General features: G+C 72.5%; 412 protein-coding genes, 6 tRNA genes, 3 pseudogenes and 1 riboswitch (2 of these 422 running past the window's edge). Of the genes and pseudogenes, 217 read left to right on the top strand and 204 right to left on the bottom strand.

Translation table 11 applies throughout. The features are described 5' to 3' along the window. The 3 genes in view from BTM25_RS10415 to BTM25_RS10405 are tightly spaced (each overlapping or abutting the next) and all read right to left on the bottom strand, a layout consistent with a single transcriptional unit that may run on beyond the window. Positions 1-437: the beginning of a cobyric acid synthase gene (locus BTM25_RS10415; RefSeq protein WP_103562465.1), read on the bottom strand. It extends 1,066 nt beyond the left edge of the window; the window shows 437 of its 1,503 coding nt (coding positions 1-437); its start codon is at positions 435-437; its stop codon lies off the left edge, out of view. Further along, positions 434-1,348, bottom strand: coding sequence for a cobalamin biosynthesis protein (locus BTM25_RS10410; RefSeq protein WP_103562464.1), 915 nt, complete (start codon positions 1,346-1,348; stop codon positions 434-436). Before BTM25_RS10410 ends, BTM25_RS10415 begins: the two co-directional genes overlap by 4 nt. Further along, positions 1,332-2,129 carry a phosphotransferase gene (locus BTM25_RS10405; protein WP_328589616.1) on the bottom strand — a complete coding sequence of 266 codons (798 nt, stop codon included), beginning with the start codon at positions 2,127-2,129 and terminating at the stop codon, positions 1,332-1,334. Before BTM25_RS10405 ends, BTM25_RS10410 begins: the two co-directional genes overlap by 17 nt. A 110-nt stretch (positions 2,130-2,239) precedes the next feature. Between BTM25_RS10405 and BTM25_RS10400 the strand changes: the two genes are divergently transcribed. Beyond that, positions 2,240-2,313 (top strand) — tRNA-Arg (locus BTM25_RS10400). Positions 2,314-2,677: 364 nt separating this feature from the next. Here the strand turns inward: BTM25_RS10400 and BTM25_RS10395 are convergent. Then, a complete protein-coding gene (locus tag BTM25_RS10395) occupies positions 2,678-3,313 on the bottom strand; it encodes a hypothetical protein (RefSeq protein ID WP_103562463.1) in 636 nt (211 codons plus the stop codon). 791 nt (positions 3,314-4,104) lie between these two features. Here BTM25_RS10395 and BTM25_RS10385 point away from each other — a divergent pair. Both BTM25_RS10385 and BTM25_RS10380 read left to right on the top strand, forming a co-directional pair. After that, the gene (locus BTM25_RS10385) at positions 4,105-5,571 is read left to right on the top strand and encodes a helix-turn-helix domain-containing protein (RefSeq protein ID WP_235828327.1); all 1,467 of its coding nucleotides are present in this window, start codon (positions 4,105-4,107) and stop codon (positions 5,569-5,571) included. Next, on the top strand, positions 5,568-6,122 hold the full coding sequence (locus tag BTM25_RS10380; RefSeq protein WP_103562461.1) for a flavoprotein: 555 nt from the start codon (positions 5,568-5,570) through the stop codon (positions 6,120-6,122). Before BTM25_RS10385 ends, BTM25_RS10380 begins: the two co-directional genes overlap by 4 nt. Positions 6,123-6,286: 164 nt before the next feature. Here the strand turns inward: BTM25_RS10380 and BTM25_RS10375 are convergent, their stop codons facing one another. The 4 genes from BTM25_RS10375 to BTM25_RS10360 all read right to left on the bottom strand — a co-directional run bounded on the left by BTM25_RS10375 (position 6,287) and on the right by BTM25_RS10360 (position 11,056). Then, positions 6,287-6,913 carry an RloB family protein gene (locus tag BTM25_RS10375; protein ID WP_103562460.1) on the bottom strand — a complete coding sequence of 209 codons (627 nt, stop codon included), beginning with the start codon at positions 6,911-6,913 and terminating at the stop codon, positions 6,287-6,289. Next, positions 6,897-8,144 carry an AAA family ATPase gene (locus tag BTM25_RS10370; RefSeq protein WP_168212075.1) on the bottom strand — a complete coding sequence of 416 codons (1,248 nt, stop codon included), beginning with the start codon at positions 8,142-8,144 and terminating at the stop codon, positions 6,897-6,899. Before BTM25_RS10370 ends, BTM25_RS10375 begins: the two co-directional genes overlap by 17 nt. Positions 8,145-8,568: 424 nt before the next feature. Continuing rightward, positions 8,569-9,984, bottom strand: a complete 1,416-nt coding sequence (locus BTM25_RS10365) for a sugar porter family MFS transporter (RefSeq protein WP_235828326.1) — start codon at positions 9,982-9,984, stop codon at positions 8,569-8,571. A gap of 22 nt (positions 9,985-10,006) precedes the next feature. Next, positions 10,007-11,056: a glucose 1-dehydrogenase gene (locus tag BTM25_RS10360; RefSeq protein WP_103562458.1), complete on the bottom strand. Its 1,050-nt coding sequence runs from the start codon at positions 11,054-11,056 to the stop codon at positions 10,007-10,009. Between the two features lie 128 nt (positions 11,057-11,184). On the opposite strand from BTM25_RS10360, the gene BTM25_RS10355 reads away from it, so the two are divergent. The 5 genes from BTM25_RS10355 to BTM25_RS30690 all read left to right on the top strand — a co-directional run bounded on the left by BTM25_RS10355 (position 11,185) and on the right by BTM25_RS30690 (position 18,782). Continuing rightward, complete coding sequence (locus BTM25_RS10355; RefSeq protein ID WP_146059022.1) at positions 11,185-11,916, top strand: hypothetical protein; 732 nt, start codon at positions 11,185-11,187, stop codon at positions 11,914-11,916. Further along, the gene (locus BTM25_RS10350) at positions 11,907-12,938 is read left to right on the top strand and encodes a hypothetical protein (protein WP_103562456.1); all 1,032 of its coding nucleotides are present in this window, start codon (positions 11,907-11,909) and stop codon (positions 12,936-12,938) included. Before BTM25_RS10355 ends, BTM25_RS10350 begins: the two co-directional genes overlap by 10 nt. An 86-nt stretch (positions 12,939-13,024) precedes the next feature. Next, positions 13,025-14,107, top strand: a complete 1,083-nt coding sequence (locus BTM25_RS10345; protein ID WP_146059021.1) for a hypothetical protein — start codon at positions 13,025-13,027, stop codon at positions 14,105-14,107. Positions 14,108-14,277: 170 nt separating this feature from the next. Beyond that, positions 14,278-15,411, top strand: coding sequence for an FKBP-type peptidyl-prolyl cis-trans isomerase (locus BTM25_RS10340; protein ID WP_103562454.1), 1,134 nt, complete (start codon positions 14,278-14,280; stop codon positions 15,409-15,411). 209 nt (positions 15,412-15,620) lie between these two features. Next, on the top strand, positions 15,621-18,782 hold the full coding sequence (locus BTM25_RS30690; protein WP_205648021.1) for a transglycosylase domain-containing protein: 3,162 nt from the start codon (positions 15,621-15,623) through the stop codon (positions 18,780-18,782). Between the two features lie 37 nt (positions 18,783-18,819). Here the strand turns inward: BTM25_RS30690 and BTM25_RS10330 are convergent, their stop codons facing one another. Next, positions 18,820-19,191 carry a hypothetical protein gene (locus tag BTM25_RS10330; RefSeq protein ID WP_146059020.1) on the bottom strand — a complete coding sequence of 124 codons (372 nt, stop codon included), beginning with the start codon at positions 19,189-19,191 and terminating at the stop codon, positions 18,820-18,822. Positions 19,192-19,572: 381 nt separating this feature from the next. Between BTM25_RS10330 and BTM25_RS10325 the strand changes: the two genes are divergently transcribed. The 3 genes from BTM25_RS10325 to BTM25_RS29605 all read left to right on the top strand — a co-directional run bounded on the left by BTM25_RS10325 (position 19,573) and on the right by BTM25_RS29605 (position 25,343). Further along, the gene (locus BTM25_RS10325; protein WP_146059019.1) at positions 19,573-23,910 is read left to right on the top strand and encodes an SseB family protein; all 4,338 of its coding nucleotides are present in this window, start codon (positions 19,573-19,575) and stop codon (positions 23,908-23,910) included. Positions 23,911-23,938: 28 nt separating this feature from the next. Continuing rightward, a complete protein-coding gene (locus BTM25_RS10320) occupies positions 23,939-24,313 on the top strand; it encodes a hypothetical protein (protein ID WP_103562451.1) in 375 nt (124 codons plus the stop codon). 154 nt (positions 24,314-24,467) lie between these two features. Next, positions 24,468-25,343: a COG1361 family protein gene (locus BTM25_RS29605; protein ID WP_168212074.1), complete on the top strand. Its 876-nt coding sequence runs from the start codon at positions 24,468-24,470 to the stop codon at positions 25,341-25,343. Here the strand turns inward: BTM25_RS29605 and BTM25_RS10310 are convergent. Beyond that, complete coding sequence (locus BTM25_RS10310) at positions 25,330-26,148, bottom strand: TrmH family RNA methyltransferase (protein ID WP_103562450.1); 819 nt, start codon at positions 26,146-26,148, stop codon at positions 25,330-25,332. The two genes, BTM25_RS29605 and BTM25_RS10310, sit on opposite strands and share 14 nt — an antisense overlap. 179 nt (positions 26,149-26,327) lie before the next feature. Between BTM25_RS10310 and BTM25_RS10305 the strand changes: the two genes are divergently transcribed. Together BTM25_RS10305 and BTM25_RS10300 are read left to right on the top strand one after the other, a co-directional pair. Further along, a complete protein-coding gene (locus BTM25_RS10305) occupies positions 26,328-28,817 on the top strand; it encodes a substrate-binding domain-containing protein (protein WP_103562449.1) in 2,490 nt (829 codons plus the stop codon). Positions 28,818-29,068: 251 nt separating this feature from the next. Next, positions 29,069-30,541, top strand: a complete 1,473-nt coding sequence (locus BTM25_RS10300; RefSeq protein ID WP_103562448.1) for an RNA polymerase sigma factor — start codon at positions 29,069-29,071, stop codon at positions 30,539-30,541. Positions 30,542-30,573: 32 nt separating this feature from the next. On the opposite strand, the gene BTM25_RS10295 is transcribed toward BTM25_RS10300, so the two are convergent. Further along, on the bottom strand, positions 30,574-31,647 hold the full coding sequence (locus BTM25_RS10295) for a phosphotransferase family protein (RefSeq protein ID WP_103562447.1): 1,074 nt from the start codon (positions 31,645-31,647) through the stop codon (positions 30,574-30,576). 854 nt (positions 31,648-32,501) lie between these two features. Next, positions 32,502-33,968: a MocR-like pyridoxine biosynthesis transcription factor PdxR gene (gene pdxR, locus BTM25_RS10285; protein WP_235828325.1), complete on the bottom strand. Its 1,467-nt coding sequence runs from the start codon at positions 33,966-33,968 to the stop codon at positions 32,502-32,504. Between the two features lie 68 nt (positions 33,969-34,036). Between pdxR and BTM25_RS10280 the strand changes: the two genes are divergently transcribed. The 4 genes from BTM25_RS10280 (at position 34,037) to BTM25_RS10265 (ending at position 36,552) form a co-directional block, all read left to right on the top strand. Continuing rightward, positions 34,037-34,681 (top strand): pyridoxamine 5'-phosphate oxidase family protein, encoded by a 645-nt coding sequence (locus tag BTM25_RS10280; protein ID WP_103562446.1) that lies wholly within the window; start codon positions 34,037-34,039, stop codon positions 34,679-34,681. A 136-nt stretch (positions 34,682-34,817) separates the two neighbouring features. Continuing rightward, complete coding sequence (gene orn, locus BTM25_RS10275) at positions 34,818-35,432, top strand: oligoribonuclease (RefSeq protein WP_103562445.1); 615 nt, start codon at positions 34,818-34,820, stop codon at positions 35,430-35,432. Positions 35,433-35,499: 67 nt separating this feature from the next. Next, positions 35,500-35,572: transfer RNA gene (locus tag BTM25_RS10270), tRNA-His, on the top strand. A gap of 131 nt (positions 35,573-35,703) precedes the next feature. Continuing rightward, on the top strand, positions 35,704-36,552 hold the full coding sequence (locus BTM25_RS10265; protein ID WP_103562444.1) for a hypothetical protein: 849 nt from the start codon (positions 35,704-35,706) through the stop codon (positions 36,550-36,552). Here BTM25_RS10265 and BTM25_RS10260 read toward each other — a convergent pair. The 3 genes from BTM25_RS10260 to BTM25_RS10250 all read right to left on the bottom strand — a co-directional run bounded on the left by BTM25_RS10260 (position 36,537) and on the right by BTM25_RS10250 (position 39,132). After that, positions 36,537-37,007, bottom strand: coding sequence for a DUF488 domain-containing protein (locus BTM25_RS10260; protein ID WP_103562443.1), 471 nt, complete (start codon positions 37,005-37,007; stop codon positions 36,537-36,539). The two genes, BTM25_RS10265 and BTM25_RS10260, sit on opposite strands and share 16 nt — an antisense overlap. Positions 37,008-37,161: 154 nt before the next feature. Next, entirely contained in the window at positions 37,162-37,821 is a 660-nt protein-coding gene (locus BTM25_RS10255) for a hypothetical protein (RefSeq protein WP_103562442.1), read from the bottom strand. A 60-nt stretch (positions 37,822-37,881) separates the two neighbouring features. After that, the gene (locus BTM25_RS10250; protein ID WP_103562441.1) at positions 37,882-39,132 is read right to left on the bottom strand and encodes a SpoIIE family protein phosphatase; all 1,251 of its coding nucleotides are present in this window, start codon (positions 39,130-39,132) and stop codon (positions 37,882-37,884) included. A gap of 208 nt (positions 39,133-39,340) precedes the next feature. On the opposite strand from BTM25_RS10250, the gene BTM25_RS10245 reads away from it, so the two are divergent. Next, the gene (locus BTM25_RS10245; RefSeq protein WP_103562440.1) at positions 39,341-40,573 is read left to right on the top strand and encodes a lipase family protein; all 1,233 of its coding nucleotides are present in this window, start codon (positions 39,341-39,343) and stop codon (positions 40,571-40,573) included. Between the two features lies 1 nt (position 40,574). Here the strand turns inward: BTM25_RS10245 and BTM25_RS10240 are convergent, their stop codons facing one another. Beyond that, on the bottom strand, positions 40,575-41,024 hold the full coding sequence (locus BTM25_RS10240) for a VOC family protein (protein WP_235828324.1): 450 nt from the start codon (positions 41,022-41,024) through the stop codon (positions 40,575-40,577). Between the two features lie 120 nt (positions 41,025-41,144). Between BTM25_RS10240 and BTM25_RS10235 the strand changes: the two genes are divergently transcribed. The 3 genes from BTM25_RS10235 (at position 41,145) to BTM25_RS10225 (ending at position 44,225) form a co-directional block, all read left to right on the top strand. Further along, positions 41,145-41,786, top strand: coding sequence for a class I SAM-dependent DNA methyltransferase (locus tag BTM25_RS10235; RefSeq protein ID WP_103562438.1), 642 nt, complete (start codon positions 41,145-41,147; stop codon positions 41,784-41,786). A 37-nt stretch (positions 41,787-41,823) separates the two neighbouring features. Further along, positions 41,824-42,762 (top strand): NADP-dependent oxidoreductase, encoded by a 939-nt coding sequence (locus BTM25_RS10230; protein WP_205648020.1) that lies wholly within the window; start codon positions 41,824-41,826, stop codon positions 42,760-42,762. Between the two features lie 80 nt (positions 42,763-42,842). After that, positions 42,843-44,225, top strand: a complete 1,383-nt coding sequence (locus BTM25_RS10225; protein WP_103562437.1) for a hypothetical protein — start codon at positions 42,843-42,845, stop codon at positions 44,223-44,225. Here the strand turns inward: BTM25_RS10225 and BTM25_RS10220 are convergent. The 6 genes from BTM25_RS10220 to BTM25_RS10195 form a co-directional block, all read right to left on the bottom strand. Next, positions 44,211-44,846 (bottom strand): DUF6875 domain-containing protein, encoded by a 636-nt coding sequence (locus BTM25_RS10220; RefSeq protein ID WP_103562436.1) that lies wholly within the window; start codon positions 44,844-44,846, stop codon positions 44,211-44,213. The genes BTM25_RS10225 and BTM25_RS10220 overlap by 15 nt on opposite strands. A 17-nt stretch (positions 44,847-44,863) precedes the next feature. Further along, entirely contained in the window at positions 44,864-46,057 is a 1,194-nt protein-coding gene (locus BTM25_RS10215) for an MFS transporter (RefSeq protein ID WP_168212073.1), read from the bottom strand. A 210-nt stretch (positions 46,058-46,267) separates the two neighbouring features. Further along, entirely contained in the window at positions 46,268-46,672 is a 405-nt protein-coding gene (locus BTM25_RS10210) for an arsenate reductase ArsC (protein WP_268877651.1), read from the bottom strand. After that, positions 46,656-47,348 (bottom strand): aquaporin, encoded by a 693-nt coding sequence (locus BTM25_RS10205; RefSeq protein WP_103562434.1) that lies wholly within the window; start codon positions 47,346-47,348, stop codon positions 46,656-46,658. The genes BTM25_RS10210 and BTM25_RS10205 overlap by 17 nt, the downstream gene beginning before the upstream one ends. Further along, complete coding sequence (locus tag BTM25_RS10200; protein WP_103562433.1) at positions 47,345-47,674, bottom strand: ArsR/SmtB family transcription factor; 330 nt, start codon at positions 47,672-47,674, stop codon at positions 47,345-47,347. Before BTM25_RS10200 ends, BTM25_RS10205 begins: the two co-directional genes overlap by 4 nt. Positions 47,675-47,707: 33 nt before the next feature. Beyond that, positions 47,708-48,505, bottom strand: coding sequence for a carbon-nitrogen hydrolase family protein (locus BTM25_RS10195; protein ID WP_103562432.1), 798 nt, complete (start codon positions 48,503-48,505; stop codon positions 47,708-47,710). Between the two features lie 200 nt (positions 48,506-48,705). Here BTM25_RS10195 and BTM25_RS10190 point away from each other — a divergent pair, with 200 nt between their 5' ends. The 10 genes from BTM25_RS10190 to BTM25_RS10150 all read left to right on the top strand — a co-directional run bounded on the left by BTM25_RS10190 (position 48,706) and on the right by BTM25_RS10150 (position 57,875). After that, positions 48,706-49,293, top strand: a complete 588-nt coding sequence (locus BTM25_RS10190; protein WP_103562431.1) for a response regulator transcription factor — start codon at positions 48,706-48,708, stop codon at positions 49,291-49,293. 67 nt (positions 49,294-49,360) lie between these two features. Then, positions 49,361-49,433, top strand: a tRNA-Lys gene (locus BTM25_RS10185). Between the two features lie 95 nt (positions 49,434-49,528). Beyond that, positions 49,529-50,998 carry a CBS domain-containing protein gene (locus tag BTM25_RS10180; protein WP_146059018.1) on the top strand — a complete coding sequence of 490 codons (1,470 nt, stop codon included), beginning with the start codon at positions 49,529-49,531 and terminating at the stop codon, positions 50,996-50,998. A gap of 163 nt (positions 50,999-51,161) precedes the next feature. Beyond that, a complete protein-coding gene (locus BTM25_RS10175) occupies positions 51,162-52,934 on the top strand; it encodes a hypothetical protein (protein ID WP_103562429.1) in 1,773 nt (590 codons plus the stop codon). 63 nt (positions 52,935-52,997) lie between these two features. Further along, a complete protein-coding gene (locus BTM25_RS30915; RefSeq protein ID WP_407923379.1) occupies positions 52,998-53,075 on the top strand; it encodes a putative leader peptide in 78 nt (25 codons plus the stop codon). Between the two features lie 90 nt (positions 53,076-53,165). After that, on the top strand, positions 53,166-54,179 hold the full coding sequence (locus BTM25_RS10170) for an ABC transporter substrate-binding protein (RefSeq protein WP_103562428.1): 1,014 nt from the start codon (positions 53,166-53,168) through the stop codon (positions 54,177-54,179). Next, positions 54,176-54,964, top strand: a complete 789-nt coding sequence (locus tag BTM25_RS10165) for an ABC transporter ATP-binding protein (RefSeq protein ID WP_103562427.1) — start codon at positions 54,176-54,178, stop codon at positions 54,962-54,964. Before BTM25_RS10170 ends, BTM25_RS10165 begins: the two co-directional genes overlap by 4 nt. Continuing rightward, complete coding sequence (locus tag BTM25_RS10160; protein WP_103562426.1) at positions 54,961-55,734, top strand: ABC transporter permease; 774 nt, start codon at positions 54,961-54,963, stop codon at positions 55,732-55,734. Before BTM25_RS10165 ends, BTM25_RS10160 begins: the two co-directional genes overlap by 4 nt. 14 nt (positions 55,735-55,748) lie before the next feature. After that, positions 55,749-56,624 (top strand): TauD/TfdA dioxygenase family protein, encoded by an 876-nt coding sequence (locus BTM25_RS10155; RefSeq protein ID WP_103562425.1) that lies wholly within the window; start codon positions 55,749-55,751, stop codon positions 56,622-56,624. An 81-nt stretch (positions 56,625-56,705) separates the two neighbouring features. Further along, entirely contained in the window at positions 56,706-57,875 is a 1,170-nt protein-coding gene (locus tag BTM25_RS10150; protein WP_103562424.1) for an acyl-CoA dehydrogenase family protein, read from the top strand. A 19-nt stretch (positions 57,876-57,894) separates the two neighbouring features. Here the strand turns inward: BTM25_RS10150 and BTM25_RS10145 are convergent, their stop codons facing one another. The 12 genes from BTM25_RS10145 to BTM25_RS10090 all read right to left on the bottom strand — a co-directional run bounded on the left by BTM25_RS10145 (position 57,895) and on the right by BTM25_RS10090 (position 71,515). Continuing rightward, a complete protein-coding gene (locus BTM25_RS10145) occupies positions 57,895-58,365 on the bottom strand; it encodes a MarR family winged helix-turn-helix transcriptional regulator (protein WP_205648019.1) in 471 nt (156 codons plus the stop codon). A gap of 110 nt (positions 58,366-58,475) precedes the next feature. Next, positions 58,476-60,182 (bottom strand): MFS transporter, encoded by a 1,707-nt coding sequence (locus BTM25_RS10140; RefSeq protein WP_235828323.1) that lies wholly within the window; start codon positions 60,180-60,182, stop codon positions 58,476-58,478. A gap of 180 nt (positions 60,183-60,362) precedes the next feature. Beyond that, positions 60,363-60,857, bottom strand: coding sequence for a beta-class carbonic anhydrase (locus BTM25_RS10135; protein WP_103562423.1), 495 nt, complete (start codon positions 60,855-60,857; stop codon positions 60,363-60,365). A 58-nt stretch (positions 60,858-60,915) separates the two neighbouring features. Further along, the gene (locus BTM25_RS10130) at positions 60,916-63,591 is read right to left on the bottom strand and encodes a fumarate reductase/succinate dehydrogenase flavoprotein subunit (RefSeq protein ID WP_103562422.1); all 2,676 of its coding nucleotides are present in this window, start codon (positions 63,589-63,591) and stop codon (positions 60,916-60,918) included. Further along, complete coding sequence (locus BTM25_RS10125) at positions 63,591-64,310, bottom strand: ABC transporter ATP-binding protein (RefSeq protein ID WP_103562421.1); 720 nt, start codon at positions 64,308-64,310, stop codon at positions 63,591-63,593. Before BTM25_RS10125 ends, BTM25_RS10130 begins: the two co-directional genes overlap by 1 nt. Further along, positions 64,307-65,143: an ABC transporter permease gene (locus tag BTM25_RS10120; RefSeq protein ID WP_103562420.1), complete on the bottom strand. Its 837-nt coding sequence runs from the start codon at positions 65,141-65,143 to the stop codon at positions 64,307-64,309. The genes BTM25_RS10125 and BTM25_RS10120 overlap by 4 nt, the downstream gene beginning before the upstream one ends. Then, positions 65,140-66,522: an ABC transporter substrate-binding protein gene (locus BTM25_RS10115; RefSeq protein WP_103562419.1), complete on the bottom strand. Its 1,383-nt coding sequence runs from the start codon at positions 66,520-66,522 to the stop codon at positions 65,140-65,142. The genes BTM25_RS10120 and BTM25_RS10115 overlap by 4 nt, the downstream gene beginning before the upstream one ends. Positions 66,523-66,533: 11 nt before the next feature. Continuing rightward, positions 66,534-66,761 (bottom strand): 4Fe-4S dicluster domain-containing protein, encoded by a 228-nt coding sequence (locus BTM25_RS10110; RefSeq protein ID WP_103562418.1) that lies wholly within the window; start codon positions 66,759-66,761, stop codon positions 66,534-66,536. Positions 66,762-66,833: 72 nt separating this feature from the next. Continuing rightward, entirely contained in the window at positions 66,834-67,592 is a 759-nt protein-coding gene (locus BTM25_RS10105; protein ID WP_235828322.1) for a GntR family transcriptional regulator, read from the bottom strand. 125 nt (positions 67,593-67,717) lie between these two features. After that, positions 67,718-69,562 (bottom strand): hypothetical protein, encoded by a 1,845-nt coding sequence (locus tag BTM25_RS10100; RefSeq protein WP_103562417.1) that lies wholly within the window; start codon positions 69,560-69,562, stop codon positions 67,718-67,720. A 501-nt stretch (positions 69,563-70,063) separates the two neighbouring features. After that, positions 70,064-70,390: a hypothetical protein gene (locus BTM25_RS10095; protein ID WP_146059017.1), complete on the bottom strand. Its 327-nt coding sequence runs from the start codon at positions 70,388-70,390 to the stop codon at positions 70,064-70,066. 66 nt (positions 70,391-70,456) lie between these two features. Beyond that, on the bottom strand, positions 70,457-71,515 hold the full coding sequence (locus BTM25_RS10090) for a type I phosphomannose isomerase catalytic subunit (protein ID WP_103562415.1): 1,059 nt from the start codon (positions 71,513-71,515) through the stop codon (positions 70,457-70,459). Between the two features lie 92 nt (positions 71,516-71,607). On the opposite strand from BTM25_RS10090, the gene BTM25_RS10085 reads away from it, so the two are divergent. Continuing rightward, entirely contained in the window at positions 71,608-72,576 is a 969-nt protein-coding gene (locus BTM25_RS10085) for a TIGR03557 family F420-dependent LLM class oxidoreductase (protein ID WP_103562414.1), read from the top strand. Positions 72,577-72,619: 43 nt separating this feature from the next. Here BTM25_RS10085 and BTM25_RS10080 read toward each other — a convergent pair whose 3' ends face one another. After that, the gene (locus BTM25_RS10080) at positions 72,620-73,459 is read right to left on the bottom strand and encodes an SDR family oxidoreductase (protein WP_103562413.1); all 840 of its coding nucleotides are present in this window, start codon (positions 73,457-73,459) and stop codon (positions 72,620-72,622) included. Positions 73,460-73,678: 219 nt separating this feature from the next. On the opposite strand from BTM25_RS10080, the gene BTM25_RS10075 reads away from it, so the two are divergent. The 8 genes from BTM25_RS10075 (at position 73,679) to BTM25_RS10045 (ending at position 81,209) form a co-directional block, all read left to right on the top strand. Further along, complete coding sequence (locus tag BTM25_RS10075; RefSeq protein ID WP_103562412.1) at positions 73,679-73,999, top strand: hypothetical protein; 321 nt, start codon at positions 73,679-73,681, stop codon at positions 73,997-73,999. Beyond that, positions 73,996-74,589, top strand: a complete 594-nt coding sequence (locus BTM25_RS10070; protein WP_103562411.1) for a hypothetical protein — start codon at positions 73,996-73,998, stop codon at positions 74,587-74,589. The genes BTM25_RS10075 and BTM25_RS10070 overlap by 4 nt, the downstream gene beginning before the upstream one ends. After that, a complete protein-coding gene (locus BTM25_RS29930; protein WP_205648018.1) occupies positions 74,580-74,951 on the top strand; it encodes a hypothetical protein in 372 nt (123 codons plus the stop codon). Before BTM25_RS10070 ends, BTM25_RS29930 begins: the two co-directional genes overlap by 10 nt. Before the next feature lie 87 nt (positions 74,952-75,038). After that, positions 75,039-75,815 carry an enoyl-CoA hydratase gene (locus BTM25_RS10060; RefSeq protein WP_103562410.1) on the top strand — a complete coding sequence of 259 codons (777 nt, stop codon included), beginning with the start codon at positions 75,039-75,041 and terminating at the stop codon, positions 75,813-75,815. Positions 75,816-76,034: 219 nt separating this feature from the next. After that, a complete protein-coding gene (locus BTM25_RS10055) occupies positions 76,035-76,820 on the top strand; it encodes an SAM-dependent methyltransferase (protein ID WP_103562409.1) in 786 nt (261 codons plus the stop codon). An 83-nt stretch (positions 76,821-76,903) separates the two neighbouring features. Beyond that, positions 76,904-77,944, top strand: a complete 1,041-nt coding sequence (locus BTM25_RS29600) for a hypothetical protein (RefSeq protein WP_168212072.1) — start codon at positions 76,904-76,906, stop codon at positions 77,942-77,944. A 23-nt stretch (positions 77,945-77,967) separates the two neighbouring features. Next, positions 77,968-78,732 carry a class I SAM-dependent methyltransferase gene (locus BTM25_RS10050; RefSeq protein ID WP_168212071.1) on the top strand — a complete coding sequence of 255 codons (765 nt, stop codon included), beginning with the start codon at positions 77,968-77,970 and terminating at the stop codon, positions 78,730-78,732. Positions 78,733-79,277: 545 nt separating this feature from the next. Beyond that, on the top strand, positions 79,278-81,209 hold the full coding sequence (locus BTM25_RS10045; RefSeq protein ID WP_103562407.1) for a tetratricopeptide repeat protein: 1,932 nt from the start codon (positions 79,278-79,280) through the stop codon (positions 81,207-81,209). On the opposite strand, the gene BTM25_RS10040 is transcribed toward BTM25_RS10045, so the two are convergent. From BTM25_RS10040 to BTM25_RS10030, 3 genes are all read right to left on the bottom strand, one after another. Further along, positions 81,125-81,673 (bottom strand): hypothetical protein, encoded by a 549-nt coding sequence (locus BTM25_RS10040; protein ID WP_103562406.1) that lies wholly within the window; start codon positions 81,671-81,673, stop codon positions 81,125-81,127. The two genes, BTM25_RS10045 and BTM25_RS10040, sit on opposite strands and share 85 nt — an antisense overlap. Beyond that, positions 81,670-82,884 carry a hypothetical protein gene (locus BTM25_RS10035; RefSeq protein WP_103562405.1) on the bottom strand — a complete coding sequence of 405 codons (1,215 nt, stop codon included), beginning with the start codon at positions 82,882-82,884 and terminating at the stop codon, positions 81,670-81,672. Before BTM25_RS10035 ends, BTM25_RS10040 begins: the two co-directional genes overlap by 4 nt. A gap of 200 nt (positions 82,885-83,084) precedes the next feature. Continuing rightward, on the bottom strand, positions 83,085-83,357 hold the full coding sequence (locus tag BTM25_RS10030) for a hypothetical protein (RefSeq protein ID WP_146059016.1): 273 nt from the start codon (positions 83,355-83,357) through the stop codon (positions 83,085-83,087). A gap of 225 nt (positions 83,358-83,582) precedes the next feature. Here BTM25_RS10030 and BTM25_RS10025 point away from each other — a divergent pair, with 225 nt between their 5' ends. Further along, complete coding sequence (locus BTM25_RS10025) at positions 83,583-86,660, top strand: AfsR/SARP family transcriptional regulator (protein WP_168212070.1); 3,078 nt, start codon at positions 83,583-83,585, stop codon at positions 86,658-86,660. Position 86,661: 1 nt separating this feature from the next. Here BTM25_RS10025 and BTM25_RS10020 read toward each other — a convergent pair whose 3' ends face one another. Further along, the gene (locus BTM25_RS10020; protein ID WP_103562402.1) at positions 86,662-87,954 is read right to left on the bottom strand and encodes an alkaline phosphatase family protein; all 1,293 of its coding nucleotides are present in this window, start codon (positions 87,952-87,954) and stop codon (positions 86,662-86,664) included. Between the two features lie 153 nt (positions 87,955-88,107). Here BTM25_RS10020 and BTM25_RS10015 point away from each other — a divergent pair, with 153 nt between their 5' ends. Together BTM25_RS10015 and BTM25_RS10010 are read left to right on the top strand one after the other, a co-directional pair. Continuing rightward, the gene (locus tag BTM25_RS10015; protein ID WP_103562401.1) at positions 88,108-88,875 is read left to right on the top strand and encodes a crotonase/enoyl-CoA hydratase family protein; all 768 of its coding nucleotides are present in this window, start codon (positions 88,108-88,110) and stop codon (positions 88,873-88,875) included. Between the two features lie 75 nt (positions 88,876-88,950). Next, on the top strand, positions 88,951-89,970 hold the full coding sequence (locus BTM25_RS10010; protein WP_103562400.1) for a hypothetical protein: 1,020 nt from the start codon (positions 88,951-88,953) through the stop codon (positions 89,968-89,970). Here the strand turns inward: BTM25_RS10010 and BTM25_RS10005 are convergent. Genes BTM25_RS10005 through BTM25_RS09995 form a run of 3 tightly spaced genes read right to left on the bottom strand, consistent with a single transcriptional unit; the run spans position 89,960 to position 93,512 of the window. Continuing rightward, positions 89,960-92,014 carry a xanthine dehydrogenase family protein molybdopterin-binding subunit gene (locus BTM25_RS10005; RefSeq protein WP_103562399.1) on the bottom strand — a complete coding sequence of 685 codons (2,055 nt, stop codon included), beginning with the start codon at positions 92,012-92,014 and terminating at the stop codon, positions 89,960-89,962. The genes BTM25_RS10010 and BTM25_RS10005 overlap by 11 nt on opposite strands. After that, entirely contained in the window at positions 92,011-92,988 is a 978-nt protein-coding gene (locus BTM25_RS10000; protein ID WP_103562398.1) for an FAD binding domain-containing protein, read from the bottom strand. The genes BTM25_RS10005 and BTM25_RS10000 overlap by 4 nt, the downstream gene beginning before the upstream one ends. Then, the gene (locus tag BTM25_RS09995) at positions 92,985-93,512 is read right to left on the bottom strand and encodes a 2Fe-2S iron-sulfur cluster-binding protein (RefSeq protein WP_205648017.1); all 528 of its coding nucleotides are present in this window, start codon (positions 93,510-93,512) and stop codon (positions 92,985-92,987) included. The genes BTM25_RS10000 and BTM25_RS09995 overlap by 4 nt, the downstream gene beginning before the upstream one ends. A 186-nt stretch (positions 93,513-93,698) precedes the next feature. Between BTM25_RS09995 and BTM25_RS09990 the strand changes: the two genes are divergently transcribed. Further along, a complete protein-coding gene (locus BTM25_RS09990; RefSeq protein ID WP_103562396.1) occupies positions 93,699-95,894 on the top strand; it encodes a terpene synthase family protein in 2,196 nt (731 codons plus the stop codon). Here BTM25_RS09990 and BTM25_RS09985 read toward each other — a convergent pair. After that, positions 95,866-96,408, bottom strand: a complete 543-nt coding sequence (locus BTM25_RS09985) for an NADAR family protein (RefSeq protein ID WP_103562395.1) — start codon at positions 96,406-96,408, stop codon at positions 95,866-95,868. The two genes, BTM25_RS09990 and BTM25_RS09985, sit on opposite strands and share 29 nt — an antisense overlap. Positions 96,409-96,502: 94 nt before the next feature. Between BTM25_RS09985 and BTM25_RS09980 the strand changes: the two genes are divergently transcribed. From BTM25_RS09980 to BTM25_RS29140, 4 genes are all read left to right on the top strand, one after another. Further along, positions 96,503-96,997 carry a GNAT family N-acetyltransferase gene (locus BTM25_RS09980; protein WP_103562394.1) on the top strand — a complete coding sequence of 165 codons (495 nt, stop codon included), beginning with the start codon at positions 96,503-96,505 and terminating at the stop codon, positions 96,995-96,997. A 722-nt stretch (positions 96,998-97,719) separates the two neighbouring features. Continuing rightward, positions 97,720-97,863, top strand: a complete 144-nt coding sequence (locus BTM25_RS29595; RefSeq protein ID WP_168212069.1) for a hypothetical protein — start codon at positions 97,720-97,722, stop codon at positions 97,861-97,863. 445 nt (positions 97,864-98,308) lie between these two features. After that, the gene (locus BTM25_RS09975) at positions 98,309-98,686 is read left to right on the top strand and encodes a hypothetical protein (protein WP_103562393.1); all 378 of its coding nucleotides are present in this window, start codon (positions 98,309-98,311) and stop codon (positions 98,684-98,686) included. 77 nt (positions 98,687-98,763) lie between these two features. Then, the gene (locus BTM25_RS29140; protein WP_146059015.1) at positions 98,764-98,985 is read left to right on the top strand and encodes a hypothetical protein; all 222 of its coding nucleotides are present in this window, start codon (positions 98,764-98,766) and stop codon (positions 98,983-98,985) included. A gap of 69 nt (positions 98,986-99,054) precedes the next feature. On the opposite strand, the gene BTM25_RS09970 is transcribed toward BTM25_RS29140, so the two are convergent. From BTM25_RS09970 to BTM25_RS09950, 5 genes are all read right to left on the bottom strand, one after another. Next, positions 99,055-100,089: a family 2 encapsulin nanocompartment cargo protein polyprenyl transferase gene (locus tag BTM25_RS09970; protein WP_103562392.1), complete on the bottom strand. Its 1,035-nt coding sequence runs from the start codon at positions 100,087-100,089 to the stop codon at positions 99,055-99,057. 10 nt (positions 100,090-100,099) lie between these two features. Next, positions 100,100-101,476 carry a family 2B encapsulin nanocompartment shell protein gene (locus BTM25_RS09965; protein WP_103562391.1) on the bottom strand — a complete coding sequence of 459 codons (1,377 nt, stop codon included), beginning with the start codon at positions 101,474-101,476 and terminating at the stop codon, positions 100,100-100,102. Beyond that, the gene (locus BTM25_RS09960) at positions 101,469-102,857 is read right to left on the bottom strand and encodes a family 2B encapsulin nanocompartment shell protein (protein ID WP_103562872.1); all 1,389 of its coding nucleotides are present in this window, start codon (positions 102,855-102,857) and stop codon (positions 101,469-101,471) included. Before BTM25_RS09960 ends, BTM25_RS09965 begins: the two co-directional genes overlap by 8 nt. Before the next feature lie 249 nt (positions 102,858-103,106). After that, positions 103,107-104,456: an MFS transporter gene (locus tag BTM25_RS09955; protein WP_103562390.1), complete on the bottom strand. Its 1,350-nt coding sequence runs from the start codon at positions 104,454-104,456 to the stop codon at positions 103,107-103,109. A gap of 86 nt (positions 104,457-104,542) precedes the next feature. After that, positions 104,543-104,986 (bottom strand): hypothetical protein, encoded by a 444-nt coding sequence (locus BTM25_RS09950; protein ID WP_103562389.1) that lies wholly within the window; start codon positions 104,984-104,986, stop codon positions 104,543-104,545. Positions 104,987-105,321: 335 nt separating this feature from the next. Here BTM25_RS09950 and lpdA point away from each other — a divergent pair, with 335 nt between their 5' ends. Continuing rightward, positions 105,322-106,725 (top strand): dihydrolipoyl dehydrogenase, encoded by a 1,404-nt coding sequence (gene lpdA / locus BTM25_RS09945; RefSeq protein ID WP_103562388.1) that lies wholly within the window; start codon positions 105,322-105,324, stop codon positions 106,723-106,725. Between the two features lie 115 nt (positions 106,726-106,840). After that, a complete protein-coding gene (locus tag BTM25_RS09940) occupies positions 106,841-107,635 on the top strand; it encodes a tyrosine-protein phosphatase (protein ID WP_103562387.1) in 795 nt (264 codons plus the stop codon). A 7-nt stretch (positions 107,636-107,642) separates the two neighbouring features. Here the strand turns inward: BTM25_RS09940 and BTM25_RS09935 are convergent, their stop codons facing one another. Then, positions 107,643-109,094, bottom strand: a complete 1,452-nt coding sequence (locus BTM25_RS09935) for a WS/DGAT/MGAT family O-acyltransferase (protein WP_103562386.1) — start codon at positions 109,092-109,094, stop codon at positions 107,643-107,645. 236 nt (positions 109,095-109,330) lie between these two features. Between BTM25_RS09935 and BTM25_RS09930 the strand changes: the two genes are divergently transcribed. After that, complete coding sequence (locus tag BTM25_RS09930; RefSeq protein ID WP_103562385.1) at positions 109,331-110,005, top strand: uracil-DNA glycosylase; 675 nt, start codon at positions 109,331-109,333, stop codon at positions 110,003-110,005. Here BTM25_RS09930 and BTM25_RS09925 read toward each other — a convergent pair. Beyond that, entirely contained in the window at positions 110,002-110,868 is an 867-nt protein-coding gene (locus BTM25_RS09925; RefSeq protein ID WP_103562384.1) for a hypothetical protein, read from the bottom strand. The genes BTM25_RS09930 and BTM25_RS09925 overlap by 4 nt on opposite strands. Before the next feature lie 163 nt (positions 110,869-111,031). Here BTM25_RS09925 and BTM25_RS09920 point away from each other — a divergent pair, with 163 nt between their 5' ends. Together BTM25_RS09920 and BTM25_RS09915 are read left to right on the top strand one after the other, a co-directional pair. Next, positions 111,032-111,826, top strand: coding sequence for a lysophospholipid acyltransferase family protein (locus BTM25_RS09920; protein ID WP_103562383.1), 795 nt, complete (start codon positions 111,032-111,034; stop codon positions 111,824-111,826). Positions 111,827-111,887: 61 nt separating this feature from the next. Next, a complete protein-coding gene (locus BTM25_RS09915) occupies positions 111,888-113,039 on the top strand; it encodes a DUF5925 domain-containing protein (RefSeq protein ID WP_103562382.1) in 1,152 nt (383 codons plus the stop codon). Here the strand turns inward: BTM25_RS09915 and BTM25_RS09910 are convergent, their stop codons facing one another. Then, a complete protein-coding gene (locus BTM25_RS09910; protein WP_103562381.1) occupies positions 113,040-113,801 on the bottom strand; it encodes a DUF2470 domain-containing protein in 762 nt (253 codons plus the stop codon). Between the two features lie 62 nt (positions 113,802-113,863). On the opposite strand from BTM25_RS09910, the gene rpsD reads away from it, so the two are divergent. After that, positions 113,864-114,469: a 30S ribosomal protein S4 gene (gene rpsD, locus BTM25_RS09905; protein WP_103562380.1), complete on the top strand. Its 606-nt coding sequence runs from the start codon at positions 113,864-113,866 to the stop codon at positions 114,467-114,469. 176 nt (positions 114,470-114,645) lie between these two features. Here the strand turns inward: rpsD and rraA are convergent, their stop codons facing one another. Both rraA and BTM25_RS09895 read right to left on the bottom strand, forming a co-directional pair. Then, a complete protein-coding gene (rraA, locus tag BTM25_RS09900; protein ID WP_103562379.1) occupies positions 114,646-115,128 on the bottom strand; it encodes a ribonuclease E activity regulator RraA in 483 nt (160 codons plus the stop codon). Between the two features lie 27 nt (positions 115,129-115,155). Further along, the gene (locus BTM25_RS09895; RefSeq protein WP_235828320.1) at positions 115,156-116,733 is read right to left on the bottom strand and encodes a serine/threonine-protein kinase; all 1,578 of its coding nucleotides are present in this window, start codon (positions 116,731-116,733) and stop codon (positions 115,156-115,158) included. A gap of 250 nt (positions 116,734-116,983) precedes the next feature. On the opposite strand from BTM25_RS09895, the gene rocD reads away from it, so the two are divergent. The 3 genes from rocD to BTM25_RS09880 all read left to right on the top strand — a co-directional run bounded on the left by rocD (position 116,984) and on the right by BTM25_RS09880 (position 120,540). Continuing rightward, a complete protein-coding gene (gene rocD / locus BTM25_RS09890) occupies positions 116,984-118,198 on the top strand; it encodes an ornithine--oxo-acid transaminase (RefSeq protein WP_205648016.1) in 1,215 nt (404 codons plus the stop codon). Between the two features lie 123 nt (positions 118,199-118,321). Then, entirely contained in the window at positions 118,322-118,933 is a 612-nt protein-coding gene (locus BTM25_RS09885; RefSeq protein WP_103562377.1) for a PadR family transcriptional regulator, read from the top strand. Then, positions 118,930-120,540, top strand: a complete 1,611-nt coding sequence (locus BTM25_RS09880) for an MFS transporter (protein WP_103562376.1) — start codon at positions 118,930-118,932, stop codon at positions 120,538-120,540. Before BTM25_RS09885 ends, BTM25_RS09880 begins: the two co-directional genes overlap by 4 nt. 34 nt (positions 120,541-120,574) lie before the next feature. On the opposite strand, the gene BTM25_RS09875 is transcribed toward BTM25_RS09880, so the two are convergent. Genes BTM25_RS09875 through BTM25_RS09865 form a run of 3 tightly spaced genes read right to left on the bottom strand, consistent with a single transcriptional unit; the run spans position 120,575 to position 123,457 of the window. Beyond that, a complete protein-coding gene (locus BTM25_RS09875; protein ID WP_103562375.1) occupies positions 120,575-121,003 on the bottom strand; it encodes a DUF6113 family protein in 429 nt (142 codons plus the stop codon). 5 nt (positions 121,004-121,008) lie between these two features. Next, positions 121,009-121,944 carry an N-acetyl-1-D-myo-inositol-2-amino-2-deoxy-alpha-D-glucopyranoside deacetylase gene (mshB, locus tag BTM25_RS09870; RefSeq protein ID WP_103562374.1) on the bottom strand — a complete coding sequence of 312 codons (936 nt, stop codon included), beginning with the start codon at positions 121,942-121,944 and terminating at the stop codon, positions 121,009-121,011. 46 nt (positions 121,945-121,990) lie between these two features. After that, on the bottom strand, positions 121,991-123,457 hold the full coding sequence (locus BTM25_RS09865) for a serine/threonine-protein kinase (protein WP_103562373.1): 1,467 nt from the start codon (positions 123,455-123,457) through the stop codon (positions 121,991-121,993). 162 nt (positions 123,458-123,619) lie between these two features. Between BTM25_RS09865 and BTM25_RS09860 the strand changes: the two genes are divergently transcribed. The 5 genes from BTM25_RS09860 to BTM25_RS09840 all read left to right on the top strand — a co-directional run bounded on the left by BTM25_RS09860 (position 123,620) and on the right by BTM25_RS09840 (position 130,760). Then, complete coding sequence (locus BTM25_RS09860; protein WP_103562372.1) at positions 123,620-125,698, top strand: S9 family peptidase; 2,079 nt, start codon at positions 123,620-123,622, stop codon at positions 125,696-125,698. Between the two features lie 207 nt (positions 125,699-125,905). Next, entirely contained in the window at positions 125,906-127,153 is a 1,248-nt protein-coding gene (locus BTM25_RS09855) for a PP2C family protein-serine/threonine phosphatase (protein WP_103562371.1), read from the top strand. Between the two features lie 225 nt (positions 127,154-127,378). Continuing rightward, positions 127,379-128,068: a succinate dehydrogenase cytochrome b subunit gene (locus tag BTM25_RS09850; protein ID WP_103562370.1), complete on the top strand. Its 690-nt coding sequence runs from the start codon at positions 127,379-127,381 to the stop codon at positions 128,066-128,068. Between the two features lie 2 nt (positions 128,069-128,070). Continuing rightward, positions 128,071-130,008, top strand: coding sequence for a fumarate reductase/succinate dehydrogenase flavoprotein subunit (locus tag BTM25_RS09845; RefSeq protein WP_103562369.1), 1,938 nt, complete (start codon positions 128,071-128,073; stop codon positions 130,006-130,008). Beyond that, positions 130,008-130,760 carry a succinate dehydrogenase/fumarate reductase iron-sulfur subunit gene (locus tag BTM25_RS09840; RefSeq protein WP_103562368.1) on the top strand — a complete coding sequence of 251 codons (753 nt, stop codon included), beginning with the start codon at positions 130,008-130,010 and terminating at the stop codon, positions 130,758-130,760. The genes BTM25_RS09845 and BTM25_RS09840 overlap by 1 nt, the downstream gene beginning before the upstream one ends. A 42-nt stretch (positions 130,761-130,802) precedes the next feature. On the opposite strand, the gene BTM25_RS09835 is transcribed toward BTM25_RS09840, so the two are convergent. The 6 genes from BTM25_RS09835 to BTM25_RS09810 form a co-directional block, all read right to left on the bottom strand. Beyond that, positions 130,803-131,804 carry a LysR family transcriptional regulator gene (locus tag BTM25_RS09835; RefSeq protein WP_103562367.1) on the bottom strand — a complete coding sequence of 334 codons (1,002 nt, stop codon included), beginning with the start codon at positions 131,802-131,804 and terminating at the stop codon, positions 130,803-130,805. 49 nt (positions 131,805-131,853) lie between these two features. Further along, positions 131,854-132,537, bottom strand: coding sequence for a Crp/Fnr family transcriptional regulator (locus BTM25_RS09830; protein WP_103562366.1), 684 nt, complete (start codon positions 132,535-132,537; stop codon positions 131,854-131,856). Positions 132,538-132,777: 240 nt separating this feature from the next. Continuing rightward, entirely contained in the window at positions 132,778-133,548 is a 771-nt protein-coding gene (locus BTM25_RS09825) for a succinate dehydrogenase/fumarate reductase iron-sulfur subunit (protein ID WP_103562365.1), read from the bottom strand. 112 nt (positions 133,549-133,660) lie between these two features. Further along, positions 133,661-135,577 carry a fumarate reductase/succinate dehydrogenase flavoprotein subunit gene (locus BTM25_RS09820; RefSeq protein ID WP_103562364.1) on the bottom strand — a complete coding sequence of 639 codons (1,917 nt, stop codon included), beginning with the start codon at positions 135,575-135,577 and terminating at the stop codon, positions 133,661-133,663. Between the two features lie 16 nt (positions 135,578-135,593). Continuing rightward, positions 135,594-136,424, bottom strand: a complete 831-nt coding sequence (locus BTM25_RS09815; protein WP_103562363.1) for a hypothetical protein — start codon at positions 136,422-136,424, stop codon at positions 135,594-135,596. 318 nt (positions 136,425-136,742) lie between these two features. Next, positions 136,743-137,285, bottom strand: a complete 543-nt coding sequence (locus tag BTM25_RS09810; protein WP_205648015.1) for a helix-turn-helix domain-containing protein — start codon at positions 137,283-137,285, stop codon at positions 136,743-136,745. Between the two features lie 176 nt (positions 137,286-137,461). On the opposite strand from BTM25_RS09810, the gene BTM25_RS09805 reads away from it, so the two are divergent. Then, complete coding sequence (locus BTM25_RS09805) at positions 137,462-137,641, top strand: hypothetical protein (protein ID WP_103562361.1); 180 nt, start codon at positions 137,462-137,464, stop codon at positions 137,639-137,641. Positions 137,642-138,123: 482 nt separating this feature from the next. Continuing rightward, positions 138,124-138,708, top strand: a complete 585-nt coding sequence (locus BTM25_RS09800; RefSeq protein ID WP_235828319.1) for a TetR/AcrR family transcriptional regulator — start codon at positions 138,124-138,126, stop codon at positions 138,706-138,708. A gap of 6 nt (positions 138,709-138,714) precedes the next feature. On the opposite strand, the gene BTM25_RS09795 is transcribed toward BTM25_RS09800, so the two are convergent. Beyond that, entirely contained in the window at positions 138,715-139,194 is a 480-nt protein-coding gene (locus BTM25_RS09795) for a VOC family protein (RefSeq protein ID WP_103562359.1), read from the bottom strand. A 67-nt stretch (positions 139,195-139,261) separates the two neighbouring features. Continuing rightward, complete coding sequence (locus tag BTM25_RS09790; RefSeq protein WP_103562358.1) at positions 139,262-140,725, bottom strand: flavin-containing monooxygenase; 1,464 nt, start codon at positions 140,723-140,725, stop codon at positions 139,262-139,264. A gap of 125 nt (positions 140,726-140,850) precedes the next feature. Here BTM25_RS09790 and BTM25_RS09785 point away from each other — a divergent pair, with 125 nt between their 5' ends. Then, on the top strand, positions 140,851-141,423 hold the full coding sequence (locus BTM25_RS09785; RefSeq protein ID WP_103562357.1) for a TetR/AcrR family transcriptional regulator: 573 nt from the start codon (positions 140,851-140,853) through the stop codon (positions 141,421-141,423). Here BTM25_RS09785 and BTM25_RS09780 read toward each other — a convergent pair. Continuing rightward, a complete protein-coding gene (locus tag BTM25_RS09780) occupies positions 141,411-142,073 on the bottom strand; it encodes a TetR/AcrR family transcriptional regulator (RefSeq protein ID WP_103562356.1) in 663 nt (220 codons plus the stop codon). The two genes, BTM25_RS09785 and BTM25_RS09780, sit on opposite strands and share 13 nt — an antisense overlap. A 104-nt stretch (positions 142,074-142,177) precedes the next feature. On the opposite strand from BTM25_RS09780, the gene BTM25_RS09775 reads away from it, so the two are divergent. Together BTM25_RS09775 and BTM25_RS09770 are read left to right on the top strand one after the other, a co-directional pair. Further along, positions 142,178-143,287 (top strand): ferritin-like domain-containing protein, encoded by a 1,110-nt coding sequence (locus BTM25_RS09775; RefSeq protein WP_103562355.1) that lies wholly within the window; start codon positions 142,178-142,180, stop codon positions 143,285-143,287. 20 nt (positions 143,288-143,307) lie between these two features. Beyond that, on the top strand, positions 143,308-144,255 hold the full coding sequence (locus tag BTM25_RS09770) for an AurF N-oxygenase family protein (RefSeq protein WP_103562354.1): 948 nt from the start codon (positions 143,308-143,310) through the stop codon (positions 144,253-144,255). On the opposite strand, the gene BTM25_RS09765 is transcribed toward BTM25_RS09770, so the two are convergent. Together BTM25_RS09765 and BTM25_RS09760 are read right to left on the bottom strand one after the other, a co-directional pair. After that, a complete protein-coding gene (locus BTM25_RS09765; protein ID WP_103562870.1) occupies positions 144,233-144,910 on the bottom strand; it encodes a 4'-phosphopantetheinyl transferase family protein in 678 nt (225 codons plus the stop codon). The two genes, BTM25_RS09770 and BTM25_RS09765, sit on opposite strands and share 23 nt — an antisense overlap. A 360-nt stretch (positions 144,911-145,270) precedes the next feature. After that, complete coding sequence (locus BTM25_RS09760; protein ID WP_146059013.1) at positions 145,271-146,005, bottom strand: hypothetical protein; 735 nt, start codon at positions 146,003-146,005, stop codon at positions 145,271-145,273. Positions 146,006-146,128: 123 nt separating this feature from the next. On the opposite strand from BTM25_RS09760, the gene BTM25_RS09755 reads away from it, so the two are divergent. The 3 genes from BTM25_RS09755 (at position 146,129) to cds1 (ending at position 149,217) form a co-directional block, all read left to right on the top strand. Then, complete coding sequence (locus BTM25_RS09755) at positions 146,129-147,649, top strand: ATP-dependent DNA ligase (protein WP_103562352.1); 1,521 nt, start codon at positions 146,129-146,131, stop codon at positions 147,647-147,649. A 75-nt stretch (positions 147,650-147,724) separates the two neighbouring features. Continuing rightward, positions 147,725-148,078: a hypothetical protein gene (locus BTM25_RS09750; RefSeq protein ID WP_103562351.1), complete on the top strand. Its 354-nt coding sequence runs from the start codon at positions 147,725-147,727 to the stop codon at positions 148,076-148,078. Between the two features lie 35 nt (positions 148,079-148,113). Continuing rightward, positions 148,114-149,217 (top strand): L-cysteine desulfhydrase Cds1, encoded by a 1,104-nt coding sequence (gene cds1, locus BTM25_RS09745; RefSeq protein WP_103562350.1) that lies wholly within the window; start codon positions 148,114-148,116, stop codon positions 149,215-149,217. Here cds1 and BTM25_RS09740 read toward each other — a convergent pair. Together BTM25_RS09740 and BTM25_RS09735 are read right to left on the bottom strand one after the other, a co-directional pair. Continuing rightward, positions 149,192-150,496: a M50 family metallopeptidase gene (locus BTM25_RS09740; protein WP_103562349.1), complete on the bottom strand. Its 1,305-nt coding sequence runs from the start codon at positions 150,494-150,496 to the stop codon at positions 149,192-149,194. The two genes, cds1 and BTM25_RS09740, sit on opposite strands and share 26 nt — an antisense overlap. A 67-nt stretch (positions 150,497-150,563) precedes the next feature. Next, positions 150,564-151,328, bottom strand: a complete 765-nt coding sequence (locus BTM25_RS09735) for a FadR/GntR family transcriptional regulator (RefSeq protein ID WP_103562348.1) — start codon at positions 151,326-151,328, stop codon at positions 150,564-150,566. A 268-nt stretch (positions 151,329-151,596) separates the two neighbouring features. Between BTM25_RS09735 and BTM25_RS09730 the strand changes: the two genes are divergently transcribed. Next, entirely contained in the window at positions 151,597-151,938 is a 342-nt protein-coding gene (locus BTM25_RS09730; RefSeq protein ID WP_103562347.1) for a hypothetical protein, read from the top strand. Positions 151,939-151,991: 53 nt separating this feature from the next. Here BTM25_RS09730 and BTM25_RS09725 read toward each other — a convergent pair whose 3' ends face one another. Both BTM25_RS09725 and mca read right to left on the bottom strand, forming a co-directional pair. After that, on the bottom strand, positions 151,992-152,201 hold the full coding sequence (locus BTM25_RS09725; RefSeq protein ID WP_103562346.1) for a hypothetical protein: 210 nt from the start codon (positions 152,199-152,201) through the stop codon (positions 151,992-151,994). Then, positions 152,201-153,061, bottom strand: a complete 861-nt coding sequence (gene mca, locus BTM25_RS09720; RefSeq protein WP_103562869.1) for a mycothiol conjugate amidase Mca — start codon at positions 153,059-153,061, stop codon at positions 152,201-152,203. Before mca ends, BTM25_RS09725 begins: the two co-directional genes overlap by 1 nt. Positions 153,062-153,262: 201 nt before the next feature. Between mca and BTM25_RS09715 the strand changes: the two genes are divergently transcribed. Continuing rightward, positions 153,263-153,670 carry a DUF4307 domain-containing protein gene (locus tag BTM25_RS09715; RefSeq protein ID WP_103562345.1) on the top strand — a complete coding sequence of 136 codons (408 nt, stop codon included), beginning with the start codon at positions 153,263-153,265 and terminating at the stop codon, positions 153,668-153,670. A 209-nt stretch (positions 153,671-153,879) separates the two neighbouring features. Continuing rightward, positions 153,880-154,377 (top strand): transcription elongation factor GreA, encoded by a 498-nt coding sequence (gene greA, locus BTM25_RS09710; protein ID WP_103562344.1) that lies wholly within the window; start codon positions 153,880-153,882, stop codon positions 154,375-154,377. A 55-nt stretch (positions 154,378-154,432) separates the two neighbouring features. On the opposite strand, the gene BTM25_RS09705 is transcribed toward greA, so the two are convergent. After that, on the bottom strand, positions 154,433-154,909 hold the full coding sequence (locus tag BTM25_RS09705; RefSeq protein ID WP_205648014.1) for an Lrp/AsnC family transcriptional regulator: 477 nt from the start codon (positions 154,907-154,909) through the stop codon (positions 154,433-154,435). Between the two features lie 120 nt (positions 154,910-155,029). On the opposite strand from BTM25_RS09705, the gene hppD reads away from it, so the two are divergent. The 6 genes from hppD to BTM25_RS09675 all read left to right on the top strand — a co-directional run bounded on the left by hppD (position 155,030) and on the right by BTM25_RS09675 (position 162,123). Continuing rightward, positions 155,030-156,121, top strand: coding sequence for a 4-hydroxyphenylpyruvate dioxygenase (gene hppD, locus BTM25_RS09700; RefSeq protein WP_103562342.1), 1,092 nt, complete (start codon positions 155,030-155,032; stop codon positions 156,119-156,121). Between the two features lie 94 nt (positions 156,122-156,215). Further along, a complete protein-coding gene (locus tag BTM25_RS09695) occupies positions 156,216-156,692 on the top strand; it encodes a DUF4190 domain-containing protein (protein WP_103562341.1) in 477 nt (158 codons plus the stop codon). Positions 156,693-156,748: 56 nt separating this feature from the next. After that, positions 156,749-158,311: a M1 family metallopeptidase gene (locus tag BTM25_RS09690; RefSeq protein WP_103562340.1), complete on the top strand. Its 1,563-nt coding sequence runs from the start codon at positions 156,749-156,751 to the stop codon at positions 158,309-158,311. A 166-nt stretch (positions 158,312-158,477) separates the two neighbouring features. Further along, a complete protein-coding gene (locus BTM25_RS09685) occupies positions 158,478-159,851 on the top strand; it encodes a M1 family metallopeptidase (protein WP_235828318.1) in 1,374 nt (457 codons plus the stop codon). A 58-nt stretch (positions 159,852-159,909) separates the two neighbouring features. Next, the gene (locus tag BTM25_RS09680; protein WP_103562338.1) at positions 159,910-161,328 is read left to right on the top strand and encodes a M1 family metallopeptidase; all 1,419 of its coding nucleotides are present in this window, start codon (positions 159,910-159,912) and stop codon (positions 161,326-161,328) included. An 87-nt stretch (positions 161,329-161,415) separates the two neighbouring features. After that, a complete protein-coding gene (locus BTM25_RS09675; protein WP_103562337.1) occupies positions 161,416-162,123 on the top strand; it encodes a cellulose binding domain-containing protein in 708 nt (235 codons plus the stop codon). On the opposite strand, the gene BTM25_RS09670 is transcribed toward BTM25_RS09675, so the two are convergent. From BTM25_RS09670 to ilvA, 4 genes are all read right to left on the bottom strand, one after another. Then, complete coding sequence (locus BTM25_RS09670; protein WP_235828367.1) at positions 162,124-163,212, bottom strand: alcohol dehydrogenase catalytic domain-containing protein; 1,089 nt, start codon at positions 163,210-163,212, stop codon at positions 162,124-162,126. It lies immediately after the preceding gene. Between the two features lie 5 nt (positions 163,213-163,217). Next, positions 163,218-164,210 (bottom strand): hypothetical protein, encoded by a 993-nt coding sequence (locus BTM25_RS09665; protein ID WP_103562335.1) that lies wholly within the window; start codon positions 164,208-164,210, stop codon positions 163,218-163,220. Positions 164,211-164,221: 11 nt separating this feature from the next. Beyond that, positions 164,222-165,187 (bottom strand): TAXI family TRAP transporter solute-binding subunit, encoded by a 966-nt coding sequence (locus BTM25_RS09660; protein ID WP_103562334.1) that lies wholly within the window; start codon positions 165,185-165,187, stop codon positions 164,222-164,224. A gap of 119 nt (positions 165,188-165,306) precedes the next feature. After that, complete coding sequence (ilvA, locus tag BTM25_RS09655) at positions 165,307-166,530, bottom strand: threonine ammonia-lyase (RefSeq protein ID WP_103562333.1); 1,224 nt, start codon at positions 166,528-166,530, stop codon at positions 165,307-165,309. Between the two features lie 614 nt (positions 166,531-167,144). On the opposite strand from ilvA, the gene BTM25_RS09650 reads away from it, so the two are divergent. Further along, positions 167,145-168,239: an MFS transporter gene (locus BTM25_RS09650; protein ID WP_168212068.1), complete on the top strand. Its 1,095-nt coding sequence runs from the start codon at positions 167,145-167,147 to the stop codon at positions 168,237-168,239. Between the two features lie 281 nt (positions 168,240-168,520). Here the strand turns inward: BTM25_RS09650 and BTM25_RS09645 are convergent, their stop codons facing one another. Next, complete coding sequence (locus BTM25_RS09645) at positions 168,521-169,456, bottom strand: ROK family protein (protein ID WP_103562331.1); 936 nt, start codon at positions 169,454-169,456, stop codon at positions 168,521-168,523. A gap of 166 nt (positions 169,457-169,622) precedes the next feature. Then, positions 169,623-170,780: an FIST signal transduction protein gene (locus BTM25_RS09640; RefSeq protein ID WP_103562330.1), complete on the bottom strand. Its 1,158-nt coding sequence runs from the start codon at positions 170,778-170,780 to the stop codon at positions 169,623-169,625. Between the two features lie 122 nt (positions 170,781-170,902). On the opposite strand from BTM25_RS09640, the gene BTM25_RS09635 reads away from it, so the two are divergent. From BTM25_RS09635 to BTM25_RS09625, 3 genes are read left to right on the top strand one after another with little or no spacing between them, the layout of a single operon-like run. Next, positions 170,903-172,321 (top strand): sigma 54-interacting transcriptional regulator, encoded by a 1,419-nt coding sequence (locus tag BTM25_RS09635; protein ID WP_103562329.1) that lies wholly within the window; start codon positions 170,903-170,905, stop codon positions 172,319-172,321. Between the two features lie 25 nt (positions 172,322-172,346). Beyond that, positions 172,347-174,320 carry a vWA domain-containing protein gene (locus BTM25_RS09630; RefSeq protein ID WP_103562328.1) on the top strand — a complete coding sequence of 658 codons (1,974 nt, stop codon included), beginning with the start codon at positions 172,347-172,349 and terminating at the stop codon, positions 174,318-174,320. 31 nt (positions 174,321-174,351) lie between these two features. Then, complete coding sequence (locus BTM25_RS09625; protein WP_103562868.1) at positions 174,352-174,807, top strand: hypothetical protein; 456 nt, start codon at positions 174,352-174,354, stop codon at positions 174,805-174,807. Between the two features lie 39 nt (positions 174,808-174,846). Here BTM25_RS09625 and BTM25_RS09620 read toward each other — a convergent pair whose 3' ends face one another. Beyond that, positions 174,847-175,806, bottom strand: coding sequence for an alpha/beta hydrolase (locus BTM25_RS09620; protein ID WP_235828317.1), 960 nt, complete (start codon positions 175,804-175,806; stop codon positions 174,847-174,849). Positions 175,807-175,892: 86 nt separating this feature from the next. Continuing rightward, entirely contained in the window at positions 175,893-177,041 is a 1,149-nt protein-coding gene (locus BTM25_RS09615; RefSeq protein WP_103562327.1) for a cystathionine gamma-synthase, read from the bottom strand. A 158-nt stretch (positions 177,042-177,199) separates the two neighbouring features. On the opposite strand from BTM25_RS09615, the gene BTM25_RS09610 reads away from it, so the two are divergent. The 4 genes from BTM25_RS09610 (at position 177,200) to BTM25_RS09595 (ending at position 181,048) form a co-directional block, all read left to right on the top strand. After that, positions 177,200-179,359: an MMPL family transporter gene (locus BTM25_RS09610; protein WP_103562326.1), complete on the top strand. Its 2,160-nt coding sequence runs from the start codon at positions 177,200-177,202 to the stop codon at positions 179,357-179,359. A gap of 183 nt (positions 179,360-179,542) precedes the next feature. Then, on the top strand, positions 179,543-180,202 hold the full coding sequence (locus BTM25_RS09605; RefSeq protein WP_103562325.1) for an NUDIX domain-containing protein: 660 nt from the start codon (positions 179,543-179,545) through the stop codon (positions 180,200-180,202). Between the two features lie 34 nt (positions 180,203-180,236). Then, a complete protein-coding gene (locus BTM25_RS09600; protein ID WP_103562324.1) occupies positions 180,237-180,779 on the top strand; it encodes a dihydrofolate reductase family protein in 543 nt (180 codons plus the stop codon). Positions 180,780-180,856: 77 nt separating this feature from the next. Beyond that, on the top strand, positions 180,857-181,048 hold the full coding sequence (locus BTM25_RS09595) for a hypothetical protein (protein WP_103562323.1): 192 nt from the start codon (positions 180,857-180,859) through the stop codon (positions 181,046-181,048). 7 nt (positions 181,049-181,055) lie between these two features. Here BTM25_RS09595 and BTM25_RS09590 read toward each other — a convergent pair whose 3' ends face one another. Beyond that, positions 181,056-181,451, bottom strand: a complete 396-nt coding sequence (locus BTM25_RS09590) for a VOC family protein (RefSeq protein ID WP_103562322.1) — start codon at positions 181,449-181,451, stop codon at positions 181,056-181,058. A 30-nt stretch (positions 181,452-181,481) separates the two neighbouring features. Then, entirely contained in the window at positions 181,482-182,876 is a 1,395-nt protein-coding gene (locus BTM25_RS09585; protein ID WP_103562321.1) for a cystathionine beta-synthase, read from the bottom strand. A 186-nt stretch (positions 182,877-183,062) separates the two neighbouring features. On the opposite strand from BTM25_RS09585, the gene BTM25_RS09580 reads away from it, so the two are divergent. Both BTM25_RS09580 and BTM25_RS09575 read left to right on the top strand, forming a co-directional pair. Then, positions 183,063-184,067, top strand: a complete 1,005-nt coding sequence (locus tag BTM25_RS09580) for an SGNH/GDSL hydrolase family protein (RefSeq protein ID WP_103562320.1) — start codon at positions 183,063-183,065, stop codon at positions 184,065-184,067. Positions 184,068-184,246: 179 nt separating this feature from the next. After that, positions 184,247-185,467 carry an acetyl-CoA C-acetyltransferase gene (locus tag BTM25_RS09575; protein ID WP_103562319.1) on the top strand — a complete coding sequence of 407 codons (1,221 nt, stop codon included), beginning with the start codon at positions 184,247-184,249 and terminating at the stop codon, positions 185,465-185,467. Between the two features lie 63 nt (positions 185,468-185,530). On the opposite strand, the gene BTM25_RS09570 is transcribed toward BTM25_RS09575, so the two are convergent. From BTM25_RS09570 to eno, 9 genes are all read right to left on the bottom strand, one after another. Beyond that, entirely contained in the window at positions 185,531-186,319 is a 789-nt protein-coding gene (locus BTM25_RS09570) for a Bax inhibitor-1/YccA family protein (RefSeq protein ID WP_235828316.1), read from the bottom strand. Positions 186,320-186,442: 123 nt separating this feature from the next. Then, a tRNA-Leu gene (locus BTM25_RS09565) sits at positions 186,443-186,518 on the bottom strand. 57 nt (positions 186,519-186,575) lie between these two features. Next, positions 186,576-187,814 (bottom strand): class I SAM-dependent methyltransferase, encoded by a 1,239-nt coding sequence (locus tag BTM25_RS09560; RefSeq protein ID WP_103562318.1) that lies wholly within the window; start codon positions 187,812-187,814, stop codon positions 186,576-186,578. 13 nt (positions 187,815-187,827) lie between these two features. Next, entirely contained in the window at positions 187,828-189,156 is a 1,329-nt protein-coding gene (locus BTM25_RS09555; RefSeq protein WP_103562317.1) for an NAD(P)/FAD-dependent oxidoreductase, read from the bottom strand. A gap of 166 nt (positions 189,157-189,322) precedes the next feature. Next, positions 189,323-190,129, bottom strand: coding sequence for a uracil-DNA glycosylase (locus BTM25_RS09550; RefSeq protein ID WP_103562316.1), 807 nt, complete (start codon positions 190,127-190,129; stop codon positions 189,323-189,325). 3 nt (positions 190,130-190,132) lie between these two features. Further along, a complete protein-coding gene (locus BTM25_RS09545; RefSeq protein WP_103562315.1) occupies positions 190,133-191,053 on the bottom strand; it encodes a Ppx/GppA phosphatase family protein in 921 nt (306 codons plus the stop codon). Next, positions 191,050-191,565 (bottom strand): DUF501 domain-containing protein, encoded by a 516-nt coding sequence (locus BTM25_RS09540; protein WP_103562314.1) that lies wholly within the window; start codon positions 191,563-191,565, stop codon positions 191,050-191,052. The genes BTM25_RS09545 and BTM25_RS09540 overlap by 4 nt, the downstream gene beginning before the upstream one ends. A gap of 19 nt (positions 191,566-191,584) precedes the next feature. Then, entirely contained in the window at positions 191,585-192,040 is a 456-nt protein-coding gene (locus tag BTM25_RS09535; protein ID WP_103562313.1) for an FtsB family cell division protein, read from the bottom strand. A gap of 11 nt (positions 192,041-192,051) precedes the next feature. Then, positions 192,052-193,335: a phosphopyruvate hydratase gene (gene eno, locus BTM25_RS09530; protein WP_103562312.1), complete on the bottom strand. Its 1,284-nt coding sequence runs from the start codon at positions 193,333-193,335 to the stop codon at positions 192,052-192,054. Between the two features lie 196 nt (positions 193,336-193,531). Here eno and BTM25_RS09525 point away from each other — a divergent pair, with 196 nt between their 5' ends. The 5 genes from BTM25_RS09525 to BTM25_RS09505 all read left to right on the top strand — a co-directional run bounded on the left by BTM25_RS09525 (position 193,532) and on the right by BTM25_RS09505 (position 198,127). Next, entirely contained in the window at positions 193,532-194,572 is a 1,041-nt protein-coding gene (locus BTM25_RS09525) for an ABC transporter substrate-binding protein (RefSeq protein ID WP_103562311.1), read from the top strand. Continuing rightward, positions 194,569-195,375 (top strand): ABC transporter ATP-binding protein, encoded by an 807-nt coding sequence (locus BTM25_RS09520; protein WP_103562310.1) that lies wholly within the window; start codon positions 194,569-194,571, stop codon positions 195,373-195,375. Before BTM25_RS09525 ends, BTM25_RS09520 begins: the two co-directional genes overlap by 4 nt. After that, entirely contained in the window at positions 195,365-196,249 is an 885-nt protein-coding gene (locus BTM25_RS09515) for an ABC transporter permease (RefSeq protein ID WP_103562309.1), read from the top strand. Before BTM25_RS09520 ends, BTM25_RS09515 begins: the two co-directional genes overlap by 11 nt. A 98-nt stretch (positions 196,250-196,347) precedes the next feature. Beyond that, the gene (locus BTM25_RS09510) at positions 196,348-197,856 is read left to right on the top strand and encodes a sensor histidine kinase (RefSeq protein WP_103562308.1); all 1,509 of its coding nucleotides are present in this window, start codon (positions 196,348-196,350) and stop codon (positions 197,854-197,856) included. Between the two features lie 73 nt (positions 197,857-197,929). After that, a complete protein-coding gene (locus BTM25_RS09505) occupies positions 197,930-198,127 on the top strand; it encodes a hypothetical protein (protein ID WP_103562307.1) in 198 nt (65 codons plus the stop codon). Positions 198,128-198,134: 7 nt separating this feature from the next. Here the strand turns inward: BTM25_RS09505 and BTM25_RS09500 are convergent, their stop codons facing one another. Next, complete coding sequence (locus tag BTM25_RS09500) at positions 198,135-198,821, bottom strand: response regulator transcription factor (RefSeq protein ID WP_103562306.1); 687 nt, start codon at positions 198,819-198,821, stop codon at positions 198,135-198,137. A 150-nt stretch (positions 198,822-198,971) separates the two neighbouring features. Here BTM25_RS09500 and BTM25_RS09495 point away from each other — a divergent pair, with 150 nt between their 5' ends. The 4 genes from BTM25_RS09495 to BTM25_RS09480 all read left to right on the top strand — a co-directional run bounded on the left by BTM25_RS09495 (position 198,972) and on the right by BTM25_RS09480 (position 203,656). Then, a complete protein-coding gene (locus tag BTM25_RS09495; RefSeq protein ID WP_103562305.1) occupies positions 198,972-200,252 on the top strand; it encodes a sensor histidine kinase in 1,281 nt (426 codons plus the stop codon). A gap of 405 nt (positions 200,253-200,657) precedes the next feature. Further along, the gene (locus tag BTM25_RS09490) at positions 200,658-201,905 is read left to right on the top strand and encodes an extracellular solute-binding protein (protein WP_103562865.1); all 1,248 of its coding nucleotides are present in this window, start codon (positions 200,658-200,660) and stop codon (positions 201,903-201,905) included. Next, complete coding sequence (locus BTM25_RS09485) at positions 201,906-202,835, top strand: carbohydrate ABC transporter permease (RefSeq protein WP_103562304.1); 930 nt, start codon at positions 201,906-201,908, stop codon at positions 202,833-202,835. After that, a complete protein-coding gene (locus tag BTM25_RS09480) occupies positions 202,832-203,656 on the top strand; it encodes a carbohydrate ABC transporter permease (protein WP_103562303.1) in 825 nt (274 codons plus the stop codon). The genes BTM25_RS09485 and BTM25_RS09480 overlap by 4 nt, the downstream gene beginning before the upstream one ends. A gap of 36 nt (positions 203,657-203,692) precedes the next feature. Here BTM25_RS09480 and BTM25_RS09475 read toward each other — a convergent pair whose 3' ends face one another. From BTM25_RS09475 to BTM25_RS09465, 3 genes are all read right to left on the bottom strand, one after another. Continuing rightward, entirely contained in the window at positions 203,693-203,881 is a 189-nt protein-coding gene (locus BTM25_RS09475) for a ferredoxin (protein ID WP_328589612.1), read from the bottom strand. After that, a complete protein-coding gene (locus BTM25_RS09470; protein WP_103562301.1) occupies positions 203,878-205,065 on the bottom strand; it encodes a cytochrome P450 in 1,188 nt (395 codons plus the stop codon). The genes BTM25_RS09475 and BTM25_RS09470 overlap by 4 nt, the downstream gene beginning before the upstream one ends. A gap of 84 nt (positions 205,066-205,149) precedes the next feature. Further along, positions 205,150-205,938 (bottom strand): SAM-dependent methyltransferase, encoded by a 789-nt coding sequence (locus BTM25_RS09465; RefSeq protein ID WP_235828315.1) that lies wholly within the window; start codon positions 205,936-205,938, stop codon positions 205,150-205,152. 219 nt (positions 205,939-206,157) lie between these two features. Here BTM25_RS09465 and BTM25_RS09460 point away from each other — a divergent pair, with 219 nt between their 5' ends. Continuing rightward, positions 206,158-207,327, top strand: a complete 1,170-nt coding sequence (locus tag BTM25_RS09460; protein WP_103562300.1) for an aminotransferase class V-fold PLP-dependent enzyme — start codon at positions 206,158-206,160, stop codon at positions 207,325-207,327. On the opposite strand, the gene BTM25_RS09455 is transcribed toward BTM25_RS09460, so the two are convergent. Together BTM25_RS09455 and BTM25_RS09450 are read right to left on the bottom strand one after the other, a co-directional pair. Further along, complete coding sequence (locus tag BTM25_RS09455) at positions 207,320-208,282, bottom strand: LCP family protein (RefSeq protein ID WP_103562299.1); 963 nt, start codon at positions 208,280-208,282, stop codon at positions 207,320-207,322. The two genes, BTM25_RS09460 and BTM25_RS09455, sit on opposite strands and share 8 nt — an antisense overlap. Before the next feature lie 2 nt (positions 208,283-208,284). Continuing rightward, positions 208,285-208,872, bottom strand: coding sequence for an RNA polymerase sigma factor (locus BTM25_RS09450; RefSeq protein ID WP_103562298.1), 588 nt, complete (start codon positions 208,870-208,872; stop codon positions 208,285-208,287). A 266-nt stretch (positions 208,873-209,138) separates the two neighbouring features. Between BTM25_RS09450 and BTM25_RS30320 the strand changes: the two genes are divergently transcribed. Further along, positions 209,139-211,145, top strand: coding sequence for a hypothetical protein (locus BTM25_RS30320; RefSeq protein WP_235828314.1), 2,007 nt, complete (start codon positions 209,139-209,141; stop codon positions 211,143-211,145). Positions 211,146-211,230: 85 nt separating this feature from the next. On the opposite strand, the gene BTM25_RS09440 is transcribed toward BTM25_RS30320, so the two are convergent. Beyond that, the gene (locus tag BTM25_RS09440) at positions 211,231-212,649 is read right to left on the bottom strand and encodes a pyridoxal phosphate-dependent decarboxylase family protein (RefSeq protein ID WP_103562297.1); all 1,419 of its coding nucleotides are present in this window, start codon (positions 212,647-212,649) and stop codon (positions 211,231-211,233) included. Between the two features lie 12 nt (positions 212,650-212,661). Then, positions 212,662-213,279: a TetR/AcrR family transcriptional regulator gene (locus BTM25_RS09435; protein ID WP_103562296.1), complete on the bottom strand. Its 618-nt coding sequence runs from the start codon at positions 213,277-213,279 to the stop codon at positions 212,662-212,664. A gap of 142 nt (positions 213,280-213,421) precedes the next feature. Here BTM25_RS09435 and BTM25_RS09430 point away from each other — a divergent pair, with 142 nt between their 5' ends. Beyond that, positions 213,422-214,117 (top strand): ABC transporter ATP-binding protein, encoded by a 696-nt coding sequence (locus BTM25_RS09430; RefSeq protein ID WP_103562295.1) that lies wholly within the window; start codon positions 213,422-213,424, stop codon positions 214,115-214,117. 3 nt (positions 214,118-214,120) lie between these two features. Here the strand turns inward: BTM25_RS09430 and BTM25_RS09425 are convergent, their stop codons facing one another. Both BTM25_RS09425 and BTM25_RS09420 read right to left on the bottom strand, forming a co-directional pair. Next, positions 214,121-215,353: a PucR family transcriptional regulator gene (locus BTM25_RS09425; RefSeq protein ID WP_103562294.1), complete on the bottom strand. Its 1,233-nt coding sequence runs from the start codon at positions 215,351-215,353 to the stop codon at positions 214,121-214,123. Between the two features lie 189 nt (positions 215,354-215,542). After that, positions 215,543-216,154 (bottom strand): TetR/AcrR family transcriptional regulator, encoded by a 612-nt coding sequence (locus BTM25_RS09420; RefSeq protein WP_103562293.1) that lies wholly within the window; start codon positions 216,152-216,154, stop codon positions 215,543-215,545. Positions 216,155-216,390: 236 nt separating this feature from the next. Between BTM25_RS09420 and BTM25_RS09415 the strand changes: the two genes are divergently transcribed. The 3 genes from BTM25_RS09415 (at position 216,391) to BTM25_RS09405 (ending at position 219,735) form a co-directional block, all read left to right on the top strand. Next, positions 216,391-216,594, top strand: coding sequence for a cold-shock protein (locus BTM25_RS09415; RefSeq protein ID WP_103562292.1), 204 nt, complete (start codon positions 216,391-216,393; stop codon positions 216,592-216,594). A gap of 83 nt (positions 216,595-216,677) precedes the next feature. Further along, positions 216,678-218,321: a DEAD/DEAH box helicase gene (locus BTM25_RS09410; RefSeq protein WP_103562291.1), complete on the top strand. Its 1,644-nt coding sequence runs from the start codon at positions 216,678-216,680 to the stop codon at positions 218,319-218,321. 844 nt (positions 218,322-219,165) lie between these two features. Next, positions 219,166-219,735, top strand: a complete 570-nt coding sequence (locus tag BTM25_RS09405) for a type 1 glutamine amidotransferase domain-containing protein (protein WP_103562290.1) — start codon at positions 219,166-219,168, stop codon at positions 219,733-219,735. Positions 219,736-219,741: 6 nt separating this feature from the next. Here BTM25_RS09405 and BTM25_RS09400 read toward each other — a convergent pair whose 3' ends face one another. Next, positions 219,742-220,305, bottom strand: coding sequence for a TetR/AcrR family transcriptional regulator (locus tag BTM25_RS09400; RefSeq protein ID WP_103562289.1), 564 nt, complete (start codon positions 220,303-220,305; stop codon positions 219,742-219,744). 95 nt (positions 220,306-220,400) lie between these two features. Between BTM25_RS09400 and BTM25_RS09395 the strand changes: the two genes are divergently transcribed. From BTM25_RS09395 to BTM25_RS09370, 6 genes are all read left to right on the top strand, one after another. Then, a complete protein-coding gene (locus BTM25_RS09395) occupies positions 220,401-222,026 on the top strand; it encodes an MFS transporter (RefSeq protein ID WP_103562288.1) in 1,626 nt (541 codons plus the stop codon). 101 nt (positions 222,027-222,127) lie between these two features. Next, positions 222,128-222,496 carry a group I truncated hemoglobin gene (locus tag BTM25_RS09390; protein ID WP_103562287.1) on the top strand — a complete coding sequence of 123 codons (369 nt, stop codon included), beginning with the start codon at positions 222,128-222,130 and terminating at the stop codon, positions 222,494-222,496. A 137-nt stretch (positions 222,497-222,633) separates the two neighbouring features. Continuing rightward, complete coding sequence (locus BTM25_RS09385; RefSeq protein WP_146059011.1) at positions 222,634-223,941, top strand: sensor histidine kinase; 1,308 nt, start codon at positions 222,634-222,636, stop codon at positions 223,939-223,941. A gap of 100 nt (positions 223,942-224,041) precedes the next feature. Next, entirely contained in the window at positions 224,042-225,352 is a 1,311-nt protein-coding gene (locus BTM25_RS09380; protein WP_235828313.1) for a hypothetical protein, read from the top strand. Next, positions 225,333-226,103 carry an alpha-ketoglutarate-dependent dioxygenase AlkB gene (locus tag BTM25_RS09375; protein ID WP_103562284.1) on the top strand — a complete coding sequence of 257 codons (771 nt, stop codon included), beginning with the start codon at positions 225,333-225,335 and terminating at the stop codon, positions 226,101-226,103. Before BTM25_RS09380 ends, BTM25_RS09375 begins: the two co-directional genes overlap by 20 nt. Positions 226,104-226,513: 410 nt before the next feature. Next, on the top strand, positions 226,514-227,890 hold the full coding sequence (locus BTM25_RS09370; RefSeq protein WP_205648013.1) for an arylsulfotransferase family protein: 1,377 nt from the start codon (positions 226,514-226,516) through the stop codon (positions 227,888-227,890). A gap of 175 nt (positions 227,891-228,065) precedes the next feature. Here the strand turns inward: BTM25_RS09370 and BTM25_RS09365 are convergent, their stop codons facing one another. Next, positions 228,066-229,142, bottom strand: a complete 1,077-nt coding sequence (locus BTM25_RS09365) for a ParB/Srx family N-terminal domain-containing protein (RefSeq protein ID WP_205648012.1) — start codon at positions 229,140-229,142, stop codon at positions 228,066-228,068. Between the two features lie 373 nt (positions 229,143-229,515). Then, positions 229,516-230,100, bottom strand: coding sequence for a protein-L-isoaspartate O-methyltransferase family protein (locus BTM25_RS09360; RefSeq protein ID WP_235828312.1), 585 nt, complete (start codon positions 230,098-230,100; stop codon positions 229,516-229,518). 262 nt (positions 230,101-230,362) lie between these two features. On the opposite strand from BTM25_RS09360, the gene BTM25_RS09355 reads away from it, so the two are divergent. The 5 genes from BTM25_RS09355 (at position 230,363) to BTM25_RS09335 (ending at position 234,199) form a co-directional block, all read left to right on the top strand. Beyond that, positions 230,363-230,947: a DUF4291 domain-containing protein gene (locus BTM25_RS09355; RefSeq protein WP_103562283.1), complete on the top strand. Its 585-nt coding sequence runs from the start codon at positions 230,363-230,365 to the stop codon at positions 230,945-230,947. 26 nt (positions 230,948-230,973) lie between these two features. Next, positions 230,974-231,639: a response regulator transcription factor gene (locus tag BTM25_RS09350; protein WP_103562282.1), complete on the top strand. Its 666-nt coding sequence runs from the start codon at positions 230,974-230,976 to the stop codon at positions 231,637-231,639. 88 nt (positions 231,640-231,727) lie between these two features. Continuing rightward, the gene (locus BTM25_RS09345) at positions 231,728-232,324 is read left to right on the top strand and encodes a response regulator (RefSeq protein ID WP_407923373.1); all 597 of its coding nucleotides are present in this window, start codon (positions 231,728-231,730) and stop codon (positions 232,322-232,324) included. 163 nt (positions 232,325-232,487) lie between these two features. Then, positions 232,488-233,081, top strand: coding sequence for a DUF6230 family protein (locus BTM25_RS09340; RefSeq protein WP_103562280.1), 594 nt, complete (start codon positions 232,488-232,490; stop codon positions 233,079-233,081). A gap of 2 nt (positions 233,082-233,083) precedes the next feature. Next, a complete protein-coding gene (locus BTM25_RS09335) occupies positions 233,084-234,199 on the top strand; it encodes a DUF6114 domain-containing protein (protein ID WP_103562279.1) in 1,116 nt (371 codons plus the stop codon). Positions 234,200-234,205: 6 nt separating this feature from the next. On the opposite strand, the gene BTM25_RS09330 is transcribed toward BTM25_RS09335, so the two are convergent. The 3 genes from BTM25_RS09330 to BTM25_RS09320 all read right to left on the bottom strand — a co-directional run bounded on the left by BTM25_RS09330 (position 234,206) and on the right by BTM25_RS09320 (position 239,014). Then, positions 234,206-235,570 (bottom strand): serine/threonine-protein kinase, encoded by a 1,365-nt coding sequence (locus BTM25_RS09330; protein WP_103562278.1) that lies wholly within the window; start codon positions 235,568-235,570, stop codon positions 234,206-234,208. A gap of 204 nt (positions 235,571-235,774) precedes the next feature. Then, positions 235,775-237,346 (bottom strand): serine/threonine-protein kinase, encoded by a 1,572-nt coding sequence (locus tag BTM25_RS29925; RefSeq protein WP_103562277.1) that lies wholly within the window; start codon positions 237,344-237,346, stop codon positions 235,775-235,777. Between the two features lie 27 nt (positions 237,347-237,373). Then, a complete protein-coding gene (locus BTM25_RS09320; RefSeq protein WP_235828311.1) occupies positions 237,374-239,014 on the bottom strand; it encodes a serine/threonine-protein kinase in 1,641 nt (546 codons plus the stop codon). Between the two features lie 180 nt (positions 239,015-239,194). Here BTM25_RS09320 and lysX point away from each other — a divergent pair, with 180 nt between their 5' ends. After that, positions 239,195-242,482, top strand: coding sequence for a bifunctional lysylphosphatidylglycerol synthetase/lysine--tRNA ligase LysX (lysX, locus tag BTM25_RS09315; protein ID WP_205648011.1), 3,288 nt, complete (start codon positions 239,195-239,197; stop codon positions 242,480-242,482). A gap of 21 nt (positions 242,483-242,503) precedes the next feature. On the opposite strand, the gene BTM25_RS09310 is transcribed toward lysX, so the two are convergent. The 10 genes from BTM25_RS09310 to BTM25_RS09270 all read right to left on the bottom strand — a co-directional run bounded on the left by BTM25_RS09310 (position 242,504) and on the right by BTM25_RS09270 (position 251,905). After that, the gene (locus BTM25_RS09310; RefSeq protein ID WP_103562275.1) at positions 242,504-243,220 is read right to left on the bottom strand and encodes a hypothetical protein; all 717 of its coding nucleotides are present in this window, start codon (positions 243,218-243,220) and stop codon (positions 242,504-242,506) included. Between the two features lie 10 nt (positions 243,221-243,230). Next, entirely contained in the window at positions 243,231-244,121 is an 891-nt protein-coding gene (locus tag BTM25_RS09305) for an SDR family oxidoreductase (RefSeq protein ID WP_103562274.1), read from the bottom strand. Between the two features lie 75 nt (positions 244,122-244,196). Beyond that, positions 244,197-244,943: a MerR family transcriptional regulator gene (locus tag BTM25_RS09300; RefSeq protein WP_103562273.1), complete on the bottom strand. Its 747-nt coding sequence runs from the start codon at positions 244,941-244,943 to the stop codon at positions 244,197-244,199. 154 nt (positions 244,944-245,097) lie between these two features. Next, a complete protein-coding gene (locus tag BTM25_RS09295) occupies positions 245,098-248,118 on the bottom strand; it encodes a hypothetical protein (RefSeq protein ID WP_103562272.1) in 3,021 nt (1,006 codons plus the stop codon). Between the two features lie 171 nt (positions 248,119-248,289). After that, complete coding sequence (locus BTM25_RS09290) at positions 248,290-248,952, bottom strand: HAD family hydrolase (RefSeq protein WP_103562271.1); 663 nt, start codon at positions 248,950-248,952, stop codon at positions 248,290-248,292. Next, positions 248,949-249,593 carry an MBL fold metallo-hydrolase gene (locus BTM25_RS09285; RefSeq protein ID WP_103562270.1) on the bottom strand — a complete coding sequence of 215 codons (645 nt, stop codon included), beginning with the start codon at positions 249,591-249,593 and terminating at the stop codon, positions 248,949-248,951. Before BTM25_RS09285 ends, BTM25_RS09290 begins: the two co-directional genes overlap by 4 nt. A gap of 28 nt (positions 249,594-249,621) precedes the next feature. Further along, positions 249,622-249,744 (bottom strand): hypothetical protein, encoded by a 123-nt coding sequence (locus BTM25_RS30685; RefSeq protein WP_268877649.1) that lies wholly within the window; start codon positions 249,742-249,744, stop codon positions 249,622-249,624. A gap of 64 nt (positions 249,745-249,808) precedes the next feature. Further along, a complete protein-coding gene (locus BTM25_RS29590; RefSeq protein WP_168212067.1) occupies positions 249,809-250,129 on the bottom strand; it encodes a Fe-S cluster assembly protein HesB in 321 nt (106 codons plus the stop codon). 34 nt (positions 250,130-250,163) lie between these two features. Continuing rightward, positions 250,164-251,120 (bottom strand): LLM class F420-dependent oxidoreductase, encoded by a 957-nt coding sequence (locus BTM25_RS09275; protein ID WP_103562268.1) that lies wholly within the window; start codon positions 251,118-251,120, stop codon positions 250,164-250,166. A 17-nt stretch (positions 251,121-251,137) separates the two neighbouring features. Then, positions 251,138-251,905 carry an SDR family oxidoreductase gene (locus BTM25_RS09270; RefSeq protein WP_103562267.1) on the bottom strand — a complete coding sequence of 256 codons (768 nt, stop codon included), beginning with the start codon at positions 251,903-251,905 and terminating at the stop codon, positions 251,138-251,140. A gap of 295 nt (positions 251,906-252,200) precedes the next feature. Between BTM25_RS09270 and BTM25_RS09265 the strand changes: the two genes are divergently transcribed. Continuing rightward, positions 252,201-252,857, top strand: a complete 657-nt coding sequence (locus tag BTM25_RS09265; RefSeq protein WP_103562858.1) for a TetR/AcrR family transcriptional regulator — start codon at positions 252,201-252,203, stop codon at positions 252,855-252,857. A 24-nt stretch (positions 252,858-252,881) separates the two neighbouring features. Here BTM25_RS09265 and BTM25_RS09260 read toward each other — a convergent pair whose 3' ends face one another. After that, entirely contained in the window at positions 252,882-253,340 is a 459-nt protein-coding gene (locus BTM25_RS09260; RefSeq protein ID WP_205648010.1) for a GNAT family N-acetyltransferase, read from the bottom strand. 53 nt (positions 253,341-253,393) lie between these two features. Then, a complete protein-coding gene (locus BTM25_RS09255) occupies positions 253,394-253,765 on the bottom strand; it encodes a DoxX family protein (protein WP_103562266.1) in 372 nt (123 codons plus the stop codon). A gap of 122 nt (positions 253,766-253,887) precedes the next feature. Between BTM25_RS09255 and BTM25_RS09250 the strand changes: the two genes are divergently transcribed. From BTM25_RS09250 to BTM25_RS09240, 3 genes are read left to right on the top strand one after another with little or no spacing between them, the layout of a single operon-like run. Further along, on the top strand, positions 253,888-254,580 hold the full coding sequence (locus tag BTM25_RS09250) for an ATP-binding cassette domain-containing protein (RefSeq protein ID WP_235828310.1): 693 nt from the start codon (positions 253,888-253,890) through the stop codon (positions 254,578-254,580). Continuing rightward, complete coding sequence (locus BTM25_RS09245) at positions 254,577-256,598, top strand: YhgE/Pip domain-containing protein (protein ID WP_103562265.1); 2,022 nt, start codon at positions 254,577-254,579, stop codon at positions 256,596-256,598. The genes BTM25_RS09250 and BTM25_RS09245 overlap by 4 nt, the downstream gene beginning before the upstream one ends. A gap of 11 nt (positions 256,599-256,609) precedes the next feature. Beyond that, positions 256,610-257,191, top strand: coding sequence for a TetR/AcrR family transcriptional regulator (locus BTM25_RS09240; protein WP_103562264.1), 582 nt, complete (start codon positions 256,610-256,612; stop codon positions 257,189-257,191). A 1-nt stretch (position 257,192) separates the two neighbouring features. Here BTM25_RS09240 and BTM25_RS09235 read toward each other — a convergent pair whose 3' ends face one another. The 8 genes from BTM25_RS09235 to BTM25_RS09200 form a co-directional block, all read right to left on the bottom strand. After that, positions 257,193-257,954 (bottom strand): amino acid ABC transporter ATP-binding protein, encoded by a 762-nt coding sequence (locus BTM25_RS09235; protein ID WP_103562263.1) that lies wholly within the window; start codon positions 257,952-257,954, stop codon positions 257,193-257,195. After that, positions 257,863-258,846: an amino acid ABC transporter permease gene (locus BTM25_RS09230; RefSeq protein WP_103562262.1), complete on the bottom strand. Its 984-nt coding sequence runs from the start codon at positions 258,844-258,846 to the stop codon at positions 257,863-257,865. Before BTM25_RS09230 ends, BTM25_RS09235 begins: the two co-directional genes overlap by 92 nt. A 3-nt stretch (positions 258,847-258,849) precedes the next feature. Beyond that, the gene (locus BTM25_RS09225) at positions 258,850-260,820 is read right to left on the bottom strand and encodes an ATP-binding protein (protein WP_103562261.1); all 1,971 of its coding nucleotides are present in this window, start codon (positions 260,818-260,820) and stop codon (positions 258,850-258,852) included. A gap of 4 nt (positions 260,821-260,824) precedes the next feature. Beyond that, entirely contained in the window at positions 260,825-262,429 is a 1,605-nt protein-coding gene (locus BTM25_RS09220) for an acyl-CoA carboxylase subunit beta (protein ID WP_103562260.1), read from the bottom strand. Continuing rightward, positions 262,426-263,640: an MFS transporter gene (locus BTM25_RS09215; protein ID WP_205648009.1), complete on the bottom strand. Its 1,215-nt coding sequence runs from the start codon at positions 263,638-263,640 to the stop codon at positions 262,426-262,428. The genes BTM25_RS09220 and BTM25_RS09215 overlap by 4 nt, the downstream gene beginning before the upstream one ends. Continuing rightward, entirely contained in the window at positions 263,633-264,847 is a 1,215-nt protein-coding gene (locus tag BTM25_RS09210; RefSeq protein ID WP_103562259.1) for an 8-amino-7-oxononanoate synthase family protein, read from the bottom strand. Before BTM25_RS09210 ends, BTM25_RS09215 begins: the two co-directional genes overlap by 8 nt. A gap of 28 nt (positions 264,848-264,875) precedes the next feature. Continuing rightward, entirely contained in the window at positions 264,876-265,808 is a 933-nt protein-coding gene (locus tag BTM25_RS09205; protein ID WP_103562258.1) for an ABC transporter substrate-binding protein, read from the bottom strand. 321 nt (positions 265,809-266,129) lie between these two features. Further along, on the bottom strand, positions 266,130-266,588 hold the full coding sequence (locus BTM25_RS09200; protein WP_235828309.1) for a MarR family winged helix-turn-helix transcriptional regulator: 459 nt from the start codon (positions 266,586-266,588) through the stop codon (positions 266,130-266,132). Between the two features lie 332 nt (positions 266,589-266,920). On the opposite strand from BTM25_RS09200, the gene BTM25_RS09195 reads away from it, so the two are divergent. From BTM25_RS09195 to BTM25_RS09175, 5 genes are all read left to right on the top strand, one after another. Further along, positions 266,921-268,030, top strand: coding sequence for a hypothetical protein (locus BTM25_RS09195; RefSeq protein ID WP_103562257.1), 1,110 nt, complete (start codon positions 266,921-266,923; stop codon positions 268,028-268,030). Next, positions 268,027-269,538, top strand: a complete 1,512-nt coding sequence (locus tag BTM25_RS09190; protein ID WP_103562256.1) for a sulfatase family protein — start codon at positions 268,027-268,029, stop codon at positions 269,536-269,538. Before BTM25_RS09195 ends, BTM25_RS09190 begins: the two co-directional genes overlap by 4 nt. A gap of 85 nt (positions 269,539-269,623) precedes the next feature. Further along, on the top strand, positions 269,624-270,070 hold the full coding sequence (locus BTM25_RS09185; protein WP_103562255.1) for a hypothetical protein: 447 nt from the start codon (positions 269,624-269,626) through the stop codon (positions 270,068-270,070). Between the two features lie 69 nt (positions 270,071-270,139). Continuing rightward, positions 270,140-273,268, top strand: coding sequence for an NACHT domain-containing protein (locus tag BTM25_RS09180; RefSeq protein ID WP_103562254.1), 3,129 nt, complete (start codon positions 270,140-270,142; stop codon positions 273,266-273,268). Positions 273,269-273,326: 58 nt separating this feature from the next. Beyond that, entirely contained in the window at positions 273,327-274,715 is a 1,389-nt protein-coding gene (locus BTM25_RS09175; protein ID WP_205648008.1) for a hypothetical protein, read from the top strand. A gap of 16 nt (positions 274,716-274,731) precedes the next feature. Here BTM25_RS09175 and BTM25_RS09170 read toward each other — a convergent pair whose 3' ends face one another. Beyond that, positions 274,732-275,325 (bottom strand): helix-turn-helix domain-containing protein, encoded by a 594-nt coding sequence (locus BTM25_RS09170; RefSeq protein WP_103562252.1) that lies wholly within the window; start codon positions 275,323-275,325, stop codon positions 274,732-274,734. Between the two features lie 83 nt (positions 275,326-275,408). Here BTM25_RS09170 and BTM25_RS09165 point away from each other — a divergent pair, with 83 nt between their 5' ends. From BTM25_RS09165 to BTM25_RS09155, 3 genes are all read left to right on the top strand, one after another. After that, positions 275,409-276,338, top strand: coding sequence for an NAD(P)/FAD-dependent oxidoreductase (locus BTM25_RS09165; RefSeq protein WP_103562853.1), 930 nt, complete (start codon positions 275,409-275,411; stop codon positions 276,336-276,338). Positions 276,339-276,401: 63 nt separating this feature from the next. Continuing rightward, positions 276,402-277,247: a hypothetical protein gene (locus BTM25_RS29920; RefSeq protein WP_205648007.1), complete on the top strand. Its 846-nt coding sequence runs from the start codon at positions 276,402-276,404 to the stop codon at positions 277,245-277,247. Between the two features lie 89 nt (positions 277,248-277,336). Next, complete coding sequence (locus tag BTM25_RS09155; protein ID WP_103562251.1) at positions 277,337-278,143, top strand: SAM-dependent methyltransferase; 807 nt, start codon at positions 277,337-277,339, stop codon at positions 278,141-278,143. Here the strand turns inward: BTM25_RS09155 and BTM25_RS09150 are convergent, their stop codons facing one another. Then, positions 278,144-279,259: a DUF3068 domain-containing protein gene (locus BTM25_RS09150; protein WP_103562852.1), complete on the bottom strand. Its 1,116-nt coding sequence runs from the start codon at positions 279,257-279,259 to the stop codon at positions 278,144-278,146. A 92-nt stretch (positions 279,260-279,351) separates the two neighbouring features. Between BTM25_RS09150 and BTM25_RS09145 the strand changes: the two genes are divergently transcribed. The 3 genes from BTM25_RS09145 to BTM25_RS09135 all read left to right on the top strand — a co-directional run bounded on the left by BTM25_RS09145 (position 279,352) and on the right by BTM25_RS09135 (position 283,304). Then, positions 279,352-280,731, top strand: coding sequence for an MFS transporter (locus BTM25_RS09145; RefSeq protein ID WP_103562250.1), 1,380 nt, complete (start codon positions 279,352-279,354; stop codon positions 280,729-280,731). A 363-nt stretch (positions 280,732-281,094) separates the two neighbouring features. After that, entirely contained in the window at positions 281,095-281,904 is an 810-nt protein-coding gene (locus BTM25_RS09140; RefSeq protein ID WP_103562249.1) for a glycosyltransferase, read from the top strand. Then, complete coding sequence (locus tag BTM25_RS09135) at positions 281,901-283,304, top strand: acyltransferase family protein (protein ID WP_103562248.1); 1,404 nt, start codon at positions 281,901-281,903, stop codon at positions 283,302-283,304. Before BTM25_RS09140 ends, BTM25_RS09135 begins: the two co-directional genes overlap by 4 nt. Before the next feature lie 2,084 nt (positions 283,305-285,388). Here the strand turns inward: BTM25_RS09135 and BTM25_RS30315 are convergent. The 6 genes and pseudogenes from BTM25_RS30315 to BTM25_RS09110 form a co-directional block, all read right to left on the bottom strand. Beyond that, positions 285,389-287,437 (bottom strand): annotated as a pseudogene (locus BTM25_RS30315) (alpha-(1->3)-arabinofuranosyltransferase domain-containing protein); the annotation flags it as partial. Positions 287,438-287,476: 39 nt separating this feature from the next. Continuing rightward, positions 287,477-288,964 (bottom strand): glycosyltransferase family 4 protein, encoded by a 1,488-nt coding sequence (locus BTM25_RS09125; RefSeq protein WP_103562246.1) that lies wholly within the window; start codon positions 288,962-288,964, stop codon positions 287,477-287,479. Further along, positions 288,961-289,746 (bottom strand): glycosyltransferase, encoded by a 786-nt coding sequence (locus tag BTM25_RS09120; RefSeq protein WP_103562245.1) that lies wholly within the window; start codon positions 289,744-289,746, stop codon positions 288,961-288,963. Before BTM25_RS09120 ends, BTM25_RS09125 begins: the two co-directional genes overlap by 4 nt. A gap of 22 nt (positions 289,747-289,768) precedes the next feature. Continuing rightward, positions 289,769-289,900 carry a hypothetical protein gene (locus tag BTM25_RS30680; RefSeq protein ID WP_268877648.1) on the bottom strand — a complete coding sequence of 44 codons (132 nt, stop codon included), beginning with the start codon at positions 289,898-289,900 and terminating at the stop codon, positions 289,769-289,771. Next, a complete protein-coding gene (locus BTM25_RS09115) occupies positions 289,900-291,582 on the bottom strand; it encodes a hypothetical protein (protein ID WP_103562244.1) in 1,683 nt (560 codons plus the stop codon). Before BTM25_RS09115 ends, BTM25_RS30680 begins: the two co-directional genes overlap by 1 nt. Before the next feature lie 153 nt (positions 291,583-291,735). After that, a complete protein-coding gene (locus BTM25_RS09110) occupies positions 291,736-292,449 on the bottom strand; it encodes a GntR family transcriptional regulator (protein WP_103562243.1) in 714 nt (237 codons plus the stop codon). A gap of 131 nt (positions 292,450-292,580) precedes the next feature. On the opposite strand from BTM25_RS09110, the gene BTM25_RS09105 reads away from it, so the two are divergent. Together BTM25_RS09105 and BTM25_RS09100 are read left to right on the top strand one after the other, a co-directional pair. Next, complete coding sequence (locus tag BTM25_RS09105) at positions 292,581-293,534, top strand: purine-nucleoside phosphorylase (RefSeq protein WP_103562242.1); 954 nt, start codon at positions 292,581-292,583, stop codon at positions 293,532-293,534. Positions 293,535-293,556: 22 nt separating this feature from the next. Continuing rightward, positions 293,557-294,312 (top strand): NAD-dependent epimerase/dehydratase family protein, encoded by a 756-nt coding sequence (locus tag BTM25_RS09100; RefSeq protein WP_103562241.1) that lies wholly within the window; start codon positions 293,557-293,559, stop codon positions 294,310-294,312. A 3-nt stretch (positions 294,313-294,315) separates the two neighbouring features. Here the strand turns inward: BTM25_RS09100 and BTM25_RS09095 are convergent, their stop codons facing one another. The 4 genes from BTM25_RS09095 to BTM25_RS09080 form a co-directional block, all read right to left on the bottom strand. Next, positions 294,316-295,581, bottom strand: coding sequence for a flagellar basal body-associated FliL family protein (locus BTM25_RS09095; RefSeq protein ID WP_103562240.1), 1,266 nt, complete (start codon positions 295,579-295,581; stop codon positions 294,316-294,318). Between the two features lie 63 nt (positions 295,582-295,644). Next, complete coding sequence (locus BTM25_RS09090; RefSeq protein ID WP_235828308.1) at positions 295,645-296,436, bottom strand: EI24 domain-containing protein; 792 nt, start codon at positions 296,434-296,436, stop codon at positions 295,645-295,647. 10 nt (positions 296,437-296,446) lie between these two features. Then, positions 296,447-297,310 carry an SDR family NAD(P)-dependent oxidoreductase gene (locus BTM25_RS09085; protein ID WP_103562238.1) on the bottom strand — a complete coding sequence of 288 codons (864 nt, stop codon included), beginning with the start codon at positions 297,308-297,310 and terminating at the stop codon, positions 296,447-296,449. 54 nt (positions 297,311-297,364) lie between these two features. Beyond that, a complete protein-coding gene (locus BTM25_RS09080) occupies positions 297,365-297,943 on the bottom strand; it encodes a TIGR03086 family metal-binding protein (RefSeq protein ID WP_103562237.1) in 579 nt (192 codons plus the stop codon). A 64-nt stretch (positions 297,944-298,007) separates the two neighbouring features. Here BTM25_RS09080 and BTM25_RS09075 point away from each other — a divergent pair, with 64 nt between their 5' ends. Continuing rightward, a complete protein-coding gene (locus BTM25_RS09075; RefSeq protein WP_103562236.1) occupies positions 298,008-298,781 on the top strand; it encodes a helix-turn-helix domain-containing protein in 774 nt (257 codons plus the stop codon). Between the two features lie 96 nt (positions 298,782-298,877). Continuing rightward, positions 298,878-299,705, top strand: coding sequence for an alpha/beta fold hydrolase (locus tag BTM25_RS09070; protein ID WP_103562235.1), 828 nt, complete (start codon positions 298,878-298,880; stop codon positions 299,703-299,705). 42 nt (positions 299,706-299,747) lie between these two features. Here the strand turns inward: BTM25_RS09070 and BTM25_RS09065 are convergent, their stop codons facing one another. Next, positions 299,748-300,197: a winged helix-turn-helix transcriptional regulator gene (locus tag BTM25_RS09065; protein WP_103562234.1), complete on the bottom strand. Its 450-nt coding sequence runs from the start codon at positions 300,195-300,197 to the stop codon at positions 299,748-299,750. Between the two features lie 20 nt (positions 300,198-300,217). Between BTM25_RS09065 and BTM25_RS09060 the strand changes: the two are divergent. Beyond that, positions 300,218-301,390, top strand: a pseudogene (locus tag BTM25_RS09060) (MFS transporter); the annotation flags it as partial. A 7-nt stretch (positions 301,391-301,397) separates the two neighbouring features. Here BTM25_RS09060 and BTM25_RS09055 read toward each other — a convergent pair. Together BTM25_RS09055 and BTM25_RS09050 are read right to left on the bottom strand one after the other, a co-directional pair. Further along, entirely contained in the window at positions 301,398-302,225 is an 828-nt protein-coding gene (locus tag BTM25_RS09055) for an SAM-dependent methyltransferase (RefSeq protein WP_235828307.1), read from the bottom strand. A gap of 140 nt (positions 302,226-302,365) precedes the next feature. Further along, positions 302,366-303,589, bottom strand: a complete 1,224-nt coding sequence (locus tag BTM25_RS09050; RefSeq protein WP_103562232.1) for an MFS transporter — start codon at positions 303,587-303,589, stop codon at positions 302,366-302,368. A gap of 172 nt (positions 303,590-303,761) precedes the next feature. Between BTM25_RS09050 and BTM25_RS09045 the strand changes: the two genes are divergently transcribed. Beyond that, a complete protein-coding gene (locus BTM25_RS09045) occupies positions 303,762-304,763 on the top strand; it encodes a LacI family DNA-binding transcriptional regulator (protein WP_103562231.1) in 1,002 nt (333 codons plus the stop codon). A gap of 163 nt (positions 304,764-304,926) precedes the next feature. Further along, positions 304,927-305,943, top strand: a complete 1,017-nt coding sequence (locus tag BTM25_RS09040; protein WP_103562230.1) for a magnesium transporter CorA family protein — start codon at positions 304,927-304,929, stop codon at positions 305,941-305,943. A 7-nt stretch (positions 305,944-305,950) separates the two neighbouring features. Here BTM25_RS09040 and BTM25_RS09035 read toward each other — a convergent pair whose 3' ends face one another. Beyond that, positions 305,951-307,573, bottom strand: a complete 1,623-nt coding sequence (locus BTM25_RS09035; RefSeq protein WP_103562229.1) for a penicillin-binding transpeptidase domain-containing protein — start codon at positions 307,571-307,573, stop codon at positions 305,951-305,953. A 113-nt stretch (positions 307,574-307,686) separates the two neighbouring features. Between BTM25_RS09035 and BTM25_RS09030 the strand changes: the two genes are divergently transcribed. The 6 genes from BTM25_RS09030 (at position 307,687) to BTM25_RS09005 (ending at position 315,613) form a co-directional block, all read left to right on the top strand. Further along, entirely contained in the window at positions 307,687-308,634 is a 948-nt protein-coding gene (locus BTM25_RS09030) for a LysR family transcriptional regulator (protein ID WP_103562228.1), read from the top strand. Next, positions 308,631-309,515: a serine hydrolase gene (locus BTM25_RS09025; protein WP_103562227.1), complete on the top strand. Its 885-nt coding sequence runs from the start codon at positions 308,631-308,633 to the stop codon at positions 309,513-309,515. The genes BTM25_RS09030 and BTM25_RS09025 overlap by 4 nt, the downstream gene beginning before the upstream one ends. A gap of 93 nt (positions 309,516-309,608) precedes the next feature. Next, complete coding sequence (locus BTM25_RS09020) at positions 309,609-312,269, top strand: AAA family ATPase (protein ID WP_103562226.1); 2,661 nt, start codon at positions 309,609-309,611, stop codon at positions 312,267-312,269. A gap of 23 nt (positions 312,270-312,292) precedes the next feature. Continuing rightward, positions 312,293-313,156: a DUF72 domain-containing protein gene (locus BTM25_RS09015; protein WP_103562225.1), complete on the top strand. Its 864-nt coding sequence runs from the start codon at positions 312,293-312,295 to the stop codon at positions 313,154-313,156. A gap of 97 nt (positions 313,157-313,253) precedes the next feature. Next, the gene (locus tag BTM25_RS09010) at positions 313,254-313,862 is read left to right on the top strand and encodes a TIGR03086 family metal-binding protein (RefSeq protein ID WP_103562224.1); all 609 of its coding nucleotides are present in this window, start codon (positions 313,254-313,256) and stop codon (positions 313,860-313,862) included. A 167-nt stretch (positions 313,863-314,029) separates the two neighbouring features. Then, positions 314,030-315,613, top strand: a complete 1,584-nt coding sequence (locus tag BTM25_RS09005; RefSeq protein WP_103562223.1) for an amino acid permease — start codon at positions 314,030-314,032, stop codon at positions 315,611-315,613. Here BTM25_RS09005 and BTM25_RS09000 read toward each other — a convergent pair. Next, entirely contained in the window at positions 315,536-316,207 is a 672-nt protein-coding gene (locus BTM25_RS09000) for a TetR/AcrR family transcriptional regulator (protein ID WP_205648006.1), read from the bottom strand. The genes BTM25_RS09005 and BTM25_RS09000 overlap by 78 nt on opposite strands. Positions 316,208-316,421: 214 nt before the next feature. On the opposite strand from BTM25_RS09000, the gene BTM25_RS08995 reads away from it, so the two are divergent. The 4 genes from BTM25_RS08995 (at position 316,422) to BTM25_RS08980 (ending at position 322,987) form a co-directional block, all read left to right on the top strand. After that, on the top strand, positions 316,422-317,219 hold the full coding sequence (locus tag BTM25_RS08995; protein ID WP_103562221.1) for an urea amidolyase associated protein UAAP1: 798 nt from the start codon (positions 316,422-316,424) through the stop codon (positions 317,217-317,219). A gap of 68 nt (positions 317,220-317,287) precedes the next feature. Further along, a complete protein-coding gene (locus BTM25_RS08990) occupies positions 317,288-317,881 on the top strand; it encodes an urea amidolyase associated protein UAAP2 (protein WP_205648005.1) in 594 nt (197 codons plus the stop codon). Continuing rightward, on the top strand, positions 317,878-321,372 hold the full coding sequence (locus tag BTM25_RS08985) for a 5-oxoprolinase/urea amidolyase family protein (RefSeq protein WP_103562219.1): 3,495 nt from the start codon (positions 317,878-317,880) through the stop codon (positions 321,370-321,372). The genes BTM25_RS08990 and BTM25_RS08985 overlap by 4 nt, the downstream gene beginning before the upstream one ends. Continuing rightward, a complete protein-coding gene (locus tag BTM25_RS08980) occupies positions 321,365-322,987 on the top strand; it encodes an allophanate hydrolase (RefSeq protein ID WP_103562218.1) in 1,623 nt (540 codons plus the stop codon). The genes BTM25_RS08985 and BTM25_RS08980 overlap by 8 nt, the downstream gene beginning before the upstream one ends. A gap of 222 nt (positions 322,988-323,209) precedes the next feature. Here the strand turns inward: BTM25_RS08980 and BTM25_RS08975 are convergent, their stop codons facing one another. The 12 genes from BTM25_RS08975 to BTM25_RS08910 form a co-directional block, all read right to left on the bottom strand. Continuing rightward, the gene (locus tag BTM25_RS08975) at positions 323,210-323,728 is read right to left on the bottom strand and encodes a hypothetical protein (RefSeq protein ID WP_103562217.1); all 519 of its coding nucleotides are present in this window, start codon (positions 323,726-323,728) and stop codon (positions 323,210-323,212) included. Between the two features lie 19 nt (positions 323,729-323,747). Continuing rightward, positions 323,748-325,049 (bottom strand): hypothetical protein, encoded by a 1,302-nt coding sequence (locus BTM25_RS30305; protein WP_235828306.1) that lies wholly within the window; start codon positions 325,047-325,049, stop codon positions 323,748-323,750. Between the two features lie 10 nt (positions 325,050-325,059). Then, positions 325,060-325,569 (bottom strand): hypothetical protein, encoded by a 510-nt coding sequence (locus BTM25_RS08960; protein WP_205648004.1) that lies wholly within the window; start codon positions 325,567-325,569, stop codon positions 325,060-325,062. Next, positions 325,566-326,141 carry a hypothetical protein gene (locus BTM25_RS08950; protein ID WP_103562215.1) on the bottom strand — a complete coding sequence of 192 codons (576 nt, stop codon included), beginning with the start codon at positions 326,139-326,141 and terminating at the stop codon, positions 325,566-325,568. The genes BTM25_RS08960 and BTM25_RS08950 overlap by 4 nt, the downstream gene beginning before the upstream one ends. 139 nt (positions 326,142-326,280) lie before the next feature. Then, positions 326,281-327,522, bottom strand: coding sequence for an MCE family protein (locus tag BTM25_RS08945; protein ID WP_103562214.1), 1,242 nt, complete (start codon positions 327,520-327,522; stop codon positions 326,281-326,283). Further along, on the bottom strand, positions 327,522-328,637 hold the full coding sequence (locus tag BTM25_RS08940) for an MCE family protein (protein ID WP_103562213.1): 1,116 nt from the start codon (positions 328,635-328,637) through the stop codon (positions 327,522-327,524). Before BTM25_RS08940 ends, BTM25_RS08945 begins: the two co-directional genes overlap by 1 nt. Next, positions 328,637-329,641, bottom strand: coding sequence for an MCE family protein (locus tag BTM25_RS08935; protein WP_235828305.1), 1,005 nt, complete (start codon positions 329,639-329,641; stop codon positions 328,637-328,639). The genes BTM25_RS08940 and BTM25_RS08935 overlap by 1 nt, the downstream gene beginning before the upstream one ends. Beyond that, entirely contained in the window at positions 329,641-330,726 is a 1,086-nt protein-coding gene (locus BTM25_RS08930) for an MCE family protein (RefSeq protein WP_205648003.1), read from the bottom strand. The genes BTM25_RS08935 and BTM25_RS08930 overlap by 1 nt, the downstream gene beginning before the upstream one ends. Then, a complete protein-coding gene (locus BTM25_RS08925; RefSeq protein WP_103562212.1) occupies positions 330,726-331,757 on the bottom strand; it encodes an MCE family protein in 1,032 nt (343 codons plus the stop codon). Before BTM25_RS08925 ends, BTM25_RS08930 begins: the two co-directional genes overlap by 1 nt. After that, on the bottom strand, positions 331,754-333,025 hold the full coding sequence (locus tag BTM25_RS08920) for an MCE family protein (RefSeq protein ID WP_103562211.1): 1,272 nt from the start codon (positions 333,023-333,025) through the stop codon (positions 331,754-331,756). The genes BTM25_RS08925 and BTM25_RS08920 overlap by 4 nt, the downstream gene beginning before the upstream one ends. After that, complete coding sequence (locus BTM25_RS08915; protein ID WP_103562848.1) at positions 333,022-333,852, bottom strand: ABC transporter permease; 831 nt, start codon at positions 333,850-333,852, stop codon at positions 333,022-333,024. The genes BTM25_RS08920 and BTM25_RS08915 overlap by 4 nt, the downstream gene beginning before the upstream one ends. Before the next feature lie 3 nt (positions 333,853-333,855). Then, positions 333,856-334,641 (bottom strand): MlaE family ABC transporter permease, encoded by a 786-nt coding sequence (locus BTM25_RS08910; protein ID WP_103562210.1) that lies wholly within the window; start codon positions 334,639-334,641, stop codon positions 333,856-333,858. Between the two features lie 837 nt (positions 334,642-335,478). On the opposite strand from BTM25_RS08910, the gene BTM25_RS08905 reads away from it, so the two are divergent. After that, positions 335,479-337,041 carry a hypothetical protein gene (locus tag BTM25_RS08905; RefSeq protein ID WP_103562209.1) on the top strand — a complete coding sequence of 521 codons (1,563 nt, stop codon included), beginning with the start codon at positions 335,479-335,481 and terminating at the stop codon, positions 337,039-337,041. A gap of 84 nt (positions 337,042-337,125) precedes the next feature. On the opposite strand, the gene BTM25_RS08900 is transcribed toward BTM25_RS08905, so the two are convergent. Beyond that, a complete protein-coding gene (locus tag BTM25_RS08900) occupies positions 337,126-338,349 on the bottom strand; it encodes a PucR family transcriptional regulator (RefSeq protein WP_235828304.1) in 1,224 nt (407 codons plus the stop codon). Positions 338,350-338,522: 173 nt separating this feature from the next. Next, the gene (locus BTM25_RS08895) at positions 338,523-339,386 is read right to left on the bottom strand and encodes a universal stress protein (protein WP_103562207.1); all 864 of its coding nucleotides are present in this window, start codon (positions 339,384-339,386) and stop codon (positions 338,523-338,525) included. Positions 339,387-339,469: 83 nt separating this feature from the next. Between BTM25_RS08895 and BTM25_RS08890 the strand changes: the two genes are divergently transcribed. The 6 genes from BTM25_RS08890 (at position 339,470) to BTM25_RS08865 (ending at position 345,264) form a co-directional block, all read left to right on the top strand. After that, on the top strand, positions 339,470-340,135 hold the full coding sequence (locus BTM25_RS08890) for a dihydrofolate reductase family protein (RefSeq protein ID WP_103562206.1): 666 nt from the start codon (positions 339,470-339,472) through the stop codon (positions 340,133-340,135). A 127-nt stretch (positions 340,136-340,262) separates the two neighbouring features. After that, positions 340,263-341,105 carry an LLM class F420-dependent oxidoreductase gene (locus tag BTM25_RS08885; protein WP_103562205.1) on the top strand — a complete coding sequence of 281 codons (843 nt, stop codon included), beginning with the start codon at positions 340,263-340,265 and terminating at the stop codon, positions 341,103-341,105. A gap of 547 nt (positions 341,106-341,652) precedes the next feature. Further along, the gene (locus tag BTM25_RS08880; protein WP_103562204.1) at positions 341,653-342,300 is read left to right on the top strand and encodes an ABC transporter permease; all 648 of its coding nucleotides are present in this window, start codon (positions 341,653-341,655) and stop codon (positions 342,298-342,300) included. After that, entirely contained in the window at positions 342,293-343,492 is a 1,200-nt protein-coding gene (locus tag BTM25_RS08875; protein WP_103562203.1) for an ABC transporter ATP-binding protein, read from the top strand. Before BTM25_RS08880 ends, BTM25_RS08875 begins: the two co-directional genes overlap by 8 nt. Continuing rightward, positions 343,489-344,286, top strand: coding sequence for an ABC transporter permease (locus BTM25_RS08870; protein WP_103562202.1), 798 nt, complete (start codon positions 343,489-343,491; stop codon positions 344,284-344,286). Before BTM25_RS08875 ends, BTM25_RS08870 begins: the two co-directional genes overlap by 4 nt. Next, positions 344,287-345,264, top strand: coding sequence for a glycine betaine ABC transporter substrate-binding protein (locus tag BTM25_RS08865; protein ID WP_103562201.1), 978 nt, complete (start codon positions 344,287-344,289; stop codon positions 345,262-345,264). It begins immediately after the preceding gene. Positions 345,265-345,289: 25 nt separating this feature from the next. Here BTM25_RS08865 and BTM25_RS08860 read toward each other — a convergent pair whose 3' ends face one another. Beyond that, positions 345,290-345,934 carry a TetR/AcrR family transcriptional regulator gene (locus tag BTM25_RS08860; RefSeq protein ID WP_235828303.1) on the bottom strand — a complete coding sequence of 215 codons (645 nt, stop codon included), beginning with the start codon at positions 345,932-345,934 and terminating at the stop codon, positions 345,290-345,292. Between the two features lie 98 nt (positions 345,935-346,032). On the opposite strand from BTM25_RS08860, the gene BTM25_RS08855 reads away from it, so the two are divergent. The 5 genes from BTM25_RS08855 to BTM25_RS08835 all read left to right on the top strand — a co-directional run bounded on the left by BTM25_RS08855 (position 346,033) and on the right by BTM25_RS08835 (position 351,474). Continuing rightward, positions 346,033-346,890, top strand: a complete 858-nt coding sequence (locus BTM25_RS08855) for a lipase family alpha/beta hydrolase (protein ID WP_103562200.1) — start codon at positions 346,033-346,035, stop codon at positions 346,888-346,890. 70 nt (positions 346,891-346,960) lie between these two features. After that, complete coding sequence (locus tag BTM25_RS08850) at positions 346,961-348,421, top strand: aminotransferase class I/II-fold pyridoxal phosphate-dependent enzyme (RefSeq protein ID WP_103562199.1); 1,461 nt, start codon at positions 346,961-346,963, stop codon at positions 348,419-348,421. A gap of 415 nt (positions 348,422-348,836) precedes the next feature. Beyond that, positions 348,837-349,142, top strand: coding sequence for a hypothetical protein (locus BTM25_RS08845; protein ID WP_103562198.1), 306 nt, complete (start codon positions 348,837-348,839; stop codon positions 349,140-349,142). 164 nt (positions 349,143-349,306) lie between these two features. Next, positions 349,307-350,428 carry an LLM class flavin-dependent oxidoreductase gene (locus tag BTM25_RS08840; RefSeq protein WP_103562197.1) on the top strand — a complete coding sequence of 374 codons (1,122 nt, stop codon included), beginning with the start codon at positions 349,307-349,309 and terminating at the stop codon, positions 350,426-350,428. After that, a complete protein-coding gene (locus tag BTM25_RS08835; protein ID WP_103562196.1) occupies positions 350,425-351,474 on the top strand; it encodes an AraC family transcriptional regulator in 1,050 nt (349 codons plus the stop codon). The genes BTM25_RS08840 and BTM25_RS08835 overlap by 4 nt, the downstream gene beginning before the upstream one ends. Before the next feature lie 6 nt (positions 351,475-351,480). Here BTM25_RS08835 and BTM25_RS08830 read toward each other — a convergent pair whose 3' ends face one another. Next, entirely contained in the window at positions 351,481-352,458 is a 978-nt protein-coding gene (locus BTM25_RS08830; protein ID WP_103562195.1) for a LysR family transcriptional regulator, read from the bottom strand. A gap of 96 nt (positions 352,459-352,554) precedes the next feature. Here BTM25_RS08830 and sfnG point away from each other — a divergent pair, with 96 nt between their 5' ends. The 6 genes from sfnG (at position 352,555) to BTM25_RS08805 (ending at position 358,651) form a co-directional block, all read left to right on the top strand. Then, on the top strand, positions 352,555-353,685 hold the full coding sequence (sfnG, locus tag BTM25_RS08825; protein WP_103562194.1) for a dimethylsulfone monooxygenase SfnG: 1,131 nt from the start codon (positions 352,555-352,557) through the stop codon (positions 353,683-353,685). A 6-nt stretch (positions 353,686-353,691) separates the two neighbouring features. Further along, the gene (locus BTM25_RS30910) at positions 353,692-353,754 is read left to right on the top strand and encodes a putative leader peptide (RefSeq protein ID WP_378186718.1); all 63 of its coding nucleotides are present in this window, start codon (positions 353,692-353,694) and stop codon (positions 353,752-353,754) included. 49 nt (positions 353,755-353,803) lie between these two features. Then, positions 353,804-355,030 (top strand): acyl-CoA dehydrogenase family protein, encoded by a 1,227-nt coding sequence (locus tag BTM25_RS08820; protein ID WP_103562193.1) that lies wholly within the window; start codon positions 353,804-353,806, stop codon positions 355,028-355,030. A gap of 57 nt (positions 355,031-355,087) precedes the next feature. Further along, on the top strand, positions 355,088-356,287 hold the full coding sequence (locus BTM25_RS08815; protein WP_103562192.1) for an SfnB family sulfur acquisition oxidoreductase: 1,200 nt from the start codon (positions 355,088-355,090) through the stop codon (positions 356,285-356,287). A gap of 17 nt (positions 356,288-356,304) precedes the next feature. Beyond that, positions 356,305-357,477, top strand: coding sequence for an LLM class flavin-dependent oxidoreductase (locus BTM25_RS08810; RefSeq protein WP_103562191.1), 1,173 nt, complete (start codon positions 356,305-356,307; stop codon positions 357,475-357,477). A gap of 451 nt (positions 357,478-357,928) precedes the next feature. Further along, the gene (locus BTM25_RS08805) at positions 357,929-358,651 is read left to right on the top strand and encodes a GNAT family N-acetyltransferase (RefSeq protein WP_103562190.1); all 723 of its coding nucleotides are present in this window, start codon (positions 357,929-357,931) and stop codon (positions 358,649-358,651) included. On the opposite strand, the gene BTM25_RS30905 is transcribed toward BTM25_RS08805, so the two are convergent. The 5 genes from BTM25_RS30905 to BTM25_RS29130 form a co-directional block, all read right to left on the bottom strand. Next, the gene (locus BTM25_RS30905; RefSeq protein ID WP_407923372.1) at positions 358,582-358,950 is read right to left on the bottom strand and encodes a membrane dipeptidase; all 369 of its coding nucleotides are present in this window, start codon (positions 358,948-358,950) and stop codon (positions 358,582-358,584) included. The two genes, BTM25_RS08805 and BTM25_RS30905, sit on opposite strands and share 70 nt — an antisense overlap. A gap of 39 nt (positions 358,951-358,989) precedes the next feature. Continuing rightward, positions 358,990-361,509 (bottom strand): dipeptide ABC transporter ATP-binding protein, encoded by a 2,520-nt coding sequence (locus tag BTM25_RS30810; protein ID WP_168212066.1) that lies wholly within the window; start codon positions 361,507-361,509, stop codon positions 358,990-358,992. Between the two features lie 61 nt (positions 361,510-361,570). Next, complete coding sequence (locus tag BTM25_RS08790) at positions 361,571-362,665, bottom strand: ABC transporter permease (protein ID WP_103562188.1); 1,095 nt, start codon at positions 362,663-362,665, stop codon at positions 361,571-361,573. A gap of 4 nt (positions 362,666-362,669) precedes the next feature. Next, entirely contained in the window at positions 362,670-364,313 is a 1,644-nt protein-coding gene (locus BTM25_RS08785) for an ABC transporter substrate-binding protein (RefSeq protein ID WP_103562846.1), read from the bottom strand. Positions 364,314-364,337: 24 nt separating this feature from the next. Next, a complete protein-coding gene (locus BTM25_RS29130; RefSeq protein WP_146059010.1) occupies positions 364,338-364,538 on the bottom strand; it encodes a hypothetical protein in 201 nt (66 codons plus the stop codon). A gap of 258 nt (positions 364,539-364,796) precedes the next feature. On the opposite strand from BTM25_RS29130, the gene BTM25_RS08780 reads away from it, so the two are divergent. The 10 genes from BTM25_RS08780 to BTM25_RS08735 all read left to right on the top strand — a co-directional run bounded on the left by BTM25_RS08780 (position 364,797) and on the right by BTM25_RS08735 (position 375,356). Continuing rightward, on the top strand, positions 364,797-366,353 hold the full coding sequence (locus BTM25_RS08780) for an ABC transporter substrate-binding protein (protein ID WP_235828302.1): 1,557 nt from the start codon (positions 364,797-364,799) through the stop codon (positions 366,351-366,353). Positions 366,354-366,358: 5 nt separating this feature from the next. Further along, on the top strand, positions 366,359-367,306 hold the full coding sequence (locus tag BTM25_RS08775; RefSeq protein WP_103562187.1) for an ABC transporter permease: 948 nt from the start codon (positions 366,359-366,361) through the stop codon (positions 367,304-367,306). 79 nt (positions 367,307-367,385) lie between these two features. Continuing rightward, entirely contained in the window at positions 367,386-368,285 is a 900-nt protein-coding gene (locus BTM25_RS08770) for an ABC transporter permease (RefSeq protein ID WP_103562186.1), read from the top strand. Beyond that, complete coding sequence (locus BTM25_RS08765) at positions 368,282-369,925, top strand: dipeptide ABC transporter ATP-binding protein (RefSeq protein WP_103562844.1); 1,644 nt, start codon at positions 368,282-368,284, stop codon at positions 369,923-369,925. Before BTM25_RS08770 ends, BTM25_RS08765 begins: the two co-directional genes overlap by 4 nt. After that, positions 369,922-370,731, top strand: coding sequence for a DUF1684 domain-containing protein (locus BTM25_RS08760; protein ID WP_103562185.1), 810 nt, complete (start codon positions 369,922-369,924; stop codon positions 370,729-370,731). The genes BTM25_RS08765 and BTM25_RS08760 overlap by 4 nt, the downstream gene beginning before the upstream one ends. Before the next feature lie 2 nt (positions 370,732-370,733). Beyond that, the gene (locus tag BTM25_RS08755; RefSeq protein ID WP_103562184.1) at positions 370,734-371,747 is read left to right on the top strand and encodes an LLM class flavin-dependent oxidoreductase; all 1,014 of its coding nucleotides are present in this window, start codon (positions 370,734-370,736) and stop codon (positions 371,745-371,747) included. A gap of 19 nt (positions 371,748-371,766) precedes the next feature. Continuing rightward, on the top strand, positions 371,767-372,822 hold the full coding sequence (locus tag BTM25_RS08750; RefSeq protein WP_103562843.1) for an LLM class flavin-dependent oxidoreductase: 1,056 nt from the start codon (positions 371,767-371,769) through the stop codon (positions 372,820-372,822). Between the two features lie 13 nt (positions 372,823-372,835). After that, positions 372,836-374,230 (top strand): NtaA/DmoA family FMN-dependent monooxygenase, encoded by a 1,395-nt coding sequence (locus BTM25_RS08745; RefSeq protein WP_103562842.1) that lies wholly within the window; start codon positions 372,836-372,838, stop codon positions 374,228-374,230. Further along, positions 374,227-374,661 carry a TauD/TfdA family dioxygenase gene (locus BTM25_RS29125; protein WP_146059009.1) on the top strand — a complete coding sequence of 145 codons (435 nt, stop codon included), beginning with the start codon at positions 374,227-374,229 and terminating at the stop codon, positions 374,659-374,661. Before BTM25_RS08745 ends, BTM25_RS29125 begins: the two co-directional genes overlap by 4 nt. Further along, a complete protein-coding gene (locus BTM25_RS08735) occupies positions 374,658-375,356 on the top strand; it encodes a GNAT family N-acetyltransferase (protein WP_103562183.1) in 699 nt (232 codons plus the stop codon). Before BTM25_RS29125 ends, BTM25_RS08735 begins: the two co-directional genes overlap by 4 nt. A 212-nt stretch (positions 375,357-375,568) precedes the next feature. On the opposite strand, the gene BTM25_RS08730 is transcribed toward BTM25_RS08735, so the two are convergent. Beyond that, positions 375,569-376,099 (bottom strand): hypothetical protein, encoded by a 531-nt coding sequence (locus BTM25_RS08730; protein ID WP_168212065.1) that lies wholly within the window; start codon positions 376,097-376,099, stop codon positions 375,569-375,571. 59 nt (positions 376,100-376,158) lie between these two features. On the opposite strand from BTM25_RS08730, the gene BTM25_RS08725 reads away from it, so the two are divergent. Continuing rightward, positions 376,159-376,767: a TetR/AcrR family transcriptional regulator gene (locus BTM25_RS08725; protein ID WP_103562182.1), complete on the top strand. Its 609-nt coding sequence runs from the start codon at positions 376,159-376,161 to the stop codon at positions 376,765-376,767. A gap of 104 nt (positions 376,768-376,871) precedes the next feature. Beyond that, a complete protein-coding gene (locus tag BTM25_RS08720; protein ID WP_103562181.1) occupies positions 376,872-377,894 on the top strand; it encodes an NAD-dependent epimerase/dehydratase family protein in 1,023 nt (340 codons plus the stop codon). Between the two features lie 94 nt (positions 377,895-377,988). On the opposite strand, the gene BTM25_RS08715 is transcribed toward BTM25_RS08720, so the two are convergent. Continuing rightward, the gene (locus BTM25_RS08715; protein ID WP_103562180.1) at positions 377,989-378,882 is read right to left on the bottom strand and encodes an alpha/beta fold hydrolase; all 894 of its coding nucleotides are present in this window, start codon (positions 378,880-378,882) and stop codon (positions 377,989-377,991) included. Positions 378,883-379,056: 174 nt separating this feature from the next. On the opposite strand from BTM25_RS08715, the gene BTM25_RS08710 reads away from it, so the two are divergent. The 5 genes from BTM25_RS08710 (at position 379,057) to BTM25_RS29915 (ending at position 385,402) form a co-directional block, all read left to right on the top strand. Beyond that, positions 379,057-381,039 carry an MFS transporter gene (locus tag BTM25_RS08710; protein WP_168212064.1) on the top strand — a complete coding sequence of 661 codons (1,983 nt, stop codon included), beginning with the start codon at positions 379,057-379,059 and terminating at the stop codon, positions 381,037-381,039. 132 nt (positions 381,040-381,171) lie between these two features. Further along, positions 381,172-382,533, top strand: a complete 1,362-nt coding sequence (locus BTM25_RS08705; protein ID WP_103562178.1) for a cytochrome P450 — start codon at positions 381,172-381,174, stop codon at positions 382,531-382,533. Positions 382,534-382,622: 89 nt separating this feature from the next. Continuing rightward, positions 382,623-383,456, top strand: a complete 834-nt coding sequence (locus BTM25_RS08700; protein ID WP_103562177.1) for a methyltransferase domain-containing protein — start codon at positions 382,623-382,625, stop codon at positions 383,454-383,456. Between the two features lie 47 nt (positions 383,457-383,503). Beyond that, positions 383,504-384,781, top strand: coding sequence for a cytochrome P450 (locus BTM25_RS08695; RefSeq protein ID WP_103562176.1), 1,278 nt, complete (start codon positions 383,504-383,506; stop codon positions 384,779-384,781). A gap of 186 nt (positions 384,782-384,967) precedes the next feature. Then, positions 384,968-385,402 carry a hypothetical protein gene (locus BTM25_RS29915; protein ID WP_205648001.1) on the top strand — a complete coding sequence of 145 codons (435 nt, stop codon included), beginning with the start codon at positions 384,968-384,970 and terminating at the stop codon, positions 385,400-385,402. Between the two features lie 104 nt (positions 385,403-385,506). Here the strand turns inward: BTM25_RS29915 and BTM25_RS08685 are convergent, their stop codons facing one another. The 6 genes and pseudogenes from BTM25_RS08685 to BTM25_RS08665 all read right to left on the bottom strand — a co-directional run bounded on the left by BTM25_RS08685 (position 385,507) and on the right by BTM25_RS08665 (position 392,624). Further along, positions 385,507-386,460 (bottom strand): terpene synthase family protein, encoded by a 954-nt coding sequence (locus BTM25_RS08685; RefSeq protein ID WP_146059008.1) that lies wholly within the window; start codon positions 386,458-386,460, stop codon positions 385,507-385,509. A 5-nt stretch (positions 386,461-386,465) separates the two neighbouring features. Further along, positions 386,466-388,406 (bottom strand): terpene cyclase/mutase family protein, encoded by a 1,941-nt coding sequence (locus BTM25_RS08680; RefSeq protein ID WP_168212063.1) that lies wholly within the window; start codon positions 388,404-388,406, stop codon positions 386,466-386,468. A gap of 124 nt (positions 388,407-388,530) precedes the next feature. Beyond that, complete coding sequence (locus tag BTM25_RS08675; RefSeq protein ID WP_235828301.1) at positions 388,531-389,580, bottom strand: polyprenyl synthetase family protein; 1,050 nt, start codon at positions 389,578-389,580, stop codon at positions 388,531-388,533. A 784-nt stretch (positions 389,581-390,364) separates the two neighbouring features. Continuing rightward, positions 390,365-391,384 (bottom strand): NADP-dependent oxidoreductase, encoded by a 1,020-nt coding sequence (locus BTM25_RS08670; protein WP_168212098.1) that lies wholly within the window; start codon positions 391,382-391,384, stop codon positions 390,365-390,367. Between the two features lie 405 nt (positions 391,385-391,789). Beyond that, positions 391,790-391,927, bottom strand: a pseudogene (locus tag BTM25_RS30670) (helix-turn-helix domain-containing protein); the annotation flags it as partial. Position 391,928: 1 nt separating this feature from the next. Then, positions 391,929-392,624: a type 1 glutamine amidotransferase domain-containing protein gene (locus tag BTM25_RS08665; protein ID WP_103562172.1), complete on the bottom strand. Its 696-nt coding sequence runs from the start codon at positions 392,622-392,624 to the stop codon at positions 391,929-391,931. A gap of 105 nt (positions 392,625-392,729) precedes the next feature. Between BTM25_RS08665 and BTM25_RS08660 the strand changes: the two genes are divergently transcribed. Further along, positions 392,730-393,653, top strand: a complete 924-nt coding sequence (locus BTM25_RS08660; RefSeq protein WP_103562171.1) for a LysR family transcriptional regulator — start codon at positions 392,730-392,732, stop codon at positions 393,651-393,653. 184 nt (positions 393,654-393,837) lie between these two features. Here BTM25_RS08660 and BTM25_RS08655 read toward each other — a convergent pair whose 3' ends face one another. Continuing rightward, complete coding sequence (locus BTM25_RS08655) at positions 393,838-394,485, bottom strand: class I SAM-dependent methyltransferase (RefSeq protein WP_103562170.1); 648 nt, start codon at positions 394,483-394,485, stop codon at positions 393,838-393,840. A 371-nt stretch (positions 394,486-394,856) separates the two neighbouring features. Between BTM25_RS08655 and BTM25_RS08650 the strand changes: the two genes are divergently transcribed. Next, positions 394,857-396,416: an acyl--CoA ligase family protein gene (locus BTM25_RS08650; RefSeq protein ID WP_205648000.1), complete on the top strand. Its 1,560-nt coding sequence runs from the start codon at positions 394,857-394,859 to the stop codon at positions 396,414-396,416. Between the two features lie 521 nt (positions 396,417-396,937). Here the strand turns inward: BTM25_RS08650 and metH are convergent. After that, on the bottom strand, positions 396,938-400,552 hold the full coding sequence (metH, locus tag BTM25_RS08645; RefSeq protein WP_103562168.1) for a methionine synthase: 3,615 nt from the start codon (positions 400,550-400,552) through the stop codon (positions 396,938-396,940). A gap of 276 nt (positions 400,553-400,828) precedes the next feature. On the opposite strand from metH, the gene BTM25_RS08640 reads away from it, so the two are divergent. Both BTM25_RS08640 and BTM25_RS08635 read left to right on the top strand, forming a co-directional pair. After that, positions 400,829-401,185 (top strand): hypothetical protein, encoded by a 357-nt coding sequence (locus tag BTM25_RS08640; protein WP_103562167.1) that lies wholly within the window; start codon positions 400,829-400,831, stop codon positions 401,183-401,185. A 64-nt stretch (positions 401,186-401,249) separates the two neighbouring features. Then, positions 401,250-401,792 (top strand): FAD-dependent oxidoreductase, encoded by a 543-nt coding sequence (locus tag BTM25_RS08635; RefSeq protein ID WP_103562166.1) that lies wholly within the window; start codon positions 401,250-401,252, stop codon positions 401,790-401,792. 339 nt (positions 401,793-402,131) lie between these two features. Here BTM25_RS08635 and BTM25_RS08630 read toward each other — a convergent pair whose 3' ends face one another. Beyond that, on the bottom strand, positions 402,132-402,518 hold the full coding sequence (locus tag BTM25_RS08630) for a nuclear transport factor 2 family protein (protein WP_103562165.1): 387 nt from the start codon (positions 402,516-402,518) through the stop codon (positions 402,132-402,134). A gap of 151 nt (positions 402,519-402,669) precedes the next feature. Between BTM25_RS08630 and BTM25_RS08625 the strand changes: the two genes are divergently transcribed. Further along, a complete protein-coding gene (locus BTM25_RS08625; protein WP_103562164.1) occupies positions 402,670-403,230 on the top strand; it encodes a PadR family transcriptional regulator in 561 nt (186 codons plus the stop codon). Positions 403,231-403,493: 263 nt separating this feature from the next. Further along, positions 403,494-404,552 (top strand): quinone oxidoreductase family protein, encoded by a 1,059-nt coding sequence (locus BTM25_RS08620; protein WP_168212062.1) that lies wholly within the window; start codon positions 403,494-403,496, stop codon positions 404,550-404,552. Positions 404,553-404,573: 21 nt separating this feature from the next. Here BTM25_RS08620 and BTM25_RS08615 read toward each other — a convergent pair whose 3' ends face one another. The 6 genes from BTM25_RS08615 to BTM25_RS08590 all read right to left on the bottom strand — a co-directional run bounded on the left by BTM25_RS08615 (position 404,574) and on the right by BTM25_RS08590 (position 410,585). Further along, complete coding sequence (locus BTM25_RS08615; RefSeq protein ID WP_168212061.1) at positions 404,574-405,785, bottom strand: MFS transporter; 1,212 nt, start codon at positions 405,783-405,785, stop codon at positions 404,574-404,576. 67 nt (positions 405,786-405,852) lie between these two features. Next, a complete protein-coding gene (locus tag BTM25_RS08610; protein ID WP_103562161.1) occupies positions 405,853-407,379 on the bottom strand; it encodes an FAD-dependent monooxygenase in 1,527 nt (508 codons plus the stop codon). Next, positions 407,376-408,047 carry a 3-oxoacid CoA-transferase subunit B gene (locus tag BTM25_RS08605; RefSeq protein WP_103562160.1) on the bottom strand — a complete coding sequence of 224 codons (672 nt, stop codon included), beginning with the start codon at positions 408,045-408,047 and terminating at the stop codon, positions 407,376-407,378. The genes BTM25_RS08610 and BTM25_RS08605 overlap by 4 nt, the downstream gene beginning before the upstream one ends. Then, positions 408,047-408,811 carry a CoA transferase subunit A gene (locus BTM25_RS08600; protein WP_235828300.1) on the bottom strand — a complete coding sequence of 255 codons (765 nt, stop codon included), beginning with the start codon at positions 408,809-408,811 and terminating at the stop codon, positions 408,047-408,049. Before BTM25_RS08600 ends, BTM25_RS08605 begins: the two co-directional genes overlap by 1 nt. Next, a complete protein-coding gene (locus BTM25_RS08595; RefSeq protein WP_103562158.1) occupies positions 408,808-409,728 on the bottom strand; it encodes a VOC family protein in 921 nt (306 codons plus the stop codon). Before BTM25_RS08595 ends, BTM25_RS08600 begins: the two co-directional genes overlap by 4 nt. An 11-nt stretch (positions 409,729-409,739) precedes the next feature. Then, a complete protein-coding gene (locus tag BTM25_RS08590) occupies positions 409,740-410,585 on the bottom strand; it encodes a fumarylacetoacetate hydrolase family protein (RefSeq protein ID WP_103562157.1) in 846 nt (281 codons plus the stop codon). A gap of 738 nt (positions 410,586-411,323) precedes the next feature. On the opposite strand from BTM25_RS08590, the gene BTM25_RS08585 reads away from it, so the two are divergent. Next, complete coding sequence (locus BTM25_RS08585) at positions 411,324-411,725, top strand: hypothetical protein (RefSeq protein ID WP_146059007.1); 402 nt, start codon at positions 411,324-411,326, stop codon at positions 411,723-411,725. On the opposite strand, the gene BTM25_RS08580 is transcribed toward BTM25_RS08585, so the two are convergent. After that, on the bottom strand, positions 411,688-412,266 hold the full coding sequence (locus tag BTM25_RS08580) for an ArsR family transcriptional regulator (protein ID WP_146059006.1): 579 nt from the start codon (positions 412,264-412,266) through the stop codon (positions 411,688-411,690). The genes BTM25_RS08585 and BTM25_RS08580 overlap by 38 nt on opposite strands. Positions 412,267-412,678: 412 nt before the next feature. Here BTM25_RS08580 and BTM25_RS29580 point away from each other — a divergent pair, with 412 nt between their 5' ends. Together BTM25_RS29580 and BTM25_RS29575 are read left to right on the top strand one after the other, a co-directional pair. Further along, positions 412,679-412,855 carry a hypothetical protein gene (locus tag BTM25_RS29580; protein ID WP_168212060.1) on the top strand — a complete coding sequence of 59 codons (177 nt, stop codon included), beginning with the start codon at positions 412,679-412,681 and terminating at the stop codon, positions 412,853-412,855. Positions 412,856-413,046: 191 nt separating this feature from the next. After that, positions 413,047-413,217, top strand: coding sequence for a Clp protease/crotonase-like domain-containing protein (locus tag BTM25_RS29575; RefSeq protein ID WP_168212059.1), 171 nt, complete (start codon positions 413,047-413,049; stop codon positions 413,215-413,217). 241 nt (positions 413,218-413,458) lie between these two features. Here the strand turns inward: BTM25_RS29575 and BTM25_RS08575 are convergent, their stop codons facing one another. Next, positions 413,459-414,619, bottom strand: a complete 1,161-nt coding sequence (locus tag BTM25_RS08575) for an FAD-dependent oxidoreductase (protein WP_103562154.1) — start codon at positions 414,617-414,619, stop codon at positions 413,459-413,461. Positions 414,620-414,731: 112 nt separating this feature from the next. Between BTM25_RS08575 and BTM25_RS08570 the strand changes: the two genes are divergently transcribed. Next, positions 414,732-415,475 carry an MBL fold metallo-hydrolase gene (locus tag BTM25_RS08570; protein ID WP_205647999.1) on the top strand — a complete coding sequence of 248 codons (744 nt, stop codon included), beginning with the start codon at positions 414,732-414,734 and terminating at the stop codon, positions 415,473-415,475. A gap of 136 nt (positions 415,476-415,611) precedes the next feature. Here the strand turns inward: BTM25_RS08570 and BTM25_RS08565 are convergent, their stop codons facing one another. After that, positions 415,612-416,235, bottom strand: a complete 624-nt coding sequence (locus BTM25_RS08565; RefSeq protein WP_235828299.1) for an SRPBCC family protein — start codon at positions 416,233-416,235, stop codon at positions 415,612-415,614. After that, positions 416,232-417,263 carry a medium chain dehydrogenase/reductase family protein gene (locus BTM25_RS08560; protein ID WP_103562152.1) on the bottom strand — a complete coding sequence of 344 codons (1,032 nt, stop codon included), beginning with the start codon at positions 417,261-417,263 and terminating at the stop codon, positions 416,232-416,234. Before BTM25_RS08560 ends, BTM25_RS08565 begins: the two co-directional genes overlap by 4 nt. Before the next feature lie 112 nt (positions 417,264-417,375). On the opposite strand from BTM25_RS08560, the gene BTM25_RS08555 reads away from it, so the two are divergent. Then, positions 417,376-418,011: a TetR/AcrR family transcriptional regulator gene (locus tag BTM25_RS08555; RefSeq protein WP_205647998.1), complete on the top strand. Its 636-nt coding sequence runs from the start codon at positions 417,376-417,378 to the stop codon at positions 418,009-418,011. Here BTM25_RS08555 and BTM25_RS08550 read toward each other — a convergent pair whose 3' ends face one another. Next, complete coding sequence (locus BTM25_RS08550) at positions 418,012-418,587, bottom strand: histidine phosphatase family protein (protein WP_103562150.1); 576 nt, start codon at positions 418,585-418,587, stop codon at positions 418,012-418,014. Between the two features lie 23 nt (positions 418,588-418,610). After that, a riboswitch (cobalamin riboswitch) is annotated at positions 418,611-418,765 on the top strand. A gap of 34 nt (positions 418,766-418,799) precedes the next feature. Here BTM25_RS08550 and BTM25_RS08545 point away from each other — a divergent pair. Together BTM25_RS08545 and BTM25_RS08540 are read left to right on the top strand one after the other, a co-directional pair. Then, positions 418,800-419,024 carry a CbtB domain-containing protein gene (locus BTM25_RS08545; RefSeq protein ID WP_103562149.1) on the top strand — a complete coding sequence of 75 codons (225 nt, stop codon included), beginning with the start codon at positions 418,800-418,802 and terminating at the stop codon, positions 419,022-419,024. Positions 419,025-419,058: 34 nt separating this feature from the next. Further along, positions 419,059-419,907 carry a CbtA family protein gene (locus BTM25_RS08540; protein WP_103562148.1) on the top strand — a complete coding sequence of 283 codons (849 nt, stop codon included), beginning with the start codon at positions 419,059-419,061 and terminating at the stop codon, positions 419,905-419,907. A 525-nt stretch (positions 419,908-420,432) separates the two neighbouring features. Here the strand turns inward: BTM25_RS08540 and BTM25_RS08535 are convergent. After that, complete coding sequence (locus tag BTM25_RS08535; protein WP_168212058.1) at positions 420,433-420,888, bottom strand: SRPBCC family protein; 456 nt, start codon at positions 420,886-420,888, stop codon at positions 420,433-420,435. Between the two features lie 1,903 nt (positions 420,889-422,791). Here BTM25_RS08535 and BTM25_RS08530 point away from each other — a divergent pair. Next, entirely contained in the window at positions 422,792-423,307 is a 516-nt protein-coding gene (locus tag BTM25_RS08530) for a hypothetical protein (RefSeq protein WP_103562146.1), read from the top strand. A gap of 431 nt (positions 423,308-423,738) precedes the next feature. On the opposite strand, the gene BTM25_RS30900 is transcribed toward BTM25_RS08530, so the two are convergent. Then, positions 423,739-423,843: a hypothetical protein gene (locus BTM25_RS30900; RefSeq protein ID WP_407923378.1), complete on the bottom strand. Its 105-nt coding sequence runs from the start codon at positions 423,841-423,843 to the stop codon at positions 423,739-423,741. Positions 423,844-424,095: 252 nt separating this feature from the next. Between BTM25_RS30900 and BTM25_RS08520 the strand changes: the two genes are divergently transcribed. From BTM25_RS08520 to BTM25_RS30665, 3 genes are all read left to right on the top strand, one after another. Further along, positions 424,096-425,040, top strand: coding sequence for a hypothetical protein (locus BTM25_RS08520; protein WP_103562145.1), 945 nt, complete (start codon positions 424,096-424,098; stop codon positions 425,038-425,040). A gap of 85 nt (positions 425,041-425,125) precedes the next feature. Next, positions 425,126-425,263: a hypothetical protein gene (locus tag BTM25_RS29570; RefSeq protein ID WP_168212057.1), complete on the top strand. Its 138-nt coding sequence runs from the start codon at positions 425,126-425,128 to the stop codon at positions 425,261-425,263. A 178-nt stretch (positions 425,264-425,441) separates the two neighbouring features. Beyond that, positions 425,442-425,570 (top strand): hypothetical protein, encoded by a 129-nt coding sequence (locus BTM25_RS30665; RefSeq protein ID WP_268877644.1) that lies wholly within the window; start codon positions 425,442-425,444, stop codon positions 425,568-425,570. 868 nt (positions 425,571-426,438) lie between these two features. On the opposite strand, the gene BTM25_RS08515 is transcribed toward BTM25_RS30665, so the two are convergent. The 7 genes from BTM25_RS08515 to galU form a co-directional block, all read right to left on the bottom strand. Next, positions 426,439-426,512 (bottom strand) — tRNA-Ala (locus BTM25_RS08515). A 55-nt stretch (positions 426,513-426,567) separates the two neighbouring features. Next, positions 426,568-427,146, bottom strand: a complete 579-nt coding sequence (gene sepX / locus BTM25_RS08510) for a divisome protein SepX/GlpR (protein WP_103562144.1) — start codon at positions 427,144-427,146, stop codon at positions 426,568-426,570. 247 nt (positions 427,147-427,393) lie between these two features. Then, positions 427,394-428,023, bottom strand: a complete 630-nt coding sequence (locus BTM25_RS08505) for a GNAT family N-acetyltransferase (RefSeq protein WP_205647996.1) — start codon at positions 428,021-428,023, stop codon at positions 427,394-427,396. A 297-nt stretch (positions 428,024-428,320) separates the two neighbouring features. Then, positions 428,321-428,797: a MogA/MoaB family molybdenum cofactor biosynthesis protein gene (locus BTM25_RS08500; protein ID WP_235828297.1), complete on the bottom strand. Its 477-nt coding sequence runs from the start codon at positions 428,795-428,797 to the stop codon at positions 428,321-428,323. A gap of 8 nt (positions 428,798-428,805) precedes the next feature. Further along, positions 428,806-429,303 (bottom strand): cyclic pyranopterin monophosphate synthase MoaC, encoded by a 498-nt coding sequence (gene moaC / locus BTM25_RS08495; protein WP_103562141.1) that lies wholly within the window; start codon positions 429,301-429,303, stop codon positions 428,806-428,808. Then, positions 429,300-430,508, bottom strand: a complete 1,209-nt coding sequence (glp, locus tag BTM25_RS08490; RefSeq protein WP_103562140.1) for a molybdotransferase-like divisome protein Glp — start codon at positions 430,506-430,508, stop codon at positions 429,300-429,302. The genes moaC and glp overlap by 4 nt, the downstream gene beginning before the upstream one ends. 28 nt (positions 430,509-430,536) lie before the next feature. Beyond that, the gene (gene galU / locus BTM25_RS08485; RefSeq protein ID WP_103562139.1) at positions 430,537-431,454 is read right to left on the bottom strand and encodes a UTP--glucose-1-phosphate uridylyltransferase GalU; all 918 of its coding nucleotides are present in this window, start codon (positions 431,452-431,454) and stop codon (positions 430,537-430,539) included. Between the two features lie 33 nt (positions 431,455-431,487). Here galU and BTM25_RS08480 point away from each other — a divergent pair, with 33 nt between their 5' ends. The 6 genes from BTM25_RS08480 (at position 431,488) to mscL (ending at position 436,744) form a co-directional block, all read left to right on the top strand. Continuing rightward, positions 431,488-432,069, top strand: a complete 582-nt coding sequence (locus BTM25_RS08480) for a 5-formyltetrahydrofolate cyclo-ligase (protein WP_103562138.1) — start codon at positions 431,488-431,490, stop codon at positions 432,067-432,069. A gap of 280 nt (positions 432,070-432,349) precedes the next feature. Then, complete coding sequence (locus BTM25_RS08475; protein WP_103562137.1) at positions 432,350-433,834, top strand: potassium/proton antiporter; 1,485 nt, start codon at positions 432,350-432,352, stop codon at positions 433,832-433,834. Between the two features lie 109 nt (positions 433,835-433,943). Next, entirely contained in the window at positions 433,944-434,285 is a 342-nt protein-coding gene (locus BTM25_RS08470) for an FmdB family zinc ribbon protein (RefSeq protein WP_103562136.1), read from the top strand. A gap of 111 nt (positions 434,286-434,396) precedes the next feature. Further along, the gene (locus BTM25_RS08465; RefSeq protein WP_103562135.1) at positions 434,397-435,224 is read left to right on the top strand and encodes an S-methyl-5'-thioadenosine phosphorylase; all 828 of its coding nucleotides are present in this window, start codon (positions 434,397-434,399) and stop codon (positions 435,222-435,224) included. Further along, positions 435,221-436,237: an SAF domain-containing protein gene (locus BTM25_RS08460; RefSeq protein WP_168212056.1), complete on the top strand. Its 1,017-nt coding sequence runs from the start codon at positions 435,221-435,223 to the stop codon at positions 436,235-436,237. The genes BTM25_RS08465 and BTM25_RS08460 overlap by 4 nt, the downstream gene beginning before the upstream one ends. Before the next feature lie 105 nt (positions 436,238-436,342). Continuing rightward, positions 436,343-436,744, top strand: a complete 402-nt coding sequence (gene mscL, locus BTM25_RS08455) for a large conductance mechanosensitive channel protein MscL (RefSeq protein ID WP_103562837.1) — start codon at positions 436,343-436,345, stop codon at positions 436,742-436,744. Positions 436,745-437,796: 1,052 nt separating this feature from the next. Here the strand turns inward: mscL and BTM25_RS08450 are convergent. Next, entirely contained in the window at positions 437,797-438,849 is a 1,053-nt protein-coding gene (locus BTM25_RS08450; RefSeq protein ID WP_103562133.1) for a D-alanyl-D-alanine carboxypeptidase family protein, read from the bottom strand. A gap of 75 nt (positions 438,850-438,924) precedes the next feature. Then, a complete protein-coding gene (locus BTM25_RS08445; RefSeq protein ID WP_103562132.1) occupies positions 438,925-439,344 on the bottom strand; it encodes a hypothetical protein in 420 nt (139 codons plus the stop codon). Positions 439,345-439,468: 124 nt separating this feature from the next. On the opposite strand from BTM25_RS08445, the gene BTM25_RS08440 reads away from it, so the two are divergent. From BTM25_RS08440 to BTM25_RS08425, 3 genes are all read left to right on the top strand, one after another. Next, positions 439,469-439,541, top strand: a tRNA-Arg gene (locus BTM25_RS08440). Positions 439,542-440,081: 540 nt separating this feature from the next. Then, positions 440,082-440,693 carry a TetR/AcrR family transcriptional regulator gene (locus tag BTM25_RS08430; RefSeq protein ID WP_205647995.1) on the top strand — a complete coding sequence of 204 codons (612 nt, stop codon included), beginning with the start codon at positions 440,082-440,084 and terminating at the stop codon, positions 440,691-440,693. Positions 440,694-440,757: 64 nt separating this feature from the next. Next, positions 440,758-441,246, top strand: coding sequence for an SRPBCC family protein (locus BTM25_RS08425; protein WP_103562130.1), 489 nt, complete (start codon positions 440,758-440,760; stop codon positions 441,244-441,246). A gap of 316 nt (positions 441,247-441,562) precedes the next feature. Here the strand turns inward: BTM25_RS08425 and BTM25_RS08420 are convergent, their stop codons facing one another. Continuing rightward, a complete protein-coding gene (locus tag BTM25_RS08420; RefSeq protein WP_103562129.1) occupies positions 441,563-441,796 on the bottom strand; it encodes an Lrp/AsnC family transcriptional regulator in 234 nt (77 codons plus the stop codon). Further along, complete coding sequence (locus BTM25_RS08415) at positions 441,796-441,984, bottom strand: hypothetical protein (protein WP_103562128.1); 189 nt, start codon at positions 441,982-441,984, stop codon at positions 441,796-441,798. The genes BTM25_RS08420 and BTM25_RS08415 overlap by 1 nt, the downstream gene beginning before the upstream one ends. A gap of 80 nt (positions 441,985-442,064) precedes the next feature. Here BTM25_RS08415 and BTM25_RS08410 point away from each other — a divergent pair, with 80 nt between their 5' ends. The 5 genes from BTM25_RS08410 to BTM25_RS08390 all read left to right on the top strand — a co-directional run bounded on the left by BTM25_RS08410 (position 442,065) and on the right by BTM25_RS08390 (position 446,007). Beyond that, positions 442,065-442,472 (top strand): YchJ family protein, encoded by a 408-nt coding sequence (locus tag BTM25_RS08410; RefSeq protein ID WP_168212055.1) that lies wholly within the window; start codon positions 442,065-442,067, stop codon positions 442,470-442,472. Between the two features lie 69 nt (positions 442,473-442,541). After that, on the top strand, positions 442,542-442,895 hold the full coding sequence (locus BTM25_RS08405; RefSeq protein ID WP_103562126.1) for a DoxX family protein: 354 nt from the start codon (positions 442,542-442,544) through the stop codon (positions 442,893-442,895). A 174-nt stretch (positions 442,896-443,069) separates the two neighbouring features. Then, entirely contained in the window at positions 443,070-444,278 is a 1,209-nt protein-coding gene (locus BTM25_RS08400; RefSeq protein ID WP_168212054.1) for an alpha/beta hydrolase, read from the top strand. Between the two features lie 101 nt (positions 444,279-444,379). Beyond that, a complete protein-coding gene (locus tag BTM25_RS08395; RefSeq protein ID WP_103562124.1) occupies positions 444,380-444,733 on the top strand; it encodes a YciI family protein in 354 nt (117 codons plus the stop codon). A 38-nt stretch (positions 444,734-444,771) separates the two neighbouring features. Beyond that, the gene (locus BTM25_RS08390; RefSeq protein ID WP_103562123.1) at positions 444,772-446,007 is read left to right on the top strand and encodes an RNA polymerase sigma factor; all 1,236 of its coding nucleotides are present in this window, start codon (positions 444,772-444,774) and stop codon (positions 446,005-446,007) included. 64 nt (positions 446,008-446,071) lie between these two features. Here BTM25_RS08390 and BTM25_RS08385 read toward each other — a convergent pair whose 3' ends face one another. Beyond that, entirely contained in the window at positions 446,072-447,349 is a 1,278-nt protein-coding gene (locus tag BTM25_RS08385) for a lipase family protein (RefSeq protein ID WP_103562122.1), read from the bottom strand. A gap of 222 nt (positions 447,350-447,571) precedes the next feature. Next, positions 447,572-450,943 (bottom strand): pyruvate carboxylase, encoded by a 3,372-nt coding sequence (locus tag BTM25_RS08380; protein ID WP_103562121.1) that lies wholly within the window; start codon positions 450,941-450,943, stop codon positions 447,572-447,574. 204 nt (positions 450,944-451,147) lie between these two features. Here BTM25_RS08380 and BTM25_RS29565 point away from each other — a divergent pair, with 204 nt between their 5' ends. The 3 genes from BTM25_RS29565 to BTM25_RS30285 all read left to right on the top strand — a co-directional run bounded on the left by BTM25_RS29565 (position 451,148) and on the right by BTM25_RS30285 (position 456,684). Beyond that, complete coding sequence (locus BTM25_RS29565; RefSeq protein ID WP_168212053.1) at positions 451,148-454,624, top strand: AAA family ATPase; 3,477 nt, start codon at positions 451,148-451,150, stop codon at positions 454,622-454,624. Between the two features lie 99 nt (positions 454,625-454,723). Further along, on the top strand, positions 454,724-454,897 hold the full coding sequence (locus BTM25_RS29560) for a hypothetical protein (protein WP_168212052.1): 174 nt from the start codon (positions 454,724-454,726) through the stop codon (positions 454,895-454,897). Positions 454,898-455,058: 161 nt separating this feature from the next. Further along, positions 455,059-456,684, top strand: a complete 1,626-nt coding sequence (locus BTM25_RS30285; protein ID WP_103562119.1) for a serine/threonine protein kinase — start codon at positions 455,059-455,061, stop codon at positions 456,682-456,684. A gap of 49 nt (positions 456,685-456,733) precedes the next feature. Here BTM25_RS30285 and BTM25_RS08365 read toward each other — a convergent pair whose 3' ends face one another. After that, the gene (locus BTM25_RS08365) at positions 456,734-457,027 is read right to left on the bottom strand and encodes a DUF397 domain-containing protein (protein ID WP_103562118.1); all 294 of its coding nucleotides are present in this window, start codon (positions 457,025-457,027) and stop codon (positions 456,734-456,736) included. Continuing rightward, positions 457,024-457,400, bottom strand: the 3' end of a protein-coding gene (locus BTM25_RS08360; RefSeq protein WP_103562835.1) for a helix-turn-helix domain-containing protein. 445 nt of this gene lie beyond the right edge of the window; only the last 377 of its 822 coding nucleotides appear in the window; its start codon lies beyond the right edge, outside the window; it ends in the stop codon at positions 457,024-457,026. The genes BTM25_RS08365 and BTM25_RS08360 overlap by 4 nt, the downstream gene beginning before the upstream one ends.

Below are 457,400 nucleotides of genomic sequence, written 5' to 3'. Positions count from 1 at the left end.
TCGCCCGCCCTCAGGTTGATCTCGGCGGGGCTGCCTGCGCCTTCGCAGACGACGACGTCGTGTTGCGCGCGGAGTTCGGCCAGGCTGTCGTTGACGATCGTCCGCAGCTCGTCTTTGAACGCGCCGTACTGGAGCGCGTCCACCTCCGCGACCGGACGGCCCTTCACGACGACCTGGCTGCGGCGGTCGCTGCCGGGCTTGAGCAGGACCGGGTTCATGATCGCTCGTGGCTCCGTGCCGGCGGCCTGGGCCTGCATGTACTGGGCGCGTCCGATCTCGGCGCCGTCCGCCGTGACCATCGAGTTCAGCGACATGTTCTGCGCCTTGAACGGGGCGACGCTGACGCCCTGGCGGGCCAGCCAGCGGCAGATTCCCGCCGTGACGACGCTCTTGCCCGCGTCCGAGGTCGTCCCGGCGACGAGGATGGCTCCGCTCATCTGCTGCTCCCGTTCGCCGCCACCGCCGCGGCCACCGCCGCGATGACCGTGACCGTCGCCGACAGCTTCGTCGCGCGGCGGATGTCGCTCGTCTCCGGCGGCCTGCCGTCGCCCAGCTCGGGCCGCTGCTCTCTTCGTCCGTGGTAGACGTTCGCGCCGCCGAGCCTGACGTTGAGTGCGCCCGCGAACGCGGCTTCGCATCGTCCTGCGTTGGGGCTCGGGTGCTTGCCGCCGTCCCTGCGGAGGACGCGCCAGGCGCGCGGTGCGCACGCGACGGTGATCGCTGCGGTGATCCCTGCGGGGACCCAGTTCAGGACGTCGTCCAGCCGCGCGGACGCCCAGCCGAACCGTTCGTACCGCTCGCTGCGGTAGCCGACCATCGCGTCGAGCGTGTTGGCGGCGCGGTAGGCGAGCAGCCCCGGGACGCCCGCGACCGCGCCCCACACGAGCGGGGCGATGGCCGCGTCGGACGTGTTCTCGGCGATGGACTCGACGGTCGCCCGCGCGATTCCCGCTTCGTCCAGATGGCTCGGATCGCGCGCGCAAAGATGGCCGAGCCTGTTCCGGGCCGCTTCGATGTCGTCGCGCTCCAGGTGGGCGGCCATGACGCGCCCTTCGCGGGCGAGCGACGTGCCGCCGAGGACGGCCCAGGTCGCCACCGCGGTGACACCGGCCTTCACGGTTCCATTGCGCGCACTGCGCTCGGCGGCGTACCCGATCGCTGCGGCTGCTCCGACGAGCGTCGCCGTGTAGACGACGCCGTTGGCCCTCTTCTTCGCGTAAAGCCTGCGCTCCAAGGCTTTCGCGGCACGTCCGAAGGCAGCGACAGGGTGCCCTTTGCGTGGATCCCCGAACGCCGCGTCGAGCGCGACGCCCATCAGCAACCCGGCAGCCCTAGGCGAGATGCGCATCAAGGTCCTCCCAGTGGAGGTCGAGCCAGTCCTGAGCACGCCGGATGCGCTCCCCGGCACCGCCGTCCCACATGCGCGCCCACCCGCCGCCGAGCCGCTCCGCACGCCGCCGCATCGCCGCGTACGACCGCTCGAACCGCGCCCTGGCCAGCGGCAACACGTTTCTGCGGTCGTCCCGCCCGAGCCCGTAGGCATCGCAGAACAGCCGAAGCCGCCACCCGGCGTCCGCGTCGTAGAGAACGGTGTCCCGATCAGCGGGATCGGCGAGCGGCGCCCAGTGCCGCGCGGCCGTGACGACGTCATAGAGCCGCGTGGTGGGCCGAGCGAGATCGAAATCGATCAGCGCCACCGGCACCCCGTCCCGGAACACAACGTTCTCCGGGGTCACATCACAGTGCCCGACGAGCTCAGCCGGCCCATCGGCGTTGGACACATCGAGATCGTCCCAGACGGCATCATCCGGCGGCCGATACGCGGCAACGGCATCGTGATACCGCCGCAGCAACCCGGCAACCCCCCGAACCGCCCGCTCGTCCACCGCATAAGCAGGCAACGGCCGATGCGGAACATCACCGTCCACCCACCCGAGCACCTCACGCCCGCGTCCATCGACACCGAGCACCCGAGGCACCCCATCGAACCCGGCACGCTCCAGAAACCTCAGCAGCCCATGAACCGCCGCCGTATGCGCCCCCACAGGCCGCCGCACCGTGTCCCCGACCCGCACCACGCCTTCCGTGACGTCACCCCCGGAAAGCGGCACCTCACCGTCCACCGCCACAGGGATAGACGATAAGACCAAACAACCACCGCACCGACCACGCAAAACCAGTGTGGAGCCGAGACACGCCCGGCCCTACACTGTGACCCGGTGTCCACTTGGACACCGATGCGCCCGTAGCTCAGTTGGATAGAGCACCGGTCTTCTAAACCGACGGTCGCGGGTTCGAATCCTGCCGGGCGCGCTCTAAGATCCCCGTAAGCCAGCCTCCGACCAGCCCGAACACCCCAACCGCCCGAGCACCGGGTATGCGACCAGCCGCCGCCCCACGCAGCCGGAACGCACGGTCCACGGACCATACGCGGAATGATCTCGGCCGCATCCACGCAGCTCAGGCCCCCACCACAACGAGCCCCCGAGCGGTTCCGGCCCCTCCGGCAACGTGGCGATCTTCACCCGCCCAACACGCCCTCCGACGCGCGAGTCCGCACCACCGCCTACGCGCCCCTGCGGGGAAGCGACGACCCGGCCGGGCATTGCAGCAGTTCCGCCATCGGCGTCCGGGCCGGTCGCCGTGAGACGGCCCAGTCCTCAGAACGGTGCGCTGTTCAGGCCAAAGGACCGGGCGCCAGGACGGTGTACTCCTCCAGCCGCATATGAACCTGGGAGGCACGCATCCAAGGAGCCCAAGGATCGCCGTACTCGATGGTGGCGCGCTCAAGCTGCTTCAGTCCGGCAGGCGTGGCTTCGTAGAGCATTCCCGAGACGGCAGCGGGCGCGAAGCGGCTCGCACGCAGGACGACGTGCCCACCCTTCAGATGCGGGCACATCCGAGCCGAACGTTCCACGCAATTCGGGCAGAGCGGCGGATGAGCGGTGAGGACGGGCGCGGGCCAGGGGCCTTCGGCGTTCTGGTACTCCTGCGCCGACAGCATCCACACCGCGTCCTTCCCGCACGGCGTCCCGCACACCTGGCACAGCAACTTGCGCATCGCCAAGCGCTGCCGCAGGTAGTGGACGTTCTTGAACTGCGGACGCCCCACACCGGGGCTGATCCGCATCCGCGCCCACAACACCCCCGCCTGGTCACGGTCGTAGGGAGACTCATCAACGTAGGCGAGACGGCCGTTCCGGATGACGAGCCCGTACGGCGGAGTCACCTCCGACGACCACGCGGTGATGTAAGGCACCACACCCCACCGCGCCGGATTTGCGGCGGGAACGGACTGCTGACGAGCGGACATAGTGAAGGTTCCTTTCTCGAACTTGTTCGAACGACGTCGGCCGCACGAGCTAGGCGAAAGCTCCGACGATTCGTGATGGGAAACCAGGGCGGATCAGCACTCGCCGCACCCCTCGTCCCTGACCCTTCGGGGGGCGCCTTGGGAGCGACGCCACGACCGGGCCGCCTCCACGGCTTGGGACAGATGAACAGCGGTCAGCGCTTCAAGCAGCAACCACCGGTCACCAGATGGCACCATCGCCCACCAATGCCCAGTCGCGTTCCCACGCCAGGCGATCGCTCCTGGAAACCGGCGCCGGATCTCCACGACCGCTGCGGCCACCAATGCAGGCGACCATTCCGGCGACTGCCGACCGAGCCGCCCGGGTCCGTCACGGTGAGGTTCGACCGCAGGAGGCGGCGCTGAGCCAGAGCGCTCGGACTCTGGCAGCCACGCACCGGACTCACGCGACCGCGCGCACCGCGACCCAGCCGGCCCGGCCATCACGGGCGCCTTTCGGCCGTGCACCAGGCGGGCGGCTCGCCGCACCGACCGCACCCATTGGAAAGGCGACGATGCCTGGTCCGGCAACAGCGTGAGCCATCGACCATCACGGCCAAGCGGCCAGTCCGGACTTTCCCACCCCAACGGCCGCACCGGCGTTGCCCCGGCCCGCCGGGTCGCTCCTGCTTCTCGGTCATGACCACCAAGATCCGTCACCAGGCGCAGATGACCCATTCCCAGCCGATATCCCCGAGTGAGATATACGCTCGGTGATGCGCTGCACATGGAGCGAGGGCGAGGGGAACCCGATGGCGGGACGTGCATTCAGCCAGATCGTCATTCCACCGACGCTGTGGGATCACCCGCAGATGATCGGCGCTCTCCAATCGCGCGACATTCGCACGGTTTTCCACCTTTTGCGCCAGTACGCGGGCGCAAGCCAGACCCAGATCGCCATCGCGTGCGGCATGGCGCAAGGCAGAGTCAGCGAGACGATGAAAACGGGCGGACGCCAGATCACCGCGCTGGAGGTCTTCGAGCGGATCGCGGACGGCCTGGACATGCCCGACCACGCCCGCATGACGCTCGGCCTGGCGCCCCGCTCGTTCACCGCGCCGTCCCCCGACGCCACATCCATCACACCAGGCAATGAACTCGTGAGCTTGGTACCGCCCGCGCCCTGGGGTTCCCTGGACGCAGATCCAGACGACGCGGAAGGAGACCCGTTGCGCAGGAGGACGTTCACGAAGCTCGCCGGAGCAGGCGTGTTCACCGCCATCCTGTCCGACCTGCCTGGGGACAGCGCACCACTCGAAGGCGTCGAGGCATTCGCGACCGCGCTGGCCGGATATGACGTCCAGCCACCGGACCGCGACCCCAACGTCCTTAGCCCGGCCCACCTGAGCAACGCTGTCGCGGCAGCGAAACGCAACTACCAGGACTGCCAGTACACGGCAGTCACCAACTCACTACCGCACCTTCTGGCCGACCTCCGCACGGCAACCAGGACACATGACGGCGACGATCGCCTCACACTAGAAGCACTGTCCGCCGAAGCCCACCACGTCGCCGCGAGCATCCTGCTGAAGCTCGGCCACGAAGGACTCGCCTGGATGGCCGCCGACCGCAGCATGCAGGCGGCCCGCAACAGCCAGGACCTGACGACCCTCGGTTCAAGCGCCCGCATTGTCACCCACGCCCTGATGAACGACGGCCATTACGGCGCAGCGACCAAAACCGCCAGCTCGTACGCCGAACACATCGACCGCCAAGCCGAAGATCCCACACCAGACCTCCTATCGGTCTACGGCGCTCTCCTCCTGCGCGGCGCCGTAGCGGCAGGCCAGCGCGGCGACCGCGACACCGCCGCGACCCTGCTCGACGAAGCCCAGAACGCCGGCCGACAACTAGGCGGAGACTTCAACCACCGCTGGACGGCGTTCGGCCCAACGAACGTCCAACTCCACCGGGTGAACATAGCCCTGCAACTAGGCGACGCCGGAACAGCTCTCCACCACGCACGAACCATCAACCTCGACCGCATCGCACTCCGCGAGCGCAAGGCAACCCTTCTCATGGACACGGCCCGCGCACTCACCCAGTGGGGCAAGCACGAGAAGGCCTACGACATGCTCCGCACCGCACACCAACTCGCCCCCGAAGAAGCAGCACGCCCGTCCGCCCACCACATGATGCGAACCCTCTCCGCAACCGCACCCCCAGGCATCAAACGCCAACTCCACGAGTTCACCGCCGAAATCGGAATCCGCCTATGACCACCACCGACCACCCTCGCACCCTCTACATCGTCGTATGTGCAGCAGGCGTCGCAACATACGTAGGAAAACTTGTAGCACTAGCCCAAAACCGCAACTGGAACGTACAGCTAATAGCAACACCCGCAGCCCTGGACCTCATCGATGTCCCAGCCCTAGAAGTCCAAACCGGCCACCCCATCCGAACCCACTACCGCAAGCCATCCGAACCCCGCACACCACGAGCCGACGCGATCATCGTAGCCCCGGCAACCTACAACACCATCAACAAGTGGGCAGCAGGCATCAGCGACACCTACGCCCTAGGCATCCTCGCCGAAGCCCCCAACCTCAACATCCCAGTCGCCGTGCTCCCCTTCGTCAACACAGCAATGTACGCCCGCACGCCCTTCCAACGCAGCGTCGAAGCACTAACCAAAGAGGGCGTCCACATCCTCATAGGGGAAGATGCCTTTCAACCACACCCACCCGGAACTGGCAGCTCCCGCTTCGATACCTACCCCTGGCAGCGTCCACTAGAAGAGATAGAAAGTACATCAGAAGCAAACTGACCACCCAGTCGTCAGCATTCTTTTCAATATACAGGCCCCACCGGCCGCCACAACGCAAACTCTATTCGCCCAAAAGAGCGCCAATCAAATTCAACACCAGCGACAACCGCAACGAACCCATGCCACTGAATCCAACCAGCCCACCTTCCGCATAAAAGTTAGACTTAAATATCATTCTTTATCGATAGCTCCATCAAATGATCAACCAGCTCCCAGACATTGGACCAAGGGTTTTTCTTCACAATGTCACCGGTATCTTGATGGCGCCGATCCAGAATCTTAGCGCGATCCTTGGCTATAACATAGTTACTAGAAAAAGTAACATAATCCACGTGCTTGTCATAATTAGGCAAATGAAGCCTAAGCTTGCGATATGCCGAGTTAGTGGTGAGGTATGCATTGTGCTCCGAGAAATGGAGAAGTAGCCATATCTCAAAGCACGGGTTTGAGATAACTAGGCGCACCCCTTTGCGCATTGCCAGGTCTACCGCCTCTGCGATCTTAGGCTGCGGAATAGGGGCCTCGATATCAAAAACACACCATATTTCATCCTGCTCTTGGATGTCACCTCCGGACACCCTATACGTGCTATCAATGGCATATTCAACCATCGATAGCGGATTGCCCCGCGCAGGAGAAACTAATATCTTAATATTAGGCGAACGAACACTAGAACAGAGTCCACGGAAATAGCCTTTTTCGCTTTGTTCCCCTTCATGATAGATGTAGATCTTCCGTTTGGGCGGCTTCTTTTGGGAGCTTCGATAGAGCGGCCTAGTGCCTCGTGCCATCGGTCTCCTCGCGTTCAGCAAATGCAGAAATCAAAAGAGTATCATCAAAAAATGGAACAGCACCGTATCTCCCCCGGAGATACCCTCGTTGCACATTATCGATACCTTCGCGAACTCGATAATCCGTCAACGGAAATAGATGTGTGGCTCCATCATCGTCCTTTTCTGCAAACCAGACTTGGTCTCGACGGAGTCGACATGGCGCGTTTTTTCCGAGCAAAGTTGTGTCATGACTATTGAAAATAAGCTGCGCTCCATTTTTGTTTGTGATCGGATCTTGAAAAAGACGAACCAGCTCTGCACTCAACGTTGAGTGCAACCGAGCATCTAGCTCATCGACAACGAGGATCCGTCCCTGCTTAAGAGACTGCAAAATCGGTCCCGTCAAAGAAAGCCACGTACGAGTTCCGGTCGATTCATGACCAAATGGCAGGCCTTTTATGCCATCACTTGTTTTATGCTTAACTTCGATATCGGGCGTGAGGTAATTTTCAGGATCAACTTCACCCTCGTCAACGCCCAGCATATCAAGCATTGCCTTGAACCGATCAATCATTTCCGGCGTGACCTCAGGTTTAGAGACACTCATATCAACAACACCGAGGTCCGCAAATGAAAGCAGATCGATAACGGCACCACGGTCATGCCTTTCCATATAATGCAGCGTAAAATCGAGCCGTTGCTTTTCGTTGCTAGAAGACGCATATCGAATGCGATCAAACCAGCGGTAGACCGGCTGCAGGGCCTCGAAGTTATTGGCCGCCGCAGCGGAAAGGAAAAGGCTATTGCGCCGGACACTTTTTTCGACTAGCTTTTTGGGCCCAACAAGAGTGGATCCAAAAGATATTGGAGATCCAGATTTTCGGACATACAACGTCCGCCGCCTACGTTCTGGATAAGAAAACAGCCATTCTTCAATAATTTCCTCATCCGAGCATACGAACCCATAGTTATACCTCACTCCAGAAACGATGAAATCGGCTTCGTATTCACTTGGCCTTTCGGACACTTCGCCATCCAACAAAAAAGGTCGGCGAGAAATCGGCTTATCTGGCAGCCATTTCTGATGGGAGGTCACAACACACCAACGCATATACGCGAGGGCGTCGACAGTGTTCGATTTCCCCGATGCGTTAGGTCCAAATATGCCCACTACCGGCAATGCGGACATATTTTCCGTCTGGGGAATTTTTCCTAGAGCGAGATCAGGATGGTTGTCGATCGCCACCATGCTGAGCTCCTGCCGATCACGCATAGATGCGTGATTCGTTGCCGCGAACCTCAGCAGCATGGACCTTCCTCCCCTCAAGCTCGAGACGGTGCAACACTGATAGTGTAAGCGTTTCACCTGGCGAAGCGTCAACATCCGACGCTACGTGGCTTGAAAGTAGGCGGTGAGGCTCCCCGGTTCGGCCACCTGAGCCGCTACAGGACGCCAACAGTCCGTTAACAGAGCGTAGATGACCGCTGCCCTCTTCCGATCAACACTCTGCTGTGCAGGGCAGGAATTCGGCTACTTCCGACCAAAGCGGCGGCGCGTCGCAGCATCAGGCCCCGGCTCGGCTGGTCGGTGCTGCGACTTAGATGCCACCGACGACTCACGGCAGGATAGCCCCGCCAGCGCCTTCATCTCCGCCACAACGAGTAGTCACATTTTACGCGGTGGCGTGGGGGTGGGTGTTGAAGCGGGACTGGAGGTCTTTGTCTAGTTCGGGGAAGTCTCGGTCTTTGGTTTCGGGGATGTAGCGGGCGGTAAACAGGAGGCCTAGAGCGGCGATCGCGGCGAAGATCCAGAACGTCTCGCCTTGGCCGATGACGTTCGCTATCGGGAGGAAGACCAGGCTTACGGCGAAGTTGGCTGCCCAGTTCGTGGCTGTGCAGGCTGCGGAGCCTGTTGCGCGGGATGTAGGTGGGAAGATTTCGCCGATGAGGGTCCAGAAGACTGGGCCTACGCCGCCTGCGTAGCCGGCTATGTAGAGGACCATGGCGAGGAGCGTTAGGACGGACGGCCAGTCTGCGATGAAGGCCAGGCCGAGCAGGGCCATCATGACGGTCATCACCGCGAACGAGACGAGCAGGAGCTCGCGGCGGCCCAGGCGGTCGATCAGGCGGATCGCCAGGACGGTCATCGCGAGGTTGATAACGCCGATCGCGATCGAGTAGACGATCGAGTTGGACGCGGTCAGGCCGGTCTTCTCGATGATCGTCGGGGCGTAGTAGATGATCGTGTTGACGCCGCTGAGCTGCTGCGCGGCGGCCAGGACCAGGCCGACGATCAGCGCGGGGCGGACGTGGCGGGTCAGCAGGGAGCGCCAGCCCGTCCCGGATGAGTCCTGTGAGCGTTGTTGGTCGCGGTGTTCTATCAGGCGGTCTGCGGTGGGCTCGTCGCTGACGCGGGCGATCACCGCGCGTGCTTGTTTGCGGCGGTCGTGAGACAGGAGCCATTCGGGGGATTCTGGGAGGATCCACACCGCTGAGACGACCATGACCAGCGCGGGAATCGCGCCTACCGCGATCATCGCGCGCCAGTTGCCGCCGCTGGCGAAGGCGAGGTTAACCAGGTAGGCGATCAGGATTCCGATCGTGATGAGCATCTGGTTGAGGGTGAGGAGACGGCCTCGGATCTCCTTCGGTGCGATCTCCGAGAGGTACGGGGGGACGGTCGCCGACGCTGCTCCGACTGCAAGGCCGAGTACTAGGCGCGCGGCGAGCAGCATCACGTAGCCCGTCGATGCGACGGCGATGGCCGTGCCGACGAGGAAGACGGCTCCTTCGAGGCAGAAGATCCAACGGCGTCCTATGCGGTCGGCTAGTCGTCCGGACGCCAGTGCGCCCACCATCGCGCCTAGGACCAGCACGCTCACCACGCTGCCCTGTTGGAACGAGTTCAGGTGGAAGTCGGTCCTGATGTAGAGGAGCGCGCCGGAGATGACTCCGGTGTCGAAGCCGAACAGGAAGCCGCCCACCGCGATCAGTACCGCGTGCCGCCAGATCATGCGGCGGCCCCGGTCCGAGATGGCGGCGAGTACTCCCCCGTCGATCGGTGCGCTGGAGTAGCCCTGCAATGTCACGCCCTCCTCGGGTGCGCGGACGTCACGACCGCAGGTCCACGACGACCTTGATGTCGTCGGGCTCGCGGCGCAGGCCGTCGGAGAACGCCTCCATCGGGACGCGCCGGGTGATCAGGCGGTCCAGCCAGCCGGCGTCGGCCTTGGCGAGCGCGTCGGCCGCCTGCTGGAAGTTGCGGCGTGCGGCGTTGACCGAGCCGAATATGACCGTGTTGTCCAGGACGAGGCCCTTGTTGATCGCATCGGCGGGGACGGGGACCTTCCGTTGCCCGGACGAGATGCCGGTCAGGCAGATCACCGCGTCCGGGGCGACGATCTCGGTGAGCTGGAAGAGGAGTGGGCCGTGTCCGGTGCACTCGATGACGACGTCGGGGCGGACGCCGATGTCGCGGACGTCCGCCGTATGGAACGTTCCGCCGAGGTCTTGGACGAGTGCGCGCTTGGCGGCGCTCTCCTTGTTGTCCACGACATGGACCTCCAGCCCGCGCTGGACCGCCATGAGCGCCGCGAACAGCCCGATGGTGCCCGCGCCGGTCACCAGGACGACCTCGGGACGCCACGACGTACGCGTGAGGAACCGATCGGTCTGCTCCCACGCCTTGGCGATCACCGTGGCGGGCTCCAGCAGGACGCCGTTGTCCCCAAGCGCTGGGTCCAGCTTGACGGCGTACCGATCTTCGGTCAGCCAGAGTTGGGCGCCGAAGCCGTCCAGTTCCTTGATGCCGCGTTCGGTGTACCGGCCGTTGCGGCAGAAGTCCGCTTCGTCGTGCGCGCACGGCACGCACGGCACCGGATCGGGCCGCCGCACGACGCCGACGACGAGATCACCTTCCGCGAATCCGCTGGTGGGGTCCGCCGCGACGACCGTGCCGAGCGACTCGTGCCCGATGATCAACCGGTCTCGACCCGGCGGCGTCCAGCCGTAACCGTCGCTCTCGACGATGTCGTTGTCCGTGCCGCAGATGCCGAGCAGCCGCCCCTCCACCAGCAGGTCGCCCGGACCGGGCACGGGATCGGGCAGTTCCTCCACGCGGACCTGGTCGGGACGTCCGGGGACTACGGTGAGCGCCTTCATCTGTGTCGTCTCCTCGTAGCCGCCGGTCCGTCTCGACTGGACTGCCCCGGCGACCGCCCGGCAACACCGTCCGTTGGCCGATCACGGACGAACCTTGGAGATTCAGTGAAATCCGACGGCCTGAGAGCTTGATCACCATCACCCGTTCAGCCCTTGTCGGGAAGCGGTCGAGGGGAGTACCTGTTGCTGCGCGTCCGGTGTTCTCCGGTTGCGGAACGGACGGGCTCGGTCGTCACGGCTGGGGCGAGTGGATGCTGTTGAGACGTGGCGCGGCCGTCGCGCCGGAAGTCCGGCGGGCGCTGGATCGGGTCCAAGAAATCACCTCTTATCGAACGCTTCTGGTCGCGGAGCATGACGCGCACACGGCCGTCAGCCGGGGCGTCGGAAATTGCGAGGCCGTATACTTCGCTCTTGACACCGGCGGCGAGATCCTTGCGACTCCCTCGGGAATTTACCGTCGGCCCGAGCCTGAACGGCCGTGGATCAAGAGTGCCCCGGCTGACCTGCGAGGTCTCTTCCTCAGTTGGTCGGCGCTCACGCCATGGCTCGCCGATCTCTGCACTGTGCGCGGCATCATCATGGATGAGCGGGACGGCGGGCGCTTCGTCCGGCACACGCTTGAGTTGAAGGAGCAGCATCGGCCGAGTGGTCCGGCGGCTGTCCACCATGGTGACGTCTTGCGCCACGTTGGGGCGCGGCGCATGTCGTTCGACTTCTGGTTCTCCGAGTTCGGCGAGTTCACCGCGCTGCAGGTCTCTTACCGGACGTTGCGCATGCTCCGATCGCGCGGGTATCCGACGGTTGTACGGCAGACGTGGTGGGATTTCGATCAGCCTGTCACAATGCCGGAATGGCCGTGAGTGAGGCGACCCTCTTCGTTTGCGCTACGTGTGAGGCTGTGCTCACGGCTCCGCTGGTTGAAGTTGCGCTGCCTGTTCATGTGAATCAGTCGTATTACCACGAGCTCTATCCGCCGCTCATGGAGCCGGGGACGTACGCGGTGGTCGATGAGCCGTCCGGGCCACCGTGGCGACGCTGGGACGACGTCGGAGCTGATGCGGCGGAAAAGCGTGGTTATTACGCGCCTGTGTATTCGCTGTCGTTCGGTCCGGCCGGGGTTGTCGTCATCGCGCCCGGGGACGTGCGCGGCACTGTCCTGGTCCCCGGCCGGGTGGGCGGCTACTGCATCGGGTTGGACGGACGCGATGGACCCAATCTCGCATGTCAGCAGTGCGGGCGGCCTGTCGCGACTCGTATCGACGACTGTTCGTACTGGCAGAGCGTGCGTCTGGATCCGCGGGCCGTCCACCCGTGTCCTGGCGGGCCGGGCCAGAGAGTGCTCGGTTGGGACGAGTTGCCGGCGACGCCTCCCGTCGAGCCGAACGGGGCGTGGAGTTCGGTGTGGGCTGCGGCGGTCGGGGACGCGCTGGCGCGTGTCGTGGCCGTATCGGGCGGTGCGCGGATCGGCTTGCCGGAAGCATCCGTCGCCGCCGTGTTCGGGCGGGCGCTGGATGTGCTTCTTCCTCCCGGTGATATTGCGGCCGACCTCTTTCTCGTCGGCCCCGGGGTCGCCGAGCGCGGAGACGGGATCGCGCTGGTCCCCCGGCATCCGCAGACCGGGGAGATCTGGCCGTGCGGTGCGCGAGCGGTGGTGCCGCTGGCCTCCGATGTGTGGGTTCATCTGGCCTTCGACCGGCCTCGGCGGCTGCCGGTGCCGCAGGACGTCCGCCGCGACGATCCGGCGCCGCTCCTGCCTGATCGTCCCTTCTCGGCCGATCGAAAGATCTTCCTTGCGACGCTGGCACGGCTGCCGGCCGTCCGCGAGCCCTGGTTGCGCGAGATCTACGACCGCGTTGGCAACTTCCCGCTCCCGCCGCTCTGAGCGCCGTCTCGGCCGACCCATCGACTTAGCCAGTGTTCACTGGCAAGCTTTGCGGCGCGTCCCTGACCGGGTTCGGAGGAGAAGCCATGATCCGTCGGTGTCTCGCCTGTGGGTTCGTGCCGTCCGCCGTCCTGGTCCTCGCGCTCGCTCGGCCTGCGGCGGCTGATGCGGGCGGGTGGCAGGACGTTCCCACGCCGCTCACCGAGGTCGGCGCGCCGTTTCCGGTCGGTGTCGCCGCTGTCGGGCCGCGGCTTGCGTGGGCGGTGGGGATGGAGGCGAGTCGGCCGCTGTTACTTCGCTGGGACGGTGCCGCTTGGACGAGAGAAGCCCTGCCCGGGACGCTGCCGTTCGGTTCGCTCAACGTCGTTGCGGCGGCTGGGCCGCGCAACGCGTGGGTGATCGGGGGGCCGCATCTTGATCCGCTGCAGTCCGCCTATCACTGGGACGGCACGGCTTGGCGGGCCGTGGAGTTCCCCGTCAACTTCTGGGCGTCGTCCCTGTCCGCCGGACGCGACGGCTCTGCCTGGGCGACCGCCCGCAACACGAGCACCAATGAGAGCCAGCTCGTTCGGTACGGCGACGGTCGGTGGACCAGAGTCGACGTCCCCCTGCCCGAAGCCGACGCAGTCGGTGGTCCGTCGTGGCGTCCGGGATCGGTCGCGGTCCTGTCGGCCGAGGACGTGTGGCTCGGCGGGATGAACGAGCGCGACGGGCGGATCCCGTTCGTCCTGCACTGGGACGGCCGGGCCTGGCGGGACATGCGCGTCCCCCGGTCCCCCTCGGGCTTCGTCAGCCGTGTCCTCGCCGTCTCGGCCCGGAGCGTCTGGGCCTACCGCACCGACGCGATGACCGAGACCGAACGGACCTTGCTGCACTGGAACGGACGGGCCTGGACCGAGATCACCGTCCCAAGCGGCATCGAGACCGGCGGCGTCATGAGCGACGACGGGCGGGGCGGCGTGTGGCTCGGCGTCGTCGACCGTTCGCAGACCCGCACGACGTATGCGCACTACCGGGCCGGGACGTGGACGATCGAGCGCGGGCCCGCGCGGTCCGTCTACTCAGCGGCCTCCGCGCTCGCGCGGGTGCCGGGGACGCGGACGGTGCTGGCGGTTGGGATGTCTGAATACGTCCCGATCGCCGAGCGGTTCGCGGCCGGACGGCGCTAGCACGCCGGGGACGGGTATCGTGGCGGGCTTCCCGGCCCGTCGAGAGGGATGCCGCCGGACCGGTAGATTGCGAGCCGGTCTTCTTTGCCCGGTTTTCACGGCCCTCTTAGGTGGGCGGTGGCAGGGTGTGACCGGTGTGGTGTCGTCGATCCCGGAGCGAGTGAGGAAACATGTCTGAGGATGGCAAGCCCCGGGGCGAGCCCGCGGTCAAGGCCAAGCTCCCGAACGCCAAGAGCCTCCGCAGCCCCGAGTTCACGCCGCACGGCATCAGCGCGGGGCGCAAGGGCGGCGGTCCCCGGCCGTCCGGGCTGACGGCGGCGCAGGCGCGCAAGCGCAAGCGGCTCGGGATCCTGGCGGCCGTGGTCGTCGTCCTCGTCGTGGCGGGCGGCATCACCTACCTCGTCACCCGGCCGGGGCCGGAGATCAAGGTCACCGGCGCGTTCGGCAAGAAGCCCTCGGTGAAGATCCCCGCCGGGCTGGAGCCCGCGAAGAAGCTGTCGACCAGCACCCCGATCAAGGGCAGCGGGACGAAGGCCGCGAGCGGTTCGGCCGTGTACGGGCGCTACACCTTCTACCAGTGGACCAAGGGCACGGGCGACGACGCCAAGAAGAAGAGCACCAGCAAGGAGATCGACAGCTCGTTCTCCGCGACGGCACAGCAGATCCGTCCGCTCGTCATCGGCAAGACCGGTGTGAAGGGCGTGGACGAGGGGCTCGTCGGCCAGACGGCGGGCAGCCGCGTCGTCCTGGAGATCCCGCCGGGCAAGGGCTTCGGGTCGCAGGGCGAGCAGATGGGCATCGCGGCGACCGACTCGATCGTCTTCGTCGTGGACATCCTCGGCGTGTACCCGAAGGGCATGGGGCCGTCCGGGACGGCGCAGGAGCAGAAGGACAAGAACCTGCCGTCCGTCGCGGCCGGCAAGCCGGGCGAGGCGCCCAAGGTGACGATGCCGAAGACGGACGCGCCGTCCAAGCTTCAGGTCGAGACGATCGTCCAGGGCACCGGGAAGGCGCTCGCGAAGAACGACAACGCGGTCGTCCAGTACCAGGGGCAGCTCTGGCGGGACGGCAAGGTGTTCGACTCCAGCTTCACCAACGGCGTCCCGGCGCTGTTCCCGATCGGCGTGAAGGCGACCGTGCCGGGCTTCGACAAGGGGCTCACCGGTCAGAAGGTCGGGAGCCGCGTGCTGCTCGTCCTGCCGCCGAGCGAGGGCTACGGCAAGAACGGGAACCCGCAGGCCGGGATCAAGGGGACGGACACGCTCGTCTTCGTCGTGGACATCCTGGGCACCATCTCCACTTGATTTTGGACATCTAGCAACACATCGGACGGCGGGTCTCCTGGGAACGGGGGTCCCGCCGTCCCGCGTTGGACGGTCGGAGTCCGGCCGGGAGTCAACCCCCGCGCGCCTCCGTCCGTCCCTTCTAGGGAGCCCCGGGAGAGAGCAATGGACCGGCCTGGAGCGTCGGCCTCCTCGGGTATCGTCGGTAACGGAACAATCACGGGGGGCTTGTGAGCGAGAGCGGTAAGAGCCCGGAGGGCGCAGTGCCCGCCGGGCGGCCGGACGGTGCCGACGGCGTCGAGGAGGACCCGGCCGCGACGCCGGCGGACGACGCCGACACCGCCACCCCCGAGCCACCGGACGACCCGCAGGACGCGACGCGCGCCGAGGCCGTGCCCGACGAGCCGGAGAACGCACCCGCCGAGGCCGTCGTCGCGGACGAGCCCGACATGGGCGCGCCCGCCGAACCGCAGGACGCGACGCGTGCCGAGGCCGTGCCCGACGAAGCACCCGCCGACGCGACGCGCACGGAAGCCGTCATCGCGGATGAGCCGGACGGCGAAGACGCGGAGGACACCGCGCCCCTCAAGGCCGCCGTCGCGGACGAGCCCGGCGAAGGCGCGACCGCCGACACGGGCGACGCGACCGCTGAGGCGGACGAACCGCAGGACGCGTCCGCCGACGCGACGCGGGCGGAGGCCGTCGTCGCGGACGAGCCCGAGGCGTCCGGCGATGCCGAGGAGGCGCCTGCCGACGCCACGGGCGTCGAGGCCGTCGTGCCCGACCAGGCGGAGGCGCCCGCCGACGCCGCACGCGCTGAGGCCGTGACGCCTGACGATGCGGACGTGCCTGCTGACGCGACAGGTGCCGAGGCCGTTGCGCCTGACAAGGCGGACGGCCCTGCCGACGCGACGCGGGCCGAAACCGTTGTGCCCGATGAAGCCGAAACACCCGCTGACGCGACGCGGGCCGAGACCGTTGTGCCTGATGAAGCCGAAGCGCCTGCCGATGCGACGCGGGCCGAGACCGTTGTGCCCGATGAGGCCGAAGCTCCCGCTGACGCGACGCGGGCTGAGGCGGTCGTGGCCCCGGCGGACGCCACGCGCGTGGATCGTGTCGTCACCGACGACGATCTCGCGGACGACGCGACGGCCGCGCTGGGCGCCGAGGGCGCGCAGGCCGCGCCGCCGACGATCCTGCCGCCCGACGGCGGCGACGGCGGGAGTGGCGACGAGCCGCCGGGGGGCGGCGCGAGCCCGGACAAGAAGCGGCACGGCAAGCGTGTCCGGTACGCGCGCCGCGCCGCGCTGGCCCTGCTCGGCCTGGTCGTGCTCGTCGTCGGCGGGTTCGTGGTGGCGTACATGCTGACGCCCGTCCCGTCCCCGCAGGAGGCGGCGATCGCGCAGGGCCCGACCTTCTACTACTCCGACGGCAAGACGGTCATCGCGAAGACGGGCGTCAACCGCGAGGCCGTCACGATGGACCAGATTCCGAAGAGCATGCGGGACGCGGTCATCGCCGCCGAGAACCGGAGCTTCTACACCGATCCGGGCGTTTCGCCGTCCGGGACGGTCCGGGCGTTCTGGTCCACCGCGACGGGCGAGCAGCTCCAGGGCGGGTCGACGATCACGCAGCAGATGGTCCGCAACTACTACGGCGGCATCGGCAAGGAGCGGTCCGTCACCCGCAAGCTCAAGGAGATCATGGTCGCGTTGAAGGTCGGCCGGGAGAAGCCCAAGGACTGGATCCTGGAGCAGTACCTCAACACGATCTTCTTCGGCCGGGACGCGTACGGCGTCCAGGCGGCGGCGCACGCGTACTACGGCAAGGACGTCAAGGACCTGACCCCCGCCGAGTCCGCCTACCTGGCCGCCGCGATCCAGCAGCCGAGCAACTTCGCCGACCCGACGGGCCAGAACCGCGTCTACGCCGAGCAGCGCTGGCGCGCGGTCATCAACAACATGGTCCGCGACAAGGCGCTGGACGCGAACCAGGCGGCGGCCCTGCGCTTCCCCGCGCCCCAGAAGCAGCGGATCACCGACGTCCTGAAGGGCCAGAAGGGCTACATGGTCAATGTGGCCAAGAAGGAGCTGATGGAGCGCCGGGGCTACAGCGAGGACGAGATCAACCGCGCCGGGCTGAAGATCACGACGACGTTCGACAAGCGGCTGATGGACCAGCTCCGGCAGACGGTGACGGCGAACCTCCCGTCCGGGATGAACAAGAAGATCCGGACGGCCGTCGTGTCGGTGGACCCGGCGACCGGCCAGGTCGTCGCGTTCTACGGCGGACGCAACTATCTGGACGAGCCGCTGAGCAGCGCGTTCGGCGACTGGGGCCAGGTCGGCTCGGGATTCAAGCCGATCGCGCTGGCCGCCGCGCTGAACGACGGCAGATCCCTCACGACGTCCTATGACGGCAGCTCGCCGCAGTATTTCAACCGCACACCGATCCACAACGACAGCAACGAGAACTTCGGCATGGTCAACCTCGTGACCGCCACGGAGCACTCGATCAACACGGCGTACGTCAACCTCGGCCGCGACATCGGCAACCAGAAGATCGCGAAGATGGCCGAGAAGATGGGCGTCCCGGCCGACCAGATGAGCGCGGCGCAGCGGGCGTCGGCGGTGTTCCCGCTCGGTGTGATCTCCGAGCACCCGGTGCAGCAGGCGGGTGTGTACGCGACGTTCGCGGCCGAGGGCGAGCACCGGACGCCGTACGTCGTGAAGGCCGTCCGGGACAACGACGGCCGCTCCCGGACGTTCACCGAGAAGGCCACCCGCGCGTTCAGCGCGCAGGTCGCGCGGGACGCGACGTACGCGATGCAGCAGGTCGTCCAGGGCGGCACCGGGACGGCCGCCCAGCTCCCCGACCGGGACGTCGCGGGCAAGACGGGCACGACCGACGCGGGCGCGGCCATCTGGTTCAACGGTTACATCCCGCAGATGGCGACGACGGTCGCGATGTTCCGGTCCGACGGGAAGCCGCTCGTCATCCCCGGCTACGGGTCGTACGGCGGGCAGCTACCCGCACAGATCTGGAGCGCGTACATGCGCCAGGCCGTCGACATCAAGGGCTACGACCCGGAGGACTTCGGGGAGCCGTCCACGCGTACCGGCGGCTACAACGGCGGGAACCCGGCGCAGGGGCTGCCCGCCAACCCGCGCACGAACCGTCCGCAGGACCCGGGGCCGACGCGTCCGCACGTCCCGACCCCGCCGGCGACGCGGCCGACGGCGCCGATCACCCCGCCCGGCGACGGGGGCGGCGGCAACGGCGGCACGCCCGGCGGCGGAGGCGGCGGGAACGGCGGCGGTCCCGGCGGAGGCAACGGCGGCGGAGGCGGGGGCGGCGACGGCGGCCCGAACCCGAACGAGTTCGGCGGCTAGGCGACGGCGGCGGCGCGCGTCCCCGGATGCGCGCCGCTCAGTCGCAGGCCTTGCCGATGCCGCGCGGCGTCTGGGCGAGGACGGTGTTGAGCTGCGCCATGTCCCCGGCCGCGACCGTCGTGGACGCGGCGCGCAGCCGTCCGGCCTCGGCGTTCAGCGCGGAGCGGAGCTTCCCGTCGTCCGCCTTGCCCGCGAGCGCGCCGAGTTTGGCGGCGAGCTGGTCCGTCGGCGCCTTCCACTGCGCGGGCTGGCCCGCCGGGACGGTCCTGACCTGCGTCATGTAGGCGGCGTACGCGGCCTTGGCGTCCGAGCAGACGGCGGCGGAGTTACCTCCGCAGCCCGCAGTGAGGCCCAATGCGGCCAGCAGCACACCGCTCCCCGACAGCACCCGGACCCGCCCCCAGCGCATGGCGCCTCCCCGCTCGATCCCCGTCAGCATCCGCTCATACTGACGCACACCAGCCGAATCGGTTGCCTCGACGGGACGGGAATCGCGCCGACGTTCAGGGAGCCGGTGGCTCCGGCGGCGCGCGGACCCTACCCTGTCGGGGAACACGGAGACGGCGTCGGCCCTGGCTGGGGGGTTCGGGCGGCGCCGCAGGCCCGTCCCGGCGTGTGCGGGGCGGCGCGCACGTTCGCGCGGACGGGGCGGCGGGGGCCGCCGGAGTTCCACCGCGGGACCGGCCGACACGGGGAGCTTTGGCCGTGTTCGCCCATGTAGCGTAGGCAGGTCCGTAACTCGTCGCGGAGCCCGTCGCGGGACCTCGCGGCGGGACGAAGGCGGCGCGGGATGAAACAGGGGGTGGCGACCGTGGCCGACGTCTGGCGGCCCACGTCAGAGCTGGAACGGCGGCTGGTGGAGGCGGTCCGCGCGGGCGACCGGGAGGCGTACTTCCGGATGCTCGCGGAGGCGGAACTGCTGCTCCCGGTCGCCCCGGACCTGGTCGAGGACGTCCTCGCCAACCGGGTGCAGCCGCCGTGGCCGACGCGGGAGGACGACGGACGCGTCCATGTGCTGGCGTTCACCTCGGCGGCGGCGATGCTGGCGTGCCTCGGGCCCGGCGTCCGGCACTTCCTGACGGTGTCGTTCGCGGACGTCGCGCAGAGCTGGCCGGAGCTGCGCTGGTGGCTCGCGGTGGACGCCGTGCCGTCCGGGGCCGTGCCCCTGCCCCTGGAGGGCCGGCTGCCCGGCTGGTTCGTGCGGCAGATCCTCGACGGGGACGCGCTGCCGCCGCAGGCCGGACGTCCCGACGTCCTGGAGCCGCCGGTGCCGCTGCCCCGGGGGACGCACCGCGCGCCGGACGCGTCCCTGCCGGTCGCACCGCCGGACGCCCCCGCCGAGCCCGCCCCGCAGGGCGCGCACCACGCGGCCGTCGCCCCGGACGGCCCGCCCGCCGAACCCGACGCGGCCGCCATGCCGTACGCCGCGCCGCCCGCCGCGTGGGCGCCCGCCCGCCCGGCCGCGGACGACGGCGCGCTCGGCCCGGACCCCTTCGCCCCTCCGTCCTCCGACGCGCCCAGCGCGGCCCCCAACGTCCCGCCCGCCACGCCCGGCGCGACGTCCAGCAGCCCCCCTGGCACCGCGACCGGCACCCCAGACATTCCGCCCGGAATGCCCGGCGCGACATCCGGTGCCCCGACGGACGGGCCGTCCGGAGCGCCATCAGAAGCGTCGCTCAACGTGCCGCCGGGCTTCCCGCCCGGCAGCGCGCACGGCGCGCCGTCCGACGGGGCACCGGGCGCCACGCCCGGGATGCCCGGCGCGACATCCGGCGCGCCGACAGACATGCCGCCGAGCGGTACGCCCGGCGGTACGTACGGCGCACCGTCCGACGCAACGCCTGGTACCGCGTACGGCGCGGGGCCCGCGCCGTACGACGCGACGTTGGACGGGCCGCCCGGCGGCGTGTACGGCCCGACGTCCGACACCATGCCGGGATTGCCGCCCGGTGGCGCGCCGTCCGACGCGACGCCGGGTGTGCCCTTGGGCGAGCAGGGCCTGCACGGGGCGCCGCCCGCCGAGCCCGGTTACCCGGCACCGCCCGTCCCCGGTGCGGCCGGGGAGACCTACGCGTCGCCCGAGCGCGGCGTGCCGCCCTTCAGCCCGTCTGCGGGTGGCCGCGTCAACGGGGTGGAGGTGCCGCCGCCCGGGGACCGTCCTTTCCCCGAATCCGGCGTGCCCGCCGATGACGCGGACCGCTTGGCCTTTCCGTCCCTCGGAGCCGAAGCGCCGGGCGTGCCCGGGACGGACGCCGACCGGGCGCCGTACACGTCCGGCGACGCGGACGATCAGGACGCGGGCCTGCCGCCGTTCGCGGCGCCCGGCGACGCCGGACCCGGCGCGTCCGCGCCGTACGTGCCCGGCGGTGCGGCGGACGTGGAGCCGCCGTCCTTCGCTCCGCCCGGCGCGCCTGCGGCGTCCGGCGAGCACGGCGTGGAGCGGCCGTCCGCCGGCGAGCCCGGCGCGGAGGCGGCGGCTTCCGGCGACCTTGGCGTGGGTGAACGCCCGACGCTCGCGTCCAGCGGCGAGCTCCGCTCGGACGAGCACGACACCGAACGGCTCGGCTTCGCGCCGGGCGTTGGAGAGCAGAGCACCGAACGGCCCGGCCTGACGCCGGGTGGCGAGCACGGGATCGAACGGCCGGTCTTCGGACCGGGCGGCGAGCACGGAGCCGAAGGGCCAGGCTTCACGCCGGGCGGCGAACCGGGCGTCAGCGGGCCGGGTGGCGAGCCTCGCGTTGAGCAGCACGGAACCGAAGGGCCGGGCTTCGCGCCGAGCGGCGAGCCGGGCGTCAGTGAGCGGCCGAGCGGTGCGCTCGGCGGCGAACGGCCGGGGCTTGCGTCGGTTGGTGAGCGCGGTGACGGGCGGCCGGGGCTCGTGTCGGCCGGCGAGGACGGGCCGGGCGAGTTCGGCGACGAGCGGCCCGGATTCGCGCCGGGCGGTGAGTCCGAGTTCAGCGCTGAGCGGCCGGAAAGCGCGCCGGGCGGTGCGGGTGAGGCGGAGCCGTCCTTCGCGGCGGGCGACGGCGAGCACGGCGTGGAGTTCGCGGCGGACGAAGACGATGATCCGTCCGCCACCACGCGGGATCCGTATCCGATCGTCAAGGCGCGCGGCGGACGGGCGCAGGCCGGGGAGGCGGACGTCAGGACGGAGCCGTCCCCGACCGAGACGCAAGTCGATCTCCCGGCTGTGAACGACGAGGCCGGCTGGGAGGACCTGCGCGACCAGCACCGGGCTCTCCCCCGCGACAAGGCCCGCGCGCCCTTCGAACCGGCCAACGACGTCGAGCGCGAGCTGCTGCGCGCCGCGTCCACCGACGACCACGACCTGTTCCTGCAGACGCTCGCCGGGGCGGAGGTGCTGCTGCCCGTCCCGGACGACATGGACTACACGCTGCGGCCGGGCCGTCCCGGGTTCCCGTGGCGGACGCGCGAGGCCGACGGCGTGACGACCGTCCCGGTGTTCACCTCGCCCGAGCGGCTGGTCGAGGAGGCGCAGCGGACGGGCGCGAACGCCGAATACCTGACGCTGCCGTTCACGACCGTCCTTCGGTACTGGCCGGACAAGGAGTGGCCGCTCGCGGTGAACGCGGGCTCCCCGGCGGGCGGGACGGTCCACGCCGAGCAGCTTCCCGGCCTCGCGACCTGGGCCGACCAGCGCGCGGCGCGGCGGCTCGGCGAGTCGTTCGAGCCGCAGAACGAGGTCGAGGAGCGGCTGTTCGAGGCGGCCGGGCGCGGCGACGGCGACGGGTTCTTCGCGATCCTGGCGGGCGCGCAGGTGCTCGTCCCGGCCGAGCCGCAGACGCCGTGGGGCATCGCGCCCGACGACCCGGAGTTCCCGTGGCGTCCGGTGCCCGTCCACGGCCGGACGGCGATCCAGGTGTTCACGTCGCTGCGCTGGATGAACGAGGCGATCGGCAGTTCGCGGTTCGTGATGCCGAGCTTCCAGGAGATGGCGGCGGCGTGGCCGGACGACGGGTGGACGCTCGTCCTCAACCCCGGCACGCCGATCGACGCCGCGCTCCCGGCCGAGCGGGTCCGGACGTTCACCGCCGCGGCGCCCGAGCCGGCGCCCGAACCCGAGCCGCAACCGCGGCCGAGCGGCGACGAGCCGGAGTTCGAGCCGGGCAACCGCATCGACCAGGAGTTGCACGAGGCCGTCCGCGCGGGCGACTCCGACGCGTTCCTGCGGGTGCTGCTGGCCGCGAACGTGCTGGTGCCGATCCCCGACGACGCGCCGCTGGAGGTCACGCCCGTCCAGCGCGAGTTCCGGTGGGACGCGGCGCTGCGCGACCCGTCCTCGGTCCGCGTCTTCACCTCGATGGTGCGGCTGCGCGAGGTGCTGCCCGAGTCGCGGTTCGTGTACGCGGACTTCCGCGAGCTGATCGCGGTGTGGCCGCGCGACGACTGGGCGATGCTGCTCAACCCGGGCACGCGGATCGGCGCGTCCCTGGAGGGCGGGCAGGTCCGGTCGCTCAGCGAGTGGGCGGCGCGGGTGGGGCTCGTCCGGCCGCGTCCCGAACCGGTCCCCGAGCCCGTACCCGAGCCGGCCGAGGTGAGCGCGCCCGCACCGGCGCCTCGCCCCGAGCCCGAGCCCGAGCCGGACGGCGAACCGCTCCCGCAGCCGGCGATCATGCAGAAGGTCGTCCCGCACGGCCATGTCGGCTGGTACCTGGAGCAGGGCTACGACCGGGTCGGCGGGTTCGTCCACCCGACCTCGGACGTCGCCGAATTGCAGACCCCCGAGCAGCTCTACGAGACGCTCGGCCTGCTCTACGAGGACTCGCCGTTCTCGGCCGCCGACGAGAAGGTCTACGTGATCCGCTGGCCCGCGTACTGCTCGGACCTGTACCGGGTGCCGTTCGGCGGCCGGACGGACGAGGAGCTGGCCGCGTGGGGCGACGCGGGCTGGGTCGTGGAGGCGCCGCCGTTCCAGGGGTCGGGCTTCGCGCCGGGCAGCGCGGGGTCGATCCGGGAGTACAAGGTCGACAGCCTGCGGCTCCCGCACGGCGCGGAGATGTACCTGGTCGGCGCGGACCGCTCGGAGCGGTTCGTCGCGATGTACGACCCGGACCGGCTGGCGTGGCTGCGGCCCGAGGCGGGTGAACCGGACGGTGATCGACGTTGACGGACGGCCTTACTGGACGGAGGGCATCATGGCACCCATCCGAGACGGTTATCTGGCCCGCTGGCTGGGCCGGGACTTCGAGGCGGCGCCGGGCGCGGACGGCGAGATCCGCCTGTACGCGCCCGAGCCGACGGACGGTTTCGAGGAACTGCGGCCCGGCCGGTACCGCCGGACCGTCCCGGCGTTCGAGGTCGAGGCGCTGCGGTACGTCCGGACGACGTGCAGGTGGCGGGGCGAGCCGTTCGTGATCGTCGGGGAGCACGAGGGCTGGCTGCGGGTGGAGTACACGGGCGGGCGCGCCCCCGTCGCCGAGCGGCTCGGCCTGGACCGCGTGGACCAGGGCGTGTGGCAGAGCTGGGCGCCGCGCGACGAGGTGGAGGACGTGCGGGAGGAGGCCGTCTGACGTCCGGCTTGCGATGGCGTCCCGCTCGTGCTGGCATGAACTGCGCACCGGATGGTTACCGGAGCGTCAAAAACTCTTCATGAGTGAGCAACGGCGTCCTGGGTAGGGGACAAACCAGGCGTACATGGGGCGAACGCGACGGAGGTGCGGGGGCGTGCTCTCCCGTTCGACGGGTCATCGGCTGCTGCTCGGCATGGGACTGGCGACGGTCGTCGCCGCGACTCCGTCCCCCGATCCCTCGGGGTCGGGCAGTCCCACGCCGGATCCGAGTCCGACGACGCCGCCGCCGCGAGCCGTGCTGCTGGTGAGCGCGACGCCCGGCAGGGCGAAGGCCAAGCCGGGCGAGACCGTGCCGGTGACCGTCCGGGTGCGCGCCCAGAACGCGTCGGCCACCGGCGTGCGCGTCACGCGGATCGCGGCGAGCCCGAAGAAGGCCGTCGTCGGCGGCGAGTGCCCGGCCCCGTTCACGGCGGCCGGCTGCACCCTCGGGACGCTCGCGGCGGGCGGACGGGACACCGTGCTCGCGACCGTCGGCGTCCCGGACGACCTGACGGCGACCACGCCGGTCACCCTGTCGATCACGGTGACGGCCGAGAACGCCGACGCCGGGTCCGCCGCCGCGACCGTCACGTTCGCGGTGCCGGTCAAGGCCAAGCCGCTGCCGACCGGGACGACCGCCGCGCCGAAGAAGAAAAAGAAGGCGGCCCCGGCGCCGCGTCCGGTGCCCCGTCCGGTGCCGCAGCCCGCCCCGGCGCTGCCGCCCGAGCAGAGCGTCGCCCCGCCGATCGTCACGACGAGCGTGCCGCTGCCGTCGGTGCAGGCCCCGACGGTCGCGCAGGAGCGGACGTCCGCGCTCCCCCAGAGCAGGCTCCGCGGCAACAGCGCGGCCGTCGCGCAGGACACCGAGTTCGAGCGCGTCGCGGGCGTGCAGGCGGCGTGGCTCGCGGCGCTGTTCGTCGCGACGCTGCTCGTCCTGACGCAGGCGCGGCTCGGCCGCCGGAACAGCCGCCGACGGGTCAGGTCCCGCTGACGAGCGCGTAGCAGGCGATCGCGGCGGCGGCCACCACATTGAGGGAGTCGACGCCGCTCGCCAGCGCGCCGGTGTCCATCGGGATGCGGACGGGCGCGTCGGCCTCGGCCAGCCAGTGCGACGTCAGCCCGTCGCCCTCGGAGCCGAGCAGCAGCGCGACCCGGTCGCCGGACGGCGCGGCGGCCAGCGGCACGGCGGACGCGTCCGGGGTGAGGGCGAGCAGCGTGAAACCGGCGGCGCGCAGGGCGTCCAGGCCGTCCCGCCAGTGCTCCATGCGCGCGTACGGCACCGCGAACACCGCGCCCATTGACACCTTCACCGCGCGCCGGTAGAGCGGGTCGGCGCAGCGCGGGGACAGGACGACGGCGTCCACGCCGAGCGCGGCGGCGCACCGGAAGATCGCGCCGACGTTGGCGTGGTCGACCAGGTCCTCCAGGACGAGCAGCCGCCGGGCCCTCGCCACGACCGACGCGACGTCCGGCAGCGGCAGCCGCCGCATCGACGCCAGCGCGCCCCGGTGGACGGGGAAGCCCGCGACCGCCTCCACCACCGCGTCGGCGGCGACGTAGACGGGCGCGCCGGCCTCGTCGAGCGCGTCGGCCAGCGGCTCCACCCAGCGGTCGGCCATGAGGAACGAGCGGGCGGGGTGCCCGGTGGCCAGGGCGCGGCGGATGACCTTCTCGCCCTCGGCGATGAACAGGCCGTGCTCGGCCTCCAGGCTCTTGCGGAGGTTGACGTCGCGCAGCCGCGTGTAGTCGGCGAGACGCGGGTCGGCGGGGTCGGCGACGGGGACGAGACGGGCCATGCTCCCCATTCTGGCCCCGCGCCGCCGGGGGTTCGCCCGGACACACGGCGTGACCGCCGTTGGGACCGTACCAACGGGATGACCTGCGAGATCGCCATTTTGCGGCTCTTTGTAACCTCCGAAGCGGACTACTACAGTGCCGGGGAACATGAACGTGTTTCTGGTGAATCGAGGCTGCCGTGAGCGGACGTCATCGCAACGACTTCCCTGATGAGGGGGCGGAGGGCGGTGAGCACGACCCGTCCCGTCCGGTCTTCGGGCCGGCCAACGACGGGTCGTCCGACTGGTTCGCGCCGCGCGACAGCCAGAGCCCGCGGGTGACGCCCGGCGAGTCCGGCGAATGGTCCGGCTTCGGCGGGGCGTCCGACAGCGGTTCCCGCGGGACGACGCCGCCTCCGCCCTCGTCCGGGCCCTACGGGACGTACGGGTACGGCTCGGGGGCCTACGAGCGCCCGGCCACGGCGAGCGGCGGCTTCGAGCAGCCGCCGTCCGGGACGGGCGGGTTCGCGCCGCCGCCGAGCGGAACGGGCGGCTTCGAGCGTCCGCCGGCCGGATCGGGCGGGTACGAGCGGCCCACGGGCGGAACGGGCGGATACGAGCGGCCGTCCGCCGGAAGCGGCGGCTTCGAGCGGCCCACGGGCGGTACCGGCGGATATGAGCGGCCCTCGGGCGGGTTCGAGCTGCCGCCGTCCGGGACGGGCGGGTTCGAGCGGCCCTCGGCCGGGAGCGGCCGCTACGGACAGTCGTCGGGCGGGTACGAGCGGCCCGGGTCCGGCGAGATCGGCGGGTACACGCTGCCCGGCGCGTCCAGCGCGGGGTACCGCGGCTACGACACCATGTCGGGCTCGGGCGAACGCGAGTCCGGCTTCTTCGGCGGCCGTTCGGGCGGCGACTCCGGCGGACCGGGCGGGCCGGGCGGCTCCGGCGAGTACGGCCGCCGCCGCAAGAAGCGCCGCGGCCTGCTCATCGGCCCGCTGGCGGGCGCGATCGGCCTCGCGGTACTGCTCGGCGTCGGCGTCTACGCGTTCCTCGGGACGGGCGGCTGCGGCGGCGACGGCGCGCTGCGGCTGCGCGTCTCGGCGGCCCCCGACATCGCGCCGGCCGTCCGCAAGGCCGTCAGCCGGTTCAACGACCAGGGGCGCAAGGTCGGCGGGAAGTGCGTCCAGGCGTCCGTCGGCGCCGACGACCCGTCGTCGGTGGCGACCGTGCTGTCCGGGCAGGGCGTCCCGTCCGACACCACCCGCCAGCCGGACGTGTGGATCCCCGACTCGACCCTGTGGACGTCGCTCGTCCAGACCAGCACCGACAAGGCCCGGCACAAGATCACGGTCAGCCGGACGTCCGTCGCGTCGAGCCCGATCGTCGTCGGCCTGCCGCACACCCTCGCCGCGCAGCTCCAGAAGGAGGGCGTCACCGCGACGCCGTCCTGGGACAACCTGCTGAAGGCGGCGGGCGGCGTCGCGGGCGGCGGCGTCACCAAGAACCAGATGATCCCGCCGGGCGCGGTGCGGATGGTCGTCCCGGACCCGACGGTCAACGCCGTCGGCCTCGGCGGCCTGGTCCTCACCGGCGAGCTGCTGACCAACGACCCGAACCGGGACTCGATCTTCACCGGGATCGTCCGGACGGTCCGCGAGGCGACCGTCCAGAAGCCCGCCGACACGTTCAAGCAGTTCCGCCCGGGACGCAGCGGCAAGCAGCCGATCAGCATCTCGTCCGAGCAGGCCCTGTGGAGCTACAACCGGACGAACCCGGCGGAACCGGCCGTCGCGCTGTACCCGGTCGAGGGCACGCTGTCGCTGGACTACCCGTTCACCGTCACGGCCGACGACGGTGACAAGAAGGAGGCGGCGGGCCTCCTCGAACAGGCGATGAACACCGACGCGACCCGCACGGACGTCCGTGAGCTGGGCTTCCGCTCGCCGGACGGCAAGGCGCCGACGGCGTTCGCGGAGAAGTACGGCGTGAGCCCGGCCCGTCCCCGCCAGCTCCCGCCGCCCCGGCCCGCCGACGTCGCGCAGACGATGCAGGCGTGGTCGAAGCTGTCGCTCGGGATCCGGATCCTGACCCTCACCGACGTGTCCGGCTCGATGGCCGAGCCCGTGGGCGGCGGGATGAACCGGCTCCAGGCGCTCACGCGCGTCGAGCAGGGCGGGCTGAGCATGCTCTCCAACGACACCGAACTCGGCATGTGGTCGTTCTCGACCAAGCTCGTGGGCAACCGGGACTACCGGGAACTCGTCCCGATCGGCGGGCTCGGCGAGCGCATCGGCTCCACGACGCGCCGGAACATGGTCCTCACCCAGCTCAACCAGATGCGGCCCAAGCCGGACGGCGACACGGGCCTGTACGCGACGATCCTCGCCGCGTACAAGGAGATGAACCGGACGTACAAGCCGGAGTTCGTCAACACGATCCTGCTGTTCACCGACGGCCAGAACGACGACCCCGACGGCCCGACGCTCCAGCAGGCGGTCGCGCAGCTCAGGGCGATGCGCGACCCGGACAAGCCGATCCAGGTGAACATGATCGGCTACGGGAAGGACGTCGACGAGGCGTCGCTCCGGGAGATCGGCCGGATCACCAACGGGACGGTCCAGCTCGCGAACACCCCGCAGGACATCCAGAAGATCGTCCTGAAGCTGCTGGCCCGCCGGATCAACGAATGACCGCCGGGGGCCGGGCCGCCCGCCCGGCCCCCGACTGAAATCTCCGAAATTTCGCTGCGAACCTGTCAACCGGTCGCCGGGGCGGGCCGTCTCTTATACGGAGGCCCGACGGGGAGCGGGGCCGTCGGGCCTCCATACTCCACGCCCTGTGCCTCGTCCGGGGCCTCGGGCCGGACCCGGCCGCGGTGCCCGGAGCGCCCACCCTCTCGGCTCCGGCACCCGCATCACCGACTCCGCTCCGGGAGGACCCCGTGTCCGCTTGGCCCACCCTCGACCGCGCCGCCGACGAGCGTCTGGCCCGCGCGCTCGCCACCGGCGACGCGGCCGCGCCGGGCCTGCTCGCCGACCGCTACGGCGCCCGGCTCTACGACTACTCCCACGCGCTGCTGCGCGACCGCGACGAAGCCTCCTGGGCGCTGTACAACGCGCTGCTGGCCGCGGGCGCGCACGGCTCCCTGGCCGGCGGCGGCGGACGGCTCCGCGCCTGGCTGTACGCGCTCGTCCGGCACGAGTGCCTGCTGCGGCTGCGCGACCCCGACCGTCCGGACGAGCGGATCGAGGCGCCCGAGGCCGAGGACGCCTTCCTGGACGAGGCCGAGCACGCCCGGCTGCTGGAGGCCCGCCGGCTCGCGCACAGCGCCCTCGCCGCATTGCGGGGCCGCGAGCGCGAGACGCTCGACCTGCTGCTGCGCCACGACCTGGACACGCCCGAGATCGGCGTCGTCCTCGGGCTGGAGTCCGCCGACGCCGCCCGTCTCGCCGCCGTCGCGCGGGCCAGGCTGGACGAGGCCGTCGCCGCCGCGCTCATCGCCCGCTCCCGGGGGCACGGCTGCCGGGAGGCCGCCGTGCTCGCCGACCGGGGCGGCTGGCCGGTCGACCCCGCGACCGCCCGCGCGCTGGTCGCCCACCTGGAGGACTGCCGGGTCTGCGCCGCGCACCGGGGCCGTTCGGTGTCGGCCGCGCGGCTGCTCCAGGCGCTGCCGGTCGCGATGATGCCGGGCGAGCTGCCCGGTGCGATCACCGACGCCGCCGCCGATCCCGGGATCGTGGCGGAGGCCGCCCGGCGGGCCGGGCCGTTCGGTCCGGACGGCCTGCCGCTCCCGCCGGACGCGCGGGCGGAGGCGGACGAGCCCCGCCGGGGCCGCACCCCGCCCCGGCTCTGGCCCGCGCTCGGCGCCGCCGCGGCCGTGATCCTCGTGGTGACGGGCGGGTACCTGCTGATGCCGGGTTCGGAGAGCCCGGCGGCGGGGCTCGGGACGGCGGCGTCCACGCCGGCCGCCGACCCGTCGGAGTCGCCGCAGGACAGCCCGTCCCCGGAGCCGACGACGTCCGCGCCGACGCCGACGACCAGCGCTCCGACGCCGTCCGCCACCCCGACGACCCGCCGCCCGACCCCGAAGCCCACCCGCACCAAGCGCCCGAAGCCGCCGGCCCGGCCGCCGGTCACGGGGGCGGTGAAGGTCGGTGGCGGATGCGAGCTGACCGGGGTGACGTCCTGCGTCCTCACGGTCACCGCGCCGCCCGGCACGGCCTGGACGGCGTCGGCCTCGGGGCCGTTGCGGCTCAGCCGCAGCGCCGGACGCGGGAACGGCGTCGTCGTCGTGAGCCGCGCGGTCTGCACGGACGGCGACGAGCAGTCCTACGCGTACTCGGTGGAGTTCTCCGGGGGCGGCGGCGTCACCCCCGTGGCCTGGTCGTGCAAGCCCCCGGCGGCCGGTCAGTAGTGATCCCGCCGCGTCGGCTCAGCGCTCCGCGCTCACCAGGCGGAGCCCGAGTCCAGGACGCGATGAGCACGGTCCAACAGCAGCGGGACGGCCGCGCCGACCAGGTCGAACCCGGCGCCGACCGTGGCGTTCTGGAGGAACCGCGCGTGGATCCCCTCCAGGATCGCCGCCAGCTTGAAGCACGCGAACGCGACGTAGTAGTCCAGCCCGGACAGGTCCGCGCCCGTGGCGGCGGCGTACCGCGCGGCGAACTCGCGCCGGGTCGGAAAGCCGGGCGCGGCGGTGACGGTCGCGCCGACGGGCAGCCGTTCGGCGTCCCCGGCCTCGGTCCAGTAGACGAGCGTCAGCCCGAGGTCGGACAGCGGGTCGCCGAGCGTGGACATCTCCCAGTCCACGACGGCGGCGATGGCCGGTTCGGGTTCCAGCCGGGCGAGCGCGTTGTCGAGGCGGAAGTCGCCGTGGACGAGCCGTCCGGGCGCGTCGGGCGGCAGCCGCTCGCCGAGCCGCGCCACGAGCCGGTCGAACCCGGGCAGGTCGCGGTCGGCCCCGGCGGCGCGGACGGCGTCGCGCGACCGCTCCCACTGCTGCCCCCAGCGGCGGAGCTGGCGCTCCAGGTACCCGGCCGGACGGCCGAAGTCCGCGAGCCCCGCCCGCTCCGGGTCGACGGTGTGGATCTCGGCGAGCGCGTCCGCGAGCCGGTCGCCGAGCGCGCCGGCCTGCGCCGGGGCGAGGTCGGCGGCGTCGGCCTCGGTGCGCAGGACGCGGCCCGCGACGAAGTCCATGACGTAGAACGTCGCGCCGATGACGCCGGCGTCGGCGCAGAACGCGAGCATCGCGGGCACCGGCACGCCGGACGCCGCGCCGAGCGCCGCCATCACGCGGTACTCGCGGGCCATGTCGTGCGCGGTCGGCAGGACGTGCCCGAGCGGCGGCCGGCGCAGCACGACGTCGCGGCCGTCGCCGAGCGCGACCCGGTAGGTGAGGTTGGACCGGCCGCCCGCGATGAGATCGACGGCGGTGACGGGGCCGGAGCCGGGCAGCGCCTCGGCCAGCCAGGCGGCGAGGCGCGGGACGTCGACGCCGGGCACTGCGGGTTCGTCCTTCATGACGACCTATTAGAACGCGGCTCGGCCGCTCCCGGGACGGCGGTCCCGGCGCAGGCGTCCCGCCGGAACGCGGCGGCCACATCCGGCCGCGCGGCCCGGCGCGCACGCCAGGCCGCCCACCTGCGACGACGCGGTCACGATCCGCCACCGTGAGCCAGATCGTCCCGGCGCCAGGTGGATCCGCGCGACCGGCGGGGTACGACCCCGCGACGGCACGGATCACCCCAGGTCACCCCGGGACGCTCTCGGGGTGGACATCCATGCCCAACTGGGCTAACACAGGATAACGAGACCAATTCGGGGCACGAAGCCCGATTGGGGAGGACACACGGTGGCAGACGCATGGCTACCGGAGGCCGGCCGGTCGCCGGCGGGCGACGACGGCGGACCGCTGCGGGGCGGCGCCCCGCGCGCGGTGTGGCTGGCCAGCGACTCCGACGCGCGGGTGGTGTCGGCCCGGTCGGTCGCCGCCGACCTCGTCCGCGCCGGACGGCCCGCGCACCTCGTGTGGAATCCGCGCACCGGGGAGATCGTCCAGCTCGTCCCGGCGACCCGGGCCGCGGGGACGATCGGCGCGGCGGGCCGTGAGGGACGGGCCTGCCTGCAGATCATGGTCGTCGGATCCGCGCACGAGCCGTTCACCGCGACCCCGCTGACCGGCCTGGACACGATCCTCATGTGGCTGGACGCCTGGGGCGTCGCGCGCCGCTGGCCCGCCGGGCCGCCGCTGCCCCCGCCGCAGTCCTACCAGGCCCGGCGGGACCGGCGGGCCTGGGCGCGCGGCGGCCACTTCGGCGCCTCGCAGGTGCCCGGACCCGGACGGCCCGACCCGGGCGCCATCGACATCCGGCGCGTCACCGGTCCGGAGACGCCGGTCGCGCCGCTGCCGCGTCCGCTGCCCCGCGAGGACCGCGCGCCCCGGCTGCCGGTGCCCCGGCTGCCCGGCGACCTGGCGGCGGTGCCGACCGTGCCAGCGCCCGAACCAGCGAGCATCCGGTCCTGAGCTCGTCCGGCGACGCCGCCGCGCCGTAGCCGATGACGAGCCCGCTCCCCTCGGCGGGCTCGGTGCGGTACCGGTCGAGGGCGTCCACGAGCACGCCCCGCGCGGCGGCCTCGTCCCGGACGCGCCGGGCCGTCCCGGCGGGCAGCGCGACGACCACGTGCAGGCCCGCCGTGCTGCCCCGCACGTCGAGCCCGCGCAGCGCGCCGGTGACGACGGCGCGGCGGCGCGCGTACTCGGCCCGGACGCGCCGGACGTGGCGCTCCAGGTCGCCGCGCTCCAGCAGCACCCGCAGCGCCTCCTCGGCCAGCGCGGACGTCCGGTCGTTGACCAGGTCGCGGTGCCGGGCGACGGCGGCGGCGAGGTCGGGCCGCGCCACCAGCCAGCCGAGGCCCATCCGCGCGGTGAGCATCTTCGCGGTCGTGCCGAGGTAGAGGACGACGTCCGGGTCGAGGCCGTGCAGCGCGGGCAGCGGGCCGACGTCGAAGCGGAACTCGCCGTCGTAGTCGTCCTCGGCGATCAGCGCGCCGGTGCGCCGCGCCCACGCGACGAGCGCCTGCCGGCGCGGCACCGGCAGGACGCCGCCGAGCGGGAACTGGTGCGCGGGCGTCGTGTAGACGAGCGCGAGATCGTCGGGCAGGTCGGCGACGACGAGCCCGTGGTCGTCCACGCGGCACGGCACGACCTCCAGCCCGCGCGCCGCCAGCGCCGCGTGCGCCTTGCCGTAGCCGGGCTCCTCGACGCCCGCGCGCTGTCCGGGTCGCAGCAGCGCGGCGGCGGCGAGCGCGAGCCCGTTCGTCGCGCCCCGGGTGACGACGATCTGGCCGGGGGCGCACGCGACGCCCCGGCCGCGCCGCAGGTAGGCGGCCAGTTCGGCGCGCAGTCCTGGCAGGCCGTGCGGGTCGGAGCGCTCGCTCGCCGGCGCGGTCGCGGCGAGCCGCCACGCGCGCCGCCAGGCGGGGGTGTCCAGGGCGCCGGCGAACGCGGTTCCGGGACGCAGGTCGATCGCGCCGGGCGGGGCGACGCGTCCGGCATAGGGGATCTGCTTCGGTATCGGGTCGTTCGTCTCGGGGGCGGGGACGACGTCGGTGACGTAGGTGCCCGAGCCGTGCCGTCCTTCGATCCAGCCTTCGGCGTAGAGCTGCTCGTACGCCTCGGTGACGACCGTCCGGCTGACGCCGAGTTCGGCCGCGAGCGTCCGGCCGGACGGCAGGCGCTCCCCCGCGACGAGCCGTCCGTCGCGCATCGCGGCCCTGAGCTGCCGGACGATCTGGGTCCGCAGCGGCGCCGCGTCCGCGCGGTCGACCGTGACGGGCAGCAAAGTGGTCTCCCTTTCTCGCCGCGAAGTGGCTCTACTGGCCAGGCCACTCGGGTTCTAGCGTAACCGTCATGACGCTGACGCCGCTTTCACCGACCGAACGGTCCCGCCTGCGCCGCCTTCCGGAACGCGGATCCGTTTCCCGCGAGGACCTGTACCGCATCCTGGACGAGGGCAACATCTGCCACCTCGGCGTGACGATCGACGGGACCCCGCGCGTCATCCCGACCGCCTACGGCCGCTCCGGCGACACGCTCTACCTGCACGGCTCGACCGGCGCGACGAGCGTGCGCGGCGCGACGGCCGACGTGTGCGTGACCGTGACGCTGCTGGACGGCCTCGTCCTCGCCCGCTCGCTGATGCACCACTCGGTGAACTACCGCAGCGCGCTCGTCTTCGGGACGCCCCGGCTCGTCACCGACCGGGCCGAGAAGCTCGCCGGGCTCCGCGCGATCGTCGAGAACCTGGTGCCCGGCCGCTGGGACGAGGCGCGCGAGCCGAACGCGAAGGAATTCGCCGCGACGGCCGTCCTCGCGCTGTCCCTCGCCGAGGCGTCGGTGAAGACGCGGCAGGGCCCGCCGTCCGACGAGGAGGCCGACCTGGCGCTGGACGCGTGGGCGGGCGTGGTGCCCGTCCGGACCGTCCTCGGCGACCCGGTCCCGGACCCGCTGCTGCGCCCCGGAACAGCCCTGCCCGCCGCGCTTTCCGGCGCCTGAGGCCCGGCACGGCCGCTCCCGGCCCGGCGGAGGCATAACCTGGCGTGGTGACCATGTCCGCCGACGCCGGGCCGGGGCGTGCGCCCGGTCCCCGCCGTCGCGGCACGGCAGAGGATCGTCGCAGGTGAGAGGGCGCATGACGAACGAGAAGCTGGTGTGGGTCGACTGCGAGATGACCGGTCTCGACCTGCGGAACGACGCCCTGATCGAAATAGCGGTGCTCGTGACCGACAGCGAGCTGACGATTCTCGACGAGGGCATCGACGTCATCATCCGGCCGCCGGACGCCGCGCTGACGCAGATGACGAAGGTCGTCCGGGACATGCACACCACGTCCGGGCTGCTGGACGCCCTGCCGGGCGGCGTCACGCTCGCCGAGGCCGAGGCCGAGGTTCTCGCCTACGTGAAGCGGTTCGTGAAGGACCCGAAGAAGGCGCCGCTGTGCGGCAACTCGATCGCGACGGACCGCTCGTTCCTGGCCCGCGACATGCCCGCCCTGGACGCGCACCTGCACTACCGGATGGTGGACGTCTCCTCCATCAAGGAGCTGGCGCGCCGCTGGTACCCCCGGGCGTACTTCGCGAGCCCGGCCAAAAAGGGCGGCCACCGCGCGCTGGCCGACATCACCGAGAGCATCCAGGAACTGCGCTACTACCGCTCGTCGGTCTTCGTCCCGCAGCCCGGCCCGGACTCCGAGACGGCCCGCGCCCTCGCCGCCGAGGCCATCGCCGCCACCCCCCGTCCGGCCTAGAAACGCGGTGGCGCACCACCCCGGCGGAGCCGCTACACTACTGGAAGCCGCGAACACAGCGGCCACGGTGGGTGTAGCTCAGCTGGCAGAGCACTTGGTTGTGGTCCAAGATGTCGGGGGTTCAAGTCCCCTCACTCACCCCGAGTGAACAACGCGAAGAGGGCCCGGTCCAACCGACCGGGCCCTCTTCGCGTTCCCGGACGAGCCGCGCCGCCTGCCGGATGCGGCCACCCGCTGGCGTCGTCCGTTCACGCGACGGACCCTCGTTCTCATGGGCCATGCTGACCAGCTCTCGTTCGATGCGCCGGACGATGACGCGCCGTTGGAGAAGCCGACGGACCGCCGCGAGGTGGAAATGCAGATGCTGATCACGGTGAAGGCCGCACCCAACCCGTCCGAGACGTACGGCGAGACGGTCTGTGTGGCGGGCATCCGCATCGACTGTCGTCCGACCGCGTGGATACGGCTCTACCCGATCAACTTCCGCCAACTGGAGAGCGAGCACACGTTCAAGAAGTACGACATCGTGTGGCTCAAGGTCCGGCCGACGACCACCGACCCCCGGGCCGAAAGCTACCGACCGATCATCCACACCGTCCGCACCGAGGCGCACCTCGACGGTTGGAAGAAACGGCGGCCCTTCGTCGTCGACCACGTGCAGCGGTCCATGTGCGAAGTGCTCAATGCCGTCCGGGACCGTCCGCCCGCCCGGTCCCTGGCGGCCGTACGTCCGCGAACGGTCAAGGATCTGAAGATCGAGCCCCACCCGGGTTGGACCACCGCCGAGCAGGCGAAAATCGACCGCTACATGCAGCAGGAAGACCTCTTCGACAGCGCGCCGCGTACCGCGCTGGAGGCGCCCCGCTTCAAAGGCTGGTACCGGTACCTCTGCGAGTCAGCCCGCTGCAAGGGACATGAGCAGGGAATTTACGACTGGGAATGGGTCGCACTGCAGCGCAACCTGCGTGATCGCACTGATGCCGACATCCGAACCGAGCTCCGGCGGAAGTTCTTCGACCAGATGTGCGGTCCAGGTCGCGACACTGTCTTCTATGTCGGCAACCAGGCTAAGCACCAGCACGGGTTCATGGTGCTGGGCTGCTTCTACCCCAAGGTTTGACGGCTCTCCGCCGCCAAGGCGTCCACCGCGGAGGCGACCACGTCGCGGTGGCAGCGTTCTTGCTCGGCCTCGAAACAGAGCAACATCACTCGGCGTTCGGTCGCCCACTCCGCGAGCCTGGCGAGCCACTCCCGCGCCGCGGGCGCTTCCAGTCCTCCGGAGAAGGTGCGCCGCGCAGCCCGCAGTTCGGCGGTCGTTCCGCCGAAACCCGCCCGGTTCTCCTTGGGGTTGCCGAGCGGACGCGCGTGCGCGTACTCGATTCCCTCCGACCTCAACGCGTCCGACAGCGCCGTCTTGCTGAAGCCCCGCTTGCGTGAGATCGGGTTCAACCGGACGTCGACGAGGAGGTCCACACCCTCCCCGGAGAGTCGCTCCAGGAATGACGCGACGTCGTGTCCCTGATAGCCGATCCCTGTCAGACCGGTCCGGCCGGCGCGCTGATCGGTGCGGAGCATGGCGACCAGCCTCTCATGCCGGGTGACGCGTCCAATGATCCGCGTTCTCGAAGTCGGCCGTTATTGATCGGCCTGCGAAGTAATATCCAGCTTGTCCGACCTCAGGGGCGCACCGACCGTCCACGGCCTGTGTCAGAGCCGTGGTCGTTCCTCTTCAGTCGTTCATTGCCGACGGGTACACCACCCGGCCTGCCGAAGTCGTGCGTACGGGCGGTGTGGGCTCGGAAGGGGACGGTGCGGACAGGTCCTGCCATGCGTCACGGACCAGCTCGTACAGGGACTGGACCATATGCGCGTGCAGGGCGCCGCGGGAGCGGCTTCCGATGACCCGGCGCTCGCGCCAGGTGCCGTTCGCGCCGCGGCTTCGCGCGTTCAGCGGAGGTCGGTACTCGACCTGGACGAGATGTTCCAGCGCCAGGCCGACCACCTCGGGGTCCAGGCCGGTCACCGTCCGCCGGGCGGGCTGCGGCAGGGTGTCCGCGAGCAGGGGCCAGCAGACGACGATGATCTTTTCCCAGAGTTCCGGCGGCACCGTCATGCCCAGGTGATGGCTCTCGCCGATCGGCAGATCGCGAAGCCGTCGCCGGGCGTCACCGGTCTGGCCCACGTACGCGAGGCCGACCCCGGACACGTAGACGCCGTAGAGCACGGCCCCGTCGACCACGGGCCGGTCGCCGGACGGCTCCGTCAGCAGACGGCCGATCTCGTTGGCGAACCGGTAACGACGGTCCTGCCAGCGGATCAGGTCGTCCGTGCTCCCGACCAGGCGCGCCATCGCCGAGCGCCAGCTCTTGTAAGGATCCGCGTCGTCCATTCCCTGCCCGGTTCGCCCGCCACCGCACTGTCCGCGATCAGCGTCGCATACGCGCCGGGGTCAGAGGCGGACGATGACGAGGGCTATGTCGTCGGCGGCGCCGGAGGTGGGGACGAGGCGGTCCAGGAGGGTGTCGGCCAGGTCTTCGGCGGGGAGGGTGCGGCCGGCGGTGACGGCTTCGGTGAGGCGGTTCAGGCCGACGTCGATGTCCTCGTCGCGGCGTTCGATGAGGCCGTCGGTGTAGAGGACGAGCGTGTCGTCGGCGCCGTAGGAGAGGCTGGCCTGAGGTTGCGGGACGTCCTTGATGCGGACGCCGAGGGCCGGGTCGGTGGCCTGGTCCAGTAGTTCGTGGGTGCCGTCGGCGTGGACGAGCACCGGCGGCGGGTGGCCCGCGCTGCTGTAGGTGATCACCTCGCTGCTGGTGTCGATGAGGACCTTCGCGGCCGTCGTTGCCATCGCGCCTTCCAGGGATCGGGCGTAGAGGCCTAGGACGTCGAGTGCCTGGGCTGGGCTCTGGAGGGCGCGGACGGCGGCGCTGAGGGCGCTGCGGAGCATCCCCATGACGGACGCGGCCTCCAGGCCGTGGCCGACGACGTCGCCGATCCCGACGGAGAAGCGGTCCGGGGAGAGGTCCACGACGTCGTACCAGTCGCCGCACACGTTGAGCGCTCCGGCGGCCGGACGGTACCGGACGGCGATGTCGCGGTGCCGGGCCAGGTCGGGCGCCTGGAGCATCGCCTCCTGGAGCGTGACGGCGACCTCCCGTTCCCGCGCGTGCGCCTCCTGAAGCTCCTCGTTCAGCCGCAGCAGCTCCCGCGCCCGCTCGAACCGCTCGCCCTCGGCCAGCGCGGGCTCGGAGCCCGGTTCGCCCGGTTCCCCGGCGAGGATCGGGGATTCGGCGCCGTACCGGGCGAACTCGGTCATGTCCTCGACGCGGTGGATGATGGCGGTGACCGTCCCGTCCGGCCCGAAGACCGGGGTGTTGTAGCCGGACCACCAGCGTTCCATCGCCTTCCCCGACGCGTCCCGCATCGGCACGTCGTAGCGCTGGAGCCCCATCGTGTCGGGACGTCCGGTGGCGAGCACCCGGTGCAGCGACGTGTCGAGGTTGCGCGCCCCGACGGCGCCGGGGTCGGCCGGGTTGGCGGGGAAGGCCTCGAAGATGGGCCTGCCCACCAGTTCCTCGCGCGGCAGCCCGGTGAGCTGCGTGTACGCCCGGTTGACGCACCTGATCACGAGATCGGTGTCGAGGACCATGTACGGGTTGGGCGTCGCGAGGAAGATGTCCGCGTAATCGAGCTCCGATGCCATCTGGTATCCCCCTTCCCTGTCCTTCCTGCTCGGCCGCCGCCTCAAACGACGGCTGCGGGTGCCGTGGAACGCCACGTTTTCCTCACTCGTCCGCACATTTGCGGGATCCACTCGTGCGCGGACGTCACTAGCCGTGCGCCCGGCTTACGGGCGACCGTTTTCCTCTGACCGGATCCACCCCCTCCGGTCCCGCTCCCGTGGAGAGACGATGAGACGCAGACTCGGCCGGGCGGTCCTCGCGTTCGCGCTGGCCGCCGGGTCGTCGCTCGCGGTGGCCGCGCCGGCCGCCGCGGCGCCCGACTGCCGCGCGACCGCCGATGCGGTCATGACGCCGCCGGAGGCGATCACCGGCGATCCGGGCGACGTCCTCGCGTGCCGTCCGGTGACGCTGCGGGCGGGTGTGAAGCTCCACGCCTGGCAGGTGCAGTACGTGTCGACGGACCTGCGCGGGCAGAAGATCGCGGTGTCGGGGACGATCGCCGTCCCGGACGCCCCGTGGACGGGCCCCGGCGTGCGCCCGGTCGTCGCGCACGCGTCCGCCGCGACGGGTCTCGCCACCGCCTGCGCTCCGTCGCGAGGCGCGGGGACGGACCTGGCGCCGTACCTGCGGGCGGGCTACGCCGTCGCCGCCGCGGACGGCGTCGGCTTCCTGAAGGGCCAGACGCACACGACCCTGGCGGGCGTCAACGCGGGCCACGCGCTGCTGGACGCGGCCCGGACGGCGTTCCGGCTTCCCGGCACGGCCCTGCTCCCGTTCACGGCCGTCGGCCTCGCCGGGTACTCCGAGGGCGGGGCGGCGGCGCTGTGGGCGGCGCAGCTCGCGGCGTCGTACGCGCCGGACGTCCACGTCGTCGGCGCGGCGGCGGGCGGCGTCCCCGGCGACCTGCGCGCGACCGCCGCCGCGCTGGACGGCGGCCTGTTCGCGGGCCTGCTCGCCGAGGCCGTCGCGGGCCTGAGCGCGGCCTACCCGTCGATGCCGTTCACCGAACTGCTCGACGACCGGGGGCGCGCGGCGATGGCGGACGTCCGGACGACCTGCCTGCCCGCCGCGCTCTCCGGCTTCTACTTCGCCCGGATCGAGGACCTGACGGCGGGCCGCCTGACGCTGGACCGCCTCTACGACCTGGACGGCCCCGACGGGCGGACGTGGGGCCAGATCATCGACGACCAGCGGCTCGGTGTGAACGTCGGCCGCCCGGGGTCGGGCGCGAAGTACACCGTGCCGTTCCCCGTCCTGCAGTACCGGGGGACGGCGGACGAGGTCGTCCCGACGTCCGTCGAGGACGCCACCGCCGCCGCGTACTGCCGCGCGGGCATCACGACGCGGTACCGGAGGGACTACGACGGCGGCCACTTCGACACGGCCGGCCTTGCCGCGCAGGACGTCGCGGCGTGGCTCGGCGCCCGCTTCACCGGGCTGCCCGCCGCCGGGACGTGCTGAGTCACGGGCGGCGCCGGTCCGTCGCCTGCTCGCGGGGCCGCGGGTCGGCGTGGGTGAGCAGTTCGAGGGTCCCGCCCCACGGCGTCCGCGCGTACCAGAAGCGGTTGCCCCCCGGACGCGGGTCGCCGAGCGGAATCCCGCCCGCGCGGCTGACGCGCGCCGCCGCGGCCTCGATGTCGTCCACGTAGAACGCGATGTGCTGGCGGCCGAGGTCGCCCGGGTCGCGCCGGGGCGTCCGGAACGCGAACAGCTCGATGCCGGGCCCGCCGGGAAGGGCGAGCATCCGGACGGCGACCTCGGCGGGCGCGCCGAGCCCCCGCCCGGTGTCCGGGCCGTCGTCGCGGCGCAGCGTGTCGTACAGGACGGCCGCATCGAAGGCCTCGACGAAGAACCGGGTCGCCGCGTCGAGGTCCGGGACGGTCACCCCGATGTGGTCGATGCCTCGGGACACGCTCGCATGCTCCCCACTCACCACCCGCCGAACCGTCATCGTCCCAGGTCACGCCCTACCATGACCGGCGTTTGGCGAGATTCCCGATCTTCGTCGCGCGGGGCGGTACGGTCGTCGTCCATGTCCCCCGACTCCGTTCGCGCCGCCTACGACGCCATCGCCGTCCCGTACGCCGAGATGTTCCGGACCGTCCTTGAGGACCGTCCCGCCGACCGGGCCTCGCTCGCCCTGTTCGCCGAGCTGGCAGGCGGCGGCCCGGTCGCCGACGTCGGCAGCGGTCCCGGCCGCGTGACCGCGTACCTGCGCGGGCTCGGCTGCGACGTGACCGGCATCGACCTGTCGCCCGAGATGGTCGCGCTCGCGCGCCGGACGTTCCCGGACGTCCCCTTCCGGCAGGGCGCCATGGCCGGGCTGGACCTCCCCGACGGCGCGCTCGGCGGCCTGCTCGCCTGGTACTCGGTGATCCACATCGAGCCGGACGCGGTGCCGTCGGTGTTCGCCGAGTTCCACCGCGTCATGGCTCCGGGCGGGCACCTGATGCTGGGCTTCCAGGTCGGCGACGAGCCGTTGCGCCTGGTCGAGCCGTTCGGACGGCCCGTCTCGCTCGACTTCCACCGCCTCGACCCCGACCGCGTCGCCGCGCAGTTGGAGGCGGCGGGTTTCGCGGTCCGCGTCCGGACGATCCGGGCGCCCGAGGGCCGCGAGAACGTCCCGCAGGCGCACCTGCTGGCGCGGCGCATGAACCGGCCGGCGGACGGGTAGGCGCGGCGCCACGTCGCACGTGAATCGGGGGATCACCATGCGAGCCATCACCGTGGCCGAGTACGGGGCGACTCCGTCGCTCATGAACCTGCCCGAGCCCGAGCCCGGACCGGGCGAGGTCCAGGTCGAGCTGGTGGCGGCGGGCCTGAACCCGCTGGACTGGAAGATCGCCGACGGGCTGCGCAAGGACGTCCCGGACGCGCGGTTCCCGCTGGTCCTCGGCACGGACGGCGCGGGCGTCGTGACGGCCGCCGGGTCCGACGACACACGGCTCAAGGTGGGCGACCGCGTGTTCGGAGCGTTCCACGGCGCCGTCCGGGGCCAGGGCACCTACGCCGAGTTCACCGTGGCGGGCCCGGACGACGCGGTCGTCGTGATGCCCGAGGACATGCCCTACGTGCTGGCCGCCGCGCTCCCGACGGCGGGCGTCGCGGCCGTCGAGCTGATGGACGACGCCGGGATCGCCGAGGGGCAGACCGTCCTGATCATCGGCGCGTCCGGCGGCGTCGGGCAGAACGCGGTGCAGCTCGCCGCCGCGCGCGGCGCGGACGTCGTCGCGACGGCCCGTCCGGAGGCCGCCGACCGGATGCGCGACCTCGGCGCCGCGACCGTCGTGGACTACCAGGACGACCTGAACGCCCAGGTCCTGGCGGCGCACGGCGAGGTCGACGCGATCATCGACCTGGTCAGCGGGCCGCCCGTGACCGAGCACGTCGCGGGCCTGCTGCGGCCCGGCGGGACCTACCTGTCGACGGTCGACGCCGTGAACCCCGACGCGATGGACGCGCGGGGCCTGCGCGGCGTCAACTTCGAGACGCGCGGCGGCGCGGCGGCGGTGGAGCACGTCGCGGCGCTGGTCCAGGCGGGCGACCTGCGGGTGGCGATCCACGCGGACCCGCCGCTGGAGGAGGCCCCGGCCGCGCTCGCCGAGAGCCGCAAGGGGCACGCCGACGGCAAGACCGTCATCCGCATCTGACCCCGAAACCCCTCCGGACGCTCCGTGACCACTCCTAAACTCTGCGTGACGACACGGTCACCGGACGGACGGGAGCGCAGATGACGGAGCACGGCGTACAAGGGCTCGACCTGGGCGAACCGGCGCCGTCCGCGCCGCAGGACCTGCCCCTGGTGGACCCCCGGCGGCGCATGAGCGGCCGGCCGGACGCGTCGCCGGTCCTCGCGACCGCCTACGACGAGGTGTGCGAGCGCGTCGCCGACGAGGCGCTGATGCAGATCTCCGCGCCGGGCGCGCCGCGCGTGCCGTTCCCCGTCCGGCCCGTGGTGTCGGTGCTGCACCCGCGCGCCGAGCCGGAGCTGCGGCGCCGCGTGCAGAGCGTGGTCGGGTCGCTGGAGAAGGTCGTCCGGGCGTATCCCGGCGATCCGGAACTTCAGGACTTCCTCGCCGTCCCCGCGCCGCTGCACCGCTGGATCATGCGCGGCCAGGCGGCCGGACGGCTCGGCGTCGACTACTGCCGGCTCGACCTGCTCGGCGCCACGCTCGGCACCGTCCGCGTGCTGGAGTTCAACCCGAGCAGCCCCGGCGGCGTGATCTCCACGGGCATGCTCAACCGGTTCTGGCGCGAGTCGTCGCTGGCGCCCGTCCTCGCCGCGTGGGCGCCCGCGCCCGCCCCGTTCGAGGGCGAGCACTGGTTCGCCGACTGGCTGCTCGGCTTCGGCCGGTCGCGCGGCGTGCCCGACGACGGGCGTCCCATCGGGCTGTTCCACGCGAGCAAGAGCACGAAGTTCGAGCTGGACCTCGTCGCGCGGCAGCTCGCGGCGCGCGGGCGCGAGACGGTCTTCATCCGCGCCGACGACGCGGACGCGGCCCGCGACGTCCGGCTCGGCTACTTCAAGTTCATCCCGATGGAACTGGACGAGGTCCCCGGCTGGGACCGGTTCTGCGAACGTCTCCTGGACGGGACGATCGCCGCGCCCAACCCGCTCGGCGCACGCTGGGTGGCGGAGAACAAGCTGTGCCTGGCCGCGCTGTCGGACCCCCGGTTCCGGCGGCTGTTCGACCCGGCCGAGACCGCGCACCTGGACGCGCTCGTCCCCTACGGCCGCAAGCTCGGCGACGGCATCGAGGCGGCCGAGGTGCTGCGGCGGCGCGACGAGCTGGTCCTCAAGGCGCCCTACAGCTTCCACGGCCGGGACGTCCACCTCGGCTCCGAGTGCGACGCCGACGCCTGGGAGCGGATCGTCACCGCGCCCGAGCGGCGGGGCTGGCTCGTCCAGGAGCGCGTCCAGGCCGGCGCGGTCGACGCCGACAACGGCACCTACCTGCACGACCTGGTCGCGCCCGTCCTGGACGGCCGGGTGATCGGCTACTCGGCGCGGATGAGCGCCGGGCCCGTGCTCAACGGGGCGCGGGGCGGCGGCGCCTACGCGATCTTCGGCCCGCACCCGCTGGGGAACGCGGTGCCCTCACCCCTGCGCTGAGTCCGCCGGTGTCTCGACGCGGCGCCGCGCCTGCACCCACAGCTCGTGCATGAGCGGGTCGGACGCGGCGTCGCGCACGACCGGCCCGCCCCCGAACCGTGCCTCGTAGCGGCGGTACCACTCGGCCCGCTCGTGCAGGAACAGCACGTCGTGCCGCGCCATCCGGCGCATCGCGAGCGCCGCGACCGGGCCGCGCGCGACCGGGTGGTCGGGGTTGCGGACGGCGCGGACGTCGCACTCCGGATGGAACTGGGCGATCATTAAGCCGCGCGTGACGGCCTGCTCCTTGAGTTCGGGGTAGGCGGCGTCCAGGACCGTCCAGCCGCCAGGCGCCGCCGCCGGGAACGCCAGCACCAGCCCGGCCAGGGCGCGGCGCGGCGCGGTGTCGGCCCCGGCGCCGCGCAGGAAGTCGTCCATCTCCCGGCAGACCAGCGCGCGCAGGCGGGCCGGGTCGGCGCAGTCCTCGGCGGGCTCGACGCGGACGTCGATCGCGTCGGCGTCCAGGGCGGGGCGCATGAACGGGCACACGTCGCCGTCCCGGCCGAGGAAGGGCGACGGCCGGGCGATCTCGTCGCGCAGCCACGTCATGACGGCGGCGGTGCAGTCAGGGGTGTTCTCCATCGGGGTCCTCCATCGGGTCACGGATCGGTGAGCGGGCGCGGGGCGGACGGCGCGACGGCCCATCCGGCGAGCGCGACGGCGGCGGTGGCGGCGCCGCTGAGCACGAACCCGGCCGCGACGTCGGCCGAGGCCAGCAGGGGCAGGAAGAGCATTCCGGCGGTCTCCCCGGCGCGGACCGCCGTGACGTCCAGGCTCATCAGCCGGATCCGGTCGGCGTGCGGGAACGCCGACAGCGCGGTCTGGAGGATCACCGACATGAACGGGGTGGTGATCCCGAGCAGGACGCACAGCCCGTCGAGGGCGAGCGGGGTCGGGGCCAGGCCGAGCGAGCCGAGCATCAGCCCGCACGCGACCCACGCGGCGCAGTACGACGCGGGGAACCGGCCGAGCGAGCGCAGATGGCCCGCCAGGGCGTTGCCGAGCAGCGCGCCCGCGCCGATGCACGCGGACGCCGTCGCGTACGCCGAGGCGCCCGCGTGGAAGCGCGCGGTGACGAGGATCGGCAGCGCGATCGTGACGGTCGTCAGCAGCGTCGCGACGCCGTGCACGGCGATGGCGCAGGTCAGCTCGGGCCGCCCGCGCAGCACCGGAAGCTGCGTCCGCGCGGCCGGGGCCTCGGGCTGCGCGGGCGCCGTGGCGCGGCCGAGCGTCGCGAGCGCCGCCGCCGACACGACGAACGTGGCGGCGTCGATCGCGTAGAGGGTCTGGGCGGGGACGGCCACCAGCAGCACGGCCGCCGCGCCCGGCGCCGCGAACCGCGCGACCCGCGCGCCCGCGTCCAGCAGCGCCACCACCTGCCGGATCTCGCCGGGCGCGACGAAGCCGGGCAGCAGCGCCTTCAGGTTGGGCTCGAACACCGCGCCGAGCGTCCCGAGCAGCACCGCGACGCCGAACAGGACGGCGACGCTCGGTTCCCGGACCGTCCACCACACCGGCAGCGCCACGGCGACCACCGCGCGGGCCGCGTCCACGGCGGCGAGCGCGCGGAGCGAGGCCAGGCGCGGGAGCACGCGGCGCCCGGCCGTCCCGACCAGGACGTACGGCAGCCCGCCCGCGACGGCGGCGAGGCCGAGCAGCGCCGCCGAGCGCGACGCGTCCCAGACCAGCCACGCGACGGCCAGCATGTAGAGCCGGTCGCCGATGACCGAGAACGTCTGGGCCGTCCACAGCGCGCACGGCCGTGGACGCCGGAGCAGTGCGAGGTACCCCACCACGGCCCCGTGCGCTCAGCCGGATCGGTGCGGGATCGCTAATGCCCTGGTCATGGTCTGGTTTCCTTCCGGCGACACCGCGACCCCGAACTACGCGAAGTCATGAAGAGATCACTAAGTGTAGCCGTGTGAATACCGTCCGTGCCAGGTCTGCGACGTGAGTGTCACCCCGCCCGCGAGTCCGCCGTCTCCTCGCGGTCGCCGCGCAGGTCAGGCCGGGAGAAGCTCCGCGAGCAGGGCGCGGACGCGGGCGTCGATCGCGTCCCGGATCGGCCTGACCTCGGCGGCGGGGAGCCCGGCCGGGTCGGGCAGCGCCCAGTCCTCGTAGCGCTTCCCCGGGAACACCGGGCAGACGTCGCCGCAGCCCATCGTGATGACGACGTCCGCCGCCCGCACCGCCTCGCCGGTCAGCGGTTTCGGGAACTCCCGGGACAGGTCCAGCCCGATCTCCGCCATGACCTCGCGGACGGCCGGATTGATGGACGCGGCGGGCGCCGAACCTGCCGAGCACACCCGCACCCGTCCCGCCGCGCGGTGGTCGAGCAGCGCGGCGGCCATCTGCGACCGTCCGGCGTTGTGGACGCAGACGAACAGCACCTCAGGAACGTCGGGCACGGGATTCTCCGGTCGGGTAGAGCGTCAGGACGAGCACGGCCCCCAGCGCCCCGCCGACGAACTGCGCGGCGACGAAACCCGGGACCGAGGACGGCGCGATTCCCGCGAACGTGTCGGTGAACGCGCGGCCGACCGTCACGGCCGGATTGGCGAAGCTCGTGGAACTCGTGAACCAGTACGCGGCGCCGATGTACGCGCCGACCGCCGCCGGGGCCGCCGCCGGGGCCGCCGCCGCGCGGCCCTGCCGGGCGAGCGCGAACACCAGCGCGACGAGCCCGGCGGTGGCCACGACCTCGCCGAGCCACAGGTCCGCGCCCGTCCGGTGGTGGGCCGCGATGGTCACGGCGGGCAGGCCGAACATGAGGTCGGCGAGCACCGCGCCGCCGATGGCGCCGCCGGTCTGGGCCAGCAGGTAGACGGCGACCGTCCGTCCGTCGGCGTGCCGGGAGAGCGCCCAGTCCACCAGCGTGATCACGGGGTTGAAGTGCGCGCCCGACACCGGACCGAGCAGCAGGATCAGGACGGCCAGCCCGGCGGCCGTCGCGACGCTGTTCTCCAGCAGCCGCAGCCCGGTGTCGTCCGACAGCCGCTGCGCCATGATCCCCGACCCGACGACCACCGTGACGAGCAGCCCCGTGCCGAGCGCCTCGGCGAACGCGCGGCGCGCGAGCGTCATCGGCCCGGCGGACGCAGGACGGCCGACAGCCGCCCCAGCACCGCCGCGTCGACCCGGTGGTAGACCCACGTCCCGCGCCGCTCGGCGTCGATCAGCCCGGCCTGCCGCAGCACCTTGAGGTGGTGGCTGATCGTCGGGCCGGTCAGGTCGAACGCGGCGGTCAGGTCGCACACGCACGCCTCGCCGCCCTCGTGGGAGGCGATCAGCGACAGCAGCCGCAGCCGCACCGGGTCGGCGACGGCCTTGAACAGGACCGCCAGCTCGCCGGCCTCCCGCTCGGTCAGCGGCGCGCCGACCAGCGGAGCGCCGCACCCTTGATTAGACATGCGTCTAATTTGACACACATCTATCCAGCGTGGCTACCGGGGAATCACCGTGAAGCGGCGCAGCTCCAGCGCCGGGTTCACGCCCCGGACGGACGCCACCCGCTCCCGTTCGATCTCCCCCACCGCGACCCCGGGCGCCTCGCCCAGCGACGCGACCACGATGCCCATCGGGTCCACGATCATGCTGTTGCCCGCGCCCGCGCGTCCGCACTGGTCGGCGGCGGCGACGTAGATCGTGTTCTCGATGGCGCGGGCGCGCACGAGCGTCCGCCAGTGGTCCTCCTTCAGCGGCCCCGGCACCCACTCGGCGGGCAGCGCGAGGACGTCGGCGCCCGCGTCCACGATCCGCCGCGTCACCTCGGGGAACCGCACGTCGTAGCAGGTCTGGAGGCCGAACGTCAGGTCGTCCACGGTGAACAGCTCGGGGTCGGCGAGCGGGCCCGGGACGAGGAAGTCCGACTCGCGGTAGCCGAACGCGTCGAACAGGTGCGTCTTGCGGTAGCTCGCGGCGACGTCGCCGTCCGGCGCGACGGCCACCAGCGTGTTGGACGCGCGCTCCGGATCCCCGGTGCGCTCGGCGAACCCCGCGACGACGTGCACGCCGTGCTTGCGCGCGGACGCGGCGACCGCGGCGACGAACGGGCCGTCCAGCGGCTCGGCGGACGTCACGAACCGCTCGTCCATGCGCGGCGCGGTGAACATCGAGTACTCGGGCAGGACGACCACGCGGGCGTCCCGCGCGGCGGCGGACGCGACGAGGTCCGCCACCCGGTCGCGGTTGGCGTCCTTGTCCATTCCGGGCTCGAACTGCGCGACGGCGATCCGGACCATGCAAGCCTCCCTCGGCGCTCCCGACTCCGGTTTAGCAGACGGAGCGGCCGGGCGAATGTCCACCTCCGGCCCGTCCGGGATCCCATTCGCCGGGCGGAAGCCCGCATGATCTGCGGCGCGTCGCCGCGTCCATCGACCTTGGTTCATGGGACGGTTATGCTCCGACCTTATAAAAGCCAAGGGCGACCGCCGGAGGCGGGATGAACGTTGACGAAACGGCCCCACTGCGCGTCCTCGTCGTGGACGGCGATCCGCACGCCCGCGCCGAGGTGGTGGCCCTGCTCAAGGGCAGCGCCGAACTGGAGGTCGTGGCGGAGACGTCCGGCGGGGACGAGGCCGCCGAGCTGGCCGAACGCGTCCGGCCCGACATCGTCCTGCTCGACGCCGACGCCACCCTCGGCGGGCACACCGCCCCGCTGAGCCGCGCGTCCCGCGTGTTCGTGCTCGCCGCCCAGGGCGACCGCGCGACGGTCGAGACCGCCCTGCGCGCCGGCGCGAGCGGCCACCTGGTCCCCGGCGCGTTCACCGTCGCCGACCTGATCCGCGGCGTCCGCGACGCGTCCCGCACCAGCCTCGGCCTCTCCGCCCGCGAGGCCGAGGTCATGGACCTGATCGCGTCCGGCCGCTCCAACGGCGAGATCGCCCGCCAGCTCTTCCTGAGCGAGAAGACCGTCAAGAACCACGTGAACCGGATCTACTCCAAGCTCGGCGTCGGCTCGCGCGCCACCGCGATCGCGCTGTGGCGCGGCATGATGAGCGTGGTCACGGCCCCCGACCGGCCCGTTTAAACGATTCGCGCAGTCCCCGGCCCGCTGCTAGTCTTCTTCCTGTCGCCGGGACGCAACCGGCCGACAGGCGCCGTTAGCTCAATTGGCAGAGCAGCGGACTCTTAATCCGCGGGTTCGGGGTTCAAGTCCCTGACGGCGCACCGCACACCCCAAGGGCGAACGCACAGCGTTCGCCCTTCACCGTTTCCACCCCCCACCGCACGCGGGGGCCGCGGTCGCCGACGGGCCGGCCATCATGGGCTGGAACGAACTCGGTGACATGGGCCGGGCCACGACGAAAGAAGAACTCCGCGCGCTCATCGCGCAGGCTTATCCGGGCGGTGGAAAGGCGCGCATCGCGAACTGGACGGGCCAGCTCTGGCGTTTCCGCGCGGTCATCGAAGTCGGCGACCATGTCGTCATGCCCGTCAAGTCGCGGGGAACGGTCGCGATCGGACGGGTCACCGGACCTTACGAGTACCGCGCCGACGCCCCCGAAGGGTTCCGGCATGTGCGGCCGGTCCAGTGGCTGCGCACGGACATTCCCCGGGACGCCATCAAGCAGGACCTCCTCGACAGCATGGGCTCCCTGCTGACCGTGTGCGGACTCCACCGGGCCGACGCCGACGTTCGCGTCGCGCATCTCGCCGAGCACGGGACCGATCCCGGGCCGCTGCGCGATGACGACGCGGACGCGTTCGAGTCGTCGTCCCGGTCCGAGCTGCTGGCCAAAGCCGCCGAACGCGACCCCGCGCGTCCGGTCCAGATCACCATTCGCGCGTTCCTCTCGCTCTGGGACGCCGTGCGCCGCACCCAGGACACGGTCGAGCGCATCGAAGCCGATCTCGCCGACAAGGGCCTGACGACCCGTCCGCCGTTCACCGAGGGATGGATCGGCAGCACGATCCAGCTCGTCCCGCTCGGGGAGGAACCCGCCGCCGGGCAGGCCGACACCGGCGCGCAGGCCGCCGAGGACACGCGCGACGTCGCCGACCTGCCGCCGCTCACCCTGCGCATCGGGGACCTGGAGGCGGCGGGCCGGGGCGTCATGTCCGTCGCTCCCGGGCAGCCGTTGCAGAACGTCGTCACCACAATGGTCGCCCTGGGGTATTCACAGCTCGCGGTCATCGCGGAGGACGGGACGTTCCACGGCGCGGTGAGCTGGGAGTCGATCGGCCGGGCCCGCATGTCCGATCCGGATCCCGGGCTCGACCAGGCCACCGTCTCCGTCCCGCTCGTCGACCAGGACGAGCCGCTGCTCGACCAGATCGAGCAGATCTACGCCCGGGGGTTCGTGTTCGTCCGGAGCGCCGACAAGCGGAGCGTCAGCGGAATCGTCAGCACGGCGGACCTGACCCGGCAGTTCGGCGAGCTGGCCCGGCCGTTCGTCCTCATCGAGGAGGCCGAGCGGCGGTTGCGGCGGCGGGTGGACGAGAGGATTCCGCTCGCCGAGATCCGCAAGCGTGCGCCGCGTTGGAGCCGGGACGACGCCCAGTCCGCCGCCGTCCTCACGTTGGGCAATTACCGTTCTCTGCTGGACGACGACGAGAACTGGAAATTGCTCGACTGGAATGTGGACCGGCGCCTCTTTTTCGACCTGCTGAATTCGGTCAAGGCCATCCGCAACGAGACGATGCATTTCAGCCCCGACCCGCTCACGGCCGAGCAGCTCGGGCACCTCACCGGCTTCCTCGCGCTGCTCCGCACGCTCGATCCGACGTCCTGAGACCGCCGCCGCGCGGCGGCGGGCCGGGAGAAGCGATGTAGTTTTTGGTGCTTTTTCGGTCTCGTGTGGATTGTGTGCTTCTTGGGCGCGCGAAAGCGGGCGGGCGGCGGGCAGGATGACGGTTTCGGGGACAGGTGTTCTGGTGGGCGGATACGGTCCGTGCATGGACACGCGTCCCATCGTCACCCCGCCGCGCGGTGCGACGCGCGCGGTGCGGCACGGCGGGCGCGACGGTGCGCCCCCGGTCCTGCGCGTGTGGATGCGCGGGGACGCGACCGTCGCCGGGCGGCAGCCGGTCCGCCGCTTCGCCGCCGACATCGCCCGGGTCGCCGAGGAGGAGAAGCTCGAACTCGCGGGGTGGGAGTTCGCGCCCGCGGGGACGGGCGGGCTGGAGGCGCGGACCACCGTCCGGTGGGACGATCCGCGGGCCGGGCACGTGCACGCCGCCGTCATGTTGCGCCAGGACGCCGAGCGGACGTGCGAGTGGGCCGTCGCGGCCGACTGCGAGCACGGGTGGTGGTACGACGTCACCTCGCCGTGCCGGATGCTCGGGATCCACGGGGCGGACTTCCGGGACCCGTCCGGCGTGCTGTGCCTGGACGAGGCGGAGCTGTGGTCGCCCGAGCACGACGACGAGCCGGACGAGATCGAGGAGCCGCTGCGGATCATCGCCGACCCGGCGCGGACGGTCGGGCTGTTCGTCGTCAGCATCGGCACCGAGTCGCCGCGCTCGGCGTCCTACGGCCTGTTCCCGGGCGTCGTCGCGATGGCGCTGATCACCGAGGAGGGCCGGGACGCGCTCAACCGGCGGCTCCCCCGCCAGCCGATCCCGGCGTGCGGCGCGCGTTATTTTCCCGCGCCGTGCGACCCGTCGATGAGCGAGCACCGGCTCGGCACCAGCCACGCGAGCCGGTCGGCGACCTACCAGCGGCTGGTGGACGAGGCGCTGACGGCGCGGGCCGCGACGGCCCCGGCGGGGCTGGCGGCGGCGACCGTCGCGCTGCTCCCCCGGCCGCCCGGCGGCGACGACCCGGCCGGCGGCGACCTGGCCCGGCTGCGCGAGCGCGTCCGGCGGCTGGAGGACGACCTGGCCCGCGCCCGCGAGCGGCAGACCGCGACGCGGCAGGCGCTCCAGCGGGCCGAGTGCCGCCGGGAGGCCGCCGCGACCCGCGCCGACCGGCTCGCCGCCGACCTGGACGAGGCCCGCGCCCGGCTGGACGACCCCGCGCTGGAACGGCAGCTCGCCGAGGCGCTGACCGACCGGGACGTCTACGCGCAGGCGCTGGAGATCGCCGAGGAGGAGCGCGACGTGGCCGTCCGCGAGCGGGGGCTGCTGGCGATCCGGCTGGCCCGCGCGGAGTCCGCCGCCCGGCCGAGCGCCCGGCCCGCGCGGTCGCGCGCCCCCGCCGAGGAGGTCCCCGCCGATTTCGGCGCGCTGCTGACGGCGGCGGCCACAAGGTTCCCGCTGCTGCTCCTGGACGACCTGGACCCGGCCGGCACGACCGCCCTGGACGCCTACCCGAAGGCGCAGGTCTGGCGGCGCCGGACGTGGGACGCGCTCGCCACCCTGGACGCCTACGCGCGGGCCCGCCGGGAGGCGCACACGGCGGACCGGCGCGAGCCCGTCCCGCATCTGGCGGACGTCCACGCGTTCATCCGGGCGGGCCGTCCCGGCGCGCTGATCAGCGCGAACATCGTGGCGCTCGGCGAGTCGGAGAATGTGAACGCCGATCCCCGGTACCGGAACGCGCGGATGTTCACGGTCCGCCCCGAGACGCACCCGACCGGCCGCGCGTTCTTCGCCGCGCACATCAAGATCGACGGCCCGCGTCCCCCGGCGCCCCGGCTGCACTTCTACGACGACACCTGCGGGCCGACCGGCCGCGTGTACGTCGGGCACATCGGCCCCCACCTGCCCACGTCCCGGACCAACTGAGGTTTGGAACCAAATCGGTAGGAATAGTTGCCTAACCGTGCTGACACGTGGTCTCATACGGTCATGCGCGTTCGGCTGATCCTCGTCCGGCGGCGGCACGTCGATCTCCGGCGTGTCACCGCCGCGGGCTGTCACGTCTGACCGTCCCCGCACGTCCTCCCCACCCCCCGGCCCGGCGCGGCGCCCGACGGCGACCGCGGGCCGGAGCCTGCCCAAGGAGCCCTCGGACCCATGCTCAGAAAGACCCTCGCCGCCGCCGTGGCCCCGCTGCTCGCGCTCGGCCTCGCCGGCTGCGACCGCGCGGGCGGCGGCACCCTGAAGATCGGTTACTTCCAGGGCGCGGTCGCCGGGCCGGACGCCGTCGTCGCCGGCAACGCCGACCTGGCGAAGAAGGTCCCGGCGAAGATCGAGCTGCGGCCGATCGACAGCGGCGTCGCCGGGCTCGCGCAGCTCCGCGCCGGGGCGTTCCCGGCCGTCTCGGCGGTCGGCAACCCCCCGGTCGTCGGCGCGTTCGCCAGCGGCACCGACATCCAGGTCGTGTTCGTGGAGAGCCTGGACGAGTCCGGCCTCGCCGTGAACGCCGAGGTCAAGGCGCCCGCCGAGCTGAAGAAGGTCGGCGTCCTCGTCGGGTCCACGCTCGACTTCCAGTTGCGCGGCTGGCTGAAGTCGCAGAACCTCGCCGGGAAGGTGCAGGTCGCGAGCTTCGCCAGCGAGGCCGCCGAGGCCGCCGCCTGGAAGGCCGGGAAGATCGACGCCGTCTACATCAGCCAGGCGTTCCTGCTCGACCTGAAGAAGCACGGCGCGAACGTGCTCGTCTCCGCCGCCGACATCGCGAAGCTCGGGTACGCGGCCGTCAACTCGCTCGCGGTGACCAGCGCGTACGCGAAGAAGAACCCCGACATCGTGCAGCAGCTCGTCTGCCAGGTCTCCCGGGCGCAGGAGGTCGTCAAGGGGCCGCAGGCCGACACCTACATCACCGCCGCGACCAAGTACCTCGGCGTCAAGCCCGCGGACGCGATCCCGGCGACGAAGGACTACCCCTACGTCCCGAAGGCCGAGGAGACCGCGTGGCTCCAGGGGCCGGACGGGACGTCCGCCACCGGCAGGCTCGCCAAGAACTTCAAGCTCACGGCCGAGTTCCTGGTGACGCAGGGACGCGCGAAGGCCGTCCCGTCCGACGCCGAGATCGCCGCCCACATCGACCCGGGCTTCTGGGCGAAAGCGCAGCGCGGCGGCTGCAAGTGAGCGCGGTGACGCTGCCGGACGTCGCGCGGCCCACCGGGGTGCGGCTGCGCGACGTCCGCAAGACCTTCCACCGGCGGCGGCGCGCGGGCCGTCCCGCGCTGGACGGCGTCAGCCTCGACGTCGCGCCCGGCGAGTTCCTGTGCCTGCTCGGGCCGTCAGGTTGCGGGAAGTCCACGCTGCTCAACATCCTCGCCGGGTTCGTCCCGGCCGACTCCGGCGAGGTCGCCGTCGGGGGGCGTCCGGTGACCGGGCCGGGCCACGACCGGGGCGTGCTGTTCCAGACGCCGATGCTGTTCCCGTGGCTGACGACCTGGCAGAACGTCCTGTACGGGCCGAAGGCGCGCGGCGCGCTCACCGCCGAGGTGCGCGCCGAGGCCGCCGAACTGCTGGAGACGGTCGGGCTCGGCGACGCCCGCGACGCCTACCCGCACGAGTTGTCGGGCGGGATGCGGCACCGCGCCGCGTTCGCCCGGGTGCTGATCAACCGGCCGGGCGTGCTGCTCATGGACGAGCCGTTCGGCGCGCTCGACGCGATCACCCGCGCCGCGATGCAGCGGTTCCTGCTCGACCTGTGGCAGCGGCACCGGACGACCATCGTGTTCGTCACGCACGACGTCGAGGAGGCCGCGCTGCTCGGCGACCGGGTGTGCGTGCTGTCGGCGCCGCCCGGCGGGACCGAGGAGATCCTCGACGTCGACCTGCCGCGTCCGCGCAGCTACGACGACACCGAGACGCTCGCGTTCGTGCAGGCCAAGCGGCGGATCCGGGAGGTGCTGGAGCGGTGACGGACGTCCGCAGGATCGGCACCGGCGCGGCGGCCCTCGCCCTCGCGCTCGGCGTGTGGGAACTGGCCGCGCTCGCCATCGGCGACAGCGTGACGCTGCCGACCGTCACCGAGACCGTCCACACCCTGCTGAAGTACTTGACGCGCACCTATCCCGAGGTGCAGGGCAAGACGCTGGTCGAGGACGCGCTGATCAGCACCGGCCGCATCGTCGCCGGGTTCGTCCTCGGGACGGCGGCGGGCCTGGCGCTCGGCGCGGCGATGGCCGGGATCCGGATCGTCCGGGAACTGGCCGACCCGCTGATCGGCGTCCTGCGCCCGCTGCCGCCGATCGCGTTCATCCCGCTGCTCGTCGTGTGGTTCGGGATCGGCGAGACGTCCAAGATCGCGCTGATCTTCTTCGGGGTGCTGCCGATCGTCACGATCGCGACGCTCGGCGCGCTCGACGCGGTGCCCGACGGGCTGCTGCACGCCAGCCGCAGCCTCGGCGCGTCCCCGCTGCGCACGATGGTCCACGTCCGGCTGCGCGCGGCCGTGCCCGGCGTCATCACCGGCCTGCGCATCGCGATGGGCGGCGCGTGGACCAGCATCATCGCCGCCGAGATGATCGCCGCGACCGGCGGCGTCGGCTTCCTCATCCTCCAGGCCGGCAACTACCTCCAGACCCCGCTGATCTTCGCCGGGATCGCGTGGATCGCCGTGCTCGGCCTCCTCTTCGACGGGCTGCTGCGCCTGCTGCTGCGGCTCGCCGACCCCACCGTCCGCCGTTAGGAAGGGCCAGGACCATGACCGAGATCCGCCGCATCGGCGGGCGCATCGGCGCCGAGATCACCGGCGCCGACCCCAATGCCGTGCCGTACGACGAGCTGAACGGGCTGCTGCTGGAGCACAAGGCGCTCGTGTTCCGCGACGCGGGCCTGGACGAGGACGGGCAGATCCGCTTCGCGTCCCGGTTCGGCGACCTGACGCGGGCGCACCCGACGCTGCCGCCCGTGGACGACCGTCCCGACATCCTCCCGGTGGACGCCGAGGAGGGCATCCGCTCCAACCACTGGCACACCGACGTGACGTTCATCCGGACGCCCCCGGCGGTGAGCACGCTGCGTGCGCTCGTCGTCCCGCCCTACGGGGGCAACACGCTGATCGCCAACGCCGCCGCCGCGTACCGGGACCTGCCCGAGCCGCTGCGGGAGTTCGCCGATCGGTTGTGGGCCGTCCACAGCAACGCCCACGACTACATCCTTCCGCGCGGCGACGGGGACGCGGCCGATTCGTACCGGCGCACGTTCACGTCCAAGCGCTACAAGACCGCGCATCCGGTGGTGCGCGTCCACCCGGAGACGGGTGAGCGCGGCCTGTTCATCGGCGGGTTCGCCGAACGGATCGTGGACCTGTCCGCCGGCGAGTCGCGCGACATCCTGCGCATCCTGCAGAGCTACGTGACGCGTCCGGAGAACCTGCTGCGCGTCGTCTGGAACCCGGGCGACGTCGTCGTGTTCGACAACCGCGTCACCCAGCACTACGCGCCGGACGACTACGGCGACCTGCCGCGCGTCCTGCACCGCGTCACCGTGGCGGGCGACGTGCCCGCCGGGGTGACCGGCGAGCGCAGCCGCATCGTCGAGGGCGACGACGCCGCGCACTACACGCCGGCCGCCTGATCCGAGCCCGGCCGCCGCGTCCCCTCCTCCCTCGGCCTCCTCCGGGGACGCGGCGGTCGCCTTCCCTGTGGAGAGCCGCGCATGACCGTCACGCACGAGGACCCCGTCCTGCCCGACGACCTGCTGGCCGCGTTCGCGGGCCGCGCCGACCGCTACGACCGCGAGAACGCCTTCTTCCACGAGGACTTCGCGGACCTGCGCGCCGCCGGGTACCTCACCGTCGCGCTGCCGCCCGCGTTCGGCGGCGCCGGCCTCGGCCTGCCCGAGGTCGCCGCCGCGCAGCGCCGCCTCGCCTACCACGCGCCCGCGACCGCCCTCGCCACCGGCATGCACCTGTACTGGACGGGCGTCGCCGCCGACCTGCACCGCGCGGGCGACGACTCGCTGGACTGGCTGCTGCGCGAGGCCGCCGCCGGCGAGGTGTTCGCGGCCGGGCACGGCGAGCCCGGCAACGACCGCGACCTGGAGTACGCGCGGACGGTCGCCGTCCCGCACGGCGACGGCGGCTACCGCGTCACCGGGCACAAGACGTTCACGTCGCTGTCGCCCGTCTGGACGCGGCTCGGCGTGCACGCCCTGGACGACTCCGACCCCGAGCACCCGAAGATCGTCCACGCGTTCGTGGACCGGGACGCGCCCGGCGTCCGGATCGAGGACACCTGGGACACCGTGGGGCAGCGCGCGACGCGCAGCGACGACACGCACCTCGCGGACGTCCCGGTGCCCGCCGGACGGGTCGCGCGCGTGCTCGCCGCCGGACCCACCGGCGACCCGTTCGTCGCGTCGATCTTCGCGTGGGCGGAGGTGCTGTTCGCGAGCGTCTACTACGGGCTCGCGCGGCGCGCCCTGGACCTCGCGGTCGCGTCGGCGAAGCGGCGGCCGTCGGTGAAGCTCGGCCGTCCGGTCGCGCACGACCCGTACGTGCAGTGGTCGGTCGCGGAGGCGACGGTCGAGCTGGAGGGCGTCCTCGCGCACATCGAGCGCGTCGCCGACGACTGGGCGGCGGGCGTCGACCACGGCGACGACTGGCCGGTGAAGCTCGTCGCCGTCAAGTACCACGCCACCGAGTCCGCCAAGCGCGTCGTGGACCACGCCGTCAAGGCCGCCGGCGCGGGCGCCCTGCGGACGGGCGAACTGTCGCGCCTGTACCGGGACGTCCTGGCCGGGACGTTCCATCCGGCGAACTCCGCGACCGTCCACGAGTTGGTCGGCAAATCCGTCCTCGGCCTGCTCGCGGCCGGGGAGCGATGACCCGGGGGTCCTGGCCGTCTCAGGGGGCGGCCAGGGCCTCCAGGGCCGGCAGCGCGGCGGCCAGCGCCGCCCGCTGCTCGGGCGGCAGAGCCGCGATGCGCGTCGCGTAGAAGGCCGTCCGGTCGGCGCGCAGGCGGTCCAGCCAGGCGCGGCCCTCGTCGGTGATCGTCAGCAGGCAGGCGCGGCGGTCGGCGGGGTCGGCCGTGCGCGCCAGCAGGCTCATGTCCTCCAGCGTCGCCACCACGCGGCTCTGGGTCGGCGCGCGGACGCCCTCGTGATCGGCCAGGTCCACCAGCCGGACGGGCCCGATGGACTCGACGGCCGCGAGCGTCGACACCTGGCCCACCGTCAGCGCCTGCGGGGTGTGGCGGCGCGCACGGCGGTGCAGGCGGCCGAGCGCGTTGCGCAGCCGGTCGGACAGTTCGAGGTCGGCGGGCGCCACGTCCGGCGTCGTGCCGGGCGTGCGGCCGTCCGTCGCGACTGCGTTCAACGGGACTCCTTGGAACGTGGGGGCACCCGCGTGCACCGGGGAACGGGCGGCGCGGTCAACGCCTGCCACGAAAATAACGCGCGAACGCGTGCAAACACTCCCGGAGAGCGTCACGCTTCACCGACGGCGACCTTCCCGCGCGGCTCGGGCTCCCTCTCGTCGTGAACGTACCGTCCGCCGCGCAGCACCGACGCCACGCCCGCGAGCAGCGTGATCCCGATCGCCAGCCCGAACACGATCACCAGGCCGTGGTGGAACGGGTCGGAGATCAGGCTCGGGAAGTAGCTGTGCCCGGTGAGTTCGGAACGGTCCGCCGGGCTGAGCGTCGCGAGCGTCCCGGACGGCGCGAGCAGGCTCTCGACCGGGTTGTAGCCGAGGAACGCGGCGAACAGCGTCCCGACGGGCGGCAGGTTCCCGATCTCGGTGGCGACGCCGGACGGCACGCCGTGCGCGGTCAGGCCCGCCGTCAGCGTGCGCGGGAGCGTGTCGGCCAGCCCGGCGATCATCAGGGAGAAGAACACGCCGATGGACAGGACCATGCCGGCGTTGGTGAACGTCGCGGCCATGCCGGACGCCACGCCGCGCTGGTTCGCCGGGACGGAGTTCATGATCGCCGCGGAGTTGGGGGCCGCGAACAGGCCCGTCCCGGCGCCGTTCAGGAAGATCAGCCCGGCGAACGCCCAGTAGGGGAAGTCGGTCGGGATCAGCAGCAGGCCGAGCAGGGACAGCGCCGCGACGGCCAGGCCGCCGGTGGAGAAGATCCGCGCGCCGTACCGGTCCGACAGCGTCCCCGACAGCGGCCCGGCGGCGAGGAACCCGACCGTCAGCGGCAGCAGGTAGATGCCCGCCCACAGCGGCGTGTCCTCGTAGGCGTAGCCGCGCAGCGGGAGCCAGATGCCCTGGAGCCAGATGATCAGCATGAACTGCATGCCGCCGCGCGAGATCGCGGTGAGCAGCCCGGCGGAGTTCCCGGCCGCGAACGCGCGGATGCGGAACAGGTCGAGGTGGAACATCGGGCTCTCGACCCGGGTCTCGATGACGCAGAACGCGGCGAGCACGGCCACGCCGCCGATGATCCCGGAGAGCACCCACGGGTTCGTCCAGCCCATGTCGTGCCCGGCGTAGGGCTGGATGCCGTAGGTGATCGCGGCGAGCAGCGCGGTGAGGCCGACGGCGAACGTGACGTTGCCGAGCCAGTCGATCTTCGCGCCGGGGTTGCGGCGGCCGGTGTCGCGCAGGGAGAAGTAGCCCCAGACCGTCCCGGCGACCCCGATCGGCGCGGAGACGAAGAAGACCAGCCGCCAGTCGATCTCGCTGAGCAGGCCGCCCGCGACGAGCCCGATGAAGCTGCCCGCGATGCCCGCGACCTGGTTGACGCCCATCGCCATGCCCCGGCGGTGGGCGGGGAACGCGTCGGTGAGGATCGCGGCGGAGTTGGCCATCAGCATCGCGCCGCCGATGCCCTGGAACACCCGCCAGCCGATCAGCCAGAGCGCTCCCGCGCCGCCCTGGAACGGGTCGAACGCGAGGACGAGCGTCCCGACCGTGAACACCGCGAACCCCGCGTTGTACATGCGCACGCGGCCGAACAGGTCGCCGAGGCGGCCGAGCGTCACGACGAGGACTGCCGAGACGAGCATGTAGCCCATCAGGATCCACAGCAGGTAGCTGACGTTGCCCGGCTTGAGCGGGTCGAGGTGGATCCCGCGGAAGATGGCGGGCAGGGAGATGATCACGATCGAGGAGTTGACGGTCGCCAGGAGCATGCCGAGCGTCGTGTTGCTCAGCGCGACCCAGTGGTAGTGCTTCGAGGGCACAGGGGCATCCTTCGGGGGATTTATTTGCTTGTACTAAGCAAACTATAAGTCCTGGATGCCCGGAACGTCGCCGTCCCGTTCCGGCCACGCCCGCGCCGCCGCCGCACGATGGCGGCGGGCGCCCCGGCCCCGCGGGGCCTCGGGCTCGCGCCCGCCGCTGCTCGCGTCGTTCGCCGCGCGTCAGCGCTTCACTTCGCGGAGGCGGCCCGTCTCCACTTCGTAGACGAAGCCGCGCACGGCGTCCTTGTGCGGGATGGACGGGTCGGCCTGGATGCGGGCGATCGACTGGCGGACGTCGTCCTCCAGGTCCGTGAAGGCCTCCGCCGACCAGTCGGGGCGGACGCCGGTGTCCTGCTGGACGGCCGTCCGGAACTCCTCGTCGGTGAAGGTGAGCATCCCGCAGTCGGTGTGGTGGATGAGGATGATCTCGCGGGTGCCGAGCAGGCGCTGGCTGATGGCCAGGCTGCGCCGCTCGTCCGGGGTGACCACGCCGCCCGCGTTGCGGATGACGTGCGCGTCGCCCTCGGCGAGGCCGAGCACGCCGTAGGGGTTGAGGCGCGCGTCCATGCAGGCGACGACGGCCACCTGCTTGGCGGGCGGCAGGGGCAGGTCGCCCTTGTCGAAGCCCGCCGCGTACCGCTCGGCGTTGGCCAGCAGTTCGTCCGTGACGCTCATGGCGCTCCTTCGCGTAGTCGTCCGGTGACGCCTCCATAATCCTGTAAAACCAGTCGGATTAATAGGCTAGAGCGTGGCGGGAGTGGGCGCGGACGTCGGCGTCGGTGTCGTCGTGCGCCGTGCGGAGCGCTTCCGCCACGTCCGGACGGCCCGCCCACGCGGTCAGGGAAAGGACGGCGGCCTTGCGGACGTCGGCGTGCGGGTCGTCCAAGGTCTTGATCAGCGGTGCGGCGGCGGTGTCCGGTGGTGCGGCGGCCAGGCCGCGGGCCGCGCCGACGCGGACCTCCCAGGACTCGTCGTGCAGCGCCGCGACGGCCGTCGCGTCCAGGGGCGGCGGGCAGCCCAGGCCCGCGAACGCCGCCAGCGCGGCGGCGCGGACGAGCGGGTCGGCGTCGGCGGCGAGGGTCCCGGCCGTCCCGGCGGCGGACGGGTCGCCGATCGTGCCGAGGCCGTGCGCGACCTGGATCCGCACCTCGCGGTTGGCGTCGGCGGCGGCGCCGGCGACGCCGTCCGCGTCGTCCAGGGCGATGAGGCCGCGCACCGCCTGGAGCCGCACGCGGTGATCGCCGTCGGCGCGGGCCGTGCGGAAGACGGCGCGGTCGCCGAGGCCGAGGGCGCGCAGGACGTCCAGCACGGCGGCGCGGACGACGGCGTCGGCGGAGGTCAGCGCGGGGACGAGCGCGTCCCGCACGTCCGGCGACGCGGGCAGCACCTCCACCAGTTCGCGCAGCGCGGTCGCGGCGGCGCGCCGGACGGCGCCGTGCGCGTCGCCGAGCGCCCCGGCCAGGACGGCGGCGGTGCCGTCCGGGACGACCTCGGTGACCGTCGCGACGGCCGCGCGCCGCACCTTCGGGTCGGAGTCGGCGAGGTAGGGCGCGAGGTCGGCGGCGGACGGCCCGGACTCGGCGAGCCGCAGCAGTTCCAGCATCCGGGGCGAGCGGGTCACGCCGGACGCGGGCCGGTCCGTCCGCCGGACGGGCGCGGACGCGGCCACCGGCGCGGCGGCCCCCAGCAGGACGGGCTCGGTGCCGTGGTCGGGGACGTCGATGCCGTCCACGTCCACCAGGTAGGGCGCGACGGGCCGCTTCAGGAACTCCATCGCCCCGTCGCCGCGCCGCCGCAGGTTGAGGTGGTAGAACCAGGTTGCGTCGTCGCGTTCGGGCAGGTCGGCGCGGTCGTGGTAGAGGCCCCACCGGCTCTCGGTCCGGGTCAGGGACGCGCGGGCGGCCATCTCCGCGCAGTCGCGGATGAACGTGACCTCCGCGCAGCGCATCAGCTCGTGCGGGGTCCGCGCGCCCATCGCCGCGATCTCGCCGCGCATGCGGTCGAACGTCTCGATCGCCAGCTCCAGCCGCCGGGCCGTCTTGGCGGGCGCGACGTAATCGTTGACGAACCGGCGCAGCTTGTACTCGACCTGCTGCTGCGGCGGGCCGTCCGGATTGCGCAGCGGCCGGTAGATCAGCTCGTGCGCGGCGGCGATCTGTTCCTCGTCCAGCGGCCCGGACGCGTGGTGCCCGGCGGCGTGCGCGCCCGCAAGGTCGCCGAACACGAACGCGCCGATCATGTAGTTGTGCGGGACGCACGCCAGGTCGCCCGCCGCGTACAGGCCGGGGACGGTCGTGCGCGCGTTCTCGTCCACCCACACCCCCGACGACGAGTGCCCGCCGCACAGGCCGATCTCGGAGATGTGCATCTCGACGTCGTGCGTCCGGTAGTCGTGGCCGCGCCCGGCGTGGAAGGTGCCGCGCGTCGGCCGCTCGGTGGTGTGCAGGATGCCTTCGAGGGCCGTCAGCGTCTCGTCGGGCAGGTGGCTGAGCTTGAGGTAGATCGGGCCGCGCGCCGAGTCGATCTCCCGCTTGACCTCGGCCATCATCTGCCCGGACCAGTAGTCGCAGTCCACGAACCGCTCGCCGTCGGCGTTGACCTGGTAGCCGCCGAACGGGTTCGCGACGTACGCGCAGGCCGGGCCGTTGTAGTCCTTGATGAGCGGGTTGATCTGGAAGCACTCGATGCCGCTCAGCTCGGCGCCCGCGTGGTAGGCCATCGCGTAGCCGTCTCCGGCGTTGGCGGGGTTCTCGTACGTCCCGTAGAGGTAGCCGCTGGCGGGCAGGCCGAGGCGCCCGCACGGGCCGGTCGCGAGGATCACCGCGCCCGCCGCGACCGTGACGAACTCGCCGGTGCGCGTGTCGAACCCGGCGGCGCCGACCGCGCGCCCCGCGTGCGTCAGGATCCGGACGGGCATGACGCGGTTCTCGATCGTCACGCGCTCGCGCATCGTCCGCTGCCGCAGCACGCGGTAGAGCACCTTCTTGACGTCCTTGCCCTCCGGCATCGGCAGCACGTAGCTCCCCGACCGGTGGACGCGCCGCACCGCGTACTCGCCGTGCTCGTCCTTCTCGAACTTGACGCCGTACTTCTCCAGCCGCTTCACCATCGCGAACCCGCGCGTGGCGGTCTGGTGGACGGTCCGCTGGTTCACGATGCCGTCGTTGGCGCGGGTGATCTCCGCGACGTAGTCCTCGGGCGTGGCCTTGCCGGGGATGACGGCGTTGTTGACGCCGTCCATGCCCATCGCGAGCGCGCCCGAGTGGCGGACGTGCGCCTTCTCCAGCAGCAGCACGTCCGCGCCCTGCTCGGCGGCGGTGATCGCGGCCATCGTCCCGGCGGTGCCGCCGCCGACGACCAGGACGTCGCAGCGCAGCTCCCGCCGCGTGGACGGGGACGGGATCTCCATCAGTGGACCTTCTCTCCGGAGAGCGCGGCGAGGACCCGGCCGCGCAGCGACGCGTCCGGGGCGGGCGGGACGTCGGCGTCCAGTGCGACGCCGTGGCGGCCGAGGACGACGACGCGGTCGCCGAGCAGCAGCGCCTCGTCGACGTCGTGGGTGACGAACACGACCGTCGCGGGCGCGTCGGCGAGCACGTCCAGCAGCAGCCGCTGCATGGCCGCGCGGGTCTGGGCGTCGAGCGCGCCGAACGGCTCGTCCATGAGCAGGGCGCGGGGACGGCCGGCGAGCGCGCGGGCGAGCTGGACGCGCTGGCGCATACCGCCCGAGAGCTGGCGGGGCAGGCGGCGGACGGCGTCGGCGAGGCCCACCCGGGCCAGCCACTCGGCCGCCTCGGCGGTGCGCGCGGTGCGCGGGACGCCCCGGATCGCCAGCGGCAGCTCGACGTTGCGGCGCGCGGACCGCCACGGCAGCAGCGCGTCGTCCTGGAAGACGAGCGCGCGGTCGGGCGACGGGCCGGTGATCGTCTCCCCGCCCGCCGTCACGGCGCCGCCGGACGGCCGCAGCAGGCCCGCGAACGCGCGCAGCAGCGTGGACTTACCGCACCCCGACGGCCCGGCGACGACCAGGAACTCGCCCGCCCGCACGTCCAGGTCCAGCCCGGCGCAGACGGCGTGGCCGCCGTAGCCGAGGGTCGCGCGCTCGGCGCGCAGGGACAGCGGGGTCACCGCTCCTCCTCACCCGGCAGCCAGCGCGTGACGCGCCGGCCCGCCAGCTCGACGGCGCCGGACGTGACGCGTCCGAGCACCCCGATCGTGATCATCCCGACCAGCACGCCCGGGTAGTCGACGATCGTGTACGCCTGCCACGTCCGGTACCCGACCCCGAAGTCGCCGGAGATCATCTCGGCGGACACCACGCAGATCCACGCGACGCCCATCCCGACCGACAGGCCGCCGAACACGCCGGGCAGGATGCCGGGCAGCACGACCGACAGGAGCACGCGGGCCCGGCCGCCGCCGAGCGTCCGGACGGCGTCCGCCCACACCGTCGGCAGCGCGCGGACGGCGTGCCGGGTGCTGACGAGGATCGGGAAGAACGCCGCGACGAACGTGATGAACACGATGCCCTGCTCGTTGCGCGGGAAGAGCAGGATCGCGACGGGCACGAGCGCGATCGCCGGGATCGGCCGGACGACCTCCAGCAGCGGGCTGAGCAGGTCGTCCGCCCAGCGCGACCGCGCGACCGCGACGCCGAGCGCCACGCCGAGGAGGGCGGCGAGCGCGAAGCCCGACACGATCCGGACGAGGCTCTGCGCGACGTCCTGCCAGTACTGGCCGGTCTGGAGCTGGCGGCCGAACTCGCGGGCGACGTCCCTCGGGCCGGGGAGGCGGTCGAAGCGCAGTCCGAGGCGCGCGTGCGCGGCGGTGAGCAGGTGCCAGACGGCGAGCGCGGCCACGAGGGCGCCTGCGCGGACGAGCCTGCGGCTTCCGCGTCTCCTCGGTTTCGGCGCGGGCCGTTCCTTGGCGGCGGTGCGGGGTTCGTCCAGGGCGAGGGTCATGCCGTCCGCACCGCCTCTCCGTAGGGGACGTCCGTGGCGTTCGGGTGCGCGGCGCGGTAGCGGTCGGCGTTCTGGCGCGTGGCGAACGGGACATAACGGTCGCCGTCGTGCAGCCAGACCATCGCGTCGGCGAACCAGCGGGTGCCGGTGAGGGCGTCCTGGGCGTAGACGGCGCGGATCTTCTTGCCGTTCTGCTGGAACGTCCTGACGTTCTTCAGCAGGCATTGCGGATCGGCTGCGGGGCGGGTGGCGTGTTCGCCGTCCAGCCAGATCTCGCCGGCCTTCGCGGGATCGTCCACCTGCTTTTTGCACGCCTGGTCGGTGCCGGTGATGGCGGCCTTGTTCTCCGTGGCGGCGGCGTCCTGGTCGTATTTCGCGCCGTACGCGCGGCGGATGTACTGGTCGTCGATGAATTTGCCGAGGTCCACCGGGTTCTGCAGGACGCCGATCGACTTGAGGAACGGGACGTCATGGCGCAGCGCGTCGCCGAGCTGCTTCTTGACGGTCACGTCGAACGTGGACTGGCCGCCCGCGCCGTTGTAGAGATAGACCGTCTCGGCGGGAAGCCCGGTGCTCTTCGCGACGCTCTCGGCGGCCTCTACCGGGTGTTGGTGCAGGTAGTCGGTGGCCTGGATCTGCGCTTTCAGGAACGCCTGGAGGACGTCGCCGCGCTGCTCGGCGAAGGACGTCCGGACGACGACGCCGTGGAACGTCGGGACGTCCAGATCCCCGCCGTCGTAGAGCAATCGCGCCTGGCCCCGGTTCACCAGCAGGCCCGGCCAGGCGACGAACTGGGCCAGCGCCGCCGCCTTTCCGCTCTCCAGCGCCGACGCGCCGACGGACGGCTGCTGGTTCTCCGTCTTCACGTCCCCGACCGCGTATTTCTTGAGCGCCTGGACGAGCGTCCCGTGGCCCGCGGATCCGATGCTCGCCGAGACGGTCTTTCCCTTGAGGTCGGCGATCGTCCGGTATTTGGCGTTCTTGTCCACGACGACGCCGTTCAGCGAGCCGCGCAGGTTGTAGCCCGTCACCGAGACGAGTTCGGTGCGGGCGTCCGCGCCCTGCGCCTGCGCGCGGGATCCGTTGATGAGCAGCGGGTAATCGCCCATCGAACCGATGTCGATCTTCCCGGCGAGCATCTGCGCGGTGATCGGCGCGCCCGTGTCGTAGTCCTGCCAGACGACCTTGTACTTCGTCCCGAGGGCCTTCTCGAAATAGCCGAGCGAGCGCAGCAGCGTGCCCGCCGTCACCGTGTTGATGGTCTTGGACTGGTAGCCGACGACGACCGTCGTCGCGCCGCCGGTTCCGGCGTTGCCCGCGACCGAGCAGCCGCCCGCCGCGAGCGTCGCGGCGGCGATAATCGTGAGGGATCGGTTCACCGTGGGGTCTCTCAGCGCAGCAGATAGGGGATGTTGACGGTCACCGCGCCCGTCGGGCAGCGGTCGGCGCAGGGGCCGCAGTACCAGCACTCGTCCACGAACATGTGGGCCTTGCCGGTCTCGGGGTTCAGGGCGAGGGAGTCGAGCGGGCACACGTCGATGCAGAGCGTGCAGCCGTCGATGCAGAGGGACTCGTCCACCGTCACGGGGACGTCGGCGCGGTTCTCCGCCAGGGACATGACGCGGGCTCCAGTCGGGTTCTCGGGCACGCCGGAACGGCCGTTCCGGCACGGCGTTCGCGGCGCGGGTGGCTAGGTCGTGCGGCGGAGGGTGCCGCTCATCGTGATGCGGTCGCCGCGGAAGCGGATGTACTCCAGGTCGACGGGACGTCCGTCGGCGAGCCGGGTGAGCCGCTCGGCCATGAGCAGCGCCGTCCCGCGCGGGGTCTCCAGCACCGCCGCCGAGTGCGGGTCGGCGTTGACGGCCTCCATCGTCATCTCGGCGGTGCCGAGCGGCTGCCCGGCGAGCCGTTCGAGGAGCACGAACACGTCGTTGTGGACGAGGTCCTCTTCCAGCAGCGGTTCCCCGAGGTCGCCGACGATGTAGGTGAGGTCCAGCGAGAACGGCACGCCGCCGATCCTGCGGAGCCGCTCGATGTAGACGACGGGCTCCCCCGGCGGCAGCGCGAGCCGGTCGCTGATCTCCTGCGGCGGGGTGAACGACCCGGTCGTGCGGACCTCGTTCGTCACCTCGCCGTGGCCCTTCAGCGTCTCGCCGAGCCCGAGCAGCCGCTCGAACCCGTGCGTGTACTTCTCGGCGACGACGACGCTCCCCACTCCCGGGCACCGCTCGATGAGCCCTTCGCCGCGCAGCAGGTCGAGCGCGTCCCGGACGGTGTTGCGCGACGCGGCGAACTCCCGCACGAGACACGCCTCGGCGGGCAGCACGCCGTCACCGAACGCGCCGTTCACGACCTGCCGCCGCAGCACGTCGGCGACCTGCCGCGCCCGGTCCGCCCGCCGCCGGCGGACGTCGCCGAGATCTACCGCCGCCAAGTTCTCGCTGGTCACGCCGCAAACATACTTACCCAGTCGGAAATTGTGAATACCGCCGGCGCAACGCCACCCGACGCGACGGGAAAACGCCCCCCGCCTGCACGAACGCCGTCCCGGCACCCCGTTCCGCCACCCGCCGGTCAGATCCCGTGCTGGACCAGCTCGCAGTACCCGTCGGCGCCGGCGGGCGCGAAGTCGCCGATGCTGATCCGCTTGAGGAACTTTCCGCCCTCGGTCTCGCCCACCCGGAAGACGAACTTCTGGCGCGGGTCGAGGCCGCGTCCGCCGATCATGACGGGCCGTCGCACCTCGTACACGGCGCCCCACGGGCAGCGCCAGTACGGGTCCAGCCGCGCACCGGCCCGCGTCCGCGCGTAGTCGATCCGGCCCGCCTCCCACGCGGCGTCGATCCTCTCCTGGAGGCGCAAGGTGTAACGCTGATCGGGGTCGGCGTCCCACAGGGCGTCGAGAACGCCGGCCTTCGCCGGGTCCTCGCTGACCTTCGGGACGACGTGCGGCGCGGTGAGGGACCATCGGCGCGACGGCATCGTCTCCAGGACCCCCAGTTTCCCGACGTCCCCGGGTTCACGCGGCTGGACGGCGCGTTCGAGGTCGTGGCGGCCCGTCTCTTTCGCGGCCACGAAGTTTCCTACGGCGAGGTCGTGCAAGAACTCGCCCTTGACGTGGGCCCGGAAGGCGAACCGGCGCCCCGGCCGAAGCCTGCGGCCGGCGATCGTCACCTTGCGGTGGACCGCGTACACCGGGCTCCACGGGCAGATGGAGAAGGCGCCGAGGGGTTCGTCGCGGGCGTCCACGGCGTAGCCGATCGAGCCGTCCGCACGCGCCGCGTCGATCTCGGCGCCGATGCGCAGCGTCTTCGCCGGGTCCGGATCGACACGCCAGAACTCCACGACGTCGCGGAGCGCGCGCGGGTCCTCGCGCAGGCGCGGGAGCAGGTGGGGCGACGTCAGGCACCATGGATCGAACGCGGGCGAGCCCGGAAGGACGAGCGTCCCCTCGGCGGGCACGGCGGACGTGGCCTGCCCGCTGCGCGGAGTCGGCGTGCCGCGCGGGCCCCGCGCGGTACGCGAAGGCGGCATGGCGAGCGGAGTCGGCATGGCGGGTGAGGACTGCTCGGTGTCGGACGTCCCGGCGTCCGCCGGGGCCGGCCGGGACGCGCGGCGGACGCGGGCGCGCCCGGCCGTCATGCCCAGGCGGTCGTTGCGGTAACCGGCGATCAGGACGGGCATCGCGACGAGCTGACCCAGGTGGTAGTAGCCCTCCAGGGCGTTCTGGAGGCGCAGCTCGATCGCTTCGTGCAGGTCCGGCTCGGGGTCGGCTTCGAGGAGGCCTTCCGCGTAGTCCGCGGCGGTGGCAGCGTCGGCGGCGAGCTGGCGGAGACGGCGCACGTCGGCGTCCCGTTCGTGACCGGTGCCGACCGTGTGGAGGAAGACGCCGAGCGCGACGTCCGCGTGGCCCCGGATCGCGCGCGTGGCGGCGAGCATCCCGCGCAGGTGCGGTAGCGGGCAGGGATCGGCCTCGGCCCATGCCGGCAGGTGGTCGGGCAGCGGGACGATCTCGTTCACGTCGAGGTCGGCGTTCCCCGCCGCCTGCCGCGCCCGTGACGTCCACGCCTCCACCCGGTCGAAGCACGCCGTGACCTGGGCGTGCGTGACGGCCGGGACGTGCCCCGCCGTCCACCGGTCGGCCGCGTAGTCGGCGTCCAGCAGGTGCTCGCCGATGGACTGGAGCACGAAGGCGTTCCACGCGCAGAGAAGCTGGCTTCCCGTGCCGGGCGCCGCCGCCCACGGGTCGGCGCCCGCGGCGGCGAGTTCGCGGCGCAGCAGTTCGGCGTTGTGCATCTCGCCGTACGCGACGCCACCGGCCCGCCGGAACGACTCCAGCGTGCCGGACGGGACCTCGCCCTTCATCCGGGATGCCATCCGCACGATCAGGGAGGGCTTGTCCGCCGCGTCGCTCGCCATCGTCGTCCTCCCATGAGCCCCGATCCCGCCCGCACAACCGAGATCATCATCACCCATACCGGGAGATCCCCGGCGGCGCGCGCTCGTCCGTCAACGCGCGCGGGCGCGACGCCGCAAGCCGCGCGCTCGCTGGGGGAACGGCACGCCGTCACGCCGCAAGGCCGGCGCGGACGGACGCCCGCGCGCCGCCGTGACCGCTTCCGGCCGCCGCCCGGGCGACGGCGAGGACGGGCACGCGGTGCGAGGGGCGCCGCACGTTCGCCGGCGCCGAGACTCAGCCATCTGCTGGACGGTGCAGTGCCGCGGGTCAGAACACCGCGGTCAGGGCGTGGGCGGGCCGGGTGTGGCGGCGGGGAGGATGCGCGCTCGACGCCAGCACGAGGCGGGGTGCCGGGGGCGCGGGCGGGTGGGCGGCGAGGCCCGGAGTCTGTCGGTTATTTCTTGGTGTCTTCGTCGGGGACGGTGATCCAGGCTTCGATGTTGCCCTTGCCGTCGCAGAACTTACAGGTCGTCCCCTTCTTTGTCTGACCCTTCGTACAGTTCGGGCAGACCGACGTTATCTTCTTTCTTGCCACGGTTCCGCTTTCTCGCCTCAAGAAGGAGCTTGGCGCTCTCATAGGTGTGGATCCGCGTTCGCCAGGGATCGGGCTCCATGTACTCCCAGAAGTTCAGCACCTCCTGGTCCCAGCGGGCCTCGCCGCAGGCCAGACAGTGGACGACGCCGAGTTCCTCCAGCACCTTGTGCAACTGGTGCCGCCCGGTCGGACTGCCCTTGCACCGGGATTTGGCAATTTTGGCCATTTCAGGGGACATCTCACGGGCTGGCATGCCACCCACTCTAACCACGGTCAAGATCCACGGCCATCGTTTCCCGCCACGCGCACTATTCGCGCCTCACACGTCGCCGAGCGTGGCGATGACGTCCGGGGAGTGGCCGGCGGCGACGAGCGGCGCGCGGACCTCGGCGTCCAGATCGGGCTTGTAGCCGAGCAGGACGTCGGCCGGTCCGGTGAACTCGACGGCGCCGAGCGCGGCGGGCAGCAGGAGGGTCCGGCCGGGGCCGAGGACGTCCGTCCAGCCGCCCGAGCGCACCTCGATCGGGCCGCCGACGTTGGTGAACACGACGGCGGAGCGGAACTCGTGCCGGGCGACGGCGCCGGACGCGGCCGTCCAGCGTTCCAGGGCGAAGTGCGGGCCGGCGGCGCAGAACGTCCGCTCGACGTCGGCGGACGGCCGCACCGCGAGCCCCGGCTGGAAGTCCGGACGGTGCCACGGCTCCCATTCGGCGATGACAAGGTCGAGATTGTCCTGCCAGATGCCCTCGTCGAGGAGCGCGCCGTCCTCCTGGCGCCAGCACGCGGCGCTCTGCTGGACGTCCGACGTCTGCTCGATCTCGTAGACGAGCGTGTCCGGACCGAACGAATGGATCGTTCCACCCGGCACGTACAGCGTCTCCCCCGGACGCACCGGCAACCGCCGCAGCACCGAGTCGTAGTCCTCGTTCAGCAGCGCTCGGCGCAGAGCCTCCGCGTCCACACCCGGCAGCGTCCCGGCGAGCGCGGTGGCGCCGGGCGGCGCGTCCACGACGTGCCACGCCTCGGTCTTGCCGTTGGGCTCTGACTCCAGCCGGTGCGCGGTCTCGTCGTCGGCGTGCAGGTGGACGGGCAGCGGCCCGGACGCGTCGATGAACTTGGTCAGCACCGGGAACCGCGCGCCCTGGCGGCCGGGCCCCATCAGCTCGACGGGGAACTCCTCGGCGAGGTCGCGCAGCGTCCGTCCGGCGAGCGGGCCGTCCAGGACCTCGCCGACCGCGCCGTCCACGTCGCTGACCTCCCAGGTCTCGGCGACCGGGCCGGGCACCTCGGACGGACGGCCGAGCCGGTCGGCGATGGCCGTGCCCCCGAACGCGTGCGTCATGACCGGGGTGGTCAGCCGCAGCGGATACCAGTCCATGACCGAGCCTCCTTCGTGCGAGATTGCCGACCTTTCACCGCTACCCGCCGCGCCCCACGTGAAAGGCCAGTTCAGCCGGGTAGTCGGACGGCATGGAATTCGGATACACGCTCCTGTGCGAGCAGACACCGCCCAAGCAGCTCATCTCGGACGCGGTCGGGGCGGAGGAGGCGGGCTTCGCCTACTCCTGCATCTCCGACCACTACTTCCCGTGGATCGACGACCTCGGCCACTCCGCCTACGCCTGGTCGGTGCTCGGCGCCCTCGCCCACGCCACCGAGCGCCTGCGGCTCATGACGTTCGTGACCTGCCCGACCATGCGGTACCACCCGGCGGTCGTGGCGCAGAAGGCCGCGACGATGGGCGTCCTGTCCGACGGACGGTTCACGCTCGGCGTCGGCGCGGGCGAGAACCTCAACGAGCACATCGTCGGGCGCGGCTGGCCGTCGGCGGACGTCCGGCACGAGATGTTCCGCGAGTCCCTGGAGATCATCCGGCGGCTGTTCGACGGCGGGTTCGTCAACTACCGGGGCGACCACTTCCGCGTCGACTCCGCCAAGATCTACGACCTGCCGGCCGAGCGCGTCCCGATCGGTGTGGCGGCGTTCGGTGAGCGCGCCGGACGTATCGCCGCCGAGTTCGGGGACGCGCTCGTCTCCGACCAGCCCGTCGCGGACGTCGTCGCGGACTTCTCGTCCGGCGCCGGGCGCGGCAAGCCCGTCTACGGGCAGCTCCCCGTGTCGTACGGGACGGACGCCGACGACGCCCTGCACCGCGCGCACAAGCTGTGGCGGTGGGCCGTCCCCGGCTGGAAGGTGCTGGCCGAGCTGCCGGGGCCGAAGAACTTCGAGGCGAACTCGGCGAACGTGCGGGCCGACGACGTGGCGTCGGCCGTCCCGAGCGGGCCGGACGTCGAGACCTACCTCAACGCGGTGAAGACCTGGGCGGACGCGGGGTTCACGCACCTGTCGTTCTGCCAGATCGGCGCGGACCGGCAGGACGACTTCCGCCGGTTCGCCGAGGCCGAGCTGCTGCCCGCGCTGCGCGAGCGCTACGGATGACCGGGCGGCGGACCCGGGCGCGGCCCCGGGTCCGCCGGGTCCGTCACAGGATGGGCGTCCCGCCGGTGACGGCGACACGCGCGCCGGACACGTAGCTCGCCTCGTCGCTCGCCAGCATCACGTACACCGGGGCCAGCTCGGCGGGCTGCCCCGGACGGCCGAGCGGCGCGTCCTCCCCGAACGACGCGACCATCTCCGGCGGCATCGTCGCGGGGATCAGCGGCGTCCAGATCGGGCCGGGCGCGACGCTGTTGACGCGGATCCCGCGCGGCCCGAGCTGCTGCGCCAGCCCGCCCGCGAAGTTCGCGATGGCGGCCTTCGTGGCGTTGTAGGCGAGCAGGAACGGCGGCGGCATGTCCGAGTTGACCGACGTGGACGCGATGATGGACGACCCCGCCCCCATGTGCGGCAGCGCCGCCTTGCACAGGTGGAACAACGCGTTGAGGTTGGTCTCGATGGTGCGGTTCCACTCCTCGTCCGGGACGTCCTCCAGCCGGTCCCGCGTCATCTGGTAGCCGGCGTTGCTGACGAGCACGTCGATACGTCCGAACGCGTCCACGGCGCGGCGGACGACCGTCCGGCACTGCCCGGGATCGCGCAGGTCGCCCGGAACGAGCACCGCCTTCCGCCCGGCCTCCTCCACCAACCGCGCGGTGTCGGCCGCATCGTCGTCCTCCTCCAGGTAGGAGATGAGGACGTCGGCGCCCTCGCGCGCGTAGGCGATCGCGACGGCGCGTCCGATGCCGCTGTCCCCGCCGGTGATCACGGCGGCCTTGCCGGTCAGCCGTCCCGAGCCGCGATAGTCGTCCGCGCCGCTGTCGGGCCGGGGGTCCATGACCCCCTCGCGGCCGGGCGGACGCTGCTGCTGGACGGTCGGGCTCATGACGTCACCTCCGTGTCGCTTCCACTGAGCCCCGCAGCTACCCGCTCCCCCCGCGTCCCACCGTGTGCAGTGTCAATTTGACCAGCCGTTTGCCATGCCGTCCGACGGGCCGGACATCCCCGGCTGGCGCGATCCCGGAGGCCGAGGAGTCGGAGGAGTGGATCGTGGGGAGGCTCGGGGTGTACGCGGTGTTGCTCGGTTTGGAGTTGGAGCATTTGCGTGGCTGACGAGCCCGAGCATCATCGGGATCTCGGGTACACCGAGACGGAGTTCCCGGCGCAGCAGTTCAGCGTCGCCGAGTCGGAGCGCGGGCTGACGATCAGCGGGACGTGCCCGGCGTGCGGCGGGCGGACGGTGACGACGCTCGGCCGGGGCAGCCCGGAGGGAGCCAAGGGGTTCTTCCGGCGCGGCGCGGTGCGGACGAGTGCGGCGCCGCGCACGGTGACCGTCTATTGCGAGTGCGGGCATGTGCACGCGGATCGTCCGGCGGACGCGATCGACGCGGGGTGCGGCGCGTTCTGGGACGTCGAGCTGCCGTGAGCCTCGACAAGAAGCGGTGGGCACAGCGCGCGCAGGCGCTCAAGTTCACCCAGCTCGACGGCGCGCGCAAGCAGGCGGAAGCCTGGCGGACGGGGCTCGGGGGGCTGACGGCGCTGCTCGGCGCCGTCCTCATCGTCAAGGGCCGCGACAACGTGACCGCGCTGACGCCCGGTTTCCGGTGGTTCGTGGTGGTGCTGATCGGGGTGGCGCTCGTCCTGCTCGTCACCGCGACGCTGCTCGCGATGCGCGCGGCGGCGGGCAGCCCCGGCGCGGACATCCTGCTCAGCGGCGAGTCGTTGCAGGCGTGGACGGCGGACGAGGTCAAACGCGCCTCCCGCGCGATCCGCAGCGCCGCGTGGCTCACGACCGCCGCCGTCGCCTGCCTGGCCGTCGGCATCGGCGCGACGTGGCTCGGCCCGCTGGAGAAGCCCGAGAAGTCCCTCATGGAAGTGCTGTACGCGGGCGGACGGGCCTGCGGCGAGATCGGCGGCGCGGACAAGGGCCAGTTGATCGTCCGGGAGGCGCGGCGGCCGGTGGTGGTGCCGCTCGCGACCGTCCAGCGGATGCGGGCCGTCGCGTCGTGCGGCTGATCCCGCCCGTCCCCGAGCACGCCGGCCTCGGCCGCCTGTCCGCCGTGCTGCGCGCCGAGGACCGCGAAGCCGCCTACGACGGCCTGCTCGCCGACCTGCGCGCTGCTCGCCTGAGAGCGCATGGCCCGCAGACCCCCGGGTACGCGGACGGGCGACGAAAGGAGCGCACGATGACCAACATCCAGCAACCGTCCATGCGCCGTTCGGGCCACACGCCGACCACCGCGCAGCCCCCGCCCGAGGCGACCCAGCCGAAGGGCTCGCGCCGCCGCGTCCACCCGCACGGGACGGACAAGGGCGCGAAGGGCGGCGGCCAGGGCGGCGGCACCCCGCCCGCCCAGCGCCCCGACCACCCGGGCTGACCTACGCCCGCCCGCCCCCACAGCCCGGGGCGGGCGGGTGTGGGACGGTGCCGGGGACACTGTTCCCCGAGGACGGGAGACCCCGGCATGACCGATTCATCCGTGCGGTTGGAGGCCGACGGCCCCGTCCGGCACCTGGTGCTCGCCGCGCCCGCCCGCCGCAACGCGCTCACCGCCGCGATGCTGCGCGAGCTGGCCGCCGCGATCGCCGCCGTAGGCGACGACCCGGACGCGCGGGCGCTCGTCGTCCGCGCCGAGGGCCGGGCGTTCTGCGCGGGCGCCGACGTGACGACGCTGTTCGGCGACCTGGACCGTCCGACCGGCGCGATCCGCGACGACCTCAAGGCCGTCTACGCGGCGTTCCTCGGCCTCGCCGACCTGGCGATCCCGACGATCGCGGCCGTGGACGGCGTCGCCGTCGGCGCGGGTGCGAACATCGCGCTGGCCTGCGACATGGTGATCGTCGGGCCGCGCGCCGCGTTCGCGTTCAGCTTCGCCGACATCGGCCTGCACCCGGGCGGCGGCGCGACGTGGTTCCTGGCGTCCCGGCTCGGCGGGCACCGGGCGCTCGCGACCGTCCTGGACGCCGACACGATCGACGCCGCCCGCGCGATGGACCTCGGCCTCGCCACCCGCCGCGCGGACGACCCGGCGGCGGCGGCCGTCGAGCTGGCGAAACGCTGCGCGGAACGCGACCCGGCGCTGGTGAGGGACATGAAGCGCGCCGTGCGGCTCGCCGAGACGGGCCCGCTGGACGCGGTGGTGGAGTTCGAGGCGTGGGCGCAGGCCGCGTCCGTCGGACGGCCCGCCTTCGCCCGCTATGTCGCCGAGTTCCGCGCCCGCGCGCAGCCGGGAAATCGTTGATCGAAAGCATGTCGGCGCAGCGTGCCACGGGGGCGTTGCACGCGCGCAAGCCTCCGTGACCGGGTGCTCGCCGAGGCGTCAAGATGGCTGTCGTGCGGGTCTCGCCGACAGGCCCGCCGGTCCGCGCCCGTGATCCTCCGCCCTCTCCCCAGGGCGGAGGTCCGGCCAGCCCGTCCCGTCCGGGGCGGCGCGGCCGGCCAGGACGGAAGGTGGCCCGCCGTGGGAACCGTGCTGAGCCTGGGGCCGACCCCGGCGGACTGCCCACCGCGCCGCGCCGTCCCGGCGCCGAACCCGGCGCGGATGGACAACCACTATCTGGGCGGCAAGGACACCTACGCCGCCGACCGCGCCCTCGCCGACCGTGTGGTGGAGCTGGCGCCGGTCGTCCCGTCGCTGGCCCGCGCCGGGCGCGCGTTCCTGCGCGAGAGCGCGCGGCGGCTGGCGCGCGCGGGGTTGCGCCAGTTCCTCGACGTCGGGTGCGGGCTGCCGCTGCCCGGCGAGCGGCTGGACGAGATCGTCCGGCGGGTGGATCCGCGCAGCCGCGTCGCCTACGCCGACCGCGACCCGATGGTCGTCTGCCACGCGCGGGCGTTGCTCGCGGTGGAGGCGGGGACGTCCGCCGCGCAGGCCGACCTGCGCGAGCCGGTGCGCCTCCTGCACCACCCCGAGGTGCGGCGCGTCATCGACCCGGACGCGCCGACCGCCGTCTTCCTCGTCAACGTCCTGCCCGCCGTCACCGACGCCGAGGACCCGTGCACGATCATGCGGGAACTGCTCGGCGCGCTGCCGCCGGGCAGCCACGTCGTCGTGTGCCACCCGGTCCGGACGCCCGCGCTCGACGCCGCCGCCGCGCTGTGCCGGGAGGCGGACGTCGCGTTCGTCCCGCGCGACGAAGAACGGATCGCCGGGCTTCTGCGCGGCTGGGAGACGCTTCCCGCGACACCGCCCGGCGACGACGAATCCGCACTTCCCCTGTTGCGCCGCGTCGGAAGAAAGGCGGCGTGACCGCGTTAACCGGTGCGGTGGCCCGGCCGGTGCGCGCCCCGTTAGAATCAGGCGTCCGGCGCAGGTCTATTCCAGGGCTTTGGATGGCAACCGACAGCGAGCCGAAACCCCTCTCGGAGATCGCGGCCGAGGTCGGGCTGAACATTTCCGACGTCGCGGCCTTCTCCGGGCTGGACGAGAGCACCGTCTTCCGGCTGTGGGAGAACCAGCACTGGCTGGAACGGGCGAGCGGCCGGTCGCTGCAGACTCTCATCTCGTCCGTTCCCGGCATCGCCGAATACGTCACGACGCATTCGGTGGTGAAACGGCGCGAATCCCTGGTGGCCGATCTGGACGCGGCGGGACTGACCGTCGATCTGACGGTCCTCCGCTCGTCCACGGTGGCGCAGCAGCACCTGCTGAACGCCCTGGAGGCCGGCCTGCAGATCATGCGGGGCGAGAAGCCGCCGCGCGTGGCGTCCTACCTGGCGCGGTTCTGGGGCCGTGAGCAGGACCGCGCGCTGGAATCGCTGTTCGCCGGCGAGAACGGACTGCTCACCGACCCCCGGCCGCTGTTCGACGCGGCCATCGAGATCGCCCCCCGCCTGAACCAGCGCGCGTACTCGTTCCATTCCATCCTGGCCCTCAACATCCTCACCCACCAGGTCAGCAAGGTGACGCGGGAACTGTCGGAGGACCTCGCGTTCGAGGTCCCCGGACGGCAGTCGGCGTTCATGCTGCGCGGCGTCGTGATGGGCACGCTGATCGCCACCGACGACATCGACCTCGCCGAGCGGTACCGCCGCATTCTGGAGGCGACGCCGATGTACGCGGGCCTGGAGGAATGGTCGCTCCCCACCTACGCGCGCGACGGGCGCGTCACGTCCGATTTCACGCTGCCGAGCGACCTGTCGCTGCGGCACACGGCGGTCGAAGTGCTGCGCGAGATCGACGCGTACAACGACGCCTATTTCTATTACCTGGTCTCGACCTATCTTCCGCTGGCGCTGCGCCGGGACCCGAGGTTCGGCGGGCGCGTCGCCGACCTGGCCGCGGCCGTCCGCCGGCGGCGGGAGACGGTGCCGGACCGGAGGATCCGCGAGACCTGCGACCGCCTGCTGCGGCGGCTGGCCGCGCTGACCTGACGCACGAGGGAGAGTGGGGGCCGGTGGACGAGACGAGTGAGACGTTCGCGGAGGTGACGCGCGAGCGGTGGGAGGCCAACGCGGCGTACTGGGTCAAGGTGATCCGGGAGCACCGCGACCGGTACCGGACGGACCTCACCGACCGGGCCGTCCTGGACGCGATCGGCCCGGCCGACGGCTGCCGCGTCCTGGACGCGGGCTGCGGCGAGGGCTACCTGGCGCGGCGGCTGGCGGCGCTCGGCGCGGACGTCGTCGGCGTGGACGCGGCGCAGAACCTCGTGGACGCCGCGTCCGCCGTCCCGGCCGACGGCCCCGGCGCCGCCCGCTTCCTCCGCGCGAGCGTGGACGCCCTCCCGCTCCCCGACGCCGCGTTCGACCTGGTGGTGTGCAACCACCTGTTCAGCCATCTACCCGAACCGTCGCACGCGATCAACGAGTTCGGACGCGTCCTGCGCCCCGGCGGCCGGCTGATCATCCTGACGCTGCACCCGTGCTTCTACGTCTTCGATTCCGAGCGGGGGGCGTCCAACAGCGTCCCGGCGTCGGAGTACTTCGGCACGCGCGGCATCGACCAGCGTTTCCTCGTGGACGGCCTGGAATCCCCTTCCATGATCACGTCCTGGCTGCGGCCGCTGGAACACTACGCTGGAACGCTCCGAGACGCCGGTTTCGTCCTCGCCGACCTGCGCGAACCCCACCCGTCCCCGGAACAACTCCGCGACGACCCATGGTGGAAGGAGAGCTTCCCCGCCGCTCTCTTCCTCCTCCTCATAGCCGAACGCCGCTGACCGCCGTGACCGCATCCGGCCATCGCCCGCCCGCGCCGCGCCGGAGGACGTCGAGGCGAAGTCGCACCGTGCACCGCGATATCGCGAGATCCCCGGTCCAGAGGCATCCGGACGCGGTCGCCCAGTCTCGACCTTGTGCCGATCGTTCAGCGCCGAACTCGATGGGCAAGAAGCCGAACTAAGGAAGTAAAGGAGTTTAGACTCATCTCGTGCACAAGACGCGGCACAGGCTTAACAAGACATGCGCACTACCACACATACCACTAATCAAAGATCAAGGCCGCTCGTCTATAATGCCTGTTCCTTGAGCATGAAAATAACAAGGCAGGTGCGCTGTGGCAGCCGACGGCCCGATCGAGAACAGCGGACCCCCCTCTCCCGGCGGCACCGGCGGATCGCGCAATGTCCTGTCCGGCGGAACCGACGGGCCGGTGGTGCAGGTCGGGACCGTCCAGGGAAACGTTCAGCTGGGTCACGCCACTTCGTTTCCGCCACCGGCACAACTACCGGCGGTACGGCGACATTTCACCAATCGCACGAACGAAATGTCGTCACTGCGGGAAATAAGCAACCGGGTCCGTAATGGCCAAGAGCCATCGTTGACCGTTATCAGCGGTACCGGAGGAATTGGCAAGACCACGCTCAGCGTGGCCTGGCTGCAAAGTGTCCGCGACCTTTTCAGCGACGGTCAGCTATTCACCGATCTGCGGGGTTTCTCCGGAACGGAGCCCGTCGAGCCCGACGCGGTCCTGACCGGATTCCTGCGGGCCCTGGGGGTCGGTCCCGAGGCCATCCCGCCCCGGATCGACGAGCAGGCGGCATTGTTCCGCTCCCTCACCGCCGGACGCCGGATGATCATCATGCTGGACAACGCGATGTCGGCCGCGCAGGTCCGGCCGCTCCTTCCCGGGCACGGGCCGATCCTGGTCGTCGTCACGTCGCGCAGCAGCCTGCCCGGCCTCGCGATCGACGGCGCGTCCTACCTGACGCTGGGCCCGTTCGCCGAGGAGGACGCCCTCGACCTCCTGGACCGGATGATCGGCACGGACCGCGTCAGCGCGGAACCGGACGCGGCCCGCGAGCTGGCCGCCCTGTGCGACGGGCTGCCGCTCGCGCTGTGCACCTCCGCGTCGCAGCTCGCCGCCCGCGTCCGCTGGCCCATCCGGCGGATCGTCGACGAACTCTCCGACGAGCACCGCCGACTGACGACGCTGCGCGCGGAGGACGACTCCGTCCGCAACGTGTTCGACGTCGCCTACAAGGCCCTGCCACCGGACGCCGCCCGGATGTACCGGCTCCTCAGCGTGTATCCCGGCGCGTCCCTGCCGATCGAGTCGGTGGCGGCGATCGTCGGCGCCGACCCCCGGTCCGCGCGCGCGACGCTGGACGTGCTGACCGAGGCCAATCTCATCGAGGAGGGCGGCGACGGGCGTTACCGCTTTCACGATCTGGCCCGCATCTACTCGCGCGAGATCGCGCAACTCGTGGAGCGGCACGACGACCGGGACGCCGCTTTCCGGCGGCTGGTGGACCATCGCCTGGCGCACGCGGTCGCGGCCGACCGCGCGGTCATCCCCGCGCGCTGGCACCTCGGCGGCCATTACGAGGAGACGCCCGTCGTCGAGTTCGCGTCCGTCGAGGACGCGCTCAACGCACTGGAGACCGAGCTGTCCGACAACGCCGCTCTCATCGGATCCGCCCGCGCGCACGGCCTGCACCGCGAGGTCTGGCAGCTCTGCGAGGCCCATTGGGGCCTCTTCGTCTACCGCAAGCACTACGCCCACTGGCTCGCTACGTACACGACGGGGCTGGAGTCCGCAGCCGCCTGCGAGGACCCCGCCGCCGAAGCGCTGATGACCGAGGGCGTCGCGTCCGCGCACCTGAACATGCGGAACTTCGCCCTCGCGCAGACGTACGCCGAGCGCGCCATCGTCCTGGAGCGCCGGGCGGGGCGCGTGGTCGGGGAGGCGGCGGCGTTGGAACGGCTCGGCGTCGCCCGGCAGGGCCTCGGCGATCCCGCCGGAGCCGTGGCGGCCTACCGGCGGGCGCGGGAACTGCACGAGGGAATCGGCCGGGCGCGCGGCGTCGCGCTAATGGCCCGCCACATCGGCGACGCGCTCCTCCAGGACGGCCGGCCCGACGAGGCCGTGCCCGCCTTGGCGGAAGCGCTCGCCTACTTCACCGCGAAGAACGACGACTACAACCGTGCCCGGACGCTCACCGCGCTCGGCCGCGCGCACGCCGCCGCCGGGCACCGCGCGGACGCCGACACGGCGCTCGCCGAGGCGGCCGGCCTCGCGTCCGGCGCGGGTGCCCGGCACCAGGAGGCCACGATCGCGCTCGCCCGGGCGGACGTCGCCCGCGACCGGGGCGACGCCCGCGCCGAGCGCGGTCACCTGGAGCTGGCCGCCGAGTTGTTCGCCGCGCTGGGCTCTCCCGAGCTGGCCGAGGTGCGGGCGCGTCTCGGCCCGGAATGACGGGCCCTCGGGACGAGAAGACCGCGGTGCGCGCCGGCCACGATCAGCCGGAGCCCTTCGGCGTCCGCGCCCGCGAGGAGCCGGGCGTGCGCGAACGAGGCGGCCCACGCGGTCAGCGTCCACACGTCGCCGTGGACGGTGAACTCCGCCGCGAACCCGTCCCGCACGACGATCACGCACCGGTCCGGGGCGTGGACCTCGGCCCGCACCAGGGGGCTTCCCTGAACGTCCGGATCCGGTCCGGTGACCAGGACATCGGCGATCTTCGCCCACCCGGCGTCGTCCGGCCCGCCGAGCGTCACCGCCAGGTGCTCGTCCACGGCACCGGCGGGCGCCGGCGACGCGGTGGCGGGACGTTCGACGAGGACGAGCGCGACCCGTCCGCCGTAAGTCTGAGCCGTCACGCGGACGCCGTCCGGCGGCGTCCGGTCGGCGGCGAACGCCTGGACGAGCCGTGCGCTCATCGGACCGGCCCCCCGATCGGCTCGGGCAGCGGCACCGGCTCGGTCGACGCCGGAGACTCCGGCTCGGGAAGGTCCATCATCTTGTACATCAGCGCGCGCAGCCGCGGCGCGGCCCGGCCGGGTTCCCCGGTGAGCCGGTCGCGCAGCGTGGCGGCCCGGTCCGGACGGTGGCTCGCGATACAGCCCTCGAACTGTGGGACGAGCGGGCCGTCGAGGTCCAGGCGCGGGAAGATCCGTCCGACGGCCTCGGCCGTCGAATCAGGGGCGACGTCGCGGTCGGGAAAGGCGCCGAGCAGTCCCGGACGACCAGCAGCCGCCGAATAGGCGGTGACGGACCCGCAGTCGCCGAGCACAACGTCCGCCGCCACGATCGCCGCACGCCAGCCCTCCTCCGGCGGAAGCAGCCGCAGCCCCGGCGCGTCGGACGTCCACGCGAGCACCTGCCGGCGTCCGTGCCAGTTCCAGATGACCGGGTGCAGGGCCGCCGCGACGACGTAGCGCTCGGCCGGCAGCTCGGTGACGAGCCGGCGCAGTATGTCGGGACACGAGCCGACGAGACCCTTCCCGCCCCAGGTCGACGTCACGAAGACCAGCCGGCGGCCGGGGCCGACGCCGAGGGCGTCCCGGTACGCGTCCCGGCGCCCGAAGCTCGCCTCGACGCGGTCGTAGGCCGGGTCGCCGACGACGTGCGCGACCCGCTCGGCCTCGGGGACCACGTCGAGGAGCTGCCGCCGCTGCGCCGGGTGCGACAGCCCGATGGCGGACGCGATCACCCGTCCGCCCGCCACGTAGTTCTGCCGGGCCAGCCCGGCGAGGGGCCGCCGCACGGGCGGCCCGGCACCGTCCCACCGGCGCGCGGCCACGCTCGGCCCCATTCCGTGCTGGAGCAGCAGAACGGGGGCGTTGACGTGCTGCAACGCGCCGTCCCCGGCCGAGACGGCCAGGTCGAAGCGGTTCTGGGCGGCCTGCTCGAACGGGATCTCGACGGCGCCCGCCGCCCGGAGATACTCCGTCGCCCCGACCGAAAGCACCGAGGCGGGCGCGACCGTATAAACGACCTGCACCCTGCGGTCCCGCTCTACGAGCGGCAGCACGTCCGCGAGCCGCGTGGCCGCGGTGACGTGGTGGACGACGGCCAGCACCGTCCGCTCGGCGGTGAGCGTCGCCCCCTTGGACCGGCCGATCCCGAACGGTCCCCTCCTGTATTCCATGCGTCCTCCCCGTGCCGGACTCCCGACGGCGCGGGCTTGCGCGCCAGTCGGATCGTCGGCTCAGGGACCGGACGGTTCACCTGCACTCCCCCGGACGATTTCCCTGCAACGCAGGACAGACGGGGAAAACAGAAAACGAGCGGACCCGGAGGTCCGCCCGCGGTGTTCGCGACCGCTGGGGCACGGTCGCGAACCGGCGATCACACCATGAAAATCGCGCTTTGGAACGTGCCCACCGTGTCGCGCGGCTGAACGACGTGGTGTCTGCCGGACTTGGCGGCGATCCCCGCCGAACGGCCGGGCGTTTCGGACGCCCCGGACACCGCGCTCGTGATCAGACTGAAACCAACGACTGCGGCGGCAGCAGCCACGAAAGTGAATTTCTTCACGGCGATCCTTCCAGATGCGTCACCATTGACGCACGTGACAAACGGTACCGTGACGTAGAGCGCACGGGCGGACTCAACGAACATGTCGTGAGGGTATAGGAAAGATCGCCTACATCGCGACTTACCTGGCAGACCGCCGCCTTGCATAGGATGCCATGTTTCGGTCGGGCGTGCGACACAAAGGTGAGATTCTCAACGTATCCCAGCGGTAATAGTCTACTTTTACCTAGAAAGACCGATTTGTCCGTGCGAGACTGGGGGCGATTCATCGGTCGGGGGGTCGACTCATCCGTTCACGGGAGGAACCGGATGACGCTGATCGGTGTTCTCGGCCCGGTCGGACTTCTTTCCGACGGCTCGCTCCACACCACGGGCACGCCGAAGGAGAACCACGTTCTCGCCGTCCTGGCGCTGAACTGCGGACGGACCGTCCCCACGAACACGCTCATCCACCGGGTATGGCCCGGCACCCCGCCGGCCAACGCCCGCACCACGCTCGGCAGTTACATCACCAGGCTTCGCGGGCGCCTGCGATCCCTCGCCGGGGCAACCGCGTCGATCATGGCCGAGGCGGACGGTTACCGGCTCGCCGCCGACCCCGACCTCATCGACGTCCACCGCGCCGAGCGACTGCGCAGGCAGGCCCGTTCCCTCGCCGACAGCGGCGAACGGGAACAGGCGCGCGAACTCTTCCTCCAGGAGGACCGTCTGTGGCGGGGCGAGCCGCTGCACGGCCTGGCCGGACCGTGGGTCGAGGCCGAACGCCTCAGCCTGGAGGAGGACCGGCACGCCGCCCGGCTGGAGCGCCTGGACCTCGACCTGTGCCTCGGCCGGCACGCGCTGGTCGTGGGCGAACTCCAGCGGCTCGCGGCCGGCCGTCCGGCCGACGAGCAGGTCGCCGCCCTGCTCATGACGGCGCTCCACCGCTGCGAACGGCAGGCCGACGCGCTCGCCGCGTACCGGCGCGCCCGCCGCCATCTGTGCGATCAGCACGGAACCGAGCCGGGTCCCCGGCTGCGGGACCTCCACGAGAGCATCCTCCGCGGGGACGGCGGCCCCGCCGCTCCCCCGCATCGCCACGGCGGGACCGCGCGGATCAACGAACTGCCGCCCGTGGACTCCCGGTTCACCGGCCGCAAAGAGGAACTGCGCGGCCTCCTCGGCGCCGGAGATGCACGGATCACGGTCATCACGGGAATGCCGGGCGTCGGAAAGACCGCGCTGGCCGTCCGCGCGGCGCACCGGCTGGCACGGGGGCGGACCGACGCGCTGTTCGTCACCTTCGACAGGCCCGGCGCCGGCCCGTCCTCTCCGTTTCTGCACACGGTCTTCCCCGACCTGCTGCTGCAACTGGGGATCGCTCCGCCGAGGATCCCCTTCGAGCCGGAACGGCAGCGCGACCTGTGGCGGCGCGAGGCGACGGGACGGCGCCTCGTCATCGTCCTGGACGACGTCGTCCACCTCGACCAGTTCCGCGACGTGGCCACCGGGCTTCCCGACTGCCGCGTGCTCGTCACGTCCCGTCGGCGGCTCGACGCGCCGGCGGGATCCGGGCACCTGCCGCTGGCCCCGCTGAACGCCGTCGATTCGCGCGGCCTCGTGACCCGGGTCGCCGACGACGCCCTCGACCCCGCGACCGTGGACGCCATCGTCGAGCAGTGCGGCGGGCTCCCGCTGGCGCTGTGCCTCACGGCCAAGTCCGCGACACGGGAGCCCGCCGGGGCGGCGTTGCCCGGCCTCGCGCCCGGCGAGCCCGACCGGTCCCCCGTGTGGGAGGCGTTCATGCGCTCGTACCGGACGCTGAACGACGAGCAGCGCCGGTTCTTCCGGTCCCTCGGCTCGAACCCGTGCGCCGACATCGGCGAGGAGGCCGCCGCGGCGCTCACGGGCCGCCCCTCCACCGCCGTCCGCGCGGCGTTCGACGTGCTGCGCGACCAGCACCTCATCGAGGCGCCCCGGCAGGGACGGCTGCGGATGCACGGGCTCGTCCGGGACTTCGCCTACCGTCTCGCGCTCACCGAGGACGCGCCGCAGGAGCACCGGCGGCGTACGGGCCGCCTCCTCACGTACTACCGGCGCCACGCCGAACGGGCCGACACGCTCCTGTTCGAGCACCGGCGGCGCCTGCCCGGACACGGCGGAGCGAGCCCGGTGCCCGGTCTGACCGACGCGGCGTCCGCCCAGGACTGGTTACGCGAGGAGATGGACAACGCCCTGATCATGGCGCGCCACGCCCTGGAGCACGGGTGGGAGCGCGACGGGATCCTGATCGTGCATGCCCTGGCGCAGTGCCTGGAGATCGGCGGCCGTTACGAGCGCGGCGTCGAGGTGCAGGACGCCGCCGTGCGCGCGGCCCGGGAGACCGACGACCTCGCCGCCGCCGCGCGGTTGCTGTACGAGACGGGCTTCACCCACTTCCGCACCAGCGCCCCCGGCCGCGCCCTGCCGTACCTGCGGGACGCCCTCGCCGGCTTCCAGACGCTGCGCGACAAGCCAGGCGAGGCGGACGCGCGCGACGTGATCGGGATCGTCCTGTGGACCACCGCCCACTACAGGGAGGCACTCGCCCACTTCCGCGACGCGCACGCGCTCTACGCGGTCATCGGCGACGAGCGCGGGATGACCGAGACGATGGCGCACGCGGGCATCGCGCTGTGGCATCTCGGCCACTACGACGACGCCGAGGACCACCTGCGGCGCTCGCTGAACGACTACCGGGCCATCGGCGACGAGCGCGGCGAGGGCAGGGTCGTGAACAACCTCGGAGAGATCAACCGGCTGCGCGGCTACCACCGGGACGCGGCCGAGTGCTACCGGCGGTCGGGCCGCATCTTCGCCCGGCTGGTCGGGCCGCTGAACGAGGCGATCGTCCAGAACAACCTCGGGAACGTCGACCAGTACAAGGGACGGTACGAGGACGCGCTGCGGCGCTACCGGACGGCGATCGCGGTGTTCCAGAACTTCGGCGACCGGCGGAACACGGCCGACGTCCTCAACAGCATCGGTGCCACGTTCATGATGGAAGGCCGAGCGGTCGAGGCGGCCGCCCATTACGAGAAGGCCGAGCGGCTCGCCGCGGAGGTCGAGGACCCCTATCTGCGCGCCCTCGCCCTCTACGGGATCGCCGACGCCCATCACGCCGCCGGACGGTATCCGGCGGCGGAGGAGCACTTCGGCCGTGCGCTGACCATCGCCCGCCAGATCAGCGACCCCTACCAGGAGGCGCGGGCGCACGACGGCCTGGCGCGGACCGCCCTGCAATCCCAAGGCCAGGCCGCCGCGCGCATCCACTGGCTGCAGTCGCTCGATCTGTTCACTCGGCTCGGTGTGCCGGAGGCCAAGACGATCGACATCAAGCTTCAGACGATGGGCGGGCTCGCGTCGTAGGTCAGCGGGGGCGGGGGAAGGCGTTGCGGCGGGCGAAGGCGTTCAGGTCGGCCCAGTCGTCGCCGGTGTGGGCGTGGTTCGGGTCGAGGCAGCCGAGGGTCATGGGCTGGGGGACGGTGTAGCGGGGGGCTTTGAGGTTCGGGGGGTTCTCGAAGTCGAGGACTTCGGCGAGGTTGCGGGCCGCCGCGTCGCGGACCGAGAGGGGGTCCAGGCCCCAGCGCCATTCGACGAGTTTCAGGACGGACGTGTGGTCGTAGGTCTCGTGGGCGACGGCGCCGCGGCGGGCGCGGGGGGAGATCAGCAGGCAGGGGACGCGGAAGCCGCGCAGGCCCGTGCCGAGGTCGGGGCGCGGGTCGGGGCCGGCGGGCGGCGGGACGTGGTCGAAGAAGCCGCCCCACTCGTCGTAGTTGATGACGAGGAGAGTGCGTTCCCAGTTCGGGGAGTTCACGACGGCCGTGTAGACCTTGTTGAGGAACGCCTGGCCGAAGCGGATGTCGGCGAGCGGGTGCTCGTCCTCGGAGAGGCCCGGCAGCAGTTCGCCGAGGAAGCCGGGCTCCACGAAGCTCAGCGCGGGCAGGTCGCCGTTCTTGGCGTCGTTGTAGAACTCCCAGATGTTCTTGCTGATGTCGAGGTGCTTCAGGCCCCACAGGGCCGTGAAGGGGACGTCGCTGAAGTAGTAGCGCGCCGGGATCTTCTTGGCGGCCAGCCGGTCCCAGATCGTCGTCAGCTCGGAGATCGCGAACGTGTTGGAGATCCGGTCGGTCTGCGCCGCGTGCTGGAAGATCCGGTTCGGGAACGTGGACGACATGACGGCCGGGAAATAGCGGTCGCAGACCGTCCAGTCGCGGGCGGCGTGGCCGTGGAAGCCCAGGTCGGCGCCCTCGTAGTAGCTGATGGAGAAGACGTCGTTGTTCCCGGCGCGCAGCCAGCCGTCGCAGGCGCCGTCGTTGTACTCGGTGCGCCCGCCCGCGTAGGAGTGGTCGGGGTCCTGGAAGCCGCAGCCGTGCGGAACGGTCAGGTGGTGGGTGGCGTGGGACGCGCCGGACGCGTCGGTGAACGTCAGGCCCGCCTGGCGTCCGTCCGCGCCGGGCAGCCACCCGAGGTAGTGGTCGAACGACCGGTTCTCCATCATCACGACGACCACGTGGTCGATGCCGGAGTCGCGCGGGTCGGGGAGCGTCCCGACCGGCGCGGTCGCCGCCGTCGTCGCCGCCGCGCTGCCGCCCGCCGCGACGACCGCCGCTCCCGCCGTCCCGGCGAGAAAGCCCCGCCGGGTGAGTTCCTCGATGCCCATGCCTCGTCCTCCCGTCGCTGCGCCGCCGAGCGAAGTATCACGACTCGTGCGGCTCCGGGGAAGAACGGGAGGCGAGTGGAAGATGAAGGAAATTCATCCCCAAAGGACGGCAGAATGGGTTTCTAGAACCGGACTCGGCACAGGAGGCCGCCCATGACCGTCCGCGTCGGACGACGGGACACCGTCGCACTCGTCGGCATCGACCGGCCCGACCGCCGCAACGCCGTGGACCGGCCGACCGCCGACGCGCTGGTCGCCGCGTTCCGCGACGTCGAGGCCGACGACGCAGTGACCGCCGCCGTCCTGTACGGCACCGGCGGCACCTTCTGCGCGGGCGCCGACCTGCGCGCCGTCGGCACCCCGGACGGCAACCGCGCCGAACCCGACGGCGACGGGCCGATGGGGCCGACGCGGATGCGGCTGTCCAAGCCCGTCATCGCGGCGGTGAGCGGGCACGCCGTCGCGGGCGGGCTGGAGCTGGCGCTCTGGGCGGACCTGCGCGTCGCCGACGACACCGCCGTGTTCGGGGTGTTCTGCCGCCGCTGGGGCGTCCCGCTCATCGACGGCGGGACGGTCCGGCTCCCGCGCCTCATCGGGCAGAGCCGGGCGATGGACATGATCCTCACCGGCCGTCCGGTGGACGCCGCCGAGGCGCTGGCGATGGGCCTGGCCAACCGCGTCGTCCCCGCCGGGACGGCCGTGGACGCCGCCGTCGAGCTGGCCGCGTCGCTCGCCGCGTTCCCGCAGACCTGCCTGCGCGAGGACCGCGCGTCCGTCCTCGACCAGTGGGGCCTGGACGAACCGGACGCCCTCGCCGCCGAGTGGCGCCACGGCATGACGTCCCTGGCGGCCGACGCGGTCGACGGCGCGGCCAGGTTCGCGGCGGGCGCCGGACGCCACGGCGCGTTCGACCAGGGCTGAGCTGGGGGAACGCGTCCGGTTCGTCCGCCGCGCCAGCCTGGATCCGCCCGCCGCCGCTCCGTACGATGACGGCCCGTGCCCGACGTTCCCGCCGCCTTCGAGCTGCCCTCCGCCGGACGCGCCGCGCTGTTCCCCACGGTCACCGTCCTCGCGTGGCTGAGCGTGGCGTGCCTGTTCGCGTCGGCCGTCCTCGCGCTCGCCGGACGCCCCTACGCCGCGTTCGGCTGCGGCCTCGCCGGGACCGTGCTGCCCGCGGCGGCGGTCGCGGCGGGCCGGGCGCTGCGCCGGAGCGGGCTGGCGCGGCTCGTGCTGGACGCGCGCGGGCTGCGCTCGGTGACCGCCGCCGGGGACGCGTGCTGGACGGTCGCGTGGGACGAGCTGGCGGACGTCGTCGTCGGCCCCGGCGTCCTGTCCCTGTTCCCGTTCGAGGGGTTCGCGGCGCGTCATCCCGAGATGGCCGGGTTGTGGGCGGGCGACGGCGCCTACCGCGTCCTGTTCTCGCACCGGCTGCGCTCCTGGCGGGAGCTGCGCGCGGCCGTCGACGCGTTCGCGCCGCACCTGCGCCGGGGACCGGACGGCCCCGCGACGCCGGCGGGCTCCCTCGGCGCGGGCCGCTACGGCGTGTCCCGGCTGCTGCTGCGCGCCGAACCGGTCGCGAGCCCGGGGCGGCGCCCGGCCGAGGTGGTCGCGGCGGTCGCGGCGCTCGCCGGGTGGGGCGCGGCGCTGTCGGGGCACCAGGCCGAGCGCGCCGTCCACGCCGCGCACGCGAGCGGGGCCGTGGACGTCGGACGGCTCCTGCTCGTCGGGCTCGGCCCGCTGCTGCTCGCGGCGCTGCTGTGGCGGGTGTGGGCGGGCGCGCCGACCGCGGTGTGGGCGCTGGCCGTCTACGGCCGCAACGTCGGCGCGGCGCTCACGGCCGCGCTGCTGCTGATCCACGCCGTGACGCGCGCGGTCGCGGCGGCGCTGGCGCGGACGCCGGGCCCCGGGCCGTCCGGCGGGGACCTGCTGCTGTGGGCGGGCACGCCGCTGCTCGTGGTCGCGGGCGCGCTGCTGCACCGCCGCCGGGTCTGGGCGTGGGTGCGGGTCAGGCCGTGACGCCGTGCGCGGCGAGCGCGGGCAGGACGGCCGGCGGCGTCAGCGGCAGCTCGCGGAACCGCACGCCCGTCGCGTGATGGACGGCGTTCCCGATCGCCGCCGCGACCCCGACGATCCCGATCTCGCCGATGCCCTTGGCGCCCATCGCGTTCAGGTGCGGGTCGGCCTCCTCGATCCACGCGGCGTCGATGTCGGGGACGTCCGCGCAGACCGGGACGTGGTACTGCGCGAGGTCGTGGTTGAGGTAGTCGCCGAACTCCAGGTCCAGGACGCCGCGTTCCATCAGCGCCATCCCGGCGCCCATCGTCATCCCGCCGAGGAACTGCGACCGGGCCGTCTGCGGGTTCAGGATGCGGCCCGCCGCGTAGACGCCGAGGAGCCGGCGGACGCGGATCTCGCCGGTGTCCAGGTCCACGGCGGTCTCGGCGAAGTGCGCGCCGAACGCGTGCCGCGCGTACTGCGGACGGTTCTTGAGCTCGTCGGCCGTGTCGGCCTCGGCCTCCTGCGGCAGCCCGTCGCCGAGCTTGGCCAGCAGCGCCTCGCAGGCGCGGACGACGGCGTGCCCCCAGCTCGCGGTGCCCATCGAGCCGCCCGCGAGCGGTGCGCGCGGCAGGTCGCTCTCGCCGATCCGCACGGTGACGGCGTCCGGCTCGGCCTTCAGCGTCTCGGCGGCGACGCCCGTCAGGACGGTCCGCGCGCCGGTCCCGATGTCGGCGGCGGCGATCGAGACGGTGAACGTCCCGTCCTCCTCGGCGCGCACGCGGGCCTTGGCGGGCATCGTCATCGCCGGGTAGGTCGCGGCGGCGACGCCGGTGCCGACCAGCGTCCGGCCCTCGCGGCGGACGCCCGGACGCGGGTCGCGGTGGGCCCAGCCGAACCGGTCCGCGCCCTCGCGCAGGCACGCGACCAGGTTGCGGGAGCTGAACGGCAGGCCGGTGTCGGGGTCGGTCTCGGGCTCGTTGCGGACGCGCAGCTCGATCGGGTCGATCCCGGCGGCGCAGGCCAGCTCGTCCATCGCCGACTCCAGCGCGTACATCCCGGGCGTCTCACCGGGGGCGCGCATCCACGACGGCGACGGGACGTCCAGCCGCACCACCCGGTGCCCGGTGTAGAGGTTCGGCGTCCGGTACATGTGCCGTGCGGCGACGGCCGCCTGCTCGGCGAACTCCCGGATCCGGGACGTCTGCGCGACGGACTCGTGCAGCACCGCGCGCAGCCGTCCGTCGGGGTCGGCGCCGAGCCGGACGCGCTGGACCGTCGGCGTCCGGTACCCGACGGTCGCGAACATCTGCTGCCGCGTCACCGCCAGCTTCACCGGGCGCCCGGCCGCGCGGGCGGCGAGCGCGGCCAGCACCGGCACCGGACGCGGCGTCCCCTTGGACCCGAACCCGCCGCCGACGTGCGGCGACACGACCCGCACCTGCTCGGGGTCGAGGCCGAAGATCTTCGCGAGCGTGTCCCGGACGACCACCGACCCCTGGTTGGAGTCGTGCACGACGAGCCGGTCGGGCGCGGTCCACTCGGCGAGCGTGGCGTGCGGCTCCATCGCGTTGTTGTACTCGGCCGGGGTCGCGTAGGTGACGTCCACGCGGACCGGCGACTCCGCGAACGCGTCCGCCGGCTCGCCGCTCCCGGACTCGGGGGCGAACCCGCCGTTCACCTTCTCCGGCTGGTACAGCCCGGGATGGTCGGGGTCCAGTTCGACGTCCATGTCGTCCGGGGCGTACTCGATCTCCAGCAGCCGTCCGGCCTCGCGCGCCGTCTCCAGCGTCTCGGCGACGACCGCCGCGATGATCTGGCCCCGGTAGGAGACCGTCCGGGACTGGAACAGGTGCAGCTCGGCGTCCGGCACGGGCGCGATGTCCGGCGGGTCCATGCAGGACAGGACGGCGATCAGCCCCGGCAGTTCCGGCGCCCGCACCGACAGCACCTCGCCGCGCGCCACGTCGGACGTCACCGCGAACGCGTACGCGACGTTCTCGGCGGGGTACTCGTAGGCGTACTTGGCGTTCCCGGTGACCTTCGCGCGGCCCTCGATCCTCATGCGTCCTCCCCGAGGCCGGCCAGCGCCGCCGTGATCACGTTGACCGCCAGCGTCACCTTGTAGGCGTTGCCGCTCAGCGGCTCGGCCGCCGCCAGCTCCACCTCGGCCGCCGCCCGGTAGCTCGCCTCCGTCGCCGGCCGGCCGCGTAGGGCGTCCTCGGCGCGGTGCGCCCGCCACGGCCGGTGCGCGACGCCGCCGAGCGCGATCCGGCAGTCGCGGACCGTCCCGTCGGCGACGTCCAGCGCGACGGCCGCCGAGACCAGCGCGAACGCGAACGACGCCCGCTCGCGGACCTTGCGGTACCGAGCGGGCATGTCCAGACGGGCGGGCACCTCCACGGCGGTGATGAGGTCGCCCGGCCGCAGCGTCGTGTCACGGGACGGGTCGTCGCCCGGCGACCGGTACAGCCGCGCCAGCGGGACCACGTCCTCGCCGCCGGGATGCCGGACGCGGACCCGGGCGTCCAGCGCGGTCAGCGCGACCGCCATGTCGGACGGGTGGGTCGCCACGCAGTGCGGCGAATGGTCCAGGATCGCCATGTTCTCGTTGTCGCCGTGGACGGCCGGGCAGCCCGTGCCCGGTTCGCGCTTGTTGCACGGCTTGGTGACGTCCTGGAAGTAGGGGCAGCGCGTCCGCTGGAGCAGGTTGCCGCCCACCGTCGCCTGGTTGCGGATCTGCCCGGACGCCCCCGCCAGCACCGCCTGCGCCAGCAGCGGATGATCGTCGCGGACGCCGAGGTCGGCGGCCAGATCGCTGTTGCGGACGGCCGCGCCGATCACCAGCCCGCCGTCCGCGCGGTGCTCGATCCGGTCGTAGGGCAGGCGCGCGACGTCCACCAGGCGGGCCGGGGTCGCGACGCCGAGCCGCATCAGGTCCACGAGGTTGGTGCCGCCGCCGAGATACTGCGTGTCGTCGGTGTGCCGGTTCAGCGCGTCCTCGGCGGACACCGCGCGTTCGTAGGCGAACGGCCTCATCGCGCCGCCTCCCGCACCGCCGCGACGATGCCCTGGTAGGCGCCGCACCGGCAGAGGTTGCCGCTCATCCGCTCGCGGATCTCGGCGTCGTCCAGCGGAGGCTCGGAGGCGACGTCCTCGGTGACGGCGCTCGGCCAGCCCCGCGCGGCCTCGCGCAGCACGCCCGTCGCCGAGCAGAGCTGGCCCGGCGTGCAGTAGCCGCACTGGTAGCCGTCCTGGGCGAGGAACGCCTCCTGGACGGGGCTGAGCCGCTCCCCGTCGGCCAGGCCCTCGACCGTGACGACGTCCGACCCGTCCTGCGCGACCGCGAGCGCGAGGCACGCGTTGGCGCGGCGGCCGTCGAGCAGCACCGTGCAGGCGCCGCACTGGCCGTGGTCGCAGCCCTTCTTCGCGCCGGTCAGGCCGAGCGTCTCGCGCAGCGCGTCCAGCAGCGACGCGCGCGTGTCGACGGTGAGCCTGCGCAGGCTCCCGTTCACGGTCAGGACGATGTTCGCGCGCACCACTGACGCGCCCCCGCTCACCATGATCTCTCCCCTACCCGCGTTCCGTCTCGTCTCACCCGCGGAAACCCCACGTGACCGCTGTGTTGCGGGAGACCTGGCTGACGGGAGGGTTAGGGGACTATGACTTTCAGTAGCGGGTTGGGGACAGTACGTTGGGCCGCGCCGGGAAGATCCGCTTCCAACCCCCCAGAGAGGCCGGGCCGGTCCATGCAACCGTACGAGCTGCCGGACTTCTACGTCCCGTATCCCGCCCGCATCAATCCCAACCTGGAGGAGACGCGGACGCACAGCACCCCCTGGGCGCGGGAGATGGGGATGCTGGACGACACCCGCGACCCCGGCACGCCGGAGATCTGGGACGAAGCCGCGCTCGACGCGATGGACTACCCCCTGCTGTGCGCGTACACCCATCCCGACTGCGACGCCACCGAGCTGAACCTCATCACCGACTGGTACGTCTGGGTGTTCTACTTCGACGACCACTTCCTGGAAGTGTTCAAGAAGCCCCGCGACCTGCCCGGCGCACGCGTCTACCTGGAACGGCTCGCCGCGTTCATGCGGCCGGGATGCGCGCTGGAACCGGAGAACGCGTGCGAACGCGGGCTCGCCGATCTGTGGGAGCGGACCGTCCCGTCCATGTCGGCCGGCTGGCGCGAGCGGTTCACCGCCAGCACCGACGCGCTGCTGCTCGACTGCCTGTGGGAACTCGCCAACATCGACGAGGGCCGCATCCCCAACCCCATCGAGTACGTCCACATGCGGCGCAAGGTCGGCGGGGCGCCCTGGTCGGCCGACCTGGTCGAGCACGCGGTCGGCGCCGAGATCCCCGACCGGGTGGTCGGGACGCGCCCGCTGCGCGTCCTGAAGGACACCTTCGCCGACGGCGTCCACCTGCGCAACGACATCTTCTCCTACCAGCGCGAGACCGAGGAGGAGGGCGAGATCAACAACTGCGTGCTCGTCTTCCAGCACTTCCTCGGGGTGGATCCGCAGCGCGCCGCCGACACCGTCAACGACCTGCTGACGTCCCGGCTCAAGCAGTTCGAGAACACCGCGCTCACCGAACTGCCGCTGCTGTACGCCGAGCACGGGCTCGACCCGGCCGAGCAGGCGCGGGTGGCCGCCTACGTCAAGGGCCTCCAGGACTGGCAGGTCGGCGGCCACGACTGGCACATGCGCTCCAGCCGCTACATGAACCGCGCCGAGCCGACCGGCCTCGGGCTCCACGCCGCGCGGCTGCCCGCCGCGGTGAAGGCCGCCGGCACCGGCTACGGGCACGTCCCGCGCCAGCGCGTCGGGCCGACGCCGCTGCCGCAGTTCACGATGCCGTATCCGGCGCGGCCCAACCCGAACCTCGACCGCGCCCGCGCCGCCTGCGTCACCTGGTGCGCCGACATGGGCATGTACGAACCGACGCTCCGGACGCCGCAGCCGGTCTGGACGGCCGAGCAGCTCGCCGGGTTCGACTTCGCGCTCTGCGCCGCGTCCATCGACCCCGAGGCCGGGCCGGAGACGCTCGACCTCGCCACCCAGTGGCTCGCCTGGGGCACCTACGGCGACGACTACTTCCCTGCGGTCTTCTTCCGCGACCGGGACATGATCGGGGCCAAGGCGTTCGCCGCGCGGATCCCCGCGTTCGTCCCGCTGGACCTCGGCCCGGTGCCCGTCCCGGAGAACCCGTTCGAGGCCGGGCTCGCCGATTTGTGGCCGCGCACGGCCGAGCCGATGTCCCCGCGGGCGCGGGCGCGGTTCCGGGACGCGGTCATCTCGATGGTCGACTCGTGGCCGTGGGAGCTGGCCAACCAGATCCAGGGCCGCGTCCCCGACCCGATCGACTACCTCGAGATGCGGCGCCGCACGTTCGGGTCCGACCTCACGATCGCGCTCGGCCGCATCGAGCACGAGAACGCGGTGCCGGACGAGGTGTTCGACTCCCGTCCGATCCGGGAGCTGGAGGCCGCCGCGATGGACTACGGCTGCCTGACCAACGACGTCTTCTCCTACCAGAAGGAGATCGAGTTCGAGGGCGAGTACAACAACGGGGTCCTGGCCGTCCAGAACTTCCTCAACTGTGAGCGCGACACGGCCGTCGCGATCGTCAACGACCTCATGACCGGACGGCTGCGGCAGTTCGAGCACATCGCGGCGACCGACGTCCCGAAGTTCGAGCTGGACGACGCGGGCCGCGCCGCCCTGGAGGCCTACATCGACGGGCTCCGCGACTGGACGGCCGCCGTCCTCAACTGGCACCGCAAGACCCGGCGGTACGGCGAGGAGGAACTGCTCGGCATCTCCCCGCTGAACGCCCCGACCGGCCTCGGCACGTCGGCGGCGCGGCTGGCGGCGATCATGCGGCACACCCGGGCGCTCGCCGTCAGCGCAGGGACTCCCGGACGTCCATGAGCGCGAACCCGAGCAGATTGCGGCCGCGCCACTCCGCCACACGGGCGGCGCGGTCGTCGTCGGCCGCCAGGCCGATGCCCCAGACGCGGTCCAGCGGGCTCGCCTCCACCAGGATCCGTCCGCCGGTCCCGGTGAGGTAGTCGCGCAGGTCGCGGTGCTGTTCGAACTTCGCCCGGTTGCCCCGGACGACGATCTGCACGCAATGGTCGTCCCAGGTCCGCTGGTCGAAGCTTCGGACGGCCCGGCCGAGGTCCTTGGCCTCCTTCGGATGCCCGGCGGCGAGGACGCGCTCCCGCGTCTCCTCGTCGCCGAACAGCCGCGCCTTCTCGGCCATCATGTAGTGCTCGGCGGTCGGATAGACGGTGCCGTCGACCGTGAACTCGGCGGGCCACCACTGGCTGAGGCACCCCGCGCCGACGTCGCCGTCGCGCGGCGGCCGGTGCCCCCAGAAGAACAGGAACTTCAGCCGCTCGCCGCGCTTCTCGGCGCGCAGCAGGTCCGGGACGTCCATCATGCGCCCGACCCTGCCAGCCGCCCCGCATCCCGATCAACGCCTTTACTCCCCGATCCCCGGCGGACGCGACGGACCGGGAGGAAAATGGCGGACCATGCGGATACGCGCGGGCGGCCCGCCGGACGGCGACGCGATCTTCGACCTGCTGGACGGCGCGGTGGCCTGGCTGGCGGCGCGCGGCCGGACGGACCAGTGGGGAACCGAACCGTTCGCCCGCGACCCCGATGAGGGCATCGGCCGGCTGATCCGGGAAGCGGCCGTCTGGATCGCCGAGCACGACGGACAACCGATCGGCGCGTTACTCCTGACCCCGGGCCCGCGCCCGCCGCTCTCCCCCGCGCCGGAGCCGGAGGTGTTCGTGGCGCTGCTCGTCACCGATCACTCCCGCCCCGGCACGGGCGCCGCCCTCCTCGACCACGCACGCGCCGAGGCCCGGCGCGCCGGGATCGGGCTCGTGCGGGTGGACTGCTACGCCGGCGGCGACGGGGCGCTGGTCGCCTACTACGTGCGGAACGGGTTCACGCCCGTCCGCCGCTTCCAGGTCGGCGACTGGCCGGGAATGCTCCTGAAACAACGCCTCACCCCCTGACGACACGGCCGCCCCGGTCTGCGTGCGGCGCGGGGCGGGGTGGCGTGCAGAGCGGGGCGGGGCGGCGTGTGGGGTGGGGTGGGCGTGCGGAGCGGGGCGTGCGTACGGGGCGCGTACAGGGCGTGCGGAGCGGGGTGCGCGTACGGGGCGCGGGGTGACGGGGGTTTCGGCCACCGGAATAGGGGTCGGCCGGAAACCGTTGAAAGGTGCGTCGGGATCCCCGCTCCGTGTCACGTGAACCCCTCGGGTCACGGAACGGCGGGTCGCCGCGTTCGAGCCTGAGGAGGTCGGCGCATGGAGTCTTTTTCCGGCCCGCGCGCAGGCGCGCGGGTTTCGTGGTCGCGCCGATGTTCCCCGGCCATTCCCGGACGGCTTCGCCGACGCGATTTCCCGGGCTTCCCACTGCGCGCCCAGCGGACGGATTAACCGGCCCGGAACCCCCTTACGCGGGGATCGCGTGGTCATTCGGCCCGTCGGCCGGGCGTATCCTTCTCTCCCCGGGGTGTTTCCGCGCGACGCGCACGATGATCGGCGCGGATCGTCCCGGGGGACGTCTCACCTTCGCCCTTTCCGGCATGTCCCGCCCCGACGGCAGCGCGGTCTAGACCATTTTGCCGAACCGGGTGGGGTGTCGGCGAAGATCTTTGCCTACCACTCCGTCAGGTGGCCCGCCCGGCGCGGGAGACCGCTGACGACGGCCCGATAGGAGGACAGCGACAACGATGAGCACCCCTCTGGCCAACCCTCGCCGCACCCGGCTCGTCTCCTGGCCGACGCAGGACAGGCGCGACCAGGACACCGAGCAGGCGACCCGTCCGGCCGAGGCCCCGTCGGTCCCCGCCGAGGACGACCGGCCCGCCTCCTGACCGTCCGCGCCCCGGCCGGCCCCGCGCGGCCCGCCGGGGCCGGCCCGCCGGTGCGCGGCCCGCGCACCGCCTCGGCGAGTGTGATTTACGTCGCACTGACGAGAAGCCGGTCGCCCTCCGGGACGCCGACACGGCACGAAAGAGATCGCCGTCCGGCTTCGACACCCCGGCTTCAGAACCGCGTGACACTTTCACTTCTTTGACGCATTCCATTGCCTCATGCAAGCGCTTTGTCGCGTAAGTCGAGCGCATTCGGAAGCCCGCTGCCTGCCGTGACTGGTGATAATTCCCAAATACGGCATGCGACATTTTCCAGAGCAGGCTTTCCACTACCCGGCGAGCGCTTGCGGCGTGGCGCAATCCGGACGAATTCGAGTGAACGGGTGGTCTTAGGGGCGCGGGCATGGTGGACTCGGGCGGGAATGCCGTGCGAGGGAGACCGCTGATGACCGACCCGATGACCATCGCCATCGCCACCGCCGCGGCGGGCAAGGCGGTCGAGCTGACCGGTGAGCCGCTGCGCAACGCGGCCGTCGCGCTCGCGCGGCTCGTCCGCGACCGGTTCCGGGGGCGGCCCGAGGACGAGCAGGCCTTGGAGCGCGCGGCGGACGCACACGACTCGCCGTCCCGGCTAGAGGCGCTGGACGCGGCCCTGCGCCGCGTCATGGACGAGGACCCGGCGTTCCGCGAGCGGGTCGAGACGCTGTGGAGCCAGACGCAGACCAACGCCACCGCGCAGGACGACGCCGTGGTCAACATCTTCAACGGGAACGCGCAGAAGGTCGTCCAGCTCCGCGACCACCACGGCGACCTCCACCTCTGACGACCCCGCACGCCCGGCGGGTGATGGGCAGCACCCGGGTGCGAACGTGTGTTCGAGTGGGGTCTAGGCTGGCGGGCGTGTCAGCAGCGTGTCCGCATGATCATGTTCCGTTCGTCTGTCCGCGCGGGCATCCGATCGTGCCCGGCGAGATGATCGTGAGCTGGTCGCCGTGCGTCTGCGCGCCCAGCGTGGCCCTCGGTGAGGGGCGCCAGGGGCACCGGACCTACCTGTGCCTGGCGTGCAAGGACGAGCGCAGAACCACCCTGTGCTATCTGCCCGCCCACGTCCCCGCGTCCTGAACGGGGACCCGGGGCGGGACGGGTCGCCCGCGGGGGGGTGCGGAGGACCCGTCCCGTGCTCCGGGTCGGTCAGTGGTCGCGGTCGGTCAGGAGGCGGGCCATCGCCGTCAGGTCCGCCTCCGTCCCGCCGCTCGGGCCGACGGCCGCCAGTTCGGCGTGCGCCTCGGCCAGCAGTTCGGCCGTCCGGACGGCCGCCCAGTTCCGGCCGCCCGCGCGTTCGACCAGGTCGGCGGCCCGCGCGGGCTCGGCACCGGCCAGCGGTACGGCGCGGTGGTACAGGTCGGCGAGCGCCGCCCCTTCGGCCGTGCCGGACGTCAGCGCCGCGACGACCGGCAGCGACTTCTTGCGGTTGACGAGATCGGAGTGGACGGGTTTGCCGGTGACGGCCGGGTCGCCCCAGATGCCGAGCAGGTCGTCCATGATCTGGAAGGCCAGCCCGACCAGTTCCCCGTACCGCCGCAGCCGGGCCGTCCGCTCGGCGTCCCCGCCGCCGAAGATCGCGCCGAGCGCGCACGCCCCGCCGATCAGCGCGCCGGTCTTCTTGGCGGCCATCGCCTCGCACTCGGCGAGCGTCACGTCCGTGCGCTCCTCGAACGAAACGTCCGCGCTCTGCCCCTCGACCAGTTCCCGGACCGCGCGGCCGAACGCCGCGACGGCCGCGGCGCCGACCGTCGCGGCGGCCAGGCCCTCGACCGCGCAGGCCAGCAGCGCGTCCCCGGCGAGGACGGCCGGGTTCGCGCCGAACACCGCCCAGGCGGTGGGACGGTGCCGGCGCTCCAGGTCCCCGTCCATCACGTCGTCGTGCAGCAACGAGAAGTTGTGCGCGAGTTCGACCGCGACGGCCGCGGGCAGCGCGTCGGCCGCGCCGCCCCCGACCGCCTCCGCCGCCAGCAGCGCGAGCGCGGGCCGGACGGCCTTGCCCGCGGGCGCCTCCGCCGGACGGCCGGCCGCGTCGCGCCAGCCGAAGTGGTACTCGGCGATGGCGCGCATCTCCCCCGACAGCTCGCCGACGGCGGCGCGCAGGGCGGGGTCCACGAGACCGCGGCTCCACCGGAGGATCTCCGGCGCCGACCGTCCCCTCGTCGCCTCCCGGGCAGCGGACATGGCTTCCTCCCTAGCGGGCGATCTCGACGTTCTCCAGGACGCCCAGCGCGTCGGGGACCAGGACGGCGGCCGAGTAGTAGGCGCTGACCAGGTAGGACAGGATCGCCCGGTCGTCCACGCCCATGAACCGCACCGACAGGCCGGGCTCCACCTCGTCGGGGATCCCGGTGCGGTGCAGGCCGACGACGCCCTGGTCCTCCTCGCCGGTCCGCAGGACGAGGATCGAGCTGGTCCCGCCCGGACTGATCGGGATCTTGTCGCTGGGGAAGATCGGGACGCCGCGCCACGCCTGCACGACCCGTCCGTCGTGGACGACGGGCTCGGGGTAGAGGCCGCGCCGGGTGCACTCGCGGCCGAACGCGGCGATCGTCTTCGGATGGGCGAGGAAGAACCGGGACTTGCGCCGCCGCGACAGGAGTTCGTCCAGGTCGTCGGGGGTGGGCGGGCCGGTCCGGGTGGAGATCCGCTGCCGCAGGTCGGCGTTGTGCAGCAGCCCGAAGTCCCGGTTGTTGATGAGGTCGTGCTCCTGCCGTTCGCGCAGGGCCTCGATCGTCAGCCGGACCTGTTGCTCGGTCTGGTCCATCGGCCCGTTGTACAGGTCGGCGACGCGGCTGTGGATGCGCAGCCGGGTCTGCGCGACGCCCAGCTCGTACTCGCGCGGCCCGGCGTCGTAGTCCACGAACGTGCCGGGCAGCTCGACCTCGCCGCTGTGCCCGGACGCCAGGTCGATCTCCGCCTCGCCCTGCCGGTTGCTCGGCGGGAGCGGACGGTCCCGGACGGTCTCCAGATGGGCGCGCAGCCCGTCGTGGCGTCCGGTCAGTTCCGCCAGCGCCGAGCGCGACAGCGTGAGGACGGTCGTCGGCGTCAGCGCGGTGACCGTGCACGCCCACGCGGTCTCGGTGTCGAGGAGCAGCTCGTCCCCGGCGAACCGGCCGTCGGCGAGGACGCCGAGGTCGGTCTCGGCGCCGTACGGGCCCGTGCCGATCCGGCCGACCTTGCCGTGCGCGACGAGCACGATCTCGTCCACGGGCTCGCCGCGCCGGGCGATCACCTCGCCGGGCTCCAGCTCGCGCTGGACGAACCGGCCGGCGAGCGCGCCCAGGATCTCCGGGTCGTCCAGGTCGCGCAGCGCGGGCAGCTCGGTCAGCTCGGCGGGGATGACGCGGATCGCGGCGCCGGTGGCGACGAACGTGACCAGCCCGTCGCCGAGGCGGTAGGCGAGCCGCCGGTTGACCCGGTAGCTGCCGCCGCGCGCCTCGATCCACGGCAGCAGCCGCAGCAGCCAGCGCGGCGTGATGTTCTGCGACTGCGGGACGGTCTTGGTCGTCGTCGCGAGTTTGCGCGCGGCCGACGTCGAGAGCGACAGCCGTTCTGCGGTCTCAGGCACCGGCGCCGCCCCGGGCGACCTCGACGCTCTCCAGGACGCCCAGCGCGTCCGGGACGAGGACCGCCGCCGAGTAGTACACGCTGACCAGGTAGGACAGGATCGCCTTGTCGTCGATGTTCATGAACCGGACCGACAGGCCGGGCTCGTGCTCGTCGGGGATGCCGGTCTGGTGGAGGCCGACGACGCCCTGCGCGTCCTCGCCCGTCCGCATGAGCATGATCGAGCTGGTCTTGGTGTCGCTGATCGGGATCTTGTTGCACGGGAAGATCGGGATGCCGCGCCAGCCGGGGACCTTGTTCCCGCCGACGTCCACCGCGTCGGGGTAGACGCCGCGGGCGCTGCACTCGCGGCCGAACGCGGCGATGGCCTTCGGGTGGGCGAGGAAGAACGCGGGGTCCTTCCAGACGAGCGTGAGCAGCTCGTCCATGTCGTCGGGGGTGGGCGGGCCGGTGCGGGTGTGGACGCGCTGGGAGAAGTCGGCGTTGTGCAGGAGCCCGAAGTCGCGGTTGTTGACCAGCTCGGCCTCCTGCCGCTCGCGCAGGGCCTCCACGGTGAGCCTGAGCTGCTGCTCGGTCTGGTTCATCGGCTCGTTGTAGAGGTCGGCGACGCGGCTGTGGACGCGCAGGACGGTCTGCGCGACGCTCAGCTCGTACTCGCGCGGCTCGGGCTCGTAGTCCACGAACGTGCCGGGCAGGCTGACCTCGCCCGCGTGCCCGGACGCGAGCGCGATGGCGGCCTCGCCGTTGTCGTCGGCGGGACGGTCGGGCGCCGAAGTGTAGGCGTCGACGTGGGCGGCGAGGTCCTCGGAGCGGTCGACGGCCGCGCGGAAGCCGTCCCGGCCGAGGGTCAGGACGGTGACGGCGGTGAGCGCGCGGAGCGTCTGGTCCCAGGTGCCGTCGTCGGTGAGCAGCGCGCCGTCGCCGAAGTACTCGCCGTCGGCGAGGACGCCGAGGTCGACCTCGTCGCCGTAGGCGCCGTCGCCGACGCGGGCCACCTTGCCGTGCGCGATGAGGACGACCCGGTCGGCGGGCCGGCCGCGCTCGACGATGACCTCGCCGGGCCCGTACTCGTGCTGGGTGAACCGGCCGGCGAGCCCGGTGAGGACCTCCTCGTCGTCGAAGCCGCGCAGCGGCGGCAGTTCGCCGAGTTCGGCCGGGATGACGCGGACGTCCGCGCCGGTCGAGACGAACGTGATCCGTCCGTCGCCCACCGTGTAGGTGAGGCGCCGGTTGACGCGGTAGGCGCCGCCCGCCGCGCGCACCCACGGCAGGAGCTTGATCAGCCACCGGGAGGAGATGCCCTGCATCTGCGGGACGGTCTTGGTGGTCGTCGCGAGTTTGCGGGCGGCCGATGTGCTGAGGCTGAGCTGCTGGTCGGTCACGTTCCACACCACCGATTCGTGGTCGTGCTGACAGGGGGGTCATGCTCAGTGGTCCGTCGGGCGCCCCGGACGTTGATCGCGAACGCGGCGCCATCCGGCACACTACCCAGAGTGGTGACACCATCACAACGACAGTATTTTCTTACCTTCTATAGCTTTTCTGTCACCTCGCCAGCACCACTCGGCACAGCCGTCGCCTGCAAAAAGCGAAATGTCGTCCTATTCGGTGACGAATTACCGACCAGAAAGCTAGCGCGACAGCGAAAGGCCCGTCGGACGGGGCGCGTCCGGACGGCCCGCCTGCTCGATCGGCACGCCCGCCGTCTCCGGGATCCGGGCCAGCGGCACCAGCGCCACGAGCCCCGCCAGCATCAGGTAGTACGCCGGAACGTAGTTCGACCCCGTCACGTCGATGAGCGACCCGACGAGCACCGCCGCCGTCCCCCCGAACAGCGACGTCGAAACGTTGTACCCAATGGCAAAAGCGCCATAGCGGACTTTCGTCGGGAACATCGCCGGGAACGTCGCGCCGATCACCGCGAGCATCAGCACCAGCAGCCCGCCGATCACCGCGTAGCCGAGCGCCACGCCTACCGCCGACCGCGTCTGCATCAGCGCGAACGCGGGCCACGACAGGACGACGAACCCCACCGCCGCCGTCCGCAGCAGGGGCCGCCGGCCGATGCGGTCCGACAGCGCGCCGAGCGGCGTGATCACCGCGATCATGCACAGCTCGACGCCGATCGTGATGAGCTGCGACGTCACCGGCCCGACGTCCAGGAAGTCGGTGAGATAGGACGGCATGAACGTCAGCAGCGTGTAGTCCGCGACGTTGAGCAGGAACACGATCCCGACGAGCATCACGATCGTCGGCCAGTACCGCGCCAGCGTCTCGCGCAGCGGCGACTTCAGCCGCTCCCCGCTGCGCTCCATCCGCCGGAACGCGGGCGTGTCCTCGATGTGCGTCCGGACGTACAGCCCGACGATCCCGAGCGGCAGCGCGGCGAAGAACGGGATGCGCCACGCCCACGCGCGCATCGTCTCGTCCCCCGCGACGAGGTTCACGAGCAGCACGAGCCCGGCGCCGCCCACGTACCCGGCCAGCGTGCCGAGTTCGAGGAAGCTCCCGTAGAACCCGCGCCGGCCGGTCGGCGCGTACTCGGCGATCATCGTGGCGGCGCCGCCGTACTCGCCGCCGGTCGAGAAGCCCTGGACGAGCCGGACCGCGAGCAGCAGCAGCGGCGCCGCGAACCCGATCGTGGCGTAGCCGGGCAGGACGCCGATGACGAACGTCGAACCGGACATCAGGATGATCGTCAGGGCCAGCACCCGCCGCCGGCCGAGCCGGTCCCCGAGCGGGCCGAACACCAGCCCGCCGAACGGACGGGCCAGGAACGCCGCCGCGATCAGCGCGAACGACCGCAGGGTCGCGTTGTCGCTGCCACCGGGGAAGAAGACCGTCCCGACGATCGGGGTGATGATCCCCGCGCTGAACACCCCGAAGTCGAACCACTCGACCGCGTTGCCGAGCGCCGACGCCAGCACCGCCTTGCGGACCGTCGCGGCGTCCGGCGCGGCCACCGTTCCCTGCTCGCCCATCCGACCTCCAGGCCGACTATCTCCCCCGCTCCCGGGCGCCGTAACGCTCGGTGAGGGGAAAGGCCCGGAGAGGGAACGCCGGTGTGTCAGTCGCGCGGCGTCCCGGGCTCCTCGGCCTCCGGTTCGACGCCGTCGGGCAGTTCCGGCAGCCGCATCGTGCTCTGCGGGCCGGGTTCGACGCGCAGCGGCTCCTCGTCCTCGGGGATCGACAGCAGCGCCTGCGTGACCTGCGACTCCCGCGTGATCACGCCGCTGGTCAGGACGGTGTTGCGGTGCCGCAGGCGGCCGTTCTGGCGCAGCAGCTCGTCGATCTCGGCGCGCGCCCGCCGGATCCGCCGGGTCAGCCGGACGTGGACCAGCAGCCCACCGGCCGCCAGGCCGACGAGGAAGGTGGCGAGGGGGATCCCGACCGCGTGCGGCGCCGCCAGCAGCGCGCACGCCGCCAGCACCAGCGCGAAGGCCACCCCGAGCGGCGGCCGGTGCGCGTCCACCCAGTCCAGGGCGGCGTTGACGGGCTTCGGAATCCTCACGCCTCGATCTCCTCCACGTTGTCGCCGGACGTGCTCAGTCCCCCGGGGCGGCCGAAGGGCCGACGGACCATGAACGACGCGGACCCGGGGAGGTGTTCCGGCCGGGACGGAGGCGCGCGTCACCCTCGGCCGTCGCCCGCGCCGTCGCGGGCCGGCCCGTCCGGCCGCTCCGCGCGTCGCCGGCGAGCCGTCGCGGGACCCGTCGCACGGGCCCTCGCACGGGCCGCGGGCGGGGACGCCGAGAACCCTAACAGCCGCGCGGGTCCCGTCCGACGGGGCGCCGGATGCCGAGGTCGGGATGCGACAGAGGTCCGGGCCGAATATCGTTGACGGATATGAGCAATCACTTTGACGTCGTGGTCCTCGGCGCGGGACCGGGCGGGTATGTCGCCGCGATCCGGTCGGCACAGCTCGGTCTCAAAACGGCCATCATCGAGGAGAGGTACTGGGGCGGCGTCTGTCTGAACGTCGGCTGCATCCCCTCGAAGGCCCTCCTCCGCAACGCGGAGCTGGCCCACATCTTCACCACCGAGACGGAGAAGTACGGGATCTCGGTCGACGGACAGGTCTCCTTCGACTACGGCGTCGCCTACCAGCGCAGCCGCCAGGTGTCGGAGAAGCTCGTCAAGGGCGTCCAGTTCCTGATGAAGAAGAACAAGATCACGACCTTCGACGGGCGTGGAACGTTCACCGACGCGAACACCCTCCAGGTGGACCTGGCCGGCGGCGCGTCCGACACCGTCACCTTCGACCACTGCATCATCGCGGCGGGCGCCCACACGCGGCTGCTGCCCGGCACGTCGCTGTCGGAGCGCGTGGTCACCTACGAGGAGCAGATCCTCTCGTCCGAGCTGCCCGGGAGCATCGTCATCGCGGGCGCCGGGGCGATCGGCGTCGAGTTCGCCTACGTCCTGCACAACTACGGCGTGAAGGTCACCATCGTCGAGTTCCTCGACCGGATGGTCCCGAACGAGGACGCCGACATCTCCAAGGAGCTGTCGCGCCGGTACCGCAAGCTCGGCATCGAGGTCCTGACCTCCACCCGCGTCGACCAGATCGACGACTCGGGCGAGAAGGTCAAGGTCACCGTCACCGGCAAGGACGGCGCCCAGCAGGTCCTGGAGACCGACAAGGTCCTCCAGGCCATCGGGTTCGCGCCGAACGTGGACGGCTACGGGCTCGACAAGACCGGCGTCCGGCTCACCGAGCGCGGCGCGATCGACATCGACGCGTACTGCCGGACGTCCGTCCCGCACATCTACGCGATCGGCGACGTCACCGCCAAGCTCATGCTCGCGCACGCCGCCGAGTCGATGGGCATCGTGGCCGCCGAGACGATCGCGGGCGCCGAGACGATGGCGCTCGACTACGTCATGATCCCGCGCGCCACCTACTGCCAGCCGCAGGTCGCGAGCTTCGGGTGGACCGAGGCGCAGGCCAAGGAGCAGGGCTACGACGTCAACGTCGCCAAGTTCCCCTACAGCGCGAACGGCAAGGCGCTCGGCCTCGGCGAGGGCGACGGGTTCGCCAAGATCATCTCCGACAAGAAGTACGGGGAGATCCTCGGCGCCCACCTGATCGGCCCGGAGGTCACCGAACTGCTGCCCGAACTGACGCTCGCGCAGCAGTGGGACCTGACCGTCCACGAGGTCGCCCGCAACGTCCACGCGCACCCGACGCTGGGCGAGGCGATCAAGGAGGCCGTCCACGGCCTGGCCGGGCACATGATCAACCTCTGACCCCACTTCGGACCGCAGTGCCCGCCCGACGGCCCGCACTGCGGTCCGAGACGCGTCCGGGGGTTTGTCCGACCCCGGCACCTCGGCATTTAGGTGCGTCCGGGAGCATGTGCGCATGCGATCCGACGACGAGTTCGGCTTCCTTCGCCTCGACGGCGCCGCCAACGTCCGTGATCTCGGTGGCCGGCCCGTGCCCGGCGGCGCGGTGGCGGCCGGGCGGCTGCTGCGCGCCGACGCGCTGAACGCCCTCAGTGACCCCGACCTGGAGCGGCTCGCCGGGATCCGCACCGTGGTCGACTTCCGCAGCGACCACGAGGTCGCCACGAACGGCGCGGACCGGCTGCCGGACGGCGCGGAACTCGTCCACCTGCCCATCGACGGCGGCGACCTGGAGGACTTCTACAAGGCCGTCACGGCGGGCGACCCGCTGCGGCAGCGCGAGGTCTTCGGCGGGGGGCGCACCGAGCGCGTCCTGGTCGCGGTGAACCGCAACTTCGTCGCCGACGACGCGCAGCGCGCGGCGTTCGCGACGACGCTGCGCCTGGTCGCCGACGCCGGACGGCTCCCGCTCGTGTTCCACTGCACGGCCGGCAAGGACCGGACGGGCTGGATGGCGGCGATCGTCCTGACGATCCTCGGCGTCCCGCGCGCCGACATCATGGCCGACTACCTGCGGTCCAACGAGTACCACCGGGACCGGTGGAAGAAGCTGCTGGACCACCTCGGCCGGTCCGGGCAGATGGAGGAGCCCGAACTGCTGCTCCCGCTGCTGGAGCAGCGTCCCGAGTACCTGGAGGCCGCGTTCGCCGAGGCCACCGCCAGGTACGGGTCGTTCGCCGGGTTCCTCGCCGACGGGCTCGGCGCGGACGAGGAGCTGCTCGCCGCCGTCCGCGCCGGGCTGACCGCCTGATCCGGGCTCAGTCGCGCAGCAGCTCCGTCAGCTCGCCGAGCGCGTCGTGCAGGTGGTCGACCAGCTCCGACGGGTCGGGGACGAGGTCGCGGCACGTGATGATGCCGACGTCGATCGTCCCGTCGTAGGAGAAGACCGTGATGTTGAGGCCGCCGCTGAGGTCGGTGACCAGCGAGACCGGGTAGTAGGCGAGCACCCGCGCGCCCCCGAGGAACAGCGGGAACTGCGGGCCCGGCACGTTGGACACGATGAGGTTCAGCGGACGCATCCCCGTCATCGGCGCGGCGAGCAGGGCCAGCTTGGTCGCGGCCCCGGCGAACGGCGCCGGGACGAGCGCCGACAGGTCCCGGACCCAGCCGCCGGACTCGGTGAACCGCCGCTTCATCCGGTCCATGTCGGCGCGGACGGCCGTGAACCGATCGGCGGGGTCCGCGACGTGGGTCGCGAGCGGCGCGGCGAGGATCGAGGTCATGTTGCCCTCGGCGGCCTCGTCCGCGCCCCGGTCGGGCCGGCGCAGCGAGATCGGCACGCCCGCGACGAGCGGCCCGGCGGGCAACTCGCCGCGCTTGTCCAGCCAGGTGCGCAGCGCGGTCGCGCACAGCGCCATGACGACGTCGTTGACGCTGCCGCCGAGCGCCCGGCCGACGCGCTTGACGTCGTCCAGCGGCAGTTCGCCGAACGCGACGGCGCGGCGGGCGCCGATGGGACGGTTGAACGGCGTCGGGGGCGCGGCGGGCGTGTCGGCCGCCGGGTGCTCCCTCCGCCCGAGGACGCCCCGGGCCAGCCGCGCGACCCGCCCGACGCCCGGCAGCGACCCGACGCCCGGCACGTCGTCCAGGAGCGGGACCGACCGGACGACCGACAGCGCCGACGCCAGCGGGTGCCCGGCCATCCGCAGCAGCCCGTCGCGCATCATCTCGGCGGTGCCGGGGGCGCGCTGCGGCGCGGTCTCGTCGGCGGGGACGTCCCGCTCGTCCGGCGACAGGTCCAGCAGCGCGGCGAGCGCCTCGGCGGCCATGACGCCGTCGATCGCGGCGTGGTGGACCTTCATGTAGACGGCGGCGCGCCCGCCGGCGAGCCCGTGGATCAGCACCAGCTCCCACAGCGGACGGGACCGGTCGAGCGGACGCTCGTGCAGCGCAGCGACGAGCCGGGCGAGCTGCTCGTCGTCGCCGGGCCGGGGCAGCGTGACCTCGGAGATGTGCCGCGCGGGGTCGAACTCGGGATCGTCCTCCCAGTACGGCCGGTCCAGCCCGAGCGGGACCTGGACGAGCCGGCGCCGCAGCGGCCGGGGCGCGAGATGCGCGCGGCGGCTGATCAGGCCGGCGAGCGCGGCGGCGGTCAGCCGCCCGCCGGGGCAGGTCGCCGGATCGACGACCCCGAGCCCGGCGATGTGCGCGCGGGTGGTGTCCGTCTCGGCATTGAGGAAGACGGCGTCCACGGAGGTGAGCTGGCTCATGAGCTGTCCCGTCTCATCGGCTGTGGGCCACCTCTCCAGGAAGTACGGCGTACCCGGCGGTAGGTCAATGGCGGCAGGGAGGACGTAACCGGGACTTAACTGGACGAATCGCGGCGTTCACCGGAGTCCGGCCGCACGCCCGCTTCGGGCGCTCACCACCTGCAAGATCAATAACGATCGGGAACGTCCGGGCATTCCCGGTCGCGGTGTGGCGTGCGCCATTACAGTGGAGCCCCATGACACGACCCCTCGCGGAGATCATGGAGGCGGGCTGGGCGGAGGCCCTGGCGCCGGTGGCGGACCGGATCGCGGCGATGGGCGATTTTTTGCGCGCCGAGGTCGCCGCCGGACGCCGTTACCTGCCGGCGGGAGCGAACATCCTGCGGGCGTTCCAGCAGCCGTTCGCCGAGGTCCGCGTGCTGATCGTCGGGCAGGACCCGTATCCGACGCCGGGGCACGCGGTCGGGCTCAGCTTCTCGGTCGCCCCCGAGGTCCGGCCGCTGCCGGGCAGCCTGGTCAACATCTTCCGGGAGTACGGGAACGACCTCGGGCTGCCCGCGCCGTCCACCGGGGACCTCACGCCGTGGACGCACCAGGGCGTCCTGCTCCTCAACCGCGCGCTGACCGTCCTGCCGCGTAAGCCCGCGTCGCACCGCGGCAAGGGCTGGGAGGCCGTCACCGAGCAGGCCATCCGGGCGCTCGCCGCGCGGAACCGGCCGCTGGTCGCGATCCTGTGGGGCCGGGACGCGCGGGACGCCAAGCCGCTGCTCGGGAACGTCCCGGCGATCGAGTCCGCGCATCCGAGCCCGATGTCGGCCGACCGGGGCTTCTTCGGCTCCCGCCCGTTCAGCCGCGCCAACGCCCTGCTGGAGCGGCAGGGCGCGTCGCCGGTGGACTGGAAGCTGCCCTAGCCCTCGTCCGGGACGCGGCGCAGCATCGCCGCGAACTCGCCGTCGCGGGGACGTTCGGGGTTCTGGCCGAGCGGGGTCAGCCGCCGCTCGCCGTGGCTCCAGTAGACGCCCGGCGCGCACGGGTCGTCGGCGGCGGCGTGCATCTCCGCGACGACCTCGGCGAACACCGGCAGGACCGCCTGGACGGCCGTCGAGGTGATCGGGTAGAGCAGCAGCGTGCTGTGGCACGGGACGCCGACCAGCGCGCCGTGCTCGTTCGGCGGCGGGAGGAACTGGTCGACCTCGCTGAGCAGCGCGGACACGTACCGGTTGCCGGGCTTGGTGACGACCCGCACGTTGCGTCCGGGCAGGAGCGGCTGGTCGCGGACCTCGACGTCGGCCAGCTCGCGGTCGTGCGTGTTCGTCATGACGTACCCGAGCCGCCGCAGCCCGAGCAGCCCGGCGCGCGCCCGCGTCAGCGGACCGCCGTAGCGCGGGTGCTCGATCATCACCATCGCGTCGAAGTGGTCGCCCGCCGGGACGACGACCAGGCCCTCCCGGTCGCGCGGGGCGAGCTTCGGGACGATCCGCAGCCGCAGCAGCTCGCGCACGTCCCCGAACAGCTCCATCTCCCCCACCGCGAGGAACGCGCGGTCGGCGATCTCGCGGATCCACGCGTCCGCCAGGCGCGGCCAGCGCGCGGGCTCGGCGCGGGCGCAGCGCTCCAGCAGCGTCCAGGTGGTGGCGCGCGCCTCGGACCGGCCGACGGGCAGCACGACCTCGGAGGTTCCGCCGTCCAGCCACCCCGACGGGGCCACCACCGGCAGCAGGTCGCGGATGAGCGCATGCACGTCCGCAGCCACGTCCAGCGGTTCCACGCTCATCGCCGCCTCCTTTCTCGTCCGTGCCGGGCCACGGGTCAACCCTCTCAAAGTTCGGGGGCCCCGCGGGACCCCTCGGAGTGACCGTATCGCCGACGGCCCCCGCCGGGGCGCGGATCCCGCCCACCCTGTCGCCGACCGGCCGCCGCTCAAGTACGGTGCTTCCATGTCCGAAATCGTGTACCCGCCGGTGATCAAGACAGCGCTCGCCCTGTTCAAGGCGCTGAACATCAGGTTCCGCCTGGAGGGGACCGAGCACGTCCCGGCGGCTGGCGGCGCGGTGCTGGTGAGCAACCACGTCAGCTACCTGGACTTCATCTTCGCGGGCCTCGCCGTCCACCCCGCCGGGCGCCTCACCCGGTTCATGGCGAAGAAGGAGGTCTTCGACAACCGGATCTCCGGACCGCTCATGCGGGGCATGCACCACATCCCGGTCGACCGGGACGCGGGCGCCGCGTCGTACAAGGCCGCGCTCACCGCGCTGAAGGGCGGCGAGATCGTCGGCGTGTTCGCCGAGGCGACGATCAGCCGGTCGTTCACGGTCAAGGAGATCAAGAGCGGGGCGGTGCGGATGGCCGTCGCCGCGGACGTCCCGCTGCTGCCCATCGCGATCTGGGGCCCGCAGCGCATGTGGACGAAGGGGCGCAAGCGGCGGCTGCTCCAGCGGAACGTCCCCGTCACGATCCTCATCGGCGAGCCGATGTACCCCAAGCGCGGCGACGACTACGCGCAGGTCACCGCCGACCTCCAGGCCCGGATGGGCGAGCTGCTGGAGAAGGCGCAGCGGGAGTACCCTGAGGAGCCGACCGGTGACGATCGGTGGTGGCAGCCCGCCTATCTCGGCGGCACCGCCCCGACGCCCGAGGAGGCGGCCGAACTGGACCGCAAGGAGTCCGAGGAGCGCGCCGCCCGCCGTGCCGCGCGCGCCGACGCCGAACGCCGCGAGGGTGATGCCGCCTGAGCGGGGCGGGCATGGCTAAATCGGTGGACGACCCGGCCGCCTCGACTCGATCATCGAACCCATGACCGAACGCCCGCGGGAGTTCCTGCACCTGGTGGAGGCGCCCGAGGTCGCGACGGCCTCCGGCGCCGACCTGACGCTTCCCGTGATCCTCAGCGTGGACGACACCTGCTCGCCCGCCGACGTGATGGGGATGCTGTCGATGCGGCCGTTCGCGTCCGGCGACCAGCCGTGGTCGCGGTCGGCGCGGATCGAGCACGTCCGGGCCGACGCGCCGCTGCGTCCGGAGTCGGCGCGGGTGCTGCGCTCGGCGCGCGACCGCGACCGCGACACCGTCCTCGCCGAGGGCGAGGGCTGGACGCTGCTGGCGAGCCGCTGGAAGCACGGCAACGCGCACGTCGCGGTGTCCGCGGAGAGCGAGGAGCTGGCCGAGGCGATCCTGGCCGAGTCCGTCCGGGACGCCAGCGACCCGCCGCGCACCGACGAGCAGAACGTCGAGATGGGCTTCTGGCACATGGGCGCGCACGGGCCGGTGCGCACCGAGCGGGCCATCAGCGCCGACTCGTGGGCGCAGATCCGCCGCAACTACACCGCGCCCGTCGCCTCGGCGCTGGACGACGTCATGGCGCTGCGCCGCGAGGACGTCGCGGGCCGGCTGCTGCTCCTGCACGGCCCGCCCGGCACCGGCAAGACGACGGCGCTGCGGGCGCTCGCGCGGGCGTGGAGCGGCTGGTGCCAGGCCGACTGCGTCCTGGACCCCGAGTCGCTGTTCGGCACGCCGAGCTACCTCATGGAGGTCGCGGTCGGCGAGGACGACGACGAGGAGCGCCGCTGGCGGCTGCTCATCCTGGAGGACTGCGACGAGCTGATCCGCGGCGAGGCCAAGCAGTCGACCGGGCAGGGCCTGTCGCGGCTGCTGAACCTCACCGACGGGATGCTCGGGCAGGGCCGGGACGTCCTGGTGGCCATCACGACCAACGAGGACCTGGCGCGGCTGCACCCGGCGGTCGTCCGTCCGGGCCGGTGCCTGGCGCAGATCGAGGTCGGGCCGCTCACCCGGGCCGAGTCGCTGGACTGGCTGGACGACGCCGTCCCCGATCCGGACATCGCGGCCGACGGCGCGACGCTGGCCGAGCTGGCGGCGCTGCGCAAGGGCGAGCACCGGCCGAAGCCCGAGACGCCGGCGGGTGCGGCGACGGGCTTCTACCTGTAGTCACTTCGCGGCGGCCTGCCAGAGGCACGCGTAGGCGTGCCGGAGGCTCGGCAGGTCGTGCGCGGGGTGCGGGAACGGGACGCGCAGGTCGAACGGCTCGGGCGCGTCCGGGGACGGGATCGAGCAGCGCAGCCAGAGGCCGAGCCGGTCCAGGCCGAGCGGGCGGACGTCGGGCGCGGGCTCGCCGAGTTCCGGCAGCAGGCGGCGCAGTTCGGCGCGGTGGCAGCCGTCCAGGTGCGCGAGCACGCCCGCCTCGATGGCGGCGAACGGGTCCGGGCCGGCCTGGGCGAAATCCTCGGGTTCGACGGTCGCGCTGCCCCAGGGGTCGTCGACCTCGATCTGGGCGACGTCCAGGGTGAGCAGGACGTGGTCGCCGCCGTCCGTGCGCGCGAGGTCGAGCAGTTCGGGACGCGGGTGGAGGCGGGCGAGGCGGAGGGCCGCGTCCCGGCGGGCGGCGGGCGGGACCTCGCTGATCCAGCCGTGCAGCCAGGCCCGTCCGCGCACCCGGTCGGGGAACGGCACCGGCGCGACGTCGGAGATCCGCAGCGTGGCGGGCAGGTCCGCGTTCCCGACGAGCGCGGTCGCGACGGGCGACGCGGCGGGCAGGAGCAGCAGGGGCGCGCCGTCCTTGCCCGCGGCGTGCGCGGGAATCGGCGCGTACGGGACGCCGGGCGTGACGAGGACGCCGCCCGCCACCCCGTAGGCGAGGGTGCGCGCGCGTTCGGCGGGGGACGGCCCGCTCACGGTCCGCTGCTGGTCCACGGAATCCTCCCATTGAGTTAGGGTGACCTAAGTTAGGCTTACCTAACCACCGAAGGAGGACCATGAACAACCCCCGGCCGAAGGTCCGGCTGTCGCGCGCGCTCGGGATCCCCCTGACGCCGAAGAGCGTGCGGTACTTCGAGGCGCGGCCGTACCCGCCCGGCGTCCACGGGCGCGCGCGCAAGCAGGAGTCGGACTACAAGGTGCGGCTGCGCGAGAAGCAGCGGCTCCGGGCGCAGTACAACATCCGCGAGACGCAGCTCCGCAACGCCTTCGACAAGGCGTCCCGGTCCGGGGGCAAGACGGGCGAGGCTCTGCTGGTGGACCTGGAACGGCGCCTGGACGCCCTGGTCCTGCGCTCCGGGTTCGCGCGGACGATCTACCAGGCGCGGCAGTTCGTCGTCCACCGCCACGTGCTGGTGAACGGGCGCCGCGTGGACCGTCCGTCCTTCCGCCTCGCCCCCGGCGACGTCATCACGATCGCCGAGCGAAGCCGGAACATGGATCCGTTCCAGATCGCCGCCGCCGGCGCGCACGCCGACAACGTCCCGCCTTACCTGGACGTCCGCGTCGACGCCCTGACGGCCCACTTCACACGACTCCCCGAACGCACCGAGATTCCGGTCGTCTGCGACGAGCAGCTGGTCGTGGAGCACTACTCGCGCTAGAACCCCGCCCGCCCCGCGCGCCGGGCAACGGCACGCGCACTCGCTGTAGGCGGTGGCGTGCCGGGCGCGATGCCCGGCTGGACACGCGCGGCGCGGCGCGGCGCGGGCAGCGCGGGCGGCGTGACGGGCGTGGGCTGGGCAGCGCGCGGGTGGGCGGGCCGGTGGGGGTGGACGGGTCAGAGGAGGCTGCGGGAGGCGAGGACAATGCCGTCCTCGTCGCTGTAGAGCCAGTCGCCGGGGCGGAACTCCACGGTGCCGAACTCGACCGGCACGTCCACCGCGCCCGCGCCGTCCTTGGCGCTCTTGCGCGGGTTGGAGCCCAGTGCCTTGATGCCCAGGTCCAGGGTGCGCAGGGTCGCCACGTCGCGCACGACGCCGTTGATCACCACACCGGCCCAGGCGTTCGCCACCGCCGCCGCCGCGATCAGGTCGCCCATGAGGGCCGAGCCCGTCGAGGCGGCGCCGTCCACGACGAGGACGCGGCCCTCGCCCGGGGTGTTCAGGAGCTTCTTCACGAGACCGTTGTCGCGGAAGCAGCGGACGGTCGCGACCGGGCCGGCGAACGCGGTGCGCGCGCCGAACTGGCGGAACTGAGTTTCGCAGCTCCGCAGTTCGTCGCCGAAGTCGTCGATGAGGTCAGCGGTGGCGAAGGAGGTCATGACGGCAGCCTACCGATCGGTAACCGGCTATCCGCCGGGGGTGGGCGGGACGCCCTGCCACACGGTCAGGTCGAACGCGAGGTAGGCGGACGGCTTGTCGCCCGTCCCGCGCACCTCGACCAGCCCGACGAGCCCGCTCTCGGTCGTCACGCAGATCCTCTTGCCCTTGACGAGGTAGTCGTCGCCGAGGTAGTCGGCGTAGCGGGTGTTGTCGCGGCACGCCTCGTAGCCGCCGGGCTGGCCGGGCGCGAGCACCGACAGCCGGTCGCCCCACAGGGTGCCGTCGTAGCGCAGGTCCTCGCCGCCGCGGGACGCCTTCGGGTGCTTCGGGTCGTCGCTCAGGTTGATCGCGTAGCCGCTGGCCAGGTTGACGTTCGCGTAGTGCCCGAGCTGCGCGCCGACGCCGCCGGGCGCGGGCCTGGACGGGCCGCCGAGGTCGGGTCCGGCAGTCTGCGTCGCGGTGGACGACTCGTGCGCGGCGGGCAGGGACTCCGGCGGACGGTGCGCGGCGGCGCCCGGCGCGTCCCGCTCCCACGGCCGCAGGACGACCAGCGCCGCCGCGAGCACCACGATCACGACGCCCGCCGCCGCGAGCGCGAGCAGCAGCAGCCGCACGGCCGGGACGGGCGCGGCGGCCGGCACCGGCGCCCCGGCGGGCGGCACCGGCACGGGATCGAACCCCGGCCCGCTCGTCGGCGGCCCCATCGGACGCGGCGGCTCGGCCGAGTAGGCGGGGAGCCGGCGCGTGACGTCCTCGGGGAGCCAGCCCGCGCCGGGCGGGTCGGTGCCGACCTCCAGGGCGTCGAGGACGTCGCGCGGCGTCGGACGGTCCGCCGGGTCCTTGGCGAGGCAGCGTTCGACCAGGTCGCGCAGGCCGTCGGGGCAGCCGTCCAGCACCGGCTCCTCGTGGACGACCCGGAACAGCACCGCCTCGGCCGGCCCCTCGCCGAACGGCGTCCGCCCGGTCGCCGCGAACAGCACGACGCCCGCCAGCGCGAACATGTCGACCGCCGGGGTGGACGGCCGCCCGAGCGCCTGCTCGGGCGCCATGTACTGCGGCGATCCGATCCGCATGCCGGTGCGGGTGAGCGGGGTCGTGTCGGCGGCGCGGGCGATGCCGAAGTCGATGACGCGCGGCCCGTCGGGCGCCAGCAGCACGTTGGACGGCTTCAGGTCCCGGTGCACCACCCCCGCCGCGTGGACGGCCTGGAGCGCCTCGGCGACCCCGGCGAACACCGCCCGGACCGTCGCCTCCGGCAGCGGGCCGAGTTCCACGACCGTCTGCGCCAGCGACGGCCCCGGCACGTGCGCGGTCGCCAGCCACGGCTGCGGGCCGTCGGCGTGCGCGTCGATGACGGGCGCGGTGTAGAAGCTCTGCACCCGCTGCGCGGCGGCGATCTCCTGCTGGAAGCGGCGCCGGAACTCGGGGTCCTCGGCGAACTCGGGCCGCACGACCTTGATCGCGAGCTTGCGCCCGCTCTGCGTCGTGGCGAGGTAGACGCGGCCCATCCCGCCCGCGCCGATGCGGGCGAGGACGCGGTACCCGCCGATGAGCGGCGGATCGTCCGGGGTGCGGGGCTCATACACCGGAACGGGCGCTGGCATAGGGCCTCCAAGGGGGTGCGGCCCCCTGTTTCTACTAAAAACCACGGCTTCGCGCACGAAATGCGGCCGTGCTGTGACCCGGGCGATCCGTCAAGACGCGGCCAACATCCGTTCCGGACTGCCTGTTCGCCCCGGGTCCGCCGCCCGCACCGAACGTACGCTGGAGGACGGACGCCCGTCCGGACCGCGGACGGCCGACTCCGGCGGAAGCGCGCGGCATCGAGCGCGCCGTAGGCGAGCGGGAGGCACAGTGGGCGAGCAGGGCGGGGCGAGTGTCGAGGGCGAGCGGTTGCGGCGGCTGTCGGACGAGCACAGCGCGCACAACTACCACCCGCTGCCGATCGTGGTCGCGGAGGCGGACGGGGCGTTCGTCACGGACGTGGACGGGCGGCGGTATCTCGACATGCTGTCGGCGTACTCGGCCGTCAACTTCGGGCACCGCAACCCGCGGCTCGTGGCCGCCGCCGAGCGGCAGCTCGGGCGGGTGACGCTGGTCAGCCGCGCGTTCGACCACGACCAGTTCGGGCCGTTCTGCGCGGAGCTGGCCGAGCTGTGCGGCAAGGACATGGTGCTGCCGATGAACACCGGCGCCGAGGCGGTGGAGACGGCGCTGAAGACGGCCCGCAAGTGGGGGTACGAGGTCAAGGGCGTCCCGGCGGACCAGGCGAACATCGTGACGTTCGTCGGCAACTTCCACGGCCGGACGACGACGATCGTCAGCTTCTCCACCGACCCGGTCGCCAAGGCGTCCTACGGGCCGTACACGCCGGGGTTCCGGACGGTCCCGTACGGCGACGCGGACGCGCTGCGCGAGGCGATGGACGCGAACACCGTCGGCGTGCTGGTCGAGCCGATCCAGGGCGAGGCGGGGGTGCTGGTGCCGCCGCCGGGCTACCTGCGGGCCGTGCGGGACCTGTGCGACGAGCACGGCGCGCTGATGATCGCCGACGAGGTGCAGACCGGGCTCGGCCGGACCGGCGCGACGTTCGCGTGCGAGCACGAGGACGTGGTGCCGGACGTGTACGTCCTCGGCAAGGCGCTCGGCGGCGGGATCGTCCCGGTGTCGGCGGTGGTGGCCGACACCGGCGTCCTCGGGGTCTACAAGCCGGGCGAGCACGGCTCGACGTTCGGCGGCAACCCGATGGCCTGCGCGATCGCCCGCGAGGTCATCGCGATGCTGCGGACCGGGGAGTTCCAGGCGCGGTCCCGCGACCTCGGCGCGCACCTGCACGGACGGCTCGGCGCGCTGGACCTGGAGATGGTCCGGGAGGTGCGCGGGCGCGGGCTGTGGGCGGGCATCGAGCTGAACGGGCTGGCGCGGCCGGTCAGCGAGCGGCTGATGGAGCTGGGCGTGCTGGCGAAGGAGACGCACGACACGACGCTGCGCCTCGCGCCGCCGCTCGTCGTGGAGCGCGACGATCTCGACTGGGCGCTGGACCAGTTGGAGGCCGCGCTGAAGGCCTGACCTGCGGGGAAGAGCCGGGGGGCGGCCGGCTGTTCCAAGGGTGTGCCGCAAATTGTCCGACCTCGTCGGTATAAACTAGTCTAAACAGATCAATCCAAACCGACGACGAGGACGGTGGCCCGCGTGGGCCGACCCCTGACCCCCCTGGCGCTCACGGTGCTGCGCATGCTGTGCGACCGCCCCATGCACCCGTACGAGATGCAGCAGCAGATCCGCGACTACCACTACGACGCCGCCGTGAAGATCACGCACGGCGCGCTGTACCACTGGGTGGAGCGGCTGGCCGCCGCCGGGCTCATCGAGCCCGTCGAGACGAACCGCGAGGGGCGGCGGCCCGAACGCACGGTCTACGCCGTCACGACGTCGGGACGCGACGCGGCGCAGCTCCGCATGGCCGAGCTGCTCTCGCGCCCGAACCCCGAGTACCCGCTGTTCGGGACGGCGCTCGCCTTCGTCAACCTCCTGCCCGAGAGCGAGGTGGCCGCCCTGCTGCGGCGCCGCGTCATCGCGCTGGAGGCGGCGCTGGCGGGTCACCTCACCGTGCAGGAGGCGCACGACAAGCGCGGGCTGGAGCGTTACAAGGTCCTCGACCACGAGCTGACGATCGCCCAGCTCCTCACCGAGCTGGAGTTCTGCCGCGCGCTCGCCGACGACCTGGAGAACGACCGCCTCACCTTCAGGGACGCCGACGCGTCCCGCTCCCCCGAACCTCCCTCCACCGAGGAGTCCTGTTGACCAGATGGCGCGGAAACCCGTGGGCGATCCTCATCACCCTGTCCCTCGGGTTCTTCATGACGCTGCTCGACCTGACGATCGTGAACATCGCGATCCCGAGCATGACCGACAAGCTGCACGCGTCCCTGGACGAGATCCTGTGGGTGACCAACGCCTACACGCTCGTCCTCGCGGTGCTGCTGATCACCGCGGGCCGCCTCGGCGACCTGCTCGGCAAGAAGAACCTCTTCGTCGCCGGCGTCGCGCTGTTCACGCTCGCCAGCCTGGCCTGCGGGATCTCGCAGGACCCGACGCAGCTCATCATCGCCCGCGCCGTGCAGGGCCTCGGCGCCGCGATGCTGATGCCGCAGACGATGTCGCTCATCATCGCGACGTTCCCGCCGGAGAAGCGCGGCACGGCGCTCGGCGTCTGGGGCGGCGTCGCGGGCATCTCCACCATCGCCGGGCCGACGATCGGCGGCCTGCTGGTCAGCGCGCTGGACTGGCGGTGGATCTTCTTCGTCAACCTGCCCATCGGGATCATCGTGCTCGTGATGGCGCTGCCGATCCTGCCCGCGCACATCAAGGGCGCGAAGCACCGGTTCGACATCACCGGGGTCGTGCTCGCGAGCGCCACCCTGTTCTGCCTGGTGTTCGGCCTGACCGAGGGCCAGAAGTACGACTGGAACACCTGGATCTGGGCACTGATCGGCGCGTCCGTCGTGCTGCTCGCGCTGTTCCTCGTCCAGCAGAAGATGCGCCAGGACCGCGACCCGCTGATGCCGTTCGTGCTGTTCGCCGACCGCAACTTCTCGATCCTCAGCGCCATCGGCGCGATCGTCTCGATCGGCATGCTCGGGATCTTCCTGCCGCTGACGTTCTACTTCCAGTCCGCGCAGGGGCACAGCGCGCTGGAGGCCGGGCTGATCATGGCGCCGTCCTCGGTCGTGTCGATGTTCCTCGCGCCGCTGGCCGGACGGCTCTCCGACCGCGTCGGCGGACGGTTCATCCTGCTCGGCGGGCTCACGCTGTACGGGCTCGGGATGCTGTGGGTCGTGCTCATCGCCAGGACCGACACGTCGTGGGTGGCGTTCATGCCGCCGTTCGTCCTCGCGGGCATCGGCATCGGCGGCGTGTTCGCGCCGATGGCGACCGAGGCGACGCGGAACGTCCCGCCGATGCTGGCGGGCGCCGCGTCCGGCGTGAACAACACGATCCGGCAGATCGGGTCCGTGGTCGGCGGCGCCGCCGTCGGCGCGCTGCTCCAGAACCAGCTCGCGTCGTCGCTGCGGGACGAGGCCGTCAAGCGGTCCACCGCGCTGCCCCCGCAGTACCGCGCCGGGTTCGTGGACGGCTTCGCGAACGCGGGCAAGGGCGGGCTGGAGGTCGGAACGTCCCAGCAGACGACCGCTCCCCCGGCCGGGGTGCCGCAGTCGGTCGTGCACCAGCTCCACGAGCTGGGCGGCCAGGTCTTCACCCACGGCCTGGTGGACGCGATGAAGCCGACGATGCTCATGCCGATCCTGCTGATCTTCGTCGGCGCGGCGGCGTGCCTCGGCGTCAAGCGCTACCGCGCCCCGGCGCAGCAGACCGCGCAGGCGCCCGAGCCCGCGTCCCACAAGGGCTGACACGTCGAAGGGCCCCGGCCGCGACGCCGGGGCCTCAGCGGCGGGTGAGCCAGGAGCCGGACGGGTGCTTGGCCGGGACGAGCAGCGGCGCCGCCACGACCGCGAGGACCCCGGCCGCCATGTAGACGTACCCGGCCGCGTTCCCGAGGATCAGCAGGTCCCCCTCGGAGCGCTGCGCGGACAGCACGAGCGTCACCACCAGCCAGGCGGTGCCGGGGACGATCGCGCCCGCCCGGGACCCCATCCCCCGGCCCGCCAGGTAGGCGACGGCGAACACGGCCGCCGCCGCGAGCAGCGCCGGGGCGACCGCCGGCGTGAACGGCCAGAGCTGCACGGCCGCGCCGAACACGCCCACGACCGCGCCCAGCAGGGCCAGGACGGCGTAGGCCGCGCCGGTCACCATCGCGTCCAGCGGCCGGTCCCCGCGCCGGGGGGCCGCCGGAGCCTCATCGTCGATCCGCACGCCCGTCAGGGTAGCGACCCGGAGGCGTGCGTCCGGTCGTCCGGCGCGTCGGCCGCCGGCGCGGCGAGCAGGTCGGTCTCGCGGCCGGACGGCGGCTTGCCGGGGCCCGGCTCGCCCTCCAGCAGGATGTAGTACTCGGTGCCGAACGCCTGCTGCCCGAGGTTGTTGGACAGCGCGAAGAACGGTCCCGCGTCGTCCGGCGCGACCGTGATCTGCGTGCGGTGGGCGCGCAGCGCGGCGAGCTTGGCGGGCAGATGCGCGCGGGCGTCCACGGCGGTGGTGACGTCGTCGTCGGGGACGCCCGAGCCCAGCTCGTCCAGGCCCGCGACGCGCGCGAACGGCAGCTCGGCCTCCCGCATGACGGCGATGGCGCGGGCGAGGACCGTCCGCGGCGTCGCGTACGCGTACAGCTTCGGCGTCCGCCACGGCTCGCCGCCGCGCGTGAACGCGGGGTCGGCGGCGAGGCCGAACGCCCGCCGCGTCACCCGGTGCGCCTGGATGTGGTCGGGGTGGCCGTAGTTGCCGCGCTCGTCGTAGGTGACGATCGCCTGCGGCCGGACCTCGCGGATCACGGCGGCCAGCTCCCCGGCGGCCTCCTCGACGTCCGCCCGCCAGAAGCAGCGCGGGTCGTCGTTGGACGGCGCGCCCATCATCCCCGAGTCGCGCCACCGGCCCGGCCCGCCGAGATAGCGGTGGTCGGCGACGCCGAGCACCGCGCACGCCCGCGCCAGCTCGTCGACGCGGTGCTCGCCGAGCCGGTCCTCCCGGTCCGCCGCCAGATGCCGCAGCTCGGGCGGGATGACCTCGCCCTCCTCGCCCAGCGTGCAGGTGACCAGGTGGACGCGGGCGCCCTGCGCCGCGTACTTGGCGATGGTCGCCCCGGTCCCGATGGACTCGTCGTCCGGATGGGCGTGGACGAACAGGATGCGCGGCTCGGTCATAGGACCCGAGGGTACTCAGGGCGTGGGCACGGCATGCGAGCCGCCCTTACGGCGTGCCCTCGGCGCCGGTCCCGCCGCCGGCACCGCCACCACCCGTCCCGCCGCCGGCGCCGCCGCCCGAACCACCGCCCGTGCCGCCGCCGGACCCGCCGCCCGACCCGCCGTCGCCGGGGGGCGTCGGGGTGGTCGCCGGGGTCGTCGGCTCGGTCGGCGTGGGGGTCGTGGGCGGCGCAGACGTCGGCGGGCGCGTGGTCGGCGCGTGCGTCGTCGGGGCCGACGTGCGCGGCCGGGTGACCGTCGGTTCCGGCTCCTCCGACTGGCCGCCGCTGTCCTCGGTGGACGGCGACGCCGACGGCGAGCCCGACGGGTCGCCGCCCGGCCCGTTGTTCCCGCCCGACTTGGCCAGCGCGACGCCGATCACGACCGCGAGCAGCAGCACGAACAGCACCGCGCCGACGACGGCCCAGCGCGCCCCGCCGCCGCCGTCGCGGTCCCGGCCGCGGTCCGCGCGGCGCGGCCCGGCGCCGTAGCCGGGCGCGGGCGGGAGCGTTCCGGTGAAATCCTGCGGCGCGACGCCGCCCGGCCCGGCCGGACGCGTCTCCTGCGCCGACGGCTGCCGCATCGTGGCGCCGCCCGCGAGCTGCGAGCCCTCGGCCAGCAGCGCGGTCGCCTGCGCCGGGTCGTCCATGCGGGTCTGGCCGGGCTGGCCGCCCTGCCCGCCGCCGATCATGCCCATCATGAGCTGCTGCCCGCCCGGCCGCCGTCCCGGCTCCTTGACCAGGCACGACGCGAGCAGCCCGTGCAGGTCGTCGGGGACGCCGTCCAGCAGCGGCGGCTCGTGCATCACCCGGTTGATGACCGCGACGACCGTGTCCTCGCCGAACGGCGGACGGCCCGTCGCGGCGAACACCATCGTCGCCGCCCACGCCCACACGTCCACGGCCTCGGTGAGCCGCTGCCCGGCGACCTGCTCGGGCGCCATGTAGGACGGCGTCCCGATCGCCTTGGTAGCCGACGTCTGCCCGACGTCCAGGGCGCGGGCGATGCCGAAGTCGATGACGCGCGGCCCGTCCGGCGCCATGATCACGTTGTGCGGCTTGAAGTCGCGGTGGACGATGCCCGCCTGGTGGATCGCGACGAGCGCGGTCGCCGTCCCGATCGCGAGCCGCTCCAGCCCCGCGCCGGTCAGCGGCCCCTGCTCGGTGATCTGCTTGTAGAGGGACGGCCCCGGAACGTACTCGCTCGCGATGTACGGCTGGTCGCCCGCGACGTCGGCCTCCAGCACCTGCGCGGTGCAGAACCGCGCGACCTGCTTGGCGGCCTGCGCCTCGCGGACGAACCGGTTGCGCGCCTCGGCGTCGCCGGCCAGGTCGGCGCGCAGCAGCTTGATCGCGGCCTTGCCCCCGGACCCGTCCACGCCCAGGTAGACGACGCCCTGCCCGCCCTCGCCGAGCCGTTCCAGCACCTCGTACGACCCCAGCCTCCGGGGGTCTCCCGGCTGAAGCACAGGCATGGGCTCTCCTTCTCCGTGTCACAGCGGGGGGCGGCGCGTCCATCGCGGGAGATCCCGAGCCTACCGAGCGCACGGGACGTCCGGGCCGGTTCCCGGTCCCGATTCGCCCCGGCCCCGGCACCCCGGTGCGCATCCGCCCCGAGAACCGGGCAGACTCGGTTCATGAGCATCAGCTATCCCCGGCAGAGCGCCCGCACGCGACGGTTCACGCTCGGCGTCCCGCGCGCGTTCCAGCTCGCGCCGGACGGGTCCCGCGCGGCCTTCCTGCGCACCCGGGCCGGCGACGACCCGGTCACCTGCCTGTGGACGCTGGATCCCGCGACCGGCGCCGAGACGCTGGTCGCCGACCCGGCCGCGCTGGACCTGCCCGGCGAGGCGGACCTGCCCGCCGAGGAGCGCGCCCGCCGCGAGCGCGCCCGCGAGCAGGCGGGCGGCATCGTCGGGTACTCGGCCGACCGGGAGCTGCGGATCGCGGTGTTCACGCTGGCCGGGAAGCTGTTCGTCGCCGACCTCGCCGCCGGGACGGTCCGCGCGCTGCCCGCCGCCGAGCCGGTGTTCGACCCCCGTCCGGATCCGGCCGGACGGCACGTGGCGTACGTGTCGGGCCGGGCGCTGCGCGTCATCGGCGTGGACGGCGCCGACGACCGCGCGCTCGCCGCGCCCGAGAGCGACCAGATCTCCTACGGCCTCGCCGAGTTCATCGCCGCCGAGGAGATGGGCCGGTTCCGGGGCTTCTGGTGGTCCCCCGACGGCGCGGCGCTGCTCGCGGCCCGCGTGGACGAGACGCCCGTCGCGCGCTGGCACATCGCCGACCCCGCCAACCCCGACCAGCCCGCGACCGAGGTCGCCTATCCCGCCGCCGGGACGCCGAACGCGATCGTGTCGCTCGTGCTCGTCACGCTGGAGGGGCGCCGGATCAGCGTCGCGTGGGACCGGGGCCAGTACCCCTACGTCGTCACCGCGCTGTGGGACCGGCACGGCCCCGCGATCGTCGTGCAGCCGCGCGACCAGCGCAGCCAGCGCGCCCTGCGGGTGGACGCGCTGAGCGGCGAGACGGCCCTGCTGCACACCGAGCACGACCCGCACTGGTCGGAGATCGTCCCGGGCGTCCCGGCGCGCACGCCGGGCGGGGAGCTGGTGTGGATCACCGAGGACCGCGCGGCCGACACGCGGCGGCTCACGGTCGGCGGAAAGGCCGTCACGCCGCCGGGGCTCCAGGTGCGCGGTGTGCTCGGCGTGGACCGCGACGAGATCCTGTTCACCGCGTCCGAGGACCCGACGGAGATCCACGTCTGGGAGTACCGGCCGGACACCCTCACGAAGATCACCGAGGGGCGCGGCGTGTTCTCGGCCGTGCGGTCGGGCGGGGTCACGGTCGTCAGCGGGTCCCGGCTGGACGGCGACGGAACCGAGATCGAGGTGCGCGGGCCGGACGGCGTCCGCCCGGTCGCCTCGCACGCGCAGACGCCCGTGCTGACGCCGCGCGTCGAGCTGATCGCCGCCGGGGACCGGGACCTGCGCACCGCCGTCGTCCTGCCCACCGGGTGGGAGCCGTCGGACGGGCGGCTGCCGGTCGTCCTTGACCCCTACGGCGGGCCGCACGCGCAGCGCGTCCTCGCCACGCGGCGCGCCTACCTGGAGTCGCAGTGGCTCGCCGACCAGGGGTTCGCCGTCGTCATCACCGACGGGCGCGGCACGCCCGGACGCGGGCCGGCGTTCGAGCGGGCCGTCCAGGGCGACTTCGTCACGCCCGTCCTGGACGACCAGATCGCCGGGATGATGGAGGCCGCGCGCCGCCACCCCGGCGCGCTCGACCTGGACCGCGTCGGCATCCGGGGCTGGTCGTTCGGCGGCTGGCTCGCGGCGCTGGCCGTCCTCGCGCGGCCGGACGTGTTCCACGCGGGCGTCGCGGGCGCGCCGGTCACCGACTGGCGGCTGTACGACACCCACTACACCGAGCGGTATCTCGGGCATCCGGACGAGGAGCCCGAGACGTACGCCGTCCAGTCCCTCATCGACCGCGCGCCCGACCTCGAGCGCCCGCTGATGCTGATCCACGGGCTCGCCGACGACAACGTGGTCGTGGCCCACACGCTGCGGCTCTCCTCGGCGCTGCTCGCGGCGGGCCGTCCGCACACCGTGCTGCCGCTGTCGGGCGTCACCCACATGACGCCGCAGGAGGTCGTCGCCGAGAATCTGCTGCACGTCCAGACCGAGTTCCTGCGCAGCAATCTCGGCTAGGCGATTCGGACGGTCCGCGGCCCGCGATCGGGTCCGGCCGGGATGCGCGGCGGCGAGCCGAGACGCTAAAGTCGGAGCGGAGCGATGATCCACTCCGCTCGCCGAGCCGGGCCGCCCGCGGCCCGCCGCCGCCCGGCGCGGACCCGCCCGCGGGCCGGGCCCGGCCCGCCGTCCGTGCGCCACTCGCCGACAGTCCGGAAACCATCTGTGAGCACGCTCAGCCGCCAGCCGCACTCCGTCCCGCCGGTGCCCGGCCACGGCCGCCCGGCACGGTCGTCGGGGTCGGGACCGGGCGCCGAGGGCACCCTGGACCTGCTGCTCATCGGCGACGACCCGTCCGACGTGTTCCTGGTCGAGCGGATGCTCGCCGAGAGCGGCCTGGACGCGCGGCTGTCGGTCGCCCGCGACCTCGACGGCGCCCGCGGCCGGCTCACCCGCCGCACCCAGTGCATCATCGTGGACCTGTCCGCGCCCGACATCGACCGGATCGAGGCGCTGCGGGACGTCATCGCGCTGTCGGGGTCCACCGCCGTCGTCGTGCTCACCGCGCTGGACGACGACGACCTCGGCGTCCGCGCCGTCGCGACCGGCGCCGCCGACTACCTCGTCAAGCAGGAGGTGGACGGCCCGCTCCTCGCCCGCGCCATCCGCTACGCCATCGAGCGCAAACGCGCCGAGGACACCGAGCGGCGGCTGGTCGAGGCGCGCATCCTCGGCCGGGAGAACGCCCGGCTGGAACGCGGGCTGCTGCCCGTCCCGCTCATCGACGACCCCCGCCTGCGCCACCACACGCGGTACCGGCCGGGCCGCCGCCGCGCGCTGCTCGGCGGCGACTTCTACGACACCGTCCAGACCGAGGACGGCACCGTCCACCTCATGATCGGCGACGTGTGCGGGCACGGCCCCGACGAGGCGGCGCTCGGCGTCCAGCTCCGCATGGCGTGGCGGACGCTCGTCCTCGCCGGGCACACCGGGGAGCGGCTGCTCGGCATCCTCGACACCGTCCTCGGCCACGAGCGGCGCAGCGACGAGATCTTCACGACGCTCTGCATGATCACGATCGCGCCGGACCGCCGCACCGCGCGGCTGCACCTGGCCGGGCACCCGGCGCCGCTGCTGTTCGGGACGGGCGCCGCCGCGCTCCCCGACGACTCGCTCGGCCCCGCGCTCGGCCTGATCCCCGGCGCCGAGTGGCCGGGCACCGACGTCGAGCTGGGCGACGCCTGGACGCTCATGCTCTACACCGACGGCCTCATCGAAGGCCGCGTCGGGCGGGGCCCGGAACGGCTCGGCACCGACGGGCTCGTCCGGCTGGCGCGCGGCGCCCACCGCCGGGGCGCGGCCGGACGCGCGCTGATCGACGCGCTCGTCGCCGAGGTCGAGGAGCTGAACGGGGACGCGCTCACCGACGACCTCGCAGTTCTCCTGCTCTCCCACGATGTGACCAGGACGTGACCCCGCAGTCGCGCTTGCCCCGACCAACCGACCCCGACCGACCTCCCGTTTCCTGAGGCCAGTGCTAAGAACCGGGTTCCCTCTTGTCATGTGAGGTCCATCACCTCACATGACCAGGCAACTTAAGGAGAACCCCTGTGCTGCACGGGTCATAGCCGTCGGCTATCGAAACGAGTGCGCCCATGACTTGGTGTTCTCGTGCGTCGTGGACCTACCGTTCGCACCGTGGCTATAGCGATCCCCAAGGTCTACAGATCGACCGTCGGTAAGAAGGCCGTCATGGCCGTCACCGGCGCGATCCTCGTGTTCTTCCTCCTCGCGCACATGATCGGCAACCTGAAGGTCTTCCTGGGCGCCGACGACTTCGACCACTACTCCGAGTGGCTCCGGACGATGGGCGAGCCGGCCGTCCCGCACCGGACCCTCCTGACGGTCCTGGAGATCGTCCTCGTGGTCGCCGTGATCCTCCACATGTGGTCGGCGACCTCGCTGGCGCTGCGCGCCCGCCGCGCCCGCCCGGTGAAGTACCAGTCGCGCAAGAAGTCGCACGCGCAGGGCTATGCCACCCACACGATGCGCTACGGCGGAATCATCATCCTGCTGTTCATCGTCTGGCACCTCCTGGACCTCACGTTCCACGTCGTGAACCCCAAGGGCGACGGCTACACCCCCTACGAGCGCGTCGTCGCCGACTTCGACGCGTCCCGCTGGTACATCACCGTCTGGTACGTGCTCGCCGTCCTGCTCGTCGGCCTGCACCTCAACCACGGCGTGTGGAGCGCTTTCAACACCCTCGGCTGGCGCACCCCGCGCAACGACCGCACGCTGCGCGGCCTCGCGTTCACCATCGCCGGGGTGGTGGCCCTCGGGTTCATCTCCGTGCCCCTCTCTGTCACCTTCGGATGGGTGAGCTGATCATGGTCGACGCCTTCTACAAGTCCGGCGAGCCGATCGCCGACGCCAAGGCCCCGCAGGGCCCCATCGAGCAGCGGTGGACGACCCGCAAGTTCGAGGCCAAGCTCGTCAACCCCGCCAACAAGCGCAAGAAGAAGATCATCATCATCGGCACCGGGCTCGCGGGCGGCGCGGCCGGCGCCACGCTCGGCGAGGCCGGGTACCACGTCGTCCAGTTCTGCTTCCAGGACAGCCCGCGCCGCGCCCACTCCATCGCCGCGCAGGGCGGGATCAACGCCGCGAAGAACTACCGCAACGACGGCGACAGCGTCCACCGGCTGTTCTACGACACCGTCAAGGGCGGCGACTTCCGCGCCCGCGAGTCCAACGTCCACCGCCTCGCCGAGATCTCCACGCAGATCATCGACCAGTGCGTCGCGCAGGGCGTCCCGTTCGCCCGCGAGTACGGCGGCCTGCTCGACAACCGCTCCTTCGGCGGCACCCAGGTCTCCCGGACCTTCTACGCGCGCGGCCAGACGGGCCAGCAGCTCCTGCTCGGCGCCTACCAGGCCCTGATGCGCCAGGTGGACGCCGGGAACGTCGAACTGCACCCGCGCCACGAGATGCTCGACCTGATCATGGAGGACGGGCGGGCGCGCGGCGTCGTCGTCCGCAACCTGCTGACCGGTGAGATCCAGCACCACACCGCCGACGCGGTCGTCCTCGCCAGCGGCGGCTACGGGAACGTGTACTTCCTGTCCACCAACGCGATGGGCTCGAACGTCACCGCGTCCTGGCGCGCCCACCGGCACGGCGCCTACTTCGCCAACCCGTGCTACACGCAGATCCACCCGACGTGCATCCCCGTCAGCGGCGACCACCAGTCCAAGCTGACGCTGATGTCGGAGTCGCTGCGCAACGACGGCCGCGTGTGGGTGCCGAAGAAGGGCGGCGACACCCGCCGTCCCGCCGACATCCCCGAGGACGAGCGCGACTACTACCTGGAGCGCATCTACCCGTCCTTCGGCAATCTCGTCCCGCGCGACATCGCCTCGCGCGCCGCCAAGAACGTCTGCGACGAGGGACGCGGCGTCGGCCCCGGCGGGCTCGGCGTCTACCTGGACTTCGCCGACGCGATCGAGCGGCTCGGCCGCAAGACCGTCGAGGCCAAGTACGGGAACCTGTTCGAGATGTACGAGCGGATCACGGGCGAGAACCCGTACGACACGCCGATGCGCATCTACCCGGCCGTCCACTACACGATGGGCGGGCTGTGGGTGGACTACGACCTCCAGTCCAACATCCCCGGCCTGTTCGTGACCGGCGAGGCGAACTTCTCCGACCACGGCGCCAACCGGCTCGGCGCGTCCGCGCTGATGCAGGGCCTCGCCGACGGGTACTTCGTCCTGCCGACCGGCCTCGGCGACTACATCGCCCGCAACAACCTCGGCCCCGTCTCGGCGACGGCGATCGAGGAGGCCGAGACGCGCGTCACCGAGCAGATCGACCGGCTCCTCGCCATCGACGGCGACCGCACCGTCGACTCCTTCCACCGCGAACTCGGCCACATCATGTGGGAGTACTGCGGCATGGAACGTACCGAGGAGGGCCTGCGCAAGGCGCTGGAGCTGATCCCCGCGCTGCGCGCCGAGTTCTGGTCGCGCGTCAAGGTCACCGGGACCGGCGCCGAGCTGAACCAGCAGCTCGAGAAGGCCGGACGCGTCGCCGACTTCCTCGAACTCGGCGAGCTGATGGTGATCGACGCGCTGCACCGCACCGAGTCCTGCGGCGGCCACTTCCGCGCCGAGAGCCAGGACGAGGACGGCGAGGCCAAGCGCGACGACGAGAACTTCTCCTACGTCGCCGCCTGGGAGTGGGCCGGATCGGACGAGCAGCCGGTCCTCCACAAGGAAGCGCTCGAATTCGAATACGTTCACCCCACGCAGAGGTCGTACAAGTAATGAAGCTCACACTGCGGATCTGGCGGCAGAAGGGCCCGGGCGACAAGGGCGCGATGGTCGAGTACCCCGTCGACGGGATCTCGGCGGACGCGTCGTTCCTCGAAATGCTGGACGTCCTCAACGAGGAGCTGATCGCCAAGGGCGAGGAGCCCGTGGCGTTCGACCACGACTGCCGTGAGGGCATCTGCGGCATGTGCTCGCTGGTGATCAACGGGACGCCGCACGGCCCCGAGCGCAACACCACGACCTGCCAGCTCCACATGCGCAAGTTCAAGGACGGCGAGGTCATCGACGTCGAGCCGTGGCGCGCGAAGGCGTTCCCGGTCATCAAGGACCTCGTCGTGGACCGGGGCGCGTTCGACCGGATCATCAAGTCCGGCGGGTTCATCTCCGCGCCGACCGGCACCGCGCCCGAGGCGCACTCCACGCCGGTGCCCAAGCCCGACGCCGACCGCGCGTTCGAGGCGGCCGAGTGCATCGGCTGCGGCGCGTGCGTCGCGGCCTGCCCGAACGGGTCGGCGTCGCTGTTCCTCGGCGCGAAGGTGACCCACCTCGGGCTCATGCCGCAGGGCCAGCCCGAGCGCTGGGACCGCGTGGTCTCGATGCTGGAGACGCACGACGCCGAGGGCTTCGGCGGCTGCACCAACACCGGCGAGTGCACCGTGGCCTGCCCGAAGGGCATCCCGCTGGACGTCATCGGACGGCTGAACCACGACTACATCAAGGCCACCGCCGGGGGCGCAAAGAAGTAGTTACATGGACAAACCGGGCGGCCTGGCGGGGTCGCCCGGTTTTCAGCTTTCCAGGAGCGTCTCGACGCCCGCGGGGAGGCTGCCCGCGAGCGCGGCCTCCACGAGGAAGGTCTCCAGGGTGTCCTGGAAGGCGCGGGCGGCGTGGGTGAGCGAGACGTCCTTGCGGTGGGCGAGCGCGATCGTCCGCAGCAGGGACGGGTGGCCGCCGTCGCCGTCGTCGGCCTGGACGAGCGGCGTCCCGCGCAGCCCCGGCCGTCCGGCCAGCACCATGCTCGGCACCACCGCGATGCCGAGGCCCGCCTCCACGAACCGCAGCACCGCGTCCATCTCGCCGCCCTCGACGGCGAAGCGCGGCTCGAAGCCCTCCGCCCGGCACGCGCTGATCGTCGCCTCGCGCAGGTCGTAGCCGGAGCGGAACATCACCATCGGACGGTCCCGCAGGTCCGCGATCCGCAGCGTCGCGCGGCGCGGCACGCCGCGGCGCGGCAGCCGTCCGCCCGGCGGGCCGGGGGCGGAGCGCTCGCCGTCCGCCGGGGACGCCACGACGAGCCGTTCGCGCAGGATCGGCCGGGTGTCCAGCGGGGTGTCGCCGTGCAGCGGGAGGATCACCAGGGCGAGGTCGAGCAGCCCGCGCGTCAGCTCGCGCACGAGGTCGCGGGACCCGCCCTCCTCGACCAGGATCTCGATGCCGGAGTAGGCGTCGTGGAAGCGGCGCAGGACGTCCCCGAGCAGCCCCGCGCACAGCGACGGCGTCGCGCCGAGCCGCACCCGTCCGCGCCGCAGCCCCGCGAGTTCCTGCACCTCGTGCCGCGCCGTGTCGACGTCGGCGAGGATGCGCTTGGCCAGCGGCAGCAGCGCCTCCCCCGCCGGGGTCAGCGTGATGTTGCCGCGCGCCCGGCTGAACAGGGACGCGCCGAGGTCGGTCTCCAGCGCGCGGATCTGCTTGGACAGCGACGGCTGGGCGACGCGCAGCAGCTCCGCCGCCTGGGTGAAGTGGCGGACCTCGGCGACGGCCACGAAGTAGGCGAGCTGCTGGAGTTGCACCGACCCAGGTTACGGCGCGACCGAAACGCCGCCGAGCGCGGCCGGGCCGTCAGCGCGCATGGCGGCGCAGCGCCGGGAGGTCGCGGACGACGAACTTGCGCCGTCCCGTCTCGATCAGCCCGTGCCGGCGCAGCGTGCCGAGCGCCTTGCTCACGGCCTCGCGGGACGCGCCGACCCAGCCCGCCAGCTCCTCCTGCGACAGGTTGAGGTTGATGCGGACGCCGCCGCCCGCCGCCGGGTCGTCGGGGACGCCGAACCGCTCCGCCAGCTCCACGAGGCGCTGCGCGACGCGTCCGGTCGCGTCGAACATGCCGAACTCGATGCGCTTGCGGTCGGCGTCGCGGAACCGCTGGCAGAGCGTCCGCATGATGAGGACGGACGCGCCGCCGTGCGTGCGCAGGAACTCCATGAACTGCTCGCCGGTGACCGTCAGCAGCTTGACCGGCTCCAGCGCCGCGACCGTCGCCGAGCGCGCCCCGCCGTCGATCACCGCGACCTCGCCGAGCAGCGCGCCCGGCCCGCGCACCGCGAGCAGCGCCTCGCCGCCCTGCTCGCGGTCGGAGTAGGCCTTGACGTGACCGGACGTCAGCACCGCCGCCCAGGTCGAGTGCTCGCCCTCCCGGAAGATGGTCTCGCCGCGCCGGAACGCGCGGGGACGGCCGAGGCGCTGCAGGTCGTCTCGGTCGTCCGGGGACAGTTCGGCGAGGAACGATCCCTCCTCGTAGGGGGTCATGCCACCCACGCTAGAGGGCCGGGCGCCGCGTCGTGCCCGCGCGGCAATCACGAAACCATTACGCGTTCTGTGTACTTCTTCCTATTCGCGGGGGCGCGGGACGGCGACAGTGGTGCGGGTGTGCCCGCGTTCCCCCGCCGGCCCGGACCCGCCCCGCCGGGGGCGCGGCGCGGTCCCCTCCGGGGAGCGGCGGACGGACGGGCGGCGGTGTCGCGGGGGCACGGCCGCCCGTCCCGCACGTCACGCGGAGGGTGTGTCCTGGCCCTTGCGGACGATGCCGAGCTTGCTGCCGAGCCAGACGATCGGGTCGTACTTCTTGCCGACGACCCGCTCTTTCATCGGGATCAAAGCGTTGTCGGTGATTTTGATGTGCTCAGGACACACTTCGGTGCAACATTTCGTGATGTTGCAATATCCGAGCCCATGGTCGCTTTGGGCGATATTGCGGCGGTCGGCGACGTCGGCCGGGTGCATCTCCAGTTCCGCGATCCGCATGAGGAAGCGCGGCCCGGCGAACTCCGGCTTGTTCTCGTCGTGGTCGCGGATGACGTGGCAGACGTTGTTGCACAGGAAGCACTCGATGCACTTGCGGAACTCCTGCGAGCGCTGCACGTCCACCTGCTGCATCCGGATGTCGCCCGGCGCGACGTCGCCCGGGTCGAACGCCGGGATCTGCCGCGCCTTCTCGTAGTTGAACGACACGTCGGTGACCAGGTCGCGGATCACCGGGAACGTCCGGACGGGTGTGACGGTGATGGTCTCGTCCTCGGTGAACGTCGACATCCGCGTCATGCACAGCAGCCGCGGCATCCCGTTGATCTCCGCCGAGCACGACCCGCACTTGCCCGCCTTGCAGTTCCACCGGACGGCGAGGTCGGGCGCCTGCGTCTGCTGCAGCCGGTGGATGATGTCGAGGACGACCTCGCCCTCGTTCACCTCGACGGCGTAGTCGACCAGTTCGCCGTCCCCGTCGTCCCCACGCCAGACGCGGAACTTCGCCTCATAGCTCACAGTGTCTCCCGCTCGCCTACGGCGCGCTCGATGCCGCGCGCTTCCCTCGTCGCTCTGGTCGCAAGCTCCCGCCGCTCCTCAGTCCAGCGCGCGGCGCGCGCCTCCGGCTCACTCACTGGGCCTCCTCCGGGAGTTCGTCGGCGGTGAGGTACTTCTTCAGCTCGGACGTCTCGAACAGCCCGAGGAGGTCGGCGCGCATCGCGTCGAGGGGCTGGCGCCGCAGCTCGACGCGGGGGTCGGCGGCGTCGCCGGTCAGGCGGCAGACGAGGTTGACCTTCCGCCATTCCGGCGACATCGACGGGTGGTCGTCGCGGGTGTGGCCGCCGCGGCTCTCCTCGCGCTCCAGCGCGGCCTTCGCGATCGCCTCGGCGACGATCAGCATGTTCCGCAGGTCGAGCGCGAGGTGCCAGGCGGGGTGGTAGCCGCGTCCGCCGGCCCCGACGGCGACGGGCTGCACCGACACCGCGCGGACGCGTTCGCGCAGCTTCTCCAGGGCCTCGACGGCCTGCTTCAGCTCGTCCTCGCGGCGGATGATGCCGACCAGGTCGTTCATCGTCTGCTGGAGTTCGAGGTGGACGGTGTAGGGGCTCTCGCCGCCCTCGCGCTCCAGCGGGGCGAGGGCCTCGGCGGTGACGCGGGCGACCTCGTCGTCGGCGACGGCCGGACGCTCGGCGAGGCCGTCCACGTACGCGGACGCGCCGAGCCCGCAGCGCCGCCCGAACACGAGCAGGTCGGTGAGGGAGTTGCCGCCGAGCCGGTTGGAGCCGTGCATCCCGCCGGAGCACTCGCCCGCCGCGAACAGGCCGGGGACGAGCGCCGCGCCGGTGTCGGGGTCCACCTCGACGCCGCCCATGACGTAGTGGCAGGTCGGGCCGACCTCCATCGGCTCGGCGGTGATGTCGACGTCCGCCAGTTCCTTGAACTGGTGGTGCATCGCGGGGAGACGGCGGCGGATCTCCTCGGCGCCGCCGGGCATCCGGTCGACGACCGTCAGGAACACGCCGCCGTGCGGGGAGCCGCGTCCGGCCTTGACCTCGGCGTTGATCGCGCGGGCGACCTCGTCGCGGGGCAGCAGCTCGGGCGGGCGGCGGTTGTTGTCGGGGTCGTCGTACCAGCGGTCGGCCTCCTCCTCGGTGGTGGCGTACTGCGCCTTGAACACCTCGGGGATGTACTTGAACATGAACCGCTCGCCGTCGGAGTTCTTCAGGACGCCGCGGTCGCCGCGCACCGACTCGGTGACGAGGATGCCCTTCACCGACGGCGGCCAGACCATCCCGGTGGGGTGGAACTGGACGAACTCCATGTTCAGGAGCGTCGCGCCCGCGAGCAGGGCGAGGGCGTGGCCGTCGCCGGTGTACTCCCAGGAGTTGGACGTGACCTTGAACGTCTTGCCGATGCCGCCGGTCGCGAGGATCACGGCGGGGGCCTCGAACACGACGAACTTGCCGGTCTCGCGGACGTAGGCGAACGCGCCGGCGATGCGGTCGCCGTCCAGCAGCAGGCGGGTGACGGTCGTCTCGGCCCAGACCTTGATGCGGGCGTCGTAGTCGCCGTGGACGCGGTGGTCCTCCTGCTGGAGCGCGACGATCTTCTGCTGCGTCGTGCGGATCAGCTCCAGCCCGGTGCGGTCGCCGACGTGCGCGAGGCGCGGGTACTCGTGGCCGCCGAAGTTCCGCTGGCTGATCTTGCCGTCCTTGGTGCGGTCGAACAGCGCGCCCCAGTGCTCCAGCTCCCAGACGCGGTCGGGCGCCTCCTTGGCGTGCAGCTCGGCCATCCGCCAGTTGTTGAGGAATTTCCCGCCGCGCATGGTGTCGCGGAAGTGGACCTGCCAGTTGTCGTTGGGGTTCACGTTCCCCATCGAGGCAGCGGCGCCGCCCTCGGCCATGACCGTGTGCGCCTTGCCGAACAGCGATTTGGAGATGATCGCCGTCTTCTTGCCCTGGAGCCGGGCCTCGATCGCGGCGCGCAGGCCCGCGCCGCCGGCGCCGATCACCACGACGTCGTACCGGTGCCGTTCGATCTCCGTCATGTCGCGCAGGCTCCCTCTAGTTGAACAGTCGCAGGTCGGAGATGGTGCCGCTGGCGACCAGGGCCACGTACAGGTCGGCCGCGACGAGCGAGCCCAGCGTGATCAGCGCGAACTGGCCGTGCCGTGCGTTGAGCTTGGACACCCATTCCCAGAGCCGGTAGCGGACGGGGTGCTTGGAGAAGTGCTTGAGCCGTCCGCCGACGATGTGGCGGCACGAGTGGCACGACAGCGTGTACGCCCAGAGCAGGACGACGTTGGCGACCAGGATGAGCGTGCCGAGGCCGATGCCGAAGCCGCCGTCGGAGCCGTGGAAGGCGCGGACCGCGTCCCAGGTGTTGACCAGGGAGATCGCGACGGCGGCGAGCCAGAAGTAGCGGTGCAGGTTCTGGCCGAGGAGCGGGAACCGGGTCTCGCCGGTGTACTTCTTGTGCGGCTCGGCGACGGCGCACGCGGGCGGCGACGCCCAGTACGAGCGGTAGTACGCCTTGCGGTAGTAGTAGCAGGTCAGGCGGAAGAGCAGCAGGAACGGCAGCGAGATCGCCGCGAACGGGATCCAGCCGCGCGTGCCCGCCGGGAGGAACGTGCCGAACTCCGCCGCGCTGCCGGTGTGGTGGTTCACCGTGACGCTGTCGCAGATCTCGTTGAGGCACGGCGAGTAGAACGGCGTCAGGTAATGGAATTCGGGGACGTAGAACGCCGCGCCCCAGAATGCGCGGATCGTCGCGTAGACCACCCAGGCGGTGAAGATGACGAGGGTGGTGAGGGGATAGACGCGCCAGTCGTCCTTGCGGAGCGTGCGTTTCCCGATGCGGGCGCGCGTCCTGTCCGGCGCCTCCAGTGTGCTCATTGGTCGCTCCCTGGGCTCGGGTCGTGACGGCCCCCGTGGTGGGGCGGGCGCGCGTCCGGCCGTCGTGCCGCGCCGTCGGGATGACGTGCGCGGACGCGCCGTTCGCGCTACCAGCGAAGCGACCTTACGCCACCGTGGTGCGACTGTGACATACATAACAGCCGCGTTCCGGTGTGACTCCGGCCACAGATACGGCCCGTCCACTTTGCCCGTGCGACCTCGTTTCAGCCATAACCACCGCCTATGGCCGCTGGCTATTGAGACGAGCGCCACACGGCATGGGACGCGGGCCGTCCGGGGCCGCCGGGCGGGCGCCGGTCAGTTTCCGAGGATTCGGCGGAAATGCTCTTCGGCATCGCCGGCGCGGCCCGTCCCGTAAATGCGGAGGACGTCGGCGAGGTCGGGGAATTCGGCCGCGATGAGCGCGGCGGCGGCCTCGATCTCGGCGGCGGAGGCGACCTCGCGCAGCAGCGCCTGCACCGCCCGCGCGGCGGGCCGCTCCAGCGGCGGGCGGCCGAGCGCGGGGGCGGCCACCGAACGGATCTCGTCCAGCCGCGTCCGCAGTTCCGCGGCGGGCAGCGCGGCGGTCGCGGGGTCGGCGGCCAGGTCCTCGACGGCGAGCAGCCGCCCGAGCACCGCCGGGTTGCTGATCTTGGCGCGGTGGCCGGACATGAGCTGCGACAGCATCGGCGGCGACAGGCCGAGCACGCGGGCCAGCGCCGACTGGGACAGGCCGAGCCCGGACAGGATCCGCCGGACGCGGTCGCCCAGCGGTTCGCCGTACCACTCCGCCTGGAGCGCCCGATTGCGCGCGACCGCGTCCTCGCCCGGCCCCACCCGCACCCGCCTCCCGCTGTTCACGTCCGCAAACGGCTCCGACACCGCACCCGTGCCCGCCGGAAGAACGATCATGCGGCGGCCCGGACGCTACGTTCGGGCCATGTGCGTTTCGACCGCTCCGGCCGCGTCCAGCGGGACGACCGGATGGTTTATTCCGGGGCGGGATGTCGGTGGCGTGTGGCAAGCTCGTAACCGTCATGACCGACACCGTTGAAGCGTCGCCCGTCGTCCCCGCACCGCTCTGCCTGACCTGCTTCGGGGCGCGGCTCGTCATCACGCTCGGGACCCCCGGCTCGCACCGCGCGCCCTCGGTCTCGCCCTGCCCCGACTGCGCCGCCGACCAGGCCGAGACCCCCCGTTTCGCGGGCCGCGTCTAAGGCCGTCCCAACCGGGGGCTCAGCGCGGGGCTGCGGCCTACGCGGCGGGGGCCGTCGGAGTGAGGGACCTGTGCCGGGGCGGGTGCCGCATTCACCCCAGTCGCACTCCAGGCAGCGGCCGTGGCGGCTGCGATGGGTGCCGCCGCAAGAACCGCACACGCCCCAGCCCTGACATTCGGGGCAGAGCGCGTGGCCGGGTGTCGGCATCGCGCGGGGGGCGGACCTCGCTCGGCGGCCTTCCGGACGTGCCCGACCGCGCCCACCGGGCCGTCCGCGACCGCCCCCGCCGGGCCGCGCCGCGCGGGAGGTGCGGCGCGGGTGGCGTGAGCTGCGCGGAGGGGCACGCCTCGCACGCCCGGCGACCTACCGCTATCCTGACCGTCGGGTTACCGATACATGACGGAAAGTCGAAGGGGTCCATGCCAACCTCGACGTGGTTTCGCCTCAACGTGGCCAAGCGTGAGCGGGTCCTTGAGGTGGCCATGCGCGAGTTCGGGGAGCACGGTTACTCGACCGGCAGCCTGAACACGATCGCGCGCGAGGCGGGCATCGCCAAGGGCTCGCTGTTCCAGTACTTCACCGACAAGCTGGAGTTCTTCGCGTTCGTCTGCGACGAGGCGTCCCGGCGGATCCGCGAGGAGATGGAGCGCCGCATCGCCCGCGTCGACTTCGACCAGCCCTTCGACGAGTGGCTGTTCGACGTCCTCTGCGAGTGGACGGAGTACTGGAGCGACCACCCGCTGGAGCGCGCGGTCACGGCCGCGACGAACTTCGAGTTGGACAACAGCGTGCGGTCGGTCGTCCGCGACACCGCCAACCAGCACTACCTCCAGGTCGTCCACCCGTCGCTGAAGCTGTGGCAGGAGCGGGGCGACATCCGGGCCGACGCCGACATCGACGTCCTCGCGACCCTGCTGCTGATGACGCTCCCGCACCTCGCACTCGCCCCGTACTACGACGGCCTGGACCCGGTGCTCGGCCTGCGGGGCCGGACGCCCGCCGAACAGCGCCCGATCATCCGCCGCCTCATCGAGGGCGTCAAGCCGATGTTCGCCCCGCCCGCCTGACCGCCGCTACCCGCCCGCGTGGGCGCGGCGGATCGCGGCGAGGTCCAGCTTGCGCATCGTGAGCATCGCCTTCGTCGCCCGCGCCGCCTTCTCCCTGTCGGGGTCGCCGATCAGGTCGATGAGCCCGGCCGGGACGACCTGCCACGACAGGCCGAACCGGTCCTTGAGCCATCCGCACTGCGACTCCTCGCCGCCGTCGGTGAGCAGGGCCCAGTAGCGGTCCACCTCGGCCTGGTCGTCGCAGGTGATCTGGAACGACACCGCCTCGTCGAACGTGAACTGCGGCCCGCCGTTGATGCCGAGGAACCGCTGCCCGTTGATCGTGAACTCCACGGTCACGACCGAGCCCGCCGGTCCCGGCCCCGCCTCGGTGTACCGGTCGACGCGCCCGATCGCGGAGTCCTCGAACACCGAGACGTAGAACTCGGCGGCCTCCTCGGCGTTGCCGTCGAACCACAGGCTCGTCGTGAATCCCCGCGCGACCATCCGCTGCCTCCTCTGTGCGTGACTGCTGTCAGAGGAGACCTGCCCCGCGCGGGGAACTCATCGCCCGTCAGTAGGTGAAGGTGTAGTCCTCTTCCTTCGCGCGGCGGGTGCCGGCCCAGAACTCGAAGGTGTGCCCGGGCCAGAGGGTGCGGTTGATCCCGTTCTCGTCCAGGTACCAGGACTGGCAGCCGCCCTCGTTCCACACCGCCCGGCGCAGGCGGCGGTGCATGCGGTCGTTGAAGGCGCGCAGGGCCTCGGGCTTCGGCTCGATCGCGTCCGCGCCCTTCTCCTGGAGGAGGCGCAGGCAGGACAGGACGTGCTGGATCTGCACCTCGATCATGAAGACGACGGAGTTGTGGCCGAGGCCGGTGTTCGGGCCGAGCAGCATGAACAGGTTCGGGAAGCCCGGGATCGTCGTGCCCCGGTACACCTCGATGCCGCCGGCGAACGCCTCCTGGATCTTCAGGCCGTCGCGCCCGACGATGCGCTGCTCGGCGACCGCGTCGGTCACCTTGAAGCCGGTGCCGTAGATGATGCAGTCGACCTCGTGCTCGCGGCCGTCCGCGGTGACGATCGAGTGCTCGCGGACCTCGGCGATGCCGGACGTCTCCACGTCCACGTTCGGACGGGCGAGCGCCGGATAGTAGTCGTTGGACAGCAGCACCCGCTTGCAGCCGATCGTGTAGTCCGGCGTGACCTTGGCGCGCAGCTCGGGGTCGGCGATCTGCCGGTTGATGTGCCAGCGGGCGAGCTTCTCCATCGGCACCGACAGGCGCGGGTCGATGGTGAAGCCGACCGCGCGGGCCTCCAGCGTCCAGTAGATGGACGAGCGCAGCGCGCGGGCCGCGCCGGGCACCTTCGCCAGGGCGGTCCGGACGGCCGGCGGGATCGGGCGGTCCGGCTTCGGCTGGATCCACGGCGGCGTCCGCTGGAACAGCACGAGGTGGTCGGCCTGCTTGGCAACCTTCGGGACGAACTGGATCGCGGACGCGCCCGTCCCGATCACGGCGACGCGCTTGCCGGCCAGGTCGTAGTCGTGGTTCCACTCGGCCGAGTGGAAGGCCGTCCCCTGGAACCGCTCGATGCCCGGAAGGTCCGGGTAGGACGGGACGTGCAGCGCCCCGACCCCGGACACGACGGCCTTCGGCGTGAGCACCGTCCCGTCGGCGAGCGTCACGTTCCAGCGCTTGGCCGCGTCGTCGTACTCCATGCCGTCGACGGCCGCGCCGAAGCGGATGTGGTCGCGCACGCCGTACTTGTCGGCGGTGCGCTCCAGGTAGGCGCGGATCTCGGGCTGGGGGGCGAACATGCGCGTCCAGTCCGGGTTCAGCTCGAAGGAGAACGAGTACATGTGGGACGGGACGTCGCACGCGCAGCCCGGGTAGGTGTTGTCGTGCCAGGTCCCGCCGAGGGCCTCGCTCTTCTCCAGGATGACGAAGTCGTCGAACCCGGCCTTGCGGAGCTGGATGCCCATGCCGAGACCGGCGAAGCCCGACCCGACGATCACGACGGCGGGGGTGCGCTCGTTCATGTTCTGCCTACCTTCTCCCCGGATTTCCTACTCTCAGTAAGTTACTATGAGTAGGCTACTCCCGGTAGGTCCGACTGGAGGGAACCGCTGTGAGCACCGCCACGCCCCCGTCCCGGCGTCGCCGCATGTCACGGGCGGACCGCGAACGGCAGATGCTCGACGTCGCCGAGGAGATCTTCGGCGAGCGGGGCTACGCGGCGACGTCGATGGACGAGGTCGCCGAGCGCTGCGGCGTCTCCAAGCCGATGATCTACGAGTACTTCGGGTCCAAGGAGGGCCTGCTGGTGGCGTGCATCGCCCGGTCGCGGGCCGAACTGCTCGACGTCACCCACAAGGCGATGGCGGGCGCCACCGACCCGAAGGACATCCTCACGCGCGGCATGACGGCCTACTTCGAGTTCGTCGGCTCGCACAGCCGGTCGTTCGCGACCCTGCTCACCGACCACGGCGGGCCGCCCGAGAGCGTCGAGGCGGTCCGGCAGACGCGGGCGCAGCAGAGCGACCTCATCGCCGGGGTGCTGCGGACGTTCGCGCCCACGCTCCCCGATCCGGAGCTGGCGGCGTTCACCGAGATCATCATGGGCGGCAGCGAACGGCTGGCGCTGTGGCAGACCGGGCGGCCCGACGTCGCCGCGCGCGAGGCCGCCGCCTACATGATCGCCTTCTGCTGGCAGGGCATCGCGCCCTACGTCGTCTGATCCCGTCGGCGCGGGAGCCGGTCGATCGCGTCCAGCAGCAGGTCCAGCCCGAACTCGAAGTCGGCGTCGGGCTCGCTGCGGGCCAGCTCGGCGGCGCTCGCGCTGACGTGCGGGAACCGCTCGGCGTCCAGGTCCTCGAACTTGTCCGGACGGTTCCCGAGCGCCTTGGCCATCCCGGCCTCGCGGAGCTGCGTCCCGAGCGTGTACGCCATGAGCGCGCGGGTGACGCGCACGGCCGTCTGCTCGTCGAACCCCGCGGCGGCGGCGAGCGCGAGCGCCCGTTCGGCGGGCATGAGGCCCACCATGCTGTCGATCCGCTGGGTGAGGACGATCGTCATGCAGCGCGGGTAGTCCGCCGCGATCGCGCGGAACGCGCGGGCGAGCGCGCGGGCGCGGTCGGTCCAGTCCTCGGCGGCGTCGAACGACAGGTCCATGCCCGCGACGACGTGCTCGGCGACCCCGCTCAGCAGCGCCGCCTTGTTCGGGACGTGGTTGTAGAGCGACATCACCGCGACGCCCAGCTCGGCCGCGACGGCGCGCATGGACAGCGCGTGCTCGCCGTCGCGCTCGATGAGGCCCACGGCGGCCCGGACGATCCGGTCGCGCGTGAGGACGGCCCGGGAGGTGGCGGACGTCACTCGTCTCTGCATCGGGTCGGGTCTCCGCTTCCGTTGACAGGGTAAGTGGCCCATGACACGGTGACGTACAACGTACGTACGTACATCGTACGCCAGCGCTCCCCCAGGAGGCGGCCGTGTCGACGCACGACCTCTACATCACCCCCGTCCCCGAGTCCACCCGGAAGGTCCCGCCCGCGGGCGCCACGCGGTTCACGTGGGAGTACGACGACGGGCGCGAGAACCTGCTCGCCCTGTACCAGAAGGGCAAGGATCGGCAGTGGGACTCGGTCAAGCGCATCGACTGGGACCTGGACGTCGACCCCTACAACGTCCTCGGCATCCCCGACCAGTCGCTGGCCATCTACGGCACGAAGTACTGGGACAAGCTGAGCCCGCGTGACCGCGCGGAGCTGCGGCGGCACTCGGCGTCCTGGCAGTTCAGCCAGTTCATGCACGGCGAGCAGGGCGCGATGGTCACCGCCGCGAAGATCGTGGAGACCGCGCCGGACCTGGACGCCAAGTTCTACTCCGCCACCCAGACGATGGACGAGGCCCGCCACGTCGAGGTCTTCGCCCGCTTCCTCCAGGAGAAGATCGGGCTCGTCTACCCGATCAACACCAAGCTCCAGGACCTGCTCGCCGAGACGCTCACCGACGCCCGCTGGGACATGCCGTTCCTCGGGATGCAGGTCCTCATCGAAGGGCTCGCGCTCGCCGCGTTCGGCGTCATGCGGGACGTCACGACGCAGCCGCTCCCCCGCCAGATCCTCGCCTACGTCATGCAGGACGAGGCCCGCCACGTCGCGTTCGGGCGGATGGCGCTGCGCGACCTCTACCGCGACCTCAGCGACGCCGAGCGCAGAGACCGCGAAGAGTTCGTCATCCAGGGCTGCCACCTCATGCGCGACCGCATCCGCAGCCGCGAGGTCTGGGAGCACTTCGGCCTCGCCACCCCCGAGGTCCGCGCGCTGATCGACGAGTCGCCGTACATGCGGATGTTCCAGAGCCTGCTGTTCAGCCGGATCGTCCCGTGCGTCAAGGACATCGGCCTGTGGAGCCCCCGGATCCGGGAGACCTTCGAGGAGATGGGCGTGCTGGAGGCGTCCCGCGCCGACCTGGACGCCCTCATGCGCGGCGACGAGGAGATCGCCGACCGGCTGGACGCCCAGCGGTTCGCCGCCGAGGAGGCCGCCCGCCGCGCCGAGGTCGACGCCGTCATCGCGGCCGAGGCCGCCTCGTCCTGACCCCCGTGAGGAGGGGAGAAATGCCCACCGCCACCCCCGAACGCACCGCCGTCGTCCGCTGCCGCGACGGCGACCACACGCTCGCGCTGACCGACCGCGAGGCCGTCGCGCGCCGGCTGCTGGACACGTCCCGCAAGCACTCCTTCGACCCCGACGTGGACGTGGACTGGGACGCCCCGCAGGACCCCGACGTCTTCTACATGCCGCCCGTCCTCGTCTCGCTGTACGAGACGCCGCTGTGGGACCGCCTCACGCACCGGCAGCGCGTCGAACTGTCCAAGCGGGAAATGGCGAGCATCGCGACCTTCGGCATCTGGGCCGAGTTCATGCTGATGCAGTCGCTCGTCCAGCACTGCCACCGGCACCGCTACGACAGCGAGCACGTCGCGTACGCGCTGACGGAGATCGCGGACGAGTGCCGTCACTCGATCATGTTCGGGCGCATGGTGCGGACGTTCGGCCTGCGCACCCACCGGCCGAACGCGCTGCAGCACTCGGCGAGCCTGGTGTCCGGCGCGGTGTACGACCCGCTGATGAAGTTCGCGGGGACGCTCGTCGTGGAGGAGTTCACCGACGCGTTCCAGCGGCTCTCCTTCCCCGACGAGGAGATCCAGCCGCTCGTCCGGCAGGTGACGCGCATCCACGTCATCGAGGAGACGCGGCACATCCGGTACGCGCGCGAGGAGCTGAAGCGGCTGGTCGCCGAGACGTCCGCGCCGCGCCGGCGGATCGCGGCGGCCGGGCTGGCGTACGCGACGCGGCTGATCACCTCGCAGGTCGTCCACCCGTCGTGCTACTCGGGCGTCGGCCTGGACCCGCGCGCGGCGCGGCGCGCGGCGGCGGCCAGCCCGCACCGCCGCGCGACGCTCGCGTGGGCGTTCCGCAAGTGCACCGCGTTCCTGGACGAGGTCGGCTACCTGGACGGGCCCGCCCGCCGGATCTGGGTCAACGGGGGCCTGCTGGAATGAACGGCCGCTCCTCCACCGGGACGTCGGCGGGCTGGTCGAGCAGCGCGAGGCACGCGGCATAGCCCGGACCGGGATCGAGGGTGCGCATCGTGATTCTGCCGACGAGTTCGGAACGTCCGGACCAGTCCAGCAACCGGGGGTTTTCGGAAGGACCGGAAACCCGCAGCTTCGTCATCGGCTCGCGCAGGCCGTCGCCGGTGGCCTTGAGAAGGGCCTCCTTGCGCGTCCAGTAGGCGAGCAGCTCGGCCTCGCCGGACCCCTGCTCCCCCTCGGCGAGGACGTGGTCGGCGAAGCTGTCGTTCAGTCGTCCGGACGCCTCCTCGACGTCCACGCCGAGCGGCCCGTGCGGGGACAGCGCGAGGACGACCCGGTCGCCGGAGTGCGAGATCGACAGGTGCGGGCCGCCCGCGATGACCGGCCGGCCGTGCGGCTGGTCGCAGTCCGGGCAGGTCCGGTCGACCGGGACGGCGGCCGGCGCGACGCCGAGCCGGGCACCGACCGTGATCCGGGTGAGGGCGACGCCGAGCGTGAAGCGGTCGCGGTCGGCGTCGCGCAGGTACTTCGCGCGCCGGCCCTTCTCGACCGGGTCCAGCAGTGCCGCGTGGGCCGGTCGCACCGCGTCCAGCGAAGCCCACCAGACGGTGACTGGTTCCACCCCGACTCCCATTCCGGCGGCGCCGCCGCCCATTCCCGAGCGCACCTTCAGTACATCTCAGACTATTTCGTATATATCGGACCGACGGGAAGCGCCGAGGCCGCCGGACCCGTGCGGCCCGGCGGCCTCGCGGCGGAGTACCCGCCCCTTCACCTGGGGTTATCTACACCCAGGACACTCCCGCGCGTTGTGCGGTCACGACGACGCCTCCTCCTCCCCTTGGCGTGTCGAGCACCGGCCGCGCCCTGCCGACCGGCGACGGCCGACGGCGACCGGCGCTTCCCTCCCCTTTCACGAAACAACCTTAGAAGCGAGGGACTTCTCTTATGCCATGATCGGCCGATTGAGGTCATAAATGGTTCACCGAAAACCCGCCAGCACTTCCCGCGCCGCACCCTCGGCGTTCGCCAGGCATGCGCTCCGCGCGGCGGCCGGTCCGCCGCGCCCGGGGGCCGCCTCGCTGTAGGCCACGGTCACCACGACGTTGCGGACGCGCACGGTGACCTGCCCGGTCACGGTGCTCGGCGGCTCGTCCACGGTGAACCAGTGGAACGCCTCCTCGCCGAGCCCGTCGATCCGTTCCAGCGTGAGCGTCCGCTGCGCGGGCTCGCCCGTCGCCTGGCGCAGCGCGGCGGCGAAGGTCTGGCGGGCGGCGCCCGACGGGTCGCCGCCCGACGGCGCGACGAGCAGCTCGTCCACCGTCAGCCACCGGTACCGCTTCCCGGGCGCGGTGAACGTGCAGGTCGCGGTGGACGCGTCGGTGTGCCGCCGGGGGACGGCCCCCGGGACGAGCCGGTCCAGCGTCGCGCGGCCGACCCCGGCGCAGGGATCGCCCAGCCGCGTGACCGGGGCGCCCGGACGCGGCGCGGCCGGGCGCGACGGCGCGGCGGACGGCGGCGGACGGCGCCCCTCCCCCGGCCCGCCGCCGGGCGCGAGCACGAGCGCGGCGCCCCCGGCCAGCGCGACGGCCACCGCCGTGAGGGCGAGCGGGAGCCCGCGCGGACGGCGCGGTCCCCGGGGCCGCTCCGGCCCGGAGTAGACGCGCTCGAACCGCTCCTGCGGGCGCCTCGGCCCGATCCCCGGTCCTTTTCCCACCACCACCCCTTTTAGCGAGCCTTACCGCATTTTTCCCAACGACCTACGCGCCGAAAAGACGATCCGGTCACCACCTCACACCCGGACGATCCGAGTGTCATACCTGCGCTCCACAATGGGAACGTGCTGCTCACCGAGATCGCGCGAACGTCCGGGACGGTCGCGGGCACCGCGTCGCGGCGCGCCAAGGCCGCCGCGCTCGCCGCGTGCCTGCGCGACGCCGAGCCCGCCGAGGCCGCCACCGTCGTCGCCTACCTGTCCGGCGAGCTGCCGCAGCGGCAGATCGGCGTCGGCTACGCGGCCCTGCGCGACCTTCCACCGCCCGCCGGCGACGCCACGCTGACGGTAGCCGAGGTGGACGCGGCCTTCGCCGCGATCGGCGCCGTCGCCGGGCCGGGGTCGGTCGCGCGGCGGCGGGAGCTGGTCGCGGCGCTGTTCGCCCGCGCCACCCGCGACGAGCAGTGGTTCCTCGTCCGGCTGCTGTCGGGCGAGCTGCGGCAGGGCGCGCTGGACGGCGTGATGGCCGACGCCGTCGCGGGCGCCGCCGAGGTACCGGCCGCCGCCGTGCGCCGCGCGGTCATGCTGCGCGGCTCGCTCGGCGCCGTCGCGACCGCCGCGCTCGCGTCCGGGGAGGCGGGCCTCGCCGCGTTCGGGCTGGAGGTCGGACGGCCCGTGAAGCCGATGCTCGCCGCGTCCGAGCCCGACCTGCCCGCCGCCCTCGCCCGGCTCGACGGCCCCGCCGCCGTGGAGTGGAAGCTGGACGGCATCCGCGCGCAGATCCACATCACCGGCGGCGAGGTCCGCGTGTTCACCCGCACGCTGGACGAGATCACCGCGCGGCTGCCCGAGGTCACGGCCGTCCTGTCCCGGCTGCCGGTGCGCGACGCGGTGCTGGACGGCGAGCTGATCGCGCTCCGCGAGGACGGCACGCCGCACCCGTTCCAGGTCACCGCCGCCCGCGCCGCGACCCGGCGCGCGGACGGTCCCGTCCCCCTGTCGGTGTTCCTGTTCGACGTCCTGCACCTGGACGGCGAGGACCTGCTGGACCGTCCGGGCGCGGAGCGGCACGCGGCGCTCGCCCGGGTCGTCCCCGAGGAACTGCGGATGCCGCGCCTGGTCACCGACGACCCGGCCCGCGCCGCCGACCTGTTCGCCGAGGCCGTGGAGCGCGGGCACGAGGGCGTCGTCGTGAAGTCCCTCGACACGCCCTACACGGCCGGGCGGCGCGGCGCGGGCTGGATCAAGGTGAAGCCCCGGCACACGCTCGATCTCGTCGTGCTGGCCGCCGAGTGGGGGCACGGGCGGCGGCGCGGCTTCCTGTCCAACCTGCACCTCGGCGCCCGCGACGCGGCGACCGGGGAGTTCGTCATGCTCGGCAAGACGTTCAAGGGCATGACCGACGAGCTGCTCGCCTGGCAGACCGAGCGGCTGCGGGAGCTGGCCGTGGAGGAGGACGCGCACACCGTCCGGGTCCGGCCCGAGCTGGTCGTGGAGATCGCGTTCGACGGCGTCCAGCGCAGCACCCGCTACCCCGGCGGGATGGCGCTGCGGTTCGCGCGCGTCCTGCGGTACCGGCCGGACAAGCGCGCGGCGGACGCCGACACGGTCGAGACGGTGCGGGCCGTCGCCCCGGTGATCGACTGAGGTTTTACCTGTCGGTCCCGGACGGGCCGGGCGGCCTCCGCGAGGATGGTCACCCGGTGTCGTACGGAGGTGACGATGGGTACCCGCTTCGCGATCATCCTGCCGGCCGCGCTCGCCGGGGCCGCGCTCGCGGCGTCGGCGCTCGGCACGGCCGCGCTCGCCAGTCCCGGACCGGAGGCGGCGTGCCCGCCGCCGAACAAGCTGCCGCCCGCCGCCGGGACGCGGGACACGGCCGGAGCGCCCGAGCCCCGGCCCGTCTACCACCCGCTGGTGCTGCGCGGCGGCCCGGAGCGTCCCGAGCCCCGTCCGGCGTACCGGACGCGCGGACGCTGCCCGGTGCTGCTGCCGTTCACCGCGCCGGACCCGCGCTTCCAGGTCGGCGCGCCCAACGCGCCGTCGTGGTTCGCCTTCCCCGCCCGCGCCCGGTGAGCTGACGCTTCAGGGCGGCTCAGTACGCTGCGGGAATGGGCCAATTCGCCGACCGCTGTGATCCGGGCCGCCGCGCGTGGATCGCCGAGGCCGTCCGCGTCGTCGAGGCCGACGCCAACCGCAGCGCCGACACGCACCTGCACGTCTTCCCGCTGCCCGCCGCGTGGGGCGTCGACCTGTACCTCAAGGACGAGTCCGTCCACCCGACCGGGTCGCTGAAGCACCGGCTCGCGCGGTCGCTGTTCCTGTACGGCCTCGCCAACGGCTGGATCTGCGAGGGCACCACGATCATCGAGGCGTCCAGCGGGTCGACGGCCGTCAGCGAGGCCTACTTCGCGCGGCTGCTCGGGCTGCCGTTCGTCGCGGTCATGCCCGCGTCGACCAGCCCGGAGAAGATCGCGCTCATCGAGTTCTACGGCGGGCGCTGCCATCTCGTGGACGACCCGTCGTCCATCTACGCCGAGTCGCGCCGGCTGGCCCGCGAGTGCGGCGGCCACTTCATGGACCAGTTCACCTACGCCGAGCGCGCGACGGACTGGCGGGGCAACAACAACATCGCCGAGGCGATCTTCGAGCAGATGGCGCTGGAGCGGTACCCGGAGCCGTCCTGGGTCGTCGTCGGGGCCGGGACGGGCGGGACGTCGGCCACCATCGGCCGCTACGCCCGCTACCGCCGGTTCGCGACCCGCGTCGCCGTCGTGGACCCCGAGGGCTCGGCGTTCTTCGACGCCTACGAGCGCGGTGACACCAGCGGCACCGCGCCGGGCTCGCGGATCGAGGGCATCGGGCGCCCGCGCGTCGAGCCGTCGTTCCTGCCGTCGGTGATCGACCGGATGATCCGGGTGCCCGACGCCGCGTCCGTCGCCGGGATGCGCTGGGCCGCCGAGGTCGCCGGGCTCGGCGTCGGCGGCTCCACCGGCACGAACCTGTGGGGCGCCGCGCTGCTCATCGCGGAGATGGTGGAGCGCGGCGAGCGCGGCAGCGTCGTCACGCTGATCTGCGACGGCGCCGACCGCTACGCCCACACCTACGGCTCGGACGCCTGGCTCACCCAGCAGGGCCTGGACGTCGCGCCGTACCTGGCCGGGCTGCGCGCCTTCCGCGCGACCGGCGCTAGCCCGACAGCCGGATCGGGTTGAACAGGTCCGCGTAGACCAGCAGCCCGCCCATGACGATCAGCACCGCCGCCATGACGTAGGTGACGGGCAGCGCCTTGGCGACGTCCACCGGCCCGGGGTCGGGACGGCGGAACACCCGCGCGAACCCCTTCTTCAGCGCCTCCAGCAGCGCGCCCGCCATGTGCCCGCCGTCCAGCGGCAGCAGCGGGATCAGGTTGAACAGCCCGACCGCGAGGTTCAGCGACCCGATCAGGCTGATCAGCAGCCAGACCTTGGTCTTCACCGGCTCGTGCGCCGCCGCGACCTCGCCGCCGAGCCGGCTGACGCCGACGACGCCGATCGGGCCGTTCGGGTCGCGCTTCTCGCCGCCGAACGCCGCGTGCCAGACGCCGACCATCCGCTGCGGCATCCGCACCAGCGCGCCCGCCGTGTGGGACGTCAGCTCGCCGATGTAGCGGGCGACGGCGCCCGGCCCCTGCCGCTCGTAGGCGACGTGGGTGACCGGGGCGATGCCGAGGTACCCGACCGTGACGGTCTTGTTCTCGTCCTTCAGGTCGGGCATCCGGTTCGGGATGATCGAGACGCGGGTGGTGACGTCCGCGCCGTGGCGGCGCAGCCCCAGCGTGACCGTCCTGCCCGCCGACTGCCGGATCAGCTCCTGGACCTGCGCGTAGTCGGTGACCTTCCGCCCGTCGAAGGTGACGAAGGTGTCACCCGCCTGGAGGCCGGCCCTGGCGGCCGGGGTGAGCGGCGCGTCGGACGGGCACGTCTCGGCCGTGGACGTCGCCGGGACGACGCACTTGGCGACGCTGCTCACCACCGGGTCGGTCTTGAGGGTCTGGGCGCCGAGGCCCATCAGCAGGAACGCGAAGATGACAACGGCGAGCACCAGGTTCACGGCCGGGCCCGCGAACATGATGATGAGCTTCTGCCACCACTTCTTGCTGTAGAAGACGCGGTCCTCGTCGCCGGGCCGGACTTCTTCGAGAGCCGCGCCGCGCGCCGACTCGATGAGGCCCTGCCACGGGCCGGTGCTGACGCTGCGGACCTTCCCCGACGCGTCGCCGCGCCGGGGCGGCAGCATCCCGATCATGCGGATGTAGCCGCCGAGCGGGATCCACTTGACGCCGTACTCGGTCTCGCCCCTGGTCTTGGACCACAGCGTCGGGCCGAAGCCCACCATGTACTGCGGGACGCGGACGCCGAACAGCTTGGCGAACGAGAAGTGCCCCAGTTCGTGGAGCGCGATGGACACCAGCAGGCCGAAGAAAAGGATCAGCACACCGGCCAGCCAGATCATGCGCTTCGCCCTCCGCGATCTTCAGGAACGTCCTCAGCGTACGTCATGGGCGCGGCCCCTTCCGCGTCTAGCCGAGGAAGCCCCGCAACAGCGACGCGGTGGCCTCCAGGTGCTCGGCGACGGCCGTCCGGGCGGCCACCGGATCGCCGAGCAGGACGGCGTCCACGATCGCGGCGTGCTGGACCGCCGCGTGCTCGATGTTCGGGCCGAGGACGGGGATCGCGTTGAGCAGGTCCGTCACGCGCATCCGGGCGTCGGCGCACGCGTTGGCCAGCAGCCGCGAGCCCGTCAGCTCCGCGATCGTCAGGTGGAACACCGTGTCGAGGCGGCGGTACTCGCCGGGGCGGGCCGCGTTGACCTCCGCGAGCCGGGTGCGCAGCAGCGTCCGCTGGTCGGAGCTGAGCGAGGTGTTGGCCAGCGCCTCCACCGCGCCGGTCTCCACGGCCATCCGGAATGTCAGCGTGTCCGACAGGCGGTCGCCCATGCGCGCCACGGCGCGGCGCAGGTCGTCCTCGCGGGGCTTGGGCCGCCGGTAGACGACGAACGTGCCGCCCGACCGGCCGCGTCGCGACTCGACGTACCCCTCCTGCTGGAGGACGTGGATGGCCTCGCGCAGCGTGACCCGCCCGATCCCGAGCAGCGGGGCCAGCTCGCGTTCGGGCGGCAGCCGGTCGCCGTGGTCCAGGACGCCGAGCTTGATCGCCTGCAGCAGGCGCTCGACCGTCTCCTCGAACGCGTTGCCCGAGCGGACCGGCCGGAACACGGCGGCGGCCGTGACGCCGGACGGCGCCGGGAGGGGCGATGATCCACGGCCGTCGGTCGTCCGTTCCATCAGGCTTCCTCGGTCGCTGCCGGACCGGCGGTGCCGCCGGACCTCCTGTCTACCAGGGGCGCGACCCGGCTGAAACCCCGCACGAGGCGAGTGTTGCCTGGTGTCCGCGAGACGGGGGCATGGCTTGTCCGGAGCGTCCTGTTCCGTCCGGATGGCACGAAAATGTGTGCCCAGGTGCTAAAACGCCGCCCGCGTTTGTTCGGAACGGCCGGTATCGGAGGGGAGGCCCGGCCGCGCATCATGGCGCTCCCACCGCAGAGAGGCACCCATGAAGCGCAGTCAGCTCGCCGTCGCCGCCCTCGTTCCGGCGCTCGTCCTCGGTCTCGCCGGCTGCGGCGGCTCCGACGGAGGGGAGAAGGCGGCCACCCCGGGCGGGACCGCGCCCACCACGGCCGCCGGCACCCCGGCGACCCCGCCGTTCCCGACGCCCTCGACCAGCGCGGACATCAAGAAGGCCGCCGACAAGTTCACCACGTGCATGAAGCAGCACGGGGTCGTCCTGCCGAGCCCCGGGCCGAGCGCGTCGGCCTCGGCCAAGCAGAACGCGGGCAAGGTGCAGGAGGCGACGCGCGCCTGCCTGTCGGAGATGACCGGACAGACGCCCAAGTAGGACCAGCGGGTCTCCGTCCCCCACCGCGCCGGGGGACGGGGACCCGTTCCGCGTCAGCGGGGGCCGTCGACGGGCGCCTCGTCCGCCTCCCACAGCGCCTTGTTGCGCGCGGCGTCGATGCGCTTGAGCCGCTTGTTCATCGAGCGGACGAGGAAGACCAGCGCGACGCCGAGCAGCAGGAACACCCCGAAGCCGAGCAGGCCCGGGGAGACCGTGTCGTCGTTCAGCGGGATCGCGTGGACGTGGACGGCGAGGGTTCGCACTACGAAAACACCTTCTCCCGGACACCGGCGAACAGGTCGTCCTCCGGCACCTCGGTATCGACCAGGGACCTGGCCAGATGGTAGTCCTCGGTCGGCCAGTGCTCGCGCTGGAGGTCCAGCGGGACCTGGAACCAGAACCCGTTCGGGTCGATCTGGGTCGCGTGGGCCAGCAGCGCCCGGTCGCGGGTCTCGAAGTAGTCGCCGCACGGGACGCGGGTCGTGACCTGCCACGGCGGCGGGGCGTCGTCCTCGGAGAAGCGGCCCAGCCACTCGGCGTAGGGCGACTCCAGGCCCGCGCCGAGCATGGCGTCGTGCAGCGCGAACATCCGCTCCTTGGTGAAGCTCATGTGGTAATAGAGCTTGAGCGGCTGCCAGGGCTCTCCCGTCCCGGGATAGCGCTCGGGGTCACCCGCGGCGTCGAACGCCTCCACCGACACCTCATGGCACTTCACGTGGTCGGGGTGCGGGTAGCCGCCCTTCTCGTCATAGGTCAGCACGACGTGCGGGCGGAACTCGCGCACGGCCCGCACCAGCGGCTCGGCGGCCGTCTCCAGCGGCTCCAGCGCGAAACAGCCGTCCGGCAGCGGGGGCGGCGGGTCGCCCTCGGGGAAGCCGGAGTCCACGAAGCCGAGCCAGCGCTGCTCCACGCCCAGGATCTCCCGGGCGCGCGCCATCTCCTCGGTGCGGACGCGGCCGATGTCGGCCTCGATCTCCGGCCGGTCCATCGCCGGGTTCAGGATGCTGCCGCGCTCGCCGCCCGTGCAGGTGACGACGAGGACGTCCACGCCCTCGGCGGCGTAGCGGGCCATCGTCGCCGCACCCTTGCTGGACTCGTCGTCGGGATGGGCGTGCACCGCCATCAGGCGCAGCCGGTTCCCCGCCCCCGGGCTCGGGTCGGGGGCGGCGCGGTCCAGGGCCTCGGTCACCGTGGGACTCCCTCGTCAACGCGATCGTGGAAACGTCAGGACGCGCCGGAGGGGCACCCCGGTTCGGAGCATCCGGCGCGGCAGACGAGAATTGTCCATGACAACGCCCGAACCCCGCAGAGAGATTCCGACGCGATGACCCTCAGCGCACCGTCCGGACCGGCGACCGACCCCTCGGCCCCGGACCGGCCCAAGCGCGGTCTCGGCCCGCTGGGCTGGATCGTGATCGGCGGGCTGACGGCCGTCTTCGCGGCCGGCTGGGCGGTGATCTACGCGAACGTCGGGCAGACGCCGGGCATCTCGGCCGAGGCCACGGCCTGGAACATCCGGAGCGCGTCCGCCGTTGACGTCTCGTACACGGTGGTCAAGCCGAAGGACGAGCGGGTGCGGTGTGTCGTGGACGCGTTCGACGTCAACTTCGAGGTGCTGGCCGAACGCGAGGTGATCGTCCCGGCGGGACGTGAGCGCCTCGCCGCGGAGCAGACGCTGATTACGCCGCGCAAGGCCACCGGAGCACGGATCAGGGACTGCCGGTCCGTCTGATCCCGGGACCGTTCCCACGCTCGGCGTCCCACCGGCGAAACGCCAGGTGAAGCCGAACCCCGTGGACGGATTGCGAACCACCCGTTAAGGGAACCTTTACCCGCACGCACCGGATAGGCTTGAGATTTCATCCGGCCGCACTTGCCGGCCCTGTGAGCCCCCGTCCGTCCGGGGCGTGCGACGATCGCACCATGTGATGAGGAGTACCCGTGACCGAGACCCGCGCTGACAACGTCACCTGGCTCACCCAGGAGGCGTACGACCGGCTCAAGAACGAGCTGGACCATCTGTCGGGCCCGGGGCGCACCGAGATCGCGAAGAAGATCGAGGCCGCTCGCGAGGAGGGCGACCTCCGGGAGAACGGCGGCTACCACGCGGCCAAGGAGGAGCAGGGCAAGATCGAGGGCCGCATCCTCCAGCTCCAGAGCATCCTGGAGAACGCCCGGATCGGTGAGGCGCCGCGCGCCGAGGGCGTCGTCGGCCCCGGGATGACGGTCACCATCGCCTTCGAGGGCGACGACGAGGAGGTCACGTTCCTGCTCGCGTCCCGCGAGGAGAGCGGGCCGATCGACGTCTACTCGCCGAAGTCGCCGCTCGGCGCCGCGATCAACGGCAAGCGGGTCGGCGACAAGGCCACGTACTCGCTGCCGAACGGCCGGAGCATGACGGTCGAGATCCTGGACGCCACCCCGTACCAGGGCGGCTGACCGCACCCCGTCCCCGATGGGCCCGTCGCGCACCGCGGCGGGTCCATCGTCGTTTTTACGGCTCCTGCGCGGCGGCGCGGACGAGCGGGAGCGTCCGGTGCGGGATCTGGTCGGCCAGCGAGATCACCGTGGACGCGCGCTCGACGCCCCGCACCGCCACGATCATGTCGATGACGCGCTGGAGGTCCCGGTTGCCGCGCGCGACGACGCGGCAGAGCATGTCGGCGGACCCGGTGATCGTGTGCGCCTCGATGACCTCGGGGACGGCGGCGAGCCGGGCCGCGACCGGGTCGTGCCCGCGGCCCTGCGCGAGTTGGAGCGTGACGAACGCCGTGACGGCGTAGCCGAGCGCGGCCGGGTCGATCTCCGGGCCGAAGCCGCGGACGACGCCGGTGCGCGCCAGCCGGTCCAGCCGGGCCTGGACGGTCCCGCGCGCGACGCCGAGCCGGCGGGACGCCTCCAGCACGCCGATCCGGGGCTCGGCGGCGAACAGTTCCAGGACGCGGGCGTCGAGGGCGTCGATCGCGGACATCGGCTCTCCCGTGGTCAGTCTGCGCAGATCGTCCGGTGGATCCGTGCGTCGGCTGGGCAGGTTGTCCAGTGTTTCCGGTCACTCTTGCGCACTCTGCCGTGCGTTGTCGACATTGGGGTCATGGATGACTTCCCGGTGCTGGGCATGGACGCCGTCGTGTTCGCGGTCGGCAACGCGCGTCAGGCCGCCCACTTCTACTCGACCGCCTTCGGAATGCGCCGCGTCGCCTATCGCGGCCCCGAGAACGGGAGCCCGGACGAGGCCGTGCACGTCCTTGAGTCGGGGACGGCCCGGTTCGTGCTCCGGGGGCCGGTGCGCGCGGGCACCGATCTCGGCCGCCACGTCGCGGCGCACGGCGACGGCGTGACCGACCTCGCCATCGCGGTGCCGGACGTCGCGGCGGCCTACCGGCACGCGCTGGAGCGGGGCGCGACCGGCGTCGAGGAGCCGCACGTCCTGGAGGACGAGTACGGCAAGGTCGTGCTCGCGGCCGTCGCGACCTACGGCGAGACCCGCCACTCGCTGGTGGACCGGTCCAACTACAGCGGCCCCTACCTGCCGGGGTTCGCCGCCGCCGATCCCGTGGTCGCGGCGCCGGACCGTCCGTTCTTCACCGGCGTCGACCACTGCGTCGGCAACGTCGAGCGCATGGACGAGTGGGCCGACTTCTACCACCGCGTCATGGGCTTCACCGACATGGCCGAGTTCGTCGGCGACGACATCGCCACCGAGTACTCCGCGCTCATGTCCAAGGTCGTCGCGGACGGCTCGCGGCGCGTCAAGTTCCCGCTCAACGAGCCCGCCGAGGGGCCGCGCCGCTCCCAGATCGACGAGTACCTGGAGTTCTACGGCGGACCCGGCGTGCAGCACGTCGCGCTGGCCACCGACGACATCCTCGCCTCGGTGGACCGGATGCGCGCGGCGGGCGTCGCGTTCCTGGCCACGCCCGCGTCCTACTACGACGACCCCGAGCTGCGCGCCCGCATCGGGGAGGTGCGGGTCCCGGTGGACGAGCTGCGCTCCCGGGGCGTCCTCGTGGACCGGGACGAGGACGGCTACCTGCTCCAGATCTTCACCCAGCCCGTCCAGGACCGTCCGACCGTGTTCTACGAGCTGATCGAGCGGCACGGGTCGCTCGGGTTCGGCAAGGGCAACTTCAAGGCGCTGTTCCAGGCGATCGAGCGGGAGCAGGAGGCGCGCGGGAACCTCTAGCGGCCCAGCCGGGGGGCAACCTTTGCCCCGGCGGCGGCCCAAGTCCTGGTCAACCGGTGCCGTCCGGCCGGTGCGACGGGGGACTTCTACCGATATGACGCAACCGCCGCATGATTCCGGACAGCCCGGGGACCAGCCGGAGCAGCCCCGGCCGCCGTCGTACTCCCGCGACCCCAACTACCCGCAGCAGTACGGGGAACAGCAGCAGCAGAACCCTTACGGCGGCCAGCAGCCCTACCCGGGCGGCAGCCCGTACGGCGAGCAGCAGCCGCCGTACGGCAACCCCTACTACGGCCAGCAGCCGCCCGGCGGGGACGGCGGCACCGAGCCGCTGGCGATCTGGAGCCTCGTCGCCGGGATCGTCGGGCTGTTCACCTGCGGGATCCTCTCGCTCGTCGCCGTCGTCCTCGGGCACCTGTCGATCCGCAGGATCCAGGCGACCGGACGGCGCGGGCGCGGCATGGCGCTCGCCGGGCTCATCCTCGGCTACCTCGCGCTCGTCGGCTGGATCATCTACTGGATCCTCGTCCTCATCGCGGGGACGCACGGCGGCCACAGCGGACGGTACTGACCGCCGTCCGGTAGATCCGAGTTGCCGCGCCTGTCACGAACCGGCAGGCTTGGCCCGTGTCCTCGCCAGCCTCCGCACCGCCGCCGGTCCGCCCCCGTTCCCGTCGCCCGGCCCTGCGCGGCGCCGCCGCGGCCGTCGCGCTCGGCTGCGTCGCGGCACTGGCCGGCTGCCGGGCGGGCGCGGCCGACCCGGTGTCGGAGCCGCCGCCGGACGTGGCGTCCGGCCCCGGCGGGCAGGCGTCGGCCGGGGACCCGTACACGCCGGGCGACGGGAACGGCGGCTACGACGTCCAGCACTACAAGCTGACGCTGGCGATCACGCCCGGCGGCCCGAAGGAGCTGGACGGCACCGCGGAGATCACCGCGAAGGCCACCGAGCAGATGAACCGGTTCGACCTCGACCTCACCGGGCTCGACGTCGCGACCGTCACCGTGGACGGGGCGCCCGCCCGGTTCGTCCGGGACGGCACCGAGCTGGTCATCAGCCCCGCCCGTCCGCTGGCCAAGGGCGCGACGTTCGTGACCAGCGTGAAGTACTCGGGCACGCCCCGTCCGGTGACCGACCCGGTCCTCGGCCGCTACGGCTGGATCCGGACGTCCGACGGCGTGTTCGTCGCCTGCCAGCCGAGCGGCGCGCACACCTGGTTCCCGTCCAACGACCACCCGTCGGACAAGGCGACGTTCGAGTTCGCCATCACCGTGCCCGAGGGGCTGACGGCCATCGCCAACGGCGAGCCGACGTCCCCGATCCCGAGCAGCGGCGGTGGAACGCCCCAGGTCCCGACGCCGAGCACCGCGCCGTCCACCGACCCGGGCGGCGGCCCGGCCATCGTGCCCGCCGGGTTCCGGCGCGGGCCGTCCACGGTGACGTGGAAGGTCACCGACCCCATGCAGACCTACCTGGCGACCGTGGACGTCGGCCGCTTCCAGGTCCGGACGGGCCGCACGCCCGCCGGCGTCCCGGTGATCACCGCCGTGGACCCGACCGTGCCGGGCGCCGACCTCGACGCCTTCCACGCGCTGAACATCGCCGTCACCGACGAGTGGACGCGGCGGTTCGGCGCGTTCCCGTTCACCTCCAGCGGCGGGCTCATCGACAACGCGTCGGTGGACTTCGCGCTGGAGACCCAGACCCGTCCGGTGTACGGGTCGTTCGGGCTGCAGCAGTCGGTCGTCGCGCACGAGCTGGCCCACCAGTGGTTCGGCGACAGCGTCGGGCTGCGGCGCTGGCAGGACATCTGGCTGAACGAGGGCTTCGCCACCTACGCCGAGTGGATGTGGAACGAGAAGTCGGGCGGGCCGAGCGTCCAGCAGCAGTTCGACAACGTCTACAAGGACCCGAACGCCGGGGAGCTGTGGGAGGTCCCGCCGGGCAACCCCGGCCGCCGCAACCTGTTCGGCCGGTCGGTGTACGACCGGGGCGGCATGGCGCTGCACGCGCTGCGCCTCAAGGTCGGCGACGGCACCTTCTTCAAGATCCTCCAGACCTGGGCCAAGGAGCACCGGCACGGCACTGGCACGACGCCGGAGTTCATCACGACGGCCGGGAAGGTCTCGGGCAAGAACCTGGACTCCTTCTTCAAGTCCTGGCTCTACGACCGCGGCCGCCCCAAGCTCTGACCGTCGGTGCCCAAAGGGCGGTCAACGGGGGGCAAGAGAAGGTCAAAGGCGTGCGGATGACCGGGACAGGTCCGCGCGGGCGTGGCCACGCTGTTGAGCGCGCTCTCCGGCCGGGGAGCGCGATCGAGGGAAAGGCCCCGCTCACGTGCTCCCGGTCCTGCCTCCCGTGGCGTCCCACGGGCTCGCCGCCGTCCTGACGGCGGCCGTCCTGCCGCTGTCCGGTCCGTTCACCCCGGGCGCGCCCGGCGCGGGCGACCCCTACTTCCCGAACGCGGGGAACGGCGGGTTCGACGTCGCGTCGTACGCGATCTCGCTCGCGTACACGCCGAAGACGCGGCGCATCGCCGCGACGACCCGGATCACCGCCACCGCCACCCAGGACCTGTCGCGCTTCGACCTGGACTTCGCCGGCAACACGATCGGGTCGGTCACGGTCGACGGCGCCAAGGCGCGCTACCGGCGCGACGGCGGCGAACTCGTCATCACGCCCGCGCGCGGGCTGCCGCAGGGCCGCACGTTCACCGTCGCGGTGACGTACCGCGGGCGTCCGGGCGCCAACAAGGACCCCGAACTCGGGCAGACGGGCTGGATCCGCACCAAGGACGGCGCCGTCACGCTGTCGCAGCCGGTCGGGTCCTCGACGTGGTTCCCGGTGAGCGACCACCCGTCCGACAAGGCGCTGTTCTCCTACGCCGTGACCGTCCCGAAGGGCCTGCGGGCCCTCGCCAACGGCGAGCCCGCCGGGATCGCGGCGCGGCACGGCCGGACGACCTACCGCTGGCGCTCGTCCCACCCGATGGCCCCCTACCTGGCCATGGTCGCGATCGGGCGGTTCCGCGTGCGCGACGGCCGCTCCCCCGGCGGCGTCCGGACGATCACCGCCGTCGACCCGGTCCTGACGGACGTGAACGGCGCGAAGTTCCAGCGCGACACCGCCGCCGTCACCGACTGGGAGGCGAGGACGTTCGGCCGCTTCCCGTTCCGCTCGACCGGCGGCGTCGCCGACGACGTGGACGTCAGCTACGCGCTGGAGACCCAGAACCGCCCGGTGTACCCGGGGACGACCGACCGGATCATCCTCGTCCACGAGCTGGCGCACCAGTGGTTCGGCGACAGCGTGAGCGTGGCCCGCTGGAAGGACATCTGGCTGAACGAGGGCTTCGCGACCTACGCCGAGTGGCTCTGGACGGCCGCGCACGGCGGCAAGTCCACGGCGCAGCGGTTCGCGAAGCTGTACGCCAAGCCCGCGTCCGACAAGGCCTGGACGATCAAGACGGGCGACCCCGGCGAGCGCGGCATGTTCGACGGCTTCGCGATCTACGACCGGGGCGCGATGACGCTGGAGGCGCTGCGCCGGACCGTCGGCGACAAGGCGTTCTTCCGCGTCCTGCGCGGCTGGCCCGCCCGGTTCGCGGGCCGCAACGCGGGCTCCACGGACTTCGTCGCGTTCGCCGAGCGCGAGACCGGCAAGGACCTGGACCGGTTGTTCGACGCGTGGCTGTTCACCGGCGCCAAGCCCCCCGCGCCCAAGGCTTCCTGATGAATCCGAGACCCGGGCGCGCTTGATCGGCGCGACCCCGGCCGGAAGCCTTGAGTCCATGAGACTCCGATCCCCGGCCGCCGCGGCGCTCTCCGTCGCGGCGGCCGTGCTGGTCACGGCCCTCCCGGCGGACGCGGCGGCGCACTTCACGCCCGGCGCTCCGGGCGCGGGCGACCCGTACTTTCCCGACATGGGCAACGGCGGCTACGACGTCGCCCACTACGACATCGCTCTCACGTACGTCCCCGCGACGAAGGGGATCCGGGCCGTCACGACGATCGACGCGACGGCCGTCCAGAACCTGTCCCGCTTCGACCTGGACTTCCGCGGCCCGCTGAAGGTCTCCGCGCTGTCGGTGGACGGACGTCCGGCCGCGTTCGCCCGGACCGGCGCGCAGGAACTCCAGATCACGCCGCGCCGGGGCCTGCGCAAGGGCGCGCGGTTCCGGGTGCGGGTCGCGTACGCGGGCGTCCCGCGCGGCGTCAGCGACCCCTCGCTCGGCGACTCGGGCTGGATCGCCACGCCGGACGGCGGCGTCATGCTCAACCAGCCGACCGGCGCCGCGACGGTGTTCCCGGTGAACGACACGCCGCGCGACAAAGCGACCTACTCGTTCGCGCTGACGGCGCCGAAGGGCCTCACGACGCTGGCGAACGGCGACCCGGCCGGGACGTCCGCGCGCGGCGGCGCCGTGACGACGCGCTGGGCGATGCGCAGCCCGATGGCCAGCGAGCTGTCGATGATCGCGGTCGGGAAGTACGCGGTGACGACGACCCGGTCGGGCGGCCGGACGAACCTCACCGCCGTCCAGGACGCCGCGCGGGTCTCCGCAAAGAACGCGCGCGCGTTCAACTCCCGGACGGCGAGCGTCCTCGCGTTCGAGGAGACGCGGTTCGGCGGGTACCCGTTCTCCTCGACCGGCGGGATCGTCGTGAACGCGCACGTCGGGTACGCGCTGGAGTCGCAGGGACGGCCCGTCTACGACCTCGGGAGCGGCGGCGAGATCCCCGACGGCGAGCTGCTCGCGCACGAGCTGGCCCACCAGTGGTTCGGCGACAGCGTCACGCCCGCGCGGTGGAAGGACATCTGGCTGAACGAAGGCTTCGCGACCTACGCCGAGTGGCTGTACGCCGCGAAGTACCTGGACACGCCCGCCCAGGAGAACTTCGACAAGGCCTACCGGACGCCGTCCAGCGGCGACCTGTGGAAGCCGAGGACCGCCGATCCGGGACGCGACGGGCTGTTCGGCGCGACCGTCTACGAGCGGGGCGCGATGACGCTGCACGTGCTCCGCCGGACGATCGGCGACAAGGCGTTCTTCCGGCTGCTCAAGGAGTGGCCCGCCGCCAACCGGGGACGGAACGTGACCTCGGCCGACTTCGTCCGGTTCGCCGAGCGGCTGTCGGGACGGGACCTGAACGCCCTGTTCAAAGACTGGATCTACACCTCCGGCAAGCCCGCGCTCCGGACGTACTAGGCGCGTCCGCCGCCCTCCTGATCGTTCGCCTGCTAGATTCCCGTCGAATCCGTGACAAGTCGGGCAGGGCGGAAGCGAGGGATCCGAGTGACGGAGGTCACCGGGCGAGGGCGGCGGCGCGCTCCGGGCGGACGGCGCCGCGAGCGGCCGGACGAGCGGCGGCGCCGGCCCGTCCTGTTCATGGCCGTGGCGGGCGTCGCCGTCGTCGGCGCGACCGCGTTCGGGCTGCACGCGGCGGCCGAGGACGGCTCCGCGCCGCGTCCGGGCGGCGCGCCGGGCGACTGCCGGAACGGGTGCGCGCTGCCGCCGGTGCCCGTCTCGCCGACCGGGACGAAGGAGCACCCGCAGGCGCAGACCGTCTCGCCGTCGCCGAGCGCGTCCCCGTCGGTGTCGCCGACGACGTCCGCGCCCCCGTCCCGGACGTCCGCGCCCGGGGCCGGGAAGAAGCGCAAGCACCTCGGCCGTCCGGACCGCCAGGGCCCGCCCGGACGCACGCGGACGACCGGCCTGGAGGCCACCTACACGACCAGCGACCGCTGGGACTCGGGCTTCGTCGGGCAGATCACGGTCGTCAACACGAGCGAGGCGACCGTGAACGGCTGGAACCTGACGGCGTCGTTCCCCGGCGCCCGCATCACCTGGGCCTGGGGCACGGGCGCCGACCACGACGTGACCCGGCTGCTCGGCACGGGCGGCCCGCTCGCGCCCGGCGCGACCGTCCAGCTCGGGTTCCAGGCGGAGGGCCGGCCGCCCGGCTCGCCCTCCGCCTGCGTCCTCAACGGCGCGCCCTGCTGATCACGGGTTGACGACGGCCATCCAGATCGGCTCGGCCCGGCTCTGCATCGCCTCGACGGCCGCCCGCGCGTCGGCCAGCGGGAAGCGGTGCGTGATGAGGTCGTCCACCCGCAGCGCGCCGGAGTCCAGCAGCGCCAGGACCTCGCGCGCGTCGGTGCGGGTGCAGGCGCGGGTGCCCACGAACTTCCAGCAGTTGATCATCATGACCGCGGCGGGCAGGCCGAGCGGGTCCCGGTTCGCGCCCATGTGGACGACCGTCCCGCCGGTCCGCATCGCGGCCGTGGACTGCGCCATCATCCGTCCCGCCGGGGCGAAGTCGAGCACCGCGTGCGCGCCGCCCGGGACGATCTCGCGCAGCCGCCGGGTCAGCCCGCCGGTCTCCTCCCAGCCGTCCGGCAGGTCCTCGCACGCGACGGTCTCGACGGGCAGCGGGCTGATCCGCGCCACGTCCGCCAGCCGCTCGGCCGACCGTCCGACGAGGACGAGCCGGCCGACGCCGAAGTGCGGCGCCAGCTTGACCGTCGCGGTGCCCATCGTGCCGGTCGCGGCCGTGACGATCAGCGTGGCACCGGGCGTCAGGTCGGCCAGCTTCAGCGCGCGGACGGCGTTGGCCAGGTCGTGCACCTTCGCGCCGACGTCGAAGCTCACGCCGTCGGGCAGCGGGTCCACCAGCCAGTACGGGACGCGGACGTACTCGGCGAGCCCGCCGTCGTGGTAGGCGTCGTAGAGCGGCATCGGGGCGTCACCGAACGCGGCGTGTCCCATCATCGCCTGCTGCGCGCACATCATCTCGCGGTCGGTGCGGCAGTACTCGCACGACCGGCACGCAAGGTTCGGGTGGACGCGCACCCGCGTGCCCTCCGCGACGCCGGTCACCTGGTCGCCGACCGCGACGATCGTGCCCGCCGCCTCATGGCCGAGCGTCGTCGGCAGGTGCCGGAACGCGCCGCGCGCGAGCAGCAGCATCATGCCGGGGGCGAGCCCGGCGGACGCGACGCGGATCAGGACGTCCTGCGGCCCGACCTCGGGGACCGGGATCTTCGCGACGTGCAGCTCGGTGGAGTCGGCCTGCGCCCGCGCGGCCAGCATCTCGCTCAACGGCTCGTCCTTTCGGCGCGCGCGGCGGCGACCCGCGCGGGGGTGGAGGGTTCTGCGGTCCGGGACGTCGCGGCGACCTGCGGCAGCTCGCGGCCCGACAGCAGCACGATGTGCTCGGCGTCGCCCGACGTCACGGACGTGTGGGCGAGGCCCTGCGGGATCCGGACGAAGTCGCCCGGCCCGAGGTCGACGGTCCCGCGCTGCGAGATCAGCGTCCGGGTGCCGGCGACCTGGTACTGGACCTCGTCGGCGTCCAGGGTGCGGCGGTAGACCGTCCCGTCGGACGCGGCGAGCCGGACGTAGCCGAGCCGGAAGCTGTCGGAGCGGTAGAGCCAGGTCGTCCCGGCGCCCTCGGCGGCGCGCAGGACGTTCAGCCGCTCCTTCTCGCGGTGGACCTGGTCGAGCAGCAGCCGCTCGTCGATCGGGAACACCGTGATGTCGTGGCCGGGCGCGCCCATGCAGTGGGTGACGGCCTCGTTGACGTTCCCGGGCGTCCAGCCGGGGAACGGCGGGAACACCGGCCCCGACGTCCGCTCGGCGGCGCGCTCCTCGGCGACCGTCGCGGGCGTGTAGAAGAGCAGGTGGCTCTCCTCGCGTCCGTAGTTGTCGTGGCCGAGCCCGCGCGGGAGGCGCGAGAACTCGCCCGTGCGGTGCTCGATCACCCCGTACTCGGTCATGAGCGTCCGCTCGCCCGCGATCTGGTAGGAGATCTCGTCCACGTCGGTGTTGCGGTGGTAGAAGGGCTGACGGTTGTTCATCGTCTGCCACTCGACGCGGATGGACTCGCTCTCGTAGACGCCGCGCGGCGGCGCGAACGGCTGCGCCGCGTACTCCTGCGGGTAGTGGACGACGGTCAGCGGGTCGTGATCGCGCCACAGCTTCATCGGGCCGGGGTGCGGTGCGGCGAGCAGCAGGTCCTCGTCGCGCTCGACGCTGCGCAGCGGCGCGTCGGCGCCGAGGACGGCGACGTCCTCCCGGACGATCCCCATGCGTTTCCTCCTCAGCCTTCGAGCTGCTCGTAGTAGGCGGCGGCGCCCGGATGCAGCGGGACGGGGGTGCGTCCGATCGCGACCGGGTCCAGCGGGTACGTGACGGGGCTGCGGTCGGGCGGAATGTGCCGGTACTGGCGTTCCAGGACCTCGCGGGTCTCGCCGAGCACCCAGGCGATGGCGTAGGCGACGTCGTCGGGCAGGTCGGCGCGGGCCAGCACGAGGAAGTCGGAGAAGTCGAGGGTGCGGAACGCGGGCGCGTCGGGGAAGAAGCCCTCGGCGACGTCGGCGGCGGGCCAGCCGTGCTCGGCCTCCAGCGCTTCCAGGACGTCCGGCTCGACCTCCAGGAAGTGCATGTCCTTCCCGAACTCCTGCCAGGCGGGGAGCATGACGGCCTCGTGGACGATCGCGTCCGCGCGTCCCTCCAGCACGTGCGCGAAGGACTCGAACGGGCGCTCGTCGGACAGGAACTCGCCGCCCCAGCCGACGACGTCCACGCCGGAACGGTCCAGCAGGGCGTGGGCGGCCACTCCGACGTGGTTCACGCCGTCGTTCACCGACGTCGCGAGGCGCAGCGCCGGCTTGCGCTCGCGCAGTTCGGCGAACGTCCGGACGCCGAGCGAGCGCCGCACGCCGACGACGAGCCGGTCGCGCTGCGGCAGGACGCCGAGTGCGCGCAGGTCGGGGTAGTGCTCGTCGGCGTACACGCTCCGGCCGTCGAGCGCGGCCGTGACGAACGCGGCGGGCGTGGCCAGCGCGACCTGGACCTCGCCGCGTCCGACGGCCCGGACGGCGTCCACGAAGCCCCGGCTGTTCCACGTCGCGATCCGCGTGTACGGGCCGCACCGGTCGGCCAGTTCCTGGGCGATCCAGCCGCAGACGCGGTGCAGGTTCGCTCCGCCCCAGTCGCCCCGCAGGTGCAGGGTGAGCGATCGCTCGATCTTCGGTTCCGGGGCTCCGCTGCGTTGGGGTGCCACGCCGCGCCTCCTTCACTGTCCTGTTTTAGAGGACGCCAGTCTCGTGATGTGGGACACGGTACGCGGCCCGCGCGCGGAATCGCAAGCGCTCCCTTATGGATACCCGGTATGGGCCAGTGTCAGGGCGTGGTGACGGTGTAACCGCGTCCGCGCAGGTGGGAGACCACCTGCTCGCTGTGGTCGGTGCCCCGGGTCTCCAGGTGCATGACCACCTCGGCCTCCTCGACCGGCAGCCGCGCGGCGACCCGCTCGTGCCGGACGTCCAGCACGTTCACCCCGAGGTCGGCCACCTCGCCGAGCAGCGTGACGAGCGCGCCCGGCTTGTCCTTCAGGCGGCAGCGGACGACCAGGTACCGGCCCGCCCCCGCCAGCCCGTGCCGCAGCAGCCGCGACAGCAGCAGCGGGTCGATGTTGCCGCCCGACAGCAGGACGACGGCGGGCGTCCGGATCGCGTACCCGTGCTCCAGCACGGCCGCCACCCCGGCCGCCCCGGCGGGCTCCACGACCTGCTTGGCCCGTTCGAGGCAGAGCAGCAGCGCCTGCGACAGCGACTCCTCGGTGACCGTGACGACGGCGTCCACCAGGTCGGCGACCAGGCCGTAGGTGAGGTCGCCCGGCCGGCCGACCGCGATGCCGTCGGCCATCGTCGGCCGCACCTCGACCCGCACCGGCCGCCCGGCCGCCAGCGACGGCGGGAACGCCGCCGCCCGCTTGGCCTGCGCGCCGACGATCTTGACGTCCGGGCCGCCGCGCTCGGCCGTCAGCGCCTTCACGGCGGCGGCGATCCCGGCCATGAGGCCCCCGCCGCCGACCGCGCCGACGATCGTCGCGGCGCCCGGGAGCTGCTCCATGATCTCCAGCCCGATCGTGGCCTGGCCCGCGACGACGTCGGGGTGGTCGAACGGGTGGATGAACACCGCGCCCGTCTCCTCGGCGTGCCGCTCGGCGGCGACCAGGCACTCGTCCACGGTCGGGCCGGGGAAGCGCACCTCGGCGCCGTAGCCGGTGGTCGCGGCGATCTTGGGCAGCGGGGCGCCCTTCGGCATGTAGACGGTCGCGCGGGCGCCCAGCGTGGCCGCCGCGAGCGCGACGCCCTGCGCGTGGTTCCCGGCGCTCGCCGCGACGACCCCGCGCGCCCGCTCGGCGTCGGTCAGCCGCGCGATCCGCAGGTACGCGCCGCGGATCTTGAACGAGCCGGTGCGCTGCAGGTTCTCGCACTTGAGGTAGACGGGGCCGCCGAGCAGGTCCGACAGGGCCGGGGAGTGGAGCAGCGGCGTCGGGACGACCACGTCGTGCAGCAGGTCCCGCGCCGTCCGCACGTCGTCCAGTGAGACTGGTGCCATCCTTCGATCCTTCCACGCGCGGGCGCGCGAAGGACGTCCGGGCGGCGGCGGAATTCACGGCTCTCCTGGACGGTCCGGTGCATTCCCTGTACTCACTTCCGCAGTGAGGGACCCGTCCGGGGAGCGCCAATATTTGCTCACCGACAATCAATGCAAAAGGCATTGCGCGGGAGCGACACGGATACCACCCTTGTTTTGTGGGAGAAAGTTTCTCCACGGAATTAGGCATTGCCGACGAAAACGGTGCACCGCTCCCCCGCGGGCGGTCGTCCCCCGGCAACGTCCCAGGTGAGACCACCAGGAAGGAAAAATGACCGTTTCGTACGGACGGCTCGCGAGAGTGCTCGTCCGAAAAAACCTTCAGTGCGCCGGCGCCGTTGCGCGCCCCACTGTGGGAACGTTCCAAACAGCGCCGCGAAGGAACGGCACATGAAGCCTCCGGGAGCATCCCGGCGCGAATACCGCGTGAATCCCTCCAGCACGCGGGTCCCCGTCCCCGGGGACGCGACGCCGGCCGGGCGCCCGCCCGGCGGCGCGACCGAACAGCGGATCACCCGCCGGTGACCGGACGGCGACCGATGCCGCGGTCCGGCGGCGACGGATTTGGAGGTCATGTGCTCGAAACCAGAGAGAAGGGGCTCGGCGGCGCGGCGGCGCGGTCGGTCACCACCGCCTACTTCGTGTGCTTTGCGATGGTCGGGGCGCTGTCGGCGATGCTCGGGCCGTCGCTGCCCGTGCTGTCGGACGCGTCCGGCCTGTCCGCCTCGGCCCTGTCGGTGCTGTTCACGGCGGATTCAGTCGGGGCCATCTGCGGCGCGCTGTTCGCGGGCCGCGTGTTCGACCGCCTCGACCCGCACGCCCAGCTCGCCCTCGGCCTCGGCGGCATCGCGGCGGCCGTGGCGGCGATCCCGCTGGCCGACTCCCTGCTCCTGCTCGTCCTCGGCTGGTGGGCGCTCGGCGCGTCCAAGATCTTCGTCCTCGTCACCGCCAACACGCTGCTCATGCGGCAGCGCGGCGAGGACGCGGGACCGTACGTCAACGCGGCGCAGTTCTTCGCCGGGCTCGGCTCGCTGCTGATGCCCGCCCTCATCGCGCAGGCCCTCGGCGCCACCGGCGGGCTGCACCTCGCCTACTGGGCGATGACCGGGCTGGCCGTGCTGCTGGTCGCCCGGCTGCGCGCCCTCCCCGTCCCGGCCCCCGCCGTGCCCGAACCCGAGGAACCCGAGCGCCGGGCGCAGCACCGGCGCATCGTCGCGACCGTCGCGGTCCTGTTCTTCTTCTACGAGGGCGCGGAGATCGGCTTCTCCGGCTGGCTGCCGTCCTTCACCCTCGACCAGGGCATCACCGACTCGTCCGGGACGGCCGCGTACTACACGTCGGTGTTCTGGATCGCGATGACGCTCGGTCGGCTGCTCTGCCTGCCCATCGCCCGCCGGACCCCGGCCGAGCGGATCCTCCTCACCAGCCTCGCGGCGTGCTGCACCACGCTCGGCGCGCTGCTGCTGTTCGGGTCGACGTCGCTGTTCGTCGTGTTCTGGACGTTCGCGTTCGGCCTGTCGATGGCGTCGATCTTCCCGGCGGCGTTCACGATGCTCAACCAGCGCGGCGCCATGAACGGACGGACCAACGCCCTCTGCATGTTCGCGGCCAGCGGCGGCGCGATGTTCTTCCCACTGGTCATCGGCCAGTTCGTCACGCTGCGGCGATGAACGCGCCGAAGCCGCGCGCCGCGCGCGCGACCGAGAAGCGCGCAACGAAAGAAGCGCGCGGCTTTGAGCGCGCCGCAGGCGCCCGGGAGGCCCGGTGAGCGAGCCGAAAGCGCACGCCGCAGGCTCGCGGGGAACACCGTGAGCGAGCCGAAGGCGCGCGCCGCGCGCTGGACTGAGGAGCGCGCGCAGCGAGGAACGAGCGAGCACGCGACGAGGGAAGCGCGCGGCTTGAAGCGCGCCGCAGGCTCGCGGGAAACACAGCAGGCTTGCGGGCAACACAGTCAGGGTGCGGGCCAGTACCGGTCGCCCGCCAGCACGAGTGCGGCGGCGCCGACCAGGCCCGCGCCCTGGCCCAGCGCGGCCGGGACGACTTCGACCCGCGCCGCGAACGGCATCCGGGCGTGGGCGCGGAGCGCGGCGGCGAGCGGCCCGAACAGCGGCTCGCCGGCCTGTGACAGGCCGCCGCCGATCGCGACGACGTCCAGGTCGCACAGGTGCGTCGCGGACGCGATCGCGACGCCGAGCGCCCCGCCCGCCCGGCGCAGCGCGCGGACGGCCGACGGCACGCCGCGCCGGGCGTCGGCGGCGAGGTCGACGCCGCTCATCTCCTCGCCGGTCCGCCAGCCGTGCGCCTGCGCCCACGCGACCAGGCCCGGACCGCGCGCGACGGCCTCCAGGCAGCCCCGGCCGCCGCACGCGCACGGCGGCCCCTCCGGCTCCACCACGATGTGCCCGACATGTCCGGCGTTGCCGCTCGCGCCGGTGATGAGCCGGTCGTCCAGGATCAGGCCGCCGCCGACGCCCGTCGACACGACCATCCCGAGGACGTTGCGACGGCCTTTCCCCGCGCCGAGCCAGTGCTCGGCCACCGCCACGCACACCGCGTCGTTGTGCACGCGCACCGGCACGCCCGGATACCGCTCGGCGAGCCGCGCGCGCAGCGGGAACCGCCGCCAGGACGGGATGTTCAGCGGCGACACGTCCCCGTCCGGCCAGATCATCGGCCCGCCGCAGCCCACCCCGACGCCCACCGGCACGACCCGCCCTGCCACCTCGTCCAGCAACTCCGTCAGCGCACGCCACAGGTCGTCCGCGCCGACGTACGGCCCGGACGGCGTCGCCATCCGCCGGTACCCGGTGAGCCGCCCCGCCCCGTCCACCAGCGCGGCGGCGAGCTTCGTCCCCCCGACGTCCACCGCCAGCACATAGCCGCTCACTGTGTCTCCTGCGCACCCACGGCGCGCCCAGAGCCGCGCGCTTCCCTCGTCGCTCTGGTCGCAAGCTCCCGACACTCCTCAGTCCAGCGCGCGGCGCGCGCCATGGGCGCGCGCTGTGTCTCCCGCACGCCCACGCCGCGCCTCAAGCCGCGCGGTTTCGGGGCGGTCATGGGCTGTCGGGGGCGGGGCCGAAGGCGAGGATGGACGCGGTGTAGCCGTGGACGTGGTTGCGTCCGGCCACCGGGCCGATCTCGCCCGCCGCGAAGAAGCCGCCGACGCCCGCGCCCGCGAACGCGCGGCCGAGCAGGCGGGCGTCGTGGCCCGAGTCGGCGAACGTCGCGCGGCCCCGGCCGTTGCAGGAGAACAGCAGGGCGCCCTCCACCGCCAGGTCGAAGCGGTCGAGCAGCGCGGTGAGGTCGTCGTCGGCGGCGTCCGCGTCGCGGACCTGGAAGCGGACCGTGCGGCCGACGTCCACGACGTCGCCGATCGCGAGCGCGCCCGCCTCGGCGTCCGCGCCGACCACGCCGCGGACGAGGAAGTCGCCGCGCTCGTGCTCGTCGGCGTACTCGTCCATCGCGACGCCGATGAGCAGCCCGTGCCCGGCCAGCTCCCGGTCCTCCTCGGGCAGTTCGGCGATGATCTCCTCCAGCCGCTCCAGCGCCGGACGGCCCGCCAGTTCGTACAGGACGTTCTCCTCCGCGCGCGTCACGACCATGTCGGGGCCGATCGGACGGGCGCCCTGGCTGACCACCGTCGCCGCCGTCACCGGGCCGCCGACCACGAGCCCGACCGCGCCGCCGTCGTGCACCTCGCCGTCCACGAACAGCCGGATCGCGCCGCGCTCGCCGTCGGCGAGGCCGCCGACGAGCGGCAGGCCCGGCAGCGCCTCGGCGGACCGCTCCACGAACGCGTCCACCGGGAAGCCGTAGGGGTCGGCGAGCAGGACGCCGACGACGTCGTCGGCCCGCGTCTCGGGCATCCCGGCGACGACCAGCCGGTCCCCCGCGCGCAGCGTGTCCAGCCGGAACGGCTCCAGCCGCGCGCCGGGCAGCACCGCCGCCCACGCGCTGACCGCGCCCGCGCCCTCGACGCCGCGCCCGCCGCCGATGACGCCCGCCGAGCTGCACCCGAGCACGACGCGGGCGCCCGCGAGCGCGCCCGCGCGCCGGGCCGCCGCCGCGACCTGCTCGGGGTCGTCGCCGGAGACGAACACGAACAGCAGGTCGGGCGCCGCGTCCAGGCCGTCCAGGGCCCGCCGCACCGCGACCTCGGCGGCGGACACGAGGTCCGGCCCGACCGCCAAGCCATCACCGAACCGCGCCATCGGCACCTCTCCCGGTTGCGTCCACGCTCCTAGTCTCCCCGTCCCGGCACCCCTCCCCAAACACCTCCTGGCCGGACGGTAAGGGGGTGCGAACCCGCAGACCGCGACGTAGTGTCGGTCGCGTGCGCCCATCCACACCTCCTGAGACCACGCTCGGCGACCTCCGCGCCGGCGGCCACGTCCAGCGGACGGTGAAGGCGGAGATCCGCCACAACCTCCTCGCCCGGCTGCGGTCGGGCGAGCCGCGCTTCCCCGGCATCGTCGGCTTCGACGACACCGTGCTCCCCCATCTGGAACGCGCCCTGCTCGCCGGGCACGACCTGGTGCTGCTCGGCGAGCGCGGGCAGGGCAAGACGCGGCTGATCCGCACGCTCGGCGGGCTGCTGGACGAGTGGACGCCCGTCGTCGCCGGCTGCGAGATCAACGACCACCCCTACGAACCCGTCTGCGTGCGCTGCGTGCGGCTCGCGGCCGAGCAGGGCGACGACCTGCCCGTCGCGTGGCGGCACCGCGACGATCGGTTCGGCGAGAAGCTCGCCACGCCCGACACGGCCGTCGGCGACCTCATCGGCGACGTCGACCCGATCAAGGTGGCCGAGGGCCGGACGCTGGGCGATCCCGAGACCGTCCACTACGGGCTCGTCCCGCGCACCAACCGGGGCATCTTCGCGATCAACGAGCTGCCCGACCTCGCCGAGCGCATCCAGGTCGCGCTGCTGAACGTGCTGGAGGAGCGGGACGTCCAGATCCGCGGCTACGCGCTGCGGCTCCCGCTGGACGTGCTGCTCGTCGCGAGCGCCAACCCCGAGGACTACACCAACCGGGGCCGGATCATCACGCCGCTGAAGGACCGCTTCGGCGCCGAGATCCGCACGCACTACCCGCTCGCGCTGGACACCGAGCTGGACCTGATCCGCCAGGAGGCCGAGTTCGCCGACCTCGGCGGCGTGCCCGCCGAGGTGCCCGAGCACCTGGTCGAGGTGGTGGGACGGTTCACGCGGCTCGTCCGGGAGTCGTCCGCCGTGGACGCGCGGTCCGGCGTGTCGGCGCGGTTCGCGCTCGCCGGGGCCGAGACCGTCGCGGCCGGGGCGGTGCGCCGCGCCGCGCTCGCCGGGGAGGAGCGCGCGGTCGCCCGCGTCTGCGACCTGCCCGCGATCGTCCCGTCGCTGCTCGGCAAGGTGGAGTTCGAGGTCAGCGAGGAGGGCCGCGAGCAGGAGGTGCTGGAGCACCTGCTGCGCCGCGCGGTCGCCGAGACGTTCCGCCGGACGCTCGGCGCCGCCGACCTGGACGGGCTGCGCGCCCGGTTCGAGAGCGGCGCGAGCGTCGAGTCCGGCGAGCTGGTCGGGGCGGGCGAGCTGCTGCGCCGCGTCGGGCCGGTGCCGGGGCTGGCCCGGATGATGGAGCGCCTCGGCCTCAGCGGGGACTCGCCCGGCCAGGCCGCCGCCGCCCTGGAGTTCGCGCTGGAGGGGATGTTCCTGACCCGCCAGCTCTCCAAGGACGTCGGCGAGGGCTCGGACGGAACGGCCACCTACCGGACGTGATCGCGACGAGCGCGGGGAGGCGCAGATGAGCCGTTACCGCTACGGGCCGTACCACGACGGGCCGGATCCGCTGGCCCCTCCCTACGACGTCCGGTCGGCGCTCGACGCGGTCGGCGACGCGGTGCTGGACGGCACCCGCGCCGACGAGGCCCTGCGGGACCTGCTGCGCCGAGGCCTGCCCGGCGTCCGGGACCGGCGCGGCCTGGACGACCTGCTGCGCGAGGTCCGCGAGCGGCGCCGCGCGGTCCGCGACCGGGGCCGGCTGGACGGCACGCTGGAGCGCGTCCGGGCCCTGCTGGACACGGCGGTCGGGCAGGAGCGCGCCGAACTGTTCCCCGACCCGGGCGACGAGGCGCGGCTGCGCGAGGCGGAGCTGGACGCGCTGCCCGACGACACCGCGCAGGCCGTCCGCCGCCTGTCGGACTACCAGTGGCGGTCCGACGCGGCGCGGCGGACGTTCGAGCAGCTCAAGGACCTGCTGCGCCGGGACGTCCTGGACGCGCAGTTCCAGGGCATGCGGCAGGCCATGCAGAACCCCGACCCGGGCGCGATGGAGCGGGTCAAGGACATGATGGCCGCGCTCAACCAGATGCTGGACGCGGAGGCGCGCGGCGAGCACACCCCCGACGACTTCGACCGCTTCATGCAGGAGTACGGCGACTTCTTCCCCGAGCAGCCGCGGAACCTCGACGAGCTGGTCGACATCCTCGCCCGCCGCGCCGCCGCGATGGACCGGCTCATGGCGTCGCTGTCGCCCGAGCAGCGCGCCGAGCTGGCCGACCTGATGGACCAGGTCATGCAGGACGCGGGCCTGGCGCTGGAGATGGAACGGCTGACCGGCGCGCTGCGCGCCCGGCGGCCCGACCTCGGCTGGGGCGTCCCGGAGCGGATGACCGGCGACGCGCCGCTCGGCGTCGGGGACGCGACGTCCGCGCTCGCCGAGCTGGCCGACCTCGCCGAGCTGGAGGCGGCGCTCGCGCAGGACTATCCGGGCGCGCGGCTGGACGACATCGACGAGGACGCCGTCCGGCGGGCCCTCGGCCGCCGCGCCGTGGACGACCTCGCCGCGCTCCGCCGCATCGAGGCCGAGCTGGAGCGGCAGGGCTACCTGCGGCGGCGGCGCGGGAAGCTGGAGCTGACGGCCAAGGCCGTCCGGCGACTCGGCGAGACCGCGCTGCGCCGCGTGTTCTCCCGGCTGGACGGCGACCGGCAGGGCGACCACGACCAGCAGGACGCGGGCAAGGCCGGCGAGCTGACCGGCGCCACCCGCCCGTGGCGGTTCGGGGACGAGCAGCCGCTGGACGTCGTCGCGACCGTCCGCAACGCGATCCGCCGCACCGCCGGGGAGCGGCCGGGCGGCGCGGTGCGGCTCGCCGTGGACGACTTCGAGGTGCAGGAGACCGAGCGGCGCACGGGCGCGGCGGTGTGCCTGCTCGTGGACCTGTCGTACTCGATGGTCCTGCGCGGGACGTGGGGCGCGGCCAAGCAGACGGCGCTCGCGCTGCACTCACTGGTGACGAGCAAGTACCCGCAGGACGCGATCCAGATCGTCGGGTTCTCCAACTACGCGCGGACGCTGCACCCCACCGAGATGGCCGGGCTCGACTGGGACATGGTCCAGGGCACGAACCTCCACCACGCCCTGATGATCGCCGGACGCCATCTGGACCGCCACCCGGACTTCGAGCCGATCGTCCTGATCGTCACCGACGGCGAGCCGACCGCGCACCTGCGGCCGGACGGGCGGTCCCGCTTCGACTACCCGCCGTCGCCCGACACGCTCGTCCTGACGATGGCCGAGGTCGACAAGATGACGCGGCGCGGGGCGGGGATGAACTTCTTCATGCTCGCCGACGACCGGCGGCTCGTGTCGTTCGTGGAGGAGGTCGCGCGCCGCAACGGCGGCCGGGTGTTCGCGCCCGACGCCGAGCGCCTCGGCGAGTACGTCGTCAGCGACTACCTCCGGGTGCGCCGGTCGCGGCGCCGCGCCGCCGGGTGACACCGGGCCGGGACAGGTTAGGTTGGTCGTCATGTCGACCTCCGATCGCCTGCTGCTCGTCCTGCACGTCGGTTTCGCCATCTTCACGCTCGGGCCGCTGACGGCCGCGACGATGTCCACGCCCCGGTACATCCGGCAGGGCAACGTGACGGTCGTCCGCTATCTGCACCGCACGACGCAGATCTACGGGCTCGGGACGCTCGGCATCTTCCTGTTCGGCCTGTTCCTCGCCGACGGCGCGTTCTCCGAGGCGTGGCTGTCGGTGTCGATGACGCTGTTCGTCGTCGCGCTAGCGCTGCTGCTCGTCGTCGCGCGCGACCAGGGCCACGCGGTGAAGCTGCTCACCGAGCGCACGGCGAAGGACGCGGCCGAGGACGAGCCCGCCGGCGACGTCGCGCCGGCCGAGCGCGGCCGGATCGCCGCCCTGTCGGGGATCGTCGCGCTGCTGTGGCTCGTGATCCTCGTCCTGATGGTCTGGAACGGCTAGCCGCCGGCGCGCGGGCGCCCGTGCGCGCGGCGGGATCCGTCAGCGGGTGCGGGCGCGCAGGAACGCGAGGATGCGCGGGTAGACGCCCGGGTCGCTGAGCTGTGCGGTGCCGTGCCCGGCGCCGGTGACCGTCCGGACGGTCGCGGGCACCCCGACGGCGCGCAGCGCGCTCGCCAGCTCCGTGCTGTGCGTGACGGGCACGAAGTCACCGGCGGCGTGCATCAGCAGCATCGGCGCGTCGCCCGCGGACGCGTGCACGGCGGCGTCGGCGTCGTCCGCGCGGTCCCAGCACAGGTCGTCGTCGCCGGCGCCCGGGACGCAGCCGAGCAGGTCCACCACGGCGCGGCGCAGCTTGGCCTGGCGGGGCGACGCGTCCGGCGCGTCCCCCTGCCGGTAGGCGAGGTAGGGGTTGTTGACGGGCGACAGCGCCACGACGCCCCGCACCTGCTTCGCGCCCTCGCCGTAGGTGCCGAGCTGCGTCGCGAGCATCCCGCCCGCCGACGAGCCGACCGCCACGATCCGGCCGGGGTCGACGTTCCACCGCCGGGCGTTCTTCTTGACGAACCGCAGCGCGGCCAAGGCGTCGTCGCGCTGCGCGGGCCACACCGCGTGCGGCCCGGCGAGCCGGTAGTCGGCGGCGAAGACCGTGAAGCCGTCCCCGGCGAGGCGGCGCGCGACGTACTTCCAGTCCCGCTTGTCGCCCTCGATCCAGTAGCCGCCGTGCAGCAGCAGGACCGCCGGGCCGGGCCGGGAGCGCGCCGACTTCACGGGTGCGCGCCAGTACGCGTCCAGCCGCTGCTTCCCGCCCTTGCCGTAGGCGTAGGTGCGGAACCTCGGCAGGTCCGGCGTGACCATGACGGCCGAACCCGCCGCCACCGAGCCGCCCGACCGCGCGCCCGGCGGCACCGCCGGGGACGCCGCCGCGCCGGGCGGGACGAACCCCGCCGCGCCCGTGCCGACCGCGATCAGCACCGCACCCCACACCACTGCTCTGCGCACCCGCGGCCCTTTCCGGAGGAAGCTCTGGCGCGCTCAAGCATAGATGTTTGATCAAGCGCCGTCCGGGCAGAGCAGTCCGGTTGAGGTCAGCCCAGGGCACGTTCCAGGTCACGCAGCAGGTCACCCGCGTCCTCGATGCCGACGGAGAGGCGGACGAGGTCGTCGGGCACCTCCAGCGGCGAGCCCGACGCCGACGCGTGCGTCATCCGGTGCGGGTGCTCGATCAGCGACTCGACGCCGCCGAGCGACTCGCCGAGCGTGAACAGCTTGGTGTTCTCGCAGACCGCGACGGCCTCGGCCGCCGACGCCATCCGGAACGACACCATGCCGCCGAACTTCGTCATCTGCTTCACCGCGACGTCGTGCCCCGGGTGCCCGGGAAGGCCCGGGTACAGCACCTCGCGGACGCGCGGGTGCGCGGCGAGCAGCGCGACGACCCGCTCGGCGTTGGCGCAGTGCCGGTCCATCCGGACGGCGAGGGTCTTCACGCCGCGCAGCGTCAGCCACGCGTCGAACGGCCCCGCGACCGCGCCCATCGCGTTCTGGTGGAAGGCGAGCTGGTCGCCGAGGACGTTGTCGGCCGTGACCAGCGCGCCGCCGACCACGTCGGAGTGGCCGCCGATGTACTTGGTGGTCGAGTGGACGACCACGTCCGCGCCGAGCGCCAGCGGACGCTGCAGGTACGGCGAGGCGAACGTGTTGTCCACCGCCAGCAGCGCGCCCGCCTGGTGCGCCACGCTCGCCAGCGCGGCGATGTCGGCGATGCCGAGCAGCGGGTTGGTCGGCGTCTCCGCCCAGATCAGCACGGTCTCGGGCCGCATCGCCGCCCGCACCGCCGCGATGTCGCCGAGCGGCACCGGGTCGAACGACACGCCCCACGGCTCGGCGACCTTGGCGATCAGCCGGTAGGTGCCGCCGTAGGCGTCGTCGGGGATGACGATGTGGGAGCCGGGCCGGCAGACCGCGCGCAGCAGCGCGTCCTCGGCGGCGAGGCCGGACGCGAACGCCAGTCCCCGCGTGCCGCCCTCGATCTCGGCCAGGCACGTCTCCAGGGCCGTCCGGGTCGGGTTGGCCGAGCGCGAGTACTCGTAACCGCCGCGCAGGCCGCCGATGCCGTCCTGCTTGTAGGTCGACACCTGGTAGATCGGCGGGACGACGGCGCCCGTCGCCGCGTCCGGCTCCTGCCCGGCGTGGATGGCCAGCGTCTCGAAGGATCGCCGCACGTCGTTGTCCATGCGTATGAGGCTAGCGACCCCGCGCCCCTCCCGAAGGAGGAGAGGGGTCCACCCGAGGTATCAGCCCGAAAATGGGCTTGTGGGGTGAGCCGTCATGCGCTTTTGTTCTTTACCGTTTGTGGAGATACAGAGCCCAACCCCCCGAGTAAGGATCAACCATGTTCGCTGGTCTCGCGCGCTTCGTCGTGCGGCATCCGTGGTGGACCATCGTGAGCTGGCTGGTCGTCGCCGTGGTCGTCATCGCGTTCTCGCCCAAGTTGTCGACCAAGTCCGACCAGGGCGACTTCCTGCCGTCCAAGTACGAGTCGGCGCAGGCGATGAAGGTCGCCCAGAAGGCGTTCCCGCAGCAGGCCGACCAGACGACCGTGATCGTCGTGAAGCGCTCCGACGGCGGGGCGCTGACGACGCCGGACGTCGCGAAGGTCGGCCAGACGGCCGCGGCGCTGCAGGCCAAGAAGTACCCGACGGTCACCGCGGTCTCCACGTCCAAGGAGACGGTCGCTCCCAACAAGGCCGTCCAGGTCGTCGTCGTGGGCATGAAGGGCACGAGCACCGACGACAGCAAGAAGCAGGCCGACGCCGTGAAGGACATCCGGCTCGAGTTGCCGAAGCTGCTGTCGGGCAGCGGGCTGGAGGCCAAGGTCGGCGGTGACGTCGCCGGGTTCGTCGACAACGAGGACTCGTTCAACCAGTCCTTCGAGATCGTCGGCATCGCGACGTTCGTCCTGATCATCGGGCTGATCCTGCTGATCTTCCGGGCGCCGATCGCCGCCATCCTGCCGCTGATCGTGATCAGTGTCACGATGCAGGTGGTGATGGGGCTCGTCGGGGCCGCGTCGAAGGTGCTGAACTTCTCCAGCGACGACAGCCTCAGCATCATCATCCTGATCGTCCTGTTCGGCGTCGGCGCCGACTACTACCTGTTCCTCCTGTTCCGCTACCGCGAGCGGCTGCGGGCCGGTGAGGACAAGAAGACCGCGATGATCCAGTCGGTGGAGCGCGTCGGCGAGGTCATCGCCTCGGCCGCCGCCGCCATCGCCGTGACGTTCCTCGTCCTGCTGCTCGCCACGTTCGGCGCGTTCAAGGCGTGGGGGCCGTCGCTGGCCATCGCGGTCCTGTTCATGGGCATCACCGCCCTGACCCTGTTCCCCGCGATCATCTCGCTGCTCGGCACGGCGATCTTCTGGCCGTCCAAGTCGTGGAAGAAGCAGCCGAAGGCGCGCGTCTCGGCGGCCATCGGGCGCAGCATCGGACGGCGTCCGTGGCTGGCGGCGGTCGTGTCCGGCGGGCTCATGCTCGTCCTCGCCGCCGGGGTGTTCGGGTTCAAGGCCGACTACGACTTCGCGTCCGGCTTCCCGCAGGACACCGAGTCCGCGCAGGCCACCAAGGACATGGAGAAGGGCTTCCCGCCCGGCCTCACCAAGCCCGTCCAGGTCTACCTGAAGACCAACGACGGCTCGCCGGCCACCGACGCCCAGGTCGCCGCGTTCCGTGCGGCGGCCAACGGCGCCCCCGGCGTCGCCCGGGTGCAGGACCCCGTTCCCGCGCCGCTGGACAAGAGCGTCGTCCGGGTGGACCTGCTGCTGAAGAAGAACCCGGTCGCCAACGAGTCCGTCGTGCTGGTGAAGGACAAGCTGAGGCCGGCCGTCCACAAGGCCACGCCGGACGGCATGCGCTCCTACGTCGGCGGTGAGACGGCCCTGTGGTCGGACATCAACACCGTCAACAACCGGGACCTGTCGGTCACGCTGCCGGTGGCGGCGGTGCTCATCGCGGTGATCCTCGCGCTGCTCCTGCGGTCGGTCGTCGCCCCGGTGTACCTGGTGGCCGCGGTGCTCGTCGGCTTCGCGTCCACGCTCGGCAGCGCCGTCTACGTCTTCCAGGGCGGGCTCGGCGAGGCCGGGGTGACCTTCCAGTTGCCGATCATCCTCTACCTGTTCGTGCTGGCCATCGGGACGGACTACAACATCCTGATGACCGCGCGGCTGCGCGAGGAGGCCAAGGAGGGCCACGAGCCGCGCGAGGCTGCGGCGCTGGCCGTCCAGCACGGCGGGCCGACCGTCGCCGCGGCGGGCCTGATCCTCGCCGGGACGTTCTCGGTGATGATGCTGGCGAAGGTGTCCTTCCTCCAGCAGATGGGCTTCTCGGTCGCCATCGGGATCTCGATCGCCGCGTTCGTCATGTCGACGTTCCTCGTCCCGGGCCTCACGGCCATGCTGGGCCACCGCGCCTGGTGGCCGGGCCACGGGGACGCCCCGAAGAAGTCGCCCGCCGGCGAGGAGGAGGACTGGCAGGTCGCCACGGGCCTGCGCCGCTGAGAGACCGCCGGGAGGAGGGACGGGCCGGAAACACCGCCCATTTCCCCCGCCCCACCTCCCGGCTCACCTGAAGGAAACCCCGGCCTGGGGCGCTCGCCTAACGGCTCGCGCCCCAGGCCTTTCTCGTGCGAGCCGGGTCTCATTTCGTGCTCGTGCGGCGGGCGGGCGGTTAGGGTCGGGACGGTGACCGCGGGGATCGACACGCCGGATCGGCGGGGGCGGACGGGGCTGGACCGGGCGGGGCGGGACCTCACCGGGAACCCCCGGGTGAAGGTGCGCGACGTGCAGGTGCTGTCGTCGCACTGGTACGTGCTGCGCAACACCGTCTTCGACTACCAGGACCGGCACGGGCGCTGGACGACCCACGAGCGCGAGACCCACGACCGGGGCAACGGCGCGACGATCCTGCTCTACAACCGCGAGCGCCGGACGGTCGTGCTGATCCGGCAGTTCCGCTACCCGGCCTACGTCAACGGCCATCCGGACGGGATGCTGCTGGAGACGCCCGGCGGGCTGCTGGACGAGGACCGTCCCGAGGACGCCGTCCGCCGCGAGACCGCCGAGGAGACCGGGTACGTCATCGGCGAACTCGAACACGTCGTCGACGCGTACATGAGCCCGGGGTCGGTCACCGAGATCGTCCACTGCTACGCCGCGCCGGTCGAGGGCGAGCCGCAGATCGCGGGCGCGGCGGGCCTCGCCGAGGAGGGCGAGGACATCGAGGTCGTCGAGCTGCCGTTCGACCGCGCGCTCGCGATGACCCGCGACGGCGGGATCACCGACGCCAAGACGATCATGCTGCTCCAGTGGGCGGCGCTGGACGGCCCGTTCGCGCGCGCCTGAGGCGACTGTCGGACCCGGCGGGCATCATCGGGACATGGCGAAGATCCTGTACTCCTGCACGGCGTCGCTGGACGGCTTCATCGCCGGTCCGGGCGGCGACATGTCCTGGCTGACCGACCTCATCGGCCCCAACCCGGCCGTGGCGGACGTGATCGCCGAGATCGGCGCGCTGCTGATCGGGAACCGGTCGTTCCGCGGCGACGATCCGCATCGCGGTACCGAGAAGGAGGGCAAGGCGTTCGGCGGCGGCTGGGACGGGCCGCAGTTCGTCGTCACCCACCACGTGCCCGAGATGTCCGTGCCGGAGGTGACGTTCGTCGGCGACGTGGCGTCGGGCGTGGCCGCCGCCAAGGCCGCCGCGGGCGACAAGTACGTCAACGTGATCGGCGCGGACATCGCGCGGCAGTGCCTTGCGGCGGGCGTACTGGACGAGGTGCTGGTGATGACCGCGCCGATCCTGCTGGGCGACGGCGTCCGGCTGTTCGACCATCCGGGCGGCACGAGGGTCCGGCTGGAGCGCATCGCGGTGTCGCACGCGCCGCTGGCCACCAACCAGCGCTTTCGCGTCCGCGGCTGAACGGCACAGGTTCAGGCAAGAGTTCGCAAAGGATCGGTCGACTGCCGTACCGTCCTGCCCATGTCCAGGAACTGCGGGTGCGGATGATTCCGGCCGGTATCCACATGCTCTGCCCGTGCTGCGGCGGCGCGGGCGTGCGGCCCGTCCCGCGCGCCACCGTCCAGAACGGGGAGATCAGTACGGCCGTGTCGCCGGAGAACTGCCGTCCGTGCGAGGGCACCGGCTGGCTGCCGCCCAAGCACGACGACCCGTCCCCCGGCGCCGAGTGACCCCGGGTCAGGCGGGGCCGAGCAGGTCCCAGCGGTTGCCCGCGACGTCCAGGAACACCGCCACGCGGCCGTAGGGCTCGGTGCGGACGGGGCCGGTGAACTCGACGCCCGCCGCCGTCATCCGGGCATGGGCGGCGTCGAAGTCGTCCACGCGCAGGAAGAACGCGACGCGTCCGCCGACCTGGTCCCCGACCGCCGCCGCCTGGCGCTCGCCGTCCGCGCGGGCGAGCAGGATCCCGGTCCGCGCGCCGGGCGGCCGGACGACCACCCACCGCTTCGGGCGCCCGCCCTCGGTGGTCAGCGCCGGGGAGTCCTCGGCCAGCTCGAAGCCGAGCGCGCCGACGAAGAACGCGATCGCCGTGTCGTAGTCGTCGACGACGATCGCGGCCGATTCCAGGTGCATGCGCGGATCCTCTCCCGTGCCCGGCGCCGACTAGCCGTTCGCGAGGAAGGCCAGGAGGTCCTGGCGGGTGACGATGCCGGTGGGCTTGCCGTCCACGAGGACGACCGCCGCGTCCCGCCCCTCCAGGACGGACACCATCCGCGACACGGGCTCGCCGGAGCCGACGACCGGCAGCGGCGGGCTCATGTGCTTCTCCAGCGGCTCGTCCGGTCCGGCCTGGTCGGCGTAGAGGGCGTGGAGCAGCAGGCGCTCCTCGACCGCGCCGATGACCTCGCCGGCCATCACGTCGGGGTGCCCGGCGCCCGGCGACACGACCGGCATCTGCGACACGCCGAACTCGCGGAGCACCTTCACCGCCTCGCCGACCGACTCGGTGGGGTGCATGTGGACGAAGCTCGGGATCCCGTCGGACTGCGCGTCCGCCTTCTGGCCGAGGACGTCCCCGACCGTCGCCTCCGTGGTCGTCCGGTCCTCGCTGAACCCGTGCTGGCCCATCCACTCGTCGTTGAAGATCTTGCTGAGGTAGCCGCGCCCGCCGTCGGGCAGCAGGACGACGATCACGGCGTCCTGCGGGGCCGCCGCGGCGACGCGCAGGGCCGCGACCACCGCCATCCCGCAGGACCCGCCGACCAGCAGGCCCTCCTCGCGGGCGAGCCGCCGCGTCATGAGGAACGAGTCCTTGTCGGAGACGGCGATGACGTCGTCGCAGATCGTCCGGTCGTAGGTCTCGGGCCAGATGTCCTCGCCGACGCCCTCGGTCAGGTAGGGGCGGCCGGAGCCGCCGGAGTAGACCGAGCCCTCGGGGTCGGCGCCGATGATCTGGACGGCGCCGCCGGAGACCTCCTTGAGGTAGCGGCCGGTGCCGGTGATCGTCCCGCCGGTGCCGATGCCCGCGACGAAGTGCGTCACGGTTCCCTCGGTCTGCGCCCAGATCTCCGGGCCGGTCGTCGCGTAGTGCGACTCCGGGTTGTTCCGGTTGGCGTACTGGTTCGGCTTCCACGCGCCGGGGATCTCGGCGGCGAGCCGGTCCGACACCGAGTAGTACGAGTCGGGGTGCTCGGGCGAGACGGCCGTCGGGCACACGACGACCTCGGCCCCGTAGGCGCGCAGCACGTCGGTCTTGTCGCGGGCGACCTTGTCGGGGCAGACGAACACGCACCGGTAGCCGCGCTCCTGCGCGACGATGGCGAGGCCGACGCCGGTGTTGCCCGACGTGGGCTCCACGATCGTCCCGCCGGGCGCGAGTTCGCCGGACGCCTCGGCCGCCTCGATCATCCGGACGGCGATCCGGTCCTTCACCGAGCCGCCCGGGTTGAAGTACTCGACCTTGGCGAGGACCTGCGGACGGGCCCCGGTGACGACCCGGCGCAACCGCACCAGCGGTGTGTTCCCCATCAACTCGACCAGCGAATCGTTCACCTGCATCGCGACTCCCCCTGCCGGACGGGCGCCCGTGGCGCTGATCGTTTCATCGTGTTACATCCCTGTTCAGCCCGCGTGTACTGCGACGGTCGGGGATGCGGTTTCGGATAGATTCCAGTTTCCGACGGTAACCCAGAACGGCGTTCGCGGGCATCACCGCCGTAGGGGCCGGGTGCGCGGAGGTGGCAGATGAGGTTGCTGAGAGCGCTGCGGGCGCGGCGGATCGCCGCGGCGGCGGCGTACGGGGGCGGCGGGATCACCGCCGTCGGCGGGCTGACGATCGGGCTGGTCCTGGTCGAGGCGCGGCTGGCCAAGAAGATGATCAGGGCGACGCCGAGCACGCCGCCGCCGGTCGCCGACGGCGTGTTCGGGCCGGACACCGGCGCGCCGCTGTCGTTCGTGATGCTGGGCGACTCGACGGCGGCGGGCCTCGGCGTCCACGAGCCCGACGAGACACCGGGCGCGCTGCTGGCGGCGGGCCTGTCGGCGATCGCGGGACGGCCGGTGAAGCTGACCAACGTCGCGCTGTCGGGCGCGCGGTCGTCGATGCTGCCCGAGCAGGTGGACCGGGCGCTGGCGGCGAGCCCGGACGTCGCCGTCATCATGATCGGCGCCAACGACGTCACCGCGCGGATCGCGGCGGCCGAGTCGGTCGGGCACCTGGCGGCGGCGGTGGAGCGGCTGCGCGCGGCGGGCTGCGAGGTCGTCGTCGGGACGTGCCCGGACCTCGGTTCGGTGAAGCCGCTCTGGCAGCCGCTGCGCTGGATCGCGCAGAACGCCAGCCGGCGGCTCGCGGCGGCGCAGACGATCGTGGTGGTGGAGCGCGGCGGCCGGTCGGTGTCGCTCGGCGACCTGCTCGGCCGCGAGTTCGCCGCCGACCCGCGCGAGATGTTCAGCGCCGACCGGTACCACCCGTCGGCGCGCGGGTACGCGGCGGCGGCGATGGCGGTGCTGCCGTCGATGGCGGCGGCGCTGGACCTGGAGCCGGACTTCGACGTCCTGCCCGACCCCCGGCGCCGGACGGGCGTGCTCCCGGTCTACCTCGCGGCGGCGGAGGCGGCGGACGAGCCGGGCACCGAGGTCGCGGGGACGCGCGTCGCGGGCACCGACCAGGGGCCGCGCGGCCGGTGGGCGACGCTGTTGCGCCGCCGGGGCGTGCCCGAGGCGGCGCCGACGACGCCGGGCGCCGTTTGACCGGGCGCAATGTCCCGTTTGTCCCGTGGGCGGCGGCCCGGTGCTCACCGCACTGTTAGACGAAGTGTCAATGATGTGCGGTACCCGACATGTACGGGCCTGCACCGGGAACGCTAGATTCACAAGCGACCGGCGAGTAACCAACGATCGCCGCCCAAAGGAGACCAAGGAGTCCCGACATGCCCGAGGCAGTCATCGTCGCAACCGCGCGCTCGCCGATCGGCCGTGCTTTCAAGGGGTCGCTGAAGGACGTCCGCGGCGACGACCTGACCGCGCAGATGGTCGCCGCCGCGATGGCGAAGGTGCCGCAGCTCGACCCGTCCCAGATCGACGACCTGCTCCTCGGCTGCGGCCTGCCCGGCGCCGAGCAGGGCCACAACCTGGGCCGCGTCGTGTCCGTCCTGCTGGGCTGGGACAACGTGCCCGGCGCGACGATCACGCGGTACTGTTCGTCCTCGCTCCAGACCACCCGCATGGCGCTGCACGCGATCAAGGCCGGCGAGGCCGACGTGATCGTCTCCGCCGGCGTGGAGACCGTCAGCCGGTTCATCAAGGGCAGCAGCGACGGCATGCCCGACACCGAGAACCCGGTGTTCGACGACGCCAAGGCCCGCACCGCCAAGACCGCCGAGGGCGGCGCCGGCGTGTGGCGCGACCCGCGCGAGGACGGCAACATCCCGGACGTCTACATCGCGATGGGCCAGACCGCCGAGAACGTGGCGAGCCTCAAGGGCGTCAGCCGGCAGGCGCAGGACGAGTTCGCGGTCCGCTCGCAGAACCTCGCCGAGAAGGCCATCGCCAACGGCTTCTGGGAGCAGGACATCACCCCGGTGACCCTGCCCGACGGCACGGTCGTCAACAAGGACGACGGCCCGCGTCCCGGCACCACCTACGAGAAGGTGTCCTCGCTCCAGCCGTCGTTCCGCCCGGACGGCACCATCACGGCGGGCAACTGCTGCCCGCTGAACGACGGCGCCGCCGCCGTCGTCGTCATGAGCGACACCAAGGCCGCCGAGCTGGGCCTCACCCCGCTCGCGCGGATCGTGTCCACCGGCGTGACCGGCCTGTCCCCCGAGATCATGGGCCTCGGCCCGGTGGAGGCGTCCCGCCAGGCCCTCTCCCGCGCGGGCCTGACGATCGACGACATCGACCTCGTGGAGATCAACGAGGCGTTCGCCGCGCAGGTGCTGCCGTCGGCGGACGAGCTGGGCATCGACATCGACAAGCTGAACGTCAACGGCGGCGCGATCGCGGTCGGCCACCCGTTCGGCATGACCGGCGCCCGGATCACGTCCACGCTGATCAACAGCCTGCGGTTCCACGACAAGCAGTTCGGTCTGGAGACCATGTGCGTCGGCGGCGGCCAGGGCATGGCGATGGTGCTGGAGCGCCTGAGCTGACCCGCGCCCCGCAACGCGAAGGCCCCCGCCGGACGCATCCGGCGGGGGCCTCGTCGTGTGCGGCTAGTTGCGTCCGCCCGCGAAGTAGGACAGGAAGCGCAGCAGCTCCAGGTAGATCCAGACCAGGCTGAGCGTCAGGCCGAAGGCGCAGTACCAGGCGAAGTTCTCCGGGGCGCGCTCGGCGACGCCGCGCTCGATCGTGTCGAAGTCGAGCAGCAGGAAGAAGCAGCCGACGAGGATCGCGACGACGCTGAACACGTAGGCGAGCGGGCTGGACGCGTCGCGGATGCCGATGCCGCTGTCGCCGCCGAACGCCGAGACCAGCAGGTCCACGATCATCAGGCCCATCAGCCCGAACCCGGCCGCGACGACGAACCGGACGAACCGGGGCGTCACCCGGACGATCCGCAGCGCGTGCACGGCGAGCGTCGCGCCGAACGCGAGCGCGGTGCCGACGACGGCCTGGAACGCGATGCCGTGGTACAGGTCGTTGTAGGCGTGGCTGAGGACCCCGACGACGATGCCGTAGACGGCGGCGAACGCCAGCACGAGCGGCGCGTTGGCCTTGCGCCCGAACGTGATGAACGCCCAGATGCCGAGTTCGGCGATCGTCGCGACCACCAGCACCGGCGCCGCCGACGCGGTCGGGACGAGCGCCCAGGTGAGCGCCGCCGCGACGACCAGCGTGCCGAGCGTGAAGAAGCCGCGGACGACGACGTCGTCCAGGGTCATGGGACGGGACGGCGCGTACGCCGGCCCGCCGGGCAGCGTCTCGGGCGCCCCGTACCCGCTGTACGCCCCCGCACGCTGGCGGAAGTTCTGGCCCCGGAACGCGGGGTTCCTGCTCTCCACTGTGTCCTCCATCCGGGCCGCCACCGGTCCTCGTGATGGTAGACGCGACGGCGCCGACGATCGTTCCCCCGCGCGTGTCGCGGACACATAACAATGCCCGTGACGTTCATCGCGGTGGACGGGTGCCCCTGGTCGGAGTTGAACCGACACGATGAAGCTCTTTTAGGGAGCCCGCCTCTAACCGTTGGGCCACAGGGGCGGCGCCAGCATATCGCTACGCACGGTGACTAGTCATCCACTCACCGGACACGGAGCGTCAGCGGCTGAGAATGGCGCGTTCCTCGACGAGGGTCGTCCCGGCGCGGCCGTCGCGGTCCCGGCGGATGGCGGCGATCTCGTGGACGCCGACCCGTCCGCTCTCGCAGGCCAGCGCGGACGCGGCGAGGTAGAGGAGCCAGACCCGGGCGCGTCCCTCCCCCGCCAGCTCGGCGCACTCGGCCCAGTGCCGCTGCAACCCCGCCGCCCAGGCGCGCAGCGTGCGGGCGTGGTGCTCGCGCAGCGCGGTGACGGCGCGGACCTCCAGCCCGGCGTCCTCCAGCGCGGCGACCTGCTCGCCGAGCGTCCGCAGTTCGGCCTCGCCGGGGAACATGTAGCTGGTCGTGAAGGTGCGGCGGACCTCGTGCGGGCCGGGACGGCGGGACGTCCGCTGGAGCACGAGCCGGCCGCCGGGGGCGAGCAGTTCGTAGAGCCGGGAGACGGGCAGGTCCGGCGACTCCACGCCGCCGAGCCCGGCGACGGCGTCGTAGGGGCCGTCGCCCGCCGCGTCCAGCCCGCCGTCGCGGACGTCCACGCCCTCGACGCGCGCGGCGCGCAGGTGCTCGGCCTGCTCGGGCGTGCGGGCGAGCGCGACGACCCGGGCGCCCGCGGCGGCGGCGCGGCGGGCGAACGCGCCCCAGCCCGCGGACAGGTCGAGGACGCGGGCGCCGGGGAACAGGCCGAGCCGTTCGGCGACGCAGTCCAGGGCGGCGCGCTGGGCGTCCTCCAGGTCGACGGCCTGGTCCCACAGGCCGCTGCCGTGCGCGAGCGACGGGCCGAGCATCCGGGCGAAGAACGCTGCGGGCGCCCGCAGCGGCGCCTCGGCGGCGGGCGCGCGGCCCGCCGGGAACTCCTCGGCGGGCGGACGCGGCTCGGGGCCGACCGCGCCGAGCATGACGGCCGTCCGGACGATCTCGCGCTTGTCGTCGCCGCTCAGCCGGATGGGCTCGTCGCCGCTGCGCATGACGCGCTGGACCGCTCCGAGTGCGGCGAACACGTCGCCCTCGATGTCCAGCTCGCCCGCGACGTAGGCGCGGACGAGCCCCATCTCGCCCGGCTTCCACAGCAGCCGGCGCAGCGCGCGGCGGTGCCGCAGCACGAACGCGGGCGCCCCGGCGGGGCCGACCGCGCTGCCGTCCCAGGCGCGGACCTGGACGGGCAGTTCGCCGGCGCCGCCCTCGTCGCCGAGGAGGATCCGGGTGAGCAGGGGGGTGAGGCGGCCCGCGACACCGTCCTGCATGCGCCTCCCCCCGTCAGCTCCGGCCGGCCAGCTCGAACTCCTCGTGCGGGCGTTCCAGTTCGGCGAGCGAGACGATCTCACGCCGGAAGAAGAGCGCCAGGGTCCAGTCCGCCGTCACCCGCATCTTACGGTTGAACGTCGGCATGCGTGACAGGTGGTACGCGCGGTGCATGAACCACGCGGGCAGGCCGCGCAGCTTGACGCCGTAGACGTTCGCGACGCCCTTGTGCAGCCCGAGGCCCGCGACGGACCCGACGTAGGCGTGCTTGTAGGGCGTCCGGTCCTTGCCGCGCAGGTCGGCGACGATGTTGTCGGCGAGGCGGCGGGCCTGCCGGACGGCGTGCTGCGCGTTCGGCGCGGTGAACTCCCCCTTGCCCGACAGATCGGGCACGCGGGCGTTGTCCCCGGCGGCGTAGACGTGGGGACGGCCCTCGGCGACGAGATCGGCGCCGACCGTGACGCGCCCCTTGTCGTCCAGCGGCAGGTCGCTGTTCCGGACGACGGGGTGCGCCTTCACGCCGGCCGTCCAGACGAGCGTGGCGGCGTCGAACTCCTCGCCGTCGCTCAGGACGATGTGCCGGTTCTCGGCCGATTTCAGCAGCGTCTCCAGCTTGACCTCGATGCCGCGCCGGCGCAGGGCCTCGGCCGTCCAGCGGCCCATCTCGGGGCCGACCTCGGGCAGGACGCGGTCGGTGGCCTCGACCATCATCCAGCGCATGTCCGCCGGGTCGATGCCGTACCAGCGGCACGCGTCGCGGGCCATGTCCTCCAGTTCGGCGAGGGCCTCGATCCCGGCGAAGCCCGCGCCGACGAACACGAACGTCAGCGCGCGGCGGCGGACCGCCGGGTCGTCGTTGGACGCGGCCACGTCGAGCTGGTGCAGGACGTGGTTGCGCAGGTAGATGGCCTCCTCGATGGTCTTGAACCCGATGCCGCAGGACGCGAGGCCGGGGATCGGGAGCGTGCGGGACACCGAGCCGAGCGCGACGACGAGCACGTCGTAGGGGATCTGCTGCTCGGCGTGCTCGTCCGCCCCGGCCGGGCGGTAGGTCACGCAGCGGTGCGCGTCGTCCACTTGGGTGACATAGCCGTTGCGGACGCGGCAGCGTTTCAGGACCTTGCGCAGCGGCGCGACGACGTGCCGGGGCTCCAGGTTGCCCGCCGCGGCCTCCGGCAGGAACGGCTGGTAGGTCATGTAGGACTGCGGGTCGATGACGGTGATGGTGACGTCGCCGCGGCGCAGGTCGCGGCGCAGTTTCCGCTGGAGGCGCAGCGCGGTGTACATGCCGACGTAGCCGCCGCCGAGGATCACGATCCGCCGGGGGTTTCGCTCAGGAGCCATGGGACGCCGATACCCCGATCCGCGGCGCCCTCACCGGACGTGACCCGGCGCACAGAGAAATCCGTCAAACACGGCGAACCTGGGTGAACTCGGGCGCGTCCTATCTCTCGGTGCCCGACGGGACGGGGCCGACGGGGGCCGGTCCCGTCCCGCTTCAGGACACCGCTCAGGACGCCAGCGCGCGGGCGCGCGTGAAGATCGCGTCGAGCATCGCCTCGGTGACGCGCCCGGTGAACGTGTTCTGCTGGCTCGGGTGGTAGCAGCCGAGCAGCGTGACGTCCCGTCCGTGCGGGCCGGGCAGCAGGACCTCGGCGCCGTGCCCGAACGGCGGGCGCGGGCGCGGCATCGCGTACCCGGCGTCCCGCAGCGCGGGCCACACGGCCTGCCACGCGAACCCGCCGAGCGCGACCACGCAGCGCACCGACGGCGCGACCTCGGCGACCTCGCGCTCCAGCCACGGCAGGCAGGCGCGCCGCTCGTCGGGCGTCGGCTTATTGTCGGGCGGGGCGCAGCGGACGGCCGCGACAACCCGGACGCCGGACAACTCCTGCCCGTCCCCCGCCCGGACGCTCGTCTCCCGCGCCGCGAGGCCCACCCGGTGCAGCGACGCGAACAGCCAGTCGCCGGAGCGGTCGCCGGTGAAGATCCGCCCGGTGCGGTTGCCGCCGTGCGCGGCCGGGGCCAGGCCCGAGATCAGGATCGTCGGCTCGTCCGCGCCCCAGCCCGGCACCGGACGCCCCCAGTACTCCTCCTCGGCGAACATCCGCCGCCGCTCCACCGCGACCTTCTCCCGCCACGCGACGAGACGGTCGCACGCGCGGCACACCGACTCGCGCGCCACGACCTCGGCCAGGTCCGGCGCGCTCGCGGCCAGCGCCACGACGTCCGCCGCGTCGCGCGCGACGGGCGTGTCCGGCGCGGCCGGATCCTCGGGCCACCCGGTGCCGGGCGGGACGAACGGACGGTTCCCCACGGCTCAGGCCAGGGACCAGGCGATGCCGTCGAGGATGTCGTGCTCGCTGACGATCACGGCCCCGAACCCGAACTCGCGCATGATGCGGTCCAGGATGAGCGCGCCCGCGCCGATGACGTCCACGCGCCCCGGGTGCATCACGCCGATCTCGGAGCGTTCCGCGCGGGACGCGTGCAGCAGGTCGCGGGTCACGTCGTGCACCTGGCCCGCCGTGATCCGGCTCAGGTGGATGCGCCCGGAGTCGTATTCGGGCAGTTCCAGCGCGATGCCCGCGACCGTCGTCACCGAGCCCGCCAGACCGACGAGCGTGCGCGCCTCGTCCACCGGCACGGACGCGCGGACGAGCCGCAGCGCCGCGTCGATGTCGGCCACGGCCGCGCTGATCTGGCCCGGCGACGGCGGGTCGCCGTCCTTCAGGTGCCGCTCGGTCATCCGGACGCACCCGATGTCCACCGACCGCGCCGCGCGCACCGACGAGCCGCCGAGCACGAACTCGGTCGAGCCGCCGCCGATGTCCACGACCAGGTATGGACGGGCCGGACGCAGCTCCATCAGTTCCCGGGTCGCGCCCGCGAACGACAGCGCCGCCTCCTCCTCGCCCGTGACGACCTCGGGGGCCGTCCCGAAGATCTCCACGACGCCCGCGACGAACGCGTCCCGGTTGGCGGCGTCGCGGGTCGCGCTCGTCGCGACGACCCGGACCTTCTCCGCGCCGTGCCGCGCGATCAGCTCGGCGTAGCCGCGCATGGCGGTGAACGTCCGGTCCAGGGCGGCGTCCGACAGCCGTCCGGTGCGGTCCACGCCCTCGCCGAGCCGGACGATCTCCATCCGCCGCTCGACGTCGGTGAGCGCCGCGCCGGCGACGTCGGCGACGAGCAGCCGGACCGAGTTGGTGCCGCAGTCCACGGCCGCGACGCGCGTCACCGTTCCTCCTCCGCTTCCGGCCGGACGCAGGGTCCCGACCGCCACCACTCGGGCAGCGCGTCCAGCGCCTCCCGGCCGAACGGGTTGGCGCCCGGCACGGCCAGCTCGTGCGCGATCAGCGCGTGCAGGCACTTGACCCGCTCGGGCATGCCCCCGGCGCTCTGCGTCCCGGCGGGCAGCGGCTCGACGCCGTCCTCGGCCGCCGCCGCGTCGCGGCGGGCCAGGTAGTCGTCGTGCGCGGCCCGGTAGGCGGCGGCCAGCTCCGAGTCCTCGGCGAGCCTGGCCTGCATCTCGCGCATCACGCCGCTTCCCTCCAGCGTCCCGATCGCGGACGCGGCCTTCGGGCAGGTCAGATAGAACAGGGTCGGGAACGGCGTTCCGTCGGGGAGGCGCGGCGCCGTCTCGATCACCGCGGGCCGTCCGCACGGGCAACGGTACGCCACCCGCCGGATCCCGCGGGGCGTACGGCCGAGCTGGGCCGCGACGGCGGCCTCGTCTGTTGCGTCGATCATCCTCGGGCTTCTCTCCCGCTCAGCGCGGGCGGTCGGCGTCCCGCACGGACCGCCACAGCGTCTCGTACCAGGGCGGACGGCGGCCGGTGCCGTTCCCGCCCGCCGGTGTCCCGTCGCCGTCGCCGCCGTCCAGCACGATGTAGCACTTCTCGTCCGGCATGCAGTAGCGCAGCCGCCGGCGGGCCTCGCGCTCGATGTAGGACCGGTCGCCGAGCCGCTGCTTGTGCCGCGTCAGCTCGTCCACCTGCCGCCGCGCCTCGGCCTGCCGGTGCTCCAGTTGCGCGATCTCCTGGCGCTGCGCCACGTACTCGCGGACCGGGTAGGCGAGGCTCAGCGCGATCGCGCAGACGACGACCGCGAGGATCGCCGCGCGGCCGGTCAGCGCGTGGCCGAGCCCGGGGCGCGGCGGGCCCGCCGGGGCGCCGTCGCCCCGGCGGCCGGTGTCGCCGGTGTCCTCGCTCGCGTCCCGGGCCATCGGAGACGCGGTCAGTCCTCGGCGGAGAAGCGCGGGAAGGCGGCGGCGCCGGCGTAGCGGGCCGCGTCGTCCAGCAGCTCCTCGATCCGCAGGAGCTGGTTGTACTTGGCGACGCGGTCGCTGCGGGCGGGCGCGCCGGTCTTGATCTGGCCGCAGTTGGTCGCGACGGCGAGGTCGGCGATCGTGGTGTCCTCGGTCTCGCCGGACCGGTGGCTCATCATGCAGCGGTAGCCGCTGGTCTGGGCGAGGGTGACGGCGTCCAGCGTCTCGGTGAGGCTGCCGATCTGGTTGACCTTGACCAGCAGCGCGTTGGCGGTGCCGGTCTCGATGCCGCGCGCGAGCCGCTCGGGGTTGGTGACGAACAGGTCGTCGCCGACGAGCTGGACGCGTCCGCCGACGGCGTCGGTGAGGGACTTCCAGCCCGTCCAGTCCTCCTCGTCCAGGGGGTCCTCGATGGAGACGAGCGGGTAGTCGGCGAGCAGGCCCGCGTAGTAGGCGGCCATCTCGTCGGCGGACTTCTTGCCGCCCTCGAACGCGTAGGTCCCGGCGTCGTGGAACTCGCTGGCGGCGACGTCGAGCGCGAGCGCGATGTCGCGGCCGGGGGTGAACCCGGCCTTGCGGATCGCCTCCAGGATGAGGTCCAGCGCCTCGCGGTTGCTCGGCAGGTCGGGGGCGAAGCCGCCCTCGTCGCCGAGCCCGGTGCTCAGGCCCTTGGCCTTCAGCACCGACTTCAGCGCGTGGTAGGTCTCGGTGCCCCAGCGCAGCGCCTCGGAGAACGTGGGCGCGCCGATCGGCGCGATCATGAACTCCTGGACGTCCACGTTGGTGTCGGCGTGCGCGCCGCCGTTCAGGATGTTCATCATCGGGACGGGCAGCAGGTGCGCGTTCGGCCCGCCGACGTAGCGGAACAGCGGCAGCCCGGCCGACTCGGCGGCGGCCTTGGCGACCGCGAGGCTCACGCCGAGGATGGCGTTGGCGCCGAGGACGGACTTGGCGGGCGTGCCGTCCAGGTCGATGAGGAGCTGGTCGATCAGGCGCTGCTCGGCGACGGGGTAGCCGACGAGCTTCTCGTCCACCGTCTCGTTGACGGCCCGGACGGCGTCGCGCACGCCCTTGCCGTTGTAGCGGTCGCCGCCGTCGCGCAGCTCGACGGCCTCGAACTGGCCGGTGGACGCACCGCTCGGCACGGCGGCGCGGGCCTCGGTGCCGTCGGCGAGCAGGACCTCGACCTCGACGGTGGGGTTGCCCCTGGAGTCCAGGATCTCCCGGGCGAGGACGGCCTCGATCGACGACACGGCTGCTCCTTGGTGCGTGCGGTGGTTCCGGCTGGCTAGTCACCCTATCGAGGGGGCCGGGAGCGGGGCCAAGGGGCACGCCCGGAGCATCCGGATGCATCGTGACAAAACCGTGCCACGCAGGCGACTTGACGAACTCATTACCAACCTTATCTACTGTTCAAACCGAACAAACCGAAACAGTAGGGATTGACCGATGTTCCGTAGGTTCCGCGGGCGCGCGGCCGCAGCAGCCATGATCCTTCTCGCCGGATCGGGTGCGCTGACCGCCTGTGGCGGCGACGACTCCTCCGGCAAGAACGCGCCCCTGCGGCTCGGTTACTTCCCGAACATCACGCACGCGACCGCGCTCGTCGGCGTCGAGAAGGGCATCTTCGCCAAGCACCTCGGCACGGCCCCGAAGACCGCGACGTTCAACGCCGGCCCGGCCGCCGTCGAGGCGCTGTTCTCCGGCGCGATCGACGCGACGTTCGTCGGCCCGAACCCGTCGATCAACGCGTGGTCGCAGTCGCACGGCAAGGCCATCAAGATCTACTCGGGCGCGGCGTCGGGCGGCGTCTCGCTCATCGTCAAGCCCACGATCAAGGCCGCGGCCGACCTCAAGGGCAAGAAGATCGCGACGCCGCAGCTCGGCAACACCCAGGACGTCGCGCTGCGCTACTGGCTCAAGCAGCAGGGCCTCACGGCCAACAAGGACGGCAGCGGCGACGTCAAGGTCGTCCCGCAGGACAACGCGCAGACGCTCCAGACGTTCGCGCAGGGCTCCATCGACGGCGCGTGGGTGCCCGAGCCCTACGCGTCCCGGCTGATCATCGAGGGCAAGGGCAAGAAGCTCCTCGACGAGAGCTCGCTGTGGCCCGGCGGCAAGTTCGTCATCACCAACCTCATCGTCAGCCAGAAGTACGCCAAGGCCCACCCCGACAAGGTGAAGCAGCTCCTGGAGGGCGTGGTCGAGGCGACCGACTACATCAACAACAACAAGGCCGACGCCGAGAAGACCGCCAACGCGGCCCTCACCAAGCTCAGCGGCAAGCCGCTCAAGCAGGACGTCCTGGACGCGGCGTTCAAGCAGATCCAGTTCACCGAGGACCCGGTCTCCTCGTCGCTGTTCGCCGGCGCGCAGCACGCCGAGCAGATCGGCCTCCTGGCCAAGACCGACCTCACCGGCATCTACGACCTCGGCCCCCTCAACGAGGTCCTCAAGGCGAGCGGAAAGGCACAGGTCTCCGACAAATGACACAGGCCGTCCCGGCCGCCGAGAGCCGGACCGCCGACACGGCGGTCCGGCTCGACGGCGTCTCCAAAGCCTTCGGTTCCGGCGGGAACCGGCTGCTGGCACTCGACAACGTGTCCCTGTCCGTCGCGCCCGGCGAGTTCGTCTGCCTGCTCGGCGCGTCCGGTTGCGGCAAGAGCACGCTCCTCAACCTCGTCGCGGCCCTGGACCGTCCCACCGCCGGGACGATCGACACCGGCGACGCCCGCGTCGCGATGATGTTCCAGGAGCCCGCGCTGTTCCCGTGGCTCACCGTCGGCGCGAACGTCGAGCTGGCGCTCAAGGCGCGGGGCGTCCCGCGCGCCGAGCGGCGCGAGCGCGCCACCGCCCTGCTCGCGTCGGTCCACCTGCGCGAGTTCGGCCGCAAGCGCCCGCACCAGCTCTCCGGCGGGATGCGCCAGCGCGTGGCGCTCGCCCGCGCGCTCGCCCTCACCGTCAACGACGACGGCGCGGCGGGCGGCACCGTCCTGCTCATGGACGAGCCGTTCGGCGCGCTCGACGCCATGACCCGCGACCTGCTCCACGACGAGCTGGAGCGCATCTGGACGGAGCGGTCGCTGAGCATCGTGTTCGTCACCCACAACGTCCGCGAGGCCGTGCGCCTCGGCGACCGGGTCGTGCTGCTCAGCAGCCGTCCCGGCCGCGTCGTGGAGGAGTTCCCCGTGCCGATGGACCGCCCCCGGCGGATCGACTCGCCCGAAGTGTCGGGTCTCGCCGCGCACATCACCGACCGGCTGCGCGAGGAGGTCGGACGTCATGGCGCATGACACCGCGCACAAGCGCGACACCGGCGACCGGCTGAACCGCGAGCTGGCGGGCCTGGACGCGCTGGAACTCGGCGGCCACCCCGGCCGCGACCGGCTCTCGCGGGTCTGGAACGCGGTGTGGCCGATGTTCACGGCCGTCCTCATCGCGCTCGCCGCGTGGCAGATCGTCGTCTGGACGGGTTGGAAGGAGCCCTGGGTCCTGCCCGGCCCCGGCGACACGCTGCCGGTGTTCTGGGACCAGGTCACGAGCGGCCGGTTCTGGGAGGCCGTCGGGCTGACGATGCAGCGCGCGGCGATCGGGTTCGCGGCGTCGGTGCTGGTCGGCGTGGTCGTCGGGACCCTGGTGTCCCGGTTCCGGGTGCTGCGGCGCGCGTTCGGGTCGCTGATCACCGGGCTCCAGACGATGCCGTCGATCGCGTGGTTCCCGCTGGCGATCCTGCTGTTCAAGCTGAGCGAGAGCGCGATCCTGTTCGTGGTCGTGCTCGGCGCCGCGCCGTCGATCGCCAACGGCCTGATCGCGGGCGTGGACTACACGCCGCCGATCCTGCTGCGCGCCGGGAAGGTCATGGGGCTGCGCGGGCTGAACCTGTACCGGCACCTGATCATGCCCGCGTCGCTGCCGTCGTTCGTGGCGGGGCTCAAGCAGGGCTGGGCGTTCGCGTGGCGCAGCCTGATGGCGGGCGAGCTGCTGGTGATCATCGGGGACACCACGTCGCTCGGCGTGCTGCTGTCGCAGGCGCGGGAGCTGAACAACACCGCCGACATGATCTCCTACATGATCGTCATCCTGATCATCGGGATCTTCATCGACCAGGTGTTCGGCGCCGTCGACAACGCGATCCGGTCGCGCTGGGGGCTGGACGCGGGCGACTGACCGCGCCGACCCAGGTTTGACCGCGCGGGAGGGGGCGGTTTGCCGGGATCGGGGCAGGTCTTCGGCGACCAGGCAACGATCCCGCGAGGTGGCTCGGTATGCGCCGACCCGGCGGTGGCGGGGCCGCCCGTCCCGCCGCGGCCGGGAACGGCCCTCCGCAGGACGCGTCCGACAACTCCGACAACTCCGACAACCAGGAACCGGCCGGCCGTGCGCGGCGCGGCCGGATCATGCGGCTGGTGCCCCGCTGGCGCCAGCCGCCGCGGATCCGGCTGCGCGTGACGCTGTCGGCGATCCTGATCACGGCGGTGCTGACGCTCGCCGTGTACGTCCTGCTGCTCCTGCTCATCCGGCGGCAGGAGGTCTCCTCCGTCGACCACGAACTCGGGCAGGAGTCCAGCCGGCTCGTCGCGATCGTCCAGGGCGGGCTGCCCGACGACGGCCGGATCCTGACCGGCGACTCCCAGGAGCTGCTCCAGGTCATCGGGCCGGGCGGAAAGATCGCCGCCGCCAACGAGGAGATGATCGGCGAGCCGCCGGTCGCGTTCCCGCCGCCCGGCCGCGGCGAGGAGCGCCGGCTCGGCACGGCGTGCGGGATCTCCGCGCCGGGCGGGCGCTGCTTCCGGGTGTTCGTCCGGCGGGCGGTGACGGCGCACGGCGAGTTCTTCGCCTACGCGCTGCTGCCTGCGCCGGGCCTGGTCCCGCGTCCCGGCGAGGCGGCGGTCCTCGCGATCGGGATCCCGCTGGTCACCGGGCTGATCGGCGCCGGGACGTGGCGGGCCGCGGGCCGGACGCTGCGCCCGGTGGACGAGATCCGCGCCGACCTGGACGAGATCACCGCGTCCGACCTGCAACGGCGGGTGCCCGTCCCGCCGCGCGACGACGAGATCTCGCGGCTGGCCGCGTCGGTGAACGCGACGCTGGACCGGCTGGAGGCGGCGGTGGCGCGTCAGCGCGGCTTCGTGTCGGACGTGTCGCACGAGCTGCGCAGCCCCCTCGCCGGGCTGCGCACCGAGCTGGAGGTGGCGCTCGCCGATCCGGACGCGTCCGACGTCCGGGAGACGCTGGACGCGACGCTGCGCAGCGCCGACCGGCTCCAGGCCGTGGTGGAGGACCTGCTGGCGCTGGCGCGGCTGGACTCCTCCGATCGCGGCCCGGACGAGCCCGTCGAGCTGCACGGCCTCGCCGACCAGGAGGTGCTGCGCCGTCCGCGCCGCTCGCGGATCATCGTGCCGGACGGCGACCCGGTGACGGTCCGGGGATCGCCGCGCGACCTGGCCCGGCTGTTCACCAACCTCATCGACAACGCCGACCGGCACGCCGCGTCGGAGGTGATCGTGCGGATCGGGACGCTGCCCGGGAGCTACGCGGTCGTCGAGGTGGTGGACGACGGCACCGGCATCGCCCCGGAGGACCGCGAGCGGATCTTCGAGCGGTTCACCCGGCTGGCCGAGGGGCAGCACCGCGACGCGGGCGGCACCGGGCTCGGCCTCGCCATCGCGCGGGACATCGCGGCGGCGCACCAGGGCTCGCTCGTGCTGCAGGACCGCGCGGACGGCCAGGAGGGCGCCCGCTTTGTCCTGCTACTTCCCATGCAGGCGGAATAATCGTCGCTCGGACGGACATAGTGACGGCGTTCTCGTCCGCCGTCCCCGGCGGACCGCCACCGGGAGGTGTGCCATGCGCGCCGGAAGCGTCGTTCTCATCCTCTGGCTCGTCATCGGGGCGTTCGCCGCCGCGCAGCGCCACTACTTCGACGACGCCGACAAGAGCTGCGCGGACTTCGGGACGCTCACGCTGACCATCGTCGCCGGACCGCTGAACTACTTCGGCGTCAACCCCAAGGTCCACTGCGAGACGCCGCAGCCCAGCAAGTGACGCCGGGTCATGCCTCGAAGCGGTAGCCGCGCCCGCGCAGCGTCGTGATCGACGTCGGGCCGGCGCCGTGCTCGGCGAGCTTGCGGCGCAGCGCCGAGATGTGGACGTCCAGCGTCTTGGTCGGGCCGAACCAGTGGACGTCCCACACCCGGTCGATCAGCGCCTCGCGCGTCACGACCTCGCCCGCGCTGGCCGCCAGGCACGCCAGCAGGTCGAACTCCTTCGGCCGCAGCCGGATCTCGGTGCCGTGGAAGCTCGCGCGCCGCGCCGCGAGGTCCAGCGTGAGGCCGCCCCGCGTCAGGAACCGCTCCCCCGCGCGGGCCGCGCCGCTGCGCCGCAGGTGGGCGCGCAGCCGGGCCATCAGCTCGGTCAGCCGGAACGGCTTGGTCAGGTAGTCGTCGGCGCCCGCGTCCAGCGCCACGACGACCTCGAACTCGCGGGTGCGGGCGGTGAGGACGACGATGACGGTGTCGGCGAGCAGCGTGCGGAGCTTGCGGCACAGCGTGACGCCGTCCATGTCGGGCAGGCCGAGGTCCAGCAGGATCAGGTCCGGCGGGCGCTCGGCGGCGCGGGCGAGCGCGTCGGCGCCGTCGGGCGCCCACTCGGCCGTGTAGCCCTGGGCGCCGAGGGCCTCGGCCAGCTCGGTGCCGATGACGTCGTCGTCCTCGACGACGAGCAGCCGTCCCGCCGTCATCGCGTGCGCCTCCCCCGACGTGCCGCCCCGGCCGACCTCCCGGACGCCGTCAGCCTATCCCCGGGCAGGTGAGCGGCCGGTTAACGCGGCGCTCACCCCCGGCGTGCGCGGTTATCCTCGGTGCGGCCTGCCGGAAAGGCGTGGAAGCGCATGGAACGTCCTCCTGGAACGCCGCTGCGGCGGCGGCTCCTGGTCACGATCGCGGGGATCACGGCGGTGGCGGTGGCGCTGCTGATCGTCCCGCTGGCCGTGGCCGTCCAGCTCCTCTACCGGGCCGAGGCGGTCGCGACGCTGGAGCGCGACGCGGCGCGGGTCGCGGCGGGCGCGGGCAACGGCACCGCCCCGGCCGCGCGCGAGCTGAGCCCGCACCTGGTCGTCGGGCTCTACCGGACGGACGGCGTCCGCGTCTCCGGGGCGGGACCTTCCGTGTCGCGGGTCGCCGCCGCCGCGCGGGACGGGCGCTCGCACGAGGCCGGCGAGGGGCGCGCCCTCGCGGTGACGACGCCGGTACCGTCGCGGACCGGCCCCGGGCAGGTCGTGCGGGTCGCGCTGCCCACCGCGACGGTGCGCGCCAGGACCGTCCGGACGTGGCTGCTCATGGGCGCGTTCGCGCTGGTCATCGTGGGGCTCGCGGCCGGGGTCGCGTGGAACCAGTCGCGGCGGCTGGCGCGTCCGCTGGAGCGGTTGACGCGCGCCGCGCAGGCGCTCGGGGACGGCGACTTCACCGTGCGCGCCGACCCGTCCGGGCTGCGCGAGGCGGACGCGGCGGGCCGCGCGCTGGAGGTCACCGCGCGGCGGCTCGGGTCGATGCTGGAGCGCGAGCGGGCGTTCAGCGCGGACGTGTCGCACCAGCTCCGCACCCCGCTCACCGGGCTGCTGCTCGGGCTGGAGTCGGCGCTGGAGCGGCCCGGCGCGGACCTGCGGTCGGCCGCGCGGACGGCCGTGCGGCGCGGCGAGCGGATGCGCGACATCATCGACGACCTGCTGCTGCTCGCCCGCGACGCCGGGCCCGACCGCGCGCCGCTGGACGTGCCCGCGCTGCTGGACGAACTGCGCGCCCGGTGGGAGGGGCTGCCGCTGGCGACGGTCGTGCACGGCCCGCTGCCGACCGTCCATGCGAAGACCTCGGCGCTGCGGCAGATCCTGGACGTCCTCGTGGACAACGCGCGCGAGCACGGCGGCGGGCGGATCACCGTGGAGGCCAGCGACATCGGCGGCGGGCTGGCGTTCGACGTCGCCGACGAGGGGCCGGGCGTCACCGATCCGGAGGACGAGATCTTCACGCGGCGCAGCGCGTCCGGCAACGGGCACGGGATCGGGCTGGCGCTGGCGCGCTCCCTCGCCGAGGCCGAGGGCGGACGGCTCGTGCTGCGCCGGCCCGCGCCGCCGATCTTCACCCTGCTGCTGCCGGCGACGCGCGACCTGCACTGATCCGCGGGCGCACGCGCCCCGGCCCCCGTCGCGGGGCGCGGCGCACGGACGGGCCGCCGTCTCCGCCCGGCTCCCAACCCCAGAAAGCAGCCCGGAGGTGTCGGGGCGGCCCGTCCGTCCGCCGGACACGCTAATCGACGGCGCATAAGTGCCGGATCAGCACAAGGTAAGCACCGCATTTACCCCCGGAGCGCCCGGGTCCCCGGCGGGCGGCCGGACCGGACCAGTCCAGCGTGCGGACCGGACCAGTGGCGTTTTGAATAACGGTTGGAAATCGGACCTTGAACCGGTCCGGACCGGCTCTTATGTTCGGGGAACACGCCGGGTCCCGGTGGGGTGGGCCGGGGCAGGGAAAGGGGATATCGCGGGACACGTCCAGCGTGTCCCGCAGTGAAGGCGGAAGAGATGAAAAAGCAGTTCATCGGCGTCGTGGCGGCAGGTCTGAGCGTGGTCCTCGCCGCCGCAGGGTGCGGCAAGGGAAGCGCGTCGGGCGACGATTCCGACGGCAAGACGATCCGTTTCGTCGCCGCGATCTACGACGACAACACCAAGGGCTACTGGGACGCCCTCATCAAGGATTTCCAGGCGAAGAACCCGGGCTACAAGGTCGCCCTGGAAATGGTCGACTGGGCGCAGATGGACCGCAAGGTGCAGACCTATGTCCAGACCAAGCAGACGCCGGACGTCCTCAACTACAACGCCTTCTCCGACTTCGCCCGCGACGGGCTGATCTACAAGGCGTCCGAGGTCGTCTCGCCGCAGGTGCTCGGCGACTTCACGCCGACGTTCGTCGCGCAGGCGCAGTACCAGGGGCAGCAGTACGGGCTGCCGTTCATCTCCAGCGCCCGCCTGCTGTTCTACAACAAGGACCTGTTCGCCAAGGCGGGCCTCGGCGGACCGCCCGCGACGTGGGACGACGTGAAGAAGGACGCCCAGAAGATCAAGGCCGCGGGCGCCACCGGATACGGGCTGCCGCTCGGCCCGGAGGAGGCGCAGGCCGAGTTCTACTCGTGGGCGATGAACAACGGCGGCGGCTGGGTGGACGCGTCCGGGAAATGGGCCGTCGACCAGCCGGCGAACGTGGCCGCGCTGACCTATCTGCGCGACCTCACGAAGTCGGGCGTCACGCAGCCCAACCCGGAGACCACCGACCGCGCGAAGGTGTTCAACCAGTTCGCGCAGGGCCGGATCGGGATGGCGATCGGCGGCCCGTTCACCAGGGCCGGATTCATCGACCCGGTGAACAAGAACCTGAACTTCGGCGTGGCGCCGCTGCCGAGCAGGGACGGCAAGGAGCACAACACGCTCGGCGTCATGGACGTCCTCGCGGCGTTCAAGAAGAACGGCGGCAAGAACCGCGAGGCGGTCCGCCGCTTCCTCGACTTCTTCTACACGGCGCAGAACACGTCCAAGTTCCTCAAGCTGGAGGGCTTCCTTCCGGTCACCAAGTCGGCCGGGGACGCGCTCAGCTCCGACCCCTACATGAAGCAGTTCGTGGACGCGCTCCCGACGTCGAAGTTCGCGCCGACGAGCAACCCGGCCTGGTCCGCCGTGGCCGGGGCGGTCAAGCAGGACCTCGGCTCGGCCGTGTCCGGCGGCGACCCCAAGCAGGTCCTCACCGGCATCCAGCGGACCGCCGAGAAGGCCGGCTGAGTGGACGGCGTCACGAAGGCGGGCCGGGACGCGTCCCGGCCCGCCCGGCTCCCCGGGCTGCGCCGCGCGCTCGCGCCGCTGCCGTGGCTCGCGCCGGCGCTGCTGCTCGTCGGCGCGGTCGTGCTGTGGCCGGTCGTGGAGATGGTCCGGACGTCGCTGCTGGACATCAGCTCGTCCGGCACGACGCTCGGCGGCGCGGGCGCGGCCAACTACACCGACCTGTTCGACGAGCCGGACCTGTGGCCGGTGCTCGGCCGGACGCTGCTGTGGGTCGCGGGCGTGGTCGTCGCGGCGACCGTGCTGTCGCTGGCGCTCGGGCAGCTCCTGCACGCGCGGTTCCCCGGCCGCCGCGCCGTGCGGTGGGCGGTGATCGTCCCGTGGGCGGCGTCGGTGCTGATGACGGCGCTGATCTGGCGGTGGATGCTCGACAACGACTCCGGCGTGATCAATCGTGTGCTGCTCGACCTCGGCGTCCTGGACGAACCGGTCAACTGGCTGGCGCATCCGGCGCAGGCGCTGCTGTGGATGATGGGCGTCGCGGTGTTCGTGACGCTCCCGTTCACGTCGTTCGTGATCCTCGCGGGATTGCAGAGCATTCCCGGCGACGTTTATGAGGCCGCGCGGGTGGACGGCGCGTCCGGCTGGACGACCTATCTGCGGATCACGCTGCCGCTGCTGCGCCCGTCTTTGCTCATCGGGACGATCGTGAACGTCATCAACGTCTTCAACAATTTCCCGATCATCTGGTCGATGACGCAGGGCGGCCCGGGGCACGCCACCGACACCACGACCACGTTCACCTACAAGATCGCCTTCTTCGACAAGCACGTCGGCGAATCGGCGGCGATGGCCGTGGTGAACTTCCTGCTCATCCTGATGATGGTGCTGCTGTATCTGCGCGCCGTCCGGCGTCCGGGGGCGAGGGCATGAACAAGCGTTTCCGCACCGCGCTGCTGGCCGGGGTGGGCTGGCTCGTCGCGCTGTTCTTCCTGCTCCCCTACGTCGAGATGCTGCTGACGGCGCTGAAGCCGGAACGGGAGCTGACACGCTCGCCGGGCGGTTATCTCCCGTCGCACTGGCAGTGGTCGAATTTCACCGATGTCTGGTCGGCCGCGCCCATCCTCACCAATCTGCGGGTCTCGCTGATCGTGGCGGGCGGGGCGACGGCGCTGACGCTGGCGTGCGCGCTGCCCGCCGCGTACTACGCCGCGCGCAACCGGTTCCAGGGGCGCGGCGCGTTCCTGCTGCTGGTGCTCGTGACGCAGATGTTCGCGCCGACCGCGCTGGTCATCGGCGTCTACCGGGAAATGGTCGCGCTGAACCTGACCGACACGCTGGAGGCGCTGATCCTCGTCAACGCGGCGTTCAATCTGCCGTTCTGCGTGTGGATCCTGCACGGCTCGTTCAGCGCCGTCCCGAAGGAGCTGGAGGAGGCCGCGTTCCTGGACGGCGCCGGACGCATCGGCGCCCTTTTCCGCGTGACGCTGCCGGTTTCGCTGCCCGGCGTCGTGACGGCCGTCGTCTACACGTTCATCACGGCGTGGAACGAGTACATCGTGGCGCTCACGGTGTCGGTCTCGGACAACAGGAAACCGCTGACGGTCGCCGTCCCGTCGTTCGTCACGCAGTACCAGGAGCACTGGCAGTACCTCTTCGCGACGTCGCTCATCGCGATCGTCCCGGTGGTGATCCTGTTCGCGCTGGTCGAGCGGTACCTGATCGGCGGGCTCACCGCCGGATCGGTCAAGTGAGTCCCGGGCCGCGCCGGGCGCGGCCCGGGATCCTCCTCAGCCGGTGACCCGCACCGCGCCCGACGGGCACAGGTTCGCGGCGGCGCGCGCCGCGCCCTCGTCCGCCGGAGCGGGCAGCAGGACGGTGACGAGCCCGTCGTCGTCCTGGTCGAACACCTCGGGGGCCGAGAGCGCGCACAGGCCCGCTCCGACGCAGACCGCCCGGTCCGCGGAGACCTGCATCATGCCTCCCAGGTGATCGGCAGCGCGTTGACGCCCTGGATCGTCGTCGGGCCGCGCTGGGCCAGTTCGTCCGGCGGAACCGCGAGACGCAGCGTCGGCACCCGCCTGATCAGCGCCGACAGTGCGATCTGGAGTTCCATCCTGGCGAGGTTCTGACCGAGGCACTGGTGGACGCCGTACCCGAACGCCAGATGGTGGCGCGCGGAGCGGTGGACGTCCAGGACGTCGGGGTCGTCGAAGACGTCCCCGTCCCGGTTGACCAGCGCGTTCGAGATGACGACGCCGTCGCCCGCGCGGATCGTCCGGCCGCCGATCTCGATGTCCTCCCGCGCGACGCGGATGCCCGCGATGTCGGCGATCGACAGGAAGCGGAGCAGTTCCTCCACGGCCGTCGGCATGAGGTCGGGATCGGCGCGCAGCGCGGCCATCTGGTCGGGATGGTCGAGCAGCGCGACGACGCTCAGCGCGATCATCGACGCGGTCGTCTCGTGGCCCGCGACGAGCAGCAGCACGGCCGAGGACACGAGCCCGTCGGTGTCGGCCGCGTCCCCGGCCAACCGTCCGAGCAGGCCCGCGCGCCGCGCCGGGTCCTCGATGAGGGCGCGCAGGTAGGCGGCCAGTTCGTCGCGGGCGCGCAGCGCGACGTCCGGGTCGTCGCCGGCCCGCAGCATGCGGTGGCTCGCGTCCTGGAAGAACGCGTGGTCGGCGTACGGGACGCCGAGCAACCGGCAGATGACCATCGAGGGGACCGGAAGCGCGAAGTCCTCCACCAGGTCGGCGGGCGGCCCGGCGGCGAGCATCCGGTCCAGGAACTCCGCGACGATCTCCTCGATCTCCGCGCGCATCCCGGTGACGCGGCGGACGGTGAAGTCGGCGATGAGCGGGCGGCGCCGGGCGCCGTGGTCCGGCGGGTCCAGCGCGATCAGGGACGGGGGCCGCCGCCGCAGCGCCTCGAACCGCCGCGACAGCAGCGGGAAGCCGTCGTGGCGCCGGTCGGAGGAGAGCCGGGGGTCGGCGAGCAGCGTCCGCGCGTCGTCGTAGTGCGGGACGAGCCACGCGGACCTGCCGTCGAAGAGGGTGACCCGGACGATCGGCTCGTCGCGGGGAAGCGCGCGGTAGCCGGGCGGCGGGTCGTAGGGGCACGTGCGTGCCTGGGGATACGGAGGCGGGGTGAAGGTGTCGGTCATCGCATCCCTCACTCGTCGGAAGAGCACGAGGCGGTCTTTACAACGACCGTAAACTTCCCCGACTCCGGGGGCAACGACCCATCGTCAAAGCTTCCGGCCGACGCCTCCGTAGAGCGAAGTCGTCTGGGGCGAGCCGTCGTCGTCGGGATGCCACGTCCACGGGCGGACGAGTCCGGGCTCGATCAGCTCGTAGCCGTCGAACACGCGGCCGATCTCCTCGCGGGTGCGGAACACCATCGGGGACGTCGCGTTCTCGAACGCCTTCTCCCACGACCGCTGCTCGGCGGGCGGCGTCCCGTCGCTGGTCAGGTGGGAGATCGCGACGTAGGAGCCGGGCGCCGAGCGCTCGCGGAACGCCGCGACGATCCGCGCCGGGTCCTCCTCGGGCGTGATGAAGTGGAACACCGCGATGAACAGCACGGCCACCGGACGGGTGAAGTCGATCAGCTCGCGCGTCACCGGGTCGTCCAGGATCGCGGCCGGGTCGCGCATGTCGGCGGTGAGGATCCGCGTGTTGTCGCCCTCCAGCAGCGCGCGGCCGTGGACGGCGACGATCGGGTCGTAGTCGACGTACAGCACGCGCGCCCCCGGATCGGCCTCCTGCGCGATCTGGTGGGTGTTGCGCATGGTCGGCAGGCCGGAGCCGACGTCGAGGAACTGCCGGACGCCGTGCTCGGCGGCCAGCCGGCGCACCACGCGGCCGAGGAACCGGCGGTTCTCCAGCGCCGTCGCGCGCACCGACTCCTCCCCGATCCCCTGGTACAGGGTGGCGTTGGCGCGCCGGTCGACCTCGTAGTGGTCCTTGCCGTGCAGGGCTTCGTCGTACATGCGGGCGGGGGTCGGGACGCCGAGCGGAATGGACTCGTCGGGCAACGCGGGTCACCTCACCGGAAGCGGGAGCAGGGCGGGCGTACCGATCCTATTCCCGGCCCGCCCGGCGGCGGTCCGATCCCGGGCCCCTGTTCCGGGCCGGACCGCGGCCGCCGGGCGCGCCGACCCTCTCATCCGGGTCCGACATTTACCGGCGGCCTTTGCGGGAAGACGAACGGGAGCTTTGATGGAACGTGACGAACCACGGCCAGAGGAGGTCCTGTGACCATCGACGTCGCCCGGGTCCGCGCGCAGACGCCGGGATGCGCCGCAGTCGTCCACTTCAACAACGCCGGCGCGGCCCTCCCGCCCCGGCCCGTCCTGGACGCCGTGCTCGGGCACCTGCGGCTGGAGGCCGAGATCGGCGGCTACGAGGCCGCCGACCGGGCCGCCGCCGCGCTCGACGACTTCTACCCGGCGGTCGCCGCGCTGCTCGGCGCGCACCCCGACGAGATCGCCTACGCGGAGAACGCGACGCGGGCGTGGGACATGGCGTTCCACTCCGTCCCGTTCGTCGCCGGCGACCGCATCCTCACCACGACCAGCGAGTACGCCAGCAACGCCATCGCCTACCGGCGGGCCGAGGAGACGCTCGGCGTGCGGGTCGCGGTCGTCCCCGACGGCCCCGACGGCCTGGTGTCCCTGGACGCGCTCGCCGCCGAACTCGCACGCGGCGACGTCCGGCTCGTCTCGCTGAACCACGTCCCGACGTCCAACGGGCTGGTCAACCCGGCCGCCGAGGTCGGGCGGCTGTGCCGGGACGCGGGCGTGCTGTTCCTGCTCGACGCGTGCCAGTCCGTCGGGCAGCGGACCGTGGACGTCACCGAGATCGGCTGCGACCTGCTGTCGTCGACGGGCCGCAAGTATCTGCGCGGCCCGCGCGGCACCGGGTTCCTGTACGTCCGGCGCTCGGCGCTGCCCGCGCTCGTCCCGCCGTTCCTGGACCTCCAGTCGGCGGACTGGCGGCCCCCCGGCAGCTACGTCCTGCGCGACGACGCGCGCCGCTTCGAGACCTGGGAGCGGTTCTTCGCCGGGCAGATCGGGCTCGCCGTCGCGGCCCGGTACGCGGCGGACCTCGGCACGGACGCGATCGCCGAGCGCGTGACCGGGCTGGCCGCCGACCTGCGCGGACGGCTCGCCGAGCGGCCCGGCGTGACCGTGCTGGACCGGGGTCCGGAGCCGTCCGGGATCGTGACGTTCACGGTGGACGGGCTCGCGGCGGACGACGTCCGGGACGCGCTGCGCGCCAAGGGCGTGAACGTAAGCGTCGCCGTCCCGAGCGGCCACGGTTATACGGCCGGGGCCGCTCCGGACGTCGTCCGCGCGTCGGTGCACTACTACAACACCGAGGAGGAGATCGGGCTGCTGCTGGACGCCCTGCCGGTCACTTGAGCGTCCGGAACAGGGCGGGGGCGCGCTTCTCGTCCAGCAGGAGGCGGGTCGGGTCGCGCGGGTCGGGGACGACCGGCGCGACCCTGTACCGGGCCTTGGCGGGGTCGGTCCGCTCCAGGCTCCGCGCGAGGTCCCGCAGGACGGCCGGGGTCAGGGCGTGGTCGGCGACCATGCCGGACGACGCCGCGTTCAGCAGCCGGGCCAGCGTGACCGGGTTCGCGACCTTGGCGCGCGCGGCGCGGGCGAGCGCGGCCATCAGCGCCTGCTGCCGCCGGACGCGGTCCAGGTCGGAGCCGTCGCCGAGCCCGTGCCGCGCCCGCGCGTAGGCGAGGGCCTGCCCGCCCCGGACGAGATGGCGCCCGGCCGACAGCTTCAGGCCGCTGGCCGGGTCGTCCACCGCGCGGGGCAGGACGACCTCGACGCCGCCGACCGCGTCCACCATCTCCACCAGCGCCGCGTAGCCGAGGATCGCGACGTGGTCGACGCGGACGTTCGTCAGCGCCTCCACGTTGCGGGTCACGCAGCTCACGGCGCGGCCGGGGATCGTCCCGGAGAGCCGTCCGTCCGCCGGGACGCCCGGGCACGCGGCCGGGGCGCGCAGGTCCCTGGGCAGGCTCACGACCGTGACGCGGCGGCGGTCGGCGGGCAGGTGGACGAGCACGATCGAGTCGGCGCGGGGGGCGCCGCGCACACCGTCCGCGCCGACGAGCAGCAGGTTCACGGCTTTCGCGGTGCCCGGCCGGTCCGTGGTGCGGGCCGCGCCGTTCTGCCGCAGCAGCGCCGGGACGAGCACGAGCGCGGCCGTCGCGAGGGCCGCCGCCGCGATGACGAGCGGGACCGGCCTGCGGCGGCGCGGCGGAGCCTGCGCCAGCCGGGACCGCTGCCGGACGAGCGTCGCGGGCGGTTCGCGGTCCAGCTCGCGCCCGAGGTCGCGGATCAGGTTCAGGTCGTCCATCGTCACGCCTCCTCGCGGGTCGGGTCGGTGTCGCCGAGCGCCGCGCGGACCTTGCGGCGCGCGCGGTTCAGCCGGGACCGCACGGTCCCGACCGGGATGCCGAGCGCTTCGGCCGTCTCGGCGTAGTTCAAATCCGCCCACGCCACCAGCAGCAGGACGTCGCGGTCGCGGCGCGGCAGAGCGGCGAGCGCGCCCGCCAGCCGGGGCCGGACGGCGGCGGCGGTGACGGCCGCGGCCACCGCGTCGGCCGGATCGTCCTGGACGCCGCCGGCCGGGCTGCGGCGCAGCGCGCGGTAGCGGGCGGCCTCGTCGCGGTGGTGCCGCGCGACGAGCTTGGTGACGATGCCGAACAGCCAGGGCCGCGCGTCGGCGCGGTCCAGGTCGTAGCGGTCGCGGCGGCCGAACGCGGCGAGGAACGTGTCGCCGACCAGGTCCTCGGCCGGGTCCGGGCCGAGGCGGCGCGCCACATAGCGGTACAGCATCGGCGCGTAGCGGTCGAACAGGGCGGCGAACGCCTCGGGGTCGTCGTGGGAGCGCCGGATCAGGTCGGCGTCGGACGCCGTCTCCGGCACGGCGGGCGGCGCCGTCATCGGCGGCGCCCGTGCGGCGGGGCGGGCGAGGGGTCGGGCATGGGGACCGGCCTTCCCGGTGGGGGACGTGACGGGGATGTCTTGCCGCGAACGTGCGTCCGGGTTCACGGTCCGGCCGAGTTTTTCCTTGATCGATGATGCATAACGAACCGCCCTTTCCGGCTAAGCTGCGCATTCTCTAGGGGGGACACGGGGGGTCCGTCGGCGAGCCCGCTGCGTCCGCGTGTGGTCCGCGTGGGTGGACGCAGGACGAGGAGGACGCCGCCGTGAACGAGCCCGATACCGACGCCGAGCGCCCGGAGACCGCCGAGTTCGCGGTGCCGTCCGGCGGCGCGCGGCGCGGGCGGCACGCCCGTCCCGCCGGCGAGGAGGCCGCTCCGGCCGAGCCCGAGGACGACGAGACCGCCGACGAGCCCGAGGCCGGGCCACCCGTCGACGAAGAATCCGGCGACGAGCCGGAAGCCGATGCCGAGCCCAAGGCCGAGCCCGGGGACGACGACGCGTCCGACGACGAGGACGCCGCCGAAGAGGCCGCCGCCGCGCCGGCGGCGGCCGACGAATCCGGGGATGACGCGCCGGGCGCGGAGCCGGACGAGCCCGCCGGGCCGTCCGAGGAGGAGCCCCCCGAGCCGTTCGAGCCCGTCGCCGCCGACGACCCCACGGTGACGCGGCCCGAGCCCCTGCCCGAGCCGCCGTCCGACCGGCTGCCCGCGCTTCGGCCCGACCGGCTGCCGGTGCCGCGTTCGGCCGCGCCGACCGTCGAGGAACGGCTTCCGGCGCTGCCCGAGGAACGGCCCACCGCGAGCGCGTCCGGGCAGTGGAGCGCCCCGTGGTCCCCCGCCGCGCCGCCGCCCGAGCCCGTGACCGCGTTCCGGCCCGAGCCGGAGGCCGGACCCCGGCCGGACCCGGGCTACGCGCCGCCGTTCGAGGCCGAGTTCCCGTCGCACCACGAGCCCCAGCACGAGCCCCAGCACGGCCCCCGGTACGAGCAGGAGCCGCAGGAGCCGCCGCGCTGGGTCACCGAGCGCGAGCAGGAACCGCCGCCCATCCCGGCGTACGCCCACGCCTACGACGAGGAGCCGCGCCGCCGCCGCTGGCCGCTCGTCACGCTGCTCGTCGCCGTCCTGCTGATCGCGGGCGTCGTCGCCGGGCAGTTGCTGCGGCCGGTGCCCGAACCGGACCTCGTCCTGGCGCTGCCCGCGTCGCACACGTTCGCCGGGACCAAGCCCGTCCTGCCCTGGCCGGTGAACGGCCAGAGCGCGGTCGCGGTGGACGGCCTCGGCACGATGGGCGCGTCCGGCCCGTCGGCCCCGACGCCGACCGCGAGCGTCGCCAAGGTCATGACCGCGTACGTGTTCCTGCACGAGCACCCGCTGGCGTCCGGCGCGGACGGCCCCGAGTACGCGGTGTCCGCGCAGGGCGTCGCCGACCTGCCGGGCCGCCGCCAGCGCGGCGAGTCCCTGCTCGGCATCACGGCGGGCCAGCACCTCACCGAGCGCAAGGCGCTGGAGGCGCTGCTGCTCATCTCGGCCAACGACGTCGCGCACGAACTGGCCCGGTGGGACGCGGGCACCGAAGTGGACTTCGTCGCGAAGATGAACGCGACGGCGCGGAGCCTCGGCATGACGTCCACGACGTACACCGATCCGAGCGGCTACGACGCCCGCACGGTCAGCACGGCCGCCGACCAGGTGAAGCTGCTGACGGCCGCGATGCGGGTGAAGGCGTTCACCGAGGTCGTCGCGAACCGGATGTTCGTCCCCGGCGACGGCGGCGCCGCGCGGCCCGCCGGGAACCTGCTGCTCGGCCGGTACGGCGTCGTCGGCGGCAAGACCGGCTACACCGACAAGGCGGGCGGGAACTACGTGTTCGCCGCGCGCAAGCGGATCGGGACGGTCACCGTCCTCATCGTCGGCGCGGTCATGGCGCAGCGGTCGCCGAGCGCGGTCGGCGCGATCAACGTCGGCGAGCGGCTGGTCGCGGCGGCCGAGAACGCGCTGACGGCCGAACGCGTCGCGCGGACCGGCGACACCGTGGCGCGCGTCGAGGACGGTCTCGGCGGCTCCACCCCGGTGCGGGCCGTCTCATCGGTGACGGTCGTCGGCTGGCGCGGCCTGACCGTGCCCCTGCACGTCCTCGGAGACCCGCCGCGCTCGGCGGACGCCGGGGAACGGATCGGAACCGTCACCGCCGGCCCGGGCCACTTCGCACTCGCCCCCGCCACCGCACTCGACGGCCCGTCGCTCCAACACCGACTACTACGTCTCCGCTGACCACGCGGCGATCACGCCGCTGACCGCGCCGCCGGTCACGTGGCTCATCGGGCGGCCGGTCGCGTCGCCCCGGCGTCTGGCGGGATCACACCGCGCCGGCGTAGAGCGCGGAGAGGAAGCGGATCAGCAGGGCCTCGCGGGTCGCGGGCGGCAGGGCGTCCAGGACGGCGTTGACCGCCGCCATCCCGCCGTCGCCGGTCGCGGTGAGCAGTTCGGCGAACTGGTGGTCGTCCAGCGCGTCCAGGTCCAGGCCCGCGACGAACTCGGCGAGGCCGTCGGGGACCGCGGCGGGGCCGGCGGCGCGTGCCGCGTCCACCGCCTCGGCGAGCGCGGCGAGCATCGGCCCGACCGCGCTGACGCCGGTCAGCGTGATGTGCAGGTTCGCCGGGACGCCCTGGAACGAGAGCTGCGGCTGGAAGTACCAGCCTAGCGAACGGGCCGCGTCGGCGATCACGAAGACGTCCAGCCCCGGGTCGTCGGACGCGACGGCGACGAGCGGCGCGTCCGGCGTGCCGAGCACCCGCAGCCCCGGGATCCGCGCGACCCCGGCGGCGAGGCGGTCGACGGCGTCCATCGCGTCGGCCGCGAGCCGCCGGTAGCCGTCCGCGCCGACCGCCCGCAGCGTCACCCACGCCGCGCCGAGCGGCCCCGCGCTCCGGCTGCTCTGCGCGGTCGCGTTGACGACCGTGTACCCGGGCCAGCCGGCGGACGCGAAGTACGCGCGGCGGCGCAGCGCCGGGTCGGCGAACAGCACGACCGACGCCCCCTTCGGCGCGTACCCGTACTTGTGCAGGTCGCACGACAGCGACGTCACGCCGGGGACGGACAGGTCGAACGGCGGCACGTCCCGGCCGTTCTCGCGCAGCCACGGCAGCACCCAGCCGCCGACGCACGCGTCCACGTGACAGAGCACCCCCGCGTCGGCCGCGATCCGCGCGAGGTCGGCCACCGGGTCCAGGACGCCCTGCGGGTAGGACGGCGCGGACGCCACGACGAGCACCGTCCGGGGCGTGAGCGCGGCGGCCGTCGCGGCGGGGTCGGCGCGGTAGGTCGCGGGGTCCACCGGGACGGTCACGACCTCCATCCCCAGATAGTGCGCGGCCTTGTGGAACGCCGGGTGCGCGGTGGACGGCGCGACGATCTGCGGCGTCCCGTCCACCGGGGACGCTTCGCGCGCGGCCTTCACCGCGAGCAGGATCGACTCGGTGCCGCCGCTGGTGAAGATCCCCGGCGTGTCCGGGCCGCCGCCGAGCCGGTCGGCGACGGCGCCGACGACGTCCCGCTCCAGCGCGACGATGCTGGGGAACGCCGTCGGGTCCAGGCAGTTGACCTCCAGGAGGTCCAGGTAGGCGCGGGCGGCGGCGTCGTGGATCTCGGGCCGTCCGGTGTCGTAGACGTAGGCGGTGACGCGCCCGCCGCGCACGGGCAGGTCCCCGGCGCGCAGCCGGGCGAGGTCGGCGAGCAGGTCGGCGGCGGGACGGCCGTCGGCCAGGGGTCCGGGCACGGGGGGGCTCCTTCAGCGCAGGCCGAGCATTCGATCGACCAGTCGGTGCACGTGGGCGCGGAACCGGCGGACCTCGGCCGGACGGTCGATGCCGCGCCGTCCCGCCGCGTCGGGCACGCCGCCCCGGCAGAACCCGTGCGTGCACCAGACGATGGTCATGACGGCGTACTCGGCGTCCACGTCGTCCCCGGCCCCGCCGTCCCCCGCGACCGCGCGCACCAGCGCCGCCATGCGGTTCACGAGCGGCAGGGCGTAGCGGCCCTCCAGGTCGGCGATGTCGGCGGCGTCGGACTGCCAGCGGTGCACCCACAGCGCGGGGACCTCCGGGCGCTCGACGCAGAAGTCGATGTAGGCGTCGAGGAGGCGGCGCAGGCCCGGGACGTCCGTCACGCCGTCGTGCGCCGCGAGGACGGCGCGTTCGGCCTGGTGGGCGCGTTCCATGACGGTCAGGTACAGGTCCCGCTTGGAGCCGACGTGGTAGGCGACGGTCGCGACGTTCAGCCCGGCCGTCGCGGCGATGAGCCGGGTGGACGTGCCGTCGTAGCCGAGCGCGGCGAACAGCCGGGTCGCGGTCGCGATGATCCGTTCGCGCGGGTCCGCCGGGCGGACGGGCGGGTCGAGGTCGTCCATGCCTCACCGTAGGCACCGCGCAACCCCCCGGTCAATCGCTTGATGGAACTCACGTTTTGTTATTTCTTTGCGACGGAGAGTGTTCACGGCCCTCGCTCGGGGGAAAGCACGCGGCGACGCACCGAAGCCCCCGGGGAGACGCATGACGCACGACACGACGGTCCGCGCCACCGGCCTCGGGAAGACCTACGACACGTCCGCCGGGCCCGTCCTCACCGGCGTGGACGTCGCGTTCGCCGCCGGGGAGCTGTGCGCGCTGATGGGCCCGCCCGGCGCGGGACGCAGCACGCTGCTCGGCTGCCTCGCCGGATACGTCCCGCCGAGCACCGGGGCCGTCCACCTGACCGGCGGGCGCTCCCCCGTGCTGCTGCGCGGCGTCCGGCGGTCCCGGATCGGGTTCGTCGCGCCGCACGCGCGCCCGTTCCCCCGCGAAACGGTCGCGAGCCATCTGCGCTGGGCGTGCGCGCTCGCCGGGACGCCGCACGACCCGCACCGGGCGGCGCGGGTGGCGTGGCTGCTCGGGCTCGGCGGCGTCCTCGGCACGCCCGTCGCGCGGTTGACCGCCCGCGACCGGCGGCTCGTCCTGTGCGCGGGCGCGCTGCTGCCCGGCCCGCGCCTGGTCACCGTGGACGCGCCCGACGCCGCCGCCCCCGACGCCGCGTTCTTCGAGCGCCTGCGCCGGGCCGCCGCCGGGCTCGGGACGGGCGTCGTCGCGGTCACCGGCGACAGCGCGGCGGCGGCCGTCGCCGACCGGGTCGTGTTCCTGGAGCGCGGACGGATCGCCGGCGCCGTCCGCCACGCGCACGACCGTCCGGCGTTCCCGCCGCTCGCGGGGTAGGGCTCAGTCCTCGTCGGCGTCGGGACGGCGCTCGGCGTCCGGGCTGCTCAGCCAGACCGTCAGCACCATCTCCATCTCCAGCCGCGTCTCCGGGTCGTAGAGCTGGTCGCCGAACAGTTCTTCGAGCTGGTGCAGGCGGTACCGGACGGTCTGCGGGTGCACGTGCAGCCGCGCCGCCACCTCCGTCGCGTTGAACCCGTTCTGCAGGCACGACAGCAGCGTCCGCACGAGCCGTTCCCGGTGCCGGGGCCGGACGCCGCGCAGCGGGGCGAGCCGCAGGTCCGCGACGGCGCGCACCAGTTCCTCGTCCTTGAACACCACGAGCGTCGGCATGTGCTCTGAGCAGCGGATCAGCCGGTCCGACGGCAGCACCCCGCGCCGCGCCAGCGGAAGCGCCTCGCGCGCCCACCGCATCGACTTGGCGGCGTCCTCGGTGCGGACGGTCGGTCCCATCGCGGCGACCCAGTTGCGCAGGGCGTTCTCCAGCAGGCGCCCGCGGCCCGGCCCGTCCGGGTCGGGGACGATCAGGCACGGCTCGCGCCGGTTCACGTCGGCGAGGACGTCCGGCGGCAGCGACGGGTGCGTGAACGGCTCCTGCCCCCGCTCGTACAGCACGACCGCCGCGACCGTCCGCGGCACCCGCCACTGCGCGAGCCGCGCGAGGTCGGCGACGGCCTGCGGCGCGGCGGGCGGCTCGGCGAGCATCATGTCGAGCAGCCGGCGGCGGCGGTGCTCCAGCTCGCCCGCCTCCTGCTCTCGGGCCTTGGTGTAGCCCTCGGTCGCGGCGCGGGCGATCTCGTCGAGGAACGCGAAGATGGCCTCGGCGATGCTGGCGAGCGTCCGGCGCGAGATGTTGTAGCGCTCCGACTCCGACGCGAGCCGCCGCCACGCGACGCGCGCGCCGAGCCGCAGGGACGTCTGGAGCACGTCCAGGCTGCGTCCCTCGCGGGCCTCGGCCCAGCCGATCTCCCGGTACACGGCCGCGACCGGCTCCCACGAGCTGTCGGGGTCCACGATGAGGTCGACGAACTGCCGCAGCGCGCCCTCCACCGCGAGCCGGACGAACCGCGCGTACTCCTCGTCGTGCGGACGCGAGTACTCGGGGACGCCGGCCAGGATCTCCTCGATCATCTCCTCGGCCAGGGCGCCGAGGTGGGGCCGGAACAGCTCCGAGACCTCACCGGGCACGCCCACCCAGGGCTTGAGCTGCGAACGTTCCTCGATCGACGCTGTCACCGTTGGTTCCTCCCGCCCCTCCGGGGTCCGGGGCCTTGCGGGGAACGTACCTTCGGCGCGGCGGCAGGGCTTCAGGTTCACCGACGCATTCGCCGGGTGCCGTTGTCAGTCGGGTGACAACCCCGGGCGTACACCTGACGGGGATCATCACCTGGAGACGGAGCTTGTGACCGTCCTGTGACCCGGCGGTCAGCCCGGGACGGCGGCGAGCGCGCCGCGCAGGACGAGCCGTCCCGACGTGCGCACGAGCGCGGTGACCTCGTCCACCGGACGGCGCAGCGACGTCAGGCTGACCAGCGCCGCGAGCAGCACGTGCCCGAGGACGACCTCGACGTCCTCGCGTCCGGGCACCGGATCGCCGATCGCCGCCGACAGCCGGGCGCGGAGCTGCGCGAACAGCTCGGTGCGGGCCGCGTCCACGCCCGGGTCGCCGGACGTCGCCGCCTGGACGACCGCCGACGCGAGCGTCAGGTTCTCGGCCGCCACCACGACGATGCGCTCCAGCAGGCCGGTCAGCCGCTCCTCGGGCGTCGCGCCGGGGGCCGGGTCGCCGGGGGTGATCTCGCGCGCCCAGACGGCGGCGACCTCGGTGAGAAGATGGTCCTTCGTCGCGAAATAGCGGTACACGGTCGCGCGCGCCACGCCCGCACGGTCGGCGACGTCGTGCATCGTGACGGCCGGGTAGCCGCCCGCGTCGGCCAGCGCGCGGGCCGCCGCGATCAGCCGCTCCCGCCGCGCCTGCTGGTCGCGCGACAGGCTCCGCGTGACGGTGATGTGCGCGGTTCTGTCCGGGTGGGTCATCGGTCTCCTCCGGTGGCGGACCCATTCTCGCGCACGCGACGGGCGCGCGCCCGAGCGCGGTCCGGCGGACGTGTGGTAACGTCGTGGCAGTTGCGGTTCCCATAGACATTTGTGTGCGCCTGCAGGTTCGAACCTCGGGCGCATTTTTTGTTGTTCTGGATCATCCGGATGGGCCATCGCGGCGCTTCCGGTCGCACAAGGTGTGCGGCCGGGACCTAAGTCCGAAGGAGATCAATATGGCCACCGGTACCGTCAAGTGGTTCAACGCCGAAAAGGGCTTCGGCTTCATCGCCCAGGACGACGGCGGCGCTGACGTCTTCGCCCACTACTCCAACATCGCGGCGCAGGGCTTCCGCGAGCTGCAGGAGGGCCAGAAGGTGACGTTCGACGTCACCCAGGGCCAGAAGGGCCTGCAGGCGGAGAACATCGTCCCCGCCTGACCGTTCCGCAGCGCCGCGGCGGGCGTCCGCCCGCCGCGGCGACCCGGTCCGGAAGGACCGACCCCGGTCCGGAAGGACACTGCATGACCCGTTCCACCAGTTCCGCGCGCCGCTCCCGGCGCCCGGCGGCACGGCGGCCGCACGGCGGGGAGTCCCCGCGTCCGGCCACGCCCGGGCCGCCGCCCGTCGCCTCGTTCGCCGAGCTGCCGCTCCCCGCCCCGCTGCTGGCGGCTCTCACCGCCCAGGGCGTCACCGAGCCGTTCCCCATCCAGGGCGCGACGCTGCCGAGCGCGCTCGCCGGCCGCGACGTCCTCGGCCGCGGCCGCACCGGCTCCGGCAAGACCCTCGCCTTCGGACTCGCGCTCCTCGCCCGCCTCACCGGCCGGCGCGCCGAGCCCTGCCGTCCGCTCGCGCTCGTGCTCGTCCCCACCCGCGAACTCGCGCAGCAGGTCGCGACCGCCCTCACCCCCTACGCCGACGCCGTCGGCCTGCGGATGACGGCCGTCGTCGGCGGCCTGCCGATCGCGCGCCAGGCCACCGCGCTGCGGCGCGGCGCCGACGTCCTCGTCGCGACCCCCGGCCGCCTCGCCGACCTGCTCGAACGCGGCGACTGCCACCTCGGCGACATCGCCGTCACGGTCCTGGACGAGGCCGACCAGATGACCGACATGGGCTTCCTCCCGCAGGTCACCCGGCTGCTCGACCGCACACCGCCCGGCGGCCAGCGGATGCTGTTCTCCGCGACCCTCGACGGCGACGTGGACAAGCTCGTCCGCCGGTTCCTCGACGACCCGGTGTCGCACGCCGTCGACGCCGCCGCCGGCGCGGTCACCGCGATGGAGCACCACCTGCTGCGCGTCGACGACACCGACAAGCAGGAGACCGCCGCGCACATCGCCGCCCGCTCCGGGCAGGTGATCATGTTCGTGCGGATGAAGCACGCCGCGAACCGGCTCGTCCGCAAGCTGTCGGCGCGCGGGATCAACGCCGGGGCGCTGCACGGCGGCCGGACGCAGTCCCAGCGCGACCGCACCCTCACGGGGTTCCGGACGGGCGAGCTGACCGTCCTCGTCGCCACCGACGTCGCCGCGCGCGGCATCCACATCGACGACCTCGACCTCGTGGTCAACGTGGACCCGCCCGCCGACCACAAGGACTACCTGCACCGCGCCGGGCGCACGGCCCGCGCCGGACGCGCCGGGACGGTCGTCACGCTCGTCCTGCCCGACCAGCGCGCCGACGTGGACGAACTGCTGGCCGCCGCCAAGATCAGGCCGACGACGACGGCCGTCCGGCCGGGCGACGCCGAACTGACCCGGATCACCGGCGCCCGCACCCCGCCCGGCCCGGCCCCGGCCGCCCGCCCCGCCCGCGACGCCGCCCCGTCCCGCGACAACGCCCCCCGCAAGGGCACGTCGTCCCGCGACACGACGTCCCGCAAGGCCACGTCCCGCGACACCGGATCCCGCGAGACCGCGCCCCGCAAGGCCGCGCCCCGCGAAACCCCCGCGCGCCGCGAGGCCGCCACGTCCCGTGGGGCCGCTTCATCTCGCGAGACAGCGTCCCGCAAGGCCGCAGCGTCCCGCGAGACCACCGCGTCCCGGGATGTTTCCGCGCCCCGAGAGGGCGCCGCCGGCCGCTCCACGCCGGAAGGACGACGGCGGAACGCTCCGCCCGCGTCCCACAGCCGCCGCCCCCGCCGGGCACCGTCACCCCGCAACAGCTAACGCCCACCCGCCGGGCCCCAGCGGCCACCAAGCCACTGCGGCCCGGCGGACGGCAGGCACCCCACCCGCGTCCCGCGGTCACCAACCCCGCCGGACGCCGTAACCCCGCAACACCTAACGCTCACCGGCTGAGGTCCCAGCGACCGCGAGGCCGCTGAGGCCCGACGGGCGGCGGGGCACCCCACCCGCATCCCGCAGTCACCAACCCCGCCGGACACCGCCATCCCGCAACACCTAGCGCCCGCCGGCCACAGTCCCAGCGGCCACCAAGCCGCTGCGGCCAGGCAGGCGGCGGAGCACTCTCCCCGCGTCCCACAGCCGCCGAACGCCACGCAACGGCTAACGCGTGCGGCTGCTGAGGCGCCTACAGCCCGGAGAGCCCCGGCGGCTCGTCTGTGTCGGCGGACGGCGACGCGCCCCCTGCCACATCCCGCGGCCTCCGACCCCGCCGGACGCCCTCACCCCTCACCCGCCCGCCGAGGTCCCAGCGGTCACGACGCCGCTGCGGCCCGTCTGGTGTCGGCAGGTGGCGGCGCGCTCCGGGCGCATCCCAGCGATCGTCGGCTCCGCCGGACGCCGTCACCTCGCAAAAGCTAACGTCCGCCTGCTGAAGCGCCTACAGCCCGGAAAGCTCTGGCGGCTGGTCCGGTGTCGGCGGGCGGTGGCGTGTCTTGGGCGCATTTCGCGGTGGTCGATCCCGCCGGACGCCGTCGGCGCGCAACAGCTTGCGCTCGCGTCTGCCCGGGGCCAACCCCGGGCAAACCCTTCTGTCGCGCGTGGATAGGCCCCCTGGGGCGGGTACGGGCGGTCGGATGCGCCTGAACCGCGACAGAAGGGAAGCATCATGGGTGACGCCAATCTGACCGGCTACAGCGCACTGGCGATCGTGTCGAACTACGGGGTCGAGCAGGACGAGTTGATCGTGCCGGTGCAGCACCTGCGCGACGACGGCGCTGACATCGACGTCGCCGCGCCCGCGGCGGACACGATCCAGACGCTGGTCGGCGACCGGGACCAGGGCAAGACGGTCGAACCGACGCTTGCGCTGGACCAGGTCGAACCGGCCGACTATGACCTGCTGTTCATTCCCGGCGGGACGCTGAACGCGGACACGCTGCGGCGCAACGAAACCGCTATCGGAATCGTGCGGGCCTTCACGTCCACGGGCGCGCCGGTCGCGGCGATCTGCCACGGACCGTGGGCGCTGGTGGAAGCGGGGGCGACGGAGGGCAAGACGCTGACGTCCTATCCCTCGCTGCAGACCGACATCCGCAATGCGGGCGGCACGTGGGTGGATCGACCGGTCGTTACCGACGACGCGGGCTACCCGCTGATCACCTCGCGACGGCCGGACGACCTGGACGACTTCGTCCGTGAGATCGACGCCGTGCTCACCGCCGGGGCGACCGCCTGACCCGGCTCAGGGCCGCCCGTCCTGGTCGAGGATCATCTCGGCCAGCGCGCGGGCGGCGAGCGCGGGGTGCGCCTCGGGGCGCGTGACGCCCTGGGCGAGCACCCCGTCCACGAGCACGACGAGCTGGTTCGCCCCCGTGTCCGGGTCGGGGTGGCCGTGCCGGGTCAGCTCGCCCGCGAACAGCTCGTATAGCCGCCATTTGGCGGTGCGGATCTCCTGGTGTGCGGGGTGGCCGGGGTCGGCGAGGGCCAGTTCGGCGGCCGTGAAGCGGCACCCGTGGAAGTCGGGACTGGTCGTGACGCGGTCCAGCTCGTCGAAGACCGCGAGGACGCGGGCGCGCGGCTCCTCGCCCGCCGCGTCCATGGTGGCGCGGTAGCGGGCGACGGGGTCGGTGCTGCGGAGCACCTCGACGATCAGGCCGTCCTTGCCGCCGAAGTGCTGGTAGAGGGACCTTCGGGCGACGTCGGCCTGCTTGAGGATCGCGTCCACGCCGACGTGGACGCCCTGGGTGTAGGTGAGGTCGCGGGCGGCCTGGAGGAGGCGGTCGCGGGGTCCGGGGCGCGTGGTCACGATGACGATTCTAGGCACCGGCTTGACAGTAGATCAACCGGTCTATCTATGATCAGTCGCGTATACCGACCGTTCTATCCCCCCCTGGAGTGCCGATGGCCCGTACGGGCACGCTCCCCACCGTCCTGACCGGTGTGTTCGTCACCGTTCTCGACTTCTTCATCGTCAATGTCGCCCTGCCGTCCCTACAGCACGACCTGGGCGCGGGCGCCTCGGCCGTCGAATGGGTCGTCGCCGGGTACGGGCTCGTGTACGGGTCCGGGCTCGTCCTCGGCGGACGGCTCGGGGACGTCCTCGGCCGCCGTCGCACCTTCGCGCTCGGCCTCGCCCTGTTCACCGTCACGTCCGCTCTCTGCGGGCTCGCGCCGGACGCAGGGACGCTCATCGCCGCCCGCGTCGCCCAGGGCGCCGCCGCAGCGCTGCTCACCCCGCAGGTCCTTGCGATCCTGCGCACGGCCTACAGCGGGCGGGCACAGGCCCGCGTGATCAACGCCTACGCGCTCACCGTCGGGCTCGCCGCCGTGTTCGGCCAGCTCATCGGAGGACTGCTCATCGACGCCGACCTGTTCGGGCTCGGCTGGCGCGCCTGCTTCCTGATCAACGTTCCGATCGGGCTGGTGACGCTCGCGGCGACGTTCCGGGTCGTCCCGGAAAGCCGCGCCGTCCTCCCCGGCCAACCGACTCCGGCCGTTCCTTCCGACCGACTGACCCCGGCCGTCTCCTCTGACCGACCGACCCCGGCCGGTCTCCCGGGCCGACCGGCTCCGACTGGCCTACCCGGCAAACCGGCCCGGAGCGGCCTCCCCGGCCAAACGGCCCCGACTGGTCTCCCCGACCAGCCGACCCGGGCCGGCCTTCCCGGCCGACCGACCCGAAGCGGCTTTCCGGGCCTTACGGGCGTTCGGACCCGGCTGGACCCGGGCGGGGCCGTGCTCGTGACGCTCGCGCTCGCCGCCGTCCTGTTGCCGCTGATCGAGGGACGCGAGCAAGGCTGGCCGCTGTGGACGTGGCTGTCCCCGCTCGCCGCGCTCGTCCTGTTCGCCGTCTACGCGCGGCGCCGCCACCCCGCGCCGTTGATCGACCCGGCGTTGTTCCGCGAGCGTCCGTTCACGGTCGGGCTGCTGACCATGGTGGCGTTCTCGATGAGCATGTCTGCGTACTTCCTCGTGTTCGCCTTGTACGTCCAGCAGGGGCGCGGGCTGGACGCCCTTCACGCCGGACTCGTCTTCGCACCGATCGGCGCCGGTTATCTGGGCGCCTCGCTGCTCGCGCCCCGGCTGTCCGCGCGGTTCGGCCGGCAGACGATCGCGCTCGGCGGCCTGGTGCGCGCGGGCGGGCTCGCGGGCCTGCTCGTCCTGGCCGGAGTAGATGCACCGATCGGTGCACTGGTCCCCGCGCTCGTCGTGGACGGGATCGGGATGGGCCTGGCGTTCGCGCCGATCACCGCCGTCGTCCTGGCCCGCGTCGCGCCGCACCACGCCGGGTCCGCGGCAGGGGCGCTCGCCACCGCGCAGCAGGTCGGCGGCGCGCTCGGTGTCGGGATCATCGGCGTCATCTACTTCGGCGCCGTCTCCGGCGGGGTCGCGCACGCGTTCCAGGAAGGACTGGTCTACCTCATCGCGGGGTCGCTGGCGATCACGGCGCTGGTGCAGTTCCTGCCGCGCGCGTCCGCCGCTCCCGCCGTCCCGGCGCCCGCGCGGCCCGCCGCTCACCATGCGTGAACGACGGTGTGCGTTTTTCGTGCCACGGTCCTAACCGGGGTGCAATCGCCCCGACAACCCCCGGCGGTGTGCTCGGAGCCCCCACACCGGAAGGTGGCGACATGAGCATCTACGAGTCCATCGGCGGCGAAGACGCCCTCGTCGCGGTCGTGGACGACCTCTACGTGCGGATCCTCGCCGACCCGGAGCTGGCGGGCTTCTTCGCCGGGACGAGCCTGCCCCGGCTCAAGGGCCGTCAGGTGGAGTTCTTCGGGCAGGCGCTCGGCGGGCCGATGGTGTACGGCGGCGGGTCGATGAAGGACGTCCACCTCGGCCGGGGCATCGAACGGCGGCACTTCGACCTGGTCGCCGGGCATCTCGTCGCGGCGCTCGGCGCGGCGGGCGTCCCGGACGACACCATCGCCGAGATCGCGTCGGTCGTGCTCCCGCTGGCCGACGACATCGTGGCGGACGGCGCGGCCGTCGAGTAGTCACCTTGGACGGATTGCGCCGGAGTCGTCCGTGATGTTCACCCACGTTCGGTGGACCCCGTACGACTCCCGGCGTACTTCCGAAGCCGACTTCCGAGCGATGCCGGTCGCCGCCCGCGTCGCCTAGCGTGCTGGGCGTGACCTCCTCGTCCGCGCTGCGCCGCGTTCCGCCGCCGTCGGAATGGCCCGTCTGGGTCGTCCCGGCGGTGCTCCTCGCCGTCCAGATCGCCGGGTCGTTCGGCGCGCAGCATCCGGACGGCCGGTGGAGCGGTCATGAGGACCGGCTGCCCCCCGCGATGCAACTCGACGCGCTCGGCGTGGCGCTGCTGGCGGCGGGCCCGCTGGCGCTGCTGCTGCGCCGCCGGGCGCCGGTGGCGGTGCTCGCGGCGACCGGCGCGGTCACCGCGTTCTACCTGCTCCGCGCCTACACCTACGGCCCGGTGATCCTGTCGCCGCTGGTGGCGATGGTCGCGGCGGTGACGGCGGGCCGCCGGCTCGTCGCGTGGACCGGGACGGCCGCGACGATCACCGGCTACCTCGTCCTGACCACGCTCATCGGCGTCCCGGGCGCCGAACGCGGCCGGACCGGCGCGTTCTTCCCGGTCGACCGGCCCGGCCTGGACGGCGTGGCGGGCTCGCTCGGCTGGGCGCTGGTCGCGCTCGTGACCGGCGAGCTGCTGCGGGCGACGTCCCTGCGCGCCGCCGCCGCCGCGCGGACCCGCGCCGAGGAGGACCGGCGGCGCGCGAGCGAGGAACGGCTGCGCATGGCGCGCGAACTGCACGACGTCCTCGCGCACAACATCTCCATGATCAACGTGCGGGCGGGCGTGGCGCTGCACCTGCTGGACGAGAATCCGGACGAGGCCCGCAGCGCCTTGGCCGCCATCAAGGAGGCGAGCAAGGAGGCGCTGACCGAGATGCGGTCGGTGATCGGCGCGCTGCGCGCCGAGGGCGAGCGCGCCCCCCGCTCCCCCACCGCCGGCCTGGCCCAACTGGACGACCTGGTCGACCGCGCCCGGGCGGCGGGGCTGGACGTCCTGCTCACGGTCACCGGCGACCGCCGCTCCCTTCCGGCGGGCGCCGATCTGGCGGCGTTCCGGATCGTCCAGGAGTCACTGACGAACATCACCCGCCACGCGGGCCCGCCCCCAGTGACCGCCGACATCACCCTCGCCTACACGCCGGACACGCTGACCCTGACGATCACCAACACGTCCGCGCCTTCCCGAGCGCCCGTCCAGCCCGGCACCGACCCGCCGCGCAGCACGACGAGCGGCGTGCACGGCGGCGCGGCCAGCGGCGGGGAGGGCGATGCCGAGAGCGGGGTGGCGGCGGGAAGCGGGCTGCGTGGAATGCGCGAACGCGTCACCGCCCTCAATGGGACGTTCACGGCAGGTCCAGAACCCGGAGGAGGCTTCACCGTCCATGCGGAGATTCCCTGCTGACCCGGGTCGCGACGAGCCGCACCGGGTGCCTTTCGTCGCTGTCGGGGACCGCCCAGCAACGCGGAAAACTCCATAGAACGGACCACCGATAGTTCATAGGATGAGCCGAACCGTCCGGTTACAGGTCATCTGGTCGGCTCCGGGGCTCACGTCCCGGAGCGTGAATGGTGGGTACAGTTTGATGGGCGCAACGAATCTGACAGAGGCTTCCATCGAGGACGCGGGCAATATCCTGGTCGCGCCTTCGACGTCGCACGACGATGATTCGGTGCGCGAGTTCTTCGGGTCCACCATCACGCCGGAAGACCTCGCTTCCGGTTCGGTCGACGTCGCCCAGAAGACCGTCTATCTGTGCGGAGACGTGTCCGGGATCAGCGATGAGCGACTGCGCACGGCGGCCCGGGTGTTCGTCGTCCGGGGGCTGGCGCACGGTTACCGTGAGGACGCCGCCAATCCGTGGACGGTCATCGACCGCGGCCGGGTTCCGCTCCGCGTGCACGGCGTCGGCGTGTTCTACCGCCGTTTCTTCGATCTCGGCGCCGATCACTTCGGACGGATCCGCTCGGAGCACGCGTTCCAGTCCCTGACGGAGGGGACCAAGCCCGGAACGGCCCATCGCAGCGGAATCTATCTGACGCCCGTCACGCAGAACGGCGACGACCTGAATTTCCGCCTGCTCCGGTGCTCCACGAATCTGTCGGGGCCGACCGAGAGCTTCCGTCCAACCGACACGGACATCGTCGACGCCCTGAACCGAGAGGCCGCCGCCGTCTTCCGGGACCAGGCGCCGCTCAACCACGTCCTCGCGCAGATCTACCACAACACCCAGGCCACGGCCGAGCGCAAGCAGGCCAAGGCCAAGATCTCGTCGCATGCGGACAAGACCAAGGACATGCCCGTCAACGGCATCATGGCCTTCTGCACCTTCTATGACGGGCTCGACAAGCTGCAGCCCATGGCCGGCGACGCCTTCGACTACGGCGTGAAGCGCGCCAGCGGGCTGACCCAGCTCCGCTTCCGCCGCAAGAAATCGGCTGCAGAGAACTACGAGAGCACGCTCCCGGAACAGTTCACCCTGACGCTTTATCCCGGGTCCGTGTTCTTCATGCCGCTGTCCACCAACCGCCTGTACACGCACGAGATCCGGCCCTCGACGCTGGGCGCCGAGTTGATTCCAACGCGGCTGGGCTACGTGGTGCGCTGTTCGAGCACCGAAGCCGTCCACAAGAACGGTCAGACGTTTCTCAAGGCGGACGGGGACCTGGTGGAGCTGGAGCCGCCCACCGAAGAGGGCATGGACGAGCTGCGCAGGCTGTACGCCGAGGAGAACAAGAGCACGGACTTCATCGACTACGGCGGCAAGTTCCTGTTCAGCATGAACGCGGGAGACTATGTCGCCCCCCGCATCTAGGATCTCGGACGAGGTCGTCTCCTACGACCTGCCGACCGAGGAGAACTTGTTCACGGAGCTGTCCGCGTCGGTCCGCTGGGAGGACGTCGGAAAAGGCCGGCGCGGCGCCGTGCTCACCAGGACCGACGCGGATGGTGTGCCGCTCGTGCGCACCACGACCCGGTACAACGCCCCGGCGCAGCGCTTCCGAGAGGTCCACGAACGGCTGGCGCAACAGATCCAGGAGCATGCGGCGCTTCCCGTCGGCTTGAACAACGCGCTCATCGAGAACTACACGAACGCCTACAGGAAGATGGGCGGCCATTCCGACCAGTCTCTCGACCTGGCCGAAGGCTCGTTCATCGCCGTCTTCACGTGCTACCGGCATCCCGAGGCGGGCCCGCCGAGGAAGCTGATCTTCGAGCCGAAGGAGTCCGACGGCGAGACGTTCGAGGTCTCCCTCGCCCACAACAGCGTCGTCGTGTTCTCTGTCGACACGAACCGGCGGCTCAAGCACAAGATCGTTCTGGACGCGCCGGTCCAGGCGGCGGAGAACGAATGGCTGGGCGTCACGTTCCGGACGTCGAAGACCCTCGTCCACTTCCGTGACGGGCACCCTCATCTCCCCGAGGGCGTGCGTCTCACGCTGGCCGACGATGAGCAGCAGCACGAGTTCTACCGACTGCGGCGCCGCGAGAACAACGAGACGGACTTCGTCTACCCCCCGCTGACCTGCACCATCAGCGCGAGCGACCTGATGCCGCCCGTTTAGGGCACAGCGTGTTCGGTTCGTCGACGGCGGCAGAGCAGGGCGGGGGCTGCCGGTGGGCAGAGCTGCGGCCAGCGGGTGCGATGGGTGCCAGAGTCTTCTCAAGATTGATGGCTACGGTCCTGTCTCGCACCGATAGGGGCAGATCAGGAGGGCCGGGAAGGGGATCGCGGCGGCCACGGCCGGTGCCGACACGGCCCACGATCAGCAGTCGGCTTTCACAACATTGACGTTCGAGTCTGTCCCATGTCGGTGGCACGTCGCCCCAGCAACTGGGAGAGATGGTGAACGGATTTATCGGCCGGGTGTTGAGCCCGTCGGTGGCCGGAACGGTCGCGGGTGTTTCGCTCCTGGGCTCGGCCGTCGGGTGCATGACCGTGGCTAACGCGGAGACTACGCGTCCCAAAGCGTCGTTGGAATACAAGGTGAACGTCAACAAGCCCGACGGACTGAGCGGGTACGTGTTCTACACCGCCGGTCTCGGCGGGGTCAATGACAATGACCAGCAGCCGACAGGCGGCAGCGGCACCAACTCGATGCCGAAAAAAGGAAAGAAGGGCGCCGGGTCGGTCGCCAGAATCGCGACCAAGTCGGGTCAGGTGGTGTACCAGCGCGCCGCGCCCGAGGGCGAGCGGATCAACAACTTCCGCACCCAGACCTACCGGGGAAAGCCGGTGCTGACCTGGTGGCAGGGACAGTCGCAGGGCGGCCACGGTGTCGGTACCGACTTCATCGCCGACGACCACTACAACGTCATCGCCGGCTTCACCCCGGCCGGCATGCCCGCCGACGCGCACGAGTTCCGGCTCACCACCGGCGGGGACGCGCTGGTCACCTCCTACGTCGAGAAGACCGCCGACCTGACGTCCATCGGCGGCCCCAAGGACGGCAAGGTCTATGACTGCATCGCCTCGGTCATCGACGTCGCCACCAAACGGACGCGGTTCCAGTGGGACGCGTTGCAGCACGTCCCGGTCGCCGACACCTACGCCGCCTACAAGTCCGGGCAGGTCCTCGACCCGTATCACATGAACTCCATCGCGCTGGATCCTTCGGGAAACCTGGTCATTTCCCTGCGCCACACCTCCACCATCTACAACATCAACCGGACCACCGGCGCGATCAATTGGCGGCTGGGCGGCAAGCACTCCACCTTCGCCCTCGGCCGGGGCGTGCAGTTCTCCTACCAGCACGACGCTGAAATGCCCGACGCCACCACTCTGTCGATGTTCAACAACAACGACGGCCCGCAGGTCCAGAGACCTCCCGGCCAACGTCGGCTCAGCAGCCTTGAATGGATCCACCTCGACGTGGCCACCCGTCAGGCCACTCTGATCCGCAATCAAACCCATCCCGACGATCTGTGGGCCGCCGCCACCGGCAACATGCAAGCCCTGCCCAACGGCAACGCCTTCGGTAGCTGGGGCAACGCCGGGCATATCTCGGAATTCGCTCCCGACGGGCAGATGCTCTACGACGCCGTCCCGGCCATGCGCACCTATCGGGCGTACTTCGACCCCTGGCGGGGATCACCTGCCACCCCGCCTCGGCTGGTCCTGCCCGCGCAGGGAAAGACAGACGCGCGGGCGATCTGGAATGGCGCCACGAACGTCACCCGATGGCGGGTTCTTCACGGCCCCACCACCACCGACCTGACGCCGCTCACCACTGTCGCCTGGAGCGGCTACGACACTGCCGTCCCGCTGGGGCAGGAGGCATCCGGCTACTACCAGCTTCAAGCTATGGACGCCCATGGCCGCGTGCTGGCGCAGACCGCGCCGGTTCACTGACCGCACCGCGAAAAGCATCGACGGCCGAAGCTGTGCCGCTCCGTTGTTCTTGCCGGGTTCGTCCTCCGCGAGAAGGCGAACTCGGCGCCGGAGCAGTTTTGCGGGCGGTGCAGGCTCGGTCCGGCGATGTCGCTGCCGCCCGGCCGAGTGCGGGCGGCAGCGACATCGCCGTGGGTCAGTCGAGGTTGTGCCGGATCTTGTATTCGAGGGCGTAGGCGAGCTTGCCGGGCTTGGCGTCGGTGTAAGGACGGCTCAGCTTGGCGAACTCGCCCTTGGCGGCGGCCTGGCCGGCGTTCCACTGGTCGAGGACGCCGAGCTGCGCCGCCGTGAACCCGCCGCCGATGATGGTGTTCTTCGGAAGGGCCGTCATCGTCTGCGTGAGCGACTTGACCGTGGCCAGGTAACCGGCGGCGTCGGTGCGGTTCCAGGACGTCAGGTCGATCGGCTCGGCGTCGCGGACCCAGCTCCCCCAGTAGAACTCCTGGAAGGGCACGTCGTTCTGGGTGTAGCCGATGTCGCGGCCGAAGTAGAGCAGGCTGCGGTACGGGTCGTCGGTGAAGTTGGCCAGGCCGACGCTGTCGGGCAGCTTGTTCACGGTGGTCGTCGTGCCGTCGGGGTTCTGGAGGTAGACCCACTTCCGGTCGGTCATCGCCGTCCAGAAGTCCTTCCGGGTCAGCGTGCTGAAGTTGGCCAGCACGCGCAGCCGGACGTGCAGATTGAGGCCGCCGTCGGGCGTCTCGGCGAACGACGTGAGCGTGTGGTGCCCGTCGGTCAGGTATGGACGGCCGCCGGGCCCGATGACGACGGTCTTCATCGCCGCGACGCTCGCAGGAGTCTCGCCGCCGACCGGGAGTTCGCAGGTGAACGACGACGGGTCGTCCAGGCGGGCGCCGGGGGACGCCGAGGCGGCGGCGACGCGCCCGTCGGCCTCGCACCAGTCGTCGAACTTCTTGTTGATGGCGTCCTTGCCGAGCGTGTAACGACCGAGCTTGTAGTACACCTCGTCGTACCCCAGCGACGGCTGGGTGGGGTGGACGTCCCCGATACGGACGTCGAGCAGGTCACCGGCCCCCGCGCACAGGTACGGCGCATACGGGGTGTTCCGGTCGTCGTGCCCGCAGAACGACGGCCTGGCCCCGGGCACGCCCGGGGCACCGCTGGCCGGCCCGGCGGCGGCCAGGCCGCCTCCGGCGACGGCGGCCAGCGCCGCCCCCGCCACCGAGGCCCGGACGGACATGGATGTGAAACGCATGAGACCTACTCCTTGAAGGCGGGGCGCAGACCGTCGGCGCGCCCCCGAGCCGCGGCGGCACCGGCGCCCGCGACGTCGGCGCAGCTCAGCCGACGTCCGCGACCGCCCGCTCCGCCTCCGGAGACCTTCGTGAGCGCCGGTTCCGCGACCACGTCCACCGGATGAACACCCCGAATACGACGCCCGAACACTCCCCCACCCGTGACACTCCGCGCTCACGACCAACGCGCCGGAGCGACGCACGCGACATGGCTGGACACGACGGCAGACCTCACCGCGTTCACCGCCTCCCGCGCCCGATCGGCCGACGCGACCCGGTTGGGCGTGGGGCCTGGGAGCGCTCTCTGCGCTGAGCAGAGGGCGCTTCGGGTGGTCAGGTGAAGGTGATGGTCTGGGAGGTGGGGGTGGCGGTCATGTGGAGGCGGTTCAGGGGCCCGGCGGGGGCCGGGTGACGGGTTTTGAGGTGTTTGCCGCGTTGGGGGTGGGCAGCGGTGGTGGCGCCGCCGGTCGCGGTTCCTTCAGCCACCGTCAGGGCCAGAAGGGCGCCCGGATATTCGGGGCCTGTGTAAGGGACAACTATCCGGCCGCCTTCTTTGGTCTGTTCGATCCAGGCCGGGGGGATCGTGTGAGCGCCTGTCGTGGATATGACGCGGTCGAAGGGGGCATGGTCGGGGGCGCCTTTTTCCAGGGGGCCGGTGATGACGGTGATCCGGTCGGCGACGTCGGCCCGGGGCAGGGCGGCGGAGGCCGCTGCGGCGAGTTCGGGGACGGTCTCGACCGTTGTCACCAATGCTCCGGCCTCGGCCAGCAGGGCGGCGGTGTGGCCGGTTCCTGTGCCTATCTCCAGGACGGACATGCCCGGCTCCAGGTCCAGGGCGTCCAGCATTCGGCGCCAGACCCGGTCGGGGATGACGTCGCCGTTGTCCGCGCTGGTTGCTGGTTTGCTGTGCTTTCCCACGTGACCGTCCTTTCCGTGCCGTTGGCCGCGGCCAGCGTAGGACGGGCGTGCCGTACGGACGAGCGGAAAAGCGAACTACCCCCTAATTCCCATCTGGACCATCTGTCGCTTCGTGCCCTTTCTTGAGAACGCCCGAGCCCTCTCTCTCGGGCGGAGCAGGGGCGCACTCGGTCGAGGGCACCGGGGGCGAACGCCCCGGATCGCCGCCGTGCGGCGGCGGAAACCCGTTGCTTTTCCGGGCCGGGACGGGCACGGTCGGGCGGTGGAACTGTTCCAGATTCGCGCCGACCACGACCGGGACTCGATCGTCGTCTACCAGGCGTACGGGAAGGCGATCGGCGGGGCGGCGGTCGCGGCCGGACGGTTCGTGCCGCCGTTCTCCCGCACCCGGATGACGTGGATCAAACCGTCCTTCCTGTGGCTGATGGCGCGCAGCGGATGGGCGCGCAAGCCCGGTCAGGAAATGGTCCTCGGCGTCCGGATCAGCCGCGCGGGGTGGGAGAGCGCCCTGGACCGCGCGGTGCTCACCGGCCCGGACCGGTCGGTGTTCCGGGACGCGGCGGAATGGCGCGCCGCGTTCAAGAGAGCGACCGTCCACGTCCAGTGGGATCCCGAGCGGACGATCCACGGCGCCCCGCTGGACGCGCGCAGCATCCAGGTCGGGATCAGCCGGCACGTGATCGGCGAGTACGCCGACACGTGGGTCCGGGAGATCACGGACCTGACGCCGCTCGTCCGCAAGATCCACGGGCTGCTGCTGGACGGCCGCACGAGCCGCGCCAAGGCGCTCCTGCCGAAGGAGCGGCCCTATCCCTTCGTTGCGCCGCACCTGCGGCTGGGTGCTTGACTGGGCGGCGGATCGAGGAGGTCGCGATGATCAGGGTCGTGCTCGCGGACGATCAGGTGCTCGTCCGCGCCGGGTTCCGCGCGCTGCTGGACGCGCAGGACGGCGTCGAGGTCGTCGGCGAGGCCGGGACCGGGGACGAGGCCGTCGACCTGGCGCGGCGCGTGCGTCCCGACGTGCTGCTCATGGACATCCGGATGCCGGGGCTGGACGGGCTGGAGGCCACGCGGCGCATCACCGCCGACGCCGCGCTCGCCGACGTGCGGATCGTCATCCTCACCACGTTCGAGCTGGACGAGTACGTGTTCGAGGCGCTGCGCGGCGGCGCGTCCGGCTTTCTCGTGAAGGACACCGAGCCCGTCGAGCTGGTCGCGGCCGTGCGGGCGGCGGCGCGCGGCGACGCGCTGCTGTCCCCCGGCGTCACGCGGCGGCTCATCGCCGAGTTCGCCGCGCGGGCCAAGGAGCCCGTCGTCGCGCCCCGGCTGAACGCGCTGACCGACCGGGAACGCGAGGTGATGACGCTGGTCGGCGAGGGGCTGAGCAACGACGAGATCGCGGCGCGGCTCGTCGTCAGCCCTGCGACCGCCAAGACGCACGTCAGCCGCACTATGATCAAACTCGGGGCGCGGGACCGCGCGCAGCTCGTCGTGTTCGCCTACGAGTCCGGGCTCGTCAAGCCCGGCTGGCTGCCCTGACCCGGCCCCGCCGATGGGCTGTCGCCACCCGCACCGACGTGACAAGGTGGGTGGCCTGCGAGACGCCCCCGACCCGCGGAGGATGACGGTGCAGGCGAATTCCGCGAAGGTCCTGGCCGTGGACGACCGCGACGAGAACCTCATCGCGCTGACCGCGGTGCTCGACGCCCTGCCGGTCGACGTCGTGGCCGTGACGTCCGGGCAGGACGCGCTGAAAGAGCTGCTGAACGACGAGTTCGCGCTCATCCTGCTGGACGTGATCATGCCAGGGATGGACGGGTTCGAGACCGCGCAGCACATCAAGGGACGCGCGCGGACCCGGGACGTCCCGATCATCTTCCTCACCGCGACGGGCGACGCGGGCGACGACGCGTACCGGGGCTACGCGGCGGGCGCCGTGGACTACCTGACCAAGCCGTTCGACCCGTGGCTGCTGCGCGCCAAGGTGTCGGTCTTCGTGGACCTGCACCGGCGCGAGCTGGAGGTCCGGCGACGGGCGGAGCTGCTGCGGCGCGCTCTGCAGGACGACGGGGGCGAGAACGTTCCCGCGCTGCTGTCGCGGCAGGTCGGGCAGGTGGAGGCCGCCGTGGCGCGGCTTCGGGCCAAGGACGCGGCGCTGCCGCTGTCGGACGTCGAGACCCGGCTGGACGAGCTGCGGACGACCGTCCGGGCCCTGCAGTCCTGACGTTTTTGTCACCCGGCTTCGGGTTTGCTGGACGTTCCCTGACTAGTTTGTGCAGGTTGGTGCTGGTTTCTTTACCTTCTGGGGTTTGGTGCAAGTAAGTACTTGAGGGTAACTTGCGAGAGGTTCATCACTTTTCGCGCACTCTCGTACCGGAGCGTCCCCTATGTCCGAAACCCCCGCCGCGTCCCTCGGCCGGACCCGCTGGAAGCGGTTCGCCGCCCTCGCCGTCCCCGCCGCCGTCGGCGCGGGCGCGCTCATGTTCCTCACCGGCCAGGGCGCGGTCGCCTCGTCCTTCGCCGTGTCCGGGAGCAGCTTCAAGGTCCGCGCCTCGTCCCTGGAGGGCGACGGGTTCGTCCAGTACGGCGGGGCCGACGAGAGCAAGGACGGGCAGAAGCACCCCGTCCAGATCTCCGGCATCAAGCACGCCACGATCCGGGACATGTGCCAGTCGATGAAGGTCGGGCCGTTCACGCTGCGGCTCACCGCCGGGACCGGCAAGGACCCGGTCGAGGCCACCGACCTCGTCCTCGACGTCGCGCAGCTCGACGCCAACGCCTCCTTCCGCGACATCCAGATCGGCCGCGACGCCAGCACCCTGGACGCCGGGCCGTCCGGCGCGCGCGGCGCCACCGGCATGTTCGGCCAGCAGGCGTCGCACGTCACGCTCACCGACGTCAAGCAGGTCGCCTGGGCGACGACGGCCGGGACGTTCAAGCTCAACAACCTCAGCATGAAGCTCGGTGGGGAGTGTTTCTGACCGTGGCCCTTCAGACGCGTCCCGCGCCGCGCGGCTTCCGGCGCTGGCGGCGGACCCGGCCGTTCTGGGGCGGGCTGCTCGCCGTCCTCGCCGGCGCCGAGCTGATCGCCATCCCGCTCGCGCCGATGCCGCTCGTCGTCCACCAGGGCATGGCCGGCGTCGCGAGCTGGCTGATCGGCGCGCTGCTCGCCGTCGCCGGGGTGCTGCTGTGGACGCAGCCGCAGCAGCGGGCGTTCTACGGCATTCTCGCGGTGCTGCTGTCGCTGGTGTCGTTCCTGACGTCCAACTTCGGCGGCTTCCTGGTCGGGATGCTGCTCGGCCTGGTCGGCGGCGCCCTCGGCTTCGCCTGGACCCCGACCGCCCCCGCCGCGGAAGAGCCGGAGGAGGCGGAGGTCGTGCGCGCGACCGGCGGTCCGCGCCACGGACGCCTGGCGGCGTTCGCCGCCCCCGCCCTGCTGCCCGTCGCCGCGGGGCTGCACTTCGCCGCGCCGTCGCCGAGCGCCACGCCCACGCCGTCCGCGACGCCGAGCGCCTCACCCGCGCCGAGCGCCACGCCGACGCCGAGCGCCACCCCGACGCCGAGCACCACCCCGACGCCGTCGGCCACGTGCCCGGCCAAGCCGTCCGGGACGGCGGAGGCGGAGACGCGCGCCTACCTGGACGCGCTGAAGAAGGCTCCCGCGTCCTGCGCGCCGACCGCCAAGACGGCGACCGCCGCCGGGCCGTCCTTCGCCGCGGACGCGACGACGCTCAAGGCCGGGTCGCTCACGATGACGGGCCTCAGCTACGACGGCGTCGCGTCCCTGAACACGGCGTCCGGCACGGTGAAGGCGCTGAAGTTCAGCATGAGCAAGGCCGACCTGAAGGACGTGGACCAGCGGACGGCGCACGGCGGCACGACGTCCGTCCTGAGCACGCCCGGCCTGACGTTCACCGGCGACGTCGTTATGTACACGACCAAGATGTCGGCGAAGGTCCTCGGCATCCCGCTGACGTTCACCCCGGCGAGCCCGCCGCCGCTCGTCCTGCCCGTCATGCAGATGACGGACGTGGTCTCCGAGCAGCCCGCCGTCCAGGCCGACGACACCGCCATCACCGGCCTCGCCCAGCGCGTCTGACCGGTCTCAGGCCAACGGCGTGGTGATCACGGTGTTCGGACGGGCCATGCCCTCGTCGTGGTTCACGCGCTGGCGGACGATGAAGGCGCCCGCGAGGACGGCGGCGACCGCGACGATGACGGCGATCGTCACGACGATCATGGTGCGGCGGCGTTCGCGGTCGTAGGACGGCGTCCGGTCGGGCCAGTGGGGATAGGACGACGAGCCGTCCCAGCCGCCCTGGTTGGACGGGCGGGGCTCCCACGCGTTCGGTTCCAGGAGCGTCCGCGCCTCCTGCTCGTGCGGGACGGGCGGGGGCGTCGGGGGCGGGGTCGGCTCGGGGGTCCACGAGCGCGGGTCGGGGCGCGGGGCGCGCCGGTCCGGGGGCTGGTCGTGGGACGTGGGACGGGACGGGCCCGGGTCGCGGGACAGGGCGCGTCCGGGTTCGCGGCGGGTCACCGGTTCCAGTTCGGCCGAGTCCAGCACGGTCGAGGCGGACCTGTCGTCGGTGACGGTCTTGGCCGAGAAGCCCGACAGGTCGTCCAGGACGGTGTCCTCCACGACCGTCGAAGGCGGCGGGGGCATGGAGGCGACGCGGGTCAGCAGCGGGCGCGCCTCGTCCGGGCTCATCCGGTGGCGGGGCTCGCGGGCCAGCAGGCCGTCCAGGACGGGCGCCAGCGGCCCGGCGTTGCGCCCGCGCGGCACCGGCTCGGTCAGCGCGGCCTGCAAGGACGACATCGCGTCGGAGCGTTCGTAGGGCGAGTGGCCCTCCAGCGCGGCGTAGAGCGTCGCGCCGAGCGCCCACAGGTCGGACGCGGGCACCGCGCGCTCCCCCGCCGCGCGCTCGGGCGGGATGTAGGCGGGCGAGCCCATGACCAGGCCGGTCTGGGTGAGCGTCGCGTCGCCCTCGACCTGCGCGATGCCGAAGTCGGTGAGGACGACGCGGCCGGAGTCGGTGATGAGGACGTTGCTCGGCTTCACGTCCCGGTGCAGGATGCCCTTCTCGTGCGCGGCGCGCAGCGCGGCGAGCATCTGGAGGCCGATCTCGGCGACGCGGCGGTGCTCCAGCGGCCCCAGCTCCAGCAGGTCCTGCAAAGAGCGGGCGCGGACCAGCTCCATGACGATCCACGGCCGGTCCCGCGCCTCGACGACGTCGTGGACGGTCACCACGCCCGGGTGGTTCAACCGTGCGGACGCCCGCGCCTCCCGGAACGTCCGCTCGTAGAGGACGCCGCGTTCGGCCGCGCTCAGACCGGGCGGCAGCACGACCTCCTTGACCGCGACCTCGCGGTCGAGGGTGAGGTCGTAGGCGCGCCACACCGTGCCCATCCCGCCCCGGCCCACCACCGCGTCGAGGCGGTAGCGGCCGCCGAGGAGACGATCCTGTGTCATGTTCCGCCCGGTCTCCCCGTCGCCCGCCGTGTTCTCCGGCCGAGGGCGCGCGGGAACGCCTCGCCGTCCTGCCGTCTGTCGCTCAGTCGGACGCGTCCGCGCGCCCCACGGTTTCATTGCACGCCCTGCGGGGCCGTGCGTCCACGTTATTGTTCACGGTTCGCGGGGTCGGTCTCCACTGGCCGGAGCGAAACATACACCCCGTCACGGACGGAAGCCGTGGAGGGACCGCAGCAGGAGCGGGCGCCGCGACGACGACCGCACCGGATAGGCGACCATCACCGCGTAGTGCCGCCCGTTCGCCTCGACGCCCCGGGTGACGGCCCGCATCGCGCCGTTCATCCACGTGTACTCCAGGTCGGCGGCCTGACCGCCGTCCGCCCAGGTCAGCGAGACGTGCCGGTAGCCGGGGAGACGGCCGTTGGCGCGGGCCTCGGCCTCGAAGTCCTGCCAGTGCGTGTAGGGGTCGCCGGTCCAGGGCGTCTCGTCCACGAGGACGTAGGCCTTGGTGGCCGGATCGGTCCAGGAGCGGCGGTACGGCGGGTCGTCCTTGACCGTCCAGCCGGCGGGGACCGGAAGCTCGTAGCCGTTGTTGGACGCGAGCCGCATCCCCGCCGGGACCTGCGGTTCCCCGGCGGGCGCGGTGGTCCGCGCGGCCGGCGTCGTCGGTGCGCCGGTCGTGACGGTGATGGACGGGTCGTCGGCGCGCGGCGTCGGCGTGTCCTTCTTCGGCCACAGCGCGTACGCGAGGACGCCCGCCGCGACGGCCGTGAGCGCGATGCCCGCGAGCACCGGGACGAACGGCGACCGGCGGCGCGGCGGGGGCGGCGGCAGCGGGACGTCCCAGGTCCGCGACGGCATCGGCACGGGACCGGGCGCGGGCACCGGGCCGGCGTCCAGCGCGGTCCCCCCGGGCGAAGGCGGCGGCGCGTACGGGAGCGGCGCGGTGACCTGACCGGCCGCGACTGCGGCGAGCGCGGCGTCGGCGTCGTCGGCCGTCAGCCGCCGGACGGGGTCGGCGTCCAGCAGCCCGAACAGCACCGGCGCCAGCGCGCCCGCGTTGCGCGGCGGGTCCGGCGGCTGGGTCATGACGGCGGCGAGGACGGCCATCGCGTCCGTCCGGTGATGCGGCGGCCTGCCCTCGACGGCGGCGTACAGCGTCGCGCCGAGCGCCCACAGGTCCGACGCGGGCAGCGCCTTCTCGCCGCGCACCCGCTCCGGCGACATGTACGCGGGCGACCCCATGATCAGCCCGGTGCGGGTGAGGGTCGCGTCCCCGGCGAGCTGCGCGATGCCGAAGTCGGTGAGGACCGCGCGGCCGTCCCGGGTGAGCAGGACGTTCGCGGGCTTCACGTCCCGGTGCAGGATCCCGATCGCGTGCGCGGCGCGCAGGGCCGCGACGAGCTGGCGGCCGATCCCGGCGGCGCGGTCGGGCGCGAGCGTGCCGTCCTCGTCGACGACCTCCTGGAGCGAGCGCGCGTCGACCAGCTCCATGACGATCCACGGGCGGTCGTCGGCGTCCACCACGTCGTGGACGGTCACCACGCCCGGATGGTTGAGCCGCGCGGACGCCCGCGCCTCGCGCAGCGTCCGCCGGTGCCGCTCGCGGCGCTCCTCGTCGTCCAGGGACGGGTGCAGCAGCACCTCCTTCACGGCGACCTCGCGGTCCAGGGTCTCGTCGTGCGCGCGCCAGACCGTGCCCATGCCGCCGTGGCCGACGACCGAGACGAGCCGGTACCGTCCGGCGAGGACGGTGTCCTGCGCTCCCTCCGACATGACGATCCTGTTCTCTCGTGCGACGGCTCAGCGGGCGGGGGTGAAGAACGCGAAGACCGGTTCGAGCGCGGCGATCCGTCCGGACCAGCCGGCGTCGGGGAGCGTGACGAGGATCGCGTAGCCGCGCCCGTTCGCGACGAACCCCCGGTTCAGCACGTGCGCGCGGCCCCAGCCGAGCGCGTGCGTGAACTCCCAGTCCGCCGACTTCGCGCCGTCGCCGGTGTCGGGGACGGGCGGGTGGTCCCCGGTCGGCTCGATGCGGATCCGGTCGTAGTCCCGGAAGCCCCGGCCGCCGTTCTCCTGCCGCCGCCAGTCCTCCAGGGCGCTGCGGCCGGGGCTGGAGGTCTGCGCGATCTGGATATAACTGTGGCCGTCGGGCCCGTAGAAGTAGTCGCCGTACTGGCGGTGCTTGGGGCCCGTCCAGCCGTCGGGGATCGCGACGGTGTAGCCCGTCCGGTCGCTGTAGCGGTGGAAGCCCTTCGGCAGGCCGGGCGAGACGGTCGAGACCGGGCGCGTCGTGAGCGGCGACGACGGCGGGGCCGCCGCCTTGTGCTGCGTCGGCGTCCCGGACGGTTTCCCCGACGGCTTGCGGTCGTGCCGGGTGTTCGCGTACACGATGCTCGCGACCGCGACCAGCACGACGAGCGCGATCACCGCGATGAGCAGCGCGTTGCGGCCGGGCGCGGCCAGGCCGGGCCGCCCCGCCGGGGACGTGCCGGCCGGCCCCGGGTCGGGCACCGGCAGGCCGACGCGCGTCCGGTCGGCGGGCGGTTCGGGACGGCGCTCGGCGGGCACCTCGACGGCCAGCGTGCGCTGGTCGTCCACGGTCTCGCGCCGGACGATCTCGTCCAGCAGCGCGCCCGCCTCGATCGCGTTCATCCGCTGGTCGGGGTTCTTGCGCAGCAGCCCCTCGATGACCGGGGTGAGGCGCCCGGCGCGCGACGGCGGCTCGGGCTCCTCGGTGATGACCGCGACCAGCGCCGCCATCGGCTCGTTGCGCTCGAACGGCGACCGGCCGTGCAGCATCGCGTACAGCGTGACCCCGAGCGACCACAGGTCGGACGCGGGACCGGCGGTGCGGCCCCGGGCGCGCTCGGGCGCGATGTAGGCGGGCGAGCCCATGACCAGGCCGGTCTGGGTGAGGGTGGCGTCGCCCGCCGCCGTCGCGATGCCGAAGTCGGTGAGGACGGCGCGCTCGCCCCGTCCGGTCGATCCGGTGACGAGCACGTTGCTCGGCTTGACGTCGCGGTGCAGGACGCCCGCGTCGTGCGCGGCGTGCAGCGCGGCGAGCATCTGCCGGCCGATGTCGGCGGCGCGCCGGACGTCCAGCGGGCCGTCCTGCTTGATGACCTGGTCGAGGGAGCGGGCGTGGATCAGCTCCATCACGATCCAGGGCCGGCCGTCCTCCTCGACGACGTCGTAGACGGTGACGACGCCGGGATGGCCGAGGCGCGCGGCGGCGCGGGCCTCGCGGAACGTCCGCTTGTACTGCACGGCGCGTTCCTCGTCGGTGAGCCCGTGCGGGAGGATGACCTCCTTGACGGCGACGTCCCGGCCGAGGACTTCGTCGTGCGCCTTCCAGACCGCCCCCATGCCGCCGCGCCCGACATGGTTCACCAGTCGGTAGCGACGGGCGAGCAGGTGCTCGCCGGTGGTCTCATTCGGCATATCCGCGACCATATCGACTTTTGATGACACTCTTGGACCCGCCCCGCACGCCGTTACCCCCTACCCGATGGGACGCCCGGAACCGCGCGCTGGTTCGCGGACGCCGCCCCTGAATGAAGCACGATGGACGTGACACCCGGTACAAAGAAGACGACACGGCAGAGCCACGACGGGGGGCGCATGGCGACGAACGGTCTGCGCGGCGAAGGCAGGAGCCTGATCGAGGCGTCGCCGACCATCTTCTTCTGGTTCACCCGGCTGTCCGGTGTCCTCTCGCTGCTGTCGTGGGTCTCCTACGGTCTCATCATCGAGCTCACCGACATCTGGGCTTTGCGATGGATCGGTTATCTCGGATGGTTCCCGAGCGTTCCGGTCGGTATGCTGTGGATCCTGCTGTCGATGGGCGTGCGACGGCGCAAGAAGGCGGCGTGGCGGCTGCTCGTCGCCGTCTTCGGGTTCTACTCGGCGCTGAGCGCGGTCGGGCTCGTCCGTGCCGTGTTCGGGGCGAAACAGCCCGAACCGTACGGACTCGCCGTCACCGCCGTCGTGTACGGCGCCGCGCTGTGCCTCGTCATCGCCTCGCGCGGCCAGTTCACCACGCTCCCCGACCGGCGCAACCGGCGGCTCGCCGTCATGGTCTTCACCGGCCTGCTCATCGTGACGCTCGGCGTCGGAACGCTCCTGGTCACCCTGTTCGACCGCGACCGCAACGGCGGGTTCTGGACGCACCCGCTCTACGCCGTCGCGCAGACCGTCCTCGGCCCGCGCGTCACCGGCAAGCCCATCGACGTGAGCGTCCCGCTGTGGGTGGACGCGATCCTGTGGCTGCTCGGCACCGGGCTGCTCGTCGTGACGTTCTGGGCGCTGTTCCGTCCCGGCCGCCGCGACGCCGTCCTCAGCGCCGAGGAGGAACTCGCCGCCCGCGCGCTGCTGGCCGAGTACGGCGACCAGGACTCGCTCGGCTACTTCGCGCTGCGCCGCGACAAGGACGTCATCGTCGCGCCCAACGGCAAGGCCGCGATCGCCTACCGCGTCGAGGGATCGGTGTCGCTGGCCAGCGGCGACCCCCTAGGCGACCCCGAGTCCTGGGACCAGGCGATCGAGGCGTGGCTCGGCGAGTGCCGCGCGCACGCCTGGATCCCCGGCGCCGTCAGCGTCGGCGAGCGCGCCGCCCGCGCCTACCGGCGGCACGGCTTCGACGCCCTCGAACTCGGCGACGAGGCCATCATCGACCTGTCGGAGTTCAGCCTGGACGGCCGGGAGATGCGCCAGGTGCGCCAGGCCGTCCGGCGCGTCGAGCGGGCCGGGTACACCGTGCGGATCCGGCGGCACTCGCAGATCCCGCGCTGGGAGATGGCCGAGCTGATCCGCAGCGCGGACGCCTGGCGCGGCGAGGAGACCGAGCGCGGGTTCTCGATGGCGCTCGGCCGGCTCGGCGACCCGACCGACGGGCGCTGCGTCATGGTCGAGGCGTTCGACGCGTCCGGACGGCTCCGGGGGCTGCTCAGCTTCGTCCCGTGGGGCCGCACCGGGCTCTCGCTGGACCTCATGCGCCGCGACCGCGCCGCCGAGAACGGCCTCAACGAGTACATGGTCGCCAAGCTCGCCGAGAAGGCCGCGTCCGTCGGCGCGCAGCAGCTCTCGCTGAACTTCGCGATGCTGCGGTCGGCGTTCGAGCGCGGATCGCAGATCGGCGCCGGGCCGGTCGCACGGCTGTACTACAAGCTGCTGTCGTTCGCGTCGCGGTTCTACCAGCTCGAATCGCTGTACCTGGCCAACGCCAAGTACCTGCCGCTGTGGCGGCCCCGGTTCATCTGCTACCGGCAGAGCCGCCACCTCGTCCGGCTCGGCGTCGCCTACGCCCGCGCCGAGGGGTTCCTGCCGAGCCTCAGCCGGCCCCGGCTGGACCGTGCCGCGCACGCCGCGCCGTCGGAGGACCTCGTCGCGCGCATCCAGAAGATCGACGCGGAGGCCGACGCGCGGCGCGCCCCCCGGCGGCGGCTGTCGGAGCAGGAGCGCGTCCGGTACGCCAAGCTCGACCGGATCCGCGCGGCCGGGATGGAGCCGTATCCGCTCGGCTTCGACCGGACCGACTACGCCGCCGGGATCCGCGAGCGGTTTCCCGCGCTGCCGCCCGACACGCGCACCGGGGAGGCCGTGTCGGTCGCCGGACGCGTCGTGCTGGCCCGCGAGCACGGCCGGCTGATCTTCGTGACGCTGCGGGACGAGACCGCCGACCTCCAGGTCATGCTGACCGCCGACGCGACCGGCGCAGACGCCCTCGCCGCGTGGAAGGAGCTGATCGACCTCGGCGACCAGGTCGGCGTGACGGGCGAGGTCGTCACGTCCCGGCGGGGCGAGCTGTCGGTGCTCGCCGCGTCCTGGACGCTCACCGCCAAGTGCCTGCGCCCGCTGCCCGGCAAGCGCAGCGGCCTCACCGACCCCGAGGCCCGCGTCCGGCAGCGGTACGTCGACTTCATCGTCAACGGCGACGCGCGCGCGATGCTGCGGATGCGCGGGGACGCGATCGGGGCCGTCCGGGACGTGCTGCGGGAGCGGTCCTACCTGGAGGTCGAGACGCCGATGCTCCAGCCCGTCCACGGCGGGGCGGCGGCGCGTCCGTTCACGACCCGCATCAACGCCTACAACATGCAGCTCTACCTGCGGATCGCGCCCGAGCTGTACTTGAAGCGGCTGCTCGTCGGCGGGATCGGCAAGGTGTACGAGCTGAACCGCAACTTCCGCAACGAGGGCGTGTCGCACAAGCACAACCCCGAGTTCACGATGCTTGAGGCCTACGAGCCGTACGGGAACTACGACACGATGGCGGCGCTCACCCGCGACCTGGTGCTCGCCGCGTCCCGCGCCGCGCTCGGGACGACCGTCCTGCGGCGCGGGGACCGCGAGGTCGACCTCGCCGCGCCGTGGGGCGAGATCACCGTGTACGGGTCGGTGTCGGCGGCGCTCGGCGAGGAGATGACGCCGGACACGCCGCTCGCCGACGTCCGGCGGCTCGCCGAGGCGCGCGACCTCAACGTCGACCCGGCGTGGGGGCAGGGACGGATCGTCCAGGAACTCTACGAAGCGCTGGTGGAGCCCACGCTGGCGGCGCCGACGTTCGTCCGGGACTTCCCGGCGGAGACGTCGCCGCTGACCCGTCCGCACCGCGACGACCCGCGCCTCGCCGAGAAGTGGGACCTCATCGTGTTCGGCCTCGAACTCGGCACGGCCTACTCCGAGCTGATCGACCCGGTGCTCCAGCGGCGGCGGCTCACCGAGCAGTCGCTCGCGGCGGCGGGCGGCGACCCCGAGGCGATGGAACTGGACGAGGACTTCCTGCGCGCCCTGGAGTACGCCATGCCGCCCGCCGGGGGCATGGGCATGGGCATCGACCGGCTGCTCATCACGCTGACCGGGCGCTCGATCCGGGAGACGGTGCCGTTCCCGCTCGTCCGGCCCGGCCAGTGACCGCCGCGCGCCCGACGCCGGTCAGAACGTCTCGACGACGGCCGGGGCCACCGGGAACGGGTGGGAGCAGGCGGGGCACACGGTGTCCCCGAACAGGTGCCGGACGTACTCGGCGAGGCCGGTGAAGCCCCGGTCGGCGAAGGCCGTGTGGAGGCGGGCGCCGATGCCGTCCAGCGCGGCGGCGTCGGCGGGGCGCAGCGGGGCGCGCGGCGTCGTCCGGCCGCCCACGTAGTCGCCGTCGCTCGCGAAGTAGCCGAGGCCGTCGTAGTCGAGGACGACGAACAGCGGCGTCTCGCAGCCGGGGCAGACCGCCTCGAACTCCTGCCCGGCGAGGCGTTCGAGGTGCTCGCCCCAGAACGGGACGCCCTCGAACGCCAGCAGCGCCTGGAGCAGGTAGACCGTGTCGTCGGGGTCGTTCGCGGCGGCCAGCGCCTCGCTCGTGAGGCGGTGCAGCGTCGTCCGTTCGGCGGGCGCGTCGTCCTCCAGCCCCACGACGATGGCGCCAGCCAGCGCGAGGACCATGACCCGGTCGGCGGGGTCCCAGCGGGCCGCCGCCTCGGTCAGGCGGGGCAGCGCGGCGAAGCTCGCCGAGTACACCGTGCCCTGGTGGCACAGGCGGGACCACAGCTCGTCCCAGACGTCGGCGGTGCCGTCGGGGACGAGGGCGTCCAGCAGGGCCGGGACGTCCCCCGCCGGGCCGTAGGCGTGCTCCAGGTTCGGCCAGTCGGGTTCTTCCACGCCCCGGACGTTACGCGCCCCCGCCGACATTCCGCTCGGCCGCGGCGCCGCCCGCGCCGACCAACCGGGTGTTGGCGCCGGCCGCGAGCCAGCGGTCCTCGAACTCGGCCAGGCGGCGGCGCGCGAACCGCGTCACGACCGTCGGGACGACCGCCCGCGCGGCCTGGAGCGCGGGCAGCCACGCCTGCCCGTACACGTGCGGGCTGCGCCGGACGATCCCGCGCGCCAGCCGCTCGGCGGTCGGCTCCAGCGGGTAGGTGCGGTTGGCGGGGAACGGCAGGGACGCGCGCATGTCGCGGAGCGCGGCGTCCTGATCGGCGCCGCGCACCATGTCGGTGTCGGTCCAGCTCAGGTAGCCGATGCCGACCGTCACGCCGTGCGGGGCCAGCTCGGCGCGCAGGCAGTGCGCGAACGCCTCGACGCCGGCCTTGCTCGCGCAGTAGGCGGCCATCATCGGCGCGGCGCACAGCGCGGCGAGCGACGCCACCTGGAAGAAGTGGCCCTTCGTCTCGCGCAGCGCGGGGACGAACGCGCGGGCGGTCGCCGCGCTGCCGAGCAGGTTGACCTCGATGACGCGGGCGAACGTCGCCGCGTCGGAGTACTGGACGGGGCCGCCGGTCGCGATGCCCGCGTTGGCGACGACCAGGTCGATCCGGCCGAACCGGGCGGCGACGTCCGCGGCCGTCGCGTGCATCGCGGCGTCGTCGGTGACGTCCACGGTCCAGTGCGCGGCGTCCGGGCCGCAGCTCTGCGCGGCGGCGGCCAGTTCCTCGGGCTCAAGGCCGAGCAGCGCGACGCGGGCGCCCCGCCGGGCGAGCGACCGCGCCAGCAGCAGACCGAGACCGCGCGCCGCCCCCGTTACCACCGCCACCTGGCCGGAAAGGTCTTCGTTTCGGGTCATCTTGCCTGCACCTGCCCTGCGTCCACGTCTCGATCCCAGTTCCAACTGGGAGCGTAGACCACGGGCTCCGCGCTGTCAGCCCCCGGGTCGCGGGGTGCCGAGGCGGGCCCGCAGCTCCGCCGCCTCCCGGCTGATCCGGCGGTCCATCGCGCGGCCGAAGTGCTCGTCGGCGACCGTCCGCGCCACCGGGCGCAGCCGGTCCACGACGGCCGCGAGCCGTTCCAGCTCGGCGTGCGTCGGCGGCTCGGGGAGGCGGTCCACCAGGTGCGTCCGGACGAGCTGAACGAACCCGAACGCCATCCGGTCGTAGGCGGCCTCCAGCTCCCAGGAGATCGCGAGGATGGACCGCAGCGGGATCCCGGCGCGGACCAGCTCGGCCGTCGCGTCGAGCAGGCGGCGGCTCGTGTGCAGGAGGCGGTCGCCGTCCACGACCAGGTAGCCGAGTTCGACCGCCTCGCGCAGCACCTCGTCGGTGACCTGCTCGCCGAACAGCCCGGCCAGCTCGTCCGGGGAGATCTCGGTGGGGGTCTGCTCGGCCCACGGCGCGGACGTCCACTCGTAGCCGAGCAGCTCGGTCACGTCCCGGCCCTGGCCGGCGGCGGCGAACAGCTCCTCGATGCCGTCCAGGCGGTGGCCGCGCTCGACCAGCTCGCCGATCAGCCGCAGGCGGTCCAGATGCGCCGTCGAGTACCACGCGGTACGGCCCCGGCGCACCGGCGGGGGCAGCAGCCGCCGCTCCTGGTAGTAGCGCAGCGTCCGGACCGGCACGCCCGCCGCGGCGGCCAGCTCCTCCACGCGGTACTCGGCCCGTGTCTCGTCCATGCCCGGGAGGATACGGGCAGCGCCCGGGAGGCCCGGGAGGCCCGGGAGGTCGGTCGGGGTCGGTTGGTCGGGGTCGGTTGGTCGGGGTCGGTTGGTCGGGGCCGGTTGGTCGGGGCCGGTTGGTCGGGGCCGGCCGGCCGGGGCCAGCGCAGCCTCAGTCGACGCTGGCGCGGTAGGTCTCGACGGCGAAGCGCAGGCGCGCCTCGACCAGGCCGTCCTCGCTCGGCGGGCAGGACAGCTCGCCGCGCGCCCGCTCGACCAGCGCGTCGTCGTCGGCGGCGCGGTCCTCGGCGGCGAGTTGCGCGACCAGCGCCAGCAGCTCGGGACGCTTGTAGGTCACGATCGACCGGCCGTGCGCCTCGGACTCGTCCGCGCGCTCGGGCTCGGGGCCGGGCTCGTCGGCCAGCGACCGCACCTTCGCGAACCGGTCGCGCAGCAGCGTGTAGAGCGTCGTGGTCGGGGTGACGAGGTCGCGCAGCGCGGGCGGCAGCGCGTCCGGTGCCGGGGACCGCTCCGGCGGCGGCAGCGGCGGGCCCGCCGCGCCGAGCAGCACGACGCGCGGCGCGAGCCAGAGCAGGAACAGCGCCTCGGCGCCCGCGCCGTGCTCGCCGTCGACCAGGACGACGTCGAAGGAGTCCGGGCCGGGCGGCAGGACGTCCGGGACCTGCCAGAGCGGGACGATCCACGCCGGGACGACGCCGGGACGGTCGCTCCACGCCTGCCACGCGCGGGCCGCGGTCAGCTCGGCGGCGAGCGCGCGGTGCCGGTCGGCGGCCTCGGCGGCGTCCGCGCGCAGCGTCTCCGGCGACGGCGCGACCGGCGCGGGGCCGGGGAGTGCGGCGGCCCGCCACGCCTCGTCCCAGGTCGCGACGCGGTCCGTCCAGTCCTCGCCGTCGCGCAGCAGGTCGGCCAGCTCGGAGTGGACGAACTCCACGCGCTCCAGCAGCTCGTCCCGGCGGAGCTGCGCGGCGCGCCGGTGCCGGGCCTCGGCGAGCCCGGCCAGCGCGTGCCCGTACGCGGCGGCGTCGCGCGCGTCGATCGCGGCCCGCGCGGCGGTCAGCTCGGGCGGGTCGCTGCGCGAGACGGGGATGGAGTCGCGCAGCGCGGCGAGGTCGCCCGCCGCCCGCTCGATGCCCTGGCCGAGCAGGACGTGCTCCAGCCCCGCCGAGTAGCCGTACCACTGGAGCGGATGGGTGATCTGGACCGGCAGCCCGGCGGCGGCGATCAGCTCGACCGACTCCTCCACCGCCGGCTTCACCGACCGCACCCGCTCCAACCGCAGATGGGCGCGGCGGAACCGCGCGACGCGCTCGGGCAGCGGCACGTCGGCGGGGAACGACACGCCCGCGTCCTCCCACGCCGCCTGCAGCTCGCGGCAGGTCAGCAGGACCATGACGTGGGTGTGCAGGGCGTCCAGGCGGTCCACGGTGACGACGGACTCGCCGTCCACGAAGCAGCCCGCCAGCAGTTCCGTCGGGCGGTGGACGGGCACCCGCAGCACCCCGCGCCGGGGCGCGACGCCCGCCGCGATCTGCCCGCGCAGCTCACGGGCGTCGGCGGCGAGCAGGCGCAGCGGCGGGTCGCCGGGGGGCAGCTCGATCAGCCGTCCGGCGATCGTCTCCAGCGCCGCCGCGGCCTCCTCGGCGCGGTCGGTCAGCTCCTCCACCCGCGACCACACGCCCGGCCGGCGCCGGGCCAGCAGGTCGGTGAACGCGCGGACGGTCGGGTCAGTGTGCTTCCATCCCGCCGGATGCCCGGTCAGGCCGAGGTCGCGCAACGCCGCGTTGACGACCATCGCGCGCGCGTCGAGCTGGGCGAGGACGCTCGTGTCGCAGCGGCGCAGCGCGGCGGACACCTCGGTGTCGGCGGCGCCCGCGCGCTCGGCGGCGGCGGCCTCCGCCTCGATGAGCGTCCGGACGTAGGGGGCGCTCGGCAGCGTGCCCGGATCGACGTCGCGGTGCCCGGTGCGGTCCGGGCCCCGGTCGGCCAGCAGCCGGACCAGCTCGGCGGCCTCGGGCGCGCCGATCGGCGGCGTCTCCGGCAGCCCCGGACGCGGCGGGATCCAGGACGGGACGGCGGCGGGCTCGTCCCCGGCCTCCACCCGGTCGAGGCGTTCGCGCAGTTCGGCGGCCTCTTGTTCGGCCTCGGCGGTGCGGGCGGCCAGCTCGTCCACGCGGCGGCGCTGCGCGGCCGGGTCGGCGCCCGCCGCGCGGCCCCGGATCGCCTCGGCGACCAGGCCGGACGTCGTCGGCAGCGCGCACAGCTCGGCGATGCCGGGCGCGAGGGCGGCGTGCAGGCGGGCGGCGGACGCGGCGTCGGCGGTGACGGCGAGGACGCGGCTCCCCCGGCCGAGCAGTTCGGCGACGAGCCGGGGCGTGTCGGTCTCCTCGGCGCTGAGCAGCGGGGACGGCGCGTCGGCGGCGAGCAGCGCGCCGAACCCGGCGGGCAGCCACGGCTGGGCGATGATCTCGTCGTAGTAGGCGGCGACGGCGGCGCGTCCGGGCGGGCGGACGACCAGCGCGGGGGCCAGCCGCAGCCGCGCCGCCGGGACGGACGCCGGATGCTCGGGCGCCCAGTCCTCCCGGAAGGCGATGTCCTCGTCGATGAACGCCACGCCGCTCCACTTGCGCAGGACGTCCGAGACCGACGCGTTCAGCCCGAACCCGCGCCCGTTCTCGACGGCGTCGCGGACCCACGCGGTGCGGTCGGGGGTGAAGCCTTCCACGCCGTCCAGGAGTTCGCGGTCGCGCAGGCCCGTGCCGCCGGACAGGACGACGTCGACGCGCTCGGACCGCTCGTCCACCACGATCCGGACGGGCGTCGCGAGCAGATGGTCGCGGACGGCGCCGCGCGTGAACAGCCCGGTCGCGAGCACGACCTCCTCGCCGCGCACGGCGGCGAGGTCGCGCAGGGTGCGGTACCAGTGCCGCAGCGCCAGCCACCCGTCGAACTCCTCGATGACGGCGGGCGGGCTGAGCGGGATCATCGGGACGCTGAACAGGACGTCGCCGGGGCCCGCGTCGGTCTCGACGTAGACGTCCCCGGGAAGCTCGGCGAGCCAGTGGACGCGCTCGTAGGCGGCGAGGTCCCGCGCCGGCCCGCGGCGGGCGCGCGCGAGGTCCCGCAGGAACCGCAGCAGCGGTCCCCGATCGGCCCCCGGCCCCTCCTCAGGCACCGCGGCTCCCTCCCCTGCACGTCGCTGAGCCCGATCTAACACCCTGCGCCGACGGCTTCCAAGAGACGAAGAATGATCTTGCTTTACGGGACAGGGAGCCGTCGGCGTCCTGTGGCGCGCGACACTGGCGCGCCGGACGGGCTCATGCTATGCGACCGCGAACCCCGCAGGTCAGGCGCGGGTGAGCAGAGATGAGAGGGTGGTCAGATCGTCCAGGACGTACGTCGCCTCCGCGAGCGCCGGATCGCCGGACTGGATGTGCCCCCACGGCCCCCGGCGCAGGAACGCCGCCTGCATCCCGTAGGCCAGGGCGGGCAGCACGTCGTTGTCCACCCGGTCGCCCACGTACAGGATGCGCTCCGCCGGGACGCCGGCCAGCCGCGCGCAGCGGGCGAAGAACTCCGGGTCCGGCTTCTCGACGCCCCACGCGGCGGAGATGCCGACGACGTCGGCGGGCAGGTCCAGCGCGGCGATCTGCTCGACGGCGGCCGGCGGCTGGTTGCCCGCGATGCCGACGAAGAGGCCCTGCGCGCGGAGCGCGGCCAGGCACGCGCGGGCGTCGGGGTACAGGTCGGACGCGCCGAAGCCGTTCGGGACGCCCGCCTCCGCCCGCAGTTCCTCCTCGCGGTCCAGGTCGAAGCCGGGGCGGAAGTGGCGGAACGCGTCCATCGCCGAGCCGCCCGTCGCGAGGAACGCGCCGAGCCGGGTGAGGAAGGTGTGGCGCGGGACGCCCAGCCAGTCGGCCCAGCGGCCGTAGATCTCGTTCTCGCTGATCAGCGTCTCGCCGACGTCGAAGAAGACCGCTTCCACCGGCGCGGGGGGCGGCGGCGTCACGGCAGGTCGACCGACTCTCCGGGCGCGAGGCGGCGGAAGTCGCCGCCGACGTCCTCGCCCGCCTTCCCGACGTGCATCGTGACCACGGGGAGGCCGTTCTCGTTCAGCAGGCCGTCGTGGATGGCGTACGCGCGTGCGGGACGGATCGCCCGGACGTACTCGTACATCTCCGGGACCTTCATCCACGGCGCGTTGGCCGGGAGGCACAGCGTCGGGACGGGCTCGTCCGGAATGGTCAGCGCGTCGCCGGGATGGAACACCTCGCCGTCCACCAGGAACCCCGTGTTCGGGATCGGCGGGACGTCCGGGTGCAGGATCTCGTGGTCGCGGCCGTACACGTGGACGTCGAAGCCCGCGACCGTCACCGCGTCGCCGTGCCCGACCTCGTGGACGCGTTCGCCCACGTCGGCGATCTGCGCGGCCACGTCGCGGGACGCCCACACCTCCAGGCGCGGGTCGTCGGCGAGGGCCTGCCGGACGCGTTCGGGGACGAAGTGGTCGAAGTGCTCGTGCGTGAGCAGGATCGCGTCCGCTCCGTCGAGGATGCCCGGTTCGTCGCTGAAGGCGCCCGGGTCGATGACGATCGCCCGTCCGTCCTTCTCCAGCCGCACGCAGGCGTGGCCGAACTTGGTGAGCCGCATGATCGTCATCCTTTCACGCGGCCGGCGATCACCGCGCGGCGAGCACGACGAGCAGGACCGCCACGGCGAGCGCGAGCAGCGTGAGCGCGCAGAACGCCGCGACGACCGCGCAGCCCAGCCGGCGCGGGCGGGCGCGGTCGTCGGAGGTCACACCGCAAGCCTGCCAGACGCCGGGGCCGGGACGACGGCGCGTCCCGGCCCCGGCGGACGGCGGCTCAGACCGGCTCGGTGCCGTCGGCGATGGTGAACGCCACGTCGCCCTGCGGGTCCACCTGCGCGTCGAGCGTCTTGTCGTTGAGCAGGACCGCCACCTCGGGGTCCAGGTACACCTTCGCGCCCTCGGCCTCGACGACCTCGTCGCCCGCCTCGGGCGCGGGCGCCACCGACAGGCGCAGGGCGTCGGAGCCGTTGAGGCCGGACTCGATGCGGATGCCGGTGTCCGGCGGCAGTTGCGGGTCGGCGGTCACGGTCCGGATCACCTGGACGGCTCCGGTGGTGAGCGTCAGCATGTGGGCGGGCTCCCTTGAAAGGCTCATCGGACCTGACCCACCCTCCCCGGGCCTCCCGGCACTAAACACCCGGCGCCAGGGCCCGCACCGCCTCGGCGGGACCGAGCCCGCCGCCGGGGACGATCGCGAGGACCGGCGTCGTCAGGCCGTTGTCGGTGTACTCGCGGACGCGGGCGCGGCAGTCGGCCGGGGAGCCGTGGACGACGAGGTCGTCCACCACCGCGTCCGGGATCGCCGCGAGCGCGCCCTGCCGGTCGCCCGCCGCCCACGCCGCGTTCATCGGCGCCAGCGCCTCGCCCCGGCCCAGCCACTCGTGGAACGCGCGGTAGACCGGGACGGTCATGTACGCGGCGATCATCCAGCGGCCGATCGCGCGGGCCTCTTCGGCGTCCTCGGTCGGGCAGACGAACAGCCGCGCGACCAGTTCGGGCTCGTCGCCGAGCGCGGCGCGGACGGTCGCGACGTCCTTGGGCGCGAGCCAGTTGGTGATCGCGGCGTCGGCCTCGCGGGCGGCGAGCCGCAGCATTCCGGGGCGCAGCGCGGCGAGCGCGATCGGCGGCGGGGACGCGGGCGCGGTCTCCAGCCGGAAGCCCTTCACCGCGAACGTCTCGTACTCCTCGGTGACCTTCTCCCCGGCCAGCGCGCGGCGCAGGAACCGCAGGGTGTCGCGGGTGCGCTTGTACGGCTCCTCAAACGGAACGTTGTTCCAGTTCTGGACGATCGCGGGCGAGGACGTCCCGATGCCGAGCACGAACCGTCCCGGCGCGAGGTCGGCGAGCGTCGCGGCCTGCTGCGCGAGCAGCGCCGGGCCGCGCGTGTAGACGGGCACGATCGCGGTCGCGAGCCGCAGCGTCGGCGCCCACTGCGAGGCCAGGGCGAGCGGGGTGAACGCGTCGGCGCCGTTGGTCTCGGCCGTCCACGCGTCGGTGTAGCCGAGGGCGGGCAGTTCGTCCACGAGCGCCCGGTGCTCGGCGAGCGGGAGCCCGGTCAGCGGAATCGTCAGTCCCCAGCGCGACATGGTCAGGGTCTCCTTCTTCAGGCGATGGCGGGACGGACGAGCGAGCCGCCGTCCACGACGATGGTCTGGCCGGTGGTCCACGCGGCGGCGTCGCCCGCGAGGAACACGACGGCGTTCGCGATGTCCTCGGGCTCGCCGAGACGTCCGAGCGGGAGCGCCTTGCCGAGCGCGTCCTCGTTCTCCTCCCACAGCGCGCGGGCCAGCGCCGTCTTGACGAGGCCGGGCGCGATGCCGTTGACGCGGACCTTCGGGCCGAGTTCCATCGCGAACTGCCGGGTCAGGTGGATGACGGCGGCCTTGGTGGCGTTGTAGTAGCCGATGCCGTGCTCGGTGACCATGCCGCCGACCGACGCGATGTTGACGATCGCGCCGCCGCGCTCGCGCATCGAGCGGTCCCAGGCGAGCTGCGTCCACTGGACGATCGCGAACTGGTTGACCTGGACGGTCTTGGCGGCGGCTGCGGCGTCGATCTCCACCAGCGGGCCGTAGTGCGGGCTCGTCCCGGCGTTGTTGACCAGGACGTCCAGGCTCCCGAACTCCGCCACGGCGGCGTCCACGCACGCGGCGGCCTGCTCGGCGTCGCCCACGTGCGCGGCTTTCGCGAGGACGCCCACGCCGGGGCTGGCGGCGCGGATCTCTGCGGCGACGGCGTCCAGCGCGTCCTGGCGGCGCGACGACAGGACGACGTTCGCGCCCTCGGCGGCCAGCGCCAGCGCGGTCGCCCGCCCGATGCCCCGGGAGGCGCCCGTGACGAGGGCGGTCTTCCCTTCGAGTCCTGTCCGCATGACGCTCCCCTGTCCCGTGTGGCCGGATCCGTCCCACTGTAGCGAAGTGACTGACGCGTCAGTTAGCTCCCACCAGGAGCGCCCGGCACGGGGCTTCATGTGCTCGTCCTGTTCGGCGTTGCGCGCCTCGCCGCCATGACGATGGACGAGCGCGTCTTGCACATTCCCGGCAGACAAACCACTAAGAGAGCGGATTCGGCGCCTTCCGGGCAAGGAACGGAGCCCAATGCCGGACACGGTGGGCATGCCGCGTGAGACGATCCCCGCGAAGGCAGGAACGAGCGACGGAGCGACGATGCCCGAGCACCCGCCCGCCGACCGGCCGTCCCCCGACGTGGAACGGCTCCCCTCCGGACGGCACCGGCTCCCGCGCGCCTTCGTCACCGAACACCAGCGCCGCCGCATCCTCGGCGCCGTCGTCGCCGTCGCGGGCGTCCACGGATTCGGGCAGCTCACCGTGGACGCGATCATCGCGCGGGCGGGCGTCTCGCGCGCCACGTTCTACATGCACTTCCGCAACAAGGACGACGTGTTCCTGCGCGCCTGCGACGACCTGGCCGCGCGGACCGCGCGCCGCGTCGCCGCCGCCCGCCGCGACCAGCCCGACGCGCTGCGCCGGATGACCGCCGGCCTCGGCGCTCTCCTGTCCCACCTCGCCGCCGACCCGCCCGCCGCCCGAACCTGGATGGTCGAGTCGATGGCGGCGGGCACCGAGGCCGCCGCCCGCCGCGACGCCGCACTCGGGACACTCGCCCGGCTCGTCGCCGCCGACCTGCGCGAACTCGACCCCCGCCACCCCGACCCCGACCTCACCGCCGAAACGATCACCGGCGGCGTCTACCAGGTCCTCGCCACCCGCATCCGCCGCGGCGAGACCGCAGCCCTCCCCGACCTGCTCCCCCGCCTCATCACAGCGGTCTTCATGAAAATCCCGGCCTGCTGCGCCCGCTAGCCCCGCGTGGGGATCCCTGGACCTTCAGGTGTCGAGGATCAGTTCCAGGAGTTCGTCCGGAGCGAGGAAGCCGGACCGCTGGTAGAGGGGGGCGCTGCGGTCGGAGGGCCACACGATCAGCGTGCCGACGGCGCCGGCGCGTGCGTGGTCGGTCAGCGCCTGGAGGAGCGCCGTCCCGATGCCGCGGTCGCGGTGGGCGGGGGCGACGTAGAAGTTCGTCACGTAGCCGATCGGGGCGGTGTCGCCGTGGGGATCGGGCATCCGCTCGACCGGTTGCAGGAAGACATGGCCGCGGATCGCACCTGCCGCTTCCGCGACCCATGCCGACCAGCGTCCGTCGGCAAGACGGTCGTGGATCCAGGACTCGGCCTGCCGGAGGAACACGGCCGCGTCCGGTGGCTCCGGGACGCCCTCGTCCTCTTGCTTGAACGCCCAGCGCAACTCGGCGAGGGACGGCGCGTCCGCGGGCAGGGCCCGTCTCACGTCGAAGTCCATGATCACGCGGAGAGTCTCTCGCGGCCGCGTCCGCCGGCTCGTCAGCGGGCGGTGCGGGCGGCCTTGAGGGCCCAGGCGATCAGCGGGGCCTGGAGGGGGAGGCGGGCGTAGGCGCCTGCGCGGAGCGGGAGGGGCTTGGTGCGCCAGTCGCGGGCCATCTTCACGTTCGCCGGGAAGACGGCGGCCATGAGCGCGGCGGTCGCGTAGCCGCCCGCGCGGCGGGTGCGGGGCAGGGCGAGGGCCGCCGCGCAGGCCAGTTCCGCGACGCCGCTGGCGTAGGTCCAGGCGCGCGGCGAGCCGGGCAGGCCGCGCGGGATCAGCGCGTCGTAGGGGCGCGGGACGGCCAGGTGCAGGGTCCCGGTCGTGGCGAGGACGCCGGCGAGGGACAGTGCGGCGCGGGGCGAGTCGGTCATGGAGGGAGTTTGCACCATCGGTCCAGCGTGGCGCGCGTCTCGTGGTGGACGTCACCGTCCGGTTCGTGGCCGGACGGGGTATTTTTTGTACTGACCAGTCAGTTCAAAAAGGGGAGGGCGAGGTGGCCGCTGAACGGGCGGGTGCTGCCCGCGCCGCCGCCGTCGAAACCGCGGGGCTCACGCTGCGCGGGCCGCGCGGGGCCGTCTACCGCGACGTCACGCTGCGCGTCCCGGCGGGCGGGCTCGTCGCGCTCGCCGGCATCGCGGGCTCGGGACGGACCGCGCTGCTGCTCACCCTCGGCGGGCGGATGCGCCCGTCGTCCGGGACCGCCGTCGTCGGCGGGCATCCGCTGCCGCGCCGGATGCGCGCCGTCCAGCGGGTCGCCGCGCTCGGCGTCGTGACGGGCGTGACGGACCTGGAGCCCGCGCTGACCGTCGGCGAGCACGTCGGCGAGGCGCTGGACCTGCACGACGGGCTGTTCGGCCGGTGGCGGCACCGGGACCGGCGGATCGGCGCCGCGCTGGACCGCGTCGGCCTGGACGTCCCGCTCCGCACCCGCGCGGACGAGCTCGCGCCCGACGACGCCCGGCTGCTCGGCGCCGCGCTCGCGCTCGTCGGCGACCCCGGCCTGCTGCTGCTGGACGACGTGGACGAAGGGCTGCCGCCCGTCCGGCAGCGCGCCCTGTGGGAGCGGCTGCACGCCCTCGCCGGGGACGTCACGATCATCGCGGCCTGCCACGATCCCGGCCCCGCCGACGGGTTCGCGCAGGTCGTCGCACTGCCCGACCCGCGTCCCGTGGAGGCGTCGCGATGAGGCTCCCCGCCCTGTCCGTCGGCGCGCTGGAACTGCGCCGTCTCGGCCGCCACAAGCTCACGATGGCCGCGCTCGCCTCGCTCCTGCTGCTCCCGCTGCTCTATGCCGGGCTCTACCTGTGGTCGTTCTGGGATCCGTACTCGCGGCTCGGCCATGTGCCGGTCGCGCTGGTGAACGACGACCGTCCGGCCGGGCGCGTCCACGCGGGCGCCGACCTGGCGTCGGAGCTGAAGGACCGGCGCGTCTTCGCCTGGAAGTCCGTGGACGCGGCGGCGGCCCGCGACGGGCTCGCCCACGGCCGCTACTACATGGTCCTGACGATCCCGTCCGACTTCAGCGCGCGGATCAACGCGCCGTCCGGGAGCGGGACGCCGTCCCCCGCCGGGCTGCGGCTGGACCTGGACGACGCCAACAACTACGTCGTCGGGACGCTCGCGCAGTCGGCGTTCAAGGAGATCAGCGCGGCGGCGGGCGCCAAGGCCACCCGCACCTACCTCGACCAGATCTTCCTGTCCTTCGGGACGCTGCACGACAAGCTCGACCAGGCCGCGCGGGGCGCCGACAAGCTCGCCGACGGCTCCGGCAAGGCGCACGACGGCGCGGGCGAGCTCGCGGCGGGGCTGAAGACCGCCAAGGACGGCAGCGCGCAGCTCACGTCCGGACTGGGCGAACTCCAGGACGGCACGCGCCAGGTCGCGGCGGGCACCGGGAAGCTCGCCGCGTTCGTGGACCGGACGAGCGACACGATCGTCCCGCTGCTGCGCGACCACGCCCCCGAGATCCGCGACGCGGCGCTGCTCGTCGCCCGGGGCGCCGACGCGCTCGCCGCCAACGCCGGCGCCCTGCCGCAGCAGACGCGCGCCGCCGTCCGGCAGGCCGAGCAGGCGCGGGACGAACTGCGCGCCACGCTCGCGGCCCGCCCCGACATCCCCGCGAACGTCCGCGAAAATCTGCTGCGCGCGTCCGACCGGGTCGTCGCGCTCGCCCGGCAGGTGGACGGCTACGTCCGCGCCCACACCGCCGACCTGCGCGCCCTCGCCGCCGACGCGCGGACCATCGCGCAGCAGGCGAGGAAGGTCGCGGCGGCGGCCCCCGGCCTCGCCGCCAAGGTCCAGAACGCGCGCGCCGACGTCGACCGCCTCAACGCGGGCGCCCACCGGATCAACACCGGCACCGGCCAGCTCCTCGCCGGATCCACGCAGCTCACCGGCGGCCTCGGCACGCTGTCGGGCGGCGCGGTGACGCTCGGCACGGCGCTCGCGCAGATCGCCGACGGGAACCGCTCGCTCGCGTCCGGCCTGGACGACGGCGTGCGGCAGGTCCCCGACTACGGCGCGGGCGAGCGGGCCGGACGCGCCGACATGATGAGCGACCCCGTCCGGCTGACCAGCGTGAAGGAGAACCCGGCGCCCAACTACGGGACGGGCTTCGCGCCGTTCTTCATCCCGCTCGCGCTCTGGGTCGGCGCGATGTTCGTCTACATGATGCTGCGCCCGCTCGGCGCCCGCGCGCTCGCGAGCACCGCCCCGGCTTGGCGCGTCGCGCTGGCGGGCTGGCTGCCGGGCGCGGCGGTCGGCGCGGGCCAGGTGCTCGTCCTGCTCGGCGTGCTGCACTTCGCGCTGGGCCTGGACGCCGTCCGCTGGCCCGGCCTGATCGCGTTCCTCGTGCTCGCGGCGGCGGCGTTCCAGGCGATCGTCCAGTGGGCGAACGCGCGGTTCGGGCCGGTCGGCCGGGTGATCGCGCTCGCGCTGCTGATGCTCCAGCTCACGTCGGCGGCCGGGACGTACCCGATCGAGACCAGCCCCGGCTTCTTCGGCGCGATCCGCCCGTTCCTGCCGATGTCGTGGGTGGTGGACGGCGTCCGGCGCCTGGTCAGCGGCGGCGACCTGACCCCCGTGTGGCAGGGTGGGGCCGTGCTGGCCGCGTTCCTCGCGGGCGCGCTCGCGCTCACCGCGCTCGCCGCCCGGCGCGGCCGGGTCTGGACGATGGCGCGCCTGCATCCGGCGCTGCGCCTGTGAGGGAGGGGCCGGTGAGCCGGGGCACGACGCGCGAGCGGCTGTTCACCGCGGCGATCGACCTGATCGCCGAACGCGGGTTCGCCGCGACGACCGTGGACCGGATCGCCGAGCGCGCCGGGGTCGCCAAGGGCACCGTCTACTACAACTTCGGCAGCAAGTCCGCGCTGTTCGACGCGCTGCTGGACTTCGGGATCACCCGGTTCGCGCGGCGGCTGCGGGACGCGGCGGCGGGCCTGCCCCCGGACGCGGCACTCGACGCGGTCGTCCGCGAGGAACTGGCGTTCCTCGCCGAGCACGAGGCGTTCGCGCGGCTGCTCATCGCGGAGACGTGGCGGCAGGGCGGCGGCGACTGGCAGCACGCCGCGCTGATGATCCGCGAACGCGTCGTCGGCGCCGTCGCGGACGTCCTGCGCGGGGCCGTGGACGCGGGCCTGCTCCGCGCCGACCTGGACGTCCCGACGGCCGCGTCGGCGGTGTTCGGGATGGTGCTCGTCGTCGGGCTGGACTGGCGGGCGCTCCAGCCGGGCCGTCCGCGCGCCGAGGTGGAGGCGACGCTGCTGGACCTGCTGCGCGGACGCCTCGCCGCGGTCTGAGCTAGAGGACGTGGTCGAGGAACGCCCGCGTCCGCGCCTGCTCGGGATCGGCGAGCAGCCGCGCGGGCGGGCCGGACTCCACGACGCGGCCCTCGTCCAGGAACACGACCCGGTCGGCGGCCTCGCGCGCGAAGCCCATCTCGTGGGTGACGACGACCATCGTCATGCCCGTCCCGGCGAGGTCGCGCATGACGCCGAGGACCTCGCCGACCAGTTCGGGGTCCAGCGCGCTCGTCGGCTCGTCGAACAGCATGACGGCCGGTTCCATCGCGAGCGCGCGGGCGATCGCGATGCGCTGCTGCTGCCCGCCGGAGAGCTGCCGGGGATAGGAGTCCTCGCGTCCGGCGAGGCCGACGCGCGCGACGAGCGCCCGCGCGCGCTCCCGCGCGTCGGCCCGGCTCAGCCGCCGCACCGCGACCGGCGCCTCCACCAGGTTCTCCAGGACGGTCAGGTGCGGGAACAGGTTGAAGTTCTGGAACACCATCCCGATCCCGGCGCGCTGCCGGGCGACCTGACGCGGCTTGAGCTCGTGCAGCGCGTCCCCGTGCCGCCGGTAGCCGATCAGGTCGCCGCCGACGTGGACCGTCCCGGCCGCGATCGGCTGGAGATGGTTGACGCAGCGCAGCAGGGTCGACTTGCCCGACCCCGACGGCCCGATCAGGCAGACGACCTCACCCGCCGCCACCTCCAGGTCCACGCCGCGCAGCACGTGCGTCGCGCCGTAGTAGGCGTGCAGGCCGCGGATCGAGACTCCGGCGCTCATGGGGCGTCCTCCGTCGCGGGCCGCGCTCGTCCGAGCCGCGCCCGTAGTGCCGTTCCAGCGCGAACTGGCCCGCCGACAGCACGGACGCGACGACGAGGTACCACAGCGTCGCGACCAGCAGCAGCGGGATGATCAGGAAGTTGCGGCCGTAGATCAGCTCGGCCGAGTACAGGACGTCCCCGACGCCGATCACGCTGACCAGCGTCGTGGACTTCAGCAGGCTGACGATCTGGTTCCCGGCGTTCGGCAGGATCGTCCGCATCGCCTGCGGCAGGACGATCCGGCGCAGCGTCCGGAACCGGCTCAGGCCGAGCGCCTGCGCCGCCTGCGTCTGGCCCACGTCCACGCCGAGGATGCCGCCGCGGACGATCTCCGCCGCCAGCGCCGCCTCGTGGACGGTCAGCCCGATGATCGCGGCGGTGGTCGCGCCGATGAGGTCCTTGGCGTCCACCTGCACGAACGTCGGCCCCCACGGGATGCCGAGGCCGAGCTTCGGGTACAGCGCGCCGATGTTGAACCACACGAGAAGCTGCACGAGCAGCGGCGTGGACCGGAACAGCCAGATGTAGCCGAGCGCCGCGCCGCGCAGCACGGCGTTCCGCGACATGCGGCAGATCGCGAGGACGGTGCCGAGCAGGAAGCCGAGAACGAACGTCAGGCCCGTCAGCCACAGCGTCATGTAGAGACCGCGCACGATGGACTTGCTCGTGAAGTAGGCCCCGACGACGTCCCACTGCATCGCGTCGTTCGTCGCCAGCGACTGCGCGGCGAACACGGCGAGGAACGCCACGACGGCGGCGGAGACCCACTGGCCGGTGCGGCGGACGGGCACGACGCGCGGCGGCGGCTCCTCCTGGACGGGAGCCTCCAGCGGCAGCAGCGATTCGGACACGGCTCAGTCCGCCGGTTCCAGCACGACGAGCACCTGGTCGGCGGCCACGACGTCGCCGAGCGCGCAGCGGACCTCGCCGACCGTCCCGGCCGTGGCGGCGAGGACGCGGTTCTCGGTCTTCATCGCCTCCACCACCGCGACCGTCTGCCCGCTCTCGACCGTGTCGCCGACCGCGACGGGCAGCGCGACGACCGTGCCGGGCATCGGGGCGGCGACGGCACCGACCGCGTCCTCCCCTGAGCCGTCCGCCGCCGCGCCGCGCGCGAGCCGGACGCGGACGCCGCCGACCGCCAGCTCCACCGCGTCCGGCGCGTGCAGCCCGGCCCACGGGACCGCGCCGATCCGGCCGTGGAACAGGTCGCCGTCGGCCGTGACCGTCACGCGGTGCCGGTCGCCCGCCACCGCCACGTCGACCGCGACGTCGGGCCCGGCGGTCCGGACGCCGGTCAGCACGGCCTCCAGCCGCCGGGGGCCGTCCCGGCTGACGACGCGGCCGAGCGGCGCCGCCGGATCGAGGAAGGCGCGGTCCAGCGGGCCGGCCGCGCCGCCCCACGGCGACCGCGCCGCGCCGCTGAGCCGCCGCACCTCGATCGCCGCCGCGCACGCGGCGGCGGCCGGGACCGGGTCCGCGCCGGCGCGCGCCGCCAGGAACTCCCCGACGACCTCGGTGTCGAGCGCGCCGGACCGCACGCGCGGCTCGGCGAGCAGGTCGGCGAGGAAGCCGAGGTTGGTGGTGAGGCCGAGGACGGCCGTGCCGCACGCCGCGTCCGCGAGGCGCGTCAGCGCGGCGGCGCGGTCCGGGCCGTGCGCGACGAGCTTGGCGATCATCGGGTCGTAGAAGGACGGCACCTCGCCGCGCTCGTCGAACGCCGCGTCCACGCGCACGCCCGACGGCCACCGCACGACCTCGGCCGTCCCCGGCGCGGGCCGGAAGTCGGCGTCCGGGTCCTCGGCGTAGACGCGGGCCTCGACGGCGTGGCCGTGCCGGCGGATCTCGTCCTGCCGCAGCGGCAGCGGCTCCCCTGCGGCGACGCGGAGCTGCCATTCGACCAGGTCGACGCCGGTGACGGCCTCGGTGACCGGGTGCTCGACCTGGAGCCGGGTGTTGGCCTCGATGAAGAAGAAGTGGTCGTCGGCGTCGAGCAGGAACTCGAACGTCCCGGCGTTGACGTACCCGACGGCCCGCGCGCCGCGCACCGCCGCGTCCAGAAGTTCGGCGCGGACCGCGCCTGGCAGCCGCGCCGCCGGGGCCTCCTCGACGATCTTCTGGTGGCGGCGCTGGAGCGAGCACTCGCGCTCGAAGAGGTGGACGACGTCGCCGTGCTCGTCCCCGAACACCTGCACCTCGACGTGGCGCGGACGCGGGACGTACCGCTCGGCGAGCAGCCGTCCGTCGCCGAACGCGGCGCGGGCGAGCCGGACGGCGCCCGCGACGGCCCCGTCCAGGTCGGCGTCCCGCTCCACGATCACCATGCCCTTGCCGCCGCCGCCCGCGACGGGCTTGAGGATGACCGGGTAGCCGATCGCGGCGACGGCGGCGCGCAGTTCGCCCGCCGACTCCGACGCGTCCGGCGTGCCGGGCAGGACGGGCACGCCGGACGCCGCCATCAGCGCCCGCGCCCCCGCCTTGTCGCCGAGCGCCGCGATCGTCTCCGGCCGCGGCCCGATCCACGTCAGGCCCGCCCCGGTCACGGCCGCCGCGAACTCGGCGCTCTCGGACAGGAACCCGTAGCCGGGGTGGACGGCGTCGCAGCCCGTCGCCGCCGCCGCGTCCAGCAGCGCCTCGATCCGCAGGTAGCTGCCGGCGGCGGGCGCCGGGCCGATCTCGACCGTCTCGGCGGCGCCGTCCAGATGCGCCGCGCCCCGGTCCGCCTCCGAATGGACGGCCACGAACTCGACGCCGAGCGCGCGGCAGGTGCGGGCGACGCGGCGGGCGATCTCGCCCCGGTTGGCGATGAGGATCCGTTTCAGCATGGCGTCACATCCGGAAGACGCCGAAGCGCGTCGCGCGCTTCGGGGCGGTGGCGGCGAGGGCGAGGGACAGCGACAGCCACTCGCGGGTCTCGGACGGGTCGATCACCGCGTCCACCCAGAGCCGGGCGGCGACGTACAGGGGGCGTCCCTGCCGCTCGTAGTCCTCGCGGATGGGGCGCTTGAACTCCTCCTCCTCGGCCGGGTCGACCGCTCGGCCCCGCTTCTCCAGTTGCTCGGCGCGGATCAGCGCCATCACGGTCGCGGCCTGCTCGCCGCCGATCACCGAGGTCTTCGCGTTCGGCCACATCGCCATGAGCTGCGGGCCGATCGACCGGCCGCACATCGCGAGGTTGCCCGCGCCGTAGCTGCCGCCGATGAGGACGCTGAACTTCGGCACGCGGACGGTCGAGGCGGCGTTCACCATCTTCGCGCCGTGCTTGGCGATGCCGCCCGCCTCGTACTCGGCGCCGACCATGAACCCGTTGATGTTGTGCAGGAACAGCAGCGGGATGTCGCGCTGGGCGCACAGCTCGATGAAGTTCGCGGCCTTCTGCGCGCTCTCGGAGAACAGGACGCCGTCGTTGATGAGCACGCCCACGGGGAAGCCGCCGATGTGGCCCGTCCCGCACACGATCGTGGTGCCGTAGCCGGCGCGGTATTCGGTGATCTCGCTGCCGTCCAGCAGGCGGGCCAGGATCTCCCGCGCCGGGATCGGCTCGCGCGGGTTCGCGCTGATGATGCCCGCGATCTCGCGCGGGTCGTGGCGCGGCGGACGCGGGGTGCGCGGCGGCACGGCGAGCGCGCCCTGCCCGCGCCGCGCGGTGATCTCCCGGACGAGCGCGAGCGCGTGGTCGTCGTCGGCCGCCAGATGGTCGGCGACGCCGCTGGTGCGGGTGTGCAGGTCCGCGCCGCCGAGCGTCTCGGCGTCCACGGTGACGCCGGTCGCGGCCTTGACGAGCTGCGGCCCGCCGAGGAACACCGACCCGGTGCCGCGCACCATGACCGTCTCGTCGCTCATCGCCGGGATGTACGCGCCGCCCGCCGTGCACGACCCCATGACGGCCGCGATCTGCGGCAGCCCGAGCGCCGACATCTCCGCGATGTTGCGGAAGATGCGCCCGAAGTGATGGGAGTCGGGGAAGATGTCCTCCTGCATCGGGAGGAACACGCCGCCCGAGTCGACCAGCGAGATGCTCGGCAGGCCGTGCTCGCGCGCGATCTCCTGGGTGCGCAGGTGCTTGCGGACGGTCAGCGGATAGTACGTCCCGCCCTTGACCGTGGCGTCGTTGGCGAACACCGCGACGGGCTGCCCCGCCACGACGCCGATCCCCGTGACCAGGCCCGACGACGGGACGGGCTGGTCGTACACCTCGTGCGCCGCGAGCTGCCCGACCTCCAGGAACGGCGTCCCCGGGTCCAGGAGCCGCGCGACGCGCTCGCGCGCGGTCAGCTTGCCGCGCGCCGCGTGCTTCGCGCGGGCCTTGGCGCCGCCCCCGGCGACCGCCGCCGCCCGCGCCGCCGCGATGGGCGCGCGCAGTTCGTCGTAGGCGGCGGCGTTGCGCAGGAACTCGGAACCGGACGGATTGACGCGGGAACGCAACAACGTCATCGCGAAGCCCCCTTCGAGAGCGTGGTGCCGCGCACCAGGAACCAGGCGAGCGCGCTCAGCGCGGCGGCCGTCGCCGACCAGGCCAGCTCGGCGCGCAGCGGGGTCGCGGCCAGCGCCGCCAGGCCCGCCGTGGACTGCTGGACGAACCCGCACAGCGCGATCGCGTACGCGCCGTGCGCGGGGTCGGCGCTCGCGGCGGCGGCCATGCTGTTGGGGAACAGCACCGCCTGCCCGAACGTGGTGACGCAGTACAGCGCGATGAACGCGGTGAGGGCCGGGACGCGTCCGGCGTCCAGCGACCACAGCACGACCATCGCCAGGCCCGAGCCGGTCATGATGAGCGCGCCCGTCCGCATGAGGCGGCCCGCGCCGAACCGCGCGACCGTCCGGTTGACGGTCATCGCGCCCGCGAAGTAGGCGGGCGCGAGCAGCAGGCCGACGCCGCCGTAGGCGTCCGCCGCGAGCCCGAAGTGCTGCTGGAACACGAACGGCGCGACCTCCTGGAGGACGACGACCGTCGCGAACCCGAGCCCGCCCGCGTACGTCGGCAGCGCGAACCCGGGCGTCCGCAGCAGCCGCAGCCCGACGCGGAACACGTTGCCCGCCTCCCCCGCCGGGCGCGCCGGGCCGAACGGCAGCGCGAACGACGTCGCGATCGCCGCCGCGCCGACGACGGCGAGCACCACGAACCCGAGCCGCCAGTCGGCGTACCGGGTGAGCAGGCCGCCGGTGAACTGGCCGCCGCCGAGCGCGGTGATGAACGCGATCGACAGCACCGACAGCCGCCGCGCGAGCTGGTCGCCGGAGCCGAGGTCGCGGACGGCGATCCGCGCGATGATCGCGCTGCCGCCCGCGCCGATGCCCTGGAGCGCGCGCAGGACGAGCAGCAGCGCGGGCGATGTCGTCACGGCCAGCGCGACGCAGCACGCGACGAACAGGCCGAGCGAGGCCAGCAGCGGGCCGCGCCGTCCGTACCGGTCGGCGGCCCGGCCCCACGGCACGACGGGCGCGGCGGCGCCAATGACGAACACCGAGATCGACGCCCCGGCGAAGCCGCGCGACACGTCCAGCTCGCGCATCACGGCGGGCAGCGCCGGAAGGTAGATCGTCGTCGCCATCTGGGCCATGAAGACGACCAGGCACGACCAGAGCAGCACGCGCCGCGCGTCGGCCCGCTCCGGCGCGCGGCGGTCCGCGACGGCCTCAGCCACGTTCGTCTCCGCGCAGTTCGTTCAGCCGCGCGCCGAAGCGCTCGATGTCGGCGTCGTCCAGGTTGGCGCGCAGCATGATCCGCAGCCCGGCCCGGCCGCGCGCGATGACGGGGAAGAACAGCGCGGACGTGTAGAAGCCGTCGGCGAGCAGGTCCCGCGCGATGCGGACGGTCGCCTCCTCCGATCCGATGTCGATGAACCGGATCGGCAGGCCGTCGCCCGCGCTCGCCGTCGGGACGAGCCCGTCGAACAGGTCCACCTTCTCCTGGAGTCGCTGCTGGAGCTTCTCCAGCTCGGACGTGCGGTGCAGCGCGGCGGACGCGAGGATCGCGCCGAGCCCGGCCGTGTTGATCCGCTGCGACCAGGTGAGCGGGCCGCCGTAGCGCAGCGCGAGGTCCCGGCGCCGCGCCGACCCGCGCGGGCCGAGGAAGATCGCGCCGCCGGACGCCCCGAAGCCCTTGTTCAGCGACGTGATGAGCAGCGTGCGGTCGTTGATGCCGTCCATTTCCTCCAGGACGAGCCCGCGCCCGTTCGTCCCGAGCGTGGAAATGCCGTGCGCCTCGTCGAAGAACAGGAACAGGCCGTACTTCTCCTGGAGCGCGAGCAGTTCCTTGACGGGGGCGCGCCCGCCCGTGCTGTAGACGCCGTCGGCGACGAACGCGACCTTCTGGTGCTTTCGGCAGAGGTCTTCGAGCGCTTCCAGGTCGTTGTGGCGGATCGTCACGACCTCGGTCTCGTCGGCGACGCTCGGCTTCATCGCGTTGAGGCAGAAATGCGCGTTCTTGTCGAACACCATCAGCGGCGGGACGTCCTCGGTGAACGCGCCGGACGCCACCAGCGGCAGCGCCGACCACGCCGCCGCCGCGCACGACGCCAGCGTCACCGCCTCGACGTCGAACAGGTCCGACAGCGCGTCCTCGGCGCGTTTCAGGATGCCGAAGTGCAGGCGCATCCGGGAGATCGACGTGTTCAGGGAGCGGTTGTCGAGCACCGCCTCGGCGGCGGCCCGGATCAGATCCTCGTGGGAGTCCAGCCCGAGATAGGAGTAGGACGACATGTTGACGAACTCATGGCCGCCCGGCTCCGTGAGGTGACGGCCGTCGCCGAGGTTGGCGGCGACGATCCCCGCCATTCCCTCCGCCGTCGTGACGTCCCAGAAATCGTTGCTGACGCGGATCGTCTTCTTGGTGTTGATAAAGGTGTGCACGGTCGCCTCCGGTGGTGGATCCGGATGTTCAGTCCAGGCCGGGCGGGTTGAGCTGGGAGGTGCTCACCGCGCCCGTCTGCAGCCCCCACGCCTGGAGGATCCGCGCGTAGGTGCCGTCGTCGATGAGCTTCTGCACCGCCTTCTGCAGGACGGGCCCGAGCGCGTCGCCCTTCTTCAGCACGAACCCGACGTGCTCGGAGTTGAGCGTGCCCTTGAACGCGAGCTTGGCGGGCTGCTGCTTGGCGTCGTACTGGGCGCGGATCGCGCTGCGCAGATAGAGGTCGATGCGCTTCTGGTCGAGCGCGAGCGTGAAGGACGCCTGGTCGGGATAGGTCGAGATCTTCCACGGCTGCTTGCCGAGCTTGGCGCAGTCGCCCTCGTGGCTTTGCAGGATTCCGATGAAGCTCGTCCCGGTGGACGTCCCGACCTTCCGTCCGCACAGGTCGGTGAGCTGCGTGACGGCCGGCTGGTTCGTCGCCGGATTGGCGAGGAAGCCGAAACCGTCGTTGTAGTAGGTGACGAAGTCGTAGGTCTTCAGCCGGTCCTTGGTGACGCCGAAATTGCCCTGCGCGACGCGGAACTTCCCGGTCTGGACGCCGACCAGCAGCGAGTCCCACTTCGTCGTGGTCGGCGCGGCGCGGACGCCGAGCACTTTCGCCACCGCGTCGCGGAGGTCGACCTCGATCCCGATCTGGGTCTTGTTGTCGGGGGCGAGGAAGGTGAACGGCGCCCCGACCGTGGAAATGCCGGTCGTGATCGTTCCAGCGGAACGGACGTCGGCGGGGAGCTGCGCGTTGAGCGCGTCATCCTTGGCGACCTTCGCGACCACGGCGGCGGCCGTGGTGCTCCCCGCGACGGCCTCCTTGTCGGTGGCGGAGGCCGGGTCGTCGGTGCCGCACGCGGCCAGGGCCGGGGTCAGCAGGAGCGCCGCCGCGGCAAGGGCGCCGAAACGAAGTCGCATGGTTTTCCCATCACGTTCGGAAGATCATCCGCCAGGAGAGTACGGCGCGTTCCCGAGCAAGGTCAAGTTTCCCTACCTACAAACCATGAAATTTGGTCCCACCTGCGGAGACACCGGCCCGTGCGTGATCATGACCGCTTGGTCAGTATGGCGCCGTAACAGAATTGCGCGGGAATGCCAAGACCTTCCGGCGGCACATTCCCGCTACCGCGAACGCGTTTTAGAACGGTCCAAGCGCGAGTGCTCGTCCCCCGCCGGCGGCTGCGCGCGTCCTTTCGGCGGACGCGGCCGGCGGACCGCCCGCGCATCGCCGGGCCGGGGTCACGGCGCGGGGCGCGTCGCCTCGATCACATCGGGGAGGGCGGCGTTCAGCGCGTCCGCCCAGTCCCGCAGCGACGGCGCGAGGGCGGGCGGGGTCGCGGCGGCGAGCGCGGCGGCGGCCGGTCCCGTGTGGGCGGCCAGCCGGTCCAGCGCGCCGGGAACGGGCGCGACCAGCACCCGCCGCCGGTCGCCGGGGTCGCGGGTGCGGCGGGCGAGCCCGGCCGCCTCCAGCCGGTCGATCACGGCGGTGATCGCGCCGCCGGTCGAGACGCCGACCGCCCGCGCGAGCTGCCCCGGCGTGCGCGGGCCGTCGAGACCGAGCAGGACGGCGCACTGCGCGTCCACCACGCCGAGCCCCGCGTGCGCCGCGACGGACTGGAACAGCAGGACGGTCAGCGTCGCCGTGCGCAGCAGCACGCGGCCCAAGTCGTCGTCCGCCCCGTCCTGCGCCCCGTCCAACGCCCCTCCTCCGAACCGTGGCCCGCAGCGTATCCCGGCGCGGGGCGGTGGACGCGGCGGCTCCGGACGACCGATACGATGGATTTGGTTAGGACCACTAAACAACGGCGCCGGCCCCTGCGGCCCCGGATCCCACAAGGACCCGGGGCCTTTGCTGTTCCCGGGCGCCCCGCGCGACACGAAAACCGTCCGGACTGCGGTGGTCTGACCGGAGAGCGAACACCGGGCCAACCCTGACCGAACAACCGGGGGAATGCGTCCGGCGCCGTCCCGCCGCTCACTAGCCTGCGAGAACACGGGCCGGACGGCGGCCCCGGCGCGGGGAACGGTGCGTGTCCGCGAAGGTCATCCTGCACATCGGCCAGCAGAAGTCGGGGACGACGCATCTCCAGCGGATCCTCGGGCACTGCTCGGACGGGCTCGCCGACGCCGGGATCCTGTTCCCCGCGTCCCTGCGCGAGGCCCTGCCGGACGCGATCGAGAACCACGAGCGCGCCACCTACGGGCTTCTCGGCACCGAGTACCCGTGGGTGACGGCCGAGCGCGCCGCCGAGGAACGGCCCCGCTGGGACGCGCTCGCGGAGAAGGTCCGCGACTGGCCCGGCACGGCCCTGATCTCCGCCGAGGCGCTGTCGGTGATCCGCACCGACGCGATCCGGACGCTCGTCACCGAGTTCGACGCCGACGCGATCGAGGTCGTCGTGACGACGCGTCCGCTCGGCCGGTCACTGCCGTCGCTGTGGCAGCAGCACGTCCGCAACGGCCGCGTCAGCGCGCTCGGCGCGTTCTTCGCCTGGCTGGCGCGGCAGCGCGAGGCGGGCGAGCGGGCCGTCGAGGAGGACCAGGACCTGCACCTGTGGCGGTCGTTCGCGCTCGGCCGGCTCGTGCGGCGCTGGGCGTCGGTCGTCGGTCCCGAGCGGGTGACGGTCGTCGTCAACCCCGGCCGTCCGCACGACCTGCTGTGGGAGCGGTTCCGGGTCGCGATCGGCGCGCACGGCGTCACCGTCGCCGACGAGGTCCACGCCGTCCGGACGCACGAGAGCCTCACCCTGCCGCAGGCGCAGGTCATGGTCCGGCTGAACGAGGCGTTCGAGTCGGCGGGCTGGGACACCTACGCGGCGCGGGCCGTCCGGGAGGCGATCGTGCTGCGCGGGACGGTGCCGGGGCCGCGTCCCGGCGTCCCGGAGTCGGCGTGGCGGCTGGTCGAGTCGTGGACGGAGGAGGACCTCGCCGACCTGCGCGCTACCGGCGCGCGGATCATCGGCGACGTCGCCGAGCTGCGGTTCAGCCCCGAACGCGACCTGCACGGCCCGATCACGCACGAGCAGATCGCCGAGGCCGCCGCCGCCGCGCTGCTCGCCGTCGCCGACCGGGACCGGTTCGCGCCGCCGGTGCCCGAGGTACCCGCGCAGCGCCGCCGCGTCCTGCGGGTGCGCCGGTGAGGCGTCTCGGCGCCGTCCTGCTCGGCCTGGTCCTGCTCGCGTCGGGCTGCGCGGCCGGACCGGGCACCGCGGAGCCGTCCAAGCCGCACAAGAAGCCGAACTTCATCTTCGTCCTGGCCGACGACCTGGACGACACGCTCATGCCGTACATGCCGAAGACGGCCCGCGACATCACCGCGCAGGGCGTGACGCTGAACCGCTACTACGTCAACCTGTCGTGGTGCTGCCCGTCGCGGGCGTCCACGCTGCGCGGCCAGTACGCGCACAACACCGGCGTGTGGAGCAACAACCCGCCGAACGGCGGCTTCATGGAGTTCTACAAGCGCGGCGAGGAGAAGGACACGCTCGCCACGTGGCTGGCGAAGGCCGGCTACCGCAACGGGCTGTTCGGCAAGTACCTGAACGGCTACCCCGAGCAGGTGCCGTCGCTGCCGCTCACGCGCGTCCCGCCCGGCTGGGACACGTGGGTGGCGCCGGTGGCCGGGCACCCGTTCCAGGGGTTCGACTACACGCTCAACGTGAACGGGTCGCTCGTCAAACGGCCGCCGTCCCCGAAGACCTACCTGACGGACGTGCTGTCGCAGTACGCGCAGCAGTTCGTCACCGCGCAGGACAAGCGGCCGTTCTTCGCCTACATCGCGCCCGTCACGCCGCATCCCCCGGCCGTCCCGGCGCCGCGCCACAAGAAGCTGTATCCCGGCCTGAAGGCGCCGCGCACGCCCGCCTACGACGCGGCCCCGGCGGGCAAAACCACCGAAGTACGGCGGCTGCCGCCGCTCACGTCCGGCGAGGAACGCCGCTGGGACACGCTGTTCCGGCACCGCGCCCAGTCGATGCGCGCCATCGACGACATGGTGGACGCGCTGGTCACCGCGCTGCGCGCCGCCGGACGGCTGGACGACACCTACATCGTCGTCACGTCCGACAACGGCTTCCACATCGGCGACTACCGGATGCCGCCCGGCAAGAACACCGGGTACGAGGGCGACATCCGGGTGCCGTTCGTGGTGCGCGGGCCGGGCGTCCCGGCGGGCCGCACGGTGTCGGCGCTGGCCGGGAACACCGACGTCGCGCCGACCCTGCTCGACCTCGCCGGGGCGCGCCGCCCCCCGATCGTGGACGGCCGCTCCCTGCGTCCGCTCCTGGCGGGCCGGCGCCCGTCCGGCTGGCGGTCGGCGTACCTCCTGGAACACGGGACGGCGCGCGGCACCCACCCGGCCGCCCGCTACGACGGGCCGGGCAAGCCTCCGGACCCGTACACGCCCAGAACCCGCACGCAGTTCTACCTCCCCGTCTTCACGGGCCTGCGCACCGATCGCTACCTCTACCTGGACTACGCGACGGGCGAGCGCGAACTGTACGACATGGAACGCGACCCGTACCAGCTCCACAACCTCGCCGCCGCCGACCCCGCCGAGGTGGAACGGCTCACGACCTGGATCGGCCGCCTGAGCGACTGCGCCGCCGCGGCCTGCCGCACCGCCGAGGCCCGTCCCCCCGAACGCTGACGCGTCCGCCCTGAGCTGGGCTTTGTTTGACGGACGGATGTGGCGGCATACCGGGGGACGATCGCGACCCGAGGAGGGACCGGCCATGACCGTCCATCTGTGGTCTCGCCGCGGCGAGGCCGAAGCCGCGCAGCCCGGTGACACCGTGACGGCTCCGCGCCGTCCGTGGCAGCGCGGCGCGCACGCCCGTACCGCGCCCGTACCCGTCGGAGACGCGCCGTCGCCCGTCGTGGAGCGTCCGCGCCGCCGGTGGCGGCGGCACGGCTCCAACCCGGTGAGCATGGCGATCTCCGCCGCCGGCTGGGCCGCCGCGCTCATCCTGCTGCTCGGGATGCTGCTCGTCTGGTCGGACGCGAACCCCGGCAACGTTCTCGTGGAACGGACGCTGGACGCGGGCCGCTGGCTCGCCACACCCTTCCACGACCTCTTCACCCGCCGCGACCCCGACGAGCAGCTCTACATCAACTGGGGCATCGCCGCCGTCGCGTACTACGCGGTGAGCCGGATCGTGGCCTGGCTGGTGCGCTTCTAGCCGCTTCCGCAACCGGCCACCCGGCCGGTTCCGCCCGCTCTCCGACGGCTCGTCGGGCAGTGTCGGGGCATGGTGAACTGGCGGGCCGCCGTGCTGTTGCTCGGCATAGCCGGGGCAACGGTGGCGGGCGGCGTGGCCGTCAACCAGATCCTCAACGACGGCAAGCTCGACTGGAACTGGGCGTACCTGGCATTCCTGTTCACCACCGTGCTGTTGGCGCTCTCGCAGCACGCGGCGGCGCCCGGCGCCGGGACGGGCCGGACACCATCCGCCCGCTGGGGGCGCCGCTGGACGTACCGGCGGCAGGTGCGGCACTCGGTCGCCGACATGGAGACGATCGGGATCATGACGCAGGGCGAGTACGTCCTGCGCATGAAGCAGGTCTACGTGGACGTCGCGCTGCGGCCCCGGCCCGTCCAGGAGACCGAACGCGACCCCGCCGTCGGCGCCGCGCCCGCCGGCCCGGGTCAGCGCGGGCCGCTGTCGTCGTTCCTGGACCAGAACCGGGTCTTCGCGGTGATCGGCAGCCCCGGGTCGGGGAAGACCACACTCGTCCGGCACGTCGCGCTGGCGCTCTGCCGACCGTGGTCGTGGCGACGCCGCCGCCTGCCCGTGCTCCTGTACCTTCGCGACCACGCGGACGCGATCCTTTCGGGCACCGACCTGGCCGACCTCGCGGTCTCCGTCCCGTGGCTGCACGGCCGGATCCCGGCGCCGTGGCTGGCGCGACGGCTCGACGCGGGCCGCTGCCTGGTGATGCTCGACGGCTTGGACGAGGTCGCGGACGACGCCGACCGTCGCCGCGTCGTCACCTGGGTCCGCGCGCAGATCGCCCGGCATCCGCGCAGCACGTTCGTCGTGACGTCTCGTCCGCACGGGTACACGTCCAACCGCATTCCGAACGCGGACGTCCTCCAGGTGCAGCGGTTCAGCCCGGCGCAGATCAGCGAGTTCCTGCACGGGTGGTACCGCGCGATCGAACACCGCGCCCGTCAGGGCTCCGCGCGCCGCATCGACGCCGTGGCGGACGAGAAGGCGGCCGACCTGCTGCGCCGCGTCCGCGAGAAGACCGCGCTCTACGACCTCGCCGCGAACCCGCTGCTGCTGACGATGATCGCGAACGTCCACCGCTACCGGGGGCAGCTTCCCGGCAGCCGTGCCGCGCTATATGCAGAGATGTGCGACGTCCTGCTGAACCGGCGCCAGGAGGACAAGAACCTCGAAGACCGGCTCGGCCTCACCGGCCCGCAGAAGACCGTGATCGTGCAGCACCTCGCGACGCGGATGATGACCGGCCGGACGCGCGATCTGACGGTCGGCGAAGCCTGCGCCGTGATCGCCGGCCCGCTGGCCGAGATCAACGGCGACATCGAGCCCCGCGTATTACTGCGGGAGGTCACCCGCAGCGGCCTGATCGTGGAACGTGAGCACGACCGCTACGGCTTCGTCCACCTGACGTTGCAGGAATACCTCGCCGCCGCCCGCATCCGGCAGGAGCCCGCGTTGCTGCACCTCCTCACCGACAACGTCAGCCGGGCGTGGTGGCGGGAGACGTCCCTCCTCTGGGCGGCGGACTCCGACGTCTCACCGCTCGTGGAGGCCTCCTTCGCGGCGCGGACCGCGACGTCCCTGGTGCTGGCGCTCGACTGCGCCGACGAGGCCCGCCAGCTCCGCCCCGCGCTCCGTCGGCAGGTGGAGCAGTTTCTGGCGACGGCGATCGGCGACGATATCCCGGTCGAGGTGGCCCGCGGAGTCCTTCTGTCGCGCATGGTGAGCCGCACCGCGTGGCTCGACGAGCACGCGGGAGTCGCCGTGTGCACGTCCCCCGCCTCCCGGGCGGTCTGGCCGTCGGGGCGCATCACGCGGGACCAGGTGACGGCGGCGACGGGCGCCGAGGCCGACGAGGTCCGGACGTTCGTCCGGTGGGTGAACGCGACGCTGGACGACGGCTTCACCTACCGGCTCCCGGCACCGGACGAGATCTCCGGCATCGGGCCTGCGCTGATTCCCGCCGGCCACACCGTCTGGACGAGCGAAGGATCACGGTCGGCCCTGCACCGTCCCGACGGCGCGGCGTGGCCGTACAGTCCGACCGGCCGGCAGGTCGACGGGTTCCCCGGCCGGAGCGTCGAGTGCGTCCGCCTGCTCGTCCGGATCATCGTCAGTGCCCGCGACCCGAACGAGCTGGCCGATCTCCTGACCTACGCCCACCTCGCCGCCGCGGACGAGCGCCGGGACGAGCACCGGACCGCGCGCATCCTCTGCCTTCTCGACACGCAGGCGGCGGCGGACGACCCGCGGACATCCCGTGACTGGACGCTCGCCGCCTCGGGGATCCTCGACGGCGGGCGCGAAACGCTCATGCCGGCGGGCGTCGCCCGCGCCCTGGCGGACCTCATCGACATCGGCGGCGCGCCCCCGGCGGAACTCCTCCGGGAGACGCTCAGGGACGCGCGTTCCGGCGTCCCCGAGCCGCTGGAGATCAACGAGACGGTCGCCGCCTGCCGTTCGTGGAACTTCCTCCGTATCACCGCGGCCCCCTTCTCCAACGACCGCTCGGCCCTGGACATGCCGTTTCCCTCTGCCGGCGAACGGATCGGCGGGCCGTCGTCCGGCCCGTTCCCCGACCGGTCGCCCCGGCGGGAGATCGCGCTCACGCGGCTGGAGCCCGTGAAGCCGTTCCACCGAATGGCGCTGTACGGACTCGCCGAAGTCCTCGGCCGCGGCCTCGGCGCCCGTTTCGCTCAGGCCTTGCCCGCGCTGGTCCACGCCGCACAGGTCATCGTCGATGCGTGGTCCGCCGCGCAGGAGCGACCGGCCCCGGACGCCGTGTCCGTTCCGTACATCACCGACTTCATCGCCGGGCATCTCGACCGGATGCTCGCGGGCGCGCGGCGCCCCGCCGAGGATCCGCTCGCCCTGCTGGCCGAGCTGGACGCCGCCGTGCGGACGAAGCCCGGGGCGGCGCTGATCGGCTACGCCCACTGGCTGGCCCGCGAGCTGTTCGCGTCCGGGCCGGCGGGCGCCGGGCCGATGATCGAGGCGGCGGCGTGCGTGTTCGCCTTCGTCCTGTCCGAGCCGGACGGACGTGAGCGCGATCAAGCGATCCGGGTGCTGAGTTCGCTGATCTCGTTCACCGGGCCAGAGCACGAGCAGCCGAAGCGGAACCAGGTCGTGCTGCTCGTCCGCGAGGGCTAGCGTTCCGGCTGTTCGGGATTCACTCGGGGGCCACGTTCGGCTTCTAGCGTCGCCGATCATGAACCTGAGGAAGAGCATGTCCGTGGTGGCCGTGGCCGCCGCGTTCGGCGCCGTCGGCGTCGCCCCCGCGAGCGCCGCGACGTCCGGGAAGGTCACGGTTCGGCGGGACGGGCCGGTGCGCGTTGTGCCGTTCACCGTTCGGGATGGCGGTGAGGCGCTGGTGAGGCTGACTGCCGCCGCGCCGGGTGTGTCGTGGGGGCGGAAGGGCGCCGAGTCCGCCGTCGTCGCCGTCGATGTGGACGGGAAGCACGTCACCGATCTCGTTGTGCCATCCGCTACGCCGACGGCTCGGAGCTTTGCGCTCGGTTCGCTCAAGCGTGGGCATCACAAGCTCGGGCTTCGGTTCTCGGCGTCGGGCAGCGCTCCGGCGGCGCGGTCGGTCGTGCTGAGCCGTCCGGTGGTCGGGACGCCGCGCGCCGATCAGGCCGCGCTGCGGTATGCGCCGGTCGTGGTCGGGCGCACGCTGGCCGCGCTCGGTGACCCGTATCAGAACGCGCGCACCGACACCCCGCTGATCGGGTGGCATGAGGAGCTGGCCGCCGCCACGCCGGGGCATCGCGTCTTCGAGTATTCGGTCGTGTGGAGCAATGAGGACGGCGGTACCGACACCCCGGCGCTGATGGCGCGCTGGGGGCGGAGCACCGACATTGAGTGGGTGTACCGCGTCGAGGTGGACGCCAAGGGCGAGCGCGTCCCCGGGTCGGACGTGTATCAGGCCGCCAACCACCAGACGCTGCACTTCACCGGCACGTACGAGGGCGACCACCCTCTCATCCAGACCTGCACCTCGAACAACAACATGTGCGACCAGGTCACGAAGCCCGCGCCGCTGCGGTTCTTCCTGGACACGACGCAGACGCGTCCGGCCGACCGCGCCCGCGAGGTCCTCATGGACCGCAACGCGTGGACGTATCCGGTGATGGCGCAGGAGATGCTGCGCGAGAACAAGATCGAGAACCCGTCCAGCCCGGCGACGCCGCTGGTCGGCGACCAGCGCACCTACCTCTACATCGAGATCAAGAAGCAGACCGGTGCGGCGAGGCGGCCCGGTTCGGTGCCCGGTGTGTCGGTGGGCGTGCGGTTGAAGGGCGACCCGAAGACGCTGTACCGCTCCGACCACGCCGTCCCGTCCTGGTCGATCGAGCGCGACGTGCCCGCCGCCACGACGGTCGAGCTGCCCGCCGGGACGACGCTGGACGACATCGCGTCCGTCGAGGCGATCCGGCAGCCGATCGGCGTCGGCGACAACGGCGCGCCCGCCACGGTGACGGCGATCAACCGGGCGTTCTTCCTCGGCGCGGACTACCTGCCGCAGGCGTCCGCGCTGACCTGGAAGGGCGAGGTGACGCTGACGGCCGACCGTCCCACCGCCGTCCTGAAGGGCTGATCCCGGCGCCCGGCGGTCAGGGGACGCGGCGCTTCGGGCGCGCACGGGTGTGGATGCGCTCCCCCTGCGGCCCGAAGATGCTGAGCAGTTCGACCGGGTTCTCGTCCGCGCTCGTGAACGCGTGCGGGACGCGCGTGTCGAACTCGGCCGCCTCCCCGGCCGCCAGCGTCAGGTCATGCTCACCGAGCAGCAACCGAAGCCTTCCGGACAGGACGTACAGCCACTCGTAGCCCTCGTGGGTGCGCTGGTCGGAGGGGTCGCACCGCCGCCCGCCCGGCATGATGTGCTTGAACGCGCGCAGACCGCCGCCGAGGCCCCGGGTGAGCGGGACGAACGTCATGCCGTCCCGCTCGAACGGACGCGCGTGGATGCGCGGGTCGCCGGTGGGCGGGGCGCCGACCAGCTCGTCCAGCGGCACCTGGTGGACGCGGGCGAGGGGCAGCAGCAGTTCCAGCGTCGGGCGCCGTCCGCCCGACTCCAGCCGGGACAGCGTGCTGACCGAGATGCCCGTGTCCTCCGCCAGTTCGGCCAGGGTCGCGCCCCGCTCGCGGCGCAGGGCGCGCAGGCGCGGCCCCACCGAGGTCAGGACGCCGTCCAGTTCGTCGCTCATGTCTCCCATGTTGCCACTCCGGCAACAGAGTTTGTCCAAACGCGCCTCCATCGCCGATGCTGCACGTCAGGAGGTGCATGGACATGTACGACGCGATTGTGATCGGCGGCGGCGCCGCCGGGCTGGCCGGGGCCGTGACGCTCGCCCGCGCGCGGCGCCGGGTGCTGGTGGTCGACGCGGGCGATCCGCGCAACGCCCCGGCCGAGGGCGTCCACGGCTACCTGGGCCGCGACGGGGTGTCCCCGGCGCAGCTGCTCGCCGACGGGCGCGCCGAGCTGGCCGGGTACGGCGGCGAGATCACCGCCGGGGAGGTCGTGGACGCCCGCCGCGACCCGGACGGCTTCACCGTCACGACCCGGGACGGCGCCGCCCACCGGGCACGGCGCCTGCTCGTCACCACCGGGCTGACCGACGAGCTGCCCCCGGTCCCCGGCCTCGCCGAGCGCTGGGGACGGACGGTGCTGCACTGCCCGTACTGCCACGGCTGGGAGGTCCGCGACGAGCCCGTCGGGATCATCGCGACGGGTCCGCTCCCGTTCGCGCTGCACCAGGCGTCCCTGTGGCGGCAGTGGACGGACAAGGTCACCCTCTTCTCGCACACCGCCGGGGAACCGGGCGACGACGACCGCGCCCGCCTGGCCGCGCGCGGCATCGAGATCGTGCCGGGCGAGGTGACCGCGCTGGCGGACGACGGCGTCCACGTCGGCGGACGGACCGTCCCGGTCCGCGCGGTGGTCGTCGGGACGCGCCTCACCGCACGCGCCGGGTTCCTCGCGTCCCTCGACCTCAAGCCGGAGGCGCAGGAGATGATGGGCCACGTCGTCGGCGAGCGCGTCCCGTCCGACCCGATGACCGGCGCGACGGCGGTGCCGGGCGTGTGGGCGGCGGGCAACGTCACGAACCTCATGGACCAGGTCGTCGCGGCGGCGGCCGGCGGGGTGCGCGCGGCCGGCGCGCTCAACTACGACCTCGTGGAGGACGACACGCGCCGCGCGCTGGAGCGGGGCGCCTGACGGGCGCGCCCGGACGGGACGGGGCGGCGCTAGAGTTCGGGTGGATCCGGATTGAGGAGCCCCATGAGCTATCCCCCCGTCCCGCCCGGCCATCCCGGATACGGCCCGCCCGGGTACCCGCCGACTCCCCCGCCGGGCTACCCGCCGCAGCAGCCGTACTACCCGCCCCAGCAGGGCTACCCGCCGCAGTACGCGCCGCCCCCGCAGCAGCAGGGCTACCCGCAGCAGCAGGCGTATCCGGTCCAGCAGCAGGGCTATCCGCAGCAGGGTCACGCTCCCCAGCAACAGCAGCCGCAGCCACAGACCGCAGGGGACCTGTACGGTTCGCCGCTACTCGTCTATGACCAGCCGCAGGGGTTCTTCTCCGTCGAGGCGAACTACACGATCTGGACGCCGCGGGGGCAGCCCGCCGCGTACGTCCGCGAGCAGGGCGTCGGCGGCGCGAAGAAGGTGTTCCGCGCGATCAACCAGGGCACGCAGAACCGCGCCGAGCGGCGGCTGACGATCGTCCGCCCCGACGGCGCCCTGTACTTCCAGTTCTACAAGCCCTACGGGATGATGGGCACGCCGAAGATGCACATCCTCGGCGCCCAGAACCAGCTCCTCGGCTACCTGCGCAAACGCGCGATGCGCGGCTGGGAGATCCTCGACCCGCACGAACGCCAGCTCGGCTACTACGAGCTGTACAGCGGCCGGATCAAGGACTACCAGGAACGGGACGCCGCCCTGTTCAAGCGCGCCTCCCGCGACTTCGGCGACCTGCTCGGCCAGATGTTCACCGGGTCGGACCGCTACGTCCTCCAGCAGCACTACCAGCTCCCCGAGCCGTTCAAGACGCTCGTCCTGGCGTGCCCGCTGGCGTTCGACACGGCCCTGTCACAGAACCGGAGCCTCGGCGGGCTGCTCTGACGCACCGTCCAGGACCGGACGAAACGGATGCGCGCCCCGTCCCGTCCCCTTAGGTTGATCACCGGAGGATCGGACGGGAAGGGGCCGCGATGCCGGACATCGAGGACGCGCGGGCGCCGCGCGAGCTGGACGTCAGCCGGGCGACGGCGGCGCGCATGTACGACTACTACCTGGGCGGCAAGGACAACTTCGCCGCCGACCGCGAGGCCGCCGAGGCGGTGCTGGCCGCCGCGCCCGAGGTGCGGCCGATCGCCGTCGAGAACCGGCGGTTCCTGCAGCGCGCCGTCCGGTACCTGGCGCGCGAGGCGGGGATCCGGCAGTTCCTCGACCTCGGGACCGGGCTGCCCACGCAGGGCAACGTCCACGAGATCGCGCAGGCGGCGGCGCCGGACGCGCGGGTCGTGTACGTCGACAGCGACCCGATCGTGCTCGTCCACGCGCGGGCCCTGCTCGCCGGGACCGGCACGACGGCCGTGCTGACCGCCGACCTGCGCGACCCCGACACCGTCCTGACCGACCCGCAGGTCCGGTCGCTGATCGACTTCGACGAGCCGGTCGCGGTGCTGCTCGCGGCGGTGCTGCACTTCGTCCCGGACGTGGACGAGCCGCACCGCCTCGTCCGGCAGTACGTCGGCGCGACCGCGCCCGGCAGCCACCTGGTCGTCTCGCACGTCACCGGGGACACGCGGCCGGCGTCGGCGGGCGGCGCGGAGAAGGCGTACCGGAACACCGCGAACCCGGCGACGCTGCGGTCCCTGCCCGACATCGAGCGGTTCTTCAGCGGGCTGGACCTGGTCGAGCCGGGCGTCGTCCCGGTCCCGGCGTGGCGGCCGGACGCGGGCACGGTGCCCGCCGAGAACATCTGGATGTACGGCGGCGTGGCCCGCAAGCCCTGATCAGGCGTGGAACCGCCCGTCCGGGCTGCGGACGGGCGGCGGGTCGGCCGCGACGTCGCGGAAGCGTCCGTCCGACGCCCGGACGGGCGCCGCGTCGTCGGCGTCCTCCGGCGGTCCGGACGCGCCGCGCGCGTCGCCGAACTTGCCGTCCGCGCGGCGCGGGGCGGGCGGCTCCTGCGGCCCCCGCGCGCCGCCCGCGAGGCCGACGGCCGTCCCGGCGAGCAGGAGCGTCAGCCCGCCGAACAGCAGCGTGACCGGCCCGAAGCCCTGCACCAGGCCGATCCGGAACGCCTCGGAGCCGGACATGTCCGCCAGCGCCTTCTGGGACGCGGGCGTGGTCAGCAGGTCGGCCTGCGCGACGACCATCGTGCCCCGGCCGTCCGGAGTGGAGACCGTGCTGCGGATGTTCTGCCGCGTCTTGATCGGGATGCCGGTGCGCGGGTCCACCCACTGGGTGATCGCGGCGGTGAAGTAGCGGTCGACCTTCTGCACGGGCTCGGTCTTCGCCATCCCGAGCATGTCCGCCGGGACCTTGAGGTCCAGCGCCTGCGACTTGGTCAGCGGCACCTGCTGGACGAACCGGTACGTCTCGATCCCGGAGATCTTCTCGGTGCCGTCGAACCGCACCGGGACGATCTGCCGCGTCGTCATGTCGAAGAACGGGTAGTCGCGCTTGTGGACGTCCGCGATCGGGAACAGCACCCCGTACCCGGACATCTTCACGCTCGTGTCGCCCGCGACCTGGACGCCGCAGCAGTTGACCAGCGCGCCCGTCTTCCGGTTGAACGCGATGCGGAAGCCCTGGAGGTCGATCTGCTGGTCGCGCTGGGCGTCCCGGATGTCGGTGGAGGAGTCCCAGACGGCGATGCGGTCGTCCCCGCCGTTGGCGCGCACGTCACCGCGGATGATGTTGGTCGCGACGAGCGTCACGTTCTTGCGCGCCTTGAACGCCGCCATGTCGAAGTACTCGGCGTTGCGGGCCTCCAGCACCGTCTTCTGGTACCGGTTCAGCGGGGCGGTGACCACCTTGTCGGCGACGTAGAACCGCACGAGGGGCGCCAGCGTCATGCAGAACGCCCCGAGCGTCACGAGGATCGTGCCCAGCGTCCGCCGCATCATCTCCCCCAGGTCGCCGTTCCGGCGGGCTCCGCACCGGCGTCGTCGCAGTACCCTACCTGACCGGTTTCTCTACTTTAGGGGTCCTTCTGGTGATCAGCCGTCTCCCCCGGCGGTGGCTCGGGCTGGGAGCCGTGCTGGCGGCGACGTTCATGGATCTGGTGGACGTGTCGGTCGTCAACGTCGCGCTGCCCGCCGTCCAGCGGGACCTCGGGGCGGGCGCGGCGGCCGGGCAGTGGACGGTGTCGGCCTACGCCCTCGCCTACGCGCTGCTGCTGATCACCGGCGGACGGCTCGGGGACATCGCGGGACGCCGCCGCGTCTTCCTGTTCGGCGTCGCGGGGTTCACGGCCGCGTCGGCGCTGGCGGGCGCCGCGCCCGGAGCGGGCGTACTCATCGCCGCGCGGGCCGCGCAGGGCGCGTGCGCGGGCCTGATGGTGCCGCAGGCGCTCGCGTCGATCACCGCCCGGTTCCCGCCGGGACGGGACCGGACGCTCGCCTTCACCCTCTACGGCGTCCTGCTCGGCGCCGCGCAGACGGGCGGGCCGCTGCTCGGCGGGCTGCTCGCCGACCACGGCGGCTGGCGGCTGATCTTCCTGGTCAACCTGCCGGTGGGCGTGGCCGCCTTCGCCGCCGCCGCGCGCTGGATGGACGACTCCCGGGCCCGTCCGGCCCCCCGGCTGGACCCCTGGGGCGTCGCGCTGGCCGGAGCGGCGTCGGTACTGGCGACGTTCCCGCTGATCGAGGGCCGGGCGCGGGGCTGGCCGTGGTGGACCATCGCGCTACTGCCCGCCGCCGCCGTGCTCGCGGTCGCGTTCGTCCTGCACCAGCGCCGCGCGGCGGACCCGCTGGTGCCGCCCGCAATGCTGCGACTGCGCTCGTTCGCTGCCGGGCAGGCGTTGACGCTGGCCCTGTTCACCGGCATCGCGGCCTGTTTCATCACGCTGACCTGGCGGCTGCAGCTCGGCCTCGGCTGGTCCCCGACACGCGTCGCACTGACCGGCCTCGCCTGGCCCGCCGGAACCGCCTGCACCGCGCAGCTCACGCACCGGCTCGGCCCGCGCCGGGCACGGCGGTTCGTCGGCGCCGGGACGCTCATCATGGCGGCCGGCGCGCTCGGGCTCGCCGCGGCGGCGGGCGGCGCGGCCACGGTCGCCGGGCTCGTCCCGTGGCTGGCCTGCTGCGGGATCGGGACGGGGCTCGCGCTGCCCGTCCTCGCCAACGCGGTGATCGCGGACGTCCCCGCCCACAACGCGGGCGCGGCCTCCGGGGTCTTCAACTCGGTGACCCAGTTCGGCGGCGTCCTGGGCGTGGCCGCCGCCGGAATCGCCTACTACGGCGGCTCCGCACCCCGCGCCCTGGCCCTCGCCGCCGCCTGCTTCACCCTCGCCGCCGTCCTGTCCCCCGCCCTACCCCGAACGCTCGGCGATCCCACCCCGCGCACCTCCCGCAAGCCCGCCCCGTCCCGCTAGACCGCCCCGACCATCACGCCCGCCAGCACGGCGCAGCACACGCCGGCGCGCCGCGCTGGACGTCTGCGTGAGGCGTCGCGCGTGGGGCCACGCACGTCATCGCACGTCGGCGCGGGGTCTCCCACACCAGCGCGAGGCGGCGCACGTCGGCGCACGTCGGCGCGAAGCGGCGCGCGTTGGTGCGGGCGTCACGTGGCGGTGTGGGGGTGTGTGTCGGTGGGGTGCTGGACGTGGTGGGTTACGCGTCAGTACGGTGCGCTGCACGTTCAGTGTGGTGTGCTGTGCGGCGGTGTGGCGTGCCGCGCGCGGGGGCGGTGCGCTACTGGCCGGTACGGAGTGCTGCGGGGAGCGGTGGGAGGTTCAGTGACGGCTGGCACGCGGGTCACGGTCGTCGTGCCCACGCGGGACTCGGGCCGGACGATCGGGCGGTGCCTGGCCTCGGTGCGGGAGCAGACGGTGCCCGTCGAGCTGATCGTCGTCGACAACGCGTCCGGGGACGGGACGCCGGAGATCGCGGCGGGATACGCCGACCGGGTGCTGGACGCCGGGCCCGAGCGGAGTGCGCAGCGCAATCGGGGCTGGCGGGCCGGGCGCGGCGCGATCGTCGCGTTCGTGGACTCGGACATGGTGCTGGAGCCGGGCGTGATCGAGCAGGCCGTCGCGCTGTTCGACGCCGATCCGGGGCTCGGGGCGCTCGTGATCCCCGAGCTGTCCTTCGGGCGGGGGCTGTTCGCCGCGTGCCGGGCCGCCGAGAAGCGCAGCTATGTCGGTGACGCGTCGGTGGAGGCCGCGCGGATCTTCCGGCGGAGCCTCCTGGACGCCACCGGCGGCTACGACGAGGACCTCAGCGCGTTCGAGGACTGGGATCTGGCGGACCGGGCCGCGGCGTCCGGGGCCCGGGTCGGACGCGTCGAGGCGCGGGTCTGGCACGACGAGGGACGGATCACGCTGCGCGCCGCCTACCGCAAGCGCCGTTACTACGGGCGCTGGCTGCCGGTGTACCGGGGACGGGCGACGGCGCGTCCGCTCGGCCGGTCCCGGGCCGCGCTGCGGCTCGCGCTGTGCGCCCCCTGGTGCCTGCCGGGGCTCGCGCTGCTGAAGGCCGCCGAGGCGGCGGGGCTGGTCGCGGGCGCCCGCGACCCCGCGCGGCCCTCGGATACCCTGCGCGGGTGACCGCACCGCCCGTCCCCGGAACGGCCGCCGACCGCCGGCTGCCGAAGATCTCCGGGCACCACGCCGCGCTGGACGGCGTCCGGGCGCTCGCGGCCCTGCTGGTGCTGCTGTTCCACGTCGCGGCGAGCGGCGGCTACCTCGCCGGGGGCGGGGGCGCCTTCACCGCGCTGTTGTCGCGCGGCGAGATCGGCGTGCCGATCTTCTTCGTCCTGTCCGGGCTGCTGCTGTACCGGCCGTGGGCCGCCGCCGCGCTCGGCCTGCGGACGGCGCCGGGCACAGGCGGCTACCTCGCCAAGCGCGCGCTGCGGCTGCTGCCCGCCTACTGGCTGCTGGTCGTCGTCGCGACGCTGCTGTACTTCCGGGACCGGCTCGGGGACGTCGCGTCCTGGCTCAAGCTGCTCACGCTCACCTATTCCTATGACCGGACGCCCTGGTGGGGCGACTACCTCGGCCCGAAGGGCATGGGCCAGATCTGGAGCCTGACGGTCGAGGCGGCGTTCTACGTCGCGCTGCCGCTGCTCGCGTTCGTCCTCGGCCGGTGGGCCCGGCGCGGGACGGACGTGGACCGCCGCGCCCGCCGCCTCCTGTCCGGGACGGGCGCGCTCGCGGCCGTGTCCTTCCTCTACGTCATCGCGATCCACCAGTCGTCGGACCGGGCGTTCTACGGGAACTGGCTGCCGCGCTACCTGGCGTGGTTCGCCGCCGGAATGGCGCTCGCGGTCGTCACCGTGTGGGCGCACGCCGAGCGCGGCCCGGACGGCCCCGTCCGCCGCCTGTGCCGGACGGTCGGCGCGTCCTGGGGCCTGTGCTGGACGATCGCCGCCCTCTGCTACGGCCTCGCCGCCACCCGCATCACCGGCATCTCCCGCCTCTACGAGGTCAACGTGTGGACGTCGGAGATCGAACTCCTCCTGTACGGGGCGGTCGCGCTGTTCCTCGTCGCGCCGGTCGCGCTGGCCCCGCCCGGGCACCCGATGATCGCGGGCCTGCTCGGCAACCGCGTCATGGCGTTCCTCGGCAAGGTCTCCTACGGGCTGTTCCTGTGGCAGTTCGTGGTCATCTACGTCTGGTGGAAGGTCGCCGGGCACGCGCCGTTCCACGGGGTCCTCGTCCTGGACTTCCCCGTGTGCGCGCTGCTGACGGTCGGCGCGGCGGCGGCGAGCCACTATGCGCTGGAGGAGCCCGTCCGGCGGCTCGGATCGCGGTCCGGGCCGGCGCCGTCCGCGCTTCCCGGCCGGGCGCCGGGCGGACGGTTCGCCGCCGCGTCCCCGCCGGTCGCGCCGCCCGGGACGGGCGGGATCTTCACCGACCCGCCGCCCGAGCCGGAGCCCGAGCCGGGCATCTTCACCGGGCCCGAGCCGGGCGACGAGCCCGCGCCCGGCGGCATCCACTGGAGCTGACCGCCCTCGGCGAGCCAGGTGTCCGGGTCGTGCGGCGCGGCCAGCAGCACGGCGAGCCGCGCGACGGCGGCGAGCGCGAGAAGCTGCGGCAGGACGTCCCGCAGGAGCGTGTCGGACCCGGTGATCCCCCGCTCGTCCAGCCAGAACCCGGCCGCCGTGCAGACGCCCGCCGCGACCAGCGCCGCCGCGAACGTGTAGGGCGACCGGACGCGGCGCGCGAGCGCGGACGTCCGGCGTTCGGCCAGGTCGGCGGCGACCCCGGCGGCGAGCGCCACGGCGAGCCCGAGCGGCCCGGCGACGTAGAACCCGATCGCGGCGGCCAGCGCCACCGCGCCCGCACGCGCCGCGCCGCCGGGCGTCCCGGGCGCGACGACGGGCACCGACCGCGTCTCGCGCAGGCCGCCGCGCGGCCAGAAGCCGACGAGCAGCAGCAGGATCAGCAGATCCAGCCCGACGAAGAGTGACAGCCGGTAGAGGCCGTCCGGCGTGTAGGTGAGGGTGACCGAACCGGACGTGCCCGCCGGGACGGCGAACGCCTGCCGCCACCCGTCCAGCCGCACCGGCTGGAGTTCGCGGCCCCCCACGCTCGCCTTCCAGCCGGTGTTGTAGTTCTCGTTGACCACGAGGTAGGACGCGCGAGGCGACTTCACGTCCATGACCCGCTTGCCCTTGCCCCACGACGTGATGTGGACGTCCTGCATCGCCACGGGCTTGGCCGCCGCCAGCGCGCCGCCCGGGTCCACGACCAGCGAGTCCACCCGGTAGGAGCCGCCCGCCGCGAGGTCGTTCGCCCCGGCCTTGAGCGCGGCGGCGCGGCAGCCCTCGAACCGGACGGCGCGGCCCGCGAGCACGTCCCCGACCGTCCCGACGGCCCGGGTCGGGACGGTCTTCCCGTTCACCTGGACCGACGGCCCGTACCCGCAGCGGGTCGTGAACGACCGGAACCCGAACGTCGCGAGCGGCGCCACCCCCGGGATCCGCAGCTCGGCGACCTGGACCGGCCCCTGCGCCGGGGCGAACCGCACGGTCAGCCGGTCGGTGCGGAGCGGGTCGAACCGCAGCGTGCCGTTCGCGTCCACCAGCCCTTCGCGGGACTGGCCGTTCGCGCCCGTCACCGTCACGCGCAGCGACGGCCGCGCCCCCGGCGGACGGTCGACGGTGATCTCCCCGATCTTCCGCGCGCCCTTCCAGGACACCGTGAGCGAAGGGTCGCGGTCGTCGCCGGACGGCAGCCACGTCGTGCGCGGATCGCCGTCGAACGCGCTGCGCGGCAGGCTCGCCGGGGCCTTCGTCCACACCGAGCTGGCCGTGACGCGGGTCGTCTCGCCCTTGCCGACGACGCGGTCGATCAGCGACGCGGCGGTGAGCACGGCCGCGCCGGAGATCTTCGCGGTGCCACCGGCGGCGGTGAAGCGGCGGCGCAGCGTCGCGCCGTCCTCGTCTCCTCGCTGTAGCGAGGGCGAGCAGACCCAGCGTTCCGAGCCGTTCATGCACGGCGCGACGGGCTGCTGCGCGCGCTGCACGACCTGCGCGCCCGCGACCTGCGGCAACGTCAGGTAGCGCGTGGCGGTGAGGCCCGGCAGCGACAGTTCGGGGATCCCGACGCGCGACGCCGCCGGCGACTGCGGGACGGCCTGCAACGCCAGCACCCGCACCCGGATCCAGCGCGTCGTGCCCTGCGGCGCCTGGAGTTCCTGCGGCTGGCCCGTCGCCCGGACGGCCTGCGCCGCCGTCCCGCGCTCGGTCTCGACCGCCACCCGCGACGGCGCCGGGCCGAGGAAGGCGTTCTGCGCGAACGTCGCCTGGAGGCCGCCGGGATCGACCGGCGCGGTGAAGTCCACGCGGATCCACTGGCCGGCGGCGCCCGTCCAGCCGCCGGAGATCCACTGGGTGGCGGGGTCGCCGTCGAGCGCGGCGAACGGCAGCGCGGACGGGTCGTCGAACCCGCCGGCCGTGTCGGGGTCGGACGCCGACGACGACGCCGTGACGTCCGCGATCCCGGTGTAGGCGGCGGTCGTGCGGTACTTCTCCCAACCCTTGTCGACCGGGTCGGTGCCGATTCCGGCGGTCCCGCGCGGCTGCCGCCCGGCCGTCAGCGTCGGCGAGATGCCGGTGCGCAGGCGGCCCCGGTCGCGTTCGCGCCAGCGCAGCGCGTCGGAGACGACCTCGGTGCCCTTCGTCGCGGGCGCGTCGTCGTTCAGCAGCACCGGACGGCCCTTGAGCGCGCCGTCGTCGGCGAGGCCGAGCAGCGCCTCGGGCGCGCCCCGCACGCGGATCGGGGCGGCGGCGTCCACCAGGCCCGCGACCTGGTCGGCGCCCGGGACCTCGTAGACCTCGACGGGCGCGTACCGCTGGTCGAAGGACCCGGCGGCCTCGTCCCCGCCCGCCCCGGCCGGCCAGTCGCCGAACCACGCGACGCGGCGGATCCCGGGCGAGGAGTCGAGCGTCTCGTGGACCCGTCCGGGCCAGGCGCCGTGCAGGTCAGACCGCGTCAGGTCGTTGCGGACGAGCACGTACCGCACGCCCATCCGCGCCAGCACCTCGGTGAGCCCCGCCGAGCCGTGGCCCGCCGCGACGCGCTGGTCCAGGGCGTCCACCATCCGCGCGAAGCCCGGCGACCCCTGCGGGACGAGCTGCCGCGCGCCCCACCGCGTCTCCAGCAGGGGCTGGACGATGTCGTCCATCGGCCGGCCCCAGGTGTAGTCGCCGAACGACGCGCCGGGCACCGCGAGGACGGCCTGCTCGCCGCCGTGCGCGTTCAGCCAGGACGCCGCCTGCTCCCAGTACTTCGGCACGCCCTCGAAGTCGCCGCGCCCGGCGAGCCCGCCGGTGATCGCGGGCGCCGCCACGGCCGTGACCGCCACCGTCGTGATCGCGAGCATCCGCAGCCGCGAGCGCGGCCGGCGGACGGTCACGAGCAGGTGGACGAGCCCGAGCGCCAGCGGCAGCCGCACCAGCCCGTCGAACTTGTAGAGGTTGCGCAGCGGCGACAGCGGGCCGTTGAGCAGGTCCCGCAACGGCGCGGCGAGCGGGCCCTCGATCGAGCTGCCGTGCCCCGCCCCGATGATCACGACGCCGGACAGGACGACGAGCAGCAGGAACGTCCGGTCCGGCAGGTCGCGGCGGGACAGGCCCGCGACGCCGAGCGCGGCCAGCACGACCGTCACGACCGTGAGGACGACGCCGGTCGACAGCGCGTGCGCGACCGGCAGCGACGACGCGTCCACGTAGTTGCCCCAGCGCTCGGCGCCGCGCAGCACGTTGACCAGGCTCGTCGGGGACGTCGTCGTGTCGGCGCGCTCGGTGTAGCCGAGCCAGGAGAAGCCGTACCGGCCCGTCAGGACGAGCGGGACGAGCCACCACGCCACCGCGCACCCGGCCGCGCCGAGCCACCAGCCGAGGAGGCGGAGCCGGGCCGTCCCGCGCGGGCGCGTGAGGACGTACAGGACGGGCACCGCGAGCACCGCCACCGTCGCGGCCCCGTTGATGCCGCCGCACAGCGCCACCGCGACGCCCGACCGGGCCGCCGCCGGGACGCGTCCGGTCTCGCCGCGCGCCGCGCCGACCAGCGGGACGAGGATCCACGGCAGCATCGCCAGCGGCAGGTACTCCCAGGACGCCTGGCCCAGCGCGGACAGCTCGTGCGGGCCGAGCGCGTACGCCATCCCGCCCGCGAGGCGGCTGATCGGGCCGCCGATGCCGAGCCGTCCGGCGAGCCGGCGGACGCCGAGGAACGCCGTGATCATCAGCAGCGCGAACCAGAACCGCTGCGCGGCCCAGGCGGGCAGGTTCACGGCGTGGGCGAGCGCGTAGAACGGGCCCATCGGGAAGAAGTAGCCGACGGCCTGGTTCTGGAGCTGCCCGAACTGCGCGGTGTCCCACAGGTGCAGGGCACGGGCGAGGAACCCGGCCGGGTTCACCGCCATGTCGATCTTGGTGTCGGGCAGGATGCGGCCGGGCGCGGTGCCGATCGACAGCAGCGCGAGGGCCAGGCAGCACACGACGGCGCGCAGCCGCTCGCGGAGCCGGTCGTCGATCTCGGGACGGTCCGGACGGTCGTCGCGGTCGGCGACGGCGAACCGGTCGGCGAGCCGGGTGTAGCGGTCCGCGACGGTCCAGAACGCGCTCGCCATGCCCGTCCGCCTCCCCTCGGTCCCGCACGGGACGCCGGGTCAGCGCCCCCCGTCGTCGTCCAGCGCCCGGCCGAGCAGGCGCTCCCGCGCGGTCGCGGGACGCAGCACGGCCACCCCCGGCTCGGTCACCAGGCGGTCGCGGAGGGGGCCCTCCGCGACCAGGGTGCCTGCACCGTACCCGGCCAGGACGTGTGCGGCGGAATCGGAAGTACCGGACGTGCCGCGCCGGACGGCGGCGGCCAGCAGCGCCCCCATCCGGTCGGCGCTGCGGGCCCAGTCGAACTCGGCGGCCCACTCCCGGCACGCGTCCCGGATCGCGGCGCGCCGCACCGGGTCGTCCAGCTCCTTGAGCGCCCGCTCAACCGTCGCGGCGAGCGCGTCGCCGGGCGCCGCGAGCCAGCCGGTGACCCCGTCCCGGACGGCGTCGCGCAGCCCGTCCACGTCGTAGGCGACGGTCGGGACGCCGAGCGCCGCCGCCTCCGCCACGCACAATCCCCAGCCCTCGCCGCGCGACGCGCTGAGATGCAGGTCGGCGCGGGCGACCAGCGCCGCCTTCGCCTCCTCGGACACGAACCCGTGCAGCGTGACGACGTCGCCGAGCCCGCGCTCGCGCACCAGCGCGGCCAGCCGCTCCTCCTCGGGCCCGCGCCCGACCACCCCGACCCGCACGCCCGGCCGCCGCACCCGCAGGTACTCGGCGAGATCGAGAATCCGCTCGACCTGCTTATGCGGGACGAGCCGCGTCACGCACACCAGCTCCGGATCCCCCCGCCCCGCCAACCCACCCACCGCGGCCACGCCGTTCCCCGTCCCGCCCGGCGCGAGCGCGCCGCCCTCCCCCGTCCCGCCCGGCGCGGGCATATCGCGGCCCGCAGCGCCGCCCGGCGCGAGCGCGTCGCGCTCCCCCGATCCGCCTGCGGCGGGCGCGTCGGTTCCCGGGTCGGCCGGGGCGGGCTGCGCGGGTGGGGTTTCGGGGAGGGTGACGCCGACTGGGACGAGGTAGACGGGGCCCGTCCAGGACAGGCGTTCGCGGAGGGCGTCCAGGGTCGTCACGGAGATGGCCGTGCAGGCGTGGCGGCGGTAGGCGCGGCGGGCCACGGGGCCTTCGAGCGTCCGGCCGATCCAGGCGAGCCAGCGCGGGAAGTACAGCCCGAACTGGTCGTCGTGGACATGGAAGATCGAGCAGAACACCGGCACCCCGCGCGGCAGCACCCACGGGGTGAAGAACGGGATGCCGTTCTGGCAGTCGATCACCGCGTCGAAGCGCCGCCGCCGCGCCAGCAGCCAGGCCAGGACGCGCGGGTAGACGGTGAACGTCCCGCCCATGCGCGCGAACGCGACGCCCTCGACCGTCTCGCGGCGGCGCTGGCCGGGGGCGCGGGCGGTGACGTAGGTGACGGCGGCGCCGCGCGCGGCGAACCGGCGGGCCAGCTCCCACGCGTACCGCTCGGCCCCGCCGGCGGCCGGATGCCACGGGTCGCGCCAGTTGACGATCGCGATCCGCAGCCCGGAGACGTCGCCGGTCATGCGCGCTGCGGCTCGGACGTCTCGGCGAACCCGAGGGCCCGGTCGGGCTCAGGCACGGGTGCGGGCGCGGGGACGGGCCGGGGCGCCGCCAGCCGGATCCGCACCAGGTCCCGCAGGCACTCGACGGAGTGGCGGCGCACCGAGAACGTGCTGCCCGGGACGTCCCGCCACTCCACCGGCACCGGCGTGATCGCCGCGCCGCGCCGCGCGCAGTGCATGAGCAGCTCGACGTCGAACGCGAACCCGTCGGTGCGCAGGTCGGCGGCGGCGGCGCGGGCGAGCGGCCCGCTGAAGAACTTGAACCCGCACTGGGTGTCGCTGACGCCGCCCGCGAGGTCGCGGATGGCGCGGTTGAACAGGACCGCGCCGAGCTTGCGCAGCGGGTGGCTGTAGTCCTCGACGGCCGAGTCGGGGTGGCGGCGGGACCCGACGACGACCGGGTTCCCGGCGCGCAGCAGGTCCAGGACGCCGTCGAGCGCGTCCAGCCCGGTGGCCATGTCGGCGTCGCAGAACCCGGCGTAGGGGGCGCGGGTGGCGAGCAGGCCGGTCCGGACCGCGGCGCCCTTGCCGCGCCGGGCGCACTCCAGCACGCGGACCGGGACGGGCCAGGTCCCCGCGCGGACGAGATCGGCGGTGCCGTCGGTGCTGCCGTTGTCCACGACGATCACGGCGGTGGGCACGCCGAGGGCGCGCAGCTTCCCGCCGAGCGCGACGAGACCGTCCGGCAGGCGGGACGCCTCGTCGCGCGCCGGAACGACGATCTCCAGCAGGGCGGTGGTCATCTCGGCCCGCGGGGGGCCGGGGTCATCGGGAGCCGTAGCCGTACAGCGGCTTGATCACCGGTTCCTGCTGCGAGGCGTTCGCGAGCTGGACCGCGCCGAAGGACGCCAGGGCGGCGAGCAGGACGCCCGCCACGGCCGCGATGGCGATGCGCATCAGGGGGCCTTTCCTCGGGGGTGGCGAAGACTGCGAGTGGCCAGAGTAATGCCTGATGCCGCGAATGACCAGACAACGGACATCAAGGTCACAGCCCACGCCGTGCCGGCGAGCGCCACCGGTGCGCGGTCCTCGCGGGGACGCGCCGGGTCGGGCAGCCGGTACAGGACGAGATCGCCGTCGGCGAGCACGCGCTGCGCCCCGCCGAGGCGCGCGTAGTAGGCGTTGCCGGACGTCTCGGCGTCGAACGCGACGTACCGGATGCCCCGCGCACCGAGCCGGGCCGTCAGCGGGCCGCCGTCGCGGACGACCGGGTCGAGCGCCCGCGCGCGGGGGTCCTCGGCCGGGACGACCGTGCGCCCGATGATCACCGCGTCGCTCAGGACGCCGCGCCGGTCGAGGTAGCGGGGCAGGGCGTCCAGGGACGTCCGGCCGCCGTTCCACGGGTATTCCCGGTAGGTCGCCCACGGGAGGATCAGGACGTCGCCGGGCACCGGGTCCGCGCGGACGATCTCCCGCGCCCGCGCCCACGCGTCCGGGTAGTGGACGGGCCGCAGCCGTCCCGCCGCGCCCCACGCCAGCCCCGGCAGCAGCACGAGCGGCAGCAGCACCGCGAGGACGCCGAGCGCGTCCAGCCGCCGGTCCGCCGCCCGGTCGGCGAGGACGCCGAACCCGACCGCGACGACCACGGCCAGCGGCGCGACGTACTGCTGCCCGTCGCGCAGCACCGCGAACCCCGGCCAGGCGCCGATCAGGCCGCGCAGCAGGGGGGCCGCGACGACGCCGAGCGCGGCGAGCACGTACCCGGCACCGGCCGCGACGGCGAGCCCGGCCGTCCAGTCCACGCGCGTCCGCGCGAACGCCACGACCGACGCGACGACCACGACGAGCCAGACGGTCGCGAGCAGCGGCACCCCGTAGCCGGGCGGGACGGTCGCCGCGTTCCACGCCCCGCCGAGCGCGAACAGGCTGCCGAGCGCGCCGAACGGCGTGTCGGCGCGGGCCGCGAACGCGCCGACGCCCTCCGGCGCGCCCGGCATCCCGCTCGGCCGCAGCCAGCCCGTCACGAGCCACGGCAGGCTGAGCACGACGACCGCCGCGACGGCCTTCGGCAGGCCCCGCCGCCGTCCGGGACGGCACAGCACGACGGCGCCCGCGACCAGCGCCGAGACCGCGACCCCGGCGAACCCGCCGATCGCGGCGGGGACGAGCGCACGCGTCAGCCGCCGTCCGCCGCCCGGCTCGGCGGCGCGCGCGGCGGCCCCGGCGACCAGCGGCAGCGCCGCGTACCCGAGCAGGAACGCCCAGTGCCCGAGCAGCAGCCGCTCGGCGACGAACGGGTTCCAGGCGTAGACGGCGCCCGCCGCGACCCGGGGCACGACCCGCCGCGTCGGGACGAGCGACGCCGCCGCCACCGACGCCAGCACGAAGATCCCGAGCAGGACGGCCTTCTGCGCGACGTCCCCCGGCAGCACGTGCGCCAGCGCGACGCCGAACGCGTCGCTCGGCACATGGCGCGGGACGGTCCCGGTCAGCCCGAACGTCATCGCCGAGAACCGGGGACCCGGCGTGAAGACCATGTCGAACGAGAGCAGGAACCCCGGCGCGAGGCCCGGCCCGAGCGCCAGCAGCCCCAGCACCAGCCCGGCCACCCCGGGCCACACCCACCCCGTCCGCTTCATCCTGCAGTGTTTACCAGCCCCGGCCCGCTGCGCGACCGTGCCCGGGGCGAGCGCCGCATCGCTTCGCGATCTTTCCGCCCGGGGGCTCGCCTTCGGCTTCGTCCCTAGGCGCTCAGTTGACGCGCTCGCGCGTCCGCTGAGGTCCCTGGTCGGCTACTCGGCGGGTCGGCGGCGGCGGGTGTGGGTGATCTTCAGCGGGTCGGCGGCGGGGACGGACCAGCTTTCGGCGAGCCGCAGCGTCACGTCGCGGTTCCGCAGGACGTGCCGTTCCGCCAGGTCGGCCGCCTGAGCGGCGTCCCCGGCGGCTATGGCGGCGTACAGGCCGCCGTGCTCGGCGCACTGCGCGTCCTGGTCCTCGTCGAGGTCGGCGGTGAGGCGGAACAGCCACCGCATCCGCGCGTCCAGCGGCCGGACGACCAGGGTGAGCAGCGCGTTCCCGCACAGCTCCAGCACCTCGGCGTGGAACGCGGCGTTCGCGGCGGAGATCGCGGCGCGGTCGCCCGAGCGCAGCGCCGCGCGGTTGTCCACGAGCCGCAGCCGCAGCCGTTCGCGACCGTCGGCGTCGGCGCGTTCGGCGGCGAGGCGCGCCGCGAGGACTTCCAGGCTCTGCCGGACGTCGAACAGGTCGCGGACGTCGGCGGGGGTGAACGGGCTGACCAGCGCGCCCCGGCGGGGCACGAGCACGACCAGTCCCTCGGCGGCCAGCAGCCGCAGCGCCTCGCGCAGCGGGATCCGGGAGACGCCGAGGCCGGCCGCAAGGTCGCGTTCGACGAGCCGTTCGCCGGGCCGCAGGCCGCCCTCGATGATGCGGTCGCGGAGCGTCCGGTACGCCCTGTCGCGGAGCGAGTCGCGCTCTCCGGTCGTCACGCGGGCACTCTATCCGGCCCGACTTAACGGTATACCGTTAACTGGATCGTCACGGCGGCGAAACGTACGGCGGTCCGGCGCTCCCTAGCGTGACCTGCGATCTTCTCCCCGAGCACGATCGGAAAGCACGCATGCGTCGTTTCTCCCTCCTCCTGGCGGCGGCCCTGGCCGCCGCGCTCGCCGTCGTCGGCGGCGTCCCCCTGTCCTACGCCGCCGAGCGCGGCGGGCCGACGCGGGTCCGCGTCCTCGTCGTCACGATGTTCGGCGGCGAGACCGCGCCCTGGCTGAAGAACCGGTCGCTGCCCGTCCCGGTGCGCGTGGACGGCGTCCCCGACCCGCTGCACTGCGACCGCGCGGGCCTGTGCGTCGTGACGACCGGGCAGGGCAAGGCCAACACGGCGGCCACGATGACGGCCGTGCTGACCAGCCGCCGCCTGGACCTGCGCGGCGCGTACTTCATCACCGCCGGGATCGCCGGGACGTCCCCGAAGACCGGCACGCTCGGCTTCGCGGCGTGGGCGCACTACATCGTGGACTACGACCTCGGCCACCACCTGCCGCCGGAGGAGGCGCCGAGCCACCCGTACGGGTTCGTCCAGCTCGGCAACGTCGGCACGAACGTCTTCCAGCTCGACGACGCGCTGGTCGACACCGCCTACCGGCTCACCAAGGACATGACGCTCACCGACACCCCCACCGCCGCCGCCGAACGCGCCCACTACCCCGGCCAGGCCGGGACGCTGCCCAAGGTCGCGGTCTGCGACACGGTCACCGGCGACAACTGGTGGGCCGGCAAGACGCTGTCGGAGAAGGCGCAGTACATCACCGGGCTGTGGACGAAGGGCAAGGGCACCTACTGCACGACCCAGATGGAGGACAACGCGACCGCCGCCGTCCTGGCGCGCTTCGGCCGTCTCGACCACTACCTGAACCTGCGGACGGCCAGCAACTTCGACCAGCCGTACCCGGGACAGACCCTCGAACAGCACCTCGCGTCCAACTCGGGGGCGTTCGGTACGTCGACGCAGAACGCCTACCTGGTCGCGTCGAAGGTCGCCGACCACCTGCTCCGCCGCGGGCACTGATCCACGGCGCACAATCGGAGGCATGAGCGAACGCCTTCTCATCACCGGCGCGGCCGGGCGGATCGGCGGGTTCCTGCGCCCGCGCCTGGCCCGGCCCGGCCGCGCCCTGCGGCTCCTGGACGTCGTCCCGGTCCCGGATCCGGCGCCCGGCGAGGAGATCGTCCGGGCCGATGTCACCGACCAGGACGCTCTCGACGCCGCGTGCCGGGACGTGACCGCCGTCGTCCATCTCGGCGGCATCCCGCACGAGGCGGACTGGCCGGGCATCCTCCACACCAACATCCACGGGACGTACGCGGTGCTGGAGGCCGCCCGGCGCAACGGGGTCCCGCGCGTCCTGCTCGCGAGCAGCAACCACGCCGCCGGGTTCCATCCGGTGCCCGACACGCCCGCGCCCGACTACCTCTATCCCCGGCCGGACACGTTCTACGGCGTCAGCAAGGTCGCCGGCGAGGCCCTCGGCAGCCTCTACCACGACCGGCACGGAATGGACGTCCTCTGCCTGCGCATCGGCACCTGCGAGGAACGGCCCGGCGACCGCCGCGCGCTGTCGACCTGGCTGTCCCCGGGCGACTGCGCGCGGCTGGTCGAGGCGCTGCTCACCGCGCCGGACCCCGGGTTCCGGATCGTCTGGGGCGCGTCCGCGAACACGCGCGGCTGCTTCGGCCTGGACGAGGCGCGGGCGCTCGGCTACCGGCCCGAGGACGACGCCGAGGAGTACGCGGCGTCCGTCTCCGGGCCGGACCACCCGTTCATCGGCGGCCCGTTCGCCGAGTGACGGTCAGGACGCGGGCAGCACCTTGAGCTGCGCGAAGAAGCGGTTCAGGTCGGGCCACAGCTTCTTGTTCGTGTTCGGCAGCGACGCGAACACCAGCGCGGGCGTCCCGCGTCCCGTGTCGATGACGGCGGTGGCGACGACCTCGCCGGTCGCGCGGAACGGCGGGCGCTTGTAGGCGTAGTACGACGCGACGAGCCAGCCCCGGTGGCCGCCGACCGTCAGCGCCTCCGACGCCAGCGGCGCGGACCGGTGCGGGAACGCGTAGTAGCTCTCCTCCAGGCCCTTGGCGGCCATCGCCGTCACCGTCTTGACGCTCTGCGGGCCGCTGTAGGCGCTCCGCAGCGTCGGCTGGAGGGTGCCGGTGAGGAACTGGCCGTACCAGATCCGTCCCGCGTGCCGCTCGGTCACGAGGATCTGCTGGCCGGACCAGCCGGGGACGGCCAGCTTGTTCTTCTTCGTCGGCGTCTGCCAGGGCCGCGCGAACCGCGGGTACAGCAGGCCCGACCCCGTGTCGGAGACGTGGCCGGCGACGCGCGACGGCGTCCCGGCGAACGTGCGCAGCGGCCGGTCCGGCGGGAGTTCGGCGGCCGGGACGCCCGCGGGCGCGGACGTGCGCCGCAGCCCGGCCGTGCTGCCCTTGGGCGCCGGGTCACTGCCGCGGTGCTTCAGGTAGTAGACGCCGCCCGCCGCCGCCAGCGCGACGACGAGCAGGCCGATTCCGCCGAACAGCAGGATCCGGGACCGTCCGGACGGCTCGTCGAAGGGCGCGTCCGCCGTCGAGCCCTCCAGCTCGCGGTCGGCGCTCTCCTCGTCGGCCATCCAGGACGGCATCTGCCAGTTGCCGCTGCTCGGCCGGCCGGGCTTGCCGGGCCCCGCGTCGCCGCTCGGCGCGACATAGCGGGTGTCGCCGTCCCCGTCGGCGTCGCCGTCGAACAGCTCGCCCTCCCATGCCGGCGCGGACGGGACGGGCGCGACCTTGCGGTCCACGGGCTCCAGCGCGGTTCCGGGCTCGTCCTCGGGCTCGTCGGCGCCGGGCGTGGCGGTCAGCAGCCCGCGCGGCTCCGGGACGGTCTTCGGCTCGATGCGCGCGGCCGTCTCGGCGGGGCGCACGTCCGGATGCTCGTCGCGCGGCTCCTCGACCTTCCCCCAGACGTCGTGGCCGTCTTCCTCACTCGACCGGCCGGCCCCTGCCTGCCTCCCGGGCTCCGGCGTGCCCTCCCCGGCGTCGTCGCTCTCGGCCCAGCGCGGCCGCTCCCCCTGATCGGACATGCGGGACAGGTTACGCGAAGATCAATTCACGCGAACCGGCCGGTCATCACACTAAGGAAACATTCAGCGGTACGGCCGGGCGGGCGGCGGCACGGCGAGCCGTTCGCGCGCCAGCAGCGTCGCGCCCGCGACGGCGCCGGGCATCGCGACGACCGCGCCGAGCGGGATCAGGAACACCGCGAACGTCGCGACGCCGAACCCGAGCGTCAGGCCCCGGTTCGCGCGCAGCCGCGCGAACCGCTCGCGGCGCAGCAGGCCGCGCCGCTCCAGCGCGATGGACGTCAGTTCGGCCGTGAGGAACCAGCCCGACACGAACGCTGCCACCACCGGGACGACCGTCTGCCCCACGACGGGCAGGAATCCGCAGACGAAGAACACGAGCCCGAAGGCCAGCGCGATGACGCCGAGGAGCAGCCCGTCCCGGACGGCCCGGACGATCTGGACGCCGAGCGGCACGTCCGGCTCCGGCGGCGCCCCGCCCGCGGAGTCCTCGACGCGCTCGGCGATCTTCTCGTAGAACGGGTCGCCGACCAGCAGCGTCAGCGCCGTGAACAGCAGGATCGCGACGAACAGCGTCGCGCCGAAGATCGCGATGCCCGCGACGACGCGGGCGGTGTCGCGGGCGCCCGGCGACCAGCCGTCGGCGAACGGCGTCACCCAGGAGGCGAGGTCGTCCAGGTTGAAGGCGAGCGCCGTCAGCGCCGCGACGTACACGACGAGGACGATCAGCGCCGGGATCAGCCCGAACAGCCACTGCCCGGGATTCCGCGCCGTCCAGCCGATCCCCCAGAAGAGATAGCCGATTCCGGTGAACAGGTCGCGGAAGAACGACGGTTTCGGGTTCCCAGGATGCACGGGGGTCAATCTAGCGGGACGGAAGCCCGACGAGCTGCTCCGAACGCTCCCATACCGCCCGGCGCAGCGCCGGGTCGCGCACGGCCGGGGACGCGCGCAGCAGCCGCGCCGGACGCACCGACGCGTGGTAGCCGGTGCCGGTGTCGTAGCCGGGGTCGGCGGCCAGCCGCACCACGGCCCGCGCGGCCTGCTCGGGGGTGCGCAGCAGCGGCGTCCGCGCCAGGAGCGCGCCGGTCCGCGACGGGACGGGCAGGTCGCGCCCGAGGCCCGTCGCGACCGGCCCGGGACACAACGCGTGGACGGCCACGCCCGTCCCGGCGAGCCGGTCGGCCAGTTCGGCGGCGAACAGGACGTTCAGCAGCTTCGTCCGCGCGTACACCCGGTGCGAGCCGCCGGCCCCGTACACGCCGGGCTCGGCGAACCGCGCCGGGTCCAGCGTCCCCGCGCGCCGGTACGCCTCGGACGCGACCACCACGATCCGCGACGGCGCGGACTTCACGAGCAGGTCGCGCAGCAGGCCGGTGAGCAGGAACGGGCCGAGGTGGTTGGTGGCGACCATGCGGTCGAAGCCGTCCACGCTGACCTTGGCGCGGCGCAGGTGGACGCCCGCGTTGTTCACGAGGACGTCCAGCCGGGGATAGCGGTCCAGGATCCGTTCGGCGAGTCCGCGGACCTCGGCGCGCGAGGACAGGTCGCCGAAGAACGTCTCGATCCGGGCGTCCGGGGCGTCCGCGCGGACGGCCGCGGCGGCGTCGGCGCCCCGCACCTCGCTGCGGCCGACCATCCCGACGCGGAAGCCGCGCCGGGCCAACGCGCGGGCGACTTCCCTGCCGATCCCCGATGACGCCCCGGTGACGACCGCGATCTTCTCCATGGCCCCACCCTTGCGGAGATCCCCGTCACACCGGAAGGGCTTCGGCCGTGTCGGTCAGGGCGTCCAGCGCGGATCGCGGCCCGACAGCGCGAGGGCCCTCTCGAACGCGGTGGCCCCGGCGGGCTCGGCGGCGGGCTCGGCGAACCCCTTGTACTGCCGGTACATCTCGGCGTTGCGCTCCACGACGCCGTACAGGAACTCGCCGGTCGCGGACGGGACCTCGAACTCCTGGCCGGTGGCCTTCGCGACGTCCCAGCCGTGGACGGCCATCTCCTTGACGATGAGCGCCGCCACGTCCGCCGCCGGGGCCGATCCGGCGCCGAAGTCGATGTCGCCCTCCCACACCGCCGGGTCGTCCCACGCCTTGACCGCGCGGTCGAGTTGCGCGGCGTAGGCGTCGGCCCAGCCGTCCTCGGCGACGAAGTCGCGGGCCGTCAGCTCGTCCGGGATCTGCTCGCGGCGGGCGCGGCGCTCCAGCCCGTAGGACGTGTAGAGGACCCAGTGGTTCACCAGCGCGCGGACGTCGTACTCCGTGCAGGGGGTCGCGCCGTCCAGCGGCGTGCCCTCGACGCCCCGCGCCACCCGCGCCGCCTCCCGCGCGCACGCGGTCATGTGCTCGTGCAGTTCGTTCATGCGTTCGAGGCTACGGACGGCCTGTACGTCCGGTCTTGAACAAACGCGACATTAACCTGGGACTATGGCCGACGTACCGCGCGGAGTGCTCTATCCGGACCAGCACGCCCCGATCGTCACGGTCGCGACCTATCCGCCGAGCACCGATCTCGCCGCGTGCGTCGAGTACTACTGGCACGTCCGGTGGGAGGCGGCCGAGCCGTACGAGACGAAGGTGCTGTCGCATCCGAACATCCATCTGGTGTTCGAGGAGCCCGTCCCGCTCGTGTACGGCGTGGACCGGTCGGTGTTCACGCGCCGCCTCACCGGGACGGGCCACGTGCTCGGCGTCCGGTTCCTGCCCGGCGGGTTCCATCCGCTGTGGCCGGGCCCGGCGGCGGACCTGACGGACCGGCGCGTCCCGGCGTCAAGTCTGCTCGGCCCGGCGGTGGACGAGCTGAACGCGCGCGTCCTCGCCGACCCCGCGGACACCTCCGTCGTGGAGGACTTCCTGCGGCCCCGGCTCGCCGCGCCCCGGCCGCCGGGCGCGGCCGACGCGGCGGAGATCGTCCGGCGGATCACCGCCGACCCGTCCCTGGTCCGGGTGGACCGGCTCGCCGCCGACCTCGGCGTCTCGGTGCGGACGCTCCAGCGCCTCTTCGCCGACCATGTCGGCGTCTCCCCGAAGTGGGTGCTGCGCCGCGCCCGCCTGCACGAGGCCGCCGCACGCGCCCACGCGGGGACGGCCGTGGACTGGGCCGCGCTCGCGTCCGACCTCGGCTACAGCGACCAGGCCCATCTGACGCGCGACTTCACCGCCGCCGTGGGCGTCCCGCCCGGCCGCTACGCACGCGCCTGATCCTCACGTCCGGGTAAAAGATTCACGCGCGGACCTTTGACGGGACGGCCTCGCGGGCAGGTGCGGCGCCCTGATCCAAGCCGGAGGAGGAGCGCCATGGGGTTCGTGACCACCCGCGACGGAACGGAGATCTACTACCACGACTGGGGCAGCGGCCCGCCCGTGCTGTTCAGCCACGGCTGGCCCCTGAACGCCGACGCGTGGCAGGACCAGATGAAGGCGGTCGCGGACGCCGGGTACCGCGCCATCGCGCACGACCGGCGGGGCCACGGCCGCTCCAGCCAGCCCTACGGCGGCTACGACTTCGACACGTTCGCCGACGACCTGTCCGACCTCATCGAGGCGCTGGACCTCAAGGGCGTGTCGCTCGTCGGGCACTCGATGGGCGGCGGCGAGATCACCCGCTACATCGGCCGGTACGGCACCGGACGGGTCGGCAAGGCCGTCCTGCTGTCGGCGATCCCGCCGCTGCTCGTGCAGACCGAGTCCAACCCCGAGGGCGTGCCGAAGGACGTCCTGGAGGGCCTCAAGGACGGCATCCTGCACGAGCGCTCGCAGTTCTGGCTGGACCTCGCCGACCAGTTCTACGGCGCGAACCGTCCCGGAAGCGACGTCACCGGCGGCAACAAGTACGCCTTCTGGCTGATGGCGATGCAGGAGAACGTCCAGGCGGGCGTGGCGTGCGTGGACGCCTTCGCCTCGACCGACTTCACCGAGGACCTGCGGCGCTTCGACGTGCCGACGCTGATCGTCCACGGCGACGACGACCAGATCGTCCCGATCGACGCGACGGCGCGCAAGGCCGCCGAGATCGTCTCGTACGCGAACCTGACCGTCTACGAGGGCGGGTCGCACGGGATGGCGAGCGTGCCCGGGTACAAGGAGCGCTTCAACCGGGACCTGCTGGACTTCCTCGGTTCCTGAGCCCCGTGCGCGGGAGGGCATGGCGGTGCCCTCCCCGCACGGTCATCCCCCCGGCTTCTCGACGACGGTGTCGGCGGGCGCGACGGGGCGTCCGTCGCCGGCGCGGACCTCCAGCGGGCGCAGCGGACGCCCGTCCCGGCGGTCCACGAGCCGTGAGCGCTCCTCGCCGGGCGCGAAGAAGTGCCCCTCGCCCCACTGCCGCAGCGCGACGACGACGGGGAACAGCGCCTCGCCCTTCTCCGTCAGGACGTACTCGCGGTGCGCGCCGCCGTCGCGGGCCGGGACGGACGCGAGCACGCCGCCGTCCACCAGCGCCCGCAGCCGCGCCGCGAGGATGTTCTTCGCGACGCCGAGGCTCCGCTGGAACTCGCCGAAGCGCCGGCTGCCGTCGAACGCGTCGCGCACGATCAGCAGGGACCACCAGTCGCCGATGGCGTCCACCGAGCGCGCGACCGGGCACTCGCTGTCGTCCAGCCTCGTCCGCCGCACCATCCCGCCTCCTTGGTTGCAACATGCTACCAAATCTGGTTACCGTGCCGTTCGGTAGCAAGTTGAAACCACTGGAGGTGCCCATGGGGCCGCGCGTCGTCGCGCTCCTCGCCGTCGCGTGCGGCTCGGCCGTCGCGAACGTCTACTTCGCCCAGCCGCTCCTGCCCGCGCTCGGCCGCGACCTCGCGATCGGGTCCGGCGCGCTCGGCGCGGTCGTCACCGTGACCCAGGTCGGCTACGGGCTCGGGCTGTTCCTGCTCGTCCCGCTCGGCGACGTCGTGGACCGGCGGCGGCTCGCCGTCGCGCAGACGCTCGCGCTCGCGGCGGCCCTCGCCGTCGTCGGCGCCGCGCCGGACGCGGCGGTGCTGCTGGCGGGCGTCGCCGCCGTGGGGCTGCTCGCGGTCGTCGCGCAGACGCTCGTGGCGTTCGCCGCCGCGCTGACGGCCCCGGAGCGGCGCGGACGCGTCGTCGGGCTCGTCACCGGGGGCATCGTCACCGGCATCCTGCTCGCCCGCGCGGTCGCGGGCGTGCTGGCCGATCTCGCGGGCTGGCGGGCGGTGTACCTGGCGTCGGCGGCCGTGACGGGCGTCCTCGCCTTCGCCCTGCACCGCGTCCTGCCGTCTCAGGAACTGCCGCCCGCCCCCGGATACGGCCGGCTGCTGCGGTCGACCGTGGCGCTGTTCGTCCGGGAGCCCGCCCTGCGGCTGCGCGGCGTCCTCGCGCTGCTGGTCTTCGCCGCGTTCAGCACGCTGTGGAGCTGTGTCGCGCTGCCGCTGAGCGCACGCGGCCTGTCCCCGGCGGCGATCGGCGCGTTCGGGCTCGCGGGCGCGGCGGGCGCGCTCGCCGCGCCCCTGGCCGGACGGCTCGGCGATCGCGGCCGGGCGGCGTGGACGACCTCGGCGGGGCTCGTGCTGCTCACCGCGTCCTGGCTGCCGCTGGCGTTCACGGGGTCGTCGCTGTGGGCGCTCGCGGCGGGCGTCGTCATGCTCGACTTCGCGGTGCAGGCCGTCCACGTGACGAGCCAGAGCGTGATCTACGCGGCCCGGCCGGGCGCGCGCGTCATCGGCGGATACATGATCTTCTACTCGGCGGGCAGCGCGTCCGGCGCGCTCGCCGCGACCGCGCTGTACGCGGCGGCGGGCTGGGGCGCCGTCTGCGCGCTCGGCGCGGGCCTCAGCGCGGCGGCGCTCGCCGTGTGGGCCGCTACGGCTTGCGCGCCACGCCGACCCAGTACGGCACGTCCGGCTGGTGCGGCGCGGCGGACGCCCCCGGACGCCAGTGCGGCGGCGACACCACCCCCGGCTCCACCAGCTCCAGGCCGAGCCGCGTGAAGAACAGCTCGGTGAACGCGGCGCGCCCGCGCGGGCGGAGCGGGGTCACGACCGTCCGGTTCCACGCCTCCATCGCCTCCGTGACCGCCGGGCCGCCGATCTCGTCGGTCGCGTGCGTGATCGCGAGGTGGCTGCCGGGGGCCAGGCGCCCCATCAGGCGGCCGACGATGCTGACGGCGTCCTCGTCGTCGCCGATGAAGTGCAGCACGCTGATCAGCAGGACCGCGACGGGTTCGCCTAGGTTCAGGGACCGGCCGGCCAGCGACAGAACGCGTCCGGGCTCGCGCAGGTCGGCGTCGAGGTAGGCGCAGGAGCCGGGGCCGGTCGAGGTGAGCAGCGCGCGGGCGTGCGCGAGGACGGCCGGGTCGTTGTCGGCGTACACGACCCGCGACTCCGGCGCGATGCCCTGCGCGACCTCGTGGACGTTCGGGGCCGTCGGCATGCCCGTCCCGATGTCGAGGAACTGCCGGATCCCGGCGTCGCGGGCGAGATGGGCGACGGCGCGGTGCATGAACGCGCGCCCGGCGCGGGCCATCGCGACGACGTGCGGGAACGTTCGCTCCACCTGGTCGCCCAGCTCACGGTCGACCTTGTAGTTGTCCTTGCCGCCGAGCCAGTGGTCCCACACGCGGGCCGAATGGGGCCGCGTCGTGTCGATGCGGGCCGCCGCCGTCGCGGGCGGCGGGGGCTCGGGCGCCATGCGGGGGTCCTGTCTGCGGTCGCCGGGCGGGACTCATGCCGATCATAAGTCGCCGCCCGTCCCCCGCGGACGGGCCGCCCGCACGACGGCGCGGTCGGGCCGGGGCTATGCCGGGCGGCCGCTCGCCGACCGCAGCCCCGCTAAGCGTCGCGGCGGGCGCCGACGGCCAGCGGGGTGCGCGGGCCGGCGGGGGCCGGGACGGGCCGCAGCAGCCGCGCGGCGGTCAGGACGGTCAGCAGGGCGAGCGCGCCGCCCGCCGCCGCGCCCGCGAACGCGCCCGGCACGCCCGCGAGGTCCTGGCCGAACCCGGCGGCGAACGAGCCGAGCGAGCTGCCCGCGCCGACGGCCGCGACGATCCACGCGAACGCCTCGGTGACCGTCCCGGCCGGGGCCAGCCGGTCCACCAGCGAGAAGCAGCAGGCCAGCGACGGCGCGAGGAACACTCCGCTGGCGAACGCGAGCACCAGCATCACCGGCAGCGGCGGCGCCCACGCCAGCGGGACGTACCCGGCCGCGAGCGCCGCGAGCAGCCACGGCAGCCGCGCCGCCGGGTCCCGCGTGAACGACAGCGCGCCGTAGACCAGGCCGCCGGTCAGCGCGCCCGCCGCCATCGCCGCGAGCAGCAGGCCGGACGCCTCGGCCCGTCCGGCGCGCTCGGCGTAGGCGACGACCGCGACCGCGTACACGCCGAGCGCGACGCCCGCGAAGGCCAGCGCGAGCAGCAGCCGCCGCAGGCCCGGCGAGCGCAGCGGCCCGGCCCAGTCCGCGGCGCGGTCCGCGCCGCGCCAGCGCCGCGACGGCGGCGAGCCCGCGACGACGAGCGTCCCCGCGACGCCGAGCGCGCCGGTCAGCACCAGCGCGGCGGACGTCGACCACGCGGCGGCGGCCACGACGAGCAGCGGCCCGACGGTGAACAGCACCTCCTGCGCGGCGGCGTCCAGCGCGTAGGCGACCTGCACCTGGCCGGGATCGCGCAGCACGTCCGGCCACAGGGCGCGCAGGCCCGCCTCCAGCGGCGGCGTCGCGAACCCGGCGACGACCACGGCGGCCGTCGCGACCGGCAGCGGACGCGCGCCGACGCCCGCGAGCACCGCGTACCCGGCGGCGGCCACCAGCGCCGACGGGATCAGGATCCGCGCCTGCCCGTACCGGTCCATCGCGCGGCCGAGCACCGGCTGGCCCGCCGCCATCGCGAGGCCGGAGACGGCGGCGAGCGTCCCGGCGAGCGGGTAGCCGCCGTGGCCCGCCCGGACGTGTAAGACGATCGCGAGCACCGCCATCCCGTTGGGCAGCCGGCCGAGCAGCGTGCCGCCGAGCAGCCGCGCGGCGTAGGGCGTGCGCAGGAAATGGACGTAGGCGAGCATCCGGCCCCCGAGGCTGCGTAGTTACCGGCGGGTCATACGTATTACTTGTTGCGCCCTACCAAACCACCACGAAGGCCTGTACAGCCATGTAATTCTGCACAGACGTTCCAACTGACACCTGTGTCAAGGCCGTAACCTGGACGACGTCGGCACAGTCGTCAGGGAGGCCCCGTTGCACGCCACCGGCGGCCCCGCCGCGCGTCCGACGAGCCGGGACGTCGCGCGGGCGGCCGGGGTCTCGCAGTCCACGGTGTCGCTCGTCCTCGGCGGGAAGTGGACCGGACGCGTCTCCCCCGCCACCGCCGCCGCCGTCCAGGACGCCGCCGGCCGCCTCGGCTACCGGCCGAACCGCGCGGCGCGCAGCCTGCGGCTCGGCACGGCCCGGACGGTCCTGTTCCTGGTGCCGTCGATCGTCCCGTTCTTCGGCGCCGTCTACGACGGTGCGGCGCGGGTCGCGGCGCGGCACGGGTTCGGGGTCGTCCTCTACCCGTGGCCGGACGGCGCCGGCCCCGCGGGGAGCCCGTTCGCCGCGTCCCAAGAGGCGATCGACGGGGTCCTGGTGTCGTCGGTCGGGCCGGACGTCCCGTCCGGGTTCGGCGGCCTCCCGCTCGTCCTGCTCGACAGCGACCCCGCCGGGCCCGTCCCGACCGTGGCGTTCGCCGTCGAGGACGGCATGCGCGCGGTCGTCGCGCATCTCGCCGCCCTCGGCCACCGCCGGTTCGGGCACGTCGCGGCGGCGCTGGACCAGTGGACGTTCCACGCACGGGGCGCCGCCCTCGCCTCCGCCGTGGACGCGCTGCCGGGCGGCGCGTGGACGCGCGCCGCCGCCGCGCTGGACGTCGCGGCGGCCCGGGACGCGGCGGGCGCGCTGCTGGACGGCCCGTCCCACCCGACCGCGCTGATCTGCGACGACGACGTGATGGCCGCCGGCGCCTACAAGGCCGCCCGGCTGCGCGGCCTGAACGTGCCCGGCGACGTGTCCGTCACCGGCTTCGACGACGAGCAGCTCGCCACCGCGCTGGAACCGGAGCTGACGACCGTCCGGCTGCCCGCCGGGGACCTCGGCGCACGCGGCATGACGGCTTTGCTCGACCTGCTCGACGGGCGGCGCCCCGCGTCCGTCGCGCTGCCCGGCTCCCTGGTCGTACGCGCGTCCACCGCCCCACCGCGCTGAAACTCCTTGGCCGAGGCGGTCGCGTCTCAACTGGCCGCCGGCCGTCTCGCGCCGCGCCAGCCGACGGCCGCCGTCCTCGACGCGGCTCGGCTTCCCCGTGGGCTACGGCGTTGAGGGCGGGCGGCCGACGGTGGAAGCGGCGCATCCGGGTATAAGGGTCGCCATGACCTCCGGCTCCGCGCAACCGTCCCACGTCCGCACGCGTCAGTGGCGCGGCGGGAAGACCACGGCGGACGACTTCCCGCTCAGCGAACTGCGCGACCGCGTCGCCGACGCCGACGCCGCCGTCTGGGTGGACCTGTGCGCCCCGTCCGAGGACGATCTGCGGCTCGTCGCCGACGTGCTCGGCCTCGACCACGTCGCGCTGGAGGACGCCGTCACCCACCGGGAGCGCACCAAGCTCGACCGCTACACCGGCTACCTCTTCCTCAACCTCTACGCCGCGTCCGCCGCGAAAGGGCGGCTCGCGCTGCACGAGGTGTCGGCGTTCGTCTGCGACCGGGCGCTCGTGACCGTCCGCGACGACGACGCGTTCGACATGGACGGGCTCGTCCGGCGCTGGGACGACGACCTCTCGCTGTGGCGCCGGGGCGTGGCCGACGAGGCGGAGAACGTCCGGTCCCTGCTGCTGTACGGGCTGCTCGACCAGATCGTGGACGGGCAGCTCGACGCCGTCCAGGCTTTGGACGACGAGACCGACGCCGTGGAGGAACTGGTCTTCGACGACGCGCCGCAGGGCCGCGAGATCCAGCACCGCAGCTTCCGGCTCCGCAAGAACCTCGGCGCGCTGCGCCGCGTCGCGCTGCCGATGCGGGAGATCTTGAGCACGCTGCTGCGCCGCGACACCGAACTCGTCCCGGACTCGATGCGGCCCTACTACCAGGACGTCTACGACCACGCGCTGCACGTCGGCGAGTGGACCGACGGGCTGCGCGACCTTGTTGCCGACCTGCTCGAAACGCGTATCGCGCTCCAGGACAACCGGCTGAACGAGGTGATGAAGAAGGTCACGAGCTGGGCCGCGATCATCGCCGTCCCGACGGCCGTGACCGGGTTCTTCGGGCAGAACCTGGCCTTCCCGGGCCGGGACGCGTCGTCGGGGTTCGTGGTCAGCTCCGTCGTGCTCGTCGTGCTCGGCGTCGGGCTCTACGGCGTGTTCAAGCGCAACGGCTGGCTCTGAGCCCGGCTCATGACGCGGCGCGCAGGAACGCCGCCGCGACGGGCGCCGCCGCCTCGGCCCCGGTGCCGCCGCCCTCGATCACCACGGCGAACGCCAGGTCGCCCCGGTAGCCGATGAACCAGGCGTGCGTGGGCGGGTTCGTCCCGGAGCCGAACTCGGCGGTGCCGGTCTTGCCCGCCGTCCCGGACGGGAAGTCCACCCCGCGCGCCGTGCCCTCGCTGACCACGGCGGGCATCAGCGTGTGCAGGGCGCGCTTGACGCCCGGGTCGAGGGCGTGCGGCGGCTCGGGCCTGCGCCCGCCCGCGTCCACGGCCTGCGAGACGAGTCCCGGCGCCACGATGCGCGGCGACCGCCACGTGCCCGCCGCCGCCGCGCCCGCGACGGCCGCCATGTTGAGCGGGCTCGTCAGCACCTCGCCCTGGCCGAACGCGGCGGCGGCCAGGCCGGTCGCGTCGGCGGTGGCGGGGAACGCGGCGCGGACGGCGGGCAGCCCGCCGATGATCGGCGCGTTGAACCCGAACTGCGCGGCGACCTGCGCCAGGCGCTTCTCGCCGAGCCGGTCCACGGCGAGCTTGGCGAACGTCGTGTTGCACGAGTGCGCGAACGCGTCCCGGAGCGGGACGGTCCCGAACTTCTCGTACTCGCTGTTCTTGAACGTCCGGCCGCCGATCGACACCGTCGCCGGGCACGCGACCGGCGTCCCCGCGCCCATCCCGCCCGCGACCAGCGCCGCCGCAGTGACGACCTTGAACGTGGAACCGGGCGGGTAGCGGCCCATCAGCGCCCGGTTGTAGCCGCCGGGCTTGTTGGCGACCGCCAGGATCTCGCCCGTGGACGGGCGGAGCGCGACGAGCGAGGCGGGCTTGTCCACGCCCGCGAGCGCGGCGGACGCGGCCCGCTGCGCCTTCGCGTCGATCGTCGTCGTGAGCGGCGTGCCGTCCTTGCCGCCGAAGCGCTGGAGGGTCTTCACGACGGCGCCGGAGCCGTCCACGATCTGGACGGCCAGCGCGGGCGTCCCGGCGAGCCGCCGCTCGTACTGGTGCTGGAGGCCGTCGGTGCCGGCCAGGTCGCCCTTCTTGTAGGGGGCGCCGAGCTTGCGCGCGGCGTCGGCCGTGGCGGGCGCGGTCGTCCCGGCGAGCTGGCCCGCCGAGCCCGGGCCGCTCAGCGTCGTGCCGTCGGCCGCGTGGACGGCCGCCCGCGACGGCCAGGCCCGCGAGGTGCGCAGCCGCTGGCCGTCCTTGAGCCCGGGGTAGAGGATCTCCGGCGTCCACGCCACCCGCCACTTCCCGCCGGACTTGGTGAACGGCAGGACGCCCGTGTACGACCACGTCCGGTTCCCGGCGAGGGTGAAGGCGGCCTCGAACGACACGGTTTTGTCGCCCGTGGACGCGACGGTGTAGACCTGCCGTGATGCCGCCATGTCGTCGCGGGCCGTGCCCAGCCGCCGCGCGAGGTCGGGCGGGGCGCCCTCGGTCAGCGCCGCCACGGCCGGGAAGTCGCCGCGCGTCCACGCGGCGAGGTAGCGGCGGGCCGTGTCGCCCGGCCCGTCGTCCCCGCGCAGGAGCCAGAACGCTCCCCCGCCCGCCAGCACCGCCGCGATCACCGCGATCACGAGCCAGGCCCGTCGCATCCCGTCCCCCGTCCGTCGTGGATCCCCGGCGGACAGGACACCAGGTCGGCGGCATTTTGTCCAAGATTCATATGATTCTCAGTTGTATATCGGATTTGATATCGTCGCTGGCCGTGAACCTCGTCGGCCATCTGCGGTGCTTCGTCGCGGTCGCCGAGGAACTGCACTTCGGCCGGGCCGCCGAACGGCTCGGCATGGCCCAGCCGCCGCTCAGCCAGCGGATCCGGCGGCTGGAGACCGAACTCGGCGTCACGCTGTTCGACCGCTCCAGCCGCCGCGTCGTCCCGACCCCCGCCGGACGGCTCCTGCTGGACGACGCCCGCGAACTCCTCGCCCTCGCCGACCGCGTCCACACGCTCGGCGACCGCGTCCGGCAGAGCGCGGACGGCGCGCTGCGCGCCGGGATCCCCGCCGGGCTCGGCGGCGGCGTCGTCGCCGCGCTCATCGCCGCGTTCCGCGCCCGGCGGCCCGCCGTCCGGCTGGACCTGCGCGAGATCGCCACCGGCCGGCAGGCCGCCGCGCTCGCCGACGGCACCCTGGACGCCGGCGTGCTGCGCCACCCCACCGACACGCGCGGCCTCGCGCTCGGCCCGATGCTCGGCCAGCGGATCGGCGCGCTGTTGCCCGCCGCCGACGCCCCGGCGGACCTGCGGCTCGGCGACCTCGCGGGCCGCGACCTCGTCCTGTTCCCCCGCGACGAGGCGCCCGGCAGCCACGACGAATGGCTCGCCGCGTGCCGCCGCGACGGCTACGACCCGCCCGCCGTCCACACCGCGCGCCGCGCCGAGTTCGCGCTCGGGCTCGTCCTGTCCGGGACGGCCGTCGCGCTCGTCCCCGAACCCGCCGCGATCCCGCCCGGCACCGCGTGGCGGGCGCTCGCCGGGGACCCGATCGTCTGGCGGACGTCCTGCGCCTGGCGCGCCGACGGCGCCGACCCGGCCGTCGCCGACTTCGCCGCCGTCGCCACCGCCGTGCTCCGCACCGAGGCCGGCATGACCCCGCTCGGCGCAGGCCCGCTCCGCCGCGTCGAGTTCCGCCCGTCCTCGGGGTTCCTCGCGTGAAGGCCGTCGAGGACGCGTTCCGCGCCGCCGGGGTCGCCGGCTGGCTCCACGCCGAGGACGTCGACACCGGCCGCAGCGTGCGGGTCCGCGCCGACGAGCCCGTCGTGCTCGCGTCGGTGTTCAAGGTGCCGCTGCTCGTCGCGTTCTTCCGGCAGGCCGCCGCGGGGCTGCTCGACCCGGCCGAACGCGTCACGCTGCGGCCCGGGGACCGCGCGGAGGGGCCGACCGGGACGTCGATCCTGCTGGACGACGTCACGCTCTCCCTCCGCGACCTGGCCGCCCTCATGATCACCGTCAGCGACAACGCGGCGGCGGACGCCCTCTACGACCGGGTCGGCGGCGCGGACGCCGTCAACGCCGTCCTGGCCGGGCTCGGCCTCACCGCCACCCGGATCACCGGCGACGCCCGCGAGCTGTTCGCCGGGATGCTCGCCGACGCGGGCGCCGCCGACTTCGGCGAGCTGTGGGCCCGGCTGGACGAACCCGGGCTCCTGGAGCGCATCCGGGCGCTGAACCCGGTCCTGACGTCCCGTTCCACGCCCCGCGAGATGGCCGCGCTGCTCGGGCTCGTCTGGCGCGACGAGGCCGCCCCGCCCGCCGCGTGCGCGCAGATGCGGCGGATGTTCGGCCTCCAGGTCTGGCCGCACCGGCTGTCGGCGGGCTTCCCGTTCGACGACGTCCGGGTGGGCGGCAAGACCGGCACTCTGCCGACGATCCGCAACGAGATCGGCGTCGTCGAATATCCCGACGGCGGCCGGTACGCCGTCGCCGTGTTCACCCGCGCCGCCCGTCCCGTGGCGGCGCTGCCGCAGGCCGACGCCGTGATCGGCGCCGCCGCGCGGCTGGCCGTCGAGGCCCTGCGGCGGCCCCGCCGGCCGTGATCGCCGCGACGGGTTGTGAGTTCGGGCGCGCGGAGCAGCCGCCGACGCTCGTAGGCTGTTACCACGGCTTTGTTGAATCTTGGGGAGATTGCGTTGCGGCTGCCGGAGCATCTGGAGCTACTGCTCACCGACGAGCCGGTCCTCGACGTCTACGCCTACGGGCCCTGGCGCGTGCCGGACGGCCTGTTCGAGCAGGTCAGCGCCCGGATCGACGCGCTGGCCGCCGACCCGCGCGCCGCCGGGCTCACCACCGACGAGCACAAGCTGCTGACCCTGCCCGCGCCGCTCGTCCTGGCCGAGACCTTCGGGATCCTCGCCTACCTGCCCGGCGGCGGCGCGATCAAGGCCGGCTCGTGGTCGCAGCTCCCCGAGCGGCTGCTCGGCCGCCATCTCGTCAACCCGGCGCAGCTCAACTCCCGCATGACCCGCTGGGACGCGCCCGGCGGCCGGTGGCGCCCCCCGGTGGACTGGCTCATCGAGGTCGCCGACCGCGAGCTGGCGATCGATCTGGCCCGGGACGCGCTCGTCGCGCTGGAGGGCATCGCGCCGCTGGACGAGCGCCGCGCCGCCCTGCTGCGCCTCTACGCCGACCCGCCGGACTGCGACGTCAACCTCCCGAAGCTGGAGCTGCGCGAGCACTGGAGCGCCCGCGCCGACGACGAGACGATCGCGCTGCTGCCCGAACTGCTCGGCCCCGTCGGCTATCTGGAGTGGGTCGTCCAAGGGCTGCTGGCCGCGTTCGAGCACCTGAACGCCGCCGCGCCCGTCGAGGAGAGCGTCACCACGCACCTGGCCCGGCTGCTGCTCCAGGGCAGCATGGAGCACGTCCCCGCCGAGATGGTCGTCGCGCTCGGCGAGGACCGCTACGGCGCCCTGCGCGAGCGGTTCGCCGCCGAGCGGCGCGGGTTCAAGGCCGCCCGCTGGCAGGAGCACACGCAGGCGTGGCTCGCCCGCGCGCTGGTCGAGGGCGCGGCGGACGCGTGCCGGGCCTGGCTGGACATGGCGATGCGGTTCGTCGCGACCGTCCAGGGCCTGCCCGGCGACCCGTGGTTCCCGCGCACCGAGTGGATCCCCGTCCGGCAGTTCCAGACCGACCTGCGGCGGATCTTCGGGCCGCGCCGCCGCGTGGTGAACGCGCTCGGCGACACGCTCCGGCAGGTCCCCCGGGCGACGCCCGCCACGGCCGACGGCGCGTCCGGCGAGCCGCAGGCCCCGCCCATCGGCGCGCGGCTGGTCGAGCAGCCCGAGATCGTCGCGGCGCTGCGCGAGACCGTCGCGGCCGGGGGCACCGTCCGGCTGCTCCTCGCCGGCCCCGACAGCACCGGCAAACGGGACGCCGCGCAGGAACTCGGCCGCGCCCTGTCCCTCGGCCGGGACCCGCTCTGGCTCACCGGGAACCTGTTCGTCGGGCAGCGGCTGTCGGACGCCGTCGCGCGGCTGCACGCCGACGCCCGCGACTCGGTCGGCGACCGGCTGATGATCATCGACGGGCTGGACGCGGTGATCACCGACCCGGGCAACGGCGAGGTGTTCGCGGCCGAGCTGAACCGCGTCCTCGCGATCCACCCCGACCTGCACCTCGTCGCGCTGTGCGGCGCGGCCGGGGACGAGCGCATCCGCGAGGTCGACCCGGCGCTGCCGCAGCAGTTCCGGATCGCCCACTCGCGCCCGTTCACCGCCGAGGGGCACGCCGAGCTGTTCCGGCGGGCCGTCGAGGCGGCCGGCGGGCGCGTCACCCGGCAGGCCGCCGGCGCCGCCGGGGAACTGCTCGCGCTGACGCCGCCCGTCCAGACGCTCCGCAACGCGCGCCTCGCCCGCCACCTCGCCGACCAGGTCATGCCGCGCGTCCTCACCCGCGACGGGGAGCCGGTCGTCCGCAAGCAGGACCTGCCGCTCACGCTCGACACCGGGCAGACGATCGGCAACCCGCTCGCCGACCTCACCGCGCTCACCGGGCTGGACACCGTCAAGAAGGAGATCGCGCTGCTCGTCGCGGGCACGCAGGCCGCGCGGCTGCGGCGCGACGCGGGGCTGAAGGTCGCGCCGCCGACGCGGCACATGGTCTTCACCGGCAACCCCGGCACCGGCAAGACGATGGTGGCGCGGCTGCTCGGACGGATCTACAAGCGGCTCGGCGTCCTGTCGTCCGGGCACCTGGTGGAGGCATCGCGGGCGCATCTGGTCGGCGAGTACATCGGGCAGACCGCGCCCCGCACCCGGCGGCTCGTGGAGCGCGCGCTCGGCGGGGTCCTGTTCATCGACGAGGCGTACACGCTGAGCCAGTCCGCCCTGAAGGGCGACTACGGCTACGAGGCGATCGCCGAACTCGTGAAGCTGATGGAGGACCACCGCGAGGACCTGGTGGTCGTCGTCGCCGGATACGAGCGGGAGATGAAGGAGTTCCTGGCCGCCAACCCCGGCCTGGACTCGCGGTTCCCCAAGCAGATCCACTTCGACGACTACACCGACCCCGAGCTGATCCAGGTGTTCGAGTACCTGGCCGACGACAGCGGATTCGCCCTCGCCGACGGCACGCGGGACCGGCTCGGCCGGATGCTGCGCGGCACGCCGCGCGGGTCGTCGTTCGGCAATGGGCGGCTGATGCGGAACCTGCTGGACGTGGCCACCGCGCGGCAGTCCGAACGGATCGCGTCGCATCCGTCGCCGTCGCGGCGGTCGCTGGTGACGCTGCTCCCGGAGGATCTTCCGCCCGTCCTGGACAAGCCCGAGGAACTGCTCGGGCATTACCTCTAGCCCGTCGGGTAAGCCGGGCCGGCATGGGAGAGATCCTGGTCGGCACGGCCTCCTGGACGCACCGGACGCTGATCGCCTCGGGCTGGTACCCGGCCGAGGCCCGCACCCCCGAGGCGCGGCTGCGGTACTACGCCACGCAGTTCCCGCTGGTCGAGGTGGACTCCACCTACTACGCGCCGCCGTCGGAGCAGACCGTGCGCGCCTGGCGGGACCGGACGCCCGACGGCTTCACGTTCAACGTCAAGGCGTTCGCGCTGCTGACGGGGCATCCGACGCGTCCGTCCGCCCTCCCGCGCGACCTGCGCGCCGCCGTGCCGGACCGCCGCCTCTACCCGAAGGACGTTCCGGCCGACGTCCTGGACGCCCTGTGGGATCGGTTCCTGGCGGCCGTCTCCGTCCTGCATGACGCTCACCGGCTGGGAGCCGTCCTGTTCCAGTTCCCGCCGTGGTTCACCGCGAGCGCGAAGTCCCGCGCCCGCATCCTGGAGATCCGGGAACGCTGCGCGCCGCTGAGGATCTGCGTCGAGTTCCGGCACCGGAGCTGGCTGGCTCCCGAGCACCACGACGAGACCCTGGACTTCCTGGCGGCCCACGACCTCCCCTACGTGGTCGTGGACATGCCGCAGGGCCACACGTCGTCCGTCCCGCCCCTCACCGCCGCGACCTCGGACCTGGCCGTCGTCCGCTTCCACGGCCACAGCGAGGACTGGACGAGCGGCGACCTGGACCGCCGCTTCACCTACTTCTACGAAGACGACGAGCTACGAGCCTGGGCCGCCCGGATCCACACCCTTGCCGAGCGGGCCACGACGCACGTCATCTTCAACAACTGCTGCGCGGACCACGCCCAGCGCAACGCCGCCCGGCTGAAGACCCTCCTCACCTGACCCGCACGGCCGATGGCGGAGCGTGTCTTTGGCCTGGTCGCATTTCGCGGAAAGTGGACCTTCTAGCGGGCCAGTGCGCGTCCCTAGGGTCGGACGCATGAAGGATCTTTCGCGACTGCGGTCGCTCGACCGGCGGGTTCTGGAGCGATCCCGCGACCTCGTGGCGACCGTCACGGACGCGGACCTCGCCCGTCCCACGCCGTGCGCGGGCTGGACGCTGCGCGACCTGCTCTCCCACATGGCCGGGCAGCACGTCGGGTTCGCGACGGCGGCCGAGGGCGAGACCGCCGACGCGTCCGGCTGGCGGGACGCCGATCTCGGGCCGGACGCCGCGTCCGCCCGCGCCGTCTACTCCGCGTCGGCCGCGCGCGTCACCGCCGCGTTCGAGCGCGACATGCCCGAACGGGGGCTGTGGCTTCCCGAGATCCGCACGGACGCCTTCTTTCCGCCCGCGGTCGCGCTCGGCTTCCATCTCGTCGACTACGTCGTCCACAACTGGGACGTGGCGCGCACGCTCGGCCTGGCCTCCCCCGACGACGAGGAGTCGGCCGCCGCCGCGCTGGAGGTGGCGCTGCGCGTCCCCGACGGGCCCGAGTTCCGCGGCCCCGGCAAGGCGTTCGCCGCCGTCCTGCCGGCCCCGGACGGCGGCTCGACGCTCGACCGGGTCCTGACGGTCCTCGGCCGGTCGCCGGACTGGACGCCCTGACCCCGGCGGGCCGTCCGGACGCGGGCGGAGGACGTGCGCGGGATTCGGGGGCCGGAGGGCCGTGAGGGCGACGTTACGGGCGCGAAACGGACGCGACGTGAGGGGGAAACGGCGGCCGCCTATTTATCTGTCAACCGACAGAAATTAGCGGCCCCCTGGGAGGCCCCATGTCCGTCCCCACCGCGCCGTCCGCCCCGGAGCCCTCCGCCGACGCGCGCGTCCTCCAGGCGTTCGGCTACCGGCAGGAACTCCACCGCAGCATGGGGAGGTACGCGTCGTTCGCCGCGGGCTTCTCCTTCATCTCCGTGCTGACCACGGTCTTCCAGTTCTTCGGGCTCGGCTTCGCCTTCGGCGGCCCCGCCTTCTTCTGGACGTGGCCGGTCGTCCTCGCCGGCCAGTTCCTCGTCGCACTGTGCTTCGCCGAACTGGCCGCCCGCTACCCCATCTCGGGCGCCATCTACCAGTGGTCCAGCCGGATGAGCACCGCCGCGTTCGGCTGGTTCGCCGGCTGGATCATGGTGCTGGGGCAGGTCGTGGTCATCGCGGCGGCGGCGCTCGCGCTCCAGGTCGTCCTGCCCGCGATCTGGGACGGCTTCCAGCTCGTCGGCGGCGACCCGTCGCCGGTGTCGGGCACGGGGGCCGCCAACGCCGCCGTCCTCGGCCTGATCCTGCTCGCCGCGACGACCTTCGTGAACGTCCTGGACAACCGGATCATGGCCCGCGTCAACGTCGTGGGCGTGACCGCCGAGATCATCGGCGCGGTGCTCATCGTCGTCCTGCTGCTGACGCACGCCGACCACGCGCCGTCCGCGACGTTCCACGTCGGCGCGGGCCGGGGCGGCGCGTTCGGGGCGCTGCTCGTCGCGTCGTTCGCCGCCGCCTACGTCCTCATCGGCTTCGACAGCGCGGGCGAGATGAGCGAGGAGACGCGGCGGCCCCGCGCCGTCGCGCCGCGCACGATCCTCACCGCGCTCGGCGCCGCCGGGCTGCTCGGCGGCCTGATCATCGTCGCGGGTCTGCTGGCCGCGCCGAGCCTCACCGACGGACGGCTCGCGACCGACGGCCTGTCCTACGTCCTGACGAGCAGGCTCGGCGACTGGGTCGGCAAGGTGCTGCTGGCGGACGTCGTCGTCGCGATCTGCGTCGCGACCCTGGCGATCCAGACCGCCGCGACCCGGATGCTGTTCTCGATGGCGCGCGACGGGATGGTGCCGTTCTCCCGCCCGCTCGCCAGGATCTCCCCGCGCACCGGGATGCCGATCGGCACGGCGCTGGTGACGGGCGTCCTCGCGGCACTCGTCGTCATGCTCGACTTCGCGTCGCCGGACGCCTTCCTCGCGATCGGCACCACCTGCATCGTCATGGTGTACGTCGCGTACGCGATGGTGATCGGACCGCTGCTCTACCAGCGGTTGCGCGGCTCGTGGCGCGGCGGCGCCCCCGCCGGGACGGACGAGGCCGGCCGACGCCTCTTCTCCCTCGGCCGCTGGGGCCTCCCGGTGAACGCGCTCGCCCTCGCCTACGGCCTCGCGATGGCGGTGAACCTCGCGTGGCCGCGTCCGGCGGTCTACGCCCCCGCGAGCGGCCAGTGGTACTTCACCTGGTTCACCGTGCTGTTCCTCGGCGGCGCGGTCGTCGTCGGCGCGCTCTACCGGCGGTCCTCGGCCGCGCGGTCAGGCCGCGTCGAGCAGGCCCCGGCCGAGGCGGGCCAGCCGGGGCAGGTCGCGCTCGGGGACGCCGCCAACGCGTAGGGCGGCGTTCGCCGTCGCGCCCGCCGTGCCGTCCGGGTCAAGGCCCGGGTTGTCGCGGCGGATGAGGATCACGCCCTCCACCAGCGAGAAGACGAGCCTGCTCCGGGCCGTCCGCTCGTCGTCCGGCAGCGCGGACGCGGCGGCGGTCCGGGCCAGCAGGTCGTCGTAGGCGTCCTTCAGCTCCGCGCGCAGGTCCTGGAAGCCGGTGACGCGCTCGGCCTCCGGGAGCAGGTAGAGCGCACCCAGGTTGTGGGTGCCCGTGCAGAGCAGCCGGGCGTCCTGGTAGCAGAGCGCCCACAGCCGCGCCTCGGGCGGCGCGGACGCGTCCCCGAGCGTCCTCGCGGTCTCCAGCGACGGCCGGACCGTGCTCTCCAGCAGACTCGCGAGGATCTCCTCCTTGCCGCCGAAGTAGTGGTACATCGACGCCTGCCGGATGCCGGCCCGCTCGGCGATCTCGCGCGTCGAGGTCGCCGCGTAGCCCCGGACGGTGAACAGCTCGCCCGCCGCCGCGAGGATCTCCTCGCGCGGGCTGAGCCCGCTGCTCGGCCGGGAGACGGCACGCGGCCTGCCGACCGCTCTGCGAGAGACGCTCACCGGCCGATCCTCGCACAGCCCCCATTTCCGGCCGCACCCACCCGCGTTGCGCCAGGCGCCTCCCCTGCTCGCGCCGCTTCCTCGTGTCGGCCGGTGCTGGCGGGGCGGCGAGCGGTGAGATCCGTGCGTCATGGAAGCAACCGGGACGAAACAGCCCGGCAACATCGCCTCCTTAATTTCTATCGAGCGACAGAAACTACGGACGGGAGACGCGATGACCACTGCGACCACCCACGGCGCGCGGGATCACGCCCGCGCCCAGGACGGCACCGAGGTCGAGGCCATGCCCCGCGTCCCCGCTCCGGACGGCGCGGTCTGGGCGGAGACCGTCGCGGGCGGGAACTACACGCACAAGGTGCTCGCACGCGGCACGGAACTGCGGTTCACCGACGTCGCCGGGGACGCCTGCGCGCACGTCCTGCTGTACGTCGCGGACCGTCCGTTCGAGCGGCTGAACGTCGCCGACACGGTCAAGGTGCTCTGGAACGCCTACCCCGGCGCCGGTCATCTGCTGCTGTCCGACCAGGGGCGGGTGCTGGCGTCCGTCCTCGCCGCCGACGCGGCCGTCGAGACGGTCTGCGGCACGTCCACGTCGGCCCGCAACGCGGCCCGGTACGGCGACGGCTCCCCGCACGGCGCGTCCCCGGCGGGACGGGAACTGTTCACGCTGGCCGCCGCGAAGAACGGCCTCACGCCGCGCGACCTGCCGCCGTCCGTCTCCTTCTTCAAAGGCGTGCGCGTGGACCCGGACGACGGGCGCCTCACGTTCGAGGGCTCGTCCCGGCCGGGCGCGAGCGTCACGCTGCGCGCCGAGATGCCGCTGATCGTGCTCGTCGCGAACACCGCACATCCCGTCGACCCGCGTCCGGACTACACCTGCACGCCGCTGGAGGTCCTGGCCCGGCCGGGCACGCCGACGCGTCCCGACGACCCGCTGTGGAACTCCAGCCCCGAGGCGCGTCGCGCGTTCCTCAACACCGCCGACCACCTCACCGCCCGGGGCGTCGCATGACCGCCGGACGGCGCGTGGAGGCGCCTGATGACGAACGTGACGTCGAGCAGAACTCGGAAGGAGCGGACGTGCTGAGCGATGTGGTCGTGCCCGCACGGGCACCGTGGTCGGCGGTGATCCCGGCCGGACGGTCGCTGACGATCACCGATCTCGGCGGCAACCAGGCCGTGGACTGTCTCGTGTACGACGCGCACGACACGGCCGTCCGGTACAGCGCGCCCGACACGATCCAGGCGCAGGGCGGTATCTATCTGTCGACCGGAAGTGTGCTGATGTCGAACGAGCACACGCCGCTGATGACCGTCGTCGCCGATGACTGCGGACGGCACGACACGCTCGGCGGCGCCTGCTCCAAGGAGTCCAACACGCTCCGGTACGGCCATCACACCTGGTCGCAGCACGCGTGCGTGGACAACTTCCTGGCGGAGGGCGCGCGGCACGGCCTCGGCAAGCGCGATCTCGTCAGCAACATCAACTGGTTCATGAACGTGCCGGTCGAGGCGGACGGGACGCTCGGCATCGTCGACGGCCGCTCCGCCCCGGGCCTGAGCGTCACGCTCCGCGCCGAGACCGACGTTCTCGTGCTCGTCTCGAACTGCCCGCAGATCAACAACCCGTGCAACGGCTTCGACCCGACTCCCGTGAGGATGACGGTCCGTTGATCGAGACGCTGCTCGTCGCGAACCGGGGCGAGATCGCCGCCCGGATCATCCGCACGGCCGAGCGGCTCGGCCTGCGGACGGTCGCCGTCCACTCCGACCCGGACCGGGGCGCGCCCCACGTCCGCCTGGCCGACCGCGCCGTCCGGCTCGGCCCCGCCCCGGCCGCCGAGAGCTACCTGGACGCCGAGAAGATCCTCCAGGCCGCCCAAGCCACGGGGGCCGACGCCATCCACCCCGGTTACGGCTTCCTGTCGGAGGACTCGGCCTTCGCCCGCCGCGTCGAGGACGCCGGCCTGGTCTTCGTCGGCCCGACCCCCGAGCAGATCGACCTGTTCGGCGCCAAGCACACCGCCCGCGCCGCCGCCCGCGACGCCGGGGTCCCGCTGCTCCCCGGGACGGGCCTGCTCACCGATCTGGCCGAGGCGCACCGCGAGGCCGCGCGAATCGGCTACCCCGTGATGCTCAAGGCGACCGGAGGCGGCGGCGGGATCGGGATGCGCGCCTGCCACGGCCCGGACGACCTGGCCCGCGCGTGGGACGGCGTCCGCCGCGTCGCCACGGCGAACTTCGGCACCGCCGGAGTCTTCCTGGAACGCCTGGTCCAGGGCGCCCGCCACGTCGAGGTGCAGGTGTTCGGCGACGGCGAAGGGAACGTCGTCGTCTTCGGCGACCGCGACTGCTCCCTCCAGCGCCGCAACCAGAAGGTCATCGAGGAGGCTCCCGCGCCGAACCTCCCCGACGCGGTGCGCGACGTCCTGGCCAGTAGCGCGGCGGCACTGTGCGCATCCGTCCGGTACCGGTCGGCGGGGACGGTCGAGTTCGTCTACGACCCCGTGCGCGAAGAGGCGTCCTTCCTGGAGGTCAACACGAGGCTCCAGGTCGAGCATCCGGTCACCGAGGCCGTCTACGGCGTGGACCTGGTCGAATGGATGCTCAAGCTGGCCGAGGGCGACCGGTCGCTCGTCCGGGCGGGCGCGCCCGCGCCGCGCGGCCACGCCGTGGAGGCCCGCGTCTACGCCGAGAACCCGAGCCGCGGCCATCTGCCGAGCGCGGGCCTGCTCACCGAGGTCGCGTTCCCGGCGGACGCGCGCGTGGACGGCTGGGTCGAGGCCGGGACGGTCGTCACCACCGCCTACGACCCGCTGCTCGCCAAGGTCGTCGTCCACGGCGCGGACCGCGCGGACGCGCTGGACCGGCTCGGACGCGCCCTCGACGCCGCCCGCGTCGCCGGGATCGAGACCAACCTCGGCCTCCTGCGCGCCGCCGCGCGCCAGACCGACTTCGTGGCGGCGCGGCACGGCACGGCGACGCTCGACACGGTCCGGGACGGCTCGCGGCGCGTCGAGGTCGTCCGGCCCGGCGTGCTGACGAGCGTGCAGGACCTGCCCGGACGGCTCGGGTACTGGCAGGTGGGCGTGCCGCCGTCCGGCCCGATGGACGACCGGTCGTTCCGGCTCGGCAACCTCCTCCTCGGCAACGCCCCCGGCGCCCCGGGCCTGGAGTGCACGCTGCAAGGCCCCGAGCTGCGGTTCTCCCACGCCACGACCGTCTGCGTGACCGGCGCGCCCGCTCCCGTCACCGTGGACGGGCGCTTCGTCCCGCAGAACGAGCCCGTGACCGTCCCGGCCGGAGGCGTGCTCGACGTCGGCGCCCCCACGGCGGGGATGCGCACCTATGTCCTCGTCGCGGGCAGCCTGGACGTCCCGGACTACCTCGGCAGCGCGTCCACCTTCATGCTCGGCGGTTTCGGCGGCCACGGCGGACGCGCGCTGCGTCCCGGCGACGTCCTGCACGGCGGCACCACCGCCGAACGCGCCGACGTCGCCGAGACGCCGCCGCGCATCGGCGACGCCTGGGAGATCGGCGTCGTGGAGGGCCCGCACGCGGCGCCCGAGTTCTTCACCGACGACGACGTCCGCGAGTTCTACGCCGCCCGCTGGAAGGTCCACTTCAACTCGGCGCGCACCGGCGTCCGCCTGGTCGGCCCCAAGCCGCGCTGGGCCAGGCCGGACGGCGGCGAGGCGGGCCTGCACCCCTCGAACATCCACGACACGCCCTACGCGGTCGGCGCGGTCGACTTCACCGGCGACATGCCCGTCGTGCTCGGGCCGGACGGGCCGTCGCTCGGCGGTTTCGTCTGCCCGGCCACGGTCGTGTCGGGCGAGCGGTGGAAGCTCGGCCAGCTCAGGCCGGGCGACACGGTGCGGTTCGTGCCCGTCCCGCCCGAGGCCGGCGCGCCCGGGGACGGCGGCGTCCTCGGCCGTCTTCCCGCGACCGCCGCGCGTCCCGAGGTCACCTACCGGCGCAGCGGCGACGACAACGTGCTGATCGAGTACGGCCCGATGGAACTCGACCTGGGCCTGCGGATGCGCGTCCACGCGCTCGCCGAGGCGGTCACGGCGCTCGGCCTGCCCGGCGTCGTGGACCTGACGCCCGGCATCCGGTCCCTCCAGATCCACGTCGACCCGGCCGAACTGCCGCAGAGCCGGCTGCTCGCGACGCTGCGGGACGTCGAGGAGAACCTTCCCGCCACCGAGGACCTGATGGTGCCGTCGCGGATCGTCCACCTCCCGCTCTCCTGGGACGACCCGGCGACGCGCGAGGCCATCGCCCGCTACACGGCCGGAGTCCGCGACGACGCGCCCTGGTGCCCGTGGAACATCGAGTTCATCCGGCGGATCAACGGCCTGGACGCCGTCGCGGACGTCCACCAGGCCGTGTTCGACGCCGAGTACCTCGTGCTCGGCCTCGGCGACGTCTATCTCGGCGCGCCCGTCGCGACGCCGCTCGATCCCCGGCACCGGCTCGTCACCACCAAGTACAACCCGGCCCGCACGTGGACGGCCGAGAACTCCGTCGGCATCGGCGGCGCGTACCTCTGTGTCTACGGGATGGAAGGGCCGGGCGGTTACCAGCTCGTCGGGCGCACGACGCAGGTCTGGTCGGGATGGCGCGCGGAGCAGCCGTGGCGGCTGCGGTTCTTCGACCGGATCCGCTGGTATCCCGTCAGCGCCGACGAGCTGCTGGAACTGCGCGCCGACACCGCCGCCGGACGGCTGGAGCCGCGCGTCGAGGACGGGGTGTTCTCCCTCGCCGACCACCGCCGGTTCCTCGCCGAGCACGCCGACTCCATCGCCGCGTTCCGGGCGCGGCAGGGCGCGGCGTTCGCCGCCGAGCGCGCCGCGTGGGAGGCCGCCGGGGAGTTCGCCCGCGCGGACGCGGTCGAGGAGCGTCCGCCGGCCGCCGTGGAGCTGCCGCCGGGCGCGCGGGCCGTGGCGGCGGAGTTCGCCGCGAGCGTGTGGCAGGTCGCCGTCGAGCCCGGCGACCGGGTGGACGCCGGGCAGGATCTGGTCGTCCTGGAGGCCATGAAGATGGAGGCTCCCGTCGCGTCGCCCGCCGCCGGGGTGGTCGACCGCGTGCTCGTCCGGCCCGGCGACCAGGTGGAGGCGGGCGCGGTGCTCGTCGTGCTGAAGGGGGACGGCGATGAGTGAACGGGCCGTGGAACGCGTGCGGCGCGCGTACGCGCGGATCGCCGGGACGGACCGGCCGGAGGTCTGGATCGACCTGCGGCCCGCCGCCGACGTGCTCGCCGAGGCCGCCGCGCTGGACGACGCGCTGCCGCTCGCCGGGACGGTCTTCGCCGTCAAGGGCAACATCGACGTCGCCGGGCTGCCCACCACGGCGGGCTGCCCGTCCTACGCCCACCTACCGGACCGGGACGCGACCGCCGTCGCCCGGCTGCGGGCGGCCGGGTCGCTCGTGCTCGGCACGACGAACCTCGACCAGTTCGCGACGGGGCTCGTCGGGACGCGCAGCCCGTACGGCGCGGTGCGCAACGCCGTGGACCCCGCCTACGCGGCGGGCGGCTCCAGCTCGGGGTCGGCGGTCGCCGTGGCGCTCGGCGTCGCGGACTTCGCGCTCGGCACCGACACGGCCGGGTCGGGGCGGGTCCCGGCCGCGTTCAACGGGGTCGTCGGGCTGAAGCCGACCTACGGGCTCGTCCCGGCGGACGGGGTCGTCCCGGCGTGCCGCTCGCTGGACTGCGTCACCGTGTTCGCCCGCTCCCTGGCCGAAGCCCGCCGCGCGCTGGCGTTCCTCGGGGCGCCCTCGGGGTCCCTCGCGGCGCGCCGGCCCGGCCCGTGGCGTGTCGCGGCGCCTTCGGCGTCCTCGCTCGGGGCCATGGACGACGGCTGGGCCGAACGGTTCGCCGCCGCGTCCCGCGCGCTGGCCGACGCCGGGGTCGAACTGCTGCCCGTCGATCCGGCGCCGTTCCTTGAGGCGGCGGAGCTGCTGTACGACGGGGCGTTCGTCGCCGAGCGGTACGCGGCGGTCGGCGCGTTCGTGGACAAGGGGACGCCGGACCTCGATCCGGTCGTCGCGTCCATCATCGGCGCGGCGGGCGCCGTGCCCGCGCACCGGCTGTTCGCCGACCGCGAGCGGCTGGCGGTGCTCCGCGACCGGGCGCTCCTCGCCCTCGGGGACGCCGACGCGCTGCTCCTGCCGACGACGCCGGGACATCCGACGCTCGCCGACGTCGCCGCCGACCCGCTCGGCGCCAACGCCCGGCTCGGCCGCTTCACCAACAGCACCAACCTGCTCGGCCTGTGCGGTGCGGCGCTGCCGTTCGGCACGGTGAACGGCCTCCCGTTCGGCGTCATGCTGCTCGGTCCCGCGCACACCGACGACCGGATCGCGGCCATCGCGGATCTGCTCGTCCCGGAGCCGGTCGTGCGGGTGGCGGTCGCGGGCGCGCACCTGTCCGGGCAGCCGCTGAACCACGAGCTGACGCTGCGCCGGGCCCGTCTCGTCGCGACCACGACGACCGCGTCCGCCTACAGGCTCTTCGCGCTCGGCACGACGCCTCCGAAACCCGGGCTCGTCCGGGTCCCGTCCGGTGGGGCGGCGATCGAGGTGGAGCTGTGGGACGTCCCGGCCGGAGGCTTCGCGAGCTTCATCACCGGCATCCCCCGTCCGCTGGCGCTGGGCGAACTCGAACTGGCCGACGGGACGTCCGTCACCGGCTTCCTCTGCGCCCCCGAAGCCCTGCCGGACGCCGTCGACATCACCCGCCACGGCGGTTGGCGCCCCTACCTCGCCGCCCGCTGACCCACGGCGACCGCGCCCGTCCAGGCCGAGGCCGACTGCGGCTTCAACACGGCGACGTCCGGCATCGGGGCGGACCACGGCGGCCGAGGGACCCGCGAATCGTTCCCGACGTCCGGACGGCCATCGCGCGGGTCGGGGAACGCGGCGCGCAAGGGAGCGGCCCGCGTACACGGTGGTTCGCCGTGTACGCGGGCCGGTCGCGTGCTTCCGGGACGAGCCGGATCAGCTCGTCAGCGTGTTGATCGCGCTGATCTTCCAGTGGCCCTTCTGGCGGACGGCGTCGATCGCGAGCATCGTCGGCACCGTCGAGCTCTTGCCGTCGGTCGCGCGCGTGTCGCGCTGCGTGGCGAAGACCAGGAGGCTCGCGCGGTCGTCCCGCAGCGACGTCACCGCGCTGTCGGTCACCGTGGTCGTCAGGACCAGCTTCTCCGCCGGCCCCTGCGTGCGCACCGACTTGAACAGCGCGTCGTACTGGCCCGTCGCCTTGCCGGTCAGCCCGGACCGCGCCGCCGTGTCGGTCTTCGACGGGTCGGTGTACCCGTAGGAGAACACCTTCGCGAGGAGGGTGCCGACCTCGCCCTTCACCTCGCTGGTCCCGGCGTTGTCGGTCAGCGCCGCGTTCTTCACGACGTCGCCGCTCCGCAGGTCCCCGGCGCGCTGCAGCGCGTAGAACCCGAACACCGCCAGCAGCACCGCGAGAAGCCCGAGAAGGAGCGGGAGCCGCCCCGTACGTCCGGTCATGTCGTCTCTCCCTCCTCGCTCAGGACCCGGAGGTTCCCTCGGTGGCCTTGACGAGGCCGCTGACCTTCCACCCGGACGGCGTCCGTTCGAGCCGCGCCGTCATCCGGGTCTGCTTCACCGTCGGCTGCCCGTTCCCCTGCGTCGCCGTGATCCGCAGCGCCAGGATCATGAACGCGCGGCCCGCGCGGTCGTCCAGCTCGGTCACGCCGCTCTGCAGGACCGTCGCCGTCGTGGCCGACTGCGCTTCCCGGACGCTCTTCTCCAACTCCGCCCCGCCCTGGACGAGCTGGTCGTGCAGGTCCCCGGTGGACGAATCCCGCCAGCTCGCCAGGCCCTTCGCGACGTCGCGGTAGTCGAGCGTGCTGAGGTTCTGGACGTCCTGCTCCCCCGCCTGCCGCACCTGCTCGCGCAGCTTGGAGAACTTCAGGCCGTCATCGTGGGCCGCCGAGTACCAGGACTGCCCGGCCCACGCGGCGAACACGACCGCCACGGCGACGAGCACGAGCGCGGTCCGCGCCAGCGGATCCGACCACGTCCCGCCCTCCTGCTCGGCGCGTCCGCCGCCCGCCGTCCGCGCGCCCTGCCGCGTCCGCACGGGCTTCTTCCCGGCGGCCGCCTTAGCGGCCCCCCCGGTCTTCGCCTTGGGCTCGGACTTCGCGGCGGCCGATTCCTCCGCGTCTTTGGCGGGCCGGCCTTCGTCGCCGTCCTCGGCGTCGCCGTCTTCGTCCGTGTCGGACGCGTCGTCTTCCGCGTCGCCGGTCTCCGCAGCGGCGGCCTTTCCGGCGCGTCCGGCGCGCTCGGACTTCGCCGTGCGCTCGGACTTCGATGCGGCCAGTTCCTCCGCATCCCCGGCGGGCCGACGCTTCGCGCCGTCCGGGCCGTCCTCGACTTCCGCGTCGGCGGGCTCGTCCGCGTCGTCGGACGCGTCCGACGACTCTGCGGCGGGCTCGTCCGCCTTGCCCGCAGGGGAAAGAGATTTCGCGGCGGCGGGCGCGTCGTCCTTCGCGGTCGCGGGCCGGTCGGCGGACGTCTCACCGTCCACCGCGTCCTTCGCCGCAGCAGGCTCGTCCGCGCCGGACGCAACGGGCCGCTCGTCCGTGGCGCCGACCGGCTTGGAACCTTCCCGAGGGCCGGTCGCGTCGTCCGGGGCGGCCTCGGCGTCCTCCGCCGGTTCCGCCTCCCGGGCATCCGACGAGGGCGCCTTCGCCGCGCCGCGCCGGGCCGGCGCGGCGTCATCCGCTACCGTGCCGGGACCGTCGCCGGACGTGTCGTCCACCGGCGGGTCGGTCTCGGGCGGCTGCTGCGCCCTCGTCTTCGCCACGCTGTCCCCCTCAGCTCGAACGGATGTCGGTGATGCGCCACCTGCCGTCGTCCCGGCGTGCCGTCACCGTGAGCTGGGCGGCAGCCGTCGTGCCGACCGCCCGCCCCGCCCGTGTCGTCTTCTGGTCCAGGAAGACCAGCAGTTCCGCGCGGTCGTCCTCGAGCGACACGACGCCCGCCCGGACGACCTCGGTCGTCAGCGCGAGGCGCTGCGCCGGGGCCTGCTGCTTGACCGGGGCGAGAATCTCCTTGTACTGCGTGGCGGCGCGGCCCGCCAGCGCGGACGCCGCCGCGTGCTCGGTCTCGGCGAGCCCGTCCGGAGTGTAGGAGAAGATCCGGGCGATCGCGGCCGACACGTCCCCGGCGACCTTGGCGGTGGCGTCGGCGTCCAGGACGGCCCGGTTCGCCGCCGGGGACGTCGCCGACGAGTCGCCGGCCGCCACGAGGAATCCGACCCCGGCGCCCGCGATGACCAGGGCGACGAGCAGCGGGCGCCACAGCGCGACGATCCGGCCGATCATCGGTTGCCCGCCGGGATCGCGGTGAGCGACTTCAGCTTCCAGCCGGCCGGCGTGCGGGACAGCCCGACCTCGTACCGCCTGCGCTGGTAGGTGACGGCGCCCTGCGCGGGCGTCAGCTTCACCTGCACCGACGCGATCATCGCGGCCTCACCGGCCCCGGTGTCGAGCCGGATGACGGCCGCGGCGAGGACCGATCCCACCGCGCTCGTCCCCGTCTGGGCGATCTTCTGCTTGTTGGCGGGCGCGTCCCGGTGGAGCTGGTCGCGCAGCGAACCCGTCGCGGCGTTCTCCCACGCGCGCAGGCCCGCGTCGACCTGCGTCCGGTCCAGGGTGTTGAGCGTCGCGAGCTGCTTCCGCCCGGCCTGCAAGGCCAGGTCGCGGTCCCGCCCCTCCGCGCGCCCATCGCCGTGGGAGGCGTCGAAGTAGGACCACGCCGACCAGCCGAGGAACACGGCCGCCACGGCGATGAACGTCCAGCCGATCAGGCCCCAGCCCGCGAACAGCGGGCGGGGGGCGTCCCGTCCCTCCTCGGGCCGGGTGGACGGCGGTTGTTCGTCCACGTCAGCGTTCATCGCCCCTCCCGAAGGCTTCCGCGGCACGCGGCGCCGCCGCGGCCAGACCTCCCGAGCGCGCGTGTTCGGGGTCGTCCCCCCGAGGGGTGGACGCGCGCCCGGGCCGTCGCGCGGACCGCGCGCCGCGGTCCGCAGCTCCTCATCGACCCGCCTGCGGGGCGAGCAGGCTCCCGCCCGCCGGCGGCAGGGCGGGCTCGCCGAGCGCACCGGGCAGTGCGGAACCGTCGCTGGCGAGGCCGAGCGACCCGGCCCGCGCGGGCGGCGGCAGCTTGCCGTAGTCCGGCGTGTTCGCCGAGCCCCGCACGTTCTTTCCGGTGGACGGCGCCGACGCGCAGTACGCGGACGTGTTGAACGGCTTGCCCGCCGAAGTGTCGTCCCCGTTGCGGTACTGGGTGCCGCCATAGCCGCTGGTGCACGGCAGCGGGTTGAAGAACGTCGGAACCATACCGAACTGTAGCTGATTGTTCTTGACCATCGTGTTCGCGGCGGCCACGACGGCGGGCAGCTTGGACAGCAGCTCGTCCAGGACCGGCGCGCGGTTCTTCAGGATGTCCGACGTCGTCGTCATGTTCGCGAGCAGGACGCTGAACGACGGGTCGAGCTCGTCGACCAGCTTCGACAGCTCCGTCGAGACGCCCGGCCCCGCCGCGATGAGGCGCCGCAGGTCCGGGTCGGACTTGCGGAGCTGCTCGGCGAGCAGCTTGGCGTTCCGCCCGAACGACTTGATCGCCTGCGACTGCTCGTTCTGGGTCGCGAGGACCGTCGCCGAGTTGTCGAACAGCTCGGTGGTCGGTTCGACGTTCTCGTTGGCCTTCGTGACGAACGTGTGGCTGGTGTCGAGCAACGCCGCCAGGTTCGGGCCCTGACCGGTGAACGCGCGGCCCAGCTCGTCCACGAGCGTGCGCGTCGCCTCCTGCGGAACCGATGAGGCGAGGTTGTTGATGCTGGTCAGCAGGTCGGTGACGGGCGCGGGGATCTGGGTGGACGAGCGCGGGATCCGCGCCCCCGCCGCGAGGTAGGGACCGTTGTCGTCGGTCGGCCGCAGGTCGATGTACTGCTCACCGACGGCCGACTTGTTCGCGACGACGGCCTGGGTCCGCGCCGGGACCTTCGGCGCGTCCTTCTCGATGCGCAGTTCGGCGAGGACCCCGTCGTCGGTGAGGTGCAGCGTCCCGACCCGGCCGATCGGCATGCCCCGGTAGGTGACCTCGGCGTGGGTCGTGAGACCGCCGGTCTGGGCCAGCTCCACCTTGACCACGTAGTAGCGCTGCTGCCCGATGAGCCAGCCGAGGTCGGCGTAGTTGAGCGCGACGATGCCCATCGCGATCAGGCCGATGATGGCGAACGCGATGTTCTTGATCTTGGTCTGGAGGGTGAGCATTAATTTCCCTCCCCCGTCGCCGGAAGCGGCAGCGTCGGAGACGTGGTGGGTTTCGCGGCCGTTCCGCCGTCCCCCTCGGACGTCTTGGGCGGCGTCAGCGGCGGAATGAGCTCCGTGCCGGGCTGCGCGGTGACGTGCAGGTAGACGTTGAGGTAGTCGCCCTTGACGGCCTTGGCCACCTGGTCGGTGAACGGGAACGTCAGCAGCACCTGGAGGGCGCGCGGCAGATCACGGCCGGAGTCGGCGAGCTTGCGCACGACCGGGTCGAGCGCCTTCAGGTCCGCGACGATGTCCTCCTTGCTGGCGTTGAGCGTCCGGACGGCGACCGACGACAGCTTGTCCAGCGATCCCAGCATCTCCACGAGCTGGCCGCGCTGCTCCTCCAGCACCTTCAGGCCGGGAGCGAGGTCGTCCAGGACGGTGCCGATCTCCTTCGTCCGCGAACCCATCGTGGACGACAGCCGGGCGAGCCCGTCCAGCGCGGCGGTGATGTTCGCCCGGTTGGAGTTCAGGTTGCCCGAAAGGGTGTTCAGGCGCTCCAGCAGCGACCGGACCTGCGGCGCGTTGCCGGTCAGCGCGTTGTTCAGCTCCTTGGTGATGGTGCGGATCTGCGCGATCCCGCCGCCGTTCAGCAGCATCGACAGCGCGCCCAGCACCTCCTCGACCTCGGGGTTGCGGTTCGTCCGCTCGACCGGGATCGAGCCGTGATCGCCGAGGGCACCGGTCGCGCCGGTCGTCGGCGGGGACAGCGAGATGTACTTCTCACCGAGCAGGCTGGACTGCTGGAGCTGCGCGTACGCGTTGGCGGGCAGCTTCACCTTGCGGTTGATCAGCATGGTGACGCGGGCGTTCCAGCCGTCGGACGGCAGCGACACCTTCGTCACGCGCCCGACCGCGACGTCGTTGACCTTCACCGACGACTGCGGCACGAGGTTGAGGACGTTCGCGAACGTCGCCGTCACCGTGTACGGGTCGCTGCCGACGTCCGCGCCGCCGGGCAGCGGCATGCTCTGCACGTTGAGGTTGCAGCCCGACAGCGCGCCGGCCGCCAGGACCCCGGCGAGCCCGGCCACCGCCGTCCGGCGTCCCGGCCGCCTCCGTCGCACGCTGGCCATCAGCCCTTCCCTCCGGTCGTGGCGGCCGATCCGGCGGCCGGGAGCGGCATGCTCAGCTCGTTGAGGTTCGCCCGGCCCATCAGCGTCCCGGTGGACGGGTCGTAGGCGTTCAGCATGTTCCCCGCGGCGAGGGCCTCGTTGTCGAGCGCCTCCGCCAGCGACTCCCGCTGATCCACGAGCGTCTGGGTGATGCTGGCGAGCTTCGTGATGTTCTTCTTGAGCATGTCGCGGTTGTCCTTGATGAACTTCTCCACGCGGACGAGCGCGTCGGCCAGCGTGCTCAGCGCCTGGCCGAGGGTCTGCCGGTCGGCCGCGAGGAACTCGGTGACCTGCGCGAGCTGGTTCTGCGCCTGCCGGACGGCCCCGTCGTTGTCCTTGATCATCCCGGTGAACTTGGCGAGGTTCTGGATGGTCTTGAAGAAGTCGTCCTGCGACCCGTTGAGGGTCTTGGCGGCCTTGCCGAAGTCCTCGATCGTCTGGCCGATCGCCCGGCCGTTGCCGTTCATGTTCTTCGCGCCGACCTCGATGGAGCGCGACAGCGCGCCCTCCTTGTTCAGGCCGTTCGGGCCGAGGTCGTTCGCCAGCTTCTTGATGCTGTCGTAGACCTTGTCCAGTTCCAGCGGCGTCGCGGTCCGGCTGTCGGGGATCACCGCCCCGGACACGAGCCGCGGCCCGCTGACGTAGGCGGGGGTGAGCTGGACGTACCGGTCGGCGACCAGGCTCGGCGAGACCGCCACCGCCTTGGCGTCGGAGGGGACGTCCACGCCGTGGTCCACGACCAGCTTGACCCGCACCTTCGAGCCCTCGGCGCGGACGCTCGTGACGTGCCCGCTCTTCACGCCGAGGATCTTGACGTCGGAGCCCTTGAAGATACCGACCGACTGGGTGAAGTACGCCGTGACCTCGGTTCCCGCCGGGGGCCGGAACACGATGACCGCGGCGGCCACGAGGACGACGACCACCCCGGCGGCGATGAGGGTGCCGCGCAGCCTGCTCAGCATCATCAGCCCTTCTTCCCGGACTTCGGCGGCACGCAGCCGGTCTTGGGCGGCGTGCCGTCCGGCAGGTAGTTCTTCGGCACGAGACCGCAGAGGTAGCCGTCCATCCAGCGCCCGTTGCCCATCGAGTTGCCGATCATGCGGGTGTAGGGCCCGGAGAGCTTCAGCGCCCGGTCGAGGTTCTTCTGGTTGCGGAGCAGCAGGTCCACGACGGTGCCGAGCGCGTCCAGCGACGGCTTGAGCTGCGCCTGGTTGTCGTCGACGAGACCGATGAGCTGGGTGCTCAGGTTCTGGGTGCCGACGAGCAGGCCGTGGATGGCGTCCCGCCGCCGCTGGATCTCGGCGAGCAGCGTGTTCCCGTCGCGCAGCAGCGCCGCGAACTGCTCGTTCTGGTCGGCGAGCGTGCCGCTGACCTTGCTGGTCCCCGCCAGGAGCCGCGCGAGCTGCGCGTCCCGGCTGGAGATCGTCTTGGACAGCGCGGACACGCCGTCCAGCGCCCTGCGGATGCTCGGCGAGGTATTGGAGAACGCCCCCGACAGCGCGTCGAGCGAGGCCGCCAGTTGCTTGGTGTCCAGCTCCCCGGTGGTCGCCGCGAGATCCTCGAACGCCCGCGTCACGTCGTAGGGCGACGTGGTGCGCGCGAGCGGGATCGTCTGGTCCGGGTTCTGCTTGTCCGGGCCGAGCGGGTCGACGGCGACGTACTTGTCGCCCAGCAGCGTCTTGATCGCGATCGCGGCGGTGCTGGTGTTCCCGATCCAGGTGTTCTTCACGGCGAAGGAGACCCGCACCTTGCCGTGGTCCAGCGCGACCCCGGTGACCTGGCCGACCTTGACGCCGGCGACCCGGACCTCGTTGCCGGGGCGCAGCCCCGCCGACTCGGCGAAGTACGCCGTGTAGGTCGTGCCGCCGCCGATGACCGGCAGCTTCCGCACGTTCAGGGCGAGCAGCGCGACGACGAGAATCAGCAGGAGGCCGACGATCGCGACGGCGATCGGGTTGCGGTCCCGCACCGGCTTGAGGCGCCAGCGGCGGCCCATCCGCGCGGGCTGCCGTCTGCGCGGCGGGGGCGAGGCGTGCGTCGGGGCCGTCATCAGCCGCACCTCTTCGCCGTGCGGGGAATCCCGGTCGGGTCGGGGTGCGTCTCACCCGGGACCTTCTGGTACTTCACGCCGGTCACGATGGCCTCGCAGAGGTAGAAGTTCATCCACGACCCGTACGACCCGAGCCGTCCGATCGTGGCCTCCTTCTCGGGGAGCGTCTTCAGGAACTGCTCGACGAGCGGCTTGTCGCGGTCGAGGTTCTTCGACAGCCGTCCGATCTGGGCGATGTCGTTCTTGAGCGCGGGACGCCCGTTCGTCAGCAGCGACGCCGTGCTCGTGGCGAGGTCGTCCAGCGCGCCGATCGCGTCGCCGATCGGCTTGCGGTCGGCGGCGAGGCCCGAGACGAGCTGGCGCAGCGTCGTGATGAGGTTCGTCAGCTTGTCGCCGCGGTTGTTGACGGTCTCCAGGACGGTCGTGAGGTTGTCCACGACCTCGCCGATCACCTTGTCCTTGTTGGCGATCGTGCCGGTCAGCGACCCGATGGTGGACAGCAGGTTCTCGACCGTGCCGCCCTCGCCCTGCATGACCTGCACGAGCGAGGCGGCGAGCTGGTTGACGTCCTTGGGGGACATCGCAGCGAACAGCGGCTGGAACCCGTTGAAGAGCTGCGTCAGGTTCAGCGCCGGGGTGGTGCGGTCGACGGGGATCGTCGCGCCGGGCGCGAGCGTTCCGCCCGCGCCCGTGCCCCGGTCCAGCTCGACGAACCGCTGGCCGACGAGGTTCAGGTACTTGATCGTCGCGGTGGACGACGCCGGCAGCGTCCGGTCCTTGTCCACGGTGAAGGTCACCTGCGCGATCCGCTGGTCCTTGACCGTGATGGACTCGATCCGTCCGACCTGCACGCCCGCGATGCGGACGCTGTCGCCCTTCCGCAGGCCCGACGCGTCGGTGAACCGCGCCTTGTACTTGCTCGTCGTGCCGTTGGTGGTCTGGGCGATGCTCATCGCGAGGACCAGTGTCGCCATGACGGTGACGAAGATGAACAGCGCCGACTTGATCAGCGGTCCGGTGAGGTTCCTCATCCGATCTTCACCTCCGTCCCCCGGTAGAGCGGACCTGTGAGCACGGTGCTCCAATCGGGCAGAGTCTCGGGCGTCTCCTGCAGGCCCGGCGCCATCAGTTCGTTGACGAGCCGGTTCTCCTCCGGCGAGTTCGGGAGGCCGAGGCCGCCCGGCGCGCCCGCCGTCACGGCGCCCGCCGACGCGACCGACGCGCGCGGCGCGTTGCCGTACGGCACCGAGTAGCAATGCGGCCCGTCGTGCCCGCCGAACCGCGGCCGGTCCTTACCGGGCGTGTACGCGCCCTTGGACGGGACCGACACGACGTTCACGTGCAGGCCCGGCTCGCTCGTCCCCTTGCCGAGGACCTTGTCCATCAGCGGGATGAAGTCGTTCATCATCCCGAGCGTGCAGGGCAGTTCGGGCGCGTACCGGGCGAGCGTCTCAAGGCTCGCGCGGCTCTGCGTGGACGCCCGGATGAGGTTCCCGGAGTTCTCCCGCAGGAAGTCGGTGAGGTTCCGCGACCCCGCGGTCAGCGAGGAGTACAGCACCGCCAGGCTCTTCTCCTGGTTCACGATCGTCCGGCTCGTGCTCGTCAGATCGTCGAGCGCGGCGAGGATGTCCGGTGTCGCCTCGCTGTAGGTCTGCGTGAACCCGACCAGCTCGGTGATGCTCTTGTTCAGCTCGGGGAGGCTCGGGTTGAACTTCTTCAGGTACGCGTCCAGCTCGACCAGGGTCTTACCGAGGTCGGTGCCGCGTCCGTCGAGCGCCTGCGACACGGCCGTCAGCGTCGCCGACAGCTTCTCCGGCTGCACGGCGGTGAGCATCGGCATCAGGTTGTTCAGCACCTTCTGCAGCTCGATCGCGTTGGACGACCGGTCCTGGTCGATGACGGTGTTGGCGGTGAGCCGCGCCGGGCTCGGCTGCGCCGGCGGGACCAGCGCCACGTACCGCTGGCCGAACAGCGTCGTCGGGAGCATCTGCGCGGTGACGTCGCCCGGGATCATCTTCATCTTGTCCGGCTGCATCGCGAGCTTCAGCGTCGCGGTGGAGCCGTCGGTGCTGATCGAGCGGACCTCGCCGACGACGACGCCGCGCAGCTTCACGTCGGCGTGCGGGTGCATCTCGTTGCCGGTGGTCGGGGTCTTCACCGTGACCCACGTGACGTTCGTGAACTGCTTGTTGTAGACGGCGATCGACAGCCAGATCAGGAGCGCCGGGACCAGCAGGAACGCCACGCCCGCGCTGCGCTGTCCGACGACCCCGGCGTTCGCCTTGTTGCGGTGTCTCATCCGGCCACCTTCACGGTCGTGGTCGTGCCCCAGATCGCCAGGCTGAGGAAGAAGTCCGTGACGCTGATCAGAACGATCGAGGTCCGTACCGCGCGTCCGACGGCGCGTCCCACTCCCGCGGGACCGCCTGCCGCGCGGTAGCCGAAGTAGCAGTGCGACAAGATCACCAGCACGGCGAAGATCAGCACCTTGAAGAACGACAGCAGCACGTCGGTGGGCGACAGGAACAGCTTGAAGTAGTGGTCGTAGGTTCCCGACGACTGCCCGTTGATGAGCACCGTGACCTCGCGGGACGCGAAGTAGCTGCACAGCAGCCCGATCGCGTACAGCGGGATGATCGCGATGGCGCCCGCGATGATCCGTGTCGTCACGAGATAGGGCAGCGACGGGATGCCCATGACCTCCAGGGCGTCCACCTCGTCGCTGATGCGCATCGCGCCGAGCTGCGCGGTGAAGCCCGCGCCGATCGTCGCCGACAGGGCGAGCCCCGCCACCAGCGGCGCGATCTCACGGGTGTTGAAGTAGGCGGAGGCGAACCCGGTGAAGGCCGCCGTTCCGATCTGCTGGAGGGCCGAGTAGCCCTGCATGCCGACGAGCGTGCCGACCGCGATGCTCAGCGCGACCATGACGCCGATCGTGCCGCCGACGACGCCGAGGCCGCCGGAGCCGAACGACACCTCGGCCAGCAGTCGCTGGATCTCTCTGGTGTAGCGGCGCAGTGCGCGCGGCGTCCACAGGAGCGCGCGGATGTAGAAGAGGAGCTGGTCTCCGGGAGCGTCCAGCCTTCCGAGCAACCGGCTCGGCCGGACAGAGTCGAGCAATGCCATCACTCAGCCACCCTTCGGCGGGACGATCTGGAGGTAGATGCCGGTGATGATGAGGTTGATCGAGAACAGCATGACGAACGTGATGACGACCGCCTGGTTCACGACGTCTCCGACGCCCTTCGGCCCGCCGCGCGGGTTCAGGCCCCGGTAGGCGGCGACCGTGCCGGCGATGAAGCCGAACAGGATCGCCTTGAACTCGCCGATATAGAGGTCGGGGAGCTGTGCGAGGGCGGAGAAGCTCGCCAGGTACGCGCCCGGCGTACCGCCCTGCATCATCACGTTGAAGAAGTAGCCGCCGCCGACGCCGACGACCGAGACGAGCCCGTTGAGCAGGAACGCGACCGCGACGCACGCGAGGACGCGGGGGACCACCAGGCGCTGGATCGGGGAGACGCCCAGCACTTCCATCGCGTCCAGTTCCTCGCGGGTCTTGCGGGAACCGATGTCGGCGCAGATCGCCGATCCCGCGACCCCGGAGACCAGCAGCGCGACGATCATCGGGCTGGCCTGCTGGATCACCGCCAGCACGCTCGCACCACCGGTGAAGGACTGCGCGCCGAGCTGCTGGGTGAGCGACCCGACCTGAAGCGCGATCACCGCGCCGAAGGGGATCGACACCAGCGCGGTCGGAAGGATGGTCACCCCCGCGATGAACCAGAACTGTTCCACGAACTCGCGAACCTGGAACGGACGGCGCCACATCTGACCGAACACCGTGGCCGCGAGCGCGAACAGGCGCCCCGTCTGGCGCAGCCCGCCGGCGGCGAGCGACACCGGTGTCGCGGTCATGACTCGATCTCCATGCGGGGGACTCTCCTCGGTCGGGCCGGTGGCCGGATCAGGCCGCCGGGCCGGTCACGTTAGCGACGGCCGGAAAACGGACACAAGGGGCCGTCGTCGGCTGCCGAATTTCTTGGCATCGGATGACAACCTCGTTTTCTGAAAGGAGCAAGAAGGCCATCTTCGCCGGGCCTCCCGGCCGGTCCGCGGAGGCAGTTCGAGCACATCGCGGTCCTTGAATCATCTTCACGTAATTTCCGCAACCGGAAATGCGTCCGGCCGGAAGCGGAGAGCCCGGCCTGTCGAATCCCCCGCCCGGTACCGCCACCCGGACGCGGTCCCTGCCGACGTCCCGGCCGCGGGACGGCCCGTGGGGGCACCCGGCCCCCCGGACGCGGCCGACGATCATGGACGGACGAGGCGTCCGGACGCGCCGTCCGTCCGCGGCGGGAAGCCCGGTGACGGCGGAGTGCCTTGTACTGAACAGGGCCATCCGCTCCTACACCTTCCAGCCGGGGATTCGAGTGCGCCAGCGTAGCGACGCTCCGGAAGGATCAACAAGACATATCGCCCAGGCGCCCCGTGCCCTAACGAAACCCGATAGTTTTCCGGGAGGTGACATCTCGGAAACACTCAGTATCGAATTTGTCAGAAGGTGAGTACTTCTGATCCCGGCGGGCGCCGTCGTTCGCGAGAACGAACGAAAATGCTCGCCGCCGGACAAGGCCGCCGGGCGAAACACGCGGAGCTCGTCAAACTCGGCCGCACTCCCTTGCCGCGTCCACCTGCGGCGTGATCGGCTTCGCTAGGCGCCGATCCGGCGCACGACACGAGGGAGGGCGGGACGTGACGTTCCTGTCGGCGCGGAGACCGCTCATCGCGGCGCTCGGCGCCACGGCGATCCTCGCCGTCGGCGGTATGGCCCCCGGGGCCTTCGCGGCGGCGGACACCACCGACGATCCGTCGGATCTGATCGCGCACGTCCATGTCACGCTCCAACTCTCCGACAGCAGCGTCCGGCCGGGCGCACACGTCACGGCGACGATGACGGTGGTGGCCGAGGAGCCCGTTCCCTCCACGATGACGCGGTGGACCATCTCGGCCGGCGGTGCCCAGGTCAGCCCGGCGAGCGGCACGCTCGGCACCGTTTACCTGGCCCCCAAGTCGGTCACCGCGCAGATCACCGTTCCGTCGAGCGCCTCGGCCCGGTCGATCACCGTGGACGCCGTCGTCACCGGGCCGCGGCTGGTGACCGCCGCGAGCGACGCCAAGTCGTTCCAGGTCGTCCCCGGAACCGTCGACAAGCCGACGACTCCGCCGAAGCCGAAGCCCACGCCGAAGCCCACGCACAGCAAGCCTCCGACCAACACTCCCCACGACCCGGGGAACAACGGCACGCCCAACGGGGGCGGCGGCGCGATTCCCTCGCTGCCGTTCACCGGCGCCCCGACGGCGCCCCCGGAGCCGGGCGTGGACGCGCCGGAAGTCGCGCTGCCGCCCGTGTCCGCTCCGCAGGTCGCCACCGCGACACCGGACCAGGTCGCCGTCGCCTCCACGAGGACCGCGCTGCGTTCGGCCGAGTCGGCGCTTCCCCTGGCCCAGCGGATCGGGCCGGGCGCCGCCGGCTGGATGGCCGCGCTTCTCGCCGGCCAGATCCTCCTCATGCTGCGCGTGCGGATGGTCCGGCGGTCGCGCGGCAGAGAGCCCGTCCGGCGGTTCGCGGCCGCGGCCACCGCCGCCGACGTGCCGCTCGCGCTGCCCCGTCCCACGGCGACGCTGCCGGACTCGTCCAAGGCCGCGTCCGCGTCGGAGCCGGCGCCCGCGCCCGGAAAGACGCCCAGGCGCAAGAAGGCGTCCGCGGCGAAGAAGGCGTCCGGCGCCAAGAAGACCTCCGCCGCCGCGAAGGAATCCGGCGCCGAGAAGCTGCCCGCCGCTGCGAAGGAGTCGGGCGCTGAGAAGCTGCCCGCCGCCGAGAAGGCGCCCGCGCCCGAGAACGCGTCGGCGCCCGAACTCGCGCCCGCTTTCACGCAGGAGCCCAAGCCCGAAGCCGCGCCCGAGCCCGCGTCCACGCAGGCTCCCGTGCCCGAAGCCATCCCGGAGTCCGGGATCACGCCGGAGCTCAAGACGGCGCTGGAACTCGAAGCGGCGTCGGAAGCCGAAGCCCCGTCCGGCCCGGTGACCGGCTCCGAGCCGGAACCCGCAGCCGGAACGGCGGCCGAGTCCGAACCGGAGCCCGCACCCGCGGCGGCGCCCGAGCCCGAGCGCGCGAAGGCCAAGTCCCTGAAGTCCCGGAGTGCGCGGCGGTCGGCGGCCAAGACCGCCAAGTCCGCGCCCGCGACGGGACGGGCCGCCAAGCGTCGCGGCAAGCGCCGCTTCTCCCTGCTGCCCGACGAGCCCGGGCGGTCCTGAAGCCCGCCCGGCGGGTCCCCAGACGGACCCCTTCTTCCTCTCGCAGCGCGCCGTTCGGGAGGGAGAAGGGGTCTTCCCTTCTGCTCAGCCGGTCGTTTCCGGGCCGACCCGGACCTGCCGGATCCACGCGCGCAGGAGCAGCATCAGCTCCAGCCGGATCTCGGGGTCCTCGATGTCGAAGTCGAACATCTCGGTGAGCTGCGCCATCCGGTAGCGGACGGTCTGCGGGTGGACGTTCAGCGCCACCGCCGCGTCCGTCGCGTTGAACCCGTTCTTCAGGCACTCCAGCAGCGTGACCGCGAGGCTCAGCCCCTTCTTCGAGCGGTTGCGCAACTGGAGCGGGGCGAGGCGCCGCGCGGCGACGACGTCCACGAGCGGCCCGCCCTCCTGGATCAGCAGCTCGGGAAGGTGCTCCTCGGCGCGGATCAGCCGGCCGGGCCGGGAACGGCCCGCGTCGCGCGGCTCCGGCGCGAGGTCCAGCGCGCGCCGCGCCCAGTGCAGCGACATCCGGGCCTCCTCGGGCGCGACCGTCGGCCCGGCGGCGGCGGTCCATCCGGCGAGCGTTCCGGCGAGCCGGTCCACCTGCCCGGGGCCCTCCGGGTCGGGGACGATGATGCACGGCCGCCCCTGGTCCAGCCCGACGAGCATCTCCGGCGGCAGGCCTGCCGGTCCCTCGCCGCCGTTGCCCGGCCACGGCTGCAGCACGACGACCGCGAGGCGCCGCGGCAGGCGCCAGCCCGCCACGGCCGCCTGCTCGGCGATCACGTTCGGCGGGACGGGCGCGTCCGACAGCAGCAGCGACAGCAGCCGCGCCCGGCGCTGTTCCCGCTCCCCCGCCGCCTTCTCCCTCGCCCGCGCGTACCCGTCGGCGGCGGCGGACGACAGCTCGTCCAGGTAGGCGAAGTTCGCCTCCGCCATCGCGCTGAGGAACTCCAGCGGACGGTTCTCGCGCTCGTACTCGGTCGACAGGTACCGCCAGGCGAGCCGGGACGCGATGCGCATGGCGTTCTGGAAGTGCTCCAGGCTGCGTCCCTCGACGGCCTCGCCGTAGCCGACGTCGAAGTAGACCTTGTGGACGTCGTCCCAGGACGTCTCCGGATCGTCGATCAGCCGGACGAAGTGCTCCATCGCGAACCCGACGGCCGCCTCCACGACCTGCCGGTACTGCGGGTCGCCGGGCCGCGCGTATTCGGGCACCTCGCGCAGCACGCCGTCGGTCATGTACTGCTCGACGGCCGCGAGGTGGCTCCGCAGCCATACGGCGGCCCCGTCGGGCAGTTCCCGCCAAGGCTCCGCGGAGATCGACACCGGCCACCCCCCGTCTCTCTCCGTCTTCGTCGCGGTCACCGCGCACCTCCGTATCCCCGGGAATCCCGACCGTAGAGCGCCGTTCGGTCAGGGGACACTCAGCATCCACACGCGGTGATCGGCCGCCGTTGTCACCCGACTCACAAAGCGGCGTCGCACGGCGCTCCGATCGGTCAGTGCCGCGCCGGCGGGACGACCGCGACCGGGCAGTGTGCGCGGTGCAGCATCGCCTGGCCGACCGAGCCGAGCAGCAGGCCGGTGAACCCGCCGCGACCCCGCGAGCCGACGACGAGAAGGTCGGCGCGGGCGCTCGCCCCCGCGAGGACGCGGGCGGGACGGCCCGCCACGACCTCCTGGACGATCTCCAGGTCGGGATGGTGCTCCTGCCGTCCGGCCAGCGCCTCGGCGAGCGCCCGTTCGCGGTCGGCGGCGTCGGGCTCGTCCACCGGCGGGATCAGCGCCCCGCCGCCGACCGGCAGCGGCTCGTCGAACACCAGCAGCGCGCGCAGCCGGGCGCCGCGCCGCGCCGCGATCGCGCAGGCGACGTCGATGGCGCGGTCCGAGGTCGGCGAGCCGTCCACGCCGACGAGGACTTCGCCGTAGGAGAACGAGCCCTGTTCGCGGACGACCACCGCCGGCACGGCCGTGTGCGAGGCGATCTGGGACGCCACCGAGCCGAGGAACACGCCGGTGAGCCGTCCCGCGCCGTGCGAGCCGACGACGACCATCAGCGCGCCGCGTCCCTCCTCGACGAGCACGCCCGCCGGCTGCCCCGGCAGTTGCCCGACGCGCACCTCGAGGTCGTGCGCGACGGAGCGCGCGTGCGCCGCGCAGCGTTCCAGCGCGTCCCGGCCACCCTGCAACAGCCAGGAGCGGGCCTCCCGGACGCGCGGATCGCCGCTGTCCGCCAGCAGCCACGGCCCGGCGACGTTGACGAGCCGCAGCCGCGCGCCGGCCCGTCCCGCCTCCGCCGCGGCCCACGCCACGGCCGCCGTGCTCTGCTCCGATTCGTCCACGCCCACGAGGATCTCGTTCATGGCACGGAACGCTACGGAGCGCCACGGCGCGATGCGCGCACCGTGACACGGGCGTTTCCGGACCGTCCGCCTAGAGTGCAGGCATGGACATGGACGCGATGCTGGAGGAGTACTCCTATCCCGCCACGACCCCGTGGCTGCGCGCCAACATGATCTCGTCGCTGGACGGGGCGATCCGCTACAAGGGCGACACGGGCGCGCTCGGCTACGCGGCGGACTGGGAGCTGATGCGCCGCTTCCGCACGCTCGCCGACGTCGTCGTCATGGGGGCGACCACGATCCGCGAGTACGGGGAGTACCCGGCTTCGGCGGCCGAGCTGGCGATCGTGTCGCGGAGCCTCGACCTGGACTTCGACGGCCCGCTGTTCGCCGACGCGCCCGTCCCGCCGCTCCTCTATACCTGCGCGTCCGCGCCGGCCGACAGGTTGCGCAAAGCGCGCACGCGCGCCCGGGTGCTGATGCACGGCGAGCACCACGCCGACATCCCCGCGCTGCTCGCCGACCTCGCCGACCGCGGGCTCGTCCGCCAGCTCTGCGAGGGCGGGCCGACGCTGCTCGCCGAGATCGCCGCGGCCGGACGCGTGGACGAGCTGTGCCTGACGCTGAGCCCCGTCCTCGTCGCGGGCGACGCGCCGCGCATCATGAACGGCCGCATCATCGACATGCAGCGGATGACGCTCCGCCACGCCGTCCAGGACGGCGACTACCTCTTCCTGCGCTACCTCCGGTCGTCGCCCGCCGAGACGTGACCCGGCGATCGCCCGCGGACGGCTTCGGGATCGACCGCGCGCGGGTACACGGAACAACGTCGGCGCGACGGACGCTCTTGCGTCCGTGGAAGGACGGCCCTTCCCGGTCGCGCGAAGCGGAGGAGACATGACGGACATCGACGTCGGCCGGTTCGGCATCTGGCGGTCCTGGCAGCAGACGAGCCCGGAGTTCGCCCGGGAGGCCGAGGCACTCGGGTACGGCACGATCTGGCTCGGTTTCTCGCCCGGCGCGGACCTGGGCGGCGCCGAGCGGCTGCTCGCCGCCACCGACCGCATCGTCATCGCGACCGGCATCGTCAACATGTGGGCGACGGCCGCCGACGACGTCGCGGCGGCTTACCGCCGGATCACCGAAGCCCAACCCGGACGCTTCCTGCTCGGCGTCGGCATCGGCCATCCCGAGGCGACGCGCGAGTACCAGAGTCCGTACGACACGATCGTCTCCTACCTGGACCGCCTCGACGCGGGCGGCGTGCCCGTGCGCGGCCGTGTCCTCGCGGCGCTCGGCCCGAAGGTGCTGCGGCTGGCCGCCGAGCGGACGCGCGGCGCGCACCCCTATCTCGTCACGCCCGAACACTCCCGGCGGGCGCGCGAAATCCTCGGCCCGGACGCGCTTCTCGCGCCCGAGCAGAAGGTCGTCGTGGACGAGGACGCCGCCCGCGCCCGCGCGACGGCCCGCGCGAAGATCGCGGACCCCTACCTCAAGCTCGGCAACTACACCAACAACCTGCGGCGGCTCGGCTGGACCGACGCGGACATCGCGGACGACGGCAGCGACGCCCTCATCGACGAACTCGCCCCGCACGGCGACGCCGCCACGGTCGCCGCAGCGGTGACACGGCATCTCGACGCGGGCGCGAACCACGTCGCCCTCCAGCCCCTCACCACGAACGACACCGACCCACTCCCCGCCCTCCGCGCCCTGGCGCAAGCCCTCGACCTGCCCTGACCCACCCGCGCAACCCGCCGTACCGCCCCGCCGCCTGCCACAGCGCCCCGAAGCGACACGTGACCAGTCGACGCAACGCGTACCTCGTCATGGCGACGCGTCGTTTCCCGTAACGACGCGTTGCGCGCCGTGGCCACGCGTAGTTCGCCGTGTCAACGCGTACCCCGTCGAGCTGACACGTGGCCCGTCGACGCAACGCGAACTTCGTCGTGGCGAGGCATCGCTCTTATAGCGACGCGTAGCGCGCCGTGGCGACGCGTCGCTCGTCGTGCGGCGCGCAGTTCGCGTGGCGCGCCGTGGCGACGCACGATTCTCAAGGCGCCGCGTGGCTCGTCGTGGCGACGCGAGGGTTCCCGAGGCGACGCGTGGCGCGTCGTGGCGGCGCGTGGCTCGTCGGCGCAACGCGTGGTTCGTCGTGGCGGCGCTAGGTCGGCGAGTTATGGGCGGGTGGGGCGGATGGGGTGTGGAGGTGGGCGGCGCTCCCGCCAGAAGGGCACGATCCGGTCACGGAGGTGTGATCCGAACAACGCGGTGGTAGTGATCACCCGTGAACTTCTGGGAGTACCTGCGCAGCCGCCAGGAACTGCTCGTGTTCGAGACGTGGCAGCACGCGAGCATGGTGTTCCAGTGCGTGGTGGCCGCGCTCGTCCTCGGAGTCGCCGTCGGGCTGCTCGTCTACCGGAGTCCGCGGCTGTCGGGGTTCGCCACCAGCACCGCCGGGGCCGTGTTCACGATCCCGTCGCTGGCCCTGCTCGGCCTGCTCATCACCCCTCTCGGCCTCGGCGTCGCGCCGAGCGTCGTCGCGCTGACGCTGTACTCGCTGCTCCCGATCGTGCGGAACACCATCGTCGGGCTGAACGGCGTGGACCGCACCCTCGTGGACGCGGCGCGCGGCATCGGCATGGGGCGCGGCCGGATCCTGCTGCGCGTCGAGCTGCCGCTCGCCTGGCCGGTCATCCTCACCGGCGCACGCGTCGCCACGCAGCTCGCGATGGGCATCGGCGCGATCGCCGCGTACGTGTCCGGGCCGGGTCTCGGCGAGCAGATCTTCTCCGGGCTCGGCCGCCTCGGCGGCGCGAACTCCATCAACATGACGCTCGCCGGGACGCTCGGCGTGATCGTCCTGGCCCTGCTCTTCGACGGCTGCTTCCTCGTGATCGGCCGTCTGACCACACCGCGAGGGATCCGTGCCTGACAGCTCCCCCGAGACCCCGGACTCCCCCGCCTCCGGCGCGGCCCCGGCCACCGACCGTGCCGGGATCGAACTGATCAACGTCACCAAGCGCTATCCGGGGCAGAAGACGCCCGCCGTGGACGACGTGACGCTGACGGTCCCGCCCGGCGAGATCGTCGTGCTGCTCGGCCCGTCCGGCAGCGGCAAGACGACCACGATGCGGCTGATCAACCGGCTGATCGAGCCGACGTCCGGGAAGATCACCGTGGCCGGACGGGACGCGCTCGGCCTCAACCCGACCGAGCTGCGCCGGCACATCGGCTACGTGATCCAGGACGCGGGGCTGTTCCCCCACATGACGGTCGCCACGAACGTCGGTCTCGTCCCGCAGATGCTGAAGTGGGACCGCAAGCGGATCGCCGAGCGCGTGGACGAGCTGCTGGAGCTCGTCGACCTGCCCCCCGACCAGTACCGCGACCGGTACCCCCGGGAGCTGTCGGGCGGGCAGCGCCAGCGCGTCGGCGTCGCCCGCGCGCTCGCCGCCGATCCGCCGGTCATGCTGATGGACGAGCCGTTCGGCGCGCTCGACCCCATCACCCGCGAGCATCTCCAGGACTCGCTGCTGCACCTCCAGGACGAGCTGGGCAAGACGATCGTGTTCGTCACCCACGACATCAACGAGGCGCTGAAGCTCGGCGACCGCATCGCGATCCTCGACAAGGGGTCGCGGATCGCGCAGTTCGGCACCCCGCAGGAGATCCTGCTCAACCCGGCGGACGCCTACGTCGAGCAGTTCGTCGGCGGCGGCCAGGCGATGCGGCTGCTGCGGTTCAGCCGTGTCGCGGACGTGCCGCTCCAGCAGGTGCCCGAGGCCGCCCCCGGCGACGACGCCGACGCCGTCCGGGACCGGCTCGGCGACACCGGGTTCGCGATCGTGCTGGACGAGCGCCGCCGTCCCGTCCGCTGGATCACCGCCGCGAACCTGGACGGCGTGACCGGCGCCGTCGGCGAGCGCGGCGAGGACGTCGCCGACCCGATCCGGGGCCGCAACACGTTGCAGCAGGCGCTGGAGACGCTGATCCAGAGCGACCACGAGTGCGTCCCGGTGGTCGGGCGCGGCGGCGTCTACCAGGGCACGGTCACGCTCGCGACCGTGCAGAACGCGATCCGCGAGATGCGCCGCACCGCCGAGCGGGCGGGGGCCGGCTCGTGACCGCGCCGCCGCTCGGCGACACCGAGGACGCCGCCGGCGGGACGGGCACGCAGGAGGCGCTGCACACCCCGGCCGGACGGTCCTGGCGGGCGCTGCTCCAGCCGCTGCTCATCGTGCTGGCGGGCCTCGGCTGGATGCTCTACGTCGAGAACAAGCACCTCGACAGCATCGAGGAACGCGTCCTCGCGCCCCACTATGTCGCGCAGAAGACGTGGGAGCACATCGAGCTGGCGCTCGCGTCCACGGCGATCGTCCTGGTCATCGCGATCCCGCTCGGCATCGTGCTGAGCCGTCCGCGCGTCCGCCGCGCCACTCCGCTCGTGCTCGGCGTCGCGAACATCGGGCAGTCCGCGCCCGCGATCGGCGTCGTCGTGCTGCTCGCCGTGCTCTGGGGCATCGGGTTCTGGACGGCGATCGTCGCGCTCGTCGCCTACGGCGTGCTGCCCGCGCTGCGCAATACGATGGTCGGCCTGCAGCAGGTCGATCCGACGCTCACCGACGCGGGACGGGGCATCGGGATGTCGGCGCCGGCCGTCCTCGGCCGTGTCGAGCTGCCTCTCGCCGCCCCGGTGATCCTCGCGGGGATACGGACGACGCTCGTGCTGATGGTCGGCACCGCGAGCATCGCCTCCTTCATCAGCGGCGGCGGCCTCGGCGACCTCGTCACCACGGGCGTCACCACGCAGCGGACACCGGTGCTGCTGACCGGCTGCGTCCTCATCGCGCTGCTCGCGCTGCTCATCGACTGGCTCGGCGGCGTCGCGACGCGGCTCCTCGCCCCGAAGGGACTCTGAATGCTCACCGGACGGCGGTCGCGGACCGCTCTCGCCGCGTGCGCCGCGCTGACGCTGGCCGGCTGCGGGCTGAAACCCGCCTCGGCGTTCATCCCGGACGTCGAGCCGGGCAGCATCCGGCCGATCCCCGGCCTGAAGGACGTCACGTTCCGCGTCACGTCCAAGGAGTTCACCGAGCAGCTCATCCTCGGCAAGATCGCGGTGCTGGCGCTCAAGGCCGCGGGCGCGAAGGTGAAGGACCACACGAACGTGCAGGGCAGCGCGTCCGCCCGCCGCTCCATCACCACCGGCAACAACGACCTGATGTGGGAGTACACAGGCACCGGCTGGATCACCTACCTCGGGCAGGAGAACCCGATCCCGGACGCGGGGCGCCAGTTCACCGCCGTCCGCGACCTGGACGTGCGCAAGAACCACATCGCCTGGCTCGCTCCGCCCGCACCGCTCAACAACACCTACGCGCTCGCGGTCAACGCCGCCGCCCAGCGCAAGTACGGGCTGACGAAGCTGTCGGACATGGCGAAGGTGCCGGTCGCGCAGCGGACGTTCTGCGTCGAGTCGGAGTTCTTCTCCCGCAACGACGGCATGCGCGGCATGTTCAAGGCGTACGGGCTGAACTACGGGTCGACCGTCCCGTCAGGGAACGTCCTCCAGATGAACACGGGCGTCATCTTCAACGCCGTCCAGCACGGCCGCTGCACGTTCGGCGAGGTCACCGCGACCGACGGCCGCAACAAGGCGCTCCACCTGACCGTGCTGGACGACGACCGCCGCTTCTTCCCCATCTACAACCCGGCGATCACGATCCGCGAGCCGCTGCTGCGCGCCCACCCCGAGCTGACCGGCATCTTCGCCCAGATCGCGCCCAAGCTGACCACGCCGGTCATGACGGCGCTGAACGCCAAGGCCGACGTCGACGGCAACGACCCCGTCTTCGTCGCCCGCGACTGGATGCGCCAACAAGGCTTCATCAAGTAACGCCTGCCATCCGGAGGCCGACTGTTCAGCGGGCGGCTACGCCTGTGCGGACGGCCGTGTAGAACGCTTGAAGGTCTTCGATCAGGGTGTCCACGGCCGGGTCGTCGGCGAGGAGCCAGTCGGCGACGAGGTCGAAGAGGCCGCCGACCAGGCCGATCGTGATGCGGTGGACGTCGGCGTCCGGGCCGACCGTCCCCGAGTCGCGCCAGAATCGTTCCACGAACTCGGCCGCCCAGCGCCGGTTCGCGCGGCGCAGCCGCTCGACGGCCGGTGAGACGCCGCTCGCCTGGCCGAAGGTGACGAGCGCGCGGCGCGGATCGTCCACCAGCGCGTGCGCGAAGGCAGCGATGAGCGCGCGTTCGGCGTCCGGGGCGTCCGGCGGCGCGGTGGCCCGGTGCGCGGTCATCTCGCCCATGATCTGCTCGCTGATCCAGCCGACGAGCGCGATGTAGCAGTCCTCGCGGCTCGGGAAGATCTCGTAGAAGCTCTTGGTGCCGACGTAGGCGTGCTGGCAGAGCTGTTCGATCGAGACGTTGTGGTACCCGTGCGCCGCGCACAGCTCCAGCGCCGACTCCAGGAGCTGGCGGCGGCGCTGCTCCCGGCGCTGTTCGGCGTCCAGTCCACGGATCCGGCGCCCGCGCGGCGCGTCGGCCGCTTCCGCGTGTGTCACAACCCCGACACTACCGGCGCGCGAGTTATCAACAAGAGTTCTTGTTCGTAACACGGCAGCGTGCTCTAATGGCGTCTCCCCCCAGCGCCGGAGGTCCCATGCGCCGCCGTCTCGCCGCCGTCCTGGCCGCGTTCGCCCTGCTCGTCCCGCTCATGGCCGGACGCGCCGCCGCCGCCCCGCCCTCGTCGGGCTTCAACGACTACAACTGCCGCCCGTCCGCCGCCCACCCCGAACCCGTCCTGCTGCTCCACGGGCTCGGCGGCAACGGGCCGGGCAACTTCCTCACCCTCGGCCCCTTCCTGATGGGCGAGGGCTACTGCGTCTACGCCGAGACGTACGGCGAGGCGCTGCCCCCGATCCCGGTCGGCGGCCTGGTGTCGGTGGACGCCTCCGCGAAGGAGAACGCCGCGCGGATCGACAAGATCCTGGCTTCGACCGGCGCGTCGAAGGTCGACGTGATCGGCCACTCCGAAGGCGGCTACCTCTCGCTCGCCATCCCGAAGTTCCTGCCGGGCTACGCCGCGAAGATCAAGCAGGTGGTGGCGCTCGCTCCGCCGACCCACGGCACGACGTTCGCCGGGCTCGTCACACTCGCGCAGCAGCTCGGCATCATGTCCCAGGTCAACCAGGTGCTCGCCGGCGCCGGTTGTGTCGCCTGCACCCAGCTCACGACCGGCGCGCCCGAGATCGCGCGGCTGACGTCCGGCGCGATCGCCCAGCCGGGCGTCGAGTACACGGTGATCGCCAGCAAGTCCGACGAGCTGGTCACGCCGACCGACACCGCGTTCGTCCGCGAGGAAGGGGTCACCAACACCTACGTCCAGGACTGGTGCCCGTCCGACGGCGTCGGCCACATCGGCCTGGCGTACGACGGGGCGGTGGCGCGGTACATCGCCAACACGCTGGACCCCGCGCACCGCAAGCCCGTGTCCTGCGGTTTCGGCCTGCCCTTCTGACCGTCCGGTTTTCCGGCCCGTACGCCGGGTAGGCGGACGGTCTTCCGCGCCCCCGACGGAGGAGGAGGACATGGACCACTCCGAGACGCCCGTGCTCGACGCGCTGACGAAGTTCCGCGAGCGCGACGACGTGGTGTTCGGCCCGCCCGGCCACAAGCAGGGGCGCGGTGTCGACCCCCGGGTGCTGGACGTCCTCGGCGAGGGCGTGTTCGCGTCCGACGTCCTCCTCCTCAACGGGCTCGACGACCGCCGCGAGTCCCAGAACGTGCTCGGCAAGGCCCAGGAACTGATGGCCGACGCCGTGGGCGCCGACCGCTCCTTCTTCTCGACGTGCGGCAGCTCGCTGTCGGTCAAGACCGCGATGCTCGCCGTCGCGGGGCCCGGCGAGAAGCTGCTCGTCTCCCGGAACGCGCACAAGTCCGTCGTGTCCGGCGTGATCATCAACGGGACAGACCCGGTGTGGGTCCATCCGCACTTCGACGCCGAGCGGCACCTGGCGCACCCGCCGGAGGCCGCCGACGTCGAACGCGCCCTCGACGCCCACCCCGACGCCAAGGGCATGCTGCTGATCACGCCGACCGACTGGGGCACCTGCGCGGACATCGCGGGCATCGCCGAGCTGTGCCACTCCCGTGGCGTGGCGCTCATCGTGGACGAGGCGTGGGGGGCGCACCTGCCGTTCCACCCCGACCTGCCCGCGTGGGGCATGTCGTGCGGCGCGGATCTCGTCGTGACGAGCGTCCACAAGATGGGCGGCGCGATCGAGCAGAGTTCGGTGTTCCACCTCCAGGGAGACCGCATCGACCCGGCGGTCCTCAAGCTCCGCGAGGACCTCCTCGGGACGACCAGCGCATCGTCCCTGGTCTACGCGTCGCTGGACGGCTGGCGGCGGCAGATGGTGGAGCAGGGGCACGGGCTGCTGGACGCCGCGCTGGCCCGCGCCGCACGCGTCCGCGCCGCGATCGCCGACGTGCCGGGGCTGCGGCCGATGGGGCGGGAGGTCGTCGGGCCGCACCACGCCGCCGACCTGGACCCGCTCGCGATCAGCATCGACGTGCGCGACCTCGGCATCAGCGGGATGCAGGCGGCCGAGTGGCTGCGGACGGCCTATCACGTGGACGTCGGCGCCGCCGACCAGTGCCGGATCAACGCGCGCCTCACCCACGCCGACGACGACGCGACCGAGGCCCGGCTCGTGGACGCGCTGCGCGGGCTGACCGCCGACCTCGACCGCATCTCGCCGCAGCCGCAGGTCCGGTTGCCCGATCCCGAGACGCTGTCGCTGGAGACCGTGATGCTCCCGCGCGACGCGTTCTTCGCCGCGACCGAGCAGGTCCCGGTGGAGAAGGCGGCCGGACGCGTCGCGGCCGAGCTGGTCAGCCCGTATCCGCCCGGCGTGCCCGTCCTCACACCCGGCGAGCTGATCACCGAGGCCGTCCTCGACTACCTGGCCAGCGGGCCGCCCGCGGGAATGCTCGTCCCGGACGCCGTGGACCCGTCGCTGCGAACGCTCCGGGTCGTCGCGAACTGACGCCGGGCGGTCCGGCATGGAAAGACGGCGAAATCGGCCAACGGCGCGGTCGCGGACATTTCAATATCCAGAAAACGCTACAAGTGGGTGTGCTAACCCAGTTGCGTTGCCGACGGTCACGGCGTCCGGCATGATGATCGAGCGGCGGCCGGGCCGAGGGCACCGGCTTTCCCCGCCCGCGCCGGACCGGCGGACGACGAACACGCCGCCCCGACCGGCCGCTCCGGGCTCCCGTCCCATGCCGCGCGGGATGCCTCCGATCGACCCGCGACCCTGAGACGGAGCCATGCCAGTGCGCGAACCCGGCGGATCCCCGGCGTCTCCCACCCGCCCGGAACGCCTCCCGGCACGACCGGACGGGGACGCCGCGCCGCCGCTCGCACCCGTCCGACCACGCCCCGGAATGAGCGCACCGATGCCGACCGGCTCCCCCTTCGCCCCGCTCCCGTCCTGCTCCGCCCCCTGCTGCGGCCGGCCGCCCTGCTTCCAGGTCCGGGTCGAGACGGGGACCGGGGCCGGCCGTCCCGTCCCGCGCGCGGCCGAGGCGTGCGGCGTCCACCTGTCCGAGGCCGTCGCGGACGCCACGCGCTGGGCGCGCGAGCGCGGCGCGGCGCACGTCATCGTGTACGCGACCGCGCGCGGCCGTCGGATCGGCCCCCGCCCCGACGGACCCTTCGACCGGCTCGCGGTGAGCGTCATTCCGGTGGCGCCCCGGAACTGAGCGCGCCTTCTCCGTCACCGCCCGCCGCCGACCGGCGACAATCAAGGGAATGGCTGAATACGGCCATCCGCCCGCGCTTCTTCGCGCCCATTGCCCCGGGACATCCCGAGTCCGATACTGGGGGCGGGAATGCGAAAACCGACAGCGGGCGGAAGGCGGAAGCCGTGGGTTTCCAGATCGGCTTGTTCTCTCCCAACACCGAATCGGGTCTGGCCATCACCACCGCGCCCGAACGCTGGCGGGCGACCTGGGAGAACAACCTGCGGCTGGCCCGGCTCGCGGACGAGACCGGAATCGACTTCCTCCTGCCCGTCGCCCGCTGGACCGACTGGGGCAAGGACACCGATTTCCACGGCAGCGTCCTGGACCCGCTCGTCTGGGCGTCGGGGCTCCTCACCGCGACCCGGCGCGTCCGCGTCTTCGTCACCCTCCACACGGCATTCCACCACCCGGTCGTCGCGGCCAAGCAGCTCGCCACCGCCGACCACCTCAGCGCGGGCCGGGCGGGGCTGAACATCGTCGCCGGCTGGCACGCTCCCGAGTACGAGATGTTCGGCCTGTCGCTGCCGGACGACCACGATGTCCGGTACGCGCTCGCCCAGGAGTGGTGGGACGTCGTCCGCCGGATCTGGTCCAGCGACGAACCGTTCGACCACGAGGGCCGGTTCTTCCGGCTCAGGAACGTCGTCGGGTCGCCGAAGCCGTACAACGGCGGCACTTTGCCCGTCATCAACGCCGGGTCGTCCGCGCAGGGACGGTCCTTCGCCGCCCGCAACGCCGACCGCGCGTTCACGGTCGTCGCCGGTCCCGACGACGGCGCCCAGGTCGTCGCGGCGATCCGCGCGGAGGCCGCGACGCACGGCCGATCGGTCGGCGTGTTCACGCTGGGGCACGTCGTGTGCCGTCCGAGCCGCGCCGAGGCGGAGGACCACCTGCACTACTACGCCGACGAGCACGCCGACTGGCCCGCCGTGGACGAGGTCATGCGGCTGCAGGGCCTGCACGCGCAGTCGTTCACGCCCGAGATGCTCCAGGTCTTCCGCGACCGGTTCGCCGCCGGGCACGGGAGCTGCCCGATCGTCGGCGACCCCGACGACGTCGCCGACACCCTGGCCGCCTTCGCCGCGGCCGGATTCGATGGGATCGCCCTCTCGTTCCTCAATTACACGGACGAACTCGGTTACTTCGCCACCGAGGTCTTTCCGCGTTTGGCGGCGCGGGGCGTACGGCCCGCGCCGGTCGACTATCCTGACGGGACCGTCCCCCACGCACGACACCACACATGACGCGAATCGAGCTGCCCGAGTCCGCCCGCGCGGACGACAATTGCCCGGCGGACCTTTCGCCACCGCTTCTCACCGCCTACCAGCGGGTCGCGAGCACCGACATTCACGAACTGCACGGCGCCGTCGAACCGCTGGCCGTCGGGCACACGCTCGACGCGCTCGAACCGGGGCGTCCGCTCGACGGAATGGTCAACGGCCTTTCGGTGGGCTCGGTCAATCTCGTGTGGGTGCGTTACGGCGGCAGCGGCGTCGTCGTCGAGACGCCGCCCACCGAGGGCGAGTTCGCCATGTGCGCCCCGAACGCGCCGATGGGCGTCGAGTACTGCGGGGACGGCGAGCGGACCGTCGCCGACGGGACGCTCGTCCTGTCCCATGAGCAGCGCATGCGCATGACGCCGCACCCGACCCGCGGATGCCTGGTCATCGCGACCAGCACGGGACGGCTGGCCGACCATCTGCGCGACTATCTCGGCCGGGACGCCTCGGCGCCGCTGCGCTTCGCCAACTCCGGCCGCGCCGCCGCGTCCCCGGACATCGTCCGCCGCACCTGGCGGCACGTCTGTGCAATGCTCGACCACGCGACCGCCGCCGGGCTGCATCCGCTCGCCGCGCGCAACCTCGAGGACTCTCTGCTCACCGCGGTGCTGCTCGGCCTGCCGCACACCGCCACGGCCGAACTCACCGAGCCGCCGCGGCGGTCACCGCACCATCTCGCCGACGTCATCCACGACTGGATCCAGGCGCACTACGACCAGCCGATCGGGGTCGCGGACATGGCCCGCGCCGCCGGGATCAGCGTCCGGCACCTGCAGTTCGTCTGCCGGAACCGGTGGGGGCTCACGCCGACGCAACTCCTGCGCGGTGTGCGGCTCGATCAGGCGCGCCGGGACCTGCTCACCGCCCGGCCCGGCGCGAGCGTCGTCACCCGGGTCGCGCACGCCGCCGGATACGTGCACATGAGCCGTTTCTCGAACCACTACCGCCAGCGTTTCGGCGAGACGCCGACCCAGACGCTCCGGCGCGGGAACTCCGCCGCGTCCGGCTGACCCACCTCATCCCGGCCCGGCCCCATGCGGATCGTCGCCTTGGACGTGTGGTCGTTCCGCGCACGCGCCGTTCCGCGCGGTGGGCGGGCGCCAGCGCGCGGCCTGGGCCGTCAGGAGGCGCGTCATGCGGTGGACTGCGCCGGCCAGGTGGCGGGTCCGCGCGTGCTGCGCCACGAGAACGACGTCCGGGACGTCGGCGTCCAGCGGACGGTAGGTGATCACGCCGTGGCGTTCGAGGGGGTCGTCGGCGACGCTGTAGTCCGGCAGCAGCGTGACACCGAGGCCCTCGGCGACCATGACCTTGCCCATCTCGGCGCCGTCCACGGAGTAGGCGAAGGCCGGCGGACGTCCGCCGAGGAGACGGTGGACGTAGCGGTGCATCACGTATCCGGCGCGCATCGCGATGAACGGCTCGGCGAACATCGCGTCGGTGCCGATCGTTTCGAGCCGCGCCAGCGGGCTGTCGGCGCGGCAGCACACGGTGGGACGGCCCCGCAGCAGTTCGACCGCGGCCAGGTCGGACGCGACGTCGTCGCCGTCCATGAGGTTGACGAGCCCGAGGTCCAGGCCGCCGCCGCGCAGCGCGTCCTGGATCTCGGTCTGCTGCGCGGTGACGAGTTCCACCTGCGTCTCGGGGTGCGCGGCGCGGAACGCGTGCATGACGGGGGTGACGAGCGGGACCGTCGCGGCGTTGACCGTGCCGACGCGGATCATCTGCCGTGTCCTCGACTGGTCGTCGGCGGCCGAGCGCAGCCGCTGGACCGCGTCGATCACCTCGGTGATCCAGGGCAGCAGCTCGCGCCCCTCCGCGCTGATCCGGGTGCCCGCGCGGTGCCGGTCGAGCAGCGTGACCCCGAGTTCGCGCTCCAGGTTGCTGATCGTCTGGCTCAGCGCGGGTTGGGAGAGGTGCAGGGACTCGCTGGCACGGCGCATCGACCCGAGCCGGGTGATGGCCGCGACGCATTCGAGCTGTTCGATCCGCATCGTCCGTCCTCGCGGTCCCGCTGACAGGTTCGGCTTATCGCCCGTTCGGAAAGATGACATTGACCCAGGTCGGGCGACTTGACCAGAATCTAGACTATGTCGATAGACAAACTTGAGAAACCGGAACCGCTGAAGTTCGCGTACTGGGTGCCGAACGTCAGCGGCGGCCTGGTCGTCAGCAGGATCGAGCAGCGCACCGACTGGGGGTACGACTACAACCGCGAGCTGGCCGTCCTCGCCGAGAACAACGGGTTCGAGTACGCGCTGAGCCAGGTGCGGTACATCGCGTCCTACGGCGCCGCGTACCAGCACGAGTCGACCGGCTTCAGCCTGGCCCTGCTCCTGGCGACCGAGCGGCTGAAGGTGATCGCGGCGGTGCACCCCGGGCTCTGGCATCCCGGCGTCCTCGCCAAGTTCATCGCGACGGCCGACCAGATCTCGGGCGGACGGGCGGCGGTGAACGTCGTCAGCGGCTGGTTCAAGGACGAGTTCACCAAGCTCGGCGAACCGTGGCTGGAGCACGACGAGCGGTACCGGCGCAGCGAGGAGTTCATCCGCGTCCTGCGCGAGATCTGGACGTCCGAGCACGCCGAGTTCGGCGGCGACTTCTACCGCCTGCACGACTTCGACCTGCGGCCCAAGCCCCTCACCGGACCCGGCCGGCCGCACCCGGAGATCTTCCAGGGCGGCAACTCCACGAGCGCCCGGCTCATGGCGGGCCGCGTGTCGGACTGGTACTTCAGCAACGGCCGCGACCTCGACGGCGTCTCCGAGCAGATCGCCGACGTCGGCGCGGAGGCGGCCCGGCACGGACGCCGCGTGCGGTTCGGCCTCAACGCCTTCCTCATCGCCCGCGACACCGAGGCCGAGGCCCGCGACGTGCTGCGCGAGATCGTCGCCAAGGCCGACCGGACGGCCGTCGAGGGGTTCGGTGCCGCGGTGAAGCAGGCCGGACGCTCCACGTCCGACGGCAAGGGCATGTGGGAGGACTCGGAGTTCGCCGATCTCGTCCAGTACAACGACGGGTTCCGCACCGGGCTGATCGGGACGCCCGAGCAGATCGCCGAGCGGATCGTCGCCTACAAGCGGCGCGGCGTGGACCTCTTCCTCCTCGGCTTCCTGCACTACCTGGAGGACGTGGAGTACTTCGGGAAGCGCGTGCTGCCGCTCGTCCGGGAGCTGGAGGCCGACGCCGACGCCGCCGAGCCCGTCCGGATCGGTTCCTGACGCCCGATGCGCCTCGTCCGCCGCCGCCACATCGACCTGCGCAGGACCTGCAGTGCCCTGTGTCCGTGAACCGTCTTTCCACGACCTGCTCGCTTCCGCCTTTCCAAGGAGATCACGCATGTCCGTCGAGACCCGGCTCACCGACCACGTCACCACCAGCGCCGACGACACCGACCGGTACGCCGCGGCGCTGCGCCGCGCCGAGACCGTCGCCGCCGAACTGCGCGCCACCGCCGCCGAACGCGACCGCGCCAACCGGACGCCGCGCGCCGAGGTCGAGCTGCTGCGCGGCCACGACCTGCTGCAGGTGCAGGAACCCGTCGAGTACGGCGGTGACGGCCTGACCTACGCGCAGGCGTCCCAGATCACCCGCGTGATCGCGCGCGGCGACACGTCCATCGCCCACCTGATCGGCTACCACTACGCCCAGACCCGCATCGCGCCGCTGTTCGGCACGCCCGAGCAGGCCGACGCGCAGTCGCGGCGCAACGCCGGGGAAAAGCTGTTCTGGGGCGGGGTGCAGAATCCGCGCGGCGGCTCCGACCTGGTCCTGACCCGCGACGGCGACGGGTTCCGGCTGAACGGCCGCCGCTCCTTCGCGTCCGGCGCGAGCCTCGGCGACCAGCTCTCGGTGACGGCCGTCTTCGAGGGCGAGCTGGTGTTCGTCTCGCTGCCCGCCGGACGCGACGGGTTCCGCGCGCTCGGCGACTGGGACAACATCGGGCAGCGTCTCACCGACTCCGGCGGCGTCGAGTTCGACAACGCGCGCGTCGAACGGTCGGAGATCCTCGGCGACGACCCGCTCACCGGGCGGACGCTCACCCCGTACCAGACGCTCGTCACGCCGCACTGGCAGCTCGCGTTCGTCAACTTCTACATCGGGACGGCCGAGGGCGCGCTGGACGAAGCCCTGGACTGGACGCGCCTGCACGCCGCGCCCTGGGAGACCTCGGGCGTGGACAGCGCGACCGACGACGCCTACGTCCTCCAGACCGTCGGGGAACTGCGCAGCGAGATCCGCGCGGCGGCGCTGCTCGCCGACCGCGCCGGCGACGCGCTCCAGCACGCGCTGGATGTCGGCCCGTCGCTCACCGCCGACGAGCGCGCCGAGGCCGCCGTCGCGATCTACGAGGCGAAGTACCTGACGACGAAGGTGTCGCTGGCTGCGGCGTCCCGGCTGTTCGAGATCCAGGGCGCTCGGGCCACGACGAGCGCGTACGGGTTCGACCGGCACTGGCGCAACCTGCGGACGCACACCGTCCACGACCCGGTGGCGTACAAGGCCCGCGAGGTCGGGGACTGGACGCTGAACCGGCGCGCGCCCGAGTTCTCCCTGTACCGCTGACGACACGGCCCGGCGGGCGGCACGGGCCGTCCGCCGGGTCCGGACGGAGATCCCCGCATGGCCCATGTCATCCGTTCCGCCGACGAGGCCGTCGAGGTCGCCCGCAAGCTCGCCGCCGCGTTCGCCGCGGGCGCGGGCGCGCGCGACGCCGAGCGGCGGGCGCCCGCCGCCGAGGTCGCGGAGCTGTCGGAGTCCGGCCTGCTCGGCATCGCCGTACCCGCCCGGTTCGGCGGGGCGGAGGTGGATGTGCCGACGCTCGCCGAGGTGTTCCGGACGCTCGCCGCCGCCGACGCGAGCCTCGCGCAGATTCCGCAGAGCCACTTCGTGTTCCTCGACGCCCTGCGACGGCAGGGGACCGCGGAGCAGCAGGCCCGCTACTTCGCCGAGGCGCTGGCCGGGGCGCGGTTCGCGAACGCGCAATCCGAGCGGGGCGGGCGCACGGCGGCCGACGACGCGACGACGCTGCGTCCCGTGTCCGACGGTTACGTGCTGGACGGCGAGAAGTACTACAGCACCGGCGCGCTCTTCGCGGACTGGCTCGTCGTGCGCGCCGTCCTGGCCGACGCCCCGCCCCCGCCGGGCGGCGGGGTCGTGCGGGCGCTCGCCTACATCCGCCGCGAAACACCCGGCGTCACGGTCCAGGACGACTGGGACGGCATGGGACAGCGCACGACCGCGAGCGGCACCGTCCGGCTCGCGTCAGTACGGGTCGACGCGGACCAAGTCGTCCCGTACACGCCGTTGTTCGACGGGCCGACGACCTACGGCGCCCGCGCCCAGCTTCTCCACGCGGCCATCGACGCTGGCATCGCGCGCGGCGCACTAGACGCGGCGGTCGTCGCGGTGGCGAAGGCCCGGCCGTGGTTCGAGAGCGGCGCCGACACCGCCGCCGAGGACCCACTCGTCGTCCAGCAGGCGGGCGAGATCGAGATCGTCGTCCGGGGCGCCGAGGCGCTGCTGCGGGAGGCCGCCGCCGCGATCGACGCCGCCGAGCCCGAACCGACCGCCGACGCCGCCGCCCACGCGTCCGTGGCGACCGCCGTCGCGAAGGTCGCCGCCGCCCGCGCGGCGGTCGACGCGTCGTCGGCGCTGTTCGAGCTGGGCGGCACCCGGTCGGCCGCCGCGTCCCTCAACCTGTCCCGCCACTGGCGGGACGCCCGTACGCACACCCTGCACGACCCGGGCCGGTGGAAAGTGCAGCACGTCGGCCGCTGGCTGCTGTCGCGCACCCCGCCGCCGCGCCACGGTCTGCTCTGAGAAAGGACTTCCGGCCCATGTCCCTCACGCTGCACTGGTTCCTGCCCACCTACGGCGATTCGCGGTTCATCGTCGGCGGCGGCCACGGGCAGCCCGCAGGCGTCGCGTCCGGCGACCGGCGCGCCTCGATCGGCTATCTGGCGTCGATCGCGCGCGCCGCCGAGGAGTTCGGCTTCGCCGGCGCGCTCACGCCCACCGGCGCGTGGTGCGAGGACGCGTGGCTGACGACGGCCATGCTGGCGCGCGAATCCGAACGCCTCGCGTTCCTCGTGGCGTTCCGGCCCGGCCTGATCAGCCCGACGCTCGCCGCGCAGATGGCGGCGACGTTCGCGGCGCACGCGCCCGGACGGCTCCTGCTCAACGTCGTGACGGGCGGAGAGGCGCACGAGCAGCGCGCGTACGGCGACCATCTGTCCAAGGACGAGCGGTACGCCCGCTGCGACGAGTTCCTCTCGGTCGTCCGTCGGCTCTGGGCCGGCGAGACGGTCACCCACCGCGGCGCCCACCTGGACATCGACGCGGCGCGGTTGCCGACCGTCCCCGACCCGGTGCCGCCCCTGTACTTCGGCGGCTCGTCGGCGGCGGCCGGTCCCGTCGCGGCCGAGCACGCCGACGTCTACCTCACCTGGGGCGAGCCGCTGGACGCCGTCGCCCGCAAGATCGAGTGGATCCGCGGTCTCGCCGCCGCGCGCGGCCGGCGGCTCCGGTTCGGGATCCGGCTGCACGTCCTCACCCGCGACACCGCCGAGGACGCCTGGGCGCAGGCGGGCCGGCTCGTGGACGCGCTCGGCGAGGACGTCGTCGCCGCCGCGCAGGCCAACCTCGCGCGCAGCGAGTCCACCGGGCAGCGCCGGATGCGGGAACTGCACGAGCGCAGCCGCGCGGACGGCACCTGGCGCGATCCGCACGCTTTGGAGATCGCCCCGAACCTGTGGGCCGGGGTCGGGCTCGTACGCGGCGGCGCGGGGACGGCGCTGGTCGGTAGCCACAGCGAGGTGGCCGACCGCATCGAGGAGTACGCGGCGCTCGGGATCGACGAGTTCGTCCTGTCCGGCTATCCGCATCTGGAGGAGCTGTACTGGTTCGGGGAGGGAGTGCTTCCCCGTCTCGTCCAGCGCGGTCTGTTCCCTCAGACCGGCTCCGCCGGAACCGGCCACACGCCGTTCCTGCCGAGGGCCGTCTCATCGTGACCTCTGAGTCCCGGGCCTTGATAGTGCTCCTAGGCCAGCCGTTACTCGCTCATCCCGTCGATCGTTCCGGCGCCACGTCTGTTCTTGCTCGTCCTACCGCCCGTCCCCCCCCGCCCCTTCCGCTCTTCCTCGCCCCACCGGCCGTTCTGTCGCGGCGTCCCTTCTCCCTCGCCCACCGACCGTTCCGCCGCTACGTCCGTTCCCCCTCGCTCTACCGGACGTTCCGCCGCGACCTGCGTTCTTCGTGACGCCCTGTCCCGCCACGGCGACTGGACGCGCTCCGCCGGACCGTTCCGGGAAACGACGGCCCCCCACGGCCGAAGCACGCGGGAGCACGTGGCACGATGCAGACGCCGACCGTCACGACGCCGCCGGACCCGCCATCCGGACACGGTTCGGCCCGCTCGCAGGTCAGGTCGAGCGCGCGGACGTCCTTCGGTGAGGAGAGACCATGCTGGAAGCTGGCGCCAAGCCCCCGTACGGCGACCCCGAGACGCCGCAGCACCCGCTCGACAACCCCGTGCACTCCTCGCTGGACGGCCCGCACGCGGCCTTCGCCGAGCGGCACGGCAGCGCCGTCCGCTACTCCCCCGATGTGTCACCTTTCGGAGCGCTGCCCATCGAGCCATCCGCATCCGACTGGGCCGACGCCGCCACGCTCGCCGGACCGGGCGGCCAGTTCATCGTCGCCGGCGTGAGCTCCTTCCCCGAGGACTGGGAAAGGATCTTCACCATTCCCGGCGTGCAGCTCGTCGGCGCGGCCGCCAGCGGCCAACCCGATCCTGAGACCGTCGTGCTCACTCCGGCCGACGTGCCCGAGATGCTCGAACTCGTCGCGCGCACCGAGCCCGGCCCGTTCGCGTCGCGGACCATCGAACTCGGGACCTACCTCGGCATCCGCCGCGACGGCCGCCTCATCGCGATGGCAGGTGAACGCATGCACCCGCCCGGCCACACCGAGATCAGCGCGGTCTGCACTGACCCCGACCACCGCGGCCACGGCCTCGCCACCCGTCTCGTCCGCGCCGTCATCGCCGGCATCCACGCCCGAGGTGAGACGCCTTTCCTCCACGCCGCCGCGAGCAACATCACCGCCATCCGCCTCTACGAGTCCTTGGGCTTCCATCTCCGTCGCGAACTCGTCTTCGCCGCTCTCCGCGTCCCTCCCGCTTGACCCACGCCATCTCCACCACACCCCGCGCTCACCAAAGCCGCATCCCAGCCCGCCGGGACGCCGGGACGCAGCACGTCCGGATGACGCGCCACGAGCCGGTGCACGAGGTTGAGCTGTTCAAGGGCCATCTGGACGGCCGCGCCCGGTTCGAGTCCCGTCGGCACGAAAACCGACCAGAGCTGCCCGGCCACCTGACCCGCCCGCAGCCGGAGAAGGTCGGTGCGCAATCGAGAGCCCCGAGTCCACGTCGGCGATCGAGCCGCCACGCAGGAAGCGCAGCGCGATCGGCAGGTCGTCATGCCCGTCGATGATGCGCAGGGACGCGAGCCCGTGGCCGCTCACGCTTTCGCCTCGTCGGCCAGGCGGTGTGCGCGCCGAGCGGCCTGCTCGACCGGATCGGGGACGGGCGACGCGGCGACGAGCCGCCGTGTGTAGTCGTGCGCAGGCCGGGCGAGCACCTGCTGCCGATCGCCCTCTTCGACGAGCCGACCTTGGTAGAGAACGCCGACCCGGTCGGCGAGAGCGTTCACGACGGCGAGGTCATGGCTGATGAACAGCACGGCGAACCCGAGTTCTTTCTGCAGCACGGCGAACAGGTCCAGGACGCGCTGCTGGACGGAGACGTCCAGCGCACTGGTCGGTTCGTCGGCGATGAGCAGCCGGGGCCGCAGCGCGAGCGCGCGGGCGAGCGCGGCGCGCTGCCGCTGCCCGCCGGACAGTTCGTGCGGATAGCGGTCGGCATGGCCCGCGTCGAGTTGCACCGCGTCGAGCAGTTCACGGACCCGGCGCCGGACCTCGGCGGCCGTGGGGTCGCCGTGCGCGCGGAGAGGCTCGGCGATCCCGTCCCCGATGGTGCGTTTGGGGTTGAACGAGGTCGCCGGATCCTGGAACACGAAGCCGAGGTGCCTGCGGACCGCCCGGAAGTCCCGCCCGCGCGATCCGGCCAGGTCGACGCCGAGTACGCGCAGGTCTCCGCCGACCGGGACGAGCCCGGCGACGGCGCGCGCGATCGTGGTCTTGCCGGACCCGGACTCGCCGACCAGTCCGAGCACCTCGCCGCGCGCGATCCTCAGATCGACGCCGTCCACCGCACGGAACGCCGGACGGCCCAGCCGTCCCGGATACTCGACCACCAGGCCGCGCGCCTCCACCACGATTTCGTCGGACGGCGGCGGGGACGCCGGACGTTCGACGGACAGCCGCGGCACCGCCGCAAGGAGCGCCCGGGTGTACTCGTGGCGTGGCGCAGCGAAGAGAGTTCGGACGTCGGCCTGCTCCACCAGCCGTCCACGGCGCATCACCGCGACGCGGTCGGCGAGGTCGGCGACGACACCCATGTTGTGGGTGATCAGGACGATGGCGACATGGCGCGTGTCGCGCAAGTCCCGCAGCAGGTCGAGGATGTCGGCCTGCACGGTGACATCGAGCGCCGTCGTGGGCTCGTCGGCGACGAGCAGCGGCGCGTCCAGGGCAAGCGCCAGAGCGATGACGATCCGCTGCTGCTGGCCGCCGGAGAACTGGTGCGGATAGTGGCCCACCCGCCGGTCCGGATCCGGAATGCCGACGCGGTCGAGCAGTTCCACCGCGCGTGCGCGCGCTCGGCGCCGACTGATGGAGCGGTGCGCGCGCAGCGCCTCGGCGATCTGCCAACCGACCGTGTGGACGGGGTTCAGTGCCGTCCCCGGCTCCTGGAAGATCATGGCGATGTCGCGGCCCCGCACGCGCCGGAGTTCGCGCCGTCCCGCCCGCAGCACGTCGTGTCCTCGGACGAGCACGACGCCGCGTGCGCTCGCCGTATCAGGCAGCAGCGCGAGCGCCGACCGCGCCGTGACGGTCTTGCCCGACCCTGACTCGCCGACGATGGCGAGGATCTCCCCGGGTGCGACGGTGAGACTGACGTCTTCGACCGCGTCCACCGTGCCGCCGTCGGTCGCGAAACTCACCGAAAGGTGCTCGACGTCCAGCAGCCCGGCGCTCTCACGGACCTCCGCCGGACCCGGCGACGGCTCGCCGCGCGGCTTGCGCCGGGCCCGCAGCCTCGGGTCGCGGACGTCGTTGAGCCCTTCGCCGAACAGCGTGATGCCGAGCACCGTGAGCGCGATCGCGAGGCCGGGGAACAGGGCCGTCCACCAGATCCCCGCGGCGATGTCGGACTGCGCGCGGTTCAGGTCGTAGCCCCATTCGGCGGCCGCCGTCGGCTCGATGCCGTAGCCGACGAACCCGAGGCCGGCCAGCGTCGCGACCGCTCCCCCGGCGTTCAGCGTGACCATGAGCGGCAGCGTCCGGGTGGCGTTGACGAGGATGTGGCGGACCAGGATCCGCCGCCGCGGCACGCCCACGACGCGGGCCGACTCGACGAACGGCTCGTGTTTGAGCCGGGTCGTCTCCGCGCGGACGACGCGGAAGTACTGCGGCAAGAAGATGATCGTGACCGTGACGGCGGTGGACAAGATCCCGGACCACCGTCCCGACGAGCCGCCGCTGATGACGATCGCCAGAACGATGGCGAGCAGCAGCGCGGGGAACGCGTAGATCGCATCGGTCAGCGCGACGAGAGACCCGTCGGCCCTCCCGCCCACGTAGCCCGAGACCAGGCCCAACAGCGATCCGAGCAGCAGCGCGACGACCGTCCCGGCGACGATCACTTCGAGCGCGGTCTGCGACCCCCAGATGACGCGGGACAGCACGTCGTATCCACCGACGGTCGTGCCGAGCCAGTGCTGTGCCGAGGGCGGGCGCTGTGCGCCGAAGTAGCCGTGGGCGTCCCGCAGTTGCGCGAACCCGTACGGCGCGAGCAGCGGCGCGAACACCGCCACGACCACGACGGCGCCGACGATCGCCCCTCCGGCTAGGAGCATCCCGCGCTGGTAGCCGCGGGCGCGGGGTGTCCGTCGGCGTGCGCTCGGTCGAACGGCCATCTCAGTACCTCACCCGGGGGTCGATGACGGCGGCGAGCACGTCCACGAGGAAGTTCACGACGGCCACGATCACCGCGAGGACCACGACGATGCCCTGGACCGCCACGTAGTCGCGCGCCTGGAGGTACTGCGCGAGTTCGTAGCCGAGTCCCTTCCACTCGAAGGTGATCTCGGTGAGCACCGCGCCGCCGAGCAGGGACGCGACCTGCAGGCCCATCACCGTGATGATCGGCACGAGCGCGGGCCGTGCCGCGTGCCGGGTCGTCAAGCGCCACTCGCCGACTCCGCGTGAGCGCGCGGCGAGGACGTAATCGGCGTCCAGGGTGCTCATCAGGTTCGTCCGGAACAGCCGGAGGAAGATGCCGGTGCTGAGCAGTCCGAGCGCAACTGCTGGAAGTACGGCGTGCTGGAGGACGTCCGCGGCCATCGGGCCATCGCCGGCGCGCATCGCGTCGAAGAGATAGATCCCGCTCTTGTGCCCGCGCACCTCCAGCTCGATCTCGTCGGCGGTGGTGAGACGCCCGTTGACGGGCAGCCACCCGAGCCGGGCCGCGAAGACTAGCTTGAGCAGCAGTCCGACGAAGAACACCGGCATCGCGTAAGTGAGGATCGCGAAAATCCGCAAGGCGACGTCGGCGCCGCGATCCCGCAGCCTCGCGGCGGCAGTGCCGAGCACCGGCCCGACGGCGAGCGCCACGACCAGCGAGTACACGACGAGTTCGAGCGTGGCGGTGCCGTAGGTCGTCAGCATGGAGCCGACCCGCACGTGGTCGGTGAACGTCGTGCCGAAGTCGCCCCGCGCGATGTCGCGGAGGTAGTCGACGTACTGGGCGAGCACGTTGCGGTCGTAGCCCGCCTCGTGGATCCGCTGGTGGAGTTGCGCGGCGGTGAGCCGGTCCCCGTAGGCGGCGGTGATCGGGTCGCCGATGACGCGCATCAGGAAGAACACGACGGTCGTCAGCACGAAGACGGTCGGCAGGATCAGCAGGAACCGCACCAGGACGTAGCGGCCGAGCCCAAGGCCGCGCGAGCGCGGCCGGGTCGTCTCGGGCTCGGCGCCCGCGTCCTCGCCGGGCGCCTCGACGAGGGTCGTCATCGGATCAGGACGCCTTCTTCAGCGCCCCGAACGGGAGGCCGCCGGTCTTCAGCGTCTCCTGGACTCCGCCGACCCGTTCGTCGGCGACCGCGTTCGACGAACTCTGCAGCAGCGGGACGACCGGAAGCGCCGCCGCGAGCGCCTGCTGGATCCGCAGCGAGAGCGCGGCGCGCTTGTCGTCGCCCGGCGTGGTGGCCTGCTCGTCGATCAGGTCGATGAGCGCGGGGTCCTCGTAGTGGTTCCCGATGAATCCGTTCTTGCCGTAGAGAGGCTGGAAGAAGTCCTGCGCGTCGAGGTAGTCGGCGTACCAGCCGAGCTGGAACGTCGGATAGGCGTCGGAGACCCGCTGCTTGGCGTACTGCGTCCAGTCAGTGGACTGCAGCTTCACGGTGAACAGTCCGGTGGATTCCAGTTGGTTCTTGATCAGCGCGAACTCGTCCGAGCTGGAGGCGCCGTAGTGGTCGGTGTTGTACTGGAGCTGGAGCGTCACCGGCGTCGTGACACCGGCCGCCTTCAGGACGGCTGCGGCCTTGATCTTGTCCGGCCCGCCGTTGCCGTCGCCGTAGAGGCCTTTGAGCACCGGGCTGCCGGTCGGAACCGCGTCGGGCAGGAACGTGTAGACCGGCCGGTAGGTGTTCTTGTACACCTGCGCGGCCAGGCCCGGCCGGTCGACCGCGTGGGCGACCGCCTGCCGGACGGCGAGCGCCTTCTTCGGGTCGGCCTGGCTCGTGCCCGTCCCGTAGGGCTGGGTCTTGAAGTCGAACACGATGTACCGGAAGCCCGTTGCCGCACCGTGGTAGACGGTGAGGCCCTTCTGCTTGCTCAGCGAGTCTAGGTTCGTGATGGACAGGGTGCGGGAGGCCAGGTCGACGCCACCCTGCTGGAGGTCCAGCTTCAGGTTGTCCTCCAGCGCGTAGTACTTGAGGTTCACCGTCGGGAACGACGGCTTGCCGAGGATGCCCTGGTAGTTGGGGTTGGCGCGGAACTGCACGAGCTGGTTGGCCGTGAAGCTACCGATCGTGTACGGCCCCGCGAACGGCTTCTTGGCGACGATCGCCGCGTCCGGAGTGACAGCGGTCGGAGAGAAGACGGTGTGGTCGACGATCTCTCCGGCGCCGCTGGCCAGGACCTGGGGGAACACTTGATCGTCGGCGGCCTTGAGGTGGAACAGCACGGTGGTGGCGTCCGGCGTCTCCACCCGGTCGAGGTCGTACAGCAGCGAGGACGGGCCGTTGGTGCTCGCGATCTTCAGTTGCCGGTCGAAGCTGAATTTGACGTCCTGCGATGTCAGCGCGTTGCCGTTGGCGAACTTCAGCCCGGGTTTGAGGACGACCTTGTAGACCTTCGGCCCGGTGAACGCCGCCGACGCGGCCAGGTTGGGCTTCAGGACGCTGCTACCGGCCGGACGGTCGAGCAGCGTCGCGTACACCTGCGCGATGACGGCTCCCGACCCGGCGTCGAACGAGCCGGCCGGGTCCAGCGCGTACACCTTGTCGGTCGTGCCGATGGTCACGGTGTCGCCCGAACCCGAGCCGGCGGACCCGTCCGAGCCTCCGCACGCCGCGAGCAGAAGGCTCGCGGCGACGGCCGAGGCGGCGGCGAGCCGCCGCCGGGCCGGCGCGGTCCACCGGGGACGTGGAGTGCTCATCGTGGCGCCGCCCTTCATTGTCTATCAAATTTGTCGGAATACTAGGATATAGATCGGATCGCCGCTCCACTTTCGACCGGATCCGGACGACTCGACCGCCCCACCCCCGGTGCGGACCGGCTCGACACCGAGCGACTTCCCTGGCGCCCAGGCGATGGAACGCTCGCCGAGCGCGCGCGGCATTCCGAGCACCAGGCGGCCATCCGCCGCGATACCACTGGACATGTCGCCAATTTCCTACTTTGCAGGTAGGTATTGACGACTGCATCGCATCGTGGTTACGGTGACGACGCCAGCCAGCCGCACCGTTTGGAGCGGTCCCGGGCCGCCCTCCACCCCTCTTCACGCCGAGTTCGCGCGCACCACCGCCGGTCGGCACGACCCCCGACGGGAGACCCTTCCGTGAGTCCGACGCTGCACTCAACGCCGAGCCCCCCACCGCGCCATCGCGGGCGCTCGGCGATCGCCGGATCCCTCGCCGCCGTGAGCGCGCTGCTTCTGAGCGCCTGCGGCTCCGGCGACGGCGGTACCGGGACGGGCTCGCCGTCCAGCGGCGGAACGCTCACCTTCGCCGTCGGCTCGGACGCCGGGTGCGTCGATCCGCAGCAGGTCGGCAGCAACGACACGATCTACTCCACGCGTCAGCTCGTGGACTCCCTGACCGACCAGGACCCGGCCACCGGCAAGATCGTCCCCTGGCTCGCCGAGAGCTGGACGGTCAGCAAGGACGCGACGGCGTTCACGTTCAAACTGCGTCCCGGCGTGACGTTCAGCGATGGCACACCGCTGACCGCCCAGGTCGTCAAGGAGAACTTCGACGCGGTGCCGAAACTCGGCATCCGCGCCCTGCTCGCGAAGAGCTACCTCGCCGGGTACGCGGGCACCACCGTCGTGGACGACCACACCGCGAAGGTGACGTTCAAACAGCCGAACGCGCAGTTTCTCCAGGCCAGTTCGACCTTCTCGCTCGGCATCGAGTCGTCGGCGACCGTGCGAAAGACGCCGGAGGAGCGCTGCACCAAGGGCGTCAGCGGGTCGGGGCCGTTCACGCTGTCGTCGTACGTGCCGAATCAGTCGATCGCCCTGGCCAGGCGCACGGGCTACGCCTGGGGCTCGTCCCTCTTCAAGAAGAAGGGCGAGGCGTATCTCGACAAGCTCGTCTTCAAGATCGTCTCGGAGTCGGGCGTGCGGACCGGCAGTCTCCAGTCCGGCCAGCTCGACGCGATCGGCAGCGTCGGCCTCGCCGACGAGGCGGCGTTGAAGGGGGCCGGCGTCCGTCTCCAGGCGCGGGCCAACCCGGGCGTCGTCTTCGGCCTCGGATTCAACGAGTCCCGGCCGCTGTTCCAGGACGAGAAGGTCCGCCAGGCGATCTCGCTGGCGATCGACCGGGCGCAGATCGCCGGCACGGTCTTCCCCAGCGGCACCAAGCCCGCGACGAGCGTTCTGTCGCACACGACGCCGTCCTACACCGACCTCAGCTCGAGGCTGGCACTGGACAAGGCACGCGCCGGCTCGCTCCTGGACGAGGCGGGATGGAAGCCCGGCCCCGACGGGATCCGCAGCAAGAACGGCGCAAAACTGAGCTTCACCATCACGTGGGCTCCCGTCGCGGCCACCAACCAGCCGTCGCTGGAACTGATCCAGCAGCAGCTCAAGGCCGTCGGCGTGGACGTGACACTCAAGCTGATCCAGGTCGCGCAGTTCCAGGTGATCCAGCAGAAGAGCGATTTCGACGCGCTGTGGGGCAACATCACCCGCGCCGATCCCGACATCCTCCGCACCTCGTACTCCACCGCCCTCGCCAACATCTACCGTCTGCCGCCGTCCGAGCTGGACAAGCTGCTCGACCGGCAGGTCGCGGCGACCGACCCGGCCGAACGGGCGAAGCTGGTCGGGCAGGCCCAGCAGTGGATCGTCGAGCACGCCGTCGTCGCCCCGGTGGTCGAGCTGCAGACCGAGCTCGGCGTGGCGAAGAAGGTCCACGACCTCACCTTCGACGCGTCCAGCCGCATCCAGCTCCACGACACCTGGATCGGCTGAGCGCGATGCGCCGGTACGTGATCAGACGGGTCGCGCAGGCGGCGGGCGTGCTGTGGACGGCCTACACGGTCGCGTTCCTGGTGCTCGACTACCTGCCCGGCGATCCGGTCTCGGCGATGGCCGGGCAGGGGCTCGACCAGACGTCGTCCGATCCGGCGCAGATCGCTCAGCTCAAGCACGAGTACGGCTTCGACAAGCCCGTACTGGTGCAGTACGCCGAGTATCTCGGCAGGGCGGTCCGGGGCGATTTCGGGGACTCGGTGGCCACCGGCCGACCGGTCACCTCGACGCTTGCGGACGCCTTGCCCGCGACGCTCCAGCTCACGACCGCCGGACTGTTCCTCGCGATCCTCGTCGGAGGCGGCCTCGCGGTCCTCGCGACCTACACGTCGATGCGGTGGCTGCGGCAGTTGCTGCTGTCGCTGCCACCGCTCGGGGTGTCGGTGCCCACGTTCTGGGTCGGGCTCATGCTCGTCGAGCTGTTCTCTTTCCGCGCCCATCTGTTCCCGGCGTTCGGGAACGACGGCCTGCGCGGACTGGTGCTCCCGGCCATCGCGCTGGCAATTCCGTCCGGCGCGCTGATCTCGCAGGTGCTCGCCAAAAGCCTGCTCAACACGCTGAACGAGCCGTATGTGCAGACCGCGCGGGCCAAAGGCGCAGGCCGGGCACGCGTCCATCTGCGGCACGCGCTGCGCAACGCGTCGCTTCCCACGCTGACGATCATCGGTGTGCTGGCCGGGCAGCTCATGGCGAACTCGGTCGTCATCGAGACCGTGTTCTCCCGCAACGGGCTCGGGCGCGTCACGGCGGGCGCGGTCGGCAGCCAGGACATCCCGGTCGTCCAAGGCGTCGTGGTGTTCGGGTCGTTCGTCTTCGTCCTGGTCAACCTGGTCATCGACCTCGTCTATCCGCTGATCGACCCGCGCATCGTCGTCGCCGGGAGGCCCGCATGAACGAGCCGTGGCCGCGCGCCGCGTGCCGAACCGAGCAGCCGTCCGTCCCCGGGGCGCAACGCGGACGGACGGGGGACGCATGAGCCAGATGGTGGACGAGGGCGTCGCCGCCGAGGCGGCCGTCGGTCTCGGCGTCCCGGTCGATGAGGATCGGGACGGTGCCGGGGTCGTGCGGTTCTTCCTGCGCCGTCCCGGGCTGGTGCTCTCAGTCGTCGTGGTCGTGCTGGTCGTTCTCGCGGCTTTCTGGCCGGACCTGTTCACCTCCAGGGACCCGCTGACGGGCGTTCCGGCGCGGCGGTTCCAGGCGCCGGGCGGCGCGCACTGGTTCGGCACCGACGAGCTCGGCCGCGACGTGTTCTCGCGGATCGTGCACGGCGCGGCCCTGTCGATGAAGGCGACGCTGATCGCCGTCGCCGTGGCGATCGTCGTCGGCGGCCTGCTCGGGCTCGCGGCCGGTTTCGTGGGCCGCTGGGTGGACGACGTGCTGATGCGAGCGGTGGACGTCCTGCTCTCGATTCCCGCGCTGTTCCTGTCGCTCGCGCTGGTCACGGCGCTCGGCTACGGGACGATGAAGGTCGCCATAGCCGTCGGGATAGCGAGCGTCGCGACGTTCGCGCGGGTGATGCGCGCCGAGGTGCTGCGCGTGCGGCAGGCGACATATGTCGAGGCGTCGCGCTCCTGCGGCACGCGCTGGTATGGAGTGCTCGGGCGCCACGTGCTGCCGAACGCGGTCGGCCCGGTTTTGGTACTCGCCACGCTCGACTTCGGCACGTCGATCCTCGCGGTGTCCGCGCTGAGCTTCCTCGGCTACGGCGCGCCTCCGCCGGCGCCGGAGTGGGGGACGGTGATCGCCGCCGGCCGCAACTATCTGGCCAACGCCTGGTGGCTGACCGCGCTGCCGGGATTCGTCATCGCGGCGACCGTGCTCGCCACCAACCGGATCGCGCGGGCACTGGACGGGGAGTGGGCGCGCCGATGAGCGACAGCCTTCTGAGCATCAGCGGCCTGGCCGTCTCCTACCGCACCAGGACGGGCCGTGTTCCGGCCGTGCGCGGTGTGGATCTGGACGTGCGTCCGGGCGAGATCGTCGCGCTGGTCGGCGAGTCCGGTTCGGGCAAGAGCACGCTCGCGCACGCGGTGATCCGGCTGCTCGCCGCCAACGCCTCGATCGACGCGGGCCGGGTGGAGTTCGACGGCGCGGACCTGACCGGGTTGTCCGAGAAGGAGCTGCGCACGGTGCGCGGCGCGCGGATCGGGCTCGTCCCCCAGGACCCCGGTGTCTCGCTGAATCCAGTGAAGCGGGTCGGCGAGCAGGTGGCCGAGGTGCTGCGGCTACACGATCTGGCCACGCGCAGGTCCGCGCCAGCCGACGCGATCGAGGTGCTGGAACGCGCCGGGCTTCCCGAGCCCGCGCTGCGTGCGCGTCAGTATCCGCACGAGTTGTCCGGCGGGATGCGGCAGCGGGTGCTCATCGCGATCGCCATCGCCGCTCGGCCGAAGCTGATCGTCGCCGACGAGCCCACCAGCGCGCTGGACGTCACGGTGCAACGCCGGATTCTCGACCACTTGCAGCATCTGACCGAGGAACTGGGCAGCGCGGTCCTGCTCGTCACGCACGACCTCGGCGTGGCCGCGGACCGGGCGCAACGGATCGCGGTGATGTCGCGGGGCCGGATCGTGGAGTCCGGACCGGCCGGGAAGGTCCTCGACGCGCCGTCCGACGCCTACACCCGTCACCTGCTCGCGAGCGCGCCGAGCCTGTCCGTCGCGCAACCTCGCACGGACCTCGCCGCACCGTCGCCGGCCGAGACGCCGCTGGTGACCGTCGAGAACCTGGTCAAGGAATTCCGGCTTCCGCAGGGGACGGGCGAGAGGCGGACCGTGCGCGCGGTGGACGGCATCGACCTGACCGTCCGCCGCGGCGAGACGCTCGCGCTGGTCGGCGAGTCGGGGTCGGGAAAATCGACCACAGCCCGCCTGGTCCTGCGGCTCGCGCAGCCGACCTCGGGCCGCATCGTCTTCGACGGCGAGGACGTGACGGCGGCGCGCGGCGGCCGATTGCGCGGCCTGCGGCGACGGGCGCAACTCGTCTACCAGAACCCTTACGCCTCGCTCGACCCCAGATTCTCGATCGGCGACGTGATCAGTGAGCCGCTGCGCGCTTTCCGCGTCGGTGACCGCGCGTCCCGCACGGCTCGCGCCCGGCACCTGCTGGAACGCGTCGCCCTTCCCGCTTCGATCCTTGACCGCAGGCCCGCCGAACTGTCGGGCGGTCAGCGGCAGCGAGTCGCGATCGCCCGTGCGCTCGCGCTCTCCCCCGATCTCGTGGTCTGCGACGAGCCCGTCTCCGCGCTGGACGTCTCGGTGCAGGCCCAGGTCCTCGAGCTGCTCGCGGAGCTGCAGGCCGACACCGGCGTCGCGTATCTGCTGATCTCGCACGACCTGGCCGTGGTCCGGCAGATCGCGCACCGGGTCGCCGTGATGCGGACCGGGCGGATCGTGGAGACGGGCGCGACCGACGAGCTGTTCGACCATCCGGAGCATCCGTACACCCGGGACCTGCTCGCCGCCATCCCCGGCGGCGGCGTTCACTCACAGCACTACGAGGAGCGGACATGACGATCGAGGCGACTGAGAACACCTTCATCCGGGAATGGCGAGCCTGGCGGCAGGCGCACCACGACCGGCTCGCCGACCCCCACGGCTTTCTCGCGATCACCGGGCTGCGCTGGCTGAGCGACGAACCGCAGCGCTTTCCCGACGCGCCGGGCACTTGGTCCACCGGGCCGGACGGCGTCGTGGTGGTCCTGGACGACGGCGACGAGCTGGTCGTCGACGGGACGACCGTGCGCGGCGAGCACCGGTTCGGTGTGCTGGCCGAGCGCAGCAGCGTCTTCGCCCTGTGGAAGGACGCGGCGATCGAGGTCGCGAAGCGGGGCGGGAACGACATCGTCCGGCCACGGCACCCCGAGCATCCCCTGCGACTGCAATTCCGAGGCACGCCCGACTACGAGCCAGACCCGCGCTGGGTGGTGACGGGACGCTACGTCGCGTTCGACGAGCCCGTGCCGACCACGGTCGGTGCGTCCGTGGAGGGACTTGAGCACGTCTACGACGCCCCTGGACGGGTCGAGTTCGAGCTGGACGGCGCCGCTTTGAGTCTGACCGCGTTCCCCGGCAAGGACGCGGGAGACCTGCTCATCCTGTTCACCGACGAGACGTCGGGGGTCACCACGTACGCGGCCAACCGGGTGCTGAACGTCGGTGCGCCGGACGCCGACGGGACCGTGGCCCTGGACTTCAACAGGGCCGCGAACCTTCCGTGCGCCTACACCGACTTCGCGACCTGCCCGCTGCCGCCCGCCGGGAACCGGCTGCCCGTCGCGGTCGAGGCGGGCCAGGAGATCCCCTACGAGCGCGCCTGACGATGGCCGTCGAATCACTGGCGTTCCTCACGCCGGGAAACTACCCCGACGACGACCCGCGCTCGGGCCTGGAGGACACGCTGCGGCTCTTCGAGTTCGGCGAGCGCCTCGGGTACGACGGCGCGTGGATCCGGCAGCGGCACCTCGAACACGGCGTGTCGTCGGCGGCCGTGTTCCTGGCCGCCGCGAGCCAGCGCACCGAACGTATCCAGCTCGGGACCGCGGTCATCCCGATCGGCTACGAGAACCCGTTCCGGCTGGCCGAGGACCTGGCCACTCTCGACGTCCTCTCGCACGGCAGGCTTCAGCCCGGCTTCAGCACCGGGATGCCCCACGCCGACCTGCTCGGCGACCTGGTCCACGACGGGGACTGGCGCGGTTACGACCTGTCCTACGGCCGGATCGCCCGGCTGCTGGAGCACCTGCGCGGCGACTACCTCGGCGATGAGGGCACGCGCATCCACTCGCCGGGGAACGTGCAGCGGCCCCGGCTGCAACCGCACAGCCCGGGGCTGTTGAACCGGGTCTGGTACGGCGGCGCCAGCCTGCGCTCGGCGCGCTGGGCGAGTGAGCACGGGCTGAATCTCCTGACCGGCAACATCGTCCACGGTGACGACGTCGGCGACGACTTCCAGACGGTGCAACTCGCGCTGATCGAGGAGTACCGGCGATTGAGGCCGTCCGGGCGGGTCGCGCTCGGACGGGTCGTCGTCCCGTTCGACGGCGCGGACACCGCCGCCCGCGAGCGTTACCGCGCCTACGCGGCCGACCGCCACGAACGCACCCTCAAGCCCCACGGCGAGCGGCACACCCTCTTCGCCCCCGACCTGGTCGGGACGTCGGAGGAGATCGTGGAACGGCTGCTCGCCGACCGCGCGGTCGCCGCCGTGTCGGAGCTGCGGCTCGAACTTCCCTACGAGTTCGACCGGCGCGACTACGAGCAGATTCTCCACGACGTCCGGCATGCGGTCGCCCCTCGGCTCGGCTGGCGCGTCCCGGCGGGTGCTCCGGCGTGACCGGACCGAAAGGATCACGATGAGCGGTTCCCGACTGTTCCTGGCCGTCGACCTGGACGGCGACGGCGCGCACCCGGCGGCATGGCGGCACTCCGGCCGTCGGCCCGGCTCCGTGTTCACCCCCCAGGCGCTGCGGGCGTCCGTCGCGGCCGCCGAGGCCGCCGGTTTCACGCTGGTCACGTTCGCCGACGCCCCCGTCCCGCCGGGCGACGGGCCGGCTCCGGCCGGTCGGCTTGAGGCCGGTACCCGGGCGGCGTTCGTGTCGACGACGACCGATCGGATCGGCCTCGCCCCGACGCTGCACGTGACGACCACCGAGCCGTTCCACCTCGCCACGCAGCTTGCGAGCCTGGACCACGCCAGCAACGGGAGAGCCGGCTGGATCGTGGGCGCGGCCGGCGACGAAGCGTCCCTCGCCACGATCGGCGCGCCCGCGCCGGACGCCGCCGCGTTGCGCCGCGAGGTGCTCGACGTCATCGACGCCGCGCGGCTGCTCTGGGACTCCTGGGAGGACGACGCCGTCATCAAGGAATCCCGGACCGGCCGCTATCTCGACGCGGGCCGGGTCCACCACATCGACTTCAAGGGCGCGACCTTCACGGTCAAGGGACCGCTGATCACTCCCCGGCCTCCGCAAGGACAGGTCGTAGTGCTCGCCCCGGCTGCGCTCGACGTCGACGATCGCGCCGACATCGTCCTGGTGGACGGCCCGGACGCCGGGGACCGCCGGGCTCTCGCGTTCGCCGAAGTGGAGATCGTGCTGGGCGCGACCACCGCGCAGGCGGCGGAGCGGGCGGCCCGGCTCGACGCCGACGCGGCGTGGCCCCATTCGCGGCGGATCCGCCACGTTGGCACATCCGACGGGCTCGTCGAACTGCTGCGGTCGCTCGCGGTGACGTTCGACGGGGTGCGGCTCCACCCAGCCGCCCTCACGGCCGACTTCGAACTCCTGATCAGCGACGTCCTCCCGGTCCTCGTCGACGAGGGGCTGTTCCGTCCTCCGGCTTCCGGCGCCACGTTGCGCGACAGTCTCGGCCTGCCGCGCCCCGCCAACCGGTTCGCCGCCGCATCGTGAGGTGATTCCCGACATGACGAGCACGACCCCCGACACCGGCGCCCCGTACGATCCGCACGCCCAGGTCCACCTCGGCGTCTTCCAAGTCGGCGTCGGATCCCTCATCTGGGACGATCCGGCCGCCGCACCGCACGTCGCGATCGAGACCTTCGTCCAGGTCGTCAAGCTCCTGGAACGCGGGCTCTTCGACGCCTTCTTCCTCGGTGAGGGCCTGCGCGTCCGCGAGAACCGCGGTCGAGTCTACGAGCTCGACGTCGCCGGGCGACCCGACGCGATCACGCAGTTGACGGCCCTGGCCGCCGTGACCGAGAAGATCGGCCTAGTCGCGACTCAGAACACCACCTACAACTTCCCCGCCGACCTCGCGCGCCGCCTCGCCAGCCTCGATCTCCTGTCCGGAGGCCGGGCCGGTTGGAACATCGTCACCACCGACAACGCCTGGACGGGCGCGAACTTCCGACACGGCGGCTGGCTGGACCACGAACGGCGTTATGAGCGGGCCGGTCAGTTCGTCGCGGCGGCCAAGGAGCTGTGGTCGTCGTGGGAACCGGATGCCGTCGCCGACTTCGGCGACGCCAAGAGCTGGGCGCGGCCCGGTGCGATCCATCCCGTCGAACGGCACTCGGACCTCGTGGACTTCCGTGCAACCGCCACCGTCCCCGGAAGCAGGCAGGGACGACCGGTCTTGTTCCAGGCCGGTGACTCCGACGGCGGTCGCGAGCTGGCCGCCGCGCACGCCGACGTCGTGTTCTCAGCGAACACCGAGTTCGGCAAGGCCGTCGCGTATGCCGCCGATATTCGCGCCCGGCTGGCCCGGCACGGCCGCTCTCCAGACTCGTTGCGCATCCTGCCCGGCGCCTCGGTCGTTCTCGGCGACACCACGCAGGAGGCGGAGGAGAAAGCGCGCTGGATCTACCACCAGCAGGTGTCCCCCGCTCGCGCGATCGCCTACTTCGAGCAGTATTGGGGCACGGATCTGTCCGCCTACGATCCGCACGGCCCGCTCCCCGACATCCCTCCGAGCGAGGACGAACTCGACCCCTCGCGCGGCACGCTCCCGATCGAGCGGCGCAAGGGAAAGCTGGCGCTCATCGCGCAATGGCGGGAGAAGGCCGAGCGAGAAAACCTTTCGATCGTCGACCTCGCACGAGAGGTCACCACGCGGCACGCCCCGTTCGTCGGCACGCCATCCCAGGTCGCCGACCAGTGGGCCGAGTACGTCCGGACCCGGGCCGTGGACGGATTCAACATCCTCCCCGACCGGATCCCGACGTCCCTGGAGGACATCGTCGACCGGCTCGTCCCCGAGCTCCAGGAACGTGGCCTCTACCGCACCGCCTATGAGGGCGACACGCTCCGTGAACACCTCGCCCTGCCGCCGCTCGCGTCCGAGGGAGCTCAGCCGTGACGGTTCGGCACCTGAACTACCAGGTACACCGCGCCGACCCCCGGTTCGGTGTCGAAATCTCCGGACCCGACCTGACCCGTCCCGTGGACGACGCGGCAGCGGACGCGCTGCACCACGACTTCATCGGCCACCGGGCCCTCGTCCGCGACCAGCATCTCAACCCTCACCAGCACGTCACGGCCATGCGCATCATCGGCGACCCGTTCGACCACCTGACCGCTAGACCGGCCGCGACCCGAGTGTTGCTGCCCTTCCTGCTCGACTGCGCCTCGTCGCCGGACTACTCGATCCGCTTCGGCTGGCGGCGGGGCGACTTCGTGCCGTGGGACGACCAGGCGACTTGGCACTATGCGATCGGCGACTATGCGAACGAGCCTCGCCGCCACCGCATGGTGATCGCGACCCGGAAGAGCTTTGCGAGGTGTGCATGAGCCGGCCTCATCCGCTCGACCGCCCGGCCTACGCTTCGCTGACCGGGCCGCATGCCCACTTCGCCGAGTGGCGCGGCAACGTGGTGCGCTACCCGGCCGACGTCTCGCCGTTCCTGGTCGTTCCCGAGCATCCGGACGCGACCGACTGGGCGGACGTCGCGGCGCTCGCCGGTCCGGGCGTTGTCGTCCCTCTCGTGGACGTCCTGTCGGCGCCGCCCGACAACTGGGAGGTGGTGATGAGCCTGGCCGGGGTCCAGCTCGTCGACAACGGCGTGACCGGCTCGATCGATGCCGAGGCGGTCCGGCTCACCGCCGCCGACGTCCCGGAGATGATGGCGCTCGTCGAGCGCACCAAGCCCGGTCCTTTCCTGAGCCGCACAATCGAGCTCGGGACTTACCTCGGCATCCGGCGTGAAGGACGGCTCGTCGCGATGGCGGGCGAGCGGCTGCATCCACCGGGGTGGACGGAGATCAGCGCGGTGTGCACCGATGCGACGTATCGGGGCCAGGGGCTCGCCACCCGGCTCGTCCGGACGCTCGTCGCGGGGATCCGTGCGCGGGGAGAAGCACCGTTCATGCACGCCGCCGCGCACAACACGACGGCGATCCGCCTGTACGAGTCGCTCGGCTTCCGGGTGCGGCGTACGGCCACTTTCGCTGCGGCCCGCGTCCCAGGAAAGGTGACCGCGGCCTGACGGGACTCCCTGGGACGGCTTTCACGGCGCGGGGCCGTCCCAGGGCTCCGCGACAGGCATGAAAGGTTCAACGTCGTCAGTTCCGCCGTCCCGGCGGCGTGAGGACGTTCGTTCGGCCGCGTCGCGCACGCCTACGCGCCAAGGTGAGCGGCACGGCGCGCCCCCGCAACCCTGCCATTCTCCCGTGTTCCGATCAGCGATCTCGGCTGAGATCAGCCTTTGCGAGGCGTGATCGTGTAGCTGAAAGAGATCAGGAAGTCGATGACGAGAATGATCCCCCACGGACCCATCACCGCCCACGCGTTCACCATCCTCGCCACGTCCCCGACGAGGAGAGTGAGGAGTCCGAGCACATCCGCTGCTACGGCATAAGCCAGCAGGTGCCGCAGCCACTGACGGCGTTCACGGGCCGCATGCGCCCGCCCGGCCTTCGGCTGACCGCCGGGCGCGGGTCCACCGGCGAAGCGATGAGCGAAGCGCTGGTCGGCCCACTGGATCATCTGGTGCCCGAACGCGATCGAGACTCCGAGATAGATCGCGGCGAGACCGTGCGCCGGGGACCCTTCGGCGCCTGTCCGCAGGTCGACGACCGATGCCGCCAGCAGAACGGCATCGGCGAGCGGCACGCACAGGAGCAGACCGGCGCCGAGCCGACGGGCGCGAAGCAGGTACCGCGCCGTGAGGCCGAGACCGAGCAGCAGCCAGAAGGCGACCTCACACGCCACGATCAGAACGACCACCATCGCCCCTTTCCAGCACGACCGTGTCAAATAATTTAGCACAGTCGTGTGATAATGATGCGGTGCCGAAGATCGTGGACCATCAGGAACGCCGCGCGGAGCTGGCCGAAGCCGTCTGGCGCGTGATCGACAGGGACGGGGTGGACGGCGTCTCCATCCGCTCGGTCGCCGCCGAGGCAGGCTGGTCGCCGGGCGCGCTGCGGCACTACTTCGCCACCCGCGCCGAACTGCTCGCGTTCGCCTGCGAGGAGGTGATCGCACGCGTCACGGCACGGGTCTCGGCACCTCGGCAGGACCCGGACGTGCGGCGGGCCGTCCGCGAGATCCTGCTGGAGACCATGCCGGTCGACGCCCAACGCACCACCGAGGCGTCCGTCGCCTTCTCGTTCCTCGCACTCGGGTTGAGCGACCCTCATCTCGCGGAGGTCCAGCGCGTCCACTTCGACGCGATGCACGAACTCTGCCAGCGGCTCGTAGAGCTTCTCGATACCGCGCGTCTGCTCGCGCCGGACGCCGGGCCAGCCGAGACACTCGCCCGACGCCTGCACGCCCTGGTGGACGGTCTCTCGATCCAGCGACTTGCTCGCCACCTGACCGCGCACGAGATGACAGCACAACTCGACGCATACCTCAGTGAACTCATGCGCATGCCCCGCACAAACCCGACGTAGACCAATCCGGTTCGCTTGCCGCCCATCTCGTTTGGGCCGCTCACTGCTACGCGTCTAGTGAACACCCCGTTCAACGACCGACCTTCTGAGGGAATATGACTGGCATGAAGGTGTTGGTCCTAGGCGGTACCCATTTCGTGGGGCGAGCGATCGTCGAAACAGCGCTCGCCAGAGGCCACGACGTCACCACGCTCAACCGGGGGCGCGACCACGCGATCACGCCCAAGAGCGTCACCCGACTCATCGCGGACCGGACCGATCGAGACGCGTTGCACGCTGCGGTCACGGACGGGACGTGGGATGTCGTTCTCGATACATGGAGCGGGGCTCCCCGCGTCGTTCAGGATTCGGCACGGTTGCTCGCCGATCGCGTCGACATTTATGGATACGTTTCCAGTATCTCGGTCTACCGATGGCCGATTCCGAGCGGCTCCGACGAGGACACCGCGGTCGTCGACGGCGATCCGGATAACGACAACCAGGACGATTATGCGGCCGCCAAACGAAGCGGTGAGCTCGCAGTGGACTCCACTTTCGGAAAACGTTCTCTAGTCGCACGTGCGGGACTAATCCTCGGCCCGTATGAGAATATCGGACGTCTCCCATGGTGGCTGCGGCGAATCCAACGGGGTGGGGCCGTAGTCGCTCCCGGTGAGCCGGGCCAGCACGTCCAATACATCGACGTGCGCGACCTCGCCGAATGGATGCTCGCCGCCGCTGAACGCCGGGTCGGCGGGACCTTCAACGTCGCCGGCCCCGCTGACCGCACGACGATGGACGAGATCCTGCGAACCGCCATCGACGTCACGGGCTCCAACGCCCGGTTGGTCTGGGCAGCGGCCGACGTCATCGAGCAAGCGGGCTTGAGCCCGTGGATCGAACTCCCCTTGTGGCTTCCACCCGACCCCGAGTACGACGGCATGCGGACCGTCGACTCATCTGCCGCTTCCCGGGCCGGGCTGACCTGCCGTCCCGTCTCCGAAACGGTTCGCGACACCTGGAACTGGCTGGTGAACGAGGGCGGCCCGCGCCTACGCCCTGACCGTCCAGTCCCTGGACTCGATCGCGCCGACGAGGAGCGACTGCTCCTCAGGCTCGCCGAGCAGGAGAGACCAACACCATCATGACCGTCGGAGGCAGGGCCTCGACGAAACGGCGCATGCCTCACCGCTAGGTCCTGCTCCGTTCGCTACGCGGCTCAGCGATAGTGAGCGTTCAATGTCAACCGGACACCCAGTCCAGGATCTTCCGGTTGACCTCGCCAGGACGATCGAGGTGCGGGAAATGGCCCGCGCCCGCGATGAGATCGGCATGCGAGCCCGGCGGCAGCGCAGCCATGACCCGGTTCAGATCTCCGGCCGGAGCGATGATGTCCGCGCCGAGTGCGCCGTCCTCGGTGCCATGCAGGTACAGGACGGGGCGTTCACCTGTCGCCGCGACGGCTTCCTGTTCGCGCGCGTAGCGCTCGGAGTGGAGCGATGGGTCGAAAAGCGCCCGGTAATACTCGATTGCCGCCGCTGCGTTCTCCGGCGCAGCCAAAGATTCCGCAGCGTAACTGACATCCGCTGCTATATCGGCACCGTCGGGTGACCAGTCTCGCCACAGTCCCTCGATGAACAGCCGGTCCAGCACCAGTTCGGCCAGAGGGGTCTGGAACAAGAAGAGGTAGAACCAGCGCTTGAGCTGGTCATAGCGCTGGAATGCGTCGCCGGTCGCCGCGAGCGGCGGGCCGGCCAGCGTCACGACTCTGCGCCAGCGTTCCGGAGCGATCGCCGAGGCCCCGTAGGCCGCCGCCGTACCCCAGTCGTGACCGATGAGGACCGCGTCCCGGTCTCCACCGAGGCCCTCGTGCAACGCGACGGCGTCAGCGACGAGCGCTCCGCTCTGGTAGACGCCGTCCGCGGGGACGGACGTCGGTGCGTATCCCCGCGCGAACGGCGCGACGGCACGGTACCCGGCCGCGGCGAGCGCAGGCAGGAGATGCCGCCAGGTGTACGCAGAGTCGGGGAACCCGTGCAGGCACAGCGCCAGCGGACCGCCGTCCGAGCCGGCTTCCAGGTAGCCGAACTTCAACCCGTTCGCCTCGATCGAACCTTTCGCAATTTTGCACTCCATACATTCACCACACTTTCGACTACATCGAATATGTGCGACATTCCAGGCATGGATGTTCGCCCACCTTCGATTGCGCTGGTCAACGCGAGGTAGTCATACAGTAACCGTGCATCTATGTGTTGGCGACGATACGGTTTGACGCGAGCGTGGCGGACCAACTGCGGAGGGAAATACATGGGCTTGCGTCGCCGGGAGACCGCTGCTGCTCATATCCGAACGCAACGACCAAAATCCACCGCCGGCCACCCATCTCGCTTTTCTCTCACGACTGGCCGGATGCAAATGAGCCGGACTAATTCGGACACGAGTCCGGCTTTGAGCATGCGGCGCCGCTGGGCCGCGACCGTGGTGGTATGTCTCGGGCTGTTCCTGATCGGGATCGACTTCACGGTCCTCAACGTCGCGATTCCCGATCTGCAGCGCGACCTTCGGCTGTCCACGACGGACGTCCAGTGGATCATCGACGGCTACGCCGTCGCCATGAGCGGAAGCGTTCTCGCCGCCGGCGCGGTGGCCGACCGGATCGGACGGCGACGGGCGTTCGTGCTCGGGATGCTGCTGTGCGTCGTCACCTCGGTGGCCGGAGGCCTGGCCGACACGTCGGCGCAGGTCATCGCGGCCCGCGCCGGAATGGGCCTCGGTTCGGCGCTGGTCATGCCCGCGACCTTGTCGATCGTGACCCGGTTGTTCCCCGAACCGGCCCTGCGTCGCCGGGCGATCGCCGTGTGGTCCGCGGTGGCGGGCATCGGCGGCCTGCTCGGACCGGTCATCGGCGGCTGGCTCGTGGACCGGTGGTCCTGGCACGCCGGTTTCTGGGTCAACGTTCCGATCGCCGTCACCGCCGTCTTCCTGGCGTGGTGGCTCGTCCCCGAGTCCCGAGCGCCCGGCAGGATGTCGCTGGACCTTCTCGGCGCAGCACTGTCCGCTCTAGGGCTGACCGCATTGGTATGGGCGGTCGTCGAGGGCCCTGACCGCGGCTGGGCGAGCACGGCGATCGTCTTGGCGTTCGGATCGGCGGCGCTGCTGCTGGTCCTCTTCGCGATATGGCAGGTGCGTCACCGGTCTCCGATGCTGCCACTGTCCCTGCTGCGCGTCCCGCGCATCGGGACGGGCCTGGCCGCGCTCGCGTTGATGTCCTTCATAGCCTTCGGGTCGTTCTTCATCCTGGTCGTCTACCTGCAGGGCGTCCTCGGATACAGCCCGTGGGAAGCAGGCGTCCGCACCTTGCCCATGTCGGTCGCGATGATCGCCGGTTCGGCCGCCACGCTGCCTCTGATGAGCCGGGTGGGCGGCAACGCCATGACCCTGCTCGGCTTCGCGTGCGTCACCGGCTCGTTCGCCTTGCTGGCCACCACCACGGCGGATTCCGGCTACGACCGTCTCGTGGTGTTCCAGCTCGTCCTCGGCGTGGGCTGCGGGCTGTCCCTGTCCGCGCTCACCGGGACCGTGATGGACGCGTTCCCTGCCGCGTCCGCGGGACTCGGGTCGGCGCTCAACGACGTCGCCCGCCAGGTCGGCATGGGTCTTGGTGTCGCGGTGCAGGGCTCGATCCTCGCAGCCGTGTCCTCCCATCGCCTCCACCAGCTTCTCGGACGGAACGACGGGTCGGAGGACGTCAACGCGATCCTCGCAGCGTCCGCCCATCGTCACGGCGGGCCGTCCGCCACGACTGTGACCGCGGCCAAGGACGCGTTCGTGACGGGGATGGCCCGCTCGTCCGTCGTCGACGCCGTCGTCCTCGGCGCCGTGGTCGTCGTGGCCGCGGCCTGCCTGATCCGCGGCCGGGCCGTCCGGCGCGCAGAAACCCCCCGATCCCGCATGATCCCAAGGAGTCGTTCCGTGCTGCGCAGACAGTTTCCCTTTCAGTTCCGCACCTCCGCCGAAGCCAGGCCCGGGAACCGTCAGGTCGTGGTGCGCCTCCCCATGCCCGGAGCATGGTCGTTGGCGCTGATCCCGCTGCTCACGGCGTCGTGTGTGTTGTGGTGGCGACGCTCCACCCGAGAGAACGAGCGTGGTCACGTCGGGCTGGCGGAGATCACTCTGGCGGGCCGCCAGCTCGTCCAGGAGATGCTGCACGCCGGAAGGTCCTCGGCGATCGGGCGACGCGGACGGCGGCTCGTGCACGACTTCCTGATCGGACGCGACCGGCGAGCATGACCTCACCGAAGGAGTAAGGCCTGCCCACCCTGCCGGATAGCACCTTGTCCTCGACAAACACGGTGAGTAGTCAAGCATGTGTAATGTGCGACGTACCGGCGGCGGCGCCCCCACCCTTGAGGAGTCCAGCGAATGATCACGGCACGGTCGGGCCCGATTCCCCTCGCGCCCGGCGGCGTTCCCCTGCTCGGGCACACGCTCCCTCTGCTGCGCGGCACGCTCGACTTCCTCAGTCGGCTTCCGGCCTACGGCGGTGTCGTCGGCGTGCGCGTCGGGCCGCTGCGGACGATCGTCGTCTGCGATCCCGAATTGACCCGTGAGTTCCTCCGGGACGACCACATCTTCGACAAGGGCGGGCGGTTTTTCGAACTAGCCCGGGAACTCGCCGGACACAACCTGGCGACGTGCGCACACGACCGGCACCGTCGCCAGCGCAGGCTGATCCAGCCGGCGTTCTCCCGTGATCGCTTCGACGGTTACGGACAGATCATGGCAGCCCGTTCCAGCTCCGCCGCGAGCGCGTGGCACGACGGTCAGATCCTGGACGTGCTTCCGGAGATGCAGAAGATCACCCTCAGTACGCTCGTCGAGACGATGTTCTGCGACGAGCTGCCCGGCCACGTCGTCAGCCAGGCCGTCGAAGACCTCAGCGCCATCTTCGGCGGCTCTTACCTGCGGGCCAGCGTGCCGCCTTGGCTCGCCTGGGTGCCGGGGTTCGGCAAACGCCGGATGGTCGAGGCCGCCGCCCGCCTCCGTAAGAACCTCGCCGTCATCATCGCCGAGCGTCGTGCGGACGGCACCGACCACGGCGATCTGCTGTCCGCTCTCCTCCCCGGCCGTGCCCCTGACGGCCGGGAAGTCTGCACCTTCGAGAACGGCTTCACCGGCAGCGAGGTCAGCGACCAGGTGATGGCGTTCTTCGGTGCCGGCACCGATACCACCGCTGCCGCTCTCGCGTGGACACTGCACCTGGTGGCGTGCCACAGCGAGGTCCAGCAGCGTGTTCAGGCGGAGGTCGACGCGGTCCTTGCCGGCCTCCCGCCCAGCCTCGACGACCTTCCCGCACTGCGCTTCACCGGCTGGGTCGTCACCGAGGCCATGCGGCTCTTCCCGCCCGCCTGGATTCTGACCCGCGTCATCCCCGCGGACGCGGATCTCGGCCCGTACCGGCTTCCCGCCGGGTCCACCGTCGTATGCAGTCCCTACCTCATTCACCGCCGCGCCGATCTGTACCCGGCGCCCGAGCAGTTCGACCCGGACCGATGGGACGCGTCCAAACCACAACCCCCGCGGTACGCCTACATCCCGTTCGGCGCGGGCGCCCGCAAGTGCATCGGCGACCAGTTCGCCTACAAGGAGGCCGTTCTAGCGCTGGCCGCGATCAGCTCGCGCTGGCACCTCAGCCATGGGCCCGGCCGAGGCCCGAAGGCCTACGCGGGCGTCACTCTCCGGCCCCAGGGGTTGCGCTTGCGGATGACGTCCCGCACGAAATGATCACGCACTCGACCGCTCCGCCGGGTGCCCGCGCCGAAAGTCTTCGGCATCCCCCCATCGAACACCGCCCGGAAAGGCTGTGACCGAACGTGACCGAGACCCAGCTTCCGACCCCGTCCATGGTCGGCTCGATGTACGACCGGTTCAACGACCTGTTCACCCAGCATCTCGGGGACAACCTCCATCTGGGCTACTGGGACGACGACACCGACGACACCCCGATCTCCAAAGCGACGGACCGCATCACCGACATGGTCGCGGCCCGGCTCTCCCCGCGTCCGGGAGCAGAGATCCTGGATGTCGGGTGCGGCAACGGGCGTCCGTCCGTCCGCATCGCGACCGAGTACAGCGTCCATGTCACGGGCATCACGGTCAGTCCGCACCAGTTGCGGGTCGCGCACGCGCGCCCGGAAGCCGGACCGGGCCTGGGGCACGCCGCCTTCCAGCTCGCCGACGCCATGTCCCTGCCCTTCCCGGACGCGCGTTTCGACGGCGCCTACGCCATCGAGTCGCTGCTGCACATGTCGGACCGCGCTCGCGCCATCTCCGAGATCGCCCGGACGTTGCGTCCGGGCGCGCCGCTCGTCGCTCTCGACTTCTACCAGGACGGCGACCTGCCCGCTGAGGACGCCGACATCATGGACCGCCTTCACCAGGCGTTCCAGCTCCCGCCGCTGGCCCGCGTCGGGGAGTACGAGACGTCCATGGCCGAGGCCCGGTTGGACGTCGTCGACTTCGAGGACATCACCGGCCACGTCCGCCGCAGCCATCGCCTGCTCGCCGACGCGATGCGGCGCATCGCCACGGACGCCGACTTCGACACGGAGACTCGTGATCGCATCGTCGCCTATGCCGAGCTGAACGAGAACATCGGCATTCATCCGCAGGTCCACTACACGCTCATCACAGCGCGGCGGCGCTGACGCCTGCATTCGTTCCTACGACCCGTCCAGCACAGCGAAGGCATCCGATGACAACCGTGGACCAGCTAAACGAGCGCGACGTCGATCTCATCGACCCGTGGTTCCGTCACCGTCAGCCGGACCAGTGGTACGCGCTTCTCGCGCATCTGCGCACCCTCGACCGGCCGGCGTACTTCCGGGAAAAGCCGTTTCCTTTCCTGCCGCACGGTGACGGCTACTACGCGCTCGTGACGCATGCCGACGTGAGCGAGGCGACCCGCGACGCCCGCGCTTTCCGCAACGCACCGACGGCCACCGTGCCCGAGACTCCCCGCTGGCTGGCCCGCTACAGCGGGGACATGATCCTCGATACGGACAATCCGCAGCACGCGCGGTTGCGCCGGATCGTGTCCCGTGCCTTCACGCCGCGGACGCTGTCCCGGATCGACGAGCAGATCCAGCGGGCGGCCGGGGAGATCGTGCGCGGCTTCGCCAAGTCCGGCGGGGGCGACCTCGCGTCGCGGGTCGCCGCGCCCATGCCCGCGCGGATCATCTGCGAGATGATGGGCGTCCCGCGCTATCTCATGTCCGAAGTCTTGGAGCTCAGCCTGTCCCTCGCGGGCGGCTACGACCCCGGGTACGGCGGATTTCCGGAGAGCCGCAGCCCTGTGCGGAGCCTCGCCACCGGGCTCCGGCTGTTCTACGGGAGCCGCCGGCTCAGCCGGATCGGCATGTCCGTCGCTCGGGAACGGTCTCGGCGGCCGACGGGCGACATCGCGTCCCGGCTCGTCACCGCCAATCCGGACGGCGAGAATCTCACGCCGCGGGAGCTGAGCTCGTTCGTCAACACGTTGCTGGTTGCGGGCAGCGAAACGACGCACAACGCCATCACTCACGGCGTGAAGCTGCTGACGGATCACCCCGAGCAGCGCGAACTCTTGCTCAGCGATCTCAACCGCTACCTCGATGGCGCGATCGAGGAGATCCTTCGTCTGAGCAGCCCGATCCTCACTTTCCGAAGGACCGTCGCCGAGGAACGCGAGCTCGGCGGGCGCACGTTCCGGCCCGGCGACCGGGTCATGCTCTTCTATCCGTCGGCGAACCGTGACGAACGGGTCTTCGACCGGCCGGAGGAGTTCGACATCACGCGCGACCCCAATCCCCACCTGGCCTTCGGCGGACCTGGGCCGCACTACTGTCTCGGCGCTCACCTCGCCCGCCGAGAGCTGAGCGCTGTCTTCCGTGAGCTGTTCACCCGGCTGCCCGGACTCCGGGCGGTCGGTGAGCCGGATTATCTCGTGTCGCCGCAGCTCAACGGAATCACCCGTCTCGACTGCGCGTTCTGACCGTCCTTCCGTCACCGCGTCGTCGGGTCCCTTGGACCTACTCGCCTAGCCGCCAAGCCGCTCCGGCGAGTGCGAGAGCATCCTCCCCGGCTCGCCGGAGTTATCCACAGGATTCGCGTCGGGTGGCGGCCGGTCGCGGGCCTCGGTTTCCTTGGAGGTCCGTACACCGACGAAAGGACACCACCCATGAAGGGCGACATGATCCAGGTGCTGGTCGACACAGGCGAGGGGACGCCTCGAGTCTTCGAGATGACGGCGACGCAAGGCGGCCGACGCGTCGAAGTCGCCGTGGACGGCCCCCTGGTCACGGTCAGGGAGGTCAAGCGCACGGGGAAGCCGGTCCGCTCGATGCGGTTCCCCACCGAGCGGATCGTCGCCCTGATCGAGCAGCCGATCGAGAACGCGAAGGGTCAGCAGCCCAACGTTTCGTCTGCGGAGGAGTACCCGGGGGCAGCGGTGGCCCACGCCGACAGCCGACCTGCCCTTCCCGTTCGAAGTCTGTCGGTTCCCGCTTCGGCAGGCGGGAACCGACCGTCCGGTGGGCGGCCGGCCACCGCGTCACCGCGGATTCCTTCGCGTGAAAGGAACGCTGTGGGTCGGTCCAAGAAGGGGAAACGTTGACGTCTTCGGGATCGACCGCAGGGCGGGCTCGGCGCTAGGCCTTCCTGCTCGGCGTAACCCATCGCCATCGGCTGCGTCGTCCGGCGGCATGCCGGGGATCAGGGTCAGCGATAACGATCAGCGGCGACGACCGTATGCCAGGAGGCGAAATAGCCGACGAGATTGCCGACCAATTCACCGTACTCACTGACGTGTCGATCGTGGGACGCCTTCAGCTGGGCGATGATCTCGTGAGCGCGGGCCGTGTCCGCTTCGCACATCGCGGAGATGACCGAGATGCTTTCGTCGAGAGAGCATTGGCGCTCGTGCATGAGGAGTGTCGGAAGCGTGATCGCCGTGTCTCCGGACCTCCGTTCCTTCCGGTGAGAGGCGAGGTCGTTGACGCAGGCGAGCAGCGTGCACGCTGCCGTGTTCAGCTCGCCGACCTCGGGGACGTCGTGGATCTCGGCCGGAAAGCGCGAGTGTTCGAGGGGTTCGAGCAGCGCGACCAGAGACCATGCGGCCACCGTGTGACGTCGGGCGACCAGGTAGTCCTCGACCGAGGGTGGAGACGCGGCGGATTCGGTGTCGACGTGCCAGTTCTGGGCGCCGATGAACGCGGTGAGCGCTTTGACGAGGCGGGTGTGGTGCCGGTTCGGAAGGATCGCCGAGCTGCGCGTGAGGAGGTCTTCCAGGGCGGCGACGAATCCGGTCCGTTCGGCGACTGACCGAGAGGTCGTGGCGTGCAGTGTCTCGTTCAGGTGCAGCGTGAGACGGGCGAGGTCGCTGGTTCGCCTGTCACAGCCATCCACGAGGACGTCTCCGAACGCGGTGATCCAGACCATGACGTCTCCGGCCAGTTCCAGCACGTCCGCCGGAGCTTGCGGGAACAGCATGGCGAACGCGGCGCCGGCGTTGATGCGCTCGACGCGTGCGCGCGTCTCCGGATCCGGTGTCAGGTCGAACCGGTGCAGCCAGTCGAGAGCGTGCCGCTCGACGAGCACGGCCTGGTCGTTCAGTACCCATCCGGCCTGTCCGGCTTCGCCCGGCGGCGGGGTCGACGTCGTGGACGTGTGCATGGTGATCACCTCTTCCTGTCCGGCTGGGCTATGCGGAATCCGTTGCGCAGTCGCCGATCCCTGGCGGGCTGCCGCGGTGCCGACACCTGTGCCGCTCCGGGATTTGCCGCAGGACGGCGGTAGCCGGCCAGCGCCAGAGTTGCGAAGACCTGCGCGTAGGAGCCGTACCGGATCGGCGCGTCCCGCGGGAAGCCCGTCCCCGTGTACGCGGCTTCGTGCCAGGCGCCGGAGGCGTCCTGCTGTCGCAGCAGCCAGTCGATCCCGGCCTTGACGCGATCGCCGCGCTCCCCCGTCGTGATGAGCGCGTGGACCGCCCAGCCGGTTTGCGAGGCCGTCGACCGTCCCCGGCCGTGCCAGACGTCGTAGAAGTAGGAGCGCTGGTCTTCACCCCATCCGCCGTCCTCGTTCTGGCGGGAGTGCAACCATTCGACGGCCTGCCGGACCGCCGGATGCCCGGCGGGGACGTTCGCCGCCGTCAGCGCGCACAGAGCGCCGGTGGTGCCGTAGATGTAGTTGCAGCCCCATTGTCCGTACCAGGAGCCGTCCGGTTCTTGGTTGTCGAGCAGCCAGCGCACGCCGTCTTTCGTCGGGGCGGCGTAGTCCTGACCTGCTGCAGCGAGCGTCTCGATGACGTGGGCCGTCACGTCCGCGGTCGGCGGGTCGACGACGGCCCGTGCGTCATGCCAGGGAAGCCGCAGCACCCGGCGTACTCTCGCGTCGGTGTCGAAGGCGCCCCAGCCGCCATCGCTCCAGGCCATTCCGGCGAGCCACCGGTATCCGCGGTCGGCGGCCTGGAGGGTCTGCTCATTCGACGACGGCCCCGCGTCCAGGGCGCGAAGCACGAGCGCCGTGTCGTCGGTGTCGGGACCGGTGCGGTTGGCGATCTGGAACGACCAGCCGCCGGGTGCGAGGTCCGGACGGTGCCGGGACCAGTCCCCCTGCGCGCTGGTCTGCTGGCCGAGCAGCCACCGGTGTGCGCGGTCCACAGCCGGGTGATCGTTTCCAAAGCCCGCCGCACGCAGGGTCAGCAGAGTGTTCGCGGTGTCCCAGATCGGACCGTGCGAGAACTGCACTCTGCTGAGGCCGTCTCCACGTGGTCGCACGAAGGCGCCGAGGCCGGTGACCGCTCGGCCCACCGCGTCCCGGTCGCCCGGCCCGTCGAGCAGATGCAGGGCGATCGTCGCGTAGACGGTGGCCGAGTGTGTGCCGTTCCAGCAACCGTCGGTCTGCTGACGCTCCAGCAGCCAGCGGCGGGCGCGCAGCAGGGAACGGCGGCGGATCCGGGCGGGGACCGACGCGTGGTAGAGCTCAACCGGCCGGGGCCGGAATCGCGAGCGCGACGGCCGGTCGCAGATTTCGCCGAGGTCGAGTCCGGTGCGCCGGGCCGGGCGCAGCGCCGTGATCACGGCGAGCGGGACGACCAGGTGACGCGCCCAGTCGGCGAAGTCGTCGAGGGCGATCGGCCCTCTCGCGGGGAGCAGCATGATCTCTGGCGGGAGCATTTTGAGGTCGTGCCACGGCCACAAGCCGAACAGCGCGAGCCAGAGCCGCGTGGACGCCCGGCAGGCCCCGGGGCCGCCGAGCTGGTGGATGCGCCGGGCGGCAACGCGCATGTGCGGCGCTTCCGCCTGCTCGCCGCCCACGCGCAACGCCAGATAGGCCATCACGCTCGTCGACGGTTCGTCCGGGCCGCCGACGAAGTTCGGCCAGCCGCCTTCATCGGTCTGCTGCGAGCGGATCCAGTTGCGGATCTCCCGGCTTTCGGGCGGTTCGGGAAGGCCGAGGAAGGTGTGGGCCAGAAGGTGGTGAGCGTCCACGCTGACTTTGTTGTCGAGGCCGCCGTCCCAGTGGCCGTCGTCGGATTGCCGGGACAACAGCACCCCCACGGCGCGATCCAGCGCGCCGGCGACCCGCTCCGCCCGTTCTTCCTCGGTGAAGGATTCCACCTGGTCATGCCTCCGTCCTGCGCGCCGCACGGCGACCGGCTCAGTCGGGACAGCGCGTCCGTGTTTCGGTTTCGGTGGGCACCCGTAGCCGGACGCAGGTCCGGCCACGGCATACGGTGCGCGGCTACCGGTGAGGGCCCGAGCTTGTGATCATGGTCGCCAGGGTGTTGAGCCGTGCGACGGCGGCCGGATCGGTGGCGGACACCTCCAAGTGGAGGCGGGCCTGACGGATGTGGTGGTCGGCCCGTTCGTTGGCCCAGGCGCGTCCGCCGGCCGCTTCCACCAAGTCGGCGGCACGTGCTTGTTCGGCCGGAGTGAGCGGAGTGTCCTTCTGGTAAAGAGCAGCCAGTTCGGCGCGCGCGGCGCCGGTGTTCGCGAGCGCATAGGCGACCGGGAGCGACTTCTTTCCGGACGCCAGGTCGGACGTGGGCTTACCGGTCACCGCGGGGTCGCCCCAAATCCCCTTGATGTCGTCGATGAACTGGAAGGCCAGGCCGAGGTCAAGCCCGAAGGAATGCATTCGGGCGATCTGCTCGACGGTCGCGCCGCCCGCGATGGCGCCGAGCGCGCAGGCCGCAGCGATGAGCGATCCGGTCTTCGCGGTGGCCATCGCCTGCGACTCACTGAGTGTGGTGGCCGGACGGCCCTCCATGAGCAGGTCGGTGTGCTCGCCCTCGATGAGCTGCTGGACGGTGCTGGTGAGGATCATGACGCCCTGACCGGCCAGGGGAAGTGACTCGGCGAGAGTCCGGATCGCGACGAAGAACAACGCGTCGCCGGCCAGGATGGCGTCGGCGACGCCGAACGTCCGCCAGACGGCGGGACGCCCTCGGCGGGTCTGGTCGCCGTCGATGATGTCGTCGTGCAGCAGCGACGCGTTGTGCACGAGTTCCACGGCCACCGCCGCCGGAAGCGCCCGCGCCTGGTCTCCGCCCACCGCCTGGCACGCCAGCAAGGCCAGTGCCGGGCGGACCGCCTTGCCGCTGTCACCGTCGATCGGCGTCCCGTTCCTGTCGTGGGTCCCGAGGTGATAGCCGACGATGCGCCCCAGTTCGGACGGGAACTGGTCGACGACGTGCCGCAACGCGGGGGCGAGGAGCTGCCGCGTCCCGGCCAAGATCTGAACCGCATCCGAGGTGCCGTTGTCACCGAGTTTCGTATCCAGCGCTTCCACAGCCCGCTCCTTCCAGCCCAAGGCCGGACAAAGTCGTCAGTCACTCTTGGTCATGGGTTGCGCACTATAGGTAACAGCGTGAAGGTAGGCTCACGTAAGTAACGGCAGGTGTCAACAGTCAGCCCGGGAAGTTAGGTAGCTCAGACCCCGCAATGGGTAAGGCTGCAGCGCCCCATCGGGAAAGCACGCACAGTAGAGCCCGAATCAGACCAGGCGGACGAATGACGACGTCGCCGACCCAACTTGCACAGATTCACCCCATGTGACAGGCGGCGAGCATGGCGAAGGTACTGGCACGATGCGCCAACCCCGCCGAACTTGGCCACGCGCGTCCCTCGAACAGTCGACGGCAGCTAGCGACGCCGTGACCAGCCATCGCCGGGCCAATGCGGCGGCGAAAGACTCGGGCGCCTTTGGAACATACTGGCCACACGCCGGTACCGTCCCCGCAATACTGGAGCATCACCGTTCGCCACGTCTGTGACATCGGCGACGACAGAGTGGGTTAGGCGGGAAGCGGCCAACGTTTGACGCCGCGCGCCATCCTCCCAGCCACCCCACGATGGCTGACACAGTGAATTCGCAGGACGCCGTTGAAACGGAACGAGCGAGCCGCTTCACGTAAGTCACATCACGTCGGCAGAGTTGCGTCGCCCGCCTGAAGATATAAATTGCGCGATTTACTTACGATCGCGCCACCTCGCCTATTCTGGCGCCGAGCGAACCGAACGCGCGAGCGCCCGGCACGGGATACTCCTCCGCACCGGGCGTCCATGGCGTTGTGCTAATCCGCCGACGTGTTCAACCGGACGAGCATCTTGCCGGTGTTGGCCCCGCGCAGCAGCCCGAGGAACGCGTCCACCGCATTGTCGATGCCGTCGACGACGGTCTCGCTGTAGTTGAGGCTGCCGTCAGCGAGCCATCCCGCCGCAAGCTGCGCATACTCGACGGCGAGGTTCTGGTGGTCGGTGACGATGAAGCCACGGAGGCTCAGACGCTTACCGATCGCCAAGGCCAGGTTGTCCGGCCCCGGCACGGGCTCGGCGGCGTTGTAAACGGAAATCGCTCCGCACAGCGCGACGCGTCCGTTGGTGTTCAGCGCGCTGAGGGCGGCTTGAAGGTGGTCGCCGCCGACGTTGTCGAAGTAGACGTCGATGCCGTCCGGCGCGGCGGTCGCGAGCTGTTCCGCGAGATCCCCCGTCCGGTAGTCGATCGCCGCGTCGTAGCCGAACTCCTCGACCAGGCGACGTGCCTTGTCCGGGCCTCCCGCCGAGCCGATGACTCGGGCCGCGCTGAGATGCCGCGCGATGCGTCCGGCGAGAATGCCGACCGCCCCGGCCGCGCCGGAAACGAACACGACGTCACCCTTCTCGACGGGTGCGATCCGGACCAGGCCCGCGTAGGCCGTCAGCCCGACCATGCCGAGCGCGCCGAGGTACGCCCGGGCTGGAGCGATCGAGGTGTCCACGACGCGGACATGGGCGGCGGGCAGCACGGCGTGCTCGCGCCAGCCCGCGCCGTGCAGTACGGTCACGCCGACCGGGACGTCCGAAGACTCCGAGGCGATCACGGTGCCGACCGCCGCGCCGTCCAGCGCCGCGCCGAGTTTGAACGGTGGCGTATAGGATTTCACGTCGTTCATCCGTCCGCGCATGTAGGGGTCCACCGACATCCAGTCGTTGCGGACGAGTACCTCCCCTGCTCCGGGCTCCCCGACGGGGACTTCGGCAAGGGCGAAGTCGGATGGACGGGGCTCCCCCACCGGACGGGCGGCAAGGCGAACCTCGCGACTGGTTTCAGGCATCGATGCTCCAGGTCGCAGCAGGCCGTCGACCAGGGCGACGACGGCGGGCCGAAAGAGGCGGGCGTTCTCGGGCGCGGACTCGAAGCCGCGCACCAGTGTCAGGCATATCCCAGCCGCGTCGGCGGCGGCCACGGCGGTCCGGCAGTGCGCGAAGACGTCCGTCAGCAGTTGCCGCAGGCGGGCGGTGAACTCCTCGCAGACGTCTCCGAACAGCAGGGTCTTCGCGTCCAGCAGTTCGGCGCCGTGCGGCGAGTCTCCCGCCAGAGCGAGGAACAGGTCGAGCTTGGCGGTCAGAATCCCGAGCGCCCGGTCGGCCGGCGCATCGAGGCACAACGCGTCCTCCGCCGCAGCGTACGCGCGGTCGTGCAGGCGCGCGGCGAGCCGGCGGACGGCGTCGTCCTTGCCCCGCACGTACTGGTAGAGGCCGGTGCGGGACAGGTTCGCCCGCCGGGCGATGTCGTCCATCGTGGTCCGGGCGACGCCGTACAGGGTCACGCACTCATACGTCGCGTCGAGCACGTCGCCGAGCCGGGCGGTGGCCATGTCAGCGCAGCCGTGCCACGATCTCGGCGGCGAGCGGCGCGGACGACGACGGGTTCTGCCCGGTGAACAGGTTGCGGTCGACCACCACGTTCGGCTGCCATGGTTCGCCTTCGCGAAAGTCCACGCCGAGTTCCACGAGCCGGTCCTGGAGCAGCCAGGGCGCCTTGTCGGCGAGGCCCGCCTGCTTCTCCTCCTCGTTGGTGAAGGCGGTCACGGCGTAACCGGCGAACGGCGAGGAGCCGTCGTCGCGGCGGGCGGCCAGCAGCGCCGCCGGGGCGTGGCAGACGACACCGAGCGGCTTGCCCGAGTCCAGGGCCGCAGTGAGCAGGCGCCCGGAGTCGGCGTTGGCGGCGAGGTCCTCCATCGGGCCGTGGCCGCCAGGGTAGAAGACTGCGTCGTAGTCGGCCAGCGCCACGTCTTTCAGGCAGAGTGGGTTCTTCAGCCCGGCGATCGCCTCCAACTCAGCGGTGATCTCCTTCGCGCCGTCCTCGCCACCGTTGGCCTCGGCGGCGAGGCTCGCCTGGTCCACGACCGGTACCGCCCCGTCCGGGGTGGCGAACACGATCTCGTGGCCGGCAGCGGTGAAGGCCCGGTAGGGCGCCACGGCCTCCTCCGCCCAGAACCCGGTCGGGTGCCGGGTCCCGTCCTTGAGCGTCCAGTGACGTGCTCCGGACAGGACGAAAAGGATCTTTGACATGGGTGCTCCTCAAGCGTCGGTTCGACGTTCGCCGTCCAGATCGTCGGAACGTCGATGGCCCCAACGTAAGCACCGGTGGATCAATCTAGAAATAGACTCGCCTATGTGAGCGATCGGAAGAGCAATGGGTCCTTGGACCTCGGCTGGCTTCGCTCGTTCCTGGCCGTCTACCGGACGGGATCGGTGACCACTGCGGCCCGGCTCGTCGGGTTGTCCCAGCCCACGGTGACGACACAGATCAAGGCGCTTGAAGACCGCCTCGGTCGCGTCCTGTTCCAGCGCCTCCCGCGCGGGATGGCTCCGACCCCGCCCGCGCACGACCTCGCCGCCCGGCTCGCCGGGCCGATGGACGAACTCGAGGCCGTCGTCGGGAACGGTCCGGCGGAGCGGCCGGTGCCGGAGCCGCCCGTCCATCTGGGCGGCCCCGCAGACGCCGTGGCCGCGCTCGTTCTGCCCGCGCTCGCGCCGCTGATCGAGCGCGGCGTCCGGCTGCGCGTCACCACGGGCCTCGCCGACGACCTGCTGACCGCCTTGCGCGCGGGCACCTGCGACGTCGTCGTCTCCGCCGTCCGGCCGCGCGGCCGGACGCTGCTCGCCCGGCCGCTCATGGACGAGGAGTTCGTCCTCGTCGCCGCTCCGGACCGTGCCGCGCTGTTGGACCTCGGCGGGCTCGTCGCCCACGGACCCGCCGCGCTCGACGGCGTGCCCCTGGTCTCCTACGCCGAGGACCTGCCCATCCTGCGCCGCTACTGGCGGCACGTCTTCGGCATCCGGCTGAACGCCGAGCCCGCCGTGGTGGTCCCGGATCTGCGCGCCGTGATCGCGGCCGTCGCGGCGGGCGCCGGGGTGAGCGTCCTGCCGCGCTATCTCTGTGCCGCGCACCTGGACGCGGGGACGCTCGTCACGCTGCTGGACCCCGACGACCCGCCCATCAACACGGCCTTCCTCGTTGAACGCGCCGGAGCACCGGACCGTCCGCACATTGCGCTCGTCCGCGACGTTCTCATCGAGGCGGCGCGGTCATGGTGACACCTGCCCCGTGGGCCGACGGTTGACCGCTATCCAGCGTGCGTCGCGGGTAAGGCGGGGCGTCGTCCATGCACCTTGGCACGTGGTGGCTGGGCCTGAGCTGCGCGGCATCTCGGGCTGACCGCGAGCCAGCCATGGCACACGTTTGGTCACGTCGCGCCGATTCACTGAGCGGCCGACCGCCTCACTGCGCAGGTTGACCGCGCCGAATCCTCAAGATGTTGTCCGGACGGGTCGCCGGCTGCCCGTCAGGGCCGGTCAGCTCCTGCACCACGGTCTCGTCCACCTCCACCTGCCAGTCTTCGTCCGGCAGAGCGAGGGCTGCCAGGACTTCGCCGGTCGTCGGGAAGTGCAGCGCCGGGTCGTGGTCGGTGTCCCAGGACGGCCGTCCGGCGTGCCCGGCGACGAGAAGGTGTCCGCCGGGCGCCACCGCTGCGGCGGCTCGCCGCAGGATCTGTTCGCGCGGCATCTCGACCGGCGAGTGCAGGAACTGGGCCGACACCAGGTCGTAGGCGCCCTCGGGGAAGCTGACCGCCAGGTCGTGGCGCTGCCATGCGATCCGGTCGCCGACGCCCGCCGCCGCGGCGTCCCGGGCGGCCCGCTTCAGGGCGGTGGCCGACACGTCGACGGCGGTGACCGTCCAGCCTTGGCGCGCGAGCCAGATCGCATCGGCTCCTTCTCCACAGCCGAGGTCCAGCGCCGTCCCGGGCGCGAGCGCGGTCCCCTCCCGGACGAGTATTCCGTTCGGGTTTCCGCTGAAGATCTGGTCCTCGCGGCCGTAGAAGCCCTCCCAGAACTCTTCGGCCGATGCGCCGGGCTCCGCATGCAACATGGTTCTCTTCCTCTCGACGAGCAGTCGCCCCAGGATGAGCCGACACAGGCAGGTTCAGCCAACTTTGTTGCAGGAACGGCAAACGGCTCGCGCCGAGACGGCGGAGCGGTCGCTCTCCTCGGTCGAAGCGACGAACCCGGCCTGCCCGGCGTCTGTCGGCCCGAAAGATCGCTGCCGAGATGGGACCGGCGGGGGGCAGAGCCTCCTCCGATTCGGGCGCCGCTTCGCGGACGTTCCGGCGCTTCGTCGCAGTGCGGTGGCGTCATAGCTCGGCGCCGATCCCCGAACGGGGGTAGCCGTGGCGACCCATCACGGGCTAGAACCACGGCAAGCGCTCGTCTTCAGAACCATCCCGTAAGCAGGTGACAGCAGTGATCACACCGTTGAGCCCGTTGGCCTTCCTCGCTCGTTCTGCCGAGGTGTTCGGTGACAAGACTGCGATTGTCTCCGCCGAACGCCGTCTCACCTACCGGGCGTTCGCCGCCGAGGCGACTCGCGTCGCCCACGCCTTGCGCGCGTCCGGCATCGAGCCGGGCGACAGGGTCGCCTACCTGTCGCCGAACCTGCCCGAGTTGCTGATCGCGCACTTCGCCGTGCCGCTGGCCGGAGCGGTTCTCGTGGCCGTCAACACCCGCCTCTCACCGGAAGAGATCGCGTACATCCTGGACCACTCGGGCAGCAGGCTCATGGTCGTCCACGAGACGCTGGTGGACCGGCTGATTCCCGCCGAGGGACGGACCACCGTTGTCATCGGCACCGCGCGGGAGGGTGCGCTGAGCTATGACGACCTGCTCGCGCGCGGTTCCGATGAGCCTCTGCCCTGGTCGGTCGACGACGAGAACGCCACGATTTCCATCAACTACACGTCCGGGACGACCGCACGGCCTAAGGGCGTCGAGTACACGCATCGCGGCGCTTACCTGAACGCGCTCGGCGAGATCATCCACTCCTCGCACTCGCCCGAAAGCGTCTACCTCTGGACGCTGCCGATGTTCCACTGCAACGGCTGGTGCACGACCTGGGCCGTGACGGCGATCGGCGGCACGCACGTCTGCCTGCCGAGCGTGGACGGCACGGAGATCTGGCGGCTGATCGACGCGGAGGGCGTCACGCACCTCAACGCCGCTCCCACGGTGCTCGTCACGATCGCCAACGCCGAGCAGGCGCACCCGCTGACGCGTCCGCTGGTCGCAACCACCGCCGGCGCGCCGCCCAGTCCGACGATTATTGGGGAGATGCGGCGGCTCGGCGTCCGCGTCGTCCACCTCTACGGCCTGACGGAGACCTACGGTCCGTACGCGGTGTGCGAACCGCAGGCGGGCTGGCCCGCCGACGGTCCCGAGCGCGCCCGCCTCACCGCGCGGCAGGGCGTCGGGATGCTACAGACCGACGGGCTGCGGGTCGTGGACGAGTCCATGACCGACGTGCCTCGCGACGGCGCCACGATGGGTGAGATCGTCATGCGCGGCAACAACGTCATGGCGGGCTACTTCGCCGATCCGGACGCCACCGAGCGCGCCTTCCGGGGCGGCTGGTTCCACTCGGGCGACCTCGGAGTCGTCCACCCCGACGGCTATGTCGAGCTGCGCGACCGCGCCAAGGACGTCATCATTTCCGGCGGCGAGAACATCTCCACCGTCGAGGTCGAGCAGGCCGTGGCGAGCCATCCGGCCGTTCTGGAGACCGCGGTCGTGGGCGTGCCCGACGAGCGCTGGGGCGAACGGCCGAAGGCGTTCGTCATCCTGCGGGTGGGTGCATCAGCGACGGAGGCGGACATCGTCGCGCACGTCCGCGCGCATCTGGCCGGGTTCAAGGCTCCCGACCGCGTGGAGTTCGTGACGGAGTTGCCGAAGACCTCGACCGGAAAGATCCAGAAGTTCGTGCTCAAGAACAAGGAGTGGGCGGGGAGCGATCGTCGTATTCAAGGCTGAACCACAGCGCGAGGTGCGATGTCGCCGACTGATGGACACGACCTCGCCGTCCGTATCGCGTTGCGTAGGACGCTGATTCTCACGCGTCCGGCGTCCGCGCGCCGCGGCGGGCCGTAAGGCGGCGCGCGGTGCCGTCGGGCGGTGATCGCGGCTAGCCGTGTTGGCCTTGCGGAGCGACCCGCTCCCCACGTCCGCCGACTCGTGTCCGCGCGCTGAGCCGCCGGGCTTCATGTGGTCTTGCCCGCTGATGGACGCGGTGTGGTCTGGCCACGCCCGGGTTGAGCGACGCGGCCGTGTCGGGTCCTCCGACGTCCCATCTGCCGATGTCCTGTCCGCCAGATCCAGTGCACCCGAGTTCGTGCACTTGGCGCTGTTAACCGACATCCCATCCGCCGGGGTTGGCTCCGGCAGATGGCGCGCCCACTGACAACGATGTCCAGCGCCGTCACGCCCGCTGTTCTTGGTCGTGCGGGCACCCCGACTGCGCGCCGTGTCCGGTGGCAGTCGGGGTGGTGGCGAGGTCAGCTCGGGTCGTAGGCGAGGTTGGGACGGAGCAGGCGCTCGGCATCGGCCGGTTCGATGCCGCGCCGGTCGGCGTAGTCGCGGAGCTGGTCCTCGTTGATGCGGCCCACGGTGAAGTACCGCGAGGACGGGTGGGCGAAGATCAGTCCGCTGACGCTGGCGGCGGGCGACATCGCGTAGTTCTCGGTCAGCCCCATGTCGAGCCGCTTGGCGTCGAGCAGATCGAACAGTTCCTGCTTCAGGCTGTGGTCGGGGCTCGCCGGGTAGCCGAGAGCCGGGCGGATGCCGCGGAAGCGCTCGGCGTGCAGGTCTTCGAGGGCCGGGTCGGCGCCGGGCTCGAACCAGTCCCGCCGGGCGGCCAGGTGGATGTACTCGGCAAACGCCTCGGCGAGCCGGTCCGCCAGTGCCTTCACCATGATCGCGCGGTAGTCGTCGCCCTGGGCCTCGAAGGACGCGGCGAGTTCGTCCGCACCGTGGACGGCGACGGCGAATCCACCGAGGTGGTCGCCGGCCGGAGCGACGTAGTCCGCGAGGCACCGGTTGGGCCGGCCTTCGGGCTTCTTGGTCTGCTGGCGCAGCATGGGGAACCGCACGGCGTCGTCGTCGAGCACGATGTCGTCGCCGTCTGCGTGGGCAGGCCAGAAACCGTAGGAGCCGACCGCCCGGAAGTGACCCGCGGCGATGATCTCGTCCAGCAGCGTGTTGGCGTCGTCGAACAGTTCGCGCGCGACGGGCTGGTCGAGGATCGCCGGGTACTTGCCCTTCAACTCCCACGCCAGGAACAGGAACTGCCAGTCGATCATCTCGCGGAGCGCGGTCAGGTCCGGCTCGATGATGCGCGTGCCGGTGAACGCGGGCGTCGGCAGGTCGTCGAACGGGACCGTCTCGCGGTTGTCGCGCGCCTGCTCGAGCGTCAGCAACGGCGTACCGCGACGGTTGGCGTGCTGCTCGCGCAGGCGTTCCTGCTCGTCGCGGTTGCGCACCGCCAGTTCCTCGGCCTGCTCGGGGTTGAGCAGGTCCGACACGACTCCGACGACCCGGGACGCGTCGAGCACGTGCACGCACGTCCCGTCGTAGGCCGGGGCGACGCGGACCGCCGTGTGCTGGCGCGAGGTCGTCGCACCGCCGATCAGCAGCGGGAGCCGCAGTCCGCGGCGCTGCATCTCCTCGGCGACGGACACCATCTCGTCCAGCGACGGCGTGATCAGCCCGGACAGCCCGACCGCGTCCGCGCCCTCGGCGACGGCCGTGTCGAGGATGGTCGCGGCCGGCACCATCACGCCGAGGTCGATGACCTCGTAGTTGTTGCAGCCGAGCACGACGCCGACGATGTTCTTGCCGATGTCGTGCACGTCGCCCTTGACGGTCGCCAGGACGACCTTGCCCGCGCCGCGCGAGTTCTCGACCCGTCCCGCGCGCAGCGCCTCTTCCTTCTCGGCCTCCATGAAGGGCTCCAGGTAGGCGACGGAGCGCTTCATCACGCGAGCGCTCTTGACCACCTGCGGGAGGAACATCTTGCCCGAGCCGAACAGGTCGCCCACGATCTTCATGCCGTCCATGAGCGGCCCCTCGATCACCTCCAGGGGCCGGGCCTTCTTCAGCCGCGCCTCTTCGGTGTCGGCCTCGATGAAGTCCACGATGCCGTGGACGAGCGCGTGGCTGAGCCGCTCCTCCACGGGCGCCTCGCGCCACGACAGGTCCACGACGCGTTGCGTTCCGGATCCGCTGACCGTTCCGGCGAACGTGACGAGCCGGTCCGTGGCGTCCTCGCGCCGGTCGAAGAGCACGTCCTCGATGAGTTCGAGCAGGTCGGCGGGGATGTCCTGGTAGACGGCGAGCTGGCCCGCGTTGACGATGCCCATGTCCAGCCCGGCGCCCACGGCGTGGAAGAGGAACGCCGAGTTCATCGCCTCGCGGACGACGTCGTTGCCGCGGAACGCGAACGACAGGTTGGAGATGCCGCCGCTGATGCGCACCCCCGGGCACCGCTCCTTGATGCGTGGCAGCGCGTCCAGGAACGCTTTGGCGTAGCCGTTGTGCTCGCTCATCCCAGTGGCGACCGCGAGGACGTTCGGGTCGAAGATGATGTCCTCGGCGGGGAAGCCCGCCTGCGACGTCAGCAGGTCGTAGGCGCGCCCGCAGATCTCGACCTTGCGGTCGGCGGTGTCGGCCTGCCCCTGCTCATCGAACGCCATGACGACGACGCCCGCGCCGTAGTCGCGAATGCGCCGCGCCTGGGCGAGGAACGGCTCCTCGCCCTCCTTCAGGCTGATGGAGTTGACGACGCCCTTGCCCTGGACGCAGCGCAGCCCCGCCTCCAGCACGCTCCACCGTGAACTGTCGATCACGACGGGGATGCGGGCCACCTCGGGCTCGGTCGCGATGAGGTTCAGGAACGTGACCATCTCGCGCTCGCTGTCGAGCAGGTCGGCGTCCATGTTGACGTCGAGGAGGTTCGCGCCGCCCCGCACCTGCTCCAGCGCGACGTCCACGGCCGCCTGGTGGTCGCCCGCCTCGATGAGCCGGCGGAACCGGGCGGAGCCGGTGACGTTGGTCCGCTCGCCGATCATGACGAAGCCGGTGTCGGCGCCGATCTCCAGCGGTTCCAGGCCGCTGAACCGGGTGAGCGACGCCGGGGCCGCGACGGTCCGCGGCGCCACGTCCGTCACGGCCGCGGCGATCCGCGCGATGTGGTCGGGCGTCGTCCCGCAGCAGCCGCCGACGACGTTGACCATGCCGGACTCGGCGAACTCGCCGAGCAGCCGTCCGGTCTCGTCCGGCTGCTGCGCGTAACCGCCGAACGCGTCGGGCAGGCCAGCGTTGGGGTGACAGGCGACGTAGGTGCCCGCGAGGCGGGACAGTTCAGCGACGTGCGGACGCATCTCCACCGCGCCGAGCGAGCAGTTCACGCCGACCACCAGCGGGTCGGCGTGCTCGATCGACCGCCAGAACGCCTCGACGGTCTGGCCGGACAGGGTGCGCCCGCTCAGGTCGACGATCGTCACCGAGATCCACAGCGGGAGGTGTGGGGCGACGTCGCGCGCCGCGGCGATGGCGGCCTTGGCGTTGAGCGTGTCGAAGATCGTCTCGACGAGCAGCAGGTCGACGCCGCCGTCGGCGAGCGCCTGGATCTGCTCGGCATAGGCCGCGTAGACCTCGTCCCACGTCACCGCACGGAACGCCGGGTCCTCGACCTTCGGGGACAGCGACAGCGTGACGTTCAGGGGACCGACCGAGCCGGCCACGAAACGTCCGCCGGCCTCGTCCGCCGCCTGCCGCGCGAGCCGGGCCGCCGCCAGGTTCATCTCGCGCGCCCAGCCGTCCAGCCCGTAGTCGGCCTGGCCGATGCTCGTCGCTGTGAAGGTGTTGGTGGTGGTGATGTCCGCGCCGGCCGCGAGGTACTGCCGGTGGACGTCCAGAATGACGTCCGGCCGGGTGATGTTGAGCAGGTCGGGGTCGCCCGTCACGTCCCGCGGATGGTCGGCGAGGCGTTCGTCGCGGTAGTCGGCCGGGGTGAGTCCGGCGGTCTGGAGCATCGTGCCCCACGCGCCGTCGAGCACGGCGATGCGCCGATCGAACAGGTCCCGCAGCGCGTTCGACTTCTCGGAATTCACCAGACGCCTCCCTGACTGGGAGGCGCCCTTTTTCCGATGCGAGCGAGGCCGAGCGTGGCGGGCTTGGGCCCGTTGCAGCGCCTCTCGGACTCGTCTACGACGATACCGCGTGCGGCGCGACGACCGAAACCCGACGTGTCTTTCGCAGGCGGCCACCGGGCGACGCCGTTCGCGTGGTGGAGGCAGCGGGTAGTGCGCGCCAAGAGTGTTTCGGCATGTCTCGGACCTTGGGTCGTCGGTGCGGGGATCGCCACCGGTCCGCTGTAAGCCGCCGGGGTGATTCTCGGGCTCCGGCGGGCCGGAACCGGCCTCGGCGACGCCGATCTGATCGTCGGTACGTCCATCGGCTCGTTCATCGCCGCGTTCACCGCGTTCGGCGGCGACCTGTCCGTCCCGTCCACGATCGGGCGCGAGAAGCGGCCGATGCCGGAGATCACAGCCGGGCAGTTCACCTGCATCTTCGATGTGCCGTCCGACGTTGAGTCCCCGACGGCCGAGCGGCGGCGGAAGGCTCTGGACGCCGACACGGCTGCGGCGGCACGCCAGCTCGACGCCGCCCTCGTCCGCCTGCTGACGGACGGGCGGCCGGGACCAGGCGTTGCTGGTGCCCGCCGTCCGGATCGACGATGGTGAACGTGCGGTGTGGCGGCGCGGAACGTTCCGTTGCCCGACGCGTTGCGGGCGGGCGCCGCGCGGGATGGAGTTCGTCAACGTCGTCGCCATCGCCCCGAGCGACGACGACGTCCGCGAGCACGCGCCCGCCGCCCGGATGCGGACCCACTACGAGAGCCGGGACGAGCGGCTCACCCGGTTCCTCGGCTACTCCGATGACCGGGTCGCCGCGTGGGCGCTGAACCACCGGACACCGTTCCCGGCCTGGCACCACGGCCACGTCGCGCTTCTCGGTGACTCCTGCCACGCGATACTCCCCTACGTCCCGCAGGGCGCGTCACAGTCGATCGAGGACGGGCTGGTCCTCGCCGAGCAGATCGCCAAGGCCGTCCGGGGCGAGCTGACGGTGGCCGACGCGCTCGCGGGAAACAGCGACCGCTGTGCTGCGCACGCTGGCGTGCTACAGACCGGCGCGCTCAACAACCGCGCTCTTCCGCCTACCCGACGGTCCCGCTCAGCGGCGGCGCGACGACGCGTTCCGGCGGCACCACCGCGAGTCGGACGTGTCGTTCGGCTGGCTCTACGACGGCAACCCGCTCGAGGAGGACCCGTGCCGCTGGCCACCTGACCACCGGGTTCGCTTCTCGCGCCGTCAGCAGGTGCGGGCTCCGGCTTGCTGCGGCCGCACGTGGTGGGGCTGGTCACGGCGTTCCACCTTTCGTCGGCGACGCGACGGCCGGTTCTTCCGTGACCATCCCGCGCCAGGCCGTCCGTACCGGACGGCAGCGGAAAACGAGCCGCACCAATAGGCCGTCCCCACGCATGTCCCCCGCTGCGACTTCTCAGTCTGGTCACGGCCAGGCTGGTCGGCGCACCGCTTGGCCCGGCGGCGCAACCCGGCGCGCTCGCCGACGCCGCGCCTGGTTCGGTCGGTCGCCTTGTGCGCCGCGCCGGGCGACATCGCGTCCTACCGTCCCGTCGCCTCGGCCTTGATGCGCTCGAACTGCTCGCCCATCCGGGCGGCGAGCGCGGTGGCGGCCTTGAGCGGACGGACCATGACCTTGAAGTCGATGATCTTGCCGTTGTCGTCGTAGGTGAGGAAGTCACAGCCGTTGATCTCCAGGCCGTCCACGGTGGCCTGGAACTCGCAGGCATGGTGCCGGCCCTCGCGGATCTCGCGTACGTAGCGGAAGTCCTCGAAGAGGCGGACGACTCCCCGCAGGATCGCGGCCGTGATCGCTTTGCCCTGGTACGGCCGGAAAGCCACGGGACTCGTGAACACCACGTCCTCGGCGAGCATCGCTTCGATCGCGTCGATGTCCTGAGCAAGCACGGCCTCAGTGAAGGTCGTCATGTCTTGCGCCTCCTAGTCAATATGTCTTGCGCCTCCTAGTCAATTAGTTGACTAACCTGCGGCCGAGCGTAGAACTCGGGTCGTCCACTGTCCAGAGAAGTGATTAATCAACTTTTCGACTAGGTAGGGCCCGATGGCTAGGCTTGGCGGCATGGCGCTGCGGAACGCGATCCTCGCGACGCTCCTGGAGGGGGAGTCGTCCGGCTACGACCTGGCCAAAGTCTTCGACTCCTCGGTCGCCAACTTCTGGACTGCGACACCGCAGCAGCTCTACCGCGAGCTGGACCGGATGGAGGGCCAGGGGCTGGTCGCGGCCCGCGTGGTCGAGCAGGAACGCCGGCCCAACAAGCGGCTGTTCTCGATCACCGAGGCGGGCCGCGCCGCGCTGGCCGAGTTCACGGCCCGCGCGCCGAAGCCGACCGCCGTCCGAGACGAGCTGCTCGTCCAGGTGCAGGCGGTCGAGCACGGCGACGCGGCGGCGGTGCGGGAGGCCGTTCGGAAGAAGCAGTCCGTCGCTGAGCGGAAGCTGAAGCGCTACGAGCGGTTGCGCGACCATCTCCTCGCGGGCCGGACTGAGGCGGACTACCTCGCCGCGGCGGGTCGCGTCGGCCACTACCTGACGCTCGCGCGCGGCATCGCGTTCGAGCAGGAGAACATCCGTTGGTGCGAGTACGTCCTCGGCGTACTCGCACAGCGCGACCCCACTTCTTGACCCGCGCCGGGACGGCCGCAGGCCACACCCGAACCGCCCAGTCGGGCTAAGGCTTCACAGGCCGAGCCCAGGGCTCGACAGGCTCAGCCGAGGCGCACGCCTCTTCGGGAGCGGCGCGGGCGGAGTGCACCCGGCGAGGCGCCGACGAGTCGCACGTCCCCCGCCGGGCGGCCGTGGCGACTGGGCTTCTCCACTCTTGCCTTCGAACAACGATGCAAGCATCCTTAATGACAGGACTACCGTCTCGAAATTCAGGAGCAACGATGAGTGGTGCGATGACGGCCGTCCGCATCTACGAGCACGGCGGGCCCGAGGTGTTGAAGGTCGAGCAGGTCCCGATCCCCGATCCGGCTCCCGGGGAGGTGCTCGTCCGGGTCCGGGCCACCTCGGTCAACTGGTGGGACGCCGGTTTCCGCAAAGGCGTCGTCCGGCCCCGGCCCGGTGTGGCGTCGCTGCCGCTGCCGTTCCAGCTCGGCCGCGAGGCGGCGGGTGAGGTCGCCGCTGTCGGCGATGGCGTGACGTCCTTCGCCGTCGGCGACCGCGTCGTGGTGATGACTTGCCCAGCATGCGGCCAGTGCACCGCATGCCGACGCGGCGACGACAACCTGTGCGAGAACACCGAACTGCCCGGCCACCAGCGATTCGGCGGCTACGCCGAGTACGTGACCGCGCCCGAGCACGGCCTGCTGAGGGCGCCGGACGGCGTGGAGTTCGAGACGCTCGCCTGCGTCCTGTGGTCCTACGGGACGGTCCTGCACATGGTCAACGCGCGTGCCCGCGTCCAACCTGGCGACACGGTCCTCGTCACCGGGGCGTCGGGTGGCATGGGCACGGCCGGGCTCCAGCTCGCGCGGATGGCCGGGGCACGGCTGATCATCGGCCTCACCGGAACGCCGGACAAGGCCCAAGCGGTGCTGGACGCGGGCGCGGACGTCGTCGTCAACTACAAGGACACCGACGCCGTCGCGCAGATACGAGCGCACACCGGCGGCACCGGGGTCGACGTCGTTCTGGACAACGTCGGCGGGCCGATGGTCCCGCTGGCGATCGAGGCGGCGCGGCTCGGCGGGCGCATCGTGCTCTCGGCGATCATGGGGGGCCGGACCGTCGAGCTGCACATCAACGACATCTTCTCCAAGCATCTCGACGTCCTCGGCACGCGCGCGTCCACCCGGCGAGAGCAGGAACTCGTCCTGGACTTCGTGGCGCGCGGGCAGATCGCTCCCGTGATCGGCGCGCGCTACCCGCTGTCTGAGGCCGCCGCCGCGCACGCCGCCTTGGACGCGGGCGCCCACGTCGGCAAGATCATGCTGGTGCCGTGAACGCCCGCGGTGCCGGGTCCCCTACTCCGGTGCCGGGGCGAGCGTGCGGGGCAGCAACGTGACCACGGCCGCGCCCAGCACGGCCGGGATCATGAACGCGACGAACCCTGCGCGCGGTGAGACGACCAGCGCGGTGGCCGCCGACACGTAAGACGGGCCGACGATCGCGCCCAGCCGTCCGACGCCGAGGCCGACGCCGAGCGCGGTGCCGCGCAGGTGCGGCCGGTAGAACGCCGACATGCACGCGATGATCATGTTCTGGCAGCCCAGCGAACCGAGTCCGGCCAGCGCCGACACCACCAGCAGGACGGGCCGGGGCTGGTTGGAGCTGAGCGCGAGCAGCGCCACCGCGGCGAGCGCGAACGTCCCGGCCGTGACGGCCTTCAGATGCCCGCGGTCGGCGAGTAGCGCGACCAGCAGCCCGCCGAGGCTCGCTCCAATGGTGAACGCGGTCAGGAACTCCAGCGACGAGCCGAGGTTGTAGCCGTTCTTCATCATGACCGTCGGGAGCCACGCCGTCGTGCTGTAGACGAGCGCCATGCTCATGAACGTGGCGATCCAAAGCAGGACGGTCCCGCGCGCGGTCGTGCGCGTGAACAGTTCAGCGGCCTGCGCCGCGACGGGCACTTGCGCGGACGGGCGCAGCGCCCCGGACGGCACCATCCGCCAGATCAGCGGGATCAGCACGACGGGTAGGACACCGATCCAGAACAGTGTCTGGAACGGGCTGCCGGGCAGCAGGATCCGGCCGAGGAGCGCCGAGGCGGTCCCGCCGACGCCGATCGAGCCCAGGGCGACCGCGAGATGGAGCGTGCGGCGCCCGGCCGGGGCCGTATCGGCGACGAGCGCCGACACGAGCGGCGCGAGCGCGCCGATCCCGATGCCGGTGCAGAACCGCGCGGCGCCGAGCTGGACGAGGTCGGACGCGAGCGCGGCGCCCAGCATCGACAGTGAGATCCACGCCGCGGCGACGGTCATCGGCAGGCGGCGGCCCCGGCGGTCGGCCGCCCAGCCCGCGAGAACGGAGCCGAACGGCATGCCGAGCGCCGTCACGCTGCCGAGCGTCCCGAGGGTGGACGGCGACGCGCCCCAGGACCGGTCGTGCAGCAGGCTCGGCCCGATCGTGCCGAGCGCGAAGAGGTCGTAGCCGTCCACGAGCAGGACGAGGCACGCCAGGACGAGTACACCCGCCTGCCGCCGCCGCGTCGCGGGACGGGTGAGGGTCGCGGTCACGGAGACCTCCTTGGGCGAGGCCCCGCTTCGGAACTGGGTGGGCGAAGCGGGGCCGGGACGAGAGCGGCTACTCCGGATGACCGATCGCGCGGCGCAGGATCTGCCGCGCGGTGCCCGGCGTCCCGGCGGCCCAGGCGACGTGCTGGTCGGGCCGGACGAGCGCGAGGCCCGCCGACGGATGGTGGAGCAGTTCCAGCGGGACGCCCTCGTCGTCCGCGACCTTCGCGAACTCCGCGACCTCCGGCCGCCCCATGTCTCCGACCAGCGTAAATTCCCGGCCGAGCCGGTCGAACAGGGACTCCCCCGCGCTGAGCCACGCGTGCGCGAGCCGTCCGCCGGCCGGTCCGGCGACCAGCGGCGAGCCCTGGTAGGTGTAGCCGAGGACGAGGTCGAGGCTGTGGAACTCGCCGTCCTTGGACGTCTGCACGGCGCGGGCGACGGCGGGGCGGGCGGCGGCGAACTCGGCGTCCGTGCCGGTCAGGCGCGGGTCGGCCAGTTCGGGCGCCAGCGTCGCCATGTTGCGGGCGGCCTCGTCGATCGTCCGCGCGGCGATCGGCCTGCGTTCGGCCTCGTAGCTCGCGAGCAGCGCGGCGGGCGCCCAGCCGTTCCGGACGGCGGCGAGCTTCCAGCCGAGGTTGACCGCGTCGCCGATCCCGGTGTTGAAGCCGTGCCCGCCCCACGGTGGGTTCAGGTGCGCGGCATCGCCCGCGAGGAAGACGCGGCGCGTCCCGTACCGTTGGGCGAGCAGCATCTTGGCCGTCCACGGGTCGGTCGCGACGATCTCGGCGTCGATGTCGTCGCCGACCAGAGCGCGAACGAACCTCAGCGGGTCCGCCTCTCCTTCCTCTCGGGTGACGCCCTGCGCGATGCACCACCACAGGTCGTTCAAGTCGAGCCGTCCGACGAGGCCGGGCTGTTCCGCGTTGAGCACCCAGTAGTGGACGGCCGGTCCGTGCGGGACGCGGTCGGCGAGGCCGGGCGCACGGAACACGATGTTGAAGTTGGGCCGCTCGTCCGCACTGCCCTCGTAGACGACGCCGATGGCCGCGCGGACCTTGCTCCAGGCTCCGTCCGCGCCGACGACGTAGTCCGCGCGGATCTCGCGCGCCGCACCGTCGGGCCCGGACAGGACGGCCGTGACGCCGTCCGCGTCCTCGGCGAGCGAGACCAGGGACCAGCCCGTCTCCAACCGCGCGTGCGGGGACGCGGCGATCGTCTCGCGCAGTACCTGCTCGATCGCGGGCTGGCCGATCTGCTGCCCCGGCTCGGCGGCCCGGTCGTCGCCGGCCAGGTCGAGGCCGAAGCAGCCGTGGAACCTGGTGATCTCCCGGCCGAGCAGCGCGGTGGCGAACACGGCCTGGTCGGACCAGGAGACGGGCAGTGCCGCCCGCGCCCGGACCCGGTCGGCGATCCCCCACCGGCGGAACAGCTCCATCGTGCGCGCCGACGTCGTCTTGGCGCGGGGCCGCAGCCACGACACTTCCGCGCGCGGCTCGACGACCAGCGCGGGGACCCCGTGGTGGGCCAGTTCCAGCGCCGTCGCCATGCCCACCGGCCCGCCACCGGCCACCAGGACCGGAACGTGCTCGTTCATGCTTCTCCACTCGTCGTCTGTGGCCGTGCCGACGCGCCTTGAACCGCCACGGGCGCGGCGGTGGCGGCCAGCAGCTCGTCCACGGTGACGCCGGGCGCGGTCTCGACCAGTGCGAAGCCGTCCGCCGTGACGTCCAGGACGCCGAGGTCGGTGATGATCCGGTGCACGCACGCCCGTCCGGTGAGCGGCAGGGAGCACTCGGCCACGACCTTGGGATTCCCCGCGCGGTCCCGGTGCTCCATCAGGACGATGACCCGCCGGGCGCCGTGGACCAGGTCCATCGCCCCGCCCATGCCTTTGATCATCTTTCCGGGAACGGTCCAGTTCGCCAGGTCCCCGCCCGCCGAGACCTGCATCCCGCCGAGGACGGCCGTGTCGATGTGGCCGCCGCGGATCATCCCGAACGACAGCGCGGAGTCGAAGAAGGACGCGCCCGGCAGGACGGTCACGGTCTCCTTGCCCGCGTTGATCAGGTCCGGGTCGACCTCGGTCTCGCCGGGGTAGGGGCCGGTGCCGAGGATCCCGTTCTCGGAGTGCAGCACGACCTCCACGCCGGACGGAAGGTGGCCGGGAACGAGCGTCGGCAGGCCGATGCCGAGGTTGACGTAGGTGCCGTCGGCCAGCTCGGCGGCGGCGCGGGCCGCCATTTCCTCGCGCGTCCAGGGCATCAGGACGTCCTCCCGGCGACCGTGCGGCGTTCGATGGGCTTGTCCGCCGCCTGCTCGGGAGTGAGCGGCAGCACGCGCTGCACGAAGACGCCCGGCAGGTGGACCTCGTCGGGGTCGAGCGCGTCCACGAAGTGCTCGACCTCGGCGATCGTGACGCGCCCGGCCATCCCCGCGACCGGGTTGAAGTTGCGCGCCGACCGGGCGAACGCCAGGTTCCCGTACCGGTCGCCGCGCTCGGCGCGGACCAGCGCGAAGTCGCACACGATGGCGGTCTCCAGGACGTGGTCGCGGCCGTCGAACACGCGGACCTCCTTGGGCGGGGACGCGACGGCGACCGATCCGTCCGGCCCGTACCGCCAGGGCAGTCCGCCGTCGCCGATCTGGGTGCCGACGCCAGCGGGCGTGTAGAACGCCGGGACGCCGACGCCGCCCGCGCGGAGCCGTTCGGCGAGCGTCCCCTGCGGGACGAGTTCCACTTCGAGTTCCCCGGCGAGGTACTGGCGGGCGAACTCCTTGTTCTCCCCCACGTAGGAGCCGGTCACGCGGGCGATACGGCCCGCCCCGAGCAGGGTCCCGAGCCCGCGATCGTCCACGCCGCAGTTGTTCGACACCACGCGCAGATCCGCGGCGCCCGACGCGTGCACGGCCCGGATCAGCGTCTCGGGGATGCCGCACAGCCCGAACCCGCCGACCGCGAGGCTCGCGCCGTCGCCGATGTCCGCGACCGCCTCGGCGGCCGATCCGATCGTCTTGTCCATCGTCATCGGCTGTGCGCCCCGGTCATCAGCGCGGCCAGGTCGTCGGGGCGCAGGAAGGACGGCGGGGGCGGCGGACCCCAGTTGAACAGGCCTTTGGCGCCCTCCAGGACCTCGGGCGTCCAGAGCTGGTCCTCCAGGATCGTGTCCATGTCGGAGTAGTACTCGGCGAAGTTGCCCGCCGGGTCCTTGAGGTACCAGAAGAAGTTCGACCCGGCGTGGTGGCGGCCCAGCCCCCACACGTGCCGCTCGGGGTGGCCGTCGAGCATCGCCGAGGCGCCGCGTCCCACGTCGTCGATGTCGTCCACCTGCCAGGACGTGTGGTGCAGGAAGCCGACGGGCGCGGCGAGCACCAGCAGGTTGTGGTGGTCGGTGGAGCAGCGCAGGAAGACGCCCGCGTCCTTGATCTGGTCGCTCGTCCTGAACCCGAGGCCGTCGCGGAAGAACACGGTCGTGGCCGCGAAGTCGGTCGTGCCGACGACGGCGTGGCCGAGCTTGCGCGGCCGGACCGGGTCCGTCCGGAGAATGCCCGGGGCCCGTACGCCCGCACGCTCGATGCGGCCCGGCCCGTTGTACCGGGTCGCGGGAATCTCCGGCTGGACGTTGCGGGGCTCGACGTCCAGGACGGCCCGGACTCCGGTGGCCTCCTCGCGGGCCGTGAGCGTGCGGTCGTCCGACGTCACGGCGACGCCGAGACCGCGCAGGCGCGCGGCGGCGCGGTCGAGGTCGTCGCGGTCGTCCACGCCGACGCGGAGTTCGACCAGGCGGCGGGTCGCGGCCGGGACGACGCGGAGCTGGTCCCCGCCGTCGCGCGTCGCGAACCAGCCGTTGTCACCGGCGGCCAGGCCGAACTCGGCGTAGTACCCGGCGGTCTCCGCGACGTTCGGTACCCCGATGGTGATGGAACTGAGGCGGTGCAGAGCCATCGTTCCTCCTGTCAGGCCGTGACGAACGTCTGGCGGAGTTCGCCGATGCCCGCGACATGGCTGACGAGTTCGTCGCCGGGCGCCAGCCAGCGCTGCGGGCTGCGGCCCAGGCCAACTCCGGCGGGGGTGCCGGTGAACAGCAGGTCGCCGGGCAGCAGCGTCACGATCGCCGACAGCCGCGCGATCAGCGTCGGGATCGGGAAGATGAGGTCGCGGGTGCGGCCCTTCTGGACCTCCTCGCCGTTGATCGCGGCGCCGAGTTCCAGGTCGTCGCGGTCGGCGAACTCGTCGGGGGTGACGACCCACGGCCCGGTCGGCGCGAAGCCGGGGAACGACTTGCCGAGGCTGAACTGCGGGGCCGGACCGGCGAGCTGGGAGACGCGCTCGCTGATGTCCTGTCCGACGGTCAGGCCGGCGATGTGGTCCCACGCCCGGTCCTCGGCGACGTTGGACGCGGTCTTCCCGATGACGGCGACCAGTTCGACCTCCCAGTCGGTGTGACCGTCCGGGGGCAGCGTGACCTCGGTGACCGGTCCCGACAGCGACGTCACGAACTTGGTGAACACCGGGGGCAGGCCCTCGGGCGCCGAGAAGCCCGACTCGGCGGCGTGGTCGCGGTAGTTGAGGCCGACCGCCACGATCTGGCGCGGCGCGGGCACCGGCGCGGCGAGCGCGGCCTGATCGAACTCCGCGCCGCGCGGCAGCTCGGCGGTCGCCGCCCACCGCGTGAAGGCGTCCCAGTCGGTGTAGACGGCCTGGGGATCGGAGCCGAAGCGCCCTCCGCTGGCGTGCTCCACATCCACCGCCCGTCCCTGGTCGACCAGGACGAGACGGCCGGCGAGGTTGGCGATGCGCATCCCTGACTCCAATCAAGCATGATGAATAGGTTGATTGTGCGCGCGACCTCGGGTAGACGTCAAGAGCTCGTCCAGTAATCGTCATATTGAATGAGTTGGTTAGCTCCAGCCAGGGCGTCACACGTCGGCGGACCCCGGCGACCGGCCGTCCCGGCGCCCCTGGATGCGCCGAACGGGCGACCGTCGCCGAGGCCCGGCCCGCGACAGCCGAACAAGGGACCGCGGTGCACGTCGCCCGCCGATAACGCCGACCACGGGCGCCCAGTGCGCCACTCAGCCCGGACGCGCACGCAAGCATTGCGACGAGCTGTCATTGCAGCGGCCTACGCGAGCCGGCCGGACTCAGTCACACTCCGCACCTGGCCGCTTTCGCAGCCCCCTGAAACACCGCGAGTAGCACACGACCTCGCGGCCTCCCATCGTCGAACACGGCCGATCCATGCCCGCGACACAACCCCGACCAGATGAGTCTTGTTTTTCAGGACAGCATACACGACATGCAGGACTCCTGTCATCGCACTCGTGCCGCGGGGCCATAAATGCCACTTTTGCAACTCATATTCGCGAAATAACACACTTCGCATCCAACCCGAACTCTTCGAATCCCACCACGGATACAATGCCTGCGGCAGCGGACAGGACCGCCCACTTGTCCATTAAGCTGACAATTGAACAGCACCAAAAACGAGCGTTCCGAACATCAGCGAACAATCGAAACAGAAGGGAGACTCAGGCAATATGAAAGGACAAGTACGGGACGCGCCGTCCCTGCGTGCGAGGCGACATGTCCAGCTGACCGCCGCGCTCGCCAGCAGCGCGCTCGGCGTGTTCTTCCTGCTCGCCGGGGCGCGCAAGCTCTACGGCTGGGACTGGGCGATGCACGTCTACCGGCACGACCACCCGATCTGGGTGTACTACGCGTCCGCCGTCGGCGAGGTCGCCACCGGGATCGGCCTGCTGCTCCCCCGCCTCCGCTTCGGCTCAGCCGTCGCGCAACTCCTCCTCATCGCCTGGGTCACGTTCGTTCCCCTGCGTCCGCCCGACCCCGCCACCGCCGGCCCGGCGGTTTTGACGACCGCGCTACTGGTCGTGGTGGCGGTGATCACCCGCCCCGCGACGCCCAACCGTCCGCCTCGATGACAGGCCATAGCAGAGCGATCAGCGCCGCCTGCACGGCGTCCCCTCCCTCGGCCCGGGCGCGGCCGGCCGCGAGTGCCTCGCCGAAGGCGAGCCAGCCGCCGACGAGGCTGGCGAACGGCGCGACGTCGGATCGGATCGCGGCGTCGGCGCGTCCGTCCGCCGACTCGGGACCGACGGCGCCGTCGCCGTCGCCGTCGCCGCCGTCGCCGCCGTCGCCGATGCGCAAATGCGCCGTGTTGCCGTCGATGCGGAACTCACGGACGGCGTCGATCCCGCGCACCACCTCGGCCGGAAGGAGGTGGACGAAGGGCGCCAGCGCCCATTCCGCCCGGAAGACGTCGGCCGGGGCGCGGCCGTCGCCGGTGTGGTGCCGCGCACCCGGCCGCGCGAGCGGCATCCTCGCCAGCTCGTCCCCGGCCGGGGCCAGTTCGTAGACGGGGGACGCGGCGGGCGGTGCCAGGTGCCGCCGGACGACGACGCCGTCGGCCTTTAATTGCCTGACGCGCCCGGCGAGCACGCTCGTCCCGGTGCCGTTAAGCACCGGCCGGGCCAGAATAGCCTTTTGGACCCGACATGAGTTCACGCACGATCAGCAGCGTCCAGCATTCTCCCGCGACGTCGAGCGTGCGGGCGATCCCGCAGAACTGGTCATAAGTCCGGCGCGCCAGGCCGCGCCGCCCGGAGTATCACTGAAAGAAGGTATTCACATACTTCAAAAACTTATGTGCCGGCCGCGGCCATGATTCCTCTGCGATCCGATCCCGGCGACCCCCGGCCGCCGGTCCGGCGGCACGGGCGCGTGCTGCTGGTGTGCTTCAACAACCCGCCGCACCAATCCTTCGACGAGCGGACGAACGTCGAGCTAGACGACCTCACGCGGAGTCTGATCTGCGACGCATCGGTTCGAGCGATCGTCTTCACAGGTCAGGGGCACGGCGTTCCCGAACCTGCACGTGCCCGACGCCCTGGACGCGCTGTGTCTGGCGCCCGTCCGGCTCCCCTATCCGGCCGCCTGCGTCGTGCTCGGGCACGCGTTGACCCGGCTGCGGCCCGTGGACCGGACGATCCGGACCACTGCGCTGCAGGGCCTGCTGCTCGCGCCCACCTGTACGCGTCGTTCCGCCGGGTGAACCGGACGGCCAAAATTCTTCGTCGCCGCGATCCCCGGCATCTCCCTCGTCCTCGGCCGGGTGTTCGGGCTGGCCTGCCAAGTCGGTGTCGCCGCCGAGGGGACATACGCGATCGGCTTCCCTGAGAGCGCTCGGCATGCTGGCCGGACCGGGCACCCGGCGCGCCCTCTACGTGCTCGGCGTCTCGCGCGGTGGAACTCCTGCTCGACGACCGTCCGCTCACGCCGCGCAAGGCGACCGATCTCGGGCTCGTCCACCGGCTCGTCCTGCTCTGCGAGCTGGATGTGCGGCCGTTGGAGGCCGCCGAGCGCCTGGCGTCCCGTCCGCCCCGGGTGATCCGCGAGCTTAAGCGGGTCGCCTAACGGGCGGCGCAGTCGTTCCGGGCCGCAGCCGCCGCGACGGTCGGTCACCGGACCCACCGCTGGCCGCCTTCGATCGGCTGCTGAACGAACCCGCGCCGACCACGGAGCACGCGCTGGAGCGCGGCTGGCTGCCTGGCCAGCGGCAACGAGCACGACTACGTCATCGACCCTGAGCGGTCCCGGCCGTTCGCTGCCCTCGCGTCGCCGTCTCTGCACGACGCGCTCCGGGACGCCCTGGCGCCTACCGGACCGTCCGTGCGCGGGCGCGCGTCTCCAGATCGGCGGCCATGAGCGCGCTGTTCACCGAAATCTCGCCGCGCATCCCGGGCGCGGCGACCATGTCCCCGATGAGGTAGATGCCGTCGGCGCGCTCGATGGCCGGACGGTCCCGCCACGTCCGTCCGGGCAGGTCGAGCGCACCTGTGCGGCCCCGGGCCACGGCGGTGCGCTGGAAGGTGACGCGGTCCGTCCAACCGGGCAGGAGCCGGTCGGCGAACGCACGCAGCCGCTCGTGGGCCCGCGCGTGCGCCTCGCCGTCCCGGATCGGCATCTGGAGCTGGTAGAGGGACTCGCCCCGCGGCGCGATGGAGTCGTCCTGCATCGTGTAGCTCTCGTGGAATCCGCCCTCGTCGAGGTCGAACGCCAGCGTGCGGTCGCGCCGGTGGGAGCGCACCGCGACATCGAGCAGGGCGGCGTGGCCGCTCGTCCAGGTCAGGCTCGTGTCGTCCAGAAGGCGGGCGGCCGAGGCCAGGTCCGTCGCGACGATCACCGGGCCGTCCGCGGGCGGCGCGTCGACGCGGGCGCCCGTCTCGATCTCCACGCCCAGTTCGGCTGCGCGGGCCGCCATGCGGTCCACGACGGTCTGCCAGCCGCCGCGCACCCAGCGGACGGCGGGCCTTCGCGGTCCGAGCACCCGCTGGAACAGGTCCCAGACGAACGCGGCGGACAGCCGTCCGGTGTCGGCGTCGTAGGTGACGACGCTGATCGCGTTCGCCATGTGCCGCGCGGTGGCCTCGCCCCAGCGGTCCGACGCCCAGGTGCGGAAGTCCACGTCGACCGGCGCCGTCAGCCACCGGTGGGACTGCGCGCGCAGCATCCGGACGGGCGGCACGCGGCGCAGACGGCCGTCGACGCGGAACCGCGTCCGCGCGAACGCGGCCGGGGACGGCCAGCCCAGCCCAGCCACGAAACCGCGCTCGGCCAGCCACCGGTAATGCGGACCGTCGGCGTAGAAGACGTGGGCGCCGTCGTGCGCCACATAGGGCTTGGACGTCGCCCGGCCGCGTCCGCCGAGCGTGCGGTGCGCCTCGTACAACCGGACGGGCGCGCCGGCCTCCGCGCAGGCGATGGACGCGGTCAGGCCCGCTAGCCCGCCGCCGATGATGGTGATGTGGTTCGTCATGCCGACAAGGACGCGGCACCGGCCGAGCCTGTGACACGGTTCTCGCCGAGTTGTTCGCCGGCCCGTCCATCGCGGACGATGCCTGCGGCGCCCCCGAACCTGAGGAGAACCAGTGAGCTACGACCCCCCGGTGCAGGCGGCCGAGAACGTCTTCCTCGGGACCGGCACGGACGTCAACTGGGTCCTGCTGCGCGACGGCCGTGACCTCACCCTCATCGACGGCGGTTATCCGGGGGACCTCGCCGCCGTCGTGGCGTCCATCCGCGCGGTGGGGCACCGGCCCGAGGACGTCCGGGCCATCCTGGTCACGCACGCGCACGTCGACCACCTCGGTGCGGTGAACCCGTTCCATGCCCGCTTCGGGACGCCCGTCCACCTCGCCGCAGCCGAGGTCCCGCACGCGCGCCGCGAATACCTCCAGCAGCTCACGCCGGGCAAACTGCTCGCCCAGCTTCACCGGCCCGGCGTCCTGCCGTGGGCGCTCCGGATCCTGCGCGCCGGCGCGACGCGCGACGTCGCCGCACCGCACGCCCTGCCGTTCGCGACCGCCGGCGCGCTGGACCTGCCCGGCGCACCCGTCCCCGTCCCGACTCCCGGCCACACGTCGGGACACACCGCGTACTTCATCCCGTCCGCCGGAGCGGTGGCGACGGGCGACAGCCTCATCACCGGGCACGCCGTCTCACGGCGCCGCGGTCCCCAGTTGATCGCGCCGTGGTTCAACCACGGCGACGACGGCGAGATCGTCGCGGCTCTCGCCGCACTGGAGCGCCTTGACGCCGACACGGTGCTCCCCGGCCACGGCCCGGTCCACCATGGCTCACTCCAGGCCGCCATCGCCGACCTCCGCGCTTGACCGCGCGCCCTCCGCACCAGCGGCGCGGCAAGCCCGCGCCGGAACTCAGCAGACCGAGCCAGGCCGGGCCGAGGCGCGTCACGCCGCCTCGTCCTGCTGCACTCAGGCGCGGCGCTGTGTCGCCGGGTCGTGCGCCTCATACGTGGCGTTGAGCCTCGGCTTTGGTCTTGAGGTCTTGCAACCAGTGTTCTAGGCCCGTGCCGAGAATCTCGGTCGCCTTGGGGACGTCGGCCTCGACCTGGTCGCCGGTCCAGGTCTCCTCGGTGTGGACGCGCACGCCACCGGGAACCTTCGTGAACCTCCACAGGTGGACGCCGCGGTCGATGCGCACGCCGTCGCCGATCGCGGGGCCGCTCCACAGGACGCAGGCGTCGTGGCGGAGCTGCCGGACGGTCGAGGTGATCGTCAGGGTCGTGGCGGGCGTCGTCGGTGTGGGCGGTGCCGGGGTCGTCCAGCGGAACCGCGAGCCGCGCCGCAGGGTCCCGGGGTCGAGGCGTTGCGCGCTGAGGACGGGTTCCTGCCACGTCGGCCAGCGCTCGACGTCGGTCTGCAGCGCGAAGACGGCAGGCAGCGGAGCCTTGATGAGGATGTCGGATCGGTAGCGGATGAGTGCGGCGGCCTCGGTGCCCTCGCCTCGGCACTGCGACGTGCCATCGTGCGAGGCGGCTTGAGCGGCCGGGACGCTGAGCGCCACGCCGCCGGTCAGGACGAGCGCGGCGAGGCCCAGGCGGATACCGGGCATGTTCTCACGACGGGTCACGGGACCAGCACGACCTTCCCCGCGACGGTTCCGGACTCGGCCAGCCGCAGCGCGTCGGCGGCGCGTTCGAGGGGCAGCCGCGCGGCGATCCGGACGGTGATGTCGCCGCGCTGGAGGGCGGCGAAGACCTGCGCGAGGTCGGAGCGGAGCCGGGCGCGGAACCGGTTCGCGGCCAGTGCCCGTCCCGCCCAGACGTTGAAGAAATAGGCGCGGCGCCGGTTGGGCAGGGTCTGCCACAGCCAGATCCGGGCGAGCAGCTTGAGAACGGGCCACCGCTTGGATCCCCGGTCGTCCCGGGTCGAGGCGGTGCCGTAGGAGACGAGCGTGCCCCCCGGGGCGAGCAGACGCCACGAGTCCACGATGCCGGGGCCGCCGACGTGGTCGAAGACGGCGTCCACCCCGCCCGGGGCGAGTTCGCGGACCCGTGCGGCGACGTCGTCGGCGCGGTAGTCGACCGGGACGACGTCCTGGTCCCGCAGCGCCGCGTGGTGACGGGCCGACGCCGTACCGATCACCGTCACGCCGGCGGCACGAGCGAGTTGGACGAGCACCGAACCGACACCGCCGCTGGCACCGTGCACGAGAATCGTCTGCCCGGCGCGGACACGCGCCTTTCGATGCAGCATCTGCCACGCGGTGATGCCGTTGACGACCAGCGCCTCCGCCTCCGCTGCGCCGACGCCGTCCGGGACCGGCACGACGTCCGCCGCGTCGACCACGACGTGGCTGGCCCAGCCGCCGACCTTGACCAGCGCGGCGACCCGGGCGCCGACCAGGTCCGGTGCGACGCCCGCGCCGACGGCCAAGACCGTCCCGACGAGGTCGTAGCCGGGGACGAACGGGAACGGCGGCTGGTCGTAGTAGCGGCCCCGGCGCATCTGCTGCTCGGCGAAGGAGACGCCGGTCGCCTCCATCCGGATCACCACGCGGCCGGGCCCGGCGGCGGGGACGGTCCCGTGGCGGATCTGCAGGCCGTCCGGTTCGACCCGGCCCGGCAGGACGACCTCGACCAGTTCTTCGGTGTTCACGGCGATCTCCTGTACCTAGAGGCTCATGCTTTCGTTAGAAGTTATAACCGGACGCTTGGATGAGTGTCAATAGCGTTCGTGATACCTTCTAACTGGAGTCGGGGAGGTGGTCATGGCGGGTACAGCCACGCCGCGCGAGCGCTATCGCGCCCAGGTCCGCGCCGAGATCAAGGGGCACGCGCGGGAGCAGATCGCCACGACGGGCGCGTCGGCACTTTCGCTCAACGCGATCGCCAAGCGGATGGGGATGAGCGGGCCCGCGCTCTACCGCTACTACTCGGGCCGCGACGAGCTGATCACCGACCTCGTCCGGGACGCCTACCGCAGCCTCGCCGACACGCTCGGATCAGCGGCCGAAGCGGGCGCCGACCTCGCCGGACTGGCGCACGCCCTGCGCGCCTGGGCGCTGGAGGACCCGCAGCGGTACCTGCTCATCTACGGCACGCCCGTCCCCGGCTACCACGCGCCGGACGACATCACCCTCATCGCGTCCGAGACGATGGCGCTCCTGCTCGACGCCTGCATGACGCTGGACCCGCCGGCGACGCCGCTCGACGCGCACCTGGCCGACCACCGCGCCTGGGCGGGCGACCACCCGGCGCCGCCCGCCGTGCTGCACAAGGCGCTGAGCTTCTGGACACGGATGCACGGCGTCCTGTCCCTGGAAGTCGCCGGTCAATTCACCGGAATGGGCTTCGACCCGGCGCAGCTCTACGCGGCCGAACTCGCGGACGTCTTGGCCGACTGACTACCCGGCCGCAAGCGGATGCCCGGTCTCGCGCAGCCTCCACCGGCCGCCGTCGCGGGACAGGACGGTCAGCGACAGCGGCTCCGTGTCGATCCGCCAGAACCCGCCGGGCGGCGCGGCCAGCACGTGCAGGACGGCGGCGCGGATCAACGCGGGATGCGTGACGGCCGCAACCCGCAGCGAACCCGCCGGCAGACGCTCCAACCACGTCGCCATGCGCGCCATCGCCCGGGACAGCGGCTCACCGCCGTGGGGAGAAGCGTCCGGGTCCGACATCCACGCGACCAGGCCCGCCGGATCCTCGGTCTCCAGTTCGGACAGCGTACGGCCGCGCCATCCGGCGACGTCCACGTCCGCGAGAAGCGGGTCGGTGGCCGCGTCCAGGCCGAGTGCCTGCGCGGTCGCGCGGCAGCGGGCCTCGGGACCCCGGTAGGCGACGTCGATCCGCCGGAGCGCGCCACGGCGTTCGCGGGCTGCGGCCAGGCCGTGCGCGGTGAGCGGTTCGTCGTCCGGGAAGCGGGCGGAGCGGGTCGCCTCCGTCGGCGCGTGCGCGACGAGGAAAAGCCGGACCGTCACCGCCCGGTGACCGAGACGGACGTGAACAGCCTTTCATTGACGGTTCGACGCGCGGAGCTTAAGGTCACGACGGTAGATGGTAGGGGAAGTCGGTGGAAATCCGGCACGGTCGCGCCACTGTGATCCGTCCCGTCCCGGGACCGGAGAGTCAGACCTCCGCCATCGCAAACGGTCCATCGAGCGTGGGACGCAGGATCCCCGGGAGGCCCCACATGAGCACGTCCACCACCCTTGACGGTGCGCGCACCGGCTCCACCCCCGTCGTCCTCGGCGGCACGCGCGCCGCCCTGTGGCTGTTCGGCACCGTTCTGCTCGGTGTGGCGCTGTACTACTTCATCGGCATCGACCAGGGCGCCACCTCGGTGTTCGGCAACGACACGCACGTGCACGAGTTTGTCCACGACGCGCGGCACTTCCTCGGTTTCCCCTGCCACTGATCCACGGCACCGGACACAACTGAAGGAGTAGGCCGTGGAACGGCACTTCATCGTCCGCGGCATGGCCGTGGGCGCGATCGGCGGGCTGCTGGCGTTTCTGTTCGCCCGGATCTTCGCCGAGCCGCAGATCCAGAAGGCGATCGACTACGAGAGCGGCCGCCACACCGCCCAGTCCGCGCTCGACAAGGCAGCCGGACTGGCCGTCGAGCACGAGCACGCCGAACCATTCAGCCGCGCCTTCCAGGGCAACGTCGGCATCGGCGTGGGCATCATCGCGTTCGGTATCGCCATGGGCGCGCTGTACGCCGTCGCTTATGCGCTGGCCTGCGGACGCACGGGCAAGGTCCGGCCGCGGACGCTCGCACTGCTGGTCGCCGGGGGCGGTTTCCTCGCCCTGTACCTGATCCCGTTCGCCAAGTACCCCGCCAATCCCCCGGCCATCGGTCACGAGGACACGATCCGGGAGCGCAGCGGGCTCTACCTGCTGATGGTCGGGATCTCGATCGTCGTCCTGGTGGCCGGGGCGTGGCTCGGGCAGCGGCTCCAGGCCCGCTTCGGCACGTGGAACGCCACGCTGCTCGCCGTCCTGGCCTGCGCGGTGGTTCTCGGCGCGGTGATGCTCGTCCTGCCGTCCTTCGGCGAGCTCAGTGCGAACGTCGAGGCGTACGGACATCACGCCACCGAGACACCGCTGCCCCTGCGAGACGCGCAAGGACGCATCGTCTACCCCGGCTTCCCCGCCGACACCCTGTTCGCCTTCCGCTTCTTCTCGGTTGCAGCGCAGGCCGTTCTGTGGGGGACGATCGGGCTGTGTTTCGCGCCGCTCGCCGAACGCCTGCTCGGCCCGCGTCCGGACACGAACGCGGCACCCGCCACCGTCTGACCCGCCGCCCCGTGAGAACCGACAGGGTTCGCTCGTGCGCCGCATCCTCAACGCGCTGCACGGCCCCGTTGGCTCGCCATGAAACGGCACGTAGTTAGCAGGCTGGTTCAGTGCGGGCGGGCAACCGCCGGTTCTGCCTTGCGGGTTCTCACTTCACCGGAGCGAGCGCAGGGCGCTCAGCGGATCGTGACCGGCGGGCGCGGCGTCAGACCAAGGGCTTACCGTCGGCGAAGAGGCCTCCGGTCGGGCCGTCAGGCGGACAGGATGGCGGCCCGGACGCCACAGGACGGCTACCCATCGAATCACCCCAGCTCGTGCGCTTCACCGGTGACCGTTGGAAGCTGTTCGGCCAGGTCGTCGACACCCGCAAAGCGCCTGGGCGGCTAACACATGCCGGCGGGAGGCTGGCCCGCGCGGGCCAGCCTCCCGCCCGGACGGCCCGAGAAAGAGGCCCCCGCTCGCCGCTCTCGCCCTGGTGGGAGACCAGCAGCGCACTCATCGCAGGCAGCCACTGGGCGGCATCGATCAGGTGCCGGTGGAGCTCCGTTCGCTTCTGGTCGCCTCGCGGACCAAGAGTGCGATCAAGAGGCGGACGGTAGCCTCGATGCCCCATCGCACGCCCGGTCCGGGGACCGCAGTGGTGAAGGACGCCGACCAGGTCAAGCCGGTGGTGCCGTCCGCCACGGGTTCCAGAGCGATGGTCGCCTGGTAATCCTTGACCGGGATCAGCCGACCGATGTACCGATAGGACAACCGCGACGGCCGCTCCTGCTCGGTGATCTCCTCGCGGATCAGGAACGGCCACATGCCCGTGATCCGAACGGCTCCCACACCGCCCGCGACGCCGTCCTTCGACCAGCGTGACGTCATGATGAGCGGCCGTGCCCAGGACGACCACGAGGGCGCGTCCGCCAGCAGCCCGAACACCAAGTCCGGGTCCGCCTCGATCGTCCGCCGGATCTCATAACCGTCGCGCCGCATCAGCGTCTCCCGTCCCGCGTCCGGGCCGGAGCCTCCGGCCGGGACCTCCGAGCCAAGCAGCTCGGCCGTCCCGGCAGTAGACAGGTCGTTGACAACGAAACCGGCCCGACCCGCGCCAGGGCGCATGGGCGCAGAAGGCCCAACTGCGAGGCGCAGCGAGAATCGCGCGGATCCGCGATGACGACGAATTCAGTGCCGCCATCGGCGCTCGCAGAAGGCGGATCAGCGGCGCTAGCCGCCGACCGGCCCGAACACCGAACCCGATGACGACGTCATGACCGTCCACGATGAACGCTACGAAAGCCCAGTGAAAATCCCCGCGCCCACAGCACCGCGGCCCGCCGCCGATAGGCGCCAGCCAAGACGGACGGCACGGCACGAACCCGTCGCCCCGAGCCACGGCGACCAGTCAGAAAAAGCGGAAGGCTTGGCCCCGATTCCTCACTCGCGGCCATCACTACGAAAGTCGATACCGGAAGGTGCAGGGCAGTGCCCTACACCGGGGAGTTCGGGGGGCGCCCTCCCAAAAAACACTGTAGGCCATCGTGATCGGCGCACCTGCGCCGGCCACGATGGCCCGACTCGTGGAGTGTTCACGAGCGGGGCTGACCTACAGTGGAGAGGTCGGTGCATTGATCGTTTCCCGCCGGTGGCGAGATCGTTTCCCATTCTCGAATAAACTGAAGTCTTGAGCGCACAGTGGGCGGAGGATCGTGCTGTTGAGAGTGATTGCTTCGCGGTCGCGGTGGGGTCGGTGTTCGGTCTCGCGTGGGTCTTGCCGCGGCATGTGTTCGGCGGCGTGTTGGGCATACGCGTCGTCGCTACGGAGGTACCGAATGTGCCACCGGAAGAGACGATCACCCGGCCCAGCTCGGAGAACATTGGACGACCGATTCGATGCCTTCGGCGCAGCGCTGGTCGAAGACGGCACATGTCGCCCGGCCAAGCTGGCAGGCCTCGAGTTGGTCGGCGACCAGTCGGAAGGACGCGGTATCAACGGTGAGGCACCGGTCTTCTTCACGCAGATACGCGGTGCTTGCTGGTCCATTTGTCCAGTTCGCCGAATGCTAGTCCGCCCTGCGGCTCGTCGAGCCGAATTATCAGGCGCTCCAGCATCGTCCTGGCGTTGCCGATCGACCGGCAGGCCGCTTCGGGCGTCGGGCCGTCGTGGGCCGTGACGGGGTCGCGGGTCCCGCAGAGGCTGGCAGCAAGCTCCCGTGCCTGGTCACCGAGGGTCGCGAACGTCGAATCGGCAAGCGCTTGGGGAGCAACGGCATGGTGGGCCTGCGCACGTTGGTTCGCGCTTGTTCGTCATCCAGGGCGGAGGTGAGTTCCGCACCGTCGCGAGCAATTCGGTGGTGAGCGCCCTACTGGGCGGATAAGCCTACTTTTTGGACGACGAGGGTACTTTCCGGATCCCGTCGACCCAACATATCCGACGGACGGGTGATCATCGTGACAGCTTGTCGTATGTGAGTCTCGCAAATCTTTGGACTTGCCACCTGCCAGACACTTGAAGCGACGTGGCGCTAATCGGACTCGGTGGGCGACCGTACACATCTAGCCGGATGGATACACCATCCACTCTACGCCATCGGCGCCTTGGCGATCATTGGTTATGACCTCTCTGCAGCGGCGACTGACGGCGATGCAGCCGCCTTGCAGTTCCTGCGTGCATTTTTGCGGTCATGCAGTTCACATGGGGGTGTGCGTGTCGGAGTGCTCGTTTGGTGGCGAGTTGCGTCGTTCTAGTCGGCGACTGGCAGCGCCACGACTGAAGTTGTTGCGATGTGACTGCCAGGCGACGCCTTCTTCACTTAGAGTGCCCGTAGACATCCGGAGGGTCATCTGATCGTGGGGGGCTCGATATGTCAGCAGGGCCTGCTGATCAGGGGAGGCGCAGGTGGAGTGGCTGTTCGAGCGGCTAGAGCAGGAGGAGGCCGCGGAGCAAGGGCGGCTGGAGTCGCTGAAGGCACAGGTGGAGTCGCTGCAGTCACAGGTGAAGGAGGCCGAGGACCGGCTGGCCCGGCTGGCGATCACCCGGCACACGGCACTGGCCCTGCGGCCAGAGGATCCGGCCCGGCAGAGCAGGGACGAGAGGCCAGGCAGCATTTGGACGTCCGGCACACTGGGGAACGGGGGCGAATCTGCTCCGAACACCAAGCGGGAGGACCGGCGCCCGTTGTCGGGAACGAACCAGCGGGTGGTGGTTCTGCTCGCCGAGGTGGGACGACCTATGCGGGCCAAAGAGATCGCACTGGCTGTGGGTGATTCGGACGAACATAAGCGGGTGGAGGGGATGCGGACCAGGCTCAAACGGCTCGTCGCCAACGGCTGGTTGAACGAGCAAAACCCGGGCCAATTCTCCATCGCCGCCGGGGTCAACAGCCACGTCGTGGGAGGAGTAGCCGAAATCTGATCAAGCATCCGGTCCGCGCGCCCACGCTCCGTGCGGCGGCTCGACATCCAACTCGATGTCGAGCGACGGGACCGGTTGGTGCGGTGCCGCCGAGCTAGCACCTCGGCGGCACCGCGGGTGCGCGAGCAGCCCAAGCCATCTCCATGTCCGGAGTGCTCACGTCTTCCGAGGCTAGCGCACGCGCATGTGCCTCGGGGGCGTCGAGCCGTAACCGCTTGCCGCCTGTCAGTAGTCATTGCTGTGACCATCTGAGCATAAGGCGGGCGAGGAAGAAGTCGGCGATGCCCGAAAGGTCGATAGCGGAATCATCCGCTGTTTCACGTGTGCTGGAGCGTGCCATCAGATCGATGCGCGCCAATGATCCACCGAGCGATCGAGTGAGCTCATCACGCAGCCAGGGGGTTCATCGACGGTGTCCGTCGGCGGCCTTGTCAGGGCCACAGGCGCCGCCCGAGGGCGTGCCGGAGGCGGGCGATGGTGGCCACGTCGGGCCAGGAGCCCCCGACGAGCAAGTCAGCGATGACCTGTCGGTGCACCCCGGAAGCGGCGGCCACACCGCGCAGCGTCGAGCACTGTTCGATGATCGCGGTCTTCAACTCTCAGGCAATGTGCTGGACAGCCTCCGCGGCGACGAGTTCGCCAGCCGGACCGCCGCCCAGGCCGGTCAGGTCCGCCTCGGGCCACTGATCAGGGTCGCGGGCCAGATCCCGCGGGGCCCGAAGGGCCCGTCCTCCCGCCATCGCGACGTCCTCCTCTCAGTCCAAGTCGACAGATCGGCTGACGGCTGCTTGACCAGCCACTACAAGTGGTCCGCGACTCTCGATCCGGAGACCTCGGAAAAGATCGATGGTTACCGCCCGCCGGACGCGGGGCCGGAGTGGGAGCAGGTCGGCGACACGGCGCAAGCGGTGGTGGCCGCTGTGGCGCCGATGACTGACTACGACGTCGAGCTGCTCCTGCACGCTACGGGCAAGCTCGCGGTCTGGGCCATGCGGCGGGGCATACCGTGCGACCCGGAGGTCTGGTTGCGACACGAAACGATCGATGAGTTCATGTTGACCGGGTGCCCGGATCTGGCGCCAGGGTCGGTGCGGACCTATCGAGCCTGCCTGCGCCAGATTCGGGCCGGGCTGACCTGGGCGCAGCGCGGTGAGTCCGAGCCGCCGCCGCTGAGAGCACCACGCAGGACCACTCCACCGTATGAGCCCGGTGAGCTGGCCGCCCTTCGGGACTGGGCGGCGCATCTGCCCCGGCGCGCAAGGTTGGACGCGCAGGCGATGCTCGCTATGGCCGCCGGTTGCGGGTTGGCTCCCGGTGAGCTGACCACCGTCCAAGGCCCGCACGTCCAGGTCCTGAAACAGGGAACAGTGAAGATCGTCTCGCCTGGGCTGCAGCGCCTGGTGGTCGCGCGTGCGGGCTGGGAAGAGCAACTTGCCGAAGCCGCAGCAACAGCCGGTGACCATTACCTATTTCGGCCTGGGCGCAAGACGGTCCATTCCAAGAACCTGATCGGTTCCTGGTGCCACCGGCACAATCCGACCGGAGACCTGCCCGCGATGTCGGCCAGACGGCTGCGGACCACCTGGATCGTCGAGCTGCTGAGCGCGCGGATCGACTCGGAAGTGGTCGCCAAAGCAGCCGGGGTTTCCACCTCGGCGCTGGGCCGTTATCAGCAATTCGTCCCGCCCCTGGACGAGAAGACCGCGACCCGGCTGCTCCGCGGCCACCGGTGATCCCAGCCCTGGGCGGAGTCGGGGATGCGCTTCGGCGGGATCGAATCGGCCATCATGCCGACCGCGACCGGTCACCGATGCGCCGATGCGCATCCCCGACTTCAAAGTCACCCAGTTCATCGGACTGTTCGACGAGAGCGGTGTCCCCGCGCTGGCCGAGGCCGAACCTCCGGACAGCCCGGCCCAGCCGGACTCCCGGTCCGCACCGTTCCGGCCAGCGTGATGCTGGCCGGCCACTAAATCCGCAAACCCGCCCTCGCCGAGGTGGCCCGACTCTTGGCCTTCAGCCTCAGCCCCACCGCCCGCGCCCTCCTCGGTCTCCCCGATGACGATGACACCAACGGTGGCCAAGCGCGGGCGCTGGTGACTCTATCGCGCCGGCTCTATCGGACCTTCGACCGTTGATCAGTCTGACCGACCCGGCCCGCGCCGACGGACGCCGCCGCCTGTCCCAACCGGCTGCCGACCGGGTGGCCACCGCCTGGGGAGACCACCACCCCCGCCACCAGAAGCGCCGCGACCTGCTGTAGACCATCGTCACCGCGCTGGTCCTGGCGCCCGTACACAGCGCCCACGCCCGCAGGCAACTGCGGCACTGGAACGGTGACGTCGGGATCGACACCACCGCCGTCTCCGCCCAGGCCAAGTTTCCGTCGATGTCAGCGCGGTCGACTGCCAGTAGGCCGACAGGCAAGGCCAGTGCGGCCAATGCGGCCAGAGCTGTGATGGCGTTGGACCCGGTGCGCTTGTCGGGGGTGTCCAGGACCAGCCCGGGCGCTAGTTGCGGGTGAGATCGCCGGTTGCGTGCGCCGGAACATCACCCGCCATCACCTGCCCGCGCTGCAACTGGTTGCTTTCCAAGAAATCCAAACCGTCTGGCCGCCGAGCACGTATCGATTTGACCGACGCCCAGCAACGCGCCGCACACCAAGCGGCCAAACCGACCGTCAGACTGCCTGCCTTCGTCCACCTAACCGATCCCAGGAACCGGCTCGCTTACGGTCAAGCCGCACAAACGATCCCTACGGCCCTCATGCGCCAAGCTGCATATTTGCACAGTCTAGGACAAACCCGCCATCACCCGAAGGCCATCCGCCCCACCACCGATACACACCCCGCCGCAGACGACCGCTACCCGTCGGGCGCTGACCACCGGCGCTGACAACCATACGCACCGAACCACACCGCGAGACCCCGACCACCCACCGACCGCATTGGGCTTCCCATGCCCTCGCGGCGGGCGATCAACGTCGCTATCCTCCTCGCGACCACCGAACGCGTCCCAACGAGCCCGCTCAGCGAGCACTCCAGCCCACCCAATGACGAGATCCCGCCCGATCTCACGACCGAACGGGATTTCGTCAAACAACCTCAGACCGACTCAAGAACGGCCCGCAGTGGAGCTGAGGGGATTTGAACCCCTGACCCCCTCGATGCGAACGAGGTGCGCTACCGGTCTGCGCCACAGCCCCAACGACTCCGTTAGGTTAGCAGGATCTCGGGGTGTTCGCGTAACCGGAAAGCGGCTCACTCGCCCACGGCGCGACGATCGTCGGCGTACTGGTCGAAGACCTCTTCCTCGGGGACCGGGACGAGTTCGATCACCTCGGCGTGGGCCGCGGCGACGGCGGCGGCCTCGGCCTCCTGCTCGGCGGCGCGGCGGAAGCGTGCCCGCTGCGCGAGGTCGGCGCGGCGGGCGGCGTCCACGCCGACGGCGACGCGCAGCAGCGCCAGGTGGCCGGTGAAGAGCAGGAGGGCCGGGACGGTCGTCCACCACGGCGCGACGCCGGTCGCGCCGAGGACGACCGTCGTGAGGAACAGCAGCGTGAGACCCGTCGTGCGGCGCCGGCGGCGCGCGATGACGGCCGCGCGGCCGTGGCGGCGGCGCGGCTGCGGGACGGGCGAGGGCTCGTGGATGTCCGCGTCGTCCTCCGTCTCGGATGTGACCGGTGTCTCGTCGAGGTCGAACTCGTCCGTCTCCTCGATGCGGCGAGGAAGGAAACGAGAAACTCCCGGAGACTCATTGTTGTCCCGGCGGAGCCACATCGGGACGAGAACGACGGCCCAAACGGCGACGATCGCGAGATAGAGGACGGCACTGCTCACGCGGCGACCCCAGTGGGCCGCGGACGCCCCGGGGCACGGTGAAGGAACGCGCCGCGGAACGGCTCGCGCACGTGCATCGGGAGCAGGGTCACGCCCGCACGGTACGAGTCGGTGTCAACGGTTGACGAGCATAAGGGGCGGTGTGTCGCGAGATCGTTCTCTTGGTTACTCTCCGTTTGCCGAGCCTTCGCGAGCGCAGGAAACTTACGGCGCGGCGAACGCCCGGACGTCACCGTCCGCTCAAATGTCAGGGTGACGACGGCGAGTGGGGAAATGCTCGTCTCCGGGTGGCGAGCCAGCGAGCACGGAGGCCGCCGGGGACGTCCTCGCTGGTCAGCGCGTAGCAGATGTGGTCGCGCCAGGCTCCGTCGATGTGCAGGTGACGGCGCCGAATTCCCTCTTCGCGGAAGCCGAGTTTCTCCACGACGCGGCGGCTGGCGGCGTTCTCGGGACGGATATTCGCCTCGACGCGGTGCAGCCCGACGGTGAAGAAGCAATGGTCGACGGCGAGCGCGACGGCGGTGGGCATGATGCCGCGCCCGGCGACCTGGCGGTCGACCCAGTAGCCGATCTGCGCGGATCGCGCCGAACCCCAGACGATGGCGCCGATCGTGAGCTGCCCGGCGAACCGGTCCTCGTGGGTGACGACCCAGGGCAGCGCCAGACCCTGGCGGGCCTCGCGGCGCATCGTCCGGACCATCGTGAAGTACGGGCCGAGGCCGCTGCGGAACAGGGGCGTCTCGGGGTTGGTGGGCTCCCAGGGGCGCAGCCACTCGGCGTTGCGCACGCGCATGTCGCGCCAGATCGAGGCGTCACGGTGCCGCAGCGGGCGCAGCCCGACCGGCCCCTCGGTCAGTGTGACCGGCCAACCCCGCATGCGTTCCACGACTCCATGATTCCCTTTTCGCGTGCCCGGACGCCATCAATTGTCCACCAGATCGTCCGCCGCGCTCCGTCCGGCACGCACCGACGGCCGGGCGACGTGCCTGCGCGGAGCGCGGAACAGGCGCCGGTCGCCGCCGGGGTGTCCGGCTCGGGCCAGACGGCTCCGTTCAGCATGACGAAACGGTCATACCAGACACGGTGTGCGCCGTCCACGTCTCGGCTGAGAGACCGAGACCGCCAGGTCCGCCGCACCGGCCCGATAGCCGAAAATGGCGCTCCAGCCAGACGGTCACGCCTGCGCCGGACGCGGGTGGTCACCGCCGCCGATCTGGTCGACGGCGTGCCGCAGAACGGTCCCGAGCACGGCCATCCCGTCGCGCACCCCGCCCGTCGAGCCCGGCAGGTTCACGATGAGCGTGCGGCCCGCCGTCCCGGCGATCCCCCGGGAGAGGACGGCGGCGGGCACGGCCTCGCGTCCTTCCTGCCGGATCGCTTCGGCGATGCCCGGAACCTCCCGTTCGATGATGCGGCGCGTCATCTCGGGCGTCTCGTCGGTCGGGCTGAGCCCGGTGCCGCCCGTGGTGACGACGACGTCGTACCCGGCCGCGACCGCGTCGGCGAGGACCTCGGCGACCGGCTCTCCGTCCGGCACGACCACCGGGCCGTCCACCTGGCAGCCGAGATCCTCCAGGAAGCTGACGAGCAGCGGCCCGGACCGGTCCTCGTAGACGCCCGCGGCGGCCCGGTTGGACACCGTGACGGCCATCGCGCGGATCAGCGGTCTCCCGTTCGGCGCCATGTCCCGGTCTTGCCTCCCGTCTTCTCCTCGACGCGGACCTGCGTGATCGTCGCCGCCGGGTCGATCGCCTTCACCATGTCGATCAGGGCGAGCGCGGCCGTGGTGACGGACGTCAGCGCCTCCATCTCGACGCCCGTCCGGTCGGCGGTGCGGGCGGTGGCGACGATCGCGACGCCGTCGTCGGCCACGGTCAGGTCGACGGCGACGCCGTGCAGCGCGATCGGATGGCACAGCGGCACCAGGTCCGGTGTCCGTTTCGCGCCCATGATCCCGGCGATGCGGGCGACCGACAGCGCGTCGCCCTTGGGGACGTCCCCGGCGCGCAGCGCGGCGACGCACCGCGCGGACAGCGCGACGAAGCCCGCGGCGGTGGCGGTGCGGTCGGTGATGTTCTTCGCCGAGACGTCCACCATCCGCGCCGCGCCCGACGCGTCGAGATGGCTGAACTCGGCGAACTCCGATCCCATGCTCATGACGGCAACCTCATGACCTCGACGTGCGCGCCGGCGGGCACGGCCTCGGCCTCCTCGTCCAAGACGATGAGGGAGTCGGCGCCGGCCAGCGACCCGAGCTGGTGCGAGCCCTGCCCTTCGGCGGGCGTGACGGTGGGGTGGCCGCGGTTCTCGCTGAGCCGCGACCGCTGATAGTGCCGAATCCCGGCGGGCGAGCGGACATCTGCGCCGAGGACGGCGCTGACTGTCGGCAGGGACTCGGGCGGCAGGCCCTGCATCGCCCGCAGCGCCGGACGCACGAACACCTGGAACGACACGTACGCGCTGACCGGGTTGCCGGGCAGCGTGAAGACGGGCGTCCCGTCGAGCAGGCCGAATCCCTGCGGTTTGCCGGGCCGCATGCGCACTTTGTGGAACGCCATCGTGCCGACGCCCGTCAGGACCTCCTTGACGACGTCGCGGGCGCCCATCGAGACCCCACCGGTCGTGACGATCGCGTCAACGCTTCCGGCCAGGTCGCGCAGGGTGCGCAGGACGTCGGCTGGGTCGTCGGCGACGATCGCCCGCCGCCGTCCCGTGCCGCCCGCCTCGTCCACCGCGACGGCGAGCATGAAGCTGTTGGAGTCCCAGATCTGGCCCGGTTCCAGCTCGCTGCCCGGTTCGCGCAGTTCGCTGCCCGTGGACAGGACGACGACGCGGGGCTTGCGCCGCACACTCACCCGGGGCCGGCCGACGGCGGCGAGCATGCCGATCTGCGCGGCGCCGAGCCGGGTCCCCGCGTCCGCGACGACCTGGCCGGCGACGACGTCCTCACCGGACCGCCGGATGTAGTTCCCCGGCGGCGCGGCGCGCAGCACCCGGACGTCGCGCACGCCGCCGTCGGTCCACTCGACGGGCACGACCGCGTCCGCCCCGGCGGGCAGCGGGGCGCCCGTCATGATCCGCGCCGCGCTGCCGACGCCGATCTCGGCGACCCCCGCGACGCCCGCGGCGATGTCGCCGCGGACGGGCAGGGCGACCGGCGACGCCTCGGTGGCCCCGGCGATGTCCGCCGCGACCACCGCGTAGCCGTCCATCGCCGAGTTGTCGAAGGGCGGCAGCGCGACGGGCGCCGCGACGGGCTCGGCGAGGACCGTTCCCGCCGCGTCCGGCAGCGCCACCTCCTCCGGCGCCAGCACGGAGACCTCGGCCAGGATCCCGGCGAGATGCTCCGCGACCGTCCTCATGCCCACGCTTCCCCCGTCCGGTGACCGGTCACCCGTTCCCCGCACCGCCGCGCTCGGCGCAGAAGTCGCGCAGCCAGGAGAGGAACTCCGCCGACAGGTCTTCCCGCTCGGACGCGAACATCACGACCGTGCGGAGATACTCCAGCTTGTTGCCCGTGTCGTAGCGGCGTCCGCGGAACTTCACTCCGTAGACGCCCCCGCCCTGGTCGGCGGGCGTGTCGGCGAGCGTGCGCAGCGCGTCGGTGAGCTGGATCTCCCCGCCGCGGCCGGGCGGGGTCTTCTCCAGGACGTCGAACACCGAGGCGTCGCAGACGTAGCGGCCGATGATGATCCAGTTGCTGGGCGCCTCCCCGGTCGGCGGCTTCTCGACCAGGTCGGTGATCCGGACGACGTCCTCCTCGTCGGTGGTCTCGATCGCGGCGGAGCCATAGGCCGACACCTGCTCGGGTTCCACCTCCATCAGCGCGACGACGCTGCCGCCGTAGCGCTGCCGGACCTCGATCATGCGGCGCAGCAGGTCGTCGCGGGCGTCGATGAGGTCGTCGCCGAGCAGGACCGCGAACGGCTCGCGCCCCACGTGCTGGCGCGCGCAGTACACGGCGTGCCCGAGGCCCTTCGGCTCGCCCTGGCGGACGTAGTGCATGATCGCGAGGTCCGCGGACTCTCGGACGGCGGCCAGCCGTTCGGCGTCGCCCTTGGCGTCGAGGGCCTCCTCCAGCTCGTAGGCCCGGTCGAAGTGGTCCTCGATCGAGCGTTTGTTGCGGCCGGTGATCATCAGGACGTCGGTGAGTCCCGCGTCGACGGCCTCCTCGACGACGTACTGGATCGCCGGTTTGTCGACGATCGGCAGCATCTCCTTCGGCGTCGCCTTCGTCGCGGGCAGGAATCGGGTTCCGAGACCCGCCGCCGGAACGACGGCCTTGAGTACGGGTGCGTTGTCGGCCATGGTGAGACCCTAGCCACCGACGGTGAGAAGATCGTGAGCGACATCGACGCAAAGCGCGCGGCGCGCGCGTCCGCGCTGGCGGCGCGGACCGCCATGGACCCCTCGGCGCGGACGTCCGCCGCCCGTGCGCTGCGGGACGTGCTGCTGGCGGTCCCCGAGATGGAGATGGCGGGGACGGTCGCGGCCTACGCCTCGGTGGGCGACGAGCCCGACACCCGTGGCCTCCTGTTCGCGCTGTGGAAGCGCGGCGCGTACGTCCTGCTGCCTCTTCTCCTTCCGGACGGCGATCTGGACTGGGCGTCGTACGAAGGGCCGGACTCCCTGCGGCCGGGGCCGCGCGGGACGCTGGAGCCGTCCGAGCCGCCGCGCGGCCCGGGCGCGGTGGCCAGCGCCGACGTGGTGCTGGCGCCGGCGCTCGCGGTGGACCGGACGGGCACGCGTCTCGGCCGGGGCGGCGGTTCGTACGACCGGGCGCTGGCGCGGGTGGGTCCGGCGATCCTGACGGTGGCGCTGCTGTACGACGGCGAGCTGGTGGACTCCCTGCCCGCCGAACCGCATGATCGCCCGGTGCGGGCCGCGGTGACGCCGTCCGCAGGTCTCGTGCGCTTCGCCTGATCATTTTCCCTCCGTGACGGACCGGTGACGGAACGCGTCCATCGTCGCGGAGGGGTCTGACATTTTCGCGGCCGCCCGCCCGGACGGGACGTGGAACGCGGCAACAGAGGGCGAAACAGCCGCAAAAATCACAAATACTACATCGTCGCAGGTCACTCGGGTGCAGTCGCGGCAACCAGCGCCCGGAGATCGCCCCGAGCGGTCACTGAAAGTATGCGATCTGCGGCTAAATCTGTAGGATTCCTAAACGATCACTCGTCGCGGCCCCACCGGGAGGGATGTGCATCTCGAACTCTGGCTACTCCTCGGATCCACGCTCGTACTCAGTGCGATCGTCGCCGTCCGGCTGTCGTACCGCGCGGGACTGCCCAGCCTCCTCATCTACATCGCGCTCGGGCTCCTCATCGGCGAGGCCGGGGTCGGCATCGACTTCGACGACGCCGAACTCGCCGAGATCCTCGGGCTCGCCGCGCTCGTCCTGATCCTCGCCGAGGGCGGCATCACGACCGACTGGCGGCGCGTCCGCAGTTCGGTCCCCGCCGCGATCTCGGTGTCCGTCGCCGGGACGCTGATCAGCATCGGCGTCGTCGCGGGCGCCGCGATGTGGCTGCTCGGCATGGACTGGCAGCTCGCGTTCCTGCTGTCCGCCGTGCTCGCGCCGACCGACGCCGCCGCGGTCTTCTCCGTCCTGCGCCGCCTGCCCCTGCCCTCGCGCCTGACCGGCCTGCTGGAGGCGGAGTCGGGCTTCAACGACGCCCCCGTCGTCATCATCGTCGTGGCCCTCAGCACCACGGACGCGACCGCGCCGAACCTGTTCGAGCTCTTCGGCGTCATGGCATATGAGCTGATCGCGGGCGGTCTCCTCGGCTTCCTGATCGGCTGGCTCGGTGCGTACGGGCTACGACACGTCGCGCTGCCGGCGTCCGGCCTCTACCCGATCGCGGTGCTCTCGCTGTCGGTCGGGGCGTACGGCGCGGCTGCGCAGACGCACGCCAGCGGGTTCCTCGCGGTCTATGTGAGCGCGCTCGTTCTCGGGAACTCGCGGCTTCCGCACCGTCCTGCCACGCGGGGGTTCGCCGAAGGCATCGGCTGGCTCGCGCAGATCGGGCTGTTCGTGATGCTCGGGCTGCTCGCCTCGCCCGGTGAGCTTCCGGCGCAGATCGTCCCGGCGCTGATCATCGGGTTCGTCCTGCTGCTGGTGGCGCGGCCGCTCTCGGTCGTGCTGTCCACGTTCGGCTTCCGGCTGGGCTGGGGCGAGAAGATTTTCGCCTCGTGGGCCGGGCTGCGCGGCGCCGTACCGATCATCCTCGCGACGATCCCGATGGTGAACGACGTGCCCGGCGCCGACCGGCTGTTCGCGATCGTGTTCAACATCGTCGTTGTGTTCACCCTGCTCCAGGGGCCGACGCTCCCGCTCGTCGCCCGCTGGTGCCGGCTCAAGGACGATGAGAACCCCCGCGAACTCGGCGTCGAGGCCGCGCCGCTGGAAGAACTCCACGCCGAACTGCTGGAGATCCGCGTCCCGCCGGACTCCCTGCTCGGCGGCGTCGAGTTGTTCGAGCTGCGGCTGCCGCCGGGGGCGTCCATCACGCTCGTCGTCCGGGACGGCGCCAGCTTCGTTCCCCACTCGACCACCGCGCTGCGCGGCGGCGACACGCTGCTCGTCGTGACGACCGAGGACGTCCGGGAACTCACCGAACGGCGGCTGCGCGCGATCAGCCGGCGCGGCAAGCTGGCGGGCTGGTTCGGGGAGACCGGGGCCTGAGCCGGGGAACAGCCCGGAGGAGAATCCCGTTGCCAACATCGGTACCATTAGCAGTCGTTTCAACTGAGTGCCAGCCCGCTGGTCCGGGCTGTGTCAGCGAGGAGGAACCGTGCCGACGTATCAGTATGTTTGCACCGAGTGCGGCGAGCCTCTGGAGGTCGTGCAGAGTTTCAGCGACGACGCGCTGACCGAGTGCCCGGCCTGCCAGGGCAAACTCCGCAAGGTCTTCTCGGCTGCGGGGATCATCTTCAAGGGGTCCGGGTTCTACCGCACCGACAGCCGAGGGTCGTCGTCGTCCGCGGCGACGTCGCCCGCCAAGTCGACGGATGCGGGCAAGTCGGACACCACGAAGTCGGACTCGTCCTCGTCGGCCTCGTCCGGCACGAGCGAGTCGTCCTCGTCGTCCACGACCACGTCGTCGTCCTCCTCCTCGTCGGAGAAGGTGGCCTGACCTCGCCGGGGGTCCGGCGAGCGGCGGGGCGCCCGGGGATCAGCGCGGGAGTTATCCACAGTTCGCGGCGGGCCTCGCGGAGCGGTGCGGCGGCTGCCTAGGGTCGGCCGCATGACGACTTCGCAGACCTTCCCCGGGCCGGCCGCCGAGATCGGCGTCATCGGCGGCTCGGGCTTCTACTCCCTCCTCGACGACGCGGAGGAGTTCCGGGTCGACACGCCCTACGGGGCGCCGAGCGACCCGGTTGCCGTCGGGGAGCTGAACGGCCGCCGCGTCGCGTTCATCCCGCGCCACGGCCGCGACCACCGGTTCCCGCCGCACGCCATCCCCTACCGGGCGAACCTGTGGGCGCTGCGGGCTCTCGGCGTCCGGCAGGTGCTCGCGCCGAGCGCCGTCGGCTCGCTGGTCGCCGAACACGGCCCCGGGACGCTCGCCGTGCCCGACCAGCTCGTGGACCGGACGTCCGGACGCGCTCAGACCTACTACGAGACCGGCGCGGCCATACATGTGCCGTTCTCGGACCCGTACTGCTCGACGGGTCGCCGGGCCGCCGTCGACGCGGCGCGCGTGACCGGCTGGGATCCGGTGGACGGCGGCACGCTCGTCGTCATCGAAGGCCCCCGGTTTTCCACCCGCGCCGAGTCGCGGTGGTTCGCCGGGCAGGGCTGGACGCTCGTCGGGATGACGGGCCATCCCGAAGCGGTGCTCGCCCGGGAACTCGCACTCTGTTACACGCCGTTGTGCCTGGTCACGGACCTGGACGCCGGGGTCGACACGGGCGAGGGCGTGACGATGGCGGAGGTGCTGGAGGTCTTCCACGCGAACGTGGGACGGCTGCGGGCTCTCGTCGGCGACGTCGTGACGCGCCTTCCGGACGAGCGTCCGTGCGCCTGCCCGAACGTGCTCGACGGCATGAAGCTTCCGCTGGAGCTGCCGTGAACGGGCTGCGCTCTTTGCTGCGGTGGCGCGTCCGGCACCGGCGAGCGGCGGCGGCCCTGTTCGCGGCGTTCGGCGCCGGGTTCGGGCTGCTCGCGCTCCGCCCGCCTGGGGCCGCCGGGGTGGGGATCCTGACGGCGGCGCGCGACCTTCCGGCGGGCGCGACGCTGCGGCCGTCCGACGTGCGGCGGGCGACGGTGCCGCCGGACGCCGTCCCGGCCGGGGCCGCGCGCTCTTCGCCGGCCGGACGGGTGGTGGCGGGCGCCATGCGGAAGGGCGAGCCGTTCACTGACGCGCGGCTGGTCGATGCCGCCGGTCTGCTGCGCGGTCTTCCGACGGGGACGGTGGCGACGCCCGTCCGGATCGCGGACGCCGACGCCGTGCGCCTGCTGCAGCCCGGGGACCGGATCGACATCCTGACGGCGAGTTCATCGGCAGCGGCCGAGCCGGCGTTCGCTGAGCTGGCGCCGCCCGACCCGACTGATCCCGGGCCACTGCCGAGTCCTTCCGTCCCGCCGCCCGCATCGCCGTCACCGACGCCGACACCGCCGCAGGAGCCCACCGCTGCCGCCACCCCGCACCCCGATCAAGGAGGCGCCGCACGATCGTCCGAGCGGACGCACGCGCCCGGCCCCGCCCCGCCGCTCCCCCGCCCGTCCAGCGGGACGACCTCGGTACCTCCCCAGCCCGCACCCACCACGCGGCCGGCCCTGGCCGACCTCGGGCCGGGCCGAAGAACCGAGCCAGGGCACGGCATCGGACTCGGAAGTTGGCCGGGGCATGCGGTGGACGGAGCAGGCTTTGCCTTGCGCGTTGATCGGGAAGGCTCTATGCCCGTGGGCGCTCCGGGGGCTCGTGCCCGGTTGGTCGCGGCGGGTGTGACCGTGCTCGCCGTGCCGCGTAGCCGCGAGACGGCGGGTCAGGGAGCGCTCGTCGTCGTGGCGACGGACCGCGCGCAGGCGGCCGCGCTGGCGGGGGCGGGAGGTGTTCTCTCGGTCACGATCGAACCGGACTGAGACACGACGAACACGGGGAATCCTTGCGATATCACGCACAGTGCCCGAGTGATTCGGGTAGAAAGTGTGGTCGTCACACCCCCGACACGTGCTGGAGACTCCATGATGGGCGGCTTCAAGAAGTTCGTCATCCGCGGGAACCTGGTCGATCTGGCGGTCGCGTTCGTCGTCGGCGCCGCGTTCGCATCGCTGGTGAAGGAGTTCGCGAACTCGTTCATCACGCCGCTGATCGCCCTGTTCGGCGGGAAGCCGGACTACACGGCCCTGACGTTCAAGCTCGCGGGCACCACCTTCCCCTACGGGAACTTCGTGACCTCGGCGCTCTCGTTCACCATCACCGCCGTGGTCGTGTACTTCCTGGTGGTCCTCCCGATGAGCAAGCTGCTGGAACGCCTCGACCGCGGCAAGGAGAAGTCCGAGCACGAGTGCCCGGAGTGCCTGAGCGAGATCCCCATCAAGGCCCGCCGCTGCCGCTTCTGCACGGCGCTGGTCACCGCCGACGCCTAACCCCGTCACCGAGGCGGACACTCACCCGACCAACCACCCAACCCAACCGCCCGGCCCCACCGCCCAGACCACCCCGGGCCACCCGGGGCCACCCGGGGCCACCGCGGGCCGCCGCGGGCCGCCCAGCCTCCGTCCGAGCGCTCCGGTCACCGGCGGCCAGGCCGGCCGTCCAGGCGCCGCACAACCAGCCCGGCCACCGCAGGCGTCGTGACTACTTGCGATCCCTACCGCCGCTGCGCCGCCACCCGTCGCTGCAGGAGCACTGCCAGCGGGCGTACTCGACCGGCCAGGTGCGCATGGATTATCGGGCGCCCGGCAGCCCGCCGGATCTACGCGGATCCGGCGGGCACAGCCCCGTGCGGCTGTGGCCCAGCACCGCACGCCCCACCGCACGCCCGCACGACCTGAGGCCACACCACCTGAGGCCACACGCCTCGGTCTCGCCCAGCATCGCCCAGGCTCCCGCCAGGTCGGCGCGGTCCACGCGGCTTTGCTCGCCCGCCATTACCGGCAGCCTCGCTCGGCTCTGCCTGACCGACCGGCCTCGCACAGGCCCGTGCCACCCGGGACCCGCACCACCGGCACCACCGGCACCACCGGCACCATCGGCTCGGTCTCGCGCAGCATTGCCCGGCTTCCGCCGGGTCGGCGCGGGTCCATGGGGCTCTGCTCGTCCGGCGTTTACCGGCAGCCTCACGCGGCTATGCCTGACCGATCAGCCTCGCGCGGCCTGTCCTGCCTGCCCGGTCTCGCGCAGGCCCGCACCGCCCGCACCACCTGCACCACCACCGGCACCATAGGCACCACGGGCGCCGTCGGCGCTATGGCTCGGTCTCGCGCAGCGTCGTCCGGCTTCCGCCGGGGCTGTGCGGGCCCCTACGGATCTAGCGGGCATCGGGCATCGGGCAATGGGCGTGGTGCTATTTGAGATCTATATGGATCGTTCGGGGAGAGGTGGGGACTCGCGGCGCGGAATGCGTGAGGGGTACGCGTCGAGGCTCCGCTGTTTTTTTCTGCGGGGTGGGCTGCCTTTTGCTTCGGGGGTCGGGAGGTTAGGGTTCCGTGCCTGTTGAGCCGTTGGGTGTGTGGCCGAATTCCCAGTGCCATGGCTCGAAGGGGTTGCTGTAGGCCCAGGCGGGGTGGAACCAGCCGTATTTGCGGGAGTTGGCTTCCAACCAGTTGAACTGGGGGGAGCCCTGGTTCTGGACGCCTCCGCAGACGTCGACTGCTTGGCCCTTGCCGTGGTTGCTCGTGCCGGGGACCGCCGCGAAGGCCGGGCGCTGGGCGTAGATGCGTTGTTGTTCGGCGAGGCTGCGGTAGGAGTCCGTCAGGCACATGTTGCGGCCGAAGCGGCGTTTGTAGGCGGCGTTCAGTTTGTAGAAGGACAGCGCCGCATCGGGGCGTAGTTCACGGTTCTTCTGCGGGAGCGGGCAGAGGTACTTTGCGGGGATCAGGCCGTTGGGGAACGTTCTAGCCTTGGCCGCCAGGCCTTTGTCGCAGGACATTTCCAGGCGGCGCTGGTCGTTGACGTCCAGCTTGTTCAGCGTCGTCGTGAGCTGGCGGGTGAGGTCCGCCGACTTCTGCTTGAGCTGCTCGACCTGCTGCTGCACCTTCGTCTGCTCGACCGCGTTGCGCGACTGGAGGTCCTGGGCCGCGGACGCCAGTTGCGCGCGGCGGCGCTCGTACTGGCCCGCCTCGTTGATCACGCGGCGCTGGTCGGCGGCCAGGTGGTCGACGTCCGCCGACGAGCGGAGCGCCTGTTCCGGGCTTCCGCCGCCGAAGACCGACAGCGCTCCCACCGCGTTCTGCTGCTGGTAGGTCGCGTTGGCGAGGCTCGCGAGCGGGCCGCGGATCCGGTTGAGGTCGGTCTCGGCCGCGGCGAGTTGGCGGAGCGTGTCCTGGAGCTTGGCCTGCGAGGCGGTCAGGTCCTTCTGCCGCTGCTGAAGCCGCGCGGTCGCCGCCTCAAGGTCGGACCGGGCCTTGGCGGCCTGGCGGCGCAGCGCGTCCAGCGGGTCCTCGCGTTGAGCGGCCCGTCCCGGTGGTGCGCCGATCGCCGCCATCACCAGGAAGACCGCGGTCAGCACCGCCGCCCGGGGGGTTGGCACGGTGGTTTTCCTCCTGATGCCCAATACGAACAGCGCCTGGAACGCTACTACAGGTTCATGCGTCCCTCCGGCGGGTCACCGGCGACCGAACGGACGCCTTCCGCACCACCGGTCGAAGAACGGGAGATTCCAGAAGCCGGGCGGGCACGGGCCGTACCGGCGGTGCGGCGGTCGCCGCACCGGGCGCGGGGACGCCGTCGGGCGCGCGGGCGGCCGGACCGCGCTCGGCGCCGGGCGCGGGACGGCACGCGGCGGGACGGACTCGCCGTACGTCGGCTGGACCTCCGGGCTCGTCCGCGGCCGGGCGACGGACGCCTCCGCCGGCGGCGGTGGCGGCGCGGCCTCCCCGCCGCCCCGTCCGCCGAACGCGACCACCGCGCCGACGACGAGACTCGCGCCGACCCCGGCGACGGCCAGGGCCGGAGGCCGTCTGACGCGCCCGTCCTGCGCGCGTTCGTTGGCCGTCCGGACCTTCCCCCATCTCCGTCCGTTCACGGGAGGGAAGCGTACAGATCTCACCAACCCAGAACGAGTCGCGCGCCTTTGGACGAGCGCCCGCATGCCCCGTTCCCTTACCCTGGACGCGTCGTCCGCTACGCTCCTGTACCGGACGTCACCAGCCTCCGTAGCTCAGGGGATAGAGCACCACTCTCCTAAAGTGGGTGTCGCAGGTTCGAATCCTGCCGGGGGCGCCCCCATCGTCGGCCGAGCCGTCTCCCCACCCCAGGCGCGCCGCCACCAATCGCTCCACCCCTCCACCTGCGCCGCGCCTTCCCTTGCCGCTGCGCGCCACCCTTCACCACGCCGCACCACCCTCTGTTCCGCGTGCCCTGTTCCGCGTGTCTGCGCGGCTTCCCGGCTCGTAGCTGCGCGGCTTCCCGGCTTGTGCCGTGCTGCGGACGGTGTTCTCACGGACGTTGTGCCGTCGTTCCGATGTGCGCCGGGCGGTGGGGGGGCCTCCTGCTGCGTGGCCCGCTTTTACGGGACTGTGGCGTGTTCCAAGGTCTTCTGGTGGGCGCTGTGCCGTCCTTCTGGCGCGCGTCGTGCGATGCGAGGCTTTCCGTGAGCACCTTGCCTTCGTCGGGTGCTCTGGGGGGTTTCTGGCGGGCGTTTATGGGTGGGTTGCTGGTGGGTGCTGTGGTGGGGGTCCTGGTTGCGGTGGGGGGCGGGTTGTTCGGGGGCTTGGTGTGGGGTGGGACGCGGTGGTGTGGGGGAAGTGGTATCAAGCGCTGGTGACCGACAAGCGCTCCACGTACCATCACGGGTCCCTTCCTGACGTGCTCGTCGCCACCGCACTGGAGTTGCTGGACGAGGGCGGGATGGCGGGGGTGTCCGTCCGGGAGACGGCGCGGCGGGCCGGGGTCTCGCCGGGGGCTCCGTTCCGGCATTTCGCGGACCGGGAGGCGTTGCTGAACGCCGTCGCCGGGCGTGTTCTAGACGGGTTCGTCGCGTGGCAGCGGGCCGCGCTCGCCGACGCCCGTCCGGACCGGACCGCCATGTGGACGTTCGGACGGGCCTTCGTGATGTACGCCGCCAGCCACACGCACCGCTTCGAGCTGCTTCGTAAGACCGTCTATGGCGGGCAGCCTGCTCCGGAGCTGCGCGAGGGGCTGGAGGAGATCGACCGGCTCGTCACGGGGGTCGTCACGAGCGGGCAGCGTGCCGGGGAGTTGCGGAGCGGTGATCCCGCGCTGGTGACGTTGACGTCCCATGCGCTGGTGTACGGGCTGTCCCAGATGATCGTGGACGGTTTTCTGCCCGCCGAGCACGCGGACCGGCTCGTCGACCAGGTGCTCGACACGTTCGGGGCCGGCATCGTCCTGTCGCCGGAGGAGAAGCGTTGACCGCTGGCGCGGCGCCCTGATGTAATCACCGATTACATCCACCCCTCACGGGAAGGGCCGCCCCATGCTGTACAAGAAGCCCATCGCTGTCGGCCGGGTCGCGATCGACGCGCCCGCGGCCGACGTCTACCGCATCATCAGCGACCCGCCCGTCATGATCACTTTCGCCGAGGAGGCGTACCGCGCCCACTGGCTCGACGGCGCCACGGGGGCCGCCGTCGGCGCCCGGTTCCGCGGACACAACCGCAAGGGCCGCCGCCGCTGGTACACGAACTGCACCATCACCGAGGCGGTGCGGGACCGCAGGTTCGCCTACCGGGTGGACACCGCGTTCCGCCTGCCCATCTCCCGCTGGGAGTACGACATCGCACCCACCAAGGACGGACGGGGCTGCGTCGTCACCGAGACCAACTGGCTGCGCGCCCCGCTCTGGTTCATTCCGATCGCCATCCTCATCACCGGCACCATCAACCGGCCGGGCGCGAACGAACGCCACATCGCCACCACGCTCGAACGGATCAAGCGGCACCTGGAGGCGCCCCAGGCCGCCTGACCGGCGTCAGGCGTCGGCCGATCTGGTCCGGTCGAGGTGCGCCCGGCGGCGCGGCCCGAGGTCAGAGGTCGGTGATCGCACGGCGTTGGGGCGCGCGAAGCGGGCGCGGCCGGTCACACGCCACTTGATCGCACGGGGTTGGAGCGCGCGAGGCGGGCTCGGCCGGTCAGGCCGGTGATCGCACAGCGTTGGGGCGCGCGCGGCAGACGCGGCCGATCACAGGCCACTGATCGGACGGGATCAGGGCACGCGAGGCGCGGCCGGTCACAGGACGCCGATCGGACGGGGGCGGGGCGCGCGAGGCGCGCGTGGGCGGTCACAGGCTGGTGATCGGGCAGGTCAGGGTTCGGACGACGCCGGGCGCAGACTGGACCGAGTCCAGGACCGTCCGGCCGAGGACGGCGACGTCGGCGGCCTCGATCTGCGCGATCACGTCGTAGGGCCCGGTGACGGCGGCGACCTCGCCGATCCCGGGCGCGTGGCGGACGTGCTCGACGACGTCCGCCGCGCGTCCGGCGTCGGTCTGGATGAGCACGTAGGCGCGGACCATCAGGGCACCTCGGTCTGCGGGCTGTAGCCCTCGTCCTCGCCGCCCGGCGCGTCGGCGGGCGCGTTCGCGGGGGACGTCGGGCCGGGCGCGTTCTCCTCGGCGAAGTCGTGCTCGTCGTCGGGCACGGCGTCGCCGGGGTCCGCGCGCCGGTCGGCGAGCGGCCTGTCCTCGTCCTCGGGTCGTCTCATAGCCCCTACGTGACCCGCAGGCGCCGGGTGAAACGGCGACCCTGCGGCGGGCGGCGGCGCCGGCGGGCGACAATGGAGAGATGCCGAAACGCGCAACGTCCCCGCGGACGCCGGTGTCCTGCCCGTGCGACCCGCGCATGTCGTACAACGCGTGCTGCGGACGGCTGCACCGCGGCGAGGCGAGCGCCGCGACCGCCGAGCAGCTCATGCGCTCCCGGTACAGCGCGTTCGCGCTGAAGGACGCCGAGTACCTGCTGCGGAGCTGGCATCCGCGGACGCGCCCGCGCCGGATCGGGTTCGACCCGGGTCTGGTGTGGACGGGCCTGACCGTCCTCGGCACGACCGGCGGGAGCCCGCTGCACTCGGCCGGGACGGTGCACTTCAGCGCGACGTTCACCGAGGACGGCCAGGCCGGGCGGATGAACGAGAACAGTTCGTTCGTGAGGAACGACGGCGACTGGGTCTATCTCAACGGCGTGATCATCTGATGCCCGGCAACTGATCATTTTTCGGTCGGGCGCCGGTAGCCGCGGCGGCGGCCCGGGAACGCCCACCGCATGTTCCTGCTCACGGTGATCTTCACGTTGGCGACGGCCGGCGTGTTCCTGACGGCGGGCCTCGGCAAGCTCCAGGGCGTTCCGCGGCAGGTGGACCTCGCGACGCATCTCGGCGTGCCGTGGGACGGCTACCGGCTCGTCGGCGTCGCGGAGATCCTCGGGGCGTTCGGGCTGCTGGTCGGGCTGTGGGCGTCCTGGCTCGGCATCCTGGTCGGGTTCTGCCTGTTCGTCCTGATGGTGGGCGCGCTCGTGACGCACAGCCGCGCCGAGGACTCGGCCGCCCGGACGGCCCCGGCGATCGTGGTGGGCGGCGTCGTCCTGATCACGCTGCTGCTGCGCGTCGCGACGCACTGACCCCTCCCGCGACGGCCCGGTTTACGCCACTATTGGACGCAGGGCCGGTTGCGTGCGCGTCATGCCCTGGCGATACCGTATGCCCCAGGTCTCGATTGCTTCACGTTTTTCCCGTGCGTCCCAGGACGCATGGGCGGGACAGTAGGGTCTGCTCCGACCCAAAGGGGGATCAAAGTGCGGAAAGGGACCGACGCTCTTCTCGCGATCGGCAGCATCGCCCTCGTCACGATCGTGCCGACGGTGCTCGTGCTGCTGCCCTCGGGGAAGGACGACAGCGATCCCGGCCATCTGCCCGACCCGGCCGCCGCGCAGCTCAACGGTCCGATCAGCACGAACACCTCCCCCGTACCGACGTTCAGCGCGCCGACCGTCAACGGCAACCCGGCGCCGACGAACCCGAACCCGCTCCCGACGCTGAACGTCCCGCCGGTCACCGGCACGCCCGCCCCGCGCAAGACGACGCCGCCGGTCTACCTGCCGTCCGACGACGGCTCGAAGATCACGGGCGTGAAGTGGCTGGACAAGCGCAAGACCCAGGCCGACATCACGGTCAACTCGACCGGGCTCGGCAAGTCGGTGAAGGTCCGGCTGCTCGTCCCGAAGACGTGGAGCGCGACCGCCACCCGCACCTGGCCGACGCTGTACGCGTTCCACGGCGGCAACGACACCTACATCTCGTGGACGCGCAGCACCGACATCGAGAGCCTCGCCGCCAAGTACGACACGCTCGTCGCGATGCCCGACGGCGGCCGGAACGGCTCCTACACCGACTGGTACAACGGCGGACGGGGCGGAACGCCGCGCTGGGAGACCTTCCACACCGTCGAGGTCCGCGAGCTGCTGGAGCGCAACTTCCGCGCCGGGCCCGAGCGCGCCGCGATCGGCATCTCGTCCGGGGCGCAGGGCGCGATCACCTACGCCGCCCGCCACCCGGGGCTCTACCGGTTCGCGGGCTCGTTCAGCGGCGTCCTGTCGATGCTCAGCCCGGGCATCCCGGCGCTGCTGCTCTACACCAACGCACGGCCGGGCACCACGCCGTCGGACATCTGGGGCGACCCCGTTCTCAACCGGGCGAACTGGGCCGCGCACGATCCGGCGACGCTGCTCCCCCGGCTGCGCTGGACGAAGGTCTACGTGTCGTCCGGCAACGGCTCCACCGGCCCGTACGACAACCCGAACGCGGCGCCGTGGGACATCCGGTACCTGAGCGAGAGCCAGGTGTACCGGACGTCCAAGGACTTCGTCGCGCAGGCCCGGCGGCTCGGCGTGCCCGTCACGACCGACTTCTACGGCAACGGCTCGCACTCGTGGAAGTACTGGCAGGACGAGCTGCACAAGACGTTCCCGCAGATCATGACCGCGTTGGGCGCCCGTAAGCTCTGACTCGCGGGAAAAGTTCGGCGCGGATGTCGAATCCCGGTTCCGCCGGACGACGCGTCGGTGCGAGGCCGGGACGGAACCGGCCGGGAACCGAAGGAGCGACCATGCGCTACCTCATGATGACCACCGACGACGCGTCCGCCGCCGGCGGTCCGCCGGACGAGGCGATGATGGCCGAGATGGGCGCGTTCATCGAGGAGATGACCCGGGCAGGCGTCCTGCTCGCGACGGGCGGCCTGGAGCCGGGCGGCAAGCGGATCACCTCCAGCGGCGGCAAGGTGACGGTCACCGACGGGCCGTTCAGCGAGGCCAAGGAGCAGGTCGTCGGGTTCGCGCTGGTCGAGGTCCGCGACGAGGCCGAGGCGATCGAGGTGAGCCGCCGGTTCTGGGCGATCGTCGGGGACGGCCGGGGGACGATCCAGCGGGTCTTCGGCCCCGGCGACGACTTCCCCGGCTGAGTTGCGCGGCCGGTGGCGCTGATGCTGTCATCGGCCGTGTGACGAGCGACGCGCACCGGACGGCGGAGACGGTCTGGCGGCTGGAGTCGGGCCGGATCATCGCGGGCGTCGCCGGGGTCGTCCGGGACGTGGGCCTGGCCGAGGAACTGGCGCAGGACGCGCTGGTCGCCGCGCTCGAACAGTGGCCTGAGTCGGGCGTCCCGGGCAACCCGGGCGCCTGGCTCATGACCGTCGCGCGCCGCCGCGCCGTGGACCGCATCCGCCGCGACCACCGGTACGCCGAACGGCTCGCCGACATCGGGCACCGGATGGAGACCGCCGCGACGGCCGAGGTGGATCCGGAGCGCATCGAGGACGACATGCTCCGGCTCATCTTCACCGCGTGCCATCCGGTGCTGCCCGAGCCGTCCCGGGTGGCGCTGACGCTGCGGATGCTCGGCGGGCTCACCACGACGGAGATCGCGCGCGCGTTCCTCATCCCGGAGCCGACGGTCGCGCAGCGGATCGTGCGGGCCAAGAAGACGCTCGGCGACGCCGGGGTCCCGTTCGAGGTGCCGTCCGGCGCGGACCGGGCGGACCGGCTGTCGTCGGTGCTGGCCGTCCTCTACCTGATCTTCAACGAGGGGTACGCGGCGACGTCCGGCGACGACTGGCTGCGCGGCGACCTGTGCCGCGAGGCGCTGCGGCTCGGGCGGCTGCTCGCCGGGCTGATGTCGCGCGAGGCCGAGGTGCACGGGCTGGTCGCGCTGATGGAGGTCCAGGCGTCGCGGGCGCGGGCGCGGACGGGACCGTCCGGCGAACCGGTGCCGCTGCCCGCGCAGGACCGGGCGCTGTGGGACCCGCTGCTGGTCCGGCGCGGGTTCGCGGCGCTGCTGCGGGCGCGGGAACTCGGCGGGCCGCCCGGCCCGTACGTCCTGCAAGCGGGCATCGCGGCGTGCCACGCGCGCGCCGCGACGGCCGCCGACACCGACTGGCCGCAGATCGCGGCGCTCTACGACGTATTGGCGCGCGTCGCGCCGTCACCGGTGGTGGAGCTGAACCGGGCGGTCGCGGTGGGGATGGCCCACGGTCCCGCGGCGGGCCTCGCGGTGCTGGACGCGGTGGCCGGGGACGCTCCGGTCCGCGACCGGCACCTGTTCCCGAGCGTGCGCGGCGACCTGCTGGAACGGCTCGGCCGGGACGCCGAGGCGCGGGCGGAGTTCCGCCGCGCGGCGGAACTGACCGCCAACGAGGCCGAACGGCGGGCGCTGCTGCGCCGCGCGGGCGGGGCCTGAGAAAAGGGGCGCGGCCCGGACGGGGTTCATGGGAGGAACCGTCCGGGCCGCGCGAGGGGAAGGGTCAGCAGGTGCTCTTGACGTCCTTGCCCTGGAACCGGTCGTTCAGGAAGTTGGTCACGTCACCGGCCGCGCCCCAGTCCGTGGACAGGTGCTCGGTCGGGTAGGTGTTCTTCCAGGTGGTGTTGATGCCGGCCTTGCAGTAGGCGTTCTTGGTGCCGTCCTCGGTCTCGTGGGGGATGATCTCCTCCAGCCAGCCGCGGTACTGGAACACCGGGAAGCCGATCTCGTACTTGGCGCCCGACCCGGCGGGGCCGATGTCCACGCCGAGCTTCTGCTGGTCGATGATCTCGCCGCCGGTGACGCCCGTGGACGCCTTGACCTGGTAGAGCTGGTCAAGGGTGAGCTTGTCGGTGGTGAAGTTCTCGACCTTGGCGCCGAGGAACACCGCGAGGGTGCCGAACAGGCAGTTGCTCGCGACGTCCTTCTCGGCCTGGCGGCCCGCGTCGTTCTCCAGCTTCTCGAAGGGGAACTCGGGGTACTGGGCCTTGATGCCCATGAGGGCGTCGGCGAGGAAGCCCGCGAAGAGGCTGCCGTTGAGCTGCTTGGCGGTCAGCTTGAGGTCGCCGGGCACGCCGCCCGCCGCCGCGCCGACCACGTTCAGCTCGGGGGCGTAGGACTTGGCGAGCTGGGCGCCCCACAGCGCGGCGTGGCCGCCCTCGGAGTAGCCCGAGATGCCGACCTTGCCGTCGGCCTTCAGGTCGCCGCCGGGGACCTGGCGGGACGCGCGCACGATGTCGAGCAGGGAGTGCCCGGCGTCGGCGCCGTTGACGTACGGGTGGAGCTTGCCCTTGATGTACCCCATGCCGTCGGTCGCCGCGATGGCGTCGCCGGCCTGGAGGAACAGGGTCAGGTTGGCGCCTTCGTACATGTCGACGAAGTGCCCGGCGAGCTGCTTGGAGAACGCGCACTGCGCGCCCGAGCCCAGCGTGCCGGGGTTGAAGGCGACGGTCGGACGCGAGCCGCCCTTCGTCCACGGCGCCGTCGGGATCGCGACGGTGCCCGTCACCGGGATCTTCGTGCCCTTGGCGTCGGTGGAGACGTAGCGGACCTTCCACGCCTTCATCGGCACGTCGCCGGGGATGTTGGTCAGCTTCGTCTCCTGGCAGGCCAGGAGGTCGCCGTTCTGGCCGCTGAGGTTGGCGGGTGCCTCAGCGTAGATCTCGTCGTCGGACGCGGTGCAGCCCGTGGGCGCGGCGGACGCCGGCGTCGCCGCGACCACCGCGGGGACCGCCAGCGCGGCGCCGAACGCCGCGGTGGTCAGCAGGGACCGGAGTTTCATCACCACTCCAGGGGAGGGGAGCCGGAAATGTGAACGCTGATGACTGTCCCGCACGCCGATGCGCACAAGGAATGCACTTCCGTCACAGCCTCGGAATCCGATTTAGCACCGCACCCACAAACCGGCGGCCGAAGGTGGCCTCCGCGACCCGGAACCAGCGAGGTCAAACGGGCTTGCGCGCGGGACGCCGCCGGGGAACCGAAGCCCCCCGGCGGCGTGCCGTCACTCGATGACGAGCAGCAGATCGCCCGCCTGCACGCGCGTCGCGCCCGGCACGACGATCCGCGCGACCGTGCCCGCGACCGGCGTGGTGATCGCGGCCTCCATCTTCATCGCCTCGATCGTCGCGACGACGTCGCCCGCCGCCACGACCGCGCCCTTCTCGACGCGCGGCGTCACCGACCCGTCGAACGGCGCCGGGATCTGGCCCGGCACGGACGCGTCCGCGCGCTCGACCGGCGCGGTCTCGGCCACGACCGACCGGTCCCGGACCGACAGCGTCCGGAGCTGCCCGTTCACCGTGCAGATGACCTGCCGGAACCCGGCCTCGTCGATCGTGCCGACCGCCTCCAGCCCGGCGAGGACGCGCACGCCCGGCTCCAGGTCGAACGCGACCTCCTGGCCGGGCCGCAGCCCGTAGAGGAACGCGCCGGTCGGCAGGACCGACAGGTTCCCGTAGGCGGCGCGGGTCTCGCGGTAGGACTTGGCGGGGGCGGGGAACAGCAGCCGGTCGAGGGTGTCGCGGACGTCCGGGCCGTCCAGCGCCTTCTCCTCCTCGCGGGTCAGCTCGGCGCGCGCGGGCGTGTGCGCGCGGGAGCCGAGCGCCCGGCCGCGGAACGGCTCGGGCCAGCCGCCGGGCGGGTCGCCGAGCTCGCCGGCGAGGAACCCGATGACGCTGTCGGGGATGTCGAACGTCTCCGGGTTCGCCGCGAACTCGGCCGGGTCGGCGCCCGCCGCGACCAGGTGCAGCGCGAGGTCCCCGACGACCTTGCTGGACGGTGTCACCTTCACCAGCCGGCCGAGGATCCGGTCCGCCGCCGCGTACAGCCGCTCGATCTCCTCGAACCGGTCGCCGAGGCCGAGCGCGACGGCCTGCTGCCGCAGGTTGGAGAGCTGCCCGCCGGGGATCTCGTGGTGGTAGACGCGCCCGGTCGGGGACGGCAGGCCCATCTCGAACGGCGCGTACAGCTTGCGGACGGCCTCCCAGTACGGCTCCATCTCCGTCAGGGCGTCCAGGGACAGGCCGGTGGCGCGCTCGGTGTAGTCGGTGTGCGCGACGATCGCCTGCAGCGGCGGCTGGCTCGTCGTGCCCGACAGCGGGGCGGCGGCGCCGTCCACCGCGTCCACGCCCGCCTCGATCGCGGCGAGGTAGGTGGCGAGCTGGCCGCCCGCCGTGTCGTGGGTGTGCAGGTGGACGGGCAGGTCGAAGCGCTCGCGCAGCGCCGTGACGAGCGTCCGGGCGGCCGGAGCGCGCAGCAGACCGGCCATGTCCTTGATGCACAGGACGTGCACGCCCGCGTCCACGAGCTGCTCGGCGAGCCGCAGGTAGTAGTCCAGCGTGTAGAGCTGCTCGCCCGGGGACGAGAGGTCGCCGGTGTAGCAGAGCGTCCCCTCGACCAGCGCGTGCGTCTGCAGGACGGCGTCGATCGCGGGCCGCATCCGCTCGACGTCGTTGAGCGCGTCGAACACCCGGAAGATGTCGACGCCCGTCGCGGCGGCCTCGGTGACGAACGCGCGGGCCACCGAGTCGGGGTAGGGCGTGTAACCGACGGTGTTGCGTCCGCGCAGCAGCATCTGGAGGCAGAGGTTCGGCGCGGCCTCGCGGATCGCGGCGAGCCGGTCCCACGGGGACTCGCCGAGGAAGCGCAGCGCGACGTCGTAGGTCGCGCCGCCCCACGCCTCCAGCGACAGGAACTGCGGCGTCGAGCGGGCCAGGTGCGGCGCGGCGGCGACCAGGTCGTAGGTCCGGACGCGCGTGGCCAGCAGCGACTGGTGCGCGTCGCGGAACGTCGTGTCGGTGACGGCCAGGGCGGTCTGCGCGCGCAGTTCGGCGGCGAACCGGGCCGGGCCGAGGGCGAGCAGCCGGTCCCGGGAGCCTTCGGGCAGCGGCCCGGACGCGTCCAGCGACGGCAGCTTGACGGCCGGGTCCAGCGTGGTCGGGGCGTCGCCGTGCGGCTTGTTCACCGTCACGTCGGCGAGATAGCGGACCAGCCGGGTGGCGCGGTCGCCGCTGGACCGGGCCGTCAGCAGCCCCGGATGGTCGGCGATGTAGGACGTCGTGACGCCGCCCGCGCGGAAGTCCGCCTCGTCCAGCAGCGCGAGCAGGAAGGGGATGTTGCTGGCCACGCCCCGGATGCGGAACTCGGCGACCGCGCGGGCCGACCGGCGCACGGCCTCCTCGAACGTCCGGCCGCGCGAGGTCAGCTTCACCAGCAGCGAGTCGAAGTGCGGCGAGATCTCCGCGCCCGCGTAGGCGGTGCCGGTGTCCAGCCGGACGCCCGCGCCGCCCGGCGACCGGTACGCCGAGATGCGGCCGGTGTCGGGACGGAACCCGTTGGCCGGGTCCTCGGTGGTGATGCGGCACTGCACCGCGAACCCCGAGACCGTGACGTTCTCCTGCTCGATGCCGAGGTCGGACAGCGTCTCGCCGCCCGCGATGCGGAGCTGGCTCTGCACGAGGTCGACGCCCGTGACCTCCTCGGTCACCGTGTGCTCGACCTGGATGCGCGGGTTCATCTCGATGAAGACGTGCTCGCCGCGGTCGTCCACCAGGAACTCGACCGTCCCGGCGTTGACGTAGCCGATCTCGCGGGCGAACGCGACGGCGTCCGCGCACAGCCGCCGGACGATCAGCGGGTCCAGCCGGGGCGCGGGCGCGATCTCCACGACCTTCTGGTGGCGGCGCTGCACCGAGCAGTCGCGTTCGCGCAGGTGGACGGTGTGGCCCTCGCCGTCCGCCAGCACCTGCACCTCGATGTGCCGGGGACGCTCGACGGCCTGTTCGAGGAAGACCGTCGGGTCGCCGAACGCGGCCTCGGCCTCGCGGCGGGCCGTGTCGACGGCGGCAAGGAGGTCCTCGCGGCGCTCGACGCGGCGCAGGCCGCGTCCGCCGCCGCCCGCGGCGGCCTTCACGAACAGCGGGAACCCGACGTCGTCGGCGGCCTCCAGCTCGGCGCCCGGCTCGGGCGTCAGCGACCGCAGCACCGGCAGGCCCGCCCGGCGCGCGGCGGCGACGGCCTCGATCTTGTTGCCCGCCAGCCGCAGCACCGGCGCGGGCGGCCCGACGAACGTCAGGCCCGCGCGCTCGCACGCCTCGGCCAGCTCGGGGCTCTCGGACAGGAATCCGTAGCCGGGGTAGACGGCGTCCGCGCCGACCCGGAGCGCGGTCGCCACGATGGCGTCCACGTCCAGGTACGCGCGTACGGGGTGCCCACGTTCCCCGATCTCATAGGCTTCGTCCGCCTTCTGCCGGTGCAGGGACAGGCGGTCTTCGTGGGGGTAGACGGCGACGCTGGGGATTCCCAGCTCATAGGCGGCGCGAAAGGCGCGGACGGCGATCTCGCCGCGGTTGGCGACGAGGAGCTTGTTGATCACGGCCTGGCTCCCAGGAGTCAGCGAGAGTGGGCCGCCCCGGTCTCGCGACGGCCCTCGGGCTCGGCGTCGAGCGGTCCCAACATAACGCCCCCTTCTAATGTCCCGAAGGTGCCGTCCGGCACAACCGGACGCCGCGTCCGCGACGAGCACCTAGGCTGTTCCGTCGGGCTGGTTCGACGGGTTTGGGCGACTTGAAGGGGGAACGTGGTGCGGCTACCGGAGCATCTGGAACTACTGGTCACCGATGAACCGGTGTGCGACCTGTACTTCCACGGCCCGTGGCGCGTGCCCGACGGCCTGTACGACGAGATCCGCGCCCGCATCGACAAGCTCGCCGCCGACCCGCGCGCCGCCGCGCTCACCACCGACTCCCAGCCGCTGCTGTCCCCGCCCGCGTCGCTCGTCGTCGGCGACCTCGTCCTCATCGTGGACTTCCTGTGCGGCGCGGCGGCCGTCAACTCCGGGACGCACTCGCGCCTGCAGTACCAGTTCTTCAACCGGTACATGCGCGAGCCGCAGGACCCGGTGCGCCCGGTGACGGGCTGGGGCGTGACGACGGGCGGGTTCCGTCCGCTCGAATGGCTGGAGGAGGCGCCCGACCAGGACGTCGCGCTCGCGCTGGCCCGCGAGTCCCTGGACGTCCTGGCGGGCCTGGAACCGCTGGAACGCCGCCGGCAGGCGCTGATCAAGCTGTACGACGACCCGCCGCCCGCCCTCGACATCCGCGCGCCGCTGGACGAGCAGCGCAAGGTCTGGGCCGCGCACGCCACCGACGACATCGTCGCCGACCTGCCCGAACTCGCCGGGCCGATCGGCTACCTGGACTGGGTGTGCTCGGGGCTGCTGCCCGTCCACGAGCGCCTGGTCCAGGTCGCGCCGCACGACGAGAACGTCGTCGAGCTGATCGTGGACCTGCTGCTGCAGGGCGGGCTCGAACAGGTGCCCGCCGAGCTGTCGGGCGCGCTCACCCAGGACCAGTTCGGCGAGGTTCTGGAACGTTTCCCGATCGTGCAGAAGTCGTTCGAGCCCGCCGCCTGGTACAACCGGGCCCGCGCCTGGCTGGCGCGGGCGCTCGGCGCGGGCGAGGCCGACGCGTGCCGCGCCTGGCTCGACATGGCGATGCGGTTCACCGGCTGCGTGCAGGGCGCCCCCGACGACGCCCGCTACCCCGATCCCGAGTGGATCCCCGTCGGCGAGTTCCAGGCGGACCTGCGGCGTCTCGCGATGCCCCGGCGCCGCCTGGTCAACCCCGTCGCGGCGGCGGTCGGCGCGGACCCGGCCCGGCCGCGCCGCCGGCCGCGCGTCCCCGAGATCGGCGCGGCGCTCGTCGGGCAGCCGGACGTCGTCGCGGCGCTGGAGGAGATCGCGGCGCACCCGTCCCGGCCGGTCCGGCTGATGATCGTCGGGCCGGACGGCACCGGCAAGCGCGACGCCGCCCAGGAGATCGCCCGCATCCTCCAGGACCGGCTCATCACCGGGCCGCCGCTGTGGCTCGCCGACGACTTCTTCGCGGGCAAGGAGGTCTCGGCCGGGACGACCCACCTCCACATCGACGCGCGCGACTCCGCCGGGAACCGGCTCATGGTCATCGACGGCCTGGACGACGTGTCCCGCGACCCGCGCAGCGGCGAGGCGATCGTGGAGGAGCTGCACCGGGCGCTGGACGTCCACGACGACCTGCACGTCGTCGCGCTCTGCGAACCCGGCGGGGACGAGCGGATCCGCGAGGTGAACCCGGGGCTCGCGCTGCGGTTCCGGGTCGTCCACACCCGTCCGTTCGACGCCGAGGGGTACGCCGAGCTGTTCGAGCGGGCGCTGCGGCAGCGCGGCGCGCGGGCGCACAAGCGGGCGCTGACCGCCGCCGGACGGCTGTTGGCCGGGACCGCTCCCGTCCGCAACCTGCGCAACGCGCGGCTCGCGCACCGGCTCGCGGACGTGGTGGTGGACGGCGTCCGCGAGCGCACCCCGGCGGGCGAGGAACTGGTCGTGAAGCGCGCGGACGTCCCGGCGGTGTTCAACGCGGGCCGTACCGGCGGCGACCCGTTCGCCGAGCTGGCCGAGCTGACCGGGCTCGCGTCGGTGAAGCAGGAGATCGAACTGCTCGCCGCCGGGGCGCGGGCGGCGCGGCTGCGGCGCGAGGCGGGGCTGACGGTGCCGTCCCCGGCCCGGCACATGATCTTCAGCGGGAACCCCGGGACGGGCAAGACCGTCGTCGCGCGGCTCCTCGCCCGGATCTACAAGGACCTCGGCGTGCTGTCGTCCGGGCACCTGGTGGAGGTGTCGCGGGCCGAGCTGATCGGCCAGTACATCGGCGAGACGGCCGTGAAGACGCGCGCCGTCGTGCGCCGCGCGGTCGGCGGCGTGCTGTTCATCGACGAGGCGTACGCGCTCACCCAGTCCGACCTCGGCGAGGACTACGGCCCCGAGGCGATCGCCGAGCTGATCAAGATGATGGAGGACCACCGCGACGACCTCGTCGTGATCGCGGCGGGCTACGAGCGGGAGATGCAGCGGTTCGTCGCGTCCGATCCGGGGCTCGCGTCGCGGTTCCCGACGACCGTCCGGTTCCCCGACTTCACCGACGGCGAGCTGGTCGAGATCTTCGCCGGGCAGGCCGCCCAGGCGGGCCTCAGCCCGGACGCGGCGGCGCGCGACAAGCTCGCCGGGCTGCTGCGCCGCGCCCCGCGCGGCCGGTCGTTCGGCAACGCGCGGCTCATGCGCAACCTCGCCGAGCGGGCGACCGCGCTCCAGGCCCGCCGCGTCACCGGGCTGGTCCGCGCGACCGCCGCCGACCTCGAGGCGCTCACCGCCGCGGACCTGCCCGACACGCTGTCGGGGACCACCCGCGCGACGCCCGCCGCCGACCCGCTGACCGCTCTGGACGGCCTCGTCGGGCTGCGCGACGTCAAAACGGAGGTGCACCGCCTCGTCGCCGAGGCGCGGGCCGCCGAGCTGCGCCGGCTCGCGGGGCAGCCCGCGCCGTCCCCGTCCCGGCACATGGTGTTCACCGGCAATCCCGGCACGGCGAAGACGACGGTGGCGCGGCTCATCGCGGCCGTCTACGCCCAGCTCGGGCTGCTGTCGTCCGGGCACCTGGTCGAGGTGGGGCGTTCCGACCTCGTCGGGACGCACCTCGGGCAGACCGCGCCGCGCGTGCGGGCTGCCGTGGAACAGGCGCTCGGCGGCGTCCTGTTCGTGGACGAGGCGTACGCGCTGAACGGCGACTCCTACGGCCAGGAGGCCGTCGCGACGCTGGTGAAGCTCATGGAGGAGTACCGGGGCGACCTGCTGGTCATCGTCGCCGGCTACGAACGGGAGATGCGCGGGTTCCTGACGTCCAACTCCGGCCTGGAGTCGCGCTTCCCGAAGCGGCTGCGGTTCCCCGACTACACCGACGCCGAACTCGTCGCGATCTTCGAGCACCTGTCCGCCGCCGAAGGCTTCACGCTCGCGCCCGAGATCCCGCAGACGCTGCACGCGCTGCTGCGCAAGACGTCGCGCGGGCCGTCCTTCGGCAACGGCCGCCTGATGCGCAACCTGCTCGACGCCGCGACGGCCCGCCAGTCCGAACGCCTCACCGCCGCCGACGCCCCGGCCGCCGCCGAGGTCGTGACGCTCCGCCCGTCCGACCTCCCCGACACCCTCGACACGACCCCCGACCACCTGGGCCTCTACCTCTGATCGCGGTTGGGACGTTTCAAATCATATGCATGGGAATACATCTTGCGATCTTGCAGTTATGGCTGGTGACACCAACGGCCTGCACCGGGAGGTTCCCCCATGCCGAGCAGCATTCCGACGCGTCGCGAGTCCGGGCGCAAGCAGGTCAGGTCCCATTCGCTGCGCGCCCTCGCGGTCGCCGCGCGGATGGAACGGCAGCACGGGCACGAGGCCCCGCCGGGCGACCGCCGGACGGAGGCGCCGCACGAGCGGCGCGCCGCCGGCGCCGTCTGATCTGACCCCGACGAGACCACGTTCACAGCCCCCGCAAGGCACTCCTTGCGGGGGCTTTTCGTGCTGTTCATCCCGTTTCCGGTGCGTTCCCCGTCCGCGGGCCCACTAGTCTGGCCGGGACCCCGGTGACGATGGAAGTGAGCGGAGTGACGGACAGGACCATGCCCGACGCCCACCCGCTGCGGGCCGGCGACCCCGGGCGCCTGGGCGGCTACGAGGTGCTCGGACGGCTCGGCGAGGGCGGTCAGGGCGCCGTCTTCCTCGGCCGCCGCGCGGGGGCGACGGACGGCGACTACGTGGCCGTCAAGCTCCTGCACGCCGACCTCAGCGGGGACGACACGGCGCGATCGCGGTTCGTCCGGGAACTGGCGGTCGCCAAGCGGGTCGCGCGGTTCTGCACCGCGCAGGTCCTGGACGCCGACGTCGCGGGCGACCAGCCCTACATCGTCAGCGAGTACGTCCCCGGGCAGTCGCTGCACCGGCTCGTCCAGCAGGACGGGCCGCGTTCGGGCGGCGCCCTGGAGCGTCTCGCGATCAGCACGCTGACCGCGCTCACCGCGATCCACCAGGCGGGGATCGTCCACCGCGACCTCAAGCCGCACAACGTGATGATGGGCCCGGACGGTCCCCGCGTCATCGACTTCGGCGTCGCGCGGGCGCTCGGCGCGGCCGGGGAGACCCAGAACGTCGGCACGCCCGCCTACATGGCGCCCGAGCACTTCACCGGCGCGCCGGTCGGCCCGGCCGCCGACATGTTCGCCTGGGGCACCACGATGGTGTTCGCGGCGAACGGGCGTCCGGCGTTCGGGAACGACGACCTGGCCGCCGTGATGCACCGCATCCTCACCGGCGAACCGGACCTCGGCGCGCTGCCCGAGCCGCTGCGCTCGGTCGTCACGGCGTGCCTGGCCAAGGAGCCGGAGCGGCGGCCGTCCGCGCGGGAGGCGCAGGAGCGGCTGGTCGGCGCGGCCAGCGGCAACGACGTGCCCGCTCCGCCACCGCCGTTCCCGTTCGCGCCGCCGGAACCGCCCGCCGCCGTGCCGTCCGGCGGGGCGCTGCCGGGCGTGACGGACCCGGCGACGCGTCCGGGGCCGCCGGGTCCGGTTCCGGCCACGGGTGCGGGACGGCGCAAAATCGTCCGGCTGGCCCCCGTCTTCGCAGGCGCCGCGGTCGCGGCGGTGCTCGCGGGCGGCGCGGTCTGGGCCGCGACCGGACGCGGCGGCGACGAGGGCGGGCCGAGCGCCGCGACCTCCCAGGACGGGCAGGCCACCGGCGGCTCCGCGGCGACCGCGACCGGGGCCGGACGCGCGACGACGCGTCCGACCGCCGCCGGACGCACCCCGAAGGCGCGGCCGAGCGACGGCCCGCGCACGCCGGACGGGAAGAAGCCGAAGCGCGGGCCGGGCGGCAGGCCGTCGGCGACCGCGACCGGCGGGGGCGGCGGGGGCGGGTCCCGTCCGGCGCCCGAACCGCCCAACAAGTACACGGCGCGGCAGGCGTGCGGTTCCGGGTACGGCGTCCTGCGGACGATGGCCGTCTCCGGCGGCACCGCGTACCTGCTCTACAGCAGCGCGACGGGCAAGAACTGCGCCGTGACGATGAAGACGTCGAGCGTCGGCAAGAAGTCGCCGGTGTCGGTGTGGCTCCAGAAACAGGGCGGGAGCCAGGTCACCGACAGCGGGTCCTACGCCTGGTACGCGGGACCGGTGTACGTGGCGGCGAAGAACGTCTGCGTCCGCTTCGGCGGCAACGGCAGGACGTCGGGCTGGGGCAACTGCGGTTCGTGAGCGGCGGGGGTTTCCGCGGGCCGGCCCGACGGCCCGCGGACGGAGCGCGTCAGTTGTCGGCGTGCGCGATCAGATGGTCGAACTCGCCGTCCTTGGCACCGAGGATGAGCGCCTCGATCTCGGGACGGGTGTAGATGAGGGCCGGGCCCTCGGGGTGGCGGGAGTTGCGCATCGCGATCCGGTCGCCGGGGAGTTCGGCGATCTCGACGCAGTTCCCCTGGGAGTTGCTGCGGCGGGACTTGAGCCAGCGGGCGCCGTGCAGGTCGGCGGCGCAGACGTCGCAGTCGGTGGGGACGGGTGGGATCCGGCCGCCGAGCGGACCGGTGTCGGACTGGAGCATCATGCCTCTCTGAGGAGATCACCGAGAAGCTCGACGGTGCGTTCCGGGGTCTCGCTGTCGACGCACAGGCGTTCCATCACCTGGAGGTACGTGTCGACGTCGTCGCGCTTGTCGAGGTACATCGCGCCGGTGAGGTTCTCGACGTAAACCACGTCCGGCAGGTCCTGCTCGGGAAAGCGCAGGATGGAGAAGGCGCCTCCTTCGGCGGCGTGCCCGCCGAAGCGGAACGGCATGACCTGGATGGTCACGTTGGGGAGCTTGGCCATCTTGATGAGATGCTCGAACTGGCCGCGCATCACTTCGGGGCCGCCGATGGGCCGGCGCAGCGCCCCTTCGTCCAGGACGGCCCACAGGCGCGGGGCCTCCGGGCCGGTCA

It is taken from the genome of Actinomadura rubteroloni, from assembly GCF_002911665.1.
Classification (GTDB): domain Bacteria; phylum Actinomycetota; class Actinomycetes; order Streptosporangiales; family Streptosporangiaceae; genus Spirillospora; species Spirillospora rubteroloni.
Note: the sequence above shows the minus strand (reverse complement) of the source record. Positions and strands in the feature narration are given on the sequence as shown.

Coding starts and splice junctions, on each gene's coding strand:
- BTM25_RS10410 (WP_103562464.1), bottom strand. CDS start 1,348: ATGCGCATCTCGCCTAGGGCTGCCGGGTTGCTGATGGGCGTCGCGCTC.
- BTM25_RS10395 (WP_103562463.1), bottom strand. CDS start 3,313: ATGTCCGCTCGTCAGCAGTCCGTTCCCGCCGCAAATCCGGCGCGGTGG.
- BTM25_RS10385 (WP_235828327.1), top strand. CDS start 4,105: ATGGCGGGACGTGCATTCAGCCAGATCGTCATTCCACCGACGCTGTGG.
- BTM25_RS10380 (WP_103562461.1), top strand. CDS start 5,568: ATGACCACCACCGACCACCCTCGCACCCTCTACATCGTCGTATGTGCA.
- BTM25_RS10375 (WP_103562460.1), bottom strand. CDS start 6,913: ATGGCACGAGGCACTAGGCCGCTCTATCGAAGCTCCCAAAAGAAGCCG.
- BTM25_RS10370 (WP_168212075.1), bottom strand. CDS start 8,144: ATGGTGGCGATCGACAACCATCCTGATCTCGCTCTAGGAAAAATTCCC.
- BTM25_RS10360 (WP_103562458.1), bottom strand. CDS start 11,056: ATGAAGGCGCTCACCGTAGTCCCCGGACGTCCCGACCAGGTCCGCGTG.
- BTM25_RS10350 (WP_103562456.1), top strand. CDS start 11,907: ATGGCCGTGAGTGAGGCGACCCTCTTCGTTTGCGCTACGTGTGAGGCT.
- BTM25_RS10345 (WP_146059021.1), top strand. CDS start 13,025: ATGATCCGTCGGTGTCTCGCCTGTGGGTTCGTGCCGTCCGCCGTCCTG.
- BTM25_RS10340 (WP_103562454.1), top strand. CDS start 14,278: ATGTCTGAGGATGGCAAGCCCCGGGGCGAGCCCGCGGTCAAGGCCAAG.
- BTM25_RS10330 (WP_146059020.1), bottom strand. CDS start 19,191: ATGCGCTGGGGGCGGGTCCGGGTGCTGTCGGGGAGCGGTGTGCTGCTG.
- BTM25_RS10325 (WP_146059019.1), top strand. CDS start 19,573: ATGAAACAGGGGGTGGCGACCGTGGCCGACGTCTGGCGGCCCACGTCA.
- BTM25_RS10320 (WP_103562451.1), top strand. CDS start 23,939: ATGGCACCCATCCGAGACGGTTATCTGGCCCGCTGGCTGGGCCGGGAC.
- BTM25_RS10310 (WP_103562450.1), bottom strand. CDS start 26,148: ATGGCCCGTCTCGTCCCCGTCGCCGACCCCGCCGACCCGCGTCTCGCC.
- BTM25_RS10295 (WP_103562447.1), bottom strand. CDS start 31,647: ATGAAGGACGAACCCGCAGTGCCCGGCGTCGACGTCCCGCGCCTCGCC.
- BTM25_RS10280 (WP_103562446.1), top strand. CDS start 34,037: ATGACGCTGACGCCGCTTTCACCGACCGAACGGTCCCGCCTGCGCCGC.
- orn (WP_103562445.1), top strand. CDS start 34,818: ATGACGAACGAGAAGCTGGTGTGGGTCGACTGCGAGATGACCGGTCTC.
- BTM25_RS10265 (WP_103562444.1), top strand. CDS start 35,704: ATGGGCCATGCTGACCAGCTCTCGTTCGATGCGCCGGACGATGACGCG.
- BTM25_RS10260 (WP_103562443.1), bottom strand. CDS start 37,007: ATGCTCCGCACCGATCAGCGCGCCGGCCGGACCGGTCTGACAGGGATC.
- BTM25_RS10255 (WP_103562442.1), bottom strand. CDS start 37,821: ATGGACGACGCGGATCCTTACAAGAGCTGGCGCTCGGCGATGGCGCGC.
- BTM25_RS10250 (WP_103562441.1), bottom strand. CDS start 39,132: ATGGCATCGGAGCTCGATTACGCGGACATCTTCCTCGCGACGCCCAAC.
- BTM25_RS10245 (WP_103562440.1), top strand. CDS start 39,341: ATGAGACGCAGACTCGGCCGGGCGGTCCTCGCGTTCGCGCTGGCCGCC.
- BTM25_RS10235 (WP_103562438.1), top strand. CDS start 41,145: ATGTCCCCCGACTCCGTTCGCGCCGCCTACGACGCCATCGCCGTCCCG.
- BTM25_RS10230 (WP_205648020.1), top strand. CDS start 41,824: ATGCGAGCCATCACCGTGGCCGAGTACGGGGCGACTCCGTCGCTCATG.
- BTM25_RS10225 (WP_103562437.1), top strand. CDS start 42,843: ATGACGGAGCACGGCGTACAAGGGCTCGACCTGGGCGAACCGGCGCCG.
- BTM25_RS10220 (WP_103562436.1), bottom strand. CDS start 44,846: ATGGAGAACACCCCTGACTGCACCGCCGCCGTCATGACGTGGCTGCGC.
- BTM25_RS10205 (WP_103562434.1), bottom strand. CDS start 47,348: ATGACGCTCGCGCGCCGCGCGTTCGCCGAGGCGCTCGGCACGGGGCTG.
- BTM25_RS10200 (WP_103562433.1), bottom strand. CDS start 47,674: ATGTCTAATCAAGGGTGCGGCGCTCCGCTGGTCGGCGCGCCGCTGACC.
- BTM25_RS10195 (WP_103562432.1), bottom strand. CDS start 48,505: ATGGTCCGGATCGCCGTCGCGCAGTTCGAGCCCGGAATGGACAAGGAC.
- BTM25_RS10190 (WP_103562431.1), top strand. CDS start 48,706: ATGAACGTTGACGAAACGGCCCCACTGCGCGTCCTCGTCGTGGACGGC.
- BTM25_RS10180 (WP_146059018.1), top strand. CDS start 49,529: ATGGGCTGGAACGAACTCGGTGACATGGGCCGGGCCACGACGAAAGAA.
- BTM25_RS10175 (WP_103562429.1), top strand. CDS start 51,162: ATGGACACGCGTCCCATCGTCACCCCGCCGCGCGGTGCGACGCGCGCG.
- BTM25_RS30915 (WP_407923379.1), top strand. CDS start 52,998: ATGCGCGTTCGGCTGATCCTCGTCCGGCGGCGGCACGTCGATCTCCGG.
- BTM25_RS10170 (WP_103562428.1), top strand. CDS start 53,166: ATGCTCAGAAAGACCCTCGCCGCCGCCGTGGCCCCGCTGCTCGCGCTC.
- BTM25_RS10155 (WP_103562425.1), top strand. CDS start 55,749: ATGACCGAGATCCGCCGCATCGGCGGGCGCATCGGCGCCGAGATCACC.
- BTM25_RS10150 (WP_103562424.1), top strand. CDS start 56,706: ATGACCGTCACGCACGAGGACCCCGTCCTGCCCGACGACCTGCTGGCC.
- BTM25_RS10135 (WP_103562423.1), bottom strand. CDS start 60,857: ATGAGCGTCACGGACGAACTGCTGGCCAACGCCGAGCGGTACGCGGCG.
- BTM25_RS10130 (WP_103562422.1), bottom strand. CDS start 63,591: ATGGAGATCCCGTCCCCGTCCACGCGGCGGGAGCTGCGCTGCGACGTC.
- BTM25_RS10120 (WP_103562420.1), bottom strand. CDS start 65,143: ATGACCCTCGCCCTGGACGAACCCCGCACCGCCGCCAAGGAACGGCCC.
- BTM25_RS10110 (WP_103562418.1), bottom strand. CDS start 66,761: ATGTCCCTGGCGGAGAACCGCGCCGACGTCCCCGTGACGGTGGACGAG.
- BTM25_RS10100 (WP_103562417.1), bottom strand. CDS start 69,562: ATGGCGAGCGACGCGGCGGACAAGCCCTCCCTGATCGTGCGGATGGCA.
- BTM25_RS10095 (WP_146059017.1), bottom strand. CDS start 70,390: ATGCCAGCCCGTGAGATGTCCCCTGAAATGGCCAAAATTGCCAAATCC.
- BTM25_RS10090 (WP_103562415.1), bottom strand. CDS start 71,515: ATGGACTGGTATCCGCTGCGGCTGACCACCCCGGTCATGACGCACGCG.
- BTM25_RS10085 (WP_103562414.1), top strand. CDS start 71,608: ATGGAATTCGGATACACGCTCCTGTGCGAGCAGACACCGCCCAAGCAG.
- BTM25_RS10080 (WP_103562413.1), bottom strand. CDS start 73,459: ATGAGCCCGACCGTCCAGCAGCAGCGTCCGCCCGGCCGCGAGGGGGTC.
- BTM25_RS10060 (WP_103562410.1), top strand. CDS start 75,039: ATGACCGATTCATCCGTGCGGTTGGAGGCCGACGGCCCCGTCCGGCAC.
- BTM25_RS29600 (WP_168212072.1), top strand. CDS start 76,904: ATGGCAACCGACAGCGAGCCGAAACCCCTCTCGGAGATCGCGGCCGAG.
- BTM25_RS10045 (WP_103562407.1), top strand. CDS start 79,278: ATGTCGTCACTGCGGGAAATAAGCAACCGGGTCCGTAATGGCCAAGAG.
- BTM25_RS10040 (WP_103562406.1), bottom strand. CDS start 81,673: ATGAGCGCACGGCTCGTCCAGGCGTTCGCCGCCGACCGGACGCCGCCG.
- BTM25_RS10035 (WP_103562405.1), bottom strand. CDS start 82,884: ATGGAATACAGGAGGGGACCGTTCGGGATCGGCCGGTCCAAGGGGGCG.
- BTM25_RS10030 (WP_146059016.1), bottom strand. CDS start 83,357: ATGTTCGTTGAGTCCGCCCGTGCGCTCTACGTCACGGTACCGTTTGTC.
- BTM25_RS10025 (WP_168212070.1), top strand. CDS start 83,583: ATGACGCTGATCGGTGTTCTCGGCCCGGTCGGACTTCTTTCCGACGGC.
- BTM25_RS10020 (WP_103562402.1), bottom strand. CDS start 87,954: ATGGGCATCGAGGAACTCACCCGGCGGGGCTTTCTCGCCGGGACGGCG.
- BTM25_RS10015 (WP_103562401.1), top strand. CDS start 88,108: ATGACCGTCCGCGTCGGACGACGGGACACCGTCGCACTCGTCGGCATC.
- BTM25_RS10005 (WP_103562399.1), bottom strand. CDS start 92,014: ATGAGGATCGAGGGCCGCGCGAAGGTCACCGGGAACGCCAAGTACGCC.
- BTM25_RS10000 (WP_103562398.1), bottom strand. CDS start 92,988: ATGAGGCCGTTCGCCTACGAACGCGCGGTGTCCGCCGAGGACGCGCTG.
- BTM25_RS09995 (WP_205648017.1), bottom strand. CDS start 93,512: ATGGTGAGCGGGGGCGCGTCAGTGGTGCGCGCGAACATCGTCCTGACC.
- BTM25_RS09990 (WP_103562396.1), top strand. CDS start 93,699: ATGCAACCGTACGAGCTGCCGGACTTCTACGTCCCGTATCCCGCCCGC.
- BTM25_RS09985 (WP_103562395.1), bottom strand. CDS start 96,408: ATGATGGACGTCCCGGACCTGCTGCGCGCCGAGAAGCGCGGCGAGCGG.
- BTM25_RS09980 (WP_103562394.1), top strand. CDS start 96,503: ATGCGGATACGCGCGGGCGGCCCGCCGGACGGCGACGCGATCTTCGAC.
- BTM25_RS29595 (WP_168212069.1), top strand. CDS start 97,720: ATGAGCACCCCTCTGGCCAACCCTCGCCGCACCCGGCTCGTCTCCTGG.
- BTM25_RS09975 (WP_103562393.1), top strand. CDS start 98,309: ATGACCGACCCGATGACCATCGCCATCGCCACCGCCGCGGCGGGCAAG.
- BTM25_RS09970 (WP_103562392.1), bottom strand. CDS start 100,089: ATGTCCGCTGCCCGGGAGGCGACGAGGGGACGGTCGGCGCCGGAGATC.
- BTM25_RS09955 (WP_103562390.1), bottom strand. CDS start 104,456: ATGGGCGAGCAGGGAACGGTGGCCGCGCCGGACGCCGCGACGGTCCGC.
- lpdA (WP_103562388.1), top strand. CDS start 105,322: ATGAGCAATCACTTTGACGTCGTGGTCCTCGGCGCGGGACCGGGCGGG.
- BTM25_RS09940 (WP_103562387.1), top strand. CDS start 106,841: ATGCGATCCGACGACGAGTTCGGCTTCCTTCGCCTCGACGGCGCCGCC.
- BTM25_RS09935 (WP_103562386.1), bottom strand. CDS start 109,094: ATGAGCCAGCTCACCTCCGTGGACGCCGTCTTCCTCAATGCCGAGACG.
- BTM25_RS09930 (WP_103562385.1), top strand. CDS start 109,331: ATGACACGACCCCTCGCGGAGATCATGGAGGCGGGCTGGGCGGAGGCC.
- BTM25_RS09925 (WP_103562384.1), bottom strand. CDS start 110,868: ATGAGCGTGGAACCGCTGGACGTGGCTGCGGACGTGCATGCGCTCATC.
- BTM25_RS09920 (WP_103562383.1), top strand. CDS start 111,032: ATGTCCGAAATCGTGTACCCGCCGGTGATCAAGACAGCGCTCGCCCTG.
- BTM25_RS09915 (WP_103562382.1), top strand. CDS start 111,888: ATGACCGAACGCCCGCGGGAGTTCCTGCACCTGGTGGAGGCGCCCGAG.
- rpsD (WP_103562380.1), top strand. CDS start 113,864: ATGAACAACCCCCGGCCGAAGGTCCGGCTGTCGCGCGCGCTCGGGATC.
- rraA (WP_103562379.1), bottom strand. CDS start 115,128: ATGACCTCCTTCGCCACCGCTGACCTCATCGACGACTTCGGCGACGAA.
- BTM25_RS09895 (WP_235828320.1), bottom strand. CDS start 116,733: ATGCCAGCGCCCGTTCCGGTGTATGAGCCCCGCACCCCGGACGATCCG.
- mshB (WP_103562374.1), bottom strand. CDS start 121,944: ATGACCGAGCCGCGCATCCTGTTCGTCCACGCCCATCCGGACGACGAG.
- BTM25_RS09865 (WP_103562373.1), bottom strand. CDS start 123,457: ATGCCTGTGCTTCAGCCGGGAGACCCCCGGAGGCTGGGGTCGTACGAG.
- BTM25_RS09860 (WP_103562372.1), top strand. CDS start 123,620: ATGAGCATCAGCTATCCCCGGCAGAGCGCCCGCACGCGACGGTTCACG.
- BTM25_RS09845 (WP_103562369.1), top strand. CDS start 128,071: ATGGTCGACGCCTTCTACAAGTCCGGCGAGCCGATCGCCGACGCCAAG.
- BTM25_RS09840 (WP_103562368.1), top strand. CDS start 130,008: ATGAAGCTCACACTGCGGATCTGGCGGCAGAAGGGCCCGGGCGACAAG.
- BTM25_RS09830 (WP_103562366.1), bottom strand. CDS start 132,537: ATGACCCCCTACGAGGAGGGATCGTTCCTCGCCGAACTGTCCCCGGAC.
- BTM25_RS09820 (WP_103562364.1), bottom strand. CDS start 135,577: ATGACGGAGATCGAACGGCACCGGTACGACGTCGTGGTGATCGGCGCC.
- BTM25_RS09815 (WP_103562363.1), bottom strand. CDS start 136,424: ATGAGCACACTGGAGGCGCCGGACAGGACGCGCGCCCGCATCGGGAAA.
- BTM25_RS09805 (WP_103562361.1), top strand. CDS start 137,462: ATGACCGACACCGTTGAAGCGTCGCCCGTCGTCCCCGCACCGCTCTGC.
- BTM25_RS09800 (WP_235828319.1), top strand. CDS start 138,124: ATGCGCGAGTTCGGGGAGCACGGTTACTCGACCGGCAGCCTGAACACG.
- BTM25_RS09795 (WP_103562359.1), bottom strand. CDS start 139,194: ATGGTCGCGCGGGGATTCACGACGAGCCTGTGGTTCGACGGCAACGCC.
- BTM25_RS09790 (WP_103562358.1), bottom strand. CDS start 140,725: ATGAACGAGCGCACCCCCGCCGTCGTGATCGTCGGGTCGGGCTTCGCC.
- BTM25_RS09785 (WP_103562357.1), top strand. CDS start 140,851: ATGTCACGGGCGGACCGCGAACGGCAGATGCTCGACGTCGCCGAGGAG.
- BTM25_RS09780 (WP_103562356.1), bottom strand. CDS start 142,073: ATGCAGAGACGAGTGACGTCCGCCACCTCCCGGGCCGTCCTCACGCGC.
- BTM25_RS09770 (WP_103562354.1), top strand. CDS start 143,308: ATGCCCACCGCCACCCCCGAACGCACCGCCGTCGTCCGCTGCCGCGAC.
- BTM25_RS09750 (WP_103562351.1), top strand. CDS start 147,725: ATGGGTACCCGCTTCGCGATCATCCTGCCGGCCGCGCTCGCCGGGGCC.
- cds1 (WP_103562350.1), top strand. CDS start 148,114: ATGGGCCAATTCGCCGACCGCTGTGATCCGGGCCGCCGCGCGTGGATC.
- BTM25_RS09740 (WP_103562349.1), bottom strand. CDS start 150,496: ATGATCTGGCTGGCCGGTGTGCTGATCCTTTTCTTCGGCCTGCTGGTG.
- BTM25_RS09735 (WP_103562348.1), bottom strand. CDS start 151,328: ATGGAACGGACGACCGACGGCCGTGGATCATCGCCCCTCCCGGCGCCG.
- BTM25_RS09730 (WP_103562347.1), top strand. CDS start 151,597: ATGAAGCGCAGTCAGCTCGCCGTCGCCGCCCTCGTTCCGGCGCTCGTC.
- mca (WP_103562869.1), bottom strand. CDS start 153,061: ATGGCGGTGCACGCCCATCCCGACGACGAGTCCAGCAAGGGTGCGGCG.
- BTM25_RS09715 (WP_103562345.1), top strand. CDS start 153,263: ATGACCCTCAGCGCACCGTCCGGACCGGCGACCGACCCCTCGGCCCCG.
- BTM25_RS09705 (WP_205648014.1), bottom strand. CDS start 154,909: ATGTCCGCGATCGACGCCCTCGACGCCCGCGTCCTGGAACTGTTCGCC.
- hppD (WP_103562342.1), top strand. CDS start 155,030: ATGGATGACTTCCCGGTGCTGGGCATGGACGCCGTCGTGTTCGCGGTC.
- BTM25_RS09695 (WP_103562341.1), top strand. CDS start 156,216: ATGACGCAACCGCCGCATGATTCCGGACAGCCCGGGGACCAGCCGGAG.
- BTM25_RS09680 (WP_103562338.1), top strand. CDS start 159,910: ATGAGACTCCGATCCCCGGCCGCCGCGGCGCTCTCCGTCGCGGCGGCC.
- BTM25_RS09670 (WP_235828367.1), bottom strand. CDS start 163,212: ATGCTGGCCGCGCGGGCGCAGGCCGACTCCACCGAGCTGCACGTCGCG.
- BTM25_RS09665 (WP_103562335.1), bottom strand. CDS start 164,210: ATGGGGATCGTCCGGGAGGACGTCGCCGTCCTCGGCGCCGACGCGCCG.
- ilvA (WP_103562333.1), bottom strand. CDS start 166,530: ATGGCACCAGTCTCACTGGACGACGTGCGGACGGCGCGGGACCTGCTG.
- BTM25_RS09640 (WP_103562330.1), bottom strand. CDS start 170,780: ATGGCGCGGTTCGGTGATGGCTTGGCGGTCGGGCCGGACCTCGTGTCC.
- BTM25_RS09630 (WP_103562328.1), top strand. CDS start 172,347: ATGAGCCGTTACCGCTACGGGCCGTACCACGACGGGCCGGATCCGCTG.
- BTM25_RS09625 (WP_103562868.1), top strand. CDS start 174,352: ATGTCGACCTCCGATCGCCTGCTGCTCGTCCTGCACGTCGGTTTCGCC.
- BTM25_RS09615 (WP_103562327.1), bottom strand. CDS start 177,041: ATGGACAACGACGTGCGGCGATCCTTCGAGACGCTGGCCATCCACGCC.
- BTM25_RS09610 (WP_103562326.1), top strand. CDS start 177,200: ATGTTCGCTGGTCTCGCGCGCTTCGTCGTGCGGCATCCGTGGTGGACC.
- BTM25_RS09600 (WP_103562324.1), top strand. CDS start 180,237: ATGGCGAAGATCCTGTACTCCTGCACGGCGTCGCTGGACGGCTTCATC.
- BTM25_RS09590 (WP_103562322.1), bottom strand. CDS start 181,451: ATGCACCTGGAATCGGCCGCGATCGTCGTCGACGACTACGACACGGCG.
- BTM25_RS09585 (WP_103562321.1), bottom strand. CDS start 182,876: ATGCAGGTGAACGATTCGCTGGTCGAGTTGATGGGGAACACACCGCTG.
- BTM25_RS09580 (WP_103562320.1), top strand. CDS start 183,063: ATGAGGTTGCTGAGAGCGCTGCGGGCGCGGCGGATCGCCGCGGCGGCG.
- BTM25_RS09575 (WP_103562319.1), top strand. CDS start 184,247: ATGCCCGAGGCAGTCATCGTCGCAACCGCGCGCTCGCCGATCGGCCGT.
- BTM25_RS09560 (WP_103562318.1), bottom strand. CDS start 187,814: ATGCAGGACGGTGTCGCGGGCCGCCTCACCCCCCTGCTCACCCGGATC.
- BTM25_RS09555 (WP_103562317.1), bottom strand. CDS start 189,156: ATGGCTCCTGAGCGAAACCCCCGGCGGATCGTGATCCTCGGCGGCGGC.
- BTM25_RS09540 (WP_103562314.1), bottom strand. CDS start 191,565: ATGATCGACGCAACAGACGAGGCCGCCGTCGCGGCCCAGCTCGGCCGT.
- BTM25_RS09535 (WP_103562313.1), bottom strand. CDS start 192,040: ATGGCCCGGGACGCGAGCGAGGACACCGGCGACACCGGCCGCCGGGGC.
- BTM25_RS09525 (WP_103562311.1), top strand. CDS start 193,532: ATGTTCCGTAGGTTCCGCGGGCGCGCGGCCGCAGCAGCCATGATCCTT.
- BTM25_RS09520 (WP_103562310.1), top strand. CDS start 194,569: ATGACACAGGCCGTCCCGGCCGCCGAGAGCCGGACCGCCGACACGGCG.
- BTM25_RS09515 (WP_103562309.1), top strand. CDS start 195,365: ATGGCGCATGACACCGCGCACAAGCGCGACACCGGCGACCGGCTGAAC.
- BTM25_RS09510 (WP_103562308.1), top strand. CDS start 196,348: ATGCGCCGACCCGGCGGTGGCGGGGCCGCCCGTCCCGCCGCGGCCGGG.
- BTM25_RS09505 (WP_103562307.1), top strand. CDS start 197,930: ATGCGCGCCGGAAGCGTCGTTCTCATCCTCTGGCTCGTCATCGGGGCG.
- BTM25_RS09500 (WP_103562306.1), bottom strand. CDS start 198,821: ATGACGGCGGGACGGCTGCTCGTCGTCGAGGACGACGACGTCATCGGC.
- BTM25_RS09495 (WP_103562305.1), top strand. CDS start 198,972: ATGGAACGTCCTCCTGGAACGCCGCTGCGGCGGCGGCTCCTGGTCACG.
- BTM25_RS09490 (WP_103562865.1), top strand. CDS start 200,658: ATGAAAAAGCAGTTCATCGGCGTCGTGGCGGCAGGTCTGAGCGTGGTC.
- BTM25_RS09480 (WP_103562303.1), top strand. CDS start 202,832: ATGAACAAGCGTTTCCGCACCGCGCTGCTGGCCGGGGTGGGCTGGCTC.
- BTM25_RS09475 (WP_328589612.1), bottom strand. CDS start 203,881: ATGATGCAGGTCTCCGCGGACCGGGCGGTCTGCGTCGGAGCGGGCCTG.
- BTM25_RS09470 (WP_103562301.1), bottom strand. CDS start 205,065: ATGACCGACACCTTCACCCCGCCTCCGTATCCCCAGGCACGCACGTGC.
- BTM25_RS09455 (WP_103562299.1), bottom strand. CDS start 208,282: ATGGACGACCTGAACCTGATCCGCGACCTCGGGCGCGAGCTGGACCGC.
- BTM25_RS09450 (WP_103562298.1), bottom strand. CDS start 208,872: ATGACGGCGCCGCCCGCCGTGCCGGAGACGGCGTCCGACGCCGACCTG.
- BTM25_RS09435 (WP_103562296.1), bottom strand. CDS start 213,279: ATGGACGACCTCGACCCGCCCGTCCGCCCGGCGGACCCGCGCGAACGG.
- BTM25_RS09430 (WP_103562295.1), top strand. CDS start 213,422: ATGACGCACGACACGACGGTCCGCGCCACCGGCCTCGGGAAGACCTAC.
- BTM25_RS09420 (WP_103562293.1), bottom strand. CDS start 216,154: ATGACCCACCCGGACAGAACCGCGCACATCACCGTCACGCGGAGCCTG.
- BTM25_RS09415 (WP_103562292.1), top strand. CDS start 216,391: ATGGCCACCGGTACCGTCAAGTGGTTCAACGCCGAAAAGGGCTTCGGC.
- BTM25_RS09410 (WP_103562291.1), top strand. CDS start 216,678: ATGACCCGTTCCACCAGTTCCGCGCGCCGCTCCCGGCGCCCGGCGGCA.
- BTM25_RS09405 (WP_103562290.1), top strand. CDS start 219,166: ATGGGTGACGCCAATCTGACCGGCTACAGCGCACTGGCGATCGTGTCG.
- BTM25_RS09395 (WP_103562288.1), top strand. CDS start 220,401: ATGGCCCGTACGGGCACGCTCCCCACCGTCCTGACCGGTGTGTTCGTC.
- BTM25_RS09390 (WP_103562287.1), top strand. CDS start 222,128: ATGAGCATCTACGAGTCCATCGGCGGCGAAGACGCCCTCGTCGCGGTC.
- BTM25_RS09380 (WP_235828313.1), top strand. CDS start 224,042: ATGAGCCGAACCGTCCGGTTACAGGTCATCTGGTCGGCTCCGGGGCTC.
- BTM25_RS09375 (WP_103562284.1), top strand. CDS start 225,333: ATGTCGCCCCCCGCATCTAGGATCTCGGACGAGGTCGTCTCCTACGAC.
- BTM25_RS09365 (WP_205648012.1), bottom strand. CDS start 229,142: ATGCGTTTCACATCCATGTCCGTCCGGGCCTCGGTGGCGGGGGCGGCG.
- BTM25_RS09350 (WP_103562282.1), top strand. CDS start 230,974: ATGATCAGGGTCGTGCTCGCGGACGATCAGGTGCTCGTCCGCGCCGGG.
- BTM25_RS09340 (WP_103562280.1), top strand. CDS start 232,488: ATGTCCGAAACCCCCGCCGCGTCCCTCGGCCGGACCCGCTGGAAGCGG.
- BTM25_RS09330 (WP_103562278.1), bottom strand. CDS start 235,570: ATGACACAGGATCGTCTCCTCGGCGGCCGCTACCGCCTCGACGCGGTG.
- BTM25_RS29925 (WP_103562277.1), bottom strand. CDS start 237,346: ATGTCGGAGGGAGCGCAGGACACCGTCCTCGCCGGACGGTACCGGCTC.
- BTM25_RS09320 (WP_235828311.1), bottom strand. CDS start 239,014: ATGCCGAATGAGACCACCGGCGAGCACCTGCTCGCCCGTCGCTACCGA.
- lysX (WP_205648011.1), top strand. CDS start 239,195: ATGGCGACGAACGGTCTGCGCGGCGAAGGCAGGAGCCTGATCGAGGCG.
- BTM25_RS09305 (WP_103562274.1), bottom strand. CDS start 244,121: ATGACCCGAAACGAAGACCTTTCCGGCCAGGTGGCGGTGGTAACGGGG.
- BTM25_RS09300 (WP_103562273.1), bottom strand. CDS start 244,943: ATGGACGAGACACGGGCCGAGTACCGCGTGGAGGAGCTGGCCGCCGCG.
- BTM25_RS09285 (WP_103562270.1), bottom strand. CDS start 249,593: ATGCGGCTCACCAAGTTCGGCCACGCCTGCGTGCGGCTGGAGAAGGAC.
- BTM25_RS29590 (WP_168212067.1), bottom strand. CDS start 250,129: ATGAGCCTTTCAAGGGAGCCCGCCCACATGCTGACGCTCACCACCGGA.
- BTM25_RS09275 (WP_103562268.1), bottom strand. CDS start 251,120: ATGTCGCGCTGGGGACTGACGATTCCGCTGACCGGGCTCCCGCTCGCC.
- BTM25_RS09270 (WP_103562267.1), bottom strand. CDS start 251,905: ATGCGGACAGGACTCGAAGGGAAGACCGCCCTCGTCACGGGCGCCTCC.
- BTM25_RS09265 (WP_103562858.1), top strand. CDS start 252,201: ATGCCCGAGCACCCGCCCGCCGACCGGCCGTCCCCCGACGTGGAACGG.
- BTM25_RS09255 (WP_103562266.1), bottom strand. CDS start 253,765: ATGACCGACTCGCCCCGCGCCGCACTGTCCCTCGCCGGCGTCCTCGCC.
- BTM25_RS09245 (WP_103562265.1), top strand. CDS start 254,577: ATGAGGCTCCCCGCCCTGTCCGTCGGCGCGCTGGAACTGCGCCGTCTC.
- BTM25_RS09235 (WP_103562263.1), bottom strand. CDS start 257,954: ATGAGCGCCGGAGTCTCGATCCGCGGCCTGCACGCCTACTACGGCGCG.
- BTM25_RS09225 (WP_103562261.1), bottom strand. CDS start 260,820: ATGCTGAAACGGATCCTCATCGCCAACCGGGGCGAGATCGCCCGCCGC.
- BTM25_RS09220 (WP_103562260.1), bottom strand. CDS start 262,429: ATGACGTTGTTGCGTTCCCGCGTCAATCCGTCCGGTTCCGAGTTCCTG.
- BTM25_RS09205 (WP_103562258.1), bottom strand. CDS start 265,808: ATGCGACTTCGTTTCGGCGCCCTTGCCGCGGCGGCGCTCCTGCTGACC.
- BTM25_RS09185 (WP_103562255.1), top strand. CDS start 269,624: ATGACCGTCCATCTGTGGTCTCGCCGCGGCGAGGCCGAAGCCGCGCAG.
- BTM25_RS09180 (WP_103562254.1), top strand. CDS start 270,140: ATGGTGAACTGGCGGGCCGCCGTGCTGTTGCTCGGCATAGCCGGGGCA.
- BTM25_RS09175 (WP_205648008.1), top strand. CDS start 273,327: ATGAACCTGAGGAAGAGCATGTCCGTGGTGGCCGTGGCCGCCGCGTTC.
- BTM25_RS09170 (WP_103562252.1), bottom strand. CDS start 275,325: ATGAGCGACGAACTGGACGGCGTCCTGACCTCGGTGGGGCCGCGCCTG.
- BTM25_RS09165 (WP_103562853.1), top strand. CDS start 275,409: ATGTACGACGCGATTGTGATCGGCGGCGGCGCCGCCGGGCTGGCCGGG.
- BTM25_RS29920 (WP_205648007.1), top strand. CDS start 276,402: ATGAGCTATCCCCCCGTCCCGCCCGGCCATCCCGGATACGGCCCGCCC.
- BTM25_RS09155 (WP_103562251.1), top strand. CDS start 277,337: ATGCCGGACATCGAGGACGCGCGGGCGCCGCGCGAGCTGGACGTCAGC.
- BTM25_RS09150 (WP_103562852.1), bottom strand. CDS start 279,259: ATGCGGCGGACGCTGGGCACGATCCTCGTGACGCTCGGGGCGTTCTGC.
- BTM25_RS09125 (WP_103562246.1), bottom strand. CDS start 288,964: ATGACCGGCGACGTCTCCGGGCTGCGGATCGCGATCGTCAACTGGCGC.
- BTM25_RS09120 (WP_103562245.1), bottom strand. CDS start 289,746: ATGACCACCGCCCTGCTGGAGATCGTCGTTCCGGCGCGCGACGAGGCG.
- BTM25_RS30680 (WP_268877648.1), bottom strand. CDS start 289,900: ATGCGCATCGCCATCGCGGCCGTGGCGGGCGTCCTGCTCGCCGCCCTG.
- BTM25_RS09115 (WP_103562244.1), bottom strand. CDS start 291,582: ATGAAGCGGACGGGGTGGGTGTGGCCCGGGGTGGCCGGGCTGGTGCTG.
- BTM25_RS09105 (WP_103562242.1), top strand. CDS start 292,581: ATGCGTCGTTTCTCCCTCCTCCTGGCGGCGGCCCTGGCCGCCGCGCTC.
- BTM25_RS09100 (WP_103562241.1), top strand. CDS start 293,557: ATGAGCGAACGCCTTCTCATCACCGGCGCGGCCGGGCGGATCGGCGGG.
- BTM25_RS09095 (WP_103562240.1), bottom strand. CDS start 295,581: ATGTCCGATCAGGGGGAGCGGCCGCGCTGGGCCGAGAGCGACGACGCC.
- BTM25_RS09085 (WP_103562238.1), bottom strand. CDS start 297,310: ATGGAGAAGATCGCGGTCGTCACCGGGGCGTCATCGGGGATCGGCAGG.
- BTM25_RS09080 (WP_103562237.1), bottom strand. CDS start 297,943: ATGAACGAACTGCACGAGCACATGACCGCGTGCGCGCGGGAGGCGGCG.
- BTM25_RS09075 (WP_103562236.1), top strand. CDS start 298,008: ATGGCCGACGTACCGCGCGGAGTGCTCTATCCGGACCAGCACGCCCCG.
- BTM25_RS09070 (WP_103562235.1), top strand. CDS start 298,878: ATGGGGTTCGTGACCACCCGCGACGGAACGGAGATCTACTACCACGAC.
- BTM25_RS09065 (WP_103562234.1), bottom strand. CDS start 300,197: ATGGTGCGGCGGACGAGGCTGGACGACAGCGAGTGCCCGGTCGCGCGC.
- BTM25_RS09055 (WP_235828307.1), bottom strand. CDS start 302,225: ATGGCGCCCGAGCCCCCGCCGCCCGCGACGGCGGCGGCCCGCATCGAC.
- BTM25_RS09050 (WP_103562232.1), bottom strand. CDS start 303,589: ATGCTCGCCTACGTCCATTTCCTGCGCACGCCCTACGCCGCGCGGCTG.
- BTM25_RS09040 (WP_103562230.1), top strand. CDS start 304,927: ATGACCTCCGGCTCCGCGCAACCGTCCCACGTCCGCACGCGTCAGTGG.
- BTM25_RS09035 (WP_103562229.1), bottom strand. CDS start 307,573: ATGCGACGGGCCTGGCTCGTGATCGCGGTGATCGCGGCGGTGCTGGCG.
- BTM25_RS09015 (WP_103562225.1), top strand. CDS start 312,293: ATGGGAGAGATCCTGGTCGGCACGGCCTCCTGGACGCACCGGACGCTG.
- BTM25_RS09010 (WP_103562224.1), top strand. CDS start 313,254: ATGAAGGATCTTTCGCGACTGCGGTCGCTCGACCGGCGGGTTCTGGAG.
- BTM25_RS09005 (WP_103562223.1), top strand. CDS start 314,030: ATGTCCGTCCCCACCGCGCCGTCCGCCCCGGAGCCCTCCGCCGACGCG.
- BTM25_RS08995 (WP_103562221.1), top strand. CDS start 316,422: ATGACCACTGCGACCACCCACGGCGCGCGGGATCACGCCCGCGCCCAG.
- BTM25_RS08980 (WP_103562218.1), top strand. CDS start 321,365: ATGAGTGAACGGGCCGTGGAACGCGTGCGGCGCGCGTACGCGCGGATC.
- BTM25_RS08975 (WP_103562217.1), bottom strand. CDS start 323,728: ATGACCGGACGTACGGGGCGGCTCCCGCTCCTTCTCGGGCTTCTCGCG.
- BTM25_RS08960 (WP_205648004.1), bottom strand. CDS start 325,569: ATGATCGGCCGGATCGTCGCGCTGTGGCGCCCGCTGCTCGTCGCCCTG.
- BTM25_RS08950 (WP_103562215.1), bottom strand. CDS start 326,141: ATGAACGCTGACGTGGACGAACAACCGCCGTCCACCCGGCCCGAGGAG.
- BTM25_RS08945 (WP_103562214.1), bottom strand. CDS start 327,522: ATGCTCACCCTCCAGACCAAGATCAAGAACATCGCGTTCGCCATCATC.
- BTM25_RS08940 (WP_103562213.1), bottom strand. CDS start 328,637: ATGGCCAGCGTGCGACGGAGGCGGCCGGGACGCCGGACGGCGGTGGCC.
- BTM25_RS08935 (WP_235828305.1), bottom strand. CDS start 329,641: ATGATGCTGAGCAGGCTGCGCGGCACCCTCATCGCCGCCGGGGTGGTC.
- BTM25_RS08930 (WP_205648003.1), bottom strand. CDS start 330,726: ATGACGGCCCCGACGCACGCCTCGCCCCCGCCGCGCAGACGGCAGCCC.
- BTM25_RS08925 (WP_103562212.1), bottom strand. CDS start 331,757: ATGAGGAACCTCACCGGACCGCTGATCAAGTCGGCGCTGTTCATCTTC.
- BTM25_RS08920 (WP_103562211.1), bottom strand. CDS start 333,025: ATGAGACACCGCAACAAGGCGAACGCCGGGGTCGTCGGACAGCGCAGC.
- BTM25_RS08915 (WP_103562848.1), bottom strand. CDS start 333,852: ATGGCATTGCTCGACTCTGTCCGGCCGAGCCGGTTGCTCGGAAGGCTG.
- BTM25_RS08910 (WP_103562210.1), bottom strand. CDS start 334,641: ATGACCGCGACACCGGTGTCGCTCGCCGCCGGCGGGCTGCGCCAGACG.
- BTM25_RS08895 (WP_103562207.1), bottom strand. CDS start 339,386: ATGAACGAGATCCTCGTGGGCGTGGACGAATCGGAGCAGAGCACGGCG.
- BTM25_RS08890 (WP_103562206.1), top strand. CDS start 339,470: ATGGACATGGACGCGATGCTGGAGGAGTACTCCTATCCCGCCACGACC.
- BTM25_RS08885 (WP_103562205.1), top strand. CDS start 340,263: ATGACGGACATCGACGTCGGCCGGTTCGGCATCTGGCGGTCCTGGCAG.
- BTM25_RS08865 (WP_103562201.1), top strand. CDS start 344,287: ATGCTCACCGGACGGCGGTCGCGGACCGCTCTCGCCGCGTGCGCCGCG.
- BTM25_RS08855 (WP_103562200.1), top strand. CDS start 346,033: ATGCGCCGCCGTCTCGCCGCCGTCCTGGCCGCGTTCGCCCTGCTCGTC.
- BTM25_RS08850 (WP_103562199.1), top strand. CDS start 346,961: ATGGACCACTCCGAGACGCCCGTGCTCGACGCGCTGACGAAGTTCCGC.
- BTM25_RS08845 (WP_103562198.1), top strand. CDS start 348,837: ATGCCGACCGGCTCCCCCTTCGCCCCGCTCCCGTCCTGCTCCGCCCCC.
- BTM25_RS08835 (WP_103562196.1), top strand. CDS start 350,425: ATGACGCGAATCGAGCTGCCCGAGTCCGCCCGCGCGGACGACAATTGC.
- BTM25_RS08830 (WP_103562195.1), bottom strand. CDS start 352,458: ATGCGGATCGAACAGCTCGAATGCGTCGCGGCCATCACCCGGCTCGGG.
- sfnG (WP_103562194.1), top strand. CDS start 352,555: ATGTCGATAGACAAACTTGAGAAACCGGAACCGCTGAAGTTCGCGTAC.
- BTM25_RS08820 (WP_103562193.1), top strand. CDS start 353,804: ATGTCCGTCGAGACCCGGCTCACCGACCACGTCACCACCAGCGCCGAC.
- BTM25_RS08815 (WP_103562192.1), top strand. CDS start 355,088: ATGGCCCATGTCATCCGTTCCGCCGACGAGGCCGTCGAGGTCGCCCGC.
- BTM25_RS08810 (WP_103562191.1), top strand. CDS start 356,305: ATGTCCCTCACGCTGCACTGGTTCCTGCCCACCTACGGCGATTCGCGG.
- BTM25_RS08805 (WP_103562190.1), top strand. CDS start 357,929: ATGCTGGAAGCTGGCGCCAAGCCCCCGTACGGCGACCCCGAGACGCCG.
- BTM25_RS30905 (WP_407923372.1), bottom strand. CDS start 358,950: ATGACGACCTGCCGATCGCGCTGCGCTTCCTGCGTGGCGGCTCGATCG.
- BTM25_RS30810 (WP_168212066.1), bottom strand. CDS start 361,509: ATGCTCCTAGCCGGAGGGGCGATCGTCGGCGCCGTCGTGGTCGTGGCG.
- BTM25_RS08790 (WP_103562188.1), bottom strand. CDS start 362,665: ATGACGACCCTCGTCGAGGCGCCCGGCGAGGACGCGGGCGCCGAGCCC.
- BTM25_RS08785 (WP_103562846.1), bottom strand. CDS start 364,313: ATGAGCACTCCACGTCCCCGGTGGACCGCGCCGGCCCGGCGGCGGCTC.
- BTM25_RS29130 (WP_146059010.1), bottom strand. CDS start 364,538: ATGTCCAGTGGTATCGCGGCGGATGGCCGCCTGGTGCTCGGAATGCCG.
- BTM25_RS08775 (WP_103562187.1), top strand. CDS start 366,359: ATGCGCCGGTACGTGATCAGACGGGTCGCGCAGGCGGCGGGCGTGCTG.
- BTM25_RS08770 (WP_103562186.1), top strand. CDS start 367,386: ATGAGCCAGATGGTGGACGAGGGCGTCGCCGCCGAGGCGGCCGTCGGT.
- BTM25_RS08765 (WP_103562844.1), top strand. CDS start 368,282: ATGAGCGACAGCCTTCTGAGCATCAGCGGCCTGGCCGTCTCCTACCGC.
- BTM25_RS08760 (WP_103562185.1), top strand. CDS start 369,922: ATGACGATCGAGGCGACTGAGAACACCTTCATCCGGGAATGGCGAGCC.
- BTM25_RS08755 (WP_103562184.1), top strand. CDS start 370,734: ATGGCCGTCGAATCACTGGCGTTCCTCACGCCGGGAAACTACCCCGAC.
- BTM25_RS08750 (WP_103562843.1), top strand. CDS start 371,767: ATGAGCGGTTCCCGACTGTTCCTGGCCGTCGACCTGGACGGCGACGGC.
- BTM25_RS08745 (WP_103562842.1), top strand. CDS start 372,836: ATGACGAGCACGACCCCCGACACCGGCGCCCCGTACGATCCGCACGCC.
- BTM25_RS08735 (WP_103562183.1), top strand. CDS start 374,658: ATGAGCCGGCCTCATCCGCTCGACCGCCCGGCCTACGCTTCGCTGACC.
- BTM25_RS08730 (WP_168212065.1), bottom strand. CDS start 376,099: ATGGTGGTCGTTCTGATCGTGGCGTGTGAGGTCGCCTTCTGGCTGCTG.
- BTM25_RS08720 (WP_103562181.1), top strand. CDS start 376,872: ATGAAGGTGTTGGTCCTAGGCGGTACCCATTTCGTGGGGCGAGCGATC.
- BTM25_RS08715 (WP_103562180.1), bottom strand. CDS start 378,882: ATGGAGTGCAAAATTGCGAAAGGTTCGATCGAGGCGAACGGGTTGAAG.
- BTM25_RS08710 (WP_168212064.1), top strand. CDS start 379,057: ATGGGCTTGCGTCGCCGGGAGACCGCTGCTGCTCATATCCGAACGCAA.
- BTM25_RS08705 (WP_103562178.1), top strand. CDS start 381,172: ATGATCACGGCACGGTCGGGCCCGATTCCCCTCGCGCCCGGCGGCGTT.
- BTM25_RS08695 (WP_103562176.1), top strand. CDS start 383,504: ATGACAACCGTGGACCAGCTAAACGAGCGCGACGTCGATCTCATCGAC.
- BTM25_RS29915 (WP_205648001.1), top strand. CDS start 384,968: ATGAAGGGCGACATGATCCAGGTGCTGGTCGACACAGGCGAGGGGACG.
- BTM25_RS08685 (WP_146059008.1), bottom strand. CDS start 386,460: ATGCACACGTCCACGACGTCGACCCCGCCGCCGGGCGAAGCCGGACAG.
- BTM25_RS08670 (WP_168212098.1), bottom strand. CDS start 391,384: ATGCCTGAAACCAGTCGCGAGGTTCGCCTTGCCGCCCGTCCGGTGGGG.
- BTM25_RS08665 (WP_103562172.1), bottom strand. CDS start 392,624: ATGTCAAAGATCCTTTTCGTCCTGTCCGGAGCACGTCACTGGACGCTC.
- BTM25_RS08655 (WP_103562170.1), bottom strand. CDS start 394,485: ATGTTGCATGCGGAGCCCGGCGCATCGGCCGAAGAGTTCTGGGAGGGC.
- BTM25_RS08635 (WP_103562166.1), top strand. CDS start 401,250: ATGGAGTTCGTCAACGTCGTCGCCATCGCCCCGAGCGACGACGACGTC.
- BTM25_RS08630 (WP_103562165.1), bottom strand. CDS start 402,518: ATGACGACCTTCACTGAGGCCGTGCTTGCTCAGGACATCGACGCGATC.
- BTM25_RS08625 (WP_103562164.1), top strand. CDS start 402,670: ATGGCGCTGCGGAACGCGATCCTCGCGACGCTCCTGGAGGGGGAGTCG.
- BTM25_RS08620 (WP_168212062.1), top strand. CDS start 403,494: ATGAGTGGTGCGATGACGGCCGTCCGCATCTACGAGCACGGCGGGCCC.
- BTM25_RS08610 (WP_103562161.1), bottom strand. CDS start 407,379: ATGAACGAGCACGTTCCGGTCCTGGTGGCCGGTGGCGGGCCGGTGGGC.
- BTM25_RS08605 (WP_103562160.1), bottom strand. CDS start 408,047: ATGCCCTGGACGCGCGAGGAAATGGCGGCCCGCGCCGCCGCCGAGCTG.
- BTM25_RS08600 (WP_235828300.1), bottom strand. CDS start 408,811: ATGACGATGGACAAGACGATCGGATCGGCCGCCGAGGCGGTCGCGGAC.
- BTM25_RS08595 (WP_103562158.1), bottom strand. CDS start 409,728: ATGGCTCTGCACCGCCTCAGTTCCATCACCATCGGGGTACCGAACGTC.
- BTM25_RS08590 (WP_103562157.1), bottom strand. CDS start 410,585: ATGCGCATCGCCAACCTCGCCGGCCGTCTCGTCCTGGTCGACCAGGGA.
- BTM25_RS08585 (WP_146059007.1), top strand. CDS start 411,324: ATGAAAGGACAAGTACGGGACGCGCCGTCCCTGCGTGCGAGGCGACAT.
- BTM25_RS08575 (WP_103562154.1), bottom strand. CDS start 414,619: ATGACGAACCACATCACCATCATCGGCGGCGGGCTAGCGGGCCTGACC.
- BTM25_RS08555 (WP_205647998.1), top strand. CDS start 417,376: ATGGCGGGTACAGCCACGCCGCGCGAGCGCTATCGCGCCCAGGTCCGC.
- BTM25_RS08545 (WP_103562149.1), top strand. CDS start 418,800: ATGAGCACGTCCACCACCCTTGACGGTGCGCGCACCGGCTCCACCCCC.
- BTM25_RS08535 (WP_168212058.1), bottom strand. CDS start 420,888: ATGCGGCGCGACGGTTATGAGATCCGGCGGACGATCGAGGCGGACCCG.
- BTM25_RS29570 (WP_168212057.1), top strand. CDS start 425,126: ATGCGCATCCCCGACTTCAAAGTCACCCAGTTCATCGGACTGTTCGAC.
- BTM25_RS08505 (WP_205647996.1), bottom strand. CDS start 428,023: ATGCGGGGTTGGCCGGTCACACTGACCGAGGGGCCGGTCGGGCTGCGC.
- BTM25_RS08500 (WP_235828297.1), bottom strand. CDS start 428,797: ATGGCCGTCACGGTGTCCAACCGGGCCGCCGCGGGCGTCTACGAGGAC.
- moaC (WP_103562141.1), bottom strand. CDS start 429,303: ATGAGCATGGGATCGGAGTTCGCCGAGTTCAGCCATCTCGACGCGTCG.
- glp (WP_103562140.1), bottom strand. CDS start 430,508: ATGAGGACGGTCGCGGAGCATCTCGCCGGGATCCTGGCCGAGGTCTCC.
- galU (WP_103562139.1), bottom strand. CDS start 431,454: ATGGCCGACAACGCACCCGTACTCAAGGCCGTCGTTCCGGCGGCGGGT.
- BTM25_RS08465 (WP_103562135.1), top strand. CDS start 434,397: ATGACGACTTCGCAGACCTTCCCCGGGCCGGCCGCCGAGATCGGCGTC.
- mscL (WP_103562837.1), top strand. CDS start 436,343: ATGGGCGGCTTCAAGAAGTTCGTCATCCGCGGGAACCTGGTCGATCTG.
- BTM25_RS08425 (WP_103562130.1), top strand. CDS start 440,758: ATGCTGTACAAGAAGCCCATCGCTGTCGGCCGGGTCGCGATCGACGCG.
- BTM25_RS08420 (WP_103562129.1), bottom strand. CDS start 441,796: ATGGTCCGCGCCTACGTGCTCATCCAGACCGACGCCGGACGCGCGGCG.
- BTM25_RS08415 (WP_103562128.1), bottom strand. CDS start 441,984: ATGAGACGACCCGAGGACGAGGACAGGCCGCTCGCCGACCGGCGCGCG.
- BTM25_RS08410 (WP_168212055.1), top strand. CDS start 442,065: ATGCCGAAACGCGCAACGTCCCCGCGGACGCCGGTGTCCTGCCCGTGC.
- BTM25_RS08405 (WP_103562126.1), top strand. CDS start 442,542: ATGTTCCTGCTCACGGTGATCTTCACGTTGGCGACGGCCGGCGTGTTC.
- BTM25_RS08395 (WP_103562124.1), top strand. CDS start 444,380: ATGCGCTACCTCATGATGACCACCGACGACGCGTCCGCCGCCGGCGGT.
- BTM25_RS08385 (WP_103562122.1), bottom strand. CDS start 447,349: ATGAAACTCCGGTCCCTGCTGACCACCGCGGCGTTCGGCGCCGCGCTG.
- BTM25_RS29560 (WP_168212052.1), top strand. CDS start 454,724: ATGCCGAGCAGCATTCCGACGCGTCGCGAGTCCGGGCGCAAGCAGGTC.
- BTM25_RS30285 (WP_103562119.1), top strand. CDS start 455,059: ATGCCCGACGCCCACCCGCTGCGGGCCGGCGACCCCGGGCGCCTGGGC.
- BTM25_RS08365 (WP_103562118.1), bottom strand. CDS start 457,027: ATGATGCTCCAGTCCGACACCGGTCCGCTCGGCGGCCGGATCCCACCC.